The sequence below is a fragment of the Vibrio sp. K4 genome (genome assembly GCF_051122595.1).
In the GTDB taxonomy this organism is placed as follows: Bacteria; Pseudomonadota; Gammaproteobacteria; order Enterobacterales; family Vibrionaceae; genus Vibrio; species Vibrio owensii.
In genome coordinates this window covers 748806-1210178 of the sequence record NZ_CP178577.1, presented here as the reverse complement: position 1 = coordinate 1210178, position 461373 = coordinate 748806, and the positions used below count along the sequence as shown (strand labels likewise).

Annotated in this window: 420 protein-coding genes, 6 tRNA genes, 5 pseudogenes, 1 riboswitch and 1 other annotated feature (2 of these 433 running past the window's edge); of the genes and pseudogenes, 160 read left to right on the top strand and 271 right to left on the bottom strand. The window is 44.9% G+C overall.

Annotation, left to right across the window (positions count from 1 at the left end):
* From ACLIIY_RS05665 to ACLIIY_RS05650, 4 genes are all read left to right on the top strand, one after another.
* Positions 1-486: the 3' portion of a prepilin-type N-terminal cleavage/methylation domain-containing protein gene (locus ACLIIY_RS05665; RefSeq protein WP_009704256.1), read on the top strand. It extends 6 nt beyond the left edge of the window; the window shows 486 of its 492 coding nt (coding positions 7-492); its start codon lies beyond the left edge, outside the window; the stop codon is at positions 484-486.
* Between the two features lie 270 nt (positions 487-756).
* The gene (locus ACLIIY_RS05660; protein WP_434528280.1) at positions 757-2496 is read left to right on the top strand and encodes an ABC transporter transmembrane domain-containing protein; all 1740 of its coding nucleotides are present in this window, start codon (positions 757-759) and stop codon (positions 2494-2496) included.
* A gap of 2 nt (positions 2497-2498) precedes the next feature.
* Entirely contained in the window at positions 2499-4277 is a 1779-nt protein-coding gene (locus ACLIIY_RS05655) for an ABC transporter transmembrane domain-containing protein (protein WP_045450272.1), read from the top strand.
* Between the two features lie 263 nt (positions 4278-4540).
* Positions 4541-5089: a hypothetical protein gene (locus ACLIIY_RS05650; RefSeq protein ID WP_020195938.1), complete on the top strand. Its 549-nt coding sequence runs from the start codon at positions 4541-4543 to the stop codon at positions 5087-5089.
* A gap of 184 nt (positions 5090-5273) precedes the next feature.
* Here ACLIIY_RS05650 and ACLIIY_RS05645 read toward each other — a convergent pair whose 3' ends face one another.
* The 4 genes from ACLIIY_RS05645 to ACLIIY_RS05630 all read right to left on the bottom strand — a co-directional run bounded on the left by ACLIIY_RS05645 (position 5274) and on the right by ACLIIY_RS05630 (position 9544).
* Positions 5274-5489: a hypothetical protein gene (locus ACLIIY_RS05645; RefSeq protein ID WP_005442113.1), complete on the bottom strand. Its 216-nt coding sequence runs from the start codon at positions 5487-5489 to the stop codon at positions 5274-5276.
* 99 nt (positions 5490-5588) lie between these two features.
* A complete protein-coding gene (locus tag ACLIIY_RS05640) occupies positions 5589-6713 on the bottom strand; it encodes an HD-GYP domain-containing protein (RefSeq protein WP_038896487.1) in 1125 nt (374 codons plus the stop codon).
* Between the two features lie 258 nt (positions 6714-6971).
* Positions 6972-8177 (bottom strand): aromatic amino acid transport family protein, encoded by a 1206-nt coding sequence (locus tag ACLIIY_RS05635; protein WP_009704250.1) that lies wholly within the window; start codon positions 8175-8177, stop codon positions 6972-6974.
* A 173-nt stretch (positions 8178-8350) separates the two neighbouring features.
* The gene (locus tag ACLIIY_RS05630) at positions 8351-9544 is read right to left on the bottom strand and encodes an iron-containing alcohol dehydrogenase (protein WP_434528279.1); all 1194 of its coding nucleotides are present in this window, start codon (positions 9542-9544) and stop codon (positions 8351-8353) included.
* A 164-nt stretch (positions 9545-9708) separates the two neighbouring features.
* Here ACLIIY_RS05630 and ACLIIY_RS05625 point away from each other — a divergent pair, with 164 nt between their 5' ends.
* Together ACLIIY_RS05625 and ACLIIY_RS05620 are read left to right on the top strand one after the other, a co-directional pair.
* The gene (locus ACLIIY_RS05625; RefSeq protein ID WP_434528278.1) at positions 9709-10206 is read left to right on the top strand and encodes a hypothetical protein; all 498 of its coding nucleotides are present in this window, start codon (positions 9709-9711) and stop codon (positions 10204-10206) included.
* Between the two features lie 104 nt (positions 10207-10310).
* Positions 10311-11642 carry a GGDEF domain-containing protein gene (locus ACLIIY_RS05620; protein WP_020195942.1) on the top strand — a complete coding sequence of 444 codons (1332 nt, stop codon included), beginning with the start codon at positions 10311-10313 and terminating at the stop codon, positions 11640-11642.
* A gap of 38 nt (positions 11643-11680) precedes the next feature.
* On the opposite strand, the gene ACLIIY_RS05615 is transcribed toward ACLIIY_RS05620, so the two are convergent.
* Positions 11681-12313: an SDR family oxidoreductase gene (locus tag ACLIIY_RS05615; protein ID WP_434528277.1), complete on the bottom strand. Its 633-nt coding sequence runs from the start codon at positions 12311-12313 to the stop codon at positions 11681-11683.
* Between the two features lie 293 nt (positions 12314-12606).
* Here ACLIIY_RS05615 and ACLIIY_RS05610 point away from each other — a divergent pair, with 293 nt between their 5' ends.
* Complete coding sequence (locus ACLIIY_RS05610; RefSeq protein ID WP_434528276.1) at positions 12607-13872, top strand: HD domain-containing phosphohydrolase; 1266 nt, start codon at positions 12607-12609, stop codon at positions 13870-13872.
* 106 nt (positions 13873-13978) lie between these two features.
* On the opposite strand, the gene ACLIIY_RS05605 is transcribed toward ACLIIY_RS05610, so the two are convergent.
* Positions 13979-14581, bottom strand: coding sequence for a 2OG-Fe(II) oxygenase (locus tag ACLIIY_RS05605; RefSeq protein ID WP_005442095.1), 603 nt, complete (start codon positions 14579-14581; stop codon positions 13979-13981).
* 167 nt (positions 14582-14748) lie between these two features.
* The gene (locus ACLIIY_RS05600; protein WP_020195945.1) at positions 14749-15516 is read right to left on the bottom strand and encodes a TerC family protein; all 768 of its coding nucleotides are present in this window, start codon (positions 15514-15516) and stop codon (positions 14749-14751) included.
* Positions 15517-15853: 337 nt separating this feature from the next.
* Here ACLIIY_RS05600 and ACLIIY_RS05595 point away from each other — a divergent pair, with 337 nt between their 5' ends.
* Complete coding sequence (locus ACLIIY_RS05595) at positions 15854-16810, top strand: LysR family transcriptional regulator (RefSeq protein WP_005442091.1); 957 nt, start codon at positions 15854-15856, stop codon at positions 16808-16810.
* 20 nt (positions 16811-16830) lie between these two features.
* On the opposite strand, the gene ACLIIY_RS05590 is transcribed toward ACLIIY_RS05595, so the two are convergent.
* From ACLIIY_RS05590 to ACLIIY_RS05575, 4 genes are all read right to left on the bottom strand, one after another.
* Positions 16831-17712 carry a YjjW family glycine radical enzyme activase gene (locus tag ACLIIY_RS05590; protein ID WP_434528275.1) on the bottom strand — a complete coding sequence of 294 codons (882 nt, stop codon included), beginning with the start codon at positions 17710-17712 and terminating at the stop codon, positions 16831-16833.
* A 21-nt stretch (positions 17713-17733) separates the two neighbouring features.
* The gene (locus ACLIIY_RS05585) at positions 17734-19278 is read right to left on the bottom strand and encodes a YjjI family glycine radical enzyme (RefSeq protein WP_434528274.1); all 1545 of its coding nucleotides are present in this window, start codon (positions 19276-19278) and stop codon (positions 17734-17736) included.
* Positions 19279-19484: 206 nt separating this feature from the next.
* Positions 19485-20111 carry a LysE family translocator gene (locus ACLIIY_RS05580; protein ID WP_434528273.1) on the bottom strand — a complete coding sequence of 209 codons (627 nt, stop codon included), beginning with the start codon at positions 20109-20111 and terminating at the stop codon, positions 19485-19487.
* 345 nt (positions 20112-20456) lie between these two features.
* Positions 20457-21668 (bottom strand): HD-GYP domain-containing protein, encoded by a 1212-nt coding sequence (locus tag ACLIIY_RS05575; RefSeq protein WP_005442074.1) that lies wholly within the window; start codon positions 21666-21668, stop codon positions 20457-20459.
* Between the two features lie 460 nt (positions 21669-22128).
* On the opposite strand from ACLIIY_RS05575, the gene ACLIIY_RS05570 reads away from it, so the two are divergent.
* Positions 22129-23835: a putative bifunctional diguanylate cyclase/phosphodiesterase gene (locus tag ACLIIY_RS05570; protein WP_434528272.1), complete on the top strand. Its 1707-nt coding sequence runs from the start codon at positions 22129-22131 to the stop codon at positions 23833-23835.
* Between the two features lie 101 nt (positions 23836-23936).
* Here the strand turns inward: ACLIIY_RS05570 and ACLIIY_RS05565 are convergent, their stop codons facing one another.
* The 5 genes from ACLIIY_RS05565 to ACLIIY_RS05545 form a co-directional block, all read right to left on the bottom strand.
* Positions 23937-24410 carry a response regulator gene (locus tag ACLIIY_RS05565; RefSeq protein ID WP_005442071.1) on the bottom strand — a complete coding sequence of 158 codons (474 nt, stop codon included), beginning with the start codon at positions 24408-24410 and terminating at the stop codon, positions 23937-23939.
* On the bottom strand, positions 24397-25734 hold the full coding sequence (locus tag ACLIIY_RS05560) for an ATP-binding protein (protein ID WP_038896477.1): 1338 nt from the start codon (positions 25732-25734) through the stop codon (positions 24397-24399). Before ACLIIY_RS05560 ends, ACLIIY_RS05565 begins: the two co-directional genes overlap by 14 nt.
* Positions 25735-25737: 3 nt before the next feature.
* Positions 25738-27156 carry an SLC13 family permease gene (locus ACLIIY_RS05555; RefSeq protein WP_039842949.1) on the bottom strand — a complete coding sequence of 473 codons (1419 nt, stop codon included), beginning with the start codon at positions 27154-27156 and terminating at the stop codon, positions 25738-25740.
* A gap of 209 nt (positions 27157-27365) precedes the next feature.
* Positions 27366-27845 (bottom strand): GNAT family N-acetyltransferase, encoded by a 480-nt coding sequence (locus ACLIIY_RS05550; protein ID WP_434528271.1) that lies wholly within the window; start codon positions 27843-27845, stop codon positions 27366-27368.
* Positions 27842-28318 carry a GNAT family N-acetyltransferase gene (locus ACLIIY_RS05545; RefSeq protein ID WP_265987731.1) on the bottom strand — a complete coding sequence of 159 codons (477 nt, stop codon included), beginning with the start codon at positions 28316-28318 and terminating at the stop codon, positions 27842-27844. Before ACLIIY_RS05545 ends, ACLIIY_RS05550 begins: the two co-directional genes overlap by 4 nt.
* A 131-nt stretch (positions 28319-28449) precedes the next feature.
* Here ACLIIY_RS05545 and ACLIIY_RS05540 point away from each other — a divergent pair, with 131 nt between their 5' ends.
* Positions 28450-28911, top strand: a complete 462-nt coding sequence (locus ACLIIY_RS05540) for a DUF417 family protein (protein ID WP_285379329.1) — start codon at positions 28450-28452, stop codon at positions 28909-28911.
* Between the two features lie 100 nt (positions 28912-29011).
* Here ACLIIY_RS05540 and ACLIIY_RS05535 read toward each other — a convergent pair whose 3' ends face one another.
* From ACLIIY_RS05535 to hisD, 4 genes are all read right to left on the bottom strand, one after another.
* Positions 29012-29731, bottom strand: a complete 720-nt coding sequence (locus ACLIIY_RS05535; protein ID WP_434528270.1) for an alpha/beta fold hydrolase — start codon at positions 29729-29731, stop codon at positions 29012-29014.
* Position 29732: 1 nt separating this feature from the next.
* Entirely contained in the window at positions 29733-30737 is a 1005-nt protein-coding gene (locus ACLIIY_RS05530) for a cupin domain-containing protein (protein ID WP_262635275.1), read from the bottom strand.
* A gap of 82 nt (positions 30738-30819) precedes the next feature.
* Positions 30820-31554 (bottom strand): SDR family NAD(P)-dependent oxidoreductase, encoded by a 735-nt coding sequence (locus ACLIIY_RS05525; protein ID WP_045411381.1) that lies wholly within the window; start codon positions 31552-31554, stop codon positions 30820-30822.
* A 1-nt stretch (position 31555) separates the two neighbouring features.
* Positions 31556-32848: a histidinol dehydrogenase gene (gene hisD, locus ACLIIY_RS05520; RefSeq protein ID WP_408738593.1), complete on the bottom strand. Its 1293-nt coding sequence runs from the start codon at positions 32846-32848 to the stop codon at positions 31556-31558.
* 288 nt (positions 32849-33136) lie between these two features.
* Here hisD and ACLIIY_RS05515 point away from each other — a divergent pair, with 288 nt between their 5' ends.
* The 8 genes from ACLIIY_RS05515 (at position 33137) to ACLIIY_RS05480 (ending at position 42446) form a co-directional block, all read left to right on the top strand.
* Positions 33137-33886, top strand: a complete 750-nt coding sequence (locus ACLIIY_RS05515; RefSeq protein ID WP_122067468.1) for an HpcH/HpaI aldolase family protein — start codon at positions 33137-33139, stop codon at positions 33884-33886.
* Positions 33887-34036: 150 nt separating this feature from the next.
* Positions 34037-34993, top strand: a complete 957-nt coding sequence (locus ACLIIY_RS05510; protein ID WP_434528269.1) for a LacI family DNA-binding transcriptional regulator — start codon at positions 34037-34039, stop codon at positions 34991-34993.
* 268 nt (positions 34994-35261) lie between these two features.
* A complete protein-coding gene (locus ACLIIY_RS05505) occupies positions 35262-36257 on the top strand; it encodes a TRAP transporter substrate-binding protein (RefSeq protein ID WP_434528268.1) in 996 nt (331 codons plus the stop codon).
* A 57-nt stretch (positions 36258-36314) separates the two neighbouring features.
* Positions 36315-36878: a TRAP transporter small permease gene (locus ACLIIY_RS05500; protein ID WP_434528267.1), complete on the top strand. Its 564-nt coding sequence runs from the start codon at positions 36315-36317 to the stop codon at positions 36876-36878.
* Complete coding sequence (locus tag ACLIIY_RS05495; protein ID WP_434528266.1) at positions 36875-38155, top strand: TRAP transporter large permease; 1281 nt, start codon at positions 36875-36877, stop codon at positions 38153-38155. The genes ACLIIY_RS05500 and ACLIIY_RS05495 overlap by 4 nt, the downstream gene beginning before the upstream one ends.
* A 533-nt stretch (positions 38156-38688) precedes the next feature.
* Positions 38689-39663 carry an ester cyclase gene (locus ACLIIY_RS05490; protein WP_039842962.1) on the top strand — a complete coding sequence of 325 codons (975 nt, stop codon included), beginning with the start codon at positions 38689-38691 and terminating at the stop codon, positions 39661-39663.
* Positions 39664-39712: 49 nt separating this feature from the next.
* A complete protein-coding gene (locus ACLIIY_RS05485) occupies positions 39713-40708 on the top strand; it encodes an ester cyclase (RefSeq protein WP_009704222.1) in 996 nt (331 codons plus the stop codon).
* A complete protein-coding gene (locus ACLIIY_RS05480) occupies positions 40701-42446 on the top strand; it encodes a sodium:solute symporter family transporter (RefSeq protein ID WP_078608568.1) in 1746 nt (581 codons plus the stop codon). The genes ACLIIY_RS05485 and ACLIIY_RS05480 overlap by 8 nt, the downstream gene beginning before the upstream one ends.
* Positions 42447-42518: 72 nt before the next feature.
* Here ACLIIY_RS05480 and ACLIIY_RS05475 read toward each other — a convergent pair whose 3' ends face one another.
* From ACLIIY_RS05475 to ACLIIY_RS05460, 4 genes are all read right to left on the bottom strand, one after another.
* Positions 42519-42887 carry a hypothetical protein gene (locus ACLIIY_RS05475; RefSeq protein ID WP_132699066.1) on the bottom strand — a complete coding sequence of 123 codons (369 nt, stop codon included), beginning with the start codon at positions 42885-42887 and terminating at the stop codon, positions 42519-42521.
* Positions 42888-43372: 485 nt separating this feature from the next.
* Complete coding sequence (locus tag ACLIIY_RS05470) at positions 43373-43705, bottom strand: tetratricopeptide repeat protein (RefSeq protein WP_434528265.1); 333 nt, start codon at positions 43703-43705, stop codon at positions 43373-43375.
* Between the two features lie 166 nt (positions 43706-43871).
* A complete protein-coding gene (locus ACLIIY_RS05465) occupies positions 43872-44534 on the bottom strand; it encodes a Type 1 glutamine amidotransferase-like domain-containing protein (protein WP_434528264.1) in 663 nt (220 codons plus the stop codon).
* Between the two features lie 115 nt (positions 44535-44649).
* Positions 44650-45129 (bottom strand): nuclear transport factor 2 family protein, encoded by a 480-nt coding sequence (locus tag ACLIIY_RS05460; protein WP_171370912.1) that lies wholly within the window; start codon positions 45127-45129, stop codon positions 44650-44652.
* 140 nt (positions 45130-45269) lie between these two features.
* On the opposite strand from ACLIIY_RS05460, the gene ACLIIY_RS05455 reads away from it, so the two are divergent.
* Together ACLIIY_RS05455 and ACLIIY_RS05450 are read left to right on the top strand one after the other, a co-directional pair.
* Positions 45270-45668, top strand: coding sequence for a winged helix-turn-helix transcriptional regulator (locus ACLIIY_RS05455; RefSeq protein WP_434528263.1), 399 nt, complete (start codon positions 45270-45272; stop codon positions 45666-45668).
* Between the two features lie 422 nt (positions 45669-46090).
* On the top strand, positions 46091-46321 hold the full coding sequence (locus ACLIIY_RS05450; protein WP_005442035.1) for a PAS factor family protein: 231 nt from the start codon (positions 46091-46093) through the stop codon (positions 46319-46321).
* 91 nt (positions 46322-46412) lie between these two features.
* Here the strand turns inward: ACLIIY_RS05450 and ACLIIY_RS05445 are convergent, their stop codons facing one another.
* Positions 46413-47153, bottom strand: coding sequence for a hypothetical protein (locus ACLIIY_RS05445; protein ID WP_434528262.1), 741 nt, complete (start codon positions 47151-47153; stop codon positions 46413-46415).
* A gap of 404 nt (positions 47154-47557) precedes the next feature.
* Here ACLIIY_RS05445 and ACLIIY_RS05440 point away from each other — a divergent pair, with 404 nt between their 5' ends.
* The gene (locus ACLIIY_RS05440; protein ID WP_010446562.1) at positions 47558-48478 is read left to right on the top strand and encodes an IS5-like element ISVa2 family transposase; all 921 of its coding nucleotides are present in this window, start codon (positions 47558-47560) and stop codon (positions 48476-48478) included.
* Positions 48479-48849: 371 nt separating this feature from the next.
* Here the strand turns inward: ACLIIY_RS05440 and ACLIIY_RS05435 are convergent, their stop codons facing one another.
* The 60 genes and pseudogenes from ACLIIY_RS05435 to ACLIIY_RS05140 form a co-directional block, all read right to left on the bottom strand.
* Positions 48850-49299, bottom strand: a complete 450-nt coding sequence (locus ACLIIY_RS05435; protein WP_434528261.1) for a metal ABC transporter ATPase — start codon at positions 49297-49299, stop codon at positions 48850-48852.
* 108 nt (positions 49300-49407) lie between these two features.
* The gene (locus ACLIIY_RS05430; protein ID WP_171370908.1) at positions 49408-49896 is read right to left on the bottom strand and encodes a GNAT family N-acetyltransferase; all 489 of its coding nucleotides are present in this window, start codon (positions 49894-49896) and stop codon (positions 49408-49410) included.
* 130 nt (positions 49897-50026) lie between these two features.
* Positions 50027-50407, bottom strand: a complete 381-nt coding sequence (locus ACLIIY_RS05425) for a hypothetical protein (protein WP_331421793.1) — start codon at positions 50405-50407, stop codon at positions 50027-50029.
* 139 nt (positions 50408-50546) lie between these two features.
* Positions 50547-51029 (bottom strand): hypothetical protein, encoded by a 483-nt coding sequence (locus tag ACLIIY_RS05420; protein ID WP_434528260.1) that lies wholly within the window; start codon positions 51027-51029, stop codon positions 50547-50549.
* Positions 51030-51372: 343 nt separating this feature from the next.
* Positions 51373-51933 carry a hypothetical protein gene (locus ACLIIY_RS05415; protein ID WP_050567685.1) on the bottom strand — a complete coding sequence of 187 codons (561 nt, stop codon included), beginning with the start codon at positions 51931-51933 and terminating at the stop codon, positions 51373-51375.
* An 86-nt stretch (positions 51934-52019) separates the two neighbouring features.
* Positions 52020-52730 (bottom strand): hypothetical protein, encoded by a 711-nt coding sequence (locus ACLIIY_RS05410; RefSeq protein ID WP_434528259.1) that lies wholly within the window; start codon positions 52728-52730, stop codon positions 52020-52022.
* A gap of 653 nt (positions 52731-53383) precedes the next feature.
* Positions 53384-53701: a hypothetical protein gene (locus ACLIIY_RS05405; RefSeq protein WP_434528258.1), complete on the bottom strand. Its 318-nt coding sequence runs from the start codon at positions 53699-53701 to the stop codon at positions 53384-53386.
* Positions 53702-53840: 139 nt separating this feature from the next.
* A complete protein-coding gene (locus tag ACLIIY_RS05400) occupies positions 53841-54218 on the bottom strand; it encodes a hypothetical protein (protein WP_434528257.1) in 378 nt (125 codons plus the stop codon).
* Between the two features lie 216 nt (positions 54219-54434).
* Positions 54435-54982: pseudogene (locus ACLIIY_RS05395) on the bottom strand (DUF2726 domain-containing protein).
* A gap of 546 nt (positions 54983-55528) precedes the next feature.
* The gene (locus tag ACLIIY_RS05390; protein WP_434528256.1) at positions 55529-55930 is read right to left on the bottom strand and encodes a hypothetical protein; all 402 of its coding nucleotides are present in this window, start codon (positions 55928-55930) and stop codon (positions 55529-55531) included.
* A gap of 579 nt (positions 55931-56509) precedes the next feature.
* Positions 56510-57496, bottom strand: coding sequence for an ATP-binding protein (locus tag ACLIIY_RS05385; protein ID WP_434528255.1), 987 nt, complete (start codon positions 57494-57496; stop codon positions 56510-56512).
* A 603-nt stretch (positions 57497-58099) separates the two neighbouring features.
* Positions 58100-58684: a hypothetical protein gene (locus ACLIIY_RS05380; protein WP_434528254.1), complete on the bottom strand. Its 585-nt coding sequence runs from the start codon at positions 58682-58684 to the stop codon at positions 58100-58102.
* 1924 nt (positions 58685-60608) lie between these two features.
* Complete coding sequence (locus tag ACLIIY_RS05375) at positions 60609-61340, bottom strand: hypothetical protein (protein WP_434528253.1); 732 nt, start codon at positions 61338-61340, stop codon at positions 60609-60611.
* Between the two features lie 149 nt (positions 61341-61489).
* Positions 61490-61999: a DUF4303 domain-containing protein gene (locus ACLIIY_RS05370; protein WP_434528252.1), complete on the bottom strand. Its 510-nt coding sequence runs from the start codon at positions 61997-61999 to the stop codon at positions 61490-61492.
* Positions 62000-62687: 688 nt separating this feature from the next.
* Positions 62688-63347, bottom strand: coding sequence for a CatB-related O-acetyltransferase (locus ACLIIY_RS05365; RefSeq protein ID WP_434528251.1), 660 nt, complete (start codon positions 63345-63347; stop codon positions 62688-62690).
* Positions 63348-63526: 179 nt separating this feature from the next.
* A complete protein-coding gene (locus ACLIIY_RS05360; protein WP_077200549.1) occupies positions 63527-63850 on the bottom strand; it encodes a DUF6572 domain-containing protein in 324 nt (107 codons plus the stop codon).
* 142 nt (positions 63851-63992) lie between these two features.
* Positions 63993-64853, bottom strand: a complete 861-nt coding sequence (locus ACLIIY_RS05355) for a hypothetical protein (RefSeq protein ID WP_434528250.1) — start codon at positions 64851-64853, stop codon at positions 63993-63995.
* A gap of 151 nt (positions 64854-65004) precedes the next feature.
* A complete protein-coding gene (locus tag ACLIIY_RS05350) occupies positions 65005-65304 on the bottom strand; it encodes a hypothetical protein (protein WP_434528249.1) in 300 nt (99 codons plus the stop codon).
* 135 nt (positions 65305-65439) lie between these two features.
* Positions 65440-65994, bottom strand: a complete 555-nt coding sequence (locus ACLIIY_RS05345) for a hypothetical protein (RefSeq protein WP_434528248.1) — start codon at positions 65992-65994, stop codon at positions 65440-65442.
* A gap of 159 nt (positions 65995-66153) precedes the next feature.
* A complete protein-coding gene (locus ACLIIY_RS05340) occupies positions 66154-66507 on the bottom strand; it encodes a DUF6404 family protein (protein ID WP_088880715.1) in 354 nt (117 codons plus the stop codon).
* A gap of 704 nt (positions 66508-67211) precedes the next feature.
* Positions 67212-67766 (bottom strand): YdcF family protein, encoded by a 555-nt coding sequence (locus ACLIIY_RS05335; protein WP_080642315.1) that lies wholly within the window; start codon positions 67764-67766, stop codon positions 67212-67214.
* A gap of 150 nt (positions 67767-67916) precedes the next feature.
* Complete coding sequence (locus tag ACLIIY_RS05330) at positions 67917-68750, bottom strand: abortive infection family protein (protein ID WP_213904196.1); 834 nt, start codon at positions 68748-68750, stop codon at positions 67917-67919.
* A gap of 159 nt (positions 68751-68909) precedes the next feature.
* Positions 68910-69269, bottom strand: a complete 360-nt coding sequence (locus ACLIIY_RS05325) for a hypothetical protein (RefSeq protein WP_434528235.1) — start codon at positions 69267-69269, stop codon at positions 68910-68912.
* Between the two features lie 147 nt (positions 69270-69416).
* Entirely contained in the window at positions 69417-69740 is a 324-nt protein-coding gene (locus tag ACLIIY_RS05320) for a hypothetical protein (protein ID WP_038892863.1), read from the bottom strand.
* A gap of 134 nt (positions 69741-69874) precedes the next feature.
* Positions 69875-70372 carry a GNAT family N-acetyltransferase gene (locus ACLIIY_RS05315; RefSeq protein WP_349266955.1) on the bottom strand — a complete coding sequence of 166 codons (498 nt, stop codon included), beginning with the start codon at positions 70370-70372 and terminating at the stop codon, positions 69875-69877.
* A 133-nt stretch (positions 70373-70505) separates the two neighbouring features.
* Entirely contained in the window at positions 70506-71195 is a 690-nt protein-coding gene (locus ACLIIY_RS05310) for a hypothetical protein (protein ID WP_434528247.1), read from the bottom strand.
* A gap of 155 nt (positions 71196-71350) precedes the next feature.
* Positions 71351-71695, bottom strand: a complete 345-nt coding sequence (locus ACLIIY_RS05305; protein WP_009705215.1) for an antibiotic biosynthesis monooxygenase family protein — start codon at positions 71693-71695, stop codon at positions 71351-71353.
* Positions 71696-71932: 237 nt separating this feature from the next.
* On the bottom strand, positions 71933-72550 hold the full coding sequence (locus ACLIIY_RS05300; RefSeq protein ID WP_434528246.1) for a LysE family translocator: 618 nt from the start codon (positions 72548-72550) through the stop codon (positions 71933-71935).
* Positions 72551-72657: 107 nt separating this feature from the next.
* Positions 72658-73191 carry a hypothetical protein gene (locus tag ACLIIY_RS05295; protein ID WP_434528245.1) on the bottom strand — a complete coding sequence of 178 codons (534 nt, stop codon included), beginning with the start codon at positions 73189-73191 and terminating at the stop codon, positions 72658-72660.
* 123 nt (positions 73192-73314) lie between these two features.
* Positions 73315-73626 (bottom strand): antibiotic biosynthesis monooxygenase family protein, encoded by a 312-nt coding sequence (locus tag ACLIIY_RS05290; protein ID WP_434528244.1) that lies wholly within the window; start codon positions 73624-73626, stop codon positions 73315-73317.
* A 143-nt stretch (positions 73627-73769) separates the two neighbouring features.
* Complete coding sequence (locus tag ACLIIY_RS05285; RefSeq protein ID WP_434528243.1) at positions 73770-74102, bottom strand: T6SS amidase immunity protein Tai4 family protein; 333 nt, start codon at positions 74100-74102, stop codon at positions 73770-73772.
* Between the two features lie 14 nt (positions 74103-74116).
* Positions 74117-74596 (bottom strand): type VI secretion system amidase effector protein Tae4, encoded by a 480-nt coding sequence (locus tag ACLIIY_RS05280; protein ID WP_434528242.1) that lies wholly within the window; start codon positions 74594-74596, stop codon positions 74117-74119.
* Positions 74597-74851: 255 nt separating this feature from the next.
* Entirely contained in the window at positions 74852-75193 is a 342-nt protein-coding gene (locus tag ACLIIY_RS05275; protein ID WP_434528241.1) for a hypothetical protein, read from the bottom strand.
* 147 nt (positions 75194-75340) lie between these two features.
* Positions 75341-75700, bottom strand: a complete 360-nt coding sequence (locus tag ACLIIY_RS05270) for a hypothetical protein (RefSeq protein ID WP_434528240.1) — start codon at positions 75698-75700, stop codon at positions 75341-75343.
* Between the two features lie 126 nt (positions 75701-75826).
* Positions 75827-76555, bottom strand: coding sequence for a hypothetical protein (locus tag ACLIIY_RS05265; protein ID WP_434528239.1), 729 nt, complete (start codon positions 76553-76555; stop codon positions 75827-75829).
* A 133-nt stretch (positions 76556-76688) separates the two neighbouring features.
* On the bottom strand, positions 76689-77135 hold the full coding sequence (locus ACLIIY_RS05260) for a hypothetical protein (protein WP_010648772.1): 447 nt from the start codon (positions 77133-77135) through the stop codon (positions 76689-76691).
* Between the two features lie 184 nt (positions 77136-77319).
* Complete coding sequence (locus ACLIIY_RS05255; protein WP_240701388.1) at positions 77320-77856, bottom strand: hypothetical protein; 537 nt, start codon at positions 77854-77856, stop codon at positions 77320-77322.
* A 242-nt stretch (positions 77857-78098) separates the two neighbouring features.
* Positions 78099-78488 carry a hypothetical protein gene (locus tag ACLIIY_RS05250; RefSeq protein ID WP_180825114.1) on the bottom strand — a complete coding sequence of 130 codons (390 nt, stop codon included), beginning with the start codon at positions 78486-78488 and terminating at the stop codon, positions 78099-78101.
* Between the two features lie 145 nt (positions 78489-78633).
* A complete protein-coding gene (locus ACLIIY_RS05245; RefSeq protein ID WP_434528238.1) occupies positions 78634-78960 on the bottom strand; it encodes a hypothetical protein in 327 nt (108 codons plus the stop codon).
* Between the two features lie 678 nt (positions 78961-79638).
* Entirely contained in the window at positions 79639-79965 is a 327-nt protein-coding gene (locus ACLIIY_RS05240; RefSeq protein ID WP_434528238.1) for a hypothetical protein, read from the bottom strand.
* A gap of 140 nt (positions 79966-80105) precedes the next feature.
* Positions 80106-80687: a DJ-1/PfpI family protein gene (locus tag ACLIIY_RS05235; protein WP_434528237.1), complete on the bottom strand. Its 582-nt coding sequence runs from the start codon at positions 80685-80687 to the stop codon at positions 80106-80108.
* 692 nt (positions 80688-81379) lie between these two features.
* Positions 81380-81853 (bottom strand): GrpB family protein, encoded by a 474-nt coding sequence (locus ACLIIY_RS05230; RefSeq protein WP_103025304.1) that lies wholly within the window; start codon positions 81851-81853, stop codon positions 81380-81382.
* A 150-nt stretch (positions 81854-82003) separates the two neighbouring features.
* Positions 82004-82474, bottom strand: coding sequence for a GNAT family N-acetyltransferase (locus ACLIIY_RS05225; RefSeq protein WP_005388828.1), 471 nt, complete (start codon positions 82472-82474; stop codon positions 82004-82006).
* 708 nt (positions 82475-83182) lie between these two features.
* Positions 83183-83710 (bottom strand): hypothetical protein, encoded by a 528-nt coding sequence (locus ACLIIY_RS05220; protein ID WP_434528236.1) that lies wholly within the window; start codon positions 83708-83710, stop codon positions 83183-83185.
* 147 nt (positions 83711-83857) lie between these two features.
* Complete coding sequence (locus ACLIIY_RS05215) at positions 83858-84211, bottom strand: DUF6404 family protein (protein WP_088880715.1); 354 nt, start codon at positions 84209-84211, stop codon at positions 83858-83860.
* Between the two features lie 166 nt (positions 84212-84377).
* A complete protein-coding gene (locus tag ACLIIY_RS05210) occupies positions 84378-84737 on the bottom strand; it encodes a hypothetical protein (RefSeq protein ID WP_434528235.1) in 360 nt (119 codons plus the stop codon).
* Between the two features lie 141 nt (positions 84738-84878).
* The gene (locus ACLIIY_RS05205) at positions 84879-85232 is read right to left on the bottom strand and encodes a glyoxalase/bleomycin resistance/dioxygenase family protein (protein WP_015296924.1); all 354 of its coding nucleotides are present in this window, start codon (positions 85230-85232) and stop codon (positions 84879-84881) included.
* Between the two features lie 135 nt (positions 85233-85367).
* A complete protein-coding gene (locus ACLIIY_RS05200; RefSeq protein WP_025624180.1) occupies positions 85368-85772 on the bottom strand; it encodes a hypothetical protein in 405 nt (134 codons plus the stop codon).
* Positions 85773-85920: 148 nt separating this feature from the next.
* Complete coding sequence (locus ACLIIY_RS05195) at positions 85921-86670, bottom strand: toll-Interleukin receptor (protein ID WP_434528234.1); 750 nt, start codon at positions 86668-86670, stop codon at positions 85921-85923.
* Between the two features lie 202 nt (positions 86671-86872).
* Entirely contained in the window at positions 86873-87742 is an 870-nt protein-coding gene (locus ACLIIY_RS05190; protein WP_434528233.1) for a hypothetical protein, read from the bottom strand.
* Between the two features lie 197 nt (positions 87743-87939).
* The gene (locus ACLIIY_RS05185; protein ID WP_025630548.1) at positions 87940-88407 is read right to left on the bottom strand and encodes an NUDIX domain-containing protein; all 468 of its coding nucleotides are present in this window, start codon (positions 88405-88407) and stop codon (positions 87940-87942) included.
* A 142-nt stretch (positions 88408-88549) separates the two neighbouring features.
* On the bottom strand, positions 88550-89176 hold the full coding sequence (locus ACLIIY_RS05180) for a DUF2971 domain-containing protein (RefSeq protein WP_065788199.1): 627 nt from the start codon (positions 89174-89176) through the stop codon (positions 88550-88552).
* 144 nt (positions 89177-89320) lie between these two features.
* The gene (locus tag ACLIIY_RS05175) at positions 89321-90220 is read right to left on the bottom strand and encodes a hypothetical protein (RefSeq protein WP_107218837.1); all 900 of its coding nucleotides are present in this window, start codon (positions 90218-90220) and stop codon (positions 89321-89323) included.
* A gap of 726 nt (positions 90221-90946) precedes the next feature.
* Positions 90947-91267 (bottom strand): immunity protein Tsi6 family protein, encoded by a 321-nt coding sequence (locus ACLIIY_RS05170; protein WP_434528232.1) that lies wholly within the window; start codon positions 91265-91267, stop codon positions 90947-90949.
* A gap of 124 nt (positions 91268-91391) precedes the next feature.
* A complete protein-coding gene (locus ACLIIY_RS05165; protein ID WP_434528231.1) occupies positions 91392-91751 on the bottom strand; it encodes a hypothetical protein in 360 nt (119 codons plus the stop codon).
* Positions 91752-91899: 148 nt separating this feature from the next.
* Positions 91900-92451 carry a GrpB family protein gene (locus ACLIIY_RS05160; protein WP_434528230.1) on the bottom strand — a complete coding sequence of 184 codons (552 nt, stop codon included), beginning with the start codon at positions 92449-92451 and terminating at the stop codon, positions 91900-91902.
* 167 nt (positions 92452-92618) lie between these two features.
* Positions 92619-93080, bottom strand: a complete 462-nt coding sequence (locus ACLIIY_RS05155; RefSeq protein WP_152163203.1) for a GNAT family N-acetyltransferase — start codon at positions 93078-93080, stop codon at positions 92619-92621.
* 170 nt (positions 93081-93250) lie between these two features.
* Positions 93251-93661: a hydrolase gene (locus tag ACLIIY_RS05150; protein ID WP_155771253.1), complete on the bottom strand. Its 411-nt coding sequence runs from the start codon at positions 93659-93661 to the stop codon at positions 93251-93253.
* Between the two features lie 143 nt (positions 93662-93804).
* Positions 93805-94149: a hypothetical protein gene (locus ACLIIY_RS05145; RefSeq protein WP_136987132.1), complete on the bottom strand. Its 345-nt coding sequence runs from the start codon at positions 94147-94149 to the stop codon at positions 93805-93807.
* Positions 94150-94650: 501 nt separating this feature from the next.
* Complete coding sequence (locus ACLIIY_RS05140) at positions 94651-95073, bottom strand: hypothetical protein (protein WP_434528229.1); 423 nt, start codon at positions 95071-95073, stop codon at positions 94651-94653.
* 242 nt (positions 95074-95315) lie between these two features.
* Between ACLIIY_RS05140 and ACLIIY_RS05135 the strand changes: the two are divergent.
* Positions 95316-95520, top strand: a pseudogene (locus ACLIIY_RS05135) (hypothetical protein); the annotation flags it as partial.
* Positions 95521-95829: 309 nt separating this feature from the next.
* Positions 95830-96792, top strand: coding sequence for an integron integrase (locus ACLIIY_RS05130; protein ID WP_434528228.1), 963 nt, complete (start codon positions 95830-95832; stop codon positions 96790-96792).
* A 58-nt stretch (positions 96793-96850) separates the two neighbouring features.
* Here the strand turns inward: ACLIIY_RS05130 and ACLIIY_RS05125 are convergent, their stop codons facing one another.
* From ACLIIY_RS05125 to ACLIIY_RS05090, 8 genes are all read right to left on the bottom strand, one after another.
* The gene (locus tag ACLIIY_RS05125) at positions 96851-97324 is read right to left on the bottom strand and encodes a DUF2947 domain-containing protein (protein ID WP_434528227.1); all 474 of its coding nucleotides are present in this window, start codon (positions 97322-97324) and stop codon (positions 96851-96853) included.
* Positions 97325-97337: 13 nt separating this feature from the next.
* The gene (locus tag ACLIIY_RS05120; RefSeq protein ID WP_054824176.1) at positions 97338-97925 is read right to left on the bottom strand and encodes an HD domain-containing protein; all 588 of its coding nucleotides are present in this window, start codon (positions 97923-97925) and stop codon (positions 97338-97340) included.
* Positions 97926-98510 carry a ribosomal protein S5-alanine N-acetyltransferase gene (rimJ, locus tag ACLIIY_RS05115; protein WP_434528226.1) on the bottom strand — a complete coding sequence of 195 codons (585 nt, stop codon included), beginning with the start codon at positions 98508-98510 and terminating at the stop codon, positions 97926-97928.
* Between the two features lie 66 nt (positions 98511-98576).
* Complete coding sequence (gene tyrR / locus ACLIIY_RS05110) at positions 98577-100121, bottom strand: transcriptional regulator TyrR (protein ID WP_009706853.1); 1545 nt, start codon at positions 100119-100121, stop codon at positions 98577-98579.
* Positions 100122-100221: 100 nt separating this feature from the next.
* Complete coding sequence (locus tag ACLIIY_RS05105) at positions 100222-101262, bottom strand: YcjF family protein (RefSeq protein WP_434528225.1); 1041 nt, start codon at positions 101260-101262, stop codon at positions 100222-100224.
* Positions 101259-102635, bottom strand: coding sequence for a YcjX family protein (locus ACLIIY_RS05100; RefSeq protein ID WP_434528224.1), 1377 nt, complete (start codon positions 102633-102635; stop codon positions 101259-101261). Before ACLIIY_RS05100 ends, ACLIIY_RS05105 begins: the two co-directional genes overlap by 4 nt.
* A 156-nt stretch (positions 102636-102791) precedes the next feature.
* Positions 102792-102977 carry a hypothetical protein gene (locus ACLIIY_RS05095; RefSeq protein ID WP_009706856.1) on the bottom strand — a complete coding sequence of 62 codons (186 nt, stop codon included), beginning with the start codon at positions 102975-102977 and terminating at the stop codon, positions 102792-102794.
* A gap of 174 nt (positions 102978-103151) precedes the next feature.
* Positions 103152-104669 (bottom strand): fumarate hydratase, encoded by a 1518-nt coding sequence (locus tag ACLIIY_RS05090; RefSeq protein ID WP_033006433.1) that lies wholly within the window; start codon positions 104667-104669, stop codon positions 103152-103154.
* A 273-nt stretch (positions 104670-104942) separates the two neighbouring features.
* Here ACLIIY_RS05090 and pabB point away from each other — a divergent pair, with 273 nt between their 5' ends.
* On the top strand, positions 104943-106313 hold the full coding sequence (gene pabB, locus ACLIIY_RS05085; protein WP_434528536.1) for an aminodeoxychorismate synthase component I: 1371 nt from the start codon (positions 104943-104945) through the stop codon (positions 106311-106313).
* 113 nt (positions 106314-106426) lie between these two features.
* On the opposite strand, the gene ACLIIY_RS05080 is transcribed toward pabB, so the two are convergent.
* Together ACLIIY_RS05080 and ACLIIY_RS05075 are read right to left on the bottom strand one after the other, a co-directional pair.
* Positions 106427-108127 carry an ATP-binding protein gene (locus tag ACLIIY_RS05080; protein WP_434528223.1) on the bottom strand — a complete coding sequence of 567 codons (1701 nt, stop codon included), beginning with the start codon at positions 108125-108127 and terminating at the stop codon, positions 106427-106429.
* Positions 108128-108133: 6 nt separating this feature from the next.
* A complete protein-coding gene (locus ACLIIY_RS05075; RefSeq protein WP_009706860.1) occupies positions 108134-108673 on the bottom strand; it encodes a heme NO-binding domain-containing protein in 540 nt (179 codons plus the stop codon).
* Positions 108674-108797: 124 nt separating this feature from the next.
* On the opposite strand from ACLIIY_RS05075, the gene ACLIIY_RS05070 reads away from it, so the two are divergent.
* The 5 genes from ACLIIY_RS05070 to ACLIIY_RS05050 all read left to right on the top strand — a co-directional run bounded on the left by ACLIIY_RS05070 (position 108798) and on the right by ACLIIY_RS05050 (position 114977).
* Positions 108798-109397, top strand: a complete 600-nt coding sequence (locus ACLIIY_RS05070; protein WP_020196933.1) for a CoA pyrophosphatase — start codon at positions 108798-108800, stop codon at positions 109395-109397.
* A gap of 346 nt (positions 109398-109743) precedes the next feature.
* Positions 109744-110997 carry an aromatic amino acid transport family protein gene (locus ACLIIY_RS05065; RefSeq protein WP_009706862.1) on the top strand — a complete coding sequence of 418 codons (1254 nt, stop codon included), beginning with the start codon at positions 109744-109746 and terminating at the stop codon, positions 110995-110997.
* Positions 110998-111094: 97 nt separating this feature from the next.
* Positions 111095-112456 (top strand): L-serine ammonia-lyase, encoded by a 1362-nt coding sequence (locus tag ACLIIY_RS05060; RefSeq protein WP_005438813.1) that lies wholly within the window; start codon positions 111095-111097, stop codon positions 112454-112456.
* A 230-nt stretch (positions 112457-112686) separates the two neighbouring features.
* Complete coding sequence (tpdA, locus tag ACLIIY_RS05055; protein ID WP_434528222.1) at positions 112687-114402, top strand: cyclic di-GMP phosphodiesterase TpdA; 1716 nt, start codon at positions 112687-112689, stop codon at positions 114400-114402.
* A 107-nt stretch (positions 114403-114509) separates the two neighbouring features.
* Positions 114510-114977: a GNAT family N-acetyltransferase gene (locus ACLIIY_RS05050; RefSeq protein ID WP_009706864.1), complete on the top strand. Its 468-nt coding sequence runs from the start codon at positions 114510-114512 to the stop codon at positions 114975-114977.
* A 55-nt stretch (positions 114978-115032) separates the two neighbouring features.
* Here the strand turns inward: ACLIIY_RS05050 and ACLIIY_RS05045 are convergent, their stop codons facing one another.
* Entirely contained in the window at positions 115033-115170 is a 138-nt protein-coding gene (locus ACLIIY_RS05045; protein ID WP_009706865.1) for a hypothetical protein, read from the bottom strand.
* Between the two features lie 264 nt (positions 115171-115434).
* Between ACLIIY_RS05045 and ACLIIY_RS05040 the strand changes: the two genes are divergently transcribed.
* Positions 115435-116220, top strand: coding sequence for a response regulator transcription factor (locus ACLIIY_RS05040; RefSeq protein WP_434528221.1), 786 nt, complete (start codon positions 115435-115437; stop codon positions 116218-116220).
* A 131-nt stretch (positions 116221-116351) separates the two neighbouring features.
* Here the strand turns inward: ACLIIY_RS05040 and queD are convergent, their stop codons facing one another.
* Positions 116352-116714, bottom strand: a complete 363-nt coding sequence (gene queD, locus ACLIIY_RS05035; RefSeq protein WP_005376896.1) for a 6-carboxytetrahydropterin synthase QueD — start codon at positions 116712-116714, stop codon at positions 116352-116354.
* Between the two features lie 530 nt (positions 116715-117244).
* On the opposite strand from queD, the gene ACLIIY_RS05030 reads away from it, so the two are divergent.
* Both ACLIIY_RS05030 and asnS read left to right on the top strand, forming a co-directional pair.
* Positions 117245-118870: a methyl-accepting chemotaxis protein gene (locus tag ACLIIY_RS05030; RefSeq protein ID WP_045415815.1), complete on the top strand. Its 1626-nt coding sequence runs from the start codon at positions 117245-117247 to the stop codon at positions 118868-118870.
* Positions 118871-119056: 186 nt separating this feature from the next.
* Entirely contained in the window at positions 119057-120457 is a 1401-nt protein-coding gene (asnS, locus tag ACLIIY_RS05025) for an asparagine--tRNA ligase (RefSeq protein ID WP_009706868.1), read from the top strand.
* 74 nt (positions 120458-120531) lie between these two features.
* Here the strand turns inward: asnS and ACLIIY_RS05020 are convergent, their stop codons facing one another.
* From ACLIIY_RS05020 to ACLIIY_RS05010, 3 genes are all read right to left on the bottom strand, one after another.
* A complete protein-coding gene (locus ACLIIY_RS05020) occupies positions 120532-120891 on the bottom strand; it encodes a hypothetical protein (protein WP_033005870.1) in 360 nt (119 codons plus the stop codon).
* A gap of 31 nt (positions 120892-120922) precedes the next feature.
* On the bottom strand, positions 120923-121144 hold the full coding sequence (locus ACLIIY_RS05015; protein ID WP_009706870.1) for a hypothetical protein: 222 nt from the start codon (positions 121142-121144) through the stop codon (positions 120923-120925).
* A gap of 84 nt (positions 121145-121228) precedes the next feature.
* A complete protein-coding gene (locus ACLIIY_RS05010; protein ID WP_434528220.1) occupies positions 121229-122632 on the bottom strand; it encodes a PLP-dependent aminotransferase family protein in 1404 nt (467 codons plus the stop codon).
* A gap of 176 nt (positions 122633-122808) precedes the next feature.
* Between ACLIIY_RS05010 and ACLIIY_RS05005 the strand changes: the two genes are divergently transcribed.
* Both ACLIIY_RS05005 and ACLIIY_RS05000 read left to right on the top strand, forming a co-directional pair.
* The gene (locus ACLIIY_RS05005) at positions 122809-123039 is read left to right on the top strand and encodes a hypothetical protein (RefSeq protein ID WP_020196940.1); all 231 of its coding nucleotides are present in this window, start codon (positions 122809-122811) and stop codon (positions 123037-123039) included.
* A gap of 200 nt (positions 123040-123239) precedes the next feature.
* A complete protein-coding gene (locus ACLIIY_RS05000) occupies positions 123240-123539 on the top strand; it encodes a hypothetical protein (protein WP_005438842.1) in 300 nt (99 codons plus the stop codon).
* 143 nt (positions 123540-123682) lie between these two features.
* On the opposite strand, the gene ACLIIY_RS04995 is transcribed toward ACLIIY_RS05000, so the two are convergent.
* Positions 123683-124744, bottom strand: a complete 1062-nt coding sequence (locus tag ACLIIY_RS04995; RefSeq protein WP_434528219.1) for a LacI family DNA-binding transcriptional regulator — start codon at positions 124742-124744, stop codon at positions 123683-123685.
* Positions 124745-124976: 232 nt separating this feature from the next.
* On the opposite strand from ACLIIY_RS04995, the gene ACLIIY_RS04990 reads away from it, so the two are divergent.
* From ACLIIY_RS04990 to ACLIIY_RS04975, 4 genes are all read left to right on the top strand, one after another.
* The gene (locus tag ACLIIY_RS04990) at positions 124977-127079 is read left to right on the top strand and encodes an alpha-galactosidase (RefSeq protein WP_434528218.1); all 2103 of its coding nucleotides are present in this window, start codon (positions 124977-124979) and stop codon (positions 127077-127079) included.
* Between the two features lie 133 nt (positions 127080-127212).
* The gene (locus ACLIIY_RS04985) at positions 127213-128934 is read left to right on the top strand and encodes a solute:sodium symporter family transporter (protein ID WP_005438848.1); all 1722 of its coding nucleotides are present in this window, start codon (positions 127213-127215) and stop codon (positions 128932-128934) included.
* A 525-nt stretch (positions 128935-129459) separates the two neighbouring features.
* Positions 129460-130926 (top strand): HD domain-containing phosphohydrolase, encoded by a 1467-nt coding sequence (locus ACLIIY_RS04980; RefSeq protein ID WP_039838940.1) that lies wholly within the window; start codon positions 129460-129462, stop codon positions 130924-130926.
* A 182-nt stretch (positions 130927-131108) separates the two neighbouring features.
* The gene (locus ACLIIY_RS04975; RefSeq protein ID WP_009706876.1) at positions 131109-132299 is read left to right on the top strand and encodes an amino acid aminotransferase; all 1191 of its coding nucleotides are present in this window, start codon (positions 131109-131111) and stop codon (positions 132297-132299) included.
* 118 nt (positions 132300-132417) lie between these two features.
* Here the strand turns inward: ACLIIY_RS04975 and ACLIIY_RS04970 are convergent, their stop codons facing one another.
* Complete coding sequence (locus ACLIIY_RS04970; RefSeq protein ID WP_009706877.1) at positions 132418-133059, bottom strand: outer membrane beta-barrel protein; 642 nt, start codon at positions 133057-133059, stop codon at positions 132418-132420.
* Between the two features lie 218 nt (positions 133060-133277).
* Here ACLIIY_RS04970 and ACLIIY_RS04965 point away from each other — a divergent pair, with 218 nt between their 5' ends.
* Together ACLIIY_RS04965 and ACLIIY_RS04960 are read left to right on the top strand one after the other, a co-directional pair.
* A complete protein-coding gene (locus tag ACLIIY_RS04965; protein WP_005438856.1) occupies positions 133278-135167 on the top strand; it encodes a DUF294 nucleotidyltransferase-like domain-containing protein in 1890 nt (629 codons plus the stop codon).
* A gap of 8 nt (positions 135168-135175) precedes the next feature.
* Positions 135176-135895 (top strand): 3'-5' exonuclease, encoded by a 720-nt coding sequence (locus ACLIIY_RS04960; RefSeq protein ID WP_434528217.1) that lies wholly within the window; start codon positions 135176-135178, stop codon positions 135893-135895.
* Positions 135896-136073: 178 nt separating this feature from the next.
* Here the strand turns inward: ACLIIY_RS04960 and ACLIIY_RS04955 are convergent, their stop codons facing one another.
* Positions 136074-137957 (bottom strand): methyl-accepting chemotaxis protein, encoded by a 1884-nt coding sequence (locus ACLIIY_RS04955; protein ID WP_005438860.1) that lies wholly within the window; start codon positions 137955-137957, stop codon positions 136074-136076.
* A 227-nt stretch (positions 137958-138184) separates the two neighbouring features.
* A complete protein-coding gene (locus ACLIIY_RS04950; protein ID WP_005438862.1) occupies positions 138185-139756 on the bottom strand; it encodes a BCCT family transporter in 1572 nt (523 codons plus the stop codon).
* A 396-nt stretch (positions 139757-140152) separates the two neighbouring features.
* Here ACLIIY_RS04950 and cosR point away from each other — a divergent pair, with 396 nt between their 5' ends.
* Positions 140153-140629: a MarR family transcriptional regulator CosR gene (gene cosR / locus ACLIIY_RS04945; RefSeq protein WP_005438864.1), complete on the top strand. Its 477-nt coding sequence runs from the start codon at positions 140153-140155 to the stop codon at positions 140627-140629.
* 53 nt (positions 140630-140682) lie between these two features.
* On the opposite strand, the gene ACLIIY_RS04940 is transcribed toward cosR, so the two are convergent.
* From ACLIIY_RS04940 to ACLIIY_RS04915, 6 genes are all read right to left on the bottom strand, one after another.
* Positions 140683-141321, bottom strand: a complete 639-nt coding sequence (locus tag ACLIIY_RS04940) for a response regulator (protein ID WP_009706881.1) — start codon at positions 141319-141321, stop codon at positions 140683-140685.
* On the bottom strand, positions 141314-142669 hold the full coding sequence (locus tag ACLIIY_RS04935; RefSeq protein ID WP_434528216.1) for a cache domain-containing protein: 1356 nt from the start codon (positions 142667-142669) through the stop codon (positions 141314-141316). The genes ACLIIY_RS04940 and ACLIIY_RS04935 overlap by 8 nt, the downstream gene beginning before the upstream one ends.
* Positions 142670-142785: 116 nt before the next feature.
* The gene (locus tag ACLIIY_RS04930) at positions 142786-144072 is read right to left on the bottom strand and encodes a TRAP transporter large permease (protein WP_005438870.1); all 1287 of its coding nucleotides are present in this window, start codon (positions 144070-144072) and stop codon (positions 142786-142788) included.
* Positions 144073-144084: 12 nt separating this feature from the next.
* Complete coding sequence (locus ACLIIY_RS04925; protein WP_009706883.1) at positions 144085-144624, bottom strand: TRAP transporter small permease subunit; 540 nt, start codon at positions 144622-144624, stop codon at positions 144085-144087.
* A 131-nt stretch (positions 144625-144755) separates the two neighbouring features.
* Positions 144756-145850 carry a TRAP transporter substrate-binding protein gene (locus ACLIIY_RS04920; RefSeq protein ID WP_434528215.1) on the bottom strand — a complete coding sequence of 365 codons (1095 nt, stop codon included), beginning with the start codon at positions 145848-145850 and terminating at the stop codon, positions 144756-144758.
* 415 nt (positions 145851-146265) lie between these two features.
* Complete coding sequence (locus tag ACLIIY_RS04915; protein WP_005438876.1) at positions 146266-146628, bottom strand: hypothetical protein; 363 nt, start codon at positions 146626-146628, stop codon at positions 146266-146268.
* 271 nt (positions 146629-146899) lie between these two features.
* On the opposite strand from ACLIIY_RS04915, the gene ACLIIY_RS04910 reads away from it, so the two are divergent.
* The gene (locus tag ACLIIY_RS04910; RefSeq protein WP_009706885.1) at positions 146900-147568 is read left to right on the top strand and encodes a DUF2982 domain-containing protein; all 669 of its coding nucleotides are present in this window, start codon (positions 146900-146902) and stop codon (positions 147566-147568) included.
* A 12-nt stretch (positions 147569-147580) separates the two neighbouring features.
* Here ACLIIY_RS04910 and ACLIIY_RS04905 read toward each other — a convergent pair whose 3' ends face one another.
* The 15 genes from ACLIIY_RS04905 to nrfB all read right to left on the bottom strand — a co-directional run bounded on the left by ACLIIY_RS04905 (position 147581) and on the right by nrfB (position 162091).
* Positions 147581-148237 (bottom strand): MBL fold metallo-hydrolase, encoded by a 657-nt coding sequence (locus ACLIIY_RS04905; RefSeq protein WP_005430620.1) that lies wholly within the window; start codon positions 148235-148237, stop codon positions 147581-147583.
* Between the two features lie 130 nt (positions 148238-148367).
* Positions 148368-148916 (bottom strand): DUF882 domain-containing protein, encoded by a 549-nt coding sequence (locus tag ACLIIY_RS04900; RefSeq protein WP_038895173.1) that lies wholly within the window; start codon positions 148914-148916, stop codon positions 148368-148370.
* A 170-nt stretch (positions 148917-149086) separates the two neighbouring features.
* Positions 149087-150679, bottom strand: coding sequence for a L,D-transpeptidase family protein (locus ACLIIY_RS04895; protein WP_054824160.1), 1593 nt, complete (start codon positions 150677-150679; stop codon positions 149087-149089).
* 104 nt (positions 150680-150783) lie between these two features.
* A complete protein-coding gene (locus ACLIIY_RS04890; RefSeq protein WP_434528214.1) occupies positions 150784-151866 on the bottom strand; it encodes a DUF1513 domain-containing protein in 1083 nt (360 codons plus the stop codon).
* Positions 151847-152884 (bottom strand): imelysin family protein, encoded by a 1038-nt coding sequence (locus tag ACLIIY_RS04885; RefSeq protein ID WP_434528213.1) that lies wholly within the window; start codon positions 152882-152884, stop codon positions 151847-151849. The genes ACLIIY_RS04890 and ACLIIY_RS04885 overlap by 20 nt, the downstream gene beginning before the upstream one ends.
* Before the next feature lie 10 nt (positions 152885-152894).
* Positions 152895-154277 carry a di-heme oxidoredictase family protein gene (locus ACLIIY_RS04880; RefSeq protein ID WP_206953348.1) on the bottom strand — a complete coding sequence of 461 codons (1383 nt, stop codon included), beginning with the start codon at positions 154275-154277 and terminating at the stop codon, positions 152895-152897.
* A 92-nt stretch (positions 154278-154369) separates the two neighbouring features.
* Entirely contained in the window at positions 154370-155632 is a 1263-nt protein-coding gene (locus ACLIIY_RS04875; RefSeq protein ID WP_434528212.1) for an imelysin family protein, read from the bottom strand.
* 175 nt (positions 155633-155807) lie between these two features.
* Positions 155808-156455 carry a GTP cyclohydrolase II gene (locus tag ACLIIY_RS04870; protein ID WP_171371056.1) on the bottom strand — a complete coding sequence of 216 codons (648 nt, stop codon included), beginning with the start codon at positions 156453-156455 and terminating at the stop codon, positions 155808-155810.
* Between the two features lie 229 nt (positions 156456-156684).
* A complete protein-coding gene (locus ACLIIY_RS04865) occupies positions 156685-156861 on the bottom strand; it encodes a hypothetical protein (protein ID WP_009706892.1) in 177 nt (58 codons plus the stop codon).
* Between the two features lie 146 nt (positions 156862-157007).
* Entirely contained in the window at positions 157008-157418 is a 411-nt protein-coding gene (gene nrfF / locus ACLIIY_RS04860; RefSeq protein WP_434528211.1) for a heme lyase NrfEFG subunit NrfF, read from the bottom strand.
* Positions 157405-157938, bottom strand: coding sequence for a DsbE family thiol:disulfide interchange protein (locus ACLIIY_RS04855; RefSeq protein ID WP_054824155.1), 534 nt, complete (start codon positions 157936-157938; stop codon positions 157405-157407). The genes nrfF and ACLIIY_RS04855 overlap by 14 nt, the downstream gene beginning before the upstream one ends.
* A complete protein-coding gene (locus ACLIIY_RS04850; protein WP_434528210.1) occupies positions 157916-159823 on the bottom strand; it encodes a heme lyase CcmF/NrfE family subunit in 1908 nt (635 codons plus the stop codon). The genes ACLIIY_RS04855 and ACLIIY_RS04850 overlap by 23 nt, the downstream gene beginning before the upstream one ends.
* Before the next feature lie 9 nt (positions 159824-159832).
* Complete coding sequence (nrfD, locus tag ACLIIY_RS04845) at positions 159833-160804, bottom strand: cytochrome c nitrite reductase subunit NrfD (protein ID WP_434528209.1); 972 nt, start codon at positions 160802-160804, stop codon at positions 159833-159835.
* Complete coding sequence (gene nrfC, locus ACLIIY_RS04840) at positions 160801-161487, bottom strand: cytochrome c nitrite reductase Fe-S protein (RefSeq protein WP_434528208.1); 687 nt, start codon at positions 161485-161487, stop codon at positions 160801-160803. The genes nrfD (ACLIIY_RS04845) and nrfC overlap by 4 nt, the downstream gene beginning before the upstream one ends.
* A gap of 1 nt (position 161488) precedes the next feature.
* Positions 161489-162091 carry a cytochrome c nitrite reductase pentaheme subunit gene (gene nrfB, locus ACLIIY_RS04835; RefSeq protein WP_009706898.1) on the bottom strand — a complete coding sequence of 201 codons (603 nt, stop codon included), beginning with the start codon at positions 162089-162091 and terminating at the stop codon, positions 161489-161491.
* A gap of 450 nt (positions 162092-162541) precedes the next feature.
* Between nrfB and nrfA the strand changes: the two genes are divergently transcribed.
* The gene (gene nrfA, locus ACLIIY_RS04830) at positions 162542-163969 is read left to right on the top strand and encodes an ammonia-forming nitrite reductase cytochrome c552 subunit (protein WP_434528207.1); all 1428 of its coding nucleotides are present in this window, start codon (positions 162542-162544) and stop codon (positions 163967-163969) included.
* A gap of 122 nt (positions 163970-164091) precedes the next feature.
* On the opposite strand, the gene ACLIIY_RS04825 is transcribed toward nrfA, so the two are convergent.
* The 3 genes from ACLIIY_RS04825 to gyrA all read right to left on the bottom strand — a co-directional run bounded on the left by ACLIIY_RS04825 (position 164092) and on the right by gyrA (position 168073).
* Positions 164092-164646, bottom strand: coding sequence for a hypothetical protein (locus ACLIIY_RS04825; protein WP_009706900.1), 555 nt, complete (start codon positions 164644-164646; stop codon positions 164092-164094).
* 42 nt (positions 164647-164688) lie between these two features.
* Complete coding sequence (locus ACLIIY_RS04820) at positions 164689-165312, bottom strand: TPR domain-containing protein (protein WP_039987763.1); 624 nt, start codon at positions 165310-165312, stop codon at positions 164689-164691.
* A gap of 121 nt (positions 165313-165433) precedes the next feature.
* Entirely contained in the window at positions 165434-168073 is a 2640-nt protein-coding gene (gene gyrA, locus ACLIIY_RS04815; protein ID WP_434528206.1) for a DNA gyrase subunit A, read from the bottom strand.
* A gap of 309 nt (positions 168074-168382) precedes the next feature.
* Between gyrA and ubiG the strand changes: the two genes are divergently transcribed.
* The 4 genes from ubiG to yfaE all read left to right on the top strand — a co-directional run bounded on the left by ubiG (position 168383) and on the right by yfaE (position 173367).
* Positions 168383-169090, top strand: a complete 708-nt coding sequence (gene ubiG / locus ACLIIY_RS04810) for a bifunctional 2-polyprenyl-6-hydroxyphenol methylase/3-demethylubiquinol 3-O-methyltransferase UbiG (RefSeq protein ID WP_009706903.1) — start codon at positions 168383-168385, stop codon at positions 169088-169090.
* A gap of 501 nt (positions 169091-169591) precedes the next feature.
* The gene (nrdA, locus tag ACLIIY_RS04805; protein WP_005443373.1) at positions 169592-171874 is read left to right on the top strand and encodes a class 1a ribonucleoside-diphosphate reductase subunit alpha; all 2283 of its coding nucleotides are present in this window, start codon (positions 169592-169594) and stop codon (positions 171872-171874) included.
* Positions 171875-171955: 81 nt separating this feature from the next.
* Complete coding sequence (gene nrdB, locus ACLIIY_RS04800) at positions 171956-173089, top strand: class Ia ribonucleoside-diphosphate reductase subunit beta (RefSeq protein WP_005443372.1); 1134 nt, start codon at positions 171956-171958, stop codon at positions 173087-173089.
* Positions 173089-173367: a class I ribonucleotide reductase maintenance protein YfaE gene (gene yfaE / locus ACLIIY_RS04795; RefSeq protein WP_005443370.1), complete on the top strand. Its 279-nt coding sequence runs from the start codon at positions 173089-173091 to the stop codon at positions 173365-173367. The genes nrdB and yfaE overlap by 1 nt, the downstream gene beginning before the upstream one ends.
* Before the next feature lie 77 nt (positions 173368-173444).
* On the opposite strand, the gene ACLIIY_RS04790 is transcribed toward yfaE, so the two are convergent.
* On the bottom strand, positions 173445-174677 hold the full coding sequence (locus ACLIIY_RS04790; protein ID WP_434528205.1) for a CinA family nicotinamide mononucleotide deamidase-related protein: 1233 nt from the start codon (positions 174675-174677) through the stop codon (positions 173445-173447).
* A gap of 199 nt (positions 174678-174876) precedes the next feature.
* Here ACLIIY_RS04790 and ACLIIY_RS04785 point away from each other — a divergent pair, with 199 nt between their 5' ends.
* Positions 174877-175779: a DUF3943 domain-containing protein gene (locus ACLIIY_RS04785; RefSeq protein WP_434528535.1), complete on the top strand. Its 903-nt coding sequence runs from the start codon at positions 174877-174879 to the stop codon at positions 175777-175779.
* 241 nt (positions 175780-176020) lie between these two features.
* A complete protein-coding gene (locus tag ACLIIY_RS04780; RefSeq protein WP_354393599.1) occupies positions 176021-176533 on the top strand; it encodes a glycine cleavage system protein R in 513 nt (170 codons plus the stop codon).
* 81 nt (positions 176534-176614) lie between these two features.
* Here the strand turns inward: ACLIIY_RS04780 and nspC are convergent, their stop codons facing one another.
* The 10 genes from nspC to uvrY all read right to left on the bottom strand — a co-directional run bounded on the left by nspC (position 176615) and on the right by uvrY (position 187072).
* Entirely contained in the window at positions 176615-177748 is a 1134-nt protein-coding gene (gene nspC, locus ACLIIY_RS04775) for a carboxynorspermidine decarboxylase (protein ID WP_434528204.1), read from the bottom strand.
* A gap of 338 nt (positions 177749-178086) precedes the next feature.
* The gene (locus ACLIIY_RS04770) at positions 178087-179340 is read right to left on the bottom strand and encodes a carboxynorspermidine synthase (RefSeq protein WP_418111259.1); all 1254 of its coding nucleotides are present in this window, start codon (positions 179338-179340) and stop codon (positions 178087-178089) included.
* Between the two features lie 18 nt (positions 179341-179358).
* Positions 179359-182250, bottom strand: a complete 2892-nt coding sequence (locus ACLIIY_RS04765) for a pyridoxal phosphate-dependent class III aminotransferase (RefSeq protein ID WP_434528203.1) — start codon at positions 182248-182250, stop codon at positions 179359-179361.
* A gap of 916 nt (positions 182251-183166) precedes the next feature.
* Positions 183167-183242, bottom strand: a tRNA-Gly gene (locus tag ACLIIY_RS04760).
* 10 nt (positions 183243-183252) lie between these two features.
* Positions 183253-183339, bottom strand: a tRNA-Leu gene (locus ACLIIY_RS04755).
* 80 nt (positions 183340-183419) lie between these two features.
* A tRNA-Gly gene (locus ACLIIY_RS04750) sits at positions 183420-183495 on the bottom strand.
* A gap of 21 nt (positions 183496-183516) precedes the next feature.
* Positions 183517-183590: transfer RNA gene (locus ACLIIY_RS04745), tRNA-Cys, on the bottom strand.
* 399 nt (positions 183591-183989) lie between these two features.
* Positions 183990-184547 (bottom strand): CDP-diacylglycerol--glycerol-3-phosphate 3-phosphatidyltransferase, encoded by a 558-nt coding sequence (gene pgsA / locus ACLIIY_RS04740; protein ID WP_009706909.1) that lies wholly within the window; start codon positions 184545-184547, stop codon positions 183990-183992.
* 46 nt (positions 184548-184593) lie between these two features.
* A complete protein-coding gene (uvrC, locus tag ACLIIY_RS04735) occupies positions 184594-186426 on the bottom strand; it encodes an excinuclease ABC subunit UvrC (RefSeq protein WP_071226582.1) in 1833 nt (610 codons plus the stop codon).
* 1 nt (position 186427) lies between these two features.
* Positions 186428-187072, bottom strand: coding sequence for a UvrY/SirA/GacA family response regulator transcription factor (gene uvrY, locus ACLIIY_RS04730; protein ID WP_005434947.1), 645 nt, complete (start codon positions 187070-187072; stop codon positions 186428-186430).
* Positions 187073-187505: 433 nt separating this feature from the next.
* Here uvrY and ACLIIY_RS04725 point away from each other — a divergent pair, with 433 nt between their 5' ends.
* The gene (locus ACLIIY_RS04725) at positions 187506-189869 is read left to right on the top strand and encodes a DNA polymerase II (RefSeq protein ID WP_434528202.1); all 2364 of its coding nucleotides are present in this window, start codon (positions 187506-187508) and stop codon (positions 189867-189869) included.
* Positions 189870-189908: 39 nt separating this feature from the next.
* Here ACLIIY_RS04725 and ACLIIY_RS04720 read toward each other — a convergent pair whose 3' ends face one another.
* A complete protein-coding gene (locus tag ACLIIY_RS04720; protein ID WP_054824144.1) occupies positions 189909-190676 on the bottom strand; it encodes a hypothetical protein in 768 nt (255 codons plus the stop codon).
* 187 nt (positions 190677-190863) lie between these two features.
* On the opposite strand from ACLIIY_RS04720, the gene efpL reads away from it, so the two are divergent.
* Together efpL and ACLIIY_RS04710 are read left to right on the top strand one after the other, a co-directional pair.
* Complete coding sequence (gene efpL, locus ACLIIY_RS04715; RefSeq protein WP_005431209.1) at positions 190864-191430, top strand: elongation factor P-like protein EfpL; 567 nt, start codon at positions 190864-190866, stop codon at positions 191428-191430.
* Positions 191431-191432: 2 nt separating this feature from the next.
* Positions 191433-191753 carry an HI1450 family dsDNA-mimic protein gene (locus ACLIIY_RS04710; RefSeq protein WP_005431208.1) on the top strand — a complete coding sequence of 107 codons (321 nt, stop codon included), beginning with the start codon at positions 191433-191435 and terminating at the stop codon, positions 191751-191753.
* 166 nt (positions 191754-191919) lie between these two features.
* Here ACLIIY_RS04710 and rluB read toward each other — a convergent pair whose 3' ends face one another.
* Positions 191920-192858: a 23S rRNA pseudouridine(2605) synthase RluB gene (gene rluB / locus ACLIIY_RS04705; RefSeq protein ID WP_005434955.1), complete on the bottom strand. Its 939-nt coding sequence runs from the start codon at positions 192856-192858 to the stop codon at positions 191920-191922.
* A 346-nt stretch (positions 192859-193204) separates the two neighbouring features.
* Here rluB and ACLIIY_RS04700 point away from each other — a divergent pair, with 346 nt between their 5' ends.
* Positions 193205-193915 carry a calcium-binding protein gene (locus ACLIIY_RS04700; protein WP_009706913.1) on the top strand — a complete coding sequence of 237 codons (711 nt, stop codon included), beginning with the start codon at positions 193205-193207 and terminating at the stop codon, positions 193913-193915.
* A 96-nt stretch (positions 193916-194011) separates the two neighbouring features.
* Here ACLIIY_RS04700 and ACLIIY_RS04695 read toward each other — a convergent pair whose 3' ends face one another.
* The gene (locus ACLIIY_RS04695; RefSeq protein ID WP_005434958.1) at positions 194012-194632 is read right to left on the bottom strand and encodes an L-threonylcarbamoyladenylate synthase; all 621 of its coding nucleotides are present in this window, start codon (positions 194630-194632) and stop codon (positions 194012-194014) included.
* Positions 194633-194670: 38 nt separating this feature from the next.
* Positions 194671-195549, bottom strand: a complete 879-nt coding sequence (rnm, locus tag ACLIIY_RS04690) for an RNase RNM (RefSeq protein ID WP_005434959.1) — start codon at positions 195547-195549, stop codon at positions 194671-194673.
* A 95-nt stretch (positions 195550-195644) separates the two neighbouring features.
* On the opposite strand from rnm, the gene ACLIIY_RS04685 reads away from it, so the two are divergent.
* The 15 genes from ACLIIY_RS04685 (at position 195645) to ACLIIY_RS04615 (ending at position 210599) form a co-directional block, all read left to right on the top strand.
* Positions 195645-195770: a Trp operon leader peptide gene (locus tag ACLIIY_RS04685; protein ID WP_432595139.1), complete on the top strand. Its 126-nt coding sequence runs from the start codon at positions 195645-195647 to the stop codon at positions 195768-195770.
* Positions 195717-195820, top strand: a sequence feature (Trp leader region). Its footprint overlaps the gene before it by 54 nt.
* Before the next feature lie 126 nt (positions 195821-195946).
* Entirely contained in the window at positions 195947-197512 is a 1566-nt protein-coding gene (locus ACLIIY_RS04680; RefSeq protein WP_409579326.1) for an anthranilate synthase component 1, read from the top strand.
* 16 nt (positions 197513-197528) lie between these two features.
* Positions 197529-198137, top strand: coding sequence for an aminodeoxychorismate/anthranilate synthase component II (locus ACLIIY_RS04675; protein ID WP_045480888.1), 609 nt, complete (start codon positions 197529-197531; stop codon positions 198135-198137).
* Positions 198138-198173: 36 nt separating this feature from the next.
* Positions 198174-199184: an anthranilate phosphoribosyltransferase gene (gene trpD, locus ACLIIY_RS04670; protein WP_009700797.1), complete on the top strand. Its 1011-nt coding sequence runs from the start codon at positions 198174-198176 to the stop codon at positions 199182-199184.
* A 13-nt stretch (positions 199185-199197) separates the two neighbouring features.
* Entirely contained in the window at positions 199198-200637 is a 1440-nt protein-coding gene (gene trpCF / locus ACLIIY_RS04665; RefSeq protein ID WP_434528201.1) for a bifunctional indole-3-glycerol-phosphate synthase TrpC/phosphoribosylanthranilate isomerase TrpF, read from the top strand.
* Positions 200638-200701: 64 nt separating this feature from the next.
* A complete protein-coding gene (gene trpB, locus ACLIIY_RS04660; RefSeq protein WP_005445041.1) occupies positions 200702-201892 on the top strand; it encodes a tryptophan synthase subunit beta in 1191 nt (396 codons plus the stop codon).
* Positions 201892-202698 carry a tryptophan synthase subunit alpha gene (trpA, locus tag ACLIIY_RS04655; RefSeq protein ID WP_042522821.1) on the top strand — a complete coding sequence of 269 codons (807 nt, stop codon included), beginning with the start codon at positions 201892-201894 and terminating at the stop codon, positions 202696-202698. Before trpB ends, trpA begins: the two co-directional genes overlap by 1 nt.
* 338 nt (positions 202699-203036) lie before the next feature.
* Positions 203037-204296, top strand: coding sequence for a dicarboxylate/amino acid:cation symporter (locus ACLIIY_RS04650; protein ID WP_009706921.1), 1260 nt, complete (start codon positions 203037-203039; stop codon positions 204294-204296).
* Between the two features lie 162 nt (positions 204297-204458).
* Positions 204459-205658, top strand: a complete 1200-nt coding sequence (locus tag ACLIIY_RS04645) for an acyl-homoserine-lactone synthase (RefSeq protein ID WP_009706922.1) — start codon at positions 204459-204461, stop codon at positions 205656-205658.
* Positions 205651-208200, top strand: coding sequence for a quorum-sensing autoinducer 1 sensor kinase/phosphatase LuxN (gene luxN, locus ACLIIY_RS04640; protein ID WP_434528200.1), 2550 nt, complete (start codon positions 205651-205653; stop codon positions 208198-208200). Before ACLIIY_RS04645 ends, luxN begins: the two co-directional genes overlap by 8 nt.
* A 94-nt stretch (positions 208201-208294) precedes the next feature.
* The gene (locus tag ACLIIY_RS04635) at positions 208295-208537 is read left to right on the top strand and encodes a hypothetical protein (protein WP_009706924.1); all 243 of its coding nucleotides are present in this window, start codon (positions 208295-208297) and stop codon (positions 208535-208537) included.
* Between the two features lie 128 nt (positions 208538-208665).
* Complete coding sequence (locus tag ACLIIY_RS04630) at positions 208666-209238, top strand: septation protein A (RefSeq protein WP_005434973.1); 573 nt, start codon at positions 208666-208668, stop codon at positions 209236-209238.
* A gap of 143 nt (positions 209239-209381) precedes the next feature.
* Positions 209382-209777 carry an acyl-CoA thioester hydrolase YciA gene (gene yciA, locus ACLIIY_RS04625; protein WP_009706926.1) on the top strand — a complete coding sequence of 132 codons (396 nt, stop codon included), beginning with the start codon at positions 209382-209384 and terminating at the stop codon, positions 209775-209777.
* A gap of 120 nt (positions 209778-209897) precedes the next feature.
* Positions 209898-210194, top strand: a complete 297-nt coding sequence (locus ACLIIY_RS04620) for a YciI family protein (protein WP_005434977.1) — start codon at positions 209898-209900, stop codon at positions 210192-210194.
* Positions 210195-210197: 3 nt separating this feature from the next.
* Entirely contained in the window at positions 210198-210599 is a 402-nt protein-coding gene (locus tag ACLIIY_RS04615; RefSeq protein ID WP_005434979.1) for a GspS/AspS pilotin family protein, read from the top strand.
* Positions 210600-210692: 93 nt separating this feature from the next.
* Here ACLIIY_RS04615 and metE read toward each other — a convergent pair whose 3' ends face one another.
* Entirely contained in the window at positions 210693-212975 is a 2283-nt protein-coding gene (metE, locus tag ACLIIY_RS04610) for a 5-methyltetrahydropteroyltriglutamate--homocysteine S-methyltransferase (RefSeq protein ID WP_434528199.1), read from the bottom strand.
* 264 nt (positions 212976-213239) lie between these two features.
* On the opposite strand from metE, the gene metR reads away from it, so the two are divergent.
* Positions 213240-214151: an HTH-type transcriptional regulator MetR gene (metR, locus tag ACLIIY_RS04605; protein WP_434528198.1), complete on the top strand. Its 912-nt coding sequence runs from the start codon at positions 213240-213242 to the stop codon at positions 214149-214151.
* A 22-nt stretch (positions 214152-214173) separates the two neighbouring features.
* On the opposite strand, the gene ACLIIY_RS04600 is transcribed toward metR, so the two are convergent.
* From ACLIIY_RS04600 to ACLIIY_RS04590, 3 genes are all read right to left on the bottom strand, one after another.
* Positions 214174-214374 carry a DUF4250 domain-containing protein gene (locus ACLIIY_RS04600; RefSeq protein WP_009706930.1) on the bottom strand — a complete coding sequence of 67 codons (201 nt, stop codon included), beginning with the start codon at positions 214372-214374 and terminating at the stop codon, positions 214174-214176.
* A 184-nt stretch (positions 214375-214558) separates the two neighbouring features.
* A complete protein-coding gene (locus tag ACLIIY_RS04595) occupies positions 214559-215269 on the bottom strand; it encodes a hypothetical protein (RefSeq protein ID WP_032802905.1) in 711 nt (236 codons plus the stop codon).
* An 88-nt stretch (positions 215270-215357) separates the two neighbouring features.
* Positions 215358-217814, bottom strand: a complete 2457-nt coding sequence (locus ACLIIY_RS04590) for an EAL domain-containing protein (RefSeq protein WP_434528197.1) — start codon at positions 217812-217814, stop codon at positions 215358-215360.
* Between the two features lie 413 nt (positions 217815-218227).
* On the opposite strand from ACLIIY_RS04590, the gene ACLIIY_RS04585 reads away from it, so the two are divergent.
* The 4 genes from ACLIIY_RS04585 (at position 218228) to ACLIIY_RS04570 (ending at position 226244) form a co-directional block, all read left to right on the top strand.
* Positions 218228-220591: a YgiQ family radical SAM protein gene (locus tag ACLIIY_RS04585; protein ID WP_434528196.1), complete on the top strand. Its 2364-nt coding sequence runs from the start codon at positions 218228-218230 to the stop codon at positions 220589-220591.
* A gap of 321 nt (positions 220592-220912) precedes the next feature.
* The gene (locus ACLIIY_RS04580) at positions 220913-221395 is read left to right on the top strand and encodes a hypothetical protein (protein WP_434528195.1); all 483 of its coding nucleotides are present in this window, start codon (positions 220913-220915) and stop codon (positions 221393-221395) included.
* Positions 221396-221777: 382 nt separating this feature from the next.
* Positions 221778-225287, top strand: coding sequence for a T6SS effector BTH_I2691 family protein (locus ACLIIY_RS04575; RefSeq protein WP_434528194.1), 3510 nt, complete (start codon positions 221778-221780; stop codon positions 225285-225287).
* A gap of 3 nt (positions 225288-225290) precedes the next feature.
* Positions 225291-226244 carry a hypothetical protein gene (locus ACLIIY_RS04570; protein ID WP_434528193.1) on the top strand — a complete coding sequence of 318 codons (954 nt, stop codon included), beginning with the start codon at positions 225291-225293 and terminating at the stop codon, positions 226242-226244.
* Between the two features lie 79 nt (positions 226245-226323).
* On the opposite strand, the gene ACLIIY_RS04565 is transcribed toward ACLIIY_RS04570, so the two are convergent.
* The 8 genes from ACLIIY_RS04565 to ACLIIY_RS04530 all read right to left on the bottom strand — a co-directional run bounded on the left by ACLIIY_RS04565 (position 226324) and on the right by ACLIIY_RS04530 (position 236162).
* A complete protein-coding gene (locus tag ACLIIY_RS04565; RefSeq protein ID WP_434528192.1) occupies positions 226324-227646 on the bottom strand; it encodes a CoA-disulfide reductase in 1323 nt (440 codons plus the stop codon).
* A 76-nt stretch (positions 227647-227722) separates the two neighbouring features.
* Entirely contained in the window at positions 227723-229129 is a 1407-nt protein-coding gene (locus tag ACLIIY_RS04560; RefSeq protein WP_009706940.1) for a cation:dicarboxylate symporter family transporter, read from the bottom strand.
* 40 nt (positions 229130-229169) lie between these two features.
* Positions 229170-229553, bottom strand: a complete 384-nt coding sequence (locus ACLIIY_RS04555) for a RidA family protein (RefSeq protein WP_434528191.1) — start codon at positions 229551-229553, stop codon at positions 229170-229172.
* Positions 229554-229577: 24 nt separating this feature from the next.
* On the bottom strand, positions 229578-230246 hold the full coding sequence (locus tag ACLIIY_RS04550) for a helix-turn-helix transcriptional regulator (protein ID WP_005434997.1): 669 nt from the start codon (positions 230244-230246) through the stop codon (positions 229578-229580).
* A 552-nt stretch (positions 230247-230798) separates the two neighbouring features.
* Entirely contained in the window at positions 230799-232895 is a 2097-nt protein-coding gene (locus ACLIIY_RS04545; RefSeq protein ID WP_039842287.1) for a methyl-accepting chemotaxis protein, read from the bottom strand.
* A gap of 390 nt (positions 232896-233285) precedes the next feature.
* On the bottom strand, positions 233286-233708 hold the full coding sequence (locus tag ACLIIY_RS04540; RefSeq protein ID WP_434528190.1) for a GtrA family protein: 423 nt from the start codon (positions 233706-233708) through the stop codon (positions 233286-233288).
* 4 nt (positions 233709-233712) lie between these two features.
* On the bottom strand, positions 233713-235119 hold the full coding sequence (locus ACLIIY_RS04535; RefSeq protein WP_045412049.1) for an ArnT family glycosyltransferase: 1407 nt from the start codon (positions 235117-235119) through the stop codon (positions 233713-233715).
* 2 nt (positions 235120-235121) lie between these two features.
* Complete coding sequence (locus ACLIIY_RS04530; RefSeq protein WP_434528189.1) at positions 235122-236162, bottom strand: glycosyltransferase family 2 protein; 1041 nt, start codon at positions 236160-236162, stop codon at positions 235122-235124.
* Positions 236163-236314: 152 nt separating this feature from the next.
* Between ACLIIY_RS04530 and ACLIIY_RS04525 the strand changes: the two genes are divergently transcribed.
* On the top strand, positions 236315-236992 hold the full coding sequence (locus ACLIIY_RS04525) for a response regulator transcription factor (RefSeq protein ID WP_005389368.1): 678 nt from the start codon (positions 236315-236317) through the stop codon (positions 236990-236992).
* Entirely contained in the window at positions 236989-238287 is a 1299-nt protein-coding gene (locus ACLIIY_RS04520) for a sensor histidine kinase (RefSeq protein WP_434528188.1), read from the top strand. Before ACLIIY_RS04525 ends, ACLIIY_RS04520 begins: the two co-directional genes overlap by 4 nt.
* Before the next feature lie 95 nt (positions 238288-238382).
* Here ACLIIY_RS04520 and ACLIIY_RS04515 read toward each other — a convergent pair whose 3' ends face one another.
* Positions 238383-239621, bottom strand: a complete 1239-nt coding sequence (locus ACLIIY_RS04515) for a leucine-rich repeat-containing protein kinase family protein (protein WP_434528187.1) — start codon at positions 239619-239621, stop codon at positions 238383-238385.
* A gap of 222 nt (positions 239622-239843) precedes the next feature.
* Between ACLIIY_RS04515 and ACLIIY_RS04510 the strand changes: the two genes are divergently transcribed.
* The 3 genes from ACLIIY_RS04510 (at position 239844) to ACLIIY_RS04500 (ending at position 244003) form a co-directional block, all read left to right on the top strand.
* Positions 239844-240740 (top strand): 1-aminocyclopropane-1-carboxylate deaminase/D-cysteine desulfhydrase, encoded by an 897-nt coding sequence (locus tag ACLIIY_RS04510; protein ID WP_434528186.1) that lies wholly within the window; start codon positions 239844-239846, stop codon positions 240738-240740.
* Positions 240741-241105: 365 nt separating this feature from the next.
* Positions 241106-242458: a LysM peptidoglycan-binding domain-containing protein gene (locus ACLIIY_RS04505; protein WP_434528185.1), complete on the top strand. Its 1353-nt coding sequence runs from the start codon at positions 241106-241108 to the stop codon at positions 242456-242458.
* Between the two features lie 93 nt (positions 242459-242551).
* The gene (locus ACLIIY_RS04500) at positions 242552-244003 is read left to right on the top strand and encodes a hypothetical protein (protein ID WP_434528184.1); all 1452 of its coding nucleotides are present in this window, start codon (positions 242552-242554) and stop codon (positions 244001-244003) included.
* An 81-nt stretch (positions 244004-244084) separates the two neighbouring features.
* Here the strand turns inward: ACLIIY_RS04500 and ACLIIY_RS04495 are convergent, their stop codons facing one another.
* The 4 genes from ACLIIY_RS04495 to ACLIIY_RS04480 form a co-directional block, all read right to left on the bottom strand.
* A complete protein-coding gene (locus ACLIIY_RS04495; protein ID WP_199481049.1) occupies positions 244085-244579 on the bottom strand; it encodes a GNAT family N-acetyltransferase in 495 nt (164 codons plus the stop codon).
* A gap of 82 nt (positions 244580-244661) precedes the next feature.
* Positions 244662-245138: a GNAT family N-acetyltransferase gene (locus tag ACLIIY_RS04490; protein ID WP_434528534.1), complete on the bottom strand. Its 477-nt coding sequence runs from the start codon at positions 245136-245138 to the stop codon at positions 244662-244664.
* Positions 245139-245189: 51 nt separating this feature from the next.
* Complete coding sequence (locus tag ACLIIY_RS04485; protein ID WP_005435018.1) at positions 245190-245732, bottom strand: hydrolase; 543 nt, start codon at positions 245730-245732, stop codon at positions 245190-245192.
* 116 nt (positions 245733-245848) lie between these two features.
* Entirely contained in the window at positions 245849-246709 is an 861-nt protein-coding gene (locus ACLIIY_RS04480; protein WP_038895249.1) for a LysR family transcriptional regulator, read from the bottom strand.
* Positions 246710-246823: 114 nt separating this feature from the next.
* Here ACLIIY_RS04480 and ACLIIY_RS04475 point away from each other — a divergent pair, with 114 nt between their 5' ends.
* Entirely contained in the window at positions 246824-247888 is a 1065-nt protein-coding gene (locus ACLIIY_RS04475; RefSeq protein WP_009706953.1) for an HlyD family secretion protein, read from the top strand.
* Between the two features lie 9 nt (positions 247889-247897).
* On the top strand, positions 247898-248917 hold the full coding sequence (locus tag ACLIIY_RS04470; protein WP_045412076.1) for a DUF2955 domain-containing protein: 1020 nt from the start codon (positions 247898-247900) through the stop codon (positions 248915-248917).
* An 802-nt stretch (positions 248918-249719) separates the two neighbouring features.
* Here the strand turns inward: ACLIIY_RS04470 and ACLIIY_RS04465 are convergent.
* From ACLIIY_RS04465 to ACLIIY_RS04455, 3 genes are all read right to left on the bottom strand, one after another.
* Positions 249720-250748 carry a methionine synthase gene (locus tag ACLIIY_RS04465; RefSeq protein ID WP_434528183.1) on the bottom strand — a complete coding sequence of 343 codons (1029 nt, stop codon included), beginning with the start codon at positions 250746-250748 and terminating at the stop codon, positions 249720-249722.
* 30 nt (positions 250749-250778) lie between these two features.
* Positions 250779-251753, bottom strand: a complete 975-nt coding sequence (locus tag ACLIIY_RS04460) for a DUF1852 domain-containing protein (protein ID WP_434528182.1) — start codon at positions 251751-251753, stop codon at positions 250779-250781.
* A 255-nt stretch (positions 251754-252008) separates the two neighbouring features.
* On the bottom strand, positions 252009-252884 hold the full coding sequence (locus ACLIIY_RS04455) for a LysR family transcriptional regulator (RefSeq protein WP_041058218.1): 876 nt from the start codon (positions 252882-252884) through the stop codon (positions 252009-252011).
* Between the two features lie 112 nt (positions 252885-252996).
* Between ACLIIY_RS04455 and eamB the strand changes: the two are divergent.
* Both eamB and ACLIIY_RS04445 read left to right on the top strand, forming a co-directional pair.
* A pseudogene (eamB, locus tag ACLIIY_RS04450) lies at positions 252997-253581 on the top strand (cysteine/O-acetylserine transporter).
* A 256-nt stretch (positions 253582-253837) separates the two neighbouring features.
* Positions 253838-254194: pseudogene (locus ACLIIY_RS04445) on the top strand (regulator).
* A 46-nt stretch (positions 254195-254240) separates the two neighbouring features.
* On the opposite strand, the gene ACLIIY_RS04440 reads toward ACLIIY_RS04445, so the two are convergent.
* On the bottom strand, positions 254241-256031 hold the full coding sequence (locus ACLIIY_RS04440) for a P-loop NTPase fold protein (protein WP_434528181.1): 1791 nt from the start codon (positions 256029-256031) through the stop codon (positions 254241-254243).
* Positions 256032-256467: 436 nt separating this feature from the next.
* On the opposite strand from ACLIIY_RS04440, the gene ACLIIY_RS04435 reads away from it, so the two are divergent.
* On the top strand, positions 256468-257082 hold the full coding sequence (locus tag ACLIIY_RS04435) for a 3'-5' exonuclease (RefSeq protein ID WP_010447410.1): 615 nt from the start codon (positions 256468-256470) through the stop codon (positions 257080-257082).
* Positions 257083-257137: 55 nt separating this feature from the next.
* Here ACLIIY_RS04435 and ACLIIY_RS04430 read toward each other — a convergent pair whose 3' ends face one another.
* The 11 genes from ACLIIY_RS04430 to ACLIIY_RS04380 all read right to left on the bottom strand — a co-directional run bounded on the left by ACLIIY_RS04430 (position 257138) and on the right by ACLIIY_RS04380 (position 267283).
* The gene (locus ACLIIY_RS04430; protein WP_434528180.1) at positions 257138-257830 is read right to left on the bottom strand and encodes an ABC transporter ATP-binding protein; all 693 of its coding nucleotides are present in this window, start codon (positions 257828-257830) and stop codon (positions 257138-257140) included.
* 22 nt (positions 257831-257852) lie between these two features.
* Positions 257853-259136: an ABC transporter permease gene (locus tag ACLIIY_RS04425; RefSeq protein WP_005443345.1), complete on the bottom strand. Its 1284-nt coding sequence runs from the start codon at positions 259134-259136 to the stop codon at positions 257853-257855.
* A gap of 2 nt (positions 259137-259138) precedes the next feature.
* Entirely contained in the window at positions 259139-260353 is a 1215-nt protein-coding gene (locus ACLIIY_RS04420) for an ABC transporter permease (protein ID WP_434528179.1), read from the bottom strand.
* Positions 260350-261621: a TolC family protein gene (locus ACLIIY_RS04415; RefSeq protein WP_039842267.1), complete on the bottom strand. Its 1272-nt coding sequence runs from the start codon at positions 261619-261621 to the stop codon at positions 260350-260352. The genes ACLIIY_RS04420 and ACLIIY_RS04415 overlap by 4 nt, the downstream gene beginning before the upstream one ends.
* Positions 261614-262750 (bottom strand): efflux RND transporter periplasmic adaptor subunit, encoded by a 1137-nt coding sequence (locus tag ACLIIY_RS04410; protein ID WP_434528533.1) that lies wholly within the window; start codon positions 262748-262750, stop codon positions 261614-261616. The genes ACLIIY_RS04415 and ACLIIY_RS04410 overlap by 8 nt, the downstream gene beginning before the upstream one ends.
* A gap of 313 nt (positions 262751-263063) precedes the next feature.
* Entirely contained in the window at positions 263064-264245 is a 1182-nt protein-coding gene (locus ACLIIY_RS04405) for an alpha/beta hydrolase (protein WP_434528178.1), read from the bottom strand.
* A 148-nt stretch (positions 264246-264393) separates the two neighbouring features.
* Positions 264394-264849, bottom strand: a complete 456-nt coding sequence (locus ACLIIY_RS04400; protein WP_434528177.1) for an N-acetyltransferase — start codon at positions 264847-264849, stop codon at positions 264394-264396.
* Positions 264850-264924: 75 nt separating this feature from the next.
* Positions 264925-265380: a GNAT family N-acetyltransferase gene (locus ACLIIY_RS04395; protein WP_434528176.1), complete on the bottom strand. Its 456-nt coding sequence runs from the start codon at positions 265378-265380 to the stop codon at positions 264925-264927.
* 50 nt (positions 265381-265430) lie between these two features.
* A complete protein-coding gene (locus ACLIIY_RS04390; RefSeq protein ID WP_434528175.1) occupies positions 265431-265910 on the bottom strand; it encodes a GNAT family N-acetyltransferase in 480 nt (159 codons plus the stop codon).
* Positions 265911-265939: 29 nt separating this feature from the next.
* On the bottom strand, positions 265940-266404 hold the full coding sequence (locus ACLIIY_RS04385; protein WP_434528174.1) for an acyltransferase: 465 nt from the start codon (positions 266402-266404) through the stop codon (positions 265940-265942).
* Between the two features lie 30 nt (positions 266405-266434).
* Positions 266435-267283 carry an MBL fold metallo-hydrolase gene (locus ACLIIY_RS04380; RefSeq protein WP_434528173.1) on the bottom strand — a complete coding sequence of 283 codons (849 nt, stop codon included), beginning with the start codon at positions 267281-267283 and terminating at the stop codon, positions 266435-266437.
* Positions 267284-267540: 257 nt separating this feature from the next.
* On the opposite strand from ACLIIY_RS04380, the gene ACLIIY_RS04375 reads away from it, so the two are divergent.
* Positions 267541-268080: a TetR/AcrR family transcriptional regulator gene (locus ACLIIY_RS04375; protein ID WP_434528172.1), complete on the top strand. Its 540-nt coding sequence runs from the start codon at positions 267541-267543 to the stop codon at positions 268078-268080.
* Between the two features lie 108 nt (positions 268081-268188).
* The gene (locus ACLIIY_RS04370; RefSeq protein ID WP_434528171.1) at positions 268189-268698 is read left to right on the top strand and encodes a GNAT family N-acetyltransferase; all 510 of its coding nucleotides are present in this window, start codon (positions 268189-268191) and stop codon (positions 268696-268698) included.
* Between the two features lie 55 nt (positions 268699-268753).
* On the opposite strand, the gene ACLIIY_RS04365 is transcribed toward ACLIIY_RS04370, so the two are convergent.
* The 8 genes from ACLIIY_RS04365 to ACLIIY_RS04330 all read right to left on the bottom strand — a co-directional run bounded on the left by ACLIIY_RS04365 (position 268754) and on the right by ACLIIY_RS04330 (position 274740).
* Positions 268754-269167: a hypothetical protein gene (locus tag ACLIIY_RS04365; RefSeq protein WP_434528170.1), complete on the bottom strand. Its 414-nt coding sequence runs from the start codon at positions 269165-269167 to the stop codon at positions 268754-268756.
* Positions 269164-269697 carry a GNAT family N-acetyltransferase gene (locus ACLIIY_RS04360; RefSeq protein ID WP_434528169.1) on the bottom strand — a complete coding sequence of 178 codons (534 nt, stop codon included), beginning with the start codon at positions 269695-269697 and terminating at the stop codon, positions 269164-269166. Before ACLIIY_RS04360 ends, ACLIIY_RS04365 begins: the two co-directional genes overlap by 4 nt.
* Positions 269694-270128 carry a GNAT family N-acetyltransferase gene (locus ACLIIY_RS04355; RefSeq protein WP_408697921.1) on the bottom strand — a complete coding sequence of 145 codons (435 nt, stop codon included), beginning with the start codon at positions 270126-270128 and terminating at the stop codon, positions 269694-269696. Before ACLIIY_RS04355 ends, ACLIIY_RS04360 begins: the two co-directional genes overlap by 4 nt.
* 17 nt (positions 270129-270145) lie before the next feature.
* Positions 270146-270901 carry a class I SAM-dependent methyltransferase gene (locus ACLIIY_RS04350; protein WP_434528168.1) on the bottom strand — a complete coding sequence of 252 codons (756 nt, stop codon included), beginning with the start codon at positions 270899-270901 and terminating at the stop codon, positions 270146-270148.
* Positions 270902-270923: 22 nt separating this feature from the next.
* The gene (locus ACLIIY_RS04345; protein WP_434528167.1) at positions 270924-271553 is read right to left on the bottom strand and encodes a class I SAM-dependent DNA methyltransferase; all 630 of its coding nucleotides are present in this window, start codon (positions 271551-271553) and stop codon (positions 270924-270926) included.
* A 106-nt stretch (positions 271554-271659) separates the two neighbouring features.
* Complete coding sequence (locus ACLIIY_RS04340; protein ID WP_038885079.1) at positions 271660-272172, bottom strand: protein disulfide oxidoreductase; 513 nt, start codon at positions 272170-272172, stop codon at positions 271660-271662.
* Positions 272169-274280, bottom strand: coding sequence for a protein-disulfide reductase DsbD family protein (locus ACLIIY_RS04335; protein ID WP_434528166.1), 2112 nt, complete (start codon positions 274278-274280; stop codon positions 272169-272171). The genes ACLIIY_RS04340 and ACLIIY_RS04335 overlap by 4 nt, the downstream gene beginning before the upstream one ends.
* Before the next feature lie 61 nt (positions 274281-274341).
* Entirely contained in the window at positions 274342-274740 is a 399-nt protein-coding gene (locus ACLIIY_RS04330; protein WP_039842253.1) for a hypothetical protein, read from the bottom strand.
* 139 nt (positions 274741-274879) lie between these two features.
* Here ACLIIY_RS04330 and ACLIIY_RS04325 point away from each other — a divergent pair, with 139 nt between their 5' ends.
* Positions 274880-275785 (top strand): LysR substrate-binding domain-containing protein, encoded by a 906-nt coding sequence (locus ACLIIY_RS04325; RefSeq protein ID WP_434528165.1) that lies wholly within the window; start codon positions 274880-274882, stop codon positions 275783-275785.
* A 66-nt stretch (positions 275786-275851) separates the two neighbouring features.
* On the opposite strand, the gene ACLIIY_RS04320 is transcribed toward ACLIIY_RS04325, so the two are convergent.
* From ACLIIY_RS04320 to ACLIIY_RS04310, 3 genes are all read right to left on the bottom strand, one after another.
* Complete coding sequence (locus tag ACLIIY_RS04320; RefSeq protein ID WP_434528164.1) at positions 275852-278986, bottom strand: HD domain-containing phosphohydrolase; 3135 nt, start codon at positions 278984-278986, stop codon at positions 275852-275854.
* 178 nt (positions 278987-279164) lie between these two features.
* On the bottom strand, positions 279165-280538 hold the full coding sequence (gene melB / locus ACLIIY_RS04315) for a melibiose:sodium transporter MelB (RefSeq protein ID WP_005438913.1): 1374 nt from the start codon (positions 280536-280538) through the stop codon (positions 279165-279167).
* A 395-nt stretch (positions 280539-280933) separates the two neighbouring features.
* Positions 280934-283051: an alpha-galactosidase gene (locus ACLIIY_RS04310; protein ID WP_434528163.1), complete on the bottom strand. Its 2118-nt coding sequence runs from the start codon at positions 283049-283051 to the stop codon at positions 280934-280936.
* 838 nt (positions 283052-283889) lie between these two features.
* On the opposite strand from ACLIIY_RS04310, the gene ACLIIY_RS04305 reads away from it, so the two are divergent.
* The 3 genes from ACLIIY_RS04305 (at position 283890) to ACLIIY_RS04295 (ending at position 289259) form a co-directional block, all read left to right on the top strand.
* Positions 283890-285131, top strand: a complete 1242-nt coding sequence (locus ACLIIY_RS04305; RefSeq protein ID WP_005438917.1) for a carbohydrate porin — start codon at positions 283890-283892, stop codon at positions 285129-285131.
* A gap of 69 nt (positions 285132-285200) precedes the next feature.
* Positions 285201-286076 (top strand): MalM family protein, encoded by an 876-nt coding sequence (locus ACLIIY_RS04300; protein ID WP_434528162.1) that lies wholly within the window; start codon positions 285201-285203, stop codon positions 286074-286076.
* Positions 286077-286166: 90 nt separating this feature from the next.
* Positions 286167-289259, top strand: coding sequence for a beta-galactosidase (locus tag ACLIIY_RS04295; RefSeq protein ID WP_434528161.1), 3093 nt, complete (start codon positions 286167-286169; stop codon positions 289257-289259).
* 97 nt (positions 289260-289356) lie between these two features.
* On the opposite strand, the gene ACLIIY_RS04290 is transcribed toward ACLIIY_RS04295, so the two are convergent.
* Positions 289357-289956 (bottom strand): response regulator transcription factor, encoded by a 600-nt coding sequence (locus tag ACLIIY_RS04290; protein WP_045405757.1) that lies wholly within the window; start codon positions 289954-289956, stop codon positions 289357-289359.
* On the bottom strand, positions 289949-291841 hold the full coding sequence (locus ACLIIY_RS04285; protein WP_434528160.1) for a sensor histidine kinase: 1893 nt from the start codon (positions 291839-291841) through the stop codon (positions 289949-289951). The genes ACLIIY_RS04290 and ACLIIY_RS04285 overlap by 8 nt, the downstream gene beginning before the upstream one ends.
* A 171-nt stretch (positions 291842-292012) precedes the next feature.
* Between ACLIIY_RS04285 and dsrO the strand changes: the two genes are divergently transcribed.
* The 10 genes from dsrO (at position 292013) to ACLIIY_RS04235 (ending at position 304337) form a co-directional block, all read left to right on the top strand.
* Positions 292013-292780, top strand: a complete 768-nt coding sequence (gene dsrO, locus ACLIIY_RS04280) for a sulfate reduction electron transfer complex DsrMKJOP subunit DsrO (RefSeq protein ID WP_434528159.1) — start codon at positions 292013-292015, stop codon at positions 292778-292780.
* Complete coding sequence (gene nrfD / locus ACLIIY_RS04275) at positions 292777-293874, top strand: NrfD/PsrC family molybdoenzyme membrane anchor subunit (protein ID WP_434528158.1); 1098 nt, start codon at positions 292777-292779, stop codon at positions 293872-293874. The genes dsrO and nrfD (ACLIIY_RS04275) overlap by 4 nt, the downstream gene beginning before the upstream one ends.
* Positions 293875-293891: 17 nt before the next feature.
* Positions 293892-296984: a tetrathionate reductase subunit A gene (locus ACLIIY_RS04270; protein ID WP_434528157.1), complete on the top strand. Its 3093-nt coding sequence runs from the start codon at positions 293892-293894 to the stop codon at positions 296982-296984.
* Positions 296985-297159: 175 nt separating this feature from the next.
* A complete protein-coding gene (locus ACLIIY_RS04265) occupies positions 297160-297783 on the top strand; it encodes a c-type cytochrome (RefSeq protein WP_434528156.1) in 624 nt (207 codons plus the stop codon).
* Positions 297780-298841, top strand: coding sequence for a c-type cytochrome (locus ACLIIY_RS04260; protein ID WP_434528155.1), 1062 nt, complete (start codon positions 297780-297782; stop codon positions 298839-298841). Before ACLIIY_RS04265 ends, ACLIIY_RS04260 begins: the two co-directional genes overlap by 4 nt.
* A gap of 150 nt (positions 298842-298991) precedes the next feature.
* Positions 298992-299996: a substrate-binding domain-containing protein gene (locus tag ACLIIY_RS04255; RefSeq protein ID WP_039984366.1), complete on the top strand. Its 1005-nt coding sequence runs from the start codon at positions 298992-298994 to the stop codon at positions 299994-299996.
* 133 nt (positions 299997-300129) lie between these two features.
* On the top strand, positions 300130-301461 hold the full coding sequence (locus ACLIIY_RS04250; protein ID WP_354393684.1) for a paraquat-inducible protein A: 1332 nt from the start codon (positions 300130-300132) through the stop codon (positions 301459-301461).
* Positions 301454-303100, top strand: a complete 1647-nt coding sequence (pqiB, locus tag ACLIIY_RS04245) for an intermembrane transport protein PqiB (protein WP_020197188.1) — start codon at positions 301454-301456, stop codon at positions 303098-303100. Before ACLIIY_RS04250 ends, pqiB begins: the two co-directional genes overlap by 8 nt.
* Positions 303100-303669, top strand: coding sequence for a PqiC family protein (locus tag ACLIIY_RS04240; protein ID WP_009707000.1), 570 nt, complete (start codon positions 303100-303102; stop codon positions 303667-303669). The genes pqiB and ACLIIY_RS04240 overlap by 1 nt, the downstream gene beginning before the upstream one ends.
* Positions 303670-303764: 95 nt before the next feature.
* Positions 303765-304337 carry a TetR/AcrR family transcriptional regulator gene (locus ACLIIY_RS04235; RefSeq protein WP_039984346.1) on the top strand — a complete coding sequence of 191 codons (573 nt, stop codon included), beginning with the start codon at positions 303765-303767 and terminating at the stop codon, positions 304335-304337.
* A 118-nt stretch (positions 304338-304455) separates the two neighbouring features.
* On the opposite strand, the gene ACLIIY_RS04230 is transcribed toward ACLIIY_RS04235, so the two are convergent.
* Both ACLIIY_RS04230 and ACLIIY_RS04225 read right to left on the bottom strand, forming a co-directional pair.
* A complete protein-coding gene (locus ACLIIY_RS04230; RefSeq protein WP_038895312.1) occupies positions 304456-305958 on the bottom strand; it encodes an arylsulfatase in 1503 nt (500 codons plus the stop codon).
* 9 nt (positions 305959-305967) lie between these two features.
* Positions 305968-306354 (bottom strand): DUF4345 domain-containing protein, encoded by a 387-nt coding sequence (locus ACLIIY_RS04225; RefSeq protein WP_434528154.1) that lies wholly within the window; start codon positions 306352-306354, stop codon positions 305968-305970.
* Positions 306355-306794: 440 nt separating this feature from the next.
* Here ACLIIY_RS04225 and ACLIIY_RS04220 point away from each other — a divergent pair, with 440 nt between their 5' ends.
* From ACLIIY_RS04220 to ACLIIY_RS04205, 4 genes are all read left to right on the top strand, one after another.
* The gene (locus ACLIIY_RS04220) at positions 306795-307574 is read left to right on the top strand and encodes a hypothetical protein (RefSeq protein ID WP_434528153.1); all 780 of its coding nucleotides are present in this window, start codon (positions 306795-306797) and stop codon (positions 307572-307574) included.
* A gap of 82 nt (positions 307575-307656) precedes the next feature.
* Complete coding sequence (locus tag ACLIIY_RS04215) at positions 307657-308139, top strand: SRPBCC domain-containing protein (protein WP_005438955.1); 483 nt, start codon at positions 307657-307659, stop codon at positions 308137-308139.
* A gap of 157 nt (positions 308140-308296) precedes the next feature.
* Positions 308297-308536 carry a hypothetical protein gene (locus ACLIIY_RS04210; protein ID WP_020197184.1) on the top strand — a complete coding sequence of 80 codons (240 nt, stop codon included), beginning with the start codon at positions 308297-308299 and terminating at the stop codon, positions 308534-308536.
* A 134-nt stretch (positions 308537-308670) separates the two neighbouring features.
* Positions 308671-309096 (top strand): hypothetical protein, encoded by a 426-nt coding sequence (locus tag ACLIIY_RS04205; RefSeq protein WP_434528152.1) that lies wholly within the window; start codon positions 308671-308673, stop codon positions 309094-309096.
* An 82-nt stretch (positions 309097-309178) separates the two neighbouring features.
* Here ACLIIY_RS04205 and ACLIIY_RS04200 read toward each other — a convergent pair whose 3' ends face one another.
* A complete protein-coding gene (locus ACLIIY_RS04200; protein WP_020197182.1) occupies positions 309179-309541 on the bottom strand; it encodes an HMA2 domain-containing protein in 363 nt (120 codons plus the stop codon).
* A 140-nt stretch (positions 309542-309681) separates the two neighbouring features.
* On the opposite strand from ACLIIY_RS04200, the gene ACLIIY_RS04195 reads away from it, so the two are divergent.
* The 5 genes from ACLIIY_RS04195 to ACLIIY_RS04175 are packed head-to-tail and all read left to right on the top strand — an operon-like array spanning position 309682 to position 313437.
* On the top strand, positions 309682-310014 hold the full coding sequence (locus ACLIIY_RS04195) for an HMA2 domain-containing protein (protein ID WP_078608395.1): 333 nt from the start codon (positions 309682-309684) through the stop codon (positions 310012-310014).
* Positions 310011-310778, top strand: coding sequence for a YtxH domain-containing protein (locus tag ACLIIY_RS04190; protein ID WP_038870539.1), 768 nt, complete (start codon positions 310011-310013; stop codon positions 310776-310778). Before ACLIIY_RS04195 ends, ACLIIY_RS04190 begins: the two co-directional genes overlap by 4 nt.
* Positions 310771-311076, top strand: a complete 306-nt coding sequence (locus ACLIIY_RS04185; protein ID WP_020197179.1) for a magnetosome protein MamC — start codon at positions 310771-310773, stop codon at positions 311074-311076. The genes ACLIIY_RS04190 and ACLIIY_RS04185 overlap by 8 nt, the downstream gene beginning before the upstream one ends.
* A complete protein-coding gene (locus tag ACLIIY_RS04180; protein WP_020197178.1) occupies positions 311066-311380 on the top strand; it encodes a hypothetical protein in 315 nt (104 codons plus the stop codon). The genes ACLIIY_RS04185 and ACLIIY_RS04180 overlap by 11 nt, the downstream gene beginning before the upstream one ends.
* Entirely contained in the window at positions 311377-313437 is a 2061-nt protein-coding gene (locus tag ACLIIY_RS04175) for a heavy metal translocating P-type ATPase (RefSeq protein ID WP_434528151.1), read from the top strand. The genes ACLIIY_RS04180 and ACLIIY_RS04175 overlap by 4 nt, the downstream gene beginning before the upstream one ends.
* Before the next feature lie 84 nt (positions 313438-313521).
* Here ACLIIY_RS04175 and ACLIIY_RS04170 read toward each other — a convergent pair whose 3' ends face one another.
* From ACLIIY_RS04170 to cmk, 7 genes are all read right to left on the bottom strand, one after another.
* The gene (locus tag ACLIIY_RS04170; protein WP_045480771.1) at positions 313522-315369 is read right to left on the bottom strand and encodes an extracellular solute-binding protein; all 1848 of its coding nucleotides are present in this window, start codon (positions 315367-315369) and stop codon (positions 313522-313524) included.
* Positions 315370-315792: 423 nt separating this feature from the next.
* A complete protein-coding gene (gene pyrF / locus ACLIIY_RS04165) occupies positions 315793-316494 on the bottom strand; it encodes an orotidine-5'-phosphate decarboxylase (protein ID WP_005438963.1) in 702 nt (233 codons plus the stop codon).
* Positions 316495-316577: 83 nt separating this feature from the next.
* Positions 316578-317753, bottom strand: coding sequence for a lipopolysaccharide assembly protein LapB (lapB, locus tag ACLIIY_RS04160; RefSeq protein WP_005438965.1), 1176 nt, complete (start codon positions 317751-317753; stop codon positions 316578-316580).
* Between the two features lie 18 nt (positions 317754-317771).
* Entirely contained in the window at positions 317772-318065 is a 294-nt protein-coding gene (locus tag ACLIIY_RS04155; protein ID WP_005431104.1) for a lipopolysaccharide assembly protein LapA domain-containing protein, read from the bottom strand.
* Between the two features lie 140 nt (positions 318066-318205).
* Positions 318206-318490, bottom strand: a complete 285-nt coding sequence (ihfB, locus tag ACLIIY_RS04150; protein WP_005438967.1) for an integration host factor subunit beta — start codon at positions 318488-318490, stop codon at positions 318206-318208.
* Between the two features lie 213 nt (positions 318491-318703).
* Positions 318704-320374 (bottom strand): 30S ribosomal protein S1, encoded by a 1671-nt coding sequence (gene rpsA / locus ACLIIY_RS04145; RefSeq protein WP_005438969.1) that lies wholly within the window; start codon positions 320372-320374, stop codon positions 318704-318706.
* Between the two features lie 110 nt (positions 320375-320484).
* Positions 320485-321165 (bottom strand): (d)CMP kinase, encoded by a 681-nt coding sequence (gene cmk, locus ACLIIY_RS04140; protein ID WP_005438973.1) that lies wholly within the window; start codon positions 321163-321165, stop codon positions 320485-320487.
* 293 nt (positions 321166-321458) lie between these two features.
* Here cmk and ACLIIY_RS04135 point away from each other — a divergent pair, with 293 nt between their 5' ends.
* Entirely contained in the window at positions 321459-322502 is a 1044-nt protein-coding gene (locus ACLIIY_RS04135) for a polysaccharide lyase family 7 protein (RefSeq protein ID WP_434528150.1), read from the top strand.
* A gap of 81 nt (positions 322503-322583) precedes the next feature.
* On the opposite strand, the gene sohB is transcribed toward ACLIIY_RS04135, so the two are convergent.
* Positions 322584-323645 carry a protease SohB gene (gene sohB / locus ACLIIY_RS04130; RefSeq protein ID WP_005439550.1) on the bottom strand — a complete coding sequence of 354 codons (1062 nt, stop codon included), beginning with the start codon at positions 323643-323645 and terminating at the stop codon, positions 322584-322586.
* 274 nt (positions 323646-323919) lie between these two features.
* Between sohB and ACLIIY_RS04125 the strand changes: the two genes are divergently transcribed.
* From ACLIIY_RS04125 to ACLIIY_RS04110, 4 genes are all read left to right on the top strand, one after another.
* Entirely contained in the window at positions 323920-324666 is a 747-nt protein-coding gene (locus ACLIIY_RS04125) for a YciK family oxidoreductase (protein WP_005439551.1), read from the top strand.
* A gap of 130 nt (positions 324667-324796) precedes the next feature.
* Entirely contained in the window at positions 324797-325489 is a 693-nt protein-coding gene (imuA, locus tag ACLIIY_RS04120) for a translesion DNA synthesis-associated protein ImuA (RefSeq protein ID WP_171371124.1), read from the top strand.
* A gap of 4 nt (positions 325490-325493) precedes the next feature.
* Entirely contained in the window at positions 325494-326897 is a 1404-nt protein-coding gene (locus ACLIIY_RS04115) for a Y-family DNA polymerase (protein ID WP_434528149.1), read from the top strand.
* 27 nt (positions 326898-326924) lie between these two features.
* Positions 326925-329999 (top strand): error-prone DNA polymerase, encoded by a 3075-nt coding sequence (locus tag ACLIIY_RS04110; RefSeq protein WP_171371126.1) that lies wholly within the window; start codon positions 326925-326927, stop codon positions 329997-329999.
* 315 nt (positions 330000-330314) lie between these two features.
* On the opposite strand, the gene ACLIIY_RS04105 is transcribed toward ACLIIY_RS04110, so the two are convergent.
* Together ACLIIY_RS04105 and mlc are read right to left on the bottom strand one after the other, a co-directional pair.
* The gene (locus ACLIIY_RS04105; RefSeq protein ID WP_005439567.1) at positions 330315-331271 is read right to left on the bottom strand and encodes a chemotaxis protein CheV; all 957 of its coding nucleotides are present in this window, start codon (positions 331269-331271) and stop codon (positions 330315-330317) included.
* Positions 331272-331502: 231 nt separating this feature from the next.
* Positions 331503-332720 carry a sugar metabolism global transcriptional regulator Mlc gene (mlc, locus tag ACLIIY_RS04100; RefSeq protein WP_009707015.1) on the bottom strand — a complete coding sequence of 406 codons (1218 nt, stop codon included), beginning with the start codon at positions 332718-332720 and terminating at the stop codon, positions 331503-331505.
* Positions 332721-333039: 319 nt separating this feature from the next.
* Between mlc and pyk the strand changes: the two genes are divergently transcribed.
* A complete protein-coding gene (gene pyk / locus ACLIIY_RS04095; protein ID WP_009707016.1) occupies positions 333040-334482 on the top strand; it encodes a pyruvate kinase in 1443 nt (480 codons plus the stop codon).
* Positions 334483-334549: 67 nt separating this feature from the next.
* Here pyk and ACLIIY_RS04090 read toward each other — a convergent pair whose 3' ends face one another.
* Both ACLIIY_RS04090 and ACLIIY_RS04085 read right to left on the bottom strand, forming a co-directional pair.
* Positions 334550-335695, bottom strand: a complete 1146-nt coding sequence (locus ACLIIY_RS04090) for a patatin-like phospholipase family protein (RefSeq protein WP_434528148.1) — start codon at positions 335693-335695, stop codon at positions 334550-334552.
* An 18-nt stretch (positions 335696-335713) separates the two neighbouring features.
* The gene (locus tag ACLIIY_RS04085) at positions 335714-335806 is read right to left on the bottom strand and encodes a YnhF family membrane protein (RefSeq protein ID WP_005444835.1); all 93 of its coding nucleotides are present in this window, start codon (positions 335804-335806) and stop codon (positions 335714-335716) included.
* Positions 335807-335933: 127 nt separating this feature from the next.
* Between ACLIIY_RS04085 and ACLIIY_RS04080 the strand changes: the two genes are divergently transcribed.
* From ACLIIY_RS04080 to ACLIIY_RS04070, 3 genes are all read left to right on the top strand, one after another.
* Positions 335934-336524, top strand: a complete 591-nt coding sequence (locus ACLIIY_RS04080) for an outer membrane beta-barrel protein (protein ID WP_009707019.1) — start codon at positions 335934-335936, stop codon at positions 336522-336524.
* Positions 336525-337005: 481 nt separating this feature from the next.
* Positions 337006-338466: a sodium-dependent transporter gene (locus tag ACLIIY_RS04075; protein ID WP_045411760.1), complete on the top strand. Its 1461-nt coding sequence runs from the start codon at positions 337006-337008 to the stop codon at positions 338464-338466.
* On the top strand, positions 338466-338564 hold the full coding sequence (locus ACLIIY_RS04070; protein ID WP_005536518.1) for a MetS family NSS transporter small subunit: 99 nt from the start codon (positions 338466-338468) through the stop codon (positions 338562-338564). Before ACLIIY_RS04075 ends, ACLIIY_RS04070 begins: the two co-directional genes overlap by 1 nt.
* 69 nt (positions 338565-338633) lie before the next feature.
* On the opposite strand, the gene ACLIIY_RS04065 is transcribed toward ACLIIY_RS04070, so the two are convergent.
* Positions 338634-339035 carry a hypothetical protein gene (locus tag ACLIIY_RS04065; protein WP_039842224.1) on the bottom strand — a complete coding sequence of 134 codons (402 nt, stop codon included), beginning with the start codon at positions 339033-339035 and terminating at the stop codon, positions 338634-338636.
* 75 nt (positions 339036-339110) lie between these two features.
* Between ACLIIY_RS04065 and ACLIIY_RS04060 the strand changes: the two genes are divergently transcribed.
* Entirely contained in the window at positions 339111-339326 is a 216-nt protein-coding gene (locus tag ACLIIY_RS04060) for a hypothetical protein (RefSeq protein WP_434528147.1), read from the top strand.
* 10 nt (positions 339327-339336) lie between these two features.
* Here ACLIIY_RS04060 and ptsG read toward each other — a convergent pair whose 3' ends face one another.
* The 14 genes from ptsG to yceD form a co-directional block, all read right to left on the bottom strand.
* On the bottom strand, positions 339337-340767 hold the full coding sequence (gene ptsG / locus ACLIIY_RS04055; protein ID WP_005439576.1) for a PTS glucose transporter subunit IIBC: 1431 nt from the start codon (positions 340765-340767) through the stop codon (positions 339337-339339).
* A gap of 445 nt (positions 340768-341212) precedes the next feature.
* Entirely contained in the window at positions 341213-341980 is a 768-nt protein-coding gene (locus ACLIIY_RS04050) for a TatD family hydrolase (protein WP_434528146.1), read from the bottom strand.
* Positions 341971-342933 carry a DNA polymerase III subunit delta' gene (locus ACLIIY_RS04045; RefSeq protein ID WP_434528145.1) on the bottom strand — a complete coding sequence of 321 codons (963 nt, stop codon included), beginning with the start codon at positions 342931-342933 and terminating at the stop codon, positions 341971-341973. Before ACLIIY_RS04045 ends, ACLIIY_RS04050 begins: the two co-directional genes overlap by 10 nt.
* Positions 342934-342957: 24 nt before the next feature.
* The gene (gene tmk / locus ACLIIY_RS04040) at positions 342958-343590 is read right to left on the bottom strand and encodes a dTMP kinase (RefSeq protein WP_434528144.1); all 633 of its coding nucleotides are present in this window, start codon (positions 343588-343590) and stop codon (positions 342958-342960) included.
* Positions 343587-344603 carry an endolytic transglycosylase MltG gene (gene mltG / locus ACLIIY_RS04035; protein WP_434528143.1) on the bottom strand — a complete coding sequence of 339 codons (1017 nt, stop codon included), beginning with the start codon at positions 344601-344603 and terminating at the stop codon, positions 343587-343589. Before mltG ends, tmk begins: the two co-directional genes overlap by 4 nt.
* A complete protein-coding gene (pabC, locus tag ACLIIY_RS04030) occupies positions 344600-345415 on the bottom strand; it encodes an aminodeoxychorismate lyase (protein ID WP_434528142.1) in 816 nt (271 codons plus the stop codon). The genes mltG and pabC overlap by 4 nt, the downstream gene beginning before the upstream one ends.
* Before the next feature lie 107 nt (positions 345416-345522).
* Entirely contained in the window at positions 345523-346770 is a 1248-nt protein-coding gene (gene fabF / locus ACLIIY_RS04025; RefSeq protein ID WP_009707027.1) for a beta-ketoacyl-ACP synthase II, read from the bottom strand.
* A gap of 93 nt (positions 346771-346863) precedes the next feature.
* On the bottom strand, positions 346864-347097 hold the full coding sequence (gene acpP / locus ACLIIY_RS04020; RefSeq protein ID WP_004406112.1) for an acyl carrier protein: 234 nt from the start codon (positions 347095-347097) through the stop codon (positions 346864-346866).
* 245 nt (positions 347098-347342) lie between these two features.
* Complete coding sequence (fabG, locus tag ACLIIY_RS04015; RefSeq protein ID WP_026000247.1) at positions 347343-348077, bottom strand: 3-oxoacyl-ACP reductase FabG; 735 nt, start codon at positions 348075-348077, stop codon at positions 347343-347345.
* 34 nt (positions 348078-348111) lie between these two features.
* Positions 348112-349035 carry an ACP S-malonyltransferase gene (fabD, locus tag ACLIIY_RS04010; protein WP_017189384.1) on the bottom strand — a complete coding sequence of 308 codons (924 nt, stop codon included), beginning with the start codon at positions 349033-349035 and terminating at the stop codon, positions 348112-348114.
* A 75-nt stretch (positions 349036-349110) separates the two neighbouring features.
* Complete coding sequence (locus ACLIIY_RS04005; protein ID WP_009707029.1) at positions 349111-350061, bottom strand: beta-ketoacyl-ACP synthase III; 951 nt, start codon at positions 350059-350061, stop codon at positions 349111-349113.
* Positions 350062-350066: 5 nt separating this feature from the next.
* Positions 350067-351092, bottom strand: coding sequence for a phosphate acyltransferase PlsX (gene plsX, locus ACLIIY_RS04000; protein ID WP_009707030.1), 1026 nt, complete (start codon positions 351090-351092; stop codon positions 350067-350069).
* Positions 351093-351102: 10 nt separating this feature from the next.
* The gene (rpmF, locus tag ACLIIY_RS03995; protein WP_005396978.1) at positions 351103-351273 is read right to left on the bottom strand and encodes a 50S ribosomal protein L32; all 171 of its coding nucleotides are present in this window, start codon (positions 351271-351273) and stop codon (positions 351103-351105) included.
* Between the two features lie 59 nt (positions 351274-351332).
* Positions 351333-351857, bottom strand: coding sequence for a 23S rRNA accumulation protein YceD (gene yceD, locus ACLIIY_RS03990; protein WP_005439592.1), 525 nt, complete (start codon positions 351855-351857; stop codon positions 351333-351335).
* 149 nt (positions 351858-352006) lie between these two features.
* Here yceD and ACLIIY_RS03985 point away from each other — a divergent pair, with 149 nt between their 5' ends.
* Positions 352007-352588 (top strand): Maf family protein, encoded by a 582-nt coding sequence (locus tag ACLIIY_RS03985; protein ID WP_020196394.1) that lies wholly within the window; start codon positions 352007-352009, stop codon positions 352586-352588.
* 377 nt (positions 352589-352965) lie between these two features.
* Here the strand turns inward: ACLIIY_RS03985 and rluC are convergent, their stop codons facing one another.
* The gene (rluC, locus tag ACLIIY_RS03980; protein WP_009707033.1) at positions 352966-353910 is read right to left on the bottom strand and encodes a 23S rRNA pseudouridine(955/2504/2580) synthase RluC; all 945 of its coding nucleotides are present in this window, start codon (positions 353908-353910) and stop codon (positions 352966-352968) included.
* A 637-nt stretch (positions 353911-354547) separates the two neighbouring features.
* Between rluC and rne the strand changes: the two genes are divergently transcribed.
* Positions 354548-357637, top strand: coding sequence for a ribonuclease E (rne, locus tag ACLIIY_RS03975; RefSeq protein WP_434528141.1), 3090 nt, complete (start codon positions 354548-354550; stop codon positions 357635-357637).
* Between the two features lie 325 nt (positions 357638-357962).
* Positions 357963-359522 (top strand): SulP family inorganic anion transporter, encoded by a 1560-nt coding sequence (locus tag ACLIIY_RS03970; protein WP_005439600.1) that lies wholly within the window; start codon positions 357963-357965, stop codon positions 359520-359522.
* A gap of 80 nt (positions 359523-359602) precedes the next feature.
* On the opposite strand, the gene ACLIIY_RS03965 is transcribed toward ACLIIY_RS03970, so the two are convergent.
* The gene (locus ACLIIY_RS03965) at positions 359603-360052 is read right to left on the bottom strand and encodes a low molecular weight protein-tyrosine-phosphatase (protein WP_009707037.1); all 450 of its coding nucleotides are present in this window, start codon (positions 360050-360052) and stop codon (positions 359603-359605) included.
* A gap of 117 nt (positions 360053-360169) precedes the next feature.
* Here ACLIIY_RS03965 and cobO point away from each other — a divergent pair, with 117 nt between their 5' ends.
* Positions 360170-360775, top strand: coding sequence for a cob(I)yrinic acid a,c-diamide adenosyltransferase (gene cobO / locus ACLIIY_RS03960; RefSeq protein ID WP_038896040.1), 606 nt, complete (start codon positions 360170-360172; stop codon positions 360773-360775).
* Between the two features lie 75 nt (positions 360776-360850).
* On the opposite strand, the gene ACLIIY_RS03955 is transcribed toward cobO, so the two are convergent.
* The 3 genes from ACLIIY_RS03955 to apbC all read right to left on the bottom strand — a co-directional run bounded on the left by ACLIIY_RS03955 (position 360851) and on the right by apbC (position 365027).
* Positions 360851-362938 carry an AsmA family protein gene (locus tag ACLIIY_RS03955; RefSeq protein ID WP_434528140.1) on the bottom strand — a complete coding sequence of 696 codons (2088 nt, stop codon included), beginning with the start codon at positions 362936-362938 and terminating at the stop codon, positions 360851-360853.
* A gap of 189 nt (positions 362939-363127) precedes the next feature.
* Positions 363128-363769 carry a uridine kinase gene (gene udk, locus ACLIIY_RS03950; RefSeq protein ID WP_005439612.1) on the bottom strand — a complete coding sequence of 214 codons (642 nt, stop codon included), beginning with the start codon at positions 363767-363769 and terminating at the stop codon, positions 363128-363130.
* A 181-nt stretch (positions 363770-363950) separates the two neighbouring features.
* Entirely contained in the window at positions 363951-365027 is a 1077-nt protein-coding gene (gene apbC / locus ACLIIY_RS03945) for an iron-sulfur cluster carrier protein ApbC (RefSeq protein ID WP_434528139.1), read from the bottom strand.
* A gap of 157 nt (positions 365028-365184) precedes the next feature.
* Between apbC and metG the strand changes: the two genes are divergently transcribed.
* Complete coding sequence (metG, locus tag ACLIIY_RS03940) at positions 365185-367245, top strand: methionine--tRNA ligase (RefSeq protein WP_005439615.1); 2061 nt, start codon at positions 365185-365187, stop codon at positions 367243-367245.
* A gap of 67 nt (positions 367246-367312) precedes the next feature.
* Here the strand turns inward: metG and ACLIIY_RS03935 are convergent, their stop codons facing one another.
* The 3 genes from ACLIIY_RS03935 to ACLIIY_RS03925 all read right to left on the bottom strand — a co-directional run bounded on the left by ACLIIY_RS03935 (position 367313) and on the right by ACLIIY_RS03925 (position 369166).
* The gene (locus ACLIIY_RS03935; RefSeq protein ID WP_434528138.1) at positions 367313-367660 is read right to left on the bottom strand and encodes a hypothetical protein; all 348 of its coding nucleotides are present in this window, start codon (positions 367658-367660) and stop codon (positions 367313-367315) included.
* Positions 367661-367728: 68 nt separating this feature from the next.
* A complete protein-coding gene (locus tag ACLIIY_RS03930; protein WP_041058036.1) occupies positions 367729-368082 on the bottom strand; it encodes a hypothetical protein in 354 nt (117 codons plus the stop codon).
* Between the two features lie 10 nt (positions 368083-368092).
* Positions 368093-369166, bottom strand: coding sequence for a hypothetical protein (locus ACLIIY_RS03925; protein WP_038896046.1), 1074 nt, complete (start codon positions 369164-369166; stop codon positions 368093-368095).
* A 344-nt stretch (positions 369167-369510) separates the two neighbouring features.
* Here ACLIIY_RS03925 and ACLIIY_RS03920 point away from each other — a divergent pair, with 344 nt between their 5' ends.
* The gene (locus ACLIIY_RS03920; RefSeq protein WP_038897685.1) at positions 369511-370317 is read left to right on the top strand and encodes a hypothetical protein; all 807 of its coding nucleotides are present in this window, start codon (positions 369511-369513) and stop codon (positions 370315-370317) included.
* 85 nt (positions 370318-370402) lie between these two features.
* Here the strand turns inward: ACLIIY_RS03920 and fadR are convergent, their stop codons facing one another.
* Positions 370403-371242, bottom strand: a complete 840-nt coding sequence (fadR, locus tag ACLIIY_RS03915) for a fatty acid metabolism transcriptional regulator FadR (protein WP_005439619.1) — start codon at positions 371240-371242, stop codon at positions 370403-370405.
* A 639-nt stretch (positions 371243-371881) separates the two neighbouring features.
* Between fadR and nhaB the strand changes: the two genes are divergently transcribed.
* Together nhaB and dsbB are read left to right on the top strand one after the other, a co-directional pair.
* On the top strand, positions 371882-373468 hold the full coding sequence (gene nhaB / locus ACLIIY_RS03910) for a Na(+)/H(+) antiporter NhaB (protein ID WP_005439621.1): 1587 nt from the start codon (positions 371882-371884) through the stop codon (positions 373466-373468).
* 86 nt (positions 373469-373554) lie between these two features.
* Entirely contained in the window at positions 373555-374091 is a 537-nt protein-coding gene (dsbB, locus tag ACLIIY_RS03905; RefSeq protein WP_032802976.1) for a disulfide bond formation protein DsbB, read from the top strand.
* 83 nt (positions 374092-374174) lie between these two features.
* On the opposite strand, the gene ACLIIY_RS03900 is transcribed toward dsbB, so the two are convergent.
* Complete coding sequence (locus ACLIIY_RS03900; protein WP_434528137.1) at positions 374175-374783, bottom strand: SEC-C metal-binding domain-containing protein; 609 nt, start codon at positions 374781-374783, stop codon at positions 374175-374177.
* A 156-nt stretch (positions 374784-374939) separates the two neighbouring features.
* Between ACLIIY_RS03900 and dusC the strand changes: the two genes are divergently transcribed.
* Positions 374940-375899, top strand: coding sequence for a tRNA dihydrouridine(16) synthase DusC (dusC, locus tag ACLIIY_RS03895; RefSeq protein WP_434528136.1), 960 nt, complete (start codon positions 374940-374942; stop codon positions 375897-375899).
* A 68-nt stretch (positions 375900-375967) separates the two neighbouring features.
* Here the strand turns inward: dusC and ACLIIY_RS03890 are convergent, their stop codons facing one another.
* The 6 genes from ACLIIY_RS03890 to yfbV all read right to left on the bottom strand — a co-directional run bounded on the left by ACLIIY_RS03890 (position 375968) and on the right by yfbV (position 383027).
* Positions 375968-377428 (bottom strand): GGDEF domain-containing protein, encoded by a 1461-nt coding sequence (locus ACLIIY_RS03890; RefSeq protein ID WP_434528135.1) that lies wholly within the window; start codon positions 377426-377428, stop codon positions 375968-375970.
* Positions 377429-377543: 115 nt separating this feature from the next.
* Positions 377544-379370: a maltodextrin glucosidase gene (gene malZ / locus ACLIIY_RS03885; RefSeq protein ID WP_434528134.1), complete on the bottom strand. Its 1827-nt coding sequence runs from the start codon at positions 379368-379370 to the stop codon at positions 377544-377546.
* A gap of 141 nt (positions 379371-379511) precedes the next feature.
* A complete protein-coding gene (locus tag ACLIIY_RS03880; RefSeq protein ID WP_009707269.1) occupies positions 379512-380306 on the bottom strand; it encodes an ABC transporter ATP-binding protein in 795 nt (264 codons plus the stop codon).
* Complete coding sequence (locus ACLIIY_RS03875) at positions 380303-381238, bottom strand: ABC transporter permease (RefSeq protein ID WP_258489007.1); 936 nt, start codon at positions 381236-381238, stop codon at positions 380303-380305. Before ACLIIY_RS03875 ends, ACLIIY_RS03880 begins: the two co-directional genes overlap by 4 nt.
* A 55-nt stretch (positions 381239-381293) precedes the next feature.
* Positions 381294-382259, bottom strand: coding sequence for an ABC transporter substrate-binding protein (locus ACLIIY_RS03870; protein ID WP_434528133.1), 966 nt, complete (start codon positions 382257-382259; stop codon positions 381294-381296).
* A gap of 315 nt (positions 382260-382574) precedes the next feature.
* Positions 382575-383027, bottom strand: coding sequence for a terminus macrodomain insulation protein YfbV (yfbV, locus tag ACLIIY_RS03865; protein ID WP_005439638.1), 453 nt, complete (start codon positions 383025-383027; stop codon positions 382575-382577).
* A 345-nt stretch (positions 383028-383372) separates the two neighbouring features.
* Here yfbV and ACLIIY_RS03860 point away from each other — a divergent pair, with 345 nt between their 5' ends.
* Entirely contained in the window at positions 383373-384569 is a 1197-nt protein-coding gene (locus ACLIIY_RS03860; RefSeq protein WP_005439639.1) for an acetate kinase, read from the top strand.
* A 138-nt stretch (positions 384570-384707) separates the two neighbouring features.
* A complete protein-coding gene (gene pta, locus ACLIIY_RS03855) occupies positions 384708-386873 on the top strand; it encodes a phosphate acetyltransferase (RefSeq protein WP_005439640.1) in 2166 nt (721 codons plus the stop codon).
* A gap of 60 nt (positions 386874-386933) precedes the next feature.
* On the opposite strand, the gene ACLIIY_RS03850 is transcribed toward pta, so the two are convergent.
* The 13 genes from ACLIIY_RS03850 to moaA form a co-directional block, all read right to left on the bottom strand.
* Complete coding sequence (locus ACLIIY_RS03850; RefSeq protein WP_020196378.1) at positions 386934-387554, bottom strand: hypothetical protein; 621 nt, start codon at positions 387552-387554, stop codon at positions 386934-386936.
* A gap of 160 nt (positions 387555-387714) precedes the next feature.
* Positions 387715-388986, bottom strand: a complete 1272-nt coding sequence (locus tag ACLIIY_RS03845; RefSeq protein WP_434528132.1) for an MgtC/SapB family protein — start codon at positions 388984-388986, stop codon at positions 387715-387717.
* 135 nt (positions 388987-389121) lie between these two features.
* Complete coding sequence (locus tag ACLIIY_RS03840; protein WP_054824061.1) at positions 389122-390066, bottom strand: glutathione S-transferase family protein; 945 nt, start codon at positions 390064-390066, stop codon at positions 389122-389124.
* 184 nt (positions 390067-390250) lie between these two features.
* Positions 390251-391243, bottom strand: a complete 993-nt coding sequence (gene oppF, locus ACLIIY_RS03835) for a murein tripeptide/oligopeptide ABC transporter ATP binding protein OppF (RefSeq protein WP_005439644.1) — start codon at positions 391241-391243, stop codon at positions 390251-390253.
* Positions 391240-392211 (bottom strand): ABC transporter ATP-binding protein, encoded by a 972-nt coding sequence (locus tag ACLIIY_RS03830; protein ID WP_039842198.1) that lies wholly within the window; start codon positions 392209-392211, stop codon positions 391240-391242. The genes oppF and ACLIIY_RS03830 overlap by 4 nt, the downstream gene beginning before the upstream one ends.
* Before the next feature lie 30 nt (positions 392212-392241).
* On the bottom strand, positions 392242-393144 hold the full coding sequence (oppC, locus tag ACLIIY_RS03825; protein WP_009707276.1) for an oligopeptide ABC transporter permease OppC: 903 nt from the start codon (positions 393142-393144) through the stop codon (positions 392242-392244).
* A 15-nt stretch (positions 393145-393159) separates the two neighbouring features.
* On the bottom strand, positions 393160-394080 hold the full coding sequence (gene oppB / locus ACLIIY_RS03820) for an oligopeptide ABC transporter permease OppB (protein WP_005433208.1): 921 nt from the start codon (positions 394078-394080) through the stop codon (positions 393160-393162).
* 108 nt (positions 394081-394188) lie between these two features.
* The gene (locus tag ACLIIY_RS03815; RefSeq protein WP_009707278.1) at positions 394189-395820 is read right to left on the bottom strand and encodes an ABC transporter substrate-binding protein; all 1632 of its coding nucleotides are present in this window, start codon (positions 395818-395820) and stop codon (positions 394189-394191) included.
* Between the two features lie 561 nt (positions 395821-396381).
* On the bottom strand, positions 396382-396837 hold the full coding sequence (moaE, locus tag ACLIIY_RS03810; protein ID WP_009707279.1) for a molybdopterin synthase catalytic subunit MoaE: 456 nt from the start codon (positions 396835-396837) through the stop codon (positions 396382-396384).
* A 1-nt stretch (position 396838) separates the two neighbouring features.
* Positions 396839-397096 (bottom strand): molybdopterin synthase sulfur carrier subunit, encoded by a 258-nt coding sequence (gene moaD / locus ACLIIY_RS03805; RefSeq protein WP_009707280.1) that lies wholly within the window; start codon positions 397094-397096, stop codon positions 396839-396841.
* Positions 397093-397572 carry a cyclic pyranopterin monophosphate synthase MoaC gene (gene moaC / locus ACLIIY_RS03800; RefSeq protein ID WP_038869352.1) on the bottom strand — a complete coding sequence of 160 codons (480 nt, stop codon included), beginning with the start codon at positions 397570-397572 and terminating at the stop codon, positions 397093-397095. Before moaC ends, moaD begins: the two co-directional genes overlap by 4 nt.
* A gap of 26 nt (positions 397573-397598) precedes the next feature.
* The gene (gene moaB / locus ACLIIY_RS03795) at positions 397599-398111 is read right to left on the bottom strand and encodes a molybdenum cofactor biosynthesis protein B (protein WP_005433210.1); all 513 of its coding nucleotides are present in this window, start codon (positions 398109-398111) and stop codon (positions 397599-397601) included.
* A gap of 101 nt (positions 398112-398212) precedes the next feature.
* Positions 398213-399202 carry a GTP 3',8-cyclase MoaA gene (gene moaA, locus ACLIIY_RS03790; protein WP_005439665.1) on the bottom strand — a complete coding sequence of 330 codons (990 nt, stop codon included), beginning with the start codon at positions 399200-399202 and terminating at the stop codon, positions 398213-398215.
* Positions 399191-399324, bottom strand: a riboswitch (molybdenum cofactor riboswitch). (Overlaps the previous gene by 12 nt.)
* A gap of 175 nt (positions 399325-399499) precedes the next feature.
* Here moaA and ACLIIY_RS03785 point away from each other — a divergent pair.
* The gene (locus tag ACLIIY_RS03785) at positions 399500-400393 is read left to right on the top strand and encodes a YvcK family protein (protein WP_434528131.1); all 894 of its coding nucleotides are present in this window, start codon (positions 399500-399502) and stop codon (positions 400391-400393) included.
* A gap of 97 nt (positions 400394-400490) precedes the next feature.
* Here the strand turns inward: ACLIIY_RS03785 and luxU are convergent, their stop codons facing one another.
* From luxU to uvrB, 3 genes are all read right to left on the bottom strand, one after another.
* On the bottom strand, positions 400491-400835 hold the full coding sequence (gene luxU / locus ACLIIY_RS03780; RefSeq protein ID WP_199460096.1) for a quorum-sensing phosphorelay protein LuxU: 345 nt from the start codon (positions 400833-400835) through the stop codon (positions 400491-400493).
* Positions 400832-402235 (bottom strand): quorum-sensing sigma-54 dependent transcriptional regulator LuxO, encoded by a 1404-nt coding sequence (gene luxO / locus ACLIIY_RS03775; RefSeq protein ID WP_005439670.1) that lies wholly within the window; start codon positions 402233-402235, stop codon positions 400832-400834. Before luxO ends, luxU begins: the two co-directional genes overlap by 4 nt.
* A 331-nt stretch (positions 402236-402566) precedes the next feature.
* Complete coding sequence (gene uvrB / locus ACLIIY_RS03770) at positions 402567-404597, bottom strand: excinuclease ABC subunit UvrB (RefSeq protein WP_005439672.1); 2031 nt, start codon at positions 404595-404597, stop codon at positions 402567-402569.
* Positions 404598-405156: 559 nt separating this feature from the next.
* Between uvrB and ACLIIY_RS03765 the strand changes: the two genes are divergently transcribed.
* From ACLIIY_RS03765 to grcA, 3 genes and pseudogenes are all read left to right on the top strand, one after another.
* Positions 405157-405232, top strand: a tRNA-Asn gene (locus tag ACLIIY_RS03765).
* Between the two features lie 374 nt (positions 405233-405606).
* Positions 405607-407739: pseudogene (gene pflB, locus ACLIIY_RS03760) on the top strand (formate C-acetyltransferase); the annotation flags it as partial.
* A 191-nt stretch (positions 407740-407930) separates the two neighbouring features.
* Positions 407931-408308, top strand: a complete 378-nt coding sequence (gene grcA, locus ACLIIY_RS03755) for an autonomous glycyl radical cofactor GrcA (RefSeq protein WP_044176678.1) — start codon at positions 407931-407933, stop codon at positions 408306-408308.
* Between the two features lie 52 nt (positions 408309-408360).
* On the opposite strand, the gene ACLIIY_RS03750 is transcribed toward grcA, so the two are convergent.
* The 4 genes from ACLIIY_RS03750 to ACLIIY_RS03735 are packed head-to-tail and all read right to left on the bottom strand — an operon-like array spanning position 408361 to position 414823.
* A complete protein-coding gene (locus ACLIIY_RS03750; RefSeq protein ID WP_318418506.1) occupies positions 408361-408843 on the bottom strand; it encodes a hypothetical protein in 483 nt (160 codons plus the stop codon).
* Positions 408844-408853: 10 nt separating this feature from the next.
* Entirely contained in the window at positions 408854-411025 is a 2172-nt protein-coding gene (locus ACLIIY_RS03745) for a hypothetical protein (RefSeq protein ID WP_434528130.1), read from the bottom strand.
* Between the two features lie 16 nt (positions 411026-411041).
* A complete protein-coding gene (locus tag ACLIIY_RS03740; RefSeq protein ID WP_434527683.1) occupies positions 411042-413465 on the bottom strand; it encodes a hypothetical protein in 2424 nt (807 codons plus the stop codon).
* 2 nt (positions 413466-413467) lie between these two features.
* Entirely contained in the window at positions 413468-414823 is a 1356-nt protein-coding gene (locus ACLIIY_RS03735; protein ID WP_434527684.1) for a tyrosine-type recombinase/integrase, read from the bottom strand.
* Positions 414824-414996: 173 nt separating this feature from the next.
* On the opposite strand from ACLIIY_RS03735, the gene ACLIIY_RS03730 reads away from it, so the two are divergent.
* The 3 genes from ACLIIY_RS03730 (at position 414997) to ACLIIY_RS03720 (ending at position 417919) form a co-directional block, all read left to right on the top strand.
* Entirely contained in the window at positions 414997-415488 is a 492-nt protein-coding gene (locus tag ACLIIY_RS03730) for a hypothetical protein (RefSeq protein ID WP_434527685.1), read from the top strand.
* Between the two features lie 125 nt (positions 415489-415613).
* A complete protein-coding gene (locus ACLIIY_RS03725) occupies positions 415614-416903 on the top strand; it encodes a hypothetical protein (RefSeq protein WP_434527686.1) in 1290 nt (429 codons plus the stop codon).
* Positions 416903-417919 (top strand): DUF6035 family protein, encoded by a 1017-nt coding sequence (locus ACLIIY_RS03720; RefSeq protein ID WP_434527687.1) that lies wholly within the window; start codon positions 416903-416905, stop codon positions 417917-417919. Before ACLIIY_RS03725 ends, ACLIIY_RS03720 begins: the two co-directional genes overlap by 1 nt.
* Positions 417920-418091: 172 nt before the next feature.
* On the opposite strand, the gene ACLIIY_RS03715 is transcribed toward ACLIIY_RS03720, so the two are convergent.
* Together ACLIIY_RS03715 and ACLIIY_RS03710 are read right to left on the bottom strand one after the other, a co-directional pair.
* Positions 418092-419204 (bottom strand): hypothetical protein, encoded by a 1113-nt coding sequence (locus tag ACLIIY_RS03715; RefSeq protein ID WP_434527688.1) that lies wholly within the window; start codon positions 419202-419204, stop codon positions 418092-418094.
* Position 419205: 1 nt separating this feature from the next.
* Positions 419206-419799: a Cap15 family CBASS effector gene (locus tag ACLIIY_RS03710; RefSeq protein WP_045400666.1), complete on the bottom strand. Its 594-nt coding sequence runs from the start codon at positions 419797-419799 to the stop codon at positions 419206-419208.
* Between the two features lie 143 nt (positions 419800-419942).
* On the opposite strand from ACLIIY_RS03710, the gene ACLIIY_RS03705 reads away from it, so the two are divergent.
* From ACLIIY_RS03705 to ACLIIY_RS03660, 10 genes are all read left to right on the top strand, one after another.
* The gene (locus tag ACLIIY_RS03705; RefSeq protein ID WP_080765436.1) at positions 419943-420143 is read left to right on the top strand and encodes an autonomous glycyl radical cofactor GrcA; all 201 of its coding nucleotides are present in this window, start codon (positions 419943-419945) and stop codon (positions 420141-420143) included.
* Between the two features lie 312 nt (positions 420144-420455).
* The gene (gene rsxA / locus ACLIIY_RS03700; protein ID WP_005425202.1) at positions 420456-421034 is read left to right on the top strand and encodes an electron transport complex subunit RsxA; all 579 of its coding nucleotides are present in this window, start codon (positions 420456-420458) and stop codon (positions 421032-421034) included.
* 3 nt (positions 421035-421037) lie between these two features.
* On the top strand, positions 421038-421631 hold the full coding sequence (rsxB, locus tag ACLIIY_RS03695) for an electron transport complex subunit RsxB (protein ID WP_005439677.1): 594 nt from the start codon (positions 421038-421040) through the stop codon (positions 421629-421631).
* Positions 421632-421639: 8 nt separating this feature from the next.
* A complete protein-coding gene (gene rsxC / locus ACLIIY_RS03690; RefSeq protein WP_434528129.1) occupies positions 421640-424261 on the top strand; it encodes an electron transport complex subunit RsxC in 2622 nt (873 codons plus the stop codon).
* On the top strand, positions 424261-425307 hold the full coding sequence (gene rsxD / locus ACLIIY_RS03685) for an electron transport complex subunit RsxD (protein WP_434528128.1): 1047 nt from the start codon (positions 424261-424263) through the stop codon (positions 425305-425307). The genes rsxC and rsxD overlap by 1 nt, the downstream gene beginning before the upstream one ends.
* A 7-nt stretch (positions 425308-425314) precedes the next feature.
* A complete protein-coding gene (gene rsxG / locus ACLIIY_RS03680; RefSeq protein ID WP_434528127.1) occupies positions 425315-425953 on the top strand; it encodes an electron transport complex subunit RsxG in 639 nt (212 codons plus the stop codon).
* Positions 425946-426638: an electron transport complex subunit E gene (locus tag ACLIIY_RS03675; RefSeq protein WP_010449409.1), complete on the top strand. Its 693-nt coding sequence runs from the start codon at positions 425946-425948 to the stop codon at positions 426636-426638. The genes rsxG and ACLIIY_RS03675 overlap by 8 nt, the downstream gene beginning before the upstream one ends.
* Before the next feature lie 79 nt (positions 426639-426717).
* Complete coding sequence (gene nth / locus ACLIIY_RS03670) at positions 426718-427359, top strand: endonuclease III (protein WP_005536424.1); 642 nt, start codon at positions 426718-426720, stop codon at positions 427357-427359.
* A 31-nt stretch (positions 427360-427390) separates the two neighbouring features.
* The gene (gene gloA / locus ACLIIY_RS03665) at positions 427391-427807 is read left to right on the top strand and encodes a lactoylglutathione lyase (protein ID WP_020196364.1); all 417 of its coding nucleotides are present in this window, start codon (positions 427391-427393) and stop codon (positions 427805-427807) included.
* Between the two features lie 137 nt (positions 427808-427944).
* Entirely contained in the window at positions 427945-428379 is a 435-nt protein-coding gene (locus ACLIIY_RS03660) for a DUF2753 domain-containing protein (protein ID WP_005536418.1), read from the top strand.
* Between the two features lie 124 nt (positions 428380-428503).
* Here the strand turns inward: ACLIIY_RS03660 and motY are convergent, their stop codons facing one another.
* Positions 428504-429385, bottom strand: coding sequence for a flagellar protein MotY (gene motY / locus ACLIIY_RS03655; protein ID WP_010645731.1), 882 nt, complete (start codon positions 429383-429385; stop codon positions 428504-428506).
* Positions 429386-429691: 306 nt separating this feature from the next.
* On the opposite strand from motY, the gene rnt reads away from it, so the two are divergent.
* Together rnt and ACLIIY_RS03645 are read left to right on the top strand one after the other, a co-directional pair.
* Positions 429692-430336, top strand: a complete 645-nt coding sequence (rnt, locus tag ACLIIY_RS03650) for a ribonuclease T (RefSeq protein WP_005439693.1) — start codon at positions 429692-429694, stop codon at positions 430334-430336.
* A 28-nt stretch (positions 430337-430364) separates the two neighbouring features.
* Positions 430365-431690 carry a Na+/H+ antiporter family protein gene (locus ACLIIY_RS03645; RefSeq protein ID WP_005430775.1) on the top strand — a complete coding sequence of 442 codons (1326 nt, stop codon included), beginning with the start codon at positions 430365-430367 and terminating at the stop codon, positions 431688-431690.
* Between the two features lie 89 nt (positions 431691-431779).
* Here the strand turns inward: ACLIIY_RS03645 and ACLIIY_RS03640 are convergent, their stop codons facing one another.
* Both ACLIIY_RS03640 and ACLIIY_RS03635 read right to left on the bottom strand, forming a co-directional pair.
* Positions 431780-432409, bottom strand: a complete 630-nt coding sequence (locus tag ACLIIY_RS03640) for a DsbA family protein (protein ID WP_005439695.1) — start codon at positions 432407-432409, stop codon at positions 431780-431782.
* Between the two features lie 75 nt (positions 432410-432484).
* A complete protein-coding gene (locus tag ACLIIY_RS03635; RefSeq protein ID WP_009707292.1) occupies positions 432485-432820 on the bottom strand; it encodes a Grx4 family monothiol glutaredoxin in 336 nt (111 codons plus the stop codon).
* A gap of 242 nt (positions 432821-433062) precedes the next feature.
* Between ACLIIY_RS03635 and sodB the strand changes: the two genes are divergently transcribed.
* From sodB to ACLIIY_RS03620, 3 genes are all read left to right on the top strand, one after another.
* Positions 433063-433647: a superoxide dismutase [Fe] gene (sodB, locus tag ACLIIY_RS03630; RefSeq protein WP_005439697.1), complete on the top strand. Its 585-nt coding sequence runs from the start codon at positions 433063-433065 to the stop codon at positions 433645-433647.
* Between the two features lie 156 nt (positions 433648-433803).
* Positions 433804-434307 carry a VC2046/SO_2500 family protein gene (locus ACLIIY_RS03625; protein ID WP_434528126.1) on the top strand — a complete coding sequence of 168 codons (504 nt, stop codon included), beginning with the start codon at positions 433804-433806 and terminating at the stop codon, positions 434305-434307.
* 134 nt (positions 434308-434441) lie between these two features.
* Positions 434442-435185, top strand: coding sequence for an SDR family oxidoreductase (locus ACLIIY_RS03620; protein WP_434528125.1), 744 nt, complete (start codon positions 434442-434444; stop codon positions 435183-435185).
* Positions 435186-435334: 149 nt separating this feature from the next.
* Here ACLIIY_RS03620 and adhE read toward each other — a convergent pair whose 3' ends face one another.
* Positions 435335-438034, bottom strand: coding sequence for a bifunctional acetaldehyde-CoA/alcohol dehydrogenase (gene adhE / locus ACLIIY_RS03615; RefSeq protein WP_005439701.1), 2700 nt, complete (start codon positions 438032-438034; stop codon positions 435335-435337).
* 651 nt (positions 438035-438685) lie between these two features.
* Between adhE and ACLIIY_RS03610 the strand changes: the two genes are divergently transcribed.
* Positions 438686-439324: a YchE family NAAT transporter gene (locus ACLIIY_RS03610; RefSeq protein ID WP_005439704.1), complete on the top strand. Its 639-nt coding sequence runs from the start codon at positions 438686-438688 to the stop codon at positions 439322-439324.
* Positions 439325-439386: 62 nt separating this feature from the next.
* Positions 439387-440235 (top strand): ion transporter, encoded by an 849-nt coding sequence (locus tag ACLIIY_RS03605; RefSeq protein WP_005439706.1) that lies wholly within the window; start codon positions 439387-439389, stop codon positions 440233-440235.
* A gap of 264 nt (positions 440236-440499) precedes the next feature.
* Here ACLIIY_RS03605 and ACLIIY_RS03600 read toward each other — a convergent pair whose 3' ends face one another.
* Complete coding sequence (locus ACLIIY_RS03600; protein ID WP_054824460.1) at positions 440500-441027, bottom strand: type II secretion system protein; 528 nt, start codon at positions 441025-441027, stop codon at positions 440500-440502.
* 126 nt (positions 441028-441153) lie between these two features.
* Entirely contained in the window at positions 441154-442269 is a 1116-nt protein-coding gene (asd, locus tag ACLIIY_RS03595; protein WP_009707295.1) for an aspartate-semialdehyde dehydrogenase, read from the bottom strand.
* Positions 442270-442706: 437 nt separating this feature from the next.
* On the opposite strand from asd, the gene nhaC reads away from it, so the two are divergent.
* Entirely contained in the window at positions 442707-444143 is a 1437-nt protein-coding gene (nhaC, locus tag ACLIIY_RS03590) for a Na+/H+ antiporter NhaC (RefSeq protein WP_005439709.1), read from the top strand.
* A 102-nt stretch (positions 444144-444245) separates the two neighbouring features.
* On the opposite strand, the gene ACLIIY_RS03585 is transcribed toward nhaC, so the two are convergent.
* The 3 genes from ACLIIY_RS03585 to yejK form a co-directional block, all read right to left on the bottom strand.
* Positions 444246-445409, bottom strand: coding sequence for a hypothetical protein (locus tag ACLIIY_RS03585; RefSeq protein ID WP_005439710.1), 1164 nt, complete (start codon positions 445407-445409; stop codon positions 444246-444248).
* 112 nt (positions 445410-445521) lie between these two features.
* Positions 445522-446880, bottom strand: a complete 1359-nt coding sequence (locus tag ACLIIY_RS03580; RefSeq protein WP_180824864.1) for an Hpt domain-containing protein — start codon at positions 446878-446880, stop codon at positions 445522-445524.
* Positions 446881-446990: 110 nt separating this feature from the next.
* Positions 446991-447989 carry a nucleoid-associated protein YejK gene (gene yejK / locus ACLIIY_RS03575; RefSeq protein ID WP_005432897.1) on the bottom strand — a complete coding sequence of 333 codons (999 nt, stop codon included), beginning with the start codon at positions 447987-447989 and terminating at the stop codon, positions 446991-446993.
* 85 nt (positions 447990-448074) lie between these two features.
* Here yejK and ACLIIY_RS03570 point away from each other — a divergent pair, with 85 nt between their 5' ends.
* From ACLIIY_RS03570 to ACLIIY_RS03560, 3 genes are all read left to right on the top strand, one after another.
* Positions 448075-448302 (top strand): YejL family protein, encoded by a 228-nt coding sequence (locus ACLIIY_RS03570; RefSeq protein ID WP_009707299.1) that lies wholly within the window; start codon positions 448075-448077, stop codon positions 448300-448302.
* A gap of 22 nt (positions 448303-448324) precedes the next feature.
* Positions 448325-450133 (top strand): DUF3413 domain-containing protein, encoded by a 1809-nt coding sequence (locus tag ACLIIY_RS03565; RefSeq protein ID WP_434528124.1) that lies wholly within the window; start codon positions 448325-448327, stop codon positions 450131-450133.
* A 139-nt stretch (positions 450134-450272) separates the two neighbouring features.
* Positions 450273-450363: transfer RNA gene (locus ACLIIY_RS03560), tRNA-Ser, on the top strand.
* A gap of 221 nt (positions 450364-450584) precedes the next feature.
* Here ACLIIY_RS03560 and ACLIIY_RS03555 read toward each other — a convergent pair.
* The 3 genes from ACLIIY_RS03555 to ACLIIY_RS03545 all read right to left on the bottom strand — a co-directional run bounded on the left by ACLIIY_RS03555 (position 450585) and on the right by ACLIIY_RS03545 (position 454201).
* Entirely contained in the window at positions 450585-451580 is a 996-nt protein-coding gene (locus ACLIIY_RS03555; RefSeq protein WP_434528123.1) for a M48 family metallopeptidase, read from the bottom strand.
* The gene (locus ACLIIY_RS03550; protein ID WP_434528122.1) at positions 451580-452755 is read right to left on the bottom strand and encodes a YjgN family protein; all 1176 of its coding nucleotides are present in this window, start codon (positions 452753-452755) and stop codon (positions 451580-451582) included. Before ACLIIY_RS03550 ends, ACLIIY_RS03555 begins: the two co-directional genes overlap by 1 nt.
* A gap of 525 nt (positions 452756-453280) precedes the next feature.
* The gene (locus tag ACLIIY_RS03545; RefSeq protein WP_434528121.1) at positions 453281-454201 is read right to left on the bottom strand and encodes a histone deacetylase family protein; all 921 of its coding nucleotides are present in this window, start codon (positions 454199-454201) and stop codon (positions 453281-453283) included.
* Between the two features lie 282 nt (positions 454202-454483).
* Between ACLIIY_RS03545 and ACLIIY_RS03540 the strand changes: the two genes are divergently transcribed.
* Together ACLIIY_RS03540 and ACLIIY_RS03535 are read left to right on the top strand one after the other, a co-directional pair.
* Positions 454484-455173, top strand: a complete 690-nt coding sequence (locus ACLIIY_RS03540) for an SDR family oxidoreductase (protein WP_434528120.1) — start codon at positions 454484-454486, stop codon at positions 455171-455173.
* A gap of 150 nt (positions 455174-455323) precedes the next feature.
* On the top strand, positions 455324-455530 hold the full coding sequence (locus tag ACLIIY_RS03535) for a hypothetical protein (RefSeq protein ID WP_009707305.1): 207 nt from the start codon (positions 455324-455326) through the stop codon (positions 455528-455530).
* A gap of 62 nt (positions 455531-455592) precedes the next feature.
* On the opposite strand, the gene ACLIIY_RS03530 is transcribed toward ACLIIY_RS03535, so the two are convergent.
* From ACLIIY_RS03530 to ACLIIY_RS03520, 3 genes are all read right to left on the bottom strand, one after another.
* Positions 455593-457560, bottom strand: a complete 1968-nt coding sequence (locus ACLIIY_RS03530; protein WP_434528119.1) for a DNA topoisomerase III — start codon at positions 457558-457560, stop codon at positions 455593-455595.
* A 102-nt stretch (positions 457561-457662) separates the two neighbouring features.
* Complete coding sequence (locus ACLIIY_RS03525) at positions 457663-458211, bottom strand: NAD(P)H nitroreductase (protein ID WP_009707307.1); 549 nt, start codon at positions 458209-458211, stop codon at positions 457663-457665.
* A gap of 173 nt (positions 458212-458384) precedes the next feature.
* A complete protein-coding gene (locus ACLIIY_RS03520) occupies positions 458385-460397 on the bottom strand; it encodes an NADPH-dependent 2,4-dienoyl-CoA reductase (RefSeq protein WP_045480694.1) in 2013 nt (670 codons plus the stop codon).
* A gap of 226 nt (positions 460398-460623) precedes the next feature.
* Here ACLIIY_RS03520 and sppA point away from each other — a divergent pair, with 226 nt between their 5' ends.
* A protein-coding gene (gene sppA, locus ACLIIY_RS03515; protein WP_039842432.1) for a signal peptide peptidase SppA crosses the window boundary here: on the top strand, positions 460624-461373 show its 5' end (the start). Its footprint extends 1101 nt past the window's final position; only the first 750 of its 1851 coding nucleotides appear in the window; the start codon lies at positions 460624-460626; the stop codon falls past the right edge of the window.

Here is a 461373-nt window from a genome sequence, read left to right as displayed (position 1 = left end):
AATACCAAAGGTTTTACACTGATAGAATTGGTGGTTTGTATCGTCATTCTTGGGGTGGTAAGTGTCGTTGCGCTCCCAAAATTTCTTGGTATCCAGAAGGATGCCCGCATTGCTGTCTTGTATGGTGCTCGTGAGGCGCTGATGACAGCCAACAATCAAGTCTACGCAAAAGCCGTGCTCCAATCGCAAGAGAACGTCGACGCTGGTGAACTGATGAACATTGATTTGAATAACGATGGCGTCAACGATCTGATTGGCTACTACGGATATATCAAGAATGTGATTCCAGCAAAAGAGCTCGCCGGGTTTGACCCAAAACTGACTATCAATCGTTGGTACGGAGTGGACGATGAAGATGAACCCTACTTCTTAATTGGCTTTGCTAATAAGCCTGTCGACATCTTCAACCTTTGCTACGTAGAAGTCTATTATCCGAAAACAGCAGGTGGTCAAATAAAGTACGGAATTCAAACCAGAGACTGCTAAAACCGGTAAAAATAAGCTTCAAGAGTGATACTTTTGAAGCTTTTCTTTCTGTTTGAGACGGAACTCCTCAAAACTACAATTAACATTAAATTCACAATATCTTGTTACATCCTCCCCTTTCAGCAATACATAAGGCGGCTATTCATCGAGCCTCTATAAAATCGACACATTGTGTTGTTTTTCATTTCGCTCAAAAATTATGCTTGTAAACTCATCAATTCGCTCAATAATGGTTCCATAACAAATTCAATAATTTAAGCAGGAGGCGAAATGAGAATATTCTGGCAGCTGCGTTGGTATTTCCAACTTAAGTGGAAACAATATGTGGGGTCCATCCTGCTATTTGCCGTCATTTCCGCTCTTCAGCTTGTTCCTCCCAAAGCGGTCGGTATTATTGTCGATGGTGTGGTCGATAATACCCTCGAAACCAGTACCTTAGTGATGTGGTTATTGGGCCTTATTGTGCTGTTTTTTGCGATATATGGCTGTCGAATACTGTGGCGAATCTGGTTATTTGGCGCGAGTTGGGAACTAGGCACCATTTTGCGTAATCGCCTTTATCGTCATGTCTCTACTCAGCCCCCTCGATTCTTTGAACGCTACAAAACTGGCGACTTGATGGCGCGTGGTACGAACGATGTTCGCAACATTGTTATGACCGCAGGTGAAGGCGTGTTAACTGCGGCCGATTCTCTGATCACTGGTATCGCGGTACTGATCATTATGGTGACGCAAATCAGTTGGAAGCTGACTGCAATGGCATTATTGCCGATGCCGTTTCTTGCCATCATCATCTTCTTTATCGTTCGTATTCTGCATAAACGATTCAAAATCGCACAAGAAGCCTTCTCTACGATGTCAGACATGACTCAAGAGTCATTAAACGGCGTGCGCATGCTGCGTGCTTTCGGATTAGAAAACCAAGAGCAGCAACGTTTTGAAGAGGTTGTGGATGATACTGGCGAGAAGAACATCGCCGTTGCCCGTGTCGATGCGCGCTTTGATCCAGCCATACAGCTGACTATTGGCATGTCTTTCTTTTTGAGTGTTGCTTCTGGTGCCTATTTAGTTGACCAAGGTGATATCACACTTGGGGATTTGACCGCATTTACTATGTATTTGGGTCTTATGATCTGGCCTATGCTGGCATTCGCGTTCCTATTTAACATCTTGGAAAGAGGCTCTGCCGCGTGGAACCGTCTGCAAGAAATCTTCGATGAAAAGCCAGAGATCGTCAGTGGTAAAACACCATTAGGCACTCAACCTTTGCCTTTGCAGATCAAGATTGATGAATTCCACTGGTCTAAAGATCTGCCACCAGCACTAACTGATGTTCACATCACCCTTGAGCCAGGAAAAATGCTCGGCATTGCAGGCCCAGTTGGCAGTGGTAAATCAACCTTACTAACCTTACTGCTTCGTCAACATGACATGGATAACGGTACGATTCAGTTTGGTGATATCAAAATTAAGGATGCAGTTCTGCCCGAGTGGCGTGACCGCTTTGCTGTTGTTAACCAAAGCCCGTTTTTGTTCTCGAAATCTATCTTCGACAATATCGCTCTGGGCAACCCTAGCGCATCAAAAGAAGACGTTTATCGAGCGGCGAAACTGGCTTGTATCCACGACGATATTGAGAAGTTTCCTGAAGGCTATCAAACAGAAGTGGGCGAAAAAGGCATTACCCTATCTGGTGGTCAGAAACAACGTATCGCCATTGCACGAGCCATGCTGCTCAATGCCCAAGTGCTGGTCTTGGACGATGCCCTATCCGCTGTTGATGGACGTACCGAACACCAGATTCTGAAGAACTTAGAGACTTACTATCGAGAGCAATCATTGATTGTTATTGCCCACCGCCTCACTGCTCTAGAAGCGGCAGAAGAGATTGTGGTGTTGAATCACGGGCACATAGCAGAACGTGGCCAGCATGGGGCACTTCTGGAACGTCAGGGTTGGTATGCGGAAATGTACCAGTACCAGAAACTAGAACAGGCAATGGAGGACTAATCATGAAGCAATCGACAACGTTTAAACGGTTAATGTCTTACCCATTGTCACAGCCAAAGCCAATGCTAAAAGGCTTGGCGCTACTGTTTATCGCGGCGTTAGCCAGTGCTGGCGGACCTTGGCTGATTCAGTATTTTATTGATGAACACATCGCGAAAGGTGATTACTCGCGTGACATATTGATCTCACTCGCCGCAGGTTACATTGCCTTGCAGCTTATCTCAGCGGTATTTCAATACTTCCAATCATTGCAATTTAGTATTGTGGCAACCAACACGATAAAAACGATTCGTAAACAGGTTTTCTCTGGCGTGATCAAGCAGCCTTTATCGGCATTTGATTACACTCCTGCGGGTAAGTTGGTTTCTCGTATCACCAACGATACGGAATCGCTGCAACAGTTTTATGAGTTACTGATCGCCACTGTGGTGAAAAACGCAGTGATGATCTTGGTGATGTTAGGCGTCATGTTTTACATGAGCTGGAAGCTGACCATTGTCGTGCTGGTGCTGCTGCCAATCGTGATTGGCTTTATGTACTTGTTCAAAAAGCTCAGTACAGAAAGCTACCGAAACATGCGTGACCTACTGACAGACATTAACGCCAATTTAAGCGAATCCATTCAAGGTATGAGTGTGGTGCAGTTAATGCTGCAAGAAGAGCGTTTCAACAAACAGTTTAACGGCCTCACTGACGACCATCTGGTTGCCTCGAAGAAAGTGATTCGTTTGAATGGCTACCTATTGCGCCCTCTGATGGATTTGCTTGCAGGCCTTGCCCTACTCTCTCTTGTCGCTATCTTTGGCTTTAATGGTGTCGAGCTGATTGGCGTGGGTGTTCTTTACGCTTTCATCAGTTATCTAGCGCGCGTGACCGAGCCTTTGATTGAGATGACACAGCAGTTGGCATTGCTTCAACAAGCATTGGTATCGAGTGAGCGTGTATTCGAGTTGATCGATGCACAAGAGCAAACTTACGGCGATGACCATAAGCCACTGCAAACAGGTGCGATTGAGCTTAACAACCTGACTTTCAGCTACGATGGCAAACAAGACGTATTGAAGGACATTTCCCTGAAAGCTTCGCATCAAGATTTTATTGCGCTTGTTGGCCACACCGGTAGCGGTAAAAGCACACTCGCTTCTTTGCTCATGGGGTTCTATCCAACCGAAATTGGTGAACTGCGGATTGACGGGCGTCCATTAAAATCTTTAGGCAAAGACGTACTGCGTAAAGACGTTGCGATGGTACAGCAAGACCCACATATTCTCCCTGCTAGCGTCCGTGAGAACATCTCTTTGGGCAGAAAGGTAGAAGATGAGCAGATTTGGGATGCGCTGGAAAAAGTCGGCCTTGTTGAACAGATTCGTCGTTACCCGAATGGGTTAGATACGCAACTTGGTCAAGGTGAAACGAACCTTTCGGCAGGTCAAAAACAATTGCTTGCGCTCGCACGTGTACTTGTCGCTAAGCCTAAGATTCTGATTTTGGATGAGGCAACGGCAAACATCGACTCAGGTACAGAAGCGTTAATTCAAAAAAGCCTTGAAGTGCTTCGTCAAGATATGACGCTTGTTGTAATAGCTCACCGCCTATCGACGATTTTGGATGCAGACCAAATCATCGTTCTTCATCACGGAGATTTAGTAGAGAGTGGTACACACAGGGCGCTGTTAAAACAAAATGGTCGATATGCACAGATGTATCAACTTCAGCAAGCCAATCGCCATATTCAGCAAATCGAAGAGGAAGACGACAAGCAATTCGAGGAAGCTGTTTAAACAGTCTGCATAATTCGCTACCACTGACTTGAAGCCCGTTAGCTATGCTGCGGGCTTTTCTTATACGAAAGTGCCATTCATAATCTAAACAATTTCTTTATTTCTTACCTATTATTGACATAACCCCTCGCTATTATCCGCGAGGTCGTTGTAAAATCGCGTTAATTATCGACACGAGCTATCCCCGCAAAAGTGTTTTTCGTTTCGCTCACAGCTCATGTCGAACTGTTTTCTATTGCATATTAATTTCATGACTGAAGTCCATGGACCAAGATAAGTTTACTAACATCTATCGCTTGCCAGGTTCGTTACAAATTCGAATCGCTAAGTGGCAAAAGACTTTCCGCGGCACATCTGATTTAGTTCTTCATCAGGTGCTGATGGAACGTAATAAGCAATTTAAGAAACCAAGCTTTTTGCCAAAGAGCTGGTGCATCACGCCTATTGATGAGAATGACATCACCATTACTCATCACGGTAAGTACATTCAAACCGTCATGCGTACCATGCTGGATAGAAAAGTGTCGTACAAGCGTCTTTTCTTGTCTCGTATGGATGCAGAGAAAGGTGAAAAAGTCCTGCGTGAGTACAAACTTGAGTGGGTAAGAAAGCACAATCAAATTGCTAAGAAGTACAACCAAATCAAGAAAAAGCAGTACATGAACTTCGCAAGAGAAGAGGAAGAAACCCTCTACCCTTCGATTCCTAAAGGCGAGTTTGATAAAGCGTTATGGAATAAATTGGTGGTGTCTACTTTTGGTCCCGAGAAAAAGTACAAAAACCCCCATTACGTACGCAAAGCAGATTTCTAAAAAATCCCCCGACTGTTCGGGGGATTTTTTTATGCTTTCGATAAGTTAATAGTGACATTGTCACGAAGAGATTAAATCAGGATTGTTATTAACGCAGCGAGCGTTGCAATTGTACAGCGCTCGCTGACGGACGAGCTGCGACGGTGAGAAAAGTAGGATGAGAGTCGCAGCATTGTTGAACCAGTTAATGACGAGCGTCAGCGCCAAACTCTACTTCTTTATAGATATCGGCCAGTGACTTCTTACCTTGTTTGTCCTTGGCTGAACGCTTTCTTGGTTGGTAATGATACTCTTGGTCTTGCAAAGCTTCTTCATGTTCCTTTGCAGACTCTACGAATTCAGCATTCGCAAGTGCTTGTTGGCGTAAGCGGTTTACTCTTTCTAGGGTTTCCCACAACATACTTCACCTCCAAACGAGCTACTGTATACATATACAGTATTATTTATTCTGACCTCCTAGTCAATATTTTGATTCCCTTCACGGTTTGCTCCTCTACTCTCACATTAAACCCATACCAGCGTAGTGCTCTGGGTACTTATGAATGATTTGTTTTAGGTAGCCTTGATGTTCGCGCAAGGCATTCACGCACTCTCGGGATAATAAGCCTTGATACACACGTTTCTCTAGTTCTAACAAGGCATACGGAATCGACCACGCTTGACGATATGGATGATGGGTGGTCATGACATCAAACACATTGGCGACGGCTGCTATTTGCGCAGCGATTGGAATACCTGAATGCTCAAGCCCATGCGGGTAACCAGAGCCATCTAGGTTTTCATGTTGGTAAGAAATGATTTGTTGGAACAAAGTGACACTCGGATGAACTGGATTGCCAATTCTTGCCACAATGTTATCGGCTGACTCCACACATTGCTCAATGTGCTCCGTTAACAGCGCTTCTTGTTCTGCATTCACACAGCGACGATTGCACACGATATCTGCCGGAAGCTTAATGTCGCTTAGAGCATGATAACGAGTGAACATGCCGATTTGCTCCACAACCTCATCACTGAATTGGTATGTATCAGCAAGTTGGGTGGCAATCAATTGAGCGTACATACCCATTCGTTTGCTGTGCGAGTAAACCTCTGGTGAATAACCTGGCATCAAGCACTGCATTCTTTCCGCTAACAGCTCAATAGCGTTAACGACATGGTCTTCAGACTCTACTGCGAACTGAACCATTTCAAAGTAAGGCTTTAACCCATTCAAAGCTTCTGCACTGAACGCATTAGGCTGAATCGAATTGAGAAAGACGAAGCCAGTAAAGGTTTGACGATCGTAACAAGGGATCGCAACAGATGAGTGATAACCTTCTTTCAATAAGGTTTGAATGCGCGGACAGTGGTTAATGTCGTAGAGATCGTTAACAAGACGAGGAATGGCATTGTCAGCAGCAATGCTTAAATTATGAAGTTTACGAAGTGGCGCTTCATGATGAGCCAAACACCAAGTGTCGAACTCACTCTCAGCAAAGGATTTTAGCATGCCTTGTTTTGGGTGGTATTTTGCAAAAGACACCCTATCGACACACGGTAAATGTGCCTGCATCCTATTCTTCAGTGTTTGCATTTGCTCATTGAGCGGTTTTGCAAACGGGTAAAAACTCCGGTGCGCCATACTTCACCTCCACACCAAGTAGAGAAACCAGAAGAAAAGGCTCATGAAAGTCAGCGTATTTGATGTGATTAGAGCGGCTTTTCTCCACCTAAATTATCGACATACCACAACTTAAGTGTACGAAATAAAAACAGATTTTCGCCAATCTTTTCACCGAATATTCTACGGTAATTTAATCCAGATCAAAAAAACCAGCGCACTTTCGTACACTGGCTTTTCAATACATGATGAGTTGCTCGTTATCTATCAGCTTGGTGATTAACCCAGCGCAGGAAGCACGCCCAGAGTAATGAGTAGCTGCGCCATCACAATACCTGTACCTGCAATGCCCGTTACTAATAGTGCTCCCTGACCACCTGCCACGCGGTATTCTCCTGTAAACTCATCGGAGCGACGCACTTTCACCACCATCACCAATGGTAAGAAGATAGCAAGAATAGCCAGCGCAATCGCTGCGTAACCCAGAGCCATAATGAAACCTTGTGGGTAGAACAGTGCAAAACCTAGTGGCGGAGTGAAAGTGATTACTGCTGCAACCAAACGGTTTGGTTTTTCACTGTCGCCTTTGATGGTGTCGCCCAAGAATTCAAACAGACCCAAGCTCACACCAAGGAAAGAAGTCAAAAGAGCAAGGTCAGCAAATACACCCACTACGCTACCAAGGTTTGATTGGTGAACCGTTTGAGATAATTGACCGATAAGCGCACTTAAGCCGCCGTTTTCAATCAGTGTATCTTGGCTCACAACACCAAGCGTCACAATTTGCCAGAAGATGTAAATAACCAAAGGAATCGTAGAACCAACGATGATGGCTTTACGTAGAGACGAGGTGTCGCCATCTAGGTAGTTCACAATCGCAGGAATACTGCCGTGAAAACCAAAAGAGGTGAAGATGACTGGAATTGCTGCAACGATAAGGCCTTGTTCAATTGGCATACTCAGCAAGTAAGATTCGGTCACGTTTGGCGCTAGGAATGACAATACTGCAATCATCGTCACCATCTTAAGGCCAAACAGCACGCGGTTAACCTTGTCTACCGTTCCTGTACCAACCGTCACAACCATAGTGACAATAAGAGTAAAGATGATGGTGGAAGTCGAGCCTGAAATATCCAGCCCAAACCACTCTGTTAGACGGTCACCAAACTGAGCACCGCCACCAGCAATGTAAGCGGCACACAATGAGTAGAACAAGAACAGCATCGCAAAGCTCGCAACCCACTTGCCCTTCTGACCAAGGATTTGCTTCGCCAAAGTATGAAGAGTTGCACTGCTGTCCGCATATTGGTGAAGCTCAAGCATCAATAGCGCCGTAAACGCCATCAATGCCCACAATCCCAACATGATAATAAGAGAGGTTGAGAAACCAATACCTGCAGACGCAAGAGGAAGCGCCAGCATACCAGCACCAATTGTAGTCCCTGCGATAATCAGGGTACTACCAAACACTTTAGATCGACTCATTGTATATTTATCTTTACAGCTTAATAAGATTTATCAGCATCAGATCGGGCTACGGCACACCAAACCTAACACCATATTTGGAATGATGACGATTCTGTAGGATCTTTCTAATAAGATCAAGCAAAGTGTAAGGATAAAGACCCACACATGTAAACCATTTTATACAGCAGTAGTTAAACTCTGATTTCCGCAAGCAATTTGGCGCACTCTTCTTCATTCATGAACTTAGGCACTGGATAGTTCCAATGCGCTTCTTTAAGTATCAAAGTCACCAACTCGTCAGTGTCAGAGGTTTTCAACAGTGACGACGTTTGTTCGATGCCAATCTCGTTGTACAGCCCTTCCAATCTCTCGAGGAACGCTTGTGCGTTTGGCATAGCTTCACTTTGTACATCCATTAACGCTGCGCTTAGTGCAGTCAGTTGTGGCTCAATCTCAGAGAATGAGAACCGGAGCACTGGTAGCAAAGCAAGGCCATTTGCCATTCCATGAGGTAAACCGTACTTGGCACCTAGGTTATGCGCGAACGCGTGTACATAGCCAAGACTCGCTTTGGTAAAGGCAAGGCCTGCATAGTAAGACGCCATCGCCATTTTTTGCCTAGCTTGAATATCGCTGCCCTCTTCTACGGCACGAGGGAGATATTGGAATATGAGTTTAATAGCAGCAACTGAATACGCTTTGGTTTCCGTCGTCGCGTTGCGGGATATGTAGGCTTCAATCGCATGAGTCAGAGCATCTATACCGGTGTCAGCCGTTATCTTTGCAGGCAAACCAACGAGTAGATTGGCATCGAGCGCTGCCATCAAAGGTACTAACTTCGGATCCATTAGAGGGGTTTTATGGTGAGTATCAGGCTCGGAAACGACCGCCGCGACGGTAACTTCAGAACCGGTGCCTGACGTTGTAGGAATCACAAATAATGGCGCTGGTGTTCTCCACACGCGAAACAAGCCGGCCAATCTCTTGATGGATTTCTTGTTGGTCACTCTGGCTGCAATCACCTTGGCACAATCCATTGCAGAACCGCCGCCAAGCGCCAAAATCGCATCACAACCGGATTCTAGGTAGACATTTAATCCACGTTCAACTTGATCATAAGTAGGGTCAGGTTTTACCTCTGCATAAAGTGCGACGTCTAAACCTCTCGTTCTGGCACTTTCTGCTACTTGCTCTGCCATTCCTATTTTTACTAGCCCTTCGTCGGTAACGAGCAGTAACTTTTTGAATCCGAGATCGGCGATAGCTTCCGTGAGCTCATGAATGCTACCGGGGCCTGAAAATAACGTTGGTTTCGGCAGAGGAAGAACGTAAGCGGCCACCTTCAGTCCATTGGTGTAACCGCGATAAAGCAGATGTTTCAACATACAAAGTCCTTTTGTTTTTGAGTATTCATTCTAGATGCTTTTTTCTTCAATACGAGATAGTGGGTTCACAGAATTCCGTATTCATCCATCTACACGCCTAAGCCGACCAAACCAATATTTATCTACTATTCTATAACTTAAGTACTAATGGTTGAGGACGAGCCATGGGATACAAGCCATTTGCTTTGTTGGTCTTTTCGGGATCCGTTTTTGCGGGCTCATTGGCGAGCTTCCCAGAAAACCTCGACAAACTTGTGCTTGTGAAACAAAGTGTTATCCCTGGGCAAGACGTGGTATTGCCGCCAGATACGCCCACGTTTGTTCAAGAGACCGTCAAGATGTACAACTGGACGAATCAAGGTAAAGGCACCAACCTGAGTATTTATGTTCCGAAACACAAAGTAGATGCTTATAAAAAGCACGGCCCCTATTCCGATGGCTTAACGGCAGTTGCAGTTTACGAAGAAGAAAACATTATTTTTGTCACCGAGCATCTTGCTGGTGAAGTGCTTTACGGGAGTTATGATCGGCAGGGAAACGACATATCAGATCGTCATCCGTCATTGAGGATTGAAACGTGCTACCGCTGTCATAACGGATATAAGGACATTTGCATCAATGGGACATGTGCCGTACCCATCATTGATGTGTTTAACGAGTAGTTCATTACGTGGGAACATCAATAAGAATAAAGATCTTCCTCTCGCACTTTGTTCTCGTCATTCTCATGATAGGTGGTTTGGGTTATTACAATTTTCATAACTCAATGGATACCATCATCAAAACGACGATCGTGTCTCGCGAGCAAAGCGCAAGCGCACTGGTTCATCATGTCAGTGATGCGGTGCATGGCGGTAACTACGCCAATCTCATGCTGCCCAGTTTTAAAGATGAGCTAGAGATGCACACCGACTTGCGTTATTTGTACGTTAACGGGTATTCCTCCGTGACGAACTCTCCTGTGTCTGTTACTTACAATCGTGACGCAAAAGAAATCTGGCGTTCAGACTACCCCCCAACTTTCGAGCAAGACCTAGACCAGCGCATCGCTAGGCTTACCTCGGTCAAGAAAACCGGTTCCCAAGCCAATGTGAAAGTGAAGTATTTATTGGCTCGCCTCAATGACGCACGTGAGCAGTATTATATGAGCAAGGAACTCGAAGAAGATTTCACTCTCGATCTCTATCCTTGCCGGGTAATCGGTAAAAGTCACCTGAGCTTTGAGAAAGACATCCTCTACATCACTTTGCCATTAACTGGTGACATTCAAGGCAACATAGAACTGCTGTACGACATTGAATTGGTGCGTGAGATTCGTGATGAATTTGTGGTGGATTCAATTCGAGAAATCGTCCTCGGCATGGCGATCTCATATCCATTGTTACTTTTGTTGTCTTACCACATCTCATCGCCAATCAATAATCTGTCGACCTTTATGCGCCAGAACTTTGAAACCATTAGCCTGTTTCAAGTCCCTAACACTAAAAGGAAAGATGAAATCGGAGATTTAGCACGCGCCTTTAGCCACCTTGTCGACAAAGTGGTCCGCAAGAATAGAGAATTGGATGACATGGTGAAGCACGATCCTTTAACCGGTCTGTATAACCGTCGTTCGCTTGAAGCCTCTTTCCGCTCGCTGTGCTATCAATCCAACAAGATGTTCATCGCCTGCTTCTTTATTGATATCGACCATTTTAAAGAGTTCAACGATCACCGAGGGCATTTGCAAGGAGACAAAGCGCTACAAAAAGTCGCCAAGACTTTAGAATCGTTCGCGGTTCAAACACATGGTTACGCTTTGCGATTAGGCGGTGAAGAGTTTGTAGTTCTCGCTCCTGTGCATGATGCGAGAGAAGCGTTAGCGCGAGGCAACCAACTGCGCGGGCGGGTCAAACAATTAGAAATCATTCATCATGATGAACCAACCATCAAGTATCTAACCATCTCCATTGGTATTAGCCTTTCAGAGCGCGCGCAAGCCGACATCATAGACCCAAACCGCCTGTTAGATGAATCAGACGAAGCCTTGTATGCCGCGAAAGATCTGGGGCGTGACCAAGTCGTACTCTATTCAAACGAAAGCAGGGACAGCGCCTAAGCTCCGCCCCTGCGGGTTATTCAGTTTATCGAGTGAGCTTAGTAAGACAACTCTGGATCGATACAATGGAAGATCTCGCCGCTTCCTTGACCATTTTCCAGCATCTCAAACAGTAAACGAGCCACTTCTTGACGGTATACCAAACCATGCACTTCTTTAGGTTCCACCAACACACCATTGCCTGTCACTTCGCCATCTTTCAAGCCACCAGGTCGAATGATGGTGTAATCCAAGTCACTGGTTTGTAGCCATGCTTCCGCCAATGACTTCTCACGCACAACACCGCCAAAACCCGCTTTAGAACGGTCAGAAAGGTATTTCCAGCTATCACCGCAACCAAGTGACGTCACCAAAACAAAACGCTTGAGTGATGCTTTACAGGCAGCATCGATAAGGTGACGATGACCAAGGTAATCTACTGGGATGTCTGCACGGAAACTGCCCATCGTGCTGATGATGATGTCTTCTTGATTGAGTTGCTCAACAACGCGATCAACCTCTTCAGCAACTGTGGCATCACATGCAAACGTAGACTGACAAATCGCCTTTAATTCTGGACTTTTGTCTGGATTTCTCGCCACACCGACAACTTCAGCACCTTTCTCTGCAAAATATTGTGCAATTGCCAAACCAAGACCACTGCTTGCGCCCCACACTACGACTCTTTTCATAACTTACCCTTTACTACAAACATGATAATGAGAATACTTTACATCACTATTTAAGGGGTTTTCAAAAGATGTCAATCGAAGTGAGAAAATTCTTTCCAAATCAATACGTAGTTCAAATAAATGATCGATAGTTCCGAGCTACGGATGAAATTTACGTGCGACAACCAGTATCATTCTCGGCATAACTATAACTAAGCCTTATGCACGTGTTTTTAGGTTCCAGTTCGCTGCCGCATTCCCCTAAAAACAACATAATAATCAACGCATAGGCAGTAGAAACGTCGGTATTAACAATGAAGCAATCTTCCTACTCCCAATCTGCCTCGGGATTTGAAGTCGATCTAAAACAGGCCCTCATCTGGGTGGCGCGCGCATTAGATTATGTAGGTGTTGATGATACGCACCACAGTCATCGAGTCGCGTACATCGCATATCAATGTGCACTTACTCTTGGATGGGACATTAAGAAAGCAGAGTTCTGTTACTTTGCAGGCATGGTTCACGACTGTGGTGTCTCAGAAACTCGTGAGCACATGATGCTACTCGAACAGCTCGTTCCTCAAGACGCCAAAGCGCACTGTATTCGTGGCTACCACACGCTTAAGCAGTGTCGATTACTCACCCAATTTTCAACCCCGATACTTTATCACCACACTCATTGGATCGAGCTCGAACACATCGATATTCCAGCATTTGAAAAAGACGTCGCCGCTCTGCTCTATCTTGCTGATCGTCTCGATTTTATGCGCGCGCATTACGTTTCCAACTGTCATAGCGACTTGGTTACTTTGCACGAAGAGTTGATTGCCGAGTGTGTGATGGCTAACGCAGGCACACTGTTTAACCCACATATGTGCGATGTCATGGTTAAGCTGATCATGACGGATGCATTTTGGTTTGCGATGGAATCTGAACACATCGAAACCATTGGGCTTCAGTTTGAGAACATTGATTGGCTACAGAAGCAACTCACCATCGAAGACATGAACAGCTTGGGGTTGTTCCTTGCGCGTATTGTGGATGCCAAGAGTCCTTTTACTTATCAGCACTCTCAAAAAGTGGCGGAACTGTCTCGTTACTTAGCGAAGAAAATGGGATTGGATGAACACGAGCAAGAGATGATTTTTATTGCGGGACTGGTTCATGATATTGGCAAGCTTAAAACCCCTGATGAGATCCTTCACAAAGAAGGCCCACTGGACAAGCAAGAATACACACGCATCAAGCGCCATACGATTGATACTGAACTTGCTCTACACAAAGTGTTTCCCAATGCCAAGATCGCTGAGTGGGCTTCCAACCATCATGAACGGTTAGATGGCTCTGGTTACCCTTATCATAAAACGGCGGAAGCTTTGGATGTGCCTTCTCGTATTATTGCCGTTGTCGATGTCTTTCAAGCGCTTTCTCAAGATCGCCCATATCGAGGACGCATGACACAGCAAGAAATTGCCAACATCATGGATGAACAGGTTGAATCAGGCAAACTGTGCTCCGATGTTTATCAGGTTTTGTCTGCCGACATGCAAGCATGCTATCAGCTTTCCACGGAAGTTTAACGCTAAACAAAGTCAGTAAACAGAATAAACAAAGGGACACCAGAATTGGCGTCCCTTTGTTGTTTTGAAAGCATGTAAACACTGCAAATAAGCACGTGTAGATAGCTTAGTGTGCGATGTCTAACTGGTTGTCTTTCACACCGTTGATACGGAACCAGCCTGCGATACTGAATCGTTCCGCGTTCGTCGGCAATACTTCGTGTGGGAATTGCTCAGACAAGAATACGAACAGACGACCTGAACGCGGCGGAATCTTCGCGATCTCATTATCATTCAAATCGTACACCACCAACTCACCAGCGTCTTCTTCACTCCACGATTCGTTCATGTAGAACACCGTAGTTAGACGGCGGTTTTCATTGCCTTTGAAGCAATCGAGGTGTTTTTGGTAGAAGTCACCTTTTTCGTATTTCGCGAAGTGCGCTTCGTACTCGAACAAACCTAGGAAAAAGTAGCGGTTTGCTTCTAAACGAATCTCTTCCATCTTGTCTAGGAAAGACGCCACCGGCGCGCCCATGTCACGCTTCAACCATTGGATCTTATCGCTACGAATGGTTTCAATACGAGTCACGTCGTCGTTACGACCAATACGTGCTTTCTTCCAATCGTCAGGAATACAGTCACGCAGCTCAGCCACTTCCTCTTGAGAAATAAAATCATCCCAGATGTAGTATCCGTGCGTCGATAACGCGTCGATCAATTTGTTCATTCTATTTTGTTCACTCGTGTGGGTTTGGGCGGTCTATATAAGAAATCCGTGCTACAACAACAAATTCCGTTTTTTATCGAGACGACAAATCCACTTAAGTAACAAGATTCAGACGTAAAAAAGCCGCTCGTGTGAGCGGCTATTTAGGTCTACTGTTTGCGTTTCAATTAGCGTGTTTGAAGCGCAATAGAACGAGGTTGGATTGGACGAATTCGTTGAATCACTGGGCGTTGCTTTTTCTTAAGTTGGATATGACACATTTCCAACACTAGACCAAACGCCATCGCGAAATACACGTAACCTTTGTTGATGTGAATAGCAAAACCTTCTGCCATCAACAGACCACCTAGCAATACTAGGAATAGTAGAGCAAGGGTCTTAAAGCCCGGGTAACGCGTCACTAGGTTGTTGATTTTCTCCGCCGTCAACACCATCACAATCGCTGACGAAATGATCGCCGCCACCATGATTGGTACTTCGCTCGTTAGACCAACCGCAGTAATCACCGAGTCCATCGAGAACACAGCATCAACCGCGACGATCTGAAGTAGAACCACAGCCAAACCAGTACGAACATGAGTCGAGTGACCGTGTTCAGTGTGGGTTAACCAACTCCACAACTCTTTCAAGCTTTTCGCCAGTAGGAATGCACCACCCGCAATCATAATCAAATCACGCCCCGTAAACGCGTAGTCGCTGAAGCTGATTAACGGCTGAGTAAGTTGCATGATCCAAGAGATCGAGAACACCAAAACAATACGCGCCATCACCGCTAGGCCAATACCTAGGTTTCGGGCAAGTTTACGCTGGTGCTGTGGCAATCGTTCACACAGAACGGAGATGAATACGACGTTATCAACGCCTAAGACTACTTCAAGAGCAAACAAGGTAGCGAAGATAGCCCACGCTTCTGGTTGCATGAAAAGTTCTAACATGAGTACGCCTCCGGTGATTGGAAGCCATACAGTGAATTGTTCAGTCGACTAAAGGGGTCGTCCATTAAGTTTTTAAAACCTCTGTTACTTAGGAAACGCGAGTAAACCACCTCCTCCCTTTGTACGCAATCCCTTATTTTGTCAGGCTTGTGTAAAGCATCTTTCGTCCTCTAAGGGTTATAAGCCATACTCACCCCATCAAGTGCCGAGTTGAGCCAAACTATTGCATCGAGCTCCAATTGAAACGCCTCTTTTTGCGTGCTTCAACAATCGTAAAAAAATGTTTCATAATAATATTTTGATATACTGAGAAAAATCACACGAATTAGCCTTGCGAATGGATTACATAACACTCTCACGCATTAGCCTTAAACACCTTACTGTATTGCACATGCTGCTCACGACACACAGCGTGACTCAAGCGGCAGAACAGCTCTGCGTGACCCCTTCCAGCGTGAGCAAAACGCTCAGCCAACTGCGCGACATTCTTAAAGACGACCTTTTCTACCGCGATGGCACTCGTTTAGTCCCGACTCCATTTGCTTTGAACATCGGCCCTTCTGTTCATGGCATTCTTTCCAGCATGAACGGTTTGCTTTACCAAGGCTCGTTTAATCCCGCGTATTACGAAGGTCGCTTTTCTTTGGCAATGCGTGAAAGTACCTTCGAGATCTTCGCACCTATGCTGCAAGACTTATCTCAGCAAATGGGGAGTCGCGCACAACTCAACGTGTATGCCAAAGAACAAATGAGTTTTGATTCTCTGATCCGTGGTCAGGTCGATTTTATGATTCTACCGCACGACATCAGCCAACCACCGACGCACAACAAAGATTTGGTTTGGCAGACGATTCTAGAAGACGAAATGATCTGTTTAATGGGCAGCAATAACCCGCTAGTGAAAGAAGAACTGTCAGTAGAGAACTACTTGTGTGCGAGACACATTGGTATTCACGATAAAGACCTATCCCAACCTTACTTTGAACAGAACTTAACTCAGCGTTACGCTAAACGCAGTGTCGCCATGCACGTGGCAGATTTTGGTTCGGCAGCGGTAATGTGCCACCACTCTGATTATCTGTTCACTTGCTCGAAACTTTGGGCACGAATGGCATTGCAAGCCAAGGGATTGATAGAGAGACCTTTGCCGTTTGAGTACGGACAAGTGGCGTATAGTTTGGTGTGGAATAAAGCGAGCCTGAACGATCCCGCTTTAAGATGGCTACAACAACAAGTGCTTAAGGCTTGTGAGACCCTTGGTGGATGTCGAAAGCCGAGAGTGAATAAACTCTAAGCCTTTTTATCTTTACTGCGCTACACGTAGACCGATGGCATGGTCATTGGTCTGCTGACAAATTGACTTAATTGAGCGTGGAAGCGTTGCATTTCATCTTGGGAGCATTTCTCCCATTCCAAAGCCTCACCCGTTACACCGTGATGCTGAAAGGCATTCAAACGAATGTTGACCGATTCTGGCAACGATTGCAGATAATGCCCTACCGTTGCAACTTCCGTATCTAAATCGCTTTTACCCGGAATATGAAGCAAACGCACTTCGTACAACTTGCCTGCTTGCGCTAAATACTGAATGGTTTGGAATACACGGTGATTATCTCGCCCGACCAACCAATGGTGCGTTTCGCTTTGCCACGATTTAAGGTCAATCATCGCGCCATCCATGTACGGCAACACTCTTTCCCAACCTGCGATAGATAAAGAACCATTGCTATCGATGAAGCAAGTGAGATGCTGTAATTCAGGATCGTGTTTGATCCCTTTAAACAGCGCAGTAATGAAAGGAAGCTGTAAGGTAGATTCCCCACCGGATACAGTAACACCGCTAATGAAAAAGCGCTGTTGGCGTATCAAATCGAGCATTGCCTCCACAGAGTAGTCAGTAATTTTTGGATTAGATTGGTGCTGACATATCTCTATACAATGGTCGCAGTGGGTGCACTCCTCTTTAAGCCAAACAACGTTGTTGCTTTCGTCGAACTTCAGTGCGCCAGCCGGACACTCACTCACACAATCACCACAATGATTACAGTGATTGATGGTGTGCGGGTTGTGGCAGTTGATGCACTGATAGTTACAACCCTGTAGAAAGATGACTAGACGGTTTCCCGGTCCATCAACACAAGAGAACGGAAGGATACGAGTTACCTTAGCCAAGAGGTGTTCCGATCGTCTAGCCATCTTATTCTTATCCGTCACCAATTACTTAGCGTAAGTCGGTGACATTTCGTGGCTCACCACACGTGGTGAACGCTCTAAAATACCGGTGTTCTTCGCCGCTTCTGCACCTAGGAATGTGGTATTGGTACGTGAACCTTCTGCATCGTATTTCGCGATATCAGACAGTTTCACCATGTAACCCGTTACGCGAACCAAGTCGTTTGACGCAACGTTTGCCGTGAACTCGCGATAGCCAGCATTCAATGCACCTTTACACAGGTTGAACATCGCTTCTGGGTTTGATTTCACGGTTTCGTCGATGGTCAGAATATCGCTGATGCCAGAACGGTAGTATTGGTGGTGGCCTGCTGTTGCTTGCACGTAAGACACAGGATCTGGCTCATTACCGTAAGGAATACGAACGCCCGGCGTTACATCCAAATCTAGGCTGATACCACCTTGTGCATGCAGTAGCGCTTTGCTTTCTAGACCAAACTTCACTGGCGTGCTTTCTACCAATTCTGACAATTTTGCAGAGATAGCGTGACCAAGCTCATTTGCCGTTGCATCTTGGCCGTAACGGCTTGCATTGCCCTCTTTCTCTAGCAATACGTTTACCGCTTCTGCCATGCCGTAGATACCATACATCGGCGCAAAGCGAGATTCTTCGATCAGGCCTTCTTGTGTTAAGAAGCCTTTGAAGAACTCAGACTTTTCATGCAAATGTGAAGCGCGTGCGTCCATCAGCTCAACCATCAAGCCGTGATATTCTGGTAGCACGTTGTTGAAGAAGTCTTCACGATTATCTGCACGGTTCGCTGCTTCTTTTAGGTTCATACGCACTAACGTGTTTGAACCACCAGCCAATGGTAGAGAGTTGTAGCAGCTCACGATACCAAAACGACCACCTTCGTACGCATTCGCGTGCATTGGGTAATTCGCGATGTGTGGCTTGCTGCACTCACAAATGTTTTGTGTTGCTTGCTTTAGCAGATCCTCTGGAGTGACGGTTTCGTCGTACATGAACGTCAAGTTTGGCGCGATCTGTTTTAGCTCGGCGTCTACTTTCAAAATCGTACGACAGATGATGTTGTCCGTCGGACCAATGTTCACGTGCATAAACGCATCTGGCAACGTGCGATCAAGCATGATCCAGAAGTGCTTTAACTTTTTGTAGATTTGGTCGTCAGTGAGGTCACCAACGTAAGGCATTAGCACGTCATCAAGTTGACCAAGGTAAACCGGAATGTTGGTTACCGACGGCACATGATGGTAAATGATGGTCAACATGTTGATCGCATCATCGAAATCTTCTGCTGGAGCTAACTCCAAGTATTCAGAACCTTGAGAAAGAAATTTTGCGTAATCTGGCAAAACATAGCGCGGCTTAAACGGCGCGTGACCTTCAAACATGTCACATATGACGCCTTGCTGCATTGCTTGGCTTACCTCGTCAGAGACGGTCATATATGGAATAGTGGCTTCGGCTTCCAAAGCTAGAAAATTTGATTTCTGTTTTGGAGACAAGTTGCTATCAGTCGCGATAGCAAGGAAACGCTGCTGAAGATCAGAAAGGCTTTGAGTCATCTAAGATGTTCCTGGAGAAAATACAACGAATACGCCCCTTCAAATCATTTGTTCATTTCAAATCAATCTTGAAGAGACGCGTTGAATTCTACGCGCCAAGAGTCTTTGCCACTAATGAAAAAAACCAAAACTCCGATTTCCATTTTGGAAATAAGGTTTTTCTAATTTAGCCTAAGATTTAATAACTTAGCTTAGCTTGCTGTTATTTAGCTTCGATGCGCCGTCGACAGAGCAACACCAGCACTGATGAACACGCCGCCAGTCAGACGGTTGAACAACTTAGCTCTCCCTTTTGAAAATAACCAGTCCGATGTCTTCACACCCAACAAGCCATAAAAGGTTAACCAACTCAGTTCAAACACCACAAACGTGCTAGCAAAAATGATGTATTGAGTGAATAGCGATGCAGAAGGATCAATAAACTGGGGAAACAATGCCGTGAAGAACACGATCGCTTTCGGGTTGCTCGAACCGACAATGAAGCCGCTGGTAAATGCACTTAGATAATCGGACGATGCTTGTTCTGGTTTTGCTTGTGAGAAATCGGTTTGTTTTGATCGCAACGCTTGGATACCAAGCCAAATAAGATACGCCGCGCCACACCATTTGATGAGGTTAAAGACCAGCTCCGAAGAAGCAATTACGACACCAAGACCGGTGAAAGACAGGGTAAGGATAATAGTGATCGCGGCTAAGCTGCCAAGTGCTGTCATAAAGGCGTGGCGAAACCCGCTGCTCACACCTTTGCTTAAACAAAGTAGCGAACTCGGGCCAGGAGAAGCAGTCAGGACAAGTATTGCGAGGGTGTAGTAGATCCAAGTATCGAGTTGCATTGGCGCTCCTTTCCAATGTGCTAATGAATAAGCGAATCACGTGGAATAGCCGTCTTACTCTCGCTTCGATCCATGAAACGCACTAGAGCAAAACACCACATCATTCTAACCACAACTGAACAAGCCCAAAGTTACTCGAGATCCTTAAAAGCGTCCTGGTTTTGAAGCCAGGGCAGGAAGTCAGGATCAGAAATCAGAGTAACACACCTCGGTTTATCTCTCCCCTAACCTACTTTGAGCTGTTTAGTTATGCATTCAACATACTGGGAATATGCAACTATGTAAAGTGATTGCTTATTCGACAAGATCATTCGCAGATCGCATCAAATAAGCAGTCACTGTACGTTAGTCATAGAAAGGTTTTGGGTCTACTTCTAACGATGAAGGTGCGATGGCTTTCTCTATCGAGTGAGAGCTGTTTTTCAAATCCACCATCGCCACATCGATGTAACGCTTGTATTTGCGCGAGTAGAAACACTTCACAATTGGTTTTAGCGGCTGCGAATCGCTGGATGTCCAAACAATGCCGACTCGACCATCGCTCAATTGAACAATCGAACCGACTGGGTATACACCAATGCAGTTGATGAATTTGTAAACCAAATCTGGATCGAGATGGAATGGCGTCAAACTCAACAAGATTTTAAATGCTTCAGCCGAACTCATGCCCTTTTTGTAGACGCGGTCTGCCGTTAACGCATCGTAGATATCGACGATACAGCTCATGCGCCCGTGCATTGGAATCTGGTCGCCAGACAAACCCAATGGATAACCGGTACCGTCGAGCTTCTCATGGTGCATCAAACACACATCTCGACTGACATCACTCAGGCCTTTTACGCCAAGAATGATTTCACCTGCGAACACCTGGTGCAGTTTCATGTGCTCAAATTCTTCCGGCGTTAAACGCGCTGGCTTATGTAAGATCTCGTCATCGACTTTGATTTTACCCACATCATGAATGATGCCACCAATCGCCAACTGCTTGAGCGTGTCTTTATCTAAACCCAAATGTTTACCGAAGGAAACCAGCAAACAAGCGACGTTCACTGAGTGCTCAAGCAAATAGCTGTCTTTTTGGCGCAGTGCCGACACACACTGAAGCGCGTCTGAGTCGATAAAGACGCTGTCGATCATGTCATCCGCCCACGATTCAATCTCGTTGACTTCAATGACCTTGCCTTCAAAGGTTTGGTTGAGCAGTTTTTGCGCCAAACACTTCGCTTCTGCAATCAGTTTTTTGGCACGTTTATGCTGCGCTTCGCGAGAACGAAACGCGCGTTGAATTTTTGGCGTAGTCATCACCTCAGAGGCTGCTAAGGTGACATCGTGTTCTTCTTCAACAGGTTTGAACACGCACTCTTGAGCAGAAAGTTTCTGGTCGACCCAAACGAACTTCACCCCACTTGCTTGCAGCTTTTGAATGCCCTGCGCAGTGGAAACACGTCCCGCATTGGCGAGGTTAACGCGTTTATTTTGTTCGATTGCAGTCACGAACATACCGATACTTACATCTGCAATGGCTATCTTTATTGAGTCTTCTGGTTTGTACTGCATATCGCGAAACTTTTAACACCTGTTATTTAGCAGACGCATTATAAGAGATCTGACCATTCACTGTTATAAGAATTCGCTATCATTTAAAATTAATGAGCATTCAGTCAATATATGAGACGTTCACCGTTTAATAAACCACTTTTAATTTATGGGCTTAGCTCAAATAATCATCACAAGTGGTAAGAATTTCGATAATTTGGGTGTTGAATCAATAACTACTTAATACAAATAGTATTTACTGTTGACCAAAGTTTTATAAATACCGATTATTAGTCGCATTATTCTAATAATTACTCTATTACACAGAAACTCTTTAAGCTCATTAACACAACAGACTGCCAATCTGATTCGACTAGCTTCGTTTGCAGTGTAAAAGGACAAACTTCAAAAATATGTCATTTGCGTGTAGCCCGACTTATATACTTATCTCCACAGCAATTTGGATTGCGGGGGCAGTATCTTGACCAACAAGGTTGATCAAACCATTTCTGAGCACGATCGCGAGTTTCTGCAGATCGTTGAACAACGCTTCATCCATATCTTCGATGTGTTCAGTGAAGGACTCTTCTACATGGATGAGTTTGGCACCATGGTTTTCTACAACCAGCGCTTCTATGAGCAGTTTGGTATCAATGCGGGCCGTATTAACCTCGATAGATGGTTAGATTTGGTGCACCCGTTAGACAGAGAACGCCTGTCTAAACGCGTTGACGCCCACATCAATACCGACAACACACGCGTAACGACAACCTACCGCCTGCGCAAACCAAATGGCCAATACGTTTGGATTGAAGGCGTCGCAATGACCAAAGAAACAGAACAAGGTCATTACATGGTTGGCAGCCACAGAGACATTTCTGAGCGAAAACTGATGGAAAGCTACATCCATCAGGTCGCCTTTCATGACAACGCGTCTGGTATGGCAAACCGTGCGCACCTGCTGCTGAACATTAATGAGTTTGTGAAATCGCAAAGCACTCACGCGTCGATTTTTTACATTCAGATTGAAGAGATCAAATCTTACCTCAACCAATACGGCAGTGAACTTGTCGACGGCTTGGTTGAGAAATTGCTGCAAACCTTAAGCCACCTCCCTTCTCCTAACTGCACCGTTTATCGGGTTCACGACGATGACTTTGCCATCCTCGTGCTTGATGATGTGCCGTTGGAAGCGCTTCAAGCCTACGCTCAGACCATTAAGCAAAACTATCACGAAGCAGTAGTGGAAGAAGGACAGTACCTCGGCAGCAACATCAGCATCGGTTTATACCCATGTGTTGACCCAGAACATTCAGCCGAAGAGATCGTGCGTAAAGCAGCCCGCACATGCCAATACGCGAACGAGAAGAACAAAGATCGCATCGCGGTGTACAGCCAGAAAACGCAGTATGCCGTGGACCGTTATTTCTTTATTGAGCAAGGTTTGAAAAACGCACTGGAAGAAAGAACACTGAGCGTAAAATTTCAACCCATCGTCAGTGCATCCGATCTGCAAGTGGTGAGTTTTGAATCTTTGGTACGTTGGCGCAGCAAAGAATTTGGCGAAATCTACCCGGATGAGTTTATCCCGGTAGCGGAAAACAAAGGCTTGATTGTCGAGCTTGGCTACCAAGTGTTTGAGAAGGCATGTCAGTTCATTAAGAGCTATCGCGCACGCTATCAAAATCAAGTTCGCGTGAATGTGAACGTGTCTGTTTTACAGCTTCTCAATAGCGAGTTCCCGAGTAAAATCAAAGCAATGACAGATGAAGTCGGCATAGAGCCACAAGCCATTGTGCTTGAGCTGACCGAGACCTTTATTCTGGACAATAACCAAGCCGCCATTGCGCCATTAAATACGTTGCGAGAGCTTGGTTTCGCTCTCTCCTTAGATGATTTTGGTGCCGGATACAGCTCGTTAAACTGCTTCTTTGATTTGCCAATGACGCAAATTAAGATCGACAAATCGATGGCGTGGAAAACCCTCAGTAACCGTTCATCTCATGAGTATTTGAAATTCTTGATCACCATGTGTCGTGAACAAAATATCGAAGTGGTAATTGAGGGCATTGAAGACGCGAAGATGTGTGATTTCTTTGCGGAAATGGGCGTGGATTATCTACAGGGTTATTGGTTCTCGAAACCCCTATCAGTGGCAAGCGCAAGCCGATACACGTTAAGCCAATAATTTGGTTTTAAGCCACTCGTGTTGAGCCAATAGCTTCAAATTAAGACCAAATCTAACTGAGCTAGCGAGTTTTCTAGCTCAGTTTGTATCGTATTCAGCTGTTATCTCAAACGGTCAAACACAACATTCTGATCTAAGTGCTCGTGGTATTCGGTGTAGTCTAAGCCCATATCGAAGATGTACTTCGTCACCAAGTTTCTCACACACTCCACCAATTGCTCTGCCTGCCACGGTTTTTCGAAGTAACGGTCGATACCCGCAGAGTTAATCGCATTGATGGTGTCCGTGTGCGTCGCCTGCCCGGTAAGCAGCACTTTGCGTGTACGAATAAATCGGCTGTCTTTGGAAATCTCTGTTAGCAGCTCAACACCGGTTTTACCCGGCATCACGTGGTCAGAAATGATCAACGCAATCATCTCACCTTCCGCATCTAGCTCATCCATTAACTCAAGTACTTCATCGGCAGACTCGCAATCTTCAATGTTGAGCCACTGGCTTAACGACTGTAAGTCTTGCAGAACCGCGCTTAACACCTCTCGCTGGTCATCAACGCAAATTAAATTAAGCTTGTCCATGTTCGTCCTCTACCGGTAGTTTAATTCTAAATATGGTTTTTTCGCTGTCGCTTTTCACTGCAATCGAACCGTTATAGCCCGCCACAATTCGCTTCACGATCGACAGCCCTAGCCCTAAGCCAAACGACAAGCCACCTTTCTTGGTCGTGAAGTTTGGTCGGAAAATCTTTCTGCGTGTCGCTTCATTAATCTCAGGACCGTTGTTTGCAATGGTTACTAAGATCTTATTTTTGCTCACACGCGTTTGTATCTCTATCGCTGGCGAGTCCGTTTCTCTCATCGCATCGCAAGCGTTCTTTAAAATGTTGACCCAAATCTGCACCAGCTCGGTTTGCGAGCCAACAAACAAAGGTAAATCAGCCGGACTAAAACGCACACTGACGCGTCTTAAATCGCTTTGTAGCAAAGCAAGCGCTTGGTTTATCGAGTCGTTGACTCTGAGCCCTTCTTCCTTATCAATGTCGGTACGCCCCAGCTGTTTCACTGATTTCACGATACCAACGGTGTGTTTTGAGGCAATGCGCAAATCGTGCAAATCACGCCCCATCTGCCAGTAACGAATCGCCTCTTCTGGGCGCTTTAACCAGTGCTCGTTAAGGTAATCGGTCGGGACAGCGCGAGCTAACTCACGGGCTAAATCTTTAGGCAGACCGTAATATTTCTCGAAATGTCGCCCTCGTGTTCTTGCTTCACTCGATGAGATTTTTTGCCCTTGCATCAATCCAAAATCAAAAAACTGGCTCGCCTCAGGATGCACCTCTTCAAGCAATCCCATGATCACCGATTCCAAGCGCTCTGACTTACTGCTCACCACGCCAATGGCATTGTTAAGCTCATGCGCAATGCCTGCAGCCAGTTGGCCAAGAGTCGTCATTTGCTCTGCGGTATGCAGTTTTTGCAATGCCTTCTCTTTGCCCAACGCTTCTTGCATCGCTCGACGTTGACGACGAGAAAGCTCGTTAACCATTACCGGCATAAACTGTGCGGTTAAAGGGCCGTACTTACCTGCTTCTACCGCTGGCGTATTGCGCTCAATCCACGCTAACTCAACGTCCGTTTGGGCAATCACCGTTGAAGAGGCGGTCCACGTTCCAGAGAAAAAACTGTGCACACCAATAAACGCGCCCTTAGATGCCGCAAACACCTGAGTCTGCTTTTTGCCATCCTCAGAGAAATAACCAGCAAGCTCGCCAGACAATACGTAATAGAGCCGCTCGTTGTAGCCGTCTTGTTCAATCAATACCGAGCCTGCCGACACCGTAATGCGACGCTCGATATGATTGAAGTAACGCTCTACCAGCGTATCTAATTTACTCTCGTACATGGCTTAACCAATGTGTCCTACGGTGTGAAGAATCCACACCATCAAGAAACTCAGCAACACACCAACCACACCTAACACGACACCAACGCGCGCCATTTGATTGCTTTGCACATGACCTGTAGCGTGAGCCAACGCATTTGGTGGTGTACTGATTGGCAGAGACATACCAAGCGATGCCGCAAAGGTCACCACAAGAATCAACGTCACTTCACCACCGAGAGGTGTTAACGATGCCATTGAAGTGCCGAGCGCCGCCATAATTGGCATCAGCAAGTTTGCTGTCGCGGTATGAGACATAAAGTTCGCCATCAGCAAACATAAGAACGCCGCACCAAACAGCACCACATAAGGCGAGAATTCATCAAATGGAATGCTGTGAACCACCAGCCTTGCCAAACCTGTCTTGTCTAATGCAAGACCCAACGCGATACCGCCCGATACCAACCAAAGCACATCCCAAGAAATCTTCTTAAGATCTTCTTTGTTGATGATGCCCGTCAGTGAAAATACCGCGACCGGAATCAAAGCTACCGTGTAAGAGTTCATACCGTGCGCCGAGCCCATCAACCAAAGCAGAATCGTGCCCGCAAACGTGATGTACACAATGATGGCTTTCGGTGTTTTCAAGAATTTGCTCTTGATGTTGAGGTCAATTTTGGTCGTCTCAGCTTTGTAGAGAAAATCGATCAGGAACCATGCTAGCGCCATCATCACAATGACAAACGGCACGCCAAACACCATCCATTCACCGAAGGTAATGAGGTTATCACCCACTAGGTATTTAAGCGCAATCGCATTCGGTGGCGTTCCAATTGGAGTACCAATACCGCCGATGTTAGCCGCGACAGGGATACACAGCGCAAACGCAATGCGTCCTGGATCTTTCGGGCCAAACACCGCGATAACCGGCGTCAAGATGGACAACATCATCGCCGTCGTTGCTGTGTTCGACATGAACATCGAGAAGATTGCGGTAATCAGCATTAAGCCCAGCATGACGTATTTCGGGTTTTGTCCGAACGGCTTAAGCAGTACGCGCGCTAAGTTCACATCCAATCGATACTTTGTTGCCGCCATCGCGAGGAAGAATCCACCTAAGAACAGCATGATGATTGGGCTGGCGAACGTCGCCATGATGTCACTGTATTGCAGCAACTCACCAAAATGAGGCTGACCTTCATCAAGCCGAAAGAAAATGATGCCCTTGTTGGAAACGAGCAACAACTCAAGCACGATGATCACCACAGAGGTGGCGTAAATTGGGATCGGTTCAAATACCCAACAAAGTGCAGCGAGCAAAAATATCGCGATAACGCGCTGCTGAATGATGGTCATACCTTCGAATGGAAACGCTGACAGTGGCATCAGCAAAATGAGCAAAGGGATCACCGTTGGGATGATGTATTTGAGATAAGGGCGCATAGTACTACTTCTCTTCCTGAGATGGTTTGCCGTGAGATAACTGACGTAAGGAGCTGTTTTAACTGGCTTCCTTTCGCCACTCCGAAGAGAAATTATGCGCGCGCTTTTGAGGAGGGATTCTGGTGTTAGATCAATGAACTCTTATTCACCGCAGAAAACATGCGGTATCTGTGTTCAAGCTCACTAATTGAGCGAGGATTATTTATTGATCACACATCCTTTTCGTCTAGATGCCTTTCCATTACATAGTTGGTTAACGTTGCACCACGGACTTCGATTTGCTGCTCGTTCACAACAGTAAAACCCATGTGCTCATAGAAAGGACGAGCGGTAATACTCACTTCTGAATAGATCCTATCCAGCCCTTTTGCTTCTGCTTGCTTGATAACATGAGTCATCAATGCACGTCCTACACCTTGCCCTTGGTATTCATGATGGCAGAAAAAGTGATCGACTAACCCACTTGGCTGAACATCGCTGTAGCCAACGATGACGCCATCTAGCTCAGCAACAAAAGGCTGGATAGCGGTCATTTTCTTTAGCCACAGTTGTGCATCAAATTCGTCCGGTGCCCAAGCTTTCACTTGTTGCTCGGTGTAATCTCTAAGATTAATGTTGCGGATAGTGTTGTAGAAAAGTGCCCACAGTATCGGGGCATCTTGCTCACGAAATTCACGGATAATCATCAAACGCCCCTCAATAAATCAATCTGCATGAGTTGCCCTCGCCCACTCGGCTCTCCCACTGGATACCAGCCATGTTTTCGATAAAAACGTTCACCGACATCATTGCCCGGAATGTAGCGTAATCTGGCGTAGGCACAGCCATCATCGACAAAACGCTTCAATAAGAAGTCTTGTAACTGCTTCCCTAGTCCTTGATTGCGGAATTCTGGCTTCAAGTAAAACAGATTAATGTAACCAAATCGCAGCCCTTCATCGTCCAAAACCGGATGTCGGCACTCCAGTTGCCCGATGATTTGACCATCTTTAATGACATGGAAGAATCCCGCTTCGTTGTCATTGACGATCGATTGAAACCAAGAAGTGATTTCTTGAATATCAAACCCATCCTGATGGCCAAAACTGACCTCATAAGCGTCTTTTCGAAACGCGATACACAAATCCAAATGACGTGATAAATCTACAGGAATAAATTCCATCTAAGCCAATCCTTTTTATTCTTCGTCTTTTTGCTATATAGACATTAGTTATTTTATATAACCATAAATTCAAGAATTTTATAATTCAACTGTCGGTCATTTGAAAACATGCTTTTATAGGAGAAGTTATTATGCATGCATCATCTGTTTCCCAAAAACCGACACAATTTGGTTACTACCTTGGCGTATTTGGCGTTGCCCTTGTTCTTATCTGGTTGGGTATTTATAAATTCACCCCAACTGAAGCCAAATTAATTGAACCTTTGGTGGTTAATCACCCTGCCATGTCTTGGCTATATGGCATCATTTCCGTTCAAGCTGTATCTAATATCATTGGCTTAACCGAAATAATCGTGGCACTCGGCCTATTGGTTGGATTGAAAAAGCCAACGGTTGCCTACTACTCTGGTATTGCTGCAAGCGTTATCTTCCTAGCGACACTGAGCTTCCTAGTTACGACACCAAATACGTGGAAAGTTTCCGACGGTGTTTTGATTGCGAACTTTTTTCTTGTGAAAGATATTCTGTTCCTAGCGATTTCAATCAGCGTGGTTGAGCGAAACAAACCAAGTTTGGCGCCAGCTATCGCCTAGTTTTAGGAAAAGTATCGAGAGATAGAAAAGAGAAAGCGCCATGACGATATGGCGCTTTTTGTTTAGAAGAGCTTTGAAGATTTAAGAACGGAGTAAAAAACTAGAATTTGGCTCGATTCAGCTCCAGCCAGTTTGAGATAATCTGACCCACTTTTTCTGGCGCTTCCATCGAAGAGAGATGCCCGCAATCTGGTATTACGTTCAACGCAACATCATTAATGTGGCGCGCCATTTCAAGGTGATTATCGATAGGACAAAGCAAATCTTGTTTACCCGTTATTACCAAAGTCGGCACCTGTATATCGGCCAATAAAGGTCGAGCATCTGGGCGAGTGGCTAGCGCTTTGGCATGCGCTTCAAACGCTTCCAAACCGACATTGATCGCCATGTCGTCTATACGCTCAGTTAACACTTTGTCTTGCAAACGGCTTGGATGAATTAGCACAGGCATCAGAGTATCAGGTGTAATGTATTCAAACTCACCATTTAACGCTCGACTAACCAGTGCATCACGCGTTTGTGTCACCTCTGGCTTTTCATCCGCCGCGTTGGTGTCCATTAGCACCAAACCTTTGACTCTATCTGGCGCTTGGCGGTACACCTCAAAGGCAAGAATCCCACCCATCGATAAGCCACCGAGCACAAACTCTTGCGGTGCATCTTGCAACACTTTCTGCGCTAACTCTTCCATTGAAGGCATTGACGCCAGTGTCGGGCATTGCGGAGCGACCCAACTTGGCATCATTTGATTGATGTCCTCAAACAATGTGCCATCACAAAGTAGTCCGGGCAGCCAAACGAGTGAGGTGGATTGCGTCATCTTATGCTCCTGTCAGCGGCTTTGGTTGATCAGAACCAAGAATGCAATACGTCAAACTATTACCACGCAAGTTCGTCAGCGAGTAAGACGCACCTTCTGGAACATTCAGCACATCACCGCGCGTTAAAACAACATTCGCTTGTTCGCCTTGATGCGTGAGAACCACTTCAGTATCACCATCAAAATTGATCAGCACTTGTTTTTCTTCTCGGCAATGTTGAGGAATCGAGCCACCTTCAGAAAGCTCATAAGCCATGATGCTCACTTCATCTTCACTCTTAACTTGGAAATCATAGCCCGCTAAAGGGTGACCAGTTACCGCATATTGCTTGACGTTGCTGGCACTGAAGTCGCCTTTGATTGCACGATAATCTTTTTGCAGAGCGACGAACGGCATCATCTCTTCTGTGGTGTAAGTATCGAACTTGGCTAGTTCCTCTTTGGTAAGAAGTGGCATCAGCTCAGACTCATTTGGCACCGCATCGCCATCAATGGTGTCCACCAAAGTGCCATCCGCTTTCAAGTACAAACCGTGGCCTTGGCTGTCTTTGATAACGTTTGGATGCCAAATAACACCACCACCTGAATCGTCTCCGCCAAGTACCGAGAACATAAACCCGTAATCACGGCCAACCACCTCAAAACCACGGAAGAGATTGGTTGGAATAGAGATGACATCGCCATGAGACAGCACCGCCTCGTGTTCACCATCGTTCCCCCAATAAAAACGGAATTGGCCTTTGAAAACCAAGAAAAGTTCAGCGGTACGATGAGAGTGCAACGAATTTTTGATGCCCGGCGGTTGGCCTGCCGCACCAATGTTAAAGCCCGCAGTATCACGAATGTGAACGTGTTGACGACTGCTCTCTGCCACCCCTGCACCGATAATGCAGAAGTTATCTTTCAGATCACTGCCAGGTGTACGCGCATCGATAAACGCACTGGTACCCGGAATCAGCTCCATATAGCGGACCAGATTGTCATTCATTTTTGTTTGTAGAGTCATAGGAAATCCTTGTTGTCCTTGTTTGAACCTAGCCTTGAGTTGTTAATTGCAAACCGACTGTTAGTTACAAACCGAGCGTTAGTTACAGTCCTAGAGGTCGACCGCCATCAACCGCGATGGTATTGCCTGTCGAAAAGGTCAGAACTTCTGCCGCGGCGTACACGGCTTGAGCGACCTCTTCATCATTGGCTAAACGCTTGAGCGGCGTGGATTGTTCTTGTTGGTTTCGCCAAGCATCGTCCAAGCCTTTGACAAACTCGGTGTCGACAAGCCCAGGCGCTACCGCCAAAACGCGAATCTCGGGAGACAATGCGCGAGCTAAAGAACGAGTCATGTTTTCTGCGGCAGATTTACTCGCGCAATAAGCAATGTTACTGCCCATCGCTGTCTGTGCCGCGATAGAAGTAATATTCACCACACAACCTTTGGCTTGCTTGAGCAAAGGCTCAAACGCACGAACCATAGCAAAAGGCGCACGGACGTTCACTTGGAAAATTTGGTCAAACAGTTGGTCATCCAAACTTTGCAGATCGGCATGCGCGACAAACTTCGTCATCCCCGCACAATTAACCAACAAATCTAGCTTGTCGCTCATTTCACTGACTTGATGTTTAAGCTGCTCAATCTCACCCGAATCTGCCACGTTCAGTTTGAATGCCAAATGCTCGTTACGTGGTAACGAAGAAAGCACGTCGTCGGCGGCTTTCTGATTACTGTTGTAAGTCAGAATTACGCGATATCCAGATTGAGCTAGCTTGCGACAAATGGCGGCACCCAGTCCGCCACTGCCGCCTGTGACTAAGGCAAGTTTCGACATATTACGCCTCTTCCACTTTGCCTTTGTAACGGCGTACACGAATATCCGCTTGCTCTTTGTGACCGGCAAAACCTTCTAGTGCACACAAGCGAGAGCAGTACTCACCCACTTTTAGGGATGCCGCTTCCGTGACACGCTGGTAAGTACAGGTCTTGATGAACTTACCTACCCAAAGACCACCGGTGTATCGCGCCGCTTTCTTCGTTGGCAGTGTATGGTTGGTACCAATACATTTATCGCCGTAAGAAACGTTGGTTTCACGACCTAGGAACAAGGCACCGTAGTTGGTCATGTTAGCTAGGAAGTATTTAGGATCTTCCGTCATCACTTGTACGTGTTCAGAAGCGATATCGTTTGCCACTTCCACCATTTCTTCGTAGCTATCGCATACGATCACTTGTCCGTAATCTGCCCACGCTTTACCCGCAACTTCCGCCGTTGGAAGAATGGTTAACTGACGTTCAATCTCTTTGATGGTCTCTTGTGCAAATGTCTCGCTGTTGGTCAACAATACAGCGGGAGAGTTGTAACCGTGCTCGGCCTGACCAAGCAAATCCGCCGCTGCCAATTCAGGGTCACAGCCTTTCTCATCAGCAATGACAAGAGTTTCTGTTGGGCCTGCAAACAAATCGATACCAACGCGACCAAACAACTGACGTTTTGCCTCTGCCACAAACGCGTTACCCGGCCCTACAATCATATCGACTGGCGCAATAGTCTCCGTACCCAATGCCATAGCACCTACCGCCTGAACACCACCGAAGCAGTAGATTTCATCTGCACCCGCCATTGCCATCGCAGCGACAATCGCGACGTTCGGCTGGCCGTTAAACGGAGGCGCACAAGCAATAACACGTTTTACGCCGGCTACTTTCGCCGTCAGTACACTCATGTGAGCGGATGCAACCAATGGGTACTTACCGCCAGGGATGTAACAACCGACGCTGTTCACTGGAATATTCTTATGCCCCAGTACCACACCAGGCATGGTTTCTACTTCGACGTCTTTCATTGAGTCACGTTGAATTTGAGCAAAGTTTCGAACTTGTTGTTGAGCGAACTCGATATCGTGTCGAGTCGATTCATCAAGCGCATCCACACAGGCTTGGATCTGCTCTTCTGATAAGCGGAATTGCTCCGGCGACCAGTTATCAAACTTTTCAGACAACTCACGTACAGCGCTATCACCTTTCGATTCAATATCAGCAAGAATGTTTTCGACAATCTGACGCACTTTTGCGTCGTTTGATGCTGATGCTTCTTCAGTGATTCCGTTTTTTAAAATGCGTGCCATTGGGTTTCTCCTTGAACATTGAGGCTGACGAACGGTTATTTTTATGCTTTTGGATACGAATGCAAAATCAGATTAAACACTTAATTAACATTTGACAAGTTAAGTCAACAAACAACAAAACCACCTTTAAGCATTTGTATTAACTAATTTAAACAGGATATAGAAAGTAATTTCGACTTTGGTTGCGTTTGCTTTTTAATCAAAAATGAGTTTTAGATCACATCATTTTTACTCATCATTTACATTTCACCATGTTAGTTTTTGCATACCTTTGCAAAGGAGAAAATCATGAGCAATTTTAAGCAACGTCTGAATCAAGAAACGCTATTAGGTACATTTGTTAAAACCCCTCACCCTCACATTATCGAAGTATTGGCACTGGCAGAGTTGCCTTTTGTGGTACTGGATGCAGAGCACGCACCTTTCGATCGTTCCTCGCTTGATCTGTGCATCATGGCGGCCAGAGCGAATGACCTCGCGTGCGTGGTACGAGTACAAGACAGCGCCCCTTCAACCATTTTGAACGCGCTTGACTGTGGCGCGGCGGGTGTACAAATTCCCCATGTTTGTACTGCTGAACAAGCGACACAATTGGCGAAAATCTGCCATTACGGAGAAGGTGGCCGAGGGTATGCTGGCTCCAGTCGAGCAGCGAAATACGCCACCAAACCCATGGTTGAACACTTGAAAGACAGCCGTGCTAATACGATTGTCATTGCCCAAATTGAAGATCCTCAAGGGGTCGAAAATGTTGAAGCGATTGCCAATGTTGAAGGTATTGATGCACTCTTTATTGGCCAAGTCGATCTCACCGTCGCTTATGGGGCAGATAGCGTTCATGACGAGAAAGTCGCGCAAGCAAGTATGCGAGTAATCGAAGCGGCCAAAGCAGCCAATAAACCTGTTGGCATGTTTGTCGCCACAGCTCAACAAGCTCGGGAATGGCGTGAACTCGGTGTTGGCTTCTTTTGCGTTGGGTCTGAACACAAGATGATCATTGATGGCTTTAAACAAGAGAGAAATGTGATGAATTCTTGAGTTTTCTCCGATATTTACGCCTTATCAATGTAATGCTCTAGACACATAAATCCCCTAGCCCATACACTCATCACGTATGGAAAGGTCCAATGACCTTATATAAGGAGTATCACCATTAAAGCGAAAGTAACTTCGATAGACGTCGCGAAGATGCTCGGCGTCTCTCAATCGACGGTATCTCGGGCATTTAGCCCAACCGCGAGTATTAGCGAGAAGAAACGCAAAATGGTGATGGATGCCGCAGCTAAGCTCGGATACACACCGAACGCAATCGCACGAAGCCTGATTTCGAATCGCTCGGGTCTAGTGGCGATTGCGCTTGATAGCGAATCAAACCCAATGTACGACATGCAATCTCGTGCTTTGGCAGTCGAAATTCAAAAGCGTGGTGGGCAAGTCGTGCTTTGTCCTATCGACAAGGACGACCTCGATCTCGCCATTTCTCGTGCTATTGAGTATCAAGTAGACGGGCTCGTTATCGCCACCAGCCGTTTGACCTCACGCGCGTTTGCCCAATGTGAAAAATTTGGCGTTCACTTAAGCCTTATCAACCGTTATGCCGAAGGCATTAATGCCAACAGCTCTGGCATTGACAACCGATTGGCGGGCCAACAAGCAGCCGAGTATTTAACACAGAAAGGCGCAAAACAATGTGCTTACATCAGTGGTGATGCAGGTTCAATGACCAGTGAAGAGCGATGGCTTGGCTTCTCTTCAAAACTGCAAGAGCTCGGCGCTCCATCCCCGACCTTTATTCAAGCCAAATACAGTTTTGAAGCTGGCCTAGATGCTGCGAAAGAAATCTTGTCGCATACCAGTAAACCCGACGCGATTTTCTGTGCAAACGACATCCTCGCTATGGGTGTGATGGATGGTTTACGCCAAGCCGGAGCAAAAATCCCTCAAGACTTCTACGTGATGGGCGTGGATAACATTCCGATGTCTGCTTGGCCTAGTTATGATCTGACGACCATCGCTCAACCCGTCGACAAAATTGTTCAGCGCGCGGTTGAAGATCTAATGAACCGCATCAATGGCAATCAGGACGCAACGGGTGAGTATCTTCTCGAACAAGGCACCTTGATCGAACGCAGCAGCACCCTTTAATAAATTCATATTTATTCATTCTTAATAAACAAAATGCCCTGCTTTCGAGCGGGGCATTTTTCTGTGAGCGCGATTAAATTTTAGCCAATCATTATTCAATTCTGCTTCAATTTTCTGACCTTGTTATTGACTTGTTACTTGAATGTTTTATTTTGGATTCGTATGCAAAATGGATATGAATTGCTCAATTAATTTATAAAAACATAACAAGTAGTGTGTCTTGCCGACGAATGCCTATGGCAGGTCATACCATAAACAAGGAAGAACGATGAAGAAAGCAATCATAACTTCGCTTACCGCACTGGGATTCGCACTGAGCAGCATGAATACGTTTGCAAGCAACGTTATTCGTCTTGCTCACGACAGCCAAGAAACGTCTCCGGTACACAAAGCAATGCTCTATTTCGAACAAGAAGTGGAAGCACGCTCAAACGGTGAGATAGAGGTCGAAATCTACCCTGCGAGACAACTGGGCGATGTGCGTGAGACCACGGAACTTGTGCAGCAAGGCAACTTACAGATGACGTTTGGAGCGTCTGTTTTACTCTCTCCCTATGTCCCAGAATTTAACGTGCTCGACGTGTTCTACCTTTTTGATAGCGAAGAGCAAGCACACAAAGCGCTCGACAGCGAGAAGATCGGACAACCATTGCTGAATGCTATGGAGTCAAAGGGCTTTCACGGCTTGGGCTTCATGGAGGTCGGCTTTCGTAGCGTGACTAATAACAAACAACCAATAGACAGCGTTGAAGATTTGAAAGGGCTGAAGATTCGCTCAGCATCGAACCCAACCCAGATCAGTGCGTGGAAATCCGTGGGTACCGCACCAACGCCTCTCTCTTGGGGTGAAATATTTACCTCGCTCCAACAAGGTCTGATTAACGCTCAAGAAAGCGGCATCTATTCGATTTATGCCGAACGCTTTTATGAAGCGCAGAAGTACCTCTCTTTGACCAACCACATTTACACCAACTACGTACTGTTCATGAACAAATCGTTTTGGGATTCACTGCCTGCAGAACAACAGGCGCTGATCAGTGAAGTAAGTAAAGAAGCCATCGCAAAGCAGCGCGACCTCGCCGCCAAGCAAAACCAAGAAGTGATCAAAGATCTCGAAGCGAAAGGCATGACGGTTAACATCGTTCCAGATGACGTACGCAGCATCATGAAAGAAAAAATGAATGCAGCCGTGTACCAAGATCTGCGTAGCAAGACAGGTGAAGACTTGTTTGACAACGTGATTGCCGAGATAGAACGCCTATAACTCCCACTCTTTTGCACGATCTGGAAACAGGTCGTGCTTTCCGTTTTGGAGGTGAATATGAAGTGGTTTCGCTTACTAGACAAATACCTAGAACCTACCCTTATCGTTATCGCGATCTCGACGATGACAACTTTACTGTGCTTGCAAATCGCACTACGCCTATTTGACGCAACGATCGCGTGGGCTGAAGAGTTGGCTCGTTATTTATTCGTATGGGCGATGCACCTGAGCATCAGCTACTGTATCCGAGATGATCGACACATCCGTATTCGTGTGTTCATCGATAAACTTCCGGGCAATTGGACGCAATTCAGTTTGATTGCCTCTGATCTTATCTACCTTGCCTTTAGTGCCACTGTCGCCTGGTTTGGATTTAAGGTCATCAACCGAAGCCTGCAACTCGGTCAGATCGCACCCGCAATGGAAATACCTATTGCTTGCCTGTATGCGTCCGTTTTGGTTTGCGCAATCTTAAGCTGTGTGCGCTTGGTAACCAGCATTTATCAACGCACTAGCGCACTATCCAATACCAGCGAACGGATACCCTTTTCACGCCAACGCTATCGCCATCTAAAAGCCAAGTATCGTACTTCTAACCGACTATTGGAGTTGAACGCATGACATCTGCACTTTTGTTTGGCAGCTTTGGTCTGCTTCTGCTCATTGGCGTTCCAGTCGGTATTGCTCTGGCGGCATCCAGTATGGTCGCGATATTAAGCCTGCCCTTTCTTAACATCGAGTTCTTAGTACAAGGCTTGGTGACAGGGCTCGACTCCTTCCCTCTCCTTGCTGTCGTTCTCTTCACCTTAGCAGGCAACCTCATGAGCCAAGGAGGGGTCTCGAAACGATTATTACACGTGGCGGAGGTCTTCTTTGGCCACTTTACTGGTGGGCTTGGCATCGTCGCCATTGTGGCGTGTATGTTCTTCGCTTCCATCTCTGGTACAGGGTCTGCCACCGTTGCCGCTATCGGCCTGACGATGATTCCCTCTATGGTGAAGAAAGGATACGACCGCAGCTTTGCCGGTGCCTTGATCGCCTCTTCCGGCGGGATTGGCGTCATTATTCCACCCTCTGTGGTGATGATCGTCTACGCGATCACAGCTGAAGTCTCGGTCACCAAGATGTTCATGGCGGGCATCATTCCTGGCTTGGTCGTCGGTATGGTATTGATCGGCTACTGTCTAATTGTCTCCAAAATGCGGGGCTACACTGGTAATGAGCGCAAAGCGACTTGGGCAGAGCGTCTTGATGCGCTAAAAGAAGCCAGTTGGGCAATGCTACTACCCGTTATCATTCTCGGTGGCATCTATTCCGGCATTTTCACGCCTACCGAATCAGCCGCCATTGGTGTGCTCTATGGCTTGTTCTTTGGCATGTTTGTTTATAAAGAACTCAAACCAGCGCAAGTGGTGAAAATCATTCTAGAATCGTCACTGTTAGTTGGCGCTGTGCTCGTCATTGTGGGTGCGTCCGTGACGTTTGGCCGTATATTGACGCTAGAACGTCTACCAACCGAGATCGCTCAGTTCATTCTATCGATTACCGAAAATAAACTGCTGATACTGCTTTGCATCAATGTTCTGTTGTTGCTTGTCGGTACCTTCATGGAAACGCTGGCGGCCATTGTTATTCTCACACCAATTCTGCTACCCATTACGTCAGCACTCGGCATGGACCCCGTTCATTTTGGTATCGTAATGATCGTGAACTTGGCCATTGGCTTTGTTACGCCTCCTCTGGGTGCCAACCTGTTTATGGCAAGTCAGGTAGGCAAAGTACCAATAGAATCGCTCTCTAAAGCCATTATGGGCTGGATTGGAGCAATGATAGTGGCCTTGATGTTGATTACCTTCATCCCTGCCATCTCTCTATCGCTGCCTGCGCTTCTATCCTGAACCCAAACTTCATAGGCCCGTAATAATTTCTCCAGCCACTAGGTATGCACCTTTCTAGTGGCTCTTTTTGTTTTTACGGGCGCTAGTGGCGGCCTTACAGCACTTAGCATTCGTATGCAATCCACTCTCATTCTTGTTTCATTTTGGTTAGACTTGCGCCAAAACAGAGAAAAATAACTAAGGTTCCCATAAAGCGATACCAAAAAGTACCTTAAGTACTGATTGCTCTAACTATTTCTTTAAAACAAACACAACCACCCTAGTTAAATCATTAAAAACAGAGCATTAGAAAGAAATTCATACAAGAAACGCATCTTAACCCTGCCTATAAATTCACTCAACAAAGGCCAGACTTTTCTTACAACACCACATTTATCGTGTTTATTTTTCGATCAATTGTTAAAAATCTGATCATCAGCACGCTATTTACACACCACACAAACAATCCATTGACAAGTTTGCAACATGAGTTAGTTTTGGATACGTAATCAATTTTAATCCAATACATAACTATTCAGCTCAGGAGGTGATTTATGGCCATGGTTGGCTTCGATGAAAAGTGGCGTGACTTTCCCGACTACATTCTTGGTATCACAAAAGAGATTTGGGAAGATCGTGGTTTGAACACCTTGGAACACTACTACTCTCCTGACATTGTTGTTCGCACTCCACTCTCTATCGTTCAAGGAAACGAGGGAGTAATCAGTGCTACGATGGCGACGCTTGCAGAATTTCCGGATCGTACTCTCTATGGCGAAGATGTCATTTGGTCTGGTACGCCAGAACAAGGCATGCTTTCTTCTCATCGAATCATCTCTACCGCAACGCACAGCGGAAACGGCTTCTATGGACAAGCTTCGAACCGCAAGCTTCGTTTCCGCATTATCGCGGACTGCCACGCTATTAATAACCAAATCAATGACGAATGGTTGGTTCGCGATCAAGCCGATATCGCGAAACAACTGGGCATGACATCTGAAGAGTTTGCACGCCAGCAAATCGAATTCGAGGGTGGCGTGGAATCAAGCCCATTTCCATTCACACCTAAAGCCGATATTCCAGGCCCCTATTTGGGCGTAGGCAATGACAATGAATACGGCCAACGCTACGAAGCGATTCTAAGAAGTCTTATGAACGCCGAGTTCTCTACCGTACCAAAAGAATACGATCGCGCTTGTATCGGCGAATACACAGGCGGTCAAACTGCCCTATCACACTCGGAAGTTGACCATTTTTGGATGGCACTTCGCGCGTCCTTTCCTAATGCTCAATTTTCCGTTCACCATCGTATCGGCCGAGATGACGACATGATGTCACCACGCGCTGCAATTCGTTGGTCTTTGCACGGTAAGCATGAAGGGTATGGGATGTTTGGTAAGCCTTCGGGGAAAGAGGTTTACATCATGGGGATCAGCCACGCTGAGTTTGGCCCTTGGGGTCTTCGTCGAGAATTCACTTTGTTTGACGAGACCGCAATCTGGAAGCAAATCCTGCTACAGCAAGGCTAACGGCTGATTAAACACTATTCATTCAAATCACAGACAGTAAGGAAGCAACATGTCACTCAACATCATCGAACAGTTCTACCAGAACTACTTCAACGCCGCAGATAAAGAGCAAAAACAGGCCGCTCTGCAAGCTTTGAACCCTGACGTAAAATGGTGCGTGGCGCACCCTGTGAACGATCTCAATGGCCCAGATGCAACCCACGAATCTTTCCTCTCACCACTTGTTAATGCTTTGCCTGATGCCGAACGCCGACCAATGATTGTGATGCACGGCGAATACGAAGGCCGTACTTGGTACAACTCTACTGGTTACTTTATCGGTACGTTTGAACAGCCACTGTTTGGCATCCCTGCAACAGGGAAAACACTCTACTTACGTTACACCGAAATGGTGTGTGTGGAGAACGACCAAATCACCGAATCATACATGATTCCAGACTTCATCGATGCGATGAATCAAGCGGGAAGCAACCCTCTTAGAAAAAGCTTAGGCCACGATGGCTTAGTCCCTTCTCCTGCGACGTCAAACGGTATCCAACATTCTGTTGTGTCTCTTAAAGAAAGTGAGAAGAGCGCCCAATTAGTCGAAGATATGTTGTCTTGCTTGGGTCGTTTTGATGGTCAAGATCTCTTCTCGATGGATTTAGAAAACTACTGGCACAGTGACTTTATGTGGTACGGCCCAGCAGGTATTGGCACTACGCGCGGTATCAAAGGTTTCCGTAACCACCATCAAGCACCATTCGTGTTCGCCTTCCCTGATCGAAGTGTCGATATTGAGGTCAATTTTTTGGCCAAAAATGACTACGTATCCACAGGTGGATGGCCACATATGCACGGTACTCATACTGGTCACAGTGGCTGGCTCGGTCTTGCTCCAACAGGAAAACACATCGAACTTCGCGTTATGGATATTTGGCGACGCGAAGGCGATTTACTGAAGGAAAACTGGGTGGCGATCGACATCGTTCATATCCTGCTGCAACTTGGTTATGACGTATTTGCACAAATGAAAGAACAGTTAGAAGGACCTAATTATGCATGAGTTTGGCGCACTTAACTGGAGCATCCTTGGCGGATACATTGCCCTAACGTTAGTACTGGGCGCGGTAATTGGTAAGCGAGTGACTTCTGCGAGCCAATTCGCCTTGGGTGACAAAAACATTCCTTGGTGGGCGATCGGTATTTCAGTCGTTTGTACTTACGTCAGTGCTATGTCGTTTCTTGGTGGGCCGGCTTGGTCATACAAAGAAGGTCTGTCGGTTATCGCGATTCACCTCAATTACCCTCTCGTGATCTTCTTCATCGTGGCTGTATTCATGCCGTTTTTCTACAACAACGGTTTAACGTCTATCTACGAGTATCAAGAGAGACGTTTTGGTAAGGCTTCTCGACTGACATTGTCGTTTATCTTCCTTATCAAACAAGCATTGAGCTCGGCAGCGGTACTCTATGCGACAGCGATGATTTTAGAGTTCATCACAGGTATCGACGTGATGTACTGCATCATGATCGTCACTGCAATTGCCCTTATCTACACCGTAATGGGCGGTATCGCGGCAGTCATTTGGACTGATGTGATTCAAGCTGTGATCTTGTTTATCGGCGCATTCATCATCATTGAAGCCGTTTGGAATGGCATGCCTGCCCCGATGACGGAGGTAATGGCAGAACTCAAAGCGAAAGGAATGACAGATGCTCTACAGACAAGTTTTGACCTAAGCCAAGTAACGACTGTATGGGCTGGCGTTATCGCAATGACGATGTTCCACACCACCGTGTATGGCGGTAACCAAATGATGGTACAACGCTGTATGGCCGCTAAAAACATGGGCGATGCGAAAAAGGCAATGTTGATGATGGGCTACGTGGCCTTCTTTATTTACTTTGTCTTTATCCTACTTGGCGTACTGTTCAACGCTTATTACGACGGTAAAGAGTTTGAAAATGGCAACACCATCATTCTTCATTATGCGAGTGAATATGGAATGCCAGGCTTGATGGGCATCATTGCTGCAGCCATTCTTGCAGCAAGTATGTCGAGTCTCGATTCCGCGTTTAACTCAATGGCGACGGTGTCAGTGGCTGACTTCTACAAGCGCTTCTACAAACAAAACGAATCGGAAGAGCACTATTTGAAAGTATCGCGCTTCTTCACGGTTGCGTGGGCGATTTTGGTCATCATCCCAGCGATAATGTTCGCCACCAGCACAGGCTCTGTATTGGAGGTGCTGAGTAAGGCAGGCTCTTACTTTGTTGGTGCGAGCTTCTGTATGTTTGTCCTTGGTTTCTACTCAAAACACATTACGGAAAAAGGCTTGTTAATTGGCGTTGCTGCTAGCTTCTTGGTGATTTGGTATGTGGCCGTTGCGACCGATATTGCGTGGCCTTGGTACTGTGTGATTGGTGTGATTGTGAATGCCGTTGTCGCTTATGCTGCCAGCCTTCTCCTGACGGGTAAACAAGATGAAATGCACCTTTACACAGTGAAAGGCCAACAAGCGGAGTACGCTCGTCTAAATAAACCAATCAAGCAAGATGGGTGGTACGTCGTTCCCGGTAAAATCGACGCTCCGTGTTACGGCTTACTTGTTATGTTTGTGTTCTCTCTCGTGATGCTTTGGGGAATCAACGCCTTTACTGACGACGCGCCTATGTTAATTAACTTTATGCGTGGTTGTTCTATCTTCGTCGCAATGGGTGTTGCTGGTTACGCGGTCTACTCTTTGAAGAAAACGAAGAAAGAGAAAGTCGAAAGCATCAAAAGTATCGACCCCTCTTAAGCATGGTTGTCGCTGCAAAGCCCCGCACTATTTGCGGGGCTTTCTTTATTTACCAAACTGTTTATTGAGGCATTAAGCTTCTATCAGCCCTTGCTTTTTTAGCTCCGCAGTTATGGCATTACGGGTTCTACCATGTTCTTCTGCGAGCGAGGTTATTGTTGTACCAGAGGAAAACTGCTCAGATAAACGCTCGCGCTGCTCAGGTGTCCACGGCAATCCTGCGTTCTTTGGTAAACCATTCGATTCATTTTCTAACTGTCTTTGCTCAATGGTTCTTTTGGTTTTGTTCACTTTTGATGATGGCTTTAAATCTTGCAAAACAGCGAACATTGCTCGAATAACGATAGGCTCATTGTAAAGAGATTCACTTGGCAGCGCCTCTCCTGTTATCGGATTCGTGCCATTCGCTAAGGCTTCTATTACTTTCCAATGTGCTTCCATTACTCTCCTCCTTGAGCCACCTATGCCCTCATCAAACCACTTGCGATAAGTTAATCAAAAGGACATATAAAGAGTTTGGAGAGACTAGCAATTAGAAACAGACTGATATTTAGTTCAATTACATCGCCTCTTTCTAACCGGTCACAAATCTGTACTAAAAGCGAAAACCTGCCATAAGCAGAACACTAACCAGTGTAGGGATGGACCACGCTAAAACGCTTCGATATGGCAGCATGTGAATGAGGAGAGACGGATGACGTTTCAGTTCCATCATTGGAAAATGAGTAAGCCAATGCTGCTCCGGACTTGTAAAACATGCCCAAAAGCGTCGTGTATAAGGGTGAGCACAGATAGCATACACATAGCTGGAACAAATTGACCATATTCCTAGAAAGCCAACGAGCTCAACGAGGAAGAATGCTTCTAGGCTAATAGGTAACACGGTAGGTCCACTTAGCAATACAATGGCAATGAAAAGCCAAATCTTACGGTTCATATACGTTCCTTGTACTGTTCTTCCTTAACTCTTCCAATCCTTGGAGCGCTTTTAACGTCGATGACTCCAGAAGCGGCTTATCGTATTTTCGTCTGATGTTAAGTGCTTCATTAAACAGCGCTTCTACCTCTTTCAATCGCCCCTGCTCTACATACAACTTGCCCAAATGCTGATAACTAAAGCTCAAATACAACTCAGTGGCAGACGCCTGACTTTGTATGAACAAGCTTATCGCTTCATCATAGTCGCCCATGTACTGTTTTGATGTTGCCAAAACGTGCAAAGCCCAAAACTGATGCTTGTTACTCAAAGCGCGTTTCACGACACGCTCTCCGATGTTTATTGAAGTTTGGTAGTTGCCTAGCACTCTTAAGCTGTCAGATAACAAAATCTGTTGCCATTGTGACGCCTCTGGCTGCCTTCGAAGCCAAAAGAGAAGACATCTACTCCCGCTTTTGCACAGTCGTGTAAGCGCATCTAAGCTGGGCTTATCTCTTTGAAATCTCATCATTGCCATTTCGGATTGTGATTTGAGCATTCTCATCGCTATATATGGCTTTGCTTGGATTACCATCGACAAAATGCAGCGCAGCATAATCACTGAGACCGTAGCAGGTCACATCAAGCTGACTATGGGCAAAACGCTCGAACAGGTCGTATTTTTCGTCGTTCTCAACAAAGTGGGCAGATGCTAAACCTTTCAAAAGACCGATCCCTTTGATGATGGAGTAAGCCTCTGGATCACTATCGGTAATCCCATAATCGAACCAACAAATAGCGCCTGCGCTCATCCCGCAAAGTATGATGCCGCGGTTGTAACACTCTTTGAGAATGTCATCGATGCCCCATTCTTTCCATAGAGCCAACATAGAACGGGTATTGCCACCGCCAACGTAAATCACATCTTGCTCGAACAACTTGGTTCGCCAGCCTTTCTCTAACTTGAACAGAGGAAAGTGCGTGAGGTGTTCGCTCAACTTAGCATTGTGGAAGCGGGTGATGACTTCTTCCGCATCGCCAGTAGCAGTTGAGAGATAACAGATTTTGGGGTTCTTCTTGCCCGTTAAAGACAAGATGTACTCGTCGAGTTGGCTTGGGATCTCTCCCATCATCCAGCCGCCTCCACCCAGAACGACGCAATGTTTCTCCATACGAGTGCTCTTTTAGTCCTTTAAAAAACATGCTTTGTGATGAACAGAATGGAGAGTTAACGCAAGAACTTAAAACCCTTTACACTCCATGTTCGGAAACGGAAATACGAGCGTTTTAAAACACCCCATTTGTATTCCGTACCTTACCACCAGCAAACAGGTTATACAGTCGCATGTCCATGCTGATTCCTTGAACTGCATCCCAATGTTCTACTAATTCACCATCTTCCACTTTCCATGTATCGATGATGTTCATCCCTTTTGAATCGTCACCACGATGCGCTGCCTTAAGTGTGGCATGAGAATGCAGAATGACGTGTGTTCCATCGACAAAAACGTACTTCACATCGTAACTAAACTCTGGTGCATTTTTCACCAAATCGCTCATAGTTTTGATAACACCCTCGATACCATCTGCCATATTGCGATTGTGCTGTTTGTAGCGTTTACCTTTGAAGCGATCTCGGATGGCGTCAAAATTATGATCGTTCATTATCTGTTGAACAAACGTCAACGCCGCCTCTGCATTCGCTTTGTCTTCCTGACTCCAATGAGCCTTAATAAAGGATTCAAACTCAATTTTTGAATTAGTCATAAGTTACTCCAATTTCGGTTCTCGTCGACCACTTCCTCGTGGCTTTAATTTAGCTTGCATTTTGCAAGTTAATTAATTTGCTTGCAAAATGCAAGTGAATTATCATAACCACAGTTATAAAGATTAAATCGAGGAATATCATGTCTAGACGCTCCGACTGCCCTATTTCCAATGTCCTGGACATCGTTGGTGATAAATGGAGCCTGCTTGTTCTGAGAGATCTGATGTTTTTTGGTAAACACTCTTTCTCCGAGCTACAAGGCTCAGAAGAAAAAGTTGCCACAAACATTTTATCGAGCCGCTTGGAAAATCTTGAAAAAGAGGGGTTAGTTCAGAAACAAGTAGACCCTTCTGACAAGCGAAAAAAGGTCTACTCTCTGACACAAAAAGGCAAGGATATGCTGCCTATTCTTCTAGAAATGATGATTTGGAGTAGTAAGTACGCTCCAGAAACGAACGCACCAAAAGACTTTCTCGATAGAGCGATAAATGAAAGAGAGAGCCTAATTGACGATGTGTTTAAGCGACTGGATGGTTAGTGCTTTCTCAAATAGAAAAAGGAGCAATTGACCGCTCCTTTTTTCTCACTATACGAAGTTCTCAAAATCAAACTTGAGCATTATTCATCTGTTTTTGTTAAGGCATTCGTCATTAACAAAAGACAATCACTGAACCATTTTGGCTTCAAGAAAGTAAGCTTTTTAGAGCCTGAATTACGACCATTCGCCTCGCAAAATTAGTGCTCTTTTTCATAGCATTGAAGTGTATAGAATCCGCAAAACAACCAACACAGAGTTTTCTTTATACTATTGATTTTATTGAAATTTAAATTCCTGCCATATCGAAGTTACTTCGCTTAGCGAATTTATATCAGACCATTTTTCTGTGATTGGTGCTTCTTAATTTCTGATTGTAATCGAATACAATACATATGCACCCCGTGCAATAAAAAAGGAATTATATGAAAACGCTTATTTACGACACGCTTGTCAACCTTGCTAACCAAGAACCTGAACACCACGCAAAGATCCGCCAAAATCTCTATGAGCAATTGGATTTGCCATTTGATAAACAGCTTGCTCTTTACGCATGCGCGCTTGGCCCTGCGAGTTCTGGTAAGTTGGAGAGCCGTCAAGGTATCGACAATGCGGTAGACAGCGCAGTGAGACTGTTAACGACTCCTGAACGTTAATCAGCTTTACACTTGTAACGGCCCAACTCCCCTGACGGGCCGTTTTTCTCCATATAAATTAATATGTTCGGCTGGAGATAACATACTTCAATCAGTCTATGCACTTGTTAGTTTTAATGCGGTTTTGAATGCTGCCATCTTCACCACGCAGTCTATACGTTGATTGGTCAATTGCTAAAATTCGATCTTCCGTTTTTATGTTATCACCCCCAATTGAAATCAGGTATCCATCTTTAACAAACCAAGTTCCCGTTAAAACTTCTTCTACTTTTTGGCATGATTTATCTTCATACCAACGAGCGACTAAGCTGCCGTCATGGTGATAAGTGAGGCTAACACCTTGCTTCATGAGAGTCTGATCTGCCTCACTTAATGTCCAAGTTCCAACAAATAAATCCCTAACTAAAGGGGCATTGTTAGGAGCAGATGACTTACTCGTTCTTTTCCGTGAAATCTTTACAACATCGGAGGTAACCAAATTTAAGATACCATCGTACATGGGCTCTGAGATTGTTGTCGTGCTGCGCTTTTTCTCACTCACGATAAGTCGCTCTTTTAAACTGTATATCAGCTCACCTTCGATATCTAAGAGCACCTCAACCGCTAAGTCATCCCCATCATAAGTAAGAACACCGTGTGCTTGTTCAGAAAAATACGCAAAACCACCTTCGATACGAGTTAGCGTGTGATTCCCTTTTAAGTTCATAACAACACTAGTATTGGCATTTAAGGAAAAATCGAGTGTATCCTCAAAGGAGATCGGCTGGTAACTAAAAAACGTCTTGTTGTAAATTGTAGCTTTCTGATATGCACTCTCGAATATTTTCTTCATGGCTAGCTCTAAGTCTTTATCCTCTTGCGGGCTATATACGACCACATTGGACATTCTATTTGACTCTGATATATCCCCTTCTAGCCACAAGCCCCCAATGGCAACAGATTTTAGAGGTGCTTCTTCGATATATTCACCATTTTGTTTCCGGTAGTTTGTAAACTCAGTAATTGTTGATTCGAAACGCAGCCCCTCTGTTGCCTCTTTAGAAGTAACAAACGTGATCTCTTCCGATTTTTGTCGTGTATCTGTTACAAATGGAAGTCGGTTTTGAAGATTACTTGGAAGTGTATCTAAATCACCATCAAAATTGACATATAACTGGGGCTTTGTTGCGTAATTCGATGGAACTAAATCAAGAAACTACGATCTGAGCGGCTACGCCCATCAATCGTCGTAGCCTCATGCCTAAACCTCGTTACAAAACAACTAACTGGAAGCAGTACAATAAATCCTTAATCAACCGTGGTTCTCTGACCTTTTGGATTGATGAGGAAGCGATAGCTGAGTGGAAGCAAAACAAACAAGGCAAGCGTGGTAGACCTCGCCGATTCAGCGACTTAGCCATTACTACCGCACTGATGGTGAAACGCGTTTTCTCTATGCCCTTGAGAGCGCTGCAAGGTTTTCTAGACTCCGTATTTAAGCTGGCTAACATCCCGCTTGTTTGCCCGCACTACACCTGTATAAGCCGCCGAGCTAAGGAAGTTGAAGTTTCATTTAAAACCAAAACCAGAGGAGCAATACAACATCTGGCCATTGATGCCACTGGCCTCAAGGTTTATGGCGAAGGTGAATGGAAGGTCAAGAAGCATGGAACTGATGGGAAGCGAAGAGTCTGGCGTAAGCTGCATATCGCGGTAGATACAAGCACCCACGAAATAGTCGCAGCAGAGCTGAGCTTATCTAACGTAACTGATGCCGAAGTGCTCCCCAACTTACTCAAGCAAACACGTCGTAAAATCATTGAGATATCAGGCGATGGCGCTTATGACACAAGGAATTGCCATGATGCCATACGGATCAAGCGAGCTGTTCCGCTCATCCCGCCAAGAGAAGGAGCAGCCTTCTGGGAACAAGGGCATCCTCGTAACTTAGCGGTAGGTTGCCAGAAGCTCTACGGCTCCAACAAGAAGTGGAAAAAGCGGTATGGCTATCATAAGCGCTCTCTGTCAGAGACCGCAATGTACCGAGTAAAACAGTTGCTAGGTGGGAAATTAAGTCTAAGAAATTACAACGCTCAGGTTGGCGAGACTTACGCCATGATCAAAGCACTGAACAAACTTACAGGGCTTGGTATGCCTGAAACTCAGTATATTGTATAACAGTCGCTCAACTTTAGGAGGTTTGGTTTCTCGTCTGAATTACGCAACAAAGCCTATAACTGGCTATCTTTCAGCTCGGCCGTTGTGATGGATGTATTTGATATGTAGGGACCGAACACATACAACTCTGCATTAGAATAAAATGCTGAAAAAAACAAAAATAACAACACAACTACTTTCATTATTATTCCTAATATATTGTTATAGTTTAATTCCTGGTAACTATTGGGAATTTCCTTGTGAGAAAATTAATCTTTAATGTTAGTCATGATTACATTAAATCATTTATTACATCGCACGAAAAATACATTCAATAATAATTAACCTATCTCTGCTAACCTGGCACAACCTATCAATTTTTCTTGTGCGTCTTAAATTGGTTTGACCCTCAACTTAAAAGATTCAATTCTCTCTACCTGACTGGACAAAAATTTGCATTTAAATTCAAGGTACGTAGTCTCTTTTGGTTGCATGACGAATATTTCATTTTTACCCAGACAATTACCGATAAAGCTACCGTCAACATCAAAAGCTGACGCTATCACTTCACGTGAATATAATGCCTCATCTAGTCGGTTTTCTTGCACAACTGCTAGACGAACATCATTCCCATCTATAAACACATTTTCCAGTGTTAAGCCATATTCAGTTTTGAGCCCCGCAAAATACTCAACGATTTTCTCATCGACCTTTCTGTCTTCAAGTAGGCCTCCCAATGACGGCTCGATGAACTTTGTATAAATCAACCCGCTTACAATAATTGCTATCGAAAAACCACTTCCCCAAGAAAATCCGTTCAAGATCCCGTTCATTCCTTTCATCTGTGTTCCAACCCTTTGTATATGACGTTTATCGAGGAGCTTAAAAATATGTGCTACGCTTCTGCACTAAAACTAAAACACTTAACTTCCGTACTTGTCATCTATCTATTACGACTTACTAAATGTATATATCGGGCCTTCCCACGATTCATCATTGAAAACTTCAACAGAAAAGTCCCCATCAGTGTAATGGCCTATTACCTTCTTCCAGAATGATTGACCTTTTACGTTTTCACTTATCACCCTAACAACCCAGTCTTGGCCGAACATATCAAAAACCTGACTTGCCACATCACTCCCCACGCCCTTTTGCTGGAACCTCTTCATTATAAAGAACTCTTCAATGAGGTATCTCCCTTGTTCAGCACTAGGGTCTGAATTAACAATGACAAAACCAGCTGGTTGTCCCAAGACTCGCACTAGTAATGGCGTATACTCTTTAATTTCGAAGTATTCATCAACGTCCGCAATCTCGAAATAGCCTTTCTCATCAACATCATCTTCTTCATATATCGAGAATTCGTACTCATAAAATTGCAGCAAGCTTTGAATCAATTCCTTTTCATTGGGTGATATTTCTTGCACCTCAATCTTCATATTTTCTCCTGAGATATATTGCCTTGTTAAGAGACGCCCCTGGTAGTTTGATTGCTACAAGTCACTTTAATATTTTAAATCAATGCATATCAAAAACACGACATTCATGGCATCGTCGTTGAATTATTTGCTATATCGTTTTTTCCCGTATCCAAATATCTTCCGATTTAAACGCATACACATAAAGCGGATACATGTAAACCCATAACATTCCCATCCCCGTAACAAACAAGAACAATGTCCCAGCACTTAGGTAGGTTAGTAGAAAAAGCACGCTAAATATCGCAAAACCCAGCATCGAAAGTGCATTAATTCCAAAGATGACAATCGCTAACAGTTTGCTCCCGACAGCAACTCGATAACTGAAGCCGTAAAAGCTAACAAGAGAAATTGCAGTTATGAATGACCCAATAAACGATCCGATATCAAGCTCTGCGGAGAATGGTAATTGAATAATGTTTAGAACTGCCAAGAAACACATTACCCAGAATAAAAACTTCCACTTTTTCACAAAACCTCCTTTTTTATACAGCACCTTATTAAGAGTGAACTAGCATCATCAAACACCCCACATATGACATTAACCAATAAGCCTAACGTACAATAACATTGCTATGTGTTTAAAATCATTATGTAATAAGTTGTTATTTTTATGTCACACCAGGTACTGTGTTTAAATCTATATACCTTTTCCCATGATAATCTACTGTATTGAAAATCCCTAAAAGTTCAATTTCTGGTGAACGCTTTAAGACAACCTCAATATTCTGTAACTCTTCATCGTAATCATAGACGTAGACACCGATATTCGTGGGCTCTAAACAGGATGGTACATTAACCAAAGCAAATTTGTCGTAGCCATATTCGGCCGCCAGTTTAGCTCCTCGATATACATATTGAGAAACGGAGTGTGCTATTGCCTCGTTAGTATCTGGAACTTCAAGCATATAGAGAATATCGCTAGCATCTACTGTAGCTTCAACCCCACAAAGAAATAGCTCATCGTGAAGCCTGTTTGATGCTCCTGAACAGCCAACAAGAAGAAGCATTGATATGGTTATATATAAGATTTTGTAGTTCATGGCTTTTCCAAAAATATCACTGCTTATTAGGTATTTTCTATGTTTTTTCATTTACTGATTCTGATTTAACCCATTTAGTTTTGTCAGGGTCAATTATGTACCCGTTCATAATCATCCCTTCAGAAAAGCAACGACTGTCCTTATAGAGATGAAGTACCCTAGCTCTGACTTTATAATAGCCCACTATAAAATTGCCTCTTTCTAACAACTCAAATTTACCATTCGCTTTCAGACTCAGATAATGCGCCGAGTCGCCTTCATGGTAATAGACTCCATCATATGTCGGTGAGTCAGACATGGAACCACACGCAGCTAAGACCATCAAAATAGATGTAAGTACTAATCTTTTTAGTATGTTTATAATCATCTTTTCCTCTTAAGTGCCTTATTAGCTTTAAACACACTTTGCTATTGTTAATAAAGTATTTTTCCACGTTTTATTTGGGTCAAAATCCTGATGTAATCCAATTTCAGCGTTGTCTCCTCTAAGACCATGCTGCAACATATACGTTGGAATGTATTGAGGAGGCCCTAACTTAATAAGGTTGTCGCAAATAGGAGTGCTCTCCGAAATAACACGATTTAGAGCTTCCTGAAAATTACTCACAACACTTTGTGGCTTATTTCTCAACATTTTTACACGTAAAACTGGAATTGCTTGGTGTGCAGACTGATCAATCACTCGCTTAGTATCAAAAAGCCCATAGGACATACCGACCAAGTAAAGGTCGGCTGCTTTAGCATAGTCTCCCATATCCAAACAAGAATTCACGCCATAGAACAGATCTACGGGATTACTTTTGTTTGTTAACTCATTCACAGCGACACAACTAACGGGTTCAGAGGTGCGTAAATTGCCTTCGGCCTCATAATTTACAATATTATTTTTAGTCGTCGAATTACAAGCTGTTAGTAACATCGCGAAGGTACTCGCCAGAACAACTTCTCTGTTCATGCTCTTAATCCTCTTATAGAAATGTAATATCGCGTTCAAGTAAAACCATCACGTGTCGCAAATCGCTCTTAAACAATTTGTTTTAGTCAGATGCATGTATCGCTAAGCTTCTGGTCAAAGGATCTATCACCACTTTTGCATACATGGATTTCTATTCTTCCATCTGGAGTATTTGGTTTAGCCGTGAAACCAACAGTGTGCTTTTCATAAAGTGGCGCAGCATCAAGAACTTCCTTTGGCACATTAACTTCATAGCTCCTAGAGCCACTCCAATAAGAAGCGGTCCTTTTAGCCAATAACTGCTGAGTAGTATAAAAAAGAAGGTATCTAGCATCGCTTTCTAACTTGATATCGCCACCGATACCCGACCATTGAACCATCGCATTGTTGGTTGAGTACTCTGTATATGCGTGCTTGGATACCTGGTTGAAACCAGAATCCAATTGAAGAACGATAGGAGCAAAATGCCCACCAGTCGTATCCCAGCTTGTTGTTTTTAAGCTTTTGAATTCGATTCGCGAAGCCTCCTCCGGTAATTCCAACGCTAAAACTAAAGAGTTCTCTCCATTGGTATTCAGAATCTGAGAGGTCCGATCAATGTAAAATATTTGCGCGCTAGGGGCACGCTCTAAAGATGTGTACTTCAACTCTGAAGCGCTATTACAACACGCCTTAGATGTCTTGATCTTTTCAATCAAAGCTTCGCGTTCAGCTAGATATGCATCCGAAGAAGTTGAAGCACAACCGCTCAAAACACTACCATATGCAATTAATGCTAATCCCAACCTCAAATTCATAAGTTTCCTCTCTAATGATAGCGGTTTATTAAAATGCAAGTATCGCCATGCAACACTACTGTGCAGTGCTTCTTTTACTTGAGCGACCGGATATCAAATGCCATCTGCCAAAAGAATAACTTCCACAAAACACACAGACTTATACACAACCCACATCTATAACCGACAAGATATTGAAAAACCAGATAACACGAAAGACTTAGAACACTGAAGTGAGACGAGTAACTAGAAAACTTTGCCAACACTTAAAAATGAGAGTTTGGAAGAGGAAAAGCAATGTACGCAGCGAGGTGTCACGAGTTCGGAATAGATCTTTAGGAAACAAGTTAGCGGACGTGGTCAACTTGGCCTTTAACTATCGACAGTTCCGAAAGCATATGAGTCACGCTCAAAAAATGTAACAATCCCTTAATGTAATTTGCTATAAATATAGGATGTCAATTGACTTACGCTACTCACCAAACTTCACATTGTTAACGAAAGAAGAACGTCATTACGTCTAATCATTGTGCCTTCTCCAATATCCGATAGCTCCGAGTGCCGTAGCTAATTTGAACAACGTGAAGAGGTGAACAACGAGTAAAAATGACATACGCCCGCAATCCCCCTCATGATCAGATTGCTTTGAGTATTGTTAGAAATGGTCGCAAAACTTAGAATGAAGTGTAGTAATTACTGTAGTCACCAAACAATGGCTTGAACTGCTCTACCACCACGACTTTGCCCTCAATACACATCGACTCGCAAATTACCTGAACCACCTCACCATTGTCCAACTCCACAGCAGCTCTATAAATATGAATGCTTCGACTTTTACCAGGAGCATTGGTGTTATCCCACGAAGATAGAACCACTCCGTGATGAACCCTTATAAGCTTGCCTCGAAAATACAATTGTTCAAAACCAACAGCTATAAAAATTAAAATACTAAGGAAAAATAGTGCGTACTTTGCAATTCGAGTCATCAGCACATTAAGTTCCTTCAATAATACAGTCCCTTCTGTTACGAGATAAGCAACTTAAAATCCAACCTAGCGTATATAACCTAAAACACTAGACCCAACGCATATAGAGAGTGTCAATCGTTGCGAATCAGTCTTAAACAGTTTGCTATGCTTTAGGTTGGCAGTAACCAAGATCCTTTAACCTCTTAACTGTTTCTATTGCCTTTGTGTCCCGCTCTTTTAATCGTTCTTGAACAATTAAGCTTTCTTGGGACTTTGAAAAATCAAGGCGTCCAGACACAAGGTCTAGTTGAACACATGCTCTGTTTAGAATAGCGTCGTAATCTCGTTGTTCTGCGAGTTCGGCAAACTCAAGCGCCACAAGCATTGTAATATCATTTTGTGAATTTCTATCGACTTCTAAAAATCGCATTTTTGAATAGAGCAGATCGTTCAACAAGAAACTCGTGGTTAAAAACGCGGAAATAATACCGCTCAGCGTCGCGGGAACGAAAAAACCTAAAAAGACAACTCCTTTTCTCATACTTTCTCATACTTTCTCATTTTCTCATTTTCTCATACTTTCTCATTTTCTCATTTTCTCATTTTCTCATTTTCTCCATTGAATCGTAACGCTTTATTAAGGTGGGAGGCACGCAATACCGATGCTACCGCATACCTGTTTAACCGCTAAAACCAGCTTACAGTAACAAAGCCACGCGTTGTGAATGTCTCTTGAACATTTTTGTTACACAAAAACTTACCCGAAGCCGTTGCATTTGATTTCGGTCTCGCGCTCTAGAACTTTTGCAATTTCAGATGGCTCGTAAAAACGCTTTGTGCTAAAACGCACCAGCTTATGATGTCCTTCCAGCGCTTGGTTGACATATTGATCTCGTTCTTGCCGTTTTTCCAGTTATGCGTCGAGTCGTCGAGCTCTATTACTGCTAGCACTTTTGTAGCTTTATCAGTGATTACGAAATCCATTCGTTTAGCCCATGTTCGTGAGTTGTGTTTAAAGTTAACAGGTTTCACTAAGGCCATTAATGATACTTGGCTGTGAATTACATAGTCTGAAGGCAAGACCTTTTGCAAGGCAAAGTACAATTTCCTCTCGTTTTCAGTTGCCAAGTGACTTTGCTTTTTATGTTCTATTTTCACTTTCGGCTCATATGACAAACCTACAGCGGCCTGTTCATCACTCTTTGGTTTATTTTCCCAAAGAGTGGACTTTGGCTTTGACAGACTATTATCTTTGCACTTCCATATGAGATAACCTAACGCAGCAAAAATTAATAGTTCAAACATTTGCGTACCTCTCCTTTTTGTATAACGCCTTTCTAAGGTGTGAGTAACGCAATACAAAAGCTACCGTGCTGCGCTGTAATCACATAAGCCACCGTATAGTAAAAACGCCACGCGTAACGAATCACTCTTAAACAATTTGTTAGTACATGCACCAATTCTATTTGTGCACTCCAAGATATTGAAAAGTGGTATTATATGAAAGGGATTGAACACTGAAGTGAGACGGACAGCTACAAAACTTTACCCTGATTGAAAGACGAAAGTTGGCTAGAAGAAAAATGTCCTAAACTCCCCTACTTTCACACACTTCAAATTAGAAAAGGATTCGGTCTTCGCACTTTGATGACCACATCAATGAAAGACAATTCTAACTTAGTAAAAACCACGAAAGAGGAGAAGCGCCAAAACTGATGGCCTTACTAACGCCCTGTTAAGGGATGAGCAACGCAATGCCTAAGCCGCCGCATACCACCTTAATCACCAAAACCAACGCATAATAAAAGTGCCACGCGTTGCGAATCCCTCTTAAACAGTTTGTTAGGAGTTTTATTCATAGCGTTCACAATCTTTCGGTATGTCTATATATGTTTCATTTGCCCTCCAGTCCTGAGTCCGAGGGTCAAAGTAAAGCTCATACGTTGAGACGCTGTTATATGTACCCGATGTTATCTGATTTCCAATAGTAACTATATTTGGCTCTGAAATAGTGAAAATCCAAACATTGTCACCTGACACTAACTCAAGTCGACTATCAGAAACAAACGAAGCCTCTTCTGTAGAAAAGAACTCTCTAGGATAACTTTCACAATACCACTTTAAATTCTGACTATAAGAGCTATAGACAGCTCTCATGTTGAATTTCTCGTACAAATCTTTTGTGGTCACTTGCTCTGCTCCGTTAGAGCTGAATGCAAACAATGTTAAAGCGACACTAAAAATCAATTTCATGCGCAAACTCCTAACGCCCTGTTAAGAGGTGAGCAACGCAATACCGATGTCGTTGCATTCCACCTTAATCACTTAAACCAACGCATAGTGAAAATGCCACGCGTTGTGAATCCCTCTTGAACAGTTTGTTAACTGAGCGCCTTTCAGTTTTCGCCGATCTTTCAGCCACTTTCGCCAAAGCTCGTTTTGCTAATTAATGATTAGCAAAGCTAACTCAAATACGTATTTAACCAAAAAATTACCGTTTATCTTTATTTTGAAATGCGTCTCACAACACCATACTTCGGCGATGTAAGTGCGCCGAACTAATCGCGAATGCCTTATATTATTAGAAGGCTTTGTGCCGCCTTTCACATCAGTAAACTTAAGTATCAAACTGAAATTAGTCGCATTAGCTCAGCTAAGGAAACCGACCGAACACGCTAAATCTCTGAACCTAGAAACTGTATCATTGTGCTTTCGTATTTTCTGCGCCAGTTAACGCCGCATTAAGGTGTGAGCGACGCTTGGCTATACTTGAGCGAAGCGAAACCGCCAAGCGTTGCGAATCACTCTTAAATGCTTTGTTAACTAGCTCTTTTACACCAATTTAGACATGCCAGATGCTTTAGCTCGAACGCCAAAAGCCTGAGCTTCTTGCTCACCCGTGTAAATAATATCACCAAGAATACCGGAAAATTGACTGGGTGCTCTATTAAGCCTAAGACCTATGTACGTTCCATCAAAGTTTAGTGACTGCTCATTGACGATTTGCCCTTGAGAAACTAGTTTAGCTGAACCACTGCCCACCATAAACCAGCCAAAAGAGGACACCAGTTGCTCTAAAACGTAAAGTCCAAATCCGGAGTTACCATAAACGTTTTCTTCTTCTGAAATTTTCGTCGTGCTCGATATTCCCGGTTTAATAGCCATACGTAAGGCTGCAATTTCGGACTCAACTGAGAAAGAACGCTGTAGAGAAGAAGATATACCTACACCCTCATCTATAACAGCAACTTCAACACGACCATCTGTCCATCTTTGACCACATAAGTAACACTCGTCAGCCGATGAATGTTCGAAAACATTTCGAACTATTTCTCGCAAAGCATAATGATAAAGTTTGTTTTCTTCCGTGTAACTGCTTGTCCCCGAAAGGAGATTAGCGAAACGTCTAGTTTGGGAGATAATTTCGTCATACCAAACTTGTACATCTTGTGTGTTCGAGTCAAATGATGGTTTAACGATCTTAGTGATTGGTAAATAAGTCATCGAGCCGGAAGCCTGCCCTACTTCGTTGCCCTCACCCATCCCTATAAACTGAAAGAATCCTAGATGCCTCAAGTAGCAGTGAACATTCTTACTGCTATCATGACCTTTTTTCTTAGTGACCAAGCCAGCTTCACGTCGATGCTTTATCCACCCCCTCATTTTCGAGCCAGCCACAAGCATGCCACTTGGGTATAAAAAATTCAGAGTAGAACAATCTACACATACTTCTGGTTCATTTAAATTTGATTCAAGATCTTCGTAAAATGCATCTAAGGTGTCTCGACCAAACTGACTAGGAAAATAAATAGTTTTCATATACTTTTTCTTATTATTAGTTTCTGACTGAGCTAGTTAACGCCCTGCTAAGGGGTGAGCAACGCAATACCGAGGCCGCTGCAAACCACCTTAATCACTAAATTCAACGCATAGTGAAAATGCCACGCGTGGCGAATCCCTCTTGAGCAGTTTGTTATGTGTTTTCATCCGAAGCTTTTGGAGCAGTGTTCTTTGCTATCTGAATCAATGTATTTGATATGCCACATATGAAAAATTTGGCTATCCATAACATTATCCCAGATACGAGAGCTCCAATACCTAGTTGAATTCCATGCAAGACAGTGGAAAAGATACCAACTGCCACTATTAGTACTGCTAGACATGTTACAACCACATCCATGATTCTGATTAGTGACTCAAATCGCTCGACTTTTTTCATTTACACTCCCTGTAATTCATTTAAAAGCGGATATTATCTCATTTTAAGTAGCTGGCTCGATGTAATCCTGACCAAGACACATAACGCCCTGTTAAGGTGTGAGCAACACAATACCTAAGCTTCCGCATACCACCTTAAACACTAAACGCAACGCATAGCAAAAATGCCAAGCGTTGCGAATCACTCTTAAACAGATTGTTAGTTTATAACTTCCAACGTTTATAAAGTTTTAAACAAACCATCAACACTAAAAGGCTGAACGCATACCCCAACATTGCCCAACTATTTTCAGGTGATTCTGAGATCGTATAAAATGCTGCTGCTGCAATAGCCAACATCAACGGTTCAATAGTTTCGTCCGGACCATCAGTGAAAAGCATATAGCTAAGCTCAATGCCAGCTGAAATAGCAAGAGCGTTACCAATGTACACAAACGACTTTATATTCAGTATGTGTTGATATAACTCCTCTGATTTGAACCATGCGTTCTCTTGGAAATACAAGTTGTCTAACAGGTTGAACGTTTGAGCAATTTCCAAAATCCCTTTGGTTGTTAGTGTGAAGATAAGAAAAAAACCGATTAAGAATTGCACTCCAGTCTTTAGAAGTTTTACCTTGTCAGGTATACAGGTTCGATAAAGATCGAATTTTTCATTGCCATCAAAATATTTGCTCTTATCATCCAATGCCGTCTGAAACTTTTCTCGCGCTTCAGCTAAACTGCTCTGATGCTCTAAAAGGATTTCTTCACGAAGTTCTTCTCTAATTATTGCTAAATCTTCTTTCATTTATACTTTCAATACTTAATTTAAATCAATAAACTAACGCCGCATTAAGGTGTGAGCGACGCTTGGCTATACTTGAGCGAAGCGAAACTGCCAAGCGTTGCGAATCACTCTTAAATGCTTTATTAGCTGTTAATAGTACCACTGGTTTACTTTCTTCCTACTGTTTAGTAACGATTCGAGTTCTTCAGCGTCCGAGATACTTGAATTGTCGGTTAAAAATAAATAAGCAAATGGAAAACATGTAAGTGAGCTAATAGAGATTAAAAACCAGAACAAAAAATTATAAATATAATACGAGCTTTCCATCAACCGATTAACATCGAACTCAAAGTACAAATACACTAAACCTGAACTCCAAGAGTTGCTAGCATCAAGTAATATATGAAATTCTTAGGCTTTCGAAATATACGCTCTTTTTGTCTAGATTTGGATGTTGCATAATCATCGACGAAAACCAATTGCTTTTTTTCAACCTTTAAATAGCGACATGAAGTATTGTAAAGCACTATAGCCTTAGAGGGGTTACTCGCTTTTAGAAGAATTTCAATAACCTCATACCTTACTTTGGACTTGAACAAACTTTGAAACATTTGCTCTACCACTAGCCGGTGAATCTCTTGATTAGAATCAGCATATGCTTTCATTAGCAAATCCAGTGATTGAGTCTTTAGGGAGCGACTTGAATGAACGATGTGGTGCAATAGCTTCAGCATCGGAACCAAAGATATGACTGCAACAGTTAAATTTGTTATCACCGGGTACTCTGAAATACTACTTAACAAAAAACACCTCCAATTAACTGCTAACGCCCTGTTAAGGGGTGAGCAACGCAATACTGAAGCCGCCGCATACCACCTTAAACACTAAAACCAACGCATAGTGAAAATGCCAAGCGTTGCGAATCCCTCTTGAACAGTTTGTTAACTGAGCGCCTTTCAGTTTTCGCCGATCTTTCAGCCACTTTCGCCAAAGCTCGTTTTGCTAATTAATGATTAGAAAAGCTAACTCAAATATGTATTTAATCAAAAAATTACCGTTTATCTTTAGTTTGAAATGCGTCTCACAACACCATACTTCGGCGATGTAAGTTCGCCGAACTAATCGCGAATGCCTTATATTATTAGAAGGCTTTGTGCCGCCTTTCACATCAGTAAACTTAAGTATCAAACTGAAATTAGTCGCATTAGCTCAGCTAAGGAAACCGACCGAACACGCTAAATCTCTGAACCTAGAAACTGTATCATTGTGCTTTCGTATTTTCTGCGCCAGTTAACGCTCTGTTAAGGGGTGAGCAACGCAATACTGAAGCAGCCGCATACCACCTTAAACACTTAAACCAACGCATAGTGAAAGTGCCACGCGTTGCGAATCCCTCTTGAACAGTTTGTTATGCTTGTTCTATCAGTAGGCACGGCTAAATGCCAACGCCATATACAGTTAGCCTGTTGCCTAAAGAGGTCTTATTTATAATGTTCTTTGCTACGCGAATGCTCGGCATACTTTTTGGAAATGAGTTGATGTATATGAAATCCTGTTTTACGAACAAGATACCAATCTATCGCTGCTAAAATGACCAAGCCTATTATAGTTCCCATCTAAAACCCTCCTTACACATCGAATCATAACTCTATCAAACCACTGATAAATTAGATAAGACAGAACGCAATTTTTGATGAGCTGCGATGGTTTTCAGAAAAGTTAGCGTCTATTAAGGGATAAAAGCCTCATTTCTAGTAAATGATACATAGTGATATTCGTTGAATACGTAAAGTGCCCATACTTACAAGTTTGAGAAAAAGCATAACGCCCTGTTAAGGTGTGAGTAACGCAATACCGAAGCTCCCGCATATCACCTTAAACACAAAACGCAACGCATAGAAAAAATGCCAAGCGTTGCGAATCACTCTTAAACAGATTGTTAGCTTTAAACCCAAATTCTGACTGGCTTATAATCAATCACTGCATAATCAACACTGAGCTCATTTGTAAAGGGTTCTTCATATACCTTTGCATCATAGCCCTCAAACTGAAAACCTATAGACTTCAGTTCAGTGAAAACTTTAACTACTGCAGAGGTAAAAATAGGAATCAAATTTAGGTAGATCTGCTTAACTGGGTATCGCTCAGACTTCGCATAATCTAAGATATCGTTAAATTTGAGCTGTTCATCCAGTTTCCTGAGTAATTCATCTTTTTGGGCAGGTCTCATTCTGTTTTCTAGGAAAGGAGAGCCTAAGCTTTTAACAAGACGAAACAAAACATCCTCTAACTTGTAGTAATATTGCATAACTGGTGGTCTATCACAGACCCTATTGCTGGCAAGTAGAAATTCCGCGCCATTGTTTCTCTCTAGACCGCCATTAAGTAGCATTTCCTTATTCCAACTAATAAATAGATCATGATCTCTATGGTGGATTGCGTTACGAATAAGTATTAACAGTGCCGTATCGGCGTGCTCAAAGTAATCAAAGTCTGATTTAGTGACATCGTACAAGCTATGAAATGCCTCTAGCTTTGCTTCAAAAGCGCGGTCTAGGTTGTTAATTGCTTCTTCTTTATCTACTAACTTTAGCCGCTCAAAGTTAAACCTAGCTTCAACATACATTCTCATGGTGTTAGATAGCTTATCTACTGCAATTTGTTTTATTTTCATCATTGTTAATTATTTCTTCATTAAAGCTAACGCCTTGTTAAGGTGTGAGGCACGCAATACCGAAGCTCCCGCATACCACCTTAACCACTAAAACTAACGCATAGCAAAAATGCCACGCGTGCCGAATCACTCTTGAACAATTTGTTATACATTTATTCCGCCGCCTCTCGAAGCCAACTATCTAAGGACTCACGCGGATTTAACCTATATGCTCGTTCAACGTTTGTCGCGTCTGGCGGCATGATTTCTGCGTTGATATAGAGCTTATCTCGACAATTTAAGCTGTCTAAATAACCTTCAATATCCAAGCGCTTAAGAGTCAACTCCATCGCAGATAAAAGAGCTGCCGTAGTTTCTTCACTAAAACCACATTCAGCGGTCACATTGTCCAAAAGAAGTTCAACACCTGAGAGGTATTCATCACAGAAACCAAACAACGGTGAGTCTGCATATGACCATTTTATTTCTTCTCGGTCTTCAAAGGATGAAGCTTCGGTTTGCAATAGTTCGTCAGACCAAGCCGAAAATATAGGTCGATGCCCCTCTCCAGTTGTGACCAAAGCTACGTAATAAAAGTGATGCTGCGGAAACTCAGACGACAACCTTACTATTATTGATTTGGTAGCCTTGTAGAGCATATTTTCTAGTTGCTTAAGTTTCATACTGCTCCAAATGTATAACGCCTTGTTAAGGGGTGAGCAACGCAATACCGAAGCCGCCGCATACCACCTTAATCACTAAAACCAACGCAAAGTAAAAATGCCACGCGTTGCGAATCCCTCTTGAACAATTTGTTATGTGCGTACTTAAATTAAACACCTTTGCTCTCTGAACAGCTAATCGATATAAGAGGCGACCGCAACTGCACCAAAATAGAGTTCAAGTGCGAAATAAAAAAGTACACTTTTGGAGACTTTCTTCTTTAAAAGCACTTTAACCATAAGAAGTGTGACAATGACGTATACGATGGCAACGAACATTCTATCCCTACATGTAGCCTGACCATGAACTATTCAAGCGACGAAATTTCGCAACCCGAACAATCAAGATGTTGGAAACGCAAAAAAGATATACAAGGCTGCACCAAATACCGAGCCAGCCATGAACAAACCCAACTTTATTGCAGTACTTTTATTCGATTCCTTTTTGGACATAGTAATTCCTTTTACTAATTTAAAATGACTCTCATGCACATCTATAAGTCATCAACACCAAAGCACATAACGCCGCATTAAGGTGTGAGTAACGCAACCACGAAACCCGACCATACCACCGTAAACACAAGACTCAACGATGGAATGAAAAGTGCCAAGCGTTAGGAATCACTCTTAAATGCTTTGTTAGCTGAATTTATACTGCCAAGCCATTTTGTTTCGCAAATTCAGTTACTTTAGGAATGTCACCTTTGACTAGAATTGGCATTGCTTTCTCGATTAACTCAACTTCCCAGTCCCACCATGCTAGCTCCAAAAGTACTTCTTGGTCAGCTTCACTGAACCGAGTTTTAACGACTTTCGCAGGGTTACCTACCGCAATACTATACGGTGGAATATCTGTAGAAACGACTGATTTAGCACCAATAATTGACCCATGACCGATGTTTACTCCGGGCATGATTGTTACGTCATAACCAAACCAAACATCATTGCCAATTACTGTGTCTCTGCATGCTTTAAATGGGTACTCTGTCAACGGTAGAGCTTCAGCCCACTTTTCTCCGAAAACTGCAAACGGATATGTTGTGATACCTGAAGTTGCATGGTTTGCGTCAGGCATGATGAATTGAACCCCATTAGCAAACGCACAAAATTTACCAATATGAAGTGAGTTACCCGAAATACCAAAGTTATATAGTACATTTTTAGTCAGGAACTCTGTTGGATCGTCAAAGTCACTGTAATAGCTAAAATCACCGGCATGAACATTAGTCACTTCGCTTTCGGCGATTAGAGGTTTCAAAAAGACTGTATTTTTGAAGTCTTTGATAGGAAAAAGATTGTCTGATTTCATAGAATTATTCTCGTTCTAATTTGCCTCTATTATTCCACACGCTGTAGGTCAATGTATTCAGCTAACGCCCTGTTAAGGTGTGAGCAACGCAATACAAAAGCCGCCGCATACCACCTAAATCACTAAAACCAACGCATAGTAAAAATGCCACGCGTTGCGAATCACTCTTAAACAGATTGTTAGTTGTAATCCCTCACGTCGTGCGTAAGGCTAAAGCCCGCTTCACGTACTAATTTTGATGCCAATAAAATGAATTCTTTAGCTTCATTGTTAGGTTGGTATTTTGAAACGACCTGAATTTCAAATAGCTTGTTCTTTGCCAACGGGTATTGATCAAATACTTCACCAGACTCAATAAATGACAAGTAAAGGTTTAGCTTTTCTTGGAGCAACAGGAGCTTTTCATTTTGGTCATCCCACCCTAAATGATCGGATATAACTAAAGTTACTTTTTCTTCGTCATGCGCAATGATGTCTACTTTATCTAGTTGCTCAATTGTCACGTCTTCTCCATTACAACTAACGCCCTGTTAAGGGGTGAGCAACGCAATACCGATGCCTCTGCAAACCACCTTAATCACTAAAACCAACGCATAGTGAAAATGCCACGCGTTGCGAATCCCTCTTGAACAGTTTGTTAGCTGTTTATAGTGCTCGGTCTAAAGACTTTCCAGACCGAATTAACCAAGTGATGAACTCGACACCAAAATTTGTAATATGGATAGTATCCTCTTCACCATCAACGATAAGCAAGCGCCCATACAGATAACTTAAGTACTGCTCTTGAGTCCAAGACAGGTTATTACTAGCCATAGATTCTGCGGCTATTTTAAATACCACACTAGTAGATAGACCTTGACCTGCGACTTGGTTTAGCCGTTGCAGCAACTCTATTTGACTACCAAAAATAATTTGGTATATCTGCTCAAAAGCAACTAAAAGCTGCGTCGCAGCTAGATGGCGAATTAAGATTCTGCTAGCGTCACTATCAAAAGGGATATTTTTAGTAGAAAGATCATCTTCAATTCTTTTTATTTGCTCTTCAATTACTATCGACGAGCCCACAGCTGCTAATAATTTCTCAACCTCTTTTGAATCAGCTTGGTTTCGGTTTTCTTGAATCGTTGCTTTTTGTTCTTTTGCGCTCTCTACGTAATCACCATATACATTTGTATTAGATTGTGTTTGCGATTGACTGGTCGAAATGGATATTATCTGGCTCAGCAACTCACCATTTCTTGCTTCAAGAACCTGATTTTCTGCGTCCTTTTTCTCGACTTCACGCGATATAGAAAGAAGTTTTACCACTGAGAAGTTATCAAACGATTCTGACAACACCAGTACTACCACTATGATGATAAGGCTTATTAGCTCCGGAGTGATGCTGCCCTTCGGTTCAACACAGAAAAAATTATAGCCGATCATGCATGCTAACAATAAAACCAGCAGCACCAGCATTACACGTACAAATGTGTTCGACTTGTTTTTTACATTTTCAATAGTCATTTCTTGAACTCATATAAACTGCTAACGCCCTGTTAAGGGGTGAGCAACGCAATACCGAAGCCGCCGCATGCCACCTTAAACACTAAAACCAACGCATAGTGAAAATGCCACGCGTTGCGAATCCCTCTTGAACAGTTTGTTAGAGCGCAACTCACAGGTTGAACAGAACTTTCAAAAGAGAATTAACCAAGGAAGAAACTCCTAGAAATAGTACTACTGGCAAGCCTATCGCTATTATCAGTTTAAACTCAACAAATTGACCTACAACGGCATCACCATACCTACCACCCAGAAACTTTCTCGATTCATCACCTCCTGTCGATTTGACTTCATCTGTAACTGTCTTGCGATCTTTACCGATGAATTCTCTAAACAGCATGAAGCCGAAAGGAGCGATAATAATGCCTGCGATAAGATATGAAATGTATTCAACTATATCGGTCATGTTCATACTTTTTTCTCCTGCGCTCTAACGCCTTGTTAAGGGGTGAGCAACGCAATGCCGATGCGCCGCATACCGCCTTAAACACTAAAGCCAACGCATAGTAAAAATGCCACGCGTTGCGAATCACTCTTAAACAGTTTGTTATGCAGGTACTCCACCCTGCACATTTTTAAATCTGACTCTTACGTACAAACTGCGCCCCTCAGATGTTAAAGCCCAAATTTCGCCATTTTTACCAATAGACTTTTTGGCATAACCATGAGCTACAAGCCACTCTAAAGCTGCTTGTACTGAACCACGATTTAATTTAGTTGCCTTACAAACCCCAGAGACATAGCGCCACGTATAGTTGGGATCATGCAGAGCTGTTAGGACATCTTGAGCATTCTTCGGCACCAAGTCTAAATTTAGAATTTCGATTCCGGGAGACTCCTGCCCCTCAGAGTAATCAGATTCTGTTTGCTTATCTATGATTGCATCAATCTGCTCTAATTTCAGTTTTGCTTCTACACCGCCCGCTTTGAAGCTTTCAAATTTATCCAGACTGGAAAAAACCAAACCTATAAAGCCAGCAGCAATCACCAGCCCCATTTCAGTAGGTTTACCAACATAACCGAAATAAATAGGGACAATGAGGAGTACCGCAGCAGAAGCAGCTCTGAGTATTGATTCGAATTTTTGCGCTTTTAACTTCAATTTCCTACTCCTAGGCTTACCTACCTGCATAACGCCCTGTTAAGGGGTGAGCAACGCAATACCGAAGCCGCTGCATAACACCTTAATCACTAAAACCAACGCACAGTAAGAATGCCACGCGTTGCGAATCCCTCTTGAACAGTTTGTTAGGTTTTGGGCTTATTCCCCCAGAGAACCCCAATCTGTTAGATTTAATTGCTTACGCCTAATGTAATAGAAGGTTGCCATAACCAAGCCAAACAAAGCACCAGTAAGTAACGAAATGAAAACTGCTTCTAAAACTGGTTTACCTAACTCGTTCCACACAAGAAACCATTGAAAGACTCCCCAAACAGGAGCAAAGAAAGCCACACAAAGCATAACGTTTGCAAAGAAGCTTTGATAATAAGGTGGTGGAAAACACAGTCCTAGTTTACGTAACAACTTTACAAGTGGAGGATTGTAGTTCGACTTCCAAACACCTTTGTCACTTAATTCTTTGTGCGCAAGTTGTAGCTTCGTTTGATAATCCATGATCCAAAATCCTCGAATTCGATGTTTCCCGCGGAGAAACCTAACGCCTTGCTAAGGTGTGAGTAACGCAATACAAAAGCTACCGCACAGCGCCTTAATCACCCTAAGCCACCGCATAGTAAAAATGCCGCGCGTTACGAATCACTCTTAAGCAATTTGTTAGTACATGCGCTACTTCTATTTATGCGCTCCAAGATATTGAAAATTGAGATGATATGAAAGGCTTTGAACACTGAAGTGAGACGGGCAGCTACAAAACTTTACCCCATTGAAAGACGAAAGTTGGCTAGAAGAAAAACGCACTGGACAACCCTACTTTCACTTGCTTCAAATTAGAAAAGAATCGGTCCTCGTACTTCAACAACCACACCAAAAGTAATCAAGGTTCTCTCAAAAGCCACCACGAAAATGAAGAAGCACCAAAGAAATAGACTAAGAGTTAGAAGCCGTAAACGGTGAAATCAAAGCAAACACTCCGCATATAGTGCCACCGGAAAGAACGTGAAAGGTACAAACTGAAAGGTGTAAAGACGAGCGCCAAAGCAGATAAACACCAAAACTTATGACCTTTGATGTCAAACCCGTACTAACGCCTTGTTAAGGTGTGAGGCACGCAATACCGAAGCTTCCGCATACCACCTTAACCACTAAAACCAACGCATAGTAAAAATGCCACGCATGCCGAATCACTCTTGAACAATTTGTTATGCGTATGGTTTAACGCCTAAACGCTTTATCACTTCATGACTGTGCATTACACGAGAGATGGCACTCTCGGTGAGCCACCAATTATCCCTCCGAGTACTTCGATCGTTTACAAAGTAACTGTGAAGTTCCAAATATTGAGGTAAAGCGTTTTTGAATAAGTACTTTGCCCGCTTTATGTGGAAAGCCGTTGTCAGTATTGCCACCGACCTTTTCGCGATTTCACTCTCTACGATAATCTCTGAAGAATATTGTGCATTCTCTACTGTATTTTTTGCATGTCGTTCTAAGATAATATCCGAATCTGGCACACCATTATCCAATGCATACTCTTTCATCGACTCAAACTCGGGCTTTTGATCTATTGCTAAGTTGCCGCCTGACAACAGTAGCTTGGAGACTTTTTTCTCCTTGTACAGTCTTACAGCAGTTGGCATCTTATATTGAGTTGCTTTGTAACTACCCAACACAACAAGCACTTCTGCATGTTGGAACTCATCTTGGTGTGTCGGGAAGACTACCTGAGTAATACTCTCGATTTCTCTTTTGTTCAATCCTAATCCCTTACACGATTGAGTGAATACGCATAACGCCCTGTTAAGGGGTGAGCAACGCAATACAAGAGCCGCCGCATACCGCCTTAAACACTAAAAACAACGCATAGTGAAAATGCCACGCGTTGCGAATCCCTCTTGAACAGTTTGTTAGCTCGCAATCTTGCGTTTTTCGTCCCAAGTTTCCAACACAAATAGAGCAATTGTGTGAGCTGAGTGAATTGCTAGTCGAGCATGTCTGGGCTTCAGCTTATACATAACTCTTCCTTCACCGTGTGCAGAGCTAGCATGAGTACGGAAAGCACCAATTCCATCAACTATCGATAAGATGCCAGAAAGTATTTTTTTAAGATCGTCATCTTGTACTAATTTGGTGTCAAAACCCAAGTCCCCTCGCACAACTTTCCAAACGTTTTGGAGATCTTGTTTCTGTGGCTGTGGAAGACTTTCATCTGCAATATAAACCTTAAAAATTGATTCAAGTATGTTGCAAGCAGCGGATACAGATTCGCGAGGTTCCGAATTTACGTTTGCTAGAGCGCGAGTAAACTCTGCTTCGATCGAGGGTATATCTTTACCTTTAATCAAATCAGATAAAGACCTACTTGGTGCAGCACTACCATCAGAAATCAAACCACCTGAAATGTATAGAAGATTGCATTTTGATAAAATTGACTGGAGCTTTTCCTTAAATTCTTTTTTATGATTCGTTACATTGTGACCCCAAACAAAAACATCCTCTTCATCTTGGTCAGGGATTTCCATATAAGTTTCAATCAACTTACCAAGAATCTTGATAGGTTCAGGTGATTCTTTATTTATGCGCCTTAGCCATGATTGGACTTTTACTGGTTTAGATCCTTCAGGAGCGTCACCTGGTGCATCGGCATATAGAAAAAGGTTATCTAGACTCGCATGAGTCTCTAATGCTGATAAATTCTCTGACAAAACCGCAATCACTGGAGCGGGAATTTCTTTTCTCATTTAACCTCTGAGTTTAATATTTTCACTTGCGAGCTAACGCCCTGTTAAGGGGTGAGCAATGCAATACCAAAGTCGCCGCATACCACCTTAAACACCAAAACCAACGCATAGTAAAAATGCCACGCGTTGCGAATCCCTCTTGAACAGTTTGTTATGAGCCTAGTTCAAGTAGATGCCGGACTGCCTTAATTGCTGCTTCAAATCTAGAAGTTTGAATTGAGTTAGTAGTAGTTGAGTAACTGCTATCGTGCCCGAAAAAATAGATAATGCGGATATTAGCCAACTCCAACTAACACCATCAAAGATATACGGTGCTGCAAAAGCAAAACCATAGCTAGACGCTGCATTTATGGAATGCAAAAACTCATTAGTAGAAACCTTGTAACTCATACTTTCGTTATCGTAGGAAATTCTTACCTGCGAGCCAGCTTTACGGAACTTGCAGTAAACTACGTCATTCTCTCCATCATACTGAATATTATTGAGTTCTAGGATTTCTCTAACTTTATCTAACATCATATCTCTCCTTGATATGGTGGCTCATAACGCCCTGTTAAGGTGTGAGCAACGCAATACCGAAGTTGCCGCATACCACCTTAAACACTAAAACCAACGCATATTAAAAATGCCACGCGTTGCGAATCTCTCTTAAACAGTTTGTTATGCTCATTCTTCAAGAGTGCACCGAAACTTGTTATCCCTATCTTTAGCGGTAATCGTTTCACCATAGGTATAGCATTCAAGTGTCAGCTCGTTGTTTTCAATTATTACGATAAACCCAACATCAACATTGCCTAATTTTCCTATAAATACAGGTTCTGAAACAACATGTCTGTTTATGGGTATTGAACGGGATTTTAGCGTCAAAAAGTACCCAGCACCGGTAAAATAAATCTGCTGATTAAGATCTACACTATTAACAATAGTTTCCCAGTCAATCGAAAGAGAATCGAGCGCACTTTTAATAATGACCTTTTCAAACAATTTCATCGCTTTCTCTTTGAGCATAACGCCCTGTTAAGGTGTGAGCAACGCAATAAAGAAGACGCTGCAAACCACCTTAATCACTAAAATCAACGCATAGTAAAAATGCCACGCGTTGCGAATCCGTCTTAAAGCGTTTGTTATGCTTGTGCCAAAGACAAGCTCATATTCAGACTAGTTTCCTTTCGACCTGATTCAAAAATCACTTCGTTGTTTAGTCCTGTGTATTTAAAGCCAAACTTTTCATACAAGTTTTGCGCCACGACATTTGATTTATATACATCTAATCTTAACTCTTTGAAACCAAAACGCTGACCATCCATCAATACTGTTTCCAGTAACCTTTTAGCAATTCCTTGTCCTCTAAAATCAGCATGTACTTGAGCACCTACAAATCCTATTTCGTCTGTATCCATGCCGCACATAGTTCCCGGAAAAGCTTCTATGCTAGCGACAACCTTATTATCAACGATTGCTATAAATTGAGGAATTTGTTGTTTGGTAATCCTATTTAGAACAACTTCAATTTTGTCTTTTGGTGGCGGTGGGCTCCGTAGATATACCCCCTCGTCATACACCCCTTGCCAAAGTTCCCAAAATCCATCTAAGTCATCAGAACAGATTCTTCGAATTTCCATATTTTCTCCAAAAAGCATAACGCCCAATTAAGGTGTGAGGCACGCAATACGATGCTCCCGCATATCACCTTAATCACTTAAACCAACGCATAGTAAAAATGCCACGCGTGCCGAATCACTCTTAAATTGTTTGTTAGGCTTTATCTGGTGTTTTATTAAAAAGCAATGTAACTCGATTATCACCGTAAAAATTAAGACTCATTACTATTCCTTCATTTACATCTCGGAATTTATAATAAAATACATCTTGGTTTTCACCAAAAGCGGGAGACTGAGCCAAATAACTTTGGGTCATATTATCCATACGACCAAGATCTTGATTGTATTTCCTATTTTCGGGATCAATATTCAGCATAAAGTGTATATTTATCGAAATTTCACCCAACCACTTATCTTTAAAATGATGGAAATATAGACCTCTAGCAATTTTGTCAATACAAGATTCAAACCTTTCATAATCCACATTCAAAGTCTGACCTGAAAACCACTTTCCTGATTCCATATCTTGAATTAATAATTGCTTAGTATCTAAGTTAAGCTCATTCATAAGCTTTGGTCTTCGTTTGGTTGCACGCTGTATCTTTGTTGCTACTTGATGGTTTGCAATTTTATTACCTGCTACGCTAAATGAAAGGCTGTGCAATAAATATTCATCATCGTTAGATTTACTTGTATTATGGATCGGACATGAAGGAACAGTAATAAGTTTCTTCCTTAGATCCTCACCACTTGGTAAATCTTTACTTTCTGGAAATAGACATTTAGGTGGTACATGCTCTGCTGATGTAGCAATTGCATCACACATATAACACGTTTTACTCAATTTATTACCTCACTATACAAAGAAGCCTAACGCCCTGTTAAGGGGTGAGCAACGCAATACAGAAGCCGCCGCAAACCACCTTAAACACCAAAACCAACGCATAGTGAAAATGCCACGCGTTGCGAATCCCTCTTGAACAGTTTGTTATGTGAATTTTAGCCGTGTGCGTCGATACTATCTTTTGGGGCTTCTGAACGTATGTCCATGCCATAGTCTCTGATGACACCTGCAACTCTGAGTCTGTAGCTTTCAAAAACACCACTACGACCTTTTAATTGAGCAAATCGATGAGATTCTAGATTGCGCCATTCTTGAATTGCTTCTTCGTCACGCCAAAATGACAAAGATAGAACCTTGCTGTCATTTGTTAGACTTTGGAAACGTTCGATTGAGATAAAACCATCAATATCTGATAGCAGCGGTTTTAGTTCGCTTGCAATATCTAGATATTCAGAAGTTTTACCCTCTGCTACCTGTACTTCAAAAATTACTGCGATCATAACTCACCAGACTACGACTAATATATTCGAGCATTTTACCGAATTGGAGCTGCTGTAAATATGAGTTATAGCAAGAAGTTAGAGATTAGATTCTGTGATTTTTCGCCATTCACATAACGCCCTGTTAAGGGGTGAGCAACGCAATACAACAGCCGCCGCAAACCACCTTAATCACTAAATTCAACGCATAGTAAAAATGCCACGCGTTGCGAATCCCTCTTGAACAGTTTGTTAGTTTTATTGCTGGCGACTCAGTAACAAGCTTGCTCCAGACATAGCCAAAAAAGTTGCACAACCTCTATTGAAGCGCTTTGCCATTTTCGGCTTCGTAAACCACTGCCTTAAGTACATACCAAATATCGCATAAATCGATATTGCAACCATTTCTAAAACGAGGAACGTAACCCCTAGAGCGAAGAACTGTTCATTTACACTCGCTGAAACATCGACGAACTGTGGTAGAAAGGCGGTAAAGATTAAGATCGCCTTTGGGTTACCAGCGGCGAGCAAAAATTCTTGTTTAGCTAAACCTAATCGGTTGCGAGTATTTTGTAGTTCAGAAACAGGACTTGCTTCCGAACGCCAAAGATTAAAGGCAATCCACAACAAATAAGCCGCGCCCACAATTTTAATCGTTAGAAATAGAGTCTCAGAAGCATAAAGAACGACTGCTAAACCGGAAGCAGCCAAGGCAATCATTACAGCGAATGCAGCAATACGACCAAGTCCAGCAATAAAAGCGGATTTGAAACCGTAACAACGAGCATTGTTCATAGACAATAGATTGTTTGGACCAGGAGTCATATTGAGTGCAAAACACGCAGGTATAAAGAACAATAACTTCCAGATTTCCACAATATTTCCTCCATAAAACTAACGCCGCATTAAGGTGTGAGCGGCGCTTGGCTATACTTGAGCGAAGCGAAACTGCCAAGCGTTGCGAATCACTCTTAAATGCTTTGTTATAACACAATTTCCCACGTCATAACGTTACAAAGCCCTCGCCTTTCCTTAACACTTGGTCTTAACTTTATGTCTATGCCTGACGTGGTCTTAAGAGGGTGCCAACGCCTAACATTATTTAGATGTTCAGCGATATACGCCAACTTAGCAGCATGATGATCAGTGTATTTCTTCGTTAACCCAGCAGTAATAAACATGGCCTTTGCATTAGGGTGGGTTTGGAGTAATTTTGCAAGCTTGTCTATATCATCTTCAAAATGCTTCTCTAGGATCACTTCATGGTCTTTAAAGTAGGTCTTAATTTCATAGAAACATTCTGGATCATCGTTAATATCAAAGATTACACAGTCAACTTTTTGGACTTTTTCTCTTCCTGCTGAACGCGCACTACCTTTGAGGTAGCGTTTTAAAAACAAGAACATATACGCTTGAATATCATATTCAAATATTTGATTTTCGCCCTCATTAAGTAGTAACTCTGTATTTAAAAATACATTTCTAACTAGCTTTTCATTAATCTCAATTAGATCCAAATTTGCTCTCCTTATGCATAGCTTCGTTTGTGTTATAACGCCGCATTAAGGTGTGAGCGGCGCTTGGCTATAATTGAGCGAAGCGAAACTGCCAAGCGTTGCGAATCACTCTTAAATGCTTTGTTATAACCACATGTTCTCACGGACTTCATAGTGGCTAACATGACGATCTGGATTCAATTTGTACTTTTCGTCCTCTGGATACAATTTGGCGACACTGATGTCTTCACCAGAAAATGCTTTGATACATTCAAGATCTTCCCAATAAGTCAACAACGTGATTTCAGCAGTATTGCCTAAATCTCGATTTAGAATTTGAGCACCGAGGAAACCTTTTGTACTGGATGTATCTTTGATTCCTGTCTCATACAGGTAAGCAATAAACCCTTCTTCATACTCTTTAGGGCAAGTAGCTTTCCATTCCCTTGCTATCATAAATACTCCATTTTATACCGTGGATATAACGCCCTGTTAAGGTGTGAGCAACCCAATACCGAAGCTCCCGCATACCACCTTAAACACTAAACGCAACGCATAGTAAAAATGCCACGCGTTGCGAATCACTCTTAAACAGTTTGTTATAACTCTGATTTCGCCTTAATGTACAGCTTATGAACACCGTCTGAATTAGAAAAGTCTACACAGTAAGCCAACTCGATCACGTTACCATTTTTTGATTTGTACCTAGACATATCGTATGTGTCTAATAGCTCGCTTACCTCAAAGAACGACTCTAAAGGAAGCTCGGAGAACTCTCGATAGCCTTGCATTGCAGTTATCGCATCTTTCGCAACATCTGAGTTTTTGTAATAGGTAGCAATACAAGATGAGAGAGCGAAGTTTTTAAACAGCTGCTCATCACTTTGAGTACTGAGTGGGCTTGCGGTAACTCCGAGACTACAAAGAGCCATGCTTATGCTGCTTACTAATCTTCTAATTTCCATAAATAAGCCTTTTTTGCGTCCGGAAAGTAACAGCTATCTGTACATCTTGAACCAGTCCAAATACTTGCATGACCTGATGCGTCTAACCAAGTATCTACATCAACAACTAAAATGCCCTTGTATTCAGAGAGTTTATTAGCATTGGGGTTTTGAACCACCAACTCTGGCTCACCAAATTTTTGATACAAAAAGTTGATCAAATCTTTCACGCGATAAATGTACCAATTCCCCTGTCCACCGGAGACAGTTTTGTTTTTTATGTAGGGTACTTTGAAACTAGCATAGTTAAGTGCATATGACATACGTATCGCACAAGCATTCTCAAACCGCCCCTGCTCTGGTGTTAGAACATTAATATTGTGATTTACTTTACCGCCGATAATGGTACCTACTTCAGACACATCTCTGTTTACCTTGGTAAAGGCAACTTTCATTTTTAGTAGGCTAGGACGTGCTGCCATGAAAATATCTCCCTATCAGTTATTTGTGCGATAAGGTCTCACAAAAGCAGCAGCGGCAGTAACAACAAGTAAACCGTTCTCGAAGGGCTTCAAGCTTAGTTGTGTAACAATGAAACTGACAAAAGAGTTATAACGCCCTGTTAAGGGGTGAGCAACGCAATACCGAAGCTACCGCATACCACCTTAAACACTAAAACCAACGCATAGTGAAAATGCCACGCGTTGCGAATCCCTCTTAAACAGTTTGTTAGCAATTTAACTAAACGAAGCTCCAAAACCATCAAAGGTACATTGAAACTCCCAACCTTTTGTAACCATAAAGTCTAACCATTGAGCAAGGATATCTTTGGTTACCGTTGTCGGGTGAGAATATCCTTCAACAAACCATGAGCGGTTAATAAACCCTTCACTTCTGATCAGTGACTCATAGTTTTCGAGAGCATCGTTTAGTTGAATGGCTGATGCTTTATTTGGACAAAAGTAGCTAAATTCTAGAACTAACTCTGTTTCGTTGGTGACTCCGTTACTTATTAATGAATCCCAAGTCTCATTGAGCATGTTCAGCTGACTTTCTAAATTCGATTGATAACCACTCAACTCCAATTTCTCCCTGATTGCTAACGCCTTGTTAAGGGGTGAGCAACGCAATACCAGAGCCGCCGCATACCACCTTAATCGCCAAAACTAACGCATGGTAAAAATGCCACGCGTTGCGAATCCCTCTTGAACAATTTGTTAGGTGGATTATCGCGCACCCACCCCCTTTAGTTCCCTTGCACTTTTTAGAACAGGTTGAAGATAGTTCTCTAACGCTAAAAACCATTGCGGCTCAGACAACTTACCATCAGGGCCAACTTCTAAGGGAGGTATCCAATCTTTGTGTCGATTAAAAAGATCTGGGATTGAATCACTAATATTCGACAATTGATTTTGGTTAAAACCATTGCAAATCAGCTCATCTACATCAAACAAAGCACGCTCGTATATTGAAATTATATTGGCATCGTTATGGTTTAGTTGAAGATGAGCAATTAAAAGCGTCAAACGTCCTTTTAAGTCGTTTAGCTGCATCAATCTATCAATATTTGTGTAGTGATATTCCATTAATTCACCTAACGCTCTGTTAAGGTGTGAGCAACACAATACCGAAGCTCCCGCATGTCACCTTAAACACTAGACGCAACGCATAGTAAAAATGCCACGTGTTGCGAATCACTCTTAAACAGTTTGTTATAACTCAGACTCTAGTAATGCGTACAACTCGATTACACGCGCGGCACGGGAAGTTACACCAACAAATTTAGCAATACCGGATGTCGAGTTGGTATTGCTCCCCGGCAAAACGGCTTCACTACCAGCTTTAATCCTTTCATTGATATCATTTATTTGGTCATGTAGCTCCGTCAATAATTCAAGTTGGTATGCACTATGAACATATGAGCTACTCATCACCGACTTTAGGTAGTTATTCCTTAAAAACGTAGGATTATTCAAAAAGTAGAAGCTACTTGTATTTTCGAGCTCATTTGCCAAGTAATGAAGTAATCTTTGGTTTGCACTTTTCTCAGCTAAAAATGCTCGTTGCCACTTTTTAGACAACATAAGATCTTTCTTTTGTTGATACTCAATCTCTAGCCGTGTGCCATAGTTGATAGCGACTCTGAGCTCTTCTTTAGTTTTAGATAACTGCTTCTGTAGATTCAACTGCTCGTCTGCTGACTTGTCTAGCTTTACATGCAAATTAGATAGTCTTGTTCTATTTTCCTGCTTTTCCTTATTGTCTACATATATTTTTGGTATACACACTAATAATACAAGCAGGCTATTTAGCACAAGTAACTTACTCAAAAATGACGTTCTAAACCACCAGTTTTCGTGAGTATCTGTCGCCTTTAAAGTCAATACACTCAGTAAAGCGGAAGTAAACGCTAATAAAGCTAAACTGATATCAAATGCCATTCTACCTCCTGAGTTATAACGCCCTGTTAAGGGGTGAGCAACGCAATACAGAAGTCGCCGCATACCACCTTAAACACTTAAACCAACGCATAGTAAAAATGCCACGCGTTGCGAATCCCTCTTGAACAATTTGTTATGAGTCTGACTCAATCCAAATAGTCGTAATTTCAATTACTTGCATTAGAGATTGGGGGCAACACTCCAGCATATCTAGGTTTTCGAGATTGTTATAAGCACGCCTTAACATGTGCTCAGCTTCATATTTAGCATCTAGCTCAATGACAGCATCTCCGTCCTTTTTTATATCAAAGTGCTTTATTGAGTTTTTGTGATAGTTAAATTGACTAACTACTTGCTTAACATTTAAAGAAGAATCCACTTTACTTTGCCAGTGTATCGCTGACTTTCTGTATTTTAAAATCTCAGAATCAATATCCACACTTTCACAGTATTTACCAAGAATTTCCTCTGCGGCACCAGCTAGATGCAAACTAGAGAGAAATTTATGGTCTTCAAGAAACAAAGTAGAAGCAACGTCTAGATACTCTAGAGCAATTGAAAATTTATTGTATCGTTCCATTATTTCACCGATGACTCATAACGCCCTGTTAAGGGGTGAGCAACGCAATACCGAAGCCACCGCATACCGCCTTAAACACTTAAACCAACGCATAGTAAAAATGCCACGCGTTGCGAATCCCTCTTGAACAGTTTGTTATGTATTTTGGTTGCACAAATTTATTAGCAAACTTTATACATAGAATTTAATAATACTTCCTTAGAAACCTAAAGATTAGAGAAAGTAAAATAAATGCAATAAGACTTAAGTAAGCTCTCCATTTAACCTGCTCGGCATTAGATTTATTTATCATATTAAGACCATCAGAACTAGAAAGAAGAACTTCATCTCCAGCCTTAACGTAAACAGTATAATAAATATTATCTAAATGCGTTTTAACTAGCCCAACACTTAGGTTTTCTGTATCTTTTCGCGAACCATATCCTAGGGAATAGTTATTATTTATTAAATTAAAGTCATACCCTTGAACTTTAATATCGTACTTGTGTTTTTTATCAAAAATAATTTCATAAGATAGTCCACGACCAGCAGTACCATGCTTACCTGTTACCTCAGCTTTATGGTATAACACATCGTTATCAGTGTATGGCCCCTCAATAACTCTATTTTCTACAACAGTTATCGACATAATAAAAATGGCCATTAGAACTCCAGGCGCATAATATGAACCACAAATTCTCTTAACAATACGAATCATGCTTTTACTCGTTTCTAGTTGCATTGACAGTAGCTCCAACGTTAATTAGTCAGTCGTCACTAAACCAATGACTAAAATACATAACGCCCAATTAAGGTGTGAAGCACGCGACCACGACACTCAATTTGACCACCGTAAACACCGAACTCAACCCAAACCAAAACTGCCAAGCGTGCTGAATCACTCTTAAATTGTTTGTTAGAGGGCGGGGTTGAGTTGGTCGATCATTACTGAACGATACAACACCAATTTAGTTTTGTGGGTCTTCAATCAACTATCGGAGTTAAGCACTCGCTAGAAGATGACTCTTCCAACTCTATAATGATTTGATTAACTTCGCTTTCATTGACAATACGTTTACCAAACCCACAGGGAACATGTGCTGTAACGTCTGCAGGCCATTGGTTTTCTAGAACAACAGTAAAATTACCCTCTGCGTCAGAAGTTGCCCAACCTGCTGCGGGATAGGAAATGGGAAACAAAGTGAAAAATGTCCTCCCCTCCCAAATTGTTATATTAGCATCTTCGGCAGGTTTTCCTGTGTCTCTCCAGATAACTTTGCCACTTATTCTTTGTGCATCAGGATGATCTAAGTAAACAACACACCCACTTAAAAATATAGCTTTAACAAGTATCAACAGTTGTATTATTTTCATAAGCCCTCTAACGCCCTGTTAAGGGGTGAGCAACGCAATACCAAAGCCACCGCATATCACCTTAATCACTTAAACCAACGCATAGTGAAAATGCCACGCGTTGCGAATCCCTCTTGAACAGTTTGTTATGTTTGTGCTGATGTAGCTAGACAAACTTATGGTTGTATAGAGGTAAAATATTGATCACTGGTTCTTCGTAAGGGTGAATTCTTCGAATAGCATCAAGTGCAACTTGAACTAAAGACTCTTGGCATCTAACGTCAATTCTGACTTCTTCACCAAAATTAATTTCACCCTTCTCGCCAGTAACAGGTTCCGAGCCTTCAGTTGGTCTCCAGAACCCGGAAATTTTTACGATAGAAATAACGCTGTCATAGTCACCCACAACACCTGCGCCAACTGAGTTGAGTGCATCACGGATAGCTACAACTTCTGTTTCAGGTGCATAGATTTCTAGCTTGAATTCCATCATTTTCTCCCCAAAAAACATAACGCCTTGTTAAGGGGTGAGCAACGCAATACCGAAGTTGCCGCATACCACCCTAATCACTAACGCCAACGCATAGTAAAAATGCCACGCGTTGCGAATCCCTCTTGAACAATTTGTTATGTGAACATGCAAACTCAGTATCCAATATCTAGGATCAGAAGCAACGTTAATAAAAAAGGAGACCAGTACCATATGCTCCCTTTCCATTTACGAACTACCAAAGTTTGATACAACAAAGCGACAATAAATACTAATTCTAGAAAAAGCTGGAAAGGAAAGAGCAACAATGAGTAAACCATCCCATACCCAGGAGCTTGACCTGCTTCGCTAGGGTTACTCATTACACCGTCGATAAAGTGCTCGAAATATAAGTAAATGAAATGGTTCAGTGTTAGTACAACTAGAACAAACCTCACAATGCTGACGCTCCAAGTTTATGATTTGAAATAGTATTTGTTCCAGTTCAGAAACTGTCGAGCATCATATTTTCATAAACTCGACATCAATCTCAGTTTTGTTCACATAACGCCCTGTTAAGGGGTGAGCAACGCAATACCAAAGCCACCGCATATCACCTTAATCACTTAAACCAACGCATAGTGAAAATGCCACGCGTTGCGAATCCCTCTTGAACAGTTTGTTATGTTTGTGCTGATGTAGCTAGACAAACTTATGGTTGTATAGAGGTAAAATATTGATCACTGGTTCTTCGTAAGGGTGAATTCTTCGAATAGCATCAAGTGCAACTTGAACTAAAGACTCTTGGCATCTAACGTCAATTCTGACTTCTTCACCAAAATTAATTTCACCCTTCTCGCCAGTAACAGGTTCCGAGCCTTCAGTTGGTCTCCAGAACCCGGAAATTTTTACGATAGAAATAACGCTGTCATAGTCACCCACAACACCTGCGCCAACTGAGTTGAGTGCATCACGGATAGCTACAACTTCTGTTTCAGGTGCATAGATTTCTAGCTTGAATTCCATCATTTTCTCCCCAAAAAACATAACGCCCTGTTAAGGTGTGAGCAACGCAATACCGAAGCCGCCGCATACCACCTTAAACACTAAACGCAACGCATAGTGAAATGCCAAGCGTTGCGAATCACTCTTGAACAGTTGTTATGTGTTTAATGAGCACCTTGCTTGTGGTAGCTCAGAATAAACTGTTTTTGCTTACTATCTAGCAACTCTAGTGCTTCAGCCACCGCGAGCCCGAAATCAATGTACCCATTGGGCATCGCTGTCACTATGCGCTTGTCGACTTGAACCAATGACTCTTCATAGATAGCCCCCTCCCAATATGGTCGAGTGAGCTGTACCGAAGATTTTGGGGCATATTTTTCCGTATAATTATGGGTAATTTTAACGCCTTTTAGAATACCAGCTCTTGCTAAGACTAATACTCCTGCACATATGCCACCAATAACTAATGATGATTCATGAGCTTTCTGGATGAAGTTAGCAATTTGGTCGCTTCCCATTATTGAATCGGGATTTCCTCCAGGTATCAAAAGTGCTTGATAGTCAGTAATACTTATATCTTCAAAGTTAACAGTGGGACAAATACTTAGACCTGAGGAATCGGTATGATTGTGGTTCTCTGGGGTGGTGATATCAACTTTCCCATACGCTCCTAAACACTCTATCGCGTACATTACTTCATAGGAAATAGCCCCCGGATAGAGTAAAACCAGTGTTCTCTTTGTCATTATTTCCTCTCTCCGTTCGGAACACATAACGCCTTGCTAAGGTGTGAGTAACGCAATACAAAAGCTACCGCACAGCGCCTTAATCACCATAAGCCACCGCATAGTAAAAATGCCACGCGTTACGAATCACTCTTAAGCAATTTGTTATTACATGCACCACTTCTATTTATGCGCTCCAAGATATTGAAAAGTGACATGATATAAAAGGCTTTGAACACTGAAGTGAGACGGGCAACGACAAAACTTTATCTCGATTGAAAGACGAAAGTTAGCTAGAAGAAAAACGCACTGAGCTTCCCTACTTTCACTTGCTTCAAATTAGAAAAGGATTCAATCCTCGCACTCCAACGGCAGCGCCGATAGCAACAAAGATTCACTCAGAAGCCGCCACAAAAATGAAGAAGCGCCAAAGAAATAGGCTAAGAGTTAGAAACCGTAAACGGTGAAATCAAAGCGAACACTCCGCATATAGTGCCACCGGAAAGAACGTGAGAGGTACAAACTGAAAGGTGTAAATACGAACGCCAAAACAGATAAACACCCAAAACTTATAACCTTTAATGTCAAACCCGTACTAACGCCCTGTTAAGGTGTGAGCAACGCAATGCCGAAGCTTCCGTATACCACCTTAAACACTAAAAACAACGCATAGTAAAAATGCCGCGCGTTGCGAATCACTCTTAAACAGTTTGTTATGCCTGTCCTAACACACGCTCAATAAAAGCTGATTTCTTCCGACGATACTCTTCTTGAGACCAACCTGTACAAGACATTTTCAGCTCATTGTATCGTTGAACTAACTCAGGACTTTTACGGAGTTTGTCTCTAAACCCCACAAAAAACTCAAATTCCGAACCATTAGCTACAACTTGAAAAGCGACATCCTCACCTGAGCTATTTTCCAGCATGCAAAGCTCCGGAGTTCTTAACGTATCGGATTTTTCGTTGAAGCCTAGAGTAGAAAGTAACTTTACTGCATTCTCTAGTTCCTTGCCGTTAACACCAACAAGTATGTCTAGGTCACCTTTAGATACAGCATTGGGGATAGAGGAAGCTCCAATATGCTCAATAGATGCATCTGGAAGTAAAGTAGCTATCTCAAGTTCGTACTTACGATACAGGTTTTCGCAAGATGCCTGATATTCATCTGCTTTGTAAAACTGCATATTTTCTCCCAAAAGGCATAACGCCTTGTTAAGGTGTGAGGCACGCAATACCGAAGCCTCCGCATAGCACCTTAACCACTAAAACTAACGCATAGTAAAAATGCCACGCGTGCTGAATCACTCTTGAACAATTTGTTATGTAGCCGACTTTCAGGCTAGCGCTTTCTGTCCAAGTTGGATTTTGGGCGCAATACCAACTTTGCGATACAAAGCTAGAGCTGATTCATTGAAAGAGTATACTTCTAACCACAGCTCTTCCCCGCCGTTAGAAATAGCCCTTTCCTCAAATGCCTCTATTAGCGCCAGTCCAACGCCTTGGTCTCTAAAACATGAATCCACTACTATTTGTTCAATGCTTGCGATTTTTCGCTGTTTGAGTGTCCAAGACTTACGGACCCATAGCTCACCAAAAACCAAACCTACTAACTGACCATTGATTTCGGCTACTAGAAAAATTGAGCTTTCACTTTCGATTATCTTGTGTAGGTCTATTTTTTGTTCAATTTCTTCCGGTGATAAAAAGTCGTCAGGTAAATTTGCTTGATGATACTCATTAAGCTGAAACTGTAGTTTCTTGATAACACTGATATCTTCAATGCAAGCTTGGCGAATATTTAACATATATAAATCCTTTTAACTTACCGCCCTCTCGCGGCTACATAACGCCTTGCTAAGGTGTGAGTAACGCAATACAAAAGCTACCGCACAGCGCCTTAACCCCATAAGCCACCGCATAGTAAAAATGCCACGCGTTACGAATCACTCTTAAGCAATTTGTTAGTACATGCGCTACTTCTATTTGTGCGCTCCAAGATATTGAAAAGTGGCATGATATGAAAGGCTTTGAACACTGAAGTGAGACGGGCAGCTACAAAACTTTACCGCCATTGAGAGACGAAAGTTGGCTAGAAGAAAAACGCACTAAACTGCTCTACTTTTACTGGCTTCAAATTAGAAAAGGATTCTTTCCTCGTACTTCAACAGCCACACCAAAAATAATCAAGGTTCTCTCAAAAGCCACCACGAAAATGAAAAAGCGCCAAAGAAATAGGCTAAGAGTTAGAAACCGTAAACGGTGAAATAAAAGCGAACACTCCGCACATAGTGCCACCGGAAATAACGTGAAAGGCACTAACTGAAAGGTGTAAAAACGAGCGCCAAAACAGATAAACACCAAAACTGATGACCTTTGATGTCAAACCCGTACTAACGCCCTGTTAAGGGGTGAGCAACGCAATACCGATGCTGCCGCATACCACCTTCAACACTAAAACCAACGCATAGTGAAAATGCCACGCGTTGTGAATCCCTCTTGAACAGTTTGTTAGCTTATCTGCTTCCTTTGTAGGTAATTTCGTCCGTGTAGATACCAATATCTTGGCGAACTTCACTTAAGAACTTGAGCATATCTACACGGAAAACATGAAACTCAAAAGTGTCAGATTCAATGGAGCTATACATATAGTCTATTAAATCCATAAACATATCGAAAACATCGGAAGAAGCGAATAGTGCTAATTGTGCAGTCATATGAAGCCTTTGTTTGTCAAAGCCTCTAATGTAATCTCGGGTTAGCATTTCCTGATGAGTAATGTTGGCTACCAAATCGATCAATGGTGCAGATACTGACTTATAGAGTTCTAATTTTTGATAGTAATTTATCTGTTTATTTGCAGTTAACTCGCCTAACTTGTTTTTATATTCTTCAATCTCTAAAGCCATTTTAGACTGTTCTTTTTGTAAAATTCGTTGAGCCCACAGCTTTCCAAGAAAACTAGAAGCCCCAAGAACGATTGCAGCTCCTCCACCCAACGAAACTAATATGGCTTGAGCTATATTAAATGCACTTTCTTCCATTACTTCCTCTGATAAGCTAACGCCCTGTTAAGGGGTGAGCAACGCAATACCGAAGCCGCTGCATAACACCTTAATCACTAAAACCAACGCACAGTAAGAATGCCACGCGTTGCGAATCCCTCTTGAACAGTTTGTTAGGTTTTGGGCTTATTCCCCCAGAGAACCCCAATCTGTTAGATTTAATTGCTTACGCCTAATGTAATAGAAGGTTGCCATAACCAAGCCAAACAAAGCACCAGTAAGTAACGAAATGAAAACTGCTTCTAAAACTGGTTTACCTAACTCGTTCCACACAAGAAACCATTGAAAGACTCCCCAAACAGGAGCAAAGAAAGCCACACAAAGCATAACGTTTGCAAAGAAGCTTTGATAATAAGGTGGTGGAAAACACAGTCCTAGTTTACGTAACAACTTTACAAGTGGAGGATTGTAGTTCGACTTCCAAACACCTTTGTCACTTAATTCTTTGTGCGCAAGTTGTAGCTTCGTTTGATAATCCATGATCCAAAATCCTCGAATTCGATGTTTCCCGCGGAGAAACCTAACGCCCTGTTAAGGGGTGAGCAATGCAATACCAAAGTCGCCGCATACCACCTTAAACACCAAAACCAACGCATAGTAAAAATGCCACGCGTTGCGAATCCCTCTTGAACAGTTTGTTATGAGCCTAGTTCAAGTAGATGCCGGACTGCCTTAATTGCTGCTTCAAATCTAGAAGTTTGAATTGAGTTAGTAGTAGTTGAGTAACTGCTATCGTGCCCGAAAAAATAGATAATGCGGATATTAGCCAACTCCAACTAACACCATCAAAGATATACGGTGCTGCAAAAGCAAAACCATAGCTAGACGCTGCATTTATGGAATGCAAAAACTCATTAGTAGAAACCTTGTAACTCATACTTTCGTTATCGTAGGAAATTCTTACCTGCGAGCCAGCTTTACGGAACTTGCAGTAAACTACGTCATTCTCTCCATCATACTGAATATTATTGAGTTCTAGGATTTCTCTAACTTTATCTAACATCATATCTCTCCTTGATATGGTGGCTCATAACGCCTTGTTAAGGGGTGAGCAACACAATGCCGATGCCGCCGCATACCGCCTTAAACACTAAAACCAACGCATAGTAAAAATGCCACGCGTTGCGAATCCTTCTTGAACAATTTGTTATGTGGTTTTCCCACGTAGTCCTATTAAGTTTCCAAATGGGTCCTCAACTTGGCACATTGAAAGCCCATCTTCAATTTCCATTGGTCCACGATAAAGACACGCACCTAGCTCTTCAAAATGAGCCAGAGCAACACATAAATTGTCTACTGACCAGTAAACAACTGTACCACTTTTACCAGCACCAACCTTTTTATCTGCTTTGACTATTTCTAGTGAGAAACCATTTAGATCAAGCGCTGTGAAGTCAAAGTCAGGATGGTAAACCGGAACGGCTTCTGGAAAAGCTTTCTTGTACCATTCAAGCCCTTTCGCTACATCTGAGACATGAACAAGAACCGCTGATGGATTCATAATTTTTCTCCAACCACATAACGCCTTGTTAAGGTGTGAGGCACGCAATACCAAAGCTTACGCATACCACCTTAACCACTAAAACCAACGCATAGTAAAAATGCCACGCGTGCCGAATCACTCTTGAACAATTTGTTAGCCCTTTTTCAAAAGGTTAAGACTTGTATACGACAACCAAACCACCAAGATTGCCATTAAGTTTAGAGAAACTGTTACTTCATTAACATTCACACTTATCGGTACTTCAACTCCAAAAGAAAAGGCTAAGGAAAAGTTAGGTGTCTCTATGTCTATAATCTGAATTAAATAAAGAACGATCATTAACTTAAATACCCAAAGCTTCTTTTTTAATAACCCGTAAAAACTAGACAAATTCAAACTTAGCATCACTAAAACAATTGCAAATGTGAGAAAAAGACTCGAAGAGCTCAATTGATTTACTTGGGCAAGCAAGGTAAATAATAGAAACAGAGTAACTGCAACAGATATACCCTGCAAAAACAGCAAGAACTTTGTTCTTTTTAAATGATTTTCAAACAATTTTTTATATTCTCCTTGAGGGCTAACGCCCTGTTAAGGTGTGAGCAACGCAATACCAAAGCTGCCGCATGCCACCTTAAACACTAAACGCAACGCATAGTAAAAACGCCACGCGTTGCGAATCACTCTTAAACAGTTTGTTAGGTTTTTATTCGTCGGAGGAAGGCAAATTATCAATAATGTTTTTTGCAATGAAACGAGGAATCTCAAATTCTTTTGATAAAATATCTTCGACAAATTCTTCCGGCAGACCATCTTTCTTGAGACGGACCGCTAAATCCCTTGCGCTATCAAGTTTATCGTTTTCGACTGCACGATGCGTTTTGAAATTCTGCTTACTCACGTCCAGACGTTCACTTTCAATACGTCTGATACGGCGATCCATTGCCCGCGTTGAATTCAAAATTTCCAAAAGGATATCATCTTCACCACGCTTCTCTACTTGTTCTGCTTGCGGAGTTTCTTTCAATATCTGATTGAAATCCCTTTCGAATTTTGGCCAATATGTTTCAAAAACCAACTCGAGTGTTTTCTCCTTTAATGCCTTATCTTTCAATGAATTATTCAAAGTTCTTACTAATTCCCACAGGCCCTCTTGCGTAGGAAATGTATGATTAAATTGAGATAATGGAGTACCTACATCTGTAGGTTCTAAGTCAATTAAAAAAGTGCAAACTCGACTGTTACTAAGCCCTTTAGCTAATGCACCAGCTTCAAATAATATCCAAGGTTTATTTTTGTTTTCTTGCGTCAAACAAATAATACCAATAGTTGTATTTTGCAACTGATCATTTATTTCAGAAAACCAAAGCGAACCTCTATCAATGTCTTTGCTTGACATCCATGGATCTACAGCTTGAATAACACATTGAAGCCATGTATCAAGCAGTTCAGCCATGGCCTTACTTCTATCTCCCGACCAACTTAAGAATACGTTCAATTGTAATTACCTCTTTATTATTGTTAACCCGTTTCAAAAAACCTAACGCCCTGTTAAGGTGTGAGCAACGCAATACCGAAGCTACCGCATACCACCTTAAACACTAAACGCAACGCATAGTAAAAATGCCACGCGTTGCGAATCACTCTTAAACAGTTTGTTAAGTGTTTAATTTCGAAGCACTTTTATTTAGGTGCTCGTGAACGATAACAGTTTCAATAGGATTAAGTGGACGTGTAGTGCTCACTTTGTTGCCATTTAATGCAACAACACCACTGTCGATTAGAAGATTTAAGATATAGTCCTTATCCTCTTTCTTCATCACACTCGCTTCATCAAACGGCATTTTTTCATAACCTGTGACATAACTTTTTAGTCCATCCTCACCTACAGGAGCCTCAGCAACTTCGCGGTTTTTGCTCTCAATACTCACAGCTTGAGTTTCAATAAAGGTGTTTACATCAGAACCATCGAGCATGATGATTTTCCCACCTATATAATGAGGAAAGCCATTTAACTTCTCATAGTTTATTGAGTTTTCGAGTTCTTTAAATCCCGAACCATCGATAGCAAGGTTATGGCTTACCGCTTCAAAGTAGAGGTCTACTGTAAAGTTGAATAAAGCTGGGTATATATCTACATATTTCCCATAGTTGATGGTCACTTCTTTCAAATATTTTATGGTCTGCTTCGACTTTAGATTACGTATCGCATAGTCGACTACTTCCACAGGCAACAAACTAATTAGTTGAACTTCAGCATGAACCATCTTTACAGATGCAACAGAAATTGCCTTAGAAGTATTAAGTAACTCTGATTCATGAGTAGCGAAATTTCTCAGCGCCTTTAGAGCGCGATAACGTTTGTTATTACCAAAATTGACCGATTTTACTTTTTCTAGCTTCTCGCATGCGCTGCACATTACCGACAGTAACTCTTTAAGATCGTCGGCATCCGATGAAGCACAGTACTTGAAGTACTTGTTGAAGAAGCGGGATAACTCTAGTTCACAACTTTTTAGAGGGGTCATAATTACAGCTCATTATTAATACTGTTGCGTATTCTACTGTAGTCTGTGCAACGATGGAATTGCTTAAACACTTAACGCCTTGTTAAGGTGTGAGGCACGCAATGCCGATGCCTCCGCATACCACCTTAACCACTAAAACTAACGCATAGTAAAAATGCCACGCGTGCCGAATCACTCTTGAACAATTTGTTAGCTTTCTAGCCAACGAAGTACGCTGAATCATTTTCTGCAAATAAACAATCCAACGGGTAAGGCAGCTCCAGCCTTGGCATATTACCTTTTGAAAACCATTTAAGACATACCGTTTCATCATCGAGTGCGGATTGAGAACAACTTTCTACTACACATTTGAACATGATAACTGTGTATTCAACTTGATCACCATTTGGGTATGTAAAACCAAAACCCTCACCGCCGAATACACCAAGCAGGCGATCTACTTTTACAGCCAAACCTGTTTCCTCGCGAACTTCCCTGATCAATGCTTGCACTGGCGACTCTTGAGGTTCAATCATTCCGGCAGGAAGGCTCCATGTGCCATCTGATTTTTGCTGAAGTAGTAGCTCTTTATTTTCATTTAAAATGACACCCGCAACGCCGGGGATAAGAAGTGGCATCGTTCCAATCTTAGAACGAACCTCTTTGATATAGTCACTTGCGCTCAATTTTCCTCCTTGAAAGCTAACGCCCTGTTAAGGTGTGAGCAACGCAATATCGAAGCTACCGCATGCCACCTTAAACACTAAACGCAACGCATAGCAAAAATGCCAAGCGTTGCGAATCACTCTTAAACAGTTTGTTAGGCATCTACTTGTTTAAGTGCTCAACAATTTTAAATGATTGGAATGCTGCCCTAGCGTAAATTACTGGAACATCCGAATCTTCTACTGATAAATGACGTTGTACTTCTTCTCGGGTTAAAGTCGATTGACACCCAATTATAACTTTCTTAAGTCTAATCTCGTGAGAAAATGGTTGGAAGTATAATCCATCATGGTAATCAAAGTTTTTTAACTGACGTACTGTTCTGTATTCTTTTTCATACCCCCAATGTTTAAACTTTGACAATAAAAGCTTCTGAGGGAAACTCTTACTATTCATTAAAGAGTCATCAAATCTTCGAGTAACATAATTTACTTTTTGAGCGTCACCATTATCAGCCAACTCAAGTTCAATACATATTCCTTGGTGATTATTAGCATAGTGTGCCCATTGAACTGGATTTGACCAAATTTTGCTAAAACACAAAATGCCAAATTCAGAGGCAACATCATTCTTCATTTTCTTCAATCGCGCTCTGACATCTTTATTTTTTGTGTTAATGCCCAATAGCTCAAAAGGATCATTTAACCTATCAAACGTAGAGGCTTTAATTCTTCTATTTGCTAAGTTCTGTAATCCGTAATGTGCATCCATATAATGGTAAAGTTTCATTGAATCTCCTGATGCCTAACGCCGCATTAAGGTGTGAGCAACGCTGCCACAAAACTAAACCATATCACCTTAAACACAAAACCCAACGATGGAATGAAAAATGCCATGCGTTGGGAATCACTCTTAAATGCTTTGTTATGTCAATCACTCGGCAACTATTTGCATTTTATTAACAATATTAAGCTTCAAATTATTATATCGACCACTTCCTGTAACTTTCAGATTAGCCAGCACGATATAAGATTTATTTAGTTCTAAATCTAGATTGGATAACTCTTCATCTAGGTTTAACCAAGGTACATATGAAGTATCTTCTGAGTTCTCAGCACTGCATTGATAAGAAATTTTTCCACCATTATCCTTTCTATACTTAGGAGTAATACGCATTGCTATTGGGTGTTCAATTGCATTTCGATTACAACGATTAAAAAGTACATGGTATCTTTCGTCATCATAAAAAAACTCATTCCATTTAATGAATGTGTTTTTGAATTGTATTTTCATGAGTGAAGCAAGCTCTTTTATATCATTACGCTCAAGCAATAAACTACGTAATCTTGCAATTCCTGCAGCAGATCTACAATATGACGACAGTCTTTCTTTGGTTTCTATATACTCTTTGCCGAGAGCTGGGCTGTTAGTGTCTTCAGTTGAAATTTTGCTTGCAATCTCATTTAACCTTGACTGGGTATCAGCGAGAAAGTTCAATCGAATAGTGAACTTTCCAGCACTTAACTCTTCAAAAATATTTGGCGCACCTTCAATATCTTCAGACTCACTAACAATTACTTTAACAGACCCCGCAGTAGAATTTTTACATCCTTCTTTATGCGACGCCCCCTTCGCTAGCTTCAAGTAAGGTAAAACTTTAGTATCAGTTGCTTGACGAGTATACCCAGAAGTATATTCAATTTTTGTACGGCACTTCTCCCCTTCACAAAAAATTGAACCATTATCCGATTTGGAAAGATGCTTGATGCTAATGTTACTTTCTATGTTGCCTGAAAGCTTCAAAGCCCTAACCATCTTAATGCCTTTAGCCATATACCGACTCCTTGAAATACATATCTAATACTAATATGGGGGTAACAACTTATTTTTCAAGGAGTTGATTGGAAGTGCTATGACATAACGCCTTGTTAAGGGGTGAGCAACGCAATACCGAAGTTGCCGCATACCACTCTAATCACTAACACCAACGCATAGTAAAAATGCCACGCGTTGCGAATCCCTCTTGAACAATTTGTTATGTGAACATGCAAACTCAGTATCCAATATCTAGGATCAAAAGCAACGTTAATAAAAAAGGAGACCAGTACCATATGCTCCCTTTCCATTGACGGACTACTAAAGTTTGGTACAGCAAAGCGACAATTAATACTAGCTCTAGGAAAAGCTGGAAAGGAAAGAGCAACAATGAGTAAACCATCCCATACCCAGGAGCTTGACCTGCTTCGCTAGGGTTACTCATTACACCGTCGATAAAGTGCTCGAAATATAAGTAAATGAAATGGTTCAGTGTTAGTACAACTAAAACAAACCTCACAATGCTGACGCTCCAAGTTTATGATTTGAAATAGTATTTGTTCCAGTTCAGAAACTGTCGAGCATCATATTTTCATAAACTCGACATCAATCTCAGTTTTGTTCACATAACGCCTTGTTAAGGGGTGAGCAACGCAATACCGAAGCGACCGCATACCACCTTAATCACTTAAACCAACGCATAGTGAAAATGCCACGCGTTGCGAATCCCTCTTGAACAATTTGTTATGAGTCAATTCCCAACACACTCAGTTCCAATTTTAATCCCTTCCTAGTTTGGACCGCGACATAAAACGCTTTATTCAGTGCATCGACCAAATCACGCTCTCTAGGATCAATTTCTCGGGCAGCATAATGTCCAAAAGTTAGTTCAAACAACTTTGATCTTTCATTAGACGTACCTTCAAAGTAAGAGATTAACCACTCTAACTGCTTTTCTATGGAATCAAACAACTGAGGCTGTAAAACACTCCGATTCAGTTTAAGGGTTTCTATTGCTTGATTGCAGATATCTATTTTTACGTTTTCTTGGGTCATAATTTCCATTGACTCATAACGCCCTGTTAAGGGGTGAGCAACGCAATACCAAAGCCGCCGCATACCAGCTTAAACACTAAAACCAACGCATAGTAAAAATGCTACGCGTTGCGAATCCCTCTTGAACAGTTTGTTATGTACGTAGCTCAAAATGAATACCTGAGCTCTCAAACTCTATGGTCCCAAAGCTACCAACAACCTTGAAACATGATTGGTTCTTTTCGAAGTATTCTATGTTTCCATAGTCTTTTGAGCCATCAGGCTCTAGGGTCGGTTGTATATCACTTTGATTCAAGAGCCCAGTAATACTCGAAACATCGTTAAACAGAAGAGAGCCCAAGCGATAGCAAGTATACTCACCTACCTTTGGAGTTTTATAGTATTCAGACTCAGGCCAGATGCTGAACTCTAGTTCAATTTCCAAAGTTTGATCGCAGTAGTTCCACCCCAAAACAAATGAATCTTGAAGGTCTACGCCTACGAGAAAATCCATATTTCTCTCCAAGTACATAACGCCCTGTTAAGGGGTGAGCAATGCAATACCGAAGCTGCCGCATACCACGTTAACCATTAAAGCTAACGCATAGTAAAAATGTCACGCGTTGCGAATCCCTCTTGAACAGTTTGTTAGGTTTATGATTTCACGATGTAAGTGACAATATTCTTTGAATATAAGCAGCTTTTGCTTCAGGATAATCTTGCCTACTGACGCCACTTGCAACCAAGCCCTGTTTGAGGGCATTGTACTCTCTTAGCAACTCTCGGCTTTGAATATGAGCATCTCTAAATTGAATATGTTTTCTTAACTTTGAGTCGCCCTGCTTATAAGCATGAACATGGATATAATCAAAGCGTTCGTCATCGTTGTAATATGTGAAGAAACAACGACCTTGAACTCCTTGCTCTCCTTTGTAAGTAAAGCCTAGAGATTCGAGCGCTAGAATGTTTTGCTTCAAAGTTAAAGTATCATTATATGCGATACCTATATCTATTATCGGTTTTGCAATTGAGCCTGGGATCGCTGTACTACCAATATGATAAATAGTCACACCACTCAAGTTAGGCGCAATCACGCTGACAATTAGCTCATAGGCTTCAGACCATTTATGGACGTAGTCGGTTAACTGGACTGTAAAATGCTCTAGTCCTATACCTAACTCTTCAAGTCGCCTTATCAACTCAGTTTTATCCACCTTAACTTCCCATGTTAACTCGTAAACCTAACGCCCAATTAAGGTGTGAGGCACGCCATACCGATGCTCCCGCATGCCACCTTAATCACTAAAACCACCGCATAGTAAAAATGCCACGCGTGCCGAATCGCCCTTAAATTGTTTGTTATGTTTTGGTGTTCATCGAGCTAATCAAACTTTTTGAATAGATTATGCCCTGTGATCCCATACCCAAGACGAGTGTACAGCCTTAAAGCACCATTATTGCCACTTGCAACATGGAGCTTCAACCTTGTAATACCACTTTGTTTGAGGCGGGATTCAAGGTTTTTTATTACTAATTCGCCATAACCTGAGTTGCGATACTTTTGCTCTATGAAGAAGTCACAAATAAAAGCGGTTGAGTCTTCTACACTCTCTATGTACCAAAGATGACCTATAGATAGCTCCCCCAATTTAATCGAACAGACATAGTTACCGTCAGTATCAAGCTTATTGGGTAGTCTCATCTCGAAGTCTAGGGAAGCGAACTCAAAAGATTTCCTTTCAGAGTAGCCATAATTGGAGCTGATAGAACCAGCGTATTCTCGTATAAAGTTTTCACGAAACAGCTCAAAACAACCAGGTTCCATTTCAAATAGACTTATCACTTTACCCTCCTAAATCCTTGGAGTTGATTAAAAACATAACGCCCTGTTAAGGGGTGAGCAACGCAATACCGAAGCCGCTGCATACCACCTTAAACACTAAAACCAACGCACAGTAAAAATGCCACGCGTTGCGAATCCCTCTTGAACAGTTTGTTATGTGCGTGCTTACGTTATGCACCAGACTGCTTTATACGCTTGGCGCCAACAAAAAACCGATATTTACTTTGTTGAAGCAAGTCCATATGACGCTCAAACTTAGGCACGCCGTTGGATAAAGAAAGATGGTAGACAAATCCATTACCAGCATATACGCCAACATGTGCTCCATATGAGTCTGTAGAGTCGTTATACATCATGATATCTAACGGCTTAAACTCAGTAACCAGCTCACTAAACTCCGAGTCATCCCACAGTTCACTAGAACGGTAGTTAGGTGGATTTAGACCGAAGTCTCTGAGCAGGTTATAAGCAAAGACCTGGCAGTTAGCTCCAAGCGTTAAGTCTGAATCATCTTTGCAACCCGGTATGCGGGATGAAACGTATCTTACATTTTTGAATCTGTCGGGAATATCCATTTCCATTTTCTCCCAAAGCACATAACGCCGCATTAAGGTGTGAGCAACGCTACCACAAAACCTGACTATGCCAACGTAAACACAAAACCCAACGATGGAATGAAAAATGCCAAGCGTTGGGAATCACTCTTAAATGCTTTGTTATAGCTCTAGTTGATGTCATACAGCTGATTCTGAACCAGCATTTTATAAAGCGTAAACTGCTTTCCTTTATAATTAACTGACTTACCAAAGATGAGAGCTTTTGGCATAAATGCATATTGATAGCCATAAGAGTTACATGTCACAGTCGTTCCATCTGTGAAAAACACCCTCATATCAAAATCACATCCTTCAAAGTCATCAGACCGCTCGCCGCTTTCAGTAATATACCCCTCGATTTGTTTACTCTCGAGTAAGGTCCATCCTATCAGTTGTTCAAGTTGATACTCATCGACCATTGCAAAACTAGAAATAGGAAAAAGAGTTAGGGCTAAGGAAATTAGATACTTCATCACAATTATTCCACTATTCGTTAAAACTTAATGACATAGATACCAAGTTACTTTCTGGAATGAAGAGTTAAAGATATCAGTGAGAAACCCAGCAAAATTGCGCCTGCGACGACCTTCAAACCTGCTCGAATGTTTCCACCTATAACCTCGGCATCTGAAGGCTTGTAGCCCCAAAATCTTGAATCAATTAGGTCCAATCCCAACAGAACGAAACATACTGTTAGTGCAAATAGGTAATGTTTTTTCACAAAGTGAAATGATTTAACGGAAAAGGCTTTGATTTTAGAACTCATATAGATTCTCAGGGGTTAACTATGAAAGCATCATATTCTAACCTAACAGCCCAACAAATAGAACAGCATACTAATTAACCAGTGTGAGCTATAACGCCCTGTTAAGGTGTGAGCAACGCAATACCCAAGCTGCCGCATACCACCTTAAACACTAAAACCAACGCATAGTAAAAATGCCACGCGTTGCGAATCACTCTTAAACAGTTTGTTAGCTGACATTGCCCAACTGCTGCTTAAAAAACTCTACAACAACGCCAGTTAAGATTGGCTGAGACAGTTTTAATATGCCGCCTGAGAATATGTCCTTAAAAGTTTTCTCGCCTTTGATCGACTTTGGAACAGAGTTGACCGCATTTAGACCTTTTTCAGTTAATACAGCTCTAGACTCCGTAGCGCTGTACCTGTTGAAACGAATGTAATCTTCGTTGTGAAGCCAACTCAACGTGTAAGTACATATTTTTTCAATTTCCAAAAACTGATAGAAAAAATCCTCGTCATCTTGCTGTGCAAAGTACTCACTGACTTTAACCGCCAAATCTCCAGTGACGATATCAGTATCGACTGGAAAGTTGTGTAGGCATAGGTGGAAGATCTCAACAACAGCACAATTAAAGACATCTAAATTTCTCAATATAACCTCTTGTCAGCTAACGCCCTGCTAAGGGGTGAGCAACGCAATACCGAAGCCGCCGCAAACCACCTTAATCACTAAATTCAACGCATAGTAAAAATGCCACGCGTTGCGAATCCCTCTTGAGCAGTTTGTTAGTCGCGAGGCACCGAGCGACAATTTTAAGCCGAACTAAACTTTGCGAACAACAAACTTTATGTGCTTTGATGCATTTAAGTCAGGCGCAGTCTCAAAGCGGCTACTCAATGAAACCACGTGGAACTTACAACGCCAGAGAAAACGTCATTTCAGCGAGTAAATCGGCTTTTGTACCCAACAAACTCACCGAGCAGAGTTGCAACCAAAAACAGACTCTCGATTGCCCTGTTCTGTCAGCACCAAAGGACAAAACAACCGCTAGGACACTTGCCAAGCTTTGGGTTTAAAACAGCAGAAACTGAGTTTTGACCATCGACGATGAATCTGTATACCAAACAAACAGCTGCCAAATTTTGAGCTAAGAAACATGATTTTGATTACTAGCTTTTTCTGGCGACTAACGCTTTCTATACGGCCTTCAGCCACCTTTCAGGCACGCTACCGCATTCTTTCATTCAAAAAGAAAGTATGCATGCTAGCACTTATCTTTATGAAACAAATAGAAAATCAGTATGAATCTGTGTGCTCACACACGCAATTAGACGGTGTATTGGCGCCTAATTGTCCATAAGGGACTAAGTTAATAAAACTGTATAAACAACCAGTCAAATTATAACTATGAAAAGTCAGTTTTTACTGAGCGTAAAAGAGCATATGGTCTCGCGTCACTATGCGAAAAAAACCATTGAAACCTACCTGTTTTGGATAAAGCGTTACATCGTTTTCCACCAGCTTGCCCACCCTTCCAAACTTTCTGAAGACGATGTCGAACGCTTTCTTAGTTATCTCGCTATTGATAAAAAAGTGGCAGTCAAAACACAGGCACTTGCGTTAAACGCCATCTCATTTTTGTATCGAGAGTATTTCCAGATGCCACTTTCATTGAACATGAGGTTTCAAAAATCACTCACTGAGAAAAAACTGCCTGTTGTGCTAACAAGAGACGAAGTGCGCCGATTTGTTCAACATATTGACCCGAAATACAAACTCCACATCCAGCTTTTGTATGGTTCAGGTTTGCGAATCATGGAGTGCTTACGATTAAGGATCCAAGATATTGATTACGACTATGGTGCGCTCAGAGTATGGCAAGGAAAAGGTGGTAAGAACCGAACAGTTACACTGGCGAAAGAGCTGCATGAACAACTCAAAGCACAAGTCAGTTTAGCGAGAGATTATTATCAGAAAGACCGTCACATGGGCGGTTATGCCGGTGTTTATATCTCTGATGGATTACGTCGGAAGTACCCCTGTGCAGAGTTGGACTTTAATTGGCACTTTCTCTTCCCATCAACCAAGTTAGGCGTTGATAAAGATACCGGCGAGTTTCGGCGTCACCATATCAATGAGAGCGCAATACAAAGGGCTGTTAAACGAGCGGCAAAAGATGCAGGAATCGAAAAACCGGTGACTTGCCATACTCTGAGACACAGTTTCGCGACTCATCTTTTAGAATCTGGCGCTGATATTAGAACCGTTCAGGAACAGCTTGGACATACTGATGTGAAAACGACTCAGATCTACACGCACGTCATCGAGCGCGGTGCAGGAGGCGTCTTGAGTCCGTTATCTAGCTTATGAAAAAGAAAAAGCCACCGAGTGACAGTAAGTACTCCGGTGGCTTTCACATTTAATTGGTTTAGTGACGCTCGCCCAATTTGACGTTGCCTTTGGAGTCAAACCAAAGCGCTTGAGCGCGACGGCGGCCGAGCAGAATCGGGCCATCATCATAGAACAGAAAGTTCTTCCAATATTTCTTGAACGTTGACCACTTCGTCTCGATTACGTTGTATTTCTCATAACAGAAGTACACCGTGACATCATCTTGCCAATCAATAAACGCCACGATTTCTTCTGGTAACTCGGGTTCATCGGCTTCCCAAGCTGCCATCCAGTCGACATCTTCTGACCAATTAGACTCTTTCATCGGCCAATCAGACGAGCTCAAACGATCCATATCAGGACTTTGTGCGCTAATGTTCTCTTTCCAGAATTGCGCGGCGCGAGCTTGACTCATCGGCTTGATAAACTCGAGGTCCTCTTCAGGCACTGGCATTGACTGGTGAGTAAAAATCCATTTTCTTTGGTATTCATCCAAAGGCAAATAAGACATTCAGTCTCCTTTCTTACGACTTCAGCCAACCTTTCTCGGTGGCTTCTTCAATCAGTTCTTTGGCCTTGTCCCATAGGGTGACAGAACCAAATTCAATTCTTTTATTGATGGTTAACGCTTGCTCTCGCGTTACACCATTTTCTTTCCAACTTTGACCATCATTGTGGTAGTTGAGTAGCATCGGGATAAGGCGATCTAACGCTTTAGCGTATTTCGCATCATCACTTTGGGCCGCTTCAAATTCTTTCCACAAAGAGAACAGCTCATCACCTTGATCGCTTGGTAACATTCCAAACAGACGCTCTGCCGCTTTCAGTTCTTTCTCTTCTTGTTCTTTTGAAGCAGCGACATCATAAACAAAGGTATCACCTGCGTCGATCTCTACGACGTCATGGATAAGCAGCATTTTCATCACTCGAGCAATATCGATTGGTGCATTGGCATGTTCTTGCATTAATACCGCCATCAATGCAACGTGCCAACTGTGCTCACCACTATTCTCTAAGCGTCGATCGGCACTCTTTACCCGAGTACGACGAAGCACGCTCTTTAGTTGATCGAGTTCAATAAGAAGTGCTAACTGCTTTTCCAATCTTTCCATTTATCGAGCCTCTGCTTTCCAGTTTGGGTTAGTTAACGATGTCAGCACATGATCTTGCCATTCACCGTTAATCAACAAATAGTCTTTAGCGTAGCCTTCTCTCTCAAACCCAACGTGCTGCAACACCGCTTCACTGCGCTTGTTATGCGGCATGTAACCTGCTTGAATGCGGTGTATATTTTGCACTTCAAACATGTATTCACAGGCCATTTTTAACGCGCGGCGCATATAGCCATGACCTTGTGCGTCCTCTGCAAGGGAGTAACCCACGTTGCAGGCATAGAATGGAAAACGAGTCAGGTTGCTGAAAGAAAGCGTGCCAAGCATTTTACCAGATTCGGCATGAACAAGCAGACAATAGTACCCCAGTCCCAAGCGATGTAATTCATTTAGTTTGATCAGCTTTTGTAGCCAACCATTTACCGAGAAAAACGCTTCTTCGCGCTTCGGTTCAAAGGGCTTCAAGTAGTCGCGATTGCTTTGAAAATATTCTGCAATCATATCGGCATCGCCAATTTCTGCAGTACGTAGAAGCAAGTCGCCGTCCAACTTGTGAACGGCGATTGAAGAACTTTTATCTTCCATTATGAATAACAACGTCCATTTAATTTCGGGGTCATTTTACAGATAGGCCCAGTATTTACCGCGACTCTAGACTTTACGAATACCATAATCACGCAGTTTGTTTGCGATAGAGGTATGAGAAACATTCAAACGCTTAGCAAGCTTACGACTCGATGGGAATGATTGATACAAACGCTCTAAAATCTGAGATTCGTAATCACGCATGATCTCATCAAGCGAACCATCAAGGTTCAATGTCGCGCTGCCACCACCCATAGCTTGTGGCTGAGGCAAGTTAAAGTTCTCTGCCTTGAGGATGTGTCCATCCATCTCGGTCAATGCACGCAGAACCATGTTGTCCAATTGACGCATGTTACCCGGCCATTGGTAGTTCGCTAATGCATCCACCAGTTCTTCATCCAGCTCAGGCTTGTCGATGCCAAGTTGCTGAGCGTGTTTCGTTACGAACAAGTCCAGCAGCGGCGCTACATCGTTCGAGCGTTTACGCAGAGGCGGAATATTCAAGGTCAGGACATTGAGGCGATAGTACAAATCTTCACGGAACTTGCCAGCCTCAGCAAGTTCTGCAAGGTTGTGCTTGGTAGAGGCAATAATGCGGACATCAACGTGCATTTCATCTTCAGCACCTACTCGACGGAAGTTACCATCCTGTAAGAAGCGCAGCAGTTTGATTTGCAGATGCGAGCTCATCTCACCGATTTCATCAAGAAAGACGGTACCGCCGTTTGCTTGTTCGAAGATACCTTTGTGACCTTGTTCGTGATTAAATGAACCCGGCGCATGACCAAACAACTCGGTTTCGGCCACATCATCAGGCATGGATGCACAGCTTAAAACAAGGAAAGGTTTGCTCGCTCGGCCAGAGCGGCTGTGACATGCTTTCGCCAGCATCTCTTTACCTGTTCCCGTTTCACCTTCTATCAATAGAGGCTGATCGAGAACAGATAACTTCTTCGCTTGGTTCATCAGCGCTTTGTGGCGATTTGATAAGCCGACAAAGTGCTCAAAGCCAAGTTGATTATGAAGAGGCAGTATTTCTTCGATTTGCGCACCGTGTTGGCTCGAACGAATCGTCATCAAGGTACTAGCAAGTGTCGAGTTTTGCGCTTCGTCTTTAATGTAGACCGGCATCAATTCAAGAATGTAATCCAAGCCATCGATCACTAGGCTTTCGCGAGTGCGAGCGTTCACGCCTTCAGACCAGCGGTTAAAACGAACACTCGGCAATAACATACCAATTTGCGTGCCGATAACATCTTGTTTGTGCTGACCAAGAAGAGAAAGTGCGGACATGTTCGCCATATCGACAGCGCCTTTGAGGTCGATAGCAAACACAGGGTCAGGCAAGTTATCCACCAATGAAAGCAGCTCTGTGTTATGGCGCTCCATTGGCATAAATTGGATTTTACGTACGTCTTTGACCCCCGGAATACGGCGGATCTCGGCCATCAATTCACTAAAGGTATCAAAATCAATATCTGGGCAGTTTAGGTAGATGATGCCGCTGATATCAATTTCGATACCACGTAGGTCGATGCTTTTAGACGCTAAAATATCGAGCAGTTCTCGGGTAAGACCGAGTCTATCTTCACAAAAGACTTCAAGACGCACTGAAAATATCCCAATTCACAACTGTCAGGAAAAGTTGACAGTAGTTTCTACCAAGCTTGGAATGGCGTCAAGCAATCCTCACCGTCAAAGGTGATATTGGTTACGGTTTCATCGTAATTGATGCAACTTTCGCCACTACCTCTTTACGAATGGCACCGAGTTTCACTTGGCGTTCTGGATACCAAGGTAAAGGACGAAGTAGTGCCATGGATTTTAGACCGAGACGCGCAGTCAAAATACCTACACCTAACCCCTGCCCTGCTCGCGCGGAGATTTTTCCGGCGAGATCCATCGACATCAAATCCATGCTGGCATCAATAGCGAGTTCACTCGCACCCGCTGCCGCCATATTCACGAACACAGCTCGCAATAGCTTGATGCGAGAAGCGTAACCTAATTCAACGCCATACACTTTAGAGAGATTGTCGATCATTTTGAAGTTACGCCATGCCACCAGCAACATGTCAGCGGCGGCTAGTGGGCTGACTGCCACCAAAGCAGCGGATTCAGTTGCGTGCTGAGAAACAATTTTGGTTGCAAGTTTATCTTGCTGACTAACAACCATAGAATCGTACATCTCGAGAATTTCTGCATCGCTATGAGCAGGATTCACCCTATTCTTCCAACGATCAAAGCCAGGGTTTTCTGCAAGTACCCCGCTTTGCTCCGCAACCTTTTCACAGAATGCTTTGCCCTTACCGACACTTTGGCTATCGATAAGCGCCTCACTCTCTTCTTGCACGCTAAAGTGGTTACGAAGTTTGCGCAGCTTCCATAACTCCTTGCCTAATGCGCCCAAACCAAAAGAGGCAATGGTAGCGATAAAGCCAGCCCAGCCTAGCGCCAACCAATCGGCAGTTTGTACTGCAGTAACGACAGAATCGACCGCTTGCCAACCAACTAAACCGGCAAAGGTGGCAAAGAGACCCGTTGTCAGCCATTTGCGACCCGATTTCGGACGGATGACCTGTTCGAGCTGCAACTCTTGTTCGGTTTCTTCCTGTTGCTCTTCAATCGCGACAGGTACGAAGGTTTCTTTTTCTGAAAACGTCTTTTGAGCCGTCAATTCAGGGGAAGCACTCTCTTGATCGCCGTGCATCGTTTTTTCTGAGAAGACTTGTTTTTGTTTTAATTCGCTCATTTCAATTTGTCTCCCAATAGGTATTCCAATGCTTTATCGAGGCGAATATGTTTCATCGGCTCGTCGGTTTCTGAAGGCATTGGTCGGAAAGAAGTAAAATCAAAGCCACTGTTTTGCCAATAAGCCGCGTTAGGTAACTTCTTCGGCACTTCACCGGGGAACATCGTCATAGACTCCCCATCAAGCGTTGTACCTTGCAGTGCAGGGACGGTTTTATCTCCCGAAGCGATGAAACCTGAAGTCGTCGCTTGAATCGAAGCAATGCTCATACAGCTCATTTCTATGTTCTCGTACGCTGCGGTCTGCCATGCAGGATGCACCATCTGTTGAAGCAGAGAGACCAAATGCGGATGTTGATCTGGCGTCACGTGGTCGGCTTTTGTCGCTGCAAATAATACTCTGTCGATCTTTGGTGAGAACAAACGGCGCAAGAAACTGCTTCGGCCATATCGGAAGCTGTGCATGATCTGTTCAAGCGCTTGGCGCATATCGTAAAAGGCTTCATCACCGGCATTTAGCGGTTGTAAGCAATCTACCAACACGATTTGGCGGTCAAACGTAGCAAAGTGATGCTTGTAGAACGCCTTAACCACCTTCTGCTGATACTCGTGATAACGGGCTTCTAGCATTGCCAAGTTGCTGCCCTTAACTGATTTCACATCGGCATCAAATCGACATGGAAAGAACTGTAATACTGGCGCCCCTTCTAGCTCTCCCGGTAAGACGAAACGACCCGGCTGAACCCAATGTAAACCGCTGTCTTTGCATGCATGCAAATAGTCAGTGTAACTTTTAGCGACTTTTTCTAGCTGCTTTTCATTCAATTCCGCAGCTAAATCCAATGCATCTAGCTCTGCCAGCCAGTCGGCAGCAAGCTCACTACGCTGCCCTTTTAACGCCTCAAATTGGGTTTGTGACCACGTCGCGAAATCCATATCAAGCAAAGGCAGATCCAATAGCCACTCACCCGGATAGTCGATGATATCGACATTCAACACGGCAGTTTTACTCAGCAGCTTTTTGGTGGTTTTGTTTGGCTTGTATTTCAGAGCCAGTCGTATCTCGCTCACGTCACGGGTCGGTACTGGCCATTGTGGTGGCGTGGCATGAATTTGGTTCATCGCATCATCGTAAGCAAAACGTGGAACCATCATATTGGATTGAGGCTCACGTTTAGCACCAATTAAACGCTTATCGCGCGCCGCATTAAGCAACGGCAAATTGTCGTGAGTAGCGGTATGCAGTAATTGATTAACCAGAGAAGTAATAAACGCGGTTTTACCCGCACGCGACAACCCCGTTACGGCGATACGGACATTAGAGTCCATACCACGGCTGATAAAGTCATTCACTTCTTGTGTTATTCTTTTCATCGTTTTTATTTGTCTCATCAATTCTTGCTACGCAGTGTAATTTTACCAACCTTAATCAAAGATGAACAAAGTATTCACTGCAAAACCTATTTCCAAAAACGAAAAAGCCCCTGAGAATTTCAGAGGCTTAGAGATCTTAATGTCTTTACGTGAAGTCTAATCGTCTTCAATCAACTTGTAGATAACGAATAGGCAAACTTCCAGAATCAGCCATAACACACAAGTGATGGTGACGTATTTTTCATCGAAGATACTGATGCCGTGAAGAATCAAGTCGTAGCCAACAAAGCTACCGATCACAACAGCAAGAACTATTTGTAGAATTTGAATAAAACGAGGCATGCCGTCTCCTAATCATGTCAGCATAACAGTGAGATTTGCTATGCCTATAAGTTTATATTTGATTATATAGACAAAAAGTGCAGCTTTCGCTGCACTTTTGTCAAATGTTTGCTAGGTAAATCAGCACTTTGTCACATTCTCTCAATTGAGACGTTCGAATGATGACCAAGTCGATTACGCTTCCATCTCTTGGATTTTCACTTTCCAAGTATCCGGACCAATTTGGTGAGCGTTCGCGCCATTTGAATCCACAGCCACCGTTACCGGCATATCTTCGACTTCAAACTCGTAAATCGCTTCCATTCCTAGATCTTCGAATGCCACCACGCGAGCTTTCTTAATCGCTTTAGCAACTAGGTACGCCGCGCCGCCAACTGCCATTAAGTAAACCGCTTTGTGGTTCTTGATAGATTCAACCGTTGCAGGGCCGCGCTCTGCTTTACCGATCATGCCCATAATGCCAGTTTCTTCTAACATCATGTCTGTGAACTTGTCCATACGTGTTGAGGTTGTTGGACCTGCTGGGCCTACTGCCTCATCACCGACGGCATCAACCGGGCCAACGTAATAAATGAACTTACCCTTGAAATCAACGCCAGCAGGTAAACCTTCACCCGCTTCTAGCATGCCTTGGATACGTTTATGTGCCGCATCACGACCCGTTAGAATCTTGCCAGATAGCAGTACCGTTTCACCGGTTTTCCACTCTTGAACTTCTTCTTTGGTCACCGTATCTAAGTTAACACGACGAGTATTTGCGCCCGCTTCCCAAGTGATGTCTGGCCAATCTTCTAACTTAGGTGGCGTTAGCTCTGCTGGACCATTCCCATCAAGTGTGAAGTGAACGTGGCGCGTTGCCGCACAGTTCGGGATCAAACATACTGGTTTAGAAGCAGCATGCGTTGGCGCGGTTTTGATCTTCACATCAACAACCGTTGTTAAACCACCCAAGCCTTGCGCACCGATACCAAGCTTGTTCACGCGATTGAAGATATCAAGACGAAGCTCTTCTTCTGCGTTTTGAGGACCACGATCAATCAAGTCTTGAATATCAACGTGTCCCATCAGAGATTCTTTTGCCAGTACCGCAGCTTTTTCAGCAGTACCGCCGATACCAATGCCAAGCATGCCCGGTGGACACCAACCTGCACCCATTGCTGGTAGGGTTTTCTCTACCCATTCTGCAATGTCGTCTGATGGGTTTAGCATCACCATCTTGGTTTTGTTTTCAGAGCCGCCGCCTTTCGCCGCGATTTGGATTTCGACTTTATCGCCTGGCACCATATTGATGTGCACAACTGCTGGCGTGTTGTCTTTGGTATTGATTCGCTTGCCCGCAGGGTCCATCAGAACCGAGGCACGCAATGGGTTATCCGGATTCGTGTAAGCCTGTCGAACGCCTTCATCCACCATTTGTTGAACCGTCATGTCGGTCGAATCCCATTGAACGCCCATACCGATGTTCACGAAACAAGTCACGATGCCTGTATCCTGACAAATCGGTCGATGGCCTTCTGCCGACATACGGGAGTTAATTAGGATCTGAGCGATAGCGTCTTTTGCCGCTTGGCTCTCTTCACGGTGGTAGGCTTTTTCAAGGGCTTGAACAAAGTCTAGCGGGTGGTAGTAAGAAATATACTGTAGCGCATCAGCAACACTGCTGATGACATCCTGCGTGCGTATTACCGTCATTGCATGCCTCATTATTGTTATGCTTTGCTTCCATTATTGGCTTGACTTCTGTCGTGTTTGTTGAGCTTATTGCCCTTAAATGAGCTTCGTTTTATGTAAACAATTGTCGAACGGCTGATATCGACACACGAGTTATTGAAGTCGCCTTCTCATATAGTAAAACCACCTCAAAGCCTTTGTATAGAGGTAGTTTGGCTATACAGATGAATATGATACTCTTGCTGCCCATGACATGCCATGCAGTGAACGAACTCTTTGTCACAATTTAAACAAATGAACAACATGGATACGCAATTGCTTGATTTTAAGGCATTGGATTACGCCAACGACCTCGCTATTTCCCTATTTTCTCGTATCGAACAGCAGCCTTGGGCGATGCTTTTACGCTCCGCTTCTAAGACGCACATCGACAGCCGATTTGATGTATTGGTCGCCAATCCAATCGCAACGCTAGAGACCATCGCTGGCGATACGCAAATCAAAACAGACACGCAAGAATACGTCTCTCAAGATGACCCGTTCTCGCTATTAGACGAGCTCCAACAACAGCTTTTGCCAAACCTTGAGTTGGGCGCAGAGTGGGATCTACCGTTTGTCGGCGGTGCGCTGGGTTATTTCAGTTACGATCTAGGCCGCCGTGTAGAATCTATTCCAGAACTTGCAACTAAAGACCTTCAAACGCCAGATATGGCTGTTGGGTTGTATGAATGGGCATTGGTGGTAGACCACAAACTAGAAAAAGCTTGTCTTGTAGGCCAAAACATTGAGCAAGCATTGCAATGGCTTAATTCACAATCTCCAGCTAATGTTGAAGACTTTAAGCTGATTGGCGATTGGCAATCGAACATGACGCAAGCGTCTTACGTTTCACGTTTTGACCGTGTTCAAGAATATTTGTTGAGTGGTGACTGTTACCAAATAAACTTGGCGCAGCGCTTTAATGCTTCTTATCAAGGAAGCGAGTGGCAAGCTTACACTAAACTAGAAGCGGGTAACCAAGCCCCTTTCTCTGCGTTTATTCGTATGCCTAATTCAGCAATCATAAGCGTGTCACCAGAGCGCTTTTTGGAACTGAAAGATAACGTCATTGAAACCAAGCCAATCAAAGGCACACGTCCACGTAGCCAAAATACTGAGCTCGACCAAGCCAACGCCCATGACTTGCAGACGGCAGAAAAAGATCAGGCCGAAAACCTGATGATCGTCGACTTGCTGCGTAATGACATTGGTCGTGTTGCGTCACCAGGCAGCGTTCATGTGCCAAAGCTATTTGATATTGAAAGCTTCCCTGCGGTGCACCACTTAGTCAGCACAATCCGCGCCGATTTGGATATACAATACAGCGCAGCCGACCTACTTCGAGCTTGCTTCCCGGGTGGTTCAATTACTGGTGCGCCAAAAGTGCGTGCAATGCAAATCATCGAAGAGTTAGAACCGCATCGTCGCAGCGCATATTGTGGCAGTATCGGTTATATCTCACGCCATGGTCGTATGGATACCAGTATCACGATCCGTACTCTGGTTGCAGAAGATAACAAGCTCTACGCTTGGGCCGGCGGCGGCGTCGTGGCAGACAGTGATTGCGCAGCAGAATATCAAGAGACGCTAGACAAACTGTCCAAGATCTTACCGGCGCTAAAGTAACTTAAAGCGCTTTTAAGTACTCAGAAAAACGGCTCTGTAGTAATGACAGAGCCGTTTTTTTAATCGTTATTTTTGCTAATCACTGTTTGTTGCTGCTCAAGGGGACTCGTGCATCATTCGTCGAGCCACTTACACATGATTTGTTCTATATCAGCAGCGGTGTAAGGCTTGGTGAGAATGTCATCCATGCCGGATTCAATGCACTTTTGTCTCTCTTCTAGGGTTGTTCCTGCCGTCAGCGCAATGATTGGCTTCGTGAAGCCGTCTTCGCGCAAATGTACCGTCGCTTCATAACCATCCATTTCTGGCATACGACAATCCATAAATATTAACTCGTAGTCTTTCTCTTTTACCGCGTCGATCGCTTCTAGGCCGTTGTTTCTTAAATCTGGTTTGATATCGAGCTTTTTGAGCATTTGCGTGACGATCACTTGGTTCATACGAATGTCGTCTACCACCAACACCGAGCGTCCTGCCAGTTCGATATATTTACCGACAGACACGTCACCGGCAGCCCTTCCCTGCGCTTCGCCTTGCTTGAGCGGCACAACGACTTTAAAGGTGGTGCCTTTGCGTGGCTCACTGACGAAACTGATTTCACCATCCATCAAATCGACTAAGTTCTTGCAGATTGCCAAACCTAAACCAGAGCCTTCAAAGCTTCGCTTCGTGGAACGGTCAGCTTGTACAAAAGGGTCAAACAGCGCTTTCTGCGCCTCTAAAGGAATACCAATGCCTGTGTCTTCCACTTCGAAATGCGCATAACCATCGACCCACTCGACGCGTAGAACCACGCCTCCGAGATGAGTAAACTTAATCGCATTACCTATGAGGTTCACCAGAATCTGGGTGATGCGTTCAAAGTCACCCACAAGAAATTCTGGAATGCCGAGCTTTTTATCGATCGAGAAATGAATGCGCTTTTCCGCCGCTTTCGCAGCAAACACACCGGTTAATGCGTTCTCTAAGTCCTTCCAAGCAAAAACTTTATCGATGATTTCCATCATACCTGCGTTCATTTTACTGAAATCGAGCAAGTCATTAATGATGACTCGAAGTAAATCACCGGATTGAATCAAGTTACCAAGGTATTGTTGCTGTTCTTCCCCCAACTCGGTTTTGCTCAGTAACTCTGCACTGCCCAACACGCCGTTTAACGGAGTACGAAGCTCGTGGTTGATCATCGCGACAAATTCTTTGGTTGCTTTTTCAGACGCTTCTGCCCGTTTACGCAACTCGACCTCTCGCTCTAGGCTCAAATGTCGGCTGATGACGCCGTGCACTAGATCGGAAACCAACACCATTTGTTTTGAAGTGAACTCTTGATCGACTTGATCAAGAGCGACAGAAAAGATCAGCTCACCCAAGATCGCTGAGTCAATAATGATGGGTAAATAGAGGCGATTCTCGATCCAATGAGGCTTGGTTTGTATCGCGTTTTCATGAGCGAGCACCAGATGGCCAAATTGATGGCGACGCAACGACGAGAGATGCTCTTGGCTCAGAGATAAGTAGGCTCCGGAAACCACCGAGTTTGATGTCAGTTGCTCCAAGAAACTGGCAATCATGGTCTCATCAAAGGTGCTAGAAAGGAACGTTCGTCCAAACTTGATCAGCGTGGCATCGATTTGTTCTTCAAACTCGAACTTACGTAAGTCGTTCTCAGACTTCATCTCGAGTTTTTTCAATGCGACACTCAGTTGCTGATTGGACTCATACAGCTCTAAGCTCTTTTGCTCTAACAGTGTTTCTGCCGCTTTTCGTGACGCGACTTCTCGTTTGAGTTTCCTTTCTAGTGAGGAACTTCCCGTCATATTGCCTTATTGAGCCTCCAGCCAAAAACGTACTTGGCTTCCGTCATCCGATTGGTTTTGATGTTTAACAACGACACTCTCATTGAAGTGGTTTGCACAACCTTGTATAAGGCCGACACAAACATGCGCCATGCAACGTGCGCTTCGATAATCAAACACCATTTCTGATTCTGTTTCATTAATAAAATCAAATTGCGGTGGATTGGCGTCTGGGTAAAGCTTTTTCACTTCGACATGAATAAAGTCTTCTACATGGCGCACAAATTGGAACGTGGTGGTGCACTGTTGAAGACTGGCATGGTTTGGAATGGACTTAAGTAGATTTTGAAATACGCACTCACCAAACACTTCTTGAAGCTTTTCTGGCGGAATGTCAGACACTTTGCTGAGGTTAACGATCAACTTAACGAGGTCTCGATGGTCATAACTGCCTACCGAGGTGTAAATGCCTTCATCGTTGGAAAGGTCCAAGACTTGGTCAAGCACTTCCAGACCAAACTTGTCCTCCACTAACTCCATGAACTCTGTGAAAATTATCCCTTTCATCGTCTTCAACTAACCTTATAGTGACGTCTTAAAATAAAGAATGGTGTATAACTCTATAAGTTTCAAATTAATATGCGCACAACACCATCAAAAGCACACTCAATTTGGGGATAAGGATTTCACTTTGGTCATCGATAAATCAACACTGTTACAAAACTTCCAACTACAACTTCCGACGGGCTATCACCGCGAGTCTTTAGGGCGCTTAGCTCACCTCAAAGAAAATACCTTACGAGATGCCGCTGTCTTGATTGGGTTTGTTGAACGTGAAGAAGGTCTTCAAGTCATTTTGACCAAGCGCGCCGAGCATCTGAGACATCATCCGGGGCAGATCAGCTTCCCTGGAGGAAAATATGAGAATGACGATCACACCTTGGTCAATACCGCTCTTAGAGAGGCAGAAGAAGAAATTGGTATTCACCAAACGCATATACAGGTTTTTGGTCAGTTACCTAAGCTACCTACTATTAGCCAGTTTAATGTGACGCCATTTTTGGCCTTCGTTTCTCCAGACTACACAACTCGCATTGACCAAAATGAAGTCGCGGAAGTTTTTGAAGTGCCAGCCAACCATATTTTGAACCCAGAGAAGCTTTACAGTACAAAATTCAACCTAAGAAAGACAAGTCACCGCGTGTTTGCAATCCCCTACCAGCGTCATTTTATCTGGGGAATGACAGCACAAATTATCGAATCGATGCAAAAACACATCATTTCTAACTAACTGTCTTATCAATGGCAACTCACCCATCAAGCCAAACATTATGTGCATCTATATTAATAAAAAGTTATTTTTCAAACATCAATTCACATTAGTTTAATTTGATTTTTATAAGGCAAACGCTTGCGGTGAGAAAAATTTATACACCAACCGCTTCAGATAAGTTTTTCTAATTCCACTCATTAGCAATAATCACGTGTAGCACGCCATTTTCGTGATAAAAAGCAGGTTTTTGACATATCATTCAATAAGCTCGAGCAATACATGATTTAGATCTAATTTTCCTAGTGCAAAATCTTGCAAAATTGGCCCCGACTTATTTCCTGTTCCCAAAATGAGTAACTCAAAAATGAATACAACTACTTCTGCGGCTTCAACCGCACAATCGTCTAGTAAGTTTTCTTACAAAGACTTCACCTGGTGTTTGTCCCTATTTGGTACAGCAGTAGGTGCAGGTGTACTTTTCCTTCCAATTAAAGCAGGTGCTGGCGGTTTCTGGCCATTAGTTATCCTAGCTCTAATCGCGGCACCAATGACTTGGTTCGCACACAAATCTCTAGCTCGTTTCGTACTTTCTGCGAAAAACCCTGAAGCTGATATCACTGACACAGTAGAAGAGCACTTCGGTAAAACTGGCGCAAACCTTATTACTTTTGCTTACTTCTTCGCTATCTACCCAATCGTACTAATCTACGGTGTTGGTATCACAAACACGGTTGACTCTTTCCTAGTTAACCAAATGGGTATGGAATCTATCCCTCGCTGGCTACTATCTGGCGCGTTAATCGCTGCTATGACCGCGGGTGTAGTATTCGGTAAAGAGCTAATGCTGAAAGCAACATCAGCAATGGTTTACCCTCTAGTATTCATCCTACTAGCGCTTTCTTTCTACCTAATTCCTGACTGGAATACATCAATGATGGAAGTGTCTCCAAACTGGGGCGAAATGCCTTCAATCGTTTGGCTAGCAATTCCAATCATCGTATTCTCATTCAACCACAGCCCAATCATCTCTCAGTTCTCTAAAGAACAACGTCGTGTATACGGTGATGACGCAGTTAAGAAAACTGACGCGATCACTGGCGGTGCAGCGATGATGCTAATGGGTTTTGTAATGTTCTTCGTATTCTCTGTAGTACTTTCTCTTTCTCCAGAGCAACTAGCATCTGCGCAAGAACAAAACATCTCAGTACTGTCTTACCTAGCTAACGTTCACGAGTCTCCACTTATCTCTTACATGGGTCCTCTAGTGGCGTTCGCAGCAATCACTTCAAGCTACTTCGGTCACTTCCTAGGCGCACACGAAGGTCTAGTTGGTCTAATCAAATCTCGCTCTGAAACTCCTAAGAGCAAGATCGAAAAAGCATCACTAATCTTCATCGTTGTGACTACTTGGATCGTTGCTATCGTTAACCCAAGCATCCTAGGCATGATTGAAACAATGGGTGCACCGATGATCGCTGCAATCCTATTCTTGATGCCTGTATTCGCTATGAACAAAGTTCCTGCAATGGCGAAGTACAAAACTTCAGCACCTGTACAGATTTTCACAGCAATCTGTGGTCTTGCAGCAATTAGTTCTGTAATCTACGGCGCTCTTTAATCACCGCTCTCTATAAAAGCGTGATTAATTCAAGAATATAACGATAATAAAAAGCCTCCCAACTCCCCTTGGGAGGCTTTGTTCTGAGGTAATCGATATGATTAGTGTTTTTGACATCTATAAGATCGGCGTTGGTCCTTCAAGCTCACACACTGTAGGTCCAATGAAAGCGGGTAAAGAATTTATTGATGATTTACGCTCAATGGGAAAATTGCGCGACATCACTAAAATCACCGTTGACGTTTATGGTTCACTATCACTGACAGGGAAAGGTCACCACACGGATATCGCGATCATCATGGGTCTTGCAGGCAACTCCCCTGAGAAAGTAGATATCGACTCTATTCCGGGCTTTATCGCTCGCGTAGAAGAAACTGAGCGCCTACCTGTTGGCATGCACTGTCATACAGTATCGTTCCCGAAAGATGGTGGTATGAACTTCCATACTACTAACCTTGAGCTTCACGAAAACGGCATGCAGATCCACGCGTGGATCGAAGACGAAAAAGTGTACTCAAAGACTTACTACTCTATCGGCGGTGGTTTCATCGTTGATGAAGAGAACTTCGGTAAAGAAGTAGAGAACCCAATCAAGGTTCCTTACGAATACACAACTGCAGAAGAGCTTGTTCACCAGTGTAAAGAAAGCGGTCTTTCTATTAGCGCATTGGTAATGAAGAACGAACACTCTCTGCACTCTGATGAAGAGACTCGTACATACTTCGCAAACATCTGGCGCACAATGCGTGAGTGTATGGATCGCGGTATGAACGAAGAAGGTATTCTGCCTGGTCCACTACGCGTGCCTCGTCGTGCAGCAGCACTTCGTCAGCAACTGCTTACTTCTGAAAAGACAACAAACGATCCAATGTCGGTTGTTGACTGGGTAAACATGTTTGCTTTCGCAGTAAACGAAGAGAACGCAGCAGGTGGCCGCGTTGTGACAGCACCAACGAACGGTGCATGTGGCATCATCCCTGCGGTACTGGCTTACTACGATAAGTTCATCCAAACTGTGACTGAAAAAGATTACATCCGTTACTTTGCTGCTTCTGGCGCAATCGGTGGTCTTTACAAGCGCAACGCGTCTATCTCTGGTGCAGAGGTTGGCTGTCAGGGTGAAGTTGGCGTGGCATGTTCTATGGCGGCAGCAGGTCTTGCTGAGCTTATGGGTGGTAGCCCTGAGCAAGTATGTATGGCTGCAGAAATCGCAATGGAGCACAACCTAGGTCTAACGTGTGACCCTGTTGCAGGTCAGGTACAGGTTCCATGTATCGAGCGTAACGGTATCGCGGCAGTAAAAGCGATCAACTCGACTCGTATGGCACTACGTCGTTCTTCAGCTCCAACTGTTTCTCTAGATAAGGTTATCGAAACCATGCTAGAAACCGGTAAAGACATGAACGCGAAATACCGTGAGACATCTCAAGGCGGCCTAGCAATCAAAGTGATTTGCTAATCCCCTCTTCTCTGAATTGAAAAGCCCGAGCCATGTGCTCGGGCTTTTTTTTCATTTGCTTTTTTCCTTTAAAACCCTCCTAAGAAAAATTCCCTCTAGATTGAGCTTTATAAAAAAATCTAAAATTACGACTATATCCAGAAGTTTAGGATATGCCCGTAGAAGGTCACATACCTACTAACCCAATATTGATAACTTATTCAAAAAATAATCCTGGAGCGCTTTAACACATGATTAGGTTTGAACTTGGAAACCAAATCTGCGTTTGCTTGTCCGAAAAAGAACTTTCATTACAGCTCAATAACTCCATTCACTCCGCTATCCCCGTCAACAGAATTGAATATTTAATCCTCAGCACCATTGCCGCTTTTGGTAGCTTAAACGCGCCTATCAGTCAGAGGAAAATCGAAAAGAAGTTGTCATCGCAACATCACTTGATGTTGCCGGAAAATGGATTTAAGAACGCTGTTGCGTCGATACGAAAGAAGTTCAGACAACTGACGAAGAACCACGTCGAGACGCAAAAGTCTCTTATCGAAAACATCCACCGAAAGGGATATTTTGTGCCTTACGATAGCCAACACGCGCAAAAAGATGGACTACTGCAACAATCAAGAATCCACAAACACGCGCTGCACAGCGTTAGAATGGCGATAGGCATTTGTTTGCGAAGCCGAGCGCTTTACTTCAATTTGCTGTTTTTTATCACCTTTACCATGCTGCTTTATGTCGCCGTGTGTTTTTACACCATCAGTACAATCGTCAGACAAAACTATTTCGATGGCGCGATGGACTTTGCCCACGACCTTGCTCAGCGCAGCTGTTTTGAACATGAAGACCAGCTTCGTGGTTTATTCGATAACGTGCAATTGGTTGAGTCCGCTTTAATGACAGACAAGCACAATATTCGCTGCTTAGTCACGCCAGAAACTGTGGTTCCGGTCAACGAAAGAGACCGTGAGACTTGGTTAAACAACGACAGTTACACCACACACTCTTTTGTTTTCGATGGAGCTCAAGTTCTTGTTCGAGTAAAGAACATCAATTTGTCGAATAACATTGAGAGCCACATGTCTCGCATGTTCTTATCCGGGATGAAAGTGTGTACTAACACCGGTACAGCGTTAGAAATCGGCGATACTCGTGGGCAATCCTTCCTCTACAACGTCAACGACAATGGCTATAAAGAGATCTATTACGTCTCTGGCCCTATTACGAGCATCTTGATTTTGAGCTTCATACTAATGTTCGCTATCAGGCATAAAAAGCTGCGTTCCCTGCTGACTTACATGTGGGCAATCCGCGAATTTAATCTCAAGCTAGAGCCAATCCACAATACATCTAACCGGCAGAATATCCATTACGAGGTGTTGTCCCGTTTTAAAGTTAAAAACACTCAACGTTTTATAGAGCGTTTGATAGCGAACGGATTGCTGATAAACCACACTCTACTGGTGATCAAAACCGTCTTCGGTGACTCGAAATCGCTGCTTGCGCCATTGAGCATTAATGTGTGCCCTTCTCTGCTTGAAGGCCATAACTTTACTCGTTTGTATCGACAGCTTAACCAACTCGATTGCTCATTGCTGACAATCGAAATCACCGAGAACGCCTCAATGTATTACACCAGAGAAATCTTCGACAACATCAGCAAGCTCAAAGAGATGGGTTGTAAGATCAGTATTGACGATTTTGGTACTGGAAATAACAACGTTGAGCTTATCAGCCACATCACGCCCAACTACCTTAAGATTGACCGCTTGTTTGTGATGAACCTGAAGCAAGATGACAAGAAGGTTGAGACACTGCGCCAGCTGATTGCCATGGGTCATACCTATCACTGCACGGTTATCGTAGAGGGGGTTGAAACTGCAGAGTGTGCGCATCTCCTCACCACATTGGGCGCCCACATCCATCAAGGTTTCTACTATCCACTTTGCCGCTAGTTCCCTCAATTTATTGACAAAATCTGTACATAACCAGATTGCGTACTTTTAATATCCACAACTATAATGGCGGTATTGTGTTTACCGCCTCTGAATAGATTCAGAACATGATCGCCATTAAACCTGCCAAGCTAAAGGATTTTGCTAGCTTGATGCAATTGGAAGTGCATGAAAATCAAAAAGGATTTTTTAAGCCATTTGAACAGGCTTACCAAAATAGGACGAAATCAGAAGTCTTTTACACCATCTTCCACGACTACTTAACTGTCGGGTACTTGGTGATTGATAAAGCGTTTGCTCAACACGCCCCTTTTGCGAAGCGTCATGAATTGGGCCTGAGTTACATCATGATCGACAAACGATTCCAACAACAAGGAATTGGTACATCGACACTGCAAAAGTTGATGATGTATGGCTACGCGATTGATGCGGAGAGCAACTCGGTGTGCGCAACGGTCGCAAACCAAAATAAGGTCGGTATTAAACTGTTTGAGTCAGCGGGGTTTGAAAACACCCAGAAAACGATTTACGAAGAGAGTGGAAAAGCGCTGATCTTGCGCCACGCATTAAGCTGATTTGCCCCTAAAATGAAAATAGGCAGGTTCTTTATGAGCCTGCCTATTTACTAAGTCATACTGCCATTACTTCCGCTTGCCATCCGTAACCTGTGTATTCTTTTGCTAATTCTTCAGCAACAAACGTTGATACCACCACTTCAACCCACCTACTGTGTGAGCCTGTGCGGTAACGCAGTTTTACCATTTTCATTAAAACCTCTCCGGACTATGATTAAGCGGCGGAGACTTGCTCGCCATTCACCAATAACTATAATTTTAAAAAAACCACGATATCCATGCAGTTGGAGCTCTTTGCTCATACGTGCGTGAACTCTCTCCTTGAGATAAAACGGATATAGTGTATGTTATTCGAAAAACTTCGAATTAATGCGGGAGCCATTCTGCAGAATGATATGAACAGGATGTAGAGTAAAATTACTGCATTTATAAAAAACGATAAGATGAGCCAGTTTTTATGGGCAGCGATATAGGTAAAACGACAGGAACCAGTTTTGAAGCACTCATGATGCGTCAAGCGAAGAGTTTGACGACTTCTCATGCAGATGAATGTCAAAGCCAACTCGAACAATTCATGCTTGAAGCAATGGATTGGTTTGAGATCGATCGCATGACGATGTTCCCTAACTCCATGCTTTTCTTCAATCAAGGGAAAACCCTTTCTGTTGCGCGAGCACCTCACAAGATCCTGACTGCGGAACAAGTCGGTGTGGAAGACGGTGAGCGCTACCTGCGTCTGATTGGCAACTCTGAAGAGATTCAAATCTTCGACAAAGACAAGCTCGCCACTAGTGATGTTGTCGTTTTGCGTATGCTTTCTGCCCAAGGCGCATGTTGCCACTATACGATTCCATTAACTCAATTTGGTCAACGTTGGGGCGGATTGTCTTTTACTTTGTTCGGTAGCGGCCGCTGTGGATTAACCGAAACGCAATTGGAACAAGTGACGTTCATTTCCCATATGTGGTTATCCTTCTGGCAACACTCAAAGCTTCACCGCAGTTTGCATCGCCCAGATATGAAGACGGATAACGAAAACCATCGAATGCTAAGGTTGAGTCACCGTCAATGCGATGTGCTGGGTTTGCTGGCGAAAGGCTTATCGGCAAAAGAGATTGCCACCGAGTTGAACCTGAGCCCTCGAACCATAGAATCACACAAGTATCGGCTGTTGGACATGTTAGAGCTCGATAGCCATGCGGATTTGGTGCAGTTCGCGCTTCGCAACGGCATAGGTTACTAACGTCCTCTACTCTGCCGACATTTGTCCTAGATTAGCCATTTAGCCTTGCTTAAAAAGATCGCTTCCAGATAAACAGATAAAGAAAAGGCAAGCCGCGTGGCTTGCCTTTCTAATAGGAATGCAAAGGGAACTTACTCACCCTTGTAGATACAACCTGCTGTACAAGTTTCTTTGATCTCTACTTTGCTCAGTAGAGGCAGGCTTGGCTTAAGTTGTTGCCAAATCCACTTCGCTAGTACTTCACTAGTCGGGTTTTCTAGACCTTCAATATCGTTCAAGTAGTAGTGGTCTAGGCGGTTGTAAATTGGCTTGAATGCCGCTTTGATCTCTGCGAAATCAACAACCCAACCTGTATGCGGATCTACTTCACCTTCTACATAAAGACGAACAAGGAAAGAGTGCCCGTGTAAGCGTCCACACTTGTGACCTTCTGGTACGTGTGGCAAGTGGTGTGCCGCTTCGAACATAAACTCTTTGTATAATTCTGTTTTCATCTTGATTCTCAGGCTTTAAAAAGACACGCAATACTAAGGAATTCACCCTTTAATGACAACCTTTATCAATAGCTGCCACAAAGCTTACGAGCGCAATCGTTAAAGTCGGTCAGCGAGGATGCCATCACACAAAATACTCAAAAATAAAAAAGGCAATCACCTATGAGGAGATAATTGCCAAAGTCTGGAAAATGCCAGAAAAGTGATGGTTTAGGAATCTAACGCAGGGCCGGTGGTTAGATTACCCGTGCCCTCACACGCGCGTTTGAAATAAACGTGTGAAAACGGACGCTACCCTAACCTATTTCGGGTTAACGATGGGTTAAAGGCATAAATTACTGACCCAATTTGAGCCCCTTTTTTCACTGTCGCATTTTTGGCACCACGCCAAACAATTGATTACACACTACTTACATCACATTTACATAACCCTACTCTGTTTGGGGTCACATTCATTCGGGCTATTCATCGCTCAAATTTCGCTAACCCCTTAATATTGTGGCGTTCGTTCCAAATACACTTATAAAAATATGCGCTCAACTATAACCTTCAAGCTCCTACTCGCTCTTATCGCGGTGTTCACTTGTGTACTCGCGGTATCGACGGGCTACCAGTACTATCAACAAAAAACGCTCATCAATGATGTCCTTAGTGAACAGCTCCACGATAAGGCGAGCAACTACTTCGATAGCCTAAATATGATGATGCTAACCGGCACCATGTCACAGAAAGAAACGTTGCGTCAAAAAGCCCTAGCCCAAGAAGGCATAGAGCAGGTACGCGTCTTACGTGCTGATACCGTCTCTAAATTCTATGGTCCTGGTGATGCCAATCAAAAGCCTGTTGATGATATAGACCAACGTGCACTTAGCGGAGAGTTAGTGATTGAGCCAATCAGTGCGGATTGGGGAAAAGGATTGGTTGTTGCATTACCAATGAAGTCGAGCGAAAACTACCGTGGTACGAACTGTGTTTCTTGCCATATCGCTCCTGAGGGTGAAGTACTTGGTGCAATTCGTCTTGAGTACAATATGAACCACGTCAACTCGCTGATTAACAAGCAAGCTATGTTTGCAATGGGCATCATGTCGGTAATCGCGTTTGTCGGTTTCTTGATCACCATGGGGCTGATTCGCAAGATCATTGTTCGCCCTATTCAGAAAACCTCACGATTTATGTCTAACGTGAGTGCCAGCAAAGATCTCTCTAAGCGTTTGGAACACAGTCAAAAGGATGAAGTTGGGCAACTTTCCGATTCTATCAACTCCTTTATGGATACGGTCTGTGAAAGCCTCGAGCAGGTTCGCGAGACTTCACATTCCCTCGCTGGTTCAGCAAATAGGCTCACCGATGTTGCTCAATCCACTGATGAAGCCGCCGATAATCAACAAGTCGAAACCAACGAAGTCCAGACCAACATTACTGGTATGCTTGACCAACAAGGGGTTGTTGAACAAGCGACCATTGATGCCACAACGTTAGTCAATCACACCGTCGATGTCGCAACAAGCAGCGCTGGCCAAGCGCATCATGTCAGCGAAGACATCAAGAGCCTAGTCACCGACATCGACAAAGTGCGTGAAAAGATAACGACGTTAAATCAACAAACGGAAGAAGTGTCTTCTATTCTTGGCGTGATCAAAGGTATTGCAGAGCAAACCAACCTACTGGCTCTTAATGCCGCGATAGAAGCTGCCCGCGCAGGCGACCAAGGTCGAGGTTTTGCTGTCGTCGCTGATGAAGTGCGTAATCTTGCCTCCCGTACAGCGGAAGCCACCAGCAATATCGAAACCATCATTTCGCAATTCCAACAAGGCAGTGAAGAGTCTCTCAGTTCGGTCGATAGTGTGTGTGAGTTTGCCCATCAACGCTCTGTCGATGTCGAAGCGTTGTCGGCAACAATGAGAAACGTGGTGGATGAAATGCACCAAGTGTTGAAGCATGCCGAAAATATTCAACAGCAAACTCAAACCACTTCCGGTGTGAGTAAACACATTCAGGCGAAAGTCGATACGATTACCTTGCACGCAAACGAGACCTCTCAATCCGCATCGCACACTCGCGAGATCAGCGTCGATTTAGAGCACCTTTCTGAGCGTTTGGAGTCATTACTTAACCAATTTACCCTGTCGGAGGAACAAAGGAGGAATAAATAGGAAAATTCTCTCCTCCAAAATGAATATAAAGGTTGAAGCTGACGATTTGACAGGTAATATGTTTCGATGAATCTAAAAAATTCTATCCAACTCAACACTTCGCTTGTTTTTTAAACAATTTTGTTGTGAGACAGGCACTTTTAAGTGTTGAGTTGAATTTTTACCTCAATGGAGAATATTGAAAACATGACTTACGCGCCTGTATCAGACGTTTTGAAAGGTCAGCTAGCAGTAGACAGTGAAGTAACTGTTCGTGGCTGGATCCGTTCACGTCGTGATTCCAAAGCTGGAATCTCTTTCCTTGCCATTTATGACGGCTCTTGTTTCGACCCGATTCAGGCCGTGGTCCCTAATAATCTTAATAATTACGACAACGAAGTACTAAAGCTAACTACTGGCTGTTCTGTTGAAGTAACTGGTAAGATTGTTGCCTCTCCTGCGAAAGGTCAAGACTTCGAACTAGCAGCAACTGACGTTAAAGTTGTAGGCTGGGTTGAAGATGCTGACACTTACCCAATGGCAAAGACTCGTCACTCTATTGAGTACCTACGTGAAGTAGCGCACCTACGTCCGCGCACAAACGTAATCGGTGCAGTAGCACGTGTACGTAACTGTCTATCTCAAGCGATCCACCGCTTTTACCACGAGCAAGGTTACTTCTGGGTATCTGCGCCACTAATCACTGCTTCAGATGCTGAAGGTGCTGGTGAAATGTTCCGCGTATCTACGCTAGACATGGAAAACCTACCTCGCACTGAAGAAGGCAAAGTAGATTACAACGAAGATTTCTTCGGTAAAGAAACGTTCCTAACTGTATCTGGTCAGCTAAACGCAGAAGCTTACGCTTGTGCACTAAGCAAAGTTTACACGTTCGGTCCTACTTTCCGTGCTGAAAACTCAAACACGAGCCGCCACCTAGCGGAATTCTGGATGGTTGAGCCTGAAGTTGCGTTCGCAGAACTAGACGACGTGGCAAAACTGGCTGAAGACATGCTGAAGTTCGTGTTCAAAGCAGTGCTTGCAGAGTGTCGTGATGACCTTGAGTTCTTTGCTCAACGCATCGACAAAGAAGCGATCACTCGCCTAGAGCAGTTCGTTTCTTCTGACTTCGCGCAAGTTGACTACACTGACGCAATCCAGATTCTTCTTGATTCAGGTCGTGAGTTCGAATTCCCAGTTGAATGGGGTATCGACATGTCTTCTGAGCACGAGCGTTTCCTTGCTGAAGAACACTTCAAAGCGCCTGTAATCGTTAAGAACTACCCGAAAGACATCAAAGCATTCTACATGCGTGCTAACGATGACGGTAAAACAGTTGCAGCAATGGATGTACTAGCACCAGGCATCGGCGAAATCATCGGTGGTTCTCAACGTGAAGAGCGTCTAGACATCCTAGATGCACGTATGCGTGAAGTGGGTATCGATCCTGAGCACATGAGCTGGTACCGCGACCTACGTCGTTACGGCACAGTGCCACACGCAGGCTTCGGTCTAGGCTTCGAGCGTCTAGTATCTTACGTAACAGGTATGGGCAACGTTCGTGACGTGATCCCATTCCCACGTACTCCTCGCTCTGCGAACTTCTAATCGCCACTGAGTGATATAGAATTAAAAAGACCTCCCATATGGAGGTCTTTTATTTTGTCTTTAGCGAACGTAACTCAGTTAAGTGACACACTCACGTTCTTGCCGTTAACACTGCCGATGGTCAAAGGCGATTGTCTTTCACCTTGCTTTATCAGTACTTTCGTATTGACCTGAGCGGTAGAGCGTTGAAGCTTACTTGCTTGTTTCACGGACACTTCCAGCGTGTAATCTGGATGGAGCTTATCGACAGAACCAGAAAAGTCGATGCGTTCTTGTTCATTGTCAATTCGTGCTTCAAAGTGATTGTCTGGTTGAATCTCAGCAACAAGCTGGGTTTGGTCATAGTTCAACGTGACTGACTTGGGCTCACTATTTTGGCTTGCTGAAGCACCAAATGCCGCAAGGCACAGCGCAAGTGATAACACTCTCTTCATTCCGCTCTTCCCTATTGTTTGTAATGAGTCGTTAAGGCTCACTCTCATCATCTTTATCAGCGTTAGCTGCGTACTTCACACCTAACACGCACAAGCCAAACATAATAAAGGGAATAACGGCGGCTGTGTACTCCGTCCACGCCATATGAGAAAAAGATTTCGCTAAAATAAGGTGAGCAAACACCAACAAGAAAGCGCTAAAAACCGCTACTGCGATCAATCGTAACTCATGTTTTACCAACTGCTTTTTCATCATCACTCCTTGTATAGAGGTTTCTAGTGATGATTGAAGCACAGCTGGTTAGAAAAGCGCTGATACAGTTTGACCAAAAAAACACTAAACAGTTGCTTGGCGGACAAGACTACCTAACTTTTTGACCGCACTCTCTAAATGCTCGCTATCAGAAAAAGAAGTATTCAACCTCAAATAGTGCTCAAGCTTCTCTTCGACAGAAAACAATTTTCCGTAAGCCACGGTCACCTGCTCCTTCAAGAGTGTTTGATAAAGTTGTTTACTGTCCACCTCTTGAGGCAGTTCTAGCCACAAGAAATACCCACCCGAAGGTAGGTGATAATTCACTGTCTGAGGAAGGTATGTTTTGATGAGGGCAACGAAGCGTTCTTGTCTCTGTTGCAACGTTCTACGTAACTTTCTTAGGTGATTATCGTAACTGTCGTTTTGAAGATAATGCGCCACGCCCTGTTGGATAGGCGCACTGCCAGAAAGCGTCGACATTAACTGCAGTTTTTGAATCGGTTCATTAAAGCGCTTGTTAACCACCCACCCCAATCGATAACCGGGACAAAGGCTTTTTGATAGTGAACCACAGTGAAGCACTCGCTCTTGAGTGTCGAAGCTTTTCAGTGATGCCGGTTTTTTATCCGCAAAATAGAGCTCAGCGTAGACGTCATCCTCGATCAGATACACATCATACTGGTTTGCAAGCTCGACGATACGCTGCTTGTTCTGTTCAGAAAGCGAAGTGCCTGTCGGATTATGAAAATTCGTCATCAACCAGCAAGCGCGTATATCGCTATTGGTAAACGCCCATTCTAGTTGCTCTATTGAATGGCCATGCTGCGCATCAACAGGGATCTCGATTACGTTCAAACCGAGTCGTTCAATCGCTTGTCGTGCCCCATAGAAGGTCGGCGATTCAATCACAACTGTATCTCCAGGACGAGTCACTGCTTGTAAGCTAAGGTTCAGTGCCTCTAGTGCGCCCGAAGTAATCACGATATCGTCATGGGTGAGGTTCAGGCCTTGTTGAATGTAGCGCTGCGCAATCAGGCGACGTAGCGATTCACTGCCTGGAGGAAGATTATCTAACAGCGTATCTGGCCCCATTTTTCGCCCAGAACTGGCGAGGTTACGGTTTAACGCTTCCAACGGGAACAAGGCTGGATCCGGAAAAGCCGAACCAAGCTTAATCGACTCTGGTGACCCTTGATGTTTCAAAAAATCATAAAGCTCATCATTAACCGAGGCACGATATACGTTTTTCTCTGCGCTCTTTGGCTCTAGCCTATCCAACTCTGCAGTAACGAAGTAACCAGACTGAGGTTTGGCAACCACCCAACCTTGCGCTTCGAGCAATTGATAAGCTTGCAGTACTGTTCCTGCGCTCACCGAATGGTTACGACTCGTCATTCGCACGGAGGGCAGTTTTTCTCCTGCTCTCCACGTATTTTTTTGGATCTGAGATTTAAACAACTCAGCCAGTTGGCGATATCGGTTCATGCTTCCCTCATTCCTGACTATCGAGCGCACATTAGCATACTTCGCGCCTTTATAACGACATCACACTTATCAAACTCGAAACGTAATTAATCAATCTTAGTGATATCAATTCCCGTTACGAAATGAGAATTTATGTTCCATACTTTCAAAGGCATGAAATTCTGCGGGAGGAAATGATGAAAATGTTTACGATGGATGACCTCTCTTATCGAGGTGTACATAAAGGCGTTCACAGTTGGGATCACCCAGAAGGCAACAACCCTTACTACTGGCATCCAGACTGGCTTCACATTGCAGAAGACGCACTGGGCGTTCACCCTAAGGCTGAGTTAGAGGTACCTGAGGGTGAAACCGCGACAGAAGAACATGCGAAAGCGGCGATCATCAAACATCTGAACGGGCAATAGGGTAAATTAAGTACCTATTTTTCAGGTGGTTATTGCCATGAAGAATCAATAAATCTATCTGAATGAGAGCTGTGCAGCGGATTGGATTATTTATCAGCAAGATAAATCGATAGCAGTCACATTAATTCCGATAACATCTGTTACATTTATAGTGTAATGGTGACGCACACCTCAACTCATGACTATGAGAGACGATAATAATGACGAAATACAACGAAAACGATATCCAATACAAAGGCGAATCTAACGGTGTTCACTCTTGGAGCACTTCGTCAGGTCAGCCTTATTACTGGCACCCGGATTGGCTGCACGTAGCTGAAGATGCAACAGGTTCTCACCCTAAGCAAAAACTAGAAGTAGAAGCCTCTGAAGCGCCAACAGAAAAGCATGCTCTAAAAGCGATTCTTAAGCACATGAATGACTGGGCTACAGGTAAGCTGTCTTCTAACCCAGACATTGAAACCAATGCACACGAATCTGAAATGAATCTGAAAAAATAAGCTCTGCGCTTGTTAACATCAGAGACAAAAATTGAGCCCCGCAACGTCGGGGCTTTCTTCTGTCTGCCGATATCATTTTTGGCCTAGTTTCACTCCAGCCAACATTGAACTTTCATCGATTGGCTCAGTGACAAAAAAGTCCACTATGGTAACAAACGGCGAATGTTCTCTAAGTGCACCAGTATTTCTTGCTTGTCATAAAGCGTATCCGCCTTTGCTGATGTGCTTTGTCGTTCAACCAAGCTGACAGGCAAAACTTCTGACACAACGCCTTGCCCTTTCTCCATCTGGCTCAGTACTAGTTTGACCGCCCTTCGTCCAAGCTCATTGAAATCTTGCTTAACCGTAGTCAGAGGGGGTGAGAAAAACTGGCTGTCTTGAATGCCATCGAACCCAACAACAGAGACAGTTTTAGGGACATTAATACCAGCCTCCGAAAGCGCGCATAACACACCAAGCGCCATCTGATCATTTGCGACTAATACGGCATCAAAAGATACACCTTTTAACACGGCATCTTTAATGGCGTTGTATCCACTGGCTGCTTGCCAATCTCCCTCATAGTACGCCGCTTGCACCAATTCATGTTGCTGAATCTGCGATTGCCACTCTTGATAACGAATCTGAGAAGCCGTGGATGCCTTAGGTCCAGAGATGCACACAAAGGATTCGCGCCTGTGTTCGATCAAATGAGAGATCGCCAAATTTGCTCCAGCTTTATGATCACAACTGAGGGAATTGACGGGCGTCCCCTCTGGTACATCAATAAAAACCAGCGTGAGCTGACTGAACTGCTCCACAAGGTTCTCTGCCATCTCTCTGGTAACCGGGGCGTTGATAATAATGGCATCAACTTGCTGGGCAATGAGTTCTCGGATTGCGCTACGGAATTCCTCAATGGAGTTGTCACCTAACACTGCCAGCGCCGTCGCGTAATCCATCTCATGCGCTTGATTGCGAACGCCATTAGCAATAAGAGCCACACCGTGCAGTGAGATATCCAAAGAGACAATACCGATGATCCGCGACTTCGCTCGGCTCAACATTTGTGCCCCTTTGTTCGGCACGTATCCAAGCTTTTTGATTGCGTCGTTGACTCGTTTTCGTGTTTCTTCTGCGACGTTATCCGCGCCATTAGTTACGCGTGATACGGTTTGCGTCGAAACCCCAGCTAACCGTGCAACATCTTTAAACGTGACTGCCACTGCGTTCTCCTATTCTGATTTGCTGTTCACTCTACCAAATTCATTCGAATGTTCTCGTGAACAATGTCGTAAAAAACATGAAAAAATGTTCCCGAAAACAGCAGATCTAGCACACAAAACCGCGTTCTAAAACCTGTTCAAAGTCACATTTAAACGGCTACTTAATCGAAATAAAACCAAACAAGCGCATGATTATTTGCAGATTAAATGTTTGCGAAAACAGAGAAACAACATGCAAAAAATTGTTCACTTAAAATCCAAGAATCACAGCATGATCATTAAAGTGGATCATGTTCCTGAAATCCTTCATTGGGGAGCCAAGATCGCTCAGATCGATCCCGATTTAATGCTCTCAACCGAGCGTCCTATCTCGCAGGCTCGTCTTGATGTCGACGTACCCTTATCACTCTGTCCTGAGCTTGGTAGTGGTCACTTTAATGCGCCTGGGATTGAAGGGCATCGCAATGGCGAAGACTGGGCTCCCGTGTTCACAACCACATCCATTGAACACGATGACAACAGCGCGACATTTACTCTGCAAGATGACATTGCGGGTCTTGAATTATTGATTGAGCTAAAACTGGACTTTAACAGTGATGTGGTACAGAAACGCATCACCGTAAAAAATACGACTGCCGGTGAGTATTGCTTAGGTAAGCTCTCCTCTACCCTGCCACTTCCTAACCATGCAAACGAGCTGATGACGTTCCACGGTCGCTGGTGCCATGAGTTTCAAACTCAGCGTTTGAGCTTTGAGCATGGTGGCTTTATGCAAGAAAACCGTCGCGGTCGCACCTCTCACGAAAACTTCCCAGGTTTGTTCGCGGGCACTAATGGCTTTAGTGAACAATTGGGGCAAGTTTGGGGCTTCCATCTTGGTTGGAGTGGTAACCACCAACTTCGTGCCGACGTTCGCAGTGACGGTCGTCGCTTTGTTCAAGCTGGTGAACTGTTACTGTCTGGTGAAAAGCGTCTACAAAGCGGTGAAACCTACCAATCACCATGGCTTTACGCGACATACAGTAACTCGGGTTTGAATGGAATATCAGAGCGATTCCACGAATTTGTTCGTGCCAATATTATTCAATTTCCAAACAACAAACCTCGCCCTGTTCACTTAAACACGTGGGAAGGCATCTACTTCGATCACAAACCTGAATACATCATGCAGATGGCAACCGAAGCCGCTGAAATGGGTGTCGAGCGCTTCATCATTGACGATGGTTGGTTCATTGGTCGTGATGGCGAACGCGCAGCGCTTGGTGACTGGTACTTGGATGAAACGAAGTACCCAAATGGTCTAGAGCCTGTCATCGAGCACGTAAACAACAAAGGCATGGAGTTTGGTCTTTGGGTAGAGCCAGAGATGGTCAGCCAAGACTCAAACCTCTATCGCCAACACCCAGATTGGGTATTGAGTCTGCAAGGCTACCACCAGCCTTCAGGTCGCTGGCAATACGTGTTGGATTTGCAAAACCAAGATTGCTTCAACTACCTGTTTGAGCGTTTGAATGACTTACTGACTCGTTACAACATCGGCTACCTGAAATGGGACATGAACCGTGAATTGGTTCAACCAGGACATCAAGGTAAACCTGCTGTGCATGGTCAAACGAAAGCGCTTTACCGCTTGCTAGACGAGCTTCAAGCAGCACACCCTGCGGTTGAAATTGAGTCTTGCTCTTCGGGTGGTGGTCGTATTGATTTTGAAATCCTTAAACGCACTCACCGTTTCTGGGCTTCTGATTGTAACGATGCGCTGGAACGTCAAGCGATTCAACGTGGTATGAGCTACTTCTTCCCACCTGAAGTCATGGGCGCTCACATTGGTCCTGCAGAGTGTCACTCAACCAATCGTCGCCATGCGATCAATATGCGTGGCGTGACGGCGTTAAGTGGTCACATGGGTGTGGAGCTCGATCCAGTAAAAGAAAGCGCGGAAGAAAAACAAGCGTTTGCTCATTACATTCAACTGCACAAGCAGTATCGCGATTTGCTTCATTCTGGACGTACTTTCCACATCGATCCTGCCGATCAAAACCAGAACATCTATGGCGTTGAGAACGGACAAGAAATGCTGATTACGGTGTGTCAGTTGGCCATGCCAAATCATGCGCTGCCATCTCCGCTTCGCGTTAGCTGTGCGGATGAAAATGCCCGTTACGAAGTCAAGATTGTTGAAATGCCAAAAACCAGCTTCCAGTTGATGAAACAACGTCCGCAATGGCTAGACAAAACCCTGACGTTAAGTGGCGATAACTTAAAGGAAATTGGGGTGACGCTTCCGATTCTCGATCCAGAATCGGCGCTCATTGTTCATCTTAAGAAAATTTAAACCTCTATCTGTGCCCTCTAGCGACCGGGTTTCAACTTCGCGTTGTTCCTGATAAAACACTCCTATACGCGCTAGAGGGGCACCCTACAACTAACAAGCAAAACTTAATTGCTTAACTTGTTAAGGAAACAAAATGTCTATTACAGTATTACTTTCGTTCTTGCTGTTTACAGGCTTTGTTGTGGTGTTCACTTACAGCAAAGTTAAAAACGATAAAAACACCTCTCAAGACGGCTTCTTCCTTGGTGGACGAAGCTTAACAGGCGGTCTGATTGCCAGCTCCTTGATTCTGACCAACCTGAGTGCCACCAGCTTTGTTGGCATGAGTGCGCAATCCTACACCCACAACATGAGTGTGATGGGTTGGGAAGTGGCCTCTGGCGTCACACTGGTGATCATTGCGCTGCTGCTTGTCCCTCGTTACCTTAAGCAAGGTATCACCACTATTCCTGACTTCTTAGAAAGTCGTTACGACATGTCGGTGAAGAAGTTCGTTACCCTGTTGTTCTTGTGCCAATACGTCATCAACATTCTACCTACCACTCTTTACGCTGGCGCAGTGGTACTGGGTGAAATCTTTGATGTGCAAGGTTTGCTGGGCATTTCTGAGTTCAGCTCTATCGCCCTTATTTCTGCCACTATCGGTTTGCTGGGTTTCTTCTACGCGATTTACGGCGGTCTAAAAGCCGTGGTAATTGCAGACACGATCAACGGCGTAGGCTTGATCACCGGCGGTTTGATGATCCCTGTATTTGGTCTGATGGCATTAGGCGGCGGTAACTTTATGGAAGGTTTAGACGTATTGCTGACGGCCGCTCCAGAAAAGCTGCAATCCGTAGGTAAAGAGACCGACCCACTGCCGTTCTCTACCCTGTTCACAGGTCTATTGCTGGTGAACTTGTACTACTGGGGTACTGACCAATCCATTATCCAACGTGCACTTGGCGCGAAAAACCTGAAAGAAGGTCAGAAAGGTGTGATTCTCGCGGGTGCGATTAAAGTTATCTCTCCACTGTTTCTTATCATTCCGGGCATCATTGCGTTCCACATGTTTGGCGCAGATGCAGGCAACCCAGACACGATGTACACACGCTTGGTGAACGAAGTATTGCCTAAGCCGCTGGTTGGTTTCTTTGTTGCGGTCATGTTCGGCGCAATCCTAAGTACCTTTAATGGTGTATTGAACAGCTCAACAACCTTGTTTGCTTTGAACGTTTACAAACCATTATTTGGCAAAGACAAATCGGATGAAGAGTTAGTCGGGAAAGGTCGTATCTTCGGCGTTATCATTGCTATCATTTCGGTCTGTATTGCCCCTTTCATCATGTACGCACCAGAAGGCTTGTTCCAATACCTACAAATGGTTGCGGGCTTCTTTAGTGTGCCTATCTTCACTATCGTGTTTGTGGGCTACATTTCAAAACGTGTTCCTGCTATTGCTGCTAAAGTTGCTTTGGTCGTGTTTGTCAGCTCTTACGCTGCGATGCAATTGGTCTTTGGTACGCCAATCCACTTCCTACACCAATTAGCGATTCTATTCGTCGTGTGTACTGCTCTGATGTTTGCGATTGGTCACTTCATGCCGCGTGATACAGACTACGTAATGCCAGTGAATGAGAATATCGATGTGACGCCGTGGTCATTCCGCTTTGAAGCATCAGCGGTCATCATCTACATGGTATTGGGTGCTTACGTGATGTTCTCAGACTTTGGTTTTGTCTCAAGCGATCCGACTATCATGCAAGTGTACGGCTTCTGTGGTCTGGTCTTGATGTTCGGTGTGGTTTCTAACTACTTCATCAAACGCAGAAAGCACAAAGAAGTGTCAAAGCTCAATGACATGTACATGCCATAAGTCGACTTAGCTTTCATACACATAAAAATCGGAGCACTAGCTCCGATTTTTGTTTTCTACCGAAACTTCATCATCAACAACGAGCTTTTGAGGAAAAAAATTGCTCCTCGAGGTAATTTTTAACCTTTCGGATTTTTCGAGGTAAACGCAACATCGGAAGAACAAATGCATAGAGAAGGGTAATCAAAGTTCAACTTTAAATAAATTACACAAATACATCATCAGACCTTATAAAACCTAGAAATATCGATGTTCATGCAATCATCTCTTCGCCGCTCTGTTCAATTTATGAAGCCCCTTTGAGGTAGGATCTAAGTGCGGTTTTACTTTCAAGTTAAAGATGCACCCCGCTTCCCTTTCTCTGTCCTTATAGCGCTTAATGAAATCTATCGCTAGAATCGCAGGTCTTTGATTTTACAAGTGACAGATCAATTAACAGCATCGATAACATAACCAAATTCCTCTCTAGAAGCGCAACCAAGAGTGAAAACAATGATGCTGAGGATGTTCCTAGAAAGGTTAATCATGGCGAATACTAACTACAACGCACCGCTTACATTGCAACTTTATTTGGCCGCTGCATTCTTTTTTGGCACCTATGGCGGACGCGTATGCCCGATGCTCAGTACGCTCAGCGTTTACGAAGTCATTTTGCACTGCGCCGTGGTGTTTACCTTCATCTATTTAGTGCGCCACTTTATTCTCGCAACACACCCGTTAATTGCACAAAACCGGCAAGCTAAGCTGGATACGATTTTATTTACTGCGGTTAGCATTCCTTTCGCGGCTTATTACAACCTTCAGTATGACTTTACGTTCGATAGCAATGTAAAGGTCTTGTTTGGCATGGGGCTATTTGGCTTCCTGACAGGTTCTATCCTTCAACTGCAAAGCAAATTGGCTCAATTTAATGACTTGCGCCAGCAAAACCAATTCGATTTTGTCCTCTCAGGGCAACGTCAATCTATGGTCAAACAGATGATCGGGATGATGATCGCTTTGCTAGTTACCTTGACGGCGATTTTGACCATGGTCGCTGTAAAAGACATTTATTGGCTAGAACAGAATCCGGAACAAATCGCCAATGGATTAGGAAAAATCAGCTTCATTAAGGAGTTGGTTTACATAGCCCTTGTCGTGGGTGGGTATGTGATCGCGATAATGATTCTTTGGACTCGCTTAATGCGGAAGATTTTGTTTAGCCAAGAACAAGCATTGTTAGAAGTCACTCAAGGCAAGGTGACTCAACGACTCCCTGTATTCCAACATGATGAGCTTGGTTCAATGGCTTGTCTCACCAACCAAATGCTAGACAGCTTGCAAGTTTCGCAAGACGAAGTGAAAACGACGCGTGACGTTGCCATTGTCAGCTTATCCGCCTTGGCAGAGTCTCGCGACAACGAAACCGGCGCGCATATCATGCGAACGCAGGAATACGTCAAAGTGCTGGCAGAACACTTAAGTCAGTTTGAACAGCATCGTATGTTACTCACTCCCAACTACATTGAACTTTTGTATAAATCGGCCCCACTTCACGACGTGGGTAAAGTCGGCGTGCCTGATAGTGTGTTACTCAAACCGGGTAAATTGACCGACGAAGAATTTGAGATCATGAAGGGTCATGCTGAAATTGGTGCCGAAGCGTTGTCAATTGCTGAAAAACAGCTAGGAAGTAGCTCATTTTTGCGAGTTGCGAAAGAGATCGCGCTAACACACCACGAAAAGTGGGATGGAAGCGGTTATCCGAACCAACTTTCGGGAGAAGCAATCCCACTATCTGGTCGATTAATGGCGTTGGCAGATGTCTACGACGCGCTAATTTCAAAACGTGTTTACAAGCCAGCGTTCAGTCATGACAAGGCGAAAGCGATCATTCTTGAAGGCCGTGGCAAACATTTCGACCCTCAAATCGTCGATGCTTTTCTTGCGGTCGAAACACAATTTCAACATATCGCTCATCAATATCAAGATGAACAAAACATAGCCGCTTAGTTACTTATCCCCCCTCTTATAACGCATCTTAAGAGGGGTTTTTATGTCAAAAGCATTGGTTATGTTAGATTTCTGTTTCAAATCAAAACTTTTTTAAGTTTTCTTTTCACTAACTGTTGTAACGAATATTGCTGAAAGGTATAAATGTCAGCAGACCCCTTCGATTAACATGGATGAAGATTATGTTTGAAAAAGTAGTTGCCGCTCCGGCCGACCCTATTCTTGGACTCACTGAAGAGTTTAAAAAAGATGCTCGCGCTGAAAAAATTAACCTAGGCGTTGGTATTTACAAGAACGAACAAGGCGAAACCCCTGTTCTTGCGACTGTTAAAAAAGCCGAAGCCGCACTGATTGAAACTGAAAAAACCAAATCTTACCTAACAATCGAAGGTACAGCAGAATACGGTCTAGCAGTGCAAAAACTGCTTTTCGGCGCAGATGCTGAAATCGTTGCTGGTAAGCGTGCTAAAACAGCACAAGCACCAGGTGGTACAGGCGCACTGCGCGTTGCTGGCGAATTCATCAAGCGTCAACTTGGCGAAGTGAAGATCTGGATCAGCAACCCAACGTGGGCAAACCACAACGGTGTATTCACTGCTGCTGGCATTGAAACCGCACAATACAGCTACTACAACGCTGAAACAAAAGACAAAGACTTTGATGCAATGCTGACAGATCTGCAAGCTGCATCAGAAGGCGATGTCGTTCTTCTGCACGGCTGCTGCCACAACCCTACTGGTATCGATCCAACGCCAGAAGAGTGGGAAACACTGGCTAAGCTAGTAGCAGACAAGAAACTGCTTCCTCTATTTGACTTTGCATACCAAGGCTTTGCAAAAGGCGTAGAAGAAGACGCAGCTGGCCTACGTATTTTCGCGAAATACAACAAAGAAATCCTAGTGGCGAGCTCTTTCTCTAAGAACTTCGGTCTTTACAATGAGCGTGTAGGTGCGTTCACTCTAGTTGCTGAATCAGAAGAAGTAGCAACAACCGCATTCTCGCAAGTGAAAGCGATCATCCGTTCTATCTACTCTAACCCACCAGCGCACGGCAGTGCTGTTGTGACTCACATTCTTGGCGATGCAGAATTGCGCGCAGAATGGGAAGCTGAAGTAGCAGAAATGCGTGACCGTATCCAAGAGATGCGTGAGCTGTTCGTTGCAACTCTGAAAGCAGAAGGTGTAGACGCGGACTTCAGCTTCATCGAGCGCCAAAACGGTATGTTCTCGTTCTCTGGCCTATCTAAAGAACAGGTGAACCGTCTGAAGGAAGAGTTTGCAATCTACATTGTTGGCTCTGGCCGTATCAGCGTAGCAGGCATGACGAAGTCAAACATGGGTCCTCTGTGTAAAGGTATCGCTGCGGTTCTATAATCGCCCTCTAGCGAAAACCGCTTAAAAAGAGAAAAGGTCAGCAATTGCTGACCTTTTTAGTTTCTGCTGTTTTGTTTAAAACACCGCGATAGAAATCGCGATGTCTTTCTCTTCGCTACTAGTAAATAAACTTGAAGCTAATGCCTACTTCATTGATATGATCAGAGGGTTGGCCTTCATAATCCGTATCGCGGAATTGGTAGTAAAGTCCCGTGCCGATAACATGATGCCACTGGTAGTTGAAGCCAATTTTGTAGTTGTTCTCGTCAACAATATCGCTGCGGTTTAAATGTACTTCCGCCGTTGCCATTAGCTTCTCGCTGAATAGATAATTCGCACCGATGGTGACACCTTGAATAAACTCACTGTCAGATGAAATGGTACGGTCAGTGTTGTCATCCGTTGCTTTCGCTTTGATCGCACCAAGGCCGTAAATACCATACACATCAAGCTGCTCATTGATGCCATAACGATAACCACCACCAAACATTAAACGGTCAATGCGCAAAGTGAAGTCGTCTGGGTGGAAAAATTGTGCGGAATAATCCACATTGAGTAGCCAGTTATCACGAATCAAATAATTGCCGCCCAACCCGAGCGTCGTGGCGTTGGAATTATCTAGCCATTCTTCGTTTGTGGTTCCGGCACCGACATCTAAATTGATGTGCTCGTAACCAAACTTTTCTGCTTGTTCTGCTTCTGAGGCAACGCTCATTATTGGTAATGCTACAAGAGGTGCAGCGAGTAATAGTCTTACCATTCTACTTCCTTCCATGAGTGTCATCCAAAACTCTTTTATAAACGCCATTGTATTGATTTAATTCGGCATCTTGATGACAGCGTAGCCGAATTAATTAGGATTTGCCGTGCGACTTGTCTGAATCTTATCATTGCGCACGAAAAACAGTGATCCGATAAGATTCTGTTTTAAAACTAAGTTAAGATTACCCTATCACTTGCAAACCAAAAGGCACCTTAATGGAAGCAGAACTTCTCGAGATATATAACTTTCTCGCCAAGTATCCCCCATTCAACGAGCTTCCGGAAGAAACGCTCACCAAAGTGACAGAGAACATCGAAATCTCTTACTACCGTCAAGACACTCCTATCATTCATTTCGGCGATCAGATCCACGATCTTTACATGGTTCGCAGCGGTGTAGTTGAAGTGTATCGACGTAAAGGTGAACTGTATAACCGGCTCGACGAAGGCGACCTTTTTGGTCAGATGGGTCTTCTTACCAACAACAAAGTTCGCTTCCCTGTAAAAGCGATTGAAGACTCCCTACTCTACTGCATTCCTCAAGATATCTTCCAAGAACTGTACGATAACTTCGATTCATTCGCAGATTTCGTTGAAGTAGAAAACAGTGCTCGTTTGCGCCAAGCGGTTTCAGAGAACAACGATGCAAACGATCTAACGACCTCGAAAGTAAAAACACTCCTGACACGTGATGCGCCAACCATCGAACGCGGCCAAACGATTCAAGAAGCCGCACAATTAATGGCGCAAGATAATGTGTCATCACTGCTGATCGTTGACCCAGATTTTGTGCTCGATGAAGACGATCCACAATCCCCTGTCGTCGGCATTATCACCGACCGCGATTTGTGTACCCGCGTCTTGGCTGAAGGTTTGTCACCTCTCGATGAAGTATCAACGGTCATGACGACCGAGGTTATCTCACTCGATCACAACGCTTACGTTTATGAAGCGATGCTAACCATGCTTCGTTATAACGTTCACCACTTGCCGGTTGTAAAAGATCAAATGCCTATTGGCATCATCGAAGCGACCGACATTGTTCGTTACGAATCGCAAAACTCGTTGTTGTTAGTAAGTAGCATCTTCCAACAACAAACCATAGAAGATTTGGCCATTGTCGCTGACGAAGTGAAAAGCAGTTTTGTTCGTCTGGTTAACGAAGACGCCAACTCTCACATGGTCGGCAGTGCGATGTCGGTCATTGGCCGAAGCTTCAAGCAACGCCTGCTCGAAATGGCAGAAGAAGAATTAGGCCCACCGCCAATCCCATACTGTTTCCTTGCCCTTGGTTCTATGGGCCGTGATGAGCAGCTATTGGTCACAGACCAAGACAACGCCATCATTCTCGACGATACCTATCAAGAGGAAAAACACGGGAAATACTTCGAAGCACTCGCACAATATGTTAGTGATGGTTTGAACGTGTGTGGCTACAAATATTGTACCGGTGACATCATGGCAACCAACCCTGAGTGGCGCATGACACGTTCAGAGTGGGAAGCGTGCTTCGCCGATTGGATTGATGACCCGAATCCAAAAGCATTGCTCAATGCGTCTATCTTCTTCGATTTAGATGGCGTTTATGGGCGTTTAAAATGGGCAGAACAATTGACGAGCTTCATTGTTCGACGCGCACGTAAGAACAACCGCTTCCTCGCATGCTTGGCTCGTAACGCGTTGAACCGAACCCCACCACTGGGTTTCTTTAAAGACTTTGTGATGGAAAAAGATGGCCAGCACAAAAACTCAATCAACTTGAAACGTCGTGGTACAGCCCCTCTTGTGGACTTGATTCGTGTTCACTCACTGGCGGTGGGGTCACGTGCTCAAAACTCATTTGAACGACTCGATGACATCATTGATGCGGGCATTTTGCCAAAAGGCCGTGCTCAGGATTTGAAAGACGCGATGGAGTTCATCTCTATGGTGCGTATCCGTCACCAAGCGATCGATGTTGAATTGGGTATTGAACCAGATAACAACATTGAGCCAGAAAACCTGTCAGACTTCGAACGCCGTAACCTGAAAGATGCGTTCCAGATCCTCAGCAATGGTCAGAACTTCCTTAAGTTCCGTTATCAGGCCAGCAACAAGTTTAAGTGAGGCGTGGAATGATAAAAAAGTTGTTTCAAAAGCCGACCATTCAATGGCATACCAAGTTTCAACACAAGTTGGAGCAAGCGAAAGATGATCGGTTAATTGCCTTTTATGGTAAGGCGTTACCCACGCCAGAAACCCCGCTTTCCCAAGTGGAATTCGTGGCACTCGATTTCGAGACGACGGGCTTAAATCCGCAGAAAAATGGCATCATCACCATTGGTTTGGTGCCTTTTAATCTCAATCGAATTTTCTTGCGCCAAGCGAAGCACTGGAAAGTACGCCCACAAGAAAAACTCGATGAGGAATCGGTCATCATTCATGGCATTACTCACAGTGAATTGATTGATGCTCCCGATTTGGGTGAGATTCTCGGGCCATTACTTGAAAGCTTGGCGGGAAAAATTGTCGTGGTGCATTACCGTCGTATTGAAAGAGAGTTTCTCGCTCAAGCGTTGCGTACTCGTATCGGCGAAGGTATTGAGTTCCCTGTGCTGGATACGTTGCAAATTGAAGAGAACATTCAACAAAGAACATCTGGTGGTTTGTGGAATAAGCTAAAGGGTAATAAGCCAAAATCCCTACGTTTAGCACAATCACGACGTCGTTATGGCCTTCCGGATTACACGCCACACCATGCGTTAACGGATGCCATTGCCACCGCTGAATTACTTCAAGCGCAAATTGCCCACCACTACAGTGAAGAGCAACCCATCAGTAGCTTGTGGCTGTAGCGAAGCGAGAAGCGAGAAGCGAGAAGCGAGAAGCGAGAAGCGAGAAGCGAGAAGCGAGAAGCGAGAAGCGAGAAGCGAGAAGCGAGAATATTATCTCTAGATAAACAAAAAGGAGCCAATTGGCTCCTTTTCTCTTTTCATTAAACGCGAATATCAGCGCTTAGCTAACATTCTCAGCTTACAGCTTGAAGCGTTTGATCTCTTGCTCTAGCTCGTGAGAAAGCTCTGACAGATGCGCCGCTTGCTCTGCTGCTTGGTGCGCTTCAACAGAAAGCTCGTTAGACACATCACGAATGCCTTCAGTGTTACGAGTGATTTCTGTTGTCACAGACGCTTGCTCTTCCGCAGCAGACGCAATTTGCGTCGCCATGTCGCTGATGCGCTCTACCGCTGAGTGAATTTGAGTAAGGCTCACTGCAGCTGAGTTTGCATCATCAACACTGGTGTCTGCTAGACGACGACTGTCATCCATAATGCCTACCGCTTTCGCTGTTGTGCCTTGTAGCATCTCAATCGTTTCTTGAATCTCTTGAGTAGAAGCATGAGTACGCTGGCTCAGAACACGAACTTCATCCGCAACTACCGCAAAACCACGACCTTGCTCACCCGCACGCGCCGCTTCGATAGCTGCGTTTAGTGCTAGTAGGTTAGTTTGCTCTGCAATGCCTTGGATAGTCGAAAGAATCGTATTAATTGCGTTACCGTGTGCTTCTAGCTCTTGGATCACGTTGGTTGCAACTTGTACTTCTTGCGCTAGGTTTTGGATAGAGCCTTGCGTTTGAGTCACTTGGCCTGAACCGTGAACACATGCTTGAACCGCTTCTTCAGAGCTTGATGCTGTGTTGTCTGCGTTACCTGCAATTTCTTGCGTCGCCGCTGCCATTTCATTAACAGCCGTCGCGACCATGTTGATTTCGTCTTGCTGGTAAGAAATGCGCTGACTACGCTCTTCAGCTTGTTGAGCCGTTGTGCGTGCTTGCTCAGAAAGTGCCGATGAAACATGGCTTAACTTGGTTACCATCGTGTGCATATTGCCCACAAAGCGGTTGAAGTTGTCTGCCAGTTTACCGACTTCATCATCACTGCGTGGTTCAAGACGTTGCGTTAGGTCACCTTCACCCGATGCAATCTCTTCAAGCGCTTGTGATACTCGGCCAAGGTCGCGGAACAAGAAGCCCACTAGCCAAGATACGGCCACAATCACCACGATCGTAATCAGTACCGCAGTAATCAGCATTTCACGCAGTAGTTGCGCGTGGCTTGCTTCTTCTGTTGCGCGGTCCATTTCAATCGCGAACATCCAGTTTGTGCCAGGTACTTTACTGAAGTAATAAAGCTTATCTTTACCCTGAATGGTTGCCGTTTCAATTGAACCCGTGTTTGCTGCACGTTCAATAGAATCTTTCGTAAATTCTTTAGATAGGTCAGTGATTGGCTTAAGCGTTAAGCTTTTGTTTGGATGCGCAAGGAAAGTTCCGTCATTCATGTCGATCAGCATTGCATGCGCATTTTCACCCGCATCTAAGCTGATAACGTCATTGATCAACTGATCAATCAGTACGTCGGCACCAACAACACCAACAAACTTACCGTTTTTCATTACAGGTTCTGCAATGGTAACCAGTAGCGCGTTAGTGATCGCATCTTGGTAAGCTTCTGTGATGATCTGCTTACCTGCTGCATTTGCATCTTTGTACCAAGGGCGAGTACGAGGATCATAGTCTGCACGGTTACGTTCTGGATGAGAACGGTACATGCCACCTTCCGGAGTACCTAGGAAGATATCGTCAAAGCCCCCCGCTTTGCGCGCTTGTTGTAAGAAAGGCACCACGTCTTGCTCTGTTGAGTAGTCGTTGAAAGCCGTTGCAATGTCTTTGCGAATCGCAACCCAGTCAGAAATACCTTCTGATGCTGCGTTACTTAGGCTTTGTGCTCGTGAATAGACACCTGAACGCGTCTGATCAAACAATTGACCAGCCGACAGCCAAGTCAGTGCTGTTGCCATCACTACAACAGCAGATAGGCTTGCGCCAATTAGCTTTTGTTTTAATGATAATTTCATAATTATTATAAGAGGTTGGGAGAACAGTTAAGGTGGCTGAATATTACACATTTCTGACAAAGTAATCACGAAGATTATTCACAAAATTGAGACAATAACCTGTTGTAAAATAAAGAATTTACTTCGTCATTTTTTTGGCAAGCGTCAGAAAAATCGCACAAAAAAAGCCAGCATTCCGCTGGCTTTTTAACTCATTAATATCTAACGATATTTATAAATCACATCAATTACTGACGTTCTGTTCTCATACCCATCAATAGGCTGACACACATTGCAAGCAATACGAATGTGAATGGTAACGCGGTAGAGATAGCACCGGCTTGCAGCGCTTGAACCGCTTCTGAACCACCAATCCACAATAGTGCAACCGCAATCGCACCTTCCATAAATGCCCAGAATACACGTTGTAGAACTGGCGCATCCACTTTACCACCAGCAGTAATACTGTCGATAACCAGTGAGCCAGAGTCCGATGAAGTGATGAAGAATACCAATACCAACACAACAGCAATGATAGACAGCATGTTACCGAATGGCAGAACATCAAACATTTGGAACATCGCTAGTGATACGTCAGTTAGACCGTTTGCACCTAGCTCACCCACATTGTTGATCACTTGATCGATAGCTAGACCACCGAATACTGACATCCAAATTAGTGTTACTGCTGTAGGAACAATCAGTACTGCCGTGATGAATTCACGAACCGTACGGCCGCGAGATACGCGAGCGATGAACATACCTACGAATGGTGACCATGAAATCCACCAAGCCCAGTAGAATACTGTCCAACCTTGGAACCAAGCTTCGTCAGTACGACCAAACGGGTTACTCAGCGGAACCAAGTTTTCTATGTACGCCATGAAGGTTGTAGGAATTGAACCTAAGCTCACTGCCCAACCAATCAAACCAACAAGGATAAGCAGTAGGAACGCAATAACCATGTTGATGTTACTGATGACCTTTACACCGCCATCGATACCACGGATTACCGAAACAACCGCAAGTAACGTCACAATCGTAATAACGACGATCTGTAGGCCTAGACCCGGCTCCACACCAAACACGTGGTGAATACCACTCGCTGCTTGTTGCGCACCAAGACCTAGAGACGTTGCAAGACCAAATAGCGTTGCTAGTACTGCAAGGATATCAACAATATGACCAGCCCAACCCCACGCGCGATCGCCCAACAATGGGTAGAAGATCGAACGCATAGAAAGCGGAAGGCCTTTGTTGTAAGTAAAGAAAGCTAATGAAAGTGCTACGACACCGTAGATTGCCCATGGGTGTAGACCCCAGTGGAACATAGTGGCACCCAATGCTAACTTCGCAGCCTCTGGGGTATTGGCTTCAACACCGAGAGGCGTTTCGTACCAACCAGTGAAGTAAGCCACAGGCTCTGCCACACTCCAGAACATCAAACCGATACCCATGCCTGCCGCGAATAACATCGCAAGCCAAGACATGAAAGAGTAATCCGCTACCGCATCTTTACCACCAAGGCGAATCTTACCCATTGGTGACACAATCAAAGCTAAACAGAAGATTACGAAGATGTTGCCTGAAAGGATGAACAGCCAGTCAAATGAGCTAATGATTTTTAGCTTAATGCCATCCAACGCTGTTTTTGCGGTATGTGCATCAAGCACCAACGCCGCGATAAGAAATAGTGCAATGAAACCAGCACTGATACCAAAAACAGGATTATGTACGTCAAAACCCCATTTCTGGACGTTGTCTTGACCAACCGTATAGTCGGTACTGTCGATACTGTACTTATCTATACCTTTTGTCATTGTTCCTCTCTTTTGTGTTCTAGTTTTTCGGCAGCAAACCAAAAATTCATTCGAACACGATACATTTTATTTTCCATGAAAGTGGAAGATCCTACCATTTGAGGCGTTTTTGTCTATCTTTTGCTGATAAAAAATCCAATAACTTACTTTTCAATCAGAAAAATCCACCAAAAAAAGCGAAAACAACCACGACAATAATTAGACCACAAACATTTATTACTATAATAATTCTAGCCGTTACTTTTTTACCCGCCGAATACCCTTAAAAACAATAAGGAGAGCCAAGGCAAATAATTGAAAATTGGTGTCGCGATCCCTAACTAAGCCCTTTTAATAACAACGCTTTTGAGTTAGTGTCGCCTCGTTACATGATCCCTTAATGACTGGATTACGAAATTGGAAAAGTACGAAGAAGTCTTGGTCTCGATTCGTCAGATCATCCGCGCTATTGATTTACATTCAAAGAAGTTGAGCAAAGAGTCTGGTTTGACGGCTCCTCAGCTGATTCTAATGCGTGCTATTAGTGAACTTGATAATGTCACTATCAAGCAATTGTCTAGCCATACCAACATGAGTCAGGCAACGGCTACGACTATCCTTGACCGTTTAGAGCGCAATCAACTTGTCGAACGACGCCGTAGCGTAGAAGACAAACGTAAAGTTCATGCTGTCTTGACGGAAAAAGGCCAAGAAGCGCTTAAACAAGCTCCGACGCCATTGCAAGAGCACTTCATCAGTCGCTTCCAAAAGCTTGAAGAGTGGGAACAAAGCTTGCTGCTATCTTCTGTTCAGCGCATCTCTACCATGATGAACGCAGAAGACATCGATGTTGCGCCAATGCTTGAACTAGGCAGCATCACTAAACCAGAATAAGCTTCTCTGTGCGCTCATGACTCCCATCTGTGATGAGCGCGTTTGCCCTTCTCTTACTCTATCAATCCTGTTTCAAACGCATATTTCGCTAACTCAGCGGTCGAATGTAAGTCCAGCTTATGTTTAATATTGTGACGATGTGTTTCCACCGTTCGATAACTGATATCCAAAAGCGTAGCAATCTTTTTACTACTATTCCCCTGTGCGACTAATTTAAGTACCGCTTCTTCGCGGCGACTCAGTGGATTAGGCTTTTGTGCCGCAGGTACAACATCTTGAGTAAACAGGGTCTGCGTGACAGATTCACAAAAATACGTCGAACCTTGATTCACGGTTTTAATCGCTTGAACCATCTTGTCGGCTGAGATTTCTTTCAACATATAACCAACCGCTCCGGCTTGCATCACCTTCATGATGTACTCGCGATTATCGTGCATAGTCAGCATCAGAATTTTACTTTCTGGGCGTTCTTCCTTAATCACGCCAGTGGCTTCTATCCCATTCATAATGGGCATGCTGATATCCATTAAGATGACATCAGGGTTGAGCACTTTTGACACTTCGATGGCCTCAAGCCCATTGCTTGCGGTGCCAATCACATCAATGTCAGGTTCCAATTCCAGACGTGCCATAAACCCATCCAGTACAACCTGATGATCGTCCACAATCACCACACTAATTGGTTTATCCATAAACTAATCCATCCAAATCTAACAATACGGTGATTTCCGTCCCCAACCCTGGTTCGCTCATCAATTCAAACTCACCGCCAATAAACTCGACGCGCTCACGCATGTTACGCAGACCAATCCCTTGGCGGTGTACCGATTGATTGACCATAAAGCCAATACCATCGTCCCGTATCAGTAATTGCAGCATATTGCCCATTTTTTGCAAAATAACGGTGACCGTTTTTGCCTTGGCGTGTTTTTCAATATTATTCAACGATTCCTGAGCAACGCGATATAGCGTGGTCGCCACTTCCGATTTCAGCTTAACCTGACCAGTATCGAAATGACTGTCGATGTCCATACCAGAATGGGAATGAAAGTCCTGCAATAACGTAGAAAGCGCCGCCTCTAGGCCGATGTCATCCAAGGCGCTCGGGCGAAGTTGATGGGAGATATGACGCACTTCATTAATTGCGGTGATCAACGAGCGCTGTGATTTGTCGAGGTGGGATTTAAGCTTTTCATCTTCAATACGATGCCCCATCAAATCGAGATGACATTTACTTGAAACCAACAACTGATTGATACCATCATGCAGTTCTCTGGCTAGATGCTTTTTCTCATCCTCTTGAAACATCACCGTTTTATGGGCCAGTTCTTTAAGGTTTTTATCCGCTAAGCGATGCTCATGGAGGTTGATAGCAAGGGTTAAAACAATGATCACGGCGACCGTCACAACCAAAATCACAACTACGGTAAAGAACGTCGTCTCAATATTCTGATTTACCGCCGCACGCATGTTGGCAACTTCACGGCTCACGTCCTCTATGTACAACCCCGTGCCAATCATCCAATCCCACTTATCAAGCCATGCCGCGTAGCTTAACTTAGGCACGACTTCACCTGTGGAGGGCTTCTGCCAAAGGTATTGGTGGAAACCGCCACCGAGTTGGGCTTGATAAAGTAACGCCTCAATCAGGTGATCGCCGTTTTCATCTTGAATGTGAAGTAAGTTCTGCCCCACGAGATCCGGCAGAATCGGATGGACTAAATTGGTACCGTGTTTATCGTAAGCGAAGAAGTAACCATCTGAGCCATATCGAAGGCGATTCAGAATGGCTTTTACACGTTCTTTGGCAACATGCTCGTCGATAGTAGAGTCGTTATAGATGTGAGAAATCGCATCGAAAGCCAGATCAACGGTATCTTTCAATGCCACTTCTTTTGATTGGATCAGACTTTGGTGAAAGATCTCCACTTCGCGTTGACCCAACGTTTTCGCTTGGTAGATGGAAATCCAACTGATGCTTGCTGACACCAAAACCACTGGGATCAATGCCAGCAAGATTAATTTGGCTTTGAGAGGCATCCCTTTCCTCCAATGAAACGCTGATTAGCTTAATAACTAATCAGCTTAACAACTTGTCTCAAAAGGTAAAAACTCTCAGGTCACAAAAACCTCGTTCCCCGATGACATCATGGCTTTTATGACATGCCGTAAAAGCCTGGGAAGAACAACAGGGAAGCCAGAACCACGATTTGAATCGCGATAAATGGCATAACGCCTCGATAGATATCACGAGTTGTCACACCCGTTGGTGCTACACCTTTCAAATAGAACAAGCTAAATCCAAATGGTGGTGTGAGGAATGAGGTTTGAAGGTTCATTGCAATCAAAATCGCAAACCACGTCATGTTGATACCCATTAACTCAGCTACAGGCGCAATGATCGGAACGATGATGAAACAGATTTCTACAAAGTCGATAAAGAAACCAAGAATAAGAATCACCAACATGGTAATGATCAAAAAGCCCCACTTCTCACCCGGAAGTTCCAGCATCCACTCTTCTACCAAGTAGTCGCCGCCCGTGTACGTAAATGCCATCGAGAATGCCGTTGCACCCAGTAGAATCGCAAAAACCATCGCTGTGACTTTTACCGTCTCTTTTGAGGCTTCATACACCATTGACCAGCTAAACTGTTTGTAAAGTAGCGAAAGTACAATCGCACCAGCACCGCCTAGCGCCGCTGATTCGGTCGGAGTGGCAATACCAGCAAAGATAGAACCCAAAACCACAATGATCAGTGCTAAAGGTGGCAAAACGGCTTTGAGCGCGGTAATCACCTCTTCCTTACGGCTGATGGATTCATCACGTTCGATAGGTTGAGCCGCCTCAGGGTTGAGCTTGGCGTAAATCAAAATATAGATAACATACGCACCAACCAGCATTAAACCCGGCCAAACCGCAGCTTGGAAAAGGTCTCCGACTGGAACCCCCAGCACATCACCAAGAAGAATTAGAACAATAGAAGGCGGAATGATTTGCCCAAGCGTGCCTGATGCACAGATGGTGCCGCATGCCAAACCTTTGTCGTAGTTGTACTTGAGCATCACTGGCAAAGAGATCAACCCCATTGCCACTACAGATGCACCAACCACGCCCGTTGAGGCCGCAAGCAGTGCACCAACCAAAACAGTTGAGATAGCGATACCGCCACGAATACCACCAAACAAACGCCCCATCGACTCAAGCAACTGCTCTGCCAATCGAGTCTTTTGTAGAACCAACCCCATGAAGACAAACAGTGGTACTGCCATCAATACCGTGTTTTCCATGATGGATTGAATGCGATATGGCATGAATGCAAACATCTCGATGCCTTCTGCCCATACGCCGAAAATTAATGCAATGCCGCCAAAGGTAAAGGCAACAGGGAAACCGAGTAGTAACGCAAACAGCGCTACAAAAAACATCACTATACCGATCATGCTGACTTCCTTTTACGACTTACCGTTATTACCGGCATAGATAAGATGAGGGTTAACAATTTTATTGATGGAATGAAGCAGTAAGCCCATACCACTGATCGCCATAAACAAGAATGAGAGTGGAATCATGGCTTTTATGATCCATCGATATGGTAAACCACCAGGGTCTCCAGACGTTTCTCCGAGAGCGTAACTCTCTTTGGCAAAATCGATACCGAACCAAGCAACCAATAAGCAGAATGGGAAAAGAAAAAGTAACGTGCCCAAGATATCGATGATGGATTGCGCTTTATAGGATAAACGCTCATAGAAAATGTCGACTCGAACGTGGCCACCGGATTTAATCGCGTATGGCACACCCAATAAAAATACAGCGGAAAATAGATGCCACTCCATTTCTTGGAAGGCAATGGATACGTCATTAAACACGTAGCGCATAACAACGTCGTACACCACGTTCGCTAATAACAAAATGAATAGGATGCTGGATAACCACCCCAGAAAATCACCGAAGCGGTTAAAGATTCGCTCAATATAAATAAGGCTTCTCATTCCGAACTCCATGGAACGTGTGGGATTGGCTCCGCTGGTTCGCGGAGCACTTGTTATAGTCTTCTCTAAGAGAAGTTTTTCTTGGGCTTCTTTTGCTGGCTAAATCGTTCGAACTAGCCAGCATGTCGAAGTTATTGCTGAGCTTGGCTGTTTAGGTAAGCTCGGTGTGAGATATCAGACCAAGGACGCACTTGTTCGATGTAGCTTGCTTGAGATTCTTGAATCTCTTTCGCTAGCGCATCTTTTTCTGCGTGCTGTTTAAGTAGACGTTCGTTCGCTTCACGCAGCGCTGAAATAACTTCAGGCGGGAAGTCTTTTACTTGAACATCAGGGTATTCTGATTGAATTGATGCCCAGTTCTTACCACTCTCGTGCTTAGACTGAGTGTACATGTCGTACGCGGCGGTTTTCATCGCAACTTGAAGGATCGCTTTCAAATCATCTGGTAGACGTTCCCAAGTACGCTTGTTCACTAGGAACTGCAGCTCAGTGCCCGGCTCATGCCAACCTGTGTAGTAGTAAGGCGCAATTTTGTGGAAGCCCATACGTAAATCAAGAGAAGGACCTACCCACTCCAATGCATCAATCGTACGACGCTCAAGCGAGGTGTATAGTTCGCCCGGTGCAATGTTGGTTGGCTTCGCACCGAGCTCAGCAAGGATTTCACCTGCAAAGCCCGGTATACGCATTTTCAGACCTTGTAGGTCATCGACTGATTTGATTTCTTTCTGGAACCAGCCACCCATTTGGGTATCCGTGTTACCACCAGGGAAAGATAATAGGTTGTGCGGGGAGTAAACTTTTTCCATCAACTCCATACCGCCACCGTAGTAGAACCATGCGTATTGTTCTGTTGGCAACATACCGAAAGGCATAGAGGTAAAGTAAAGGGTGTTTGGTACTTTGCCTTTCCAGTAGTAAGACGCCGAGTGACCCATGTCGTATTGACCGGATTTCACCATATCAAACACACCAAGTGGTGCTTTGTGTTTGTTCGCAGAGTCAATGCGGATTTGTAAGCGTCCGTTTGACATTTCTTCCGCCATTTTTGCCATGTTCTTTGTTGCGTCACCAAAGATAGGGAAATTTGGCCCCCACGTCTCCGCGAGTTTGAGGCGGTATACTTTGTCATCAGCAGCATGAGCAGAAGTTGCTACGAATGCCATCGTCGCGACCATTGCTGTCGCCTTGAGCACTCGTTTAAGAGATTTTTGGATAAGACTCATCGTTCACGTCCTTTGTCACCAAGGTTATTGTTGTCATCCATTACATAAGGATTCGCTATAGAAGATGGGACATTACATGGAAGTAAGAAATGGGCATGAACACGCAACAAAAATGCACTTAAACGCGAGCCTTAGCCATTAGTATTACGTGGTTATACGTAGTCTTTTTAATATCAAATTGCAGGAATTTTTATTATTCAGATAGTTAACAAACAAGCCGTCACATCAAATTCTGATAAAGCACGTACGTAGTTGACTGCGAAAGAATTTACACAGTATTTAATAAAATGTGACAAATGACGGAATTGTATAGTTAGAATACTCAGTTAGAAATGAGCGAAAAGCGTTTTTTGGGCAAAAAAATACCCCGACCAAAGTCGAGGTATTCAATTCATAAACAGAATTACAGCGGTAATTAAACTGCTTTATAGATAACTTTGTTACCTGCTAACTGCTCTTTTTGAACTAGGTTTTCTTCAAGAAGCTTCTTCAGTGCGCCAGTAGCCCATGATGCCGCTTTAGTGTCTTCTTGACCTGCAGCTAGACCAATACCTTTAGGGTTGATACCTTCAGCATTTGCTACAACGATATCTAGAACTTGTTGTTGCTTAGGAGTTAGTGCAACCTCAACAGTTTTCGCTGCAGCTACTTTCTTCTCAGCTACTGCTTTCTCAGCAACAGGTTTTGCCGCTTTTGGTGCCGCAGCTACGTTTGCTACTGTCGCTTTAATGCGTTTTTGCAGTTTCATCTGCACTTTACGCTTATGAGCAAGTCTCATTGAATATTTCTCCAGTTCACTGCATCTCAGCAGGGATGAAAATTTGAAGCGCGTTTTATACCAAAATTCATCAGCGATTTGTAGGTTTTAGCGGCGAAACGCGATGAAAAATGCGCTCACTGCATAGAACGTCTACTATTTAATCAGATAAATTGTGAACGGATTTATTGAATACTGGGTATAAAAACAGAGGTTCTTTGTTCTTGATAGGCAAACAATTGAATATCAAGAAACATGTGTCTCAACGCCATTGTTCATTGAGGTTGAAAGCATGGAAACGCTGCATCTAAGTAACTCACATTTCAAATCCGACTCCCCCATCAACAAACTGATCATGTTTATGGTCGTTACCATCACCATGTTTCTGGTTTTGATTGCGCCGGGATGGAAACAAGCGATGTTGTCGGTCGTACTGATGGCCATCATCGTTGGCTTTGCCATCATCATGATAAAAAAGAGCCAAGTCTCTTTCACCCTTACCGCCTCCCACTTTCAACAACACCTCTTTAAAGGCGGCTGGGTGGTGCGCTGGAAAGACATCGACTCCATCGGCATTTGCACATACGAACAAGAAGGCTGGCACCAACCCCTTCCTTGGATAGGGATTCGGCTGAAGCATTACTCCCCTTATCTCAACGCGATTTGTCCACGTATCGCGACAGAAATCTTGCTTGGGCAAAGAGCCCTGCTTTATTTAGGAGCAAGACAAAATAATTGCGAAACAAAGTTTGAAGACATGGTGTTAGACCCCGCTCCTTACATCAATAAAGAAGGGATGCACTATGAGGGCCTGCAAGCAATGCTAGCGAACAGAATGAAATATCAAAGACAGTTTTATGGCTACGACGTGTTTATCTCAGCCAGTGATTTGGATAGAGAAGCGGAAGAGTTTGTGGGATTGGCTCGACGTTACCTAGCGGCCGCCGAGCCAGATGCTTAATTCAGAGACGCCTTAGTAAAGCGGCATTTCGTCAGCAACGAACGGGTTTGTTTTGCGCTCGTGACCAAATGTCGACTGTGGACCATGACCTGGTACGAAAGTAACATCGTTGCCCAGAGGCCATAACTTCTCTTTGATCGAGCTAATCAGCGTGTTGAAATCACCTTGTGGGAAATCTGTACGACCAACGCTACCGTTAAACAGAACGTCGCCTACAAACGCCAAGCGCGCTTCTTCGCTGTAAAGCACTACGTGGCCCGGCGTATGGCCCGGAGTGTGAATCACGTTTAGGGTTTGATTACCAAAAGTGACCTTGTCACCTTCATTTAGCCACTGATGCGGTTCAAACGCTTCAGTCAGTGGGAAACCAAACATTTGGCTTTGGCCTTCTAAACCTTGCAACCAGAAGTTATCTGCCTTGTGAGGGCCAACAATCTCAGTACCACCTAACAGTGCAGACAGCGGCTCTGTACCACCAACGTGGTCTAAGTGGCCGTGTGTTAGCACTAGGTTTACTACTTCAACACCCAGTTCTTTGATCAGCATTGCGAGTTGCTTTTCATCACCACCTGGATCAACCACAATGCCCTTCATGGTTTCGTCACACCAGACGATAGAACAGTTTTGAGAGAAAGATGTTACTGGAACAACTTGGTATTTCAGAGCCATAGATAACCTATACCGAATAAATTTGCATGAAAACTGCCGCAACTATGACACTAAGCCCTAGTGACTTCAAGCTTTGTACCATGGGTAATAGGCGACGTTCTGAGACGAGAAACCCTGTCTCAACTTGGCACTACCAAGAACGAACAGCACCCGTATCAATATGAACAAAGTTACTGCGCGGATAATAACCCACACCACCGGCTTTTAGGCTTAATGCCGCATCTCGAACAGTTGAAAGCTTCACGCCATCTAAGCGGAAATCAATGGCCTTTCCTTCCATGTGCATGCTTTTTTTCGCCACACCTGAAGAACCATTACGCAATGATGCGTTAGTCAATGGAGAGCGATAGCCAGAGATCACAATCACCTCTGCTTCTGTACCAATCAACTTTTGGATTTGACTGATCTGATCGAACAGACGTCGATCCATTGGATGAACTTCATTACGGCGATGATCACGACAAAACTGATCAAGACGCTTCAGCTCTTCGTCGACATAATTTGTCCCATTGAAGTAGCACGACTCCAACAGCTCACCAGTATTGAGGTTATTCATCGCGAGAACACGAGGTTCATCAGGCAGAGATGCCCAAGACATGCTTGGCATTGCTGAAGCAACAACGACACCACCAGCGGTCATTTTAAGAAAATCACGACGGGAAAAATTACGACTTACCATGAAAATACTGCTCAATTACTGTACGAGCAGCGGACATTACCGAAACCAATTTAACGCGTCAAATGCATAAATCGGTCCGGCTTGTCGTTTTTAGGCTGGTTTTTCTGTTTACTTATTGAACAGAAAACAGATTTTATGAATTGTAAATTTTTTTAAATTGAGAACGAATCTCACCCTTGATCATCGTATTGATAAATATCATCACGGTAGTACAAGGTGCCCTCTTCTAACCATGCGGTTTGATAGATGATATGCACTTGAATTCGTTCACTAAGCGGTACTGAAGTGTTAGAGCGACGACCATTTTGACGCTTCTTCGCTAGCCTTTCTTCCAGACCCTGTGTCTTGAAGAGTAGCTCCGCCAATTGGTCAGCATGTTCGACACGAACGCAACCAGAACTGAACGCTCGACGATCCTGATTGAACAGGTTTTTACTTGGTGTGTCGTGCAAGTAGATCGCTTGTGGGTTCGGCATATTGAATTTATACAGACCCAAAGCATTGTGTGAACCCGATGACTGTCTCATGCGATATGGGAAAGTTCTTGGGTTAACGGTTGCCCAGTTGATGGTTGTTGGATCAATGATCTCGCGTGATGTCCAAGAGCGAATAATCTGGATGTTATGTTGCATCAGATACATCGGATTGCGTTTCACCTTTGGAATGATGTCTTTCACCATGATCTTCCACGGCACATTCCAAGTAGGGTTTAAGATCACTGAGTCCAATGTACCTGTCATGATTGGCGTTTTACGTGATGCTTTCCCTACAACGACTTTAGATTCAAACAGCGGCTGTCCATCATGCCAGTAAGTCACTTCATATCCTGGAACGTTCACGAATACCACATTGTCGCGCTCTTTTGCCCAAATACGAGAACGCTCTGCGTTCAAGGCTAATGAGTGCAAACGTTGCTGAGGTGAGAAGTTAATCCAGCGAATCGTATTGGGACCGATAATGCCATCTTGTTTCAAGCCATGAATACGTTGGAACTCCATCACCGCTAACTCTAGGTTTTCATCATAGAGTGTGGTTTCCGTATCCAAATGCCCAACATCAACACCCACAATCTGCATTCGAGCAATCATGCTGGCTTTATCAAACAACTCATCCCCAACTCGGGCTAAGCGTTGATCTTGTTGGTAAAGAGGGAACTCAAACTTGGCGTAAGTCGACAAAGATGCATACGCTGTATTGAACGATTCGTCCATTTGCAAAGGTGAGCGCAACTCAGCAAGGAACTCGTCTAACTTTCCGACTGTGATCTCATTGCTCAGTAACGAGAGCGTCTCAATACTCGGCGCAGGGAAGCTAACATTACCTTTGTTCGCAAATAACCAATTGATGCCCTCTTCTGGAACCTGCTCTAGGTACGAAAGATACATGAGTAATGAGTCACTCATTACAAGATCGAAATCAAGCTTGTCGCCTTGTTCACGCACTTGTTCTATGCGGCGCAGTTGGTTGTCAAACTCTTGAGTCACATCTGCTAATGCAACGAGCTTAAGCTGAAAAAGGAGTTGTTCTACATCGCTTTCGTTTTCCCAGTTCAAGCGATAATTAGTGCTTTGATACAGTTGATCAATTACATCTGGGTAATGGATCATTTTTTCTACAGACAGCTGATCAACCGCCCCCTCTTGCTCTGTTTGTGCAGAAGCATCGAGAGAAACTACTGTTGAAAAGCTGCAAAACGGCACCAAAAGTGCCGTTATCATTAGGAGTCTAGCAATCACTGAAACGATCCTTCCGTTACATGCCATAAAAAAAGTATGGCAAATATCTCACGGGTTGCAGCTTTAAAATTAAGAATCTGAAGACGAAAACGACAACAAAATTCTCAATAAGTGCTTACTCGATGATCTTTCTAGATAATTCTCGACCAATGGTTATCCCATTGCACACCGCTTGCAAAGGTATTTTTTGACTCTTCAGGCCTTTGCTCTACCACTTTTCCCGCGCCAGAACTGACTCGGAATTCATCACCGTAGATCACAACACCAGAGGCGTCTGGTAACGCACTTAGCTCTACCAATTTGCCAGTAGATTTAGACCATATACCATAACAACTGCCCGGAGGCGAAGTGGCTAAGATCCATTCATCGGTTGCTGCAATACTCGCAACGTAGTGATTGAAACGCGCCCACTCTTCAGGCTCGGCTTGAAGATCTTGCATTTCACCACCGCGTGTGTGCATGGCGATCAAAGCTGGATACTCGTCCGGCTCACCACGATATTGCTGACCACAAAGCACGGTTTCCGCACCGTCATGGGCTAAGTGGCGAATACTCAGCTTATGATCCGGTAAAGACACTTGATCCAGTAGCTCACCTTCCTGTGATAGGTAACTCAGGCTTGGTCTCATGCTATCAAGATTGAGAGGTTCACGGCCGTTGGTGTGTACGCCACCGACACCAATCGCTAGTGCGCCATCAGGCATCATGATCACTTCATGAGGGCCAAGGCCAAAACCCGTTAACTCATCGATTTTTTGATATTGCTTCTGCACATCATAAACACCAATGATCCCACGGCTTGTCCCCCTCTCCCCTTCTGTGGCAAATAGCAATGTGCCATCATGGGAATAAACACCATGCCCATAGAAATGGCGATTTGACTTTGCTAGTTGCAGTTTGATCATCTGCTCTGAGCGATAATCAAACACCATGAAGAAAGTACCAGGTCGACGACCAAAAACTACGGCGTGACCTTGTTGGTTTGTTGCCACACCGTGACCACGCTCAGGAATCGGCAATGAAGATAGCGGTATACCATGCTCATCTGCCACCACCGCTGCGAATTTGTCTCGACCAATGATAGAGCAGCCGATCAACGCAGGCTCACGTGAGCTTGTTGAAGCACAACCAAATGGCATCATAGGCGTAGCCGCCCCGAATAGAGCGGCTTTCAGTAAGTTTCGGCGGGTTTGATCAGTCACCATCGGTTGCATTAAATCCTATAACCACGCCAAGCTCGATCGCGACTTCTTCGTGAATCAGGTACTTCAATTGCTCTAGCTTATTGTATTGAGCGAGCACCATGCGATAGCCTTCTTTTGTTTGTAGTGCAGCAAACAAGCTCTTATCTTCTGGCCAAGTTTCTAGCGCCATTTCGAACTGATGAACAACACGGTCAGCGAGATCTGCATGGCCTTGCTCTCTTAGTAGCGCATCTAGACCGTTTCCGTTAGCAAAGTACAACGCTTCCATCCCTTGAAGGTTGGCTTTTAGGTTTGAAAGCGAGGTCTCTGAACGCCACGATTCTGAAAAATACGGGCGAGGCTTACCAATCTTCGCTAGCGGTCGGCTCAACTTCTTCATGCTGTATTCAAGCTGATTCGAAAGCAGTGAAATGTACTCAGATTCCCATTCTGTGATATCTAGCGATTTCCAAGGGTTCTCTGCCCAAGAATCCGCGATGATCTGCGCTTTGTTATCGAGGTTTTCTGCAATCGAAACGCCTGTCGCACAGGTATTGCTGTTGCTAGATAAGGTCGACGCTTTATCGTAAAGCAGCCATTCCAATGCACCTAAACCTTGCACGGTGACACTTTGGGTGGAGATATCTTCTGCACTCCAAGCTTGATCAGATTTCGTCAATACAGACATTTTACGACCAGTGGTGTTCTTTTTATCTGGCCAAAACTGAACATTCCAGCTTTGCTCCAATGCCGTAGCAGGGCCACGTTCTTGACCTTGTAATGCCATCCACGCAAGCATAGTTTGATGCCATTGCTGTTTTACTTGTGCATCATCTTTCGACTCTGATGCGCAGTAATCTGCGAAGCGTTGTTCAAGTTCTGTGGTTTGCGCTAAAAACGTCTGAGCTGATTGAAACTCAACCTCGTACACGCTTTGAGAAATATGGCTTGTGCTCTCAGGCTTGGCTGAGCTCGAACCGGCGGTCGATTGGCAACCAACCAAACTTAACGTTGCGGCAATCGCACTCACTAATAGTGTTTTTTTCATGGTTGCTTCCTTATAGAGAATTCAGAAACGCAATCAATGCGTCACGTTCTTTTTTGTTCAGTGCTAAGACGTTTTGTTTCGCTGTTTCTGCTTCGCCGCCGTGCCACAACACCGCTTCCATCAGGTTACGAGCGCGGCCATCATGTAGAAAGTAAGTGTGTCCGTTTACTTCTTCGGTATAACCAATACCCCATAGAGGTGCCGTTCGCCATTCACGGCCGTTTGCTAAGTATTCCGGACGGTTATCGGCTAAGCCTTCACCCATGTCGTGCAGAAGCATGTCTGTGTATGGGTGGATAAGCTGCTCAGAAAGCGCTGGTAACTCTGGTCGTTTCACCGTTTTGACACTGGTCTTGTGGCAGCTTTCACAGCCAGACGCAGCAAAGATTTGCTGACCAAGTTTCACGCTAGGATCATTGACATTACGGCGAATAGGTACGGCTAAGTGCTGGCTGTAAAACTCAACGAAGTCGAGAATATTTTCGCTCACTTCTGGTTTACCGCCATTTGGCATGTCGTCACAAATGCTTTGTTTCGAGGTGCAGTTTTCGTTCGGGAATAAATGGCTCGTCAGACCCACATCACCATTGAATGCCGCCGCATTTTGCTGCATTAGCGTCGGTTGTCCGGCTTTCCAACCAAAACGACCAATCGAGAAGTCATCCTTCTCAATATCCCACACCTTGTTTACTTTGCCTGAGATACCATCTTTGTTGGCATCTTGTTCATCAGCCCAAGCGAGTAGCGTTTCGTCGGGAATACTCTCCAACAAGCCAAGGCCGATCATTGGCGGTGCCACACGTGCTGAAAACTCGGTATCTGGGTGCATATCGCCGTAACCCAGATCGGTAATGTTCAAATGAGGTTTTCTTAGTGTTACCGTCGTACCGTCTTTAAATTTCACTGGCACATCGGTGTAAGTAATTTCGATTTTGCCTTCTGGCGTTTGATCTTGCAGGGCGAAATCTTGAAGCTGGCCACCATAAGTCGGCTCAGGTATGCCACCATCTTTGATGTAAGCTTTCTTTTGTTCTGGCGTCATCGCTGGAATGCTTAAGCGCACTAACATAGACACGGCATGTAAATCATCTTTCTCTGGCGGATGACCACGACCGTCTTTGATGTGGCAGTTCTGACAACCATTAGTGTTAAAAAGTGGGCCTAGGCCATCACGAGCGTCCGTTGACGCTGGCGCTTGTACCCAAGGGTTACGGAAAAAGCTGTTACCTACGCTAAAGTCGAGGCGCTTACTCATCGGCAGGTTGGCAGCAGGAAGAGAATAGGCATTCGCGCCGTCTTTTTTAACACTGGTTTTGCCACCGGACTTAACATCGTAAGCCATGGCAGAAGAAGAAAGGATCGCGGCTAGCGCAGAAATTAGGTATGGCTTCATATCATTGCTCTACATATACAACAAGGGTGATAACAACGAGCTCAAACGGCAAAAGGGCTCACAAAGAGCCCTTATTTATTATGGTTTTCTTATTAAAACTCGTGGTCAGCAGTATCAGGGCTTAGGCTGTCGATGCCGACAATGTTTGCCGCTCGCTCAATCGCACCGGTTTGGGCTACCAACGACATAATGGTGTCGTTTACTAGCGCGTTGCCTTGCGCGTTACCCGCCGCAATAAGTTGGTCAAAGTGCTGGTTATTCTTCTCGGCAGAAGTCACTAGCTCACCAACTTGGCTACGTGTTGTATCAAACTGCTTTTGAATTTCGGTCGCGGCTTTCTTATCTTTTTGAGCAACAAGGTCAGCGATACTTGGACCAGAAAGTTCTTTGCCGTTTACGCCTTTGTATGTACCTGTGTAAACGTTGTAGATGCCTTGCTCATTGTAGTAGTGAGAGTTGTGCGTGTTGTCTGAGAAACAATCGTGCTCGTCTTCAGTTGAGTTCGCTTCTAGTGCTACCTTCATGCGCTCACCCGCTAGCTCACCTAGAGAAAGAGAACCCATGCCGAATAGCATCTTACGAAGACCATTGTCAGCAGATTCGTTCAATAGCTCTTCACGGTAGTTGCCCTTCACTTCAACAGACCACTGCTTTTCCATCCACTCTAGGTCTTGAACCAGTAGATCAGCGGCCGCTTTTAGGTACTCACCACGACGATCACAATGACCATTCGTACACTCAGAACCGACAACGAAATCAGTGTAAGCACGTTGACCTGCACCCGCGTTAGTGCCGTTTAGGTCTTGGCCCCAAAGCAAGAATTCAATCGCGTGGTAACCTGATGCAACGTTTGCCTCAGAACCGCCTACTTCGTTTAGATCCGCTAGCAGTTCTGGTGTGATTTTTGAAACGTCCAGCTTAGAAGCACCAATCTGTAAGCTAGTGTTTGCGATGATGTTTGCAGCCGCGCCCTCGTTACCCAGTTCGTATTGGTAATCCGCCGCTACGTAGTCGATCAGACCTTCATCAAGTGGCCACGCGTTTAACTGACCTTCCCAATCGTCAACAATCGCGTTACCAAAACGGAAAACTTCAGACTGTTGGTAAGGAACGCGAGAATCGAGCCAAGCTTGTTTTACTTCTTCAAGCTTTTTTGCTGATGGTGATTTTAGAAATTCGTCGATTTTTACATCCAGCGCTTTCGCTGTTGTTACTGAATCAGCAAACACAGCATGGGCAACGTCCGCGTAATGTTCGACAACTTGTTGTTTAGTTACTGTAGCAGCAACGGTAGAACCACTGGCAATGAGGAGTGATGCAGCAATAGATTGGACTAAAACTTTTTTTGCATTCATCTGAAGCATCCTTGTTGAGCATTTTAATTATCGTATTGGTAGTGCTAATTATTCTTATTTGCACTTTAGTCCCGAGATAATACAAATTTACAATTTATTTGCAACTCCAGATACAAAAAAAGCCTCATAATAATGAGGCTTTTCACATGCTTTATTGTCAATTTTATCTTTATAATTAAACTTTTAGGTTGTGTTTCCCGTGAGAAACTTTTGCCTTCAGGTAATTTTCATTGCCATCTTTGATGTGCGCAGAAGTGTTGACAACTTCTGAAATTTCGATTCCGTATTCCGATAACTCACGGATCTTCTTAGGATTATTCGTTACCAAACGAATCTTGCTAACACCCAATGCTTCTAGCATTTGTGCTGCTTCTGTGAAGTCACGCAGGTCATCATCGAAACCCAAATGATTATTCGCTTCGTAGGTGTTCATGCCTTGGCTTTGCAAGCGGTAAGCATCAATCTTGTTGTATAGACCAATACCGCGCCCTTCTTGGCGAAGGTAAAGGATGATGCCACCTGATTCGCCCATACGATTAATGGTCTCTTCTAGTTGCTCACCACAGTCACAGCGTGAAGAGTGGAACACATCGCCAGTCAAACACTCAGAATGCATGCGAACTAATGGCATGTCCTGAGTTTGGTCTGCTTGTTTGAAGATAATCGCTACATGCTCTTTATCTGTCTTCAGACCATGGAAAGACAGGATTTCGGCATCAATGTTACTTTTAGCCCCGACTTTAAAATCTACTCTGGCACGTACTTCCGCCATATCTACACTCACTCGATTTATTGCTTGATGCATTTTCGTTATCGCATTCATGGGATTGCTCTCATTTGCTCTTCAACTATGGGGATTGATACCGCATTTTTCAATGTTGAGATCACAAAGAACCCTATTCTTATTCATGACAAGCTAGGAAATCCTGTTCGGACACTTCCCGCTAGCCGACTTTACAAATGTTATAATATAACATTTATGATTAACTACAATAAAAAAACCCCAGACAAATTTGCCTGGGGTTTCGAAAGCGTTAGTTGAAGAATTGATTTTAGTGCGTTTGGCTGCGCTTCCATACGGCGAGCTCAATCCAAACCGCTTCAAGTTCTTGAATCTCTTCGTCGGTTAAAACGGCGAGTGTAGAAGTGACTTGTGGCAGCTTCGGTGACTGCAATGCACGAATCTGCGAATAAAAGTCCTTTTTTAATTGCGATATAACTGAATCCACTGCGTACACCTATTCATTCTTTTATTACTCCTCCAGCTCAATTTTTATGGTCTGCTATTCACTGGAGCCTTCATAAATTCGAGAAAATGATAACATTCTGCTTGTTATGTGCACAATTTATTTTTAATAGTGGAATAACGGTCACATTAATTGCGCTTTACCATTCGGATCGAATATAAGACAAAAAGGATCAAAAATAGAGCAGGAAAGATCCAAAGTAACGCGGTGGTATAATTAAATGGCGGTTGATACAGAACAATATTCCCATAACGAGCGACTAGGTAGTCTTTTATTTCTTGATTTGAACTGCCTTGATTAGCCATGGTGTACACCTTCAACCTAAGGTCTTTGGCTGCTTGTGCATTGGACTCTACAAGGTTTTGGTTTTGGCATTGCGGGCAGCGTAATGTCTTGGCTAATGAGGTTGCGCGCTGTTGCACTTCAACAGAATGAAACTCAAACAGATCAACATTCTGTTCTAAATCCGCACTTCTCGTGAAAGGAGAAAATAGTGTAAATAGGATTAATGTGAGGAGAAGACTATTAAATTGAAACATTCAAATATCCTGAAAATATATCGTTCCATTTACTTGCCGTTAGCTCTCCACGATATTTGATCAATATACGACCATTTTGATCAATCAAGTAAGTTTCCGGCGTTCCTATAACACCTAGCTCCACAGCGAGCTTTCCATTAGGGTCACTAATTACTTCAATATATGGGTTTCGTTTAGAGCTCAAATATTCACGAGCAGCTTGTTTTTGATCTCTATAATTCAGCCCAATAATAGGCACTCCGAGTTCTGCTAACTGCAATAACTCTTCATGCTCTCGCTTGCATACCCCGCACCAAGATGCCCAAACATTCAATAATTTATATCCGTCGCTTTTGAACAATTGCTCAGAAACTATGTCATCAGAGATCAGAGAAGTAGAGCGAAAATTAGGTGTCTCTAAATTTCGTTGTGGGGACAATTCGACATGTGGTCGCTCAGACAAGGCCACCGCAGTAACTACAGCAAACACGGCAACAGCTACAACGAGACCTGCGAGTTTAAGCGTATTTCTCGATCGCATTGATAGCCTCTCTCCTTTTCTTTAGGACTGTTAATAGCGCACCAAACACAGCTAGTAACCCTCCAGACCATATCCACCAAATACCTGCGCGGTACTGAACTTTAATCGCATAAGCATGAGTATCGACTTTGTCACCCAATGTCACGTAATAATCGCCATGCCATAGTGAACGAATCGCGGGCTCGGTCATATTCATTACTCGTACAGGGTAATGGCGCTTCTGCGGATTGAAATTGAGCATGCGGTCATCTTCCAAATGCAAGGTGATCTGTCCTTGTTCCGCGGTATAGTTCGGCCCCACCAGCCATTCGATACCATTATAATCGATAGTGATCCCCGCCCTTTGTTGAGAACTGCCGGGTTCGACACGTAAATTGTATTCATAAGAGTAGTGACTATTGAATACAGCCCCACTCACCGCCAGTGCAAAACCGATATGTGCCATCACGATTGGCATGAGTTTACGCTTATTGGAGCAGCGAAACAGCATAACGAGATGCGCCACAATCACCCAAGTAGCCAATGTTATGGTTAGCAATACTTCGAAATGCAGTGCGTACACTAAGAAGATAAACCCGATCCCAGCGACAAGAGATAACGCGATACTGATCACGATATCAGCGCTTACACTCGGAACTGTGCCTTTTGTCCATTTCAGCACCGGCATCAAAGCTAAGGCAATCAGAGCCAGTATGCTTAATGGGAAGATCAGACTATTAAAGTAAGGTGCGCCAACTGAAATGTTCCCTAAGCCGAGCAATTGATAAACCATCGGATAAAAAGTGCCAAGAAAAACGATGGCAGCCGCAATAACCAGCAGCCCCTTGGCGATATAAGCAGTGTAAGCTCGGCTCGTTAGAGATTGAAGTTTGAAGCGAGGGAGTTGTTCTCCTCGCACAATCAATACGCCAAAAGTGATGATGATAAGCAAGCTCAATACACCAAGCAGCACCAAACCTTTAGTTGGGTCCACCGCAAAAGCATGCACTGAAGTCAGCACGCCAGAGCGCACCACGAATGTCCCTAAAATGCTTAGGCTGAACGTAGCAAACGCCAGTGCATAGGTAATCCAAATTGCGCCTCTGTCACGTGTTGCGACAACACCGCTGTGCAACAAAGCAGTACCAGTAAGCCAAGGGAGTAGAGAAGCGTTCTCCACAGGGTCCCAAAACCACCAGCCGCCCCACCCTAGTTCATTGTACGCCCACCATGATCCCACCAAGATACCCAACGTGAGCGTTCCCCATGCAAAAAACGCTGCGCTTCGAGCGACCACATACCAATCGCTCATAGGTTGTTTACCCAATAGCGCCGCTAATGCAAAAGCTAATATTGCTGCGTAACCGACATAACCGAGATAAAGCAATGGTGGATGAATGATAAGCCCAACATCTTGCAACATTGGATTTAGATCTCGTCCTTCCGACGCCAATACTTGGGCATATTCGAACGGGTTAGAGGTCATTAAGGTGAACCATGCAAACGTCCCAATCAGAACGTTCATGATTCCTAAACAGTCACAAGTATATTGGGCGTTGAGCGGTGACTTAAATGCAATAAACGACGCCCATAAGCTTAGGGTGACGACCCAAAACAACATGGAGCCTTGGTGCCCACCCCAAGCGGCAGCAATTTTGAAAGCCACGGGAAGTTGACTGTTGGAATGCGTAACAACATATTCCAACGCGAAGTTGTCTTGCACGAAGCAGACTATCAGAAGTGCTAAACAAATGATGGAAGCTAAGCTAATGATGTGGGACATCGCGACTTGATGCGGCAATGTCGCCTTCTTACCCATAGCACGACGTAGCCAATGCAGCAGCGATGCACAAGTCGATGTTACAGCCACCAATACCAGTAAGAAGAACCCTAGCTCAGCCTCCATTTCTCCCCCTTACACTATGGTCATTTGACCGGCATAGAGAATGAAAGTACGTAGCATAAGTACGCCAACCAAGCTCAACGTCGTGACGACAAAAACGTAACTGCCTTTGTGGCGCACTTCTGAAGGCGCCAACCAATTGAGAGTCAAAGGCGTTATCATGCCGATGAACACTACGCCAACCCAGAACCATTGAGCCCAGAATCCACTCGAAATAGCATTCCAAGCCGCGACTTCGTTCTGACCACCGCTGAAGATCAATCCAGTAAAGAAGGTCACTAAGACAAACAACTCAAACAACACTACTGGGCGTTCAAATCCGTGCACCCAAGACACACTTGGGCTGCTGGTCGACTCTTTAAACACCAAGATGCCGAACATCAAGCATGCCGCTGCGCCCGAGGACAAACTAGAGAACAGGAACAAGATTGGCAGTACTGGATTGTTTAGCATTGGGTAAGTCTTCAACGCAGACAGTAGAAAGCCGGTGTATGCTGCAAGCACGATGGCTAAGAAGCCCAAGAACAATTCAATTGCGTTGTTGGCTTTCCCCGCCTTCATTAAAATGCCATCGGCAAAATCCAGCAGTTTGCTTGGTAACTTCCCTTCACAGAAGCTGATTATTTGATGGCGGAAGATAACGCCAATCCAAACAAACAGCACTAGCATGTACACTTGGAACAAGATCACGCCCATCGACATCACAGACGTTGGGTTGTAGTAGATCATGATCTTCCAAAACTCTAAAGGCTTAGTTAAATGGAAAATCAAAATTACCAACCCAGCAATGATGCCAAATGGTGCGAGCCAAGCCATCGCTTTCATAATGCCGTTGTTTGCAGGATCACCTTCAATCACTTTGCGTTTTAAATAGATAGAAATCATCACCGCACCTGCTGACATCCCAGCAAGGAATAAGTAAATCGCGATGATCCAATCCCAAACTAACGAGTCAAAGTGGAATGCACTTTCGAAGCCGTTCATGATGACACCTCCCCTTTGCTATGCGGAATTTTGTACAGTTTAGGTTGGGTACCTAAGTGCGATTTATCGCGATAGACAACATGGCTTTCGATAGCTTTGCTCACCTCGCTAGTTAGATCATTTAAATCACCAAAGATGAGTGCTTTTGTTGGGCAAGATTCCACGCAAGCTGGCTGCTTACCTTGCGCCAGGTTGGTATCACGGCAGAAGTTACATTTATCCGCAGAGTGATCGACAGGATTAAAGAAGCGCACTTGGTAAGGACAAGCAGCAAGGCAATAACCACATCCGACACATTTCTCTTTGTGTACATCCACGATGCCGGTCGCTTCATCTTTGTATGCAGCGCCTGTTGGACAAACGTACACACATGGTGGGTTATCACAGTGCTGACAGGATTCGCGAGTAAACTGGTATTCCACATCTGGGAATTCGCCAATCGGTTCACTGCGATGGATTTTAAGTCGCGTTACACCTTCAGGGACTTTATTTACTTCGCGACAAGCATCGGTACAAGCGGTACAGCCAATACAGGCATTTTCATCATGAACCATACCCATGCGTTTCGCTTGTTCACTGTTGCTGGCATAAAGAGAGGAGCTAACAACGGAAGTGCCTGCAACGCCTGTAGTTAAAATCAACGCGCCGCTGCCGGCTAAAAAGTTTCTTCTCGAACATTTCATGCTATCTCTCCTCTTCTTTGGCAAGTTCAGGTTCGACGGCAAATTCAGAGTGACAATCCACACACTGCTTGATCAGTTGTTTTCTGTCGTACGACAACGCTTTGGTTTTCGCTGCGTGTACATCGTGGCAATTTGAACAAGTGAGGTTTTTGGCGTGCACATCGTGCGTCCAGTGGCTTTCTCTTAGCTGTGTCGGTGCATGACAATCCACACATTGACTGTTGGCTTTAAGAATCATGCTTGGATCAAGGAACACTTTGTCGTGTACCTCTTTCGATTGCGCCGCAGAAAACTTAATCACATCAGGCGCACCTTCACGATGGTCGGGACCAATGTTGCTATGGCAATTGGTGCAATTAAGTTGCTTCCCTTGGCTGAGTAGAGCTTGCGGGTCATGCGAAAGGTTCAGAGTCTCTTTGGCATCCTTATGACATTGCAGACACTTGTAGTCTCGGTCACGGATCAACTCGACTTGATGACGCTCAGCTTGAGCACCTTCAATCGGCTCTGAAGAAGTCGCATGGGCGGCGATGGAGAAACCATAGATGGCAAAGACGAAGAGAAGTTTCAGCATTGTCTCTATGGTCAATTTTATATTGCCCATATTGTTCTTTCCTTAGCTCGACAATAATTGATAACTATTCTCAATTATTTATTTGAGCGACAATTAATTTCCTCTGAAGATATTTTTCAAATCTTCAAATGACATCAATTCTTATTTCGGAAAGCCACAACGCTAAACCTATATTTATAATACCTCTATTATTCATAAGGGGTAGAAACATCTGCTCAAAAAGCGAACTAAATCACCCTATTTTTAAAAAGGTTAAAAGCCCAAAACATTGACGAATAAGGACTTAACCACTACCACTTTAGGGGTATATAAATTCAAACATGACTGAGATCACTGGTGTAAATTGATCTAAAACAAGACAAGATTCGCTCACTATTTCATCTATCCAATTAAGCAATATTATTAATCGTAGATCTCCAGTTCTTATTTGGAATAGCTTCTCACAACGCTGCTAATAAAAACGAATATGGAGATAACACCGTGAGCATAAAACACTGGATGAGCGCACCTATCGCGGTTGCGACCTTATTCGCCAGCCAATTATTTTTGGTCGGCGCTCCGTTGGCGGCAGAAGAAAAAGGCCTCATCGATCCTCGTAATGACGCCTTTGAACAGAACCATCCCGACCAATACCACTCTTGGAAAGCAACATCCGAAAGCGAACACATTGAAGATGCCCTAAGTGAAGACCCAAACATGGTGATCTTGTGGGCAGGCTATGGCTTTGCAAAAGACTACAACAAAGCGCGCGGTCACTTTTACGCACTTGATGATGTTCGCCAAACCTTACGTACCGGCGCACCGACTGATGATAAATCCGGCCCTATGCCAATGGCCTGTTGGAGCTGTAAAAGCCCTGACGTTGCGCGCGTGATTGATGAACGTGGTGAAGACGGTTATTTCGAAGGTAAATGGGCACGCTTGGGCTCAGAAATCGTCAACCCTATTGGTTGTTCTGACTGTCACGACACTCGCTCTGAAGAATTTAAGAAAGGCGAACCAGCACTGGCGGTAACTCGCCCTTATGTCGAGCGTGCTTTTGATACTATTGGTAAAAACTTTGATGAACAATCTCGCCTAGATAAGCAAGCATCGGTCTGCGCTCAATGTCACGTTGAATACTACTTCACCGGCCCGACTAAAGCGGTTAAGTTCCCATGGGATATGGGCACCACCGTTAATGACATGGAGAAATACTACGACGCGTTGAATTTCAAAGATTGGACGCATGCAGTATCTAAAGCTCCGATGCTAAAAGCACAACACCCAGGTTACGAAACATGGCGCGATGGCATCCATGGCAAAAACAAAGTGGTGTGTGTGGACTGTCACATGCCTAAAGTAACCAAAGAAGACGGCACGGTGTACACAGACCACAAAGTGGGTAACCCTTTTGATCGCTTCGATGACACCTGTGCACAATGTCATACCCAAACTAAAGAACAGCTACAAGGCATCGTTTCGACTCGCAAAGCGCAAGTACTGAACATGAAGCTAACCGCCGAGAAGCAAATCGTAGCGGCACACTTTGAAGCAGGCGCAGCATGGAAAGCGGGTGCTACAGAAGCAGAGATGGAACCTATCCTACAAGATATTCGCCATGCACAATGGCGTTGGGACTACGCAATTGCTTCTCACGGTGTTCACATGCATGCCCCTGAGGTAGCGCTCGAAGTACTAGGTACTGCAGTTGATCGCGCCGCTGACGCCCGTACCAAGTTGGTTCGTTTACTGGCAACCAAAGGTATCACTGACCCTGTTCAAATTCCAGATATCTCTACTAAAGCCAAAGCACAGCAAGCACTGGGCATGGATATGGATAAGATGAACGCAGACAAGAAACACTTCCTAGAAACGGTGGCACCAGAATGGGATAAAGCAGCAGCTGAACGCGAAGCCACGTATTAGTCTAACTGGCAGAGGTTAATTTATAGATACAACAAGGGGCGTACTGAACGCCCCTTTTCTTTATTTCTTTATTATCTTTATTTCTACATCCTCGATTTTATCGAGAGTAAAAATCGAATGTACTAACGACGAGGAAGCCTCGGTCTCGGTTGAATATTTGGACGTGCTTTAGGCATCTGCACATTTGGGCGAGCAACTGGGCGCTGGATCTTCGTTTCCGGTAATGCTTTTCTTTGTTGAACCTTTTCTTTTACCGCTTTGTCTTGTAAAGCCGCTGGCTCAATACGCTCCGGACGATTCTCCCACTTGGTTTGAATCTCTTGCTTTTGCTCGTCTGGCAGTGATTGCCAATGATCGTCGAGTTGGCGTTTCATGTTATCGATATTGGCGGACATATCATCGTCCTTCCAATCCTCGACTTTGTCTTTGATGGATTGCTGTTGGTCTTCATCTAAACCATTCCACCACTCTTCCAGTTTCTCTTTGTATTCGTCGTCGTTGTCGCAACAACCCGGATAGTAATAAATCCAGTAGTCGTCATGATCGTACCACCACGGATCGTAATAACCTGAAGAATAATAAACCGAAGAGGAAGAACCAGAATGATCGGAAGAGCTACAACCCGCTAATACAGAGCCGCACAGCAAAACCAATATGCTTAGTGCCTTATTTTTCATTCGTTGCCCACCTTTCCCTCTACTGCTTGTTAAATTGTACGCTTACAACAGCTCTTTTGCTTTGTTGATAGAGTTAATGATTTGCACTCTATCTAAGTTTGGATCATTAGAATCTAATAATAGTACCCAAGTATCTATGGCTTCCTGAAAGCGGAATGACAGAAAATGGTCATTTGCGATCAAAGACAAAGCTGCTTCATTGTGCGGTTCTATCTGTAGAGCTTGTTCCAGAAGCAGGCTGACTTCTTGCGTCATAGATTGTTGGTGGATGTAGTATAAAGTGGTCGCCTTTGCGGCAAGTTGCGTGGCACTGACAGGTTCAGTCAGTTGGATCGCGTAGTCAAAACAAATCAACGCACCGTCAAATTCACCCTCTAGTAGGTAGCCCTGCCCGAGTTGGAACCACAATTCAGCGTTGTTTGGGTCCTCTCGCAACTGGTCTTGAATCTCTTGCATGATGTCACGAGCAGTCATCATACGTGACATTTCTGCTTGCATCGGTTGAGGCGGAGTTTGACGCAGCAATAAGAAGCTTGCACTGGTTATGACAAGCACTAACAGACAAAAGCCGAACCATTGGGTAGGTTTCACTTTTGATGCACTCAGTGATAAGAGGACGATGAACAAGCCCATCAAAGAGATGGCAACGAAAAACCAAACAGACATAAAGCAACCTATGAATAAAGATAACGCCAGTGTACTGGTTTCTGATTTTTATTGCGTTGATACAGATACAAAAAAGCCGAGCGTTATGCTCGGCTTTCAAATTTAGCGATTAAGAAGAAGCTTACTCTTCTTCTGAACCTTCAGCTGCATCGTCTGCTGCTGGCGCTTCAGGAGCTTGAGCTTCTGCGTTCGCCTCTGTTGCTTCTGCTTCTTCGCCTTCTGGCAATTCAACTTCTTCAACTTCGTCGATGCGTTGTAGACCAACTACTGATTCGTCTTCAGCTGTACGGATAAGTGTCACACCTTGGGTGTTACGACCAACTTGGCTCACTTCCGCAACACGTGTACGAACTAGAGTACCAGCGTCGGTGATCATCATCATCTCGTCGCCTTCTTCTACTTGTACCGCGCCAACAACTGGACCGTTACGCTCAGAAACCTTGATAGACACAACGCCCTGAGTTGCACGGCCTTTCGTTGGGTATTCCGCTAGTTCAGTACGCTTACCGTAGCCGTTTTGTGTAACCGTTAGGATATCGCCTTCGTTAGACGGAACGATTAGAGAAACAACTTGGTCTTCGTCTGCTAGTTTCATACCGCGAACACCTGCCGCTGTACGACCCATTGCACGTACTTTGTCTTCGCTGAAGCGAACCACTTTACCTGCTTTAGAGAACAGCATGATGTCACTATCGCCGTTTGTGATATCAACACCAATTAGTGAGTCATCATCACGTAGGTTCACAGCGATTAGGCCGTTTGAACGTACGTTTGCAAACTGGTTCAGTGGGGTCTTCTTAACCGTACCATCGCCTGTCGCCATGAAGATAAATTTCTCTGGTGAGAACTCATCAACAGGAAGAATTGCAGTGATACGTTCACCTTCCTCTAGAGGAAGAATGTTTACGATTGGCTTACCACGTGCAGTACGAGTTGCATGAGGCAATTGGTAAACTTTCAGACGGTAAGTCTTACCACGAGTTGAGAAACATAGAATGTTATCGTGAGTATTTGCAACAAGTAGACGTTCGATGAAGTCTTCATCTTTCATCTTCGTTGCACTCTTACCTTTACCACCACGACGCTGAGCTTCGTAGTCGCTTAGAATTTGGTACTTAACGTAACCTTCGTGAGACAGAGTTACTACTACGTCTTCACGAGCAATCAGCTCTTCCATGTCGATGTCATGGGTTGCTGCTGTGATTTCTGTACGACGAACATCACCGTAACCATCACGAACCGCTTCAAGTTCTTCGCGGATCACTTCCATCAGACGCTCAGTGCTTGCAAGGATGTGCATTAGCTCTGCGATTTCATCTAGAAGTGCTTTGTATTCATCAAGAATCTTCTCATGCTCTAGACCAGTTAAGCGGTGTAGGCGAAGTTCTAGAATTGCTTGAGCTTGAGTCTCTGTTAGGTAGTACAGACCATCACGGATACCGTATTGATCTTCTAGCCATTCTGGACGTGCTGCATCAGTACCAGCACGCTCAAGCATTGATGCTACGTTACCAAGATCCCAACCACGCGATACCAAGCCAACTTTTGCTTCTGCTGGTGTTGGTGCGTTTTTGATTAGCTCGATAACTTCATCGATGTTTGCAAGTGCAAGAGACAATGCTTCAAGGATATGAGCACGTTCGCGCGCTTTGCGTAGTTCGAAGATAGTACGACGAGTTACAACTTCACGACGGTGGTCAACGAAGCACTTCAACATGTCTTTTAAGTTGAATAGCTGTGGCTGGCCGTTGTTTAGAGCAACCATGTTGATACCGAAAGTCGTTTGAAGCTGAGTTTGTGCGTAAAGGTTGTTCAGAACAACTTCACCCACAGCGTCGCGCTTACATTCAATAACAATACGCATACCGTCTTTATCAGACTCGTCACGTAGTGCACTGATGCCTTCTACTTTCTTATCTTTAACTAGCTCAGCGATCTTTTCGATCAAACGAGCTTTGTTTACCTGGTAAGGGATTTCAGTGACGATGATGGTTTCTTTACCATTCTTCTCCACTTCGATTTCCGCTTTTGAACGCATGTAGATCTTGCCGCGACCAGTTTTGTACGCGTCTACGATGCCTTTACGACCGCTGATTAGCGCTGCCGTTGGGAAATCAGGACCAGGGATGTAATCCATTAGCTCATCAATAGTGATTTCTTCATTATTGATGAACGCAAGACAGCCATCGATCACTTCGCCAAGGTTGTGCGGTGGGATGTTGGTTGCCATACCTACCGCGATACCAGAGGCACCGTTTACCAATAGGTTAGGAATTTTAGTTGGAAGAACCGCTGGGATTTGCTCCGTACCATCGTAGTTAGGTACGTAGTCCACGGTTTCTTTATCTAGGTCAGCCAGAAGTTCGTGGGCAATTTTCGCCATACGTACTTCGGTATAACGCATTGCCGCAGCAGAGTCGCCATCGATCGAGCCAAAGTTACCTTGACCATCGACCAGCATGTAACGAAGTGAGAACGGCTGAGCCATACGTACGATTGTGTCGTACACAGCGCTATCACCGTGTGGGTGATATTTACCGATTACGTCGCCAACAACACGGGCTGATTTTTTATATGGTTTGTTCCAATCGTTGCCTAGTACGTTCATCGCGAATAAAACGCGGCGGTGTACTGGTTTTAGGCCATCACGCACATCTGGAAGAGCACGACCCACGATTACTGACATCGCGTAGTCTAGGTATGAACCTCTAAGCTCATCTTCAATGTTTACGGGCGTGATCTCTTTAGCTAAATCGCTCATAGAGCCATTATCCCTCTATTATCTGATCGTAATTACGATACGTGTAAGGTGCAAAAATATAACACACAATTCATCAACGGGGCATCACTTTCCCACTCGTTTTATCAGGTTGTGAGCTTCGTTATGAGTTAAATGAAGAGAATTTGCACATTCATCCCATATCTTTATGAAAACTGACTATATTTCCACCAACACCGCTCAAAAATCTCTCCTGTAGCGATTGTGAGAAAAGAAGCAGTTTTAACGTATCGTACCATTGGAGTATAATCACGCCTTCCAAAGGACTATTAGCGAAGCGATATAACTATCATGACAAAAGCACAAAACGTCGACCCAAGTGAAATTAAGAAATTCGAAGAGATGGCTTCTCGTTGGTGGGATTTAGAAGGCGAGTTCAAACCACTTCATCAAATTAACCCGCTTCGCTTGAACTATGTCCTAGAGAAAGCTGACGGCTTATTTGGCAAAAAAGTGCTCGATGTTGGCTGTGGTGGTGGCATCCTTGCGGAAAGCATGGCAAAAGAAGGCGCCGTCGTTACCGGTCTCGATATGGGCAAAGAGCCATTAGAAGTGGCACGTCTTCATGCTCTTGAGACAGGTACTAAGCTGACTTACATCCAAAGCACTATCGAAGACCATGCAGCAGAAAATGCGGGCACTTATGATGTCGTGACTTGTATGGAGATGCTTGAGCACGTTCCTGACCCACTGTCAGTTATTCGCTCTTGCGCGGCATTGGTAAAACCTGGTGGCCACGTATTCTTCTCTACTTTAAACCGCAATATCAAATCTTACTTGTTTGCGATTGTCGGTGCTGAAAAGCTACTCAAGATTGTTCCTGAAGGCACTCATGACCATGAGAAGTTCATCAAACCGGCAGAAATGATGAAGATGATTGACCAAACCGACCTAACAGAAATGGGCATTACAGGTTTGCACTACAATCCTCTTAACGACAGCTACAAACTCGGTCGTAATGTGGATGTAAACTACATCGTTCACACTGCTAAATATTGATTAATAGAATCATTATTGCCTAGCCAGTTTTGGCGAACAGTAATATGAAATTTATTGAAAAGCGGTAGCACAGAAGCGCCGCTTTTTTTGTCAATTTCTGTAGAAAAAAAGTGCTCTAGATTCCATTTTGACCAATCTGTTTTTAACAAACAAAAACTGTCAAAGATCAAGGAAAATATTTTTACATGCGGTTATTTATGAACCGATCTGAAAAACGTAATTTTCCCCATTCAAGTCAGCCCTTTTCTCATCGGTTAGTGTTCACTTACTGATTTTTTTTATTTTGTTAGTTATCCACAAGTCATCCCAAACCTGTACCTTGAAAACTCAGGGTAATAGCACTATCTTGTAACTCGCAAACAAATGAACCCCTATATGTTGTGTTTCGACTACAATATATAGATAGACTTTGATCACAAAGCCGCCGCAAATTTTACAAGTTTTGCACATAAACAAACAAAAACACGGCTTTTATCAGTTTTCTTAGGGAAATAAAGCAGAATGAACCAACAACTTACCGTCACTAAGCGTGATGGCCGCAAAGAAACTATCGATCTGGAAAAAATCCATCGCGTTATTACGTGGGCTGCAGAAGGCCTGAATAACGTTTCGGTATCACAAGTAGAACTACGCGCTCACATCCAGTTTTACGACGGCATTACGACGACAGATATCCACGAGACTATTATCAAGTCTGCAGCAGACCTGATCTCTGAAGAGACACCGGATTACCAATACCTAGCTGCTCGCTTAGCGGTATTCCATCTACGTAAAAAAGCATACGGCCAATACGAGCCGCCAACGCTGTACAATCACGTAGCTCGTCTTGTTGATATGGGTAAGTACGATCAACACATTCTAGAAGACTACACGAAAGCTGAACTGGACGAACTTGATGCGTACCTTGACCACAAGCGCGATCTAGATTTCTCTTACGCAGCAGTAAAACAGCTAGAAGGCAAATACTTCGTACAAAACCGTGTATCTGGTGAGATCTACGAAAGTGCGCAGTTCCTATACATCCTTGTATCTGCTTGCCTATTCGCTAACTACCCGAAAGAAACGCGTCTTGACTACATCAAGCGTTTCTACGATGCGACGTCAACATTTAAGATTTCTCTACCTACACCAATAATGTCTGGTGTACGTACCCCTACTCGTCAGTTCAGTTCATGTGTACTGATCGAGTGTGGTGATAGCCTTGATTCTATCAACGCAACAGCAAGCTCAATCGTACGTTACGTTTCTCAACGTGCGGGTATCGGCATCAACGCAGGTCGTATCCGTGCGCTAGGTTCTGAAATCCGTGGTGGTGAAGCATTCCACACTGGTTGTATCCCGTTCTACAAATACTTCCAAACAGCCGTTAAGTGTTGTTCTCAAGGTGGTGTGCGTGGCGGTGCAGCGACTGTATTCTACCCACTGTGGCACGGTGAAGCTCGCTCGCTAATGGTTCTTAAAAACAACCGTGGTGTTGAAGAGAACCGTGTTCGTCACATGGACTACGGTGTTCAGTTGAACAAACTGATGTACCAACGCCTAGTAGAAGGTGGCAACATCACGTTGTTCTCACCATCAGACGTACCGGGTCTGTACGACGCTTTCTTCGAAAACCAAGAAGAATTCGAACGTCTATACGTGAAATACGAAAACGATCCTTCAATCAAGAAAGAAACGGTTAAAGCGATCGAAATGTTCACTCTGCTAATGCAAGAGCGCGCATCAACAGGCCGTATCTACATTCAGAACGTGGACCACTGTAACACTCACAGCCCATTCGATTCAGAAGTAGCGCCAGTTCGTCAATCAAACCTATGTTTGGAAATCGCACTGCCAACTAAGCCTTTGAAGAACGTTGAAGATGACTCAGGTGAGATCGCTCTGTGTACGCTATCTGCGTTCAACCTTGGTGCTATCAAATCTCTAGATGACTTCGAAGAGCTATCTGAGCTTGTAGTACGTGCACTAGATGCACTGCTTGATTACCAAGATTACCCACTACCAGCGGCATACAAGTCGACAATGAACCGTCGTACGCTAGGTGTTGGTGTTATCAACTTCGCATACTACCTAGCGAAGAACGGCGTTAAATACTCTGACGGCAGCGCAAACGGTCTAACTCACCGCACGTTTGAAGCGATTCAATACTACCTATTGAAAGCGTCTGTAGCGCTAGCAAAAGAACAAGGTAAGTGTCCTTCGTTCCACGAAACGAACTACGCGAAAGGCCTATTGCCAATCGACACTTACAAGAAAGACGTTGACCTAATCTGTGAAGAAGAACTGCACTACGATTGGGATAGCCTACGTCAAGAGATCATGGAACACGGTCTACGTAACTCAACACTGACTGCGCTAATGCCATCTGAGACTTCTTCTCAGATCTCTAACGCGACAAACGGTATTGAGCCACCACGCGGTTTCGTATCTGTTAAAGCGTCGAAAGACGGTATCTTGAAGCAAGTTGTGCCAGATTTCACTGAACTGAAAGACAACTACGAACTGCTTTGGAACATCGGTTCTAACGACGGTTACCTACACCTTGTGGGCATCATGCAGAAGTTCGTTGACCAAGCGATCTCTGCAAACACAAACTACGACCCTTCTGGTTACGAGAGCGGTAAGGTTCCTATGAAGAAACTTCTTCAAGACCTTCTAACTGCGTACAAGTTTGGTGTGAAGACACTTTACTACCACAACACTCGTGACGGCGCGAAAGACGACCAGAAAGACGCAGTTCAACCACAAGATGACGATTGTGCAGGCGGCGGTTGTAAGATTTAATCTTACCCACCCTAACAATCCGTAGAAACAAACAATCGAACACCTCCCCGCTTGGGGAGGTCTAAAAGGAATTGAGGCATTATGGCTTACAGTACTTTTAACCAGAACAAAAACGACCAACTAAAGGAACCAATGTTCCTAGGTCAATCAGTGAACGTTGCTCGTTACGACCAACAGAAATTCGAGATCTTCGAAAAGCTAATCGAAAAGCAATTGTCTTTCTTCTGGCGTCCGGAAGAAGTGGACGTATCAAGCGACCGTATCGATTACAACAAGCTACCAGACCACGAAAAGCACATCTTCATCTCAAACTTGAAGTACCAAACGCTGCTTGACTCAATTCAAGGTCGTAGCCCAAACGTGGCGCTGCTACCGCTTGTTTCTCTGCCTGAGCTAGAAACTTGGATCGAGACTTGGTCTTTCTCTGAAACGATTCACTCTCGTTCATACACACACATCATCCGTAATATCGTGAATGATCCAAGTGTGGTATTTGATGATATCGTTGAAAACGAACACATCCTTAAGCGTGCGAAAGACATCGCACACTACTACGATGACCTGATTCAAGCGACAAATGACTACCACCGTTACGGTGAAGGCGAGCACGTTCTGAACGGCGAAACGGTTAAAGTTAGCCTGTACGATCTGAAGAAGAAACTGTACGTGTGTCTGATGTCAGTAAACGCACTAGAAGCAATCCGCTTCTACGTAAGTTTCGCTTGTTCATTCGCTTTCGCAGAGCGTGAGCTGATGGAAGGTAACGCGAAAATCATCAAGCTGATCGCTCGTGATGAAGCCCTTCACCTGAACGGCACACAGCACATGATCAACTTGCTACGTAACGGCCAAGATGACTTCACATTCATGCAAATCGCTGAAGAAGCAAAACAAGACTGTTTTGATCTTTTCAAAGAAGCGGCTGAGCAAGAAAAAGAATGGGCAGAATACCTATTCAAAGACGGTTCAATGATCGGCTTGAACAAGGACATCCTGAGCCAGTACGTTGAGTACATCACCAACATCCGTATGCAAGCGGTAGGTCTACCAATGGCATACCCTGAAGCAACTTCGAACCCAATCCCATGGATCAACGCTTGGTTGTCATCGGATAACGTTCAGGTTGCGCCACAAGAAGCAGAAATTTCATCTTACCTTGTTGGTCAGATTGACAATGAAGTAAGCGCAGACGACTTCGAAGGATTTGAGCTGTAATGCCAAGCATCAAAATCAACAAACTCGTCAGCATTGAGTCCAACCCATCCAATACAATTTTGGAGACGATGGAACAAGCTGGTTTACTCCCTGAATACAACTGCCGTGACGGACACTGTGGTGCTTGCCGCTGTAAGTTAGAGTCAGGTGAAGTGGAGTATGTTGGTTTTGCTATGGCCTATACTCAGCCAGATGAGATTCTGCCATGTATTTGCAAAGCGAAATCCAGTGTTTCGCTCAGTGGTGTGAACTACGCGATGAAAGAAAAACGCGCATAGATTTAGCACCAGTGAATACTAAAAAGCCAAGGCATTTGCCTTGGCTTTTTGTTATCTGCCATTTTCAAGCGACAGAATTAAAGTGCACTGCTCGGAATGTGCATCTCTTTCACTTTCTCTAAGAAAGCGTATTGAGCCGACATTGGCTTTCGCTCCAAATAACGGCGCAACATATCTAGCGCTGCCGCACTGATGACTTTGACTTGATCATCGCGTTGATATTTTCTCGATAGCTTGTACAACGCCCCCCACTCACCCGTAGAAGTGGAAAGTGCGACAGAGAAAACGCCCTCATCAAGCTTACCTGTGGCTAACGCTAAATCAGTACCACACTTCTCACGCGTCGCACCCGCCAGCGCAAAAGCCGCCGCCAACGGATCACCTTCGTCAGTAATGGTTTGGCTCTGACCGGCTAATACCCAGCCATGACCAAATTGCTTTTCAACGTTCTCATCACCGTTAAGCCAATAAGTTAAGTGCCCTGCACTGCTCTTCTCTGAAACGGACAAGGTTAATCCTTTATCCACCAGCAGTTGACCTACATGGTCGACCATTGGCATATCAACACTCACCGTATTGCTTTCAAGGTGCTTGTGGATGATCTGCATGAGCTTCATGCGCTGCTCTACTTGATTGGATGGACCAAACAGCTTCACTTCAATAAAAGGTAAATACGAGCGATAGCCAAGCTCATAACCTTGTGGCAGTTTCATTTGGTCAAGCTTATCTGAAATACCAGACTCTGACAGACCAAAGGTATAAATTCGACTGCAAGACGAACTTTCGACTTCAGGGAACAGTTTTTTCAAATCTGGCAAAATTTGCGTTTCTGCCATCAGCTTAAATTCGCTTGGTACGCCAGGGGTAAAATAAAAGACGGCATCATTGATCAGCATCTTAAAACCGCAAGCGGTACCAATTGGGTTATCTACGATTTCTGCCGTCTCTGGCAACATCGCTTGTTTTAGGTTGCTGTCTGGCATTGGAATACCACGGCGCGCATACATTGCCTCTAGATGCTCTAACCAATCTTTGAACAACACAAGCTTACACTCAGCGGCTTTTGCTGCCGCCGCCGCACTCATGTCATCGGTGGTTGGTCCTAAGCCACCATTAACGATGACCACATCGTTATTGAAGCTGAGCATTAGGAATTCTTCAATTAGGCTCGACTGCTTGTCACCAACGGTTGAGCGTTTCATTAAGCCAAATCCATGCTGATAAAATAAGCTCGACAGCCAAGCAGCATTTGTATCAACAATATCACCGTGAAGGACTTCTTCACCGGTACTAAGCATAGCAATTTTCACAACTGACTCCTGAAAATAGGCAAAATCCACATTTTTTCGACATTGTGCCTATATCGTTTTCATTTTATTAGACTAATCTCTTAGTTAATTTGTTGAGATTAAATGTAGGTCAAGTATTTAAATGGCTGTTCTTTTAGGGGATAATTGTGAGCCCGATCATCAAACCAACAACTCGGAGACCTCTGTGTCAAAATCATCCATGTTCAAGAAAACTCTAAGTGGTCTTGTTCTGACTGCGTCAGCTGCGGCGAACGCGAGCCAGTACGATATGAGTAACCATATCGAGTTCTCTTACACGCCTGATTGCCTGTCAGGTTACTGCGAAACGACTACTCTGTATAGCTTCGAACCACAAAATCGTAGCTTTGCTTTGGGGTTGGATAGCGATGATTCCTTAAATCTCGACGCAGGTCTTCAACCAAAGCACATGATCGTGCCAAAAGACAAAGATTGGGATTACCTAATGGGTCAAACTTATACCATTCTCGGTTTGAGTGTGGCGACTGTTGGTTTGATGACGTTACTACCAGAAAGCATTACCAAATGGGACGAAGAAGACCGTGACATGAGTAAGCTCGGTAGTAAATGGAAAGATAACGTTTCAGATGGTCCAGTTTGGGATCGTGATGAACACTTCCTAAACTACATCATGCACCCTTACTTTGGTGGTGTTTACTACACAGCGGCGCGTCACGCGGGTTACAACGAGTTTGAATCGTTCCTATACTCAGCGACCATGTCGACTTTCTTCTGGGAATACGGTGTCGAAGCGTTTGCTGAAGTCCCATCATGGCAAGACTTGTTTATTACTCCATTTTTTGGTGCCGTGGTAGGTGAAATGATGCTAACAGCCGAGCAAGACATTATTGCCGGCGGCGGTGAAGTGATGGGTTCAGAGACAATGGGTGATGTATCTCTGTTCTTCCTAAACCCTGTAGGTCATATCCACTATTGGGTATCCGATGCTTGGGGTGGTAGCGCAGAATTCCAGTTCAGCTCGTCTCCATGGTTCGGCAACCAAGATGCCGCGAAATTCGCGATGGACGCTGGCGCAAGCTACGATAACGTCTTCTACGGTTTCGAAATGAAGGTAACCTTCTAAAACCAAACATTTAAGAAGCAGCTCACGGGCTGCTTTTTTTGTGCCCCAAGCATAGTTTTCATTATTTGCATCACGAATTAGCGTCAAAAATTGACCTTCGTCAAACATAACCCTCCCCCAGCACCTACACTGAAATTAAGGAAAAATTCCAATAACTTAAGTTCTTAAACCTTAAGCTCAAATCACTACAGCGATACGTCTAACCGTGCCGCACCCAAACCTTATTCCGGGAGGGGACATTATGAACACAGTGTTTATCGTTAATTTTGTTGGTCAGGCATCACCCGCAACCATTAAACAGCTAGCAGCGGTTACACATGAAAACGACGGCAAATGGTTAATCAGTAAAGTGAACTTTATTGAGGATCAGGTCGCCGGTGTTATCAAGGTTGAACTTCCTGAAAAGAACGTAGATATCGTTAAAGAAGCGTTCTCTGCATGCCAAACATTGGTAGTGAAATTTGTTGATTCAGAACCGTATGCTCACGCTCAAGAGACGGTTTTTCAATTGCGTCTGGATGCCAACGACCGAGCAGGTATCGTCAATGAAATCACTCATGTCCTTGACGGACAAGGCATCTCTATTCTTGATATGGACTGCCAACGTGTGTTTATTGCTGGCGGCGGCGGTGTTAGCTCAAGTCTATTCAGTGCAAAAATGGCGATTAAATTGCCAAGTGAGTTAGGCATTGATGACGTAGCGAATGAGCTAGAAGCATTAAGTGAAGATACGCGCGTTATTGTGGAAGGTTAACGCACTGTTCCTATTCTTTCATCCAATAAAAAGAGCAGCGTTATGCTGCTCTTTTTCGTTTTGTCTTGGACAATTTGGTGGTTACTTGACTATCCATTGAGACAACGAACGTTTGAAATCTGAGTAATCAAACTCGTTCAATTTTTGAATCTCGCCGCTTGAACGCTCGCAGTACACAGATGGCATACGTAGACCGTTAAACCAGTTCAACTTCACCATGGTGTAACCCGCGCTATCCAGAATATGCAGACGCTGACCAATCTCTAGTGGTTGCTCAAAGTTCGCCACACAGAACTGGTCACCAGCCAGACAAGAACACGAACCAATCACGTATTCATGCTCGCCGCTTTCAGACGCTTCCAGAATCGACGCTGGCTCGTTGTAAATCAAGGTATCTAGTCTGTGCGCTTCCGTTGCCGAATCCACAATCGCTGTCTTCTTCACGTTCTCAACGATATCTACCACAGTCACGACAAGATCCGTGGTCTTGGTAATAATGGCTTCGCCCGGCTCTAAGTACATTTGCACGCCATGTTTTTCTGAGAAAGCTTTTAGCGCAAGACCTAGCTTCTCGATGTCGTAGCCCGGCCATGTGAAGAATACACCACCGCCCATGCTTACCCAGTCTAGCTTGTTTAGGTACTCGCCAAACTGATCTGAGATTGAATCAAGCAAGCCGATAAATGCGTCTACGTCTTTGTTCTCACAGTTCATGTGGAACATCACGCCATCAATACCATCGAAAATTTCTGGCTTGATGTGGTCAGCTTGCACGCCCAAACGAGAGTATTGGCGTGCTGGGTTCGCTAAATCTTGACCCGCGTAGCTTACACCTGGGTTTAGACGCAAACCAATTGATGCTTTACCTTCAACAATATGACGGTATGCCGCCAGCTGTGACTGAGAGTTGAAGATCATCTTGTCGCAGATATCTGCTACTTCACGAACATCATCTTCGCTATAACCCACGCTGTATGCATGCGTCTCACCGCCGAAAGTTTCGTAGCCAAGCTTTACTTCAAACGGGCCAGAGCTGGTCGTCCCGTCTAGGTAAGGCTTGATGATGTCGAACACACCCCATGTTGAGAAGCACTTCAGTGCCAACACCAGTTTCACGCCAGAGATATCTTTCAGCTGTTTTGCTTTCTCTAAGTTCTCAACCAACTTGTCTTCATTGATCATGAAGTACGGGGTTTTCAGTTGTTCTTTGCTCATAACTAACCATTTATCAACGATTAACCCCCTCTAACTCCCCCTTAGAAAGGGGGAGGATTAAACCAAGCCACCTCTACTCTTGCCAAAAAAGTGGAGAGATTGAAGCCACGATCAGTCTGTTTCTGCTACTCCCCTTAAAAAGGAAAGTGGAAACTGTACTCGGTTTGCCTCAACTTCCCCCCCTTTTAAAAGTGGAAGATTTGAAACTAAGCTCGGCCTTTCTTTGCTCCTCCCCTTTTCAAGGGGAGGCTGGGAGGGGTTAACCTCAAATACGACAAAAGCAGCCACGGCTTCACGCCATGACTGCTCGAATAATCTAAATAAGTTTGACGTTAAACTTATTTGTTCAGTTCGTGAATCAGCGGCAAACCTTGACCTGCTTCTAATTCCTGAACATGCCAATCAAGGCCGATAGTTGGCATTGTTTCTAGGAACGGGTCTGGGTTTAGCTGTTCCATGTTGAACACACCTTTATCTGCCCATTCGCCACGGAAGAATTGCAGCGCTGCAGTGATAGCAGGCACACCCGTAGTGTAAGAGATCGCTTGGTGTTCTACATCTTCGTAAGCCACTTCGTGGTCTGCATTGTTGTAGATAAACACGCTACGCTCTTTACCATCTTTCTTACCTTGAACCCAAGTACCGATACACGTTAGGCCAGTGTAGCCTGGTGCTAGAGACGTTGGATCTGGCAACATCGCTTTTAGTACATGAAGAGGTTGGACGACTGTACCATCGTGTAGCGTTAATGGTTCTGGGCTCAATAGGCCGATATCACGCATTACGTTGAAGTAGTTTAGGTAACGGTCACCGAAACCCATCCAGAATTCAATGCGTTTCGCAGGGATGAACTCTTTCATTGAACGAACTTCATCGTGTGCCATTGAGTACACTTTGTGTGAACCACAGTTCGGGAAATCGAACTCTAGCATACGAGAGTGACAAGGTACTTGTTTCCACTCGCCGTTTTCCCAGTAGAACGAATCGCCTTGGATCTCAAGCATGTTCGTTTCTGGGTCAAAGTTCGTCGCAAACTTCTTACCGTGGTCGCCCGCGTTCACGTCCATTACGTCAATAGTGTCGATTTCATCAAACAGATGCTTCACTGCATACGCCGCGAATACTGATACTACGCCTGGATCGAAACCCGCACCTAGGATACCTGTGATACCCGCTTCTTCGAACTTCTCACGGTAGCCCCACTGCCAATCGTAAGCTTCTGGTACTTGTTGGCCTTCAGAACATAGGTCAACCGCTACTGATGTATCTAAGTATGAAACTTTTGCTCGGTAACACGCTTCCATGATTGGCATGTTAACCCACGGAGGACCCGCGTTAATTACTAGATCCGGTTTTACTTCTTCAATAAGAGCAACCAGAGAATCTACGTCGTCAGCATTCACTGCACGCGCTTCTAGTTTCTTAGCTGAATCTTTCAGGTTGTTTTTCTTCTGAATCGATTCGATGATCTTCTCACACTTACCGATAGTACGTGATGCGATTGTGATATCACCCAGAACGTCGTTGTTTTGTGCTGCTTTATGTGCAACAACCCAGCCAACGCCGCCTGCACCAATCTGTAGAACTGCCATAGTTTTCCGTTACCTTTATTAAACTAGCTCAACTGCTAGCGTGTTGATTTTCAAGAGCAAAGATTCAAAGTCCGCTGTCGTTAGACAAGGATTCAAAATCGTAAATTTAAGAGCGGTTTTACCATCAACGATGGTTTCACCAAGTACCGCGATACCACGAGTTAACGCTTCAAGACGCAATGCTTTGTTCAGTTCATCTAAATCTGCAGATGCGTTGTTTGTGCGTACATTGGTTGCACGGAATAGAACCGTTGAAAGTGCTGGTTCAGCAAGAAGTTCAAACTGCTCGTGGTTGCGAACCATGTCGGCAACCTGCTGCGTTTGTACCAATAAGTGATCGTACATATCGCCAAGTGCCTTAGGACCAACGTTTTGCATCGTCATAAAGACTTTCAATGCATCAAAACGCTTCGTCGTTGCGATAGATTTGTCGACCAAGTTTGGTAGCTCATCATGTTCACGGTTTAGGTAGTCAGCATGATGAAGCAGGAACTTAAAGTTCGACTTGTCGTTCACAAGCAACGCGCCACAGCTGATTGTTTGGTAGAACAGTTTGTGGAAGTCGACACTGATCGAATGTGCACGCTCTACACCTTTCAGGCGTGATTTGTGGCTGCTAAGAATCAATGCGCCACCGTAAGCACCATCCACGTGCATCCACATCTCATGTTTCGCTGCCATATCAGCAATGAAATCAAGATCGTCAATTGCGCCGTGATCGGTCGTACCCGCGGTGCCAACAATAGCGAATGGAATCAAACCTTCTGCTTTTGCCTGAGTTAGAACGTGATCTAACTGAGTAATGTCCATTGTGCCGTCAGCGTTCGCATCGACGGTCATCACTGCTTTCTCACCTAGCCCCATCCAAGACGCAGACTTTTGAACCGTGAAGTGTGATTTCTTAGAACACACAATGCGCAGTTTATCGGCGTAATCAGGAAGACCCAGCTTCTGAATTGAGTGGTTACTTAGCTTGTCAGCAATCCAGTCACGCGCCAGCATTAGGCCCATTTGGTTGCTTTGTGTGCCACCGCTAGTGAAAATGCCATCTGCCTTATCACCAAGCTCGTACTTGTCACAAAGCCAGTTGATGACCTTCTGCTCAACGTAAGTCGCAGACGATGCTTGATCCCATGAATCCATTGATTGGTTCAACGCTGCAATCATCGCTTCTGCCGCTACCGCAGGCATGAGAGGAGGCGTATGTAGGTGAGCAATGCAATCTTGGTGCTGAGTGAAAATCGCATTCTTCGCAACAAGCTCTGCTGCTTCATCAATCACTGACTTTAGCGAGGCGTTTTTGTTGTCCAGATCGACCGCGTTAATCGCCGCTTCCAGCAGTTTAGGATCCATTCCCGAGTATGGTGCATTCACCTGCTCAAACACCGACTTCATTGCTGCAGTCATGTGATTCATCACAGACGCGAACTCAGTACCACCAAGTTCACCGGTGTGAATGAAGTGCTTTTTCCACTCTTCTTGTGGGTCTGCTTCAACGTGGCTACCGCCTGCAGCGATAATTGCGTCTTCCAGAACTCGAAGTGCAAAGTCAATTTGCTCGAAAGAAATGATAAGCGGAGGAAGGAAACGAATGACGGAACCGTCGCGGCCGCCCTTCTCTACCATCAATCCACGCTCAAGCGCCGCACGTTGGATAGCAAGAGTAAGCTGGCCATCTGACAAAGGCTCACCAAACTTGTTTAGCTCACCACTTGGATGTTTAATCTCAACGCCAAGCATCAAACCTTTGCCGCGTACATCTGCAATGCAGTTTACGCGTTTTTGAATGCTCTCAAGACCAAAACGAAGGTATTGGCCTGCAACATTGGCGTGCTCAACGAGGTTATCACGTTGGATGACTTCTAATGCTTTCGCGCCCGACACCATTGCAAGTTGGTTGCCACGGAAAGTACCCGTATGTTCACCAGGCTTCCATGTGTCGTGTTGCTTGTTGATCACCAATAGTGACATTGGCAAGCCACCACCGATCGCTTTAGACAAACACAAAATATCAGGAACAATGCCCGCTTCTTCGAATGCGAAGTTGTAGCCCGACTTGCCAACACCACATTGAATTTCATCAAAAATCAGTAGGATACCGTGATCGTCACAGATGCGGCGCAGCTCACGTAGCCAGAATGCAGGCGCAGGAATAACACCGCCCTCACCTTGTACTGGCTCTACAATGATTGCAGCAGGCTTCATGATGCCTGCTTCGTCGTCGTTCAGTAGACGCTCGATGTAGCGAATGCTTGCTTTCGCACCTTCATCTCCACCTAGACCAAACGGGCAACGTAAGCTGTAAGGGAATGGCATGAAGTGCACGTCTGACATCAAGCCAGTACGACGAGCTTTGGTGCCCAAGTTCCCCATCATACCCATGGTGCCGTTCGTCATACCGTGGTAGGCACCGCGGAAAGCGAACATAGTGTTACGACCTGTGGTTTGCTTGGCAAGTTTGATTGCTGCCTCAACCGCGTCTGCACCTGAAGGGCCACAGAACTGAATCACACAGTTGTCGCTCAGCTCTTGCGGTAAAAAGCCTTTAACAGACTTGATGAAATGCGTTTTCGCAGACGTTGCGATATCCAGAGTCTGGTACGGCAAACCAGAATCCAATTGTTCTTTTAGCGCTTGGTTAATCTCTGGGTGGTTATAACCCAAAGCCAATGTACCCGCACCAGCAAGACAATCTAGGAAGATTTGACCACGCGTATCTTCAACCAAACAGCCATAAGCTTGCTTAATCGCGATTGGTAGACGACGTGGGTAAGAACGAACCTCAGATTCATGCTCTGCTTGTTCGATAAGAACTTGATCAGGCGTTAAATCGTAGATTCCTTCAACAACAGGAACCTGGGAGGAAAAGTAATTTGCGATAGTGCTATCGACTTCAAAGGCAGTGCTCATACTACATAATCCCTTGAATTATAATGATTCTCTTTCCTGTATTTATTCTCGTTAGTATTAAATAACAGGAGATATAGATACACCTCCGCATTCGTCATCGATTAAATGACAAATACAGATAACCCGTCACGACGAGCGTGACTTTTTATTTTGATTGGGGAGTAATCAAGGTTCCGTAATGCACCCGTTTTGTAAAACAGGACATTTCGGCAGTATGAAGCTGATTAGTGTGTGTTTGTTTAAAGGTTTCAATGTTGGGTTTCCCATTAACATGCTGTTTCTTACAGCACTAGTATCCCGTCTATCGACAAATGGCTTTGCCGATACCTACCCTACGTAGTGTCACAATCAGCTTGAATGTTCACTACGCGTATCCCCCAGAGAATCAAAGTCGTAATAATACGCTCCGAGATTGCGCGCGAATTTATCACAAACTAAAATCTTCTGGCAATATGTTTTCACAGGTTGCATATTGATTGAGATCACAATCACAGCAAACGTTTACTCAGTTCATTTTCCGTAATATTGATATCTATCGCAGAAATTAGCGTCAGAAGTGGATCATCTGAAATGCTCAAAGGAAGAGTCAGGAAGCAACTCAGTAAACTTAGGAAGCCCTAAAGCTAATACCAATCACGGTAAATAAGTGATCAGAAATAGCGTAGGGAAAATGCTTGAGAACAAGGCGCAATTTTTCGATAAGTAGTTATTCTACAATCAAAAATTGCAACGCAGTTATCGAGTATTTTAACAAGCTAGAATGACCAGTTATTTACTACGATTGGTATAATATTGAAGATGTGACAAACCGATTCTGATCAGTGGTGTGAAGCTCTGGGGATGAGAAAACTGAGCTCATTGAAATTGAATCGTTAAAAACGAAAAATCCCAGCATAAATGCTGGGCTTTCCGAATCTGGAGCGACACACGAGGTTCGAACTCGTGACCTCAACCTTGGCAAGGTTGCGCTCTACCAACTGAGCTAGTGTCGCAGATTTGAAATGGTGCCCCGGGCCGGACTTGAACCGGCACAACGCGAACGTCGAGGGATTTTAAATCCCTTGTGTCTACCAATTCCACCACCAGGGCACACAAATTTCTTTGTGATGCCTTTACAGAAAAGTAAAACACCATCATCTGATACCGCTTAACGCCATATCATTTTTATTTGGAGCGACACACGAGGTTCGAACTCGTGACCTCAACCTTGGCAAGGTTGCGCTCTACCAACTGAGCTAGTGTCGCATTCATTCTTAAAGAGAATGATGGAGGCGCCTCCCGGAGTCGAACCGAGGTCCACGGATTTGCAATCCGCTGCATAGCCACTCTGCCAAGGCGCCTCATTTGTGAAGTAAGCATTTCTTCTTTCACCACCCTTTCAAGCTGTGCTCTCTTGGGTACGGAATGCATTCTACGGATTCGGACGATCGAGTCAACACTATTTTTATTTTTTTAAATCGTTTGGCCAGAATTTGTGCGAAAGACGGTAAATTGATTAGTTTTAATACTGAGATTAGCCCAAATACTCTTGTTTATCATGAATATCGAGCTACACCTTTCACCTATTCTGTGGCGTTCCTTTCTGTATTAACTATCGATAATTAAAGGAACAAACCGCACTAAGCGTTTAGTCGGATTAAAAACAAGACTCATGTCACATTTTTTCATCACAAATCCGAGGCATAAAAAAAGCAGGCTATATCGCCTGCTTCTTAAAATGCTATTTATGTGTTATTTGATTAATGGTGCTCTTCGTTGAGCAAATCATCTTTCGCCGCCGCTAAGTATTGAACCATTGACCAATACGTTAGGAAAGTCGCGATATAAAGGGCGCCAAAGCCTAGCCATACCATCCAATCATCGTAACGCCAAATCAACACCCACAATGCGAACATTTGAGACACGGTTTTTACTTTACCGACCCAAGAAACCGCAACACTGGCTCGTTTGCCGATTTCTGCCATCCATTCACGCAATGCAGAGATGATGATTTCTCGCGCTATCATAGTTACCGCAGGAATGGTTACCCAAATCGTGTGGTAGTGCTCCGTAATCATAATCAGAGCAGTGGCGACTAAGACCTTATCAGCGACTGGGTCGATGAAGGCACCAAAACGAGAGGTTTGACCTAACTTACGAGCTAGCATGCCGTCTAACCAATCGGTAAACCCTGCAACCCAGAAAACCATTGCTGCTGCAAAAGGAGCCCAAGAGTAAGGTAGATAGAAAACAACCACAAAAACTGGGATTAGGAACAGTCTTAGTAGAGATAGAATGTTCGGGATATTCAAACGCATTTTATTATTCTCTTACACATTGCGGCTTAATGTTGCGGGATTTTCCTTATTGTTTCAATGCTTGGAAAATAATTTCTGCCAAAGAGTGACTAATTCCCGGTACTTTGGCGATTTCTTCGACACTTGCACGCTTTAATTCCTGTAAACCACCCATGTATTTGAGCAAAGCTTGACGACGTTTTGGTCCAACGCCTTCAATTCCCTCTAAAGCACTGGTACGACGCGTTTTTCCACGTTTCGCTCTATGCCCTGCGATGGCATGGTTATGGCTCTCATCTCGAATATGTTGGATCAGGTGCAACGCTGGTGCATCACTTGGCAAGTTGAATTCTTCACCATCTACGGTAATTAAGGTTTCAAGACCTGGTTTACGTGTCACCCCTTTCGCGATACCAATCATAGTCGGACGCTTTGGCCAATCTCCCCAGTACTGCGAAATGATTTCATGAGCACGATTCAGCTGCCCTTTACCACCATCGATAAAGATAATGTCAGGTATCTTCTCTACATCAAGTTGCTTCGAATAACGGCGCTCTAATGCCTGTCCCATCGCTGCGTAATCATCACCACCCGTAATGCCTGTGATGTTGTAGCGACGATACTCTTGCTTGACTGGACCTTCACTGTTGAACACCACACAGGAGGCAATAGTGCTCTCGCCCATCGTATGCGAGATATCGAAACACTCCATGCGAGCGATGGTTTCCATACCCAAGACTTCTCTCAGTGCTTTGAAACGCTGATTGATGGTCATCTTGTGATTAATCTTAGTGGTAATCGCCGTCAACGCATTGGTATTGGACAACTTAAGGTAACGACCGCGTGAACCTGTTGGAGAACTATGGAATTGAACCTTGCGCCCCGCTACTTCACTCAGAGCTTGCTGAATCGGCTCGATATCGCCACCTAGCTCTTGATTCAAGATAATACGAGAAGGAATAGTACGCGCCTCGTTATGGCTCAAGTAGTACTGGGTAAGGAAGCTATCAAACACTTCTTGTTGACTAGTGTTCTGTGGAATCTTAGGGAAATGACTACGACTGCCTAGCACCTTACCCTGACGAATCATCAAGATATGGATACAAGCAATGCCGTTTTCTTGGGCAAAACCAAGCACGTCCATATCATCCATACTGTCTTCTGAAACGTACTGTTGTTCTTGTACGCGTCGAATCGCTTGGATCTGGTCGCGGAATTTAGCCGCATCTTCAAAACGAAGTTGTTGGCTTGCCACTTCCATCTTCTCAATGAGCTGCTCAAGTACTTGCTTATCTTTACCCTGTAAAAACAAACGAACAAAGCCCACCAGCTCTGCGTATTCTTCATCCGAAATAATCGTGCTCACACATGGGCCTGCACAGCGACCAATTTGATACATCAAACATGGACGAGTTCGGTTGGAATACACTGTGTCTTCACACTGGCGAACAGGGAGGGTTTTCTGCAAAAGGTGCAAGGTTTCTCGTACCGCGCCAGAATCCGGATACGGTCCGAAGTATTCACCTTTGCGCTTTTTCGCACCACGATGCATAGACAATCGCGGATGTTTATGACCGCTAATAAAAATGTAAGGGTACGATTTATCGTCACGCAGAAGTACGTTGTATTTCGGTAAGTATTGCTTGATGTAGTTGTGCTCAAGGATGAGCGCTTCCGTCTCGGTATGAGTGACCGTGACATCAATCTTAGCAATATTGCTTACGAGGGCGCGCGTTTTCTCGCTATCTACTTTTTTACGAAAGTAGCTTGAGAGGCGCTTTTTGAGATCTTTGGCTTTGCCTACATAAATGACAACAGCCTCGGCGTTGTACATTCTGTAAACGCCGGGCTGATGAGTTACTGTCTTGAGAAAGGAAGCCGAATCGAAGGGTTGATTCACACTAAAGGGTCTCGGTGTCCAGCATTCCGTGGCGGATCGCTAAGTGTGTTAACTCAACGTCACCATTAATGTCCAGCTTGCTAAACAGTCGGTAGCGATAACTGTTGACTGTTTTTGGACTTAAATTCAATTGTTCAGAAATATCCGTTACTTTCTGGCCTTTGGTGATCATCATCATGATCTGCAGTTCGCGTTCAGAAAGGTCTTTAAATGGGTTTTCTGAGGCAGGTGAGAATTGACTCAATGCCATTTGCTGCGCAATCTCTGGCGAGATGTAACGCTGCCCACTGTTAACCACACGAATTGCGTTAACCATTTCATCAGGACCCGCGCCTTTAGTTAAATAACCAGAAGCACCCGCCTGCATCACTTTAGTTGGGAACGGATTTTCCGTATGAACGGTTAGTACGATGATTTTTACATCTGGATTCACGCGAAGAATCTTTTTCGTGGCTTCCAAGCCGCCTATTCCTGGCATGTTCATATCCATTAAAACGACGTCAGCATGATTACTACGACACCATTTTACTGCTTCTTCACCGCTGTCAGCTTCTCCTGCTACGTTCATTCCACGGACGTCTTCAATAATACGTCGTATCCCTGTGCGAACCAGCTCGTGATCATCTACAAGGAAAACATTTATCAAACTTGTATCTCCACACTTTTATTGGCTCTGCACCCACATAACATTTGTCAAATGTGGATATCAGTATGAGTGCCTATATACTAACGCATATGGCAAAAAATTGCTTTCTATGAATATGTGCTTAAACGCAAAGTTTGGCAAGAACTTATTCATAAACCACTCTATTATTTGAGTGTGCTCTGTGCAAAGCCGAATTTTAAGACAAGCTAATTAACAACATAAGCTCCAATAAATCAAGCAGCTAGATTTCACTTTGCTCAGCAAAACGCAATATCACCCATAAATGGTTATTCCATAAGCGACCTATCTCAGCTTTTGTACACCCAAGGCACTACGATTTAACCAGCAAAATAGAGCATTACTTTTCACTGGTTATTTTTACAGTTCTTAATGATAGAATACGTTTTTCATTGATTTACAAGGTTTCTCTCTATTGAACATCCAACAAGGCTTCCTTCTCACTCGCCAAGCCCGAGACATCAAAGGTCAAACTCAAATCGAGTTGTGGCTTTCGACCGAGAATGGTCCGACCCAATTGTTGATTCAAGGAGAAAGACCTGTCTTCTTTATTGAACAAGCGCGAATCGAACAAACCAAACAATTTGCCGCGGCTAAACAAATTGCTGTCGACATGCGCCCGCTAGAGTTAAAGAACTTCCAACTCACACCTTTAGCCGCCTGTTATACCCAGACCACAAAAGACGCGTTCGCCCTACAAGATGAACTTAAGCAAAACGACATCATTCATTTCGAAGGCGATGTACGGCTTGCCGATCGTTATCTGATGGAACGCTTTATCAAGGGCAGCATGGAGTTTACCGGGAATCTACAATCTCGAAACGGGTTCCAACGCGTCCAAAACGCTAAGTGTCGAACAGGCGAGTATCAACCTAAGTTACACGTGGTCTCCCTCGACTTAGAATGCTCTGAAAAAGGTATCCTCTATTCCATTGGTTTAGACAGCCCTGTCGATTCACGTGTGATCATGATTGGTGAGCCAGAACAAGCAGACACGCCAATTCAATGGGTAAAAGACGAGAAGGCTTTGCTCGATGCTTTAATCGCGTGGTTTAAGCAATTTGACCCAGATGTGATTGTTGGGTGGAACGTTATCGACTTCGATTTTCGCCTGCTGCATAAACGCGCAGAGTGGCACAACATGAAGTTGATGTTAGGCCGAGCAGACCAACCGAGTTTTTTCCGTAGCTCCGCGCAAAGCCAACAAGGTTTTATCTCTATACCCGGTCGTGTAGTGCTAGATGGTATCGATACGCTGAAAACCGCGACGTACCACTTCCGCTCATGGTCACTTGAGTCCGTTTCACAAGAACTGCTCGGAGAAGGTAAAGAGATCCATAACGTGCATGACCGAATGGATGAAATCAATCGCATGTACCGTTCAGACAAACCATCTTTGGCTAAATACAACCTGCAAGATTGTGTGTTGGTGAACAAGATTTTTGACCACACTCACCTACTCGACTTTGCGATTGAACGCTCTCGCCTCACAGGTGTAGAACTGGATCGCGTCGGAGGCTCAGTGGCCGCGTTTACCAATTTGTATTTGCCGCAAATCCACCGAGCCGGTTATGTTGCGCCAAATCTGCATCCAGAAAACTGGATAGCTAGCCCGGGCGGCTATGTGATGGACTCTATCCCTAACCTTTATGACTCCGTATTGGTGCTCGATTTTAAGAGTCTGTACCCCTCTATTATTCGCTCATTTCTGATTGACCCTATGGGCTTAGTCGAAGGTTTGCAGCTTGAAATCGGCAAAGCAGAAGATGAAGCCGTACCGGGATTTCGTGGTGGTCAGTTCCATCGTTCAAAGCACTTCTTGCCAGAGATGATCGAAAAGCTCTGGGCAGCGCGCGATGTCGCAAAGAAGAACAACGAAAAAGCGTTCTCGCAAGCAATCAAAATCATCATGAACTCTTTCTATGGTGTGCTTGGTTCTTCCGGCTGTCGTTTCTTTGATACCCGCCTTGCTTCTAGTATCACTATGCGTGGGCACGAAATCATGAAGCAAACCAAAGTTCTGATTGAGGACAAAGGTTATCAAGTGATCTACGGCGACACCGACTCAACCTTTGTATCGTTAAATGGCGCGTATAGCCAAGCGGACGCCGATAAAATTGGTAATGAACTGGTCGACTACATCAACCAATGGTGGAATGACCACCTGCGCAGTGAGTACAACCTCAACTCGATTCTTGAACTTGAGTACGAAACTCATTATCGCAAGTTCTTGATGCCGACCATTCGAGGTGCCGAAACGGGCTCGAAAAAACGCTATGCAGGCCTGATTGGTGAAGGCGAACAAGAACGCATCATCTTTAAAGGGTTAGAGAGCGCACGTACCGACTGGACACCGCTGGCGCAGCGATTCCAAAACACTTTGTACCAAATGATCTTCCATGGTGAAGACCCTAGTGATTACGTACGAGAGATGGTTGAGAAAACCAATGCCGGAGAGTTTGATGATCAGTTGGTGTATCAAAAGCGCTTACGACGCAAATTGCATGAGTATCAGAAAAATATTCCGCCACAAGTACGTGCTGCGCGTTTAGCCGACGACATCAATGCCAAACTCGGCCGCCCTCTGCAATATCAAAACCGAGGCCGAATCGAATACTTAATTACAGTGAATGGGCCTGAGCCACACGAGTATCTCAATAGCCCTATCGACTACCAGCATTACATTGATAAACAGCTAAAGCCGGTTGCGGATGCGATTTTGCCGTTCATTGGCACAGACTTCGAGCAGTTATCTGCGCCGCAGATGGGGCTGTTCTAAATCAGATTCTAGATTGAATGGAGTTAACGCTAGCTGACGTTACCCAATACGAAATTCGGTCTTTTGGTACTGAGCCACCAACCATTCACCAAAACCGTCAATTAAACCAATCACAGAACGTTTCGGGATAGCACGACCAGAGAGCAAAATGCCAAGGCGTTCTATCTCTAACTGCTTTTCTGGGTGGTATCGTAGAAATTGCTCCCCACATTCAAGCGGATCATCAAACCAACGTTTGTCTCGATACATGACAAGCGAGTACGACGCACGAAGCAGCTTCTTAGCGATAGTCACTTGGGCACTGACCAGCTCTTCAATGCTTTGTGCTTGTACTATCTTAGTGCGATACACCGATAGCCAGTCTTCGACATCCATGTTCCAGTGCTTAGCAATCTCCCAGCTTGGGACGTAATCGCCAAAACAATCCGCCAGATCATCTCCGTAGACGCACACGCAGCAGTGTTTGAGCATAAAGCCCCAAGTAAAGATGCTGTCTAGGTTCGCGACTTCACTCACCAAGGCGGTACGAATCGATACTCCTTTAACGTGAGGGTACCCCTGTTGAGCTCGCCATTTGATGGTGTTCAGCAAAGTAGCGCGACTGTTTTCAAAGTTCGACTTAGTGACAACGACCATATCGAGATTCGATTTTCCTGCAACCGCCGACTTGCGTGCCACACTGCCATAGACGTAGACACTATGAAGATTGGCCCCTAGCCCGCCTTTGAGGCACGCCAGAACTTCTCTTAGCAGAGGTTCAAATTCAGGTTGGAATGGATGCTTTGGGTCGATGACAGGGAGAGACATTGAAGAAAACGCGATCTCAAGCTTTTAACGGACGATGGGCTATATGATCCACTAGCCTAGCGTTTGAATCAAGCCCATTAAAGCCCTTATTGACCTGCAAATTACTGTGCGGAATTTTGATGCCAGACAAGCAACTTAGCGCTATAATCACCAAGTTTTGCTTAATAAGTGTAAATAGGAAAATACAATGCCAAAGGCAAGTGAAATCAAAAAAGGCTTCGCAATCGAGTCTAATGGTAAAACTCTTCTAGTTAAAGACATCGAAGTAACCACTCCAGGTGGTCGTGGCGGCGCTAAAATCTACAAAATGCGCTGTACAGATCTAAACACTGGTGCGCGTGTAGACGAGCGTTACAAGTCTGATGACGTTGTTGAAACAGTAGAAATGAACAAACGTGCAGTTGTTTACTCATACGCTGATGGCGATGAGCACATCTTCATGGATAACGAAGACTACTCACAATACACATTCAAGCACAACGAAGTTGAAGATGAGCTTCTGTTCATCAACGAAGACACTCAAGGTATTCACCTTATCCTAATCAACGGCTCTGCTGTTGGTATCGAGCTTCCTTCTTCTGTTGAGCTAGTGATTGAAGAAACTGATCCTTCAATTAAAGGTGCATCTGCATCTGCACGTACTAAGCCTGCACGCTTTGCTTCAGGTCTTGTTATTCAAGTTCCTGAGTACATCGCGACTGGTGACCGTGTAATCATCAACACGACTGAACGTAAATACATGAGCCGAGCATAAGTATGTCTGATTTGATTTCTTACGACGACGTTATCGACGCTGCGTACGACATCTTCCTTGAGATGGCTCCAGATAACCTAGAGCCAGCTGATGTCATTCTGTTTACTGCGCAATTTGAAGATCGTGGTGCCGCAGAACTTGTTGAAACTGGTGATGACTGGGTTGAACACGTTGGCTTCGATATCGACAAAGAAGTGTATGCAGAAGTTCGAATCGGCTTAGTAAACGAGGAAAATGACGTACTTGATGACGTTTTTGCTCGTATGCTAATCAGTCGAGACCCAGAACATAAGTTCTGTCATATGCTTTGGAAACGTGATTAACGATTTCCTCATCATGATCAAAAACACCAGCCTCGCGCTGGTGTTTTTTTATATCTGTAAGTCAAAGCTACTTGTGATTGGCAAACAAGAAAGATCGCTAACGAGAAACGCTAGATAAGAAAAAGGCTTGCCAATGTAGCAAGCCTTTCTAATTTTCTGCTATCGATTAACGATGCTTGTTACGTGCGCCTTGGTCACCGGCAGCCTTCTTCGGTTTACGACGAGAAGGGTTGTTGCTGCGACCTTTTGGTGTGTTAACACGCTCTTCGTGACGCTTAACTGCGCGACGAATTTTTTGGCTACGAGCACGTTCACGCTTACGTGATGTGTTGTCTTTGTTTAGATCAAGCATGGTTTCTTTCTCTGGACGAAGTTCTACAAGCTCACGCAGGTAGTTTACTTCTTTCAGGTCTAGTTCCATCCAACCGCCACGAGGCAGCTTCTTGTCTAGGAAGATATCACCGTAACGAACACGCTTTAGACGGCTAACCGTACATTCTTGAGATTCCCACAAACGACGAACCTCACGGTTACGACCTTCGTTAATCACTACGTAGAACGTGTGGTTCATACCTTCACCACCCGCATGTACTACGTCTTCAAAACGAGCCATACCATCTTCAAGTTCAACACCACTTACTAGGTTGCGAACTTTCTTTTCGTTCACTTCACCAAATACGCGTACTAGGTATTCACGCTCAACCTGGCGGCTTGGGTGCATTAGGCGGTTTGCCAACTCACCATCCGTTGTGAAAAGCAGCAGGCCAGATGTGTTCGCATCAAGACGACCAACTGAAATCCAACGAGAGCCACGAATTTTTGGCAGACGATCGAAAACAGTGCGACGACCTTCAGGGTCGTGACGAGTACATAGTTCACCTTCTGGCTTGTAGTAAGCCAATACACGACAGATCACTTCTTCTTGTGCCTTCGCAGACACAATGTGACCGTCGATACGAACTACGCTGTTCTCATCTTCTAGTCTTTCACCAAGTTTAGCTACGATTCCGTTCACGCTAACGCGACCAGATTTAATTAACGATTCAATCTCACGACGAGAACCGTGTCCAGCACGTGCTAATACTTTTTGTAACTTTTCGCTCATTTATCTACCTATGTGTCGTCTTCACAGACGTCGAGACCAGAATTGGTCTTCAATTGTGCAAGTTACCCAACCTATTGGGATTTTTTCGGTCGGACATTATACGAGATTCTCTGATTTAATGTAAGCAAAATCGTCGATATTGTCACTGCAGAATGTCCTTCGGAAACTCACACTAAACTCATCATCTTCTCCAACTTAGTACCAGACTCATTGGCATTAGAACCGCACTATTATGGGTCTGTGTCCACCTCTTAAAAAATCCCCTACCTGATAAAATTGTCAGGGCTATAAGAAAGATAACCCTACAGCTTGCTAGCTCCCTTAATCAGATGAAAAGGAATAATAAATGTCTCATACAAATCTTGACCTAAATTGGATATTTGGCACCTCAGAAGATGACAATATGACCGGCACAAAAGGCTCAGACACGACTGATATTTTTGTCGGCTTTGGCGGCGACGATAAGTTTGTTGGCTTTGGTGGAAACGACTATGTTTTCGGTGGTCGTGGTGACGATACCCTACTAGGTGGCAGAGGGAATGACCTACTCTCAGGCGGTTCAGGTGATGATTACTTGTCTGGCGGCTTAGGTAATGACCTGTTATTTGGTGGTTGTGGTGACGATACAATTTTCGACTACTCAGGCAACAACTTTATCAATGCGGGATGGGGTGACGACACCGTAGTTGTCGGTGATGGTCATTCTGTGATTGCTGGTGGTTGCGGCGATGACACGTTCGTAATGACCAACCGTCTTGCTGTTGGCGTTCCCGATCAGCCAGTTTCTTCAAACGACATCGAAGTAAAATCAGAAATTCTCGATTTCAACATTTGTCACGACAAGCTTGTCTTTGATATGGGTTTAGATACCAACAACGATGGTATTCGCGATACGTTCTTGGACTCGGCAGACGACTTAACTCTGTCTTACAACGATTTCGGTTGGGCAGTTTACTCAAGTGACGAGTTTAATGTAGAAGTGACACTGAAAGGTATTGATGCAGGCTACATCAACTACATTGAGCACCACGGTATCGACATCTTCGATTTCGCCTAAACTGGCACCATTCTATTGAATCAAAAATAAGCGGATTCAAAGTAAAAAGGGAGGCATTCACGCCTCCCTTTCTTGTTTTGTTAAGAGTAAAAGCAGTTACTCAAATGGTGCCGGGTCGCCAGAACCAACACGAGCAACAACCGCTTCACCTTCGCTGAAGTCGATAACCGTTGTTGGTTGCTCACCTAAGTAGCCACCGTTAAGAATCACGTCTACAGCATGCTCTAGTTTGTCACGAATATCTTCTGGGTCCGATTCCGTCACATCGCTACCCGGTAGGATAAGTGACGTAGACATCATTGGTTCACCAAGCGCTTCCAACAGGTCTAGTGCAATGCGGTTATCGGGTACACGAATACCGATGGTCTTACGTTTTGCATTCATCAAACGACGCGGTACTTCTTTTGTGCCCTTGAAGATGAAAGTGTAAGGACCCGGCGTGTTATTTTTCAGTAGTCGGAATGCCGCGTTGTCTACGCGTGCGTACAAAGAAAGCTCCGACAAATCACGACACAACAAAGTAAAGTTGTGCTTATCATCCAGACGGCGGATCTGACAAATACGTTCCAACGCCTGTTTGTTTTCTAACTGACAGCCTAGTGCGTAACCTGAGTCGGTTGGGTAAACCACCACACCGCCGCTACGAATGATTGCTACTGCTTGATTGATCAAGCGAGCCTGTGGGTTTTCTGGGTGAACGTAAAAAAACTGGCTCATTGTAATTCCTCATTATCGAACCTCTCGGCTCTATATTTTTATCGGTTCTCGATTTCGTCTTGTTGAGCGTTATCCAACGAAGGATCAATACCCCAATCTTTCCAAACTGGTTCTACGCCCGCGGGTAACCAGAGGTTTCTTCCCAATTCCATCCACGGAGATGGATAGTGAAAGTCGCTGCCTTGAGAAGCTAATAGTTTGTATTGTATAGCATAATCAGCCAAGTTGCGTCTTTCTTGTTGCGCTTGTTGAGGCTGTGCCACTTCCATTGCATCCCCACCCGCCTCAACAAACGCGGCTAATAGGCGTTTCACCCACTTCGCAGTCAGTTGATAACGACCCGGATGCGCAAGAACAGCAGAGCCTCCAGCAGCATGAATCGCATCAACCGCATCTTTCATGGAGCACCAATTAGGTGGCACGTAACCTGGGTTAGAGCGGGTTAGAAATTTCTTGAACACCATCTGCATGTTTTTGGCATAACCATTATCCACCAACCACTTGGCAAAGTGTGCACGAGTGATTGGCGCATCACCCGCGATTTGTTGAACTTCTTCTAGCACACCTTCGCGAGTCGCTTTTTGCAAACGTTCAGCAATCATCTCTGCTCTGGCAACACGATGCGCTTTTTGCTGTTGAATCAGTTCTGCCAGCGCAGGACTTTCTGGATCGATGTTCAATCCAACAATATGGATGTCTTTGTTCTGCCAAACAGTCGAAATTTCTATACCGTTGATGATTTTTATCGGCAGATTATTCTCTTCAACGTATTGCTTGGCCGGAGCTAAGCCGTCAACCGTATCATGATCCGTGATCGCCAAAACCTCGATATCAAAACTCAATGCCCTATCCACTAAATCGTGTGGTGCAAATCGACCATCTGACGCGGTGGTGTGACTGTGTAAATCAATTCTCATCTTTTTGTCGTTTTAATGCTGTTTTGGGGTTGACTTTTTATCTCTGCACTAGTTAACTAGTACATAAATACGAAGTACCTAATTTAAGGCTCACCATGTTACAAGAATTTAACCAAAACCAGGAAGCGAAAGTTGCAGTTCGTCTGAATAAGATGAAATCTTCTGACCTTGCTTGGTGGCGCACTTGGACAAGTTCTTGGTGGGCGAACGTGTACTTCTAGTTTAGAGAATTAAATGTCACAAAGCCCGCTACTTCAGCGGGCTTTTTGTTTTGTCGTCCATCTCACATTCAACTGCTCAAACATTCATCGGATATGACCAAAACTTGATTGGGTGAACGTTTGCTTTATGCGACTATGTACGGCAGGAAGATGTAAAACAGCTATAAGGAGGTCTTGTGAACAAGGCCATTGAAATTAAGAAACTTGGACAGCTTGAAGTGCTAACGGCTTCCGTCCCTTATACTCAAGACCCGACTCGTTTGTTCCACACTTTATGTGAAAACAAAACTGACAGCCTGTTGCTGGAATCTGCTGAGATCGATTCGAAGCAAGATTTGAAATCCCTGCTGATCGTAGATTCAGCGGTTCGCATTGTCTGCTTTGGCCACACTGTTAGCATGCACGCCTTGACCAACAACGGTAAAAACCTACTGTCTCATCTAAACCAGAACATCCGTGGTGACGTTGAGAGTAAGTTCGATGGCGAAACGCTAACTTTGGAATTTAGCCAGCCATGCGACACGTTAGATGAAGACTCTCGCCTACGTGAAGCCTCTTCTTTCGATGCGCTGCGTTTGGTTCAGCATAGTTTTGATATTTCGCAGCAAGACAAGCACGCGATTTTCCTTGGTGGTCTGTTTGCCTACGACTTAGTCGCAAACTTCGAGCCGCTTGGTAATGCAGAAGCAACAAATCAGTGTCCAGATTACGTTTTCTATGTTGCGGAAACACTACTTGTTGTCGACCATCAAACGGAATCTTGTCAGCTTCAAGCGACGTTGTTTGTTGATGGTTCAGAGAAAACGGCGTTAGAGGCTCGTATTGCAGAAATCAGCGCTCAGTGTGCAGCGCCAAAACTACTGCCAAGCGCAAAACAAATCGCTGACGTAACGGTAGAACCTAGCGTATCTGATGCAGACTTCTGCCAAACTGTTCGCGACTTAAAAGAGTTCGTAGTGAAAGGCGATGTATTCCAAGTTGTACCATCTCGCCGATTCACTCTACCTTGCCCTTCCCCACTTGCGGCTTACAAAGAACTGAAACAAAGTAACCCAAGCCCTTACATGTTCTACATGCAAGATGAGCTGTTCACTCTGTTTGGCGCATCACCAGAAAGCGCGCTTAAGTACGAAACCGACACTAACCAAATTGAAATCTACCCAATCGCAGGCACTCGTCGCCGCGGTAAGCGCCCTAACGGCGAGATTGATTTCGACCTAGATAGCCGCATCGAACTTGAACTGCGCACCGACATGAAAGAAAACGCAGAGCACATGATGTTGGTTGACTTAGCGCGTAACGACGTCGCTCGTATTGCTCAAGCTGGCACTCGCCACGTAGCAGACCTTCTAAAAGTCGACCGCTACAGCCACGTAATGCACTTGGTCTCTCGTGTGGTTGGTCAACTACGTGAAGACCTAGACGCGCTGCACGCATACCAAGCATGTATGAACATGGGCACGCTCACTGGTGCACCAAAGATTCGTGCAATGCAGTTGATTCGCGACGTAGAAGGCGCACGACGCGGCAGCTACGGCGGTGCTGTGGGTTACCTCACTGGCGAAGGTACATTAGATACTTGTATCGTGATCCGCTCAGCGTACGTTGAGAACGGTATTGCTCAAGTTCAAGCTGGTGCTGGCGTGGTGTTCGACTCTGATCCACAAGCGGAAGCAGACGAAACGCGCGGCAAAGCACAAGCGGTAATCTCTGCTATCCAAGCAGCGCATAAATCACAATAAGGAATAGGGTTCAGAGATGGCTAATATCATTTTTATCGACAACTTTGACTCGTTCACCTACAACCTTGTGGATCAATTCCGCTCGCTAGGTCACTCAGTCAAGATTTACCGAAACAACATCCCAGCAGAAACCATTGAACAAGCGGTAAACGAGCTTGAAAACCCAGTGGTTCTGCTATCGCCAGGCCCAGGCGCACCGTCAGAGGCAGGCTCAATGCCAGAGCTTATCCAACGCATGAAAGGCAAAGTGCCGATGATCGGGATTTGTCTTGGTCACCAAGCGATTGTTGAAGCATACGGCGGCACCGTTGCTGGCGCAGGCGAAATCATTCACGGTAAGGTCTCTATGATGGAGCACCAAAACCATGCGATTTACCAAAACCTACCATCACCACTTGCGATTGCACGTTACCACTCGCTGGTTGCGACCAAGGTTCCTGAGAGCCTAAACATCACAGCAGAAGTGGATGACTTGGTAATGTCTGTTGTACATGAAGAAGATAAAGTTTGCGGGTTCCAGTTCCACCCGGAATCTATTATGACGACCTACGGAGCAACACTGTTGGCCAATGCCATTGAATGGGCACTTGAAGAACAAACTTCAGCTAACCCACTCACTGCTTAAAAAGCACTGGCACATAAGAAATTTAGGAGAGGAAATATGGAAGCAATCATCAACCCTATTATTACCAAACTGTACGAGCAAGAATCGCTTACTCAGGAAGAGAGCCAACAGCTATTCGACATCATTATCCGTGGTGAGCTAGACCCAATTTTGATGGCATCAGCGCTGACTGCACTAAAAATCAAAGGCGAAACGCCAGACGAAATTGCGGGCGCGGCGAAAGCACTGCTGGCAAACGCAAACCCATTCCCTCGCCCAGATTACGATTTCGCAGATATCGTAGGTACTGGTGGTGACGGTCACAACACCATCAACATTTCAACCACTGCGGCGTTTGTTGCTGCAGCATGTGGTCTAAAAGTAGCGAAACACGGTAACCGCAGCGTTTCGAGTAAATCTGGTTCTTCTGACCTTCTTGACTCGTTTGGTATTAACCTAGCTATGAGCGCAGAAGATACGCGCAAAGCGGTAGACGACATCGGTGTTGCTTTCCTATTTGCACCTCAATACCACGGTGGTGTGCGCCATGCGATGCCAGTGCGTCAAACCATGAAAACACGCACCATCTTTAACATCCTTGGCCCACTGATTAACCCTGCTCGTCCAAACATCGAATTGATGGGCGTTTACAGTGAAGAACTGGTTCGTCCTATCGCAGAAACCATGCTACAAATGGGTATGAAGCGCGCAGCAGTAGTACACGGCAGTGGTTTGGATGAAGTGGCGATTCACGGTGAAACAACGGTTGCAGAAATCAAAGACGGCAAGATCACTGAGTACACGCTAACACCAGCAGACTTCGGTCTAGAAGCACACCCACTAGAAGCGATCAAAGGTGGCGATCCTGAAGAAAACAAAGCGATCATTACCAATATTCTGACGGGTAAAGGTACAGACGCACAATTGGGCGCAGTGGCAGTAAACGTTGCTCTGCTAATGCGTCTATTCGGCCACGAAGATTTAAAAGCCAACACGCAACAAGCGATTGAGGCAATGAATTCTGGTAAGGCGTACCAATTGGTACAACAACTTGCCGCACACGCTTAAGGAATTGAAGAAGATGACTGACTTCAACACTCAGCAAGCTGACAACCTGTCTGAACACGTTTCTAAGAAAGAAGCAGAAATGGCAGAAGTACTGGCGAAAATTGTCCGCGACAAATATCAGTGGGTAGCAGACCGTAAGGTGTCTCAACCGCTAAGCACATTTCAGTCTGATTTGCTTCCATCGGACCGCAGCTTCTACGATGCTCTGGGTGGCGAAAAGACAGCATTCATCACCGAATGTAAGAAGGCGTCTCCTTCTAAAGGTTTGATTCGTGATCACTTCGACTTGGATTACATTGCATCGGTTTACAACAACCATGCTGATGCAATTTCGGTACTAACAGACGAGAAATACTTTCAAGGTAACTTTGACTTTCTTCCTCAGGTAAGAGGTCAAGTCAAACAGCCCGTTCTGTGTAAAGACTTCATGGTGGACACCTACCAAGTTTACCTAGCGCGTCATTACAGTGCTGATGCTGTCTTGCTAATGCTGTCTGTCCTGAATGACGAAGAGTACAAAGCCCTAGAAGAAGCAGCACACAGCCTGAACATGGGCATCCTGACCGAAGTGAGCAACGAAGAAGAGCTTCACCGTGCCGTTAAGCTAGGCGCTCGCGTTATCGGCATCAATAACCGTAACCTTCGAGACCTAAGTACCGATTTGAATCGTACTAAAGAACTGGCGCCGACAATTCGCGAATTAGCACCAAACGCGACGGTAATTTCAGAATCTGGCATTTATACGCATCAACAAGTTCGTGATTTAGCGGAATACGCAGACGGCTTCTTGATTGGTAGTTCACTGATGGCAGAAGACAACTTAGAACTTGCTGTACGCAAAGTGACGCTGGGTGAAAACAAAGTCTGTGGTCTTACTCACCCAGATGACGCAGCAAAAGCGTATCAAGCTGGCGCGGTATTTGGTGGCCTGATTTTTGTCGAGAAGTCGAAGCGTGCGGTTGACCTTGAAGGTGCTCGCTTAACCATGAGCGGAGCTCCACTGAATTACGTTGGCGTTTTCCAAAATCACGATATCGATTTTGTTGCTTCTGTCGTCACCTCTTTGGGTTTAAAAGCGGTGCAACTGCACGGCCAAGAAGACCAAGCTTACGTAAACCAACTCAAAGCCAAACTGCCAGCAGCGGTAGAAATTTGGAAAGCTTACGGCGTGACTGATGCCAAGCCAGAACTGCTAGCAGACAACATTGATCGCCATTTATTAGATGCGCAAGTTGGCACTCAAACTGGCGGAACTGGTCAAGTGTTCGACTGGTCACTGATCGGCGACCCAAGTCAAATTATGCTAGCGGGCGGACTGTCGCCAGAAAATGCTCAACAAGCAGCGACACTAGGTTGCTTGGGATTAGATTTAAACTCTGGTGTAGAAAGCGCACCAGGCAAAAAAGATTCACAGAAGTTGCTCGCGGCATTCACCGCTATTCGCAACTACTAAAGCTGGATATCAGCTAAAAAATTTAAAGCTATTCGTAGCGAAAAATACGAGAAGGAATATAACGATGGCAAAACTGAATGCCTACTTTGGCGAATACGGCGGTCAGTACGTTCCGCAAATTCTAGTTCCAGCACTGGAGCAACTAGAGCAAGCGTTTATCGACGCGCAAGAAGATCCAGAATTCCGCAGCGAATTCATGACGCTTCTTCAAGAGTATGCGGGCCGTCCAACGGCTTTGACTCTAACTCGTAACCTAACCAAAGGTACGAAAACCAAACTGTACCTAAAACGTGAAGACCTACTTCACGGTGGTGCCCACAAGACCAACCAAGTGTTGGGTCAAGCGCTACTTGCGAAACGCATGGGTAAAAACGAAATCATCGCTGAAACTGGCGCAGGCCAACACGGTGTTGCAACCGCACTAGCGTGTGCACTACTTGGCCTTAAGTGTCGCGTTTACATGGGTGCAAAAGACGTTGAGCGTCAAAGCCCGAACGTATTCCGTATGAAGCTAATGGGTGCAGAAGTTATTCCTGTCCACTCTGGTTCCGCAACACTTAAAGACGCATGTAACGAAGCACTACGCGACTGGTCTGCAACTTATGAAGACGCGCACTACCTATTAGGTACAGCGGCAGGTCCTCACCCATTCCCAACCATCGTGCGCGATTTCCAACGCATGATTGGTGAAGAAACGAAGAATCAGATTTTGGCACGTGAAGGTCGTCTTCCTGACGCAGTTATCGCATGTGTGGGCGGTGGTTCAAACGCTATCGGTATGTTTGCTGACTTTATCGAAGAAGAAAGCGTTCGCCTAATTGGTGTTGAGCCAGCAGGTAAAGGTATCGATACCGACCAACACGGCGCACCACTTAAACACGGTAAAACGGGTATCTTCTTTGGTATGAAAGCGCCATTGATGCAAGATCCAAACGGTCAAGTTGAAGAGTCATACTCTGTCTCTGCTGGTCTTGATTTCCCTTCAGTTGGTCCACAGCACGCACATCTAAACGCAATTGGCCGTGCTGAATATGACAACGTGACGGATGATGAAGCACTAGAAGCATTCCAAGAAATTGCGCGTCACGAAGGTATCATCCCTGCTCTAGAATCTTCTCACGCACTGGCTCATGCACTGCGTATGGCTCGTGAGAATCCAGAAAAAGAACAATTGTTAGTTGTGAACCTATCAGGTCGTGGTGATAAAGATATCTTCACTGTACATGCCATCCTAGAAGAAAAAGGAGCGATCTAATGAGCCGTTATGCAAAGATGTTTGAGCGCCTAAACGAGAAAAACCAAGGCGCGTTTGTACCGTTCGTAACGGTTTGCGATCCAAACGCAGAACAGTCTTACAAGATCATGGAAACATTGGTTGAGTCGGGCGCAGATGCCCTAGAGCTCGGTATTCCATTCTCAGATCCTCTTGCGGATGGCCCGACTATCCAAGGTGCGAACATTCGTGCTCTAGATTCTGGTGCTACGCCTGATATCTGCTTCGAGCAAATTGGTAAGATCCGAGCTAAGTACCCTGAGCTACCTATTGGCCTTCTGATGTACGCGAACCTTGTATACTCTCGTGGTATCGAAAATTTCTATGAGCGCTGCGCAAAAGCGGGCATCGATTCGGTTTTGATTGCAGACGTACCAACCAATGAAAGTGCAGAGTTTGTTGCTGCTGCAGAGAAGTTTGGTATTCACCCAATCTTCATCGCACCACCAACGGCAAGTGACGAGACACTGAAGCAAGTATCAGAGCTAGGTGGTGGCTACACGTACCTACTATCTCGTGCAGGTGTGACTGGCGCGGAAACCAAAGCAAACATGCCTGTAGGTCATATGCTAGATAGACTAAACCAATTTGATGCACCACCAGCACTACTTGGTTTTGGCATCTCAGAGCCTGCACAGGTGAAACAAGCTCTAGAATCTGGTGCGGCTGGTGCAATTTCTGGTTCAGCCGTGGTAAAAATCATTGAAGCGAACGTTGAGCAGCCACAAATTATGCTCGACAAGCTAGGTGAATTCGTTTCTGCAATGAAAGCTGCAACACAAAAATAACGTATCACTGATTTGGCGAATATGAGATCGATTCCTTATTAAACATTCGGAATCGATCTTTTTTTTTAACATTCAGTTTCTAAAACCGCCCCTCCATTACCATCCGTTTTATAAACAACACCAACCAAAACCATTACCCCGAACAATAGCAAACGATTGCTAATGATTAAAAAACTATCATCAATCAAGAAATTCCCAATTAGTTGGTGAGTTTGTACCGGAATTGTATTGCTAATTGTGAATGATAAGTGTAAAAAGCAAGCCGATATAATTATCCAAATAACAACTTTAGATTGGTGGGTAATTTTAGGATTTTACATTTTATTAGCACAGAGGTTATGGAAGTGTTAAAACAAAAGAGTTTGCTAAACAACATTGGCGTGCAAGTCGTCATTGCAATGATCGTAGGTACTGCCGTTGGTGCCTTTATGGGTCAAAGTGCGACTGTATTCGCGCCACTTGGTGCAATCTTTATCAACCTGATCAAGATGCTTGTGATCCCTTTGGTCGCAGTAGCGCTTATCTCAGGTGCAGCAGGTCTAGGCAACAGCCAATCTGCAGGTAAAGTGGGCTTGGTAACCCTAGGTTACTTCGGTCTGACATCCGCCCTAGCAGTAGCACTTGCGCTAGTCATGGGTGAAGTATTCCAACCGGGCATGGGCATCGACGTCTCAGGCGTTGAGGGCATGTTCTCAGCAGAATACGCTTCAAAAGGTGAGCTACCTACTTTCTGGGCAACCATCACTGGTATGATCCCAACTAACGTTTTCCAATCACTAAACGAAGCGAACATCCTTCAGATCCTTGTGTTCTGTATGTTCTTCGGTATCGCGATTTCAAAACAAGAAAAATCACGTCGCGAGCCAATCATCAATGGTGTTAACTGCATCGTTGACGCTATGGTTTGGATGATCAACAAGGTGATGATCATTGCTCCTATCGGTGTATTTGGTCTGATGGCTGAAGCAGTCGGCACGTTCGGTTTTGGTGCTCTGATGGTGGTATTCAAACTGTTCGTTGTTTACGTAGCGGCAATCCTAGTGTTCGGCTTCGTGGTTTACCCAGCAATGGTGCACGTGTTCACTAAGACATCGGCGAAGAAGTTCGTTTCAGCAATGAAAAAGCCACAAGCCGTTGCACTGTCTACAGCTTCTTCAATGGCGACACTGCCAGTAACAATGGATACGTGTGAGAAAGAGCTAGGTGTTCGCAACTCAACAGCATCATTTGTTCTGCCTCTTGGTGCGACCATCAACATGTCTGGTAACGCGATTTACTACGGCCTAGTAGCCATTTTCTTCGCGCAATTGTTCAACATCGACCTAGGCATGGGTGCTTACATTGCGATCATCGTAACTTCTACACTAGGCGCAGTAGGCCAAGCAGGTGTTCCTGGTCCTTCATTCCTTGTTGTGGCTGTACTTCTAGCGGCAGGTATCCCAATTGAAGGTCTACCACTACTGTTCGCTCTTGACCGTATCTTCGATATGATTCGTACAGCACTAAACATCACAGGTGACGCAGCATGTGCCGTTATCGTTGATGCTCTAGTAGAAGAAGAAGCACAACAAGTTGAGCTTCAAAAGCAAGAAGCTTAAGCCTGAATGCAATTTAAACAAGCCGCTCAAAAGAGCGGCTTTTTTTCATCTCAAACTTGCCTTACGTAACCGTTTAAATAGAAACCGGTAGCATATTTTTTCTTTAGTGATATAAGGACGACACAAACATAAAAAATCAATAAACCTAGGCTAGGTTGTCCCATGAAATTAACCTTATCTTTAGGCTCACTGTCGGCTAACAGTTTGTCTATTGAACAAAAACAGCAAGCGCTACTCGATCTTGTGATCAACGCTTATGAACCACATGAGCGCACCGCGCTTTTTCAAACCATTACGGATTATCGTAAAAACCAACTCACCTCTCTCTTCCCGGAGCATCAACACAAAAGCTATTCCGTTCTCTTTGAGTTAATGGATTATCGCGATCTTATTCAACGTTATCCAAGCACACTATCAGAGGAAATTGCTCTACTTGAAGGCGTTGTGGGACAGTGCTACATGCATTGGTTGGACTTTTGGTGTGAGTGTGAGATCGCCGCGATTAAAGCCAAGTTTCCATTAGAAGAATACGCCTCAACAGCACCCAAACTGCCCTTTGAAGACAGCGCTTATTACGGTGCGCTAATTGAGCGCGTAGAAGATGCTCAACTTATGGTACAAGCTCCGAGCCATCCGCAGGCCATGCCACTGAGTGATGCGATTGCACTCAGCAATCTTGAGCTTTTTATACAAGGTGAAAAGTGGTACGAAATGCTGCCACTGTTGTTTTTGTCCCAAGTTGGCAAACACTTCATTGTGTTAAAGCACCCAGACCAAGAACCTTGCCCTACTCTCGTTGCTTCTGCACTTATCCAAGATTGGTCCATTCATGATACTTGGCTCAGCTACGCACCACAGTTTAGTAACGAACAGTGGAATTACTGCTTTCCTAGTTATGGCTACTCTGAATTCACGCGTTTACAGCTATTTACACCATCTGCACTGTTAAAATGTTACTCTCTCCCAGAATTTGATAGTGAATTCAAGTTACAATTGGCAGATACGCAAGCCGTATGTGAAGTGCTGCGCCTGACAGTAAGTGGAAATGCTCAACAAAAACTCTACTTCCTCTACCTCGCTCAAAAAGAACTGATGAGCGTGTTGCATCAAACAGGCTATAAAATTGGCTTCACCATTATCGAGCAACCTTTCATGCTCAACTTTTATCAAGCCATCGACGCAAAAGCGTATTTCCATTCAGGTTATTGCGACTTAAATAACGATGGCAAAGAGACGTACCGTGGATTCTGGAATTTTGAAATGATGGTCAAAGCATTCAGTGATACCGACTTTCGAGGCTATAAACGTGCCGTTCGAGAGATCAGAAAACGTGGTTCCTTAGAAAGAGATGAGCATGTTTGATTTTAGCTTAGAGGCAATAATCTACGCCAAGGCCGTGACGCTCCTCGCGACCGTAGCCGTGGTTATGATGTGGCTCTTCTATTATTGCTATCGCCTGAAACAAAAAAATGAAGTGATCTTCGGTACACACCACGCGCCTTACATCGCGTATTCGGTGTGTATCATTGCGTGGATCAGCAGCAACGCTTACTTCCATACTGACTTATTGCCTCAGCTTGGAGCAACGGCAGGTATATTCATGGCAAAGTTTGCCAACCTCGCCTCGTTTTTTGCCTTTGCGTTTGCGTACTACTTCTCTTGCCAACTCGCGGCAGAACAGCGAAAAGGCAAAGTCCATCTATGGCAGCAAGCGATTTTCGTTACCCTTACGGTGTACTCACTGTTTATCAATTTGCGTCCCGATTTGACGGTTGAACATGTGGACATCGTAGGGCCAAGCCAATTCGTCATTGAGTTTGGGCCTCATACCTCGTACTTCTTTATTGGTCTTGTCAGCTTTGTTGTCCTCACGCTAGTAAACCTTGTTGCAATGAGAACCAACAGCAGCAAGCTAACCTTAGCGAAGACGAATTACATGATCGCCGGTATCTTGGTGTTCATGCTGTCTACCGCAACCATTCACCTTGGAATGACCTATTTCATGGGGGATTTCTCACTCACTTGGTTACCACCAGCCTTGTCCATTAGTGAGATGTTGTTTGTCGGTTATGCCTTGTTGACCTCTCGTTTCTACAGCGTGAAATATCTGGCTTACATGTGCCTGAGCGCACTGCTCGTTTGTGCGATATTTGTTCTTCCGCTGGGGGCAATATTTATTCCGCTAACGGACAGCAACCAATGGCTTATCGCCACACCTATCTGCGCGCTCATCGGTATCACATGGCACTTACTCTACAAACGAGTGAGTCGTTACGCTTCTTTCTTGATTTACGGCAACAAAAAGACGCCGGTTCAACAAATCCTAGCGCTAGAAGAAGATTTTAAACTGTCGATCGATGAGGCTATGCGTCACCTTGGTAATCTACTGCAAATTCCAAATGATAAGCTGCGTCTCGTAACCAGTAACTACAACGAGACTTTCTACGAAGATTACCTTTCCTCTAATAAGTCGGTGTTGGTCCTTGATGAGCTTTCTGAAGAGTTGGATTACAAGGTTTCCGCAAAAGGCTCGCTCAAAGCCCTCTACGACAAGATGAGCTCGAACGACACAGCTTTAGTCATGCCTTTATTTGGTCAAGGCAAATCGGTGACGCATTTATTGGTTTCTCCCCAGAAGAGCAACAATCAAATGTTCTCTAATGAGGAGATCTCCGCACTGCAGACCTTGCTCACTCGAGTCCAAAGTACCATTGAGGCCGACCGCCGCATTCGTCAAAGTCGCGCTCTAGCGAACTCGATTGCCCATGAGATGCGTAACCCTCTTGCTCAAGTTCAATTACAATTTGAGGCCCTAAAGCAGCATATCGAAGATCAAGCCTCCGTCGAGCAGATCAAACTGGATATAGATAATGGCCAAGCGGCGATTCAACGTGGCCGCCAACTTATCGATATCATTTTGCGAGAAGTGAGCGACAGCTCTCCGGAGCATGAGCCTACCGCGATGACTTCGATTCACAAAGCCGTCGACCAAGCCGTCAGTCACTACGGTTTTGAAAATGAGAAGATAATTGAAAGAATTCGCTTACCACAACACACTGACTTTGTGGCAAAACTCAATGAGACCTTATTTAACTTTGTCATTTTCAACCTGATTCGTAATGCAATTTACTATTTTGATTCGTATCCAGACAGTCAAATTGAGATAAGCACCAAAACGGGTCCTTACGAAAACATTCTCGTCTTCCGCGACACCGGTCCAGGCATCGACGAGACGATCTCTCACAAGATCTTTGATGACTTTTTCTCTTACCAAAAGAGTGGTGGTAGTGGCTTAGGTTTAGGTTACTGTCAGCGTGTAATGCGTTCATTTGGCGGCAGAATTGAGTGTGAATCTAAGCTTGGCGAATTTACCGAGTTTCATTTGTACTTCCCTGTTGTGCCGAATGCACCAAAAGCCGAAACCTTACGCACGCCTTACTTCAATGACTGGAAACACAGTAAACGAAGCACTGAACATAAAGTCACAGCCAACGTACAAATAGATAGCCAAGCACCAACAGTGCTCATTGTCGACGATAAAGAGGTGCAACGTGCGCTTGTACAAATGTATTTGAACCAATTGGGCGTCAACAGCTTACAAGCGAATAACGGTGAAAACGCAGTAGAAGTATTTAAAAACAACCACGTAGATTTGGTTCTAATGGATGTGCAAATGCCTGTCATGAACGGGTTTGATGCAAGCCAAAGAATCAAGGCGCTCTCTTCTCAAACGCCTATCATTGCTTTATCGGGCGAGTCTGGTGAGCGAGAATTAGACATGATCAAAAAGCTGATGGACGGGAGACTAGAAAAGCCAACGACATTGAACGCTTTGCGTCATGTTTTGAACAACTGGTTGAATAAAGATGCCGCATCTAGCTCTTTTGAAAAAGAGAACGAATAGTTGGCATCTGATATGCATTGCTGAAGTACAAATCGAATTATCCACAGATTCAAGTCCTCTACAGGATGGAGGAGCAGCTTGATAAGGAGTGAACATGATGCTTCATCGACACACATATTACGGCTTGATTCACCACGGTATCAAAACACTGTTGCTTGATCGCGTCGGTCATTACACTGAAGAAGAATACCACCAGTACCTAAGCCTAATGACCGGAAAATCAACGTGTTTTACTATGTCTCATGATGAGTTAGAGGCGACAGTCGATAACCTTCTGAGAGAGGGTTACCTAGAAGATGTTAAGACATTAATCACGCGCTATCAAAACGTCGCGTAGCCACTACTCTCCTCAAAAAATTGCCGTATTGATTACGGCAATTTTTGTTTCCACTAAGCTATAAATGTTCACATTGCCTCAGATTTCGCTAGACTGTCCTCAACTCAACAACTCGGTATTTTTGCAGCATGAAGCAAATCCTTGATTTTATTCCACTCATCGTCTTCTTTGCACTTTATAAGATGTACGACATTTACGTTGCGACTGGTGCTCTTATTGCCGCGACTGCCATCCAGATTGTGTTGACGTTTGTACTGTACAAAAAAGTAGAGAAGATGCAGCTCATCACTTTCGCCATGGTGGCCATCTTTGGCGGTATGACGATATTCCTCCACGATGAGAACTTCATCAAATGGAAAGTGACCATTGTTTACGTGATATTTGCTGTAGGCTTAGCTGTCAGCCACGCAATGGGCAAATCAGCAATCAAAGGCATGTTAGGTAAAGAGATAACGTTGCCGGATGCGGTTTGGACCAAGATTAACTGGGCGTGGGTCGGCTTCTTTTCGTTCTGCGCAGGCTTGAACGTTTACGTTGCGTTCGAACTCCCATTAGATGTTTGGGTGAACTTCAAAGTGTTTGGTTTGTTGATTGCGACGTTCGCTTACATGATCGCAACTGGCTTTTACATCTATAAACACATGCCAAAAGAACAGAAAGAGCAAAAAGAGAACTCATCCGATGTATCGGTTGATGATTAAAAACTCAGTTTTGCTATAATTCGCTCATATTGATTATTCACAGCGACCTTTGGGTCGCTGTTTTGTTCTTGCTGTCTGGACTTTTGGTGTTGCCTTATTGCAATCCACCCAGACTAGCTTTGCTAGAGTTAATGGATGTCAAAATGAGTCAGGAAATTCAATCCCCTCGCGGCCAATTGCTGCTTCGTACCCTCGCTATGCCTGCCGACACTAACGCCAATGGCGATATTTTCGGTGGCTGGATCATGTCTCAGCTCGATTTAGCGGGCGGTATTCTTGCTAAAGAAATCTCTTCTGGTCGAATCGTAACGGTCTCAGTATCAAGTATCACTTTTAAAAAACCCGTTCGAGTCGGCGACGTTGTGTGTTGTTACGGCGAATGTACTAAAATCGGTCGCACATCAATGAGCATCGATTTAGAAGTTTGGGTTAAGCCAATCAAAGAACACGGCATTGAAGACCGTTTCATGGTTTGTGACGCCACCTTCAACTACGTTGCGATCGATACTGAAGGCAAACCACGCCCAATTCAAAAGTAATCAAGCACGCCAGAACCAATAAATGCTAGGAAGAACCTCACAATTTTTCATGTTCGCTTGTGAGTGACACAAAAAAGGCGTTAAATTAAGACTTTACCCTACCAATTAAGGAAATATGCTATGTGGTACGTCATCTTTTCTCAGGACGTCGAGAATTCATTGGAAAAACGTATGAGTGTTAGACCGCAACACCTTGAGCGCTTACAACAGCTTCAAGACGAAGGTCGACTACTCACAGCGGGTCCAATGCCAGCGATCGATTCTGATAATCCAGGTGAAGCGGGCTTTACAGGCTCAACCGTTATAGCAGAGTTTGCTTCTTTGGAAGATGCTCAAGCATGGGCTGATGCCGATCCTTATATCGCGGCGGGTGTTTACGAAAATGTCATCGTAAAACCGTTCAAGAAAGTGTTTTAAGTTATGAAAAAATTACTGTGTCTATTCCTCGCATTTGGTGCCTTAGCTGGCTGTTCATCGAACGATGACAAACAGCGCCAGCTCGAATTGATGGCTTCAAACCGTGCGGGTGTTCTTTCTGCGGGCTTACCGCTTGAATACGGTCCTCTCAAGATTTTACGCATCTCATCCAATAAAAATGTGGTTGAGATGATGATGATCTACAACGACGATGCACTGGGTGCTAAGCCGTTAAACCAAGTTTTGAATACCAGCATTTACACCTACTGCAATACGCCTTCCGTTCGTGAGCAAATCGATATGGGCTTGATGTACCGCATTAAGATCCGTAACTCTCGCGGCCAATTAATGGCAGATGAGCTAGTATCAGAACAAACTTGTACTGCGACTCAACAGCCACAGTAATGCGCTTATTCGTTCACTAGAATGAGTAAAAATCAGATAGAAAAAAGCGAGGCTCAATGTCCTCGCTTTTTTATTTTCATTCGCTAGTAATCATTAAGCGAGCTCAGTGCGTAACTTTTTCGCGGCTGAGACCAGATTTGCTAACGCCGCCTCTGTCTCAGCCCAGTTTCTCGTCTTCAAGCCACAATCTGGGTTCACCCATAAGCGCTGCACCGGCACCTTCTCTGCTGCCTTCTTCAACAGACCTTCAATCCACTGTTGTGTTGGAATGTTCGGTGAGTGAATGTCGTAAACGCCAGGGCCGATTTCGTTTGGATAATTAAACTCTTCAAACGCTTTGAGTAATTCCATGTTCGAGCGAGATGTCTCAATGGTAATGACGTCCGCATCCAACGCTGCTACCGAATCAATAATCTCATTGAACTCGCTGTAACACATGTGGGTGTGGATTTGCGTTTCCGGGTTCGCGCTTGCCGCAGAGATCTTAAACGCATCAACAGCCCATTGCAGATACGCTTTGTGGTCACGCTTCTTCAAAGGTAGACCTTCACGTATTGCAGGTTCATCAATCTGGATAATATTGATGCCTGCATCTTGTAGGTCGGACACCTCATCACGTAAAGCGAGCGCTAGTTGGTTTGCTATTTCCTTACGAGTGATATCTTCTCGCGGGAATGTCCAACATAGTATTGTCACCGGACCGGTGAGCATGCCTTTCATCTGCTTGCTGGTTAATGACTGCGCGTAGGTAGACCATTCAACCGTGATCGGCTTTTCGCGTTCAATATCTGCCACAACAATCGCTGGTTTCACACAGCGAGAGCCGTAGCTTTGTACCCAACCAAACTTTGTGGTTTGGAAGCCAGCCAAGTTTTCGGCAAAGTATTCCACCATATCGTTACGCTCTGCTTCGCCATGCACCAAAACATCAAGGTCGAGGGCTTCTTGGCGTTTTACGGCATCAGCAATATGACCTTTTAGCGCTTGGTGATACTCAGCTTCTGAAAGCTTGCCAGTGCGATATGCGCTGCGCTGAACACGGATTTCACCCGTTTGTGGGAAGGAGCCAATGGTCGTCGTCGGAAGTAGCGGCAAATCAAGCACTTCAGCTTGGTGAGCGGCACGCTCAGCATATGGTGCACTGCGCTCACCGAGTGACGCGGTAATGCTATTCAAACGTGCCTGTACCTGAGGTTTGTTCACATGAGTGGCTGTCTTACGATCCTTAATTGGCTGGCTGTAAGTATCGCAAGCGAGAATGGCATTTTGGTCACCATCAAGTGCACGCCCAAGTAGCGCCACTTCCGTCACTTTTTGCTTAGCAAACGCAAACCAACTTTTCACTTCTTCACTCAAAGAAGGTTCGAGATCGAGGTCGACAGGGCTATGTAACAGTGAGCAAGAGCTCGCAACCCATAATCGGTCGCCAATTTTATCTTTAACGGGCTGTAAACGTTCCAACTGTTTGCTCAAGTCAGTACGCCACACATTACGTCCATTCACCACACCCGCAGACAATACCCAATCCTCTGGCAACTTAGCGACAACTTCATCCAGTTGCTCTGGTGACGCAGACAAATCAATGTGCAAGCCATCGACTGGCAGCTCAATAATCTTATTCAGCGTATCGCTAACAGAATCAAAATAGGTCGTCAGTAAAACTTTCACATCGCTGCGAATCACCTGATATCCGAGCTTGAATGCGTCAGCCCATTTGTCTTCAAGTTCAAGTGAAAGAATAGGTTCATCAATCTGCACCCACTCGACACCCAAACTTGCCAGCTTAGAGAGAATGGCTTGATACGCAGTCAAAATTCTCGGCAATAGCGTTAGGCGGTCAAAGCCCTCTTCAACTTCTTTGCCCAAATACAGGTAACTTAATGGCCCAAGCAGAACCGGCTTCACTTTATGTCCTGCTTTAATGGCATCGTTCACTTCCTCAAACAATTGCGGCCAACCGACTTCAAATGAATCATCCTTACTGAATTCAGGAACAATGTAGTGATAGTTAGTGTTGAACCACTTCGTCATATCAGAGGCGGCCGCTCCTTTGCAATCACAGCCAGCTTGAGACTGCCCACGGCCGACTTTGAATAGCGTGTCTAGATCTGGAAACCCATTAGCGTGACGCTTCGGTACATGCCCAAGCAGCAAGGTGGTCGTAAGGACATGATCGTACCAAGCGAAGTCCCCAGCAGTAGCGAAGGTTAAGCCCGCTTCTGATTGCGTGTTCCAGTTCTTCTCACGTAATGCAGCACCAACTTGTTTGAGTTCGTTTTGATCAATTTCTCCTCGCCAGTATTTTTCCTGAGCAAATTTGAGTTCGCGTTTTTCACCAATGCGTGGGTAACCAAGAATATGCGTTGTCGTCGCCATGTCCGTATTCCTTATTCAGTGTCTGATGTTTGAGTCAGAACATCGAGTATGAAACTCACCAAGATGTCTGGATGGCTAAAACTATCTCTCTGGTAAGCGAATTGAACAACATCCAATTATTCAACTTGTTTATTAAATAATTTCATAGTGAGGGATCTCACTCGCACTCAATCAAAACAAATGGACGTCTAGACGTTTACATATCCATTTTTTATCGGTAAGTTAATAAAGCTCATGGCAGATACATAAGGATGAATGGGATTCATGATAGAGTTGAAACACTTACGTACCCTCACCTCGTTACGAGATACAGGGTCACTCACAGCGACAGCGACAGCTTTACATCTGACGCAATCAGCCCTTTCTCACCAAATCAAAGATCTCGAATCTCGTATTGGCGGCCAGCTATTCTTGCGTAAAACTCGCCCCGTGAAGTTTACGTCTGAAGGTGAAATCTTGCTTCGACTGGCCGATGACGTCTTGCCTAAACTTGCCAGAGCCGAGAACGAACTCGCGAGTCTAAAAGAAGATGTGAATGGCCGCTTGCACATGGCAATCGAATGTCACTCTTGCTTCCAGTGGTTGATGCCTGCGCTTAAGGAGTATCAAATCACGTGGCCAAGCGTCACGCTCGACTTCTCGTCCGGTTTTGGCTTTGAGCCTCTACCAGCATTACTCGCCGGGGAACTTGATTTGGTGATCACTTCCGACATTCAGCCACGATCTGAAGTGCACTACGAACCGCTTTTTGATTTCGAAATGCGCTTGATCACGTCCACCAGCCATCCCCTTGCCAATAAAGAGATCATTGATCCCGAAGATCTTGCCGATCAAACCATGCTTTCGTATCCAGTTCAGAAACAAAGATTGGATGTGGTGAAACACTTCTTACAGCCAGCAGGTATAGAACCAGCAAAATGGAAGCAAGCAGATAACACGCTAATGCTCGTTCAAATGGTGTCAGCAGGATTGGGCGTCGCGGCGTTACCTAACTGGGCTATTTCGGAGTTTTCACGTCAAGGACTCATCACCAGTAAGCCGTTTGGTGATGGATTATGGCGCCGCTTGTTTGCTGCAACACGAAACTCAGAAAAAGATAAGCGTTATTTACAAGCCTTCTTTGCAACCGCGCGCCAACAATGCAAAAGCCACCTTGACGGCATCAAGATGGCTTAAAAATTCGGGAAGCGAGACGAATTTAACGTTCGTAAGATTTGAATTGATTAGTAAGTGGGTCGTATTGATAGCCGAGCATATCAAGCTTGCCCACTAGCGATTCCACATCCATTTCGTACATGGAAACGAGCTCTTCAAAGCTGTCGCACTCTAAGCGCAGCTTTTCATTGACGATACCCAGCAAAATAATGCTGTCCCAGTTACTAACATTGCTTAAGTCCATAGCGACACTCCTCTAAGACAAGGTATTCGACCTCAATTCTGTTGAGCACATGCGTCTTGGCGCACTCTAAACGAATAGAGGCTATATCTAAAGCGTAGACTTAATCGGATGATTTGAAAGTGAGCTCGGTCTAAATCCCGAGCTCATTAAGCAGAATTCTGAGAGGATGTAAGGTCACGTAGGCTTATGCGCCAAGCAAGAATAGACCTTGAAGGCTGGTCATTGAAGCAAGAGCCAGTAATAGCGCCGCCGCCAATTGAACTTTATTCGGCGCCTTGTGAGTAAAGATATGCCAGCACCAAACGACAATGGCCATAATCAGCATCGCCAATGACGCCAAGATGTGTTGCGTCACTGAGTTTAGCGTCGCTTCATCCAATTGATACGCCGAGAACAAGGTCATTACGACCAACAACATACCTGAAACTACACCAGTCACAGGCAAAATACGGTGGAAAGCTTGCAGACGGCTGCGTGCAATAACCAGAAGCAGTTGAGCAAATGCTGCACCTAAGAAAAAGATCATCAGCGCCATCGAAGCCGAGGCTGCCCAATGCGGTTGCTCGAACACTTGAATGCTCACATAAGCAAACGCCAAACCGTTAGCGAGGTGCAGCGCCCATAGCGGACCTTTTTCACGAGTCTTTTTAGTCTGAACTTGAGAGTAGAAATAGAAGATCGCGAACACGACCATAAACGCTTCAATACGTAGCGAAGCTACTGCCAACCAAAGAATACCAATTGATGGCAACATCTTGTGCAGACGACCACGTTGACCCGGACAGATATCGCCTTTAATCAAAAGCAAAGTCAACAGCGCTTGCGCGCCAAACAGCATTGGAGGAAAAGTTAACAGCAGTTGTTGAATCATGTTGAATGCAAACTCAAAAGTCATTTTGGGGTGGCGATAATAGCAAATCGCCTACCGCCAAACCACCTAAACACAACATGGCTTTTGGTTATTAGTTATGGGTAAGCATCCTTTACAGTGAGGCCAAATAACTCAACACATCCTCTTGCGTCAGCAAACCGCGATATTCGTTTTGCGAGTCACATAAAATCCAAGGGAACTTGGTGCCTGCTTTTACTAAAGCTTTCACTTCCGAGACCGGTAGGTTTGCATCCACTCTTTGAAGCTCCGTGTTCATCACTTGGTTAACCGGACGTTTCCAAATGCGGTTCTCTCGTTCCGATTCCAGATCCGTCCCCATCGCAGGTGTTAAATGCAAATTGACTTGTTCTTTAGTAATAAGACCAACACAGCACTTTTCATTGATCACGACTAATGGTGCGTCTGGGCTAAGATTCATGTACTCAACCGCCAATGATAATGGCTCTCCAGGGTCTAAACGCCTCACATCACGATGACTCAGTGAAAATAAAGATTCATCGCGTGTTGGCTTGATGGCTACCCCGTTAAATCGCTTCTTGTGACATTGCGGCTTGTCCAATAAAACCACAGGAATAGCTTGAGAAAACAAGAACCCCTGCATGTAATCGACGCCAACACTAGCAAGTACCTTTAGTTCCTCTTCTGACTCAACCCCTTCGGCAACGACTTTGACATTCAGCTTATGGGCGAGCTCAGTGATCATCTTAACGATGCTGTATTTTGTACTGCCCTCTTCGATGTTCTTGACGAACTTGCGGTCGATCTTGAGTAGATCAAACTGGCCTTTTTCGAGATAGGAAAACGAAGAATATCCCGTACCAAAATCATCAATCGCGATCTTAATTCCCTGCCCGCGCAACTCTTCCAACGCGACAGTGTGCTCTTGGTCTTGTTCGAAATACGCTGTTTCAGTCAGCTCAATGGTAATACGGCTTGGGTCTACGCCGCTCTCTGCAATTAAGTCTAAAGAGCTTTGAAGAACTTGAAGGGAATCTAATTTGGTATTTAACGAACGGTTGAGTGTTAAGCCAATCTCCTCACCATAGACTTTTTGAATATGAGGCAATTGCTTCAGTGCAGTTCTGCACACTACGTCATCCAGTGCAGCGATCAACTCTAGGTCTTCCACCACTGAAATCATCTCTTGTGTGTCGTAGGTTTTGTTCTGATGGTAGAAACGCGCTAACGCCTCAAACTTCACGATTTTGCCAGTGCGCGTTTCAATAATCGGTTGAAAGTACACATCGACCAATTGGCTCTCAATTTGCGTTCTTAAAAACGCTTCCAGATGATGACGCTTGACCAGCTCATCATGCAAGTCACTGTTGTAAAAACTAAAATAACTTTGGTCGCCTGTCGGTGCAGAGACCATCGCTTGCGCGGCATGCACCAAAGCTTGTCTTGGATTATTGGTATCGTAACCCAGTACTGATACCCCTGTTTGACCTTCTACAATCACATCATGCATGCTCGAACCCAGCTCACTTCTTAGTTCAACAAAAAAGCCTCTCAACGCAATCTGAATCAGCCTCAAAGGGCTAAGCCATTGACAGCGCGGTGTCTGCAAACAAACGACAAATACATCTTTGGATAATTGACCGGCAATGCTCGCGTGTCGACTACGCATCATGAAATCCGCTAAACCGAGCTGTTGCTCAAGCAAGTTTTTACGCGAGAAATTAGGACGTAACGTCATGACGATGTTCAAATCTTTGTTGCCATTTTCTCGTGCTAGATTGGCGAACTGAGATTCGAATTCGTCACGAGGGGGAAGAAAGGCCGACCATTGTTGAGCTTGTGCTCCCGCTTTTTTCATCCAAAGCAGAGAAGCAGAAATATCCGTTGAAAAGCCAAGGAACAGTGTTCGACCAGAGGTAAAATTAAGACGATAGATACACAAATGGTGGGCTTGATTACTTCCGTTTGAAGCACGACTTAAAAGATTACCGCTCCAGTAACCCTCTTGGTCAATTTGCTCCCAGATATCATCGTAGAAGGCTTTACTGTGATGGTCAGAGCTAAAAATGTTGGTTTTCAAGCCGACAATATCGCGATTTTCATACCCCATTTGTTGCTCAAAAGCACGGTTACAACCAAGGATTCGCGTCTCTTGATCAGCAACTAAGATGCCTACGTTAGGTAAATCGAAGATGGTTTCGAGGATTTTTGCCAATTCCTCACAACCGGTGATACTCAATTGTGGAATCACATTGCCTTGAACGATGTGTTCATTCAGGCGTTCAAAACTCATGTCGACATGAACCAACATGGCCTCATTCGGCATCAAACAACAAGACAAATTGCCATGCCCGCCATCTCTTTCAATTTGCGCTATTTTTTCCCGTGCGACATCTTGTTGGCCTAACAACATGTGTTCGAGCAAGTCGTCCAATCCGCTAATGGGTTTCTTTAAGCCGAAAGCGGCCATCATGCCCTTCTGGTCACATTCAAATTCTCGGGTCTGAATATCGTAAGACCAATCGATAACCTGAGAACGACCGGACGTTGGCTGCACTTCTCCTTGTGCAATAGACAGTAGTTCACTCATTACCTAGCCCCCTATTATTATCAGCCATTGCCTCTTTTTACTGATTACCCATGGTGTCGCCTGATTTTGCTGTAGTTTTATGATTGCAAAGTGGTCATACACGATTTGGAACGTCACGACGTTCGGTCAGTATTTAGAGTCAAAATGACGTATGCATTAGCATGCACTTAAATAAATTATAGGAAGAGTTTTCAATAAGCACACCATTGCTTATCAATAAATTTTCACCATTAGTAAAGCCAATAACCACAAGGCTTTGAAGGACATAACGCAGTAAAAAACACCAATGCAATTGCGAGTAGTTTTCATCTACAAATAAAACTTACTGAACTAAGCTTGATAAGGGAACTTGGGTATAGATACCTGATTATCAAATCGCTATAATTCGCGCTCCCTGGAACAGAGAGCAAAATATGACCAACGACATTACTCCTATTCATGAGTACAAAAAATACTGGGCTGAGTGTTTTGGTACGGCACCCTTCTTGCCGACCAGTCGCAAAGAAATGGACGCCCTAGGATGGGATAGTTGTGACATTATCATTGTCACGGGTGACGCGTATGTAGACCACCCGAGCTTTGGTATGGCGATCATTGGCCGTCTATTGGAATCTCAAGGTTTCCGTGTCGGGATCATTGCTCAACCAGAATGGCAAAACAAAGATGCTTTCATGCAACTTGGTAAGCCAAACCTGTTCTTCGGGATCACTGCGGGCAACATGGACTCCATGATCAACCGCTACACTGCTGACAAAAAGCTTCGTCACGATGACGCTTACACACCTAATAATGAAGGTGGTAAACGTCCAGATCGTGCAACATTGGTGTACTCACAACGTTGTCGTGAAGCCTACAAAGGCACACCTATTGTTCTTGGCGGTATTGAAGCGAGTTTGCGTCGTGTGGCTCACTATGACTACTGGTCAGACAAAGTTCGCCGCTCTGTTCTGTTCGATGCAAAAGCGGACATCCTGTTATTTGGTAACGCCGAGCGTGCTCTTGTTGAAGTAGCGCACCGTTTAGCCGATGGCGAAGACATCACCAATATGACCAATATCCGTGGTACCGCGGTTAACTTACCTGCAGAACCAGAAGGTTACACGGTTATCGATTCCTCTCGTATTGAGAAACCTCGTAAAGAAGCGTTCATACCTAAGAACCCATACGAAGTAGAAACTCAGTGCGACACCAAAAAAGAAGAGCCAGAAGCGAAGCCAATTACGATTCGCCCATCACGTCATGATGCTGCGAACACAGCCGTGCGATTACCTGCCTTCGAAAAACTAAACAACGACCGCATTCTGTATGCGCACGCAAGTCGTGTTATGCACCTAGAGACCAACCCGTACTCTGGTCGCGCCCTATTGCAACGTCATGGTGACCGCGAGCTTTGGGTAAACCAAGCGCCAATCCCGTTGACGACAGAAGAGATGGACTTTGTATTTGGCTTGCCTTATGCGCGTGTTCCTCACCCTATGTATGGCAAAGCAAAAATTCCTGCTTACGACATGATCAAAACCTCGGTTAACATCATGCGTGGCTGTTTTGGTGGCTGTTCTTTCTGTTCGATTACAGAGCACGAAGGCCGCATCATTCAAAACCGTTCTCAAGATTCCATCATCAACGAGTTAGAAGAGATCCGCGACAAGGTTCCGGGCTTTACCGGTACGATTTCTGACTTGGGTGGCCCTACAGCAAACATGTACCGTCTTGGCTGTAGCGATCCAAAAGCGGAAGCAAACTGCCGTCGCCCTTCTTGTGTGTTCCCGGGTATCTGTAACAAACTGAATACCGACCACAAACACACCATCGATCTTTACCGCGCAGCTCGCAAAGTAAAAGGTGTTAAGAAGGTCATGATCGCATCTGGCGTACGTTACGACCTTGCAATTGAATCACCGGAATACGTGAAAGAACTTGTGACTCACCACGTCGGCGGTTACCTGAAGATTGCACCTGAGCATACCGAGAAAGGTCCACTGGATCTGATGATGAAGCCGGGCATGGGCACTTACGACCGCTTTAAAGAGATGTTTGAGAAGTACAGCGCGGAGGCAGGTAAAAAACAATACCTGATCCCTTACTTCATCTCGGCGCACCCAGGTACAGAAGACGAAGACATGCTGAACTTGGCTCTATGGCTGAAGAAGAACAACTTCGAGTGTGACCAAGTACAGAACTTCTACCCATCGCCAATGTGTAACGCTACGTCGATGTACTACTCAGAGACGAACCCTCTGAAGCGCGTGAAGTACAAACAACGTGAAGATGTGCCAGTGGCGAAAGGTGAACGTCAGCGTCGCCTACACAAAGCCCTACTTCGCTACCACGATCCAGCGAACTGGCCAATGATCCGCGAAGCACTGATCAACATGGGTAAAAAACACCTGATTGGTGATAAACCAAACTGTCTGGTTCCGGCAGAAGACATTGATGCGCAAACACCAGCACAGCGTCGTAAGTCTGGTCGTCACGGTGCAAACCGCTTTGCGACCAAACACACCAAGAACCAACCGGGCTTCGGTGGTCACTTGAATAAACGCTCTGAAGGTGGCTCTCGCGACGGCAAGCCATCTGGTAACCGCAATGGTTCAAGTAAAGCGCAAGGCGGACAAAACGGCCATGGTCGTGGTAACCAAAACGGTCAGCGTCCTAATACGGGATCACGTCCTGGTAGCAACAACCAAAGCCGCTCCAACGGTGCGGGCTCACAAGGTCAAGGTCGTCCTCAAGGACAAGGCAAACCAGCGGGCCAACGCAAACCGAAGCGCCGTTAATTCAATAGAGCTTAAATAGTAAACTTGAATAGAAAAAAGGGCTTCAGAGGTAACTCTGAAGCCCTTTTGTTTTGTCTTTCGTTTGTGACTATCACTGAGATGCCATTAAGAACTGGACACTAGAAACTAACCCCTCAGAGAACCGCCTTTCTAGAGCATCCGATTATCCCTTTCTATAATCGGATTAAGGTAAGCGAGCACGTGATATCTAGTCATGTATATGAGCGCAGGAATACAAATTACTGAATTGACGCAACATTGACATAATTGATCTAAATCAATTTTACTGTGTGTCGCATAATTAAAACAGGAAGTCTAAGTATGTCAAACAAGAACTATGTAACCACCTTAATGCTATTGTGCGCCTTTGCCTCAAGTGCGAATGCGGAAAGCAAAGATGACATTGATAACATTAAAAACAAAATTGGCGATATCCAAGATAGCCTCTCTCAATCGCAAGACACCATGCAATTCGTGAGATCGGTTTCTGGGTCAACCTTTGTGCCGGAACCGAAACACAGTAAAGATATGCCTTCTTACAGTTACTTCACGATAGAGAGCTACGACATATTCAGCAGCCCTTCTGGCAAGCGTATGATTCAAGCCGTTATCACCAACAACTCAGGCGGTGGTATTAAGCTCAAGACGTCTCAAATCAAAGCGTACTTTGGTGGCCAAGAGTACTTATCCCCTTCTTCGATCGAGCAGGACGGTAAATTTGCTCAAGGAGAAACGAAGTCGGTTACTTTGCATTTTGGTGAGAATAGCGCTTCTATCCTTGGTTTAATGACCAGAAACTACTAAGCGATTTTGGGGCTAAAGTTCCACTACAGCAATCGATGGTAATAAAACTGATGCTCTACACTTCATATTCCCTTTTTAAGCCATCAGCTTCCCCAAAAATCATCCTAGAAACAGATACTAGTGAAGCTCCAGAGGTAACTCCGGGGCCTTTTTGTTTTGTACGCAGCTCTCAACAGTCCCTATCACAAGTCACAATTAGGCTCTAAGTCCCCCTTAAGCCCTATCGTTACAAAAAATGGTATGGGCCAACCAACTTATTGGAAAAACAAACAACTTTTTGGTTAAAGCAGAATCACGAAAGAAATAACCTACTGATTTTTAGTCGTTTTATTTTGGTGCGATATTTGCCTAATGGAGTAAAACTCTTAAACATAGGCTGACGATGAGTAATCCACTTCCTCCAAAAACTTCGATGTTTTGGCACGACAACAGCTATACCCACGAAGAAGCTGTTCAGGCATTTGAAAGCGATGGCACGTTGAAATCTCTGAATACCGTTCCAACCACCGCATCCGATGATATGGCTGGCTCGCCTCCTGAGCGCAGTATGTTTTGGGAGGGAGAAACCAAAAAAATCGATCCGCCACCGCCGTCTGAACCAGAACCTCTCAATCTAAAAACCGAGAAAGAACCAACAGAGGCTTTACCGGCACATTTCATCCCTGTTCGCTACGCTATCGATCAGCTAGAAACAGAAGAAACACAACCTTTTGGTTTGCCTGAAGAATGGAGAGGCCAAGGCCCAGCCAAACTCAATACCGTTGGCTACACACTGCGTCAGCTTCGTGATGGTTGGTTGTATGTCTATGATGCAATCAATAAAAGCCTAGACGAATACGAAATCAAAGGAACGCAATTCACGCTCTACAAGCTGGGAGAGTCGGAAAGCCCAGAATCCGAACAGCGTGGTACCCCAGAAGGCGCAAAACCTTTTCTTACTTACGAAGATGGGAGCGTGCTGTCGATTTGTTACTCTGAACACCGCTGGACATGGAACATGTTCATGCGCGTACTTAACAATCCGAGTAATCATATCGATCGCATGCAGACTGTTGTTCTGTCTGCAAACGAGAATCAGCACAACATTGCACCAATCGATAAGTTAACTCAAGTGGCTGATATTGAACCTTCTGCCGTTGATGATGGGCGTTTTGCAGATTCTGGCATCGCTACCAAAGCTGACGAAGATGGTTCTACCTTTAAACCTGTCGCAGCCGAGAGTGACTTAACCTCTGCGATTCCAGAAGAAGAATCGGGCTACTTCGTCGCGATAAAAGATTACGCCGCAGACATTCAAGATATATCACTGCATTTTGTTGGTGCCGCAAGCCCATACCGCCTTTTCACTGACCAGTTTTCAAACCAGTGGAACTTGATGCAGACCGCTATGCAGCTGTGCATGTTCGGGGCAAGCGACAATATAGACATGCCCACAGGAGTAAAGCGCAAAAACCAAGAGCTTGAATTCTATATGGACATGGCGGATTACTATGACAACTCAGCAATGGTTGACCTTACCAGTGAATCTCAAGCAGCTATCATCAAAGGAATGCCATCTTCATTTTCCCAGCAAGCTATCGATGATTACCAAAAATCCACTTCAGAAATAGCAGAGGCCATACAGAAGAAATATGGCATTTCAGCAAACCGATTTGGTAAATACGAGCAATGGATAGCGACTGAGCGTTGGCGTAAGCAACTCAACTGGAAACAGATGCTGAGCGAAATGCAAGAGCTGTCAAAACAAAAAGAAACCATGCTTGCCGAAGTTGTTTCAGTAAAAAGCGACTTTATCGCTGTAATGGAGTCTTTGACACCGCATCATCTCGAAAGAACCTTCGACCTATATAGTGAAGACACACAATACAGCTTGTATCAACTTCATAAACAAGCCGTTGAGTCATTTACTTTGGTGGTGCAAGAAGAAGACCGCCAATGGGCTGAAAGCCAATGGGAGAAACCAACCAGTTTACTTGCTCTCTATGCCTCTGGGTTTAGCCGAAGCTTATTTAAAGTAATAGAGAAGAATATTACTGAGGCGCAGAATGAACAGTCGATCGCCTCAGAAAATTCCGATGCTGATAATCAGTTGATGGACCAGATCTCGGCTACAAGCAACCGTGTGAGCATGTACTCTAAGATCATGGATTTTGTTTCCAACCCAAACACTGCGGAAACGGACTTTCTCAAAGATATCGCCAAAGGTTTCCAAGAGCTGGACATTATCTTTAAATCCGCAATAGGTGCACTTGCAAAAGGAGTTTTAGAGTTTGGCGTTAACATGACTTCACAAGCATCGATTTTACTGATGCCTGTTTTCGCTAAACCTCTGAACCGTCAGAGCTATTATTTGTTTGCCGTTATTGCAGAGCATATGGCACACAATATGCCGGTGACTATAAATGAAAGCTACGCTCGCGATTTTAAAAAATGGAAAACACGCGTAAATGATTACCTAAGTGAGATCAAGAAAAACGATGCGGTCATTGCTGACTTCCAGAAAAACAACCGCAAAGCCGACTCTAAATACACTACAGCTTTAAAAAATAAAAAGAGAATTAAGAAGGCACTCGCTGTGGCTACATTGGAGTACCCACAGTATATTGAATTACCCGATGATCTACCGCAAAGAACCGTCGAGCTTAGAACTGGGATCACTATGAATAAGCTCGATGATTTGAATAAACTGTTCGAGAATGCAGGTGGTCTAGGCTTTATGGCATTAGTATTTAACTGCATAGCGCTTGGTGATGCCATGAGCAGTATCCAAGACACTGGGTTAATGTCCTCAGATGAGTTTTTAGATATTCAGCAAAAGCTTTTTTATACAGTAAACGCTTGGACGGGAATTCGTACGGGTAAGTTATGGGAGAGAGTAAAGGGTGACCCTAGATTAAGGTCACATTCATATAATGTCTTAAAGAAGTTAGTGAATAGAAGCGAAGACACTTTTAAAAACTTAAACCTTAATGACCTAAAGGTATTCAATAAATGGCTAGCTGTAACCGGAGTTATTGGGGCTCTTGCTTCAGGTATAGAGGCCTATCGCTCATGGAAGAACATAGACGGCTTATATGGGAGCGCAAGAGTTGTCGAATACTTCAACTTTGCATCTTTAGTTGGATTGACACTTGTAGGTGGGTTTCAAGCTATCGGTGGATTAACTGGGATTTGGTCAGCAAATATCCTGTTTGGAGGTCCGATCATGTTTGTCATTATGGGCCTTACTGCTGTTTACCTTCTTAGTAATCATATAATGAGTAAACTTAAACAAGATGATTATCAAAAATGGTTAGATAAACTTCCTTGGGGCTACCACCCAGATAAAGCCCTATGGAGTCAATCCTCAAGCTTGGTAGAGAGAGAAAAGCATAATTCTTCTTTAGTGCAAGAGGCTCTTTTTGAGTTAAAAACCATAATGGATAAACCTTTGATCTGCCAAATACCATTGATGCGTACCGTTCCGAATTCAACAACACAGTATCCAGCAGCAAAACAAGAATTGTTTGGTATTGAGTTACATATCCAAGTTCCTACCAATGCAGCAAGAGATGGAATAAAGCTTAGGACAAATACTTCTGTAACAGAGGGAGGACTTGGGTCGGGAGCTTGGCACACTGGAGTAGATCTAGAAACGTTGGATAGTTCAACTGATTCCTCAGATTCTCAAAGCGTCTATAAATTGACTCTACCAATGAAAGACTCAGCTAACTATCTAGCATTTGAGATAGAATACATCCTTGATGATAAAAACGAATTAAGCCGTAAGTACTGGTTCCAAAATAATGCAAAACAGCGTGCAACTTATACGGCGATTTCAGACAATACTAAACAAGCAACGATCAGAAGTTCATTAACTTCAGATGCTAGTGAACTTAGCTTACAGGAGTAACCCTTGGCTTATTTACCTTTTTACATCACGCCAGAAGAATTTTCGTCCTACCAAGAAGAACAAGAACAACAAATTCTAAAGGGGATGAATCTAACAATCTGGCACAAGCACGATATTGAAGAGCCTTTTCGATACTTATACCTATCGATTGCTATAGCCGCTGTCAGTCCATTATTTTTCCTTACCTATTTCCTACATGACAACAGCGACATGATCTTAACTTACATTTTATCGGGTCTGACGATAATCATGTCTGGTGTATCTTATCTGACATTTGGGTTGGACAATCGTTATGATTACACCTTGTCCGATCGCGGGTTAGTTATAAAAAAACGACGTAATTTACCGAATTGGGTAAACTCTGCAACTCAAGTCATGGGCTGGATTGGAGCAATAGTTTGTGTCGTGATGGTTGGAGTTGCTGGACCTATGGTTCTTGTCGGAGCTGGTGGCTTTATATTGGTTTCTTTTGGTATGTTAAAACGCAAGCCCGATGAACCAACAGAAGTGAGAGTTGCAGAGCGTGAAGATTGGTTGTTTGCCGACTATAACAAAAAGCGCAAAGTGATCCAGTTCTACTTTAAGCAGGATAAGTGTGAATATATCGATATGGAACACAACACCATTGTCCGTTCACATAGTAGATCTGATTGCTACGTATTTTTCAAAACAGAAACGGACTTAGAATCGATGGTAAATCAGTTAGCTACTGAATATAAGCTGGATTGTACAGAGGTAGATGACCACAAAAAGCTGTTTGAATCGAAGCCAGAAGCTAGACTGTTTAACATTCCTGTTTGTAATAGAGAATATAAAACCGATGAGGTACTTGATTTAAGGGCGTCAAATGCCCCGCTTCCTGAGCGTGAATACCTTTACAACGGTAAGTGGCAAACTGAATCAGAAATCGAACGCTTAAAAGCGGAAGGTGCACAGCAAGCCACTCCCGCTTCATAGTTCAAACAAGCATTAAAAAAGGGCTCCAGAGATAACTCTGGAGCCCTTTTGTTTTGTTTGAATTACGTGGATAGCTAAATTATTTCGCTACGTTACCTGCAACGTTTAGTGCATCCCATGTACGTGCGAATGGTGGTGCGTAGCAGAAGTCCATGTAACCTAGCTGCTGTGTTGTCATCTTCGCAGTGATGGCAACAGCGAGTGCGTTGATTCGCCCTACTGCGCCCTTCTTACCCACGATTTCACCACCAAGCAGTACATTGGTTTCTGGGTGGTAAACCAACTTCACTTTAATGTCTTCTTGACCTGGGTAGTAGTCGGTTTGGTTCTTATCTGAAATGGTTGAAACCTTCACTTCCAAACCGTGTTCTTTAGCTAGAAGTTCCGATACGCCTGTGCATGCCAGTTCGTAATCCAGAACTTTCAAACAAGACGAGCCCAAGAAACCACTCATGTAAGTGTCTTTGCCTGCAAGTTTGTCAGCCATCATACGCGCTTGCTTGTTAGCTGTGGTTGCCAGTGGAACATACACTGATTTGCCTAGCGCCATATGGTGAACCACTGCACAGTCGCCAGCAGCGTAAATGTGTGCATCTTCTGTTGCGCCAAACTCATCGACTAGCAATGCGCCGTTCGCTGCTTTTGGTAACTCGAATGCTTCTGTGTTTGGTTTGAAGCCAAGTGACATGATCACAACGTCTGCTTCTACATTGCCATTGTTGGTTTCTACGATGTAACCGCCCTGCTCTGCGTCGCGAATGGCTGATACGCTGCAACCGGTTTTTAGCTCAGCACCAGATTCGCGAATCGCGCCTTCTACCACTTCAATCATTTCAGGGCTGAACTGACGACTCATCACGTGTTGTTCACGCTCAATGATGGTGACGTGCTTACCTAGTAGGTGTGCAGCATCGAACACTTCAAGGCCGATAAAACCACCGCCAATAACACAAACGCGTTGTTTGTTGCTGTCCTTAAGCGCTTCTTTTACTGCCAAACCATCTTCCATGCTGGTTAGCGTGTATACGTGCTCTGGGTTGAACTCGCCAAACGATGGCACGATTGGACGCGCGCCCGTGGCAATCACCAACATATCGTAATCGATGGTGCTTTCTTCACCTTGGTGACGAACTTTAATCTGCTTTTCTGTGCGGTCTAGTGCCACCATTTCAGTTTCAATGCGCACGTCTAAACCAGATTTAATCGCTTGTTCTGGCGTACGAGAAATCATGCGCTCAGTGTCATCAAACATGCCACCAGCAAAATAAGGTAAACCACACGCACCAAACGAGATGTAATCGCGCTTATCCAGCACAATCACTTCATCTGATGGCTGATTACGTTTGTATTTCGCTGCGAAACTCATACCTGCAGCGCTACCGCCTACGACAACAACTTTCATATTTATTACCTAAATAACCTGAACTCAGGAAAAACGGAGAGCACCCGCGTTGGGTGCTCTTTATTAAGTTTAGAAATTACACTGCTGCTTCTTTTGACACTGTTGCAGCCACATCTGCGTTGTATTGCTCAGTGTTTAGTGAGCCATTCTTCTTCGCGGTTAGCACGCCTGACAACATTGAGCCAGAGATGTTAAGCGCGGTACGAGCCATATCGATAAGCGCTTCGATAGAAACCAGAATCGCCACAACCGTAATGTCTAGACCCATAATGGTTAGTACCGCTACTGCTGCGAACGTTGCACCGCCACCAACACCTGCGATACCGAATGAAGCAATCGCGATTACAGCAATCAGTTGTAGGATGAAGCCTAGGTCAACTGGCATGCCCATTACTTGAGCCGCCATGATAGCTAGCATTGCAGGGTAGATACCGGCACAACCGTTCTGACCGATACTGGTACCGAATGTTGCTGACATGTTTGCTGTTTCTTCGTCCACACCTAGACGTTGAGTTTGAGTTTCAACGTTTAGTGGGATTGCCGCCATGCTTGAGCGAGAACCAAAGCCAAATACGAGCACTGGCCAGATTTTCTTCATGAACTTCGCAGGAGACAGACCGAACATAGACACCATCACGAAGTGGATAGCGAACATTACACCGATTGCCACGTAGCTTGCTAGTAGGAAGCGACCCATTTCTGCTAGTGCGAACAAATCGTTTGTCATCATGAACGTGGTCATCAGAGCGAATACACCGTAAGGCGTCAGCTTCAGAATCTCACGTACCATTGAAAGTACGACTTCTTTTGCAGAGTTGATGAAATCAACGAAGTTTTGCACTTTCTCAGGCTTACGGTTTTTCACTTGCAGGATACAGTAACCAAGGAACATACCGAACAATACCGTTGATAGCGTCGACGTACGTTGAGAGCCCGTTAGCATGTCAAAGATGTTGGTTGGGATGATAGACAGCGCCATACCTGACAGGCCGCTGCTTGCCATCGCATCTTGTGTTGCAATCAGAGAGTCACCACGCGCTTCGATAGCGCTGTTAGTGCCGATAGTGCTGACTAGCGCGTTAGCATCGATACCGAATAGGTAAATACTTGCGATGCCCACTGCCGCAGAGATAGCACAAGTGAAAAGTAGAATACCGATGATTTTTGGTGCGATGCGCGATAGTGCACCACCGCCTTCTACGTTCATGATCGAAGAGATCATCGCCACAAATACTAGCGGGATTACGATCATTTGTAGAAGCTTGATATAGCCTTTACCGAACACAGAAATCAGCTCAGCAAAACCTGCCGTTGCAACGTTGCCTACACCGAATACGAGCTGAATCGCACCGCCGAATAACAGGCCGGCAGCAAGCGCACTCAGTACGCGGAAGTTAAAGCTTTTCTTTTGTTTTTTGAAGTTCGCAAGTAATGCGTAGAACCCAAAGAACAGGATGCTCAATCCAATAAATGAAACGCTCATGAGAATCTCCTATTGATACCCATTTATGTCCGAAAATCGGTTACTTTTTGTATGCAATGGCTTCAACTTCAACCAATGCGTCTTTTGGTAGTCTTGCTGCTTCAACGCAAGAACGAGCTGGTGCGTTTTCTGTACCAAATACCTCTGTGTACACTTCGTTAAATGCAGCGAAGTTTTCCATATCTGATAGGAAGCATGTCGTCTTCAATACAGTGTCTAGTCCCGCACCGCTTGCTTCTAGAACCGCTTTTAAGTTTTCTAGAGACTGAAGAGCTTGCTCTTTGATGCCGCCTTCAACAAACTGCATGGTTTCTGGAACCAGTGGTAGTTGGCCTGATGTGTAAACCATGTCGCCGTAAGACGTACCTTGAGAGTAAGGACCGATAGCGGCAGGTGCTTGTTCAGTGGCAATGATCTGTTTCACGATATAACTCCTAAGTTATTAGTTTTATTCTGATTTAAATTCACGGATAAACTTGTAAACCGCCTGACGGCTGATCCCAAGTTGCTCTGATACTTGTGTGGTCGTCTCTTTTAGCTCAAACACGCCGTTATCAAATAAACAACGAATGATGGCTTTGTTACGACCTTTTGCGGAAACCGTCTCGTCTTGATCCACCTCTTGCATGGCAGCGCTCAGTGCCTGCTTAATCACGTCGTTCGCGTTATTGCTGAAGGTTTCACTCACCAAGGTTTGCGATACGTGACACTGTGGCATCAGCGTCTTGACGATTTCTGGGAATGGGAAAGATAAGTTCATGTTGATGCACAGCATGCCAATCGGCTTTTGCTCTGGGCCAGCCAAAATGCACGTAGTCGATTTCAGTAGCGAGCCATCGGCAGCATTGGTGAAATAGCTCTTCGGAGAGACCTCGCCCGTTTTCTCGAATGTGCTCCACATACGTAAGCCCAAATCGGTGATTGGCGAGCCAATTTCACGCCCGGTATGATGGCCATTCACGATCTTCACGACTGAATTTTCTAGGCTTTCAAATGAATGAATAACCACTTCACAGTATGGTCCGATCAAATCGGCAATCGTGTCTGCTAAACGAAAGTAGTTGCTTAAACATTCTCTGTCTTCGTCGGTGAATCGAACTTGCTTTACACTCATCATTTCGGTTTACATTTTTGAACTCAATGACTGCAAACTACTCCTTTCGGGTGAGTTCAGCAATACAGAGTAAACTTCTGTAAACCTAAAAAATGCGCTCAAAACACCAACAAATTACCGAGAACTGATCGAAATCACGCACAATAGTTGAACAAGATCACCAAAAACATATGAGTCAGGTTTAATTTCTTAAACCACATCAAAGTTTAAATATTTAAAATCAAAGATTGCGTTTTTGAACACTTTAATGATCTAGAACAAGTTCCAAAACCCAGTAAAAACCGCGTACGGTAATAATCAATTTGAAGCGCAACTTGATTTATAAAATCGACATCAATTACAGCTCTCTCAAAAAGGCATTAGATGAATAAAACATCACCATGCACACATCACTTAATTCCGTTCCATGCCTATAAGACGAAGTCATTTTCAAAAAGACGCAACGAAAGAAGAAAAAGTTGAATTGAATAGTTTGGGTTAGTGTTATTGGCACGAACAAAAAAGCCGAGCGCATAATGCACTCGGCTTGTAAGGGAGACTCAATAAAAGAGACGATTAAGACAGCTTAAACTTACTCAGTTCGCCGTGAAGATCGCTCGCTTTTACCGTCAACTCGTTACTGATTTCTACTGAAGAGGTCATCGTATCCATCACCTCTACCGCCGTATCGTTGATGATCACAACGTTACGGTTAATCTCTTCCGATACTGAGCTTTGCTCTTCTGCTGCCGAAGCAATTTGGTTGTTCATGTCATTGATGACTTCAATCGCTTGGTTGATTTCAGACAGAGCCAAATGCGCTGCTTGAGTCTCGCCCTTAGTATCAATGGCTTGTTTTTGGCTTTGCTCCATCAGCACTACAATAGATTGCGTCTCTTGCTCTAGTCGAGCGAGCATAGCGCGGATTTCTTCTGTCGAACCTTGAGTACGATTGGCCAGATTACGAACTTCATCGGCAACGACTGCAAAGCCTCGGCCTGCCTCACCTGCGCGAGCCGCTTCAATTGCAGCGTTCAGAGCCAATAGATTGGTTTGTTCTGCAATACCACCGATCTCGCTCAGAATGCCTTGAATCGCCGTGCTGGAGTCGACCAAGTTCTGTGTTTGTTGCTGCGCATCGTTCACTTGCATTGCCAAGCTATCTACCGCATTTGCGGCGTTATCCATGCGTGTCATGCCGTTCAAGCTGTTGCTTTGTACTTGGCTTGCCGCCGCTGCCGCTTGAACTGCTGAGTTCGCGACCTCTTGCGCAGTAGCACTCATTTCATTGATGGCGGTTGCTAGCGAGTTCACCTCATTTACTTGAGCATTCAATTGGTCACGAGAAGCTGCGGCACGCGTCTGGCCTTCTGTGGCGTTCTTATCGACTTGGTCTGCCGTTGCCATCACAGTCAGCAGCATCTCTTGCATACGCGATAGGAAAGTATTGAACCAATGCGCCAGTTGCGCGGTTTCATCTTTGCCTTTCACTTCAATGCGGTAAGTCAGATCACCCTCACCTTGTGCAGCGTCTTTAAAACGTTCAACCAAGTTGTTCAGAACTTTACCAAGCGAGCTTGCAATAAATGCCATTGCAGCAATGCCTAGAAGAGCAGCGATGATCCCCGCCCAGATACCTTTTTCAAGCGCTTCTGAATTCTGGTCATCACTCCATTGTTGGTAGTCGTCGACGCTTTTTGTAAGGTGGTTGCTGGGAACCGACACCATGACTACCCATGGAGCATCGCTCGTATCGATAGCTGTGATCGCGTATTCATCACCACCAAAGGTCACCAAACCTGCGCCATCACGTTTCGCAATAGACTGGATGTTTGACCATTCTGCAGCAAGCTCAGACGATACTTTCTTACCGACCATATCGGCAGCACGGCTGTTCGCGAGTGTAATACCTTTCCAAGACGTGATAAGGATTTTGCCTTCGCCATCAAACAGGTTATGCGCAAAGCGTTCACTCTGGCTTTGCAGCTCATGCAGCGACAAATCGAAGCCCAAAGAACCGATGATTTTGCCATCCTGCTTAATTGGTTGGCTGATGGTCGTGATCAGCTCTTGTTTACCTCTTACTGGATAGAAGTAAGGCTCCATGACAAACGTCTTGCCCGTTTCGTAAGGCATAAGGTGCCAATCATCTTTGCGCTCACCATTGCTGTTGAGTTCTGTATTGCTGAAGCTTTCCATGGCGACCGCATCAAAGCTGTCGTGCTCGTTCGGCGAGAAAAACGGCGCAAGATAACCTTGGCTGTTAAACCCATCTTCTGCGTTGAACGTCACTTGCTGTGGCCATGTTTTATCTTGCCAAACCATGTAACCAGCAAATACGGCTTTATTCTGAGCCTCTAGCGCGGCAGTAAACTGTTTAACAATAAGGTCTGCGCTTGCGTTACGCTCTGCGCTTAACTCAATAATAGAGCGCGCTTGCTTTAGGTTTGCCAAAACAGGATCAAGCTGGTTAGCGATATTCAAACCTTGCTGAATCGCGGTATTTTGCAGATCTGTGTTGGTCGCATCGGTCAATTGCGCTTTCACTTTTTCGTTAATTTGCTTGTTCACATCCGTGAAAGCGTTGGTGGTCATGCCCATTGCAATCAACAAAGTGAAAGCCATTGCTCCACCCGCACTCACTGCAATTCGCGTACGTATACTGTTAAACATATTAGCCTCTATGACTGATGATAAATTGGCGTTAGCTTTTGAAATTTCGTGGATTTTAAACAACAGAAGTGAATAGAAGACGCCAAAATATGAACAGAAAGAGAACAGAAAGATCTGCATTATTAACAGAGTTACGACGGAGGGCGGTTTTATATTTTCTAAGTATGAGCTGCACAATAAATAAAGTGCATCAGAAGAAAGCCTAAGCTCTTGTATTTATAGAACTTAACCCTTAATAATAAAATGGTTTTTATATGAAAATAGAGAGATATCAGAGCGCATGGATAGAAAGAGACAGATTACTCAATACGTGATATGGATCACACTTAAATTTCATCCATCTCCCTGTTTTAAATGGAATTATCGTCATTCTCGACAACCCCAACCTACTTACCCTTGACGAAACACCCATTTTGCACTGAGTAAATAGTTACTCACCATGCCTGCCAATATGCCTAAGATCAAAGCCAAATAGACCATCAGCCCTTGCGTTCCAAGCGCGAGCGCTACGCCTTTGAACACAATAAAATTCGGCAAAGCACTGATACAAGCACTCGCCATAAATTTTTGCCATTGAGCGAAAGGGTTGGTTTTTTCTGCTTGAGAGAAAGTCAGCCAGCGATTGCCAAGCCACGTCGTGGTTGCTGCAAACAAAAATGCTATCCCACGAGCCAACATCAGCTCCAGACCAAACCAATGGAACAACACAGAAAAGATAAGGATGTCGACCATAAAGCCGACACCACCTACTAGAGCAAACCTTGTTAACGAAGCAAACCTTTCCAGCGAAGCAAATTTTGGTAATTTGCGCATTCCGTTATCCAACCACACAGGTGTAGAGTGAGCGTTTCGATTTTGCTGTGAACTCGTTGGTACAACTCAACGCATTTTCATGAATCATGCTATCCACTTGCTGCGATTTACCAATCAGGTGGAATTTCTTCAGATTGTTTAAGTCATTCTTATCTTCAAGCTTTTTCGCCTGACCATGACTATAGAACTGGCCTGAAAACGGGCGCTTACCAATGTAGAAGACCGGAGCATTGTCATTAATTTGCGCGAAGATGATGCGGTCGCTGCGGCTATCTGCTTTGCCCATATTCAAAACCAACATCGCAATCATAAGCAGGGCTGGCAACACCGCTGCCGTTCCGGTCAGCCATTTGAAATCGTGTTTATCCACCAGCATTGCAATCAAGATACCCAATGCAGGCACACCCGGTAGCACGTAAGCAGGCAAAATATTCCCAGCCATGGTGAACAAGATCATTGGGGAAATCAGCCAACACATCAGGAAGCTAAATAAACCTTGATGATCGGTTTCAATGGCTTTGAGCACCTTACGACGTTTCCATGCCAAGATAGGCAATACAATTGACCAAGGCGCAGCCGATTGCAGCCAGAATACCCAGATCATCCCACGTGGTTGATCATGAGCAGAGCCATACAGGTCCCCTTCCCAACCGCTGACAACAAAACGCTTAAAGTGCTCGCCAACAATGAAGTAATCAATAAATCCAGGCGTCGCCATTTCAGCCATGATGTACCACGGTAGAGCAATCGCCAGCATGAGCGCCAACCCCGATACAATTGGAAAACGCTGCCACAGGGCTTTGAAGGCACCAAAGAAACCATGCTGAATCACGAGCCAAGGAAACACTGCGATACCCATGATCACGATCGCTACCGGACCTTTTGCTAACAGCCCGCAAGCCAAACCAAAGAAACCAAGGTAACCCCACAAACGGCTGTGTTTATCTTTACCGAGCCAGCAATAGTAAAAACCAACCATCGCCATCGTCATTGCCAACGTTAGCGCCATGTCGGTCATCACCGCACCCGCCGCAATTGAAAAGATGCCACACGTCGCCAGTACCAACGCTGCGATGACTGCATTAAAGCCAGCGCGATGCGCCATGAAAGCAACAAAAACAATCGTCGCAACACCCGCTAACCAATGAGGCGCGCGCACTGCAAATTCATTTAATCCAAACAGCTCAATGCCGTAAGCACTCATCCACGTGAACAGGGGTGGCTTCCCCCAAAAAGGCACGCCGTAATCAAACTGTGGGGTAAGCCAATTGCCGGTTTCCACCATTAAGCGCGCCATTTCGCCGTAGCGGGCTTCTGTGGTGTCCATCAAAGGGTAAGCGGCAAGTGAAATAAGACGGAGTAAAAGAGCAAACGCCAACAACAACCACAAATGGGTTTTATTAATACTCATGATTACGCGGTTTCTCCCAGTTTAAACTTCATGGTTTGGATGGATTGATGTTTTGCAGGCTGCTCGTAAACAGACTGAACAAGATAAAGAGGACGTTGCTTGGTCTCGACAAAAATGCGGCCAATGTATTCACCCAAAAGGCCAATCGACAGCAGTTGCACACCGCCCAACGCAAGTTGGACGACCATCATGGATGGGTAGCCAGTGACAGGCTCACCAAACACAACGGTTTTCATCACAATGAATGCGCCATAGATAAAGGCACTGAACGCCACTAACGCACCGGCAAGTGTCGCTAAGCGCAAAGGACGAATGGAAAACGAGGTAATGCCGTCCATTGCAAGGCCAATCAGCTTGAGGTAGTTCCATTTAGTTTCACCACAGAAACGAGCGTCACGCTCAAACTGAACCGTCACTTGCTTGAAGCCCGGCCAAGAGAAGATGCCTTTCATGTATCGGTTACGCTCTGGCAACGCATTGATGTGTTTGACCACTTTTGCGCTCAGTAAACGGAAATCGCCCACGTTCTCAGGCACATCCAATTTCGCCATGCTGTTAAGCACTTTGTAAAAGCAAGCGGCCGAGAAGCGTTTGAACCAAGTTTCGCCGTGGCGTTCACTGCGCTGCATGTTCACCACGTCATACCCTTCACGCCATTTTGATACCATTTGCGGGATCAACTCAGGCGGGTCTTGCAAGTCGGCATCAATCACGATCACCGCTTCACCTTGGCAGTGTTCCAGCCCCGCACTCATGGCGGACTCTTTGCCGAAGTTACGGCTTAGTGCAATACAACGAACGTCGCTAAAAGATTGAGAAAAGTTTTGCGCGATCATTAGGCTGTCGTCTTTGCTGCCGTCGTCCACATAAACGATTTCGCAACGTTCTGGCATTTCATCCAAAACGGCGGCTAAACGACGATGAAATTCAGGCAAGACTTCTTGCTCGTCAAAGAATGGCACCACAACAGACAAAACTGTTTTAGGCTCAGTGTGTTGGCTCACCTTTGAAAAGGTTGCAGCGTGAATGTTGAAGGTTGACATGCTACTCTTCCACTAAATCCGATGAATGAATCCAGTCTACAAACATCAATGTGAAAGAGATGTTGTTGACATCTTTTTCACGTTCTTAGTGAATAATGTTCGGTTAAGACGAAGCCTTATTTTCGAAAACCCGCCCACTTGGAGAGAAATACATGAAACGCGTACTTTTAGTCGAAGATAATCGAGAAATCGCAGGCATGCTGTTCGATTATTTTGAGTGTGCAGGTATGGAACTCGATTATGCAGACAACGGCGAGCTCGGCCTGAAACTGGCGATGGAAAACACCTTCGACATCATCTTGCTCGACCTCATGCTGCCACGCATGGATGGCCTGACCATGTGTAATAAACTTCGCGACGCGGGCAACAACACACCAGTGCTTATGCTGACTGCACTTGATAGCCGTGACGATATGCTCAAAGGCTTCCAACACGGTGCGGATGACTATCTGACCAAACCTTTCGACTTGGATATTCTAGAAGCGCGCATGATGGCACTGATCCGCCGTTACCGTGGCACTGTCGCGTCGAGCAAGTTGGAATATGGCGAAGTGTCTATCGACCAAAAAACGCGTAAAGCTTACCGCCAAGATAAACTGCTGGCGCTAAACCCCACCACTTACACCATTCTGGAAATGCTTGTGAAAAGCGCGCCAGACGTAGTGACACGTGAAGAAATCGCCTTCCAACTTTGGCAAGAGAACGAGCCGAACAACGACGTCCTACGCAGCCACATTTACCAACTGCGTAACCAACTTGATAAGCCATTTGAACAACATGTGCTTATCACCGTACCGAAAGTTGGCTTCCGCTTGGAGACAGGTGCATGATCAATCGCTTACTTGCTAGCACGCAAAGCACACAAAGTATGACAGGGCGACTCGCTCTGTTTTTCTCTTTCGTGTCGGTCGTGATTGGCATTTTCTGCTTTTTGTTGATTACTGGCTCCCTGCTTTGGTCTGAAGACCGCGTGGGCGAGCGTCGTATTATGGTCGATAAAAAAGAAGCGATTGAACATTTCCAGTCCCACCCAGAGCAAGGCAGTATTCAGCTTGATCTGCTCACCACCGCTTACAACGACATTTCACTGGTTGCCGAGCGCTACCAAAAATACCTGATTGGTCAAAAGCACTTTCTTGATGAAGTAGAAGACGGTGAATACTCGCGCATGGTTTACATGAGCACCTACACCTATAAAGGCGTTGAGCATCCTGTGATTCTGGTTTCCTTGATTGATGAAATAGAGATCACCTCAGAGGAATTCATTCTCGTCGTTGCTATGGTGCTGTCCATTGTCGCCGTGCTGGTGTTCCTGTTTGGTAGTCTGCTGCTGCGCTTATCACAGCGCCTGATTGAACCCGTCAATGCGCTTAAAACCCAACTCGATCATCATCAAGGCGATGCCACACAGACTTTTAGTGTGCCAGAGGGTTCAGCCAAAGAGTTCCAAACTCTTGCGGATGAGTTGAATGAGTACCGCCACAAAATCAACCAAGTCATCAAGCGTGAGCAAGCCTTTGCACGATACGCGAGTCATGAACTGCGCACACCATTAACCGTGATGAAAGGCTCAAGCAGCTTACTGGCGAGAAGTGCGAACACAGATTTCCAAACCCGCCAAGTGAACCGAATTCAGGATGCAACGCAGCAGATGTCGACCATGGTGGATGCCCTACTCGGCTTAGTGCGTTACGAGCGTAATGCAGATGATTCACCAGTGCGCAGCATCACCGAAGAAGAACTCAACCAAATCATCTTCCAAAGCCAAGCTCAGGCGGACGAGAAAGCACTCAGCTTTGATGTACAGATAGACGGCAACCCAAGAACGCGCGCGACCAATGCCGTGCTAACCATTATTCTTGGCAACCTGATTCGCAACGGCATCGCCGCGACACCATCGGGATCAATTCATATCAATATGGATAAGAACACCATCTCGGTGCGTGATGAAGGCGAAGGCTTTTCGACCATTCCGCACTCTGATGGGCACGGATTAGGTTTAATGATTGTGGACGATTTGTGCCAACGCTATGGCTGGCAATTTAAGATTGGTACACATCCAGAAGGTGGTTGTGAGGCGGTGATTGATCTTACGTCAGAGCATCAAGAGGCTTGCTCAGAGTAAATTCCCCAGCACTTAACTCAATTGAGAGGTATCTACTTTGCTCAGTCTCAAACGAGCAATTCGATACCTCTTTCTAATTTCGATTGTATGAAATCTTATGCTGCAAGTGCTGCTAGTCGATCGAATGCTTGCGATGCCGATTCCGACGCTTCACACACAGAAAACATATCTTCGATAAAGTACTTCAGCGCTCTCGATTCAATGGTTCGGATTGCAGCTTGCTGCTCGTCCGATAAGTAACCGTAAATGCTTGCCGCGCCAAAGTCGCCGAAGATCATCTCACCTTGCTCATTCACCAAAGTATTGTGCGCATACAAATCGCCATGGCACACCTTGTTGTCGTGCAGGTGATTAAACACGTCCACCATCTGCTCCACAATAGAATTCACTTGCTCGACCGTCAGCGTAAACCCTTGTGGGAATGTATCTCGGGTGCAAGTTTCCAGCGTCGGCGGTAAACCCAAGTTGTAGTAGCTGTCTGGGATAAGCTCCATCACCAAAGCAAGCTCATTACCATCATCCACTTGCGCGATGGATTTCACCAAGTTGTTGTGATGCCCGGCTTGCAAACATGCTTCCAGTTCATCATGTGGGTAGCCGTCACTGGTCACTTCGCCCTTGAACACTTTCACTGCCACTTCGTTCGGGAAGTCGTATTCAGCGTCAATCCAGTTAGCATGAGAAATCACGCCACTCGCACCTTGGCCAAGAACATGGTTAAGTGAGTAACTGTTTGTCGTCACTTTCGGCACGCTGTCTAACGAAGATGGGTGTTTGCAGAATGGGTTACCTGCGAAAGCAAACCATGCCAATTTAGGCATCTTCATCAACACATCCGGGAAGTGCTCTAACTGGTTCGCAGAGAGACGAATCAACTCCAAATTGACCAAATTTTCCATGCTGTTTGGCAGTTGCTTGATGCGATTGCCCGCCAATGCAAGCTTTCTTAGGCGCGGTCTTTCACCCAGACTGTTTGGCAGAACTTCAATCTCGTTGTCGGTCAGAATCAACCAACGTAACTGAGTTGGTAGTGAGGCTTCACTCACCACTTTAATCTTGTTGGTTTTAAACCCAACCATCTCAAGGTTTGGCAATTTACCCAAGACCTCTGGCAAATGGGTGAACTGGTTGTTGGAAGCAAAGATGATTTTTAGCTTGGTCAGCTGTTCCAACTCTGGTGGTAAATCTGACAGTGCGTTACCAGACAAATCTAACACTTCAAGCGTTTCTGCAAGCTCTAAAATTTCCATAGGAAACTCAGTTAGCCCTTCCGCCAACTTCAGTTGTTTCGTTCCTACTAATTGTCCTGTTTTTAATTGTTCTAGAGTTTGCAAAACCAAGCCTTCTGATTGAGTTGAAATAAGCGGCGTAGTGTACGTGGCTTGAGACAGAAAGGCGAGTCATGGATGGAATCGCCTGAAACCAAAGCGGCCAAAACATCAGGAATAACCGAAATGGTTGTACTGAAACCCAGACTTTTTATCTGGGTTTAATGGCGTTACACTACGCGCCCTTTTTAACGGCAAGGTCGCGTGGTTGGACACGTCAGCAGTAGCATGAAACTCTCTGAAAGCCCGATAACTCAACACAACTTCAACGGTCATACGTTTTTCCTTAAGCGTGATGACATGCTGCATTCTCACTTTTCTGGGAACAAAGCACGTAAGTTTATGGCATTGATGGAAACGCAGAACCGCGACATCAAAACCCTCATCAGTTACGGCTCTGCTCAATCCAACGCGATGTACTCACTTGCCGCTCTGGCGCAAATCAAAGGCTGGAACTTCGAGTTCTACGTTCAACATATTCCGTCTTGGCTTAAAGACTCCCCTATCGGCAACTATCGTGGTGCGCTTGATTTGGGTATGAGTATCACGGCGATGCAGGACATTGAATCCGATTTGCATCCAACCGAATACATCGAACAGGTTCGTGGCTTGGACGACACGACCTTGGTGGTTCCAGAAGGCGGTAAAGCGAAGATTGCCGAAGCTGGAGTAAAGCAATTAGCGCGCGAGCTTCTTGATTGGACTCGCCTTGAAGGCAAAAAACAGTTTGTTGTGGCCTTGCCATCAGGAACCGGAACCACTGCGCTTTACTTAAGTAAACATTTGAAGCCACACGGAATCAAGGTTGTTACCTGTGCTTGTGTCGGTGATGCTCAATACCTTACTGAACAATTCAACACGCTAGAAACAGACAACCACCCAACCATTTTGTCGGTACGCGATAAGCACCATTTCGGTCGTTTATACCAAAGCGATTACGAGACGTGGAATGCGCTTTACGATCAAACCAACCTAGAATTCGACCTACTGTATGACCCTTACATGTGGCAATGCTTACAACCATGGTTGGCAGAAAATGAAGATAAGACGTTGATTTACATCCATCAAGGTGGATTGCTTGGCAATGAATCCATGTTGCCGAGATACCAAAGAGAGTTTGAGTAAGCGTATTGGTTCTTCCAATAGGCCAAAGCGCTAGTTAATGGTTACTCGTTATTAGCTATCAGTTATTTGCTATCAGTTCTTAACTGCTGGTAATTAAGCTTTTGTCATTAATAACCAGTAATTAACGCTTCACGCTTTCCTAAAATAAACCATCAATATATCTACCCACCCTTCGCATTAATATTATTTATTGCATCATCCTCTCATTTTAATAAACATTATTATCACTAAATACCTTACCCTGCGTGACTTTCGTTCTGACTATAGATTTAGTAACTAAGCAAAAAGAATTGGTTGTTTTGTCTATAGTGCGTTCTTTTATTTGCCGCTAAGCTATCACCAATTAAATCCAAGAGGCGATATTAATGAAGCGTCCAACATCAACACGTGTGAGGGGAGCTGGCTACTCGCCACTTATCGAATCCACGTCAACTACGTCAAACAAACATTCAACTGCTAGCCGTCATTCGAACACAAGTCACCAATCCAGTTCACAGAATAGTGCGCCAGCAAGCTACAGCTCGTCAGTCCACGACTATCAATCTCAGGCTGAGGCTGAATTCGAATGTCGAATTAAAATCCATGCGCCAAAAGACGATTTGAATACACTTCGACCGGGTGTTTTTTCTTTGGCGAAAACGGCAAAAGAACCGCTTATTAAACGCTGGGGAAAATTAGAGAAAACCCAACCGTCGCCCTGTACTGTATTATCAGCAGCATGTTTCGAAGCCGAAGACAAAACCCTTTTACACGAACTTTTTCAAGACGTCGGCTTACAACAAAAATACACTGTCACGCCAAAACCGAGCGGCAGTGAATATACCAATGCTGAATTCATTCCTTTTATTCCCGCCGTCGAGACCAAAGGTCTACTGGGTTGGGCAGCGCAAGGCTTTTACTATTATTTCCATGATGGAAAGTTAATGCATGAAATGGCCATTCTTGGTAACGACAAGTTTTCTTGGCAAATGACTACTTCCAACGCCCATGGCATTACAGAAATACTGGCTAGCTCCAAAACATTCAACACCATACTGGTACCGGTCGCAATCGAAGACAAGAAAGCCGCACCCCAGCATATTTTCTACCGCCAAGAGAAGCTCACCAACGACGAGCTTGCCGAGATTAACCCAACTTGGTTGGAGCAAAATGCCACGCTCATTGATATCGCTGCGCTTAAAGCGATTGTGAAACAGTCTTTATTACCAAGAGAAAATACAGCGACACAATCGAACAACGAAACAAGCAAAGCGAAGACCCATAAAGTCAGTACCAACGACGATGGAACGCCGGAACTATGGACGGATATTGCACCTCAATATGGGTTATCTGCCAAAGCATTGCTCAAGCTTAATCCAAGCTATGAAAGCGATCCTATCGCACTCAAAGTTGGTGATGTGTTGAATGTCACTGCGGCTCAACAACCACAAAAAGCGACCAATGCTGAGCAAACTTGCCCTCAAGAGACTTTTGCTGTTGGCCAAGCCTACCCACTTGGAGACGTTTGGGGAAAGTACACGAAACGCGATGTGTGGGGAGAATATTCGGACTTAACGCAGCCCTCTTCAGTGATCAATATATTTAATCACGCAGGATTGTCGCAAAACACGCCAGTATTGAATGTGCAAAAAATTGAAAGCCGCGTATTGCGAGTAGCCGTTTCTTTCGTCGAAGACGACATACAGTTGACGCACATAACCAGCCTGTCTTCAGTCTAGTTTGTAAGACTTGCTGATCGACAAGGCAAATCAAGATGCCACTTGAGGGAGAGTCTCCCTCATCACTCATATTCAAAATAAGTGAACACACGCATGTACGGTGAAACGAACACTTCGGCGGCTACCTCAAGCCAAGCGAAAAAAAGAAAGAACGATGCCTCCAACACTGCGCAAGGAGGTTCTGCAACTAAGCGCTCGCGCGAGGATCAGACAAAAGAAAACGCCGACAAGTGGGAAGCGTTTCAACGAGATTGGCAAAACCACGTAGAAGAGAACAATCTCACTATCGCAGACCAAGCCGCTGAGGCACTAATACGCTTTAACTACCGCTACGTCGTTAACGACAACACAGGTGCGCTCAAGTATGAACCTGTCAGCGTCGATCAGGTTTTGAATAACTATCGCGAACTGGAGCGTGTTTACTACCGCCGACAAATCCACGACCCAAGTCCGGTGCAAACTCGACAACAAGGCCAACAATCAACGTCACCAAGCGCTTCTCATTTTGAAGTAAGAATAGAGCCTCAACCCACCACGGGCACTGCTTTAATCGTTCCCTCCGTCGGTATGCCGAAAGAGTTTAAGATCAAAGAAAAACTGGAAGAGCTGTATTGGTACACAGAAGGCAACGACAGACCTGTGTACTTGTTCGTGCACCAAAGCGAGCTGAACTTATATCACGACCAAATGGGGACACTACTTCAAGCCGCTGGCGTTGGTTTGGTTGGATGGGCGTTCGAATCTGGCACCGTTGGTTTTGGTGCAACAAGAAAAGCCGTCGTCGATTTTTGCAAACTCAAACAACTCAAAAAAGTCACCATGATGGACTGCAATGTGTTGATGTCTGAAATGGATCTTATCTCCGCGGCGGAAGAAGCCACATCGGAAGTAAAAGATGACACCACCTTGTATATCTCGCTTGGTGTAACAAGTGGAGACACCTACGAAAAAGGCTCAAAAGCGCCGAAAGGGTTACTCAACGAGGGCGCAGTAAAGGGCCGACCAATTGAGCAGTTCACCATGCTCAACCGCAATGTGTTGTTTGATCCTGCGTTTATCTCTTCATCCGAAGACATTGATGTGTCTAACGATATGAAGTTCTTCAACAGCATCAATCAACAGAAGTCGATTGCTCTAAAAGACTTAAAACTGCACCAAAAACTTAAGGATGAATTGGCGAGTCAGTACCCAAGAATCAACAAACTCCGTTTAAGCCCAACATCTCAGGTTTACAACGAGCGGTTCACTGCGCATCTGACTCAAATTGCTCAGAAAGAGCAGAACATAGTGATTGAAGTCAAAACCGGAACCGAATCAAACGCGCAAAAGCACAAAGTGACGGTGAAAGCGCTCAGTGAATTTATTGCCGAAAAGCTTGGGAAAGATGCCCTTCGCATTCAATCTCTGATCATTGAAAAGATGCTGGTGAAGTACAAAGACATGAGCATGAACTCGGGTTATCAATATGAAGCGGAAGGGCTGGAAGAAACACAAGCCGCGCTGTCCTCTAGCAAGCAATCATCGAATAAGAACAGGGATGCCTAAGTCAGCACAAGAGGCCGATTTCCCTTGGTAAACTGTTTGAAAAAATCAGGTTACCAAGGGAGGAGATTTTAAAGTTCGAGGTTAAGCATTCAATTCCAACTGCCAATACCCGACAGATTTCTTCTCGCCGAACTTGAGCCCGATATTAGGAAACTCCCCTACCTTCTTGAAGCCCAATCTCTCATGAAGTCGGATGCTCGATTCGTTAGGCAACGTAATCACGCCAATCACGTTCTTAATCTGTTTCTCTCTCAGGTTGTCGAGCAAGTGTGAATACAAAGTGCTACCAATGCCTTTGCTGGTGATGCCCTGCTTCACGTAGATAGAAGGTTCTACGGTAAAGCGATACGCAGAGCGCGGCTTCCATCGATTGGCATAAGCGTATCCCAATACTTGGCCGTCGACCTCGGCTACCAACCAAGGTAATCCTAAACTCAGCACTTCTTCTATTCGTTGCTGCATCACCTCGACGGAAATAGGTTCTTCCTCAAAAGAAATCGACGTGGATTCCACATAGTAATTATATATTTCAACAATTTGAGCTGAATCCGTGTCTTTAACTTCTCTAATTTCCATTCGTCATCCTTAATCCCTAACACATACCCAAAGTGAGCTAGGAGCGAAACTCCAATGCCCTTTCGCCAGCTTTAAACCTTTTCTACAGTCGCTTTTCCATAAGTAAAAGATCCCAAACCTCGTTATCAAAACAACGGGGTCCTGATTCATGAGAAGTCACTTTGAAACCAAGCGATTCATAGCAATTCTTCGCGACAGTATTACGCTCAAACACCGCCAACGACAAGACTTGAGCACGGTGCTGAGTTTGAGACAGTTCGATGAGCTGCGTGAGCATGACCTTTGAAATCCCTTGCCCTCGAAACGCGTTGGCGATGAACACGCGACAAATACGAAAGTGTGAATCTGAGACTTTGAACAGCTCAACATACCCCGCTTTCTTTCCGTCGCAAATAAGGATAAACGGGAAGACCTCAGGTTTGGCGCAATGAACAGAGATTTGTTCATCATCCAAAGGGAAATGAAAGTTTGGGCCTCCCCACTGGTAGTTCAATTTGTCTGAATCAATCCAGCGGATGAGTACCTCGTAATCTTCCTTTTCAAATGCTCTCAGTTCCATCTTTGTCTCTGCCATGTTTCACCGTAACAATTGTCTACGGCTGCGATTGTGCTATTTAATGAGCCCTAAGATCTCTTTAAACTCTGGTGCTCGGCAATCTTCTACCATTTCATACAAACACATTTCGACGCCTGTTAGACCAACGCCATTCGCGGTCAGTTTTGCAAGCGCCAACGCTTTGTTCGCTGGCGTTCTGGAAGAGACACAATCAGTCACCAACTCTACTCGGTAACCCATTTGACGCAGCGACACCGCGGTTTGATACACACAAATGTGCGCTTCAATACCACAAACTAACCAAGTGTCGACTTTGGCGTTTTCTACCGCGAGTTTGAATGTCGGTTCTTTGCAACCATCAAAGGTGTACTTAGCGATGGGTAAGTGATCTTTCGCGAGCACTTCACGAATCGGCTCAACCGTTGGTCCTAAGCGATCTGGGTTTTGCTCCAACCACACTATCGGCAAGTTAAGCGCTTTTGCGCCTTTGACTAACTTGGTGGTGCTTTCAATCAGGGCTTCGCTTTCGTGCATGAGCGTTGCCAGCTTACCTTGCACATCGACAACAATCAGTCCGGTGGTGTTTTTCGATAACATTCTCATCTCCTATGAGCGGCTGAACATCACTCTGCTCAAGCCTTTGAATAAAACGAATGTACCAGAAGCGCAGGATAATCAGATGGGCAAATTCGCAAAGTTATTGTCCGCTCACGCTATTTGAATCGTTCTCGAAACAGTTCAATCAGCACTTTTACCTTGTTCGGCAAAAACAGATTGGATGGATAAATCAGAGTCAGGTGCTGCTTAGGATGCGTAAACTCTGGCAGCACTTCCACCAACATGCCATCTTCCAATGCTGGTTTGGAATGCACTTGAGGGATAAATGCAATGCCGTTGCCTGCAATAGCCATAGAGCGAAGCAAATTCAAATCGTCAGATTTCAATGCCACATGCAATTCAGAGTCGAGTAAATCTGCGTTGTAACGGTTGGTGAGCAAACGATGGTGCTTTAAGTCTTCCATGGTTTTTAATGGTGAATGCGCCTCTAGATAGGCTTTAGACGCCACAAAATGGCTGCGATAAGGCAATAAGCTGAACTGAACATAACTGTCGTCCGATACTTTCGCCACGCTAGGAAGAAGCTGAAGATCAAATGCCTGACGCTTAAGATCGACACTCTCCTGATGGTTTTCAATTTCCACCGACATCTCAGGGTAACGCGTGGTGTATTCGTTAATGATCCAGTTAAACGCGGCAGAGCTCATCAATGCAGACGGAATCGCGACGCGCACCTTGCCGGTCAGTTCTTGTTGATATTCGTGCATCACATTCAAACCTTGCTGAATGTGCTCAATGGGTTGCCCCACCAGCTCAAACAGGCGCTTGCCGTGCTCGGTCAACTCAATGGTTCGCGTGGTTCTAATCAGCAATTGGCAGCCTAGCGCTTTTTCCAACTCCTGTAGTCTGCGGCTCACTTTGGAACGCTGTAACTGGTTAGCATCTGCGGCAGCACTGATACCTCCGTGTACAACGGTTTGGCTAAACAGGTGAAGATCATCAAAACTTACGTTCATTGTCCTACTTTTAGGTCATTCATGCACTTAATGTCATTCTACTGAACTGTGACCAACTTCTCTATAATCGCCTGTCTTATTTGCTTGTTAGCGCCATAAATTCAGGTATCTCTTATGACAGCGGATCATAAATTCAAACACTGGATGCGAACACTTATTGTCCTGTTCATTGTACTCTTTTTCTACATCATCATTGCTGACCGTCACGCGCCAATCACCACCGAAGGGCGAGTTCAGGGTTACGTAGTGCAAGTCGCGCCAGAGGTCTCTGGCAAAGTGACCGACGTGCTTATCGACAATAACCAGTCGGTACACAAAGGCGATGTGCTATTCAAAATCGATGACCGAAAATACAAAATTGCCCTAGAGCAAGCGGAGTTGTCACTGCAATCGGCTTACGAAAAAGAAGCCACCCTTTACTCACAACGTGAAGCGGCATTGGCGAACATTGCACGAGCAGAAGCGACCTACAATAACGCACACCGTGAATATTCACGTTTGCAAAAGCTGTCGAAACAGAAAGTGATTTCTCAATCCACTTTAGACAACGCTTTCGCCCAAAACCAAGTATCACGAGCTGCACTCAAAGCAGAACAACAAAACTTGAAAGTGATTGAAGCACAACTTGGTGACAAAAAAGGCCAAAGCACAGCAGTTCGAATTGCGAAAAACGGCATTGAGAAGGCACAGCTAGACCTAACCAACACCGCAGTCCTTGCTCCGAGTGATGGCGTGGTAACGAACCTGCAATTGGAAGTCGGCACCATGGCAAACACCAACATGCCATTGCTTACATTTGTACCAACAGGTTCGATGTGGGTTGCAGCGGATTTCCGAGAGAAGTCTGTGGCAGGAGTAAGCAAAGATTACCACGCAATGGTGGCATTCGATGCTAACCCAGGTTCTGTCTACGACTTCGAATTATCGAGCCGAGATTACGGTGTCGCGGCCGCACAACAAACTCCAAACGGCGCACTGACCAAAGTTGAAGTGAACAACCGTTGGGTACGAGATGCGCAGCGAACTCGCGTGAACCTTACTAGCGAAGAAGCCTTGCCTTCCTCTCTGTTCGTCGGTTCTCGTGCCACTATCGTCCTTTACCCAGACAACAGTCCGTTCTGGGCAATGATGGCTCAAGTTCAAATCTACCTTGCTAGCTGGTTCCACTTTATCTACTAGGCGGCTGCGATGAAAACCTTACGCATTTGGTTCGGCTGCTCAATGGGTTTGGCATTGAGCATGATCTTTGGTTGGTCTTACGGCTTTTTTGCCGTCATGCTGCCACTGTTCGTGCTCGGCCGTATGGACCACTTCAGTCTGCCACTGGTATTGATGGTGCTGTTCTCTGCAGTTTGGACCACGGTTCAAGCCACCTTTATTCTCGAATACTTACAGTTCCATCCCACTCTGATGTTCGCGGCAGTGGGCATTATGATGCTGTTTAAATGCATCGCGATGATGAATCCAAAAACCTACTTGTTTGGTTACATGGGATTGTTGGTTGGCTCGATCGTGCTCAACTTTGCGAGCTACGATTTCATGGATATTGAAGAGTTCAACGTCAACCTTTGGGTGATTTCGTTCAGTAATATCTTCGTCTGTGCCCTCGCCTATTGGCTATTCCCAGAGCCGGAATCGAAGATCTTACAAACAGAAATGACCACGCCAGTAAAAAGCGATATCGACTACATCAGCCAAGTCGCTATGGGTTGGGTGGTAGCGATGGCGGCGTTTTTGGTGTTCCAAATAGGTGATTTGTACGACTCGCTTTCAGCACAAGCTTCGATCCTTATCATCCTAACGCCAATGACACTAGCAGGCTCAATGGCCATGGCGAAAATCCGTATCATCGGCACAGCACTAGGTTGTATTGCGGGTATGACGGTGCAGTTAATCTTGGGCAGTTGGTTTGGTCATGGGTTACTGTTCTGGCTGGCGTTTACCATCGCTATGGGACCATTCTGTTTGTGGCTAACGAAAGGACAAGTCAAAGCCGCCATTGCGTTCTCGGCGATGTCTGCCCTGTCTGTTCCACTGACCACGTCATTAGTGCCTGAGCAGAAAGACGCGTTCTTCTCCATCTTGTACCGATTCAGTTCGATATTCGTAGCAGTGCTGCTGACCGCGATGGTGATGTGGGTGGTACACCACTGGATTCGCGTGATGTTATTGAAGCATCCTGAGATGAAGAACGTGGAATTGAATTAACGGGAACCGGGAAACGAAGCATGCCGCTCACCTTGCTAGGAGCGGCATTTTTATTTAGAACCGGTCACCCTGAACGTCGAGTAACGAGGTGATTCAGGATCTACCCACCGAGTGCCGTGAAGTTCAAAGGCTATCGCCATTTTCCAGTGAGTGGTTAGCAGATTCCTAGTCTCGTCTAGACTCGCTGGAATGACCCTAATTTTAGATACAAACCAAATAATTGGGTACGTGAGTAACGCATCTCCCAACATCCGTCATCCTGAACAGCGAGGGACGAGGTGATTCAGGATCTACCTACCCAGTGCTGTGAAGTTCGAAGGTTATCGCCGTTTTCCAGCTAGTGGTTAGTGAATTTCTAGTCTCGTCTAGACTCGCTGGAGTGACCCTACTTTGGATACAAACCAAATAGTTGTGTACGTGAACAACGACCTCCTAACATCCGTCATCCTGAACAGCGAGGGACGAGCGTGATTCAGGATCTACCCACCGAGTGCTGTGAAGTTCGAAGGCTATCGCGACTTCCCAACGAGTGGTGAGCAGATTCCTAGTCTCGCTTAGACTCGCTTGAATGACCCAACTTTGGATACACTCCACATATAAGAGTATCGCGAGCAACGTATCTACCAACGTCCGTCATCCTGAACAGCGAGGGACGAGGTGATTCAGGATCTACCTACCGAGTGCTGTGAAGTTCGAAGGCTATCGCCGTTTTCCAGCGAGTGGTTAGCAGATTCCTAGTCTCGCTTAGATTCGCTGGAATGACCCTGACTTTAGTTTATTGCGTCGAACCTAAGATTTGATATTAGCCAGCCAACTCTTTTCGAATGATCTCTGCGCCTGCGCTGAGTGCATTCAGCTTTGCCGTTGAAACTTCACGAGATAGAGGCGCCATGCCGCAGTTGGTGCATGGGTAAAGTTTATCAGCGTCGACGTACTTAAGCGCTTCGCGCAGTGTTTCTGCAACCTGTTCTGGTGTTTCAATCTCGTTGGTTGCCACATCAATTGCGCCAACCATCACCTTCTTACCACGGATAAGTTCTAATAGTTCGATAGGTACACGCGAGTTGTGACACTCAAGCGAGATAATATCGATATTGGACTTCTGCAGCTTCGGAAATACTTCTTCGTATTGTCGCCACTCAGTGCCCAATGTTTTCTTCCAATCCGTGTTGGCTTTGATGCCGTAGCCATAGCAGATGTGCACTGCGGTTTCGCACTTTAGTCCTTCAATGGCGCGCTCTAAACACGCAATGCCCCACTCGTTCACATCATCAAAGAACACATTAAATGCGGGCTCATCAAATTGGATAATGTCGACGCCTGCCGCTTCAAGCTCCTTGGCTTCTTGGTTAAGGATCTTTGCGAATTCCCAAGCCAGTTTTTCACGGCTACCGTAGTGATCATCATACAGCGTATCGATCATCGTCATTGGCCCCGGCAGCGCCCACTTTATTGGTTGTTTGGTTTGCTGACGCAAGAACTTCGCATCTTCCACAAACACAGGTTTGGTTCGGCTAACTGGGCCAACAACCGTCGGTACACTCGCGTCATAGCGGTTACGAATGGTCACGGTTTTGCGGTTCTCAAAGTCTACGCCGCTAAGGTGTTCAATAAAGGTCGTCACAAAGTGTTGGCGAGTTTGTTCACCGTCACTGACAATATCGACCCCCGCCAGTTCTTGCTCTTGTAAAGAGACACGCAGCGCATCGCGTTTGCCATCAATCAACTCGTCGCCTTGCAGTTTCCACGGTGACCAAAGCGTCTCAGGTTGAGCCAACCAAGAAGGCTTAGGTAAGCTGCCCGCCGTTGAAGTCGGTAATAGTGTTTTCATCGTCATTCCCTTTTAGATTCTCGTTTTCGATTACGCGTAATTTGCAGACCATTGCTCAAGGATGGCTTGATAAGGTTTGATGAAGTGTTCCTCAGCAAACTTCCCTTGCTCTTTCGCAAGCTGGCTGCGCTCTTCGCGGTCATAAACGATTTGGGTTAACGAGTGATCGAGATTCTTCAAGTTCGGTTGGTAACACTGGCCGGCTACCGCGTTCGCGTTGTAAATCTCTGGGCGATAAATCTTTTGGAACGTCTCCATGGTACTGATGGTGCTGATCAACTCTAGGTTAGAGTAGTCATTCAACAAGTCACCGAAGAAGTAGAATGCCAACGGAGCGACACTGTTTGGCGGCATAAAGTAGCGCACCTGTAAGCCCATCTTTTTGAAGTACTGTTCGGTCAATGACGATTCGTTTGGCTGGTATTCAAAACCCAATACTGGATGCTGGTTGTCAGTACGGCGGTAAACCTTGTTGTCCGACACACTCAAACAAATCACTGGCGGCTTTTGGAAATGTTGTTGGTACGATTCCGACTTCACGAACGCCTTAAACAGCTTGCCGTGCAACTCACCAAAATCAGCAGGAATACTAAATTGAGGCTGGTCTTTGTTGTGGTCTAACAGTAGAACGCTAAAGTCGTAATCGCGCACATAAGAAGAGAAGTTGTTACCGACAATACCTTCAATACGTTCATTGGTTTTGCGGTCAACAATGTTGGTTTTAAGCACTTCAATGGAAGGGAACGCTTCACCACTGCATTGGATATCCATATCCACAGAGATGATTTCCAACTCGACACTGTAACGATCGCCATTTGGGTTATCCCAATGTGCCAAGGCATTAAAACGATTGTCGATCATACGCAGTGCATTGCGAAGGTTATTTTGGCGGCTGTCACCACGAGCTAGGTTGGCAAAGTTGGTCGTGATGCGCGTGCTGTCTGATGGTTGGTAGTTCTCATCAAAACGGATGCTCTTAATAGCAAAGTTGAAATCGTTATTCATGGTGAGTTGGTATCCTATTTCCTTAGATAAACGCTGACTGATTCCTAACTCTGTTCTTGGGGATGGTTGTGTTTTTTGATTTTCCCAATCGTCAGTGTGTGCAGCGTTTACTTCGAAAATTCAGTTCAAAAACAGCTGTCACAGTGCCTAACACCAGAGCAGTCTGTTTTTTATACTTGCTTCGTTACTTGAATAACATTGGTAATACTTCACGTTGAACATGAAGGAATTTCATGGTTTGAGGAAAAAGCCTTTCTAGTGCGCGTTGCGCATACAGTCGATAAAGACTTCCATTGCGGGCGTAACACACTTTCCGGCATGGTAGCCACACAGCGGCTTGATCATTTGCGGTGCATCGGTAAACGCGAGCTCTTGCAGACTGCCCTCTTGCAGTTCTTTTTCGACAGTGAAGCGAGGCAGATAAGAGATACCGATATTACTCTCTACACAGTTTTTGATGGTGTTAATACTGCTCAGCTCAATCATGTTATCGATGCTGATGTTGCGCTCTTGGATGATGCTCTCAAAGGTCTGACGGAAAAGGCACTTAGGACCATTGCTGATGAATCCCAAATCAATGTGTTGATCCCTTTTCTGCAAATCTAATCCAGTTAGAAGCGGCGAAGCGACAAGGACTAACGGCTCTTGTTCAAACTCATGTACCTTGAGTGCATCATCATTACCAACACGGTAGAACACTCCCAAATCGGCTTTATCAGCAATCAATTCATCACGAATCTTATAGCAGTTTTGTGATTGCAGAGAGAGTCTTACTTTCGGCGCTCGTATTCTGAATTCCTTCAAAACATTGGCCATTTTGTAAGCGAGTTGCGTTTCTGCGATTAAAACCTTCAGCTCCCCTGTCGGCTCAGAACTCTCTTGTTGTGCCGTGCCTTCAATGTTTTCCATCACTCGTGCGAGCTCATAAACGTACGGAAGGATCTTTTCTCCTGCCTGAGTCAGCACCATTTTTCGGCCGATCTTTTCGAACAACTGTAATGAGAGATCTTGTTCTAACTGTTTGATCTGAAAAGTCACTGTCGATTGAGTGCAATAAAGCTTTTGCGACGCTTTAAGAAACGAGCCTTCCTCAACAATGGTTTTAAACGTAAGGAAACGCTTTAGATTCATGACCAAACTCCTAACCGCATAGTTCAAAAAGTTAAAACTCTCAGTTTAAATATATTCAATTTTTTAAATTATTAACGCGAAGTATAGTGCACAAAAAACAGGAGAGATAGAGATGAGTGCCATCTACACAGCATTTTTCACCTACGTCATCATTACTTCGATCACGCCGGGCCCTAACAACATTTTGTCGCTCAGTGTTGCAACCCAGCACGGGCTATAGCGTTCTACCAAAGTCATTTCTGGGATGTTCTGCGGCTATATTGTTTTGATGCTGTTGTGTGGCGTTTTCACTTACCACATGGTCAGCCTGCTTCCTGTAATTACACCTTGGCTCACATGGGTGGGGGCGGCTTACATCATTTGGTTAGCTTGGGGAATCGCGACAAGTGATATCAAAACCACATCAAAAGATTCTGAGGGCATCACTTTCTTGACGGGTTTTGGTTTGCAGTTCGTAAACGTGAAAATCATTCTGTACGGCGTAACATCCATCTCGACGTTTGTGTTGCCTTACACACAAAACATCTACTGGATCTTGGCCACCAGCCTAGTGCTCGCATTTATTGCATTGGCGAGCAACTTAATCTGGGCAATCGCAGGCAAACTGCTTCAATCGCAATTCCAGAAATATGGTAAAGCGATCAATATGACCTTAGCGGCGACGCTGATTTACTGCGCGGTGCAGTTATTTGTCTAAGATTGAGGTGATGAGACGCAGCGATTTCTGCGTCTCAAATTTGTAGATGGAGAAGCGGTTATTTTTGAGTGTACTAACTCAAAGTTGGACATAAATGTGTTTTAGAAATTCTAACATTAGCGATTAATGAATAATTTTTTATAAGGCAAATTTGCCAATTAGTACTTCTTCGTACAGTGGGCACTTTGGACACTTATGTCTAATGCGGTTACATATCTAATATTTTTAAAACATCTCTCTTTTGAGGGACAATTCAATGAAGTATCACGAAATGACAAAAAACTATATTTTTCGTGACTTTGAACGTGGTTTATCCGTCGAACAAGCTACTGAACTTTGTTTAAAAACTGGAGAACCGTCAAAGAATGGGATAAGGGGAAAACCATTCCACCGGAGTGCAGAAGATTGATGCGCATGAATAAGGGTAGAGAACTGAGCATCTGTGATGACTGGGAAAACTTCATCATGAGACATGATCGCTTAGAGCTTCCAACTGGTTACAGCTCAACAAGTGTTGATTGGCGTAGCATTGTTAGAACTAGGCGCTTCAAATGATATCGAAGTAGCTCACCAGATTCTAAAGTATGCGCGGGTGCTAAAGAAGATCGTGTAACGAAAAAAAGGGCTCCGAGTGGAGTCCTTTTCCATTTTAGTACTAGTTATAATGACATAAGGTCGTGATTAGTACTGTAACCTTTGATTTGTCTAGCAATAGCTTTGAGGTGTGAGCTTGATACTGAATACTTATCGCTATATTTCATTAAGATTAAATCTGCTAATTGATTTGCTCTAACATAATCATCATTGTTACATTTGCGAAGCTCTTGATACCTAGAGCCAATTCTCCTTGCAAATTCAAAGAGGTTTTCGTTATTCAACGACTCAAGAACCAATAATGCATCTTTTGGCATAATTCCGTTAAATATAGGTAATCCTAACTCTGGTCGTGTCATGTCAAATTTTGTGTGGTCTATCGCAGGTAAATCAAGCCAGAAATCAATTATGGCATCTACACTACGTGCCTCTTTAATATTTGATAAAACATTTTTTAGATATTCTTTGATATCTCCACAGAAACACTTACTCCCATAAGTTCTAATTTCAAGACTTATATCAATATTAATTAATTTTTTATATATTGATAGGTAGTCAATATGTTTTTTAAGTTTATCCTTGAAGTCATCCAAATTCATATTCAAGGAACCTCTATCTATGTCAGTTGCAACTCTTTCTGAAAAATTTAGTATTTCATTAGGGTGGACGATTGAGCAATCAATAAAGAATAGCTTAAAAATCTTTCGTCGAAGTAGGTCCGCACTTATATCATCAAGATACCAGTGCTGAAACATGTCGAGATATGTTGTTAAATCATTATTACCCTGCCATGCTTCAAACGTTCCTTTAAAGTACTCATCGATATAGTAACCATATCGGATTATGGAATATATAGAATATTGGCTAACGGTCGCATCGTGATGGAAGATAAAACTTAGTATTTTCTTTATTCCTTCATCGAGTTTCACCTCTTTATCAAAGTAACCAACTTCCTTTAGAAATTTATAACTATTAGCACTATCCTTGTTTTCAAATAGCTTTTTTTGACTTTCTGTTAGCATGTTGCTGTTTAACAAAAATGTCATTGATATTGTAACGAAAAAAAAGTTGAGGGCTCGTGAAGGTGATTTGTCAAATATTGATTTATTATTTGCATAAATGATCGCAAACAGTTCTATTGACGTGAAAATATTTCTTAAATTTTTAAATTGAAAGTCATGTATAAAATATGAAATTTCTCTTTTATATTTTTCTGTAAATGTATTAAGAACATCACACTCAGGATACTTATCTTTAAATAAAGGGCTTAGTATATTTTCAATAATATAATTTACGTCATGAGAAAAGTGATACTGATATCGTATGGATTTTTGTAATGCCTTATTTAAAGATTGGTTATCATTCTCATCCAGTCTATTTTGCGCACATATTATAATGGTACGAGTATTGTACTGTTCAACTAGCTTAGCTACATATGAAAGGCAGATATCTATATCTCCATTCCACCTTTCTAGATCATCTAAACATATTATAAGTCTTTTTGAGTTTTTTATTTTATCTTGCTTGTAATACTCGAAGACTGACTTTATAGCAAAGCCAATTCCGCCAAATCTAGCCTGGTCTGACGATAGAGATATTGAGTTAAACGCTCCGCATAACTCTTCATTTTGGTCGATAAATGCCATTGACTTATATATCTCATTCTCAATCTCATTTATAGTTGACAAACCAAATAGCGAAATATGCAAAAAGCTATCTTTGTGAAATGTGTCTAAGTACTTTCTTACAAAGTCTGTCTTTCCTGTACCCCAGTCACCATCAATTAAAATAGCGTAATCAACATGATTGGAGCTGCAGTACTGCTGTATAGCATTGCGTGTATCTAAGGCGTTCATCTCATGCTCACTTTGATAGGTGTCCTTCTATCGTACCATTCAAGTCAGTTTATATTAAATGAGTTTTTTCTTAAGTAAGATAGACTTACAAGCAATCAATGTTTAAAACCTAGCGCGGTGTATAAAATGGACATTCGCCTTTGGTTTTGGTGGAATTTACCCCCGTAATACAACACGGGGATTCACAACTAACAACATTAGAAAAATGGATAACTTTTAGTAAGGCAAAACCCAATTAACAGGATATGAATGAGTATTTACTCTGTCTGATAATGGGGCATTTACGTGTCACGCGCGCACCGTCAGCGCACCTTTTAACACCGATTGTTTACCTCGACTTACCCAGATTCCTCACACAACTAGCACTCACCCCGACTTCCCTTTTCCACCACTTTCAACGATACTCTTGCGCCCTATTGTTCAGTTGGAAAACTTCATGCCTCAAGCTAACTCCGTTGTCGTACTCGACTTTGAAACCACAGGTCTGTCTCCGAATATGGGTGATCGCGCGATTGAAATCGGTGCGGTTAAGATCGTCGATGGTGAGGTGGTCGATAGTTTTCAGCAACTTATGAATCCTGGCTTTCGTGTGAGCTCATTTATTGAGGGCTACACAGGCATTACCAATAACATGCTACGCACCGCGCCTAGCTGCGATGAAGTGATGGCTTCGTTCAGTGAGTTTATTGCGGGTGAGAATCTTATCGCGCACAACGCATCGTTCGATAAGCGATTTCTGGATGCGGAACTGGAGCGAATCGACTGCGGTTACTCTGGTGAGTTCGCGTGTTCTTTATTGGTAGCACGGCGCCTGATTCAAGATGCGCCATCACACAAGTTGGGTGAGTTGGTTCGTTACAAGAACATCGAAAACGACGGTGTATTCCACCGCGCGTTAGCCGATGCACAGGTAACAGCAAAGCTGTGGTTGTTGATGGTAGAAGAGCTTGAGCAATCCGGCATTGCAGCGCCAAGCTTTAAGTTTATGCAGACGGTAAGTAAGACAGCAAAAGGAAAAGTGGATCAGCTACTGGCTAAAAGCCGCGCTTAATCCACTCGAGTATTCACGCTTCATCGTTCGAGAGATTATCTCCAACGCTGGAGCGTTATTGCGGCACTCTATCCGAAATTACCTTGCCATCTTTGATGGTGATTATGCGTTTGGTGCGCTCTGCTAGGGCGTTATCGTGCGTCACTATGATCAATGTTCTGCCTTCGGCGTGGAGTTGATTGAACAAGGCTTCAATCTCCGCGCCGGATTTCGAATCCAATGCCCCTGTTGGTTCATCCGCTAAGATGATTTGCGGATCATTGACCAAGGCTCTCGCAATCGCGACCCTCTGTTTTTGACCGCCAGAAAGCTGGTTTGGTTTGTGGTCGAGACGATCCCCTAGCCCCACTTGTTCTAACAACTTCGCGGCACGTTGACGGCGCTCTTTGGCTTTGATGCCAGAGTAAACCAACGGCAGTGCCACGTTATCCAACGCTGTCGCGTATTCCAACAAGTTAAAGCTTTGGAAGACAAACCCTATCTTTTGGTTGCGAATACCCGCTAGCTCGTTCGCGCTTAAACTTGCCACATTTTGACCGCCCAGTTGGTACTTACCATCGGTCGGTTTATCTAAGCAGCCGAGCATATTCATTAGCGTTGATTTACCCGAACCAGACGGGCCAAGAATCGAAAGAAACTCACCTTGAATGATGGTTAAGTCAACGCCGTCTAGCGCGCGCACTTCCGCTTCTCCGCTTGAGTAGTATTTGCAGATGTTGGTTAGCTCAACAAGTGGTTTGTTCGACATCTTCTCTCCAGAATTCTTATTATTATTCACTTTGCAGTGCCTCCAACGGGCTCACTTTGGCGGCTCGGTTTGCTGGCAACCAAGCGGATGCAACACCGATGATCACCAAGGTGGTAATCACAATCGCGACGACAATCCATGACAGCTCTGGGACTGGCTTGCCAAGGTGCTCATAGAACACGTTACCTTCAAGGTTGATGGCGCTGATTGCCGATACCAACGCGTAAGTCACGCCTAATCCCAACACGCCACCTAACATCATGGTCATCAGTGATTGCACCAAGTAGTGCAAGCGAATCGCCGTTGGTGTAGCACCGACCGCCATTCGAACGCCAATGTCACGGGTTGAACGCTTCACGGTCGCGTACATAACGTTGGCAATCCCCACGCCCGCGACGGCAAGGGTGACAAAGCCGATGATGCCAAGGAAGCTTTGCAGGCCAATCAAAAACTGCTGCATGCTTTTCTGTTTGAGGAACATGTCTTCCACTTGCACCACTTGCTCATCACTGACGCTAGCGCCATGTTTGCGAGCAATGACTTGGCGAATGGTCTCTGCGAGCTTTTTGCGGTCAGTATTGGCTTGTGGCTCCACGTTGATGCCACCAATATCGCCATTGGTATGAAAGCGTTGCCACGTTGCTAACGGTACAAAGCTGGAATAGTTGATTTGGTCGCCCTGTTCAATCTCGGCGCTGCTCTTCTTCAATACACCAATCACGGTGAATTCTTCGCTGCCAATCTTGACCTTTTCCCCAACGGGATCGGTTTGCAGTGTCACTGGCGCGAACCAGCTAAAGTCATCGACAGGGTTGAACAAGTCAGCCGCGAGCGAATAACCCAGTACGACCACTTTGCGCATCTGCTTTTGGTCGAGTGGGTTTAGCCAACGTCCGCCATCCATTGGTGTTAGATTGGTCATTGACGCAAAATCTGTGGTGACGGCTAATGGTTCTTGCCATGAGCCTCGGTCGCCCACAGTAATGCGCTCATTCCAAATTGCGGTGGGTGCAACGCTCTTCACTTCTGGAAGGGCTTTGACCACATCGGTATCGTCGACTTTTAAGGTTAAGAATTTGCCTTGGTGAAAAGCGCCATAATCGACCGTCGCCATACCACCCGTTAGGTAAATCAGGTTCCCGTTGCCATTTTGCGCGGTTCTTAATACGCCCTGACGAATGCCCTCGCCCACGGCCAGCATTGCGGCGATACACAAGGTCGCCCATGCCACAGCAAGAATGGTTAAGCCCAAGCGAAGCTTTTCTGCCGCCATTTCCTGAAAGATTTGTCTCATTGGTAGCAACATGATTATGCCCTCGCGCTCAAAGCGATTACTGGAGTGAGTCGCGATGCTCGTCTCGCCGGGAAGTAAGACGCCAACAACGCCAGCGCTAACGTCACCAACAGTGACCAAGCAATGGAATCCGGTGTGATAACAGGAAAACCTAACCACTCCGGCAAGGTGATGGAGCCTAACAACGCCACCACCATATATGCGACTAATAAGCCAAGTGCCGTGCCGACAGCCACCAAGAACAAGCCCTCAAGAATGAACTGGCTAAGGATGGATTTTTGTGTCGCGCCTATCGCCAAACGCACGCCGATTTCTCGCGTTCGCTCTGTTACGGACAGGAACATGATATTCGCGACACCGAGTGCCCCTACAGCCATGGTCATTGCGCCACTTGCCCCAAGGAAAATTTGAATGCCTCGGAAAATACCCGTGATTAGCGCAGCACCTTCACTAAAGTCCGGTAGGTTGATCGCTTCTTTGTCGGTTGGGTCAAAGTGCAATTGCTTGGCGTAGAAGTTAACAATGGCTTGTCGGAAAGCGGGACCGTTCATGCCTTCTGTTGGCTTAAGCAATAACATCCACGGTTTGGCATCCCACAAATCGAGATACGTGGTTTGTGGAATGAAGACTTTGCGACTGTCGCCGAATGAAATGCCAGCGTCTTCATCTTTGATGATACCAATCACCAAGAAGGGAATGCCGTTCACTTTGACCATTTGCCCAATGCCGATTTCACCCATCTTGGCAATTTGATCACCAAGCACGGCAACACGCGTGTGGTTGGCGATATCAGTTGGTGACAGGTTGCGCGAGCCAGACTCCAACTTACGTTGAATGAGGGAGAAGTAAGACGGGTCAATACCGCTGACGTTACTGGTCAGGTTCTGCCCTTTGTCATTGGTGACGCTCGCATCCCATTTGGCATAAACACTCGATGCCGCTTCGACAAAGCCGGACTGCTTGATCATATCGACTTTGTCTTGCGGGATCTGAATTTGACGCCTTGAAGGTAAGCCGTGCCATGGTTTGCTGGTGCTCGACGGAAACGCGATTTGCACGTTGTTGACCATAAACGACAGCTGCTGAGTTTGATGGCGATAAAAGCCCTCACCCAGCGCTATCAGCACCACCACGGATATCACGCCCCAAGCAATGGCAATGATGGCGAGCATGCTTTTCATGCGATGCGCCATCAGCGTTTGCCATGTTTGTTGCAATAAACTGGTCATGAATTAAAAGCTCGGGAGATCAGTGCCATGGTGTCGTCGTCTAGCTTGCCTGCAGTTTGCAGTAGACCGATGCGCTGACGCCAGTAGTTGTACAAGTTGCTTTGCAGGCTATTTTTGGCCTCAAACAAGTTGTTGTGCGCGCTAATGACTTCCGATACTTCTAACATACCCGCATCGTAAAGTTTCTCTTTGCTGCGCAGCACTTTCTCACGAGAGGTAACGAGTTCGTTTGCCATCAAAACTTGGTTCCAGTTGATGTCGACTTGGGTAAACTGCTGGATAACGCGCTTTTGAATGTCGATTTCGACTCTGCGTAAATCTTGTTTGGCACTGAGGATATTCAAGGATGCTTCGTCGACTCTTGCACGCGTTGCACCATTCAGATCGATCGGCACGCTTAGAGTAATACCTGCGTTGAATTCGCCGTCTTTGCGTCGGTCATCATCGTTGTAGCCGACGTTCCCTTTTACCGTTGGGTAGTAACCACCTTGAGCGGAGTCTTTGGCAAACTCGCTGGCTTTGACGTTTTGCGCAGCCACTAACAACTCTGGACTGCTGTCTTTGGCAAGCTTTAGCCATTGCTCTTGAGAGTCCACCATCATTGGCGGTTGAATAAGAGAATCGGTACGAATTTGGTCAACGCTTTGTGGGATCTGATTGATCAACGCAGCAAGCTCAGCACGTTTGACTTCCAAATCAGATCTTGCGCTCAAGATCCCCGCTCTATCAGCGACTTGAGTCGCACGGATCTCTTCGACGTCAACGGATTTAACCTTGCCGGCGCGGTAACGCTTCTCGATGATCTTCAGCAGTTTGTTGCCTTCTTCCAATTTGGATTGCGCCAATTGCAAATCGCCCTGTGCGCTCGCGACATCCAAATACGATGACAACAGTCTTTGTGCTAATTCATTGTGTGATTGAGCCAGTTCTAATTGAGCCTTGATGTAGTTGGCATTGGCTTGGTCTAGATCGGACCACAAGCTGCTGTCCCAAATGGTTTGAGAAAGCGATGCACCGTAGCTGTTGGTGTTATCGGCAGATTCGCTCCAATCCGCCGATGCCGTCGCACTCAAACCTGGCAGTAATGAACTGCGGCTCGCATCCACACCCACTTCACCGAGTTGAACACCAATCTTGGCTTTCTCGTAATTTGGGTCACTCTGTTTCGCTTGTTGCCATGCTTGTTCAATTGAAATCGCATAGCTTGGTAAGCTGAGTGTTGCGGCTAATATCGCGCAACCAATTTTAGACAAATGCAGCTTAGCCATGCGCGGCTCCCATCATCATGCTGTTATCGATGATCTCTTCGTTGAGCTCAACGCCATCCAAGACTTCTACATTGATGCCGTCTGACAAACCAAGCTTCACTTTCTGTTTATGGAAGCCTTGTTCTGAGCTATCTGGAATCAACACGTTAGGTGTGTCGCCATCAAATTGAAGTGCACGCTCAGGCAGCGTTAATACGTTCTCTGATTTCTTCAGTGTGATTTGCGCATTGGATGAGAAGCCCGAGCGAAGCAACACTTCTGGTGGGATCTTCAGCTCACCCACTTCGACTTCAAACCCGTTATCAAAACTTTTTGCCGATGCATTGCCTTCTGGCGAGTTTAGGTTCTCTGATTGAATCGCAACTTTAGTCAGCACGCCGGAGATTTCTACATCAGGATACGGCGCAACGGTCAGCAGTACCGGCATACCCGGAGAAAGTTGCGCGGCATCATGCTCGCTTACGCTGCCTTTGAAGATCAGGCTGTTCATGTCGGCCAGAGACATCATTTCTGTTGCAGCTTGGCTAGATTCGGTTGAGATGATTGGTTCACCCACTTCCACTTTGCGGTTCAATACTGTGCCATCAATAGGCGCGTAAATGGTAGAGGTCAAACGCGCGTTACCGATCGATGCTTCACCGCTGCGGATCAATTCTAGGTTCTGGCGTTTTTGCAACACGTTCGCTTGAGCCGATTTCACTGTCGAGCGTGCGCTAACGTATTCATCGTAGTTGTTTGGGATGATGTCTTGCTTCACCAAGCTCTCTAAGTTGGCGAGCTTTTGCTTAGCGGATTCGAGATCTGCTTCGCTACGCATTAAATCCGTAGATGCATCCGTAAGTGCCTGTGGCGTCGGGTTCGGACGAACCTTAATCAATGGCTGGCCTTGTTTCACTTTCTCGCCAACTTGGACGTAAATCTCGCCGACGATTCCGTCAATTTGCGACTTAATCGAAACTGAGTGTGCAGGGACAATATTGCCGACTGCGACCGCTTGTTTCTCAATGGTTCCCTTTTCCACTGCCAGAGTCGGAAATGCCTCTGGTTGAGCCGAAGATTGTAGGTAGAAATACGCACCGCCGCCAAGCAATGCAACGCTCACAGCAGCGACAAGCCAAGTTTTTGCCATCATTGATTCCAATTATTGTTTTGTAGTCTTGTGACCATCTCATGAACATTAAGTTCTAAGGATATCGTGGTTTGAAGCCGCTAAGATTGTCATATTTAGTAAGGTTTTGTCAGGGCGCTTTGACAATAAGCAGGATGAATAGCTGAAATCGGCGTTAAACGCTTAGATTTTGTACTTGTTTGAGAAAGATGGAACTCGCAGAGATGACGCTAACCTAGAAATAAAGAGACAAAATAAAGAAAACCTCAAGCTCACGCGTAAATGAACTTGAGGTCGAGTTTTAGTTTTTGGGAAATAGGTTTAACGAGTGGGCTTAATGAATTGCCGCCGTCGACTGAGTTTGGTTTCCGGTGACTTCCGCCAAGCTTTGCGTGAGTTGTTGGTAATACGGGTTCCAAGTCAGCCTCGCGTAGACCTTGCCCTCTTCTTCATGCCCCCAAGCAGACCACCACACCTCTCCACCGTTTTCGCAGTACGCGGTTGCCTTCTCGTCCATGCTATTCATACACATTCTGTGTTCACCATGTTGGCCATAGTATGTGTTTTCAGGCGCGAACAATGGGCTCATGTGTGAACCTGTGCTGATGCGCATCGAGTCGAGTCTCATGGTCAGCGACGTTGCGGAAGGCAGCGCGATGTCCGATTCACCATACCAAAGCAGTTGATTGGCCGGGTTAACAAAACGCTCTTCGTAAAGGGTTTTGACGGCTTTTGGGTCAACCACGCTGTCGGCTTCGCTCAACACGATTAATGTTGGTACCTTAACGGTGTTTTCTTTGAGCAAGCTTCTTAGTTTGGTCGCGCTTTCTGAATACGCGATAGCCCCATTCAGCGGCGCCGAACTGTAGCGCGCTAAGTTATCTTCTTTGGTTGTATAGCCATCGACAAACAGTGAAGCGAAAGGCGCAAACTTCTCTAGTATCGGCGCTTTAGATTGAAAGCCTGGAGAGAACAGCAACAAACCGTCGACATTGCCTTGTTCAATGGCGTTGATGGTCACCAAGTTTCCACCAGTCGAAAAGCCACCTAACCAAACTTCATCATAATCTTGCTTTAGTAACGCCGCATAGTGATCGACCATAGTTTGCCAATCATTGTAGGTTGGCAGCATAAGATCCGATGGCTTACTGCCGTGACCCGGTAGCAAAACGCTTTGCACGTAGAAACCCTGCGCTTGGAGTGTTTTACCAATATCTGAGAAGCTATAAGGCGAATCACCAAGTCCATGCACGAGTAAAACCGCTTTGTTGGACTTGTGCTCTGGCTTCAACTCAAAAGGCATGTTCATCGCGATTTCTTTATCATGATCATCACTGATGTAACCACGATGTTCGACTAACCAATCCTTGGTCACCGACAAGTAGTCGTCAAATGTCGGTTGAATGTAGTTGTAGTACTGCTCTGATTGATTCAGCGCGACAGGCGGTTTTGACGCACACCCCACCACAGAAACAACCAGCCCGAAAAGCAGTGCCATAAGTACGATTGGTTTCATCTCTATACCCGTATCAAAAGAAGATATGAGCATAGTAAAGCGAGTTAAGCATTAGGTCAGTACACAAAACTACAGAAGTTGTATACAAAACTACAGGATTTCAGTTTTTGGGGTTTTGTATAACCATGCTCCACATTTGGCGCACGGATTAACGTGTGAAGGACTTGACCATATCGTACTGATGCAGCCCTTCACCAAAACCGTTTTCAGCAATGCTCACCGTGATGAATCCGTATCGATTGAAGAGTTTTTCCATCAATTGTGTGGTGCTGATGTGAATATCATAGAGATGGCCTTCTACTCTGATGCGTGATTCCATCTCTTGATAAAAACGGTCTGCCGCCGAAAGCAGCTGACGATGCCCTATCGAGCCGTGACGAAACATCACCCACGCAATACCATGAGTTTTACCTTTGGTGTAGTGTCCACCGCAGCCGATCACTTGTTCGTTTTCTTCGGCCACGAGGTAGTTTTCATCGGCGTAGTTATCTAAAAAATCGACCAAATCCGCCTCATCACTTTCGATGAAATATTTCGGACAGTTGGACAGCAGAATGTCGATAACCGCTCGCTTGTCTTGTGGGGTGTAAGTTCTGAATCTCATCGCTTTGTTCTTTATCGCATCTTATTGCGCTTGGTTGCACTACCATCGAGGCTTAACTCTCTGGTTAGTAAGTATTTACAACGCCAGCTTGAAGCCTTCGTGCGTGGCTTTAAAACCCAGTTTTTCGTAGAAGCGAAGCGCATCAGGACGTTGTTTATCACTGGTCAATTGAACGAGTTGACAACCTTTGTCTTTCGCCTGCTTTATCGCGTATTCAAACATCTGCTCACCAAAGCCACGTCCGCGATAATCTTGATGAATTCGAACGCCTTCAATCAGGCAACGCCAACTGCCAATGTGGGTCAGATAAGGGATAAAAGTCAGCTGTAACATACCAACCAAAGCACCTTCAAGCTCTACCACCAGCAATTGGTTGTTTGGGTCTTTGTCGATCGCTTCAAACGCAGAAAGGTAAGCCTGATTCAGTGGCGAGCTTACGTCTTCCCTTTTGCTTCCTAACGGGTCATTAGCCAGTAATGCAACCAAGCTGGTTAAGTCTTCAAATGTCGCGCTACGGTATGTAAGTGGCATCGATTCTTCCTTGTGTTTTTACTTTTAGTGTTGTGTTACGCGAGAGTGTCTTACTTCGTTCGTACCATTTGAGGAAAACCGCTTTGCGCGATTTCATAGGTGACGAATCCAAACTTCTCATACAGCTTTTGTGCGGCTTCATTTTTAGGATGAACGCCAAGACGAATACCATCACAAGTGCCTTCGACTCTCTGTAATAGTGCTTTCATGAGTGCAGAAGCGAGACCTTTACCGCGATGGCTGGCATGAACCGCCATTGCCAATTCTGGATACTCAGCATATTGGACAGTTTGGCTCGATTTATAGCGAATCTGAACGATGCCAATTGGCTCATCGAATTGGTTTAATGCGAATAATCCGAGGTCGCCCGCTCTGCCCCATTCTTCAAAATAGGCTTTGATATGCGCCAGATCGAGCACTTTTGGATCGTGGTCAGGTTCATCATCCGGCGTCCAAAGCGCCACCAACAATAGCTCTTTTTGCAACTCTACATCAGACGCCGTAACTTCTCTAAACTTCATCTTTTCCATGGTTCTTCCGTGGATGGCTGTGTTCTTCGTCAGGGTAAATCTCTCAACTTCTTCGCTGGATTCCCTGCATAGATGCCTTTCTCTGTGATGTCTTTCGTCACCACGCTACCTGCGCCAATAACCACACCTTCACAAATGTTCACGGCAAGTATCGTGGCATTCGAGCCTATGGTTACGTTATTGGCAATAACGGTGCGCCCCCAGCTATCTGGATTCGCGTCTGGTTTTCCGTCTTTGAGCAGGTCGTTGGCAAACATTACCCCATGACCAACAAAACAATCACTGCCGATGGTCACGTATTCGCAAATAAAGGTATGAGATTGGATTTTAGTTCGCTCACCAATCACTGTGTTCTTCTGGATTTCAACAAAAGGGCCAACGAATACGCCTTCTTTTAGCTCGCAGCCATAGACGTTTGCAGGTTCGATGATGGTGACGTTTTCACCACAAGTCACATCTTTGATTTGTGCGTGTAAGACTTTTGGACTGTACATCTATTCTCCAAAATAAAAATGAGTCAGTGATTAGATTTCAACACGACGCCCAGTTGGTAAATGCTCTAAACGATCATCAAGTACTTCTTTCATCAAATGATACGCTTTCATGCCCGTGCAGTGGCCCGTGTAAAACTTCTCAATGGGGTATTCAGACAGGGCTTTACCTAATGCTTTTATGTCGTCTTTAGTGCCGCCGATGCCATTAAATACGGGTAAGCCCACAAGGTGAAAGCCACCTACTACCGCTTTGATTCTGCAGTTTGGAAATAATTCAATGGCGGTTTCAATCATATTCAATACTCCGCTGTGCGCACATCCTGTGAACACAACCAAGCCATCTTCTTCCTTGATCACCAATAGTAACTCATGTTCAAAAGCGTCTTGCTCATAACCGCCATCTTTCGATTGGGTGTAGAGGTACTGATTTCCTTTGGGTTGTGGGTACTTGTCGCTGATCTTGGTAATCACATGAACATTCGGAGCAACTTGCGTCGTTTCGCTTACCTGCACTATGCGGTCATTGGTTGTGTCTAACAAAGCTTTGTCGATACCAACATCACTCTTGAAACCAAAAGCTCGAAAGTAATAGTCCTGATCTCCACACGATTTTAAATAGACTTTGGCTACATCGTTTTGCTCTAGAAAGTGAGAAGTACCGTTGCAATGGTCATGATGCCGATGAGAAACAACCGCGAGATCAACTTCTTGGATATCGATGTTTAGTAAAGGCGCGTTGTCGCAAAACGTTCGCCCACTGCCCATATCGAACAACAGTTTGGTTCCTGCAGTATCGATATGCAGCGATAAACCGCGCTCAACACAGAGATCGGCTCGGTCCTCAACACGAGAATTATCAACGAGAGTGGTAACGATCATGGTGTCTCCTAATGACGTTGAACCGCTTTAGTGGATGAGACAATAACGAGGTTTGATGCTTGTAGAAAAAAGTAATGGTAATTGTGTGATTAGACAGAGGTTTACGGTGTTCGTTTTCAATCATGCTTGATTTTCGCTTCCCTCTTAAAACATCAATCAAGCGATTTTGATCCTATTAAGACTTGACGGAAGATCAATAAACGCACTATCATTCGCAAAACTGACCAGTTGGTCAGTCGGTATGTAGAGTGAACACGATGGACAAACGACAACAGATCATTGAAGTTGCAACGCAGTTATTTGCAGAACACGGTTTTGAGAAAACGCCCGTCTCCACCATTTGTGAGAAGGCTGAGATTTCAAAGGGTTTGGTGTTTCATCACTTCAAAAATAAAAACGAACTGTTGAGAGAAGTTTTTGTTCATATCACTCAGATTATCGAAGAAGCCGACAAAAATGATGAACACGTAACCGAGAGTGACAATCGCCTAGAAGCCATGATCCACTCGATCTTCGATGGCATGACGGTTCCTGAACATCGCAAGATATACCAGTTCAACTTTAGTGTGATGGTTCACCCGACAACTAGAGCGATTGTTGTCGATCTAATAGATGAACGCTACCAAGGTTTACAGGAATCCACTGAAGAAGTCTTCCGCTCGTTGGGGCACGCGAACCCGGCAGTGGTGACAAAAATGTTCATCGCAGAGATCGACGGCATTGCCATGAACTACTTACTGAATGAGGACTTCCCTATCGAAGAAATCAGACAAGAGTTCATCAAAAAGTACTGTTAGAAATACAAAAAATCATGCACATATCGATGCGTGATTTTTTTGACCAAACACACTGACTGACCGTGCAGTCAGTGTGTTCATTAAATTTAAAAAACGAAGGAAAAACCAATGAATACACCTTATCAAATTCAATACGAAGCGTTCGCAACAGCAGGTGGACTATACGATGAGAGACACGCCAAACTCTATGCAGAATTTGCCGATAATCTTATTGCAGATGGTAGCTTTTCAATCGTCTACGAAGGCGTGGCACACGCATGCTATACCCCTATCGTGATTGACGCAGCACCACACCTAAAATGCTATGTGCTTGCGCCACTGGCCGTACTACCTGAATACCAAGGCAAAGGCTACGCGACAAGATTGATGGAAGAAGCAGAAAAGCAATTAGATGCTGACGTTATCTTTGTGATGGGTGAGCCGTTCCACTACGGAAACCGCTACAACACACCGCACAATGTGTTGCCACCAGTAAGAACTCAGGCTCCTTTGGAGTGTTGGTTTGCACGTGAGCTTACACCTGGCGCACTAGATGGTATCGGCGAATCAACCTCATCCATCAAAGGTCCTTACGCAGAACCATTGATGTGGGGTCATCCAGACGAGCAGGTTCAGTAATGCCTAAATAAAAAAAAGCCCAAAACACTTGTTTTGGGCTTTTGTGAATAAGATTCTACTGGTCACAATGTACAAAGACTCTTTGCTTGTCAGATAGGTTTTTAGCGGCTTCTTTCGCTAACAAAATTTGTTCTTGGGTGGCTTTGAATTCAGAGCCAGTTCCCGGCCAGTAGTACCCTTGCTCATCGTGACAAAGAGTGATAATTATTGGGTCAATTCCAATTTTAGGGGAATCTCCAATCTCTGTGTACATATCGAAAGTAATGTTGGCAGTAATGTGGCCTCGAACTCCATCCAGCACCTTAGCTTTAACCTTATAGTAGTTATCTTCCCCGTCTTTCTCCGGCCCCTCAAAACCAGTTAGTATCACAACAGCCGAGTATGGAGTCTCTTCAACGGCAGTTTGAAGCCTCTCATTTGCTACTGCTTCAGATCCGATGAGAGTCATTAGGCATATTAGCCATTTCATGCTTTCAACTCTTTTAGCTGCATATCCAAACAATCCTGAAGTTCGTCGCTAAGGGCAGGAAATACCGCATACTCTTTCAAGACACCTTGTTTCTTAAATCCACATTTTTCGAGCACGCGAATACTGGCTTGATGGTCAATATGAGGAGCTGTGTGAATCTCCTCTACTCCGATGCTTTTCAGATGCTCAATCCCGAGCTTACACGCCTGAGTCGCATACCCTTTACCTTGATAATTTCTAGAGATCCCAAAGTGAATTTCGCTATGACTGTTTTCAGGGATTAAGACTAAGCAGCCAATGGGAACTTGAGTTGCGCTTTCTTCAATTGCGAGTACCAAGATATTAGGGTGAGCCAACTCGTACTGAGCTCGCCATCGACTGATCGCTTGTAACGTTTGAATTGGGCTTTGATGTGCTTTTCGATTGAGATACAAACACGTTTGCTCATCACCAAGGTAGTTTTCAAACAAAGGAACGGCATCAGTTTCTTCAAGGTATCTTATTGCTATCTCTTGCGCTTCTAGTCTCATTGGTTCTCACCTTGATACACGTCCGGGTTCCAAATCTGCATAAAGTTTTCGGCGGGCTCGATGGGCTTAAAGCCGTATTGTTCATAAAGACCATGTGCATCGCGCGTCGCAAGAATCATTCTACGTAGACCTTGAAGGTCTGGGTGGGACACAATTTCAGAAACCAACCACTTACTAATGCCACTGCCGCGGTAATCAGGGAGCACGAAAACATCGGCGAGATAAGCGAAGGTGGCTTTGTCAGTAATAAGGCGAGCAAACGCGATTTGCTGATTCGACTCGGTAAACACACCAAAGCAAAAGGAGTTTCGTATCGCTTTATCTAGCGTGTCCCTTGGCACTCCTTTCGCCCAATAGCTCTGTGAAATGAACTGATGGATGCAATCCAAATCCATCTCTTCAAAGGCTGTGCTAATACGATATCCTTGCATGGCGTTCTCCCAATAAATCAAAGCTTCTCTGCGACGCAAATTAGGTTGTTTGAGTTTTCAGAAAACTTATCTTCTGCCCAAGAGCTGTATTTTTCGGTAATACATAACCCCGCCTCAACAAGAAACGCTTCAATTTCAGATAACTTTCGATACTTCAAGTCAATGCTTGAGTAGACCACTGTCCCATTTTGATAATGACGTTCTTTCTTCAAATAAAGTACTGTATTTTCAGCGTCATAACGTTCGCTCATTCCCATGTACTTTACTTCGCCTTTGTCGGGCAATTCATAGGTTTGCCACAGCGACATTTCAGCATCAATTTCCAAGTTATCTGGCGTTGGTAAACGGGTATCAAAGATGAAACGCCCACCTCTATTGAGGTGATTAGAAATCGAATTAAGGACGCCAACTAGCATCTCATCGGAGAGGAAAGCTTGGAAAGCGTTGCCCGTCATAATCGCCATGTCGAAGCGTTTATCGAGAGAGAATTGAGTGGCATCCTGTTGCAAGAAAGAAAGGTTATCTAATCCCTGCGCTTTTCGTTTAGCATGTTTTAACATCCCCTCGGCAATATCAATACCGACAGCATTATCGAGCTTCTTCGCGACAGGTATGGTGACAATACCCGTACCACAGCACACATCCAGCAAACTTCGAGCACCCATCGCCGCAATGTGCTTTTGTATCAGAGCAATATCATCTTCGTAATGTTTATCATACTGAGCATCGTATTCCATGCCTGATGCAAACTCACTGAGATCTTGTGTCTTCAAAAACAGTCCTTGTTTATTTAGATTAACTTGGCTTTCTTAGCTCTAAGAGCAAGTAACGACATACATAACCTGCACCTGATGTGTAGCCGACGAGGTTTTCCAAAGACACCACTTCTAGCCCTGCATTTTGGCTGAATTCGCGGACTTCACTCTCGGTGTAAGCAGTATGTACAACGGTGCCGCTGTAGGTGTTTCTTGGCAGGTCTTTTCCATCTGGGTCGTGACATTGGAAACTGATAAAACAGCGTCCGTCAGCATTGAGCGTGTTTGCAACGCATTGAAGTACCGATTGGGGATTGATAAGGAATTCCGTGAAACCGAGAGCGGTAATGATGTCGAAGGTTTGATTGAAAATCGGAGAGAAAGGTTGGTCAAGATTATGAACGTTGACGCTTTGATAGAAGTTTGTCTCGCGTGCTTTATCGACCATTTTGGATGAAATATCCAAGCCGTGAAGAGTAGCTTCTGGGTAATGCGTTTTGATGACCTCCCCGATACTGCCTGTAGCACAAGCCAAATCGAGAGCAGATGCTTGTTGGAGATTGAGCGTTTTTAGCTTCCCATCTATCCAGCGCGGACCAACGTACTGACTGTCTTCGATTAGTTTCTGATAGCGCTCAGATACTTCATCATACATTTTGGCAACGTCCATGATTCCTCCTTGATCTTTGAACGTTTGCCAATGTAGCACGCCATACTCACCTGCACACTTATGTCATTGTAAAAGCGTGAAAAAAGTCGACGTGCTACGCATTGATCTAGGCCATCCAGATCCTTGCTAGAATGCCCATTGGCGTTGTGACGCCCGTGGTAATTGAACTCACCTCTCCATCTTTTAACACATAGATGGTCGGAGTCACGCTAATGCTCCATTCTTGCATGATGGCGCTTTTCGGATCGTTGATGTTATCGAACTGGTAGTCTTTAGACTGCATGAACTTTTGCACCCGTTCTTGCGGGCCAGACGCGCCAGATACCGCAACCACCTCATAGTAATCACTCAACCAACTCACGCTTGGGCTCACGAACTTGCACGCTGGACACCAAGTTGCCCAAAAGTACACCACCACGGGTTCTTCATGGCTTTTGGCAATCACATCAACAAATTCGCCATCGGCCATGATCGCACTCAAAGGCGGAGCTTGCTCTTTAGGGATGTCTTTGGTGCGATACCAATCCATGGCGACCGAAATCACGGTCACCATAAGGACGAGTTGTAGCGCTTGACTGAGCCAGTATTTGAGCGACTTGCGCTTTTTTACTGTGTTCACTTAATCGCGCCTCCACTTGCTTGTTCGATTGCTTTCACCACCACATCGTCAGTCAGAATCACTGGTAGAGGAATCCCCTCTGGTGCTGCTGGGCCATATACGATGTTAAATGGCACACCAAAGCGACCGTGCGCACGTAAGAAGTCAGTCACTGAGCCGTTCGGATGTGTCCAATCGCCTTTCAGTGTCGCCACGTTCGGGCTTTGCAACAGTGAGTAAACCGGATCTTGCCAGATCACGCCGATCTTGTTGGCTTTACAGGTCACACACCAATCTGCCGTCACATCGACGAACACCACACGGCCATTCTTCACGTGGTCTGTAATCGCTTCGTTTGACAGTTTTTCCCAAGCCAAATCTTCTGGCAATGGCGTCGCCCAATGATTTGCAGTCACACTGCCTAGTACCAAACCACCAGCAATCAGAATCAATGAAACCGTGCCAGAAATCGCCAACGCTTTATTGCCATAAATGCGCTTAACACGCGCCATGATGACGATGAACGCAACTAGGCCAATCAGAATGACCCAAAATACCGGCAAGTGATTCGCCATCAATGACAACAACCACGCACTGGTTGCCAACATCATGATGCCGAATACGATTTTCACGACATTCATCCATTGGCCTGGCTTTGGTAGCTTGAGTGCAATCCCCGGGAAGATAGCCACTAAGATCCAAGGCAGTGCCATACCCAGAGCTAACGCAGTGAAGATAGCAAACAGAGTCACTACGTCTGCACCCAGTGCAAACGCCACCGCAGTGCCTAAGAAAGGTGCTGAACAAGGCGTTGCTAACAAAGTCGCGAACATACCTTGCACGTAATGCCCAAGCAGTGAGTTATCCCCTTGTGAAGCCAACCAAGTGTTCGTACCCGAAGACAAGCGAATTTCAAACATGCCAAGCATGTTGGCACCAAACAATCCGGTCACCAACAGCATTAGACCTAAGAACCAAGGGCTTTGGAATTGAACGCCCCAGCCGATGGCATTACCGGTGAGCTTCAACACTAAGATAAAGCCAGCCAGCAACCAGAACGAAGTAAGAATACCTAGCGAAGAAGCCACGAACTGAGTGCGAATCTGACGACGCTCAACCCCTTGCGCCGCTACGATGCTGCTTAACTTCATGCCGAGAACTGGCAATACACAAGGCATGATGTTAAGAATCAAACCACCGAGTAACGCGAACAAGAAAATGTTCACCAGTGATGTACTTGGTAAGGCTTCAGTAATCACACCTGCTTTGGCTTGCGCGGTTTCTTGCGCCAGTAAGTTGTTGTCTTTGATTGAGACATAAACCGATTGGTTATCCAGCTCTACGTCACCCAACCAAGTATTCACTAGGTAGTTGGCAGTAAGCGTGTTGCCCTCTTGATGCAGCCCTTCTAATTTGAAGCTGTAATCGCTGGTTGCTTCGTCAACGCCATCAACCAACACTTCTGGTTTTTGCCAACCTTGTGAGTTAGTCAGTTTGATTTGCAGCTTAGATTGGTTTGCATCCCAGTTCGCTTCTGTCACTTCAACAAATGGTGAAGCTTGAGGTACACTGCTTACCGCTTGCGCGTAAGTGAACATCACGTCTTCATCGACTTGTAGATCGGAAGGTAGGAAAGACAGCTGAATGTGGTAATCCGTCAGGACACAAATCGTTGTACATGAAGACAGCGTCAGCGTCGCATCAATCGTCACTGGCTTGTTCATGTCTTCGACGTGCAGCGTCATTGGGAAGACAGTGTCACCTTTGTAACCGAGCGTCTCGATGCCAAGCAATTCGTATTTCTGTGGGTACGGCCATTGCCAATCCACTTTGGTTAGGTTTTGTGATTTTTCCCAATCAATGGAAGGTGCAACACCGCCCTCACCTGGCGAACGCCAATAGGTTTTCCAGTCCCCAGTCAGTTTGACATCAAGGTAACCTGTGATGGTGTTGGTATTCGGGTCTTGCTGTCCGGTTAAGACAAAGCGTGTCTGCACAGGTGGGTGCTGAGGATTGGTCAGCCAACCTGTGTCCGTCGTTTGTGCTTGGGCGAACAGTGAGAATAAGCTCAGTGCCAACGTCATGATGAGCATCAACGCGGCTTGAGTCGTTTTTTTCATGTGGTTCATAGTTATTCCTAGTTAAAACAAGTGTAGAAAATCGCTGACGAAACTCGTCAGAAATCACTTGTCATTCACGGAATACACACAAGGTGAGATGGACTCGATACTTTCGGGCTATCGGTTCGGTCCATTGCCTTTTGCTGGCGAACGCACAACAGCGCCACACGACAAGCGCGAGAATGCCAACAAACAAAACAACGACCAAGGTTTCCAGTTGTTGCTGAGCAAATTGAATCAGCTTTTCAGACAACTCACACTTACCAGATTTGTGTCCGCTCTCTGCTTTTACGATTTTGACTTCATCGCCAACGACCGCAGAAGCAGAGCTCGCGTCATATTGCATTGCACAACTGAACATCAAGCCAGAATTTTTCATCAGACACACCACAATCACCCAGCCAATTAACGCTAGGAGCCATTTGCCCTGTTGTCGTGACGCAGCAGATTGTGAGGTGGATGAATGCATTCTAACTTCGATAAATGTGGAAACGCCGGAAATCATACGCAAGTTAGCATAAACCTCAAGTGGTATGATTTTTTGCGTCGCTCTCATTGGTAACTAATTATGATAGTCTTATGACTACCGTTTCCGTAAATAATTCAACATGCTCAATAAAGTTAATCTTGCTGATATTCGCTCGTTCGTTTTGATCGCTCAACTGGGTAACTTCACTAAAGCGGCAGAAGCCCTTTCGGTGTCGCGTTCTCATGTGTCTCGTCAAATCAGCGGGCTTGAAGCGCAAATGGGGGTGACCTTGCTGACCCGCACGACAAGGACGCTGCGCCTGACTCATGCCGGAGAGCGTTTCTATCAAGAATGTGAGAAGGCATTGCACGATATCGACCAAGCGTTAATCGCCGCGGTCGACGACACTCAAGAAGTACGCGGTTTGATTCGCGTAAACTGCGTGGGTGGTTATATCGGTGAAGACATCATTGCCAAATACGTCAATGAGTTCATGTTGGAATACCCGAACATTACGGTCGATCTCGACTTCTCTTCGCCACGCATTGATTTGATTGAAGATCAGTTCGACGTTGCGATTCGCATGGGCGAGTTGGAAGACGCAGGCTTTGTCGCGCGCAAGCTGATGATGATTGATATGGTGACACTCGCAAGCCCGAAATACTTGAAGACTTATGGCGAGCCGGTCACCCCAAAAGAGTTGGCCAAACATCGTACGCTAACGGGCTCAGTCACTCGTTGGAGTTATCGTAACGTTGCTAACCCGAAAGAACACAGCGATGTAATTGTGAAAGGCAATCTGCGTTGCAAGAACGGCCGCGCACTTGTGATGGGTGCACTACACGGTAACGGAATTATTCGTGTGCCATTGAGTTACTGTGACGAGGAAGTCGATCAAGGCCAACTGGTTAAAGTGATGCCGGAATGGGAGATCCCGTCTGTGCCGCTGTCCGCCATTTTCCATCGTGACCGCTACCAACCTAAACGTCTTCGTACCTTCATCGATTTCGTCAAAACCAAATTTGAACAAGACTTTGATGTTTAAGTTTGGCGCATAAAAAAGTGCGTAAGAACCGAAGCGCTTACGCACATTATGCAAACTTAATGAAGGCTAAGATAACTTCTCTAAGTAGCCCTCAATATCGACATCATCGATAAGCTCATCTGGCAGATAGCGCTTGGCGTAACTGAGATAAGTGCCACTGGTTAACAGCAGCTTGAATACGTCTTTATCAATGTGCCCACCGAGTGCCATTTTCGACATAATGTTGATAGCCTCGCTCAAGGACTTGGCTTTCTTATATGGTCGATCAGCCGCGGTTAACGCTTCGAAAATATCCGCTACCGCCAGAATGCGTTCAGGGATCGATAGCTCCTCTCCCATCAAACCTCTCGGATAACCAAAGCCTTCCATCGCCTCGTGGTGCGTAGTAGCGTAGCGAGGAACGCGCTCAAGTTCGGGTGGGAACGGTATGCTTTCGAGCATCTTGATTCCGCTGATCATGTGCTCATTAATCTTAAAGCGCTCTTCTGCTGACAACGTACCGCGCTGCACGGCCAAATTATACAGTTCACCATGATTGTAGAGCTTTTCTGGCACCGTCATATTGATGCCAAACTCAGGGTCGAGATCAAACGGCTGTTCACGCTCAATCACATGCTCAGGACGATCAGAAAGCAGCTTCTCTGTTGCTGGCGTTGGTTGTGGTTGGTAGCGCGTTTCTTCTAATGGCGATAAACCAAGTCCACAATCGAAGTAACGCGTCCACTCTTTCTCAGCCAACTTGTGTAGACGTTCGATGTCTTGATCCGACATAAACTCCGCCCCCACGTTCGCATTGGCGACAAATTCGAACTCCTCTTTCAGCGCCGCAAATTCTTGTTCCAGTGCTTGCTCGGGTTGCTCATCAACACCCATCGTTTTTAGCTTTTTGAGTAGATATTGAATCTGCGCATCTCGCCACAGCACCTCGAATCGCATGCGAACTTCGTGAATGCGATTGTAGTTGGTTTCTAGCTTACTGCCTTTATCAACCACATACTCAGGCGTCGCGATCTTGCCACAATCATGAAGCCAAGCAGCGATACGGAACTCACGACGCTCTTCATCACTTTCAAAAGCGAACAACTCAAACGCCCCTTGATCTGACTTCTCGGCTTCTTCCGCCAGCATCAAAGCAATCTCCGGCACACGGTTACAGTGTCCTGCCGTGTACGGAGACTTTTCATCGATCGCGCGTGCGATAAGCTGAATGACAGATTCAAAGAACTCATTTTGCCTTTGCTCAAACTGCTTAAGCGAGTTGCTGCCTCGCATCACTGAAAGACCAAGTTGGTGAATCTCTTCAATGCGAGAGTGAACACGCTGCACTTTGTCGTATTCGCGATCGCGGACAAATCTGACTTGCTTTCTCAACATATTGATTGGCTGAGAGATTGGTTTCGCCATCTCCCATGCAACGGGAATCAACAACGCAAGAACAAACAAGGATGCGCCCACAGCATATAGCGTCACTTCATTTACACCGGACATGACGTAAGCTTGTGGAATCACGACAGCAAAGTAACGCTCTTCCTTATGGGTAAGTTTGGAGACGAAAACATATTTGTCTTTCCCATTGATCTCCACCAGTTGAACCGAATTGATGAACTCAGGATCTTTGGCAAATTTGACCAATTCTTCGTATGGCGTAAAGGTATAAGTCGACAGTGCTGCCTTACCCTCAAACCATTTTTCGCGCAGCTCTTTTCTTTGCTCTGGCGTAATCGCATCAATGGCGCGGTTAATGATCTCAACGAGAGGTCTTTGTTCCTCATTCGCCAAGTAGTAAAACGCGTTGGAGAGGTTGGAATCTTTAACCAAAGTGATGGCTAAGTTCTGACGAAATGTTTCGCGTATTTTGTTGACCAATATTTGGCGAATGTCGAGCACAGCGACGATGTCTCCATTCAATACCCCGTCGATCGCATCGTGCAAAGACGCGTAATTGACGATGGTCATTTGCGGGTACGCTTCTAACAAGTCATCTTGAATGCTCCACCCTTTTAGCAAGCCAATTCTTTCATTCTTCACTTGCTCTAAGGTATTGATGTGCTTGTTCTCTTCTGTGGTGAGTAACGCAAACTTTGCGTGATAAAGAGGTTTACCCACTACACCGATACTCGAAAGGTCATCTTGGTCAGCAATCGATTGAAGAATATCGATATTGCCATTTTTAAAGTCGTTGACGAGCTCATTCCAACTTCGACCGTTCACAAACTTGAACTTTAAGCCGGTCATTTCAGAAATCATTTTAAACAGATCAATCGAGAAGCCATTTGGGCGACCGCCAACGGTGTAATCAACTGGAGCCCAGTTATTTTGGTTCGACACTTTCAACTCCGGCGTTTGGGCGACCAGTGCTCGCTGCTCATCCGTTAGGTTCACCGGAGAAACCAAGGGCAAGCGCTCTTCGATATCGATCATCTTGTTGGTCGCAATCAATCGACCGTTCGCTTGGTAAATAAACGCTTCCGCCTCTGACGCTTGCTTATTTTCGATAAAACGGTTGGTGAGTTGAGCCTCAAGCGAGGAGAGAAGAATGTCCACACCCACCACGGTATCGGATTCTGGCACCTTGATTGAGAAGGTTTCCCCCGAGACTTTTAGCGTGTTAAACAGATACGGAGAGGTGTTATAAGTATCATCGTAATCGGCATTTTCAAACCAGCTACGCTGAGTCGGAATAAAGTTACTGAACTCGTCTGAAGCATGGCGTGATACGAAGTTTTCATCGTAGTAAATACTCACCTTACGACGATCTCGCTTCACACCACTATGAACCACCAACAACCACTTATCGCCGGGTTGCGCTTCCACACGGGAACGTATTTCGTCTGAAGAAAGGTTGATCAGCTGGAAGAAGTCATTGTTCGCTTTGGCAACAAAAATACTGTGAATGCTAGGTTCTCTTACTAGCAATTTAGACAAAGGGATGATGATGCTCTCTTCGGGCGTATCTACCCCGATGAGCGACACCAGTTGCGCGCCACTTCGTGTCACGTTCTCTGCTAAATTTTGTAGATTGGATAGATGACTCGATACCCCTGTTGCGATGGCTTGATATCGAGTGAGGGTGTGTTGCAGCTCAGTTTTTCTTGCAAAGTGGTATTGCAAAACTATCGCCACACCTACTGTCACTAGGGTACAGAAGACAAACATCAACCCTAGCACTGTCCTTAACGAAATGCGTTTACGTTTTTTCATCGTTTTATCTTGGAGTAATCCAAGCGCCTTAATCCTTTAACCAACTGAAATTATTGTCTAAAAATTGAATTTCAGCCAATCAAAAAACTTTATCGAAGCAAACAAAAACGCCTCCATCTGGAGGCGCTTTATCTTAGTGACTAAATTGAGTTGGGGTACTTAAGTGAAAACGTAACGATTATGCTTGTGCTGGTACGCTTTCAACTTGAGTTTGTTGCTCAGCTTCTTCTTTGTTGAAGCCTTCGTGTAGATGGTAGTAACGTTGGTAAATCACGCCACTGATGGTCATCATGATTGCAGGTAGACCAATCATCATAAATTCTAAGCCCATAATGGTGCTTGCTGATTGCTCTACGTTTGGTACGTAACCCACAACAGACAGACCAACACCCACGATGAAGCCACCTGCTGCGCCTGCGAATTTCACAAGCATCGTTTGTACAGAGAAGATAACGCTCTCGCTACGACGACCTGTTTTGTGCTCACCGTAGTCCACAACGTCAGCCAGCATTACAGTTTGCAGCGCGTTCGCGATACCTACACCGAATTTAATTGCCGCACCCGCCATACCAATCATTAGCGCGTTAGCTGGAGCGATGAAGCCCATCAATAGTAGAAGTACGCAAGACAGAATTGGGAAGCCACAAGCGATAGGCCATAGAAGCTTACGTGGTAGTAGAGAAGCGATACGAGGGAACAAGAACACACCCGCCACTTCTGCTGCGCCTGCAACCGCCATGTAAACTGGGAATAGCTCCGCATTGCCCAACGCGTAAGAGAAGTAGTAAATCGCAAAGCCACCAACCAATAGGTTCGCAATTTGGAAAGACAGAACCGTGCCGATTAGCGCTTTAAGCTGGTCGTTTTTACCGATGATAGTCAAAACGTCTTTGAAGCTGAATTTCTCTGCTGGTTTTGCGTTAGCTGGTGCTGCTTTCTCTTTTACGTTACGAGCAATCAAGAATGCGCTCATTACAAACAGAACCGCAATCAGCATCGCAACATTGAAGAAACCGTCGCCTTGGTTGCCGTTACCTAGTTCACCCACGATGTGCAGACCGTAAGTACCAGTAATGAACCATGCAAGGCTCGCGAACAGACGTGGCCATACCACCAACTTTTCACGTTCTTGGCGAGAGCTTGATAGCGCTGGAATCATTGACCAGTAAGGGATATCCATAATGGTGTACGTTAGACCCCAAAGGATGTATGCCGCTGCTGCGTAGATGTAAAGCGTAGTACCTTCAAACATGTGAGTACTGAAAAGGCCAACCAGTACTACTGCGTTTAATAACGTACCAATCACAATCCAAGGGCGGAATTTACCGAATTTTGAGCGCGTGTTGTCCACGATCACACCCATCATTGGGTCAGTAATCGCATCAATAATACGAGCCGCTAAAAAGATGGTACCAACGAAAGCAGCAGACAAGCCGGCAACGTCAGTGAAGTAGAACATTAAGAAGATGTAGATAGGTGCACAGGCAAAGTCTTTACCGAGTGCGCCAAGACCGTAGGACAGCTTGGTTTGTAGCGTAATTTTATCAGACATAATAGTTCCTTAGTGTCGTACTGCTATTCATTCCCCTAACTAGAATTCATAACGTCGACGTCTTTTATTTATATTTCGATGCTAATGCTACTCACACACTGAATGCCTTACTGTGATCAAAAACCGCTTTATGGAAACGTTTACAGACAAGTTTTCAAAATGAGACATCGAACAGTATTTAGACCTATTAATGCGAGAAGATCGTGTTATTTACGCCATTTTATCAACACTTTACGCTCATTAAGTATGAGAACGATTTCAAAACGACCAATTAAAACCAACGCAAAAAGCCGTACAAACCTGATGTCTGTACGGCGATAGAAAACCAATGAGAAACGATGAAATCGTCTAAATAGCTATGACTCTAAATAGGCAAGGTTCTAAATAGATAAGGCTTAGTGAATACGTTCGAACTTCACCAACATGGCACTTTCCGCGTCAAGGATTGGCATGGTTAAGCCAACCTCTTCACACCATGCGCCAGATAGCTCACAACCGGATTCAGTCCAAGGCGGTTGGTAATTCACGATGTCATCGTAGTTAGACGGTTTATCCAATACCGTCACTCGATATGTCGCTTGTGGATCCAAACCCGGTACGCGCAAATGCCCACTTAAAGAGTTCGTTGGCATCGCGAGCTGAGCGATCATCACCACCGCTTCCGATTGATCGTTTGAAACAACCGCATGAATTTGATGCGCTTTATCGTCCGTTGGGATTCGCCAAGTTCTGCCGCTGTGTAGCAATGGGCGCAGCATCTTGTGCAGCTTGATGTAGCGCTCAAAGCCTTCTTTTTCCGCTTGTTCTTCTTTCACTGGGTCAAGCTCAATCCCCATATGACCGAACAGTGCCGTAAGCCCACGGAACTCGATGCTGTGACGACGGCGCGTGCTATGACAATGGCTTGCACCAATATGGCTGCCCATCACTTCTGGCGGGAAGAAGTAGCTCATACCGCGTTGAATGGTTTGACGCTCAAGTGCGTCGTTATTGTCTGAAGCCCAGAATCGATGCGTGCGTTTCAGAACCTCAAAATCAATACGACCACCACCTGCCGCACAAGATTCAATCTCCACTTTCGGGTGCTTTTCACGAACTTTATCAACTAACTGGTAGTAACATTGGGTTTGATTGTGCGCCGCAGCCTGACCTAAGTGCGCTGGCTGAACGACTTCACGGTTCATATCCCACTTGATGTAAGCGATATTGTAAGTCGAGAGGAAATGATCCAATCGCTCAAACAGGAAGTTAAACGCATCATCGTTTTGTAAGTTGATCACGTATTGGTTGCGACCGGTTGGCTGATCGTAACCGTTTACAGCCAATAACCAATCAGGATGCGTACGGAACAATTCGGAATCTTTGTTGATCATCTCCGGCTCAAACCACAAACCAAATTCCATGCCCAATTTATTTACGTGTTCCACAATCGGGTGCAAGCCATTTGGGTACTTAGCTTCACACAGGAACCAATCCCCTAGCCCTGCTTTGTCACCGTTACGCCCTTTGAACCAGCCATCATCAATGATAAAGCGTTCTACACCCATCTCTGCCGACTGAGTTGCCATCGACATGATGTATTCTGGATCGTGGTCGAAGTAGATGCCTTCCCACGTGTTGAGGTGGATCGGGCGAGGTTTGTCCGTGAAATCACTCGGCAAAATCGTTTCGCGTACATGAGAGTGGAAGTGATGACTCATACCATTCAAACCACAATTACTGTGGCTCGCGTACAGCCAAGGCGTTGTAATACTTTCCCCTTCTTTTAGCGCCACTTCACCAGGCAAGTAAATAACTTCAGCTTGCATGTAACGGCGGCCATCGGCTTTCACGTCTACACGCAATCTGTGGTTGCCGCTCCATGCGAAATGGAAGCCCCACACGTCGCCATTCATTTCATCAAAGTGAGTCGTACCGGCAACAAGCGCAGGATAATGCTCATGAGAAGTACGTCCACGACGGTTTTCTTGTTGGTAGCCGCCTTGCAGCAATGGCTGGCGCACCGTCTGGAATTCATGAACCCAGCGCCCGTAATAAGTCATCAACTCATTCGCACGAGCTGGCAAAGGCAACGTATTGGCAAGACGGTTCACATGATAAACACCCGCTTTTTTGTTGGTGAGCGTATGACGCGTTTTCACCACATCGTTGCTATCAAGCTTAAGCTCAGTTTGTAAACGAAGACCTGCGATTGCATCTTCGCTCTCAATCACAATACTGTCTTGCTGTTGTTCAATATGGGAGATGACAAACACTGGAGCCCAATCTTGACCATCGCGATGCCCTTCCACACCAGGGCTGCTGAAAACGCCACGACCAAGCTCTGGGTGTAGAGTCATGGATACATCGCTGTCCAAACGACCGTATGGCACGGGACGATGTAAAGCCATACGGAAACCACTAAGGTCACCACTTACTTTTTGTCCCCAATGCAGAATCTCTGCATATTCGCCTAACTCTACAATCAATTGAGTTTGCTGACCGGTTAGCTCAATCAGTGTTTTGTCCGTCATCTTGTCTTACCTTGAAACTGGAAATTACGCTGCATCATAATGAAAAAAACAAAAGAATCTGTGAGCCACACCAAAATCATGGAAACGTTTACAGTTAATTTTTCAAACTTGTGCCATCGCCCGCTACGCCTTATTCCTTCTTATATTATGCAGCGATCAGCTCCAAAAACCTCAGATTCTTTGGTAATTGAGTTCTTTAAAGCACTGCACGTAAATTCGAATACCAAACTGATTTATAAAGAATTTTTCGTTATTTAATTCATCACCTTACAACAACAAAATCATAAATAAGGTTACAGACCGCTCAGTTGAACTCCTCACCTCTTGAAGTGGTTAACCGACAACCTTATTCTTGAGGCTTCGAGATTCTTTATGAAGTGTCTCTCTTGGGTCCTAACTCAAAATCCCAGTTTGACGATACAGCAAATGCTCGTGTGCAGTGCGCCCGCGAACCACTTGTTGTATATGCTTCCTTGTCTCACATGCCCAGTTGATTTCAATTGGGCTCTCTTTCCTCTTCTTCCTAACAACTCCCTCTCCTTAGATAAAAACAAATTTAAATCAGCGCCTTAGATAAAATAAACTTCCACCTTCCAACTCAAACATCACCCAACAAAAGTAAACGATTCCAACTTTCGCGGCCAGAAATCGATCTAAAACCGCGCTTAAAACCTCGATTTAAGAGATCGAAATCACACAAAACAGTAATAAACCCCTCATTACGACAAAAATGCCAACCTCATCATGAAAACGTTTCCAGAGTTTATTTACACTGCGCAGCGAGTTAGGACTCAAACCAATAAAAAATAAATCCATAAAAATAGAATGGAGACACTTCATGAAACAAAAGACGCTTGTAAGAGCGCTTGGGTTAACCCTCGCCCTAGCACCGCTTGCTGGTATGGCTGCAGTGGAGAACATCACTTACTTCGGCTACGCCAAGTGGGGCAACATTTACACCGATAACGATGAACACAATGGTGGCAAAGGTGAACGCAACGATGTGATTCGTGCTGGTCAAGGTTACGGTAACTACCGTTTGGGTAACGAACTGAACTGGTGGGAAGCGGGCCTCAAAGCCGACGTTTGGCAACAAGGCGACGCGTACTTTGATACCACACTTTACCTTGGTAGCGGCGAAAGCTGGGGTGACGTTAGCTTGATCCAAATGTGGTCGGCAGGTCATGGCCTGTTTGAAGGCCAAGCGGATGCCACCGTTTGGGCGGGCGAACGCTTTTACCGCCGTCATGAAGTGCACATGATCGACATTAAATACTGGGACACATCGAGCACAGGTATCGGTATTGAAAACTGGGATCTTGGCTTTGCTAAAGGCCACATCGCATGGATGGCGCCAAACTCTAGCGCAGATGGCCGCAGCTTACACAACATCGACGCACGTTTGAGCGGCATTGAACTGAGCGACAGCGCAGATCTTACGGTCGGTTTGAACTATGTGTTCACACAAAACTCTAGCTATGACGAAAGTGACATCACCACTTCTGGCGCCATGCTTTCTGCACTTTACCGTCAAGCTTGGAACTATGGTTCAAACACATTCGCTTTCCAATACGGTACGGATGCGCTTGCGGGCGGTTTGATGAGTGCTGAAGGCGGCTCAAACCGTAAATACAACACCGGCGTTGAGCACGATGGTTACAGCTGGCGTATTTTCAACTCTGGCGATCTTAACGTGAATGAAGATTTCCAAGTGATGTACTCCATCGCTTACCAAGACAAAAATCTGGATAACAACGAAGGTGAGAAATGGTTCAGCGTAGGCGCTCGCCCTCAGTACAGCTGGACAGAATACATGGCGACCGCACTTGAAGTTGGCTACGAATCAGTCGAAGCACAAAACGGCGCTGGCACCAACGACATGTACAAAGTGACGGTGGCGCAAATGTTCCAAGCAGGCAAAGGCGTTTGGGCTCGTCCATCACTGCGCTTGTTCGCGACCTACTCAGAGAAAACCGATGAGTGGAACCGTGGCGGCGAAGTCTACGGCCATGCTCGCAGCACTGGTGGACAAAACGTCGACGAAATCACCTTCGGCTTTAACGTCGAAACATGGTGGTAATCCAAACCCGCTACTATTTATGAACCCAACGGGGTGAGTAATACGCTCACCCCACAAAGGACAACGCAGATGAAACTAAAACCGTTAGCAACTCTATTCATGGCTCTGTCTCTTGGCGCGTGCAGTGGATTACCAGAGCAAACCTTTAATACTGATTTGAGCCAACCACAATGTTGCTCAACGTTAGGTGCTTTGCCTCTGACCGCCCTATCGATTCCTTTCCACCAGCAGGTGGTTATGGATGCAAATCTGCCAAGTGTTAGCAGTGCGGTTTTACTTTCTTCAGATTCTGCTTCATCCAAACCGCTCCCGGTGATGAGCTACCAAATCACTTCTGACGCACCATTCTCGCTACTTGTTCGCTCTTATGTTGATAACAATGCGTTATTTGCTGCGAACGTTCTTATTTATGACGCGAAGTGGCAGCTTCTATCCGATTACTCAGCAAAAGACTTTAACTACCACACAACGGGCATGCGTGGCCTAGAGCGTGTTGAACAGGTGATCACGGTGAACCCACAACTTAATGGCGCGAAATACGTGGTCATCGCTTCAGATTCGACACTGCTTGGCACCGAATTGACTCGTAAGCATCCAGAAGAAGTCTACGCAGAAACACAAAACGTCATTGGCAGTAAACAGCTTCCGCTCACAGCGCAGTTCCAACCTTTTGGCGTTATTGATGTCACGGCAAGTGCCTCTGACAGCAACGCGGTATTAACGCTTTTGGCGGAATTGGGCACACAAACCAACGACACCACAAAAGCAGAGTTAACTCCTGCCGCACCGCCTGAAGCACAAGATGAATGGACGTTGTACCAATCTCAAATCGATGCAGCGCTCAAAGACAACGACGTAAAACAAGCTGCGGCGATTGCCAACCAAGCAGCTGAGCAAGGCTTTACCCAAGCAAAAGATTATCTCGTGAAGCAATTAGCGAAATAACGCTTCACAACAAGACCAAAGACACTCTCGCTGCGGGCTCAAACTCCGTAGCGAAACAAGATTAGAAACAAAAAGTTAAGTAGGAAAACCATGAAGGCATTTTCAGAAATTCTCCAAAGACGCGACTGGGAAAACCCGCAATCAGTGAACATTCACTGTCTTAAGGCTCACAGCCCTCTTTCCAGTTTCCGCGATATTGACCATGCCCGCGACGGTATTCAAGCCCAGCGTCAATCGCTGAACGGACAATGGAAATTCAAACTGTTTGATGCGCCAGAGCAAGTTGACGGCGAGTTCATCGAGTCACAATTCAATGACAAAGACTGGGATGAGATTACTGTCCCTTCAAACTGGCAAATGCAAGGTTACGACAAGCCTATCTACGCCAACGTGAAATACCCATTCGAAGTAAACCCGCCGTTTGTACCAAGCAATAACCCAACGGGTTGCTACCGCACGACCGTGTCACTTTCAGCAGAAGAATTAGCCAATACGCAGCGCATTATCTTTGATGGCGTGAACTCGGCTTTCCATCTTTGGTGTAACGGTACTTGGGTTGGCTACAGTCAAGACAGCCGCCTACCTTCTGAATTCGACCTAACGCCTTACCTTGTTGCAGGTGACAACAGCCTAGCCGTCATGGTGATTCGTTGGAGTGATGGCAGCTACCTAGAAGACCAAGATATGTGGTGGCTAAGTGGTATCTTCCGCGACGTGACTCTGCTATCTAAACCACAACACTGCATTGAAGATGTGTTCATCACACCGGATTTAGACGCGTGTTACCGCGATGGTTCACTGTCGATTGTGACTTCGATTTCTGCGCCGGACACCTACCAAGTTCAAGTGCAGCTGTTTGATGGCGAACAAGCCGTGACAGAGCCAAGCATCGACCGCCCACACAACCGCCGCATCGACGAACGTGGTACGTGGGATGACGTGGTATTCCAAACATTGCACGTACGCGAGCCAAAGAAATGGACGGCGGAAACACCGAACCTTTACCGCCTAGTTGTCTCACTGTTGGATGAAAACGGCACGCACTTAGAAAGCGAAGCGTACCCTGTTGGCTTCCGTAAAGTCGAAATCACCGATGGCCAATTGAAACTGAACGGTAAGCCTTTGTTGATCCGTGGCGTGAACCGTCACGAACATCACCCAGAGCTTGGTCATGTAATGACGGAAGAAGACATGATCCGCGATATCTGCTTGATGAAGCAATACAACTTCAATGCGGTACGTACGGCGCACTACCCGAACCACCCTCGTTGGTACGAACTGTGTGACCAATACGGCTTGTACGTGTGCGATGAGGCGAATATCGAAACGCATGGCATGCAGCCAATGAACCGCCTATCGAGCGATCCACAATGGGCGCACGCTTACATGAGCCGCTACACCCAAATGGTGATGCGCGATAAGAACCACCCTTCGATCATCATCTGGTCTTTAGGTAACGAATCCGGTCACGGCAGCAACCACAATGCCATGTACGCTTGGTCTAAAAACTACGACCCGTCTCGCCCAGTACAGTACGAAGGCGGCGGTTCAAACACCACGGCAACCGACATCATTGCGCCAATGTACGCGCGTGTTAATACGGTCATCGAAGATGAAGCTGTGCCTAAATGGGCAATCAAGAAATGGGTGTCGTTACCTAACGAAACTCGTCCTTTGATCTTGTGCGAATACGCACACGCTATGGGCAACAGTCTGGGTAGCTTTAATGATTACTGGGATGCGTTCCGCGATTACCCTCGCCTACAAGGTGGCTTTATTTGGGATTGGGTCGATCAAGGTTTGAGCCAATGGGATGAAAACGGCCAACACTTCTGGGCTTACGGCGGCGACTTTGGTGATGAAATCAATGACCGTCAGTTCTGCATCAATGGTTTGATCTTCCCAGATCGCACGATTCATCCAACGTTGGAAGAAGCAAAATACTGCCAACGCATGATCACTGTATCACTGCAAGAACAAACCAAAGAAGCTTGCACACTATTGGTAACTAACGAGAACTTGTTCCGCGCGACCGATAATGAGCAATTGAATTGGTCTCTGTTGGAAGATGGCAAAGTTATCCAAACCGGTTCATTGGCGCTTAACGTAGAAGCGGATAGCCAAGCAAGCATTGAGATTGCCCTTCATTTCACGCCAAAAGCGGAAGCGCAATATCACTTAAATACCGACATTACTCTGATTGCTGCAACGCCTTGGGCTGAAGCAGAACACCTAGTCGCTTCTGAGCAAATGTCACTACGCAATACAGCTGGCCTTGCTCTGCCAACATTGGAAACGCAACCAGCGCCAATGCTAACGCAGCAAGACAACACCGTTTTGGTGTCTAGCTTGGATGAAAAACATCAATGGCGTTGGGATAGCCAAACTGGCTTGATGACCGATTGGCGTGTCGATGGTGAAGCACAAATGCTCGCGGCACCACAAGATAACTTCTTCCGTGCACCACTGGATAACGACATCGGCGTGAGCGAAATCGACAACGTCGATCCAAACGCTTGGATGTGTCGTTGGGATATGGCGGGTATCGGCCAGTGGGAGCGCCAATGCGTCGCTTGCCACAGTGAAACCCTAGCGCACGCAGTGAAAGTGACTTCGACGTTCGCTTACCACTTTAATGGTGAAGTTCAGGCGATCACGACTTGGACGCACACCCTGAGCAATAACGGTGAGATGGCATTGGCTGTCGACGTGAAATTGGCTGATGATTTGCCACCAATGCCACGCATCGGTTTGGAATTTGAACTGCCGTTGAACGAGCAAAACGCAGCGATCACATGGCAAGGCTTAGGTCCATTTGAAAACTACCCTGACCGTTTGGCAGCGGCGCGCTTCGGCCAGCACACACAAACACTGGAGCAAATGCACACGCCATACATTTTCCCAACCGATAGCGGTCTGCGCTGTGGTACGAAATGGTTGAAGGTGAATGAGTTAGAAATCTCGGGTGACTTCCAGTTCAGTGTGAGTCAGTACGCTCAGCAACACTTAGCGGCAGCGAAACACACCAATGATTTGGTCGCAGAAGAGAAGATTTACGTTCGCCTAGACCATAAACACATGGGCGTTGGCGGTGATGACTCTTGGAGCCCAAGTGTGCACAAGGAATTCCAGTTAACGGGCAATCAATACGCTTACAAAGTGACATTTAAACCCGCTCAGTAATCGATTGATACTCTGAACATAAAACACGTCAGTGTGGCTTTAATCCCCAAGTTTCGGCTTGGGGATTTTTTATTTGAGCATAAGTTTTATGCCTGTTTTATTGCGCCAGTTTGCCGTAAATGTAAGCCAGCTCTGCCACGGTTTTCGCCGAGAACTTTTTCAACAGACTTGCGCGATGCACTTCCACTGTTCGCATCGCAATACACAACTCATCGGCAATGCGAATATTGCGTTTGCCAGCGATGATCAAACGAAGAATGTCTTTCTCTCTTGGCGTCAGCGATTCGTAGGCGGCTTTAGCATCCGCAATATCCAAATTCGCCGCAGATTGAACTTGGCCTTTCAAAATCGCTTGTGCCAGTTCATCCCCTTTTACTGGCTTTTGGAAGAAATTCACCGCGCCAGCTTGCAGCGCATCCACCGCCATTGGGACATCGCCATGTCCGGTTAAGTAAATCACGGCCAATGGACTTTTGGCTTCATTGAGAATTTGATGCACTTGTTGGCCACGCAAATTAGGCATTCGGCTATCCAGAATCACGCAGCCCGCTTGATGGATATCCACGCCATCGAGAAATGCCTGCCCATCGGCAAACGTCGTCACAGAGAAGTCATGTTCTTCGAGCATAAACGCCAACGAATCTCGCACCGACTCATCATCGTCGACCACAAATACGGGCAGTTGCTTATCACTCATTCACTTCTCCTGTGTTTCTTTTTGTTTGCTCTTCTTCATTGCGTTTTGCATCGGTTGTTTTCATGGTTTGATACGGCAAGGTTAATACCACCAAGCAACCGTGTGGCTGAGTAGATTGGATAACGAATTCACCACCGTGCATCTCCATAACATCACGACAGATCGCCAAGCCTAGCCCTAATCCTTCCTGTTTTGTACTCACAAAGGCGGCGGTTGGGTTCTCATGCTCCAAGCCCGTACCGTTATCCAACACTCGAATCGACATACTTTGGGCTTGATAATCCGTGTGAAGCGCAATTTTGCCTTGATAATTATTACGGTGATTTTCTGCGTACATCACACAAGCATCTATCGAGTTGTTCATCACGTTCACCAACACTTGCTGCAGACCTACGGCATCAGCTTCGACCCATTGGGGTTGTCCTTCGGTGCTGCGAACCACTTCAATGCCTTGCTTCTGCAAGCGGAAATTCAGCAGCTCCACCGTATCAGAGATAAGTTGCTCAACATCGCATGCCGCCATGTCGACGCTGCGCTTTTTAATCAAGGTTCGCAGGCGACAAACGATCGCGTCGGCGCGTTCTACTTGGGTCTGGATCTTTTCTAATACTGGCACGATATCTTCATGAGGACGCTTCTTAGCTAACCGTAACAAGCCACCTTCGCTGTAGTTTCGGATCGCCGCCAAAGGTTGGTTTATCTCGTGCGCAAGACTACTGCCCAATTCGCCCACAATGGCCACTCGTTGTGAGTGCTCTAGCATTTCGCTCTTCTCTTTTAAGCGCAGTAAGGTTTTCTCTAGCGCTTGTTTGCTCTTGCTAAAACGATACTCCAGCCAGAAGTGGTAAATGTTCAACACAATAACAAACAGAAACAACGCCCACGCCCATTCTTGATGGAAACGCAACCAGCGTAGCGCCTCTTTCCACCAAGGTTGCTGCAGTGGATGCAAGTCCATCGCTTGGTAGAGTTTATCTATCGACAGCAAGCTGACTGGTGATGTCCAACCGGATGCTTTAGCTGCAATCGCAGCGGGATTATCGGCAGGCATCGCAAGTAAGGCTCGACTGATCTTCTTAGCTAATTGGGACGATCCACGCTCCGTTTTCGCAAAGGACCAATTTGGATACAGGGGCGTCGATACTGCACACTCGGTTTGAGGAAGTTTGAGCGGACTTAAAACCCGCAGTTGCCCCTCTTCCAATAGCCCTTCACCTTCCATTTGCTCAACCAAACAAGCTGGAACTACCGCGGCTTCCACATTGTGGTCACGCAGTTGGTACAAATTGGCATCGATTGGGAAACCCAAAAACCGCACGTCCGAGAAGAAGTCATTCGGATCTAACCCTTTCTCTATCACTTGATAGCGCAATGTGAGGTAACCACCAAAGGCTTTCTCTGACACCGCTGCAATCGGCAAACCGGAAACATCATTGAGAGTGACATAAGGCGAATCAGAACGTACCACCAGCGCAGAACCAATGCCGTAATTGGAGTTTTCTGGCGCTTGGCTGGTCAACGTCGCTATCCAAGACAGCGCGTACTGACGCCCCAAACGCACTGCTTGTCCGGGGTTAGTGAGAATGAAGTCCATGCTTTGGTTTTCGACTGCTTTGGTCATGCCATCGAGATCTAGAGGATGGAGAACAAACCTCACTTCAGGGATCTGTTGATTGAGCCAGTAAATCGTCGGTTGCCAACGCTGCTCCGCATATAAATGGCCACGTATGGCTAGCACACCCACATCGACTTGCGGTTTAGAGAAAGCACTGGAGTCTAATGTTTGTGTTGGAGCTGCATGTGCCAAAGAAACCGTGAGGCAGCCGAGCATAAGACTGATAAAAACAATCCATAAGCGAATGAAGTTTAGCGATTTTTTCAGCATGAATTGTTTCTTAACCCTCAGTATTGGGAGCATCAGAATAACAGCAACATAGCGGAATCCACATTTGTTTTAGATCAACTTTGCTCTCGGTATGTGGAAATCCACTATATCGGCAAAGGGCTGCAATTCTGACAATGAAAACAAGCTCTAATCAATCTTAGCAGGTGAGTTATGGATTCCACCAAACGCCGTTTTCTCAGTGCCGTTACCGCAGGCGCTGCGCTGATTCCGATCGCCGGAATTGGCACAGCCACAGCGGGCACGGTGATCAGAAACAACAATGAACCCGACCGAAAAGGCCAAGTCGGTAAACGCTACGCCATGGTTGTCGATTTGCGTAAATGTGTTGGCTGTCAGGCTTGTACTGTCGGTTGCAGCATCGAGAACCAAGCCCCTATTGGTCAGTTCCGAACCACAGTTAAACAGTATGAAGTCACCCTCGATGATGGCTCAACCGCGACAGAAGAAGTGAAGTCTTTCATGCTGCCGCGCTTGTGTAACCACTGTGATAACCCACCGTGTGTGGCTGTTTGTCCAGTGCAAGCCACCTTCCAACGAGAAGACGGCATCGTGATGGTCGATAACAGTCGCTGCGTGGCGTGTGCTTACTGCGTGCAGGCTTGTCCTTACGATGCGCGCTTCATCAACGAAGAGACCCTAACTGCGGACAAATGTACTTTCTGCGCACACCGCCTTGAAGAAGGTTTGCTGCCAGCTTGTGTGGAAACGTGCGTCGGTGGTGCTCGCGTGATTGGTGATATCAACGATCCGAACAGCGAAGTTCATCGCCTGATGACAGAGCACCAAGACGACATCAAGGTACTTAAACCAAACGAAGGCACCAAACCTCACGTGTTCTACATCGGCATGAATGAACGCTTCACTCAACACATTGAAGGTCAGCCTGCGATTTACGATCCACAAGGAGAAAAAGCATGAACATAACCGAAGTGCTCGTACAGCCTCAGGCCATCGCTTGGCTTCCGTGGGCAGTGCAATATTTCTTCTACATCGGCTCAGCTTATGCGGCGGCTATTTTGTTCTTAATCGCGCTGTTGTTTGAATCTCACACCAGCCATCGTCTGCGCGCCGCCTTGGTGCTGACTCTGGCGATTGGCGCAATCGTTGGCCCGCTCGCGTTAACAGGCGATCTCCACCAGCCGGGACGCGCGTGGCATTTCTACGCACACCTAACGCCATGGTCTTGGATGTCATTAGGTTCGTTATTCTTACCTCTGTTCTCTGGCTTGGCTGTGGCAACGGCATGGTTATATCTGCGTAATGATTTGATCAACCTAGAGAACCAACCAGGGAAGGTATTTCCGCTACTTGCGAAGCTCTCGCTAGGCCGTTGGAAAACCAGCCGTAAGCTGATGATTGCTGCATCGATTGTGACGGTCTTATCTGGCCTCACCATCGCGCTTTACACTGGCGCAGAGATTGCGATCGTGAAATCTCGTTCGTTGTGGCATCAACCCGCATCACCTGTGCTTTGGTTTATGACTGCGTTTATTGGCGCGGTCGGCTTTACCTTACTTATTTGGCTTTTGATTCCATCGAAGTCGGATCGCCTGACCTTCGGAGATACCCGTTTACTGCGCCAGACGACGGCAATTAGCGGCGCATTATCGCTGTTGTTGATTCCTATCTGGGCTTCTAACAATGCCAGTTCATCCCTCTACGCTTCTCCATTATGGGTACAGCACATCGCCTTACTAACGTCTTTGCTGCTGGGTAGCGTGCTGCTTGCACTGTTTACGCTGCGCGATACTAATCGTCACTTCATTCGAGTGTTATTCATGTCTGGGATGGCTCTCACCACAGCATGGACGGTTCGTTGGGTCACCATGATGGAAGTACAAACCATCGCTAAGTTTGATGTTGGTCCATATCCATATGACTTACCAATTGGCAGTAATGGTCTGCTCGGCATCATCGGCATGTTTGGCCTGTGGATTGCGCTGGCATTACTTGGTTCCGAACTGATTCAACCAAAGCGTGAATCAACACCTTCAACCCTAACTCAACACTGATCTAAGAGGATTTCATTATGGATAACAAACGCCGTCAGTTTTTGAAATCTGGCCTTGCAGTGGGCGGGCTTGGTGCCTTTGCTGCGGGCTACGCAACCACCACCAAACACATGGTAGAAGGTGCTATTCACGGCACTGCGGGTGAGAAAACCCGCGATATTCACCACGGCAACTCACTGGAGCCCGAATACAAGGTGAACGACAAGGGCAACTTAATCCCGAATCCGAATCAGCGTGTTGCGCCATCAATGTGTTTTGGTTGTTGGAGCCTATGTGGTTTGCGCGTTCGTATCGACAATCGTAACGATGAGATCCTGCGCATTTCGGGCAACCCATACCACCCGTTATCACATCAGCAACACATTCCATTTGAGACGCCTGTAAAAGACGCTTACTTGAGCTTGGCGGGGGAAAACGGTTTAGAAGGCCGCTCCACAGCGTGTGCTCGCGGTAACGGCATGATGGAAATTCGTAATAGCCCTTATCGCATTACCCAACCACTTAAGCGTGTGGGCAAACGTGGTGAAGGTAAATGGGAACCAATCAGCTACGAGCAATTGGTGGACGAAGTCGTTAACGGTGGCGATCTGTTTGGCGAAGGTCATGTTGAAGGTTTGAAAGACATTCGTGACCTCACGGCGCCCGTTGATCCACAAAACCCAGAATACGGCCCGAAAGCCAACCAGCTGTTGATGACCAACGCCGGTAACGAAGGCCGTGACGATATCTTCAAGCGTTTTGCTTTTAACAGCTTTGGTACGCGTAACTTTGGCCATCATGGTTCTTACTGTGGCTACGCTTTCCGTGCAGGTAGCGGCGCGTTCATGAACGATTTGGATAAGAACGCCCACTTAAAGCCAGACTTCGATAATGCCGAATACGTTATTTTCATTGGCATGTCACCAGCACAAGCGGGTAACCCGTTCAAACGTCAGGCTCGTCAGCTAGCCAAAGCACGTACCGAAGGCAAACTGGAATACACAATTATCACGCCGAGCTTGCCAGCAGGTTCATCCAGCCTTGCCGCGGGTGATAACAACCATTGGATGCCGATCAAACCGGGCACCGACTCTGCCTTGGTTCTTGGCATGATTCAGTGGATCATCGCCAACGAACGCTACAACAAAACCTTCCTTGCGCAGCCAGGAGCAACGGCTATGCAAAGAGCGGGCACGGCACATTGGTGTAATGCCACTCACCTTGTGATCAGCGATGAATCTCACCCACGTCACGGGCACTTCTTACGTGCATCGGAAATGGGTATGCCATTTGAAGGGGAAGCACTGTCAGAGACAGATCCATACGTGATTGTCGATGCGCAAAGCGGCGAGTTAAGCGTACACAAGCAGGCAGGTGAAGCATCGTTGTTTGTCGACCAAGATGTAGAGCTGGCATCTGGTGTCGTTCGCGTTAAGTCATCATTGCAACGTTTGAAAGAAGAAGCGTTTAAATACGATCTGGACTTCTACAGCGAGCAATGTGAGATCCCAGTGGATCAAATCATCGCGCTAGCAAAACGCTTTACTAGTCATGGTACTAAAGCGGTTGTCGATACTCATGGCGGCAACATGCACACCAACGGCTTCTACAACGCCTTCACCATCATGATGCTTAATGCTCTGATTGGTAACATCAACATGAAAGGCGGCGCAATGGCGAAAGCGGGTGGTTATCCGACATCTGCCGCTGGCCCTCGCTACGACTTCACTAAGTTTGAAGGCAAGGTGGGACCAAAAGGCGTGTTCCTTTCACGCAGCAAATTCCCTTACCAGAAAACCAGCGAATACAAACGTCGCGTGGAGGCAGGCGAATCCCCTTACCCTACTCGTGCACCTTGGTATCCGTTTGCAGCGCCTTTACTTACCGAGCATCTCTCGGCGGCGATCGATGGTTATCCATACCGAGTGAAAGCGTGGATCAACCATATGGCGAACCCAATCTATGGCGTGCCGGGTTTAAAAACGCTGCTTGAAGACAAGCTAAAAGATCCAAAGCAGCTCGGTTTGATTGTTTCTGTCGATGCCTTCATCAACGAGACCACAGCACTATCGGACTACATCGTTCCAGATACCGTCACTTACGAAAGCTGGGGCATGGCATCACCTTGGCATGATGTTCCAGTGAAAGCAGTGACAGCTCGCTGGCCAATCGTGGAAGCGCGCACAGAAAAAACCGCCGATGGCCGCAGTATTTGTCTCGAGAACTTCCTGATTGATATCGCCAAAAAGATGCAGCTAGGCGGCTTTGGTGACAACGCCATAAAAGATACGCAAGGTCGTTTGCACGGTATTCACTCTGCTGAAGACTTCTATCTTCGCTCGGCAGCCAATCTTGCCTACGTGAAAGGTGGCGTTCCGGAAGTAAGCGCAGAAGACATTGCTTGGTCTGGTCTTGAGCGCCTACTACCAAGCATGCAAAAAGCACTAACACCAGATGAAATGAAGCGCGTGGCGTACATTTTTGCTCGTGGTGGTCGTTTTGAAAACGCCACAGAAGCCTACAAAGGTGAGCAAATGAAGTACAAGTGGACGCGTCCAGTCGCGATTTGGAACGAGCGTGTTGGCAGTGCAAGAAACACCATGACAGGCGAGTTCTACAGTGGCTGTCCGACTTGGCATCCACAAAAGCTCGCAGATGGCACACCACTTGAGACTCAGTACCCGAAAGCCGAGTGGCCATTCAGCCTGACCAACTTTAAATCGAACATTCACAGCGCGGTATCCAATTTGTCACCACGCTTGAACTCGATTAAAGGCGTTAACCCTGTTTATATCCATCCAACGGATGCCGCAGCGGCTGGCATTCAAACTGGCGATCATTTCGTGATTGAAACTCCAGGAGCCAGCACTACCGCACTTGCAATGGTCATGTCTGGTATTCGCCAAGGGACGCTCGGTTTTGAACATGGTTTTGGCCACACAGAGTTAGGTCAGCGTGCGCACTGGATTGGTGATAAACAACAACCAGTGAAAACCAGCGGCCATGATGGCGTCAACATCAACGACATAGGTTTAATTGACCCTACTCGTGAAGGTAAAGGTGTGATGCTGGATTGGGTGGTTGGTGCGGCGGCGCGTCAATCTCTGCCTGCGAAGATTCGCAAAGCGTAGCGATTCAGCCATCATTTATTCGTTAGGCTTCTTCCCTTTTAGGGTGGAAGCCTTTTTTATTTCTGCAGTAAGCCGCCATGCCTCTCCACAGGATTTATGTGGATTTCCACAATAGCCACAGCTAATAACAATACTCACAATAATGCGCTCAAATAATAATCAAATGTGAGTCAGCATGTTTCGTAACTTATCTTTGGCTGCGCTTTGCTTGAGTGCCGCCTCTTTCGCAGCCTATTCTGCCCCACTCCCCGAGCACGGTGAGATCTGTACCGGATGCCATGGTGTCGAAGGTAAAGGCCAAGCAGGTATCGCACCTATGCTTGCCGGACTGAATGCCGACTATATGGAAAGCCAGCTCGAGCTCTTCTCGAACGACAAACGCCACAATGTCATCATGAAAGGCATGGCCGATGAACTGAGTGACCCTACACTCCGTGCAGAAGTTCTGCAATATTTTGCTCAATTGCCGACTTGGGAATTTACCGATCTTGAGCAGCGTGGTGATCAAGCCGATATCAGCAACACCTATCGCAAACTGGTTTATCAAGGAGACTGGGATAGAAACATTCCCGCTTGTTCAACTTGCCACGGCGCAAGTGGTATGGGCGTAGACAAATTTCCCCGTCTTGCGAGCCAACAAGCCGATTACTTACAAAACCAACTTCATGCTTGGAAGAACGGCACTCGTAGCGGTGACCCGCTCAATATGATGGGCAGCATTGCGAAAAAGCTCACCGATAAAGAAATCGAAAACCTGTCTTACTACTTCGCTTCTTTGCGTTATGAGGAGTCGAAATGAAACTGATTTATTCCCTGCTGCTTGCAAGCATCTCAACCCTTGCACACGCGAGTGATGCAGCAAACCATGAACTGCCAGATCGCCAAACCGAATTGCCAGCGGTACAAAAGCACGCTGATACGCAATACCTTAAACCTCGCGATTTGAGCACCATCGAAAACGACGAATTTGGTCAGAAAGTAAAATACGGCTACTCACTGTTTGTGAACTCACAGCAAATGCGTGGACGTTATGTGGGTAACGAGCAAAACTGTGTGAATTGCCATATGGAAGCCGGACGTAAAGCCAACGCCGCGCCTCTATGGGCCGCTTATATGGCCTACCCTGCTTATCGCAAAAAGAACGACAAAGTAAACAGTTACGCCGACCGTATTCAAGGCTGTTTCACCTATTCGATGAACGGTAAGCCACCAGCAAAAGACTCGAAAGAACTAGAGGCGCTTAGCGCTTATGCCTACTGGCTCGCAATGGGAGGCTTATTGGACCAATACGGGATGCAAGATGAGCCAGTTCCTGCCATCAGTACTGAACAATTATTGACGGGCGGTAAAGCAGAAGATTTCCCGTTGCCAGAAAAAATCGCTAACGCTTTGCCTGCGGAGAAACGCGGCAACCTAGCAGGCCGTGGCTATCCAAAAATTGATAATCCTGAGCTTGAGCCTTCACCAGAGCGCGGGGCGCAAGTTTACGTCGACAACTGCGCGGCCTGTCATGGCGAAAGTGGTCAAGGTATTCACGATGAAAGCGGCCGCTCTTACATTCCACCTTTGTGGGGCGAATACGCTTACAACTGGGGCGCTGGTATGCACCGCATCAACACTGCGGCTTACTTCATCTACGAGAACATGCCATTGGGCAAAAGCGTTCAATTGAGTAAACAAGATGCATGGGATGTCGCGGCTTATATCAATAGCCACGAAAGACCACAGGATCCTCGCTACAAAGGTGATTTGCAAGCGAACGCAGCGAAGTACCACAACCACCAAGGGTACTACGGCAAAGAAGTGAATGGTCATGTTTTAGGCAGTAAGGCCTTCCCGCCAACTACGGTAGATTAGGGCGTAACTTCAATTCGACTAAAAGCGTGTTCACCTGAGCACGCTTTTTTGTTTTAAAACCTTGATACACCGCCACTATTCTCAATTGGGTGTTTGAGTTCATCCGCTGTGCATTGTTAAATGAAGCAAATTTCAGATCCTGAGTTCCCTATGGCTACCATCAAAGACGTCGCAAAAGAAGCTGGCGTATCCATTGCAACCGCATCTCGCGTCATCAATGACGCCCCACACACCAGTGAATCCGCGATTGTCGCCGTCAAAGAAGCAATGAAGAAACTAGGCTATCGGCCGAATGCCAATGCACGCGCACTGGTCAGTAAATCGTCCAATGCGATCGGGGTATTGGTGAACGACGTTTCTGCGCCCTTTTTTGGCACCATGGTTAAGGCCATCGACACCATAGCCAGTGAACAAGAGAAACAGCTTCTGATTGGCAGCGGCTATCATGATGCCGTGAAAGAGCGCAACGCGATCAACTTGTTGATCAACAGCCGCTGTGAATCTCTGGTAGTGCACAGCAAAGGCATGACGGATGCCGAATTAACCACGCTCGCTCATGAAATTCCGGGCATGGTTCTGATCAACCGTATCGTTCCAGACATCGCTTCACGCTGTATTGCTTTGGATAACCGCAAAGGTTCTTACATTGCCACGGAGCATTTGATTCGCAATGGACACGAGCACATCGGCTATATCTGCTCTGGTCATGATATTGAAGACGCAAGAGATCGTCGCGACGGTTACCTTGATGCTCTGCGAGATAACGGCATCAAGATTCGTGAAGAATACATCGAGTACGGCGAGCCAGATGAAACCGGCGGCGAGCAAGCTATGGTCAACCTGATGGCGAAGAACACCCCCATCACCGCTGTTGCTACCTACAACGACTACATGGCTGCTGGCTGCATGACCTTGCTGCAGGAAAATGGCATCCGTATTCCAGAAGATATGTCAGTGATTGGATTCGATGATGGTCATATCGCGCGTTACATTTACCCTCGCCTAACGACCATTCGCTACCCAATTCAAGTCATGGCAAACGAGGCGGTGAAGCTCTCACTTCAGTTGGTCAATAACGAAGAAACAGAGCGCACGGAACACAAATTATTCATGCCAATTCTGGTCAGACGCTCTTCCGTTGGCAGCATCAAATAAAGCTCAAACCGGCCTGTGTGGCTGGTTTTTTCTTTTAAACAGGTAAGAAGCTTGTAAAACATTCCCGCAAAAACAAGCGCATATCGATAAAAAGGGTTATTCTTAGTTATTAAAAGTACGAAATAATAACTGAATGAGCACTCAACCTAATTCACGTCAATTGATCTCCTGTGAGGAGTGTGGCTTGGTCGTTCGTGTCCCGGACATCGAACAAGGTCAAAAAGCCCAGTGCCCTCGCTGTGAGCATGCGCTAACCAAAGTCAATGCGAAACCGTATCAAAGCGTTATTGCTGTGTCGGTGGCTTGCCTGATCACCTTGGTTTTAAGTGTCTCCTTCCCATTCATGTCATTCAGTGTTCAAGGCCTTTCCCAAGAGATCACCTTACTGCATGCCGCTAAAATGCTGGCTGAGTTTCATAACGCCTTATTAGGTGCATTGCTGCTGGCAACAGTGTTGGTGCTTCCGGCCATTTATGTAGGCTTGATCCTCTTTCTTCACCTTGAAGCACTAAAATCACTCAAGCACCCATTAGGGAAGAAACAAACTCGCATGGCAAAATCGCTGTGTCGCATCTTATTCCGAGTCGAACCTTGGCTTATGGTCGATGTGTTCTTAATTGGTGTTTTGGTGAGTTTAATTAAGATCGCCTCACTGGCTGAGATTGGCATGGGCAGTTCATTCTGGGCATTCTGTGTTTACACCATCTTGGTTGTTAAGTGCATTTCGATGGTCGATAAGAGTTGGCTGTGGGGACACTTCATTCCTGCGATTGAGCTGCCGAATGTGAAAGAAGGTGACACGCACCACAATGAAAACCACATTGGTTGCCACACCTGCCATCAGCTCAACCCTATTGAAGACAAAAAGCATCAGAAATGTATCCGATGTGGCAGCCCGGTTCATAAGTACAACCCGCGAGATAATATCCAGAAAGCGTGGGCGCTGTTGTTTGCCTCGATCATTTTCTACATTCCCGCCAACCTTTATCCCATGATGTACACAGTGAGCCTTGGTCATTCAGAGGGCTCGACCATTATGGAAGGCGTAATTCTGCTGTGGAAGTTAGGCTCCTATCCGATTGCTGCTGTCATCTTTTTTGCGAGTGTATTTATTCCGATGGCTAAAATGCTCGCACTTGCATGGCTGTATTACAACGCACAAAAAGCCCAGTACTTACCGCCAGAAGAAAGTATTTCGCGTTTAAAAATCTACCGAATCACTGAGTTCATCGGCCGTTGGTCAATGATTGATATTTTTGTGGTCGCAATTTTGGTTGCATTGGTGCAATTGCAAAACTTAATGGCGATCTATCCTGGCCCTGCAGCACTCTCCTTTGCTGCGGTGGTAATTTTCACCATGCTCTCTGCAATGATTTTTGACTCGCGTTTGTTGTGGCAAAAGCCGCAAAACGAAGCGCAGGAGCCAATGACTAATAACTTAACTGAGAAAGCCAAATATGAGTGATGAGAACAAGACAACCGCTCAAATAAAACCGCAAAAGCAGGTCTCTGCGATCTGGATCATCCCGATCCTTGCGTTAGCGATGGGAGCGTGGATGTTGTTCCAATACATCAACAGTACCGGTCCAGAGATCACGCTGAAGCTACCAACTGCAGAAGGCATTGAAGTCGGCAAAACCGAGATTAAAGCACTGAATGTGAAAGTTGGGGTGATCACCGATGTCAAGCTTAGCGAAGACTATGACCACATCATTGCAACAGCGCAAATGAACAAAGATGCCAAACGCATGCTGCGTGAAGACTCTATGTTCTGGGTGGTAAAACCGCGCATCGGCCGTGAAGGTGTATCTGGTCTAGAAACCTTGTTGTCCGGTGCGTACATCCAGCTTCAACCAGGCAACTCTCAGGTTGAGAAAGAACGCTTTGATGTGCTTGATGTGCCGCCAGTGGCCTCTCCGGATGCAGAAGGTTTACGCATTGTTCTGACTCATAAAGAAGCGGGCAAACTTGGGGTTGGTGATCCCGTTATCTACAAAGGCTTTACGGTAGGTCGAGTTGAAACGACGAGCTTCGATGTCGACACTCGCCGCGCTTTATACCAATTGTTTATCTTCAAGCCATACGACAGCCTAGTACGTACCAAAACTCATTTCTGGTTAAGCTCTGGTGTCGATTTACAGCTCAATGCAGAAGGCTTTGAAGTGAAATTTGGCTCACTAGAAAGCATGATTACTGGCGGGGTCACCTTTGATACCATTTCTGGTATTGGCGATGGTGATGAAATCAAAGAGGACATGACACACTTCCGTCTATTTGATGATGTGAAACAAGTGCGTGAAGGCATGTACGACGACTACATTCAATTCGTCATGATGTTTGAAGAATCGGTACGTGGTCTAAAACGCAAAGCACCCGTGGAATATCGCGGCCTTCGTATCGGTACAGTAATGAAAGTGCCAATGCGTATGCCAACACCAGAAGAGGATTTCTCTGCGAAGAAGATTCCTGTCCTAGTACGTATCGAATTGGGTCGCGTGTACAACAACCTACCTGCAGACAAATTGCCGCTGTTCAAAGAAAAGCTGACAGAAGAGTTTGCTAAAGGGCTTCGCGGTACACTGAAAACCGGTAACTTACTAACGGGCGCTCTGTACATCGACACCGACTTCTACCCAGATGAAGACCCATACGTGCCGAGCAAATTCGAAGACTTTGACGTGTTCCCGACCAAACAAGGTGGCTTTGCTCAGGTTCAACGCCAAGTGAATGACTTCCTAACCAAGCTAAATAGCTTACCAATGGAAGACACGTTGAACTCACTTAACAGAACACTGAAGAACTCAGAAAAGACGCTGGCTTCAGCAGAGCGTGTTGCAAGCAGTGTGGATCGTCTTCTCAACCAAGACGACACCAAAGCGATTCCTGCGGATATTCGCAAGAGCCTAGAGCAACTTCAAAGAACATTGGATGGTTACGGTCCAAACTCCACCATGTACAGCGAAATGGAATCAACGCTGAAAGAGCTTGAAAAAGTAATGACTGAATTCAAACCAGTGTTAAAACAATTGAATGAAAAACCAAACTCATTGGTGTTTGGTGAAGATGAAGTGAGCGATCCAATTCCAGCGAGAGGGCAAAAATAATGAAACGCGGACTTTTATTGATTTCTGCCCTACTGGCAGGTTGTAGTAGCGCTCCTGAAGACACAGGCGCTTTGTATGTCTTACCGGAAGCAAGCTCAGCAAAGGTAAGCGATACTATGATCGCACAACGCCCACAACTTGTGGTTCGCCCAGTTGAATTGGCAAGCTACCTAGCCGACAGTGGTATTGTGTATCGCGCTTCAGAGACTCAGATCATCCAAGCGAAACACAATCAATGGGCGCACAGTATCTCTGAGCAAATCACGACGCGTGTAATCGACGAACTGCGTAGCAAGCAAAGCCAATACTGGCCGGTAGAAGTGAATAACCTGCTCGACCAGAGTGATGAGAGCAAGCTTCAATTGTCGTTAAGTAAGTTCAACGGCAGTTATGAAGGCAACGCTGAAATCGAAGGTGAATGGCTCCTTGTTGATGCTAACGGCAAGGTGAAGACCAGCGCACCGGTTAAAATCAGCATGCCTTTACAAGATGAAGGCTACGATGCGCTTGTCGATGCACTATCGGTAGGTTTGAACAACCTGACAGATCAAATCGCCGCTCAGCTATAACACTCATCGCCCATTCAGTTCTCTGAGTGGGCGACTTTTTCTCCCCTTGTTTTCCCGATACACTGTAACCCAGCCCTTTTAGTGAGTGATAAAGAATGAAAGACATGCGACAAGCGTTGCTCGATGCCGGATTGCATTTGATCAATGAACACGGCTTTGCTGGTGTGGGTTTAATGAAGATCATTAACGAAGCAGAAGGAACTAAAGGGTCGTTTTATCACTACTTCAAATCAAAAGAACATTTCGGTGCGATTTTGCTGCACGACTACTTTGAAACGCACCTTGAGCGTCTCGAACGCTTTTTGAGTGACGAGTCCAAAGCGCCAAGCGAACGCGTACAAGCCTACTTTGATGATTGGTGCGTCGTTAAGTTGACCGACGATTTTCGTATTCAATGCTTGGTCGTCAAGCTCGCTGGTGAAGTTTCTGGTCACGACACCGAAATGCAAAGTGAAATGGCTGCGGGCACTAAGAAAATGATTGAGAAAATGACGACTTTCTTTGAGCGCAGCAATCAAGAAGGCACGCTTAGTTTGTCTGCACCGGAACAAACAGCAAAAACACTGTTTAGCTTGTGGTTGGGTTATACCTTGCTTGCGGCAATGCAAAAAGATCGCGCAATTTTAGATGATGCGATGCAAACCACCGTCAAGCTGCTAAACGAGTAAACAGAACCTCTCACATACACGGCAAAACACAGCGCAGCACATATATCGAGATAGATCATCAAGATAAAGACAACAAAGCCAGCATTTCGCTGGCTTTATGTCTATTAGATGGGTAATGCTAATTTCCGACTCCACCGACGGTTTCTGCAGGTGTTTCTGGCGTCACTGGAGGCCACTTTTTGAAAGTTTCCAAATGCTGCTGAACAGCGGCTTGGGCAGGACCAAAGGCCCACATTTTCTGCCCCATCCATTTTAAGTACATACCGGATTCTTCTTCCGCTCGCTCATAAGGATCTTGACGTAGGTTGAACAACAGTGGCGCATTCAACTCTTCTTTCGGGCCACTCCAACCGTGGTTTTGTACCACAAAATGCGCTTTCCAGTCCCCCACACGAACAGCTTGCAGTTTATCGCGCTCATAGTAAAAGATTTCATTGCGATTAGATTTGCCGTTATTGGTTAGCATCTCCATTTGGTTGTAGCCATCAAGGTGTGCTTTGTGGCCCTTGTAACCTTTCAGCATTTGCTGTTTTAAATCAGCAGGACCACCAGCTGCTTCAACCAACGTCGGCAACAGATCCATCCCATCAAACATACCGTTGCTGACTTTATTTGCTGGGATTTTTTCAGGCCAACTGATCAAGAAAGGTGCTCTAACCCCACCCTCCCATGTTGTTCCTTTCTCCCCATGGAATGGCGTCATACCACCGTCTGGCCACGTCATGATCTCTGGCCCATTATCGGCGGTGAAGATCACTATGGTGTTGTCAGCAACGCCGAGCTCTTCAAGCTTCGCAAGCATTTCTCCAACGTGGTCATCGAGGTCTTTCATTACGACCTCTTGCAATCCCCAACCGTTAGTACCAAGCATCGCTTCATATTTCGGAGAGAGATGCGTCCATACATGACCTCTTGATGGGCAGTACCAAGTAAAGAAAGGTTTTTCGGCCTTCACCGCACGCTCAATAAAATCGATCGCATGCTTGTTGACCTCATCATCAAGAGTACGCATTCGCTCAATGGTGAGAGCGCCATCATCTTTAATCGACTGACCACCTTTTCCATCGGCTTTCGCATGAATAACATTACGGGGCGCAAACTTCTGGAAAGCTTCATCTTTTGGCCAATCAGGGTCTTCGGTGTATTCCATTGCGTTTAGGTGGTAAAGCCAGCCCCAATACTCGTCAAAGCCGTGCATAGTTGGAAGAAACTCATCGCGGTCACCTAAATGGTTTTTACCAAACTGCCCTGTGACGTAACCAAGCTCTTTAAGTAACTCAGGCAGAGTTGGCGTATTTTGGTTAAGCCCAACAGGACCTCCTGGTAGACCGACAGTGTGCATGCCTGTTCTTACCGGTAATTGCCCAGTCAAAAAAGCAGAACGCCCAGCAGTACAAGATGGCTGGGCGTAATAATCGGTAAGTAACATGCCTTTTTCAGCGATGCTATCAATGTTTGGCGTCTGGCTACTCATCAACCCACGGTGATAAGCGCTGACGTTAGAGACACCAATATCATCAGTAAATATCACGAAGATATTGGGTTGGTCCTGCGCTGCAGTTGCAGCGAAGGACATCAATGAAGCCAATCCTAGCGCTATACGACGAAGTATCCCTTTCATAGATTTTCCTTATGCTGTTTGCTCTTCTTTTCTGATCATTTTCAGCCCCACCAAGCCAAAGCCGAACTCCAAAAATAGATACACGACTAACAACCAATGCGGCATTCCGTCTACTAGCAAACTCAAGAGCCTTCCCATCGCTAAGCCCCACATAAAAATGACCAGGCTATACAGTGCAGGTAGACGATATTTGGTGCTCATCGCCCCCATTAACCAAAACATAGCGAGCGCTAAATACAATCCCATGACCGCTCGGAAAATGTGGCTAACATTCACCGAGGATGCATCAATCCCAAATAAAAATGAGAGCGAGTCAACTGGTGAAAAACCATAAGAAAGTGCAATTGGGGTAAGACCTGCCGCAGCTAAGAGAAGAAAAATACTTTGAATTTTCATGACGTCTCCTGATTCGCTGTTTCACATACAGCGTAGTTAAATTAACAAATTAAACAAGTTGCATAACTAATGCGTTTTTGAAAGAGGCTTGATGAAGCCTGTGTGTCTTTAAGCAAACATCAATAAAGGCGCCAAAATACACAAACCGGATAGCAGGACGTTTTCGATTTTCATCTGGGATTCTCCGTCAAATGTCATTCCATCGACGTTGAATGTTGAACGCGTTACCACGCTCTTCGATGGTTAAAGAATACACAATACAAACCGGTCGGTCTAGGGTTATTTACAAAAAAGATCTTAGCTCGATCATAGGGAATCGCTATCACGCTGAATTGAAAAGAAAGTTATCCATAAACCTGAGATTTTGAATTACTGCAATCCATGCTCTACGCTAATTTTGTGCAATTCATTTAATAACGATTACAAACACGGACGTTGATATGGCTAAGATGACCTTCCCTTCTATCGCCCTTATTTCCTCGCTTGCAGTGGCGCCAAACGCAATAGCAGAAGAGACGCAATCCCCATCAAGCAACTGGCAACACAGTGTCGAGATCTACATGCTCGCCCTAAATATCAATGGTGATACCACCATGGGTAACTTCTCTTCCAGTCTCGATGTCGATCCAAAGTTCATCATGGATCATCTCGACATTGGTGCTATGGCAAGACTTGAAGGGGTATATCAAAACAAATGGGGTTACTACATCGATTACAGTTTTATGGACCTCAGTGGTGACGTAAATAGCCTGTCAGGTATTCTCCCTAATGTCAGTTATCGTGCTGATTTGGAGATCCGCCAAGGCGTTCTCGAAGCAAAAGCATTTCAGCGAGAAACCTACTCCTTCGGCATGATCGATTACATGTTTGGCTTACGTTGGTGGGATAACGACATCAAGGGTAAGGTTTACCGCAACGATAACCGCATTCTGGTGGATAGGCTCAACATCAAAGAAGACTGGGTTGATTTTCTAATGGGTGTTCGATGGATCAATGACCTAACCAAAGATTGGCGCTTTCATGCCAGCTTGGATGCCGGTTTAGGTAAAGACACCAACTTTACCTATGCGACCCAATTTGGTTTGCGTTACCACATTAATGATTGGTCAGACGTTAATCTGGCTTACAAATCCACTTGGGTTGATTACGTAAACGAAGGAACCTTTGAATACGATACCGCTTCGCATGGCTTCTTAATCGGTCTTGGTTTGTACTTTTAATCACTTTAGGGCGAAGTGTTTCGGCACTTCGTACCGGATTCTCCTAAGCTAATAAGAACGAGTGTCATAAGGTGTTGCTTAGATGAACAAATCGGAAGTTATCTGGCCGGATTATTATCATCCCAAACATTCCCACATTCATGTGCGTAGCCAAATCGAAATCCCCGAGCCTCCCGAGGTTGTTTGGCAGCACTTAGTTCGTGCTCATGAATGGCCTGCGTGGCGAGACGGAAAAACCATGGTGCAGATCCTAAGTGGTGACAGCACATTGTGCAAAAACACCATGTTTCGTTGGAAAGCCTCTTGGCTCGACTTTCATTGTACGGTTGTGGAATACACACAGCATCAGCGCTTGGCTTGGAAAGGGAAAAAAGGCGGCGTTGACATGTACCACGCGTGGGTGTTGGAACCAACCAAAACTGGCTGCAGTATTGTTACCGAAAGCACGCAACGTGGTGGCATGACTTGGCTTACCAAATACTTCGCACCAAAAAGGTTGAGAAAATACCATCTCAAATGGCTAGAAGAGTTATGTCGTCAGTCTCATGGTCACTGCGGCAAATAAGCACCAATGCCTACCGCCTACCGACGGATATGTACAATAAATGCCCCCTCCCTGATCTCAATCATATTTGAGACACATTGCATGAGATACCCTTAGCGAAAACTACAAAACCCAATCATATGACCCCATGGTCAATAGATAAGGCGCTTGAGCAGCAATGTCGATTAACATTTCAGATCTAACCACCGCATTAAGCAAGGTGGAGCACATCCACAAAGTTCAATTGGAAAACGTGCATCAGTTTTTTAAGTCTAACGAAACTTTCTCGGTAAAAGCCTTTAGCCAAATTGTGGCGACGGACTCTATTGATGAACGTTTTAAAGCTATCGACAAAGAATTTGCTTTGTTGGGCGATGCTAAAACTTACCTGTTAGAGGCTTCTTACTTGGTTGCTTAGGGACAAAGCCAACTAAAGTAAAAAATTGCGCTTTCAAACCTTAAATGAGATTTATTTTTAATCGCATTACTGCTAAATTATCAGCAGTTATCGTATGAGGTTTTGCAATGAACGCGAAGAAAGCGCTCAAAAAATTGAAGAAGAAAGCGGTTAAGAAAGTCGCCTCTTCTTCAAACAAACAACTTAGTGCATTAAAGAACAATGCATTAGGTAGTGTTGTCACATCTCAATCCCGCACTTCTTCATCACAAAATGAACTCGTAAATGAGCTAAAAGGCGTCGCAAACCAAGCTGCAATGAGCGCAGCTTATGAACTTGCCGCTCCACTCAATCCGCTGTTGTCTTGGTTTAACGATGCTGGAGGTGTGGTCGATTTCACGACTTCAACTAAAAAAGCATCAACACCACGACCTAAGCAATCTGCCAATGATGCAGCACCTGCATTTTCGGTAAAATCAGTGGGACATTTACCCTTAAAGTCACCACCTTGCAAACGATGCCCTGCTCTTTCTAACGGCATTTGTAAATGTGCAGCTAAAAAGTTTAGGTTGAGCGCATAAATTAACGCGCTAGCACCCACAGATTAGAGCAAAAAAGCCCGACATCACGCCGGGCTTTTTACTATTCATTTTTCGCGGTCATTTATGCCAAGTTCATGATCACTCGGCTGACAGATGGGCCAACAATTCGGGTTAAAGCGACCCCTGTTAATCCTTTCACGAGACTCTTTGTTCCACTGACCATCGCTTTCTCAACAAAAGATGGTTTTTCGCTACTTTGCGTCCAATGGTGACTTTCTAGAATTTCCATCAGGCTATCACAATCAAGCTCTTCACTATCAAAACTGATAGCAACCGAACCTGCGTATCGCTTGTGCTTAATTTCGTGTACGGCATCAATCTCTTCCAACTGACAAATCAGTTCCGCAACCTCATTAGGGTGATCTTTAATGTAGTCAGAACGAACTCTAAGTCGCTGATTTGTCTTGTGAATGTAAGTATTCATGCTAGCACCAATCCAAATGATAACTATTACTGTTTGCAACAGTACCACTGAAATTGATTAAGCGCAAAACATTTGTAATTAGTTTGTCACATGATCGTTTTTCCCAATGAATCGCACTTTGCTTACCGTATAATTTTTTTATGAAACAGTACGTCGACCAGGCCTTAAAACTAAGAAAGTGGGTATCGATTGGCCACCATATCCCGGGAAGAGTAAGACTCAAATACAAGCTGGGCATCGTAGCGCACCTTGCCAAATTCCGTAGTGACGACATCGAGAAAGCTATTTCTTCTATTCCTGCGTTCAAAAACTACAAGTTGAACAGTGCGACGGGAAGCATCGTCATCGAATACGACCCAATGACAGTCAACCCTAAGGCGATTGACGCGTTGTTTTCGGATTCAGAACAAGCTGCGGAGCAAGCATGCTATTCGATCGCTGAGCAATTGGACCTAAATGGAGAACGTTCATGAGTGACTCATTGAACAATGCAAATCCATACGAAGCCTACTTCAAGGCCATGATGGAAATGCAAAAGGAAATGGCGAATGCTTATATGGCAAGCATGCAAAACGGTGAAATGCCGCCAATGATGATGCCTCATCAAATGGGTATGATGCCGCATTTCCCACATCCTGCATTTTGTCATCCTCACCAAATGCCACCAGGCATGGGGGCACAATTCCACCCAGGAATGATGCCACCGCCTCCACACTGGCCACATCCGGGGATGATGCAACACCCACCTCAACCTCAACAACCACCACAGACTCCTGAAACACCAGAGAGCGATCCATTATTCGAGCAGGCTCAAGCAATGCTAGAAGGCGCTCTAGGTGAAGAAGCAGGCATGTTTAAAGAGATATTAGGAACTTTCGGTATGAACGATAAAGAGTTTTGGAAAGGCGCTATGGTAGGCGCTGCAGCAGCACTTCTACTTAGCAATGAAAATGTGCGCGGCAAACTAATGGGCTTAGTATCAGGTGCTGGCGATATGCTGAAATCTGGTGGTTCGAGCGTAAAAGAAGGCGCTGTGAATACTGCAAGCGCAGTCAAAGAGAACGTTTCAACAGGTAGCGAGATCTTCAAAGATACTTACGCTGCCGGTAAGCAAGGCTTTCAAGAGTCTGTAGAGCGCCACAAAGAAGAACCTGCAATCAAAGAAGTAGCAGAAAAAGCGCCTCGCGAAGAAAGCGAAGGTGAAGATGGCCAACCCGTTATTAAAGAACATGAGTAATTCAGCCAATAAACTCAGTTCTGCCAATCGCGCTATGCTCGTTGGTGCTATAGCCGGCGGTAGTGCAACGATTGCCAGCCAATGGAAAGAGCACAAAGCTGGCAATATCGACACCAATGAAATGGCGACTAACGCAGCGAAATCCGCGCTAAAAACCGCAGCTATCGCTGGTGCGACAACTTATGTGGCAGAAAAAATGGCGGGCCGCCCTGCACTCTCCATGCTGACGATTCTCAGCGTCGGTGCAGCAGGCCTTTACCTTATGGATCAAGCTTCGGACTCTAAAAATGAACAATAACAACCCATACTACGGCTACCCTTATTACGGATATCCGCAACAACAAAACCAAGCGGCTGAACAACAACCTGCAGAACAACCTTACAAAAAGCAAAACTCCAAAACCCATTTCGCTATGGGTGTGGCTGCAGGCGCTGCAGTTGCTTACCTCCTAACCAATAAAAAGTTCCAACAAGGCGTTGCAACGACTGGCGAAAAAGCGTGGTCTGCGGTTCGTGGTGAAGTTGAAGAACTAAAAGAACGCTTGGAAGACACCCAAGCAGAGCTGGAATACTACCGTAACCTTTACAAAGGCGAAGAATGATCTCGATTCAGGTAAAGCATCACTTTCCCGGTCGAATCCGCTTTAAAGCATCAGCACTGAGACATCACAAAGATGTGGGTACTTGGATTGAAACCAGTTTAATGGCGATCCAAGGCATTAGTGCGGTGCGAGTGAACGAATCTGCTCATTCTGTTGTAGTGGAATACGACACGCAATTGCTGCAAGCAAAAACTGTCGAAGAGCGTTTAAACCAGCTTGATTTAAACGACGCAACGCAAGAAGAAACGGAACATAAGTTCACTCGCGGCGATATTGCAATGAATGTGATTGGCACTATCGCTGCAGCTTTGCTGCCAAACAAATGGGGCGCACTTTCAACGGCTACTTTAATCGCCCCAACGTTGTTTGAAGGTGTGAGCGAGCTAAAAGACAAAAACATCTCGGTTGAAGTTTTGGATGCGATTGCGGTTGGTCTCTCAGCTTGGCGCGGTGATTATCGTACCGCAATGATGACACAAAGCTTGATCAGCCTTGGGGAATACATGGAGCAGAAAACCAGTCGTAATAGTGACCAACTATTGGCTGATTTAATGCGCCCTCAAGAGTCGATCGTTTGGCGTGTCGATGGTTCAGAACGCACTCAAGTCAATTCGACGGAACTGAATGTTGATGACATCATCGAACTGGCGCCTGGCGTATCGATTCCTGTTGACGGCACCATTGTAAAAGGCGCGGCGTTAATCAACCAATCGTCTCTTACTGGTGAGAACGTGCCTGTTCGTCGTGAAGAGAGCGCGGTTGTTTACTCTGGTACTAGTGTCCATGAAGGCACTATTCAAGTTCGTGTTGATAAAGTCGGAAGTGAAGCAACAACCGCAAAAATTGCTAAGTTGATTTACGACTCGTTGAGTGAAAAAAGTGAAATTCAACAAGTCACACAAGACATGGCAAATCGCCGTGTAAAAATCACTTTAGGGATTGGTGCAGCTGTCTTCGCACTCACTCAAGACATCAACCGCGTTGCATCGGTGTTTCTTGTAGATTATTCCTGTGCCTTGAAACTGAGTACCCCAGTAACGTTCAAGTCCATCATGTACCGTGCTGCGCAACAAGGCATCTTGTTTAAAGGCGGCAGTGCAATTGAGAAGCTAGTGAAAATCGACACTTGTGTGTTCGATAAAACAGGGACACTCACGCATGGTGATATGCAGGTAACGGATGTCATTCCCCTCTGCGACTCGAACTCTGCACGTGACTTGCTAGCGATTGCAGCCTCGGTAGAAGAGCACAGTAACCACCCGCTATCTCAGGCTGTGGTAAATGCTGCCAAGCACAACCAACTGCCGCACATTGAGCATGGTGAAGTGGAGTACGTGATTGCACACGGCCTCAAGAGCACAATGAACGAACATGAGTTGGTTATGGGTAGCCGTCACTTCCTAGAAGTGCATGAGGATGTCGACTTCACGCCATTTGAAGATGTGATTAAGAAATACGAGGCGCAAGGTCGCCACCTTATCTTTATCTCTCATCAAAATGTCTTAATTGGCATGATTGGCTTGCGTGATCACTTACGTGAAGATGCACTAGAAACCCTGAATACCCTTCGCCAGTTTGGTGTAAAAGAGCTGATCATGATTACGGGTGATAGCCAATTCAAAGCCAGTATCCTTGGCAATGAGTTGAAGCTAGATCGTATCTTTGCCGAAGCGGTACCTTCTGAGAAATCGACCATTGTCGAAGCACTTCAAGCAGAAGGTCGCACTGTTATGTTTGTCGGTGATGGTGTTAACGATGCTCCAGCACTCACCGCGGCAGATGTTGGTGTTGCGATGGGCCGAGGAACCGAACTCGCCCGTCAAGTCGCCGACGTAGTTCTACTTCGTGACCAATTGTATGGATTAGCAGAAGCGCGCGAACTTGCTAACATCGCCATGCATGTAATCAACTCCAACATTAAAATTGCTGAGTACGTGAATAGCGGGATCATGCTTGCAGCTGCACTAGGGTGGTTAAACCCAGCGATGAGTGCCCTGCTCCATAATGGTACGACATTGTCTATTCTTGGTCGCTCTGCGGCGCTAAGACATGGGTAATTCCTGCATTCATCGTCCATTTAGATAGAAAAAGCCCCGATGCAATAAAGCATCGGGGCTTTTTACTGTCTACCTACTAAATAACTAATTCGCTGAAAGCTTATAACGGTCGTCGATAACCGTCACTTCAGGGAAAGATTTACCCGCCTTCATTGCTTTCTCAGTTTCTTCTTTCACTGATTTATCAATCCAGAAGTTCGCAATGTCCATTGGGTGAAGAATTCGTTCAGTATTTTTTGTCATACCGTTTTTCGGGATCTTAACCCAACGCCAGTGCGCATCACGCGTGTAAGGTACCATGTAGCCAGGAACGATCACGTTCGCATCACCCACGTATTTTTGAATCTGACGCGACAAATCGTAACGTTTTTGCTGTTCAAACTCATTATCATACGCTTCAATCAGTTTATCTAACTCTGGGCTACTGTAGTTGGTGTGTGCGTTTGTCTGCGGCTTGTTCGCGTTATCTGAGTGGAAGTACTCCCAGTACGCAGGGATCTCACCAGAACCCATGTTCAAGAACGCCAATTGATGCTTCTTCTCGAGGATGTATTTGAATGCCGAAGAGCCATCAACCAGATTCAGAGTAAACTCCAAGCCTGCAAGTTTTGCTTGCTCTTTTAGGTAAGCAATACGCGGCGTGTGTGAGTTGTAACCGTAGGTAATTGCAAAACTTAGACGCTCGCCTTTGTCGTTTACACGGATACCATCAGAGCCGACCTTGTCAAAGCCTGCTTTTTCGAAATGCTTAATCGCTTCTGCAGGATCAAACTTCGGTGGCTTGTTGTTTGGATCATCGTAATCACCATGACCAAAACCAAGGCCATGTGGTTTACGAGAGTAGTCACCACGCATGATGTTTTCGATCATACCGTCGTAATCAGTCGCCGCCATGATACCTTTACGCACTTCTAGACTATCCAACATCGGCATCGCGGTATTCATCCAGAGACCACCTGCACCTTGAGGAGCTTGGTTAAAGCCCCAGTATTTTTGTACATACCCTTTCTTGTAAACTTCACTGTCTGTTTTATCGTGCCAGAAGTTTGGTAGTACCATCTCAAAGTAATCTAAATTACCCTTCTCAAAGTGCTTCATTGCGATGTCTTCATCACGAATGACTGTGATGCGTACTTTGTCTACGTTGTAACGGTTTTTGTAATAACGGTTGTTGTAGCCCCACCAATCTTCACCAACGTGTTTGAATGTCACGCTCTTACCTTTCTTCACTTTATCAATGTAGTAAGGCGCAGCGGTAGGCTCAGATTTAAAGTTGAACTTACGTACGAAGTTGTCTGGCATACCATCGTTGTTCGCGTCTTTTTCACCCTCGAAGAAATGCTCTGGACGAGGTTGGAAGCCGTTACTTGGCATATTGATCAGAACCATCAACGCATCTTGACTCTGTTCCACAGCAAGATTTACTTTGATAGTGTAATCATCAATTTTCTCGACACTTAAGATGCTCGTTTTAAAGAAGTCGTTGTACCACGGATCAATGATGTCTTCTGAGGTGTAGTACTTCATCATGAACACGTAGTCGTCCGCCGTGATCTTTTCACCATCCGACCATTTCGCTGTTTCATCTAATTGGAAGTAAACGGTTTTGTTGTCTTCACCGAATGCCCATGCTTTCGCAAGCTGTGGAATCCATTTACCAGTGTCTGGATGGCGTTGGGCCAGTTTCGGTGTGCCATCCATTAGGTACTGACGAAGACCTGAGTTCGCATCAGGGCCAACACTGCGAAGCGTTTGAGGGAAACTACGGATAGAGGTGCGGTAAGTACCACCACGGACCGCTTCTTCTGAAGCAAAAAGCGGTTCGTTGTTGTTCGAAGTCCATTCGATATCTGCAGGTAACTCAGCTGCGTTTAGCTGAAAACTTCCTGCAACCAACATTGCCAATGCCGAAAAAGGCAGGGTCTTTATCATTGTTTTCTTCCTTGTTGTGTTTGCGCAGTGCGGCAGGAAGAGCGACAACAAGTGAACCTCAGAATGACTGCGCGCGATACACAGCAAAGAAAATAAAGGGAGCGAATACAAAGTGAAGTCCTGTCCACTTCCGTATTAATATCAGAGAGTTTCACTAGGTCATCCTGACCTTACAACGCAGTGAATGCATCCACTCCATAGTATTCGTTACACATTTGTAACGCAACCCATCCATAACACATGGTTGCACATTCCGACTATCACAGCGATTTATGTTATAGAAGTGTGATCATAACAGTACCATCCGCTAAGCCATTCCTGCCCTGCGATATAGTGTCTTTATGTTGAGCATGTTTGTGTTACAGGAAATAAAAAAGGCGAAGTGTGTACCACTTCACCTTTCGTTTTAGCCCCAAACTAGGCTTACATGTTCGCTAGGCTGTCGTTGATAGACTTAAGCACAGCCGCTGGATCTGTTGCTTGAGTAATTGGACGACCAATCACTAAGTAATCAGAGCCTGCTTGAATTGCATCTACTGGCGTCATGATACGGCGTTGATCACCTTGCTCAGAACCTGCTGGGCGAATACCAGGTGTCACTAACTTGAACTCTTTACCCAATTCATTCTTAAGCAAAGAAGACTCTTGCGCTGAACACACCACGCCATCAAGGCCAGAGTTTTTAGTCAGCGTAGCTAGACGAATCACTTGCTCTTGAGGCGCAACGTCCAAGCCAATACCGGCAAGGTCGCTTTGCTCCATACTGGTCAATACCGTCACACCAATCAGCAGCGGGCGGTCTTTACCGTAAGGCTCAAGAATTTCACGTGATGCCGCCATCATGCGTTCACCACCACTCGCGTGCACGTTCACCATCCATACACCCAGTTCAGCCGCAGCGCGAACTGCTTTTGAACACGTATTCGGGATATCGTGAAACTTCAGGTCTAGAAATACAGAGAAACCACGTTGATGAAGCTCACGTACGAAATCAGGACCAAATAGCGTAAACATTTCCTTGCCTACTTTTAGGCGACATGACGCAGGATCAATTCTATCCACAAACGCAAGCGCATCTGCTTGGTTATCATAATCCAGTGCGACAATAACTTTTTGGTCGATCATTTCATCTCCTAACTGTTTTTGGTTCTTATTAAATAAAGGTCAAAAAAATGCAGCGGACAGAAACTCTGCCAGCTGCATTAAAATTATTCACCGTCCAATCCTCGGATTGGCTTGATCGTCCCCCATCCTTTACATGATGGACAATGCCAGTAAAGAGAATGGGTGGAGAAACCACATTTCCTGCATCGGTAATGCGGTTTAACTTTTAACTGTTCACCAACCATCGCTTGTAGCGTCGACAAGCTGTCTTTCGCACGACCATCCTCTGCTTCAGCGATATGGTAGTCGATAAGGCGGTAGAAGCCTTTCATAGTTGGGTTTTTCAATAGTTGCTTGGTCAACAGCTCTTGTGCTGCCCCAACGCTCTCATGATGCGCTACAAGCTGCGCTAGCATCAATTCAGACGATACGCCCGCTTTCTTATCAATACACGCACGCAAGAATTCCACCAGCTCGTCTTCTTGGCCTAAGTGGTGATAACACTCTGCAATGGTCGGTAGAACATCACTAATGAAATCTTTATCTTGCTCAAGCACGCCCGTCAGATATTTGATGGTGTGTTTGTAGTCTTCTGACTCAAGATAGATACGACCAAGCGCAATGCTTGCACGCACACATTTTGGATCTTCTGATAGTGCTTTTTTAAAGTGTTGAATCGCTTTACTGGTATTGCCATCGGCTTGATCAAGCATGGCCAGCTCACACCAGAAATGCGCAATATTGGCGCGAATACGAGTGCGCTTCTTACCCATCTTAGCCAGTTGGTTGGCGTAATGAATGGCTTTTTCCCACTCACGCGTTTGCTGGTAGATGGTGACAAGTTGCTGAAGTGCACTTTCACGGTGATCGGGTTCTTCCACCAATTGCTCAAAGATTTTCTCAGCACGATCTAAAAAGCCAGACGCCATGTAGTCCTTCGCGAGCTGTTGAAGCGCTAAGTTTTTCTGATCTAGAGTGAGCCCAGAACGGGAGATGAGGTTTTGGTGGATACGAATTGCACGGTCGACTTCACCACGAGAACGGAAAAGATTACCCAACGCTAGGTGTGTATCTATCGTTTCGTTGTCAACTTGGAGCAATTCAATAAAGTGGTCAACCGCCTTATCTGACTGATCAGATAAGAGCAGGTTAAGACCCGTCACATACTGACGGGATATTTGATGAGATTGCTTCTGCTTGTCTTGCTGAGCGCTGCGATGGCCCATGTACCAACCATAAGCGGCGGCTATCGGCAATAACAAGAAGAGTAGTTCAAGCATTAAAGTTAAGCCTTATCCTTATGCCTGTTTTTCTACTGCTGGTTTTGCAGGTTTCTCTGCTTCAGCGGGCTCATACTTTTTAAGTTTCTTTTTCAGACGACGAACTTGAAGTTGAGTCTTAAATTGGATGCTAGCAAAGATAACCCACGCTAGACCAAAGCCAACCACGAATACCACACCCAATAGCGTTGATAGGTGGAACTCGCCTTTCGCCAGAAGATAATTAAAGGTTACGATCTCTTGGTTTTGAGAACCTAAAGCCAGTGCAATTAAAAAGAGAGCTAAAACAGCAATGATTTTTATAATTTTCATGTTACATCACCCTTCGAGGAGTAAGTAGGTAAGATTATGCAGTAAAATGTTTCTTCAGACCATGTATATTACCAATAATCTAGTTATAAAAAAGCGGCATACACGAGAGTATGCCGCTTTTTCAAACTAATAAGAGAGCCTTAGCTATCGATATTTACGCGCTCACGAAGCTCTTTACCTGGTTTGAAGTGAGGAACGTATTTACCTTCCAACTCCACTTTATCACCCGTTTTAGGGTTACGACCTACGCGAGGTTCGCGGTAATGAAGAGAAAAACTACCAAAGCCACGGATCTCGATACGATCACCGCTCTCTAGTGTAGAGGCCATGTGCTCTAAAATATCTTTTACAGCATCTTCTACCTCTTTCGCTGATAAATGTGTTTGCTCAGCGCAGAGTCTTTCAATCAGTTCAGACTTAGTCATAGTTGCCCTCTTTGAGTATCTTTATCACTCATTATAGTAAGTAATACTAATTCCAACAAACACTTGCTATCAATTCTAGACAAATTTTACACAAAATGCGCAATCAAAAAATGTCTTTTTTTAGCATAGTTTATCAACATTAGTATTACTACTCGGAAAGTAGCAAGCATAAAAAAGGAGCCTTGCGGCTCCTTTTTAGCTTAAGCGAGTAAATTATTCGCCTTTAGCAGCTTTGAAAGCGTCAGCCATTGCATTACCAAAAGCAGCTTCGTCTTGCTTGTTGATAGATGCCATTGCTTCTTGCTCTTCAGCTTCATCTTTAGCTTTGATAGATAGGTTGATTACGCGGTTCTTACGGTCTACACCTGTGAACTTAGCTTCAACAACATCACCAGCGCTTAGGATTAGAGAAGCATCTTCTACGCGATCGCGTGATACTTCAGAAGCACGGATGTAACCTTCAACGCCTTCTGCGATTTCAACTGTAGCGCCTTTAGCGTCAACAGCAGTTACAGTAGCGTTAACTAGAACACCTTTCTTGTTGTCAGCAACGTAAGCATTGAATGGGTCGTTTTCCATTTGCTTAACGCCTAGAGAAATGCGCTCACGCTCAGCGTCTACTGCTAGAACAACTGCAGAGATCTCGTCGCCTTTCTTGTACTCACGTACAGCTTCTTCGCCAGCAACATTCCAAGAAATGTCAGATAGGTGAACTAGACCGTCGATGCCGCCTTCTAGACCGATGAAGATACCGAAGTCAGTGATAGACTTGATCTTACCAGTAACTTTGTCGCCTTTAGCTTGTGCTTCAGCGAATGACTGCCATGGGTTAGCTTTACACTGTTTCAGACCTAGAGAAATACGACGACGCTCTTCGTCGATCTCAAGAACCATAACCTCAACTTCGTCGCCAACATTAACAACTTTAGATGGGTGGATGTTCTTGTTAGTCCAATCCATTTCTGAAACGTGTACTAGACCTTCAACGCCTTCTTCGATTTCAACGAAGCAGCCGTAGTCAGTTAGGTTAGTTACGCGACCAGTTAGTTTGTGACCTTCTGGGTAACGCTTAGCGATTGCTACCCATGGATCTTCGCCTAGTTGCTTAAGACCTAGTGATACGCGAGTACGCTCACGGTCGAACTTAAGAACTTTAACTTGGATCTCGTCACCAACGTTAACGATTTCAGATGGGTGCTTAACGCGCTTCCAAGCCATATCAGTGATATGTAGAAGACCGTCAACGCCACCTAGGTCAACGAACGCACCGTAGTCAGTAAGGTTCTTAACGATACCTTTAACTTCAGAACCTTCTTGTAGAGTTTCTAGAAGCTCGTCACGCTCAACGCTGTTCTCAGATTCGATAACTGCGCGACGTGAAACAACTACGTTGTTACGTTTTTGGTCAAGTTTGATAACTTTGAACTCTAGCTCTTTGTTTTCTAGGTGAGCAGTGTCGCGGATTGGACGTACGTCTACTAGAGAGCCAGGAAGGAAAGCACGGATACCGTTTAGTTCAACAGTGAAACCGCCTTTAACTTTACCGTTGATGATACCAACAACAGTTTCAGCTTCTTCGTAAGCTTTCTCAAGAACGATCCAAGCTTCGTGACGCTTAGCTTTCTCACGAGAAAGTTGAGTTTCACCGAAACCATCTTCAACAGCGTCTAGAGCTACGTCTACTTCAGCGCCAACTTCAACTTCAAGTTCGCCAGCAGCGTTCTTGAACTGTTCAGCAGGGATAGCAGATTCAGACTTAAGACCAGCGTCAACAAGAACGAAACCGTTCTCGATAGCTACTACAGTACCTTTAACGATGCTGCCTTGTTGGAATTCTGTTTCGTTTAGAAACTCTTCAAAGAGTTGAGCAAAAGATTCAGTCATTTATTTAATCTTCAATAAATTAAACGTCCACGGGTATCCTACCGCATGGGGTTATTAAATTCGCCAGTCATCATCCTTGCGACCAACGCTCTTAGCCTAGCCGAGCGTAATTACTCAGCTAGCTTCGATTCGATATATTGTAGTGCCTTTTCTACTACTTCGTCGATAGTCATCGACGTAGAATCTAGCACAAGCGCATCCTCTGCAGGGCGTAGTGGCGCCACTGGGCGGTTACGATCTCGGTCGTCACGCTCTTGGATCTCGCTCAAAAGGTCAGCAAATCTAACATCTAACCCTTTATCTTGCAACTGTTTAAGGCGTCGATTTGCACGCTCTTCTGCGCTCGCATCAAGGAAAATTTTCGCTTGTGCATTTTGGAATACAACCGTACCCATGTCACGACCATCAGCAACCAGACCCGGAGCGGTCTCAAATGCGCGCTGACGACGCAATAATGCTTCACGAACGCGTGGCAGTGCAGCCACTTTAGACGCTGCCATCCCCGTTTCTTCTTTACGAAGTTCACCAGAGACGTCTTCGCCTTCTAGAATCACTTTTACTAGGTCACCTTCAGCAACAAACTGAACGTCTAGGTGAGTAGCCAGTGGAACAAGCGCATCTTCTGACTCAGTGTCTACGCCGTGGTGAATCGCTGCGAGTGCAAGAACACGGTAAATAGCGCCAGAATCAAGAAGTTGAAAGCCTAACTTCTTCGCTAGCAACATACATAAAGTGCCTTTACCTGCACCACTAGGTCCATCTACGGTAACAACCGGAGTTTGAGAGGACATGTTTTTCTCCACGTTGATGTGCGAATTTCGGTGCTGCCACCCAAATTCATTTCATTCTTAATTTTACGGTGCGGGAGTATATACCTAATAGTCTCAGGATACCATTTCTTTGCCCTCTCTCTGGTTCAGAATTTGCCGTTTTCTCTGTTCTGATTCTTTCTCTTTAAAGCGCAATGCTAAATGGCAAATTTTCTCTAAGTTTCATTTTTCCGACCCGATCACATATTAGTAATACAATATTATTGTATATTAAATCATCTTATCGACGACCCTATAAAAATTGAGAACACAATATGAAGAAATTAGCGCTTACTTTTCTTGCTGCCAGCATTGCCTCTGCGTCTGCTATGGCTGCAACTTCGTCTAATGAATTGGCGAGCAAATATGAGCTAGATCCGACAAAGGCTCCAGCTCAAAACTTTGATATGACGAATTGGAAAATTACCTTGCCTGAACTGACTAAAGAAGGTGAACGCAAAGGTAAGGCATTAGAAATAGCCAAAGATGAGTTGGGCAATACAGAAACCCCTTATGTTCACCCTGAGTGGTTCTATACCAACAAAGAAACTGGCGCCGTGGTTTTTGTTGCACCAAATGAAGCACCGACCACTCCTAATAGTAAGAACACCCGTAGTGAGCTTCGTGCCATGCTCGCAACACACTACGGTGAGCCAAAAAACAACTTTGTCGTCGCTTCTCACCCAAATGCTGCTGAGTATGGTGCGATTGGTGGCGAGCTAAACGCGACACTGTCTGTTGACCAAGTCAGTACAAGTGGCAACTACAAAAAGAATGGCGCATTCGCTGTCGTGATTGGCCAAATTCATGGCTCTGACAATGAGCCTTTAAAGATTTCTTACCGCAAACTGCCTGAGCATGAATACGGCTCTCTTTCATGGAACTACGAGTTAAACCCAACCAAAGAACTTCAAGACGCGAAAGATGAAAATGGTAAGAAGCTTCGCCAAGACATCCGCCACAACGTATTCGGACAATACAACTTACGTAAATGCGACGCAGACCCACAAGACGGCATCAAACTGGGTGAAATCTTCTCATACAGCGTCAACGTGGAGGGTGACATCATGCACCTGACTTTCACTAAGAACCCTGGTGAGAAAAATGAAGTCACTAAGACATTTGATGTGAATCTAGCAGAAGGCAAATACCAAGGTCATGAAGTAGACCAAGGCTATGGTAACGATTGGATGTATTACAAAGCCGGTGCTTACAACCAATGTAATACGAAGAAAAGCAGTTCAGACTGTGAATGGCGCGGCATGGAAGCAGGTGATTATGCTCAAGCAAGCTTCTATCAGTTAGAACTGAAACAATAACGGTTAGAGCTGAACTAATAACCCACCGCTGAAACAAAAAAACCAACTAAACAGTTGGTTTTTTTTGTTATTTCTTAAGCATTATACTATTGGCTTTTGACCGCGTTCTGCAAGTTTAAGTACGACGCTGTCTGCCACTTTACTTGCAACACCGGCAAGCTTGTCTGCCAGTTTTTTCTTTTGCACGTAATGCACTGCTAGTACGGTTTTCTCTTTGCATGCTGCAACAACTAGATCGTCGGAAGTACTGATTTCATCTACCAGTCCTAGCTCTTTCGCTTGCGTACCAAACCAGTGTTCACCGGTTGCGACTTTTTCAAGTTCTAGTGCTGGGCGACGTTCACTGATGAAGTCTTTGAACAGTACGTGTGTTTCTTCAAGTTCTTGTTTGAACTTATCGCGCGCTTTGTCGGTGTTCTCACCAAACATCGTTAGTGTGCGTTTGTACTCACCTGCTGTTAGCTGCTCATATTCGATATCGTGCTTTTTCAACAGTTTGTTGAAGTTAGGGATCTGCGCGATAACACCGATAGAACCTACAATCGCAAACGGAGCTGAAACAATCTTGTCTGCCACACATGCCATCATGTAGCCACCACTTGCAGCCACTTTGTCGACAGAAATCGTCAGAGGCAAACCGGCTGCTTTGATTCGGTCAAGTTGAGAAGATGCCAAGCCGTAGCCATGAACCATTCCGCCACCAGACTCTAGACGAAGTAGCACTTCATCGCCTTCACGAGCAACTGCTAATACTGCAGTGATCTCTTCGCGTAGCGAGCCCACTTCTTTTGCATCAATACTACCGTTAAAGTCCAACACGAACAGATGCGGTTCGCGCTTGCTATCAAGAGAACCTTCTTTGCTCGCTTGTTTGATTTCTTTCTCGCGAGATTTGTTCTTTTCTTTCTCTTCCTTCTTAGCCGCTTTATCACGAGCTTTGATGAAAGCGTCATCGTGTAGGTGATGCTCTAATTGTTCGATTGCATCTTTGTGACGTTCAGAAAGATTAGTGACTTCCAATTCGCCCTTTGCAGCACCCGATTTACCACCCGCCGATTTTGCAATAATCAGCAGCACAACCACTGCCGCAACAACGGTGACAATCTTGGCTAAAAACAGACCGTAATCTAATAAAAATTCCAATGAGAGTTCCTCTATCTCATACCAGTAATAGTCATCAATATGTTACGTAGAAAAATCAGAGATAAGGCAAGAAAATCGGTAACCTCTTGTTCTGATTGATGGCGTTCAAATAACATACCGGACAACCGTTCTGGAATTGGTATAACACATGAATTGGTGTATTGTAACCAACTTGTCACGATTACCAAGATTTTCCATTGAGAAACAGGCGCATTTCTACACCAAGATGACGTCTGTTCGTCGGAATTAGATACAATAATAAGGATTAACTACCGTGAACTACTCCGTTTCAGCAGATGCCCTAAAAGGTAAAGTCATTCTTGTCACTGGTGCAGGCAATGGTATCGGTCGCCAAGCGGCACTTTCTTACGCTCAGCACGGTGCGACTGTGATTCTACTTGGTCGAAACGTTCAAAACCTTGAATCCATTTACGATGAAATCGAATCTGCAGGTTACCCTCAACCCGCGATCATTCCACTTGATCTGAAAGGCGCAACTAAGCAGCACTACATCGATATGGCAGAAACCATCGAAGGTCAGTTTGGTCGTTTGGATGGTCTGTTGCACAACGCTGGCGTTTTAAGCACGCTGTGCCCGTTTGAGCAAATCAATGAAGAAGACTTCGACGACATCATGCAGATTAACGTGAAAGCAGAAGTCCTAATGACTCAAGCGCTACTGCCTATTATGCGTAATTCAGACGCAGGTCGTATTATCTTTACGTCTTCAACTGTGGGCCATTCTGGCCGTGCTTTCTGGGGTTCATACGCCATCTCCAAATTTGCCGTAGAAGGTATGATGCAAGTATTGGCAGATGAACTTAGCGATACACCAATGCGTGTTAACGCGATTAACCCAGGTGCAACTCGTACTCGAATGCGTGAAAAAGCTTATCCAGGTGAAGATGCAAACACACTAAAAACACCACTGGATATCATGCCGCTTTACCTTCACTTGATGGACCCAGCGGTCACAGATGTAAACGGTCAGTGCATCGACGCTCAACCAAAGCGTAAGTAACCTCTTCAGGTCACCTCACATAATCGATTGAAAAGGCAGCAAACGCTGCCTTTTTTCGTATTTCTGCCTATAAAAATCTTGCGACTTTCCATCACAGAAATATACTGTACATATATACAGGTATTTATTTATGCAAGACATCATCCAACACTTAAAAAGCCAACACCTTGTTTGGCAAGCAAATTTGACCAAAGCAGACGAGCATCAGTTCCTTAATAGCTCAGGTTTCCCTGAACTCGACGCCCTGCTTGGCGGCGGCTTTCCTCCTCATGGCGTGGTGGAAATGGAATCTGTTGGCAGCATTGGCGAACTGCGCTTGCTTGCGCCTTATTTAGAAGCGTCTCTTTCGAGAGGGGTGACGGCATTCATTCAACCACCAGCGTTGATAAATTCATTGTTCCTACACAGCATTGGCTTGGACATCAACCAAGTATGGGTAATCACGCCTGAACATCAACGCGATGCGCTGTGGGCAGCAGAGCAATGCCTCAAGAGCGGTGTTTGTACCAACGTTTTGCTATGGCAAGATGAACTAGAGATCCACCAAGTAAAACGTCTGCAAGTGGCGAGCGAGCAAGGATCTTGCCCTCTGTTTATGCTCAAACCTAATATGACAAACCGCTTGTCTTTACCTGTTTCGTTGAGTCTGAAATTGCAAGGTCATGGACAAGGCGTTAGCGTGGAAGTTCTCAAACGAAAAGGCGGTTGGAGCAAAGGTAGTGTCGACATCAATTTCCAACACCACTACCCACAATTGGTGATGCCAACCACGACTCACATTCCATCAACTGTGGTCAATTTCCCATTGGCGAATCAAGGTTAGTAGTATGGCTTTGTGGATTTATTTGCACTTCCCTCACCTGCAGCTAGACGCACTCTTTGGCGATAACCAAGAGCAACCCGTGGTGATTGTAGAAAGCCAACGTTGTCGGATCATTCAATACAACAAGATTGCCGAGCAACAAGGCCTTAAGCCAAATATGGGCTTAGGTAGCGCGGCTTCTTTGTGCCGAGATTTGCAAGTGCATCCTTATCATCCGCAAACCGAATTGAGCAAGTTACAAGAAATTGCTCAATGGCTGTATTTGATTACGTCTGATGTCGTATTGATGCCAAGCCAAGGTATTCTGCTACGCGCAACCCCAATGCTTAATCTGTATGAAGGGCTACAAAACTATTGGACTAAAGTCAGCGCTCATTTATCGGAGCTGAAACTGAGTTTTCAATTCGGGTGTGGCTTTTCGCCTTTTTCTGCCAAACTGATGGCATTAGCAGGAGCGAACTTCATCAGTGAAGATAGGTCTGTCATGCAACAAGCCTTATCACCGCTGCCGCTCACATTAACGGATTTATCAAGCACTACCGTAGAGAAGCTACAACGTGTAGGTGTCACCACACTGCAAGGGTTACTTGAACTACCACTGCAAGACATCGCGCGTCGATTCGACATTGATTTGGTGAACTATGTTGGTCGCCTGACAGGGCAATTTAAACATCCTGTCGACTTTTATCATCCAACCGAATCCTTCCAAGTCTATTTAGAACTGCTGTTTGAGATTGAAAACGTCCAATGGGTAGAGAAGCCACTCGCTCAATTGCTTCGTCAACTCGAAACCTTTCTCAAGCTGCGCGATAAAGTCGCGTTTGAGCTGTGTTTAACCCTGCATCAGCGGGACAAACAAGCACAGCACCTTCAGCTCACATCCGCGCAAGGCGATTACTTGTGCCAACGCTGGCAACAATTGGCGAGTTTGAGTTTGGAATCCGTCACGTTAAACGGTCCTGTTATCGGCCTGACGTTAAAAGTAGAGCGTCAAGGTGAACCTTTAAGCTCTGCACGCGATTTCTTTGCTGGGCAAAAAGGCCAAATGAACGCGTTAGAGCTGCTCTCTTTACTGCAAGCTAAATTGGGCAAAAGCGCGGTACTCAAACCCAATATAGCCTGCGATCCAAGGCCAGAGAAAGCCAGTCAATATCGCCAAGCCGATGAGCCGGATGTCCCGATTAACACCATCCCTGCTCTGCTGCGCCCAGCGATGCAATTACCCGCCCCTATCGCGCTACAAGAGCAAGTATCTCTAGTACATGGACCTGAGCGGATTGTCTCTGGATGGTGGGATGGTGACGAGATCATGCGTGATTATTACATTGCGCACACCAAGCAAGGTCGATGGTTATGGGTGTTTCGCGATCAGCACAAGCACTGGTTTCTCCATGGCTATTTTTGTTAAATCGACAGTTATTTTTGTTAGGTCGTTATGAGTTACGCAGAACTGTTTTGTCAGTCCAATTTCTCCTTTCTCACTGGTGCTTCTCATGCGGAAGAATTGGTGCTGCAAGCGGCATTTTATCGCTATCAAGCCATTGCGATCACCGATGAGTGCTCAGTTGCGGGCGTAGTGAAAGCCCATGCGACCATCGAGCAACATAAACTCGACATCAAACAAATCGTCGGCAGCATGTTTTGGCTCAATGACGAGTGCCAAGTCGTGCTGCTTTGCCCTTGCCGTAAAGCTTACGCTGAGCTGTGCCGTATCATCACCAATGCAAGACGACGCAGCGAGAAAGGCACTTATCAACTGTCGGAGTGGGATTTGATGTCGATTCGCCACTGCCTTGTGTTGTGGCTCCCGACTCATCAAGAGAATGACCATTATTGGGGACGTTGGCTCCAGCAGCATCATGCTCATCGTTTATGGGTCGCGGTTCAACGTCATTTAGGTGGTGACGATGATGCTTACACCACACACTGTGAATTATTAGCAAACGAGTTCCAATTGCCGATTACTGCTTGTGGTGGCGTTTTGATGCATGCTGTTGAACGCTTACCGTTACAACATGTCCTGACAGCAGTAAAACACGGTTGTAGCGTTGATAAGCTCGGCTTTGGTCGTTTATCCAATGCCGAACGAGCATTGCGTCCATTGAACAAACTGTCTCGAATTTACAGAGCCGAATGGTTAGCAGAAAGCACCCATATTGCGAGCTTGTGCGAATTCAACCTCTCAGATCTGAAATACGAATACCCAACAGAGCTCATCCCTGACGGTCACACCCCAACCTCTTATCTGCGTCTGTTGGTCGAACGTGGAAAAAAACTGCGCTTCCCTAAAGGTGTTCCCGCAGACATTCATCAGACCATCGAGAATGAATTAACCCTCATTGAAGAGCTGGAATATCATTATTACTTTCTGACCATTCATGACATTGTAATGTTCGCTAAGCAGCAAGGCATTCTCTATCAAGGGCGAGGCTCTGCGGCAAACTCGGTGGTGTGTTACTGCTTAGAAATCACCGCCGTCGATCCTAGGCAAATCTCGGTCCTATTCGAGCGCTTTATTAGCCGAGAACGAAAAGAGCCACCAGACATTGATGTCGACTTTGAACACGAACGCCGCGAAGAAGTGATTCAATATATCTACAAAAAGTATGGCCGCGAGCGTGCCGCTTTGGCAGCCACCGTGATCAGCTATCGCTTTAAAAGTGCCGTGCGTGAAGTAGGCAAAGCGTTGGGGATTGAAGAGACTCAATTGGATTTCTTCATCAAAAACGTGAATCGCCGTGATCGTAGCCAAGGTTGGCAGGCGCAAATCATCGAATTGGGGTTACAACCAGAGTCGTTAAAAGGCCAACAGTTTATCCAGTTAGTGAACGAGATCATCGGATTCCCGCGCCATTTATCTCAGCATGTAGGTGGCTTTGTGATTTCATCTGGCCCTTTGTATGAACTGGTGCCTGTCGAGAATGCTTCGATGGAAGATCGCACGATTATTCAATGGGATAAAGATGACTTAGAAAGCTTAAAGCTGTTGAAAGTCGATGTTCTTGCTCTCGGCATGTTGAATGCGATCCGTAAATGCTTTCAATTGGTCGAGAAGCACCACCAGCGATCCCTGTCGATTGCTGAGATCACGCGCCTGCAAGACGATCCGCACGTATACCGCATGATCCAAAAAGCCGATACCGTTGGCGTATTCCAAATTGAGTCTCGCGCGCAGATGAGCATGTTGCCACGCTTAAAGCCTGCACGTTACTACGACTTAGTCGTACAGATTGCTATTGTTCGCCCGGGCCCAATTCAAGGTGATATGGTCCATCCGTTTCTAAAACGACGCAACGGTGAAGAGCCGATCAGCTATCCATCGGAAGAAGTGAAAAGCGTACTAGAGCGCACTATGGGCGTGCCGATTTTCCAAGAGCAAGTGATCAAACTCGCGATGGTCGCCGCTGGGTTCAGTGGTGGTGAAGCCGATCAACTGCGCCGTGCGATGGCAGCATGGAAGAAGAACGGCGATCTTGCCAAGTTCAAACCTAAACTGATCGACGGGATGCGTGAGCGTGGTTATGACTTAGAATTTGCGGAGCGAATCTTCGATCAAATCTGCGGTTTTGGTGAATACGGTTTTCCAGAAAGCCACTCAGCCTCTTTCGCAGTATTGGCTTACTGTTCTGCATGGTTGAAGTTTTACTATCCTGCTGAGTTCTATACTGCCCTACTCAATAGTCAACCAATGGGGTTTTATAGCCCTTCGCAATTGATTCAAGATGCGCGCCGACACGGTGTCGAAATACTGCCTGTTTGCATCAATCACTCTTCGTATCAACACCATTTGGTCAAACGTCCTAATGGCCGTCTTGGGGTACAACTGGGCTTTCGTTTAGTAAAGGGCTTTAATCAAGAAAGCGCTTCTCGGCTGATCGAACGCCGACCAAACAATGGCTATCGTACTATTCAAGAGGTGAAGCAGATCTTAAGAAACCGCCGTGATATTGAACTGCTCGCTTCTGCCAATGCGTTTCAGATCCTTTCAGGTAATCGCTATAATGCTCGTTGGGCTGCGATGGATTCGTTATCAGATTTACCCTTATTCAATCACATGGAAGAACCAATGGCGAACTACCAAGCTCAACCTTCTGAATACGAGAACTTGATTGAAGATTACGCCAGTACCGGGTTGTCACTGAGTCGCCACCCGATAACCTTGCTAGAAGAAGCCGGTAAGTTACCGCGCTTTACTCGGATGAAGCAGTTAGTTGAAAAGGAGCACAAATCTTTAGTGACGGTCGTCGGTGTCGTAACAGGTAGGCAATCTCCAGGCACCGCAGCAGGTGTGACTTTTTTCACTTTAGAAGACGATACGGGCAATATTAATGTGGTGGTCTGGCGAGCAACCGCCCGCGCTCAAAAGCAAGCGTATCTCACATCAAAAGTCTTGATGGTCAAAGGGATTTTAGAAAGAGAAGGAGAAGTGACACATATAATTGCAGGGAAGCTCATCGATTGTACACACAACCTTGCTGAGCTAAAAAGTAAGTCGCGCGACTTCCATTAAATCATCATATTTGGGGGCTGGAAAACACATTTCGCCGAAAAAAGTAAAGGGAGGTAAACCCTCCCTTTTTCGATTCTGCTGAATTAATCCTCAGCCATCGTTTCCGTACGCTTACTCTTGTATTTCCTATACAGTAACAAGGATAAAGTCATAATGACTTTAGATGTTAGCCATATCATTAAACGGAAGTACCCTAGGTTAATAGGTGAAAAGTGACGTGATATACCTACATATTTCATTGTCAGAAATATGTAAAATAGTATAGCAATCGCAGTTCAATTAATCACCTACCCTTATGGATTAATTCTTCGCCGATTAATTAACGCCCGTATATAAAACTTGACGCATTCTATCTTGTGAAACTTCGACGAGAAGGTCCGGTTGGAACTTAGAAATAAAGCGGTCGCAGCCCACTTTCTGCACCATGGCCTCGTTGAAACTACCACTTAAGGAGGTGTTCAGCGTAATGAACAGTTTGGACATTCGAGGATCAGAGCGCACTTCATGCGTCAGTCTGTAACCGTCCATTTCTGGCATTTCTGCATCCGTAATCATCATCAGCAGTTCTTTCTCGACGTCTTTACCTTCATCACACCAACGTTTAAGGACCGTTAATGCTTCAAGGCCATCGCGGCATTCAATGATGTTCAAACCAAGCTGAGACAAAGTATCTTTCACCTGATTACGGGCCGTTGAAGAATCATCAACAATCAGAACATTACGACCAATCATGGCTTGCGCTAGCTCTTGATCTAAAATGCCATCAGAAATGGTGACGTCGTAATGGACGATTTCCGCCAACACTTTTTCTACATCAATGATTTCAACGATTTGTGATGAATCACCGTCCTTCACTTGGGTGATAGCAGTTAGGTAGTTAGAGCGGCCAGATGTCGATGGCGGCGGCTGAATCTCTGTCCAAGCGGTATTGATGATGTTGCGCACGGGCCCGACAAGGAAACCCTGAATAGAGCGGTTGTATTCGGTGATGATCAAATTTTCTTCTTCTGCTTCGCCACGCAGTGGTGGGAAGCCTATCGAGCAACGCAGATCAATCACTGGCACGGCTTCGCCGCGCAAAGACGCTACACCACGGATGTTGTAATGAGAGCCCGGGAGTTTCGTCAGTGGAGGCAACTTAATCACCTCTTTCACTTTAAAAACGTTAATCGCAAACAATTGGCGACTATTCAGTGTGAACAGCAAAAGCTCCAGTCGGTTTTCACCTACTAGATTCGTACGCTGATCAACCGTATTTAACACTCCGGACATACCACTACCTAACTTTGAACGACAACCTATCACTCTTTACAGAAAACCGTGTTGAAACAACAAAGTAAACCTTTTGTATGAGTGCTCTACATTACTTACGAAAATTACATTAATGCTATAGATATAGCAATGAAACAGCGCCCAGATTGGCGTTTTCGGCACTGAGAAGATCAAAAAAGGGCGAACTGTAACGTTCACCCTTTTCTTCAAGTTGAGTTGATGCGAGAAAGATTAACCTTCAATCACCTTCATCAACAGTTGTCCATCGTATAGCGCCTGCTTCACTAGCGCAGCGCCCGGCATCGTCGCTTGTTTATAAAAACGAGATTCCACCAGCTCAAGGTCTTGATGATAAACAGGTAAACTTTGCTCTTCGATACAACGACGAATCGCAGGATAAAGCACATCTTTCGCTTGGTTGATTACCCCACCAATCAAGATTTTCTCTGGGTTGAATAGGTTAATCACAATCGCAATCGCAGAGCCTAAATAGCGACCCAGTTTCTCAATCACGTCAACCGCAAGAGGATCACCGTTCGCCGCCGCTTCACAAATACTCTCGATGCTCATTTCTTCGTGCTCAGCAAGAATAGAAGCTTCACCGTTAGCAATACGAGTAACCACCTCTTCGCGGATTGCCTGTGAACTCGCTACCGTTTCAAGACAACCAATGTTGCCACAATGACAGCGCTTGCCGTTTGGATCGATTTGGATATGGCCAAGTTCGCCGATGTTACCGTGACGACCTTGCAGCACGCGACCATCTAAGATGATACCCGCACCTAAGCCATGGTGGATGGAGATAAGCACCGAGTTATCGTTCTCTTGCGAATGACCGAACAGCTTCTCTGCCAGCGCCCAAGCACGCGTATCGTTGGCAATAAAGACAGGTAAGCCCGTTGCTTTGTAGATTTCTGGGCCTAACGCCAAGTTCTCAACATTGTAGTGCGGCATTTGCAATACGATGCCCTGCTCTGAGTTCACCAGACCAGGCAAAGTAATCGCAATACTGGTGACACGATCGAGTTGATCAGCGTAGGTTTGGAAGAATTCATCAATTTCGTAGAGTAAGCGTTCAAGCACGTCGTCTTGGTCGCGTTCATGGATATCGATTTTGGTATCGATAAGAACATCACCGCCAAGCTCGTGCAGTGCGATGGTCAAGTAACCTCGACCTAAACGCATCGACAAAAATTGCCAACCTTCATTATTGACCTGTAAACCCACTGCTGGACGGCCTCGGCTCGTCGCTTCCTGAACAGTAGTTTCATGAATCAGATGGGCTTCAATCAACTCTCGAGTGATCTTAGTGATACTCGCAGGCGCAAGCTCACTTTGCTTGGACAAATCGATTCGAGATATTGGACCCTTCAGGTCAATTAGTTTGTATACACGACCAGCATTGACCTGTTTGATATGATCAATATGGCCCGGTTGAGCCATGTACATCTTGCACTCCGAAATTCTATAACGGGATAATTTTTTTACTTTGCGAAGTAATTGTGAAGTGAATTGATAAATCCCCGTGACAAGCATCACGTATAAACATGTTTGTTTGTGTATTCAATCAAATAACCAGAAATCTACTCCTGTTAAATTGTTTGAAAAATAACTTATTTTATTCATCAAATTAGGTAACAAAGGCTGCGCCTTAATGTTTTTTCAGCACTTTGACCTAAATGCGAACAATCTGCGCATACTGTGCATATACTTAGCGAGAATAGAATTCGAGTTATCTAGTCCTACACCTGCATTCTTCGGAGAATCTATGACTTCCATATTAAGAAGAACAAAAATTGTCACAACGCTTGGCCCATCAACCGATAAAGACAATGTCCTTGAGGAGATAATCAAAGCTGGAGCAAACGTCGTTCGGATGAACTTCTCACACGGTACCAGCGATGACCACGTTCAACGTGCAGAAAAAGTAAGAGCTATCGCGGCGAAGCTTGGCCGCCAAGTGGCGATACTTGGTGACTTACAAGGTCCAAAAATTCGCGTTTCCACGTTCAAAGACGGCAAAATTCATCTCAACGTCGGCGATAAATTTACGCTAGACAGCGACCTACCAAAAGGCGAAGGCGATCAAGACTCCGTTGGCTTAGATTACAAAGAGCTCCCACAAGACGTCTCTCCTAATGACATCTTGCTGCTTGACGATGGTCGCGTGCAATTGCAAGTGACTAGCGTTGAAGGCAACAAAGTCCACACCCGAGTAACGGTCGGTGGCCCTCTTTCCAACAACAAAGGCATCAACAAAAAAGGCGGCGGCCTATCTGCGGATGCACTTACTGAAAAAGACAAAGCAGATATCCTTACCGCTGCCAAAATCAAAGTCGATTACCTCGCTATCTCATTCCCTCGCAATGGCGAAGATATGCATTACGCTCGTCGTTTGGCGCGAGACGCAGGTCTTGAAGCGAAACTCGTGGCAAAAGTGGAGCGTGCTGAAACCGTCGCTACCACAGAATCCATTGATGACATCATCTTAGCGTCCGACGTTGTTATGGTTGCTCGTGGCGACTTGGGTGTCGAAATTGGTGACCCAGAGCTCATCGGTGTACAGAAGAAGCTGATTCGCCGTGCTCGCAGCTTAAACCGTATCGTGATTACTGCGACCCAAATGATGGAATCGATGATGGCTGCGCCAATGCCGACTCGTGCGGAAGTTATGGACGTAGCAAACGCTGTTCTCGACGGCACGGATGCAGTGATGCTTTCCGGTGAAACTGCAGCGGGTCTATACCCAGTGGAAACCGTGAAATCCATGGCTGAAGTGTGTATAGGTGCAGAGAAGATGTCAGAAGCGAGCCTGTCGACTTACCGATTGGACCGCACATTTGCGACCGCAGAAGAGACCATAGCTATGTCGACCATGTATGCTGCCAACCATATGGAAGGTGTTAAAGCGATGGTTTCTCTGACCGAATCCGGTCGAACCGCTTTGATGATGTCTCGCTTAAGCTCTGGTTTGCCGATTTTCGCACTGTCGCGTAATGAATCAACGCTAAACCGAGCTGCATTGTATCGTGGTGTTACTCCCGTGTTCTTTGACTCCAAAGGCGGCGCAGGCTTAACCACGGCTCACGCAGCAATCGTAACACTGAAAGAGCAAGGCTTACTGGATGAAGGAGACTTGGTGATCTTCACTCAAGGTGATGTGATGGATGTAGTAGGTTCAACCAACTGCATGCGTATTTTGTCCGCTTAGTACTTTCCCAAAAAACCATAAAGGCTCCAAACGGAGCCTTTTCTTTTTTCAGATACTTGATTTCAATCTAAGCCGTTTCTCGACCATCTATGTTCAATTTGTCATAGAGCTGAATCAAATTGAAACCCGTTTGCAGACCAAGTTGATAATCGTTCTCTAACGCTTCTGGATCGCTCAACAAAGACGATGACTGTAACTCTTCTTTAGGAGCCAATTGCAGAATAAAGGTGTCATCGGGCGGAGCGGTTAAGAACGCTTGTGTCAATTCGAAGGTTTGGTAGTGAATCATCAACATGTCAGCCAAGCCAGAATCGAAGTTTTCACCAATCAGGTGGCTCAAGCGATAAAGGTTATCCGCCCCAAACAACCAGCGTCCGCCATTGAGCAGCTTTCTACCAGACAATTTCGACTGATGAGCCGCATTAATTTTCTGCTGCAAGAAGCTACTCCAGTCCTCTTTCCATTGGTGAACCTTGTGTTGCCAAGACTCTTGCACAGAGTTAATAGACTCGCGGTACCATTTGATACCCTCTTCACCAATCTCGGCTTGTACTTTGGCTTCTGCCTCAGAGAAAGGCTCCGTACGAATCACGATGATATTACGCGCATTCTTTCTCCATGCTTCTTGCACAGGAATCGAGGCAGAGACCCCACCATCAACATAAGGATGTCCATTTACATCCACAGGTCCCTGATACAATTTAGGGATCGCACAAGTGGCAACCATGGTATTGACCCAGTCCCCACCAAGTATCGGTAAATATTGATCAGAAAGAGTATCGACATTTGTCACCGCAGCAAACGCACCACGGGCGCCTAGCGCAGTTTTCCCCATATCAAGGTCAAGTTTATAAGGGTAATCTTGAATGCGCTCTAAGGCCCATTCCAAGCCCAAATATTGCTTCTTGCGGATATAACGGAAAAGATTAAAGAATTCGTTGGAAGTAGTGAGATCCGTAATGAAAGCCTTGCCCATGCCGTGTTGGCGACAAAGGTAAGCACACAAATTCAGAGCTCCGGCTGATGTGCCATAGAATTCATCGAATGGATCGAAATTGGAAAGAAGGAATGCATCCAACACTCCAGCGGTAAAAATCCCTCTCTGCCCTCCTCCTTGTGCGACAAGGGCAGTTTTGCCATTTCTGTAGCGCTCATACATCTCAATGTCGAGCTCTGCATGGCGATCAGTGATAATACCGCTGTTGCGTGTCATAGGCGTATCGCCAATGCATTAAGCCGTAGTAATCGCAATGATGCCGAAAGAGAGTAAAACTGCGAATACTGTAACGACGATGAGTAGGGCTGATTTTAGATCGTGTTCCATAGACACCTCCTTTAGTTGTAACAAATTAATAACACCAGTGTGAATTATGTTCAAGAATTGCCTAATTTAGTCGCACGATTTTGGCTAAGGCATCACAATTAGCTTAGTCATAATAAGGAGATAGCAAATGAACTATAAAATTGGCTGGCTAGTTGGGAGTGTATTATTGAGCTGTTCTATGGCTGCTCAAGCGACGGTTATCGTCACGCCCTATGTCGGCTTTACAGGAGGCGGTAAAGTAGAGGATGAGAATGACCGCACCTACGATTTAGACCCTTCAATCAATTATGCTTTGTCAGTTGAAACCCCTTTTGAGATGGGTCGCATCGGCTTTTTCTATTCCAACCAGTCGTCAGAATTGCAAGACATTAATAACTCTGCAGACATTCACTATCTTCAATTTCAAAGCAGCATTTACTACCCTCTCGCTCAAGGGTGGCAAACCTACGTTGGATTGGGCATAGGTGCGTCATACGCCGACGTAGACTGGGTAAATGACAAATATGGCTTTTCTGGTAGTGCATTCGCCGGCCTTGAGTACGAATTCTCGAAAACCTTTGCAATGACCGCGCAAATCCGTTGGTTAGGCACAGTTGTAGACAACGACACTTCAGGTGCTTGCGTCGTACCAACGGACGGTTCGTCTTGCATCATTAAGTTTGAAACCGACTGGATGAACCAATTCCAATCCAACATTGGCTTTCGTTTCCGTTTCTAACGACTTTCACTTCTAATGTGTCGTTTTAACGAAATATTCTCTATTGGGTGTGTCTAACACAGAGATACACCCTAATAGCCAAAAAGAGTTTATTTGACCAAGATCACATCGACCATACAGTCATTTATTTCAAAACCTACCCAACTTTACCGATCAGATAGCCTACCAAATCACTAATTAACAATATTTAAACCAGATAAAATGTCGACATTAACATTTAGAATCTATTGCGCTAAATAATGTAAAAAGTTAGTCTGAACACAGAAAGTAGAAGAATATTTCAGCTTTTGCAAACACACATCAAAATTTAAAGCATTTAATTCTATTTCTTGTTAGGTAACACAAAGCAAAACACCAGAATTTTATAACAATACCGAACATCGAGCAGAAGACTGACGGATAACAGTTGCTCTTTGCTCTGCTGGTGTTGCACGTTGCCGAGAAGAGCTTCATTCCTTAGGGAGTTGTACAGGAGTCAAATATGAAGCGAGAACAATGGGGATCCCGTGCGGGATTCATCTTAGCAGCAGTCGGTTCAGCCATCGGCTTGGGTAACATCTGGCGTTTCCCTTACATGGCCTATGAGAATGGCGGCGGTGCCTTCTTTATTCCTTATCTTTTCGCCATGATCACCGCAGGTATTCCATTCATGATCCTTGAGTTCAGTATGGGTCAAAAATACCGCGGTTCTGCACCAAAAACATTGGCAAAAATCCACGCGAAATTTGAATGGCTTGGTTGGTTCCAAGTTGGCGTTGCTGCCGTCATCGCCGTTTACTATGTTGCGGTTATTGGTTGGGCAATTTCTTACTTTGGGATGTCGTTCACTCAAAGTTGGGGTTCCGATACCAACGCCTTCTTCTTTAGTGAATACCTAAAACTTGGTGATAACTCTCCAACGGATTTAGGCAGCATTCAATGGAAGATCGCCGTATCTATGCTGATTGCTTGGGCAATTACCTATACTGCGATTGTGAGCGGTGTTAAATCAGGTATCGAACGCGCATCTAAGATCATGATGCCTATATTGTTCATTATGGTGATCTTCTTGATCGGTCGCATGATTTTCCTTCCTGGTGCGCTAGACGGTGTGAACTACATGTTCGAACCAGACTTCAGCAAAATCTGGGACGTAAAAGTGTGGGCAGCGGCTTACGGTCAGATCTTCTTCACACTAAGTATCGGCTTTGCCATCATGCTGGCTTACTCGAGCTATCTGCCAGAGAAATCAGACATCACCAACAACGCCTTCATGACGGTATTGATCAACTGTGGCTTCTCTATCCTTGCCGGTATCATGATTTTCTCGGTATTGGGTTATATGGCTCAAGAACAAGGCAAACCGCTTACTGAGGTAGTCTCTGCGGGTGTGGGCTTGGCATTTGTGACGTTACCTGCGGCAATTAACCTACTACCAGCGCCATACATCCTTGGTCCTCTGTTCTTCTTTGCTTTGGTTGTTGCAGGCTTAAGCTCGCACATCTCAATCATGGAAGCGGTAACCTCAGCAGTTATCGACAAATTAAAATGGAGCCGTAAGAAAGCTGCAAACGTAGTAATCGGTATTGGATTTGTTGTCTCGATGGCATTCGCGACCAACGGCGGATTGCTTCTGCTGGACCTTGTCGACCACTTCGCAAACAACGTTGGTATTATGGTTGGTGGCCTAGTAGAAATCGTTCTGATGGCTTGGTTGTTGAAACAGGTGCCTGAAGTTCGTAACTACGTAAACGAGCGCTCTGACTTCTCTGTTGGTCAATGGTTCGAAATCTGTTTACGCTTTGTCACACCAATCATGTTAGCAGTTATCTTGGCAACCAAGCTGTACGCACTTCTAACAGAAGGTTACGGTGGCTACGACCTGACTCTGGGTTGGGTAATGATTGCCGCATTGTTTGTGTTTGGCGTATTGATTAACGTAGCGAGCAAGGAGAAAGCGTAATGACTACAAGTGCAATCATCATGATGGTTATCGGACTTGGCATCACTTGGGGTGGCGCTGCGGTATGCATAAAACGAGCAATGAATAAACAGCAGTAAAGCTAACTGCCAGCGAAATTAAGGCTCACAAAACAAAATGCCGGCTCAGTGCCGGCATTTTTGTATCTATTAGAAATTGTACTTGATACCAAGCGCCCCACCTATTTGCAGATCAGGCCCTTTGTAAAAGTCCACTTCAGGATGGATTTGCGCGTACAGATCCCAGCCTTTTGATAGATCCCAATTTAAACCCAGTGGGACACGAACACCGAATTCATCATCCCACTCGTACCAGCCACCAACACCGACATACCAAGTTAATGGCATGCTTTGATCAAATGTGCCGCGCTTCGCTATGTAATCAAACGCCATACCATCGTTACCAATAATACCGCGGTACTTGTCATCAATTTCAACGACAACGCTGAGCTCTTGATCGACCGCCATACCAACAGAAAAATTCTTTGCTCCGTCCGCCGCTATTACGGCACTCGGCAGCATTGTTGCCGCCAATAAAATTCGCTTTTTCACAGCCTTCCCCCACTTAAAAAACAGCGTGCATAATTCAAACATGATGTCATTTTGTTGTGTCAGTAATGAGTAAGAATGACGTACGAAAAAAGCCACAAACGTAAGGGTGAGCGTGAGATCACGGCTAAAACACCAAAAGTAAGTGTTAGTGAGAAAAAGATTGGAGATTGGAGATTGGAGATTGGAGATTGGAGATTGGAGATTGGAGATTGGAGAAGAATAAATACTGAGGGTTATGAGGGGGAAGATACAGAAAGCAAAAAGGAGGCCGAAGCCCCCTTTTTCTTATGAATGACTGAGATTAGCCGTGGTTACGAATCCACTCATCCATTTCAGTTTTCAGGTTGTCAGACTTAGTACCGAAGATAGCCTGAACACCACCTGCTACAACTACAACACCAGCAGCGCCTAGTTGTTTTAGTTTGTCTTGGTCAACTGCAGCTGTGTCAGCTACTGCTACACGTAGACGAGTGATACATGCGTCTAGACCAGTGATGTTTGCTTTGCCGCCGAATGCTGCAACAAGCTCACCTGCCATGTCAGAACCAGAAGTTGCAACAGCTTCTTCAGATTCGTCTTCACGACCTGGAGTTTTAAGGTCAAGAGCAGTGATTACTGTGCGGAATACTACGTAGTAGATTACTGCGTAAACTAGACCAACAGCTACCATCAGACCCATCTTCTGAGCGTGGCCAGATAGAACTAGGAAGTCGATCAGACCGTGTGAGAATGATGTACCGTGTACGAAGCCTAGAGTGTTAGCAACAACGTATGCAGAACCAGCTAGTAGAGCGTGGATACCGTATAGTACTGGAGCAACGAATAGGAATGAGAATTCGATTGGCTCAGTAATACCTGTTAGAAATGAAGTCAGAGCAGCTGACGCCATGATACCCATTACTTTCGCGCGGTTTTCTGGTTTAGCACAGTGAGCAATAGCGATTGCTGCAGCTGGTAGACCGAACATCTTGAACATGTAACCACCCGCTAGCTGACCGAAGCCATTACCAGCAGCGCGAGAAGCATCATCTGCAACTAGGTAACAAGTTAGTACGCCGTTTTGAGTTTCACCAGCAGCGTTCACACAAGTACCTGCTTCGAAGAAGAATGGTACGTTCCATACGTGGTGTAGACCGAATGGGATTAGAGAACGCTCAACTACGCCGTAGATACCGAACGCAAGTTGTGGGTTTTGGTGCGCAGCCCAGTCAGAGAATGCAGAGATTGCACCGCCGATTGGTGGCCATACGATAGATAGTACAACACCTAGGATGATCGCAGCAAAACCAGTGATGATTGGCACAGCACGCTTACCAGCGAAGAAGCCAAGGTACTCTGGAAGTTGGATTTTGAAGAAACGGTTGAATGCCCAAGCAGCAACACCACCGACAAGGATACCACCTAGTACACCTGTATCGATTTTCTCAACGCCCATGATGCCAGCCATAACGCCAAGCGTTGCTGTCATGATGCCGTAACCAACGATTGCAGCAAGACCTGCTACACCGTCGTTGTTTGTGAAGCCAAGTGCTACACCAACAGCAAATAGAAGTGCCATTTGGCCGAATACTGAACCACCAGCTTGTTCCATTAGGTTAGAAACAACCTCTGGAATGAAGCTTAGGTGGGCAGCACCAACACCTAGTAGGATACCTGCGACTGGCAACACTGATACTGGTAGCATCAGAGCTTTACCAACTTTTTGCAGGTTTGCAAAAAGGTTCTTAAACATGTTTATGCTCCTGATAAATTATAAGTATTATTTGGGCACTAACGGCACACCCCCGTAGCCTAAATGTTAGCACCCAATGAAAATGTAACCACACGTTGCATTATATTTTCCGGCTCTAAATATATATTGATGGCCCTCAAACTTTCCACACAGTTACGAAATTTAGTTTCAAAACAAGCCGCAGATCACACCCAAAAACAGTAGATGAAAAGGTTTGCATTAAACTTATATTACTGTTTTATAACGATTTTATTATCAACATAATTAATTTTAAGGCGTAAATAAAATAAAGGCCGATGTTATTTTTAGTAACAAAATTACATTTGAGAGATTTGATTGTGGTTAAATCAACAAATTTAGTAAACATTAAACTAAATGATCTTTTTGGCGTATTTCTAAACAAAAAAGGGGCAATAGCCCCTTTTTTAAACCGTCTATTGATTTTTCATCGCAAAAAAAGATTTCGGAAGTTTTCGGTTGTTTTTTGCCCTACTTCAGCAATGGAGCATCCTTTTAGCTGTGCAATATAGGCTGCAACTTCGACAACATAGGCTGGTTGGTTCTCTTTTCCACGATGTGGAACGGGCGCTAAATATGGAGAATCCGTCTCAATAAGCAGCCTTTCTAAAGGCAAAGCTTTCACGACTTCTTTCAATTCTGTCGCCTGACGGAAGGTGACAATGCCCGAAATTGAGATGTAGAACCCTAAATCTAATGCAGCTTCTGCAAATGGTAGATCTTCGGTAAAGCAGTGGATCACACCACCACATTTTTCAGCGCCACCATTGCGTAGAATTTCTAATGTATCTTCACGAGCGTTACGGGTATGAATGATAAGCGGCTTGTTAAACTCCACCGCTAAATCTACCTGCTGTTCAAAACGCTCTTTTTGCAGCGCTGCAGTCTCTGGTTTGTAGTGATAATCCAGACCTGTTTCACCAATCGCTACCACTTTTTCGTGCGAAGCGTGTTGGCGTAAGGTCTCCATAGAGAACGCGCTCTCCACATCAAGCGGATGCACACAGCAAGACGCATAAACGTTGTCGTATGGCGTAATCATTTCCAACATTTTTGGAAATGAATCTAACGTAACGCCTACCGACAGTAGCTCTTTTACGTTCGCTTGTTTTGCTTTGTTAATAACGTCTTCAACATTGATGTGAAGATCATCGTAATTCAGTTTGTCTAGATGACAGTGCGAATCTACGAACATAATGCCTCTCGTGATTCAATTAACCAATTCATTGATAGTAGTTCAAGGTTCAAGCCTGGAAAGCGTTGAATTTGCCCCTTTAGCTCAAGCAGCTTCTTCGACGCCAGGTATAAACCGTCATAACTGTGTGTTGGGAACAGAGTTGCGCCCGGAAGTTGAGCCGCTTCCGCCACCCCAAATTGGGCTTTCTGAGCGTCCGTTAATAGATACCAAGCCCAGTCGAATGCTTTTTCTGGGTTCTTTGCCATTAACGATGCACACTGGAATACATCTGATACCGGCGAAGATAGCGTCTCAATAAAACAACGCTCAAACGCTTGGTACTCATCAAGCTCACCACTTTTCACCGCTTCTAGGGTATTAATTGGCGACCCTAAATTCAGTTTAAGCGCATAAGCTGGTACTTGTGATGCTCCCTGCTCGCTCATCCAATTCATCGCCTGCTCTGTTGATGGTGGTGTCACCACCCATTGTTGGCAACGACTCTGGATAGTTGGCAGCAATCGCTCTTGGTTATGCGTCACGAGCAAGAACAAGCATTTCTGTCCCGGCTCTTCGAGTGTTTTCAACAACGCATTGGACGCAGACTCATTCATCGCATCGGCTGGCTCGATGATGAACACGCGATAGCCGTTTAGTTGTGAAGATTCATGCGCAAGGCGATTACATGCTCGAATCTGCTCAACGGTGATCGACTTTCCTTCTTTCTCTGGCTTAATCCAGTGTAAATCAGGATGGCTATGAGATTGAGTCAACTGGCAACTATGGCAGAAACCACACGCTTCACTAGTGTAATTTTGACACAGTAACGAGTGGCTAAAGAGCTCAACCAGCTTCTCCACCGCTAATCCTTTGTCACTTTGCAGCAGCAGTGCGCCTGGAATTCGTTCTGAATCCAAGCTTGTTTTGAGGTTATCCCAAACGGGTAGTAACCATGGAAAGTCATTTAACATGAGCGACCTCAATCCACATTCTGCTTACAGTGACGCTAGCCATTCGTTTAGCGCAGCTTTAATGTCTTGTGCAACCTCTTCAATCGACTGCTCAGCGTTGATCACCACGATGGAATCATCGGCATTAGCCAACGCTAAGTAACGCTCACGCGTGCGTTCAAAGAAGCTGATGTCCATTTTTTCAATACGATCTAGTTCGCCACGTCCACGAGCACGCTCAAGTCCAACTCGAGGATCGATATCCATGTACAATGTGAATGCAGGCTTAAATTCACCTAGAATTGTATCGCGCAGATTCTTCATCAGTGATGCATCGATTTGGCGACCACCACCTTGGTAAGCTTGAGAAGACAAATCATGACGGTCGCCGACGACCCATTGTTCGTTTGCTAGCGCTGGCTTAATCACGTTCTCAACTAACTGAACTCGTGCTGCATAAAGCAAAAGCAGTTCAGTCATGTCTTTTAGATCTTCGCCTTCGTGCTCTTCTTTTACTAATGCACGCATCTTCTCTGCTAGCGGCGTACCGCCTGGTTCACGAGTATTAACGATATCTTGGATACCTGCAGCTTTCAGCGTATCTAAAACGGTTTTAATCGCAGTGCTTTTACCCGCGCCCTCTAGGCCCTCAACGACAATAAAGTTTGCTTTCATCATTTGTTCTTTCTTAGTTCTCTTAAATAGGCACGTACAGCACGATTGTGCTCAGCAAGGGATTTCGAAAACACATGTCCGCCCTTTCCACTTGCTACAAAATATAGGTAATTACTGTTTTCTGGGTTGAGAGCAGCCTCAATCGATGCTTCACCGGCCATGGCGATTGGCGTTGGTGGCAACCCATTAATGGTGTATGTGTTGTATGGCGTTGGTGTACGCAAATCTTTCTTACGGATATTGCCATCGTATGCATCCCCCATCCCGTAGATAACGGTTGGGTCAGTTTGCAAACGCATACGTTTATTGAGGCGGTTAACAAATACCGATGCAACACGTTCGCGCTCAGCATCAATTGCCGTCTCTTTCTCAATAATAGAAGCTAGGATCAGCGCTTCGTATTTATCTTTCAGTGGTAACTTGTCCTGACGCGCTTCCCATTGTTCATCAAGAATCTTGTTTAGCTTGCTGTGTGCACGCTCTAAGATCTGGCTTTCACTTGCGCCAGCAGTGTAATGGTAAGTCTCCGCAAGGAATAAACCTTCAAGCTTCTCACGTTCAATACCTAGCTTTTCTGCCATTTCTTTTTCAGACAAACCAGTTAAGTCATGTTTTACATGAGGTGCAGCTTTTAGCTGTTCAACCCACTCAGAGAAACGGCTGCCTTCGACAAAAGTAATCGCAAATTGATGCTCTTTGCCGGTATTGAGCTGTTCTAACGTTTGATAAAGCGAAACTTTTGGCTCAAGTTGGTAAGTGCCTGCTCGTACTTGAAGAAGCTCTGGGTAAAGGCGGGGCATTAAACGAATGTAATCAGAAGCTTCTATGATGTCGTCTTTTACAAGATCACGCATCACTCGGTGAAAGCTAGTGCCATTTTCTACGGTAAACAGCTGAGGCTGCTCTATAAGAATTGGTGAGTTAACATATTGCTTAGTCTGTGAAACAACGTAAAAAACACCTGCTGCACCAATAACGGCAATCAGTACAACAAAAGCAAACAGTTTTTTAATCACGAATTTAGATTCCCTTGAAGTCGTCGAGTCAATTTTCCTATTGGAAAGTCAATCTTGTTATCTGGTGTCGAAATACCGCTGACCGGTGCCACACCTAATAGTGAGTTACACATCAACACCTCGTCTGCATTAAGCAAATCAGAGAGTTCGAATGTTGCTACCTGCACTGGGTAGCCATTGGTTTGGAGAAATTCCAATACCTTACGGCGCATTACGCCAGCCACACCAGACAAACTCAAATCGGGTGTGTATACCTTTTTATCTTTAACCCAAAAAAGGTTTGCCATTGTAGTTTCAATGACATGATTTTGCACATTTAACGTCACAGCATCGGTAAATTCCGTGCCTTCAATTTCCGCTTTTGCGAGAACCTGTTCGATTCGGTTGTTATGCTTATGACCAGCCAGAAGGGGTTGAATGCCAAGGCGGATTTCACAAACCCCTAACGGCACGCCATTTTCTTGCCATGAAGAGTAATGAGAAGGAAATGCAAAATTCGAAATAGTCACGACTGGCCCTTCGATACCGCTAGGACTATACCCTCGCCCTCCAGTGCCGCGACTGATATGAATTTTGATTCCGGCAAGCTCGTCATTCAAAACTGCTTTCATTACCCAATCGAATACTTGGCTCCAATCAGGAAAAGGGATGTGTAATGTTTTCAGGCACGCTTCCATTCGCTCAACATGCGCTTGCCAATGCTCTAATTCACCCTTCTTAGTTTTAATAGTTGTGAAACAGCCATCGCCATATTGAAACGAGCGGTCGCCAAGCGAAATGTGTGTTTGTGGCAATCCATTGACCCAGAACATTCAGATACCTTTACTTTCCGATCGACATATAAAACAAAACGGCTCAATGCTAAGCATCGAGCCGTCAGAATACAAGTATCGCTTCTCTAAAACAGTGTTAGAGATTTTTACTCAGCGAATTTTTTGAATACTAGCGAACCGTTTGTACCGCCGAAGCCGAACGAGTTACAGATTGCGTATTCCATATCAACTTTGCGCGCTGTATGCGGAACAAGATCGATATCTAGACCTTCTTCTGGATCATCTAGGTTGATCGTTGGTGGAACGATTTGGTCTACCAAAGAAAGAACTGTGATGATCGCTTCAACTGAGCCAGCAGCACCTAGAAGGTGACCAGTCATAGATTTAGTTGAAGATACTAATACTTGCTTAGAGCCTTCTTCACCAAGAGCACGTTTAACACCCTTGATCTCAGCCACATCACCAGCAGGTGTCGATGTACCGTGAGCGTTCACGTAACCAACTTGAGTACCAGTGATGTTTGCGTCACGCATTGCCGCTTCCATTGCTAGAGCGCCACCTGAACCATCTTCACTTGGAGAAGTCATGTGGTAAGCGTCACCAGACATACCAAAGCCAACTAGCTCTGCGTAGATCTTAGCGCCACGTGCTTTTGCGTGCTCGTACTCTTCAAGAACCATCATGCCCGCACCGTCACCAAGAACAAAGCCGTCACGGCCCTTATCCCATGGACGAGACGCTTTTTGAGGCTCATCGTTACGAGTTGAAAGTGCTTTTGCTGCACCGAAACCAGCCATACCTAGTGGTGTAGATGCTTTCTCTGAACCACCAGCAACCATCGCCTCAGCATCACCGTATGCAATCATACGCGCTGCGTGGCCGATGTTGTGTAGACCTGTAGTACATGCCGTAGAGATCGCGATGTTTGGACCACGAAGACCACGCATGATAGATAGGTTACCTGCAACCATGTTTACGATGGTCGAAGGAACAAAAAATGGGCTAACTTTGCGAGGACCTTTTTCAACAAGCGCTGTATGGCCTGTTTCGATTAGGTCTAGACCGCCGATGCCTGAGCCGATTGCTACACCAACTCGAGCTGCGTTTTCTTCGGTAATTTCTAAGCCAGAGTCATCCAGTGCTTGGATACCCGCTGCAATGCCGTACTGGATGAATAAATCCATTTTACGAGCATCTTTCTTAGACATGTACTCTGTGCAATCAAAATCTTTCACAAGACCAGCAAAACGAGTCGAGAAGTTCGTTGCATCGAAATGTTCGATGTTCACGATACCGCTTTGACCTTCTAGCAGGGCTTTCCAAGATGATTCTACTGTGTTGCCTACCGGTGACAACATACCCATGCCTGTGACAACTACACGACGCTTGGACACGATATAATTCTCCGGGAATTGAATGTTTCTATGAGAGGATAGAAGAAGTTAGAAAGAACACAGGCGGTCTAGGAGACCGCCTGGGAGAGATAATTACTGAGCGCTGTTTACGTAGTCGATTGCAGCTTGAACAGTAGTGATTTTCTCAGCTTCTTCGTCAGGAATCTCAGTGTCGAATTCCTCTTCTAGAGCCATTACTAGCTCTACAGTGTCTAGAGAATCAGCACCTAGATCGTCAACGAATGAAGCTTCGTTTTTAACTTCTGCTTCGTCTACACCTAGCTGTTCAACAATGATTTTCTTTACGCGTTCTTCGATGTTGCTCATTTTTCTTTTCCTTTACAGATTTCGCCTAATGCGATGATTCCGTAGTTTATTCGAACTATTGAAAGTTGCAAGGGGGTCCTTGCTGGTCAAACCACAAAATTAGCGAATTTAACCGAATTTCAATACATTTTTGACTTAAATCATGCACAAATCTTGCGCATGAGCATGACAACTTAATGACAGTTAACAGCAACTATAGGCTATTTTTCACAAAGTAAAACAGCTTATTTTGCACGAACTGTGCATTAAACCATGTACATGCCACCATTTACATGCAAAGTTTCACCAGTAATGTAAGCCGCTTCAGGTGAAGCTAGGAATACAACTGCTGATGCAATTTCACGTGGGTCACCTAGACGACCTGCTGGCACGTTCGACAACGTTGCTGCACGTTGGTCATCATTTAGCGCCTTAGTCATGTCAGTTTCGATGAAACCAGGTGCGACTGTGTTTACTGTTACGCCACGAGAAGCTACTTCACGGGCCATTGATTTAGTGAAACCAATCACACCCGCTTTTGCTGCTGCATAGTTTGTTTGACCAGCGTTACCCATAGTACCAACAACAGAACCTACGTTGATGATGCGACCAGCGCGTTTTTTCATCATGCCACGTAGAACCGCTTTAGACATGCGGTAGATTGGCGTTAGGTTTGTATTGATGATGTCGTTCCACTCGTCATCTTTCATACGCATTAGCAAGTTATCGCGCGTGATACCAGCGTTGTTTACTAGAATATCGATTGCACCAAACTCATCATTGATGTTTTTTAGTGTTGCTTCGATAGACTCAACGTCAGTTACGTTAAGTGCTAGACCTTTACCGTTTTCACCTAGGTACTCGCTGATCGCCGCTGCGCCGCCTTCAGAAGTCGCAGTACCGATTACCGTTGCACCGCGTTCAACAAGAAGTTCAGCAATCGCACGACCAATGCCACGGCTTGCGCCTGTCACTAGAGCGATCTTACCTTCTAGATTCATCATGTTGTGTTTTCCTTTTCTTATCGTGAACAGATTACTTAGCGGCTTCTAGCGACGCTACGTCGTTAACTGCTGCTGCGCTTAGTGTTTTCACGATACGTTTAGTCAGACCTGTCAGAACTTTGCCAGGACCAAGCTCAAGAAGATTTTCTACACCTTGCTCGTTCATTAGCTGCACGCTCTCAGTCCAACGAACTGGGCTGTGAAGTTGACGAACAAGTGCGTCTTTGATTTTTGCAGGATCAGTTTCAGCCACCACGTCAACGTTGTTGATAACCGGAAGTTGTGGTGCGTTGAATTCGATAGATTCTAGCGCGACAGCTAGTTTCTCTGCTGCAGGTTTCATTAGTGCGCAGTGTGAAGGCACTGAAACAGGAAGAGGAAGTGCACGCTTAGCACCTGCTTCTTTACATAGTGCACCAGCACGTTCTACCGCGTCTTTACTACCTGCGATAACAACTTGACCAGGTGAGTTGAAGTTTACTGGAGAAACGACTTCACCTTGTGCTGCTTCTTCACAAGCTTTTGCAATTGCTTCGTCATCTAGACCGATGATCGCGTACATTGCACCAGTACCCGCAGGTACCGCTTCTTGCATCAGTTGACCACGTAGCTCAACCAGTTTGATTGCTTCTTTAAAGTCAATCACGCCAGCACACACAAGCGCTGAGTACTCACCTAGGCTGTGACCCGCTAGGTTTGCTGGTTGCTCAAGACCAAGCTCTTGCCATACACGCCAGATAGCAACAGATGACGCTAGCAAAGCTGGTTGAGTACGGAAAGTTTGGTTTAGATCTTCTGCAGGTCCATTTTGAACAAGCGCCCATAGGTCGTAACCTAGTGCGTCAGATGCTTCTGCAAATGTTTGTTTTACTACGTCATATTGTTCGCCTAGATCAGCAAGCATACCAACTGCTTGTGAACCTTGACCTGGAAATACGATAGCAAACTTGCTCATGTTGTTTTCCTTTAAGCAAAGTAAAAAGAAATAAGATGCACCGTAGCGCATCTTAAATTTTGAATCTTGTGAAACTTAGAATTTCACCAGGGCAGAACCCCAAGTGAATCCGCCGCCAAACGCTTCAAGAAGTAGAGTTTGACCACGTTTAATACGACCATCACGTACCGCCTCATCCAGTGCTGTTGGCACGGTTGCAGCTGATGTGTTGCCGTGTTTATCAAGTGTGATCACGACTTGGTCTAGTGACATCGAAAGCTTTTTCGCTGTCGCTGAAATAATGCGGTAGTTCGCTTGGTGCGGAACCAACCAGTCTAATTCAGACTTGTGCATATCGTTCGCTTCAAGCGTGTCTTTAACCAGCCTTGATAGCTGAGTAACGGCTACTTTGAATACCTCGTTACCGGCCATATGAAGCCATTTATTTGCATCTTTACCACGTTCAGGAACAGGAAGGCTCAATAGATCACCAAACTGGCCGTCTGAATATATGTGCGTAGAAATAATGCCAGGCTCTTCGCTTGCACCAAGAACAACGGCACCCGCAGCATCACCAAACAAGATGATGGTTGAGCGATCCGTTGGGTCACATGTTTTCGACAATGCGTCTGCACCAATCACAAGCACGTTTTTGCACATGCCAGATTTGATGTGTTGGTCAGCAACAGATAATGCGTATACAAAACCTGAACAAGCAGCGGCTAAGTCGAATGCAGGACAACCTTTAATGCCAAGCTTTCCTTGCACCTGACACGCAGATGAAGGGAAAGTATGGCTACTGCTAGTAGTAGCAACGATAATTAGGTCGATATCATTTTTATCAATGCCGGCCATATCGATAGCGTTTTCAGCTGCGTAGAATGCCATGTCCGCAACAGTTTCATCTTCTGCTGCAATTCGACGCTCTTTAATACCAGTACGAGCTACGATCCACTCATCACTTGTATCTACCATTTTCTCTAGGTCTGCGTTAGTACGCACCTGAGATGGCAGGTAGCTGCCAGTACCTAAAATTTTGCTATACATGAAGACTAATAATGCCTCTCGAGTAAAACCGCTTCCAAACGATCGCTAATACGGCTTGGTACTTGTCGTTTGACCTCGTGTACTGCCTCGCCAAGTGCATTGACAATCGCAGATACATCCGCACTTCCATGGCTTTTTATGACAATGCCGCGCAATCCTAGCAAACTTGCGCCGTTATACTGGTCGGGGTTCAGTGTTTTTAGTTCATTAAATAGCCGAGAAAACAGTTTTCTAGCAATCCATCCCTTTATCGTTGATGCCATCATGCTGGTTTTTAGTTTTTCGATAAAGAGTTGCGCTGTTCCCTCGCTGGCTTTTAAGCATACGTTACCGACAAAGCCATCACAAACAATGACATCGGCAACGTCATGCAAAATTTGATTACCTTCAATATAACCCACAAAATTAATTGCGTCGGTTTGAGAAAGCATTTCTGCACAGCGTTTGACTAAATCGTTTCCTTTAATTTCTTCAGCACCAATATTCAGCACCGCCACACGAGGTGGATGACCGAGGTGTTCCTCGGCTAACGCACTGCCCATCACTGCAAATTGAAATAAGCTGTCTGCATCGCAAGATACATTCGCACCAAGATCTAACATCCAAGTACGTTTGCCACTAATGGTAGGTAATGCGGAAACTAAAGCAGGACGCTCAATACCAGGAAGCAGTTTAAGAATGAATCGTGAGAGCGCCATCAAGGCTCCGGTGTTACCACCGCTCACACACGCATCTGCTTCGTTATCAGAGACCAGATCAATGGCCATACGCATGGAGCTATTTTGGCTATTACGTAATGCTAAAGACGGTTTTTCTGAATTAGAAATTACTTTCTCGCTATGAAGAATGCTTAAACGAGAACTGGTAGAGGTACCTAGTTGAGATAATTGAGACGTGATCAGAGGTTGATCACCTATAAGAATCACTTTTAGCTCTGGGAAATGAGACAGTGCCTGCACGGCGGCAGGCACTGTTACGCGTGGACCGAAATCCCCGCCCATTGCATCAAGTGCAACGGTAATACTTTGCAAAGGTTCAACCTTACTTGTTGATAACCTTTTGACCACGGTAGTAACCTTCAGCAGTTACGTTGTGGCGTAGGTGAGTTTCACCAGAAGTCGCGTCTACAGATAGTGCAGCTGTAGTTAGCGCATCGTGTGAACGACGCATACCGCGCTTAGAACGAGTTTTACGGTTTTTCTGTACGGCCATTGACCCTACTCCTATACTATTGGGTTAAAAACCTAAAGAAGAAGCGGCTACCACACCAGTTACTTTTTCAGATTTTTCAAAACGTCGAATGGATTCGGTTTTTCTTCCTCAATTTCTTCAGGAATCTCACCAAAAACCATGTTATTTGAATCAACGCTACAATCCGCTTCATCGTGCATTGCGATTTGAGGTAATGTTAAGATGAACTCGTCTTCAACTAGTTGTATAAGGTCTAATTCACCGTACTCATTTAGATCTACCAAATCATAAATTTCTGGTGCTTCCTCTTCTGTCTTCTCACCGTAGTAAGGAGTGTAAAGGAATTCAACTTCACACGGATGTGTGAATACCTCATTACAACGCTGACACTCTAAGTCGACTTCGATGTTAGCTTTACCAGAGATAACAACAAGTCGCTGTTCATCAATATCAAATGACAATGAGACTTCTGCGTCGCGTTTTACGCCTTCAGTTGTTTCCGCTAAGCGCTTGAAAAGACTAGCTTGGATGATGCCATCGTAATCTAATCGTTTCTGTGCGGACTTCGCCGGATCAACCGTTCGCGGTATTTTTACCTTTTGCATAGGGCGCGAATATTATCTTCCAAATCAAAATTAGTCAAAGAAAAAGGCAAAAAAGTTGTACTTTTTTACGCTTAATATAGAGAGCATTAGCCAGAATCGATTTTGATCGATTATCCTATTGGAAATGCTTGTGCGAATTGTAATTCAAAATGAAAAATTACCAACTGGTTTTAGCCTCAACCTCCCCTTTTCGTAAACAACTGCTTGAAAAACTAGCAGTACCTTTTACTTGCTTGTCACCCAACTGCGATGAGACCCCTTTAGCTAACGAAACCCCTTTAGAACTGGTACAACGGCTTGCTATTGGTAAAGCCACTTCTTGTGACACAACCCATGACAGTTTGGTCATTGGCAGTGACCAAGTGTGTGTCATTGACGGCAATATCGTTGGTAAACCGTTAAACCGAGAAAACGCCATCAAACAGTTATTGGCTCAAAGCAGTAAAACCATCACTTTTTATACCGGACTAGCTGTCCACAACACAGCAACTAATCATACCGAAGTCGGCTTCGACACTTTTGAAGTGCACTTTAGAGATTTGACGCGTGAACAAATCGAACGCTACGTCGACAGAGAAGAACCTTTTTACTGTGCTGGTAGCTTTAAAAGCGAAGGAATGGGAATTTGCCTGTTTAAGAAGTTAGTCGGCAAAGATCCGAATACGTTAGTCGGCCTGCCACTTATTGATTTGATCGACATGCTGCAAAAACAAGGGTTAGAGGTTTTGTAGGGAATACAGAAGACTCCAAAGGGCTGATATGGACGGTTTAAGCAGTAACATCAAGCTAGTGACTTGGCATCGCAACCAGAGATTCCCGATATCGCTCCTTCGTCGCTTTCGGGAATGACGCCGTATAACCTCATCCATCAAAAAGTAAGTCATAACCCACTTAAATTCAGAATTCACTGCACGTCATCCTCAAGATTGAGGAACGAGCGAGTTGGGGATCTCTTTCAACGGTATCGCTGAGCACAAAGTTCTCATAACTCAACAGGCAAAGCTGCCGCCACTCTCTAAGAAGCTTTCTACGATCAAAAAAGCCGATGTATTAACATCGGCTTTTACATAGCTTTTTGCGATGGCGAGGGATGTAGATACGCTTGCCTCTACTTTTTACGCAAACCCGCTAAAACTTTCTCTAATTTCGCTTCCATCGGCGCGTTGATTTCCATCCACTCATCATTCGATGGGTGCTGGAACTTGATGTTCGCTGCATGTAGGAACAAACGATTCAAACCAACCTGACCTGTGTACGCATCAAAACGACGATCGCCATAACGGTCATCCCATGCAATTGGATGCCCCGTGTATTGAGTATGCACACGAATCTGGTGAGTACGTCCCGTAATAGGACTTGCTTGAATTAACGTTGCTTGTTCGAATTTCTCTAAGACTTTAAAACGCGTCTCAGACGGTTTGCCGTTTGGATTCACTCGTACAATACTGTTCACTTCGTTTTTAAGCAGTGGCGCATTAACGACTTTGCAGCTGTTTTTCCACTCACCCATGACAAGCGCGAAGTAGAACTTCTTCACTGTCTTTTCACGGAACTGTGCTTGTAAATGACGTAACGCAGAACGCTTCTTCGCAACCAGCAAGATGCCGGATGTATCACGGTCGATACGGTGCACGAGCTCAAGAAAGCGAGCTTGTGGTCGTAATGCTCGAAGTGCTTCAATCGCACCAAACTTTAGACCACTGCCGCCATGCACTGCTGTGCCAGATGGCTTGTTGAGAATCAATAGATGATCATCTTCAAAAATGATCTTGTCTTCCAACTCTGCCACTTTGTTTAGCTTCGTGCTCGGCGCGACGTCGTCCTCTTTCTTTTCTACCGTAACCGGAGGAATACGGACAAGATCGCCTGCTTTTAGTTTGTACTCTGCCTTAATGCGCTTTTTGTTTACGCGCACTTCCCCCTTGCGCACGATTCGGTAAATCATGCTCTTTGGGATGTCTTTTAATTGGTTACGCAAGAAATTATCAATGCGTTGACCCGCCATATCTTCGTCGATATCAACGAACTGGACTTGTGTTCTTATTTCGCTCATGGGCGCTATTGTAAACTCAAATCTGTGCGACTTCACATTATTCTTGCTGCAAAAGAAACACTTGTTGTCATAAATAGTTCCAAAACACGCCAAGCTTTTGTTTAGATTATTAAAAGTCTTTATCAACTTCTCTATTTGTTTCTCGTCTTTCTCAGTTTGCGAGACTCAAGTGCTTATGAAACAGCCAGTTATAAATTACAAAATTTGAATTTAGCGCCAAATTTTCCATCGTTTGCGCTAAAGCAGATTGCTGATATCAACCTGCGCTGCTATAGTTCACAGCTGCTAAGGAAGGTTTGGTTACATTTTGTTCATTACCAATCATTTATCCCCAAGCAATGTGAGTAGGTTGTTGAATGTCAGGTGCAGCATTGGCGTAAGACACATTGAGTTCAACACACTTGTCACTCTACTCCTCGCATATTCACGTTGAGTATCTACCGCCCGATATAGCGGGTCACAAGTTTCCGTTTCCAACGAAACCCAAAAGAATTTGTGATGACTGAAGTGCCCTAGAGCATCCCCTTCCAGCCGGGAGGCTGCAAAATATAAGCCATGGGATCAGGCACCGTGAAAGAGCGAAACAAAAGTGACAAGTTGCAAAGAAATATAAAGAAAAGACAACGAGAAATTTTCAATGAAAAGAATGTTAATTAACGCAACTCAAAAAGAAGAGTTGCGTGTCGCTCTGGTTGATGGCCAGCGACTTTTCGATCTTGATATCGAGAGTCCAGGTCATGAATCTAAAAAAGCGAATATCTACAAAGGACGTATCACACGTATCGAACCAAGCTTAGAAGCCGCATTTGTTGATTACGGTGCTGAGCGTCACGGTTTCCTCCCTCTTAAAGAAATTGCCCGCGAATACTTCCCAGAAGGTTACACTTACCAAGGTCGCCCAAGCATTAAAGAAGTGCTGACTGAAGGTCAAGAAGTAATCGTACAAGTGGAAAAAGAAGAACGTGGTAGCAAGGGCGCAGCTCTTACTACTTTCATCTCTCTTGCGGGTAGCTATCTTGTTCTTATGCCTAATAACCCTCGTGCCGGCGGTATTTCTCGTCGTATCGAAGGTGATGAGCGCACTCAACTAAAAGCTGCTTTAAGCACGCTAGAACTGCCGCAAGGTATGGGTCTAATCGTACGTACTGCTGGCGTAGGTAAGAGTGCAGAAGAACTTGAGTGGGACTTGAACGTACTACTTAACCACTGGGGTGCGATTAAGGGCGCGGCAGATTCTAACCCTGCTCCTTTCCTAATCCACCAAGAAAGTAACGTAATCGTTCGTGCGATCCGTGACTACCTACGTCGTGATATCGGTGAAATCCTAATCGACAGCAACACCATCTATGAACGTGCACGAGAGCACATTCAATTGGTACGCCCAGATTTCATCAGCCGCGTTAAAAAATACGAAGGCGAAGTACCGCTATTTAGCCACTACCAAATCGAAAGCCAAATTGAATCCGCTTTCCAACGTGAAGTGCGCCTACCATCAGGCGGTTCTATCGTAATCGACCCAACAGAAGCTCTAACTTCTATCGATATCAACTCTGCTCGCGCAACAAAAGGCGGCGATATCGAAGAAACGGCACTGAACACTAACCTAGAAGCAGCAGACGAAATCGCTCGTCAATTGCGTCTACGTGACCTTGGTGGTTTGGTTGTTATCGACTTTATCGATATGACGCCAGTTCGTCACCAACGTGAAGTAGAAAACCGTCTACGTGAAGCCGTTCGTTTAGACCGTGCTCGCGTTCAGATCGGTCGCATTTCTCGCTTTGGTCTTCTAGAAATGTCACGCCAGCGTTTGAGCCCTTCTCTAGCAGAAGCAAGCCACCATATCTGTCCTCGTTGTAGCGGTACAGGTGTTGTTCGTGATAATGAATCTCTAGCTCTGTCTGTTCTTCGTTTAATTGAAGAAGAAGCACTGAAAGACAACACGGCGCAAGTTCTTGCCGTAGTACCTGTTCCGATTGCATCTTACCTTCTGAACGAAAAACGTCGCTCAGTGAACCACATCGAACGTATCCAAGAAGTGAAGATCACGGTTGTTCCTAACTCTGATATGGAAACACCGCACTTCGAAGTGATTCGCGTACGTGAAGGTGAAGAGTTCGATCTGCTTTCTTACCTACTTCCTAAGAAATTGGAAGCAATGAAAGAAGCAGAAGGCAAAGAGCCTTCAGAAGCTGACATCAAACCTAAACGTATTGAAGAACCAGTTCTAAAAGGTTTCGCTGCACCAGCTCAAACTGCGCCTGCTCCTAGCGCGACTTCTAAGCCTGCTCCGGCAGCGAAGAAGAAAGAAGTGGTTCAAGAAGAAAAACCTGGTCTATTTAGTCGTCTATTTAAAGCAATTGGTAGTTTCCTATTCGGTGGTTCTGAAGAAGTAAAAGAAGAGCCTAAGAAAGAAGAAGAGAAGAAACCAAGCCGCGATAACAAACGCAACAAACGTGACCGCAACGACCGTCGTCGTAACAACAACCAACGCGATAATCGCGAAGGTCGTGACAACCGCGACAACAAGCGTCGTCGTAAGCCACGTGAAGAACAAGCGACTGAGCAAAACGAAGCGCAGCAGCAACCTAACAAGCAGCAAAACCGTAACCAGAAGCGTAAGCCAAAAGCTCAGCAAGCTGAAAAAGCACAAGAGCCAAAAGCAAATGCTAAGGTAGCGGAAAAAGGCCTGCAGCTTGCTGCTGAAGCACGCACTGGTTCAGAAGCGAAGCCTGAAGAAAGCAAAGCGAAGCCAAACGCAAAAGCAGAAAAAGTGAAAGAGCGTCGTCAACGTCGCAAACTAAACAAATCTGTACGTGTGAAAGACCAGCAAGCGGCTGAGCAAGCTGAACAGGAAACACCAGTACAAGCAATTGAAGCGGTTGAAGCACCTGTTGAGAAGCCAGTAGAGGCGGCAGCAGAAGCGCAACAAGACAAAGCTGAATCGAAACAACGTCGCAACCGTCGTTCACCACGTCACCTACGTGCAAGTGGTCAACGTCGTCGTCGTGGTCGCGATCGTCGCCCTAACCCATTCCGCCTACGCAAAGGTGGTGTAGCCTCTCCTGAGATGGCTATGGGTAAAGTGATGCCACGCTACATTCCAAAACCAGCGCCTAAAAAGGAAGAGCGAGTGAAGGAAGAAGTGGCAGTAGCAGCGACATCGGTACCTGCAATGCAAGGTGGTTTTGCTTGTCCAGAAATGGCGATGGGCAAAGTGATCATTCGCCGCGAGCAACCTGCAGTAGTTGAAGCGCCAGTGGTTGAACCAAAAGTTCAACAGCCAGTAGAAGCGAAAGTTGAAGCTCCAGCTGTAGAAACGCCTGCTGTAGAAGCACCAGTTGTTGAAACAGTCGAAGCACAAAAAGCGGAACCTGCAGCAGTAGAAGCAGCGCCAGTAGAGCCAATCATTGAACCGGTTGAAGCACCTGTCGTTGAAGTTACCGAAGCAGCTCAAGAGCCAGTGGTTGAAGTGGTAGAAGACACTGTAGAGCAAGTTGCAGTAGAAGCACCAATCGCTACACCAGCTCCTAAAGCAGAAGTTATCAAAGTAGCAGCTAAGCCACGCGCTAGCGCTCCGATGACTAAAGCACCAGGTCCTCAAGAGCTTCGTGAAATCACGGTTTCAGCAGCGCCGTTTAAAGCAGACCGCTACGCTCCAAAAGGCGCAGGTAGTCAAGTTGCAACAAACCGTGCATCAGCACAGATGACAAAACCAAACTTTAGCTAAGCTAGAATTTGGCCTCGCGAACGCGAGAGTGAAACGAAAGGCTGCCAATTGGCAGCCTTTTTTGTTGCTGTGAGTGTTAACTATAATTGTTCATATTAATATCAACGACTGATCACATTTGTGCGTCAATATCCCCTTCATTGTTGAACTTAATCACACTTTTCGGTAGCATTCGCCGACTTAAGTTTTCGACACCATTCTGCTGCTGCTCTTTTTTTACTACTGTTTGTGCTGATAAAAGTGAAGACACTTTACCCATCAGCGCTCGTGCAAATACGAATATGTGTCGGGAGAAATTCATCGCCAAGAGAACTCAATACAAAACATGTTCGAATTTCCTCAATTTTCTAAGCACTCCGTAAAAAACGATGTGCTATCAGGTCTTACGGTTGCGCTAGCACTGGTTCCTGAAGCTGTAGCATTTGCATTCGTTGCTGGTGTAGACCCTATGGTTGGTCTGTACGCAGCCTTTATCGTCGGTCTTATCACCTCTATCTTCGGTGGCCGTCCAGGTATGATTTCTGGTGCAACGGGCGCTATGGCTGTTGTAATGGTGTCGCTAGTTGCGACTCACGGCGTTCAGTACCTATTCGCGGCTATCATGTTAGCCGGTATTCTTCAGGTCGCAGCGGGGCTATTCAAGCTGGGTAAATTCATTCGAATCGTACCTCATCCAGTAATGATCGGTTTTGTAAACGGTCTGGCTATCGTTATCTTCCTAGCTCAGTTAGGTCAGTTTAAAGCGCCTGACATCAACGGCATGCTGACTTGGTTACCACAAGACCAAATGCTACTAATGCTTGGCCTAGTGGCGCTAACAATGGGTATCATTCACTTCTTACCAAAAATTACCACAGCTGTGCCTTCTTCACTTGTTGCGATCGTAACAGTAACGGCTCTAGTGGTTGGTTTAGACCTAGAAACACGTACGGTAGTCGATTTCCTACGTACTATGTCTGGTGACGAAGCAGCGACTTTGGCGGGCTCTCTTCCGACCTTCTCAATTCCAGCGGTTCCTTTCACTCTTGAAACACTGCAGATCATCTTGCCTTACGCAATCATTCTTGCAGCTATCGGTCTGATTGAGTCTCTATTGACGCTAACGGTACTAGATGAAATGACCAACACTCGCGGTCAGTCAAACCGTGAATGTATCGGTCAAGGTATGGCAAACATGACGTGTTCAGTGTTTGGTGCAATGGGTGGTTGTGCGATGATTGGTCAGTCAATGATCAACGTAAACTCAGGTGGTCGTGGCCGTCTATCAGGTATCGTTGCAGCTATTGCACTTCTGATGTTCATCCTGTTTGCATCTTCTCTGATTGAGATGATTCCACTTGCTGCGCTTGTTGGTGTGATGTTCATGGTGGTTATCGGTACGTTTGAATGGGCAACATTCAAACTTGCACGTCGTGTACCTAAACAAGATTTCTTCGTAATCGTTCTAGTAACGGTAGTGACGGTTCTGACTGACCTAGCGGTTGCCGTAGCGGTTGGTGTTATTGCCTCTGCACTTATGTTCGCATGGCAACACGCTAAACACATCTACGCTGACACGCGCCTAAACGAAGAAGGCTCAAAAGAGTACAAGATCCACGGCCCTATCTTCTTTGGTTCTGCGGCTAACTTCTTAGAGTTGTTCAACGCACACGACGATCCAAAAGACATTATCGTCGATTTCGCGGACTCTCGTGTAACAGACCACTCTGCAATCGAAGCGATCGAAACTCTGGCTGAACGTTACGCAGCACTAGGTAAAACGCTTCACCTACGTCACTTGAGCCCAGACTGTCGTAAGCTACTAGACAAAGCAGGCAGCTTGGTTGAAATCAACGTGAAAGAAGACCCAAGCTACAAGGTTGCGACTGACATACTTGCTGGCTAATAAAACTAAAAAGGGATGAGCATGACTCATCCCTTTTACTATCCAGCTTTCGGGCTCTTCGCCCTATCCAAACTATTTGACTAAAGCTTCTTTAAAATCGTTTCCGACGCGTCTTCAATCAAATCCAGTACCAATTCAAAACCTGCATCACCGCCATAGTATGGGTCTGGGATCTCGTCATAATCAGATTCACCATGACTTAAAAATAACGACACTTTATGGCGATGCTCTACCGGGCAAATATCCAATAGATCGGCAAGATTCGCTTTATCTGCCGCTAACACCATATCAAATTCATCGAAGTCCCCTATTGTTACCTTACGAGAACGCATCCCTTTGAACGAATAACCTCGCTGCTTTCCTGCTTGCATGGAGCGTGCATCAGGCGGATTTCCGGCGTGGTAACCAATCGTTCCTGCCGAGTCCACTTCCACTGAAATACCCAACTCTTTAGCTTTTGCTCTTAATACCGCTTCACCAGTTGGCGAACGACAAATATTTCCCATACAAACAACGAGTAGTTTCTTCATTTTATTCCCTGAATTATCGATGGTTTTTCTTCACGATATGTTGGTCTATCATAGCGAGATAATTCGATGAACCCAAGTTAGCACGGGCAAAGCACACAACGGAATTGAGGAAGTACTATGTCTATCGAAGAAAACAAAGAAGCACGCCATAAGGCTCGCCAACAAAAAGTAAAAGAACAGGTAGACGCAAAAATCGCGGCCGCCCAAGAAGAAAAGGGCCTACTGCTGATCATAACCGGCAATGGTAAAGGCAAATCGACTTCAGGTTTCGGCACGATTGCTCGCGCAGTGGGTCATGGGTTGAAGTGTTCCGTTGCTCAATTTATCAAAGGCACATGGGATAATGGTGAGCGCAACCTACTCGAAAAACTCGGCGTTGAGTTTCAAGTGATGGCAACAGGCTTTACTTGGGAAACGCAAAACAAAAGCGCAGATACCGAAGCAGCACAGTTGGTATGGCAGGAATGTAAACGCATGCTTGGCGATGAATCAATTGATGTCGTCTTGTTTGATGAACTAACGTACATGGTGAGCTATGGTTACATCGACTTGGATGAGGTCGTAGAAGCCCTAAACAACCGTCCTAAAATGCAGTCTGTCGTGATCACTGGCCGCGGAGCACACCGCACTCTGATTGAAATGGCCGATACCGTATCGGAAGTAAAGAACGTCAAACACGCTTTTGAATCTGGCGTAAAAGCGTTAAAAGGTGTGGATTGGTAATCTATTCATCGTGTAATAAGTAATAAAAAGGGTTGGCACATTGCCAACCCTTTCTCTTTTGCATTTAGACCGCTGTTAATTGAACAAGCCTTTCAATAGACCATCAACGGCCTCTTTGGTCTTCTCATCTTTGATCTTGTCCGTTAGCTTCTCTACGCCACGATCAATTTCTTTCTGTGCTTTTTGCTTCAACACATCGTCAAAGACCAACTTAAATTTAGGTTCCGCCCATTTGCCAGAAACGTTGATAGGAATAGTGATGTCTTTAAGCTCATCGATATTCTTACCGCCCTGACCTTCCAGTGAACCTACAATCGAGGTGCTGATGGTAAAGTCGACCGTTTCGTTTAGGTAGTTCGCTTGACCTTTACCACGAACGCGAAGAAGTGGAGACTGCGCTTTCATGTTATCGGTAGAAACCACACCTTTGTTCAACTTCAAGGTCGCTGTCATCGCGCTAAAGTCCGTTTTCTTGACTTCATCAGTGCCATCTAAGCTCTGGCCTTTGAATCGTGCGTAGTTTTCACGGATAAGCTGAGCGACGTTAATGCCATTAACAGCGCCATCCGCAAAGTTAATCACAACCGTGCCTGTTAGATTTTTCTTGATGCCTGTTGGCGTTAGGCTCTTGCCACTGACGTTCACATCAATGTTACCAGTGCCCTCGAGCATGTCGTTATTTGCTACATCAACAAGTAACGGTTGGACTTGAACGCCTTTGATTGATTTCTTCGCAGAGTAAGTGGCTGGCGATTTACGCGCATCCAGTTTGGCTGTTGCGGTGATCGTGCCTTGGTACAACTTAGAGCTGAATGAAGTGAGATCAAAGACACCACGATTAACAGAGAAGCTTGCTTTTACCGCTTCCATCTTCGCGTTCGCTGCTTTGAACTTATCAATTGTAATATCACCCTTCACATCAAGCGTTTTTAGTGCCGATAAGTCTGGTTCAACTTCTGGCCCTGCTGGTGCTTTGCTACCACCTGATGCTGATTTATCACCCGCTTGAGCTTGCTTATTCAAGCCTAGGAATTCATCCAAATCGATATTAGGACTATGCACTGCAAAGCGTACTTTCGGAATATCACCCAAAGTCACATCCGCTTTACCGTCCAATGAAATAGCGTTCGCCGTTAGCTTCTCCAACACAAAGCTCAGGTGGCTCTTAGTTAGGTCGAACGAAAGATCCGAAGCCATATCCACTTTCATTGGTGATTGCGGCAGCGCATCTCCCTCAAAAGTTGAGTCGAGCGTCAACTTGTTCAACTGCACTTTGCTGATGGCTTTATCGACCGTTAATTCGCCGCCACCCTTCATATCCAACTTCATACCACCAGCTTCGCCTTTCAATGCATAGCTTAGGTTGTTTACTTTATCGAATTCAAACGTTTCCAAGCCAATCGTTGCTGATTCGATCTTGTTTGTCGCATCTGAATAGGTTGCATCGAAGTTGATGTTTTTCAAAGCGTAGCTTGCAAGGCCTTTTGCCAATTTAAAGTCCGCTTTACCTTGCGCGGTGAAGGTTTGCTCATTCATCTCACCTTTCACGCCAAAGTCTGCGGTTGTCCAGTTATCGAAAGCAAACTGAGAAAGGTTTAGTGAGATATCAGAAAGCTTGGTGTAGCTTCCGGCTTGCTTATCTTGGATTTCAACATAACCATTTGAGATGCTGACACCGGCAAGATTGATCGTCCAATCAGAAGCGGCGCTTTGTGAGTCTGCGGCTTGCTCTGGTGCTGCATCCGTCGTTTGTTCTGCTTGTTGAGTTTGTGCTTTGGTTAATGTATCAATGTTCTTGGTGCCATCTTTCAGTGTTTCAAGATAGAACTCTGCACCATCAAGGGTGACGTTACCAATTTCTAGCTGTTTGCTTAATAGCGGGGTAACCGAGACATCAACACCGACCGTCTCGACTTTAAATAGATTTGGCTGGCTAAAACCTTGTGGGTTTCTTAGCTCAGTACGACCCAATTCGAAGCCAATCGATGGGAAAAACTGCCAACTAATATCCCCTTCAATGACTAATTCCAAACCGGTTTGCTTTTGCGCTTGCTCCACAATAAGTGGTTTAAACTGGTTTGGATTGACAAAAATCACTAACCCTAAAATAACAGCCAAGATCGCCACAATTGGGATGGCAATGATTAAGAGCAGTTTCTTCATTCGCTTTTTCCTTGCTCGAGTGTTTTTACAATTATAAGCGCAGACTTGTTTTATCGCCGACAGTTCCACAAAAGCGTGAAAAATGTCCGGTTTTCCGTTGCAACTGACTAATTTAAAAACAAAAAAAGAAGTGGCACCTAAGGTGCCACTTCTTCATACAAAAATAAAGCGATATAGCCGTCTAAAGGCTTAAGCTTTCAGAAGTTTTGCAATGTGCGCTTTAAGAACGTCGATTGCGATACGGTTTTTACCACCGCGAGGAACGATGATATCCGCGTATTGCTTAGAAGGTTCGATAAACTGCATAAACATCGGACGAACAGTCTGTTGGTATTGCTTAAGAACAGACTCCATAGTACGACCACGTTCTTCAACGTCACGTTTAACACGGCGTAGTAGACAGATATCAAGTGGTGTATCCATAAATACTGTCGCGTGCATTAGGTCACGTAGACGAGGGTCGGTTAACAGCAAGATACCTTCAAGAATGATTACCTTTTTAGGGGTCATTGGAGTGGTGTTGCTTGTACGAGTGTGCTCCGTGTAGCTGTATTCTGGAACTTCTACAGCTTCTCCACGCACCAATTTCTCTAGGTGTTCACAGAGTAGGTCGTGGTCCAACGCGCTCGGGTGATCGTAGTTAGTCTTTACACGCTCTTCCATGCTTAGGTTGCTTTGGTCGTTGTAGTAGCAATCTTCCGTGATGACACCGATTTGATGATCGCCCACTTTCTCGCGAAGCTCATTGTAAATTGTGCTCGCGATCAGACTTTTTCCCGAAGCAGAAGCGCCAGCAATACCGACGATGACGCATTGATTATTATCAGACATTAATTTGCACCCGATGATGATTTTCTAGTCACATAAAAAGATAAACTGCCTGATTATAGGGAGTTCACCCCCTCGTGACTAGCTGGAATTAGGGTTTCGTTATAAGTTTCTGTCAGCTCAGAGGATTAACCTCCGAGCAAACGTTTAAATGCGTAATATTCAACCAGCGTTGATATTAAACTCAGTTCACCATAGTAAAACTGATTGCATCCGGTTTGGCTTTACCTTGCCAATACATGGTGCCACAAACTCGGTCAGCAAGCTGTTTGTAGTAGCCCGCATGCTCACTATCAGGGCGTCTCGCCACTGTTGGGATACCGGCATCAATATCTTCTCGCATAGAGATATGAAGCGGAATTTGCCCAAGCAGCGCCAAGCCAAATTCTTGTGACATTTTCTCTGCACCACCAGTACCGAAAATATGCTCAACCGCTCCACACTGACTACAAATGTGGTAACTCATGTTCTCAACGACGCCGACAACTGGCACGTTAACTTTGTGGAACATAGCCGCACCTTTACGTGCATCCGCTAATGCAAGATCTTGTGGTGTAGTAACAAGGACAGTACCTGTTACTGGAATCTGCTGTGACAACGTTAGCTGAATGTCACCCGTACCCGGCGGCATATCGATAACCAGATAATCAAGCTCCGGCCAATCCGTTTCGGTTAGCAGTTGTGATAGCGCTTTAGAAGCCATAGGGCCACGCCAAATAGCCGCTTCCGATTTATCCACCAAGTAACCGATAGAATGAGTATAGATGCCATGAGCAAAAATTGGCTCCATCCATTTGGCGTCACGAACTTCAGGCTTTGCGTCTTCTTGACCTAACATCATAGGAACCGATGGGCCATATATGTCAGCATCTAACAAGCCAACTTTCGCACCAGACGGTGCAATGGCTAAAGCAAGGTTAACCGCGGTTGTCGATTTACCCACACCTCCCTTTGCTGAGCTAACTGCGATAATGTTTTTCACGCCTTTGACGGCATTGGTAACTTGCGTCTCAAGCGCTTTGATATTCAGTTCGATTTGAAAATCAAACGCTGGAACATCACCCGATGATTGTTGCCCTTTAATCCAACTGCTCAACGCCACTTGGAGTTCGTTGCTCGCAAACGGTAAGGTAATTTGAATGCCACCTTGCGCGGGGATTGCAACCATACCATTAATATCTGCCCAGTTTTCCACCAACTGTGGATGTTGAAACTGGTTAAGCCAATGACAAAAATCTTGTTTTGAAGTGAACTGATGCATGAGGCCTCCTTTATGCATCTAATCGTAGCACCCAGCGGCGAGATTCAGAACCCCAAAAAAACTAAGGCAATCCATGGTTTGATGCCTTGGCGTTAGGGAACTCATGGGGTAGTATTAGTCTCTATTTTTTATACCTATCAAAAAGCGATTATTAAGTATGGCAAACGATCCAAGAAAACTGCTGGTAACTTGTGCCCTTCCGTACGCTAATGGTTCGATTCACCTAGGTCACATGCTTGAGCACATTCAAGCTGACATCTGGGTTCGCTACCAACGCCTACGTGGCAACACTGTAAACTTCATCTGTGCTGACGATGCTCACGGCACGCCAATCATGCTAAAAGCACAACAGATGGGTATTACGCCAGAAGAGATGATCGCTGCAGTGAGCGAAGAGCATCAAAAAGACTTCGCTGGCTTTGATATTAGCTTTGATAACTACCACAGCACACACTCAGAAGAGAACCGTGAACTGGCTTCTCACATCTACCTTGAGCTGAAGAAAAACGGTTTTATCTCTAGCCGCACGATTTCTCAACTGTTCGACCCTGAGAAAGAAATGTTCCTACCGGATCGTTTCGTAAAAGGTACTTGTCCTAAGTGTAAGTCGGAAGATCAATACGGCGACAACTGTGATAACTGTGGTGAGACGTACAGCCCAACTGAACTGATTAACCCGAAATCAGCAGTATCTGGCGCAACTCCAGTAATGAAAGACTCTGAGCACTTCTTCTTCGACCTACCTCAGTTCGAAAGCATGCTAAAAGAGTGGACTCGTTCAGGTTCTCTACAATCTGAAACCGCAAACAAGATGCAAGAGTGGTTCGAATCTGGTTTGCAACAGTGGGATATCTCACGCGATGCACCTTACTTCGGCTTCGAAATCCCAGGCGAGAAGAACAAATTCTTCTACGTATGGCTAGATGCACCGGTTGGTTACATGGCTTCTTTCAAGAACCTATGTGACAAGACTGAAGGTCTAGACTTCGACGAATACTGGAAGAAAGACAGCACAACGGAGCTTTACCACTTCATCGGTAAGGACATCGTTTACTTCCACTCTCTATTCTGGCCAGCAATGCTTGAAGGCAGCGGTTTCCGTAAGCCAAACAACGTATTCGTACACGGCTACGTAACGGTAAACGGCGCGAAGATGTCTAAGTCTAAAGGTACGTTTGTTAAGGCAAGCACTTACCTGAATCACCTAGATCCAGAGTGTCTGCGTTACTACTACGCGGCAAAACTAAACAGCCGTATCGACGACCTAGACCTTAACCTTGAAGACTTCACTCAACGTGTTAACGCTGACGTAGTAAACAAGATTGTTAACCTAGCTTCTCGTAACGCTGGCTTCATCTCTAAACGTTTTGAAGGCAAGCTTGCTGAAAACTTTGCAGAGCCTGAGCTATACAACGAATTCGTTGCAGCAGCAGACCGCATCGCAGAGCTTTACGAGACTCGTGAGTTTGGCCGTGCGATCCGTGAAATCACAGCACTAGCAGACAAAGCAAACCAATACGTTGACGAAAAAGCACCTTGGGTTGTTGCAAAAGAAGAAGGCAAAGATCAGGAGCTACAAGAAATTTGTTCTGTAGGTATTAACCTGTTCCGCGTTCTGATGACTTACCTGAAACCAGTTATGCCTGCACTAGCAGCGCGTACTGAAGCATTCCTAAACGAAGAGCTAACTTGGGAAGGTATTGCTGCACCACTGACTGGTCACGAGATCACTAAGTTCAAAGCGCTGTTCAACCGTATTGATCCTAAGAACATCGAAGCGATGATCGAAGCATCGAAAGAAGACGCTGCGGCAGAAATGGCAGCAAAAGAGAAAGCGGAAGCAGAAAAGAACAAAGCTAGCCAAACTGAGTTAGATAAAGATCCAATCGCTGAAGAGATTGAGTTCGATGCTTTCGCAGCGGTTGATATGCGTATTGCTCGCATCATCTCTTGTGAAGAAGTGCCAAAAGCAAACAAACTGCTTAAGTTCCAACTAGATATCGGCGGTGAAACTCGTCAGGTGTTCTCTGGCATCAAGTCAGCGTACAAACCTGAAGAGCTAGAAGGTAAGCTAACTGTAATGGTTGCTAACCTAAAACCTCGTAAGATGAAGTTTGGTATGTCTGAAGGCATGATCCTAGCCGCTGGCCCTGGTGGTAGCGATCTATGGATTCTTGAGCCACACGAAGGTGCTCAACCAGGTATGCGTGTAATGTAATCCTCTTCGCATAATAGAAAGGCTTAACTAGTTCAGTTAAGCCTTTTTTACAAAGAGAGAAAATTACTTAGTGCAACCTATACTCTTCCGGCCCCCAAGTAATGATCGCACCACACACAAGGAAAAGCACAAAGCTGATGCTTACAACATACGCAAGTACTCTATCAAACGTTGTTGCGTATTTTAGTATTAGTTGGTCATCCACAAGTGATACTTTGGCTGGCTTTCCTCGCATCAATACTGATGTGTACATCGGAAATCTAAAACCCCACCCATTGCTGTCCCAACCAATAGGGTCATGACCATCCCGCAACATTTTTTTCTCAATCCGCTTTACCGATATACGAATAAAAAGCAAGGTACTCACTAGCCAAGTGCATCCAATAATCATGTTTACAATATCAAAATAAAACACTTTGCTCCCTAGAGCAGGATTTGGCCTTTCAATTAGGCTTGTACTCACCGTTCTACAGAGCCCTGCGCTTAACTGGTTTTCACTCTGTACTCTTCAGGCCCCAACCCCATTACTGCTCCCAAAGCAAGTGCCATCACGAAGCTTATTGTGACAATATACGCAAGCACTCGGTCAAAGACTGTCGCATACTTTAGAATAAGTTTGTCTTCTACCAGCGACACTTTCGCTGGTTTACCTCGCATCAACACTGAGGCGTACATAGGAAATCTAAAACCCCACCCATTTCTGTCCCAGCCAATTGGATCGTGACCATCCTGCAATATTTTTGTCTCAATCCGCTTTGCTGATACACGAATAAAAACCAATGTGCTCAGTAACCATGTCCAACCAACAATCATCACTATAAGATCGAAATAAAACACAATTACTCCTTTAAAACCAATTTACTTTAGAGCTAGTTTCATAGGTTTTTTCTGCTAAACCTTGCCCAAACCAATCACCCATTTTTGCAGCCGCATAACCAGCCCCTAACCCAACACCAATAAGTACTACAATACCCAGTGGCCCCGCTGCTAACGCAATCCCCATACCTGCCGTTACAACTTTTGCGGTCGTCCATGCCCCTGCAGCGTTACTCGCTCCGAAGCCTGCGACTTCCATCACCGCTTTTTTTTGCCAATCTTTACCATTACTCTTCGCATTGCGAACGTTGTTGAATCTAACACTTGCATCTATGGCAATAATCTTTTTTCCAATAACATCAGAGCCAACCTCTAGTGCTCTAACAGAACGTATATTGGCAAGAGATGTGAGTTGAAGCTTACTTGAGTTCCTGCCGCTTTTAGCTATGTTTATTCCTCGTTCAGGGTTACTCCAGATATTGCCTTTACTACTCTTAACTCGACCTGAGTAATGAGTCAGTTCTTTTAGAAACTGCTTGTTTAAAGAGTCATGTGCGTACTTAACTTTGTTGCCTAGCTTCAGAAGTTCAGTTTTCTTGGCTCCACTTTTAGCAGCAAGTCGTACATTGATCAGCGCATTCTGATAGCTGAGCAACGCTTTACCAAAGTTACTCATCCTAGCCTGTTTTTCATTGATCGCGGTTGCCGCAGCTCCAGCGGCGGTGTATTCATCCAACTTTCCGCCCATAACGGTATTAGTTGCATCTAGGAACGGCTTAATTTCTTTTTCATAGATGTATGCTATTGCCTGTAAGTTTTCATCGCCAAATTCGCTAGAAAGGTGGGCCACATTTCTTTTCGTTTCCTGAGACCAACTCTTCACTGTGTCAAGAGCGCATGCAATATCTGGTCTATCATTCCTAATTTTCTCTACGGAATTAGACGAATTATTACTTAGAATGAACGGAGTCCCGGCAGGGATAAAGGTGCCGAGTATATGCGGATTATCTTTTCTAAACTGGCTGTAGGCTGTTTTGTTTTTGACATCTACAGGTAACTTTGACTTTGGTGTTGTACTAAAGCAAATTTCAAACGCGTTGGACAAAGTAATTCCCTCTATTATTCACATAAACAACCCATAGCATATACAAATAGATCATCATTTAGCCTATCGGCATTGTGACTTGAATCGAGGGTTCCTGAGCAATTAAATGCAATTAGAAAACTTTGCGACTTTAGAACTAGCACTAATTTCATCCAATCAGGAAAGGTATAAACAACTGCGATGTAATTTGACCAAATTCACACTTTTGGGGAGATTACGCACCAAATTCGTACAGCTTCTTTTTCTAACCAAAAGTAAGTCATTGTTTTAAAAAACTTTAAGTATTGGCATCAAAACTGCTCTTTCATAGTTGCTAGGTCAAAAGCACTAACAAGGAGTTGGTTATGTTTGTTTTGATTTCTACTTTGATCTCAATTGCCATTCTGGCAGGGATCTATCACTTGGCTGCGAAGCGAGAAAAGCAACATGCTCGCAAATATCAATTGCTCACCTTATTACGCGATGTGGTTCACCTACTGCGCCGTCACCGAGCGGTGACCCACTACTCTATCCAATACCAACAACATCATGAAAAAGAGATAGAGCAAATTCATCAGGAGTTAGGTTATAAACTGCATCAGCTCGTAGAAACTTCTCGCTTTGAGAACAAACCCATGTATCGCGTGCTGCAAATCAAAATCGATAAGTTGATGGAGCAATGGCAGGACAACACAGTAGCGCGGAATCAGATGGAGCATGGCAAACTGATCCGTCATAGTTTGTTCTTAATGGATGAAGTTACCATCGCATGGCTCGCTATTGCCCAGAGAGACGAGTTACATGACGAGTACCATATGAACTGGCAAACCGTGATTGATAGCTTAGAAACGCTGACACAGCTCCGTATCAGCATTCAAGACATGCAAGACAGAGGTGGGCCTGAACGGATGAGAAATTACGCCTCGGTAATGATTAGAAGGCTTAATCAATTGGCAGTAATTAGCCCCTTGAGCGTTGCCTCTCCGATGTCTGCTAGGTCGATTCAATCCCTAAATGAATATATAGAAGGTGAAATACTGTCACTGAGTGAAGAGGAGTTATACGACATTACCTCTGACTTGTCCCTTACTGTGTTCAATACCTATGACCAGATGCTATCAGACATCATTGAGACCCTTTACCTACCATTACCCAGACTGTCCTTAGCCTAAATCGAGCTTCGGAAAAGCAAACACAAAAAAACCGCAGGGTGATACCTGCGGTTTTTATATGAAATCGTTAGACTTCAACAATCGATTAGCTGTCGTCTTCTGTAAAGTTCGTTGGCAGCTGTTGTTTCATCTCATTCCAGATTTGCGCACTTTCCATACCGTAATGACGAATCACCACTGGAAGTTGCTCACGCTGGCCTGTTTCACAGGTTTCTAGAAGCTGGCGGTAGAAGCGCAGTGCTAAATCACGTGATGCAGGGTTTGAGAAGTAGTAACTACCTACACGGTCGTATAGTTTTCTCAAGCCATTAAAAATCAAACCGTAGATCTGGTTACCTGAGTGGAACGCCAAACGTTGGAACAGCATGTAGTCGTAGAAGTTGAACGTCTTAGCAATCAGAATTTCCTGACGCTTCGCTTCATCCTTCTCGTTGTCTTCTTTCACACTTTGCAGAATCTTGTCTGCGTATGGAGATGCTGCAATAAAGTCATCCCATGAAGGTGCTTTCACTAGCGCTTCACATGAGTCGATAACATTTTGAATAGTACGCTCAGACGCCTCTTTATTCGCTTTAAACGCGTAACGCATAAAGATTGGGCTAATGTTAGTACGTGCAGCAAGCAAATCTTCCACAATGTTCGTTGCGTTATCAACATCAAGTGTCATTAGTGTATCCAAAATATGCAGACCTGACGTCTCCATGAATTGGTTCACTTTCGTTGGCTTACCGTGCTGGATGGTCAACCAACCGTCGCGCGCAAGGCGCTGAAGCACTTCACGTAAAGTCGTACGGGTAACACCAATAAGTTCAGATAGCTCACGTTCAGCGGGTAATATTGAGCCAGGTGGAAAACGGCCGTTCCAAATGCTCTCGATTATGTACTTTTCTGCGAAACCCGCAGGGCTTTTAGCCTTAATGACCATTCTGTTTTTATCCAATATTGATTTCTAAGGGTCGATGCGACTCATCATACCACTACTTAACGATTTGCGAAAATTAACGATCAACAAATGAAACGAAATCTCAATATAGAGTTAATACTCTACATATATCCTTAATTTAAAACCCTAATCACTTGGAACCAAACGCGCAAAATTTATATTTTGCAAAAATTGGAACAGCCACAAACTCACGGAAAATAAAGCCTACCCCGTCACATTTTTCTGCTCAAAATATGCAAAATAAATTTGTGTTTTACGATTAATATTCTTTCTTAATTTATCTTTTCTCGTAATTGACTTTGTTTTAAATTCCAAGGTGATTTTTTTTAATCTTTTCGTGGTATAGTAACGCCGTTTTGATCGCGTTATTACAAATAAAAAGCAGTTTTAGTCGGCAGCATCACGTTTTGTTATTGACTATAAAATGCCGAGGTGTAGAGTTGCGGTCGAAAGTGAGCGGTGCTTAAGTTCAGGGGAAGTAACTTGGCAAGACTACAGTAAAACAATGGATTGTTGTTTTTCTAAGTTATTGTTTTAAAAGACTAGATAATAAGTCTAACAAACAGATACTTAAGCACTATTGTAGTGTCTATTCATAATTTTGTTATAAAGAGAATTATCATGCCGATGTCGCTCGGAAATGCCTTTATCAAGAACTTCCTTGGTAAAGCGCCTGATTGGTACAAAGTTGCCATTATAGCCTTCCTAATTATTAACCCGATTGTATTCTTCCTAATTGACCCATTTGTTGCAGGTTGGTTGCTAGTAGCGGAATTTATTTTCACGCTAGCAATGGCGCTGAAGTGTTACCCACTTCAACCCGGCGGTTTGCTTGCAATTGAAGCGGTTGCTATCGGTATGACCAGCCCTGCACAGGTGAAGCACGAGCTGGTAGCGAATATCGAAGTACTTCTACTGTTGGTATTCATGGTTGCGGGTATCTACTTTATGAAACAGCTTCTGCTGTTCATTTTTACAAAGATCCTGCTTGGTATTCGTTCGAAAACGTTACTTTCACTCGCATTCTGTTTCGCAGCGGCGTTTTTGTCAGCATTCTTGGACGCGCTGACCGTTATTGCCGTTGTAATCAGTGTTGCAGTTGGTTTCTACTCGATTTACCACAAAGTGGCTTCTGGAAACCCTATCGGTGACCACGACCACACTCAAGATGACACCATCACTGAGCTAACGCGTGATGACCTAGAGAACTACCGCGCATTCCTACGTTCATTGTTAATGCACGCAGGTGTTGGTACAGCACTAGGTGGCGTTACTACCATGGTTGGTGAACCGCAGAACTTGATCATCGCTGACCAAGCGGGCTGGTTCTTTGGTGAGTTCTTGATTCGTATGTCTCCAGTAACTTTGCCAGTATTCATCTGTGGCTTGATCACGTGTGCGGTTGTAGAGAAGCTAAAAGTGTTTGGCTACGGTGCTCAACTGCCTGATAACGTTCGCCAAATCCTAGTCGATTTCGACCGTGAAGAGCGCAAGACTCGTACTAACCAAGACGTAGCGAAACTTTGGGTTCAAAGCCTTATCGCTGTTTGGTTGATTGCCGCACTTGCACTTCACTTAGCAGCTGTTGGCCTGATTGGTCTTTCTGTAATTATCCTAGCGACTTCGTTTACTGGTGTTATCGAAGAGCACTCGATGGGTAAAGCGTTTGAAGAGGCTCTGCCATTTACAGCACTACTTGCAGTATTCTTTGCGGTGGTTGCCGTTATCATCGACCAAGAGCTATTCAAACCTGTTATCGATGCAGTACTTGCTGTTGAAGATAAGGGCGCTCAACTTGCTCTGTTCTATGTTGCTAACGGTCTGCTTTCGATGGTTTCGGATAACGTATTCGTGGGCACAGTTTACATTAACGAAGTGAAGACAGCGCTTATTGAAGGCCTTATCACTCGTGAACAGTTCGACCTACTAGCCGTTGCAATCAACACAGGTACTAACCTACCTTCAGTTGCAACGCCAAACGGCCAAGCTGCGTTCCTATTCCTACTGACATCAGCACTAGCACCTTTGATTCGTCTATCATACGGTCGCATGGTTATCATGGCGCTTCCTTACACGGTTGTATTAGCGCTTGTTGGCTTGATGGGCATCATGTTCTTCCTAGAACCAGCAACAGCATTCTTCTACGATGCGGGCTGGATTGTGCCAAGTAGTGGTGATCTAACTCCAGTTGTGTCAGGTGGGCACTAAAAATTTGAGTTGATTAGGAAACTTATCCAAGTTAAAAAGCTCTGAGTAATCAGAGCTTTTTTATATTTTCAGACAGGATTGTAACCGTGAGTATTTTTGCATCACTTAACCAGTTTTCGAAGGGACGCTTATCTTGGCTCCTACTCCTTTTGGCCATCGTCTTTTTTGAAGCTTGTGCCCTATTCTTTCAACACGTCATGATGCTAGCACCGTGTGTTATGTGTATTTATGAACGTGTCGCTATGATGGGAATTGGTGTCGCGGCCATGATTGGTCTTGTTGCACCAAACAACCCTCTCGTGCGCTGGATAGCGTTAGCTGCATGGGGAGCAAGTGCTTATAAAGGTTTGATGCTGGCGATGCAGCACGTCGACTATCAGTTCAACCCATCACCGTTCGCAACGTGTGATTTATTCGTTACTTTCCCAAGCTGGGCACCACTTAACCAATGGGCGCCTTGGATGTTCGAAGCGTATGGCGACTGTGCGAAGATTGTTTGGCAATTCTTTGGCCTTTCAATGCCTCAGTGGTTAGTTGTCATCTTCGCAGGTAACTTGGTTGCACTTGCGTTCATTGTGATTGCTCAGTTCTTTAGTGGTAAGCGCAAAAATCCAATTCAGTAATCGGTAATAACTTTTCACGCTTAATACCGACCAAGTAGATCAAAAAAGCCGACCATAAGGTCGGCTTTTTATTTATATTGCAATTACTTACCGCAACACTGTTTGAACTTCTTACCACTTTCACAAGGACAAGGGTCGTTACGGCCAACGTCTTTAAACGGGTTCAAGCTCTTTGATTTTTTGCCTACCATCAACTCATCAGCACCAAGCGCGACTTCGTTAATCATGAGATCAAGTTGATCAACAAAATCGGCTAACGCTGGCGGGTTCTCAATACCTACATCACGCATTTGCTGTTGCGTTTGCTCTTCATCAATCGCCAACATCATGGTGGTCAATAATGCTTGCAACATACGCTCTAGACCATCGTTGAGCACAACATCGTGCCATTGCTCTTCAATCATTGGCCACACAGACATGAAGCCTTCAGCAAAGTCTGCTAGTTGCTCTGCATCACCATTAGTCAGCGCAAGAATCGAGTACTCATTACGCAGAATGTAGTTATGTTGTTTGTGAATCTGCTCTTCAACAGCTGGCTGAGTGGCTTTAAAACCTTCACCAAGTAGTGGCTCTAGCCAGCTTTCTGGTGTTAGCGGTTTTGTCATCAGGTTTGCAGCAAATACTGCACCTTCCAAAAACAGTGAAGATTCGTCTAGCTGAACTTCACCTTTCTCAATTAATGTGTATTGCATGACATCTGGTTTCCCATGAATTTGGCGGCATTATACCCTAGAGTTAATAAGATGCTAGTTGATGTAGCTCGATGCTGATGAGTCTTTTAATGACAAACTTCACTCACATCGCTACAATCGCCCTCCTTTTTACCACCAAACTGTATTAGGCAAGCTATGCGAGTTGTATTAGGCCCGATGGAAGGCGTTTTGGACCATTTGATGCGCCAAATCCTGACCGAGATAAACGACTATGATCTGTGTGTGACAGAATTTGTTCGAGTGATCGATCAGCTGTTACCTGATCACGTATTCCATCGTCTGTGCCCTGAGCTTCTTCAAGACTCACAAACTGCATCTGGCGTACCTGTTCACGTACAGTTACTTGGTCAAGAACCAAATTGGATGGCAGAAAACGCAATCAAAGCCGCTGAGCTTGGTGCGCGCGGTATCGACCTTAACTTCGGCTGCCCGGCTCGCTTGGTGAACAAGAGTAAAGGTGGCGCGGCACTTCTTCAACATCCAGAACTGATTCATAACGTGGTAAAAGCATGTCGTGACGCTGTTCCAAACGATATTCCTGTTAGCGCTAAAATTCGTCTCGGATGGGAAAACCCTGAAGACTGTTTTGAGATTGTTGATGCCATTCAATCTGCTGGGGCAAACGAACTGACGGTCCATGCCCGTACAAAACAAGGCGGCTACAAAGCCTCTGAAATCAAGTGGGAATACATCACCCAAATCCGTGAACGCTTTGACATTCCATTAATTGCGAATGGTGAAATTTGGAACTACGAAGATGGTCAACGCTGTATTGAAACCACAGGCGTTGATTCCCTGATGGTGTGTCGCGGTGCATTCAATATTCCAAATCTGGGTAATATGGTGAAATACAACCATAAGCCAATGGTTTGGGCAGAAGTCGTAGAGCTACTGATTTACTACTCTCAGTTTGAAATGAAAGGTGACAAAGGTTTGTATTATCCGAACCGCGTAAAACAGTGGTTCTCTTACTTACGCCAAGCTTACCCAGAAGCAAATGATCTGTTCCGCGAGATCCGCACGTTCAACAAAGCGGCACCAATCGTTGAACACATTCAGCGTTATCGTGACGAGTTGCAGTCTCGCGTCGCGTAAAAGCAAGTTAAAGCAGTTTTAAAGATCAAAAAAGGGCGATGAATTCGCCCTTTTGTTTTATCTACTACTTAGTAGCAAATCTTGTTCTTACCGGTGCTCTTTGCTTCATAGAGCTTTTCATCGGCCACTTTGAACAGTTCGTCAAAGCTTTCTAATTGAGAAGAAGACTTGAACTCGACACCGCCTGATACTGTAAAACCACCAGCAACCACCCTTTTCGAGTTTTTACTAATCGCACTTCTTACACGCTCCAATATACGTAGCATGCTTTCGAAATCTTCATCGTAGATGGCAAGAACAAACTCTTCGCCACCAAAACGCGATGCCACATCTGAATGACGAATATTGTCACGAATACACTTAGCCACAAGACGAATTGCATCATCACCGACATCATGCCCATAGGTATCGTTAATCGCTTTAAAATCATCGATATCAAAAACGGCAAGCGCGACGTGCTTCTTGGTCATTTTGTTGCGCCATACCGCTTGCATGCCACGTCGATTGAGTAAACCCGTCATCGGGTCTTTCGCCGCCAACTCTTTGAAATAACGGCGCTCTGTTTGAGTATTGACTAAGAATAGAGCAACGGTACTCAACACATAGATAAAGAATGCAACCGCAACGCTGTATTTCTCGAACGCCAAAAGATTCTTGAACTCGCTCCACAGTTTGTATTCGTAATAAATGCTGTGGTCAGCACTTAAACGGTCGTGCTCCACAGGTTGAATTCGCATTGCGTTTTGAGGTATCGGCGTGACGTTAGAAATGATATGCAGCTTACCCGCGAGATTCTCATTGGTCTTAAGTAGTTCATCGACATCAAAATCAATGGATAGAACCCCTTGATGAACGGCCTTCTCATAAATAGGTACTGTCAAGCTGATGACTTGACCATCACGACGAGCCAGCATTGGCGCAGGACCTGACATGGTGACTTTTACGGTTTCTTGAGCTGTCTTTTGCCAAAATGGCCGCGCTTTTAGCGTATTCCATAGCTCTTGGGAAAAGTTTTCAGCATAGGTATCTGGCGATGAGATAACGTAGCCACGCTGGTCGATATAGTGGATACCTATAATGTGCGATTCAATATCGTGCAAAAACGACAATGACGGCGCAAAACCCGCTTTCTTTTCTGCCAAATTAAACAGAGCGGAACCTTGCTCACATAATTCTTTTTGACCAACAATCATGTAATCCAGTTCGACCGCAGGTAAGCCTCCCGAATGTTTGTTTTCTAAGAGCAATACGTCAATGGGCCATACGTAACACATGCCATTTCTTATCATATGGTTGTGTTCTTGAAACAAAGGATGGGCTGGATTTGAATAATTAACAAAGCTGTAGTCTAAAGCGGTAAGCACTTTAATCGCTCGGTTCAGCGCACGATCAATCTGCGCATACTCCAACGTGATGTAACGATTCATCGCATCGTAATAGTTCTTCGCAGTCACGATCATAACTGCGACAAACAAAAATAGCGGGAAGAAGATGACAAACTTGAGGCTAAATCGCCTTTTATTACCCATTGAACACCATTGGCTTTTTAATAATTTCAGCCCTTCGAAAGTACTGACTACCGAAGGGCTATTTATAGTTTTTCACTTATGTATTCATAAATTTTAATAAATAAGGCATCAGGTGTCACTTCACTTGCCATATTTTGCAGTTCAATGCTGGGATATTGACAGAAAAATGACGTTCAGCCATCTCGACTTCACCTTTGTCTAATATTTGATGCAAGTGTGTTGCATTTAAGCCAAGTTGCCATAAAGGCAGGTTAACATTTTGTTCGTATTTACTTAGGTTAAATGCCACAACTATTGTTTCTTCTTTCCATTGTCGAGCGTATACCATCACCTGCTCATCACAGTGAAGCCATTGCAGACTACCGGACTGTAGTGCCTTGTATTGCTTGCGAATTCTTATCCAGTCACGATACAAAGGCAGCCACTCAGACTCGGTAACCTGATCCCACGGGAAGCAACGGCGGTTGTCAGGATCAAGCCCACCTTCCAATCCCACTTCACTCCCGTAATACAGGCAAGGCGTACCGATGTAAGTCATGAGTAAAGCCAGTGCGATTCGCATTTTTTCTTTATCGCCGTGCAAAAGCGTCAGAAATCGGGCGGTATCATGACTATCTAGCTGATTAAGCTGAGACAATTGGTTGGCAAAAGGGACTTTAGCTCGCGCCTCATCCATCCACTCTTTAAAATCTAACGCATCGATGTCAATTGGGTCATACATGATGTCTTGCTTAGCAATCAGAGCACGGACTGGATGAGCAAAACCGTAATAGTTCATTGCGCCATCTTCTTGCCCACCTTGTAACCATTGTGTTGCCTCAAAGAAATGCTCACCTAACACATAAGCATTAGGGTTGACCGCCTTGGTTGCTTTACGGAACGCTTCCACATAGTGTGCATTGTTTTTTGCGCCATCGCCTTCACCCAACATATGAATAACGTCAAAGCGCCAACCATCGACTGAATATGGTGGTTTGAGCCAGTGTTTAATCACCGCCTCTTCACCTTGGTAGATATGATCGCGAACTCGTTCGTTCTCAAAGTTTAGAACCGGTAAATTGCCAATGCCTTTCCAGCCAATGTATTTGTTGGTTTGTCCCTCGAAGAAGTAATAGTCGCGAAAGTCCGAGTCCGGATTACCATAAGCCCCCTGACCTTCTTGTTTAATATCGAACCATGGATGATGAACGGACGTGTGGTTAAATACGGCATCCAAAACGATCTTCATCTGCTTGCCACGAATTTGCTCACACAGCTGCGCAAACTGTTCGTTAGTGCCAAACATAGGATCAATATTAAGGTAGTCTTTCGTATCGTACTTATGGTTGCTTGGCGCCGTGAAAATAGGATTGAAATACAACGCCGTCACGCCTAAGTCATCTAAGTAATCGAGTTTCTGTTCAACGCCTTTCAAATCGCCGCCGAAGAACTCGCGCGCGCCCGTATTTTGATGAGAACCTACCGCCTCTCCCCAAGATTTCACCATGGTATCTGGGTCGTATTGCGCGTAGGCATTTCGAATTGCTTGCTCATCTTGGCTAGCTGCAAAACGGTCTGGGAAGATTTGATAGAAGACTTGTTCTTGCACCCAGCTCGGTGGTTGAGACTGCGTGTTCAGCTTAAAGTGGAATTCTTTTGGTGGCATACGTTTATGTACACCTCGCCCATCCAACCAAAGTTGCTGATTGCCTTTGATGAGTTTAAATACGTAATGAGTGACATCACGATCTCGGTTCGCCGCGAACTGTGCTTGCCATAGTTGAAGCTCACCAGCCTTGCCGCAAGGTAGCATTTCAATCAGATATTCTTCGTTGTCAGGTTCACAGCGTACGTGCACGCTATCAAACTCAACGTTTTCAGTTTTCAGAGTGACGGTCAGCAGTTCACCATCAAATACAAGGCCATCTTCAGTCTGGCTATGGAATATAAATGGAAGGGTCATGGTAAGTGCTCTTAGTATTGGAATATTCCACTATTTTAATAAAGAGTATTTACCGAAAAATCCTCCTTTCGACATTGCCTTAGATGCAATTTTCTCAAGGAGGATCACGTTTGGTAGGCGTAGTTTCGCTCTTTCTTTACGTTAGCTCAGCAACAAGCTGTCATCTGCTAACTCTTCTCCACGCACTTTAGAGAACATTTCCAGTAAGTCTGGGACTTGCATATTGGCACGCTGCTCACCTGCGACATCAAGAACAATCTCACCTTGGTGCAACATAACCGTTCTGTCACCGCAAGCCAGCGCGTCTTTCATTGAATGCGTCACCATCATCACTGTGAGGTTGAACTCGCTGACGATACGCTTGGTTAGATCGATAACAAAGGCCGCCATGCGCGGATCTAACGCAGCGGTGTGCTCATCTAACAACAACAGCTTACTGTCTGATAGTGTTGCCATGACCAAACTGACCGCTTGTCGTTGTCCGCCGGAGAGCAATCCAATACTGTCCCCCAAGCGATCCTCAAGCCCTAACCCAAGAATGCTAATGCGCTCTTGGAAAAGCTTGCGACGTTGAGAAGAGAGCGCCATTCCCCAACCGCGACGCTTACCCCGCATGTAAGCTAACGCCATGTTTTCTTCAATGGACAAATCCCCACAAGTGCCCGCTAACGGGTCTTGGAATACACGAGCACACTGAGTCGCTCGTTGCGCCACGGTTTTCCGGGTTACATCTTGCCCATCAATTATCACCTGACCGCCAATCATCGGCGTTTCCCCCGTCACCGCCCCAAGCAAGGTCGATTTCCCTGCCCCATTGGAGCCAATAACGGTGAGAAACTGATGTTCAGGTACTTCTAACGAGACACCTTTCAAGGCTCTGTTTTCCAAAATGGTTCCGGGATTAAAGGTCACTTGGATGTTGTTTAATTCAATCATAGCGCCTCCTCTGAACCATTTTTTGATGCGGCTTGTTTCGCACTGGTCGCGCGTTGTTTCGCTTTCATGCTCTGTTTCAGTTTTGGCGCGATCAACGCCACAGCAACGAGCACCGCCGTCACTAAGTTTAGGTCTGATGCTTGCAGACCAAACATGCCGGAACTCAATGCAAAGGCAACAGCCAGACGGTAAAGCACTGAGCCGATAATTACCGCGCAAACCGCAACCCAGATTTTACGCCCTGGTATCAGAGTTTGACCGAGGATAACTGCAGCTAAACCAACCACGATCGTACCCACACCAGAAGTGACATCAGCAAAGCTGTTGGTTTGAGCAAATAGAGCGCCAGCAAAACCGACAAAACCATTAGAAAGCGCGAGGCCAAAGTAGGTGTAAAAAGCGGTACTTGCCCCTTGTGCAGCCACCATTCGAGCGTTCACCCCTGTAGCTCTTAGCCCTAAACCAAAGTCACTGTTAAGGAGGCGTACGACAAACAAAGCAGAGAGCAACACTAATACACCGACAACCAACGGCCGGATGTACATAGAATCTCCCATGGCTTCGAACGGAGTAAGAATGGTGTCCTCACCTAGAAGAGCCATATTGGGCTTACCCATAATGCGAATATTGATAGAGAACGCCGCAATCATGGTAAGAATCGAAGCCAATAGGTGGAGAATTCCGCATCGAACCGCAAGAAAAGCAGTCACCCACCCAGTCATCCCACCAGCAATCACAGCCATTCCGGTTGCGATCCAAGGGTTGATGCCCGCGACGATTGCAGTCGCAGCAACGGCGGCTCCCATCGGGAAACTGCCGTCGACACTTAAATCAGGAAAATCAAGAACACGAAACGTAAGGTAAACGCCCAAAGCCACTAAGCCGTAAATGAGGCCAATTTCGAGCGCACCAAAAAAAGCAAATGCAGACATAACTGCTCCTTTCTGCACAAATCAGATCGGCATTACTTCGACCTGAACGTCACTCTTACTGCATGCTGGTCGCACGTTTTACAACTGAACTTGGTAACTGAATACCAAGCTTGGTTGCCGCTCCTTCATTGACAACAAGGTCTGAGCCCGTTGCGACTTTTACGTCTAGCTTGCCCGGCTCTTGTCCTTCCAAAATAGCCGCAACATACTCAGCAGTCTGAACACCGACTTGGTAGTAGTCAAAGCCCAAGCTTGCGATCGCGCCTTTTTCTACATAAGACGTCGCTCCACCAAATACTGGTTTTTTAGCTTGGTTTGCAGCCACGATCATGCCCTCTATCGCACTGGCTACCGTGTTGTCTGTCGGTGCATAAATCACATCTGATTTAGCAGCAATGGCTTGGGTCGCGGATTGAACATCTGCGCTTTTCAGAGCCGTCGCTTCAATCACTTTAAGTCCATTTGCTTCTGCACTCTCTTTTAACAGTTGCACCAAAGTCACTGCATTGGCTTCACCAGGGTTGTAGACCACACCAATGGATTTCGCTTCTGGCAAGATCTCTTGAATCAAAGCAACATGTTGAGCAACCGGAGACAAATCAGAAAGACCCGTTACGTTTTTGCCCGGTTGATGCATGGATTTCACAAGCTTTGCGCCCACCGGATCCGTTACCGCAGTAAACACCACTGGAATAGAACGCGTTGCGGACACCAAAGCTTGAGCCGATGGTGTGGCAATACCTACTAGTACATCAGGACTCTCACCCACATACTGACGCGCAATCTGTACGGCAATGGCCGGGTTACCTTGTGCGGTTTTGTAGTCAAATTCTAGGTTCTTCCCTTGCTCATATCCTTTCGCTTTCAAGCCATCTAATAAGCCTTGGCGAGTCGCGTCGAGCGCTGGGTGCTCCACGATTTGTGAAACAGCAACCGTCGCAGTGTTAGCAAGCACATTAGCTGAGGAAAAAACCGTGGTCGCGGCAAGAATAGCAGTGGCGAGTAAACGTTTCGTTTTCATCATGACTCCTTGATGTCTCTTCGTCCTTGAACTGAAAGCCTCATCGAAAATGAATGCTTAGCAGAAATAATGAGGAAGATGGGATGTTGTGTTTATTGCTGCGCACTTTTTGTGCATCTAATTGTCATTATTAACGCTAAGTGTTGGGAAAGAAAAGTAAGATTTAACAACAAAGTAACATTTGTGATCTCGCAATCGGTACGCGAGGCGGTTATTGCAAATAAGATAAGAGTGAAAAGCCATGTCACGGGCATAAAAAATGGAGTGGCTAGAAAGCACACTCCATTTCAATGAGTTAATTGTAGATCTGAGGAGTTAGAACCAACGCTCTAATGCAGTCTTATCCAACTGGCGAAACGCTCGGTTTAGGATCACCGCAAGTTCTTTGTATCTTGGACGAGCTTTTGCTGGCTCTAGTGCGAATCCTGATTCCGTAATTTTTTGGTGCAGCTCGCGATACCAAGAGGCCAACGCTGGTGGCAATTTGGTGTTGGAACGACTGCCTAACCACCACATACCTTGCAGTGGCATGCTGATTGCGAACAGCGCAACTACGATCGCTTGAGGAAGTGCGTCATAGTTATTAAATGCCATTTGAGTGAGCACACCGATCGCGGCGACCGCTGGCATCACTTTAATGCCAAAGCGCGTTGCTTTAATAATGCGTTGTTCGGGAAAAATGGCGTTCAGCTCTTTACGAACCGGCCAGATCTCCATGTAACTTTGGCCGTCTTTCAGGCTATGGATCAATCCGACTTGTTTGCTCATACCGCTCTCTCACTAAAAAATAGTTGAACATTTCAACTGAAGGCGCAAAAAATTGATGAAAGTTAATATTCTTTCAAAATTTTTTTGTTATCATTGCCTATTATCGCTATCCTTTGCAGACCCTCAATCTCATTGTTGCTGTTATTTACAATTTAAGCAACTCCGAGATTTTATTCTGCACGGATCGCTTCATAGTGGTGGATGGGTTCATCACTATTCATTTATACGGAATTAGAACAATTTTTGACCAAGATTAGTACGCACCCTTGGCGGTATCGTCTATTCTTGTGATTAATTTTTCATCCTTTAACTGATTTTGATCAGACGAATAACAGGTAGTCACACATGTCTAAGCTAGTTTTAGTTTTAAACTGCGGTAGTTCTTCTCTTAAATTTGCTGTTGTTGATGCAGAAACAGGTGCAGAGCACCTATCAGGTCTTGCTGAATGTCTTCACCTTCCTGAAGCACGTATCAAGTGGAAACTTGACGGTAAACACGAAGCTCAACTAGGTAACGGTGCAGCACACGAAGAAGCACTAGCGTTCATGGTTGAAACTATTCTTGCTTCTAAGCCAGAGCTTAAAGCTAACCTAGGCGCTATCGGTCACCGTATCGTACACGGTGGTGAGCAGTTCACTCAATCTGCACTAATCACTGATGACGTACTAAAAGGTATTCAAGACGCTGCGACTTTCGCACCGCTTCACAACCCAGCGCACATCATCGGTATCGAAGCTGCTAAGCACAACTTCCCAGAGCTTCAAAACGTTGCTGTATTCGACACTGCGTTCCACCAAACTATGCCTGAAGAGTCTTTCCTATACGCTCTTCCATACAAACTATACAAAGAGCACGGTATCCGTCGTTACGGCATGCACGGTACTTCACACCTATTCATCACTCGTGAAGTTGCAGGCCTACTAAACAAGCCAGTTGAAGAAGTAAACATCATCAACTGTCACCTAGGTAACGGTGCTTCTGTTTGTGCAATCAAGAACGGTAAATCTGTAGACACTTCTATGGGTCTTACTCCTCTTGAAGGTCTAGTAATGGGTACTCGTTGTGGTGATATCGACCCAGCTATCGTATTCCACCTACACGACGCTCTAGGTTACTCTGTTGAAGAAATCAACAACATGCTAACTAAAGAGTCTGGTCTTGCTGGTCTAACTGAAGTGACTTCTGACTGTCGTTTCGTTGAAGACAACTACGGTGAGAAAGAAGAAGCAACTCGTGCAATGGACGTGTTCTGTCACCGTCTAGCTAAGTACGTAGCTGGTTACACTGCTTCTATGGAAGGTCGTCTAGACGCAATCACTTTCACTGGCGGTATCGGCGAAAACTCTGGCCCTATCCGTGAAATGGTTCTAAACCGTCTAGGTATCTTCGGTATCGAAGTTGATGGTGAAGCTAACCTTAAAGCACGTTTCGGCGGCGAAGGTACTATCACTACAGCTAACAGCCGTATCCCAGCAATGGTTATCTCTACTAACGAAGAGCTAGTAATTGCTGAAGACACTGCACGCCTAGCAGGTCTTTAATAGATTTAACTGGCTAGCCACTCGGCTAGCCAGTTTTTCTTCCAAAAGAATTTCTTAGGGGCTTAACTCCTATTCTCTGAATTATTCATGGAATAAGAGTTGAGCTTTTATCCCCCAATAGCTAAAGGTACTCTACGAATGTCTCGTACTATTATGCTTATCCCTGCAAGTGCTGGTGTTGGTCTAACTAGCGTAAGCATGGGTGTTCTTCGCGCAATGGAGCGCAAAGGCGTTAAGGTTTCTTTCTACAAACCAATTTCACAGCCACGTTCTGGCGGTGATCAACCTGATCTAACTTCAACTATCGTTGGTTACAACAGCGATATGAAGATCGGTCAACCACTAGCGATGTCTGTTGCTGAAAGCCTAATCGGTAACGACAACATGGACGAGCTGCTAGAAACTGTTGTTGAGCGTTACAACCAAATCAACAAAGATGCAGACGTAACGCTTATCGAAGGTCTAGTACCAACTCGTAAGCACCCATTCGCTAACCAAGTGAACGCGGAAATCGCAGCGACTCTAGGCGCGGAAATCGTTCTTGTTGCAACTCCTGGTACAGATAACCCAGCTCAACTTAAAGAGCGCATCGAAGTAGCATGTTCTAACTTCGGTGGTACTAAGAACAAGAACATCTCTGGCGTAATCATCAACAAGCTAAACGCACCTGTTGACGAAGCTGGCCGTACTCGCCCTGACCTATCTGAAATCTTTGACGATGCTGACAGCGCGAAGCAAAACGAAATGAAAGTGATGGAAATCTTCAACACTTCTCCAATTCGTGTACTAGGTTGCGTGCCATGGAGCATCGATCTGATCGCTACTCGTGCAATCGATATGGCTCAGCACCTAAACGCTGACATCATCAACGAAGGTGACATTGCGACTCGTCGTATCAAGAGCATCACTTTCTGTGCACGTTCTCTGCCAAACATGATTGAGCACTTCAAACCAGGTTCTCTACTTGTTACTTCAGCAGACCGTCCAGACGTAATCGTTGCAGCAGCACTTGCAGCAATGAACGGTGTTGATATTGGTGCAGTTCTATTGACTGGCGGTTACGACATCCCTGAAGAAATCACTGGTCTTTGTAAGCCAGCGTTCGAAACTGGTCTACCGATCTTCAAAGCACAAGGTAACACTTGGCAGACTTCTCTAAACCTACAGAGCTTCTCTATCGAAGTACCTGCAGACGATAAAGAGCGTATCGAGTTCATCAACGAGCACGTTGCTGGTCACATCGACGGTAACTGGATCGAGTCTATGACTGAAGGCACTCAGAAGTCTCGTCGTCTAAGCCCACCAGCATTCCGTTACCAGCTAACTGAGTTCGCTCGTAAAGCTGGCAAGCGTATCGTTCTTCCTGAAGGTGATGAGCCACGTACAGTTAAAGCTGCGGCTATCTGTGCTGAGCGCGGTATCGCTGAATGTGTGCTTCTAGGTAACCCAGACGAAATCCGTCGCGTTGCTGCACAACAAGGTGTTGAGCTAGGTGCTGGCGTAACTATCATCAACTCTGATGAAGTTCGTGAAAACTACGTTGCTCGTCTAGTTGAACTACGTGGCGCGAAAGGTATGACTGAAGTTGTTGCTCGTGAGAAGCTACAAGATTCAGTATTCCTAGGCACAATGATGCTTGAGAACGACGAAGTAGACGGTCTAGTTTCTGGTGCGGTTCACACCACAGCAAACACTATCGTTCCTCCGTTCCAAATCATCAAGACTGCACCTGATGCGTCTATCGTATCTTCTGTATTCTTCATGCTGCTACCTGACCAAGTATTGGTTTACGGTGACTGTGCGATCAACCCAGATCCAACAGCTGAACAGCTTGCTGAAATCGCTATCCAATCTGCTGATTCTGCAGCGGCATTCGGTATTGACCCTCGCGTTGCTATGATCTCTTACTCTACTGGTGAATCTGGTAAGGGTGCAGACGTAGATAAAGTACGTGAAGCGACTAAGATTGCTCAAGAGAAACGTCCAGATCTAGTGATCGACGGTCCTCTACAGTACGACGCTGCGATCATGGAAAACGTGGCAGCTTCTAAAGCGCCTAACTCTCCAGTAGCAGGTAAAGCAACAGTATTCGTATTCCCAGACCTAAACACTGGTAACACGACTTACAAAGCGGTACAACGTTCAGCAGACCTAGTATCTATCGGTCCAATGCTGCAAGGTATGCGCAAGCCTGTAAACGATCTATCTCGCGGTGCACTAGTAGACGATATCGTGTACACAGTTGCTCTAACTGCGATTCAGGCAGATCAAGCTGACCAAGCAAAAGAAAAAGCAGTTAACTAATTAACCGCACCTTTCTGAATGAAAAAACCTCGCCACGGCGAGGTTTTTTATTTCTTGGTGCTAGACAAGAATCGGGTCCATTGGACGATTTAATTGATACTGCACGTTCAAATTCGTATTACTCGATCCAATATCCCTATACTTCCAACGAACACCTTCATTGAGCTGGCGAGCAACGACGGACTCTACGGTAAGCAAGTTATCATTTTCTATGATGAGTCTATCGCTATCACTACCACTTGAGGCTGCGCGATAGTGCGTCATGAACCAATCTCGTTTCAACATGTATTGACGCGCGTGACCAAACTCATGAATAAGTCCAACTGCTGGTGACTGCGTCCCTCTAGATACATTTTTGTTTGGCACACGACTGCGCCCGACGGGTTTGTTGCGCTTAATGTCGTTTACATTCAAGCTATCAAAAGGATTCCAAGTCACTAAACTGCCGCGAACATTGCAGCCTGCTTGTTTTACGATTTCTGCAGGAAAAAAGCTGCTAGTTGTGTCAGTTGTACAAAGTAACGTGACCTCTTCACCTCCCGAGAGGAAATCTAATAGTGCTGCGGCCGCGCTAGATTGGCGTAAATAGGCCACCGCGTCGTTATATTTAGTGATAGGTTGTTCCACGGTTTTCCATTTAAAGCCCGTACCTTCGACCACTCCTGGAAATACAGTAATCATATCGTTTCTTCCTTGTTCAGATTCCTGGTGCTTAGCACGAAAGCTCAGCACTTGGTGAATCAGTATAGAAAAAGGAATGAGTTTTACTTGATTGATAATTACAGATTGGAACCTAGCTCGCGACCTAATAAATTGTTTTTGCATCAGACTGTTATTTGTTCTAAAGCGCCAAATAGACAAGCCCACCCAAACAAACCGCACTCAACATAGGTGGAACAACCTTAGCCCACAGTTGACGAGCCCCTATCATAAGTACCATCCCCATCTTAACAATGGTATTCACTGACGCCGCGATAAATATCCCGAGCACAGCAACCTCTATCGCCAATGACTGAGTACTTTGTCGTCCTAAAGTTAGTGAAATGGCGTCAACATCAGTAATCCCTGACACCGCAGATAGAACTAAGATACCCGCACTACCAAACCAATCTGAAAGTGCATGAGATAACAACATAATGATCGCCAACACGACACCAAAGAACAGTGCCGATTGAAGCGCCAACGGGTTAGTCTGTTTGTTTGACTGCTCTATCTTCTCGACTTCACTTCGACGCCATATCCACCAAGCCGGTAAATAAAGCGCAATCATCATGACCAAGACAATCGGCCATAACAGACTGACTAATTGAGGATTGAGAACAGATAGGACAATCAACAAGCGAGGAAACATAGTACCGCAACTCAATAAGATTCCGCTTGCGAGCAGAGGACTGATGCCTTCCTGCTCACGTGAAAGATGAGAGAACTGCAACGTCAGTGCGGTAGAAGAACTTAAGCCAGCGAAGACTGACGTAAACAATATGCCCCGCTTCGCTCCGCCGATCTTAATCGCGAAATAACCGACAAATGAAATACTGGCGATCAACACCACCATCCACCAGATCTCATAAGGGTTCAGAGCCTTCCAAGGACCATACGCTTGGTTAGGTAAAAGAGGCAATAAAACGATGGAAATAAGCAGAAGACGCAAAGCCGCATCAAGCTCGTACTCTTGAAGGCGCTGCAAAGCCCGATGAAGCTCTTTCTTGTTATCCAGCACAACTGCTGTGATGACTGCCGCCGCAGCAGCCAGCACCGCTTCGCCGGAAACAGCCAGACTGCCAAGTACAAAGGTGATCACCAAACTGACCACGCCGGTGATGCTGATGTCCTCGCTCTTTTTTTGCTGAATAACAAACGCAATGCAAGCAAGAATCACCAAAGCAATAAGAGCAAAGCCGAGTAGCAAAGGCGTATACAGATTGGCAAGAATCCCAACCAAGCCACCAAGCAAACCGACTAAAGAGAAAGTGCGAATACCTGCAACGCGACTACCTTCGACGCTGTTGCGCATCACCCAGCCACGTTGTGTTCCAACAATCGCACCCAAAAGCAGAGCAACAAACAGATTCCAAATTAGATGCTCGCCACTGACAAACTCATTGATATCCATACCCCACCTCAGTCAAAGATCGGTTGTTATATCATCAGTTTATGTGATTGGTAGGAAGAAGCTGTGATGGTGAGAAGATATTGAGAAAAAAGAAAAGCGCCACATCAAATGGCGCTTTTCTTAGAAGTTTTAAACTTAGATAGATTCTCGACCATGAGGCGAATCCAAATCTAATTCAGGGCCTTTGGGTACCACTTGTGTTGGGTTGATACCAGTATGACTGAAATAGTAGTGACGCTTAATGTGGTAGAAGTCTGTGGTTTCTGCCACGCCTTCTACTTGGTATAGCTCTTTCAAATAACCTTGAATGTTTGCGTAATCGGCAATGCGCTGTTTATTACATTTGAAATGACCTACGTATACCGCATCAAAGCGAATAAGGGTCGTAAACAAGCGCCAATCTGCTTCGGTGATTTTATTGCCCGCTAGATAACGATGCGTTGCAAGATGAGCATCGATTTTATCCAGTGCGGCAAATAGTGAATCAAACGCCTCTTCATAAGCTTCTTGCGTTGTCGCAAAACCACAACGGTATACGCCATTATTCACGTTCGGGTAAATGTAGTCATTCCACTCATCAATCACGCTTTGAAGTTGCTCTGGGTAATAATCATCGTTATTACCGGTGAGTTCGTTAAACTCAGAGTTAAACATACGGATGATTTCAGACGACTCATTCGACACGATGGTGTTGGTCTTTTTGTCCCACAAAACCGGAACGGTAACGCGACCAGTGTAATCGGGCTTAGCTTGAGTGTAGATTTGGTGCATACGAGTATGGCCAAACAGTGGCTCAGGTAAGCCCATCTGCCAACCTTCGCTGAGCATGTCTGGGCAAACGACCGTGACATCGATGTGCTTTTCCAAACCTTTGAGTTTGCGGAAGATCAGCGTGCGGTGCGCCCACGGACAAGCAAGAGAAACGTAAAGGTGGTAACGGCCCGTTTCAGGTTGGAATGTCGCATCGGGTTTGTTCTTTATCCAATTACGAAAGCCCGCATCTTCACGAACGAACTTACCGCCATTAGATTTAGTCTCGTACCATACATCATGCCAAACGCCCTCAACTAACTTACCCATGACTGCTCTCCTCTTAATTTGTTTTCCACTATATTAGCGAATCACGCAAAGCTTATAATCCGGCCACTTAGTCTATCTTGTTCAAGAATTTCGAATGAACTAATTCCGGCCAATATCGTAGGCATAAAAAAAGCGCGACCCTATAAAAGGAGCCGCGCTTAAGCCCGTCACAGGCTGAATTTAATTACACTGCTACGTGTAGACAAGATACTGCGTGAACGTCTGAACCTTCGATGTGTGGTCTGGTCTTCGCACACTCATCCGTCGCTTGAGGACAACGAGTACGGAACACACAACCAGAAGGAGGATTAATTGGTGATGGTAGATCACCTTCTAGCATCTGAATCTTCTTGCTGCGTTCAATTTCCGGATCCGGAATTGGAACCGCCGACATCAACGCACGTGTGTATGGGTGTTTTGGATCGGCAAACAATGCTTCCGCTTCACCCAGTTCAACTGCGTTACCTAGGTACATAACCAATACGCGATCAGAGATGTGTTTCACCACTGACAAATCGTGCGCGATGAATACCAAAGAAAGACCAAGCTCTTTCTGCAGCTCTTTCAACAGGTTAACTACCTGAGCTTGAATCGATACGTCCAGTGCTGATACCGGTTCGTCACAGATGATCATCTTCGGCTTGAGAATAAGCGCACGAGCGATACCAATACGCTGACACTGACCACCTGAGAACTCGTGTGGGTAACGGTTGATAACGTTTGGCAGTAGACCTACCTTCGCCATCATTTCTTTAACGCGGTCTTTCACTTCTTGCTTAGTCAGTTCTGGGTAGAACGTCTCTAGCGGCTCAGCGATGATGTCGCCCACTGTCATACGCGGGTTCAAAGAAGCCAAAGGATCTTGGAAAATCATTTGGATTTCTTTGCGCGTTTCACGGCGTTGGACGTCTTTCATCTTCGTTAGGTCTTGGCCTAACCAAACTACTTCGCCATCTGTTGCTTCAACCAAACCAATGATCGCGCGAGCAAACGTCGATTTACCACAACCAGACTCACCTACTACCCCAAGAGTCTCACCTTCGTATAGACGAACGTTTACGCCGTCTACCGCTTTTAGGCTTGAAGGTTTTGCCCAAGGCCATGCAGATTTTGATGCAATGCTGAAGTGAACTTTCAGATCAGATACATCCAGAATTAGTTTTTTGTCTGTACTCATTTGCTCCAAGCCTCCCATTCAGAAAAACATGCACGCTGACGGCCATCACCAAACGGCGTCAGAATTGGTGCTTCACGCTTACAACGATCCATCACACGGTGGCAGCGATCTTGGTAAGGACAGCCAGGTGGTAGACGAAGCAAGTTAGGCGGGTTGCCAGGAATTGTTGGCAGGATCTCGCCTTCTGTATCCAAACGAGGAATCGCCTTCAATAGACCTTCCGCGTAAGGGTGGCTTGGGTTGTAGAAGATTTCGTTCACTGTGCCGTACTCCATGGTACGACCTGCATACATCACCAGTACTTTGTCACAAGAACCCGCTACGACACCAAGGTCGTGCGTGATCATGATGATTGCAGTGTTGAACTCAGATTTCAGTTCGTTCAGCAGATCCATGATCTGCGCTTGAACCGTAACGTCCAATGCCGTCGTTGGCTCATCCGCAATAAGCAGTTTTGGACGACACAGTAGCGCCATTGCGATCATTACACGCTGACGCATACCGCCTGAGAACTCGTGTGGGTACATGGTGATACGCTTACGAGCTTCTGGGATTTTTACTGCTTCAAGCATGCGAACCGACTCTTCGAATGCTTCTGCTTTGCCCATACCTTTGTGCAGCATCAGTACTTCCATCAGCTGATCACTAACTTTCATGTATGGGTTAAGAGAGGTCATCGGGTCTTGGAAGATCATTGCGATCTGTTCCGCACGAACCTTGTTCAGCTCTTTTTCTCGAAGGTTGAGGATTTCCCGGCCTTCAAATTTCGCACTACCAGAGATAATACCGTTTTTAGCCAGTAGACCCATGATTGCGAATACAGTTTGTGACTTACCTGAACCAGACTCACCTACGATACCTAGGGTCTCACCTTGATTCAGAGAGAAGTTCAAATCGTTTACTGCGGTTACGATACCATCTTGCGTGGTAAATTCGACGCGCAGATCTTTGACATCTAATAAACTCATCATTGCTTCCTTTATTCTTTCTATTTTTAATTATCTGTCTTTTGGATCCAGCGCATCGCGCAGACCGTCACCAACGTAGTTGAAGCAGAATAGAGTCACAACCATGAATACTGCTGGGAACGCCAGCTGCCAGATTGCCACTTCCATTGTTTGCGAACCTTCTTGTAGAAGTGCGCCCCAACTTGTCATTGGTTCCTGTACACCAAGACCAAGGAATGAAAGGAATGATTCAGTCAGAATCATGCTTGGGATAAGTAGTGTTGAGTAAACCGCTACGATACCCAGTACGTTTGGAACGATGTGGCGAGTGATGATCTTCCACTTGCTCACACCACAAACGTGTGCCGCTTCAATAAATTCTTTACTACGTAGACTTAGCGTTTGACCACGTACGATACGAGCCATATCTAGCCACGCAATAGCACCGATAGCGACGAAGATAAGAACGATGTTACGGCCGAAGAATGTAACTAGTACGATAACTAGGAACATGAACGGAACCGCGTATAGGATTTCAAGAATACGCATCATGATACGGTCAACTTTACCGCCGATGAAGCCAGAAGCTGCACCGTAAAGCGTACCAATCACAACCGCAACCAATGCACCTAGAACACCAACCATCAGAGAGATACGACCGCCAATCAGCGTACGTACGTAAAGGTCACGACCTAAGCTGTCAGTACCGAACCAGTGCTCTGCACTTGGACCAACGTGCATTGCGTACCAGTCTGTATCGTCAAATGTGTAAGGAGCCAACATTGGCAGGAAGATTACCGCAAGGGTCATCAATGCAAGAATGAACAAGCTCACCATTGCCGCTTTGTTACGCATAAAGCGGATGCGGGCGTCTTGCCATAAACTACGGCCTTCAACTTCCAGGTTCTCTGCAAATTTCTCGACCGCTTCAAGATTCTCTTTTTTCGTTAACATAACCATACTTCCCTGTTAGTAGCGAATTTTCGGGTCAATCATTGCTAGCAGAATATCAACGATAGCGTTGAACAAAATGAATAGGAAACCAATCAGAATGGTTACACCCATTACTAGCGAGTAGTCACGGTTGAAGGCTGCGTTTACAAACAGCTTACCAATACCTGGCAGACCAAAGATGGTCTCAACCACCACAGAGCCGGTAATAATACCGACAAACGCAGGGCCCATGTAAGACACTACAGGGAGCAGGGCTGGTTTTAATGCATGTTTCAGGATGATGTAACGGTAGCTTAGACCTTTCGCACGGGCAGTACGGATAAAGTTACTGTTCAATGTCTCGATCATTGAACCACGAGTGATACGAGCAAACGTGGCGACATAAAGCAGTGACATTGCAATCACTGGCAGCACCAAATATTGCCATGAGCCATCATGCCAACCGCCTGCAGGGAATAAATTCCAGTGAAGCGAGAACAAGTAAATCAAAGCTGGCGCCAGCACGAAGGATGGCATTACTACCCCAAGCATCGCCGTAGACATAATGGTGTAGTCAAGCCACGAGTTTTGTTTGAGCGCGGCTATGGTCCCGATCGTCACCCCCAGAATGACCGTGAAGATAAAGGCAATGAAACCTACCTTCGCCGATACTGGTAGTGCTACCGAGATTAGCTCGTTTACTGTGTAATCTAAGTATTTGAATGAAGGACCAAAGTCGCCTTGGACAACGTTAGTCAAGTACGTGGTGTACTGCTCAAATACTGGCTTATCTAGGCCGTATTTGGCTTCAATGTTAGCCATAACTTCTGGCGGTAATGGACGCTCGCTCGAGAATGGGTTACCCGGTGCGAAACGCATAAGAAAGAAAGATACGGTGATCAAAACCAACATTGTTGGGATCGCCTCAAATATCCTTTTTGCGATGAATTTAAGCATAAACTCACTCTTTCAGTCTGTGACAGTTAAAAAAATTGATGATAGGCACCGCACGCCCCGTTTTTGGGACGTGTGGGCCTTATTCTTATAGTCTTGAAGCGACTTTAATTAGTCTGCTTTGATGTAAAGATCTTTGGTGTAGATCTTTTCTTCCGCGTTGTTAGCAGGGAAACCACCAACATGCGGGTTTAATAGACGAGAACGAACGTACTGGTAGATAGGCGCGATAGGCATATCTTGAGCCATCAGTTGCTCAGCTTCTAGGTAGATCTTGGTACGCTCTTCTTCTGAAGTCGACTTGATCGCTTTGTCGATCAGAGCATCGTACTCTTTGTTCCCCCAGTGCTGACCACCAGTTGTGTTCGAGCTAACCATAAGGGTTAGGAATGAAGATGCTTCGTTGTAGTCGCCACACCAACCAGCGCGTGCTACTTCGAAATCACCTTGGTCTTTCGTAGATAGGTAAGTTTTCCACTCTTGGTTTTCTAGTGTTACATCTAGACCTAGAGTTTTCTTCCACATAGAACCAAGCGCTACTGCTAGTTTCTTGTGGTTCTCATCTGTGTTGTATAGAAGAGAGAACTTAAGAGGGTTGTCTTTGCCGTAACCCGCTTCTGCCAATAGGCGTGCCGCTTCTTCGTTACGCTCTTTTTGCGTCATCTTGCCGTAAGCTGGAAGCTCAGGGTTGAAGTGCGCAGTGATTTCAGGCGTTAGGAAGTAAGCAGGCTTCTGGCCTTGGCCAAGAATCGCGTTTGCTACGATGTTACGGTCGATAGCGTAAGAAATTGCTTTACGAACGCGAACGTCGTTGAAAGGCTCTTTCTTAGTGTTGAATGAGTAGTAGTAAGTACACAGGCTGCCTTCAACCGATACTGACTCTGGGTGCTCTTTCTTCAGACGCTTAAAGTGCTCAGTCGGCAGTTTAGACGTGAAGTCGATTTCACCAGATAGGAAACGGTTCATTTCAGCAACGCCGTTTTCAATTGGAAGGTACGTTACTTTGTTGATAACAGTTTTGTCGTTATCCCAGTACTGTTCGTTACGAACAAGCTCTAGGCGCTCGTTCACAACCCAGTTGTTTACTACATAAGCGCCGTTACCTACGAAGTTTTCTGGTTTCGTCCATTGATCACCAAACTTCTCAACTGTCGCTTTGTGTACTGGTTTCATTGTTGTGTGACCAGCCATCATTACAAAGTAAGGAACCGCTGTGTCTAGCTCAACCACAAGTGTGTGGTCGTCTGTCGCTTTAACACCTAGCTCGCTCTTGTCTTTTTTGCCCGCAACGATGTCTTTCGCGTTTTTCATCTTGGTGTATTCCATGTACCAAGAGTATGGCGAAGCGGTTGCAGGATCGACTGCACGCTGCCAGCTGTAAACGAAATCTTGTGCTGTTACAGGATCGCCGTTAGACCATTTAGCGTCTTTGCGTAGGTGGAAAGTGAAAGTTTTGTTGTCTGAGGTTTCCCAGCTCTCAGCTACACCAGGGATAGTGTCGCCGTCTGCATTTTGGTTCACTAAGCCTTCAAGGAGATCACGAATCACATGCGACTCTGGAACACCTTGAGATTTGTGCGGGTCAATTGTTGCAACTTCGGTACCGTTACCGCGAACGATTTCTTGTTTCTCAGCAAGTTTAGTGCCTGCTGGAACGTCAGCAGCGAAAGCGGTAGTAGAAGAGGCAGCCACTGCCAGACCAGCACCTAGAAGAAGGGCTTGGGTGATTTTGTTCTTATACATGCGTAAAACTCCAAGTTTTTCATTAGCATCCATGACTTCTCTGTAAGGGACTGGAACGGTCAGAATTTTAGAATTTTTTAGCGCACTTTTTGAGCACAAAACACTAAAACCTTACAAAGACTGCGGCACACATTAGCAACCATTGAAGTAATTTGCCATAAAAATGTAGCAAAAAAACTAATAATTCTGTAAATAGTGCCCATATTTAGCAATAAATACCGCACAAAAAGTATTGAGTAGAGAAATACAGATTCGCATGGTCATTTGACAGGCAAAACTTTCGATAAATCTAAATTCAAACTCTTTGATAGCATCTTATGCTAGATATATGTACAAAAATTAACATTTATGACACATTGAGTCTAATTAATAATTGCATATATCTCGTTCGATATTTTTTATTGTGAACAAGGTCACCGAGAGGAGAAAGAGAGGAAAAATGGTGGTTTTGACGGCAAGTGAGAGTAGAAAATGAGCTCGCTTTTTACGCTAAAAAAACAAAAAGCCAGACGCTATTAACATCTGGCTTTGAACGGTTTGCTAGCAGAATAAAAAACTACCCTACTTTTCCCAACGCTGTGCAGCTTGATGATCGGTATCGCGAGACTCAATCCAGCGGTTTTCACTGGTGGTGCGCTCTTTTTTCCAGAATGGTGCTTTAGTCTTTAGAAAGTCCATAATGAACTCGCAAGCATCAAATGCCGCACCACGATGTGCACTAGACACACCAACAAAAACGATTTGGTCACCAGTATCGAGATCACCAATACGGTGAATAACGCGAACGCCTAACAAAGGCCAACGTGATTCCGCCTCATCACAGATGTCGATCAGGCTTTTCTCCGTCATACCCGGATAATGCTCTAGGTGAAGACCAATCACGTTGTCGCCAAGGTTCATATCACGAACTTTACCGATGAAGGTCACTACCGCACCAGAAGACGTGCCTTCTGATAGACGTTGGTATTCTTGATCGACCGAAAAGTCTTCAGCTTGTACAGAAACGCGAGGATCCATATTAGCCCCCTGTTACCGGTGGGAAGAAGGCAACTTCATCACCCGCTTTCACTGCTGTATCTAGAGGTACGATGGACTGGTTTACCGCTGCCAGTAACTTACCTGGTTCTAGCGCTAAATCCCACTTGCCTTCTTTGTCAGCACCTGACTCAACAAGGTGAGCTCGAATGGCTTCTACATTATCAAACTGGCCTTCAAGTTCTAGACCATCCATACCAACTAGCTCTCGCGTTTGAGCAAAGAAAAGTACTTTAATCATGATTCCGCCTTGAAGTGTCCAGATTTACCGCCCGTCTTCTCTAGGAGACGAACTTGTTCAATAACCATGTCTTTCTGCACCGCTTTACACATATCGTAAATCGTTAACGCCGCCACTGAAGCCGCCGTCAGCGCTTCCATTTCCACGCCTGTTTTACCCGCTAGCTTACATACAGATTCGATACGTACTTTGTTTTCTGCTTCGATAGCTTCCAGTTGAACTTCAACCTTAGAAAGCAACAGAGGGTGACAAAGAGGAATCAAATCCCATGTCTTCTTAGCAGCTTGAATACCAGCAATACGAGCCGTCGCAAACACATCACCTTTGTGGTGTTGGCCTGAAACAATAAGTTGCAGTGTTTCTGGAGCCATGTGCACGAACGCTTCAGCACGTGCTTCACGAACGGTTTCCGCTTTTGCTGATACGTCCACCATGTTAGCTTCGCCAGACGCGTTGATATGTGTAAATTGGGTCATTGTTTTTCCTTCGCTTTTAGGAAAGGTTATACAGATAGGTGTGGCATGAAGTTACAAGGACGGTGGCTTGCATCTAGCTGTTGCTTAATGATCTTCGTCCAACCAGTACGGCACGCACCAGTAGAGCCCGGCATTGCAAAGATAACAGTGTGGTTAGCGAAACCAGCGATCGCACGAGACTGAATGGTTGAAGTACCAATCTCTTCGTAAGAAACCAAACGGAATAGCTCACCGAAACCTTCTACTTCTTTATCAAATAGTGGCTTAAGTGCTTCTGGCGTGCTGTCACGTGAAGTGAATCCCGTACCGCCAGTGATCATGATTGCTTGTACATTTTCGTCTGCAATCCATTGAGAAACGATCGCACGAATTTTGTACATGTCATCGATAACGATCTGCTTATCTACTACGTTGTGACCCGCTTCTTTTGCGTGTTCAACTAGGTAACCACCAGAAGTGTCGTTTTCTTCAGTACGAGTGTCAGATACCGTCAGAACGGCAATGTTTGCAGGTTGAAATTTGCTTTCAGCGTGACCCATTTGTTCACCTATTCTCTATTTTTGCTTTGATACGCAGAGTATCGATTCTGGAAAAAATCATCGAAAGCCACGTCAGCTCCCGATGTGAAATCTGATTGGAATTAACCGCCGATAGACGCGAGATGTGGCGTCATACCTGTGTTGCCATCGTGCAAGAAGTGACTCACGGATTTCGTTTGCAGCTGTGCTTGAATACGTTCAATCAATTCATTTTCTTGCTCGTCACGCTCTAGTAGGTCACGCAGTTCCACGCCATGGTCACCGAACAGACACAGATGCAGTTTACCCAAAGCGGAGACACGAAGTCGGTTACAGCTCTCACAGAAGTCTTTTTCGTATGGCATGATCAGGCCAATTTCACCCTTGTAATCAGGATGAACAAATACCTGCGCAGGGCCATCATTATGAGAACGTACTTTGAGTAACCAACCATTGGCAATTAATTGATTGCGGATAGCGACACCAGAAACATGGTGTTTAGCAAACAGATCATCCATTTCTCCCGTCTGCATTAGCTCGATAAAACGCAGTTGGATAGGACGGTCTTTAATCCAGTTGAGGAAAGCAGGTAGCTCGTTGTGGTTGAGGTCTTTCATTAGTACCACATTAACTTTGACTTGCTCATAACCCACTTCAAATGCACGTTCGATACCATTCATCACTTCAGTGAATTTATTTTCACCTGTGATTTGATGGAACATACGCGGGTCAAGGCTATCCACACTCACGTTGATGTTGGTCAAGCCAGCTTCACGCCAGTCAGCAACTTGTTTTGCCATACGGTAGCCATTGGTCGTTGTCGCGACCTTTTTGATACCCGGCGTGGTTGCTACTGAGTGGATAATGTCAGTAAAGTCTTTGCGTAAACTCGGCTCACCACCTGTGATACGTACCTTTGAGGTACCACAATCTGCAAACGCTTTTACGACACGTTTGATCTCTGGGAGAGAAAGAAATGACGAGTTTTTATTGCCCGATGGCTTGTAGCCGTCAGGAAGGCAATAGGTACATTTAAAATTACATACGTCAGTCACTGACAGACGCAAGTAATAGAACTTACGATGAAATTTGTCTTCGAATTGTTGCGCCACGGAACACCTTTCCAAACACGGGAGGCATAATCATTTCCAAGTATGCCCTTGTGACAGTATGTCACTGGCTCAAGACGCTTATCCTAGGACTTAGCATAGTGAGCTCGGAGTTATGGCAACCAGAGGAGATAAACCCCTGATAGCTTTGCCGTGTAAAATACTTAATATTTGTAATGGAATCCAGACTTGAGTGATAAAAAACTCTCTAGAAACACAATTTACCGCTTAGTGAGTACCCCTTTGGCACTCATTAAGTTAAATTGTAGTCGTTTTTTACAAGATTATTAGAAGAACGTAATGAATATCTACATCGATAAGAAAGTGGTCGCAGTTGGCGGTGGTCACGGTTTGGGCCGTATGTTGGCGGCGTTAAAAGATTTTGGCAGCAATGCAACGGGCATTGTTGCAACAACCGATAACGGCGGTTCAACTGGCCGTATCCGTCATTGTCAGGGTGGCATTGCTTGGGGTGACACACGCAACTGTATCAATCAGTTAATCACCGAGCCATCGATCAGTTCTATGATGTTCGAATACCGCTTTAAAGGCACTGGTGAACTCGACGGACACAACCTCGGCAACCTAATGCTGACCGCTCTGGATAACCTATCGGTACGCCCTCTCGATGCGATCAATCTTATCCGCAACATGCTGAAAGTGGACGTTCACATTCTTCCTATGTCTGAGCATCCTTCCGATCTCACCGCGCTATCAGTGGATGGGCAGTGGGTGACGGGTGAAACCAACGTTGATGAGATGGACACCGATTTACGTCGCCTCGATCTATCACCAGAAGTTCCTGCAACGAAAGAAGCCGTGACTGCACTAGCAGAAGCAGACGTAATTATTCTTGGCCCTGGTAGCTTCTTAACGAGCATCATGCCGCCACTACTATTGCCAGAACTTGGTAAAGCGATTGCCGCTAACCAAAAAGCGAAAGTGATTTTTGTGGCGAACTTAAGCCCGGAATATGGCCCTGCAGGTCGAATGACGATGAAGCAAAAGCTTGAATGGTGTGAGCGCGCTTGCCAAGGCAGAAAAATAGATGTCGTATTAGCCGAAGAGACTGAACAAGAAGTTCTAGATAACTGGAACGTTGTCACTGAATCATTGGCGTCTACTAACCGCGATTGGCGTCACGACCGTGAAAAGCTGAAGCTTGCCATTGAGAGCCAGTTACTCACTGATTAACCATCATTAAGCAAAGTTCATAAAAAAGCCCTTCTACATCGGAAGGGCTTCTTATTTATAAACAGCTGTTATTGCTTTATTTGGTTATCTGAGTTGGTTACTTTGTCCAAGAGCGGTAAGTATCACGAGTCACATGCAATAAATCGAGCATCTCACCAACTTCACTCCCCTGCTCTGCCAACTGATTTGCTTTGGCTTGCTTATCAATGGCAATAGCCAATTCACACAGTCGATCAGCACCAAAACTCGCTGCGCTGCTCTTCAACGCGTGGCTTATCTCTTTTAAGTAAACCAATTGCTCGGTACCTACAAAAGTGGATAGGTTGCTAATGTAGGTGTCCATTTCCCCAAGAAAAATATCAAGCAAAACGGGAACATTATCACGGCCAATTTCGGCAGAGAGTTCTTCAATTTTTTGCTGATTTAATACGTCCGTACTCATACGTTCTGTTTTTCGTCCTTGCTATTCCAAGCTTGCAACTTGCGATAAATCGTCGATGGGCTGACATCTAAGTAGCCCGCAGCGCGTGGAATGTTGCCGTCACACGCCTGAATCGCCTGCTCGATGGCCATTTTTTCAGTCATCCACAGTGGCATAATGTCTGACACCGTCATAATTTCAGGTTCAATAAATTTTGAAATTGATTGACGAACCACCGGTTGATTCAGTGGTGGTGGCAGCATGTCCAAAGTAATTTCTTTGCCGTTGTTCAGTACAACGATATTACGCAGTACGTTTTGCAACTGACGAACGTTACCCGGCCATTCGTAACTGTTGAAACGTTCAATCACATCTTGTGCAAAACGGATAAAACTTTTGCCTTCCTCGTGGGACATATAGCCCAGTAGCGAATACGCAATTTCAATCACGTCTTCGCCGCGCTCACGCAACGGTGGAAGGTGTAAAGGAATCACGTACAAACGGTAGTACAAGTCTTCACGGAAACGGCCTTCTTGCACTTCTTTCCAAGGGTCGCGGTTAGTCGCACACACGAATCGCACGTCGACACTCTTCATCTTTGAAGAGCCCACTTTTTGGAAAGTACCCGTCTGGATAAAGCGCAATAACTTAGTTTGAAGATCTAAGTCCATTTCACACAATTCATCAAGGAACAGCGTGCCACCATCGGCAAGCTCAGCCGCACCTTGGCGATCATTCGCAGCACCGGTAAACGCGCCTTTTACGTGACCAAACAATTCACTTTCAATTAGATCTTTCGGGATCGCAGCACAGTTAATAGCGATAAACGGCTTATCGCCACGTTTACTTGCTGCGTGAATGGCTTCGGCACACACCTCTTTACCAGTACCACTTTCACCCGTGATGAAAATACTCGCTTTACTGCTCGCTGCGGAGTCAATGGTTCGGTAAACCTGCTGCATGGTTTGGCTACTGCCGATAAAACCTTGGTAATTTTGGTTACCTGGGTTATCCGCTTCATTCTTAAGCTTGGTTGCTTTGCGAATTGCGTTGTTCACCGTGACACGAAGACGGTCTGCTTCACATGGTTTGATTAAGAAGTCTTGAGAACCATGACGCATCGCTTCTACCGCAGTGTCGATAGAGCCATGAGCAGTCATAAAGATGATTGGCACGTCTGGGTGGCTTTTCTTCACCGCGTGCAATACGTCCATCCCCGTCATATCAGGTAAGCGGAGATCGAGCAGAATCAGATCGGGAATTCGATGGTTCAGGCTTTCGATGGCGTCTCTGCCTGTTCCAACAATATTAATATCGATGCCGAGAGGCGTCAGGTAAGAACGGTACAATGCCGCAACGGATGCGGTGTCTTCTACCATTAGTAGATAACGAGACTTTTGACCTTCTGTTATTTGTTGCATAGCCTAGCCGATTTTTTGTTGTGTTTTAAATAATAATCGCATTACGCTTTGCATTTTGCAAATAATCATTTGTTGGATTGTGGGTATTCTAACCAAATTAAACCGAATATCAACAGGTTAAATAATGGCACAAACCATGCTGTATAAATAACGACCCCTCGGGTCACCTAGCCAACTGACGTTGTTAGTGAACGACATGTTCACAAAACGAGCCAATAGACCCGACTGCCTATTGGCTTCTTTTTTGTCTGTTGAACAGGGAATAATAAAATGCCCAAGCACCGTCTGTAGACACAAGCACTTGGGCATTATAAGGCGCGTTGAAGTTGAATTAGCTATTGGCAATGAACTGAGCGCGCAACTTCTCTATCTCATCACGTTTTTGGGCTGCCAACTCAAACTCAAGATCTTGAGCATGTTGGTACATCGCCGCTTCCAAACGACTGATCTCTTTCTCCAACTGCTGCGGAGACATAATCTCGTAGGTTTGCGAAGGTTCTGCCACTTTCGATAGCGGCACTTGCTTAGTATTGCGCTGACGCTTCGACTTAGTGATATCACCCAACTCCATGATGTCTTTAATATTGCGCTTCAAGGCCTGAGGCTCAATACCCATCTCTGCGTTATACGCTTTTTGCTTTTCACGACGACGGTCAGTTTCGTCCATCGCTTTCTTCATCGACTTAGTGATCGAATCCGCGTACAGAATCGCTTTACCTTCGATGTTCCGAGCAGCACGACCAATGGTCTGAATCAGTGAACGTTCGGAGCGCAAGAAACCTTCTTTATCCGCATCTAGGATTGCCACCAGCGACACTTCAGGCATATCCAAACCTTCTCGTAACAAGTTGATCCCCACCAGCACATCGAACTCGCCTAAACGAAGGTCACGAATAATTTCAACACGTTCTACCGTATCAATATCAGAGTGAAGGTAACGAACTCTCACATCGTGCTCATGAAGGTATTCGGTCAAGTCTTCCGCCATACGCTTGGTTAACGTCGTCACCAGAACGCGCTCATCCTTCGCCGCTCGAATTCGAATTTCAGATAGCAAATCATCAACCTGAGTCGCTACCGGACGAACTTCCAACTCTGGGTCAAGTAGACCAGTCGGACGTACCACCTGATCAGCAATTTCATCGGCTGATTTTTCAAGCTCGTAGTTACCCGGTGTCGCCGAGACAAATATCGTCTGCGGAGAAATTGCTTCAAACTCTTCGAACTTCATCGGACGGTTATCCAATGCAGAAGGCAGGCGGAAACCAAACTCCACCAGCGTCTCTTTACGTGAACGGTCACCTTTATACATGGCACCAATTTGCGGAACCGTTACGTGGGACTCATCGATGATCAGCAAACCATCGTGAGGCAAATAATCAAATAGTGTCGGTGGCGGCTCACCCTCAGCTCGTCCACTTAAGTAACGAGAGTAGTTTTCGATACCCGAACAGAAGCCCAGCTCGTTCATCATCTCAATATCGAACTGAGTTCGTTGGCTGATGCGTTGTTCTTCTAGAAGCTTGTTGTTATCCAGAAGTTGCTTCTTACGTACTTCAAGCTCGTCTTTAATGCTTTCAATGGCATCAAGAATACGCTCACGTGGCGTAACATAGTGCGTCTTCGGGTAAATAGTATAGCGCGGTAAGTCACGCTGCTTGACCACACCAGTCAATGGGTCGAATACACTGATGCAATCGACTTCATCGTCAAACATCTCTACGCGTACAGCATCTTGATCTGATTCGGCTGGGAAGATGTCGATCACTTCTCCTCGAACACGGAACTGGCCACGTTCAAATGCGACGTCATTGCGCGAGTATTGCAACTCTGCAAGACGACGTAGCATATCGCGCTGATCAATCACATCACCGCGACGTAGGTGCAGCATCATTTGTAGATACGATTCAGGGTCACCCAAGCCATAGATAGCCGATACCGATGCAACAATAATGGCATCTTTACGTTCTAGTAGTGCTTTTGTAGCGGACAAACGCATTTGTTCAATATGCGCGTTAACTGAAGCGTCTTTCTCTATAAAGGTATCCGTGGTCGGAACATACGCTTCTGGTTGGTAGTAGTCGTAGTACGACACAAAGTATTCCACCGCGTTATTGGGGAAGAAAGACTTCATTTCGCCGTACAATTGAGCAGCTAAGGTTTTGTTAGGGGCAAGAAGAATCGCTGGTCGCTGTGCTTCTGCGATCACATTTGCCAGTGTGAATGTTTTACCAGAGCCAGTTACGCCCAATAGAGTCTGATGGGCAAGACCTGCATCTAACCCTTCTAACAACTGCTTAATCGCGGTTGGCTGATCACCGGATGGTTGATATTCAGAAACCAGTTCATAAACTTTACTCATACCCTTCCTTAAATTTACTGCACTTTGGCTGTATATATATACACCTTGTTAGATGAAATCTACGTCTATTTTAGATTTATAGCTCATTGTAATTAATTTTTGCGCTTTCTTTACTTTGATCTAGCCTTAGTCAGGCGACTCTGTTATAGTCTTTCGCCCTAGTTGGTGAACGTCCCCAAATCATCACAATTTAGTTTCCACAACTTTTCCCCAGAAACACCCAATATTATCCTTTATCCCCAAAAGACCAAATCTTATCCACTTTAAGCAATTTTGCGTCGAATTAAATAAATCACTGTTTTATATGATTATTCAGTGCATATTTCTGATTAAAAATTCAAAACAAACCAGCACTGTTGCATATAAAAGATCTTTACTCAGATCTCATCAACATACTTATCCACAATTTTGGTGGATAACTAACTCCAGCCCTTTACTGATAAGGCATACAAAAAAGTAAAGAAAAAAAAGCACTATTTTTTGCTAGAAATGTGTATTTTTGGTGTTGACAGAAATATAGGTGCTCGGTAAGATTCGACCCGCTTTCAAGCAAAGCAATTCCTCCTTAGCTCAGTCGGTAGAGCGACGGACTGTTAATCCGCAGGTCGCTGGTTCGAATCCAGCAGGAGGAGCCAAATTCCCGAAAAGCCCAGTTGAAAGACTGGGCTTTTTTCGTATCTGCCCTTCTTGAACGTTAACATCAAGATAAGCGCTGTATCGTTTCATCAATACGTCTCTTTGTAAGTCCGGCTGCCTTAAGCTCTTTCGTCAGCAGCTTGTACTATCAATTCGCCCACAAGTTCACTGTATCAACAATAAATTTGCATCTCTCAAGGAAATTTAAACACATAAGTCATTGAGTTTTAAATTAATGCAATTTAATCATTAAAAAAATGAAAAGCATTCATTTTACTCATAAATAGTAAATCCATACGATTAACAGGGTTAAGAATGGTTCCGTCCTACTCGTCGCCTCCATTCTATTTATCAATAACTTAGGGATTTACTAATGACTATTCCGACGACTGATATGCTAGAAGCATGGGCTGGATTCACTGCTGGTGAGTGGCAAAACTCTGTCAACACTCGTGACTTCATCCAAAAAAACTACACACCATATGAGGGAGACGAGTCCTTCTTAGCCGAGGTTAGCGCATCTACTTCAGCATTATGGAACCAAGTGCTTGAAGGCATTAAACAAGAAAGCCGCACACACGCGCCTGTTGATTTCGATACCGATCTACCATCAACGATTACTTCTCACGATGCAGGTTACATCAACAAAGATCTAGAAAAGATCGTTGGTTTACAAACCGATCAGCCTCTAAAACGTGCAATCATTGCTAATGGTGGTATTCGCATGGTGAAAAACTCGTGCGAAGTTTATGGCCGCGAGTTAGATCCAACGGTTGAAAAGATCTTCACTGAATACCGTAAAACTCACAACAAAGCGTGTTTCGACCTTTACACCAAAGAAATTCTGGCGTGTCGTAAATCAGGCATCATCACTGGTCTTCCTGATGCCTATGGCCGTGGTCGCATCATTGGTGACTACCGTCGTATCGCCCTTTACGGTATCGACTTCTTAAAAGCAGACAAAAAAGAGCAATACAATTCGACACAGACTTTCCTAGAGCGCGGCGGCGATCTTGAGAAAACACTTCGTCTACGTGAAGAAATTGCAGACCAAGTTCAAGCACTTGAAGACATTCGTCAAATGGGTTTGAAATACGGCATTGATATGTCGCTACCTGCAAAAACAGCGCAAGAAGCGATTCAATTTACCTACTTTGGTTACTTGGCCGCAGTTAAATCACAAAATGGCGCAGCAATGTCATTAGGTCGTACATCGACTTTCCTAGACGTATACCTAGAACGTGATATCGCAAATGGCTTGATTGATGAATCACAAGCGCAAGAGATGATCGACCACTTCATCATGAAACTGCGCATGGTTCGCTTCCTTCGTACACCGGAATACGATTCATTGTTCTCTGGTGACCCAATCTGGGCAACAGAAGCGATGGCAGGTATGGGTGTTGATGGCCGTACGCTCGTATCTAAAACGACATTCCGATACTTACATACGCTACATACGATGGGCCCAGCACCTGAGCCAAACATGACGATTCTTTGGTCAGAGCAATTGCCAGAAGCGTTCAAGCAATACGCGGCAAAAGTGTCAATTGATACCTCTTCTGTTCAATACGAAAATGACGATCTAATGCGTCCTGATTTCGACAATGACGACTACGCGATTGCATGTTGTGTGAGCCCGCAGATTGTTGGTCAACACATGCAGTTCTTTGGTGCACGTGCCAACCTTGCAAAAGCGCTGCTTTACACTATCAATGGTGGGATCGATGAAAAATCGAAAGCGCAAGTGGGTCCAGTCGTAGACAAAGTTCAAGATGAAATTCTCGACTTTGACGCTTTGATGCCACGCTTCGACAACATGTTGGAATGGCTAGCAACACAATACGTCACAGCGTTGAACATCATCCACTACTCACATGACCGTTACAGCTACGAAGCATCACTAATGGCATTGATGGATCGCGACGTGCACCGCACTATGGCGTGTGGTATTGCAGGTCTGTCTGTTGTCGCTGACTCTTTGGCGGCAATTAAATACGCGACCGTGAAGCCTGTTCGTGATGAAGATGGCATCGCCGTTGATTTTGAAATCGAAGGTGATTATCCAAAATTTGGTAACAACGATGCTCGTGTCGATGACATCGCTTGTGATCTGGTTGAACGCTTCATGAAGAAAATTCAGAAGATGCACACCTACCGCGAAGCTGTGCCAACTCAATCAATACTAACGATCACATCTAACGTGGTTTACGGCAAAAAAACGGGTAATACGCCAGATGGCCGTCGCGCAGGTATGCCTTTTGGCCCTGGTGCAAACCCAATGCACGGTCGTGATGAAAAAGGTGCGGTTGCGTCTTTGGCATCGGTATCTAAACTGCCGTTTGCTTACGCGAAAGATGGTATTTCTTACACCTTTTCAATTGTGCCTAACGCACTGGGTAAAGACGAATTAAGTCAGAAGAAAAACCTAGCCGCGCTAATGGATGGTTACTTCCATCACGAAGCAAGCAACGAGGGCATTGCGGTTGAAGGTGGTCAACACCTGTAATATTGGATAGTTAGACTACTAAAAAGTATGACTTATGACCAAATAACCAAAATTAATCAACAAGTTAGTTAGTCATAAAAAAAGAAAATCGCTCATATTTTTCATTAGTCATAATTTTCTAGAAATACATGCTTCAAGCAAGCGAATAAATCATAAAAAATAGTCAACCCAAACGAAGGAATTGAACCATGATCCAAGGTATTCAAATCACTAAATCAGCAAACGACGACCTATTGAACTCAATCTGGTTATTGGATTCAGAAACAAACGAAGCACGTTGTGTTGCTGCATCTGCTGGTTACGAAGCAGACCAAGTTATCGCAATTAACGATCTAGGTGAGTACGAGTCTCGTGAAGTTGCAATTGAAGCGGCTCCTAAGATTGAAGGCGGCCAACACCTGAACGTGAACGTCTTGAAACGTGAAACGCTAGAAGATGCAGTTGCTCATCCAGAGAACTATCCTCAGCTAACTATCCGTGTTTCTGGCTACGCAGTGCGCTTCAACTCACTAACTGCTGAACAGCAACGTGACGTTATCGCTCGTACATTTACTGAAAGTCTATAATTAGGCAATCATACAGATGCAAAAGGCGCTTTATTAAGCGCCTTTTTTACGTCTATTCTTTTTCACGACGGTAAGCGTTTATATTCGTAACACTTCCACTAACATTGGAACTTCGATCATCTAATTTGCTCATTAGTCCCTCTCTTTCAGCTAGAGGGATCTTAAAAAACAACGCAGCAATCGTTTGATGGTAAGCAGACAACTGCTCATTCAACGCTTCACTATCTAACATCGCGGCTCTTTTTTGTTTTGAGTTATCAGCCTCTAATTTTTTTATCTTGTTTTTTGATATTTCAAGTTCCTTTTCAAGACGAGATATTTTAACCCTATCATCTTCATCACCTTCTATAATTTCAACAATGTCAGAGTGGTGACGTAATGCCCCTGGTGATAATCCAGCTTCTTTCTCAACATTAGATCTATTAAGTTTTACAATTGATTTTTCACGCAATTCTTGACAAGTGTAGGCTTTACGTTTGATTCGATCAATCGCTTCTAAGAAAGCTTTCTTGGTTTTCTCTTTGCTACGAGCCATACTTCAAACCTCAAATATTACGTACAGGGATCATGTTTGCCACATCCAATGGAACATGAAAGGATTCAAATGGAAAATTCAAATCTGTCATTATTTTTTCTGCGGAGCGAATATCCATAACTAACTTAGATGCTGAGCTTCCATTCAGATCATTACTATCTCTTAAGATCATAAGATTTCTCATTGCCGTCATTCGTATTGACTCAGCAGAACTCGCATCATCAATAAGATCCCAAGCACAATCAGTACATTCTGATAGATCAATCGAAGCTCTCATTGCACACTGTCTCTTCGTACAGTACATCCCTTTACCTATTGCGTGTATATGTACTTTTCCTGTTTTAATTTCATTCTTCCAATAATCAACAGATAGCTTTCGGTTATTCAAACCTTCTTTAAAATAGTTTTCATTTTCAACTAACTCTTTTGATAAACTTTTTCCTAAACCTCCCGCTAATCGTTCTCGGTTCGCTAATTTTTGATAGCTATCCGCAAACACGGTTGCAGAGCGATTAATCCTTTCTTCTCTAACCTCTGAATAAATCGTCTTAAGCGAATTAGCATTTCTTGCATACCAACGCGTCATTGCGATAGATATGTGCCCAAGTTGCTGCTTTAGCTGCGGGAAGTCCATTAATTCAAGTCCAATCAAGTAATAAGCAAAACTCCTTCGACATTGATGGTTTGTATAAGGAAAGTAATCTCCGACGTTAGGAAGATTAGTATTTTCAGGGTTTGAGGCTCTAAGGCTATCGAGATCATTCACTGACATCAAAAATGTGTCTCTATTTACACGCCTTATCGTTTCTCGAATTGTTTGCCCTAAGCCAACTTTCTCTATGGGTCTAGGAAAGTAAACCTCCGTTAGAGCGGCAAAAAATTTACTTTCAGCGTTATTTTGAAACCGTTTTCTGTATGGTCTATGAATTGCATTTAAGACATGAAATGCTTTATACCCCAAAAAATTGGTTATATAAGTATCGTCAGTAGTTTGAGAATCAAGAGTCAGCTTCTCTTGTTTTGTAGTAAAAGCATAAATTGTATTGGAACCTATCTTTATATGATCTTGAGCACCGTAAACAGGAGATATCTCATATAATTCACTGATTCTCATTCCACTCAAAGCCATAGCAAGGAAAGTAGCATGGGCTTGTAAATTTCGAAGATACTCAGAAAATGCCAAGCGACTAGAAAAAGTTTTCTTTCCAACTTTTAAATTCAGACCATATTTACCTTTGCCTGCTTTACTCCCATTTAATGATGTCGAGGAACAACTCACCCATACATCTAACCAGTTTTCATCTTTTCCATAATCAATCAGTTCAACATTCTTAGCTCGGTAGGTTTCGACAACATTCTCAGTTGAGCACCCTTTAGTTAAAACAGACGATAAACTTAACTCGCCCATTCTTAGTTTATGGCATAACTCATTTTTTATCATTTCAGAGCGATATAGATACGTCTCAACAGCACTTTCTAACTCCATTCGATACTTATAAGCTTCACTGACACTATCAATAGCAGATTTCAGCATCTCAAAGTAGATTCTAAAAGGAATAGCAAAATGCTGATCAGGTTTCTTAACTGCCAAGTTAAATAGCTTTGGATGCAACTTACGATTAATTTCCATGTGAAATGGTAGTAAATCCTGACACTGCACTAGTCTATTGATGGCAGAAAGAGTTTTGTTCCCTTTATCATCAATAACCAAGCCATTATCTTTTAACTGATAAATGACATCTTCATCGATCTCAGAAAAGCTGTTGATCCCAATATCTGTAGCGTGTTTAGCAATAAGAGTTAACTTGCTAACCGTATCGACTATTGATAAATAAGTGTACCTGCCGTAGTCGGTAAATAATTCAACAGCAGCAAAGCACTTAATTTCATTGCGGATATTTCGAGGTAATATGTATCCATCAAAGGATTTTTTTGTGGAGTGGTTAAATAGCAACCTATTCGATTGATACCCTTGACCTAATCGACTCAAATCCCAAGTGTTATCTGAAAACAATATTGGGTGCTCAGTATCATTTACTACCGCAAGGCTTTCCAAATGTTCCCAATCACCTAGCTCAATTGCAGGCAATAAAACATCCTGGATATGATCAATTGCATTGATATCCTCTAGGAATTCTTCTGAGCTAATAACTGCACCATTTGCTAATTTGATATTTTTCATGGTTCTGTCCTGATACCTATTCAAACATGAAATAGCGTCCGTTTTCCTCTAGCATCTCTTCTGCTTGCTCTAAAACGCTCTCTGAAATGTTCATTGACACTAGTTCTTCAAATGATGCGATACGCCTTTCCAACTCTTCATTCTCAGGGTAACGGTCTGCGGCATCGATTAATGATTCGATAAACGACAATAACTTGTAGACCTGCTTAGGATCATCAACCAACTTGGCGTTCATGCATTCATGACACTTATCATATTGATAACAATGTGTCTTATCTAATTGATTAGTAACACCAAGATCCGTAGCTTTTGATTGAGCTAAAACATCCTCTTTACCCTCAAACTGTGGGATACCATCACAGCACGTTCCATTTGGGTTAGTAGGCTTACCTCTGCGCTTGTACTCATCAAAGGCTAATACTTCGATCTTCCAGTTATCTCGAACCTTTTCTTTCGCTTCTTCTAGTTCAACGCCTTTGATAATTTGCTCTATAACATCAAGAGCTTGAGCAATAATTTCGTTATTTTGCCCTTTATGCCCATTAGCATAATGCTTTTCAAATACCCTCTTTGAATTTTGAAGGGTTGCCATCGCTGAAACAACTGAACCATATCGATATTCATTATCTGCAACAGTTAACCTAAATCGGCTAGAATTCAATGTGTTAAAAAAATGGCTAGGTGTTATCCCCAATTCTCTCAACATCGTAGCAGTAACAGGGTATTCATTATAAGGTCTCGTTTCCCCGATGCGTCCTTGAGGAAAGAGGTATGGTGTGCGTGTTGTTAATTCATAATTGAATTCTGGTTCTTCACTACCTGACGTATATTGATTACCTTTGGCTCGCTTCCTGTAAACTGGATTACGTCTACTTGCCCATTCCTCAAGTTTCTTCATCACTGGTACAAATCTTTCATCGGCATAAAATGTAATAATGCCGTTATTATTTTCTCCTGCACTATCCACGAACTTCGATACGCATGTCACTGTGACTTTCCCTTTATCATCCACATCTGAATAATACAAAGGCAGTTGCGCATATCTTAATGTTTGAGGACTAAAGCATTGAAAAAATGCGAGCGAAAGGTTCGGTATTAATTGAGAAAACTGATTCGAGTTAAACCGATAGTATTTTCGTTCTTTGGATACTCGTCTGATACCTTGCTCGTCAATGATCGTCTTTACTGACTCGACATAATGAGCATAAAATAGGCTTTGAATGCTCTCTGAAAGCCGTTCAGCCAATCCGAGACGCTTATCGGCAAACAGCTCTAACTTTCTTGAGATAAAATCCAATTCAAGATCTGTCTTTAACCCACTCAGAGAACCATCACGAGCCATTTCGAATAGCAGTAAACCATGTTGCTCTGCGTTATACGCTTGCGACAACTCAAGTAACATATTCAAAAATGAAGCACCTGTTCGCTTATCTACACGAGCAGAAACTTCTTCAAGATTGGAAGCATCCCCTATGACAAGAGCATACACTTCTTTGTAGGCTCGACTCTTGTAACCTTTTATCTGAGCATATTGAGAGACTTTCCCCTCTCGCTTTTCAGTGACAAACTCAATTGGTCGCCTTACTGACGTAACAACAGAATCGTTAAAAGCCGTATAATGACAGAAAAGATGGTAGGCTATGGTCATGGTGAAATTGAATACTTGATGAAATTCCATTTCCTCAAGAAAGCCTAGCTCAACATCCATTTGCTTCTTATTAGCAAGCAATAGGGCACTTGCTTTTTCAAATATGGTTGAACGTCTACCACCTGAAGCCAGATTACGTTCGGCGATAAGCAACGGAGCTAACAAGAAAAATTTATCATGCAATCGCTTTAGAGCTACTTCTTGTTCGTTAGATGAATAAGGCTCCTTAAGTCTCTTTACTGCTCCTGAAACTGAGAATTCTTTTAAACCCATATCCCAATCAAATACAGGTAGGTTTATTCTCGAAAACATTCGTATCAAAAGACGCTTTTTCCCTGCGGCGGTCTTTTCTGCAATACCTATAGGTTGATTATGGTCATACATAAAAGTGTGCGTATATAGGCGCTTACCGTAATCAACTAACTTCCACAAATAGCCATTGGCACCAAAATATGCTTTCCACGCTTCTTCTGAAAATGGAGGTAAATCAAGTCGATCAGCATTAGAGAGATAAGATCGTAGAAGAAAAAACAACTGTCGTCCGTTGCTGATTCTATCCATCTCAAAGTCATCTCGGATTACATCTTTTAGCTTATCGGTGATTACGCGCCTATCAAGGCAAGTAACCAACGGGTTAGCTTCATTACAATGATAATGGTCCAAAGGCTTTAGCGATATTTTCTTACTCTCATGCTGTTGTACGTAGTGGATAATGTTTTTTGTCTTGCCTTTCACCGATGGTGTCGTGGCAAGATCACGTTCAATTAAGTTCCCAACTTTACTTCGCGCCATTATCAGTTTCCTTGAGCTTCAGAGTTTCGACGTTCAGCAGCTTCTTTTCTCATCTCAGCATCTTTAGCTAAATCAATATAAATCATGGTATCAGTGGACTCAGAATGACCAAGCAAGGTCTGCAATTCACTAAAATAAAAGTCAAATGGTAAACCACTATTTCGAGCCTTATTTAGCAACCAATCGGTTGCAAAGGTCGAACGGAGATCATGATACTTGTAGTACCAGTCACCATGTTTCAGTCTTATTTTTTTTCTTAGAACTGACCAGGAGCTTTGTATTGTGTTCGTGCAGATTTGACCTGATTGCGTCCGTGTACTTAAAAATAAACGTGGCTCCCCCTCATCTTCCAATAAGGACTCTTGCACTTTTTTAATTATCGCCAAGCGATCACAAGAGATTTTATAGTCAAACAACTCGCTCATTAATGATGCAGGTATCTTTGTGACTCGTGACTTATCCCCTTTAACATCAACACCTTTTGCGACTAGCAATGAAAGATTGCATTCCTTCTCTCCCAACTTAGGTTGATAGATTGCGCTTTCATTGAGACTTGCCACTTCCTCAACCCGAAGCCCACCTTTGTAGGAGAGTTCAAACATCAGCTTGTCTCGCCAAGAAAAACCATCACTTTGAATATACGACTCCAATATTTTCAAATGATTCTCTGTTAAAGGCTTCAGTTTTTGATGTGGATTTAATTTGGCAGATGATGGGAAAATATTCATTACATCAGCACTTTGCACGATTATTTCTATGTTCTTCTTCGTATGACTCAACATATCAATATCATCTCGTGATTTTGTTCGTGGTATACGTTTGTAAGAAAAATGGAATGGGCGCTTATTGTCAGACCATGTAAAAATACCTTCTCGATTTAACCATTTATAAAAATCGATGATTTTTCTTATGTAAGTTTTGGCAGTGGAAAGCTCAATCGTCTTCGTTCTGTCATCATATATGTCAGTACGAATACTTCGTTTTAGGAACTTGGCGAACTGCCAAGGCACTCCATCCTTAGGGTCGGCAAATACATCACGATATGATTTGTTGTTAGCCCGTAGCCAACGAGTAAACATCAGGAGGGCTTGTACTGAAGTATCTATTGATTTGCTTCTTCTAGCGCAGCTAGTTAAATACAGGTTTTGGGGATAAATTAAATTACCATGAACATCGACTAACTGAGGAAGAACAACTAGTTTCTTCTCAGAGCGAGCAACTGCATAAGGCTCAATCTCTCCGCTATCATTAATCCTTACCCTTAGCTCAGGATACAAATCGCACTTTAGCTTGATTTGATTAACCTCATACTCAGTCTCATCAACTGCACTCAAATCCAAAGACTCTTCTACCGACATCTCTCACACCAAAGTCATAAAACTATCCATACATTACAATTTAGCACAATTTAAACAGTACGTTATGTGACCAATACTAGTATTTGGTCATAATATAGAAGAATTTTCAGGCGTATAACATCAAAGTCTGTGCCAAAATGAATTAAGGATGACGTTGTGAATGAGGACTTTACATGAAAATGATTTTGGAAATGAAGTACCGCCGTGAGAAGCGACTCATTTACAGCAAAAGTGAAATCTGCGAACTCTACCTTTCTGAAGATATCAGTCTAATCCTCTCACGCAGCCCGTATCTTTCGAATATCTCAAACGAAGTATTTGTTTACAAGGCAAAGCAGATTAATGCTGACTTCATCGAGGTTCTAGCTATCGAACTGCGTAAAAATCATCAGGTCTATATCTCGTTTGAAGACGCTCTCTCTAGATGGGGGGTAATTTCACAAATTCCGATGCGCCTAATCGTCGCTACAACGGGTGAACCAGGTGAATATTCAACTGAGTTCGGTGTCATTGAATTTATCCATGTAGAACACTCCGAAGAGCTTATTCTCGAAAACACGCTGGATACGGGGTATCCATTAAGATTGGCGAAAAAACTTTGGTGCTATGAAGATCTCATAAGGATTGGTAGGAACCTGCATCTTATTGACCGAGAAGAGTTGTGATCACCTACTGCGGTTGATATCGATTATCTTTGCATAATCAGCACTTCAATATTCATTCAATATCATAAGTTTAGTATTATTGGTTACGTTGAATTGACTTCTTTTTAGCTCAGTGGGGATAGGGAATGCTGTGCAGCACTCAAAGAATGGGAATCAGGTTTTGTCTCAATGACAACGGTACTTTAGTTGACGCTAAACATAGCCTCATTTTATCAGCCAATTGCCGTGTATGTGGCAACACTGTTAGTCGTAAGGAAACCTTCCAGCTATTCCAACATTCAGATAATCAGTGTGATTACTTAGTCTTATCTGAAGTATGCGAGCGTTTAAGTAACCTGATCTCCGAGCAAAAAAGATTAGCACTACCTATTGATTACTCTTGCACGAATAGCATTGGTGTCGAAATAGTTCACTGCTCCTTGTTAGTAGATAACAACACGCGCCCTCTTATCGAGCTAACACTAACCGATAACCAAACCATTTACCTAACCATTGCCTTAGAAGATTCTGAAACAGATAAGCAGCAAATTTTAGAGCTTAGACAACGTTTTGAAAGTGTCATTGAAGTAAACCTCAGTGGTTTAACCGTACCATCAAGTGATTTCACTTCTTATCTAAGAGACTCCGTGTTAAACAGCCAGTTTCACAAACTCTGTAAATGGCTTGCATTCAACCCGCTTTACCCTTTAACAAGAAATATTGCATCCATAGAAGCTGCTTCTATTCAAAACGAACGACAAATAGCCTTGGATGAGCTAAGTAAGGTTGAAGAACGAATTAACATCTCGAATAGCACTCTAGAACAAATTGGTAGAGATACTATCACCGCTCAAGATAACTTACATCGCTTTCAAAGCCAGAAGCATAAGTATGATTTAAATCGGAATATTGAGTCACTAAAAGGTGAAGAGCGTAATCTTTTAGCAGAGATATCCAAACTTAAACAGCAACGAAGTGAACTATTGAGTGGCTCCACCACGGCAAGTTTAAACTTCCAATTAAATGAACTGCGCAGCTCCTATGCATTAGGCAAACAGCACTTAGAACAACAAAAACAAGAAAAAAACAGGCTAACAACCCAAATTAACAGATTGAAGCAACAACAAGTATCAATTCAAGACGAAATCCAAAATGCCAAATGGTTAAAAAGCATCCTGGCAAGATTCGATTGCACTTTTGGCAACATAGAGGACGAACTCAGCAAAATAGTACAAATCTCTGAGTCATATGTTGACTATGAGAACAAAGCTAGATTAGCTCAGAACAAACTTACCTCATTGGAAGAAGAGCTTGAAAGAAAGCGGAAAGAACTAGAGGAAGAAAAGAAAGGTGTTGAGTTCTACAAAAAAGAAAAATTTAGAATGTTCAAGGAAAATCAACAACTTAAAATTCTTGCAAAAAATGGAAACGTGTAATGAATGCAAATTTTAAGAAACGCCTCATCACACACATTTATGATCCTCAAACTCACGATATTATTTTGGTTTCAGATCAGCTTGATGGAATTGAACAAGGTGAGTTTTTCAGAAAAAGAAGCCTTATTGAAGATGGACTGAGGACTTACCTGTGCTCTGTTTGCTATCAACCTGTAGTGTTGCGTTCGAATCAACCTCGGACAATTGATCACTATAAACACAAGCGCATCAATGCCGAATGCCCCCTGCAAGAGAAAGATTCGACTCTTAAAAAAGAGCAAATTTTAGCCATGAAGTTTAATGGTCAAAAAGAGGGTAAAGCTCATAGAGAGTCAAAGGATTTCATCTATCAGGCTATCAAGAAAGATAGATTATCGAGATTTTCACAATGTGAAGTGGAAGCTACTTTTCGAGATTCATCTGACGATCCTAACCAGATAATGTGTAAAGAGTGGCGTATACCCGATGTATCAGCACTTTATGACGATATGGGGCAAACGAAGCGAGTTGTTTTTGAATTGCAAATGAGTACCACTTTTATAAGCGTTATAGCTGCGCGTGAACTCTTTTATCAACGTAATAACACTTTCGTTATTTGGATTTTACTTGATTTCGATGGTAAGCGTTTCACCGATTTGGATATTGCATACAGAAATCGAGTCAATGTTTTTGTGTTAAGCCGAGAAGCAAAAGAAAAAACTTTAGAATCTGGAGAGTTGTGGATCGATGTTCATTGGCGAGAGCCATATATCGAAGCAGGTGAACTAAACTACGAATGGAAAAACGAGCTTGTGCCTTTTTCAAAGCTAACTTTTCACGATTACTACTTAAAAGCATATTACAAAGATGTAGAGATGATGGAAGGGGAACTCAAGTCTCAGTTGACATTAACCAAGAGAAAAGACAACCCTAATGTTTGCTCTCACTGTAAAATGCCTACCGATACGTTAGTTTTAGACGGTCAAAAAAGATGTAGCATATGCTTAACGAGCAAATCAAAAAACATTGCATACTGATGGTGTGTATTCGGCTTGAATGCGCCTGTTACTGCCTACCGTGTATTTTTAGCCCGCTATGGTTCGCCAAGGCGGGCTATTTTTTATGGCTGTGAGCAGATTTACCTTGGAGGCTTATCATCAAGCATGACGCAGATACACGCACCTCACCTCATCACCGCGACGAAAACGATTATATGTAAACGTGCCTATGATTCAGTGCGGATGAGTCATATACCATATGTGATAACGGAGCTATGCTCTTGTAAATTGCTTTGGCTAAATCGTCAACTTCATTTGATATAATTTGCAGTGCTTCTAGCTTGCTTTCCTCGTTGAATACTTTTCTACTGCCATCAGGCACCAAAATCAGATCTCGAAGCGTTTCTGATGAAACGAGCAATGATAAGTGCGCTCTAAGCCTTTCGACTAATGCTAATGACATATAGGATGGGCAACTTAATTGATCGTCCATGTCATATGCTAGCGCTGTAAGGTCATAGCTTGACAATTTCTTCGCTTTCCCTTTTTTATAATCAGGCATATCAGCAACTAAGTTCTTCATTAGTCTTGTAACTTTCTTTAAGTTGCCCGAGTAAATAGAGTCCTTATCATTCACTTTCTTGATATGCATAAATGGCTTATTGCCAACTAAATCATGATTAGCTTTATGATAAATTTGTACCTCTTTATCATGCTTCAAACCACTGCGTTGATAGTCATGAGTGTGATACCAACATGCAGGAACTATATCGACTTTTCTTTTGAGGCTTCCACCACTCAAAGCAATGGACTTATTCCCCGAGCAATCAACTGTCGCCTCATAATATCGCGAGGTTAATTTCTGTTCAGATGTTAACCTTAACTCTCTAATGATATCTTTCATTGGTCGTTGGTCAGAGGCTACACATGAAGAACCATCTAATTTTGGAGTTTGAACCAAAACAATATCTTCTTTCAAGATCAGCATATCTACATCAGAATGCCCCTGAATATGTATATCTAGGGCAACCGAACCTTGGATTTCTTTCGTCGCTCGGATGCCAGCATTACCAAGCATCGATATCAATGTATCAGCAACTCGCTCTCCCTCTTGTATTGAAATGCGAGTTGAATCACTATCAACAGCAGCCATTGCACCAACCGCATATTTAATCGCAGCACTTTCAGATAATCTTTCATAACTCTCTTGAGTGCGTAAATCTCGGGAATCATATTGAGAAAGGCTATTCTCAAGTAGTACACGCTCTCTTGTACCCTGTCTTCGATCCTTTAAACTTTTAAGTCTATTGTCAAAATTGATCATATTAATCTTTACTCAACGCCATTTTACCAAACGTTCTTCTGCCATTACTGTTGAAATATGCAGCAGATCCAATTTTTAACTCTTTATCTAGCAAAATCTCGCAATATCCTTTATGAGAATTCAGTTCATGATACTGATCTACATTTGGATTGTTGTTATAGCTATAGCTCAACAGCCAACCACCACGAGTGCCATTAGCTTTTGCTAGAGTAGCGGTATAGCTCTCACTTGCACTTTGACTGGTTTTCAAGCAAACAACCATTTTTTCCCAAGTTTGCTCTATATCAATTTCAGCGTTCCATTCATATTTAGCATTTCCGTCTTCATCTAAGGTCGTCCCTTTAACTTTCCATACACCATTCAAATCAGGTATTTGAAACAGTGGTATTTTCCAAGCAAATTTGTTGAACAACCAATGCAAAGCGAAGTAAATAAGACCAGTTGTTATAGCTACGCTCGTAACAGCTTGAAAGCCTGTCAATTGATGTATATAGCTAATCAGGCTAGAAATTGCCCCCGTTAAAACAATTGAACTTACCCCCAACCATCTACCAATGGTTGCACGGTTATGACCAAAAACAGCGTAGTCGTGCATATCCTATCCTTTTAAGAATTCTCTCTTTGATATGAGAGCGAATGTATAAAGATCAAGGGGGTAAAGGCAGCTAATTTTGATTAATATGACTCTAATCTCATTACCTTAGAATAAGTCATAAAAAATAACTCTCTTCTCCAAACATTACACGTCATATTTTTTCTCCAACATTACACCTCAACGTCAACGTTCTGAACCGAGAGATGTTATTGGATGCGGTTGAACATCCAGAGAAATACCCTCAGTTGACGATTCGAGTGTCCGGCTACGCGGTACGTTTTAACTCGCTAACTCGGGAGCAACAACAAGACGTGATCAGCCGAACTTTTACAGAAAAACTGTAATCGCGAGATTGTAAAGTAATCGAAGCTCATGCCTCTAACTCATTAGGGGTATGAGCTTTTGTCATTTCTGGCGAACCATACGAAATGATACCAAAAGCATCAACAACGCGTGCGTTAAATCAGTGGCGGTAATTGCGTTTTTCTTTGTTAACAACCATTCACCAAACTTTTCAATTTCTTATTAATTCATCCGCTCACATCACATACACGTATAATTTTCCATCGAGTGCATAAAACCACACCGTTCTCTGGTTGTTATTGAGGTCACAAAACACGATAATATTGGGATCGGATTTTAAGAACGTAATAACTATGACCGAATATATTTTGTTGTTGGTCGGCACTGTGCTGGTGAACAACTTTGTACTGGTGAAGTTTTTAGGCTTGTGTCCTTTTATGGGCGTGTCTAAAAAACTGGAAACAGCAATTGGCATGGGCTTAGCTACAACTTTTGTACTAACGCTCGCGTCTGTGTGTGCATACTTGGTGGAAAGCTATGTTTTACGTCCACTGGGCATCGAATATTTAAGAACCATGAGCTTTATTTTGGTGATCGCTGTTGTTGTACAGTTCACCGAAATGGTCGTGCATAAAACCAGCCCAACTCTGTATCGTCTGCTGGGTATCTTCCTACCTCTGATCACAACGAACTGTGCGGTTCTGGGTGTTGCTCTACTTAACATCAACGAGAACCACAACTTTATCGAATCGATCATTTACGGTTTTGGCGCAGCGGTTGGCTTCTCCTTGGTACTGATCCTATTTGCGTCAATGCGTGAACGTATTGCCGCCGCTGACGTGCCTGTGCCATTTAAAGGCGCATCGATTGCGATGATCACCGCAGGCCTGATGTCTCTCGCCTTTATGGGCTTTACAGGTTTGGTGAAGTAAACAATGAGTACGATTTTAATTGCGATCATTGCTCTTGCTGCCCTCGCCGCGGTTTTCGGAGCGATACTCGGTTTTGCATCGATTCGCTTCAAAGTCGAAGCGGATCCAATTGTCGATCAAATCGACTCTATTCTACCGCAAACTCAGTGTGGTCAGTGCGGCTACCCGGGTTGTCGTCCATACGCTGAAGCGATCGCTAACGGCGACAAAATCAATAAATGTCCTCCAGGTGGTCAAGCGACGATCGAGAAACTGGCAGATCTGATGGGCGTTGAAGCGGAAGAGTCGGCACACGATCTCGACAGCAAAGTCAAAACCGTTGCTTTCATCCATGAAGACATGTGTATCGGTTGTACCAAGTGCATTCAAGCGTGTCCTGTAGACGCGATTGTCGGTGGTACTAAAGCCCTTCATACCGTGATCAAAGACGAATGTACGGGTTGTGACTTGTGCGTTGCGCCTTGTCCAACTGACTGTATTGAAATGATTCCTGTGGAAACCACCACAGAGAGCTGGAAATGGAAGCTTAATGCCATTCCAGTGGTTAACATTACGGATGCTGCCAATGCAGCGAACGTGACTGATTCAATTAAATAAGGTTTCGTATGTTGTCTTTGATTGAACAAATTCGTACTGGTTCGCTATGGGATTTCCCAGGCGGCGTGCATCCGGCAGAAAACAAAAAGCAATCCAACAAAACTGAATTGGTTCACGCAGCCATTCCGTCGGAAATCGTCCTACCTTTAAAACAACACATCGGTAAAGCAGGTAATCTGTTGATTGCTGTTGGTGACACAGTGTTGAAAGGTCAACAGCTAACGGCGTCAGACAGTGGTTTCACCGTTCCTGTTCATGCTCCAACTTCTGGACAAGTAACAGCTATCGAGCCACGCACTGTTGCGCACCCATCGGGTTTAAGCGAACTGTGCGCAGTGATTACGCCTGATGGTAACGATACTTGGTGTGAGAAAACGCCAGTTGCCGATTACACCCAAGAATCTGCAGATGCGTTGATCGATGTGATTCGCCTTGCTGGTATCTCGGGCATGGGTGGCGCAGGCTTCCCAACGGCTAAGAAGATCCAATCGGGTATTGCACGTACCGAAATTCTTATCGTTAACGCGGCTGAATGTGAACCTTACATCACCGCCGATGACAAACTCATGCAGGAACACGCAGACGAACTGATCCAAGGTATCGAGATCGTCGAGCATATCCTTAAGCCAAAACTGACCATCATAGGTATTGAAGATAACAAGCCAGCAGCCATCAAAGCGCTGGAACAAGCGGCGATGAATAAAGACATCGTGATCCGCGTTATCCCAACCAAATACCCTTCTGGTGGTGAGAAGCAGCTCATCAAGATTTTGACCAATAAAGAAGTTCCTAGCGGCGCTATCCCGGCAGATATTGGCATCCTGGTTCAAAACGTTGGTTCTCTCTACTCAATTAAACGTGCGGTGATTGATGGCGAACCTGTAGTAAATCGCATCGTGACTCTGACGGGTAAAACCTTCAAGCAACCACGTAACGTTTGGACGCTACTTGGTACGCCAGTACAAGCACTTTTAGACGAGTTTGGCTATAAAGCAGATAAGAAACTGCAGCGCCTGATCATGGGTGGTCCAATGATGGGCTTTACCCTACCCCACGCTCAGGTTCCTATCACTAAAACAGCAAACTGTATTCTGGCACCAAAGCGTCGTGAGATCGCCTCTGACCAATACGAAATGGAATGTATCCGTTGTAGCCAATGTGCGGAAGCGTGCCCTGCCTCGCTATTGCCACAGCAGCTTCAGTGGTATGCAAAAAGCCAAGAATACGAAAAGCTTGAAGAACTGAACCTTAAAGATTGTATTGAATGTGGCGCGTGTGCATTTGTGTGCCCTAGTGAAATTCCACTGGTTCAATACTATCGTCAAGCGAAAGCTGAAATCCGTACACGCGCTCAAGAAGCGGCAGCAGCTGAACGAGCTAAGCTGCGCTTTGAAGAGAAGAAAGCGCGTATGGAACGCGAAAAAGCAGAACGTGAAAATCGCTTTAAGAAAGCCGCAGATGATCGTCGTAAAGACATGAAAGCCTCTGGCGGTGACGATGCGATTGCTGCAGCCATCGCTCGCGTGAAAGCACAAAAAGACAATGCCGAAGCCAAAGCGGAACCAGCTGTGAAACCTGCGGTTGCAGCCGCGATTGCCAAAGCAAAAGCGAAACAAGCTGCGGCGGCTCAATCTGGTGCAGCCGAGCCTGATAACTCAGAAATGGCGAAGCTACGCGAAGAACGCAAACGTCTTGCTCGCGAACGCAAAGCGCAAAAAGAACAAGGCGACACATCTGCGGATAATGTTGACGATAAGAAGTCTGCGGTTGCAGCCGCTATTGCTCGTGCTAAGGCGAAGAAAGCTCAGCAAGAAGACGCATCAACACCTACTGAAGCTGGTGATAAGAAAGCAGCCATCGCGGCAGCTATCGCCAGAGCTAAAGCGAAAAAAGCACAACAAGAAGATTCGACCGAATCTGTAGAAACGGAAGCACCTGTTAAACAAGCTGAAGATCCGAAGAAAGCTGCTGTTGCTGCAGCGATTGCTCGTGCAAAAGCGCGCAAAGCTCAGCAAGAAGACTCTACGGAATCTGCAGAAGCGGAAACACCAGCAGAACAAGCTGAAGATCCAAAGAAAGCTGCTGTTGCTGCAGCGATTGCTCGTGCCAAAGCACGTAAAGCTCAGCAAGAAGGTTCTACAGAATCTGAAGAAACGGAAGCGCCTGCTAAACAAGCTGAAGATCCGAAGAAAGCTGCAGTTGCCGCTGCCATTGCTCGTGCTAAAGCGCGTAAAGCGCAGCAAGAGGCAGAAACAGAATCTGTTGAAGCGGAAGCTACTTCTGAAGAACCAGAAGTGGATCCAAAGAAAGCCGCTGTTGCCGCAGCCATTGCTCGAGCCAAAGCACGCAAAGCTCAGCAAGAAGCACAAACAGAATCTGTTGAAGCGGAAGCTCCTCCTGAAGAACCGGAAGTGGATCCGAAGAAAGCTGCAGTTGCCGCAGCCATTGCTCGTGCTAAAGCGCGTAAAGCGCAGCAAGAGGCACAAACAGAATCTGTTGAAGCGGAAGCTCCTTCTGAAGAGCCAGAAGTGGATCCAAAGAAAGCCGCTGTTGCCGCTGCCATTGCTCGCGCTAAAGCACGTAAAGCTCAGCAAGAAGCGAATAAGAACAATACTGAGGAGAACGAGTAATGTCGTTTTTTATTGCCAGTTCACCACACGCTCACAGCCGTCGCAGCACGCCTGATTTGATGAAATGGGTAGCGCTGTGCGCTATTCCTGGCTTAGTCGCTCAAACCTACTTCTTTGGTTGGGGTACCATCATTCAACTCGTGTTTGCTATCGCGGTCGCAGTGTCACTTGAAGCACTAGTCATGCTTGTGCGTAAGCGTTCTCCAATGCTTGCATTACGTGATAACAGTGCCATCGTGACAGCATGGCTATTAGCCGTGGCAATCCCACCATGGTCTCCTTGGTGGATCATGGTTATCGGTTTGATTTTTGCCATCGTTATTGCAAAGCACTTATACGGTGGTATTGGTCAAAACCTATTTAACCCAGCAATGGTCGCTTACGTTGTATTGCTTATCTCCTTCCCTGTCCAAATGACAAGTTGGAGCGCGCCTGTTTCATTGATGTCTGAGCACGTGACTTTTGCAGACGCGTTGTCTCTGATCTTCACTGGCTATGACTTTGATGGTTTGTCGCTGCAACAAGTTCGCGCTGGTGTGGATGGCGTAACAATGGCAACTCCATTAGATGCATTCAAAACTGGTATTCATACTGGTGCAACGCCAAGTGAGGTGCTATCACAACCAATGTTTGGTGGCCTTGCGGGTATCGGTTGGCAATGGGTAAACCTAGCTTACTTGGTTGGTGGCCTAGTGATGATCAAAAAACGCATCATCCAATGGTACATTCCTGTTGGTTTCCTAGGTAGCTTGGCACTGTTTAGTACCGTGTTTAGCTTGATCATGCCGGGAGAAACCGCGTCACCAATCTTCCACCTACTATCAGGTGCAACGATGTTAGGCGCGTTCTTTATCGCTACCGATCCTGTTTCAGCGTCAACTACTGTGAAAGGTCGCTTGATTTTCGGCGCTCTGATCGGTGCGTTGGTATTCATTATTCGTAGTTGGGGTGGCTTCCCAGATGGCGTTGCATTTGCCGTTCTGCTTGCCAATATGTGTGTACCGTTGATCGACTACTACACCAAACCAAGAACTTACGGTCACTGAGGTAAACATGTTAACCGCTATTAGAAAAAATGGTCTGACATTGGCGATCTTCGCCTGTGCAACAACCGGTCTTGTGGCACTGACTCAGTACCTAACAAAAGATCAAATTAAGCTTCAGGAACAAAAGCAACTGCTGTCGGTTCTTAACCAAGTGATTCCGGAAGAAATGCATGACAACAACCTTGTTGCGGCATGTACTATGGTATCTGCGCCCGATCTAGGTACGGTTCGCTCGATGCCAACTTACATTGCCACCAAAGATGGTCAACCAACAGCAATGGCAATTGAGTCCATCGCACCAGATGGCTACAACGGTGAAATCAAAATCATCACTGGCATCGATAACCAAGGCAAGATCCTTGGTACTCGTATCCTAAGCCATCAAGAAACACCGGGGTTGGGTGATAAAATTGATCTACGCGTTACGGACTGGATCTTGAGCTTCACTGGTAAGCAAGTGACAGAAAGTAACTGGAATTCTTGGCAAGTTCGTAAAGATGGTGGCGATTTCGATCAGTTTACTGGCGCAACCATTACCCCTCGTGCGGTAGTGAAAGCGGTGAGAAGCACAGTAAACTACGTAAATAAGTCTCGTGATGAGATTCTGAATCAGCCCCTAGACTGCGCAGGAGGCAACCATGAGTGAAAATAAACTGCTAATGAAAAACGGCATGTGGAGCAACAACCCTGCCCTAGTGCAACTTCTGGGTTTGTGTCCTCTACTTGCGGTTTCTTCGACTATTACCAACGCCCTTGGTTTGGGTATCGCGACCTTGTTAGTGCTTGTCGGCTCTAACCTGACGGTTTCGTTGATTCGTAACTACGTACCAAAAGAAATCCGTATTCCGGTCTTCGTTATGATCATCGCCGCCTTGGTAACTTGTGTTCAGCTCTTGATGAACGCTTATGCCTACGGACTGTATCTATCTCTGGGCATCTTCATCCCACTGATCGTAACTAACTGTATTATCATCGGCCGTGCGGAAGCTTACGCCTCGAAGAATGATCCATTGCCAGCAGCATTGGATGGTTTCTGGATGGGTCTGGGTATGACAACGGTATTGGTTGTACTTGGTGCTATGCGTGAACTTATCGGTAACGGTACTCTATTTGATGGCGCAGACCTACTATTGGGTGACTGGGCAGCGGCACTGCGTATTCAGGTTTTCCACTTCGATAGCAGCTTCCTATTGGCATTGTTGCCGCCGGGGGCTTTCATTGGCGTAGGACTTTTGATTGCGTTGAAAAACGTTATCGACAGCTCAATTCAGGCACGTCAGCCAAAAGAAGAAAAACCAGCCATTGAGCGCGCTCGCGTAACTAACGCATAATATAAGAATTCAAAAATCAAGGCTCTACCACTCGTAGGGCCTTTTTCATAAACCGCAAAGACGGGTTTGGAAGTCAGCAATGAACAAAGTCAAAAGAATTGAAATTCTCGAACGACTCCGAGAAAACAATCCCAATCCTCAGACGGAGCTTAACTGGAGCACACCGTTTGAGTTGCTTATCGCCGTACTGCTTTCTGCGCAGGCGACAGACGTAAGTGTAAACAAAGCAACAGACAAGCTTTACCCTGTTGCAAACACGCCACAAGGCATTCTTGATTTAGGTGTCGATGGTTTAAAGGAATACATCAAAACCATCGGTCTATTTAATTCAAAAGCCGAAAACACCATCAAGACTTGTAAGATCTTGCTAGAGAAGCACAACGGCGAAGTGCCAGAAGATCGTGCAGCACTTGAAGCTTTGCCGGGTGTAGGTCGTAAAACCGCTAACGTGGTACTGAATACCGCCTTCGGTTGGCCAACTATTGCAGTGGACACGCACATCTATCGTGTTTCTAACCGTACCAAGTTTGCGATGGGTAAAACCGTCGACGACGTAGAAGAAAAACTTCTTAAAGTGGTGCCAAAAGAGTTTAAGCTTGATGTACACCACTGGCTGATCCTTCATGGTCGTTACACATGTGTGGCAAGAAAGCCGCGCTGTGGCAGTTGTATCATCGAAGATCTGTGTGAATTCAAAGAAAAAGTGTACCCAGACGAATAACCCCGTCTGAAACAATCGCTAGGAGCAAATAATGTCAAACGGTCGAATTCTTCACACCATGCTGCGCGTGGGTGATCTAGACAAATCTATCAAGTTCTACACTGAAGTCATGGGCATGCAGTTGCTTCGTACTAATGAAAACAAAGAGTACGAATACACGCTGGCGTTCCTTGGTTACGGTGATGAGTCTCAAGGCGCCGTCATTGAGCTGACTTACAACTGGGGCACAACCGAGTACGACCTAGGCTCTGCATTTGGCCACATCGCAATTGGCGTAGACGATATCTACTCAACTTGCGACGCAATCAAAGCAGCTGGCGGTAACGTGACTCGCGAAGCGGGCCCAGTAAAAGGCGGAACGACTCATATCGCTTTCGTTAAAGACCCAGATGGCTACATGATTGAACTGATTCAAAATAAACAAGCATCAGCAGGCCTAGAGGGCTAACTCAGCCTCTCCTACTGAAACTCGCTATTATTTGCAGGCAGGTCTGAGACCTGCCTTTCTTTTATCAACAAATTACTTTACTTGATAATAATTATCGTTTAGATTCACCACCAACATCGACATGTGGGATAACGATAATGATCAGTGAATGGGAAAAACACACACTTCTAGCCGATACGGCACTTCAACTAGATGACCCTGTTCGCAGCATTCTTCATTACCAGCAAGCCCTTAGCCTGAGTGAAGATATTAGCGAATGCGTGGAAATAGAAGCCGACGAGCGATTATTGATTTCGGTGATTTCATGCCACAACCTTGCCCAATTTTGGCGCTGGGCAGGCGACACAGAATATGAGCTCAAATATCTTCAACTCGCTTCTGAGAAAGTGCTGACGCTGATCCCTCAATGTCCGAATAGAGATTGCGCAAGCTTTATTGATTCAATCGGCTGCTGTACTAAGGCCCTCATTGATTTCATGAAGCGCCATCCAAACCCTGTGATCGCAAAGCAGGTCGAGAAAATCGACACAGCAACCAATTGCGAAATCATTGCTAAGTTCCGCTTAAACTAACATTCATTATATGCCTTAAGCACCAAGTAACTCTAAGCGACAACTAATAGAATCAAACAACGTCAAACGGATAAAAAACGCCAGAGTCAGACTCTGGCGTTTTTGTATTGGTGAATATTTAAGATCAAACCTGGGTGCGCCCTAGTGAAATCACCACGCGACGGTTCTTGTCTTTACCTATTGGTGACCCATTATCTGCAATCGGACGACGCTTACCGTAGCCTTGCACTTGAATACGCTCTCCAGATAAGCCCAAAGATTCGAAGTAACTGCGCAATGATTCCGCTCGTCGTTCAGATAAGCTTTGACTCGTACTTTTACCATCTGTCGAATCTGTGTATGTCGCCACTAACACCAAATCGATATCTTGGTTATGGCGAACGTAATCAGCGATTTGCGCTAAACGTTTCTTCGAAGCTTTAGTTAACTGATCACCTTGACGCTCATAGTGAAGAATCGTGAAAGCAATATCTTCAAAGCTGTACTTCAGTAAGTTAGCAATGCAGCTGCTAAAGGCGTTGTATTTGTTTTGGAACAGTACCGAAGACAATGCGACCTCAATACGCTGATCTCGGCTCTGCCAGTCTTGGTAGCTAAACGTTGGATAGCGGCCTTTTTCTAGCTCAGAGAGAATGCCCCAAGCGGTTTGTCCACCAACGTAACCATCAAACTGTTTGAAAAATTTAAGGTTAGTAATGCGATCAGCATTCTCGCCCGGACGCCAAGGTGGTGGCATAGAAATCAAACTGACATTGCGCGTTTCACCCATAGGGCGGAGCATCTTCAATTCAAAATCCAAATTGATTTTTTTACTTGCATGAGATGAAAATACCGCATCACCAAATCCTGGGATTGGATGTACCAGCTGACACTCCAACGGCGTATTCATCACCATTTCCCACTGTGATTGCTGCGGTGTGGCAACGTAGCGCTTTCCCATCGACGCAAAGCTGTTTGCGCTGAGTAAAGACATCAGGACACCACTGGTTACTAGCCATTTATTCATCTAGGTACTTCTCTCAAACGGCAGTCTATTGCCGCTTACTTGAATCAATTAAAAACATGCAAACTAATGCAAAAATCCCGCCAACATAGAATTTGCAAGGGGATATAAGGAGTTAACGCTCACTTTGGCAAGTGCATAAAATGGTAAATAACATCGCGAGAATAACAGGTGCACGTTAACCTTGTTTTTAGTTATAACCCTTACTGGTTAACGGGAAATAGAATTTTACATTTCTCCCAAATTGCGGTTTTTCTCATCGGTAGAATCTGCAATAATGCAGCCTTCGTCACACAAATATAAGCCAACATGACAATAGAAAATGAAGCTCTGACCCTGAAAAAGCGTTTTCGTGGTTATTTTCCAGTGGTAGTAGACGTTGAGACCGCAGGTTTCAATGCTCAAACTGATGCACTTTTAGAAATCTGTGCCGTCACCCTTAGCATGGATGAAAATGGCGATCTGCATCCTGCCTCAACCATTCATTTTCATATCGAACCATTCGAAGGCGCGAATTTAGAAAAAGAAGCGCTTGAATTCAATGGCATTCGTGACCCATTCAGCCCTCTTCGCGGTGCAGTATCAGAACAAGAAGCACTCAAAGAAATCTACAAACTGATCCGCAAAGAGCAAAAAGCGGCAGACTGTTCCCGTGCCATCATGGTGGCACACAACGCTGCTTTCGACTTAAGTTTTGTTAATGCAGCAAATGAGCGCTGCAAACTCAAAAGAGTCCCTTTCCATCCATTTGCCACTTTTGATACCGCAACATTAAGTGGGCTTGCTTATGGTCAAACTGTTCTCGCTAAAGCATGTAAAGCTGCAGGGATGGAATTCGACAATCGTGAGGCACACTCAGCCCTCTACGATACACAACAAACTGCAGAGTTATTCTGTGGCATCGTCAACAAATGGAAGGCCCTAGGCGGTTGGCCGCTTGTCGACGAAGAATAATAAGTAAACACAACATATTAGGAAAAGTATGAATCCTGTCGTTATATCTGTGTGCGTCATGCTCGTGTTAGCATTGATGCGCGTAAACGTGGTGGTTGCCCTCACGTTTAGTGCCATCGTTGGTGGCCTTGTTGCTGGCATGAGCCTTGGGGATACGGTTGCCGCATTTGAAAGTGGCCTAGGCGGCGGTGCGACTATCGCACTGAGCTACGCAATGCTAGGTACTTTCGCTGTTGCAATTTCTCGCTCTGGCATCACTGACCTTCTTGCAAAAAGCGTTATCAAGCGCCTAAATGGTAAAGAGAGCTCAGCGTCGACTACGGGTCTAAAATACGCAGTATTGGTTGCTCTTGTACTTGTTACCATGTCATCTCAAAACGTGATTCCGGTACATATCGCCTTCATTCCAATTTTGATCCCACCTCTTTTGGGCGTATTCGCTAAGCTGAAGCTGGACCGTCGTTTAGTTGCTTGTGTGCTTACCTTTGGTTTGATCACACCATACATGGTTCTGCCTATCGGTTTTGGTGGTATCTTCCTTAACAATATCCTTCTGAAGAATCTGCATGACAACGGTCTAACCGATGTTGTGGCAAGCCAAGTTCCTACTGCAATGCTATTGCCAGGTGCTGGTATGCTGTTTGGTCTTCTGACGGCAATCTTCTTTAGCTACCGCAAACCTCGCGAATACAAAGAAACTGAACTGACCGTTGTTCAAGAATCTGAAGCGAAGCTAAATAAGAAGCACATCATGGTTGCAGGCTTGGGTATTATCGCAGCGTTAAGCGTTCAGCTTTACACAGGCTCGATGATCATTGGTGCATTAGCTGGCTTCATGGTATTCACTTTCGGCGGCGTTATCGCGTGGAAAGAGACGCACGATGTGTTCACTAAAGGTGTTCACATGATGGCAATGATTGGCTTCATCATGATTGCGGCGGCAGGTTTCGCTGCAGTAATGAAGCAAACTGGCGGCGTTGAGACGCTTGTACAATCGCTATCAACCAGCATCGGTGACAACAAACCTCTTGCAGCACTATTGATGCTTATCGTTGGTTTGTTGGTAACAATGGGCATCGGCTCATCATTCTCTACGATTCCAATCCTTGCGACTATCTATGTTCCGCTATCACTCGCATTCGGCTTCTCGCCAATGGCAACTATCGCCCTTGTTGGTACGGCAGCCGCTCTTGGTGATGCCGGCTCTCCTGCTTCTGACTCAACGTTAGGTCCAACATCAGGCCTAAACGCAGACGGTCAGCACGAACACATTTGGGAAACCGTAGTACCGACATTTATCCACTACAACATCCCTCTGATCATCTTTGGTTGGATTGCTGCAATGGTGCTGTAATCGCATCATCGGATGGATACAATTCGTTACGAAAAAGCCGCTCAATGAGCGGCTTTTTGTTGTCTGTTTTTTAGAAAATCGGTTTCAACTTACTGCGCTGGCATATTGTCGATAATACGTTCGCGAATGAGCTTCAACGTGTTTTCTGTCGACACATAATCTACTTCAATTGGGAAGTAAGCGTCGTTAATCTGCAGTACCAGACTCGGGTAAGAGTTAACACCTAAACTCTTAGCAAGACTCAGTTGGTCTTGGAAAACACCTTCCAGCAAAGTACCATCCATATCGTTCTTAAACTGCTGAACGTTTAAGCCAATCTCTCTTGCAAGTTGCAGATGGGTTGCTTCTTCATGAGGCGGCATCGCACGTAAGTAGTAAGCGTGTTGAATCGCCTCTAGCATCTGCTCATAAGAATCTTGGAAGCCTGCAGCGATAACGGCACGGCAAGATTGGTAAGTGCTACGTACTGGTGTGCACAACGTCCAGAAATCGTAGTTAAACTTGGTACCAAGCTGACCTTCGATTTGCTTCCAAATTTGCTCAATTTTCTGCTGCATTTCCGGTGGCATAGGCAGATTAGTATCTGGCGCGAGCCCACCCACAACATACTCAAACTGAATCACACCCGGCAGTTGCTGCTTCAATTTTTCGATGGTTGGTTTGTAGCCCCAACACCAGCTGCACATAGGATCATGTACGTAGTAAAGCTTCAAGTTCATTCCACTAACCTAAAAAAGAAAAAGGAGCCAATGCGGCTCCTTTGTATTCTATCGCCAAATGTGAGTATTTACGAATTACTCAGCGTCACCTTCAACGCGTGCTGCCGCTTCTTTGATAAGAGGCTGAAGCTCACCTTTCTGGAACATTTCCAAAATGATGTCACAACCACCGATCAGTTCGCCTTCAACCCATAGTTGTGGGAATGTAGGCCATTGAGCGTATTTAGGTAGTTCAGCACGAATGTCTGGGTTTTGTAGGATGTCTACGTAAGCGAACTTCTCGCCACATGCCATTAGCGCTTGTGCTGCTTGAGAAGAGAAACCACAGCTAGGCAGTTTCGGTGATCCTTTCATGTACAGCAAGATTGTGTTTTCAGAGATCTGCTGTTTGATTTTATCGATAGTTTCCATCGCTTCCTCATTCATGGATGTGAACTTTAATTATTGCCACATTTTACTCAATAAACACAGAATAAAAACCATATAATTAGTAAGTCTTTATTGGTTTTATCTTAAAATATTTTCATATCGGGGTTTTAATAAAGTAAAAACTTGCTAAAATACTTTTCAAGTCAGTCGTAAAGACTACATATAAATAAAAACACTGGAAGCAATCGAAAGGTAACCCTTTCATATCTATGGAGAATTGAGCAATGGCATTTGAACTACCAGCTCTACCTTACGCGAAAGACGCACTAGAACCACACATCTCTGCAGAGACTCTAGATTTCCACCACGGTAAGCACCACAACACTTACGTTGTTAAGCTAAACGGTCTTATCCCTGGTACTGAGTTCGAAGGCAAAACACTAGAAGAGATCATCAAGACTTCAACTGGTGGCGTATTTAACAACGCAGCACAGATCTGGAACCACACGTTCTACTGGCACTGTCTAGCGCCAAACGCAGGCGGCGAACCAACAGGTGCAGTTGCTGACGCGATCAACGCAGCGTTCGGTTCTTTCGAAGAATTCAAAGCAAAATTCACTGATTCAGCAATCAACAACTTCGGTTCTTCATGGACTTGGCTAGTTAAGAAAGCTGACGGTTCTCTAGAGATCGTTAACACGTCTAACGCAGCGACTCCTCTAACAGAAGAAGGTACTACTCCACTTCTAACTGTTGACCTATGGGAACACGCTTACTACATCGATTACCGCAACGTACGTCCTGATTACATGAACGGCTTCTGGGCTCTTGTAAACTGGGACTTCGTAGCAGAGAACCTAGCAAAGTAATTTACTTCCCCCTAAGTTCAATTTAGTCATATTTAAAAGCTCGCACTATTGCGGGCTTTTTTATTGCTCCTAAAACCAGTTTATTCAATTAATCCCCTCTTTTTCCTAAAGTTCTTTCCGTTGTTGCCGTTAAAAGTGCATCAAGCGAGGAACATCATGCAAATCCATACTTTAGACAAAGCAGCAATCATCAACGAACTTCAGTTCGGTAATGGTATTAACCATGCCGTACACGAAGGTCGTCGCGCTGATTTCTCACTGATTCTGTCTATGTTCTCTAATGATGTTCGCGATGTGGTTCCGGTTGAAGAAGTCAAAGAAATACTCACGAGTGATGACATTCTTCGCCAACAGTTCGGGTTATCTCAACCTCAAGCACTTCGCTCTGATAGCAGCAGCTACGAACTTGCAGCTGAGCAAGCAAAACAGTTCCATGATGCAGGACTGCCCTCCGCAAAACTGAGCCACTACTTAAAACCAGATGCGCTGACTTACCTTCCTGAAGATACTTTCAATCTACCAGAAGAGGTTTACCACAACCTATCTGGTCATGAACGCCGTAGCTTGGGCGAGCGCAACAAGCAATTGATTCCTGAAGCTGGGTTGTACAATCAACTCGTGACGGCTCAACGTCAGTACCAAATTCAAACGCAAGCTTAGAGATCAGCTTTTTCTCCAACGGCTTACATTCTCGACACGTCAGAAATGTGACGCCTTACAAATTCCAAAACAATTGTTGTTGCTCGAAAGCGTTAGTTTGAAGCTTTTCACACTGAGCTCAAATAAATTCGTCCATGCTATTAGCACAAACCACTGATGTATTCTTCAACACAAGAAATTACAGTGAAGGTGCTATGGATATCAAAGAATCAATCATTCTCGTCACGTCTGCAGGCTCTGTCTTAGGCAGGACTTGCTCTAGCCACTTCGCCCACCTTGGCGCGACGTTGGTGCTCTGTGACCAGAACCCTAGTGCCTTAAAGGCAAGCTACGAACAAATCAGTGCCTTCTCCGACAAGGTCTATGCGATGAATGTGTGCAGTGACAACACCACATCCATTAATCTGTTGTTTGACCAAATCGAATCACAATTAGGGGCGACTCCAGACGTTATCGTAAATTGCTGGACGAGCTCACCAATGCCGAGCTTAATGGCACCAGAGCCAATGAGCACCTATATCGACCACCTTTCCTCGGCGGCACGATTCCTCTATACCTATGGCCAAGTAAGTGCAGAGCGCTTCCGCTCAAGAGAAAAGAAAGGCGTTATCGTCAACGTTATCTCACATGATAATCATGAAGATCTGACGGGCGTAGAAAGCATGGCGGCTTTGGTATCCGGTTTTACTCATAGCTGGGCAAAAGAACTGACACCATTCAATATTCGCGTGGGCGGTGTGATTCCTTCAGTTAATCACACCAGTGAAGACCTAGACGAAAGACACTGGGCACAGATCCAAGATGAGTTAGTTAGAAACACAGCCTACATTGTTGCTAATGAGTACTTCAGCGGCCGCGTGGTCACTACTGAAGTCTAAGCAAACCTTCCTCTCTAAATCCGCCACCTAACAGAGCTGTTGGTAATGTAAAGAACACAAAAAAGCCCCAGTCTCTCAACTGGGGCTTTGCTTTTTCCCGATTGTAGGTTTCGTGCTAGCGAAAACCTATCTCATAACTAACGTGTTACTTATGCGTTAGTTTTTTCTTTCTTTGCTTTCGCTGCTGGCTTAGCTACTTGGTCTGCTTTCTTCTTGATTACAGTAGTACCTTCGAAAGTTTCACCTTCAACGAATGCTTTACCGTAGTAAGAAGCCATTAGCACTTCTTTCAGCTCAGTGATTAGAGGGTAACGTGGGTTAGCACCTGTACACTGGTCATCGAACGCTTCAACAGCTAGCTCGTCTAGTTTCGCTACGAAGTCAGCTTCAGAAACACCTGCAGCTTGGATAGACATTGGGATGTCTAGGTCGCCTTTCAGCTCGTCCAACCATGCTAGTAGACGTTCAATCTTCTGAGCAGTACGGTCACCTTCTTGACTTAGGCCTAGGTGGTCAGCAACTTCAGCGTAACGACGACGTGCTTGTGGACGGTCGTATTGAGAGAACGCAGTTTGTTTAGTTGGGTTGTCGTTCGCGTTGTAACGTACAACGTTCGAGATTAGTAGTGCGTTCGCTAGACCGTGAGGTAGGTGGAACTCAGCACCAATCTTGTGCGCCATAGAGTGACAAACACCTAGGAATGCGTTAGCAAACGCGATACCAGCGATAGTTGCCGCGTTGTGTACTTTCTCACGAGCGATTGGGTCGTTTGCACCGTTCGCGTAGCTTGAAGGTAGGTACTCTTTAAGCATCTTAAGTGCTTGTAGAGCTTGACCGTCAGAGTACTCGTTCGCAAGAACAGATACGTAAGCTTCTAGAGCGTGAGTTACTGCATCGTAACCACCGAATGCTGTTAGAGACTTAGGCATGTTCATTACTAGGTTAGCATCAACGATAGCCATGTTTGGCGTGATTTCGTAGTCAGCTAGTGGGTACTTAGCACCTGTCTTGTCGTCTGTAACAACCGCGAATGGAGTAACTTCTGAACCAGTACCTGAAGTTGTAGTGATACATACAAGCTCAGCTTTCTTACCCATTTTAGGGAACTTGTAGATACGTTTACGGATGTCCATAAAGCGCATTGCTAGTTCAGCGAAGTGAGTTTCTGGGTGCTCGTACATTACCCACATGATCTTCGCAGCATCCATTGGTGAACCACCACCTAGAGCTAGGATTACGTCAGGTTGGAAGCTCTTCATTGCTTCTGCACCTTTCTCAACAACAGATAGTGTTGGATCCGCTTCTACGTCGAAGAATGTTTGAACTTCGATGCCTTGCTCTTTAAGAAGTTTAACTACTTCGTCAGCGTAACCGTTGTTGAATAGGAAACGGTCAGTTACTAGGAATGCGCGTTTCTTACCTTCTAGGTCGCTCATTGCGATTGGAAGGCTACCACGACGGAAGTAGATAGACTTAGGTAGTTTGTGCCACAACATGTTTTCAGCTCGCTTAGCTACAGTTTTCTTGTTGATAAGGTGCTTAGGACCTACGTTCTCAGAGATAGAGTTACCACCCCAAGAACCACAACCTAGAGTTAGAGAAGGTGCTACGTTGAAGTTGTAAAGGTCACCGATACCACCGTGAGTAGTCGGGATGTTTACAAGGATACGAGCAGTCTTCATCTTGTCACCGAAGTAACGGATGCGGTCTGCGTTAACGTCTTGGTTAGTGTAAAGACCAGATGTGTGACCGATACCACCGATTTCAACCATTGTTACCGCTTGAGCAACTGCGTCTTCGAAGTCGTCAGCACGGAATAGACCTAGAGTTGGAGATAGTTTCTCGTGAGCGAACTCATCATCGTAAGAAACTTTACCTAGACCTTCACCTACAAGTACTTTTGTATCAGCAGGAACTTTAACACCAGCCATTTCAGCGATTGCTGGAGCAGGTTGACCTACGATTTTCGCGTTTAGTGCGCCGTCGATAAGAAGTACTTTACGTACTTTATCAGCGTCAGCTTTAGATAGAACGTGAGCTTTGTGAGAAGCGAAACGCTCTTTCACTTCGTCGTATACTTCACCAACTACGATTGCAGCTTGCTCAGAAGCACATACTACGCCGTTATCGAAAGTCTTAGACATAAGGATAGAAGCAACAGCACGTTTGATGTCAGCTGTTTCATCGATAACTACAGGAACGTTACCTGCACCTACACCGATTGCTGGCTTACCAGAAGAGTAAGCTGCTTTAACCATGCCTGGACCACCAGTTGCAAGGATAAGAGCGATGCCGTCGTGCTTCATAAGAGCGTTAGAAAGCTCTACAGATGGTTGGTCGATCCAACCGATGATGTCTTTTGGAGCACCCGCTGCTACTGCTGCGTCTAGAACTAGTTTAGCTGCATCGTTAGTAGAGTTCTTCGCACGTGGGTGTGGCGAGAAGATGATGCCGTTACGAGTTTTTAGAGAAATTAGAGATTTGAAGATTGCAGTAGAAGTTGGGTTAGTCGTTGGAACGATACCACAGATGATACCTACAGGCTCTGCGATAGTCATCGTGCCTAGGTTGTCATCTTCTTCCAAGATGCCACATGTTTTTTCGTCTTTGTATTTGTTGTAGATGAATTCTGAAGCGAAGTGGTTTTTGATTACCTTATCTTCAACAATACCCATTCCAGATTCAGCAACTGCTTGTTGTGCTAGTGGAATACGAGCATGGTTAGCTGCAAGAGAAGCTGCGCGGAAGATTGCATCTACTTTCTCTTGAGAAAATGTTGCGAACTCTTCTTGTGCTGCTTTAACGCGTGCTACTAGAGCATCTAGTTCAGCTAAGTTAGTTACAGGCATGGTGGATCTCCTAAAATAATAAATATTAAAAACTTTTTAGTAAGGCTATTGTCTTTCGTTTCTACTGTTTATCAGCGACTTAACTAACAACCATCTTAGTAAATTGCTTTCAGGGCTGAGTATAATATTTCAGAGTGTGAAAAAAATTGACTTGGATCAGTTCTCACAACTGAAATACCCCCAAAGTAGTGGTTTACCACAACAAAACGACTTAAATCATTGATAAACAAATAAATTAAACTTCATTTTTAATTGAGCAAAAAAGAAGCAAACGAACTAAAAACTAAAAGAAACAACAATAATCTGTAAAAAAGTTTCATTTTTAGCCAACAAAATTACATGTGGACCCTAATTTTTGTGCTACTGAGAGTATATCGAATGCGTCATATCTCTCTACAAACCACCTTTCTTTTTGTGAAAAATGTGCGAATGTTAACGTTTGTGTAAAACAGTTCAGGTTGCCACCAATCTTCTACGTAACAATTCGTTTCCAGATTGCATACATTTTCTTCAATAATTAGTTTTTCTCACAAATACTAGGCCAAATACGTTAGTTTTTTTCATTTCTTCCGACCGCACTTTTGCCTTACATTACCGCCTAAAATTACCCCCTCTCTTTTTCACTATTGTGAACGTTTACGAGTAAGCAACATGCAGACTTTAGAGTTAGCTATTTTCCTACAGTTTTTCTTAGGTTTGGTCGCAGCAGTGAACCCTGTTGGTATCATGCCTGTGTTCGTATCACTGACCGGTCATATGACACCAGAAGAGAAAAGCAAAACCGCCACGACAGCCAATGTTGCGGTTGCGGTCATTTTGATCATTTCTCTTTTTGCTGGTCAGTTGTTGCTAGATATGTTCAGCATTTCTCTGGATTCTTTCCGTGTTGCTGGCGGCTTGCTACTTCTTAGTATCGCGTTCTCGATGATGAGCGGTAAGTTGGGTGAAGATAAGCAGAACAAACAAGAGAAATCAGAATACGTCAGCCGTGAACAAATCGGCGTAGTACCACTGGCGATGCCATTAATGGCAGGCCCTGGTGCCATCAGTTCAACCATTGTTTATGGTGCACGTTACCCAAGCGCACTTGATACCGTTGGTATTAGTGTCACCATCATGCTGTTCTGTTTCTGCTCTTGGTTGCTATTCCGTTCTGCGCCTTTGATCGTACGCTTTCTTGGTCAGACAGGTATCAACGTGATCACGCGTATTATGGGCCTGATCCTTGGCGCATTGGGTATTGAGTTCATTGCTAACGGCCTAAGAAACCTATTCCCTGGTTTAGCCTAACTTTCCCAACTTCTGGTATGATGTTGCAATCCGTTTCATTTTAACGCTGACAGTGCAACATCATGCCTCGCAAGTCTCTTAAGCATCATTTATACGTCATCATCTTCGGCACGCACACTCGTGCTGGGCGCATTTTCGATATCGCGCTGATTATTGCGATCATCACTTCTCTTGTGGTTCTCATTTTAGAGTCCTTACCATCTGTGATGACAGAATGGTCACGAGAACTGCGTTATATTGAATACACTTTTACTGCCCTATTCACAGTTGAGTACTTGTTAAGACTTTACTGTTCTCCTAAGCCTAAGTCTTATGCCACCAGCTTTTATGGTGTCGTCGATTTGTTGGCTATTTTGCCAACGTACCTGGCGATCTTTTTCCCTGGTGCATCGTTTATGGGTGTCGTGCGATTGCTGCGTGTCATGCGCATCTTCCGAATCCTAAAACTTGTACGCTACCTGCAAGATTCCAACATCTTGTTGCGCTCTCTGTTAATGGCGCGTCGTAAGATTCTTATCTTCTTTAGTACTGTAGGTATTCTGGTCACCATTTTTGGTGCGCTGATCTTCGTTATTGAAGGCCCACACAATGGCTTTACGAGTATTCCAAAAAGCATCTACTGGGCGATTGTGACGATCACTACCGTGGGCTACGGTGACATGGTGCCACAAACGCACCTCGGGAAAGCGATCGCGTCGTTAACCATGTTGCTTGGTTATTCGATACTGGCGGTTCCCACTGGCATTATTACCGCAGAATTGAGTAATGAGATGAATGCACATAAAGAACTGGTGAAATGCCCGAACTGTAACCGCTCCGGCCATGATTCTGATGCGATGCATTGTAAGCATTGTGGTAGTGAGTTAGCGGATCCTGATAATCGCGTCGTGAGTGCAGACGAAGAGGATTAAAATCGGGAATCGGGAATCGGGAATCGGGAATCGGGAATCGGCGATATTTTGTCTTTCTGGGGATAGATTCTGCAACGCGTTTTAGAATGTAGTTTCTTTCACTTGCCTTCCAACGTAGCGCTTCCGGTTATTGGAGCGCTGCATTCTGAACGCCCTTGTATTCTAACTCCACGATCAAAAAAACCGATGACTTCACATCGGCTTCTACATAACTTTTGGCCCACAAGAAACAAACATTTCCTGTGGGTAAGGCCGATTCTCGACTTAACAACCGTCAGTGAACACTTCCACCTTGTATTCATCACCCGGCTCCATTGCCGCGGTGTACTTCACGTAGCATTGCGTATCTTCAATCGCTTTGTTGTACGCGCTTTCGTCATCAGGATCAGCGTCAATATATTCAGATCGAGTCACTATCCAAGTATCAGGATTGCTTACTGATCCATGGTTATGCGCACCCCATACCCACTCTTTTGTAAGATCGTGATATCCAGACTCGATATCTAGGAAGTTTTCCATCCCTTCCCTTTGAACAGCCGGATAACCATATTGGACAGAACCGTAACCTTCAACACTGTAAGACTCTTCATGTTCCATTCCTTCTACAGCAGTTTTGCCAAAAGCCATCTCTGCAGCATTATGAACGGAGCCACCTAGTCCCTTAATGACAGCTTCTCTAGCATCATGTTGAAGATTTAAAAACTTAGGTGCGGCAACAACGGCTAGAATGCCGAGAATTACGATGACAACCACTAACTCTATGAGAGTAAAACCTTTTGTATTCTGTTTCATTACCGCACTCCAATTGATTAAATTCGCGGCAACGTTATGCAACAAAAGTCAGCTTACTGTCATTGAAATATCAAAAAAGCGCCCAGTTGGGCGCTTTCAAAATAGACATCTCAGAGTTGAGACAAATTAAGCCTTCTCAGCAAGAATGATGCGTAGAGTACGACGTAGTGGCTCTGCAGCACCCCAAAGAAGCTGATCACCGACAGTGAAAGCGTTTAGGAAGTCATCGCCCATTGCCATCTTACGTAGACGACCTACTGGAATAGAAAGCGTACCCGTTACTTTCGCTGGAGTGAGTTCTTGAGCCGTGATGTCACGATCGTTTGGAATCACTTTAACCCAATCGTTGTGCGTTGCGATGATTTCTTCAATCTCATCCATTGGTACATTTTGCTTCAGCTTGATAGTCAATGCTTGAGAGTGACAACGCATCGCACCGATACGTACGCATGTACCATCGATTGGCACTGGTGCATCTTGGAAACCAAGGATCTTGTTCGCTTCTACACCCGCTTTCCACTCTTCTTTACTCTGACCGTTGTCGCGTTTAACGTCGATCCAAGGAATCAAAGAGCCAGCTAGCGGCACACCAAACTTATCTGTTGGGAATGAAGAGCTGCGCATTGTGTCGGCAACTTTCTTGTCAATGTCTAGAATAGAGCTTGCTGGGTTAGCCAATTCAGAGCTTACAGAATCGTTGATCACACCCATCTGAGAAATCAGCTCACGCATGTTTTGTGCACCTGCGCCAGACGCCGCTTGGTACGTCATTGCACTTGTCCACTCAACCAAACCTTTCTCGAACAGGCCACCAAGGCCCATGAGCATCAAGCTAACGGTACAGTTACCACCAACAAAGGTGTTAGTGCCGCCGTGAATGCCTTGTTGAATTTGCGCTAGGTTTACAGGATCTAGAGTGATGATGGAGTCTTCTGCCATACGAAGTGTCGAAGCCGCATCGATCCAGTAACCTTTCCAACCAGCTTGACGAAGTGCTGGATAAACTTTCTCTGTGTAACCGCCACCTTGACACGTAATCACTGCATCAAGTTGTTTTAAACTGTCAATATCGAACGCATCTTGAAGTAGACCAGCTTCTTTACCTAGGTTTGGAGCTGGGATACCTATTTGAGACGTGCTGTAGAAAACTGGCTCGATCAAATCGAAGTCTTTCTCTTCGACCATGCGCTGCATCAGAACTGAACCGACCATGCCGCGCCAACCAACTAAACCTACTCTCATCGCATTAACTCTCCATGTATATTTTTGAAACTTTCTCCATAGTTCAATTTTCGCCACAAAATCTCAAGCCCTAATTTGCAAATAAACACAACTTTTTTAACGTTTGCCGCGAATTTTTATAATCCCAGTTATTTTCTTCTCTTTTCTTATTGATTAACCATCTAATTCCGCCCAGAAAACTGTGAACGTCACGCGATAAGGTCTTACCACTCAGTAAGAAAACAACAATTGCAGCACATATTTTTTACATCACAAAACATTTCAAACTATTAAAATTAAAGTTTTTTAGTTATTAATTTCACAAGCAAACGTTTATGCGGACGAAAGTCAAGATAAAGCACCAAATGTTCGAAATATAATTTTTGTTAATGTATGTTAGGCGCGATTAAAACAGGGAGCGGCCTTCCTCTATTGCTCCATGAACGACAGAGGCACATATGAAGCAAGTTACAACACGTCTTCCTAGTCTGATACAGGTATTTATCTCACTAGGTTTGTTTCTTCTTTTGGCATTTTCATTTACTGCCAAACTAGACCTTCCAATTCAGCTCGCGCTGTACATTGGCTGGTTCATTATCATGCTATTGGGCTTAAGACTCGGCCATCAATACAAAGACCTAGAAAAAGCAGCACTAAACGGTATTTCTAATGGTTTGGGCGCAGTGCTTATTCTTCTTGCTGTAGGTGCCTTAGTGGGTACTTGGATCTCAGGTGGTATCGTACCAACCATCATCTACTACGGTCTGAAAGCCATTCACCCTTCTATCTTCTTACTGGCGACCATGATCATTTGTTCTCTGACTGCATTGGCAACAGGTACATCTTGGGGTGCGGCAGGTACAGCAGGTATTGCGATGATGGGTATCGGTCAAGGTCTTGGTGTTCCAGCACCAATCACTGCGGGTGCGGTTCTATCGGGTTGTTACTTTGGTGACAAGATGTCTCCACTTTCAGATTCCGTGATCCTTGCTTCTTCTATGTCGAATGTAGAAGTGGTTGAGCACATCAAGGGCATGCTGCCTATCGCACTGATCAGCTACATCATCACTGGCATTATGTTTACCGCATTTGGCTTCCACTTCGCAGGTAAAGTGGATATGAGCCAAGTGGATTCTGTTATTCAGGCAATGGAACAACAATTTTTCATCACGCCTTATTCCTTTGTCCCAGTGATCATCGTATTGGCTCTATTGGCGATGCGCATGCCTTCTTTCCCTGTGATCAGCTTCGGTTCACTACTAGGTATTATCTGGGCAGTGATGATTCAGGATGTAGACTTCCTAACGGCATTTAATACCGCTTGGGCACCATTTGCGATTTCTTCAGGCGTGGACTTCATTGACTCGATTCTAAACCGTGGCGGCATGTCTTCTATGCTGGGCTCTGTTGCGGTGATCGTGTTTGGCCTAGGTTTTGGCGGCCTACTAGATAAGGTTGGCGTACTAGAAACGATTGCAAAACTGTTCGAGCGACGTGTACAGAGCGCAGGCTCACTGGCAACCAGCACGATTGGTACCGCCTTCATGGGTAACGTATTCGGTTCTGCGATGTACGTATCACTGATTCTTACTCCTAAGATCTGTGCGAAGAACTACGACCGCCTTGGCTACAAACGTAAGAACCTATCTCGTAACGCAGAGTTTGGTGGCACGCTGACATCCGGTATGGTGCCGTGGAGTGATAATGGTATCTACATGGCAAGCATCTTGGGTGTAGCAACATTGTCGTACGCGCCGTTCATGTGGCTGAGCTTCGTGTGTATCATCGTGACCATCTTCACTTCTTACATGGGCTGGTTTGTTGATAAATGCGAGCCGACGGCTCCAGCAACAGAAGAACAAACAGAAGCTGAACTAAAGCAACAAACAGCTTAAGGCTTCAGCTTTCTATAGCTAGAAACCTTCCATAAATTAAAAAAGGACCGATGATTCGGTCCTTTTTTGTGTCTGCTATTTCGTGTTATGCCTTCTAAATAATTACGCCGATTTAGTGCTGGCTCTTACCGCAGAGCGCTTACCCAAGGCATAACCAAGTACGAGAGGAGCAAAGAAGATCACTAGGATAAACAGAATAAAGTAGATGATGGTGCTCTTAACAAGCTCAATCAATTTGTCCATCGCCAGATTCACCACTTCTTGTGAAACATGGTCTAGGTCCTGAGCAAACTTCTCACGCTCACTTGTGATGATTTGAGCGATCTCTTGGCGCTCTCTCGCCACCATCAATTCCAAAGCCTGACGCTCATCACTCAACTGAGACAAACGCTCTTCCGTTTTTTGGTCAATGTCTTCCACTAGAGGCTGTAATTGAACGGCCATCTGCTCTGCCAAGTTACGCATGTATTCAGGGTTGTTGTCGATAAAGTCCTTCAACGACTCAGAAGTCACCTTCAAGCTGTTTAGCGCTGCGTTGACTTGTTCAATACTTGCTGAGCTGTTGAGTGCCAGCAACTGCGCTTTCCAAGTCATGATCTTAGGGGTTTGTTCTGAGACCAAACTTAAACGGTCGGATACATCACCGATTGCTTCAGGCATTGTACCAAGCGTGGTAACGGCTTCTTCCTCACTGATTTGGTTTGCTTGCAACCATGCTCGGTAAGCCGGCGTTCTGATCATGCTTAAGTCAGCAAAAGGATACTTCTCGACAAAATCTGCCACGAATACTTGAGTCTTTTCGTACACGTCTTTCTTCAATAGCGATTTCGCTAGCTTATCGACTTCTTTTGCCAAATGTTCAGACACTTTTTTTGCTTCGCCAGTCGCAAATAGGTCTTTGCCCGCCCCTTCACTGTAGAACTGGTTCATCTGGTGAGTGAACACCCACGTATCAATCAACGCAGCCATTGGTGAAACTTGGTAAGCGGCAGCTTGAAGTCCCTCTTCCGCATTGATTTTCCAGAGCAGAATATAGGATTGGTTTACCTTATCGCTCGGCTCATAGTTTTCTTGGAGCACATCGGCGGCTTGCTCGACTTGAGCAAAGAATTGCTGAGCATATTCACGCGTCATAATACGCATGTTCAGCTCTTGTTTGGTGAGCGGTACAGTTTGGCTGTCGATTTTCACCTCTAACAGAGAACACCCTGAAAGACTTAAAACCAAACAAGCCACCATCAATGAGGACAGTCGACGGATGGACATGAAATTACCTATGGTCAAAATGTGTAGAACAGGAACAGTGACGAACCAAGGCATCAGGTTCGCGAGCGTCCCTTAAATACCTTAATCTTTTCTATTTTAAGTCAGAGGAATATCAATCCGTTAGCACTTCTCGAATGTTTTCACTATTGAGAACTCTTTCAGCAAAAAGTGTCGTTTTCTGTAACGTATCTTCTAACTGATCCAATTTATCGTCTGAGACTTGCTCGCCTTGTTTGATTAAAGATTCGATATCCCCAGAGATATAGTGTAGAGGCATTGCACCTATACTGCCCGATACCCCTTTCAAACTGTGCGCAACACGTTGAGCGTGCTCCTTATCCTTCCCTTCTGCGATAAGACCTTTGAGCTTTTCGCTGTCTTCAGCGTGATCTTGGATGAACACTTCCAACAACATGCGTACTGACTCTTCATCACCAGACAATGAGTCGAGCATTTTCTCTATATCAATATAAGGCTCTTTGATACCTGAATCTTCGCTCTCGGTCGCCATGTTTTGATAAGGAGGCGTTGCATCACCATCCTCTTTAGGAAGAGGAGATTCTGTCTGAACCACAGATTCTGCTTTTTCAACCACCTCGTGTTTCTTTTCTGCCACATGCGCTTTTTCCAAAACAGGAGTAGATGGAACGACTGGCGTCTCTCCATTCTTATTTGGCGTTAACGATTCTTCCGTCACAAGCACTGTTTTAGAGAATAGAGCCCAAGAGATAAGCGCAAGTAAGGAACCACTTACTAACGCAAGAAAAGTGATGTAAAACGTCAGTTTTTGCTCAAGGGTACTAATCACTGAAGCGAGTTGATTTGGGAACTCGGGGTTAAGCAGTTGATTGGAGAGGTGACTGCCCTGCGCATGTGCGGCCAATACGCTTGAAGTTTGGGCTAATCGACGCTGAAATGAAGCTTGTTCTTTGGATTCAAGGTTTTGTGACTCAGTAAACAGAGAATCCAGTTCTTGGTATGTGTCAGCACTTGTTGCTGCGTCGCTGAACATGGCTTCCAGTACCAAAGCACCCAAACGGTAATACATGGTGCGAAGTTGCTCAGAATTGCTGGCAGACTCGCGACTGTTGTGTAACTGATCTGCGAGAGCAACTAGCTCACTGTCGCTCCCAATAAAGGTTCTAGCACCTTCAAGAAAGCGGTCTGTGGAATAAAGCAGCTGAGTTAAATCCGGGGAACCCCAACCGGCAGAGTGTTCGCTTTCAAGTTGTAAGCGAACAGCGTAAACAAGTTGGAGCTTAAGAGAGACTTGATCGACGTGTTGTGCACGATAAGGCAATTCGAAGTGGAAGATATTACGCACCTCGTCCACTTTGCTGCTGAGTTCATCAATGGTCGAAATAGTTCGGATAGTTTGTTGCGCTTGCAGCCAAATACCCACGGCAAATGCACACCACACAGCAAACAAAAGCCAGACAGCTCTTCTAATTCCCTCTTTGAATTGCAGCAATGCTTTTCCCTCGACTATTTCTTATTAATAACAAGCATATACCATGAAGCACGCGCTGACTGTGCGCACTTCACATAAAAAAAGAGAGCATAATGCTCTCTTATTATCAATTAGTTACGGCTTAACTGATCTTTTAGGTTTGGTGGCGTGCCTTTGATCGTTAGCGTGTCTGTCTCTGGATCGTAGAAAATACGCTCGCCAAGTAACAAGCTATCAAAGCTGATATTCAAACCGCCACCAGCGCCAACGTACTTAGTTAGCTTGCGTACGGTAGAACGGTCACCAGGGAAAGATTCTTCCAACTCGTAGCCTTGCTCTTTGGTAAAGTCCATAAAGCTTGTGCCATCTTGGCTTGGTGGCAACTCACCAGACAGTTCAGAAATTTGTACTTCGTCGCCTGATTTGATTTGCTCGTTACAGTAGTTGTAAACCTGCTTTTTGTACTCGTTCGCTTCTTGCTTCTCAAGCTTAGAATCCGCACAAAAGTCTTCTACCGCTTGCATTAGCACTTGGTTTTGCTGCTTAGTATCTAGACCAACATCCGCTTGTAGGAAATCGAGGAAAAAGTCTGCTACTTTGCGACCAACGCGACCTTTGATGTAAGAAAGGTAACGGTTTGACTCACGGTCTGTGTCGTAACTTGAAAGATCAATGCGCGCAGCAATGTCCATCTTAGTGATGTCTAGGTAATCCGTCGCATCAATATCCAAGCCTTCGGTCACTTTTAGACTTTGGTTCATTGGCAAGATACCAATAAACAAATAGTCAGTTGCTAAGCTTTGGTACTCAGCAAAGACTAAGATACCCTCATCAGCAAATGGGTACTTAATCAGCTCTTCTTTCAAGCGATTTGCACTAATTTGTGAGAAATCATAGAAATCTCTCTCCCCTTTGCGCATTTCTTGAAGCCAAAATTGAAATTCGCTGTCTGATTGGAAAGAGCCGAAACCTTTGCCTGCTTTCGAGTGGAATACGCGATGCAGTTCCGCGACAAGGTTTTCAGTAGAGGTATCGTTTTCTAACGACGCCGGGCGAAGTTTAACAACCAGTTCGTCCTGATCGTTTTTGCACAATTGATGCAGAATAACGTTTGAAAGATGAAGGCTCATAGTGATTTTATCTTGCTACAAGGTTTAAGTTGTTGGGCATTGTAGGTTATCATAAGCCGCTTTTACTATCATTATTAGAGTCTTTATGCCGATTACATCTAAATATACTGACGAACAAGTAGAGAAAATTCTTGCTGAAGTGGGTGCTGTACTTGATAAACACGCTGCCTCTCCTGAGTTGACGCTAATGATTGCGGGAAATATCGCAACCAATGTCTTAAATCAACAAGTTGCTGCTTCACAACGCAAAGTTATTGCTGAAAAATTTGCTCAGGCACTGATGTCTTCTCTTGAAGCGCCAAAAACACATTAATAACGGATAATAGAACAAGTACATGGTAGACAGCGGAAACTCATACGGCGAACGCGTATCTCGACTAGTAGGTTGGGGTCACTGGTTTGCATTCTTCAACATCGTTGCATCGATGTTGATAGGTACACGCTATATCGTTCAATCGCCTTGGCCAGAAACCCTTATGGGGCAATTTTATCTGGCTGTATCTTGGGTTGGTCATTTTGGCTTCCTTGTTTTCGCCCTGTACTTATTAGTTCTATTCCCGCTGACGTTTGTCCTGCCATCAAGGAAACTTTTCCGCTTGGTGGCAGTGATATTCGCAACGGTTGGTCAAACCGTTTTATTGATTGATACTCAAGCGTATCAATCCATTAATTTGCACCTGAACCCTGTGGTTTGGGAGCTATTGTTTAGCGAAGATAAAAGCGCGATCAGTTCCGATCTCCAACACCTTTTTGTGGTGATGCCGCTTATTTTCTTGGTGCAACTTGCTCTTTCTGAGTGGGTTTGGCGCAAACAACGCAAACTTTCCCATAAACACGTTGGCCGTCCTTTAGCTGCCGTGTTCTTCTTAAGCTTTATGACCAGCCATTTGGTTTACATTTGGGCTGATGCTTACTTCTACAATCCGATTACTAGCCAACGCTCTAACTTCCCATTGTCATACCCGATGACGGCGAAGAGCTTTATGGAAAAACATGGCCTTCTTGACCGTGAAGAGTACCTAAAACGCTTAGCAGAGAACCAAGGCAACATCGATTTAGTCAGCTACCCACTAGAGAAGCTTGAATTCAATCGTCGTGGTAACAAGTTAAACGTGCTGATGATCAGCGTGAATAACCTTCGTGCGGACGCGCTTAACCAGAACGAAATGCCGAACTTGTACAAGTTTGCGCAAGACAATCAAAACTTTACTAACCATTACAGCTCAAGCAATGACACATACGGTGCATTTGGCTTGTTCTATGGCTTACCAAGTAGTTACGCGAGCAGCATCAAAGCGCAAGGCAGTGCGCCAGTATTACTAGACGTACTAAAAGATCAGGATTACAGCTTTGGTCTATTCAGCGGTAATGGCTTTGAAGATGACCTGTATTCAGAAGTTATCTTCCGTGGCTTGAATCTGGCTAATGAGCTAGATGGCACACAAGCCCATACCGACAAGCAGTCGATTGCAGCTTGGAATACATGGTTAACTGAACAAGCGAAAAAGCCTTGGTTTAGCTACATCGAAGTTACCACTGTCGACAACTTTGAATCTGAGCCGATGGCTGCTAACGAAGAGATCCCAGCCAGCGAACGATTTAAGAAAGCTTACGAGCAGTCAGTGAAATCCGCAGATAAAACCGTTGCGGAAATTATTGCTGATTTAGAAGCAAATGAGTTACTGGCGAACACTGTCGTGGTTATTACCTCGAATCACGGCAGTGAGTTTAACGAAACCAATACCAACAGTTGGGGAGCAAACAGCAACTACAGCCGTTACCAACTCCAAGTACCTATGGTGATTCACTGGCCGGGCATGCTACCAGCCGAGTTTACGCACAGTACGAGCCACTTAGATTTGTCTGTAACACTTTTACAAGACATGTTGGGTGTATCTTCAAACCCTTACGATTACAGCAGTGGCCGAAACTTATTCGATGAGAGCCGTCGCCGCTGGATTCTAGCTGGTGACACGCGTGAAATCGCACTTATCACTAGCTCACAAACAACCGTTATAGACAAATTCGGTAACTATAAGCTCTATGACGACAATTATAAGCGTTTGAGAGAATCTACACCGAAGCTCCCAGTACTAATGCAAGGGCTGACAGAACTTCAGCGCTTCTATTCAAAAAGCAATTAATTGAACAAAAGCTCTCCACTCGGAGAGCTTTTTCGTTTCTTTTCTCCACAAACAACACAAAATCGTGCAGTAAACATCCAAACGGTTCATTTTGGGGTTTACAAGATTTTCAAAGCCTTATATTATGCGCGTCAACAACGGAGAGATGGCTGAGTGGTTGAAAGCACCGGTCTTGAAAACCGGCATACGTTAATAGCGTATCTAGGGTTCAAATCCCTATCTCTCCGCCACATTTAGAAAGCTCGCATTTATTGCGAGCTTTCGTCGTTTTAGCGCTCAGAAAATATGGAATTTCTAAATCCCTAGTTGAGCGCAACCCCGAACTAGGCGTCCCCACACTCAGCCAAGTTCAGAAAAAGCCTGTCTGGTCCTCTAGGCACTTTCCAATACGCAAGAAAAAAGCCCACTACTATTTAGTGAGCTTTCATCGTTAAGTATTTGAATGACAGAGTTAGTTTCCTTTCGCTGCCTCAATCCTTTTCTCGAGGTCTGGATGAGTACTCAACCACTCAGGCAACTCGTCATAACCTTGGTTACGGAACAACTCAAACATTTCAGCCATCGGCTTTGTGTCGCCATAAACCTTGAGCATCGCCTCTCTTGCGAATGCATCGGCTTGTATTTCGGCTTCTCTGGAGTAACCACTGGACAACACAAACACACTTGCGCCGGCAAGATTGTCCACGATGCCAGAGCTTTCACCAGTTAACAGGGCGACACCAACAGAAAGGACACTCGAATACACCAACCTCTTTAGCATGTGGCGATGATGAATATGACCAAGCTCGTGAAGAATAATACTGTCCAACTGTTGCTGATTTTTAGACAACGCAACTAATTCATCGAGCAGCACAATCTTTCCACCAGGTAAGGCAAACGCATTCGCTCCTAGCTCAGAAGATCGGAAAACAATCTCTACTTGATAAGGCAACGCCTCTAACTGCGCTAAGTGCTGCTCTACCCTGCTTCGAATGGCTTCTTGTTCGGCTTTACTCAGCTCGCTCGGGTCCCAACGGGAATCCAAGCTTTCGAGTACCTTTTCGCCAAGTACAACTGAGACACTGTCAGGAATCGCGTATGCGACTTTGTCGCTCACCCAAGGTAACGCGTAATAATATCCCCCGAGCACAACCGCAATACATGCCATCGCAGACACGACCCAAGCAAGCCAGTTCGATTCAATTTTATCAACAAAGCTCGACCTTTTATTTGCCTCCAACCACCGAGACACTTCTTCAGTCCGCTCGGTAACGAAAACCCAACCATTGGGCAGCTTAAATCTGACGGGTAAATTGCCTACTGGAGCAGTAATGTCCGCATGTTGCTGATCACAGCTGAAAATATTGTCAGCAACAACCAAACTCAGCGAGTTAGCTTGAGCGACATCCAATTTGGCTTGATGTCGCTCAGAGCTTTTTGGTGGAAACGCGGTTCCTTCAAACTGCATTAACCGATTCCAACACCGAGATCGAAGGCTTGTGCAACTTCATCAGAAATCGCTGATTTCACTTTTGAATTTTGGTCTGCAGCTTTCAGTTGGCTCATGTTTCCAACGACGATCGTCTTGTCAGCAACATAGCGAGAAGTACGAACCATTACCCATGGTCTCGCAATACTCAAAGTCACCACTTGTAATAGGAAGTTTGAGATAATCAGCCACATGTAGCCATCAACTGTATAGGTAGACTTAAACGTAAAGTTGTTTTCTTCTTGCCCTTCTTTTTCTAGCTTCATTTGAGAGAACAAGTAGTTTCGAGTTCTTGTTGCTGTGTATGCCGTCAAGCCGATGGTTAAGCCAATCATGCCAAGGTACATGACAACCATTGTAATGACAGGGCTAGATTCATTCAGTGAAGCCAAGTCGCCCGTTGCCGCTTCCATTAGCCCTGAGCTCCCAACCATCACAATGACCGCTACAATCGCAATCGCGACAGCTGTGCTAAGGCCGATTGCTACGGCTTTCAGGTAGGTTTTTACAAAGAAACTGGTTTCAAGTTCGCCACTAAACTGCCAATCACCATAGCGGTAGCCATTAACAAAGTAGCGTTGAACGCCAACCACAACCCAACCATAAAGTGCAGCCACAACGACGACTGAGCAAAGCCCTAAAATAACCGACGCAGCTTGTGAAACGCTTGCAACCGCCACACAGATACCAATGAAAACCATGACAGCCAGCGCAGCACCAAAGCCTCGGCCAAGTATGGTGATGTATGCATCTTTTAGTGACGAATTAAAAGAGAAGTGAACATTGCGGTAACTCGTCATTGCAGAATCAAATCGTGCGTTGCTCCATAACAACCATGGCAGGGCGACATAAAACAGAAGTAAGAGCACAAGCGCCAGTTGGGGAATGAATGAGTTTGCGATACCCCATACCAATACAATCGCCAGCGCGACTAAACGCCCCTTTAAGATTTGCATTGGCTCGGCATGATACTCAAAGTTATCACCGTCGATGTACGTGTTACCGTAGAAGTAGCGCTTTGTTCTTACTTTGGCCCAAGCAGAGTAAATTCCAAGCGTAACGATAGAAAGTAGAACATTGACAATCCAGATGCCAAAAAACTCTCCCCCTCGCCCTTTAAAAGAGATGGTATTGGAAATGCGTTGATGGTTCATATACAGTCCGAATAGTTTATTTAATTTTATGAATTTAAAGGCGTTATCCTATCTCATTCATAAATTGATAAACTTGACTGCCATAAGCAAACTAAACATCAATTATTTATAAAATACATATTAATTATGAATTCAAATTCACCGAAAAAATAATTTAATGGTCATTTCCGCGCAAATGAAAGCATCTAAAGTGATAGAAACCACCCACTCAGTGAATTTAATCGACAATAGCTCATTATCACTCAAAAACTTGAGACGTCACCTTACCTATCAAAAGGTTAGTTGCTGATTACATTTTTTATCAGGCGAATTGTAAGGTGTTTATAACTATCTAAATACCGCGAAGCCCCCTAATATTCGCCTCGGCATAAGGCAGGAGCATCTTCTTTCTGCATTAGCTAAATCCATCCATTTGTTGTTTTAGACAACGTCAAAGGCTAGGAAAATAAAATTGGGAAAGGATTCCCAGCCCTAAATGTTCATTCGAGAACTGAGTCCATTACCTCGATTTTCAACATTCTAGATTCAGTCTTTAAAAACGAATTCGGCAGCATTCAACAGCTGCATATGAATAGGCACCAAATCCGCGTGTTCACTTCGATAACCACCACCGACGACAGCCGCAACAGGAATACCTCTGTCTTTCATCAACTGCATTAAGAAACGGTCTCGCTCAAATATGCCCTCCGTCGATACGTTGAAGTACCCCAGTTCGTCGTCGACATGAATATCCACACCAGCGTCGTAAATCACCATGTCTGGACGATGCAAGTTAATCGCCATCTCGACGACCTCTTTAAACGTCATCAAATACGTTTCATCATTGGTATCGCGACTCAAAGGGACATCAAGATCAGAATCTGGCTTTCTCGCCGGGAAGTTTTTATCGCAGTGGAAAGACAAGGTGACAATGTCGGGTTCACTTTCACAAATCGTTGCCGTGCCATCACCATGGTGGACATCACTATCGATGATCATCACTTTATCGACGTATTCATGATCAAGCATGTGCTTCGCGGCAATCGCCAAATCGTTGAATAGACAAAAACCACTGCCAAAGTTTTTGTGCGCATGATGATAGCCACCGCTTAGGTGAATCGCGACGCCATGCTCTAATGCCTTTTCTGCGGTCAGTACCGTTCCGGCGGTAGATGTCAGCGTCCGTGTTATCAGAGCCCCACTCCAAGGAAACCCAATTCGACGCATTTTGGCTGCAGGCATAGTGCCCGTCACCAACAAGTCAACATACTCCCCATCATGCACGCGTTTAATATCATCCGTACTTAGAGGGCTTGGTTGGAAGAATTCAATTTGTCTTCCCCAATCTTCACTCGCGAGTTTCTCCATCACTGCTTGATAAAGGTAGCGATATTTCATGATCGGATAACGGTGACCATCTGGTAGATCGAGTTGCGAGTAAATAGGGTGGTAAATCAGTGGCAGCATGAGACATTCTTTTCATAAAACGTTGTGAAATAGTACCAACTCCCAGAGTTGATTAAAAAGAAATTTAATTAATAATGATTTTCAATATCAATTAAATTTCTACCTGTTATGAATAAAACCTTATATACGATACTCGGCGCTTTCTTTGGTTCTTTCTGCGCGATATCTTTGTTCATGTCTATGATGCTAGGTGCATGGTGGTTAGTTGATTTTATCGCCCTTAGCTAACACAATGGTTCTGTTTCCACTTAACCTCATTGAATCAGACAGATAGGTGTACTCATGAGTCAGACAGTCTTTATTACTGGTGCGAATCGCGGTATCGGCTTGAGTTTAACCGAGCTCTATTTGCAACAAGGCGCTCAAGTTCACGCGACAAGCCGTAACCTAGCAGACAGTAAAGAACTGCGCGCATTAGCGTCGCGTTATAATACCTTGGTGCTACATGAATTAGACGTGACGGATTACCAACGAGTCGCCCAACTCGCAAGCAAACTCCCAGCAATCGATCTGCTGATCAACAATGCTGGTTACTACGGGCCTAAAGGCTATGGTTTTGGTAACACCGATATCGAAGAGTGGCGACAAGTTTTCGAGATAAATACCATCGCCCCATTAAAGCTAGTGGAAAGCTTTTATCCGCTGCTACAACAAGGCAAAACGAAGAAAATTGCGTGTATCTCCTCTAAAGTTGGCAGCATGACGGAAAACACCTCTGGTGGTGGTTACATCTATCGCTCTTCCAAAGCAGCGCTCAACTCTGTTGTAAAAAGTTTGAGTAATGACCTAACCGATGAGGGATTCACTGTTTTGGCACTTCATCCGGGCTGGGTACGTACTGAAATGGGTGGGCCTAATGCGCTTATCGACCCACAAACGTCTGCTGATGGTTTAGCAAAAGTGATTGAGCAAAGCACGCAAGAAAAGTCGGGGCAGTTTATCAACTATGATGGCACCGAACTTCCTTGGTAATAGTCAACTATCAATAAGTTAACGTTACGCGACGAAAGGTTCCTAGTTTCGTCGCCCATTCTCCACTTCTCCAATCTCATTACTTAACTTGAATTTCACCGTTTCCTATCCAGACTTAGTGAGGTATTAACCCCACTAAGGAGAGTAACCATGGCAGCAGATAAAGATCTGGTGAATTTCAGTGAAGATCATGAGCTCAATTACTGCTTAAGAAGTGCAGGTAAACGTCAAACTCAAGCGAATCGCGATACGCTGATCGACTTAGGACGACAAGTAAAACAGGATTTAGGTAAACGAGTATTAACTCAAGATGACGTCAGAGGCGCAATCGACAAGAACGATAACTTGTTCGACTAGTCACAACATCAATATAAGAAAGCGGCACTGGATGGTGCCGCTTGATTGTAAATAAACATGAGTTATTTAGACGATTTACGTTTGGTGGTCGTCGTTTTTGATGCACCAGATTTGTTATAACTGCGCTTCTTACGCTTGAATGCTGATCGTTCTACTTTAGGAAGATGACGCAGAGATTCAGGAATCGGACCTGACTTTACCTCACCCATCAGCCCGTCGATACGTTGTTCTAACGCTTGCATGAAAGGTTGATATGCTTGGTTTCTTTCTGCCATTCCTTGTAATTGGTGTTCCCAATGCGCAGTCATATCCGGGTACGTCGAGTCCATTGGCAAAGCGTGGATCAAGCCACGTCCTGCTGGTGAGCTCAAAATCGATTTCCCCTGACGAGTCAGCAATTGGCGTTTGAACAAGGTATCAAGAATGCCAGCCCTCGTCGCTTCTGTGCCCAGACCATCGGTTTCACGTAATATCTTCTTTAGTTCTTTATCTGCCACATAACGAGCGATGCCAGTCATGGCTTGAAGTAATGTAGCTTCGGTAAAATGCTTTGGCGGTTCTGTTTTACGATCTTTGATTTCACCCTCACGGCAAGTCAGCACGGTGCCCTCTGCAAGTGGCGGCACAGCATCGATACCATCGTCTTCTTTGTCCGTTTTCCCCATCAACGCTTTCCAGCCCGGAGAAACAAGTTGGCGACCTTTAGCGATAAACGTACCACCAGCAATATCAAAGACGAGCTTCGCTTCCGCGTAAACTGCAGCTGGATAGAATTGCATTAAATATTGACGGGCAATGAGCTGATACACCTTCATCTCATTACCAGACAACGCATTCACATTCGCTTGTTTTGGTGTTGGAATGATTGCGTGGTGAGCATCGACTTTTTTGTCGTTCCACGCTTTAGACTTAATCGATAAGTCCGCACCTTGCACCGCGCTTTGTAGCTCTTTGGCATTGTTGGCAATAGCGGAAGTGACAGAACCCGCTTGTGAATAATGCTCCATCGGTAAGTAACGACAATCAGAACGTGGGTACGTGATCAGTTTGTGCTTCTCATACAACGCCTGACAAGTATCCAAAACCTGTTGGGCACTCATGCCATAGCGTTTGGCAGCATCAATCTGCAAGGCTGATAATGAATAAGGAAGTGGCGCAGACTGCTTCGTTTGCTTTTGCTCGGATTCCGTGACTTTCGCAGGCTGGTTAGCAATGCGATTCGCCACATTCTCGACGAGCTTTCGGTTAAGAACTCGACCTTCTTCATCTTGCCAAGGTTTGCATGCTTCACTTGGCTTCCAACGAGCGCGAATATCAAACGAACCATTTTGATCTTGATAAGGGATCAATGCATGCAGAGTGAAATAGTCATTAGGTACAAAGTTTTCGATCTCTTCGTCGCGGCGCACCACCAAACCAAGTACAGGGGTTTGAACTCGCCCTACCGATAAGACACCTTGGTAGCCTGCTTTTTGGCCCAGCAAAGTATAAGCGCGAGACATGTTCATTCCGTAAAGCCAATCAGCACGAGAACGCGCCAAAGCTGAAACAGAAAGAGGAATGAAATCACGATTGCTGCGCATAGAGCTTAATGCACGCTTAACCGCGGGTAAGTTCAAGTCTGAAATGAGAAGTCGTTGTGTCGCTTCTTTCTTGGTTTTGGAGAGCTTACAGTAGTCCAACACCTCATCCACCAACAATTGACCCTCTCGATCCGGGTCGCCTGCATGGATAACTTCTGTCGCATCTTTAAGGAGTTTACGTATTACCGTGAGCTGTTTACTGGCACTTTTTCTCGGTCTTAGCTGCCATTGCTGAGGAATAATTGGCAAGTCAGCTATATTCCATTTTTTATAGCGTTCATCGTAGGCATCGGGCTCAACTTGTTCTAACAAGTGACCGATACACCAAGTCACGACATCACCATTACCACAACGGATAAAGCCTTGATCTTTCTTTTGAGGGTTTGGTAGTGCAGCCGCAATCGCGCGACCTAGACTTGGTTTTTCAGCAATAAACAGACGAGACATAAGGTTTTGGAAATCATAATAATTAGGGCCACATTATCTAATGTAGCCCTAACAAATCAAGGAAAACTGTACAGATGAACAGTTATAGCGTCACTTTCTAGGTTACTGAAACTCAACAAACTGAGACAGGTCACGCTCTGGCACTTTCATTGGGGTGCAACCTGGTGTGCCAAGATATAAGAATCCTACGATTTGATCTTCGCCTTCAAGGCCAAAAGCTTGATGCACTTCTGGGTGGAACATCCACTTACCTGAACGCCAGAAACCTTGGAACCCTTGTGCTACCGCTGCCATTTGCATCGCTTGTGCCGCACAGCCTGCTGACAAGTATTGTTCGAATGCAGGGACTTTCTCATGTTCTGTCACCTTCGCAATCACCGTGATGACCATTGGCGCACGAAACGGGGCATTTTTTACTTTTTCAACGACCGCTTCTTCACTGTTTTCCGCTTCAGCGGCTTTAACTAGAATGTCCGACAGTTTCTTCAAGCCATCGCCTTGAGCAATCACAAAACGCCAAGGGGTTAAACCCGCATGATCAGGCGCGCGCAGACCTGCACGAATAATATTCTCCAACGCTTTACCTTCTGGCGCAGGCTCAGATAACTTGGCAATAGAACGACGGTTGAGCAAAAGATCGAGAGCTTCCATGAGCAAGTCCTTATTTGATTGAATTATTATTTTTTACGCAGCTCACTTTAGCATAATCCAAACTTTCGAATAACAACCTGTTTTCTAGGGATTTAGAACAAAAAAAGCTGCGCACTTGGCGCAGCGATAAAAGGTTAAGAACGAATGAAAAAAACTATTTTTGAGGTTACGGTTTAGAGTTTCACAGCAAGTTTGACGCCTTGACGAATGGCACGAACCGCATCGAGCTCACCCGCATGATCTGCACCACCAATAATGTGTAGCTTCTCTCCCAACTCATGCCACTTGTCTTCAAACGGACGAACCGATTCTTGCCCTGCACAAATCACCACTTTATCCGCTTCTAGCAACTCTTCTTTGCCATTTACATGAATGTGTAAGCCAGCATCATCAATCTTGTCGTACGACACCCCACCGTAAAGGTGAACACCACGTTTCTCTAGCGTACGTTTATGAATCCAACCTGTGGTTTTGCCAGGCCCCTTACCAACACGCCCTTTACGACGTTGAAGCACCCATACTTCTTTGTCGCTAACTGCGTCAGGGTAAGGATACAAACCGCCCGGTTGAGACATCTCTTTATCAATGCCCCATTCATGCAGCCAGTCATCTAATGTTTGACCTACCGGCTCGGTGATCATAGTCGCCACGTCAACACCAATACCACCAGCCCCAACAATCGCAACTTTCTCACCAACAGGCGTTTTATCTCGAATCAGTGTTTGGTAGTCGATCACTTTCTCTGGGTTATCGATACCATCAATTTTCACCTTGCGAGGTTCAACACCCGATGCCATGACGACTTCATCATATTCGGTCAGCAAGTCGTAATTGGCTTCTGTCTCTAGGTGAAGATTCACACCCGTCTCTTCAATGCGGTTCGCAAAGTAACGGATGGTTTCGCGGAACTCTTCTTTGCCCGGGATCTGCATCGCTAAACGGAACTGGCCGCCAATGCGATCGTTTTTCTCAAACAGATCCACTTTGTGCCCACGTTCTGCCAACGTCGTCGCACAAGCCAAACCAGCAGGACCGGCACCTACTACCGCAATGTTCTTCTTCTTGAATGCTTCTTCAACAACAATTTCCGTCTCGTAACACGCTAGCGGATTAACTAAACAACTCGCTCTTTTGCCTTTGAACACATTGTCCAAACAAGCTTGGTTACAGCCAATACACGTGTTGATTAGTTGAGATTTTTCCTGCTCTGCTTTGGCAACAAAGTAAGGGTCAGCAAGGAATGGGCGCGCCATCGAAACCATATCGGCATGGCCTGAAGAAAGAATTCGCTCGGCTTCATCTGGGGTATTGATACGGTTACAAGTAATGATTGGCACTGAGACGTGAGGTTTGACTTTTTCTGTCACCCAAGTGAATGCGCCACGAGGAACCTGAGTTGCAATAGTTGGAATGCGCGCTTCGTGCCAGCCGATACCAGTGTTGATAATGGTAACACCGGACTCCTCTAGCGCTTTTGCCAGCTCAATCACATCTTCAAACGTACTGCCCTGCTCGACCAGATCGAGCATGGAAAGACGGAAGATGATAATAAATTTTTCACCGACCGCTTTACGCACCGCTTTAACGATTTCAACCGGGAAGCGCATGCGCTTTTTATAACTGCCACCCCAGTCGTCGTAACGCATGTTGGTACGTTTACATAAGAATTGGTTAATCAAATAACCTTCAGAGCCCATCAGCTCGACACCATCATAGCCCGCTAGCTGAGCCAGCTCGGCACTATTAGCGAAAGCTTCGATGGTCTTTTTGATTTGACGCTCGCTCATTTCGCTTGGTGCAAATTTAGCGATAGGCGCTTTCATACCCGAAGCACTCTGTGCGAATGGGTGCATCGCGTAGCGTCCGGCATGGAGAATTTGTAGGGCTATTTTGCCGCCGTGTTTGTGCACCGCCTCAGTCACAACCTTGTGTGCTTTGGCATGTTTTGGCTTACTGAATTCTGCACTCAAAGGATGTAATCGGCCACGTAGGTTTGGAGAGAAACCGCCCGTCACGATTAGACCTACACCGCCTTTGGCACGTTCTTCATAAAACGCCGCAAGCTTTTGTAGTCCTTCTTTGTGCTCTTCTAGACCAGTGTGCATTGATCCCATCAGGACGCGGTTTCGTAGCTGTGTAAAACCTAAGTCCAATGGCTTTAACAAATTTGGGTACATGGCAGACATCACTAAACATCCATTTTTATTGTTGTGGTCTGACCACAGTACGCCGCAAAAACCAAAAAATCAAACAGGCGTTTACATTTTTGCAACACAAGTCAATCTCACGTTAAAGTATGCCAATTGTTGAATTGCCGTGATAAGCTAAAAAAATTGTTATCTTTTGAGATCTTAGAGATAAGAACCCATACTTTGTAAGATTAGGGAATGACTATCTCGTTATGGAGACAAGATGAAAAAACTCTTCAAATTTATTGGTCTGATATTCAAGGGGATATGGAAAGCCATCACCTTTGTCAGACTAGCGCTGATGAATCTGATCTTCTTAGTGATGATTGCCGTCTTCTACTTTGCCTTTACATACACTGGTGAAGGTCAGCCTACCGTCGATAAAGAATCGGCACTTGTGATGAACCTATCTGGTCCTATCGTAGAACAGCGACGTTATGTGAATCCTATGGATTCGGTAGCTGGCTCTATTCTGGGTAACGAAATCCCGAAAGAGAACGTGCTGTTCGACATCGTAGATACTATCCGTTACGCGAAAGATGACCCGAAAGTGTCGGGTTTGGTTCTAGCTCTTCGCGATATGCCAGAAACTAACCTGACGAAACTTCGTTACATTGCAAAAGCACTGAATGAGTTCAAAACCTCAGGCAAGCCTGTGTACGCGGTCGGTGATTTCTACAACCAAAGTCAGTACTACCTTGCAAGCTATGCAGATAAAGTCTTCCTAGCACCAGACGGTGGCGTATTGATTAAGGGCTACAGCTCTTACTCTATGTACTACAAAACCTTGTTAGAGAAGTTAGACGTATCGACTCACGTATTCCGAGTAGGTACTTACAAGTCAGCAATTGAACCATTCATCCGCGACGACATGTCGGATGCAGCAAAAGAGTCAGCAACGCGCTGGATCACTCAACTTTGGAGTGCGTTCGTTGATGACGTCGCAACCAACCGCAAGATCGACGCCAAAGTG

Excerpts from the sequence above, each read along its gene's own strand:
- ACLIIY_RS04820 (WP_039987763.1), bottom strand. The coding sequence starts at position 165,312 with ATGTCTGTTTGGTTTTTCGTTGCCATCTCTTTGATGGGCTTGTTCATC.
- ACLIIY_RS03635 (WP_009707292.1), bottom strand. The coding sequence starts at position 432,820 with ATGGAAACTATCGATAAAATCAAACAGCAGATCTCTGAAAACACAATC.
- ACLIIY_RS05175 (WP_107218837.1), bottom strand. The coding sequence starts at position 90,220 with ATGGCTAAAGGCATTAAGATGGTTAGGGCTTTGAAGCTTTCAGGCAAC.
- malZ (WP_434528134.1), bottom strand. The coding sequence starts at position 379,370 with ATGACCCTTCCATTTATATTCCATAGCCAGACTGAAGATGGCCTTGTA.
- sodB (WP_005439697.1), top strand. The coding sequence starts at position 433,063 with ATGGCATTTGAACTACCAGCTCTACCTTACGCGAAAGACGCACTAGAA.
- udk (WP_005439612.1), bottom strand. The coding sequence starts at position 363,769 with ATGTCTGATAATAATCAATGCGTCATCGTCGGTATTGCTGGCGCTTCT.
- ACLIIY_RS04345 (WP_434528167.1), bottom strand. The coding sequence starts at position 271,553 with ATGGACGTTGCCAAAATGTATGATGAAGTATCTGAGCGCTATCAGAAA.
- rluB (WP_005434955.1), bottom strand. The coding sequence starts at position 192,858 with ATGAGCGAAAAGTTACAAAAAGTATTAGCACGTGCTGGACACGGTTCT.
- moaC (WP_038869352.1), bottom strand. The coding sequence starts at position 397,572 with ATGACCCAATTTACACATATCAACGCGTCTGGCGAAGCTAACATGGTG.
- ACLIIY_RS04460 (WP_434528182.1), bottom strand. The coding sequence starts at position 251,753 with ATGAATAACGATTTCAACTTTGCTATTAAGAGCATCCGTTTTGATGAG.
- ACLIIY_RS05580 (WP_434528273.1), bottom strand. The coding sequence starts at position 20,111 with ATGCAACTCGATACTTGGATCTACTACACCCTCGCAATACTTGTCCTG.
- ACLIIY_RS03880 (WP_009707269.1), bottom strand. The coding sequence starts at position 380,306 with ATGATTGAATTAAACAACATCCAAGTGACCTTTAATCCCGGAACCATT.
- ACLIIY_RS03875 (WP_258489007.1), bottom strand. The coding sequence starts at position 381,238 with ATGTCTGCATTTGCTTTTTTTGGTGCGCTCGAAATTGGCCTCATTTAC.
- ACLIIY_RS04575 (WP_434528194.1), top strand. The coding sequence starts at position 221,778 with ATGAGTAATCCACTTCCTCCAAAAACTTCGATGTTTTGGCACGACAAC.
- ACLIIY_RS05555 (WP_039842949.1), bottom strand. The coding sequence starts at position 27,156 with ATGCGCCCTTATCTCAAATACATCATCCCAACGGTGATCCCTTTGCTC.
- ACLIIY_RS04270 (WP_434528157.1), top strand. The coding sequence starts at position 293,892 with ATGGATAACAAACGCCGTCAGTTTTTGAAATCTGGCCTTGCAGTGGGC.
- ACLIIY_RS03640 (WP_005439695.1), bottom strand. The coding sequence starts at position 432,409 with ATGAACTTGAAGCTTTACTACGTACATGATCCTATGTGCAGCTGGTGT.
- queD (WP_005376896.1), bottom strand. The coding sequence starts at position 116,714 with ATGAAAACAGAATTATACAAAGAGTTTATGTTCGAAGCGGCACACCAC.
- ACLIIY_RS04620 (WP_005434977.1), top strand. The coding sequence starts at position 209,898 with ATGTGGTACGTCATCTTTTCTCAGGACGTCGAGAATTCATTGGAAAAA.
- ACLIIY_RS03530 (WP_434528119.1), bottom strand. The coding sequence starts at position 457,560 with ATGTCTCGTCTGTTTATTGCTGAAAAACCAAGTCTAGGTCGCGCGATT.
- ACLIIY_RS05350 (WP_434528249.1), bottom strand. The coding sequence starts at position 65,304 with ATGAACATGACCGATATAGTTGAATACATTTCATATCTTATCGCAGGC.
- ACLIIY_RS04265 (WP_434528156.1), top strand. The coding sequence starts at position 297,160 with ATGTTTCGTAACTTATCTTTGGCTGCGCTTTGCTTGAGTGCCGCCTCT.
- ACLIIY_RS04990 (WP_434528218.1), top strand. The coding sequence starts at position 124,977 with ATGCAAAAAATTGTTCACTTAAAATCCAAGAATCACAGCATGATCATT.
- ACLIIY_RS03660 (WP_005536418.1), top strand. The coding sequence starts at position 427,945 with ATGATCAGTGAATGGGAAAAACACACACTTCTAGCCGATACGGCACTT.
- ACLIIY_RS04535 (WP_045412049.1), bottom strand. The coding sequence starts at position 235,119 with ATGAGTATTAATAAAACCCATTTGTGGTTGTTGTTGGCGTTTGCTCTT.
- ACLIIY_RS05390 (WP_434528256.1), bottom strand. The coding sequence starts at position 55,930 with ATGAAATTGATTTTTAGTGTCGCTTTAACATTGTTTGCATTCAGCTCT.
- ACLIIY_RS04335 (WP_434528166.1), bottom strand. The coding sequence starts at position 274,280 with ATGAACCACATGAAAAAAACGACTCAAGCCGCGTTGATGCTCATCATG.
- ACLIIY_RS03605 (WP_005439706.1), top strand. The coding sequence starts at position 439,387 with ATGCCTCGCAAGTCTCTTAAGCATCATTTATACGTCATCATCTTCGGC.
- ACLIIY_RS05145 (WP_136987132.1), bottom strand. The coding sequence starts at position 94,149 with ATGAAGTATCTAATTTCCTTAGCCCTAACTCTTTTTCCTATTTCTAGT.
- yfaE (WP_005443370.1), top strand. The coding sequence starts at position 173,089 with ATGCCAAGCATCAAAATCAACAAACTCGTCAGCATTGAGTCCAACCCA.
- ACLIIY_RS03675 (WP_010449409.1), top strand. The coding sequence starts at position 425,946 with ATGAGTGAAAATAAACTGCTAATGAAAAACGGCATGTGGAGCAACAAC.
- ACLIIY_RS04505 (WP_434528185.1), top strand. The coding sequence starts at position 241,106 with ATGAAGCGTCCAACATCAACACGTGTGAGGGGAGCTGGCTACTCGCCA.
- yfbV (WP_005439638.1), bottom strand. The coding sequence starts at position 383,027 with ATGAGCAAACAAGTCGGATTGATCCATAGCCTGAAAGACGGCCAAAGT.
- ACLIIY_RS05545 (WP_265987731.1), bottom strand. The coding sequence starts at position 28,318 with ATGGAATTTATTCCTGTAGATTTATCACGTCATTTGGATTTGTGTATC.
- ACLIIY_RS04615 (WP_005434979.1), top strand. The coding sequence starts at position 210,198 with ATGAAAAAATTACTGTGTCTATTCCTCGCATTTGGTGCCTTAGCTGGC.
- ACLIIY_RS05605 (WP_005442095.1), bottom strand. The coding sequence starts at position 14,581 with ATGAACAAATTGATCGACGCGTTATCGACGCACGGATACTACATCTGG.
- ACLIIY_RS04260 (WP_434528155.1), top strand. The coding sequence starts at position 297,780 with ATGAAACTGATTTATTCCCTGCTGCTTGCAAGCATCTCAACCCTTGCA.
- ACLIIY_RS05045 (WP_009706865.1), bottom strand. The coding sequence starts at position 115,170 with ATGAAAATGGTAAAACTGCGTTACCGCACAGGCTCACACAGTAGGTGG.
- ACLIIY_RS03830 (WP_039842198.1), bottom strand. The coding sequence starts at position 392,211 with ATGAGTTTATTAGATGTCAAAGATCTGCGCGTCGAATTTACCACGCAA.
- ACLIIY_RS03600 (WP_054824460.1), bottom strand. The coding sequence starts at position 441,027 with ATGAAACAGAATACAAAAGGTTTTACTCTCATAGAGTTAGTGGTTGTC.
- ACLIIY_RS03610 (WP_005439704.1), top strand. The coding sequence starts at position 438,686 with ATGCAGACTTTAGAGTTAGCTATTTTCCTACAGTTTTTCTTAGGTTTG.
- ACLIIY_RS03860 (WP_005439639.1), top strand. The coding sequence starts at position 383,373 with ATGTCTAAGCTAGTTTTAGTTTTAAACTGCGGTAGTTCTTCTCTTAAA.
- ACLIIY_RS04630 (WP_005434973.1), top strand. The coding sequence starts at position 208,666 with ATGAAGCAAATCCTTGATTTTATTCCACTCATCGTCTTCTTTGCACTT.
- ACLIIY_RS04285 (WP_434528160.1), bottom strand. The coding sequence starts at position 291,841 with ATGCTGAAAAAATCGCTAAACTTCATTCGCTTATGGATTGTTTTTATC.
- ACLIIY_RS04210 (WP_020197184.1), top strand. The coding sequence starts at position 308,297 with ATGTCGATTAACATTTCAGATCTAACCACCGCATTAAGCAAGGTGGAG.
- moaD (WP_009707280.1), bottom strand. The coding sequence starts at position 397,096 with ATGATTAAAGTACTTTTCTTTGCTCAAACGCGAGAGCTAGTTGGTATG.
- rluC (WP_009707033.1), bottom strand. The coding sequence starts at position 353,910 with ATGAGCGAAATAAGAACACAAGTCCAGTTCGTTGATATCGACGAAGAT.
- ACLIIY_RS05220 (WP_434528236.1), bottom strand. The coding sequence starts at position 83,710 with ATGGAAGAAAGTGCATTTAATATAGCTCAAGCCATATTAGTTTCGTTG.
- ACLIIY_RS04590 (WP_434528197.1), bottom strand. The coding sequence starts at position 217,814 with ATGAGTGAACTACTGTCTATTGCACAAGGAGAAGTGCAGCCAACGTCC.
- ACLIIY_RS05615 (WP_434528277.1), bottom strand. The coding sequence starts at position 12,313 with ATGAAAAGAGTCGTAGTGTGGGGCGCAAGCAGTGGTCTTGGTTTGGCA.
- tpdA (WP_434528222.1), top strand. The coding sequence starts at position 112,687 with ATGATTAGGTTTGAACTTGGAAACCAAATCTGCGTTTGCTTGTCCGAA.
- ACLIIY_RS04235 (WP_039984346.1), top strand. The coding sequence starts at position 303,765 with ATGAAAGACATGCGACAAGCGTTGCTCGATGCCGGATTGCATTTGATC.
- ACLIIY_RS04900 (WP_038895173.1), bottom strand. The coding sequence starts at position 148,916 with ATGGTAAGTCGTAATTTTTCCCGTCGTGATTTTCTTAAAATGACCGCT.
- ACLIIY_RS05645 (WP_005442113.1), bottom strand. The coding sequence starts at position 5,489 with ATGTTGTGGGAAACCCTAGAAAGAGTAAACCGCTTACGCCAACAAGCA.
- ACLIIY_RS03520 (WP_045480694.1), bottom strand. The coding sequence starts at position 460,397 with ATGTCTGCCATGTACCCAAATTTGTTAAAGCCATTGGACTTAGGTTTT.
- ACLIIY_RS05610 (WP_434528276.1), top strand. The coding sequence starts at position 12,607 with ATGAAGCAATCTTCCTACTCCCAATCTGCCTCGGGATTTGAAGTCGAT.
- ACLIIY_RS05600 (WP_020195945.1), bottom strand. The coding sequence starts at position 15,516 with ATGTTAGAACTTTTCATGCAACCAGAAGCGTGGGCTATCTTCGCTACC.
- ACLIIY_RS04440 (WP_434528181.1), bottom strand. The coding sequence starts at position 256,031 with ATGAACGCCTTAGATACACGCAATGCTATACAGCAGTACTGCAGCTCC.
- ACLIIY_RS05625 (WP_434528278.1), top strand. The coding sequence starts at position 9,709 with ATGGGATACAAGCCATTTGCTTTGTTGGTCTTTTCGGGATCCGTTTTT.
- rne (WP_434528141.1), top strand. The coding sequence starts at position 354,548 with ATGAAAAGAATGTTAATTAACGCAACTCAAAAAGAAGAGTTGCGTGTC.
- ACLIIY_RS05655 (WP_045450272.1), top strand. The coding sequence starts at position 2,499 with ATGAAGCAATCGACAACGTTTAAACGGTTAATGTCTTACCCATTGTCA.
- fadR (WP_005439619.1), bottom strand. The coding sequence starts at position 371,242 with ATGGTCATTAAGGCTAAAAGCCCTGCGGGTTTCGCAGAAAAGTACATA.
- ACLIIY_RS04085 (WP_005444835.1), bottom strand. The coding sequence starts at position 335,806 with ATGGAACACGATCTAAAATCAGCCCTACTCATCGTCGTTACAGTATTC.
- ACLIIY_RS04365 (WP_434528170.1), bottom strand. The coding sequence starts at position 269,167 with ATGAAATGGCTAATATGCCTAATGACTCTCATCGGATCTGAAGCAGTA.
- ACLIIY_RS05015 (WP_009706870.1), bottom strand. The coding sequence starts at position 121,144 with ATGAAAAAGCAGTTGGTAAAACATGAGTTACGATTGATCGCAGTAGCG.
- ACLIIY_RS04930 (WP_005438870.1), bottom strand. The coding sequence starts at position 144,072 with ATGATCGGTATAGTGATGTTTTTTGTAGCGCTGTTTGCGTTACTACTC.
- ACLIIY_RS03920 (WP_038897685.1), top strand. The coding sequence starts at position 369,511 with ATGTTTGTTTTGATTTCTACTTTGATCTCAATTGCCATTCTGGCAGGG.
- nrfB (WP_009706898.1), bottom strand. The coding sequence starts at position 162,091 with ATGGGCAATATAAAATTGACCATAGAGACAATGCTGAAACTTCTCTTC.
- ACLIIY_RS03965 (WP_009707037.1), bottom strand. The coding sequence starts at position 360,052 with ATGAAGAAACTACTCGTTGTTTGTATGGGAAATATTTGTCGTTCGCCA.
- ACLIIY_RS04710 (WP_005431208.1), top strand. The coding sequence starts at position 191,433 with ATGTCTGATTTGATTTCTTACGACGACGTTATCGACGCTGCGTACGAC.
- ACLIIY_RS05195 (WP_434528234.1), bottom strand. The coding sequence starts at position 86,670 with ATGGCTGAACTGCTTGATACATGGCTTCAATGTGTTATTCAAGCTGTA.
- ACLIIY_RS04455 (WP_041058218.1), bottom strand. The coding sequence starts at position 252,884 with ATGAATCTAAAGCGTTTCCTTACGTTTAAAACCATTGTTGAGGAAGGC.
- ACLIIY_RS04875 (WP_434528212.1), bottom strand. The coding sequence starts at position 155,632 with ATGAATGCAAAAAAAGTTTTAGTCCAATCTATTGCTGCATCACTCCTC.
- ACLIIY_RS05270 (WP_434528240.1), bottom strand. The coding sequence starts at position 75,700 with ATGGAATATCACTACACAAATATTGATAGATTGATGCAGCTAAACGAC.
- ACLIIY_RS04955 (WP_005438860.1), bottom strand. The coding sequence starts at position 137,957 with ATGAAATTATCATTAAAACAAAAGCTAATTGGCGCAAGCCTATCTGCT.
- ACLIIY_RS04720 (WP_054824144.1), bottom strand. The coding sequence starts at position 190,676 with ATGTCTCTCCCTGTCATCGACCCAAAGCATCCATTCCAACCTGAATTT.
- ACLIIY_RS04885 (WP_434528213.1), bottom strand. The coding sequence starts at position 152,884 with ATGAAAAAAACACTATTAGTGAGTGCGATTGCCGCAACGTTAAGTTTG.
- yceD (WP_005439592.1), bottom strand. The coding sequence starts at position 351,857 with ATGCAAAAGGTAAAAATACCGCGAACGGTTGATCCGGCGAAGTCCGCA.
- ACLIIY_RS04975 (WP_009706876.1), top strand. The coding sequence starts at position 131,109 with ATGTTTGAAAAAGTAGTTGCCGCTCCGGCCGACCCTATTCTTGGACTC.
- ACLIIY_RS05435 (WP_434528261.1), bottom strand. The coding sequence starts at position 49,299 with ATGAAAGGAATGAACGGGATCTTGAACGGATTTTCTTGGGGAAGTGGT.
- ACLIIY_RS04825 (WP_009706900.1), bottom strand. The coding sequence starts at position 164,646 with ATGAAAAATAAGGCACTAAGCATATTGGTTTTGCTGTGCGGCTCTGTA.
- ACLIIY_RS04215 (WP_005438955.1), top strand. The coding sequence starts at position 307,657 with ATGAACAAATCGGAAGTTATCTGGCCGGATTATTATCATCCCAAACAT.
- ACLIIY_RS05225 (WP_005388828.1), bottom strand. The coding sequence starts at position 82,474 with ATGTTAAATATTCGCCAAGCTTGCATTGAAGATATCAGTGTTATCAAG.
- ACLIIY_RS04965 (WP_005438856.1), top strand. The coding sequence starts at position 133,278 with ATGGAAGCAGAACTTCTCGAGATATATAACTTTCTCGCCAAGTATCCC.
- ACLIIY_RS03715 (WP_434527688.1), bottom strand. The coding sequence starts at position 419,204 with ATGATCAATTTTGACAATAGACTTAAAAGTTTAAAGGATCGAAGACAG.
- ACLIIY_RS03730 (WP_434527685.1), top strand. The coding sequence starts at position 414,997 with ATGAAAATGATTTTGGAAATGAAGTACCGCCGTGAGAAGCGACTCATT.
- ACLIIY_RS04385 (WP_434528174.1), bottom strand. The coding sequence starts at position 266,404 with ATGTACAGTCCAAAAGTCTTACACGCACAAATCAAAGATGTGACTTGT.
- ACLIIY_RS05515 (WP_122067468.1), top strand. The coding sequence starts at position 33,137 with ATGAGCAATTTTAAGCAACGTCTGAATCAAGAAACGCTATTAGGTACA.
- ubiG (WP_009706903.1), top strand. The coding sequence starts at position 168,383 with ATGACAAAAGCACAAAACGTCGACCCAAGTGAAATTAAGAAATTCGAA.
- ACLIIY_RS03625 (WP_434528126.1), top strand. The coding sequence starts at position 433,804 with ATGCAAATCCATACTTTAGACAAAGCAGCAATCATCAACGAACTTCAG.
- ACLIIY_RS05455 (WP_434528263.1), top strand. The coding sequence starts at position 45,270 with ATGTCTAGACGCTCCGACTGCCCTATTTCCAATGTCCTGGACATCGTT.
- ACLIIY_RS05410 (WP_434528259.1), bottom strand. The coding sequence starts at position 52,730 with ATGAATTTGAGGTTGGGATTAGCATTAATTGCATATGGTAGTGTTTTG.
- efpL (WP_005431209.1), top strand. The coding sequence starts at position 190,864 with ATGCCAAAGGCAAGTGAAATCAAAAAAGGCTTCGCAATCGAGTCTAAT.
- yciA (WP_009706926.1), top strand. The coding sequence starts at position 209,382 with ATGAGTCAGGAAATTCAATCCCCTCGCGGCCAATTGCTGCTTCGTACC.
- ACLIIY_RS04910 (WP_009706885.1), top strand. The coding sequence starts at position 146,900 with ATGGAAACGCTGCATCTAAGTAACTCACATTTCAAATCCGACTCCCCC.
- ACLIIY_RS05245 (WP_434528238.1), bottom strand. The coding sequence starts at position 78,960 with ATGATGGAATTCAAGCTAGAAATCTATGCACCTGAAACAGAAGTTGTA.
- ACLIIY_RS05365 (WP_434528251.1), bottom strand. The coding sequence starts at position 63,347 with ATGAAATCAGACAATCTTTTTCCTATCAAAGACTTCAAAAATACAGTC.
- ACLIIY_RS04960 (WP_434528217.1), top strand. The coding sequence starts at position 135,176 with ATGATAAAAAAGTTGTTTCAAAAGCCGACCATTCAATGGCATACCAAG.
- ACLIIY_RS04220 (WP_434528153.1), top strand. The coding sequence starts at position 306,795 with ATGGCTAAGATGACCTTCCCTTCTATCGCCCTTATTTCCTCGCTTGCA.
- ACLIIY_RS04695 (WP_005434958.1), bottom strand. The coding sequence starts at position 194,632 with ATGAGCCAGTTTTTTTACGTTCACCCAGAAAACCCACAGGCTCGCTTG.
- ACLIIY_RS05255 (WP_240701388.1), bottom strand. The coding sequence starts at position 77,856 with ATGCAACTAGAAACGAGTAAAAGCATGATTCGTATTGTTAAGAGAATT.
- ACLIIY_RS04355 (WP_408697921.1), bottom strand. The coding sequence starts at position 270,128 with ATGCAAGGATATCGTATTAGCACAGCCTTTGAAGAGATGGATTTGGAT.
- rnm (WP_005434959.1), bottom strand. The coding sequence starts at position 195,549 with ATGAGAATTGATTTACACAGTCACACCACCGCGTCAGATGGTCGATTT.
- ACLIIY_RS04400 (WP_434528177.1), bottom strand. The coding sequence starts at position 264,849 with ATGAGATTCAGAACTTACACCCCACAAGACAAGCGAGCGGTTATCGAC.
- ACLIIY_RS04405 (WP_434528178.1), bottom strand. The coding sequence starts at position 264,245 with ATGAAACCAATCGTACTTATGGCACTGCTTTTCGGGCTGGTTGTTTCT.
- ACLIIY_RS04380 (WP_434528173.1), bottom strand. The coding sequence starts at position 267,283 with ATGATCGTTACCACTCTCGTTGATAATTCTCGTGTTGAGGACCGAGCC.
- oppB (WP_005433208.1), bottom strand. The coding sequence starts at position 394,080 with ATGCTTAAATTCATCGCAAAAAGGATATTTGAGGCGATCCCAACAATG.
- ACLIIY_RS03585 (WP_005439710.1), bottom strand. The coding sequence starts at position 445,409 with ATGTCCATCCGTCGACTGTCCTCATTGATGGTGGCTTGTTTGGTTTTA.
- ACLIIY_RS05475 (WP_132699066.1), bottom strand. The coding sequence starts at position 42,887 with ATGGAAGCACATTGGAAAGTAATAGAAGCCTTAGCGAATGGCACGAAT.
- ACLIIY_RS04985 (WP_005438848.1), top strand. The coding sequence starts at position 127,213 with ATGTCTATTACAGTATTACTTTCGTTCTTGCTGTTTACAGGCTTTGTT.
- ACLIIY_RS04675 (WP_045480888.1), top strand. The coding sequence starts at position 197,529 with ATGGCTAATATCATTTTTATCGACAACTTTGACTCGTTCACCTACAAC.
- ACLIIY_RS04520 (WP_434528188.1), top strand. The coding sequence starts at position 236,989 with ATGATCAATCGCTTACTTGCTAGCACGCAAAGCACACAAAGTATGACA.
- ACLIIY_RS03535 (WP_009707305.1), top strand. The coding sequence starts at position 455,324 with ATGGCAGCAGATAAAGATCTGGTGAATTTCAGTGAAGATCATGAGCTC.
- ACLIIY_RS04390 (WP_434528175.1), bottom strand. The coding sequence starts at position 265,910 with ATGGAAAAGATGAAGTTTAGAGAAGTTACGGCGTCTGATGTAGAGTTG.
- ACLIIY_RS04425 (WP_005443345.1), bottom strand. The coding sequence starts at position 259,136 with ATGTTGCTACCAATGAGACAAATCTTTCAGGAAATGGCGGCAGAAAAG.
- ACLIIY_RS05020 (WP_033005870.1), bottom strand. The coding sequence starts at position 120,891 with ATGAAGAGAGTGTTATCACTTGCGCTGTGCCTTGCGGCATTTGGTGCT.
- nhaC (WP_005439709.1), top strand. The coding sequence starts at position 442,707 with ATGAAGCAAGTTACAACACGTCTTCCTAGTCTGATACAGGTATTTATC.
- oppC (WP_009707276.1), bottom strand. The coding sequence starts at position 393,144 with ATGTTAACGAAAAAAGAGAATCTTGAAGCGGTCGAGAAATTTGCAGAG.
- ACLIIY_RS04330 (WP_039842253.1), bottom strand. The coding sequence starts at position 274,740 with ATGCATTCATCCACCTCACAATCTGCTGCGTCACGACAACAGGGCAAA.
- rimJ (WP_434528226.1), bottom strand. The coding sequence starts at position 98,510 with ATGGAAGATAAAAGTTCTTCAATCGCCGTTCACAAGTTGGACGGCGAC.
- ACLIIY_RS03565 (WP_434528124.1), top strand. The coding sequence starts at position 448,325 with ATGGTAGACAGCGGAAACTCATACGGCGAACGCGTATCTCGACTAGTA.
- ACLIIY_RS04950 (WP_005438862.1), bottom strand. The coding sequence starts at position 139,756 with ATGACAAAAGGTATAGATAAGTACAGTATCGACAGTACCGACTATACG.
- ACLIIY_RS03645 (WP_005430775.1), top strand. The coding sequence starts at position 430,365 with ATGAATCCTGTCGTTATATCTGTGTGCGTCATGCTCGTGTTAGCATTG.
- ACLIIY_RS04980 (WP_039838940.1), top strand. The coding sequence starts at position 129,460 with ATGGCGAATACTAACTACAACGCACCGCTTACATTGCAACTTTATTTG.
- ACLIIY_RS05490 (WP_039842962.1), top strand. The coding sequence starts at position 38,689 with ATGGCCATGGTTGGCTTCGATGAAAAGTGGCGTGACTTTCCCGACTAC.
- ACLIIY_RS05380 (WP_434528254.1), bottom strand. The coding sequence starts at position 58,684 with ATGAAAGAAGATTTAGCAATAATTAGAGAAGAACTTCGTGAAGAAATC.
- ACLIIY_RS03750 (WP_318418506.1), bottom strand. The coding sequence starts at position 408,843 with ATGGCTCGTAGCAAAGAGAAAACCAAGAAAGCTTTCTTAGAAGCGATT.
- ACLIIY_RS04850 (WP_434528210.1), bottom strand. The coding sequence starts at position 159,823 with ATGGAGGCTGAGCTAGGGTTCTTCTTACTGGTATTGGTGGCTGTAACA.
- ACLIIY_RS05065 (WP_009706862.1), top strand. The coding sequence starts at position 109,744 with ATGAATACAACTACTTCTGCGGCTTCAACCGCACAATCGTCTAGTAAG.
- moaE (WP_009707279.1), bottom strand. The coding sequence starts at position 396,837 with ATGGATCCTCGCGTTTCTGTACAAGCTGAAGACTTTTCGGTCGATCAA.
- ACLIIY_RS03525 (WP_009707307.1), bottom strand. The coding sequence starts at position 458,211 with ATGGAAGCTCTCGATCTTTTGCTCAACCGTCGTTCTATTGCCAAGTTA.
- ACLIIY_RS04410 (WP_434528533.1), bottom strand. The coding sequence starts at position 262,750 with ATGGCAAAAACTTGGCTTGTCGCTGCTGTGAGCGTTGCATTGCTTGGC.
- ACLIIY_RS05585 (WP_434528274.1), bottom strand. The coding sequence starts at position 19,278 with ATGACTCAAAGCCTTTCTGATCTTCAGCAGCGTTTCCTTGCTATCGCG.
- ACLIIY_RS03725 (WP_434527686.1), top strand. The coding sequence starts at position 415,614 with ATGCTGTGCAGCACTCAAAGAATGGGAATCAGGTTTTGTCTCAATGAC.
- ACLIIY_RS04635 (WP_009706924.1), top strand. The coding sequence starts at position 208,295 with ATGATGCTTCATCGACACACATATTACGGCTTGATTCACCACGGTATC.
- ACLIIY_RS05095 (WP_009706856.1), bottom strand. The coding sequence starts at position 102,977 with ATGCCTCGTTTTATTCAAATTCTACAAATAGTTCTTGCTGTTGTGATC.
- ACLIIY_RS03545 (WP_434528121.1), bottom strand. The coding sequence starts at position 454,201 with ATGCTGCCACTGATTTACCACCCTATTTACTCGCAACTCGATCTACCA.
- ACLIIY_RS03570 (WP_009707299.1), top strand. The coding sequence starts at position 448,075 with ATGCCGATTACATCTAAATATACTGACGAACAAGTAGAGAAAATTCTT.
- ACLIIY_RS05445 (WP_434528262.1), bottom strand. The coding sequence starts at position 47,153 with ATGAAGAAAATATTCGAGAGTGCATATCAGAAAGCTACAATTTACAAC.
- pta (WP_005439640.1), top strand. The coding sequence starts at position 384,708 with ATGTCTCGTACTATTATGCTTATCCCTGCAAGTGCTGGTGTTGGTCTA.
- ACLIIY_RS05510 (WP_434528269.1), top strand. The coding sequence starts at position 34,037 with ATGCTCGGCGTCTCTCAATCGACGGTATCTCGGGCATTTAGCCCAACC.
- ACLIIY_RS04175 (WP_434528151.1), top strand. The coding sequence starts at position 311,377 with ATGATCTCGATTCAGGTAAAGCATCACTTTCCCGGTCGAATCCGCTTT.
- rnt (WP_005439693.1), top strand. The coding sequence starts at position 429,692 with ATGACAATAGAAAATGAAGCTCTGACCCTGAAAAAGCGTTTTCGTGGT.
- ACLIIY_RS04770 (WP_418111259.1), bottom strand. The coding sequence starts at position 179,340 with ATGGCAGTTCTACAGATTGGTGCAGGCGGCGTTGGCTGGGTTGTTGCA.
- ACLIIY_RS04180 (WP_020197178.1), top strand. The coding sequence starts at position 311,066 with ATGAACAATAACAACCCATACTACGGCTACCCTTATTACGGATATCCG.
- ACLIIY_RS04110 (WP_171371126.1), top strand. The coding sequence starts at position 326,925 with ATGAGTTACGCAGAACTGTTTTGTCAGTCCAATTTCTCCTTTCTCACT.
- apbC (WP_434528139.1), bottom strand. The coding sequence starts at position 365,027 with ATGCATCAGTTCACTTCAAAACAAGATTTTTGTCATTGGCTTAACCAG.
- ACLIIY_RS05005 (WP_020196940.1), top strand. The coding sequence starts at position 122,809 with ATGAAAATGTTTACGATGGATGACCTCTCTTATCGAGGTGTACATAAA.
- ACLIIY_RS03985 (WP_020196394.1), top strand. The coding sequence starts at position 352,007 with ATGAAAAATTACCAACTGGTTTTAGCCTCAACCTCCCCTTTTCGTAAA.
- ACLIIY_RS04045 (WP_434528145.1), bottom strand. The coding sequence starts at position 342,933 with ATGTTAAATGACTTTCCATGGTTACTACCCGTTTGGGATAACCTCAAA.
- ACLIIY_RS05375 (WP_434528253.1), bottom strand. The coding sequence starts at position 61,340 with ATGATGAAAATAAAACAAATTGCAGTAGATAAGCTATCTAACACCATG.
- ACLIIY_RS05640 (WP_038896487.1), bottom strand. The coding sequence starts at position 6,713 with ATGGCGCACCGGAGTTTTTACCCGTTTGCAAAACCGCTCAATGAGCAA.
- ACLIIY_RS05150 (WP_155771253.1), bottom strand. The coding sequence starts at position 93,661 with ATGGAAATGGATATTCCCGACAGATTCAAAAATGTAAGATACGTTTCA.
- trpA (WP_042522821.1), top strand. The coding sequence starts at position 201,892 with ATGAGCCGTTATGCAAAGATGTTTGAGCGCCTAAACGAGAAAAACCAA.
- ACLIIY_RS04890 (WP_434528214.1), bottom strand. The coding sequence starts at position 151,866 with ATGCAACCGATGGTGACTGATCAAACCCGCCGAAACTTACTGAAAGCC.
- ACLIIY_RS05465 (WP_434528264.1), bottom strand. The coding sequence starts at position 44,534 with ATGGAGAAACATTGCGTCGTTCTGGGTGGAGGCGGCTGGATGATGGGA.
- ACLIIY_RS05575 (WP_005442074.1), bottom strand. The coding sequence starts at position 21,668 with ATGCAGTACAAACCAGAAGACTCAATAAAGATAGCCATTGCAGATGTA.
- ACLIIY_RS04565 (WP_434528192.1), bottom strand. The coding sequence starts at position 227,646 with ATGAAAGTTGTTGTCGTAGGCGGTAGCGCTGCAGGTATGAGTTTCGCA.
- ACLIIY_RS04310 (WP_434528163.1), bottom strand. The coding sequence starts at position 283,051 with ATGACGGACAAAACACTGATTGAGCTAACCGGTCAGCAAACTCAATTG.
- gloA (WP_020196364.1), top strand. The coding sequence starts at position 427,391 with ATGTCAAACGGTCGAATTCTTCACACCATGCTGCGCGTGGGTGATCTA.
- ACLIIY_RS05630 (WP_434528279.1), bottom strand. The coding sequence starts at position 9,544 with ATGTTGAAACATCTGCTTTATCGCGGTTACACCAATGGACTGAAGGTG.
- ACLIIY_RS05100 (WP_434528224.1), bottom strand. The coding sequence starts at position 102,635 with ATGAAAAGAATAACACAAGAAGTGAATGACTTTATCAGCCGTGGTATG.
- ACLIIY_RS04105 (WP_005439567.1), bottom strand. The coding sequence starts at position 331,271 with ATGTCCGGAGTGTTAAATACGGTTGATCAGCGTACGAATCTAGTAGGT.
- luxN (WP_434528200.1), top strand. The coding sequence starts at position 205,651 with ATGTTTGATTTTAGCTTAGAGGCAATAATCTACGCCAAGGCCGTGACG.
- metG (WP_005439615.1), top strand. The coding sequence starts at position 365,185 with ATGGCAAACGATCCAAGAAAACTGCTGGTAACTTGTGCCCTTCCGTAC.
- lapB (WP_005438965.1), bottom strand. The coding sequence starts at position 317,753 with ATGCTTGAACTACTCTTCTTGTTATTGCCGATAGCCGCCGCTTATGGT.
- ACLIIY_RS05650 (WP_020195938.1), top strand. The coding sequence starts at position 4,541 with ATGGACCAAGATAAGTTTACTAACATCTATCGCTTGCCAGGTTCGTTA.
- metE (WP_434528199.1), bottom strand. The coding sequence starts at position 212,975 with ATGGCGACGACAACGCATATTCTTGGTTACCCACGCATTGGTGAAAAA.
- luxU (WP_199460096.1), bottom strand. The coding sequence starts at position 400,835 with ATGAGTACGGACGTATTAAATCAGCAAAAAATTGAAGAACTCTCTGCC.
- rsxG (WP_434528127.1), top strand. The coding sequence starts at position 425,315 with ATGTTAACCGCTATTAGAAAAAATGGTCTGACATTGGCGATCTTCGCC.
- ACLIIY_RS05075 (WP_009706860.1), bottom strand. The coding sequence starts at position 108,673 with ATGAAAGGGATAATTTTCACAGAGTTCATGGAGTTAGTGGAGGACAAG.
- ACLIIY_RS04550 (WP_005434997.1), bottom strand. The coding sequence starts at position 230,246 with ATGATGAGTGTAAAGCAAGTTCGATTCACCGACGAAGACAGAGAATGT.
- ACLIIY_RS05460 (WP_171370912.1), bottom strand. The coding sequence starts at position 45,129 with ATGACTAATTCAAAAATTGAGTTTGAATCCTTTATTAAGGCTCATTGG.
- imuA (WP_171371124.1), top strand. The coding sequence starts at position 324,797 with ATGCAAGACATCATCCAACACTTAAAAAGCCAACACCTTGTTTGGCAA.
- pabC (WP_434528142.1), bottom strand. The coding sequence starts at position 345,415 with ATGTTCTGGGTCAATGGATTGCCACAAACACACATTTCGCTTGGCGAC.
- ACLIIY_RS05355 (WP_434528250.1), bottom strand. The coding sequence starts at position 64,853 with ATGACTATTGAAAATGTAAAAAACAAGTCGAACACATTTGTACGTGTA.
- rsxD (WP_434528128.1), top strand. The coding sequence starts at position 424,261 with ATGTCGTTTTTTATTGCCAGTTCACCACACGCTCACAGCCGTCGCAGC.
- ACLIIY_RS05170 (WP_434528232.1), bottom strand. The coding sequence starts at position 91,267 with ATGGAAATTATGACCCAAGAAAACGTAAAAATAGATATCTGCAATCAA.
- nrfF (WP_434528211.1), bottom strand. The coding sequence starts at position 157,418 with ATGTTTCAATTTAATAGTCTTCTCCTCACATTAATCCTATTTACACTA.
- pyk (WP_009707016.1), top strand. The coding sequence starts at position 333,040 with ATGACTTCCATATTAAGAAGAACAAAAATTGTCACAACGCTTGGCCCA.
- ACLIIY_RS04060 (WP_434528147.1), top strand. The coding sequence starts at position 339,111 with ATGACGTACGAAAAAAGCCACAAACGTAAGGGTGAGCGTGAGATCACG.
- ACLIIY_RS04070 (WP_005536518.1), top strand. The coding sequence starts at position 338,466 with ATGACTACAAGTGCAATCATCATGATGGTTATCGGACTTGGCATCACT.
- ACLIIY_RS04485 (WP_005435018.1), bottom strand. The coding sequence starts at position 245,732 with ATGTTATCGAAAAACACCACCGGACTGATTGTTGTCGATGTGCAAGGT.
- ACLIIY_RS05385 (WP_434528255.1), bottom strand. The coding sequence starts at position 57,496 with ATGAAAACTATTTATTTTCCTAGTCAGTTTGGTCGAGACACCTTAGAT.
- ACLIIY_RS04195 (WP_078608395.1), top strand. The coding sequence starts at position 309,682 with ATGAAACAGTACGTCGACCAGGCCTTAAAACTAAGAAAGTGGGTATCG.
- motY (WP_010645731.1), bottom strand. The coding sequence starts at position 429,385 with ATGAATAAATGGCTAGTAACCAGTGGTGTCCTGATGTCTTTACTCAGC.
- ACLIIY_RS03710 (WP_045400666.1), bottom strand. The coding sequence starts at position 419,799 with ATGCACGACTACGCTGTTTTTGGTCATAACCGTGCAACCATTGGTAGA.
- ACLIIY_RS05215 (WP_088880715.1), bottom strand. The coding sequence starts at position 84,211 with ATGGATTATCAAACGAAGCTACAACTTGCGCACAAAGAATTAAGTGAC.
- ACLIIY_RS05230 (WP_103025304.1), bottom strand. The coding sequence starts at position 81,853 with ATGCAGTTTTACAAAGCAGATGAATATCAGGCATCTTGCGAAAACCTG.
- ACLIIY_RS05000 (WP_005438842.1), top strand. The coding sequence starts at position 123,240 with ATGACGAAATACAACGAAAACGATATCCAATACAAAGGCGAATCTAAC.
- ACLIIY_RS04295 (WP_434528161.1), top strand. The coding sequence starts at position 286,167 with ATGAAGGCATTTTCAGAAATTCTCCAAAGACGCGACTGGGAAAACCCG.
- ACLIIY_RS03745 (WP_434528130.1), bottom strand. The coding sequence starts at position 411,025 with ATGAAAAATATCAAATTAGCAAATGGTGCAGTTATTAGCTCAGAAGAA.
- moaB (WP_005433210.1), bottom strand. The coding sequence starts at position 398,111 with ATGGGTCACGCTGAAAGCAAATTTCAACCTGCAAACATTGCCGTTCTG.
- pabB (WP_434528536.1), top strand. The coding sequence starts at position 104,943 with ATGAACAACATGGATACGCAATTGCTTGATTTTAAGGCATTGGATTAC.
- ACLIIY_RS04525 (WP_005389368.1), top strand. The coding sequence starts at position 236,315 with ATGAAACGCGTACTTTTAGTCGAAGATAATCGAGAAATCGCAGGCATG.
- ACLIIY_RS04190 (WP_038870539.1), top strand. The coding sequence starts at position 310,011 with ATGAGTGACTCATTGAACAATGCAAATCCATACGAAGCCTACTTCAAG.
- ACLIIY_RS03900 (WP_434528137.1), bottom strand. The coding sequence starts at position 374,783 with ATGCAATACACATTAATTGAGAAAGGTGAAGTTCAGCTAGACGAATCT.
- ACLIIY_RS05330 (WP_213904196.1), bottom strand. The coding sequence starts at position 68,750 with ATGAGAAAAGAAATTCCCGCTCCAGTGATTGCGGTTTTGTCAGAGAAT.
- nrdA (WP_005443373.1), top strand. The coding sequence starts at position 169,592 with ATGAACCAACAACTTACCGTCACTAAGCGTGATGGCCGCAAAGAAACT.
- luxO (WP_005439670.1), bottom strand. The coding sequence starts at position 402,235 with ATGCAACAAATAACAGAAGGTCAAAAGTCTCGTTATCTACTAATGGTA.
- ACLIIY_RS04915 (WP_005438876.1), bottom strand. The coding sequence starts at position 146,628 with ATGAGACTTGCTCATAAGCGTAAAGTGCAGATGAAACTGCAAAAACGC.
- ACLIIY_RS04320 (WP_434528164.1), bottom strand. The coding sequence starts at position 278,986 with ATGAAAAAACGTAAACGCATTTCGTTAAGGACAGTGCTAGGGTTGATG.
- ACLIIY_RS05590 (WP_434528275.1), bottom strand. The coding sequence starts at position 17,712 with ATGGCTAGACGATCGGAACACCTCTTGGCTAAGGTAACTCGTATCCTT.
- ACLIIY_RS05480 (WP_078608568.1), top strand. The coding sequence starts at position 40,701 with ATGCATGAGTTTGGCGCACTTAACTGGAGCATCCTTGGCGGATACATT.
- ACLIIY_RS04785 (WP_434528535.1), top strand. The coding sequence starts at position 174,877 with ATGTTCAAGAAAACTCTAAGTGGTCTTGTTCTGACTGCGTCAGCTGCG.
- nth (WP_005536424.1), top strand. The coding sequence starts at position 426,718 with ATGAACAAAGTCAAAAGAATTGAAATTCTCGAACGACTCCGAGAAAAC.
- ACLIIY_RS04935 (WP_434528216.1), bottom strand. The coding sequence starts at position 142,669 with ATGCCTCTCAAAGCCAAATTAATCTTGCTGGCATTGATCCCAGTGGTT.
- rsxA (WP_005425202.1), top strand. The coding sequence starts at position 420,456 with ATGACCGAATATATTTTGTTGTTGGTCGGCACTGTGCTGGTGAACAAC.
- ACLIIY_RS05105 (WP_434528225.1), bottom strand. The coding sequence starts at position 101,262 with ATGAGCGAATTAAAACAAAAACAAGTCTTCTCAGAAAAAACGATGCAC.
- ACLIIY_RS04600 (WP_009706930.1), bottom strand. The coding sequence starts at position 214,374 with ATGGACTTAAGCAATGTTAGTAACTGGGACAGCATTATTTTGCTGGGT.
- ACLIIY_RS04090 (WP_434528148.1), bottom strand. The coding sequence starts at position 335,695 with ATGACACGCAACAGCGGTATTATCACTGATCGCCATGCAGAGCTCGAC.
- fabG (WP_026000247.1), bottom strand. The coding sequence starts at position 348,077 with ATGAATCTAGAAGGTAAGATCGCTCTAGTGACAGGCGCAAGCCGTGGC.
- ACLIIY_RS04430 (WP_434528180.1), bottom strand. The coding sequence starts at position 257,830 with ATGTCGAACAAACCACTTGTTGAGCTAACCAACATCTGCAAATACTAC.
- nhaB (WP_005439621.1), top strand. The coding sequence starts at position 371,882 with ATGCCGATGTCGCTCGGAAATGCCTTTATCAAGAACTTCCTTGGTAAA.
- ACLIIY_RS05040 (WP_434528221.1), top strand. The coding sequence starts at position 115,435 with ATGGGCAGCGATATAGGTAAAACGACAGGAACCAGTTTTGAAGCACTC.
- rsxC (WP_434528129.1), top strand. The coding sequence starts at position 421,640 with ATGTTGTCTTTGATTGAACAAATTCGTACTGGTTCGCTATGGGATTTC.
- ACLIIY_RS05260 (WP_010648772.1), bottom strand. The coding sequence starts at position 77,135 with ATGGAACGATACAATAAATTTTCAATTGCTCTAGAGTATCTAGACGTT.
- dusC (WP_434528136.1), top strand. The coding sequence starts at position 374,940 with ATGCGAGTTGTATTAGGCCCGATGGAAGGCGTTTTGGACCATTTGATG.
- pyrF (WP_005438963.1), bottom strand. The coding sequence starts at position 316,494 with ATGATCGACCAAAAAGTTATTGTCGCACTGGATTATGATAACCAAGCA.
- ACLIIY_RS05280 (WP_434528242.1), bottom strand. The coding sequence starts at position 74,596 with ATGGCAGCACGTCCTAGCCTACTAAAAATGAAAGTTGCCTTTACCAAG.
- ACLIIY_RS03890 (WP_434528135.1), bottom strand. The coding sequence starts at position 377,428 with ATGGGTAATAAAAGGCGATTTAGCCTCAAGTTTGTCATCTTCTTCCCG.
- ACLIIY_RS05595 (WP_005442091.1), top strand. The coding sequence starts at position 15,854 with ATGGATTACATAACACTCTCACGCATTAGCCTTAAACACCTTACTGTA.
- ACLIIY_RS04360 (WP_434528169.1), bottom strand. The coding sequence starts at position 269,697 with ATGAGACTAGAAGCGCAAGAGATAGCAATAAGATACCTTGAAGAAACT.
- ACLIIY_RS05180 (WP_065788199.1), bottom strand. The coding sequence starts at position 89,176 with ATGAAACTTTACCATTATATGGATGCACATTACGGATTACAGAACTTA.
- ACLIIY_RS04645 (WP_009706922.1), top strand. The coding sequence starts at position 204,459 with ATGAAATTAACCTTATCTTTAGGCTCACTGTCGGCTAACAGTTTGTCT.
- ACLIIY_RS05495 (WP_434528266.1), top strand. The coding sequence starts at position 36,875 with ATGACATCTGCACTTTTGTTTGGCAGCTTTGGTCTGCTTCTGCTCATT.
- ACLIIY_RS04500 (WP_434528184.1), top strand. The coding sequence starts at position 242,552 with ATGTACGGTGAAACGAACACTTCGGCGGCTACCTCAAGCCAAGCGAAA.
- ACLIIY_RS05485 (WP_009704222.1), top strand. The coding sequence starts at position 39,713 with ATGTCACTCAACATCATCGAACAGTTCTACCAGAACTACTTCAACGCC.
- ACLIIY_RS04855 (WP_054824155.1), bottom strand. The coding sequence starts at position 157,938 with ATGCGATCGAGAAATACGCTTAAACTCGCAGGTCTCGTTGTAGCTGTT.
- ACLIIY_RS03740 (WP_434527683.1), bottom strand. The coding sequence starts at position 413,465 with ATGGCGCGAAGTAAAGTTGGGAACTTAATTGAACGTGATCTTGCCACG.
- dsrO (WP_434528159.1), top strand. The coding sequence starts at position 292,013 with ATGGATTCCACCAAACGCCGTTTTCTCAGTGCCGTTACCGCAGGCGCT.
- ACLIIY_RS05250 (WP_180825114.1), bottom strand. The coding sequence starts at position 78,488 with ATGAAAATAATACAACTGTTGATACTTGTTAAAGCTATATTTTTAAGT.
- ACLIIY_RS05560 (WP_038896477.1), bottom strand. The coding sequence starts at position 25,734 with ATGTACGAGAGTAAATTAGATACGCTGGTAGAGCGTTACTTCAATCAT.
- nrfD (WP_434528209.1), bottom strand. The coding sequence starts at position 160,804 with ATGAACGGCTTCGAAAGTGCATTCCACTTTGACTCGTTAGTTTGGGAT.
- ACLIIY_RS04075 (WP_045411760.1), top strand. The coding sequence starts at position 337,006 with ATGAAGCGAGAACAATGGGGATCCCGTGCGGGATTCATCTTAGCAGCA.
- ACLIIY_RS05315 (WP_349266955.1), bottom strand. The coding sequence starts at position 70,372 with ATGGAAATTCGAAGAATCTGTTCTGATGACTTAGATGGATTTTGGGAA.
- ACLIIY_RS03720 (WP_434527687.1), top strand. The coding sequence starts at position 416,903 with ATGAATGCAAATTTTAAGAAACGCCTCATCACACACATTTATGATCCT.
- ACLIIY_RS04780 (WP_354393599.1), top strand. The coding sequence starts at position 176,021 with ATGAACACAGTGTTTATCGTTAATTTTGTTGGTCAGGCATCACCCGCA.
- ACLIIY_RS04970 (WP_009706877.1), bottom strand. The coding sequence starts at position 133,059 with ATGGTAAGACTATTACTCGCTGCACCTCTTGTAGCATTACCAATAATG.
- ACLIIY_RS05290 (WP_434528244.1), bottom strand. The coding sequence starts at position 73,626 with ATGATAGCAAGGGAATGGAAAGCTACTTGCCCTAAAGAGTATGAAGAA.
- ACLIIY_RS04185 (WP_020197179.1), top strand. The coding sequence starts at position 310,771 with ATGAGTAATTCAGCCAATAAACTCAGTTCTGCCAATCGCGCTATGCTC.
- ACLIIY_RS05190 (WP_434528233.1), bottom strand. The coding sequence starts at position 87,742 with ATGACCCCTCTAAAAAGTTGTGAACTAGAGTTATCCCGCTTCTTCAAC.
- ACLIIY_RS04115 (WP_434528149.1), top strand. The coding sequence starts at position 325,494 with ATGGCTTTGTGGATTTATTTGCACTTCCCTCACCTGCAGCTAGACGCA.
- ACLIIY_RS04510 (WP_434528186.1), top strand. The coding sequence starts at position 239,844 with ATGAAACTCTCTGAAAGCCCGATAACTCAACACAACTTCAACGGTCAT.
- oppF (WP_005439644.1), bottom strand. The coding sequence starts at position 391,243 with ATGAGTACAGACAAAAAACTAATTCTGGATGTATCTGATCTGAAAGTT.
- ACLIIY_RS04925 (WP_009706883.1), bottom strand. The coding sequence starts at position 144,624 with ATGAGAAGCCTTATTTATATTGAGCGAATCTTTAACCGCTTCGGTGAT.
- ACLIIY_RS03845 (WP_434528132.1), bottom strand. The coding sequence starts at position 388,986 with ATGGATATCAATGAGTTTGTCAGTGGCGAGCATCTAATTTGGAATCTG.
- ACLIIY_RS05370 (WP_434528252.1), bottom strand. The coding sequence starts at position 61,999 with ATGAAACTTAAGCAACTAGAAAATATGCTCTACAAGGCTACCAAATCA.
- gyrA (WP_434528206.1), bottom strand. The coding sequence starts at position 168,073 with ATGAGCGATTTAGCTAAAGAGATCACGCCCGTAAACATTGAAGATGAG.
- ACLIIY_RS04870 (WP_171371056.1), bottom strand. The coding sequence starts at position 156,455 with ATGAATGCGATAACGAAAATGCATCAAGCAATAAATCGAGTGAGTGTA.
- ACLIIY_RS05565 (WP_005442071.1), bottom strand. The coding sequence starts at position 24,410 with ATGGACAAGCTTAATTTAATTTGCGTTGATGACCAGCGAGAGGTGTTA.
- ACLIIY_RS05420 (WP_434528260.1), bottom strand. The coding sequence starts at position 51,029 with ATGAAAAAACATAGAAAATACCTAATAAGCAGTGATATTTTTGGAAAA.
- ACLIIY_RS05325 (WP_434528235.1), bottom strand. The coding sequence starts at position 69,269 with ATGATGTTAGATAAAGTTAGAGAAATCCTAGAACTCAATAATATTCAG.
- cobO (WP_038896040.1), top strand. The coding sequence starts at position 360,170 with ATGTCTATCGAAGAAAACAAAGAAGCACGCCATAAGGCTCGCCAACAA.
- ACLIIY_RS04595 (WP_032802905.1), bottom strand. The coding sequence starts at position 215,269 with ATGACTTTTGAGTTTGCATTCAACATGATTCAACAACTGCTGTTAACT.
- ACLIIY_RS04080 (WP_009707019.1), top strand. The coding sequence starts at position 335,934 with ATGAACTATAAAATTGGCTGGCTAGTTGGGAGTGTATTATTGAGCTGT.
- adhE (WP_005439701.1), bottom strand. The coding sequence starts at position 438,034 with ATGCCTGTAACTAACTTAGCTGAACTAGATGCTCTAGTAGCACGCGTT.
- ACLIIY_RS03540 (WP_434528120.1), top strand. The coding sequence starts at position 454,484 with ATGAGTCAGACAGTCTTTATTACTGGTGCGAATCGCGGTATCGGCTTG.
- ACLIIY_RS05415 (WP_050567685.1), bottom strand. The coding sequence starts at position 51,933 with ATGAACAGAGAAGTTGTTCTGGCGAGTACCTTCGCGATGTTACTAACA.
- ACLIIY_RS05505 (WP_434528268.1), top strand. The coding sequence starts at position 35,262 with ATGAAGAAAGCAATCATAACTTCGCTTACCGCACTGGGATTCGCACTG.
- ACLIIY_RS05450 (WP_005442035.1), top strand. The coding sequence starts at position 46,091 with ATGAAAACGCTTATTTACGACACGCTTGTCAACCTTGCTAACCAAGAA.
- ACLIIY_RS05050 (WP_009706864.1), top strand. The coding sequence starts at position 114,510 with ATGATCGCCATTAAACCTGCCAAGCTAAAGGATTTTGCTAGCTTGATG.
- ACLIIY_RS04465 (WP_434528183.1), bottom strand. The coding sequence starts at position 250,748 with ATGAAAACACTATTACCGACTTCAACGGCGGGCAGCTTACCTAAGCCT.
- nrfD (WP_434528158.1), top strand. The coding sequence starts at position 292,777 with ATGAACATAACCGAAGTGCTCGTACAGCCTCAGGCCATCGCTTGGCTT.
- ACLIIY_RS04530 (WP_434528189.1), bottom strand. The coding sequence starts at position 236,162 with ATGTCAACCTTCAACATTCACGCTGCAACCTTTTCAAAGGTGAGCCAA.
- ACLIIY_RS03550 (WP_434528122.1), bottom strand. The coding sequence starts at position 452,755 with ATGAACCATCAACGCATTTCCAATACCATCTCTTTTAAAGGGCGAGGG.
- rpmF (WP_005396978.1), bottom strand. The coding sequence starts at position 351,273 with ATGGCCGTACAGAAAAACCGTAAAACTCGTTCTAAGCGCGGTATGCGT.
- ACLIIY_RS05440 (WP_010446562.1), top strand. The coding sequence starts at position 47,558 with ATGCCTAAACCTCGTTACAAAACAACTAACTGGAAGCAGTACAATAAA.
- ACLIIY_RS04475 (WP_009706953.1), top strand. The coding sequence starts at position 246,824 with ATGACAGCGGATCATAAATTCAAACACTGGATGCGAACACTTATTGTC.
- ACLIIY_RS04470 (WP_045412076.1), top strand. The coding sequence starts at position 247,898 with ATGAAAACCTTACGCATTTGGTTCGGCTGCTCAATGGGTTTGGCATTG.
- ACLIIY_RS03870 (WP_434528133.1), bottom strand. The coding sequence starts at position 382,259 with ATGAAAACGAAACGTTTACTCGCCACTGCTATTCTTGCCGCGACCACG.
- ACLIIY_RS04250 (WP_354393684.1), top strand. The coding sequence starts at position 300,130 with ATGAGCACTCAACCTAATTCACGTCAATTGATCTCCTGTGAGGAGTGT.
- ACLIIY_RS05635 (WP_009704250.1), bottom strand. The coding sequence starts at position 8,177 with ATGAGTCGATCTAAAGTGTTTGGTAGTACCCTGATTATCGCAGGGACT.
- ptsG (WP_005439576.1), bottom strand. The coding sequence starts at position 340,767 with ATGTTTAAGAACCTTTTTGCAAACCTGCAAAAAGTTGGTAAAGCTCTG.
- ACLIIY_RS04585 (WP_434528196.1), top strand. The coding sequence starts at position 218,228 with ATGACCAACGACATTACTCCTATTCATGAGTACAAAAAATACTGGGCT.
- acpP (WP_004406112.1), bottom strand. The coding sequence starts at position 347,097 with ATGAGCAACATCGAAGAACGCGTAAAGAAAATCATTGTTGAACAGCTA.
- ACLIIY_RS04435 (WP_010447410.1), top strand. The coding sequence starts at position 256,468 with ATGCCTCAAGCTAACTCCGTTGTCGTACTCGACTTTGAAACCACAGGT.
- ACLIIY_RS05210 (WP_434528235.1), bottom strand. The coding sequence starts at position 84,737 with ATGATGTTAGATAAAGTTAGAGAAATCCTAGAACTCAATAATATTCAG.
- ACLIIY_RS05030 (WP_045415815.1), top strand. The coding sequence starts at position 117,245 with ATGCGCTCAACTATAACCTTCAAGCTCCTACTCGCTCTTATCGCGGTG.
- asd (WP_009707295.1), bottom strand. The coding sequence starts at position 442,269 with ATGAGAGTAGGTTTAGTTGGTTGGCGCGGCATGGTCGGTTCAGTTCTG.
- ACLIIY_RS05535 (WP_434528270.1), bottom strand. The coding sequence starts at position 29,731 with ATGACGCAATCCACCTCACTCGTTTGGCTGCCCGGACTACTTTGTGAT.
- hisD (WP_408738593.1), bottom strand. The coding sequence starts at position 32,848 with ATGGCACGCATTTTAAAAAACGGAATCACTGAAGAAGCATCAGCATCA.
- ACLIIY_RS04300 (WP_434528162.1), top strand. The coding sequence starts at position 285,201 with ATGAAACTAAAACCGTTAGCAACTCTATTCATGGCTCTGTCTCTTGGC.
- ACLIIY_RS03840 (WP_054824061.1), bottom strand. The coding sequence starts at position 390,066 with ATGGGTAAGTTAGTTGAGGGCGTTTGGCATGATGTATGGTACGAGACT.
- ACLIIY_RS03735 (WP_434527684.1), bottom strand. The coding sequence starts at position 414,823 with ATGTCGGTAGAAGAGTCTTTGGATTTGAGTGCAGTTGATGAGACTGAG.
- ACLIIY_RS04395 (WP_434528176.1), bottom strand. The coding sequence starts at position 265,380 with ATGCCACTTACATACCGTAGCGCGACATTTGAAGACTTAACCAGCTTG.
- ACLIIY_RS05340 (WP_088880715.1), bottom strand. The coding sequence starts at position 66,507 with ATGGATTATCAAACGAAGCTACAACTTGCGCACAAAGAATTAAGTGAC.
- trpD (WP_009700797.1), top strand. The coding sequence starts at position 198,174 with ATGGAAGCAATCATCAACCCTATTATTACCAAACTGTACGAGCAAGAA.
- ACLIIY_RS04700 (WP_009706913.1), top strand. The coding sequence starts at position 193,205 with ATGTCTCATACAAATCTTGACCTAAATTGGATATTTGGCACCTCAGAA.
- ACLIIY_RS03620 (WP_434528125.1), top strand. The coding sequence starts at position 434,442 with ATGCTATTAGCACAAACCACTGATGTATTCTTCAACACAAGAAATTAC.
- ACLIIY_RS04375 (WP_434528172.1), top strand. The coding sequence starts at position 267,541 with ATGGACAAACGACAACAGATCATTGAAGTTGCAACGCAGTTATTTGCA.
- ACLIIY_RS04895 (WP_054824160.1), bottom strand. The coding sequence starts at position 150,679 with ATGGCATGTAACGGAAGGATCGTTTCAGTGATTGCTAGACTCCTAATG.
- nrdB (WP_005443372.1), top strand. The coding sequence starts at position 171,956 with ATGGCTTACAGTACTTTTAACCAGAACAAAAACGACCAACTAAAGGAA.
- ACLIIY_RS04305 (WP_005438917.1), top strand. The coding sequence starts at position 283,890 with ATGAAACAAAAGACGCTTGTAAGAGCGCTTGGGTTAACCCTCGCCCTA.
- nspC (WP_434528204.1), bottom strand. The coding sequence starts at position 177,748 with ATGAGCAAAGAACAACTGAAAACCCCGTACTTCATGATCAATGAAGAC.
- ACLIIY_RS04050 (WP_434528146.1), bottom strand. The coding sequence starts at position 341,980 with ATGTTCGTAGATTCGCACTGTCATCTAGACAAACTGAATTACGATGAT.
- ACLIIY_RS04005 (WP_009707029.1), bottom strand. The coding sequence starts at position 350,061 with ATGTATAGCAAAATTTTAGGTACTGGCAGCTACCTGCCATCTCAGGTG.
- ACLIIY_RS03815 (WP_009707278.1), bottom strand. The coding sequence starts at position 395,820 with ATGTATAAGAACAAAATCACCCAAGCCCTTCTTCTAGGTGCTGGTCTG.
- ACLIIY_RS03555 (WP_434528123.1), bottom strand. The coding sequence starts at position 451,580 with ATGCAGTTTGAAGGAACCGCGTTTCCACCAAAAAGCTCTGAGCGACAT.
- ACLIIY_RS05235 (WP_434528237.1), bottom strand. The coding sequence starts at position 80,687 with ATGACAAAGAGAACACTGGTTTTACTCTATCCGGGGGCTATTTCCTAT.
- cmk (WP_005438973.1), bottom strand. The coding sequence starts at position 321,165 with ATGTCCTCTCAAACTCCGGTTGTTACCGTAGATGGACCTAGTGGTGCA.
- ACLIIY_RS04880 (WP_206953348.1), bottom strand. The coding sequence starts at position 154,277 with ATGAAGCCATACCTAATTTCTGCGCTAGCCGCGATCCTTTCTTCTTCT.
- ACLIIY_RS05500 (WP_434528267.1), top strand. The coding sequence starts at position 36,315 with ATGAAGTGGTTTCGCTTACTAGACAAATACCTAGAACCTACCCTTATC.
- ACLIIY_RS04560 (WP_009706940.1), bottom strand. The coding sequence starts at position 229,129 with ATGAGCGTTTCATTTATTGGATTGAGCATCCTGTTCTTTGGGTTCTAC.
- ACLIIY_RS04685 (WP_432595139.1), top strand. The coding sequence starts at position 195,645 with ATGTTACAAGAATTTAACCAAAACCAGGAAGCGAAAGTTGCAGTTCGT.
- ACLIIY_RS05305 (WP_009705215.1), bottom strand. The coding sequence starts at position 71,695 with ATGATCGCAGTAATTTTTGAAGTACAGGTAGCAGAGGGTAAAACTTCT.
- ACLIIY_RS05525 (WP_045411381.1), bottom strand. The coding sequence starts at position 31,554 with ATGTCGAAACTTGCCTTAGTCACAGGCGGCAGTGGCGGACTGGGTGCC.
- ACLIIY_RS04480 (WP_038895249.1), bottom strand. The coding sequence starts at position 246,709 with ATGAACGTAAGTTTTGATGATCTTCACCTGTTTAGCCAAACCGTTGTA.
- ACLIIY_RS05130 (WP_434528228.1), top strand. The coding sequence starts at position 95,830 with ATGAAAAGTCAGTTTTTACTGAGCGTAAAAGAGCATATGGTCTCGCGT.
- trpCF (WP_434528201.1), top strand. The coding sequence starts at position 199,198 with ATGACTGACTTCAACACTCAGCAAGCTGACAACCTGTCTGAACACGTT.
- ACLIIY_RS03955 (WP_434528140.1), bottom strand. The coding sequence starts at position 362,938 with ATGAAGAAACTGCTCTTAATCATTGCCATCCCAATTGTGGCGATCTTG.
- ihfB (WP_005438967.1), bottom strand. The coding sequence starts at position 318,490 with ATGACTAAGTCTGAACTGATTGAAAGACTCTGCGCTGAGCAAACACAT.
- ACLIIY_RS04765 (WP_434528203.1), bottom strand. The coding sequence starts at position 182,250 with ATGAGCACTGCCTTTGAAGTCGATAGCACTATCGCAAATTACTTTTCC.
- ACLIIY_RS04650 (WP_009706921.1), top strand. The coding sequence starts at position 203,037 with ATGGAAGTGTTAAAACAAAAGAGTTTGCTAAACAACATTGGCGTGCAA.
- ACLIIY_RS05265 (WP_434528239.1), bottom strand. The coding sequence starts at position 76,555 with ATGGCATTTGATATCAGTTTAGCTTTATTAGCGTTTACTTCCGCTTTA.
- ACLIIY_RS04230 (WP_038895312.1), bottom strand. The coding sequence starts at position 305,958 with ATGAAAGGGATACTTCGTCGTATAGCGCTAGGATTGGCTTCATTGATG.
- ACLIIY_RS04545 (WP_039842287.1), bottom strand. The coding sequence starts at position 232,895 with ATGTTTAACAGTATACGTACGCGAATTGCAGTGAGTGCGGGTGGAGCA.
- ACLIIY_RS05090 (WP_033006433.1), bottom strand. The coding sequence starts at position 104,669 with ATGACGGTAATACGCACGCAGGATGTCATCAGCAGTGTTGCTGATGCG.
- ACLIIY_RS04200 (WP_020197182.1), bottom strand. The coding sequence starts at position 309,541 with ATGAATACTTACATTCACAAGACAAATCAGCGACTTAGAGTTCGTTCT.
- ACLIIY_RS04940 (WP_009706881.1), bottom strand. The coding sequence starts at position 141,321 with ATGGATAAACCAATTAGTGTGGTGATTGTGGACGATCATCAGGTTGTA.
- ACLIIY_RS04255 (WP_039984366.1), top strand. The coding sequence starts at position 298,992 with ATGGCTACCATCAAAGACGTCGCAAAAGAAGCTGGCGTATCCATTGCA.
- ACLIIY_RS05120 (WP_054824176.1), bottom strand. The coding sequence starts at position 97,925 with ATGGAAAGATTGGAAAAGCAGTTAGCACTTCTTATTGAACTCGATCAA.
- ACLIIY_RS04170 (WP_045480771.1), bottom strand. The coding sequence starts at position 315,369 with ATGATAAAGACCCTGCCTTTTTCGGCATTGGCAATGTTGGTTGCAGGA.
- ACLIIY_RS05205 (WP_015296924.1), bottom strand. The coding sequence starts at position 85,232 with ATGAATCCATCAGCGGTTCTTGTTCATGTCTCAGATGTAGCGAAAGGG.
- ACLIIY_RS05060 (WP_005438813.1), top strand. The coding sequence starts at position 111,095 with ATGATTAGTGTTTTTGACATCTATAAGATCGGCGTTGGTCCTTCAAGC.
- ACLIIY_RS05320 (WP_038892863.1), bottom strand. The coding sequence starts at position 69,740 with ATGAAATTGTTTGAAAAGGTCATTATTAAAAGTGCGCTCGATTCTCTT.
- pgsA (WP_009706909.1), bottom strand. The coding sequence starts at position 184,547 with ATGCGTTTGAATATCCCGAACATTCTATCTCTACTAAGACTGTTCCTA.
- ACLIIY_RS04490 (WP_434528534.1), bottom strand. The coding sequence starts at position 245,138 with ATGGAACTGAGAGCATTTGAAAAGGAAGATTACGAGGTACTCATCCGC.
- ACLIIY_RS04240 (WP_009707000.1), top strand. The coding sequence starts at position 303,100 with ATGAAACGCGGACTTTTATTGATTTCTGCCCTACTGGCAGGTTGTAGT.
- ACLIIY_RS04135 (WP_434528150.1), top strand. The coding sequence starts at position 321,459 with ATGAAGAAATTAGCGCTTACTTTTCTTGCTGCCAGCATTGCCTCTGCG.
- trpB (WP_005445041.1), top strand. The coding sequence starts at position 200,702 with ATGGCAAAACTGAATGCCTACTTTGGCGAATACGGCGGTCAGTACGTT.
- ACLIIY_RS04325 (WP_434528165.1), top strand. The coding sequence starts at position 274,880 with ATGCTCAATAAAGTTAATCTTGCTGATATTCGCTCGTTCGTTTTGATC.
- ACLIIY_RS04920 (WP_434528215.1), bottom strand. The coding sequence starts at position 145,850 with ATGAGTCTTATCCAAAAATCTCTTAAACGAGTGCTCAAGGCGACAGCA.
- uvrB (WP_005439672.1), bottom strand. The coding sequence starts at position 404,597 with ATGAGTAAAGTTTATGAACTGGTTTCTGAATATCAACCATCCGGTGAT.
- ACLIIY_RS05285 (WP_434528243.1), bottom strand. The coding sequence starts at position 74,102 with ATGGCTCTTTGTAGTCTCGGAGTTACCGCAAGCCCACTCAGTACTCAA.
- ACLIIY_RS04415 (WP_039842267.1), bottom strand. The coding sequence starts at position 261,621 with ATGGCTAAGCTGCATTTGTCTAAAATTGGTTGCGCGATATTAGCCGCA.
- ACLIIY_RS03850 (WP_020196378.1), bottom strand. The coding sequence starts at position 387,554 with ATGATTACTGTATTTCCAGGAGTGGTCGAAGGTACGGGCTTTAAATGG.
- ACLIIY_RS05400 (WP_434528257.1), bottom strand. The coding sequence starts at position 54,218 with ATGAGAAAAGGAGTTGTCTTTTTAGGTTTTTTCGTTCCCGCGACGCTG.
- ACLIIY_RS05540 (WP_285379329.1), top strand. The coding sequence starts at position 28,450 with ATGCATGCATCATCTGTTTCCCAAAAACCGACACAATTTGGTTACTAC.
- fabD (WP_017189384.1), bottom strand. The coding sequence starts at position 349,035 with ATGAGCAAGTTTGCTATCGTATTTCCAGGTCAAGGTTCACAAGCAGTT.
- ACLIIY_RS04370 (WP_434528171.1), top strand. The coding sequence starts at position 268,189 with ATGAATACACCTTATCAAATTCAATACGAAGCGTTCGCAACAGCAGGT.
- ACLIIY_RS05125 (WP_434528227.1), bottom strand. The coding sequence starts at position 97,324 with ATGTCTTATTTGCCTTTGGATGAATACCAAAGAAAATGGATTTTTACT.
- mlc (WP_009707015.1), bottom strand. The coding sequence starts at position 332,720 with ATGTACATGGCTCAACCGGGCCATATTGATCATATCAAACAGGTCAAT.
- ACLIIY_RS04155 (WP_005431104.1), bottom strand. The coding sequence starts at position 318,065 with ATGAAAATTATAAAAATCATTGCTGTTTTAGCTCTCTTTTTAATTGCA.
- ACLIIY_RS04420 (WP_434528179.1), bottom strand. The coding sequence starts at position 260,353 with ATGACCAGTTTATTGCAACAAACATGGCAAACGCTGATGGCGCATCGC.
- ACLIIY_RS04580 (WP_434528195.1), top strand. The coding sequence starts at position 220,913 with ATGTCAAACAAGAACTATGTAACCACCTTAATGCTATTGTGCGCCTTT.
- melB (WP_005438913.1), bottom strand. The coding sequence starts at position 280,538 with ATGTCTGATAAAATTACGCTACAAACCAAGCTGTCCTACGGTCTTGGC.
- grcA (WP_044176678.1), top strand. The coding sequence starts at position 407,931 with ATGATCCAAGGTATTCAAATCACTAAATCAGCAAACGACGACCTATTG.
- ACLIIY_RS05080 (WP_434528223.1), bottom strand. The coding sequence starts at position 108,127 with ATGACGGGAAGTTCCTCACTAGAAAGGAAACTCAAACGAGAAGTCGCG.
- ACLIIY_RS05530 (WP_262635275.1), bottom strand. The coding sequence starts at position 30,737 with ATGACTCTACAAACAAAAATGAATGACAATCTGGTCCGCTATATGGAG.
- rpsA (WP_005438969.1), bottom strand. The coding sequence starts at position 320,374 with ATGACTGAATCTTTTGCTCAACTCTTTGAAGAGTTTCTAAACGAAACA.
- asnS (WP_009706868.1), top strand. The coding sequence starts at position 119,057 with ATGACTTACGCGCCTGTATCAGACGTTTTGAAAGGTCAGCTAGCAGTA.
- ACLIIY_RS04495 (WP_199481049.1), bottom strand. The coding sequence starts at position 244,579 with ATGGAAATTAGAGAAGTTAAAGACACGGATTCAGCTCAAATTGTTGAA.
- ACLIIY_RS04290 (WP_045405757.1), bottom strand. The coding sequence starts at position 289,956 with ATGAGTGATAAGCAACTGCCCGTATTTGTGGTCGACGATGATGAGTCG.
- ACLIIY_RS03970 (WP_005439600.1), top strand. The coding sequence starts at position 357,963 with ATGTTCGAATTTCCTCAATTTTCTAAGCACTCCGTAAAAAACGATGTG.
- tmk (WP_434528144.1), bottom strand. The coding sequence starts at position 343,590 with ATGATGAAAGCAAACTTTATTGTCGTTGAGGGCCTAGAGGGCGCGGGT.
- ACLIIY_RS04905 (WP_005430620.1), bottom strand. The coding sequence starts at position 148,237 with ATGGCTCTGAAATACCAAGTTGTTCCAGTAACATCTTTCTCTCAAAAC.
- ACLIIY_RS05660 (WP_434528280.1), top strand. The coding sequence starts at position 757 with ATGAGAATATTCTGGCAGCTGCGTTGGTATTTCCAACTTAAGTGGAAA.
- ACLIIY_RS05240 (WP_434528238.1), bottom strand. The coding sequence starts at position 79,965 with ATGATGGAATTCAAGCTAGAAATCTATGCACCTGAAACAGAAGTTGTA.
- ACLIIY_RS04225 (WP_434528154.1), bottom strand. The coding sequence starts at position 306,354 with ATGAAAATTCAAAGTATTTTTCTTCTCTTAGCTGCGGCAGGTCTTACC.
- rsxB (WP_005439677.1), top strand. The coding sequence starts at position 421,038 with ATGAGTACGATTTTAATTGCGATCATTGCTCTTGCTGCCCTCGCCGCG.
- metR (WP_434528198.1), top strand. The coding sequence starts at position 213,240 with ATGATAGAGTTGAAACACTTACGTACCCTCACCTCGTTACGAGATACA.
- yejK (WP_005432897.1), bottom strand. The coding sequence starts at position 447,989 with ATGAGCCTTCATCTTTCAAACGTTATTCTGCATCAATTGTGCAAAAAC.
- ACLIIY_RS05620 (WP_020195942.1), top strand. The coding sequence starts at position 10,311 with ATGGATACCATCATCAAAACGACGATCGTGTCTCGCGAGCAAAGCGCA.
- ACLIIY_RS04540 (WP_434528190.1), bottom strand. The coding sequence starts at position 233,708 with ATGCGCAAATTACCAAAATTTGCTTCGCTGGAAAGGTTTGCTTCGTTA.
- ACLIIY_RS05430 (WP_171370908.1), bottom strand. The coding sequence starts at position 49,896 with ATGAAGATTGAGGTGCAAGAAATATCACCCAATGAAAAGGAATTGATT.
- ACLIIY_RS05165 (WP_434528231.1), bottom strand. The coding sequence starts at position 91,751 with ATGGATTTTCTCGTAGGCGTAGACCTTCAAGATTCATTTGTTTTGGGG.
- ACLIIY_RS05010 (WP_434528220.1), bottom strand. The coding sequence starts at position 122,632 with ATGAACCGATATCGCCAACTGGCTGAGTTGTTTAAATCTCAGATCCAA.
- pqiB (WP_020197188.1), top strand. The coding sequence starts at position 301,454 with ATGAGTGATGAGAACAAGACAACCGCTCAAATAAAACCGCAAAAGCAG.
- ACLIIY_RS03785 (WP_434528131.1), top strand. The coding sequence starts at position 399,500 with ATGAATATCTACATCGATAAGAAAGTGGTCGCAGTTGGCGGTGGTCAC.
- nrfC (WP_434528208.1), bottom strand. The coding sequence starts at position 161,487 with ATGAAATGTTCGAGAAGAAACTTTTTAGCCGGCAGCGGCGCGTTGATT.